This is a genomic window from Teredinibacter purpureus (genome assembly GCF_014217335.1).
Classification (GTDB): domain Bacteria; phylum Pseudomonadota; class Gammaproteobacteria; order Pseudomonadales; family Cellvibrionaceae; genus Teredinibacter; species Teredinibacter purpureus.
Genome location: NZ_CP060092.1, coordinates 940,242 through 1,401,614 on the forward strand (window position 1 = coordinate 940,242; position 461,373 = coordinate 1,401,614).

Genomic DNA, 461,373 nt, shown 5'->3' on the forward strand with positions numbered 1-461,373 from the left:
GTGGAGCGGGTTGCTGTCAATATTGGTGGAGAGCAGGGTCAAACATATTTTGACAGCATTAAAGCTGAACACCCGAATTTGAAAATGTTAACCCTCGAAAAACACCAGTGGGTAAATTGGCTTGCTGAAAGTGGTCAGTCGTTAGACATGTCTAGCGAGCCGTATTACTTACTGCTCGATCAGGAAGGATTCGCCATGATGTTCTATACCGAGCAACAGCACGGTAACGAACTCCTTAAGGATATAAAACGCGCGCTCAAATATTCAATAGATTACCAATAGCATGAAAGCAAATAGCGTAATGTTTAAATTATCGATGCTGGCCTTTTTCATGGCGTGTATTGTCGTTGTGCTGGGAGCTTTTACCCGCTTAGCGGAAGCGGGCCTAGGCTGCCCAGATTGGCCTACCTGTTACGGGCACCTGTGGGTGCCGAATGAGGCTCACGAAATTGCCTCTGCCAATGAAATATTTGAAGAAACGCCCGTAGAAACCGATAAAACATGGCCAGAGCAAATACATCGGATTTTCGCTTCATCCCTTGGCCTTGTTATTTTGGCCTTGTTTTTTGTCGCCTACCGTAAGCGTAATCCCATCGTCAAAGCGAGCAGTATTGTAGCTTTGCTAGGAGTGCTTGTTGTCGGGGTAATGAGTAGAGTTATTGTTGGCGATGTGCTCGACCCAATATTATGGTTGTTAGTGGCGTTATATTTTGCCAACCTCGCACGGCTAAAATCGAGATGTGTAGAAAACAGTGCACCGTTTTTACTGCCCGCGAGCTTAGCGGGGTTAGTGATACTTCAAGGTTTTTTTGGGATGTGGACGGTTACCCTTAAACTCTGGCCGCAAGTGGTAACGGCTCATTTGCTCGGCGGCTTCGCAACGCTCAGTTTAATTTGGTTAGTACTGCAACGAAGTGGCGGTTACCAATGGGCCTTACCGGCTACCGACGTTGTAAAGCTAATGCAGTTACGGCGCCTAGCGTTAATCGTGTTAGGTGTTGTTATTGTTCAAATAGCATTGGGAGGTTGGACATCTTCAAATTACGCTGCACTCGCTTGTCCAGATTTCCCCACCTGCCAAAATGCACTCATTCCCGAGGCTGATTTTTCTCAGGGCTTCAACTTCTTTCAAAAACTAGGTCCGAATTACCTTGGTGGTCTATTAGACAATCAGGCGCGTATCGCCATTCACTTTAGTCATAGGTTAGGTGCGTTATTCGTAACTGCACTGAGCTTTTGGCTTATCGTTAAGCTTTTTAGCGTAGCGTCAACAAAAGTAAAAAAAATGGCTTCCATCTATACAGTAGTACTTGTAGGCCAGATAATGCTGGGCATAAGTAATATTGTTTTCGCGCTTCCTTTATCGATAGCCGTTATTCACAATGCTGTCGGCGCAGTACTACTACTGGTGTTAGTGACCTTGAATCACCGACTTACCACCGTTAAAACGCTTTAATGAGTAATACCCCATGACCGAGACTAAGCCAGAAACTTTTGATGACGTTATGCAACATCATTGGCGTGACTATTATGAGCTAACTAAACCGATGGTGGTGTTGCTCATGTTGCTCACTTCACTGATAGGTATGCTGTTAGCGACACCGACTATGGTGCCGTGGGATATACTCATATTTGGCAACATGGGCATAGCGTTGTGCGCTGGCTCGGCTGCCACGGTAAACCATCTTGTGGACCGTCATATTGATTTAAAAATGGCACGCACCGTTAATCGTCCCGTAGCAAAAGGTCGCGTAGCCCCCTTTAATGCCATATTATTTTCGGTAACGCTAGGCCTTGCGGGCATGGCTGTACTCTACTTTTTAGTCAATGCCATTACCGCTTGGCTAACGTTTGCGTCATTAGTGGGTTACGCTTTTATCTATACGTTTTACCTTAAAAGAGCAACACCCCAGAATATTGTGATTGGTGGTTTAGCGGGCGCAGCGCCCCCGCTTTTAGGATGGACAGCTGTGACCGGCCAAATTGATGGGCATGGTTTGTTATTGGTACTGATTATTTTTGCATGGACACCGCCGCACTTTTGGGCTTTAGCTGTTCATAAAAAAGCCGAGTATGCGAGCGCAAAAATCCCTATGCTGCCGGTTACCCATGGCGAAAGCTATACCAAACTGCATATATTGCTCTACACCATTTTAATGGTAGTTGTTAGTGTATTACCGTTTGTGACGCAAATGCTCAATACCCTGTATTTACTCGGCGCATTAGTACTGGGCGCAGGCTTCATTTATTACGCTATTACAATGATGATCGGTAAAAATAAAAATGCGGGAATGGATACCTTTAAATATTCCATCGTCTATTTGATGGGCCTATTTGTCATTATGTTGTTGGATCACTATCTTATGCCAATATCACCTTTAGTGCGGTAAAACGTCAGTTACGTGTGAACGCGCAGAACTCAATATATCAATAGCACATCTTATTTATGTGCGACTAAGAGAATAAATGCATGGCTAGCCAAGAAAAAACCCCGCAGCAAAAACGGGGCATATTACGCACCGTATTGTTACTCGTTGGTTTGATGACGTTATTTGTGGGCGGTTTTTTTAACAAAATGCTACAGCCTAGAATTATGAGCGAAATAGAGTTGCGTACAAATGGTGCGATTGTATTCGATAACCCGCGTATTATTAATGACTTCAACCTCACCACACATACCGGTAACGATTACACTTTAGACGATCTAAAAGGCAAATGGACTATCATGTTTTTTGGGTTTACTCAGTGTCCCGATATTTGCCCCGTAACTTTGGCGAAACTAAGTCAAATGTTTCCTAAACTTGACGATTCGATTGCAGAGAATACCCGCGTCGTACTGGTAAGTGTCGATCCCGCGCGTGACACGCCGGAAAAACTCGCGCCGTACATTACACATTTTAATGAAGAGTTTACTGGAGTAACGGGTGAGTTTTTAGACACAATGAAACTCACCCAGAATTTAAACGTTGCTTTTAGAAAAGTGATGCAAGGAAATGACTATACGGTTGATCATACCGGTAATATTGTCATTATAAATCCCAACGGCCATTATCATGCGTTTATCAAGCCACCTTTTGAACTAGCAAGATTGATTACTGTTTATCAATCCATTTACTTAGGTTTTTAGCGTTACGTTTTCTCCACCCCTAATTTTTCGTGGCAATAAAAAACCGCTCTGCAGGAAAACCCCGCAGAGCGGTTTTTTAGTATTTAAAGAATAGTGTCGATTACACCGTTTTGGTCGACTGTTACCGCCAACTGGCTTAATTCATTTAATCTTAAGTAGTGTGCGATAGCGCCAAAGGTTGCGGTGGCTACTGTACCCGAGTGGTCACGTGTGGATACGTCGGGCATAAAAATACTACCTAGCGCCATTTTTAAGGGGCTCACCTTAACCGTCACGGGGGTAAAATGTGCGCTTGCATTCGCTTTGAGTTGCTCTCTATCCGTTGTCTGATAAATGGCGGCATTTAATAGATCTAATGTGTACTCCGTACAGTTTTGATAGATCAGGTTAAAGGGATTGGCTATGGCAGAATATTGAGGGTTGTGCAGTGTTTGTGCTGTAGAGGAGTTTACTAATTCAATTAATCGTAATTGCAGCTCACGCGTTGGGATGATGATACCGGCCGTTAAGCTTTTGGCCGACCAGAAGAAATCCACGGGGTAGTCCGTTACCAGTTCGCTTTTACCGCTGTCCTCCGCTGTTTGATAAAGGTTGTGAATGGCGTAGCCTTTTGCCGTAGTGCCATCACCAAGCGTAATAGAGGAATAGAGTGCGATTGCCGTGTGAGTAAAGTTTATACCCACGGGTAATGCGTCTTTAGGCCGACCAACCCTGCCGATGATAAACGCCAATGCGCCCTCCTTAGCGGCCGTTTGTTCTACAGTTTTTGCAAATGTCGCGATCGCTTCGGGCGCAAATAGTGAATCATTGCTACGAGCGCTCCCCGCCCATGACAGGTTTGACAAGGCGGCGACTAGGCAAAAGATAACGAGTGATTGCAGTATTAAACGGTTCATAATTTTTGCTCCTTAGGTGTGGCGGGGTATAAAGCTTACGGTGCTCTAGCGCTTGTTTGGGCCGGAAAGATTGAGGTCTCGTGGTGCGGGCCCTGCAACAACGGTTGCGTCGGAGATCTCGAGAGGTTCATTGCTAAGTGCATAGCGCATTAACGTATCGCCGGTGCGCTCGGCGGCGTTAGCCATGTTGCCGGTGATCACTAACGGTGTAGCGGCAACGGCCGCCACTATTTTGGATGACGCAATTGCCGTATGAGAAACGGCTAATGCGGAGTGATGTCCTGCTTGGCTAGCATTTTCCGAGGCAGCAAGGGCGGGCGTAGCGATTGCGCTGAAGGCGACCGCAAAAACGAATGTGGCTTGATGGGCTAAACGAGCAGTCAGTGAAGGCTTCATAACAGTTCTCCTAGAACGTGGTGAAAATTAAAAAAGATGATTTGTGTTGAACGAGAGCGATTATGGCGTAGGCCTATTTTTTGTAAACCAAGAGTGTTAATGTCGCCTTCTAATAGACTTTTAGTAGCGTATAAATAGACTATGACTGAGATTGTACGTATTTGCGACACGTTAAAGCGTTTGTTACGAGAGAAAAAACTTACGTATAGAGCGCTCTCTGTGCAGTTATCTATGAGCGAAGCGAACGTTAAACGAATGTTTTCGCAGCACAGTTTCTCGCTTAAGCGGCTGGAGGAAATTTGCGCAATTGTTGGTATTGCCATGAGCGATCTGTTTAGTTTGGCTGAGAAAGCATCAGAAAAACTTGAACAACTCACGCAAGAACAAGAAAAAGAATTGGTAGCGAATCTAAGGCTCTGTTTGGTGGCTGTGTGTGTGAGGGATGGTTGGTCGTTTAGTGATATTGTTCAACAATATGCCATTGAAGCGCTGGAATGTACCCGCTTACTCGCGCACCTCGACCGGCTTAAAATGATCGAGCTCCTACCCGAAAATCGTTATCGTGTACTTATCGCACAAAATTTCAGATGGATACCCAGTGGCCCGCTCGAGCGGTTTATTACGCGCGACGTGATCAGTAAATTTATCTCGGCTCCGTTTGATGAGCCTGAAAGTTTTCGTTTTTACCTTAGGGGTTCCTACTCGGCGTCGAGTATTAGCCACTTGAAACGTCGCTTGTCACAGTTGACACGAGAAGCCGCCGATCTCAACGAGGCGGACGCCAAACGGCCATTAGAAGAACGCCAACATATTGGTGTCATGTTAGCGATGCGACCGTGGGAGCTATCATTATTTCAGGCATTACGGCGAGATCGCTGAATCACCTCTGTCGCTATACTTTGCGGCGCTATGTCCAGTGTCTGGTATTGGCCAAAAGTACCCCAATAGGGCTGTTATGACGTTTTAGGTGAGAAATACCGAATATAAATGAACTGATTTGATCCTCCAGAGTCCATGCGTTAACCCCTTATCGGATGTCATTATGAAAATTTTTAGTAATTTGATTGTTGTTCTAGGCTTTTTTCTCTCTGCTAACGTATTCGCCGGTGATCCACTCATATACTCGCACGAGACTAAAGGTGCTATTAAAGGGGCCGACGTGGTGGCGTATTTTAGCCTAGACCCAACCGATAAAGCGGTCATGGGAAAAGAGGCGTTTAGCCACGAATGGCAGGGCGCAACATGGAAATTTTCCAACGCAGAAAACCTCGCCTTGTTCAAGGCAAATCCAGAGGCCTACGCTCCACAATATGGTGGGTATTGTGCATTTTCTGTTGCACACGGGTTTACCACATCGATTCGCCCCGATAGTTGGAAAATTGTTGATGGCAAACTGTATCTGAATTACAGCCGTATTTCATATATGCGCTGGAAGTTGGATATGGAAGATAAAATTAGAGAAGCTGATGAAAACTGGCCAACGGTATTAACGGTCTGTGAAGAGCGTGGTAACTGTAAGGAATAATAGGTGTTTTTGTAAAACTGTTATTGAGGATAACGCCCGAGTGAGCGTTATCCTCAATATTGGTTACGCTTTCTAGGCGAGTATTACGCTACCATCGAGCGAGCGATACCGAGTTCTAAACCCCGCAATTCCGCCAAGCCTTTTAGCCTGCCAATGGCAGAATAACCGGGGTTTGCGCGTTTATCCAGGTCGTCCAATATTTGATGCCCGTGATCCGGTCGCATGGGAATAGAGACACCGCGTTTGCGAGACACCTCTACTATCGCCTGAATCAGTTCGAACATATCGATACTGCCATTGAGGTGTTGTGCTTCAAAAAAACTGCCGTGCTCCTCGCGTTGGGTATTGCGCAAATGAATAAAAGACACTCTATCGCCAAACGCCTGAAACATCTCTGTTAGATTATTATCGTCACGAATACTAAAAGAGCCAGCACAAAAACATAAACCGTTAGACGCGTTGGGTACGGCAGTAAACAACGTGGTGAGATCGTCTGCAGTGCTGACAACACGAGGCAAACCGTAAATTGAAAAGGGCGGGTCATCTGGGTGGATAACCAATTTGATACCTAATTCATCGGCCAGCGGGCAAACCTGTTGTAAAAAATATATAAGATTTTGCTGGTAGCGTTCTCGGCCAATGGAATGGTATTCCAGTATCGCATTTAGAAAATCCTGTGTACTAAATGCCACTTCACTTCCCGGTAAACCAGCAACGATTGTTTTTTCGAGCGCGATTTTTTGTGGGCCAGTGAGTGTCTCAAATTTGTCTTTCGCAAGTGCAATAACGGTCTCTGAGTAATCTGTAGCCGCGCCGGGCCGGTTGAGCATAAAAATATCGTAGGCCGCAACATCAATCATATCGAAACGAAGTGCTTTACCGCCATCTGGCATGGTGTGGCTTAAATTGGTACGAGTCCAATCAAGAAGCGGCATAAAATTGTAGGTTACTACGTTAATATCGCAGGCCGCCAGGTTACGCAAGCTCGCTTTATAGGTGTCTATATAGCGCTCAAAACCCGGTTTTTGAGATTTTATATCTTCGTGCACCGGCAGGCTTTCGACCACGCTCCAACGCATACCCGCCGACTCGATGGCCTCTTTTCGGGCTTGGATGTCGTCTGTCGACCAGACAACGCCGTTGGCAATATGATGCAGTGCGCTGACAACCCCTGCACAACCCGCTTGGCGTAAGGCGTCTAAGCGTACGGGGTCGTTAGGCCCAAACCAACGCATGGTTTGTTCCATTAAAGTCTTGGAATAATCGATTACAGTCATGAATGTAAGCCACTTAACGGAAAAGGTAGAAGGAATAGAACGTTAACGCAAAAATTAAAAGCGTTCTAGCGCGATTGTGCGCCAGGCAAGCTCTCGGCTAAATATTGATCTTTCAGGGCGCCATAATTCTTTGATGAATAGGTAAAAAAATTACGCTCCGATTCCTTGAGCGGCCGTATTTGCTTAGCCGGGCTCCCCATATACACGTAACCGGACTCGAGCGTTTTACCGGGAGGTACGAGCGACCCCGCACCAATAACAACATCATCCTCAACTACGGCGCCGTCGAGTACTGTTGCGCCAATGCCCACCAAAACGCGATTGCCAAGGGTGCAGCCGTGCAGGCAAACACCGTGACCAATGGTTACATCATCGCCAATGGTAAGAGGCCAGCCTTCAGCCGTAAATGGGCCCGCATGAGTGATATGCAGGGTTACGTTATCTTGTACGCTGGTACGGCTGCCTACGCGTATACGGTGCATATCCCCGCGTATAACGGCGCAAGGCCAGACAGATACATCGTCACCGAGCCATACATCGCCTATAACAACGGCAGCCGGGTCTATAAAAACACGTCTGCCCAGTTGAGGGGTGTGGCCGTTAAACGGTCGTATATTCGTTGGCAAGGCCTTGTTTTCACTCATGCTAAACTCCATAACGTTAGTCCCACCATTTTAAGTCTAAAGAGCCCAATAATCGATGAATAACCCTCTGTTAGCTGAACAACCCTTACCGCCTTTTGATGCCATTCAAACAGACCATATTGTGCCGGCTGTAAAACAGCTTCTCATCGAAGCGCGTTCGGCGCTAGAAACCCAGTTGAGTGCGTTGGAGGAGATTACGTGGGCAACGCTGGTCGCGCCTATAGAAGAGCGCGGGGATAGGTTAAATAAAGCTTGGTCACCCGTAGGGCATCTTAATTCAGTTAAGAACAGTGAAGAGTTGCGGGTAGCCTATGAAGAAAGCCGCCAGCTACTAACGGAATATTTCACAGAGCTGGGCCAGAACGAAGCTTTATTTAGTGCGTATACAGAATTAAGGCAGAGCGACAGTTTTGATACGCTAAGCCAAGCGCAGAAAAAAACCATTGAGAATGCACTGCGTGATTTTAGGCTCTCAGGTATCGCGTTGCCAAAAGCGGAACAGCAGCGTTATGGCGATATCCAGTCGCGCTTGTCGACGTTAACCAGTCAATTTTCGAACAATGTTCTCGATGCAACACACGGTTGGCATAAGCATATTGTCGATGAAAACGAACTAACGGGGCTGCCAGAGTTCGCCGTTGCGGGGGCAAAAGAGGCCGCCTTAAAAAAATCACTCGATGGATGGGTGCTGACACTCGATACTACGGTGTATTTTACGGTGATTACCCAGAGTAAAAATGCGGCGCTACGCAAAGAAATGTATACCGCTTATAGCTCACGCGCGTCGGATCAGGGCCCTTGCGCCGGAGAGTGGGACAACAGCGAAACAATGGACGAAATATTGCAACTTCGTCAAGAGCTGGCAACATTGTTGGGTTTCAACAATTATGCGGAATATTCCATTGAAACAAAAATGGCCGGCACTACCGAACAGGTTACACAATTTCTACGAGATTTAGCGATAAAATCAAAACCGTACGCCGAGCAAGATTTAAAAGAGTTAAAAGCCTTTGCTAACGCTGAATACGGAGTTACGGAACTAAACGCATGGGATCTCCCATACTATTCAGAAAAACTTAAACTTGCGCGATACAGTATTTCACAAGAAGAATTGCGGCCCTATTTTCCTGCAGAAACGGTAATTGCGGGTTTGTTTAACGTGGCTAATCAATTGTTTGATATTACGTTTGAGGAAAAAACGGCTTCAGTAGAAACGTGGCACGATACGGTTAAGTATTATCAGATTAGTCAAAACGGCACGCCCATAGCAGGGTTCTATTTCGACCTATTTGCTCGAGAGCATAAGCGAGGTGGAGCCTGGATGGATGAATGCAGGGTTCGTCGCCAAACCGATAGCGGTTTGCAGTTACCCGTTGCGTACCTTGTCTGTAATTTTAACGCGCCGCTCGACGGCAAGCCCTCTTTGCTTACGCATAATGAAGTGACCACTATTTTTCATGAGTTTGGGCATGGCATACATCATATGCTCACCAAAATAGATGTTGCCGCAGTGAGTGGTATTAATGGTGTCGCATGGGACGCAGTCGAGTTGCCTAGCCAGTTTATGGAAAATTTTTGTTGGGAAAAAGAGGTGCTAAGCTTCCTCTCTGAGCATTTTGAAACAGGCGAGAGCCTGCCCGATGCAATGCTTAACAATATGCTAGCGGCCAAGAACTTTCAGGCGGGCATGTTTATGCAGCGTCAGTTGGAGTTTTCATTATTCGATTTTTTACTTCATATTCACTGCGGCGATGCTAACTTTACCGGCGTTCAATCGTTGCTGGATAAGGTTCGAGAAGAAATTTCTGTTTTCTCCCCGCCACCTAATAATCGCTTTCAACACAGCTTTTCACACATTTTTGCTGGTGGTTATGCCGCAGGGTATTACAGCTATAAATGGGCCGAAGTACTGTCTGCCGATGCCTATTCGGCATTTGAAGAGGCTGGAATATTTGATAAAGCAACGGGCCAGCGTTACTTAGAGGAAATTTTACAAATGGGTGGTTCGCTCGACGCGATGGACCTATTCAAAAATTTTCGTGGTCGCGAGCCACAAGTGGATGCCTTACTGAAACATTCTGGTTTGGTAGCATAGGGGATGAAAAAACGATTTATAGCCGGCGCTGTATGCCCAAAATGTTCAGCAATGGACAAAATAATCAATTATCAGGATGAAGATAATAATTACCGAGAGTGCGTAGCTTGCGGGTTTAAAGACAAAATTCTTATTCGACCAGTTGTTAGAGAGCTTGTTACGCGGGTAAATATTACCGAAGAAGAAAAAAAGTTGCACGTTCAGGTGATTGAATTTCCACCTAAAGCGTAATTAATACCAACACATTTAGTAGCCCGATAGATTCCCCTCAATTGGTGTTGCACTTAAACGATATGGGAATAATCAGATTAATATGAAAATAATAACCGCACTTTGTACGCTAATAATATTAGCCGGTTGCCAAGATAAAATGGCAGCACAGACTCACGAAAAAAATCGAGAACACGATATGACGCACACTATTTATACCGGGGGATATACCGGGCCAGGGGCAGATCAAAGTAAGGGTATTTACCGCATTGATTTTAACCCCACAACGCGCGTGCTCAGTAATGCTCGATTAGCAATAACGGCCAGTAACCCTTCTTGGCTAGAAATTGAAGGCGAAAATATTTACGCGGTGAACGAGCTGGAAGAAGGCACTGTTCAGCTGTTCCAGAACGGAACACTATTACAAACCGTTGCGACAGAAGGTGGTTCACCTTGCCACGTAAAAATAAACCGAAACGGGCACTACTTTGCCGTGGCGAATTATATGGGCGGGAATATCGCCGTGTATGAGCGTGACCCCAAAAGCGGTCTATTAAAGGCAAACCCTCAAACACGACAACACATAGGGTCGGGCCCCAATAAAGATCGTCAAGAAGCCGCACATGCGCACTGGGTTGGGTGGGGTAACAACGAACAGTTTTTTTATGTCGTTGATTTAGGTATCGATCGTATTATGGCTTACCCGTTCGATTCCGCTACAGGTGCTTTAGGCAAGAGCATTACGGCTTATCAAGCGCCGTTGGGTGCTGGGCCCAGGCATATACTCTTTCACCCGAAAAGTTCGGCGGTGTACATCTTGAACGAATTGGATAACACCGTAGTTGTAGCAGAGCAAACGGCCGAAGGCCTTATTCAGGCCAAACAAACGCTTTCAACTCTTCCTAATGATTTTACTGCGCATTCACAAGCGGCACATATCGCGCTAAATGCAGCGGGCACTCATCTTTATGTGTCAAATCGTGGGCACGATAGCATTGCAGTTTTCGAGATTGGTCAGGACAGCGGTCTATCGTTAAAGCAGCTTGTGCCAACTGAAGGCCATTGGCCTCGCCACTTTGCGTTATTAGAAGAAAGCCAGTCACTGCTTGTCGCGAACGAACAGAGTAATTCCGTTGTCGCGTTTGAAATTGCAAAAGATGGCTCGTTAATCTCTACGGGAGAAAGAATATCGGTATCGGCGCCTACGTTTATTGGTTTTGACTAAAACGAAAGCAGCCTGTTTCCTACCTACTATTGACGCGTAAGTTGATAGTATCCGGCCACATTATTGAGAGGTTTTAAGTATGTTATACCGTCGTTTAGGTAAATCGGGTTTACAGTTAAGCGCGTTTTCGTTGGGTTCGTGGGTAACGTTCGGAAAACAAGTGCATCTTGATGATGCCAAAAACATGATTCAAACCGCGTTTGATCTAGGTATCAACTTTTTCGATAACGCAGAAGGCTACGAGCAAGGTGAATCGGAAGTGGTAATGGGGAATGCCATTGCCGCTTTAGGGTTGCCCCGCGATGAGTTTTGTGTGTCCAGCAAGGTATTTTGGGGCGGCCAAAAACCTAACCAGATTGGCTTGAGTGCAAAGCATGTTACCGAGGCGTGTCACGCGGCATTGAGACGTTTACAGGTAGATTATCTCGACCTCTATTTTTGTCACCGTCCGGATATCGATACCCCTATCGAAGAAACTGTGCGCGCTATGCACAACTTGATCACGCAGGGCAAAGTGCTTTATTGGGGTACCTCAGAATGGACTTCACAGCAAATAATGGAAGCGCACAGCATTGCGCGACAAAATCATTTGACGCCGCCAACGATGGAACAACCACAGTACAACCTGTTTGAGCGCCAAAAAGTTGAAGACGAATTTAGGGACATATACACCGGCGTTGGCTTAGGCACAACAATTTGGTCGCCTTTGGCCAGTGGTGTACTAACGGGTAAATACAATAAGGGTATTGACGTAGAAGGCCGGTTGAATTTACCTGGCTATGAATGGTTGAAAGAAATGTACGCCTCGGAAGAGGGCCAGCTTAAAATAGAGAAAACACGGAAATTGGCGACCATAGCGGATGATCTAGGGGTGCCACTGCACCATATGTCGCTCGCGTGGTGTTTGAAAAACCCGAATGTTAGCACGGTGATTTTGGGTGCATCGAAAACCGAGCAGCTAAAAGACAACGTTGCTGCTTTGCCTGTTGTTGAAATGCTTACACCAGAGATAATGGAGCTGATCGACGGGGTCGTACAAAACCGTCCAGCAGAGCCTATGCGTTGGGCGGATCTCTAACGGGACGGGTACTACTTAAAGAGCAAACGTAAAAACGGCGCTATAAAGCGCCGTTTTTACGTTCAAGTGATAATAGCGTAAGCGTTTAGGCTTTAGCGCTTCGTGCCTGTTTACGACGGGACATAACCAAACCAAAGATACCCAAGCCCATTAAGATAAGAGCGGGTGGCTCAGGTACATCGACAGTACCGTCCGGTGCAACAATAGGAGCCGACGCGAGATCAAAGCTCCAGCTATAACCTTCTGAAGATGCTTCAAGCGGAAACTCATAAGCGTCACAAGGTACCAGCAGGCTTAAGTGGTTACCGCAAAAATCACTACCGAAGGCCACAATAAACAACATGCTCGAGCTTAAGCCGCCACCCAGGTAAGAATTAAACTCGGTAGGTGACGTATAAAGCGTGTCATTGAGCGTAGCCGAGGTGATATACGCGTTTAAGTTGGTCTCAGAAAAAGTATCGGTATCGATGGTATCGGCAAATTCAAAGTGGAGGTCAAGCTGTGTGTCGGATTCGTAATGAGCCGTATAGGTCGCACTCGAAATAATGGCGGCGTGGCTGGCAACTGAAAAAGAAGACACCACAACTAGAGCGAGCAGTTGCTTGGCCAAAAAACCTTTAACATTAATGTTCATTTTAATTTTCTCGTTGAAGCAGGAGCTAAAGTGGTTTGGCGATATTTGTGTGCCAATCTCGCCATATGATTGTACTTATATTACTTCACAAAGCAATTAGGGTGCCACATATCGTAACCGTATGTTTTTGCTACCTTTATTGTGGTCTGTTGACGGATTGACTTAATGTCTACGTAAACTTATCCGACAGTTTTTCGGCAAGGCGAGAAAAGACATTTTGTTTGATGAAAAGAGTAAGGCTAATGGGTGTAAAAATAGCCGCGAAGGAAATATTCAGTTCGAATGGAACTAAGCGTAAAAAGGCCAGTCATAATTTACGTGCAGGCAAGTTAGCCTGTTGGTTTCCTCCCAATGTTTATTGATTGATTTAAGCTTCCCCAAAAAGCGATAGATAGCCCCGAGCCCCACACTCGGGGCTTTTTTTTGTCCTAATATTAAGGCTGCTATTCAGGGGTAACGGCATTCTCAGCCGCTTCATCGTCTATTGTTAGCCATTGCTTCAATATGACCTCTAGCTCCTTAACGCCATCGCCCTTTAAGGATGAAAACATTTGCGCGCTGACAAGATCGTCAACATTTGCGTCTTTAAGGTGCTTGCATACCTCCAGCAAGGTACTTTTAGCGGGCCCGCGTTTTAACTTATCGCATTTGGTTAGCAATATATGAACGGGCATTTCAGCGTCGACAGCCCAGTTGATCATCATGGTATCGAATTCTTGCATGGGGTGACGAATATCCATTAACAGCACCAATCCACGTAACGTTTCGCGCTTTTGTAGGTATTCGGAAAGGTGCGCCTGCCATTTTTTCTTGGTGGCCATAGGCACTTTGGCATAGCCATAGCCTGGCAAATCGACAAGACGCTGTTGCCCCAAGTCGTCGAGCGCAAAATAATTAATGAGTTGCGTTCGGCCGGGTGTCTTACTGGTACGTGCGAGCTTGCCGTTATCGGTAAGTTTATTAATGGCGCTTGATTTACCTGCATTAGAACGCCCTGCGAAGGCGACCTCTGCGCCGCTCTCGGCGGGGCATTCTTTAAGGCTTGGAGCGCTGGTTAAAAATTGTGCTTTTCGGAAGTTAATTTCCGTCATAGTGGCGTATCTACCGGTTAGAAGGGTGTGATAGCACTGGACAACGTATATAATGCCGCTACTTTTTATAAGGGCTGTAGACGTAGTTCGCCAGCGTAAAAGCGACATTTTAACGCAAAACGTCACTCACGAGTGGCTTGGAACACTAGACAGCGAACATTATTGACGAGTTAATAACGGATAACCCCATGAACAAAGCATTTCGTTCCACTATGATCTCCCTTAGCCTATTGGCCGTTGCTGCCGCCGCACAGGTAAATGCAGCGGGCGACGCTGTAAAAGGCGAAACACTGGCTTCGGCATGTGTGGCCTGTCATGGTGAAGGCGGGAACAGTACGGTTCCCTCATTTCCTAAACTTGCTGGTTTAGGTGAAAAATATCTACTGAAACAATTAGTAGACATTCAGTCTGGCGAGCGCGCTGTACCGCAAATGGCGGGTCAGCTAGACGCGTCAAGCCAACAGAATCTTGCCGATATGGCGGCTTATTTCGCGAAGCAAACCATACAGCTCAGCGGTTCGAAAGAGCAAAAGGTTCAACTGAACACGGGCGTTAAAGTCGATGGTTTAGCGTTAGGTGAAAAAGTGTACCGTGGCGGTAACATGGAAAGTAATGTTCCTGCGTGTAGCGGTTGTCATTCACCTACAGGTCAAGGCAATGCACCGGCCGGTTTTCCGCGTTTAGGTGGTCAGCACGCAGGCTATATCGCTCAGCAATTGCGTAATTTCCGAGCGGGCGACCGCACGAACGATACCGACGCAATGATTATGCGCGGTGTAGCACAGTATATGAGTGACGCAGAAATTGATGCTGTGGCAAACTATATTGCCGGTTTACACTAGTCTTAACCGACGGTATTTAAAAGGCAGCTTCGGCTGCCTTTTTTTGTGGAATTTTTTATTTGAGGCCTTGTCCTCTATAATGCGAATCCAAAATCTAAAAAAAGAACCCACATTACTGGGACTCTAGGAGAACATAATGCGTACGCTCGTTGTCAGTACACTCATACTTTCGGTATTCCTCTCAGCATGCAGTAAGCCCGCTGAAGAGCCGGTTGTTGTCGTCAAAGAAACGGCTGCGGAGGTGGCAGCTCCGGTGGTGGAGCCTAAAGTTGCAGTAGACGTGGTTGAGCCTGTTGAAAATGCTCATGCCAGCCATAACCATGAAGCGGCGCCGGCAGTGCAACCTGTTAAAGAGGTAAGCTCACCTGTAGTGGAGAGTAAACCGGTTGTTACCTCTGCCTTTGTTGCACCCGATCAGTTTATTGCCGGCACTCACTATGAGAAATTACCGATTGCTGTAAAAACAATTACCGGCAATAAAATTGAAGTAACCGAAGTGTTCTCTTACGCTTGTATACATTGTTATCACTTTGAAAAGGTTGCTAAGAGCTGGGTTGCCACCATGCCTGAGGGGGTTGAGTTTGTTCAAAATCCTGCCATTTTTAACAAAGCTTGGGCGTACTACGCGCGTATTTATTACACGGCTAAAGCACTTAAAGTATTAGACCCTGTTCACGATCAAGTCTTTGAATCGATTCATGTTAAAGGCAACCGCTTGGGCGATGTAGAAGATGTTGCTGCTATCTTCGCTGCTGCGGGCATTGAAAACGACAAGTTTAATTCCACGTTTGAATCGTTTGGTGTGTCGAGCCAAGTGCAGCAGGCGGATACTCGTGTTTCCAAAGGCTTTAAAACCCAAGGAACGCCAGAGCTTATTATTGATGGTCGGTATCGGGTCACCACAGCAATGGCGGGTAACCACCCAAATATGTTTAAAGTGGTGAATTTCTTGATTGCCAAAATTAAGGACGAAAAGTCGAATGGTTAGTTAAGCCCATTGCGCAACACGTAAACATGATCAAACCTCGGCCTTGTCCGAGGTTTTTTTTGCAAAATACTCGTATCCATTACAAATCGAGGGGGCAAATTAGGATTGCTTGCATATAATTAAGTCAAATCTCGCAAAATAAATGATCACGGATCACAACAATAATAGGGAATATCTCATGGTCGAGACGCCCGGAGGTGGTTACAAAGAAAAATACCTCAACGCCTTGGATGATCAGGAGCGTCAACAGAAGCAATTTAATTTTCAGATGGAGTTACTCCGCAAAACCATTTCGCATCTTGGTGCCGCGTCGCAGGGTCTAGATAAAAATCTGGATGCTACGTTGCTCTTGTTAAAGGAAAAGATGCGAGGCGGGTCTAGTCATCAGGTTATTGAACAGATGGAGCGTGTTCAGCAAGCGGTTGTAAATTTTGAACGTAATCGAGAGCAAGAGCAGCAGTTGATAGTGGATAAGCTGCGAGGCTTATTGCAGGTCTCATTAACGTTAAAATTACCTAAAGAACTACGCGACAAAGTTAAAGGTTTCAGTAAAAATTTACAGGCTGCGCTGGTGAGCTATCGCGCCTACCCGCGTGTATTGGGTGAACTAACATTACTACAACAGTCGGCATTAGAAGCGGCAATGAACCCATCATTGTCATTCTTTCAACGGATAAAGAGTGGCAGAACATTATCGCCTGAAGGCGACCAAGACCCCGAACCCCCAATTGGCAAAGCCGACGAAGCTAAATTTGCCGCCGAAAACCTGCAGCTCGCGCCCAACGAATCTGCACCCCTTGAGCATAATATTGCCCCTAGCCTCAGAGATGCGGGTGTTTCATCAAGCAGCGGCCACCTCCTAGAAGAAGATGGCTATGAGCAAGTGGCCACGCGCATTGCGTTGACCTTACGTGAGCTAATGGAAAACATTGAGCCCAATGATATTGTGCGCCATCGCGTCGATATGGTTCGCTCTCGAATTGAACGAGGCATGGATTGGTTTTCCCTTTCCGTAACGTTGGAAGATATTCGCGATATCCTCATGCAGCGCTATTTGGATGTTGATCGAGAATTTACCCAATACTTACAGGACGTCAATAAAGAACTTAGCACCATAAGTGGCGCGCTAGGTTTAGCGCTAGAACGTGAGGCCGAGGCGAATTCTGCCGCTACTGATTTGTCTGAAGCTGTTAGTGGTGAAGTGGATAAGATTCAAGAGTCCCTTAAAGAATCCATCTCCATTGACGCGTTAAAAACGACGGTAAACTCCCATCTTGCGGTTATTCAGGACGCACTTACAGACTACAGCGACGTTCAGCAACGCAGCAGCGAATCGGTAACGGGCGAGCTTAGAAAATTACTCATTAAAGTAGAAGCGATAGAAGAAGAATCGTCAAAAACCAAAGAGCTGTTAGAAGAGGAACGATACCGTGCCACACATGATACGTTAACCGGCTTGCCCAATAGAGAAGCCTACAATGAGCGTGCGTTTCACGAGCTACAACGTTTTCAGCGCTATGGCCATTCGTTGGCAATAGCGGTATGCGATATTGACCATTTTAAAAAAATTAATGATTCTTTTGGCCATCAGGCGGGGGATAAGGTGCTTAAGCTTATTGCCCGTGTGGTGTCTACTCGGCTCCGAAAAGTCGATTTTGTTTCGCGCTATGGCGGTGAAGAATTCGTCATATTATTGCCAGAAACGAGCCCAGCGGAGGGTAAGAAGGCATTGGATAAAATTAGAAAAGTGGTGTCGAAAGCTGCCTTTCGGTTTAAAGATCGCCCCGTTAATATGACTATTTCATTTGGCATTACAGCGTTTATTAGCGATGATTCGGTGGAGTCCGCTTTTGAGCGTGCAGACAAAGCACTTTATACCGCCAAAAACAGTGGCCGAAACTGCTGTGTTATCGCTGAAGCGGTTGAACCTGAGGCATAATAGGCGCCTAAGCTTTCTATTTAGTAGAGATACCGTCTGTCTATGCGCTCAATGGCCACCGTTTATTATTGCGCAGCGGCGCATATTCCTGCTGCGACCGAGGATGACCTTAATCGTTATCTGGACCCTGCCGAACGAATGCGATACGAGCGCATGCAGGCAATGGTTGCGACGCGTTTTTTACACGGTAGAAAAATGGCAAAACAAGCCATTGCTGAATTTCTGACATTACCCCTTCCAAATGTTCGCTTTGAATACAGCGAAAATGGCAAGCCCTATATTCAGGGCCATCGCCATTGTCATTTCAATATATCCCATTGTGAAACGGCTATTGCAGTGGTGGTGAGTAATACCAATATAGGCATTGATGTTGAATCCATCGAGCGTCATATCAGCCATCCACCGAAAAAGGCACTTATGCTGCCTTATACGGCACAATGGGTCCACGCCCAATCGGAGCCACGCGCTAAGGCCAAGACCTTTACGCTTCTGTGGACTCTTATGGAAAGCCAAGTAAAGCTCGCCGATAGCAGTATTTTTCGTGCGATTAAACGCCTAGCGATAGCATTAGAGCGGAAAGAGGGCCGCCAGCTGGCGAGGGTTGCAACCGATGTGTCACCGTACGGTAGTGGGTGTCAATGGCTCGCATTCGAAGGCCCTGTGCACGCCGCTGATCAAAAGGAAAAGCCTCCAGCAAAGGACATTGTAGCCCTAGCGTTCTATGAGCACCCGCGATGCTTAGTGTATCAATGGGTTGACAGAGGCCCAAATATTTTACTCGAGCCAGAATGGCTAGCGCATAGTGAAAGGTGTGATGCCTGACTAATACGGGAGGCATCTAACGGTAGTGCTATTCTGGTTATTTATCCAAAAGTTGCGCGATATGGCTTAGAAGTTCATCTTCATCAACCGGCTTAGTCAGCAATCCATCGACACCACTCGCCACAATAGCCTCGCGCTCGCCTTGCACAGCGTGAGCGGTAAGCGCCAGCACGGGAATATGTTTTAGGTGAGGTGAATTTCTAATTTTACGCGTTGCTTCTTTGCCGTCCATACCGGGCAACGAAATATCCATCAAAATCAAATCGTAAGAGTTAGTCTCTAGCAGCTCGAGACCCTCTTCTGCCGATTCGACGCAGGTTACGTTAAACCCCTCGTCTTCCAATATCCAAGTCGCCAACTGCTGATTGTCAGGATTGTCCTCAACAATCAATACGTTGGTAGGCTGTTCTAGAGCAGATGCAGACATAAACATAACTTCTAATTAAACAAAAACGTGTCATTAAGCATAGATTACCGTGGCAGCATTTGCCGGTTGTCGATGCTACAAAATACGGTGCGGCGGGTGTTAGTCTTAAAAACCAACTCGCTCGAACGTATTACCAGAAGTATATGAAACAATTATAGAAAACCAGAACCTATTTAAACGAATTGAGTGACACAATCACGCGCGCTTACGCGCGTAACTCGAGAATGTAAAAAAGGGGTATTGCGAAGTGCCAGCACGCTCGAAATACACCGGAGGTCTGTAAGGGCAATAGGTGGGCATAAACGGCTAACCACAATGAATAATCAACAGAATGCATTCAGCGTAAAACGGTCTCTGGTTGTCAAGTGGCTGGCTTTAGCATGACCATTTACCGGTGGTGGCTTTTAACAAATGCATGGAGCAAGCAATGTTGCTGCCATGCACTGCCGAAAGCTCTGAAACGTGCTACCTTGCTGCTTGCATTAACCGTTCATACTCGCAGCTAGGTAAGCTAAGTGCCGTATTATTGATTATTGTGATGCGGTATGCTGATCGAAATTTTTCAACAGTATAATAAAACGTCGGTTCTACGAGCTTGAAATTATTTATAATTGTTCGTATTACGATAATTCGTATGAGCGTTATTCTGCTAGCGGTAGAACGCACTGCTCAACACGTTAAGTTCTATAAAAAATAATTGCTCTAGCTCAAGTGATCGAGCCACTAAAAATAATACGCGAATATCGTGGCTGTAAAACAGGCCCAAATAGTGAAACATTAACGACGTATTCAACCAATAAACAATGCTTCTATCGATAGAGAAATAACAATGAAAAATGGATTAAAAATTGGACTAATAGCGGTTGTAGTTATCGCCATAAGCTCGCTTTCGGCGTGTATTTCACCCGAGCGATATCGTACCGATTACAGCGTATGTTCATCGGCAAACCCCCAGGAAGAATGTCAAACAAATGCCATACAAAAATCGATTGATTCAAGCGGTGGTAACGAAGATTACACCCTTGGATTTATTGAATTTGATGATCAAGGGCAGCTGTGGGACAGAGCGCAAATGGATTCGGTCCTTACCCAAGTTGCTATCGATGCCGCCGATCAGGATGTACTCGCCGTGGTGTTTGTGCACGGGTGGAAGCACAGCGCAAAAGCCAACGACGACAACATCACCAATTTCCGAGGCACACTGCGAAACCTGAGCGCTATGGAATCGGCCATTAGTGCCGCCAGTAATATCCCAGCACGAAAAGTAGTGGGTATCTATTTGGGTTGGAGAGGTGGCTCAATCAAAATGCCGGTGGTAGAAGAGCTTAGCTTTTGGAATCGTAAAGAAACGGCCCATAAAGTGGGCTATGGCGGTACCACAGAGGTTCTAGCACGGCTAGACGAATTGCGTAGAACCAAACGCGCAATGGCAAAATTAGATAACAAAAATAGTAATACTCGCTTAGTTGTCATTGGCCATAGTTTCGGTGGGGCCGTTGTCTACTCGGCATTAAGCGAAATATTGGAATATGGTTTTATCCATACAGAAGGCCCAGATGCCATCGCAAGTGACACCATCGGGTTTGCCGATTTGGTCGTACTCATTAACCCTGCGTTCGAAGCCCAGCGTTACGCCAACCTCGCTGAAATGTCGACAGAACGCGGCAGCTATTTCCCCGGCCAATTACCAGTACTCGCCATATTAACCTCAGAGTCTGATTTGGCGACCAAAGTAGCGTTCCCAGCGGGGCGTTGGTTCTCAACAATGTTTGAGCGAGAGCGAGAGGTTGAGCGTTTTAATCCAGTATTGCAGCAGCCATACGTAATCGACCAAGGTAAGGCAAATGTTACCGCGGTAGGGCATTTTGATATCTTCCGCACGCATTACCTTAGCTCAGAAACCGCGCGATCAATGGATGCAGAAACAATAGAGCAGCAGTGGAAATTTAACCTTGATGACGAAGTTAAGTTATTCCTAGCGGCGAGCGATAGCTGGGAGAACGATCACCCTAGCAGCGTTATACCCTTTAAGGGCTCTACCCTGACACGTACTGAAGATTCTGCAGGTCGAAATCCATACCTCAATATTCGTGTTGATGAGCATCTTATTCCCAACCACAACGATATTTACGATCCGCGAATAGAAAGTTTTATTCAGCAATTAATTATGATCTCGTCGCAGCGTGGCCCGCTTGACGAAAGACGGTCATTAAGACCTGATGCACCTGCGGAATAAATGTCATCGGTAAATAAGTGTAATTACAGACTATAAAAATGCAAAAGAAAACGGACGATGGTCGATGAAGTGTTATAGCTATTGGTGCGTTTTCTTGTTTTTATTGATGGCGACTCATGCGCGTGCAGAGTGCATCATCCTTCTGCACGGGTTAGCGCGAACAGACTCGTCAATGCACACACTCGAAAAGCATCTCAAACAATCCGGTTATCAAACCATTAATCAACCTTACGCTTCTAGAAGCGCCAGCATCGTAGCGCTTTCCGAAAGTGCAATAACTCAGGCTGTTGCACAATGTACAGAAGATACAAAAATTAACTTTGTGACCCATTCTTTAGGCGGAATATTAGTGCGGCAGTATCTGGCGAAAAACACGCTTAAGCGTTTACATCGTGTCGTTATGTTGGGGCCACCCAATAAAGGTAGTGAAGTTGTTGATAAACTGAAAATGCTGCCAGGCTATAGTTTTATCAATGGCAAAGCAGGCCAAGAACTTGGGACAGAAAGTGACAGTGTACCCAATAGCCTAGGTCCGGTTACCTTTAAACTGGGCGTCATAGCGGGCAATCGTAGCATCAACCTGATTTTATCTTGGCTAATACCTGGCGAAGACGATGGAAAAGTGTCAATAATAAACACCAAAGTAGAGGGCATGAGTGATCATATTGTACTGCCCGTTACCCATACTTTTATGATGAAAAATAAACAGGTAATAGCCCAAACCATTCACTACATTCAGCATGGCTACTTTAAAAAAATGTCGGTAACGAATTAAAACAGTATTGTCGACTCAATAGAGTTAAGACCACTGTTTAACCTTACATAACACCGCCTAAAAGTGACGCGGTGTACCATGCGAAAGAGATGGGTTTAAAAATGGTTAGTATCGGTTTATTTCCCTGTTAACACCCGCTGCTATGGGCCAACATTAGCGTGCAACAAAATATGCCATTACTAACGCGTTATACGAAAAGCCAGTTTCTATTCAATTGCTAACAAAAAAGGCGCACGTTCAGCGCCGTCCTACGCACTACAATAATAGAAAGTCTGAGCGCATTAAAGTGCCGGAGATGGCGTTTTCACGCCAGTACTTTGTTGCTATACCTACAGACGTACTGTACTCGCCAGCCAAAGGAGATTGCCACCGGCCTATTGAATGCGAGTGTCTAGCCCGCATAATGCTCGCTAAAAAACAACCTAGCAGGCATTGTAAACCGGCTAACATATAGGGATGATAGCGCCCTGTGAAATCGCGCCCGCATGGCATAATTTCACAGTACCCACAGGCCCTATAGTAAAAATTGAACGGAAATTAAATGAAAGTTGATGTCATTGTTTTGGGCGCTGGTGCAGCCGGCTTAATGTGCGCGGCTACCGCAGGTAAGCGCGGTCGTAGTGTGTTGGTGCTGGACCATGCGAACAAGCCGGGTAAAAAAATACTCATGTCGGGTGGTGGGCGGTGCAACTTTACGAATATGGACGTAACCCCCGATAACTATTTATCGGATAATGCGCATTTTTGTAAATCGGCCCTAAGTCGATACACACAATGGCATTTTATCGAGCTTGTCACCCAGCACGGCATCGCCTATCACGATAAAGGCGAGGGGCAATTATTTTGCGATAATAAGGCCAGCGATATTCTTAATTGTCTACTAAAAGAATGTGAGGCAGCGGGTGTAACGGCGCAAACCCACACAGAAATAGAACGCGTCGAAAAAAACGCACAGGGCTTCACTGTAGAAACAAAACGTGGCGATTACCAATGCGAAAGCGTTGTTGTGGCAACCGGCGGCCTCTCTATTCCAACCATGGGCGCTACGGGGTTTGGGTACACACTCGCCGAGCAGTTTGGGTTGAAAGTAAAACCGCGAACCGCCTCATTGGTGCCGTTCACGTTATCGGGACACTGGCAAGACCTCACGGCACCGCTATCGGGCGTATCGTTGCGTGCCTGCGTTTCAAGCGATCGCAAAAGTTTTACCGATGAGCTGCTCTTCACTCACCGGGGGCTTAGTGGCCCTGTCATCTTACAAATTTCAAATTATTGGGCACTCGGTGAAAAAATTACAATAGATTTCCTGCCCGCCGAGAATCTTACCGAACTAATGGCTGGCTGGCGAAAAAATAACGGTAAACAAGAACTCAAAAATCTATTGGCCACAAAAATACCAAAACGTTTCGTACAAATGTGGCTTGACGCAACCCACAATGCGCGTGACCCGATTAAAAGCAAAACTATTGCTGAATATACAACCGCAGATATAGAACGCTTAACCGAGTATTTCCACCGATGGGACGTAAAACCCTCAGGAACGGAAGGCTATAGAACCGCTGAGGTAACACTTGGCGGTATCGACACGGACGAGATTTCATCTAAAACGTTCGAGGCCAAAAATATACAAGGCTTATATTTTATAGGCGAAGTACTTGATGTTACGGGTTGGTTAGGCGGCTTTAATTTTCAGTGGGCTTGGGCGAGTGGATGGTGCGCGGGCGAGGTTGCCTAAGAGATAAACAGGTGTAAAGTGCAGTTGTGGCCCTGCACTTTAGTTGTGGCATACAAGCCGCTATCAGGCCAAAAATAGCTATCGTTATTTTCGGTAAGAAAAAATAATTGTGTTACTCTTTTTTATCGAGGTTAGTAACTTTAACGGTTGCGGCTTTGGTTATGGTGCTAACCTTGGTTGTGGCGATGAGTGTCTTATCAACGCCGTAAGCATAAAAAAGCTTATACACAAGCGATTTCTTGTTCTGCTTAGTTTCAAGTATTAGGTTCTCTCTATCAATTTCCGATAAATCATATGCCTTTAATGCTTCTCGTGTAGCTTGCTGAGAGAGCGTATAGAACTCCGAATAAATTTCAGCCGTCATCGCGTCTTGGTCTAATGTCATACTAAACTCTAACTTTGTAATAAAAATAATTATAAGGAAGCCAATCTGGTGGAATAACCCGCAACCCAGAGAGAAAGTTCTCTAGCATTATCCCACAGATACACGTAATAGCTTAACGGAGTTGACGTCGCAACAATAGAACATTATGACCGACTTACAGTATTCCAACCACTACACGGTACTTTTAGGGTGATACTCAATGCTTGTCTGTAAGCTCGGGATTAACGGCCCCTATGATCACAGTGGTGACTAAGCGATGCCAATTATGGGATGAGCTAATACGCCTGATGGCTTGGCCTACTCACCGCTATAATGAAAATAACCAGCCAACCTGAAAAAAAGATGCCAGACCAGAGGAAGAGTTGTCACTTCCATAGCCTATACCAGGCTCAAGATAAAAAGTGCCGAACTGAAACGTTGTACTAACGCCAAAATATTTAAATTTGTCCCTCGTATTGTAAGAATCAATGACTCTTAGGTTGTTATTCGAGACCAAATACATATCGTGTTCATCGGAACGCGACATGCCCGCAATAATCTGTGCTGAACGAAAATAACGACTTTCACTCTTATAAAAACTGAACCCGCCTTCAACGCCATAGGCGTCACCCCAGTAAAAACCACTTACCTGAATAGGTAGACCATTAAGCTCCTTCTTTACAACAACATTTAAAAGGGCAGGAGAGCCCAAATTAAAACCTATCTCTGTCTTGTTTGCATCGCCAAAACAAAAGCTTGACGAAAGAGCTAACAAAACCCGCAAACCCCATTTTCTAAACATCCACTATTCCTTCTCTATTCAATACCAAAACAGAATTTTGCCACATAGAGCCACTATGAGGATGTGTCTTGTCTTACATTTCGATTAACACGTGCGAAAACAACGTAGCGAGCGCCCGAGTGCGGATTAATAGGGCAAAAGCGGCATTCACTCCATGAAAGTATTAACCCGCGGAACGATAACACCCTTTCTCGTTAAAATGCGTGAAAAACGCCTGCGCGCAATACCTATCATGTAGGCATTCTACAGGGTATCGGCACTTTGGTTGAGCCCAACGACATCGGTATCGCTATCCGTACTAGGCTCTTCTATCCATTTGTCAAACCGTGGAAGAGTGTTAACCAAATAGGTAAAAACGCGTAAGTGGTACAGCCATTATCATGCGACACCTGAAGTACTGAGTATTGTCGTATGCCTGCAGCTTTTTCCTTGAAGGGCTTCTGTCGCCTAAAGCCGAATTATTGTGATTAAATTATCTTTCGTGACTTATTTAGCAAAAATTTAGTGATTCTTAAGGACATTAGTCTGGCGTTTATCGATATTGGTCAAATGCCGTGGTGATGTGAAAGCGTACTTTAGTAATGGGCACAATGCTAAAGGCGACATTATAAATAAAGGAGCGATTACGAGTGACCAAAACATACAGGTTCTTTTTACTCTTTGTTGCCGCGGCGTCGTTTGTAGGTGGCATGCAAATGGATGACTGGCATGCGAACCCTGATAACGAGACAAGTATAGGCGAGGTCATTTGTTTGCCCGAAATACCCCCAATAATTAACGCGAAAGAGATTGATTACGCTGATCAACACACAGCATTGCCCGAGTGTTCGGAAAGTGTATTGCCGGCGGAACTAAACATTGAAGGTGACAGCGGTAGCGCTATTGAAGCGCAGCTGGCCTATCTCAACATGCAAGCGAGTGTTAACAACTATGACCGCTGGGTGGAATCACACGCCGCTAAGGCTGCACAATTTATTGTCGCCGACGCAATGCAGAAAAATTTTAATGAGGAAGACGTCGAACCAGATTGGTCGTACCGAGAGGAGTTAAACGTTACGGATATGTTCTATGAAAGCGACGAGTTGGAGGGGTTAGCATTGTTAGAGGTTGAATGCCGAAAAACCCAGTGTCGTGTAACGGTAGCGGCCAACAATATAGCGCAAGCCAATGAGATAGTCGCCCGAGTATCCAATGGGTTTGCAAGCGAGAATGATTATCGTCAGTTGGTGGCCGCGCCAAGCCACGAAAAAAGGGCAACAACACTATATATTTCCCGAGATAGTGATGGGTTTAAATTCGACGAGTAACGGTTGTACGTTACGGCTAACAATGGATGTTAGTCATTCTAGAGTGCAAAGAGCAGTATTTCTTTGAAAATATTTATAGATGCAAACGGAACACGCATAGATAAATAATTAATTATTATAACTGGAGAGCAATATGAAACTAAGAAAAATAGCGATTGCCGCACTATTAATGAGTGGAATATTTTCGGGCGGGCCCGCTTTTGCAAATGAACATGCGGTAGAAAGTTGTAGTTGGACTACCAGTACAATATCACAAACGTATTATTGGTTAACCGCAAAAAGCGACTACAACTGTACCTTAGTTGGAAGTGGTGCAACGGTAAAAACCATGACAAGAACGATAACGCAGCAAAAAGCACCGCTTCCAAATGGCCAAGTGCCAGGGGCACCCACGTGCAGTATTGTTGACCATGGCGTATATACCCACAGCGGCTCCTGCAATAACCCAACATTAATTGTGCCTCAGCCTCCCAATACCGATCCAGACCCAGAACCCTGTGGTGCGCGCGGCGGTGATTACTGGGGCTCAGTGTCACAGCAGGGTGTGACGAGCAGCGTTATCAACCAGGTTAACGCATTTTGTGGCGTATGCAGCTTTACCATAAGACCACTTTATAGCCCTGCAAGTAGCAATACTCCTCTGGGAATATGGTGTCGTAATTAAAGAGGCGGGTGTTAACGGGTATGTGTGAATATTAAAACCAATACCTGAGCATACCGTTGGTTAAAATCAAATCGCGTACGATAGTTTTATCTGCGTGCTTTAAAAAAGGCTCCTTAATTCCCAACATATTGTGGGTTAAGGAGCCTTTTTGCTGGCCGCAAAACGTCTACTTATGCCGAAGCCATTCGGGCTGTCAATTCGAGCGTATCGCGTGTTATACACATAAAAATACTGCTAGATTATTCCGCATGCGTATTCCGCCCAAACTGAGTGGCAGGGTTATTCGTAGTGCCGCCTGATTTCGGTTTTGTTGGCGCTCTACTCCTGTTGTTTAAGGAATAAATGGATTGGTGTTGCCCTTAGATTGTGGTAGTCACTAATAAGGGCGGCTCATTACGGTTTGTTTGGCATTGTGACGAGAAGGTCTTATCGGGGCGCCCGTATTGATTGTTGATTGGCCTAAAGTGGCGCACTTGATTAGCGTCAAGGCAGGGCATTCCTATTGACCTGATGGCGCTAAATCGAAAAGAGACCAAAGGTATATGGAATATGTTCAGTGGTGTGGTATTTGCCACAGATAATCGTTTATTAGTTGGCCCTAGAATTAAAATCTGTATTGGGTATAAACTGGCTCTTAATTCACGAACTTTAACGTCGTACTGACATATATCCACGCTGTATAAATACTATTGCTCTATGCCTAGATTTAGGTATATAAGTATAAATGTTGTGGAAATGCGTCTTAACGACGTTGAATAAACTGTTAGGATATTTCTATCAATCAATCTAGGGGATTTATGAAAAACTTATATTTCACAATTTTTGTTTTATGTTTGTCTGGATGCGCAACTGCATATGGTAAATATGGTTTCTCAGGTGGCTATAAAGATAAGCAGTTAGATGATGGGTCTATTGAAGTTTCGTATCAGGGAAACGGTACTACTTCTCCAGAAACAGTCGAGCTATATTGGGAAAAACGAGCCGCAGAATTATGCCCAAGTGGATATGATATCGTTTCAAAAGAAAATGGTGGTCACAGTAGTTATTACCCAGTGCAAGTATTTCACCCCTTAACTGAGGGTGTTATTAAGTGCCTTGGTGATGGTTAACAGTGCAATCCTAACAAGCCGCTGTAGAAGGACAGTTTTTCCGCCGCTTAAATTTATGGCGAAAAGACTGCCATAAATCAATCAGTAGACCTGCACCACTTTGGCGGACAGTTATTTACTGTTTAGTTAAAGGGGTAAAAAATGGGTTTAACAAAGAAGAAACATTACGAAAGCTACACGTTGGCTTTTAAAGTCAAGGCGGTGAGAGAGAGTAAGAAGCGTGGCGTTAGGGCGGTCGATGTTGCTAAGGCGCTTGGGATTCATCCCGTCATGCTTTACCGTTGGCGCCAAGAATATAAAGAAGGCCGTCTATCCGAGAATAAACACATGCAAATTAAAGCCCCTCCACCCAAAAAGTCTAGAGAAGACAGTGACGCACTTAAGCGCGCAGAAACGCGAATAAAGGAATTGGAAAAACGACTAGCCTCCAAAGAGGAAGAGGTCGTTATTCTAAAAAAGGCAAAACGGTTCTTCTCGGATCAGCGCAGGAAAGATACGCGTTCATAGAGGAGAACCGGGGGGCTCATAAGGTCGTTAGGATGTGTGAATATCTGGATGTCTCAACAACTGGCTATTACGATTGGCGCGAGCGTGGGGAAAGCAGTCGAGCGCAGTACGATAGTATTCTCGTTGATGAGATAACAAAGATGCATGTAGGTCATGAAAGAAATTATGGCGCTATACGAGTTCACCCATACCTAAAAAACCTAGGGTTTCCCTGTAGTCGCAGGCGGATCAACAGATTAATGAAAGCGTATTCAATAACCTCTATATACCACGCATATCGGCATAATCGCGCTTCAGGCAGTAATTCATTAAAGGTGGATAATGTATTAGCTGAGTCGCCACCAGCAGCATCGGTAGGTCGACATTGGGCTGGGGATATGACATACATTAAGACTCGAGAGGGGTCTGTATATATGGCGGCTGTACTAGACCTATTTACTCGTAAGGTTGTTGGTTGGGGTTTTTCCAGAAACCATGATGCCGATTTGGTATGCGGCGCGCTGAAGATGTCGTTGGAATATGAAGAGGCAAAACCTGGGTGTTTGTTTCATAGTGATCAGGGCTCGGAGTACTGCTCGGACATTTATCAGGAGGCCGTAGCGAACGCAGGCATGGTTAGTAGTATGAGCCGAGCTGGTACGCCAACAGATAATGCTTTTGTAGAATCATTTTTTAAGACATTAAAGAATGAATTGGTGCATCATTGGAAGTTTAATAATATGGTCGAATGTGTCGCTAGGATTGTTGACTACGTTGAGTTTTATAATGAGGATAGATTACACTCTAGCCTCAATTATGTATCACCAAATACATATCAAAATATAAATGTTTAGTGTCCGTCAAAGTGGTGCAAGTCTACAGCTCCAAAACTGCCTCTAAGCGGGGCGTTAGGGCCAATATGAAATTAAGCATTACAATTCTTTTCTTCGTGTGTTTTTTGGCAGGCTGTATTCCGCCTAGTGCAATGCTCAAGACTCAGAGTTTACAGGAAGTTGAAGCTGGCTTTGTTGCAGATAGTGATTCGGGTAAACTATTTCTTTCGAATGAGGATGTGGATATTGCCGCAGAGGAAATTACTCAGGTTCTAAGAGAGTTTGATTTCGAGCGTACTAATCAGAGTGTATCTTTTGGGCTGTTACCAGCAACCGGACATACCCAAAACCTTGGCTTTAAGTTGGGCGAAAATATTTACGTTCAAGCCTATGTTGAAATTTCTAAATCGAGCGTGAAAGTTGTATTCAGAGAGATGGAGTTAGAGCACGGTAAAAATAACTTCCTTACAGACGAGAAGGAGCGGCAAAGTGTAAAATCGGCCACAGCGGCCGTTACGCAATATTTAAAGTCCAAAATAGGAACGCGGAGCATTAGAGTATTAACTTATGAAAATCCGCCAAAGCCCTAACAAATGTGTCATAAGGACATTTTTTATTTCGCTTCGTTTTGGGGTGGCTGCGCCACTGTACCCCAAAACTACACTACATAAAAAATGCCTCATACACAGGCGTTAGGCATTAAGAGTAATGAAGAATATTGTAATTTTTATCGTTGTATTTATTGCTGCATTTTTAAGCGGAGTGTTTTCAAGTCTTCTTGTTACGAAGAATCAGCAAGAGGCAATTTTGCTGAAAACGCTTAGCTTAGGTGAAGTCTACATTTCTCCTCAAACGGAGCAGTCGGATTATGAGTTTCGCGCTAGCACCGCGAATAGTATTGTGGAATACGCCGAAAAATCGGACTATGACAGCCTTTTGTCGTTCGCCTGTATGCATTTGAATTTTAGTGCGGAAGATCTTAAGCCAATGGTTTGGGAAGGTGCTAGTAAATTCGATTACGCCGTCGAGCTCAAAGGAAAATCTATGGAGAACCTAAACGAGCTTCGTAAACGAGGCTTTTGCGAGTAGCATGCCTAACCAACTCAGCAAGCGGGACCTCCGTTCCGCTGTTTGTTTTAACGGTGGCCGCTACGCTACCGCAAAAATAAACAGCTCCACTACGGCCCCTTCTGCAGGGCGTTAAATAGCTCGGCAACATACTATTTATACGGCGTGAAGATTTCAGTTTTAAACTTACATTTTTAGCTGTGTAGTGGTTTTAAATATTATGCTAGTTTCATAACGAAACAGTTCGTTTAGCTCTACCAGCATTAAACCGTGCAAACCACTCTAAAAGTCTGTTTTAGTATTTTAAGCTTTACTGGTTTCAAGCATATTTTAGTAACTCGTAAAAAGTGTTATTTTCGAGCGGGTAGTTTTAATGAAGAAAAAAGCAGAGCGGGGTAGTGGTGTAAAGTTTACCGGTCGTTCTTCTTAGGGTTTTCAGGTTTAGCGTTTACGGGTGTTCATGTAGCGTTGTTCGCCACTTTGGTAGCAAAGCTCCATTTGCGTTCCGCAACGCAGTGTTGGTGTTGTTTGGTGTATCGCCATTTAACAAGGCCATCATGCTGCGCCAGCAAGCTGGCTGGACAAATTTTCCGTTGTTTGTTTTGTGCTTTAACGCTACGCTAGCACAAAAAAACAACTCCAAATTTGCCGCATATGGCGGCGTTATGGCGGGTTTAAATAATTTGTAAATCGTTCCAGAATACTGTCCAATTTGAGAACTAGCAGTTTAGTAAGTGCAAACGTCGAGAAAGAGCAAATAGTTTCACTCGGCACAAGAATGTAGTGAAGTGGTTACAATAGAAAGCATTGGAATAAGGTGAGCGCAAACCTGTTCGTTCTTTGGTTTACCGTTTAAAAACCCACTGCGAAATGAAACAGGTAGTTCGCATCTTCAAGGCTCCATCAAGAAGGTGCGAATTGTTAGAATAGTGGATTAAACTGGTTGGGTTTTTAATAGGCTAAAGTTCCGCGTTCGCTCCACAAAGAGCGCTGTAGAAAGTAAGTGCCACCCAGCTCATAACAAATCGCTGCACTCGGACGCATATTGCTACGCTCGTTTTTATGTATGTCGCGGTGCTCCATTTTACATAAAAACGCTCTCCGCAATATGCGCCGGTGAGCTCGGCGTTATACCTAAAGTCGAATATCGATTATGGAAGAAATATTCAAAGTAATTTCAGAAAAGCCAGAATACGCAGCATGGGCATTTGGTCTTATAAATGCGTTATGGCTAGCTTTCTTATACTTTAACAAGAAGAGGCATGAGCGCGAACTTATTGCGGTTAAACAGTCTTTTGATCTTGATCTGGAAAGGCGTAAAAAAGTTTTTGAAATGAAAGCAACTCAATACGAGTCATATTTTAGGCACATTGACGCTATACATAATAAGCATCAAACCGACTACCAAGATGTGCTCACTCCTATAATGAATGAATTTATGTCCTCATACTTACAGGCATGTGACCGCAATGATGAGGCTGATGCTACTCAGGCTACAATTCGGTTTTCTGAGCAGATATCAAAAATAACTCGCGATGGATTCCAAGAGCTTGGTGTTATCGAATCCGAGACAAATAGTTTGCGATTAACGGCCAGTGACGAAGTTGCCGTTCTTCTTGATGAAATAAAAGAGTTATATGATCAGCTATTTACTATCTCAGGAAAAATGATGTCTGATTTAGTTAAAATCACTATTGAAAACGACCAAGAGTTAGCGGCTACGAATCAGGCTGGACTTATGAGAGTGGGAGAGCTAGCTAAAAGTAAGGCTAAGGAACTACGTGAGCAAATGCGCAATGACCTTAAGCAAATATAAGTATAACAAAGCTGTCATAGGGACATTTTTTGCTTCGCTCCGTTTTGGGGTGGCTTCGCCACTTTACCCCAAAACTCCGCTACACAAAAAATGCCCCATACAGCGGCGTTAGGCAATCATACCGACTATGTCAGAAATAACTAGACACTTAATAGATTTAGAAAATCTACCAGAATATTTTCCGACGCAGAAACATGAAGGACAGTTTTGGGAAGCTCTTGGCCGAGCAGTTGCTACTTTCGGGTTTTTAGAAGATACATTGTGTAGAGCAATTTATGCTTTTTCTGTAACACAGACCTACAAGGAAGACGAAATTGAGGATGCGTTGAAAAAAATACTGGTGAAGGTAAGAAGATCGATGTCAGATCAATTGTGGGGGTTAATTGAAACCTTTGGGAAAGCCGTTCGCGAACACCCTGAAGCAACAATTGAAAACCTCGATGATCTTATTCAATGCTTAAAAGAGGCAGCTGAAATTCGGAATGTTATCTGTCATGCTTCATGGCCCAAGCCAAATGATGAAGGTTTTTCTATTCCTCGCTTCGTTAATAAAAAGGAACTGATTTTTCTTACCCCGATAAGCATAAAGGAATTGCACCAGACAAGAGAAAATGCAGCCGAATTAGTATGTGCAGTTGCAAATACCGTCACTCATATGGGTTGGCAGTTTCCTGGCACTAATGGTCCAGGAAAGAAGATCTCGCAATGAAAATGTCGAAGCCTAACAAGTTTAGCCACACGACAAATATTGCTTCGCTTCATTTTGTGTATGGCTCCGCCAATATACACAAAATTCCGCTGCACAATATTTGCGTGTGCTAAAAGCGTTAGTTGTCACAAGGAGATAGCGTGAGCGAAGAAGAAAGTAAAGACACAAAAGAAGGTGAGGTTATAACCAAGGAACAAAGTGCCAGTGAGCTTGATGCTATCGGTGCTTTGTTAGAGGGTGTAGTTACTCCTTTTGCACAGGCTCAGGAAACATCTGAAAAGGAAGCAACTAAACGAGCTGGCATACTAGCAGGAGTTGCGAACAAAGCGATCTATGCATTATTTGGTATCTCCGCATTAATTTTAGCGCTATCTGCTTACGCATTAAGTCAAGGTAGTGAAGGCCTAGCGGAGAAAATGGTAATCGCGTTACTCGCTTTCTTTGGTGGTCTTGGTGCCGGTAAAGCTGCAAACAAGTAAACAACTAACAAGGCCAAGCACAATCGTGCAATGCAAAAAAACGCATTGCACTGGACGGCCTACACTACGTTTCGGCCGCCTGTGTTGGCGGCGTTAGTAGCCCTTATGAATCGAGTACTCGTTTTTTTAACAATTATTATTTTGTTCTCCTGCTCAGAAGGTGTTGATCTATCTTCAAGTGATGTTGATGAATGGCGTCTTGAACACAAACTTGAGATAGAGGAGATAGTATCAATTTTCTATAACGAGCCTTGCTTACGAAGAGTGGAGCTTGGAGAAATGAAATTTATTGATCAGCATTGCCCGCTTACAACAGAGCTATCTGCCAAAATTAGTAAGATTCAAAAACTTATAGAAGATTTACGTGTTGTCTTGGTAACTTCATATCGTTCAGATGACAACTTCAATGTCAGTATATTACTGAATAGGCAAGGTATTGCTGTATCAGGTAGTGGCCTAGCATTAGACTACTGGGAGGTATTGGAAAGTCCTTGGACCAAAATGCTTGAATGTGGTGAAATGGAAAAATTAAGTGATCAACATTGGTATATTAAGCATTTGGTCGATGGCCCTAGCTGCTACTAACAAAACAATCAACCGGACTCCGCTAAGCGTGGTTCGCTTTGCTCACAATACCACGCTTAGCTGCGCTCGGTTATTGTGGCGTTAGCTTCCCTAAAGGAATCAAAAAAATAATGTTATTACGTTATATTTATGCACTTATATTATCTATGTTATCACTCACCATTAAGGCTGAGGAAATTTCGGAATATAGAATAAGTGGTACGGAAATAGTAACAATCAGTTCAGGTATTAATAAACAAGATTATGAATTATATATAAAGCTACCTCGTAACTATTCACAGACGAAAAAAAATTATCCCGTTGCAATTTTAAGTGATACTGGATTTTCTTTTCCTATCGCTAGTGGTGTGGTTGGCCTTATGGGAGGCAGAGATATTGAAGATCTCATTCTAGTAGGTATATCATATTCAAAAGGGAGTTCTTCCGAAATTAGTCGGACTAGAGATTACACGCCAACTTTCGCTCCAGATGAAAAAGGAGCACATTCCTTAGAAGCTCAAAAATATTCGGGTAAAGCATTCCAATACTTGGAGTTTTTGGAGAAGGAGGTTTTTCCTTTAATATCTCAAAAATACCGTATTGATGTGGATAATAAAATCTATATAGGCCACTCTTTTGGAGGGCTTTTGGGAGCTTACACCCTCTTGGTTAAACCAGAACTATTTCAGAAATATATTATAGGTAGTCCGTCATTATGGTATGACGAAGGAGCTATTTTCCGTCTAGAAGAGGCGTATGCAAAAAAGAACAAAGCGATGAATGCAACTGTCTTTATGTATATTGGTAGCGAAGAAAATAAAAACAACCATAAAAGCATGGTTGATGATGTCTTGCTTTTCGAAAAAATACTTAAAAATAGGCAATATAAGGGATTGACGTTTAACGCCTATGTATTGGATGGAGAAACACATTTTAGTGTGTTTTCTCTGCTTTTAACAGACGGCTTAAAAAAAGCAATACCAAAGGGCTAAAAACAGAAGCTAACAAGCGTGTCATGTCGGAACTCCATTCCAGCGCTTCGCGCTTCCACTCCGTCCGCATACACGGGCGTTCTGTGTCAGGGGAATCATGGCATCTCATAAGCGATTAAAAAGTGTTGTACAGAGCATTGCTCACCATGCGGTGGGTGCGCTTTCTTTTGTGCATCCGCATCTTGGGCAGGCTTGTGAGGCAGAAGGCATCGATTCCATAGAGGTTTGTGTATCCGATATGGAGCTATGCCCAAAAGTGTTCCTGCATATAGAACCGTTACGTGCCGCACTTAACTCGCTTAAAGAAACATTTTATCGCTTAGTAATTACCGAGGGATTCGAGCCAAAAGATATTTCGTCAGCAAGGCTTATCTTTGAGTTCAACCATGGTCAGCTCGACCACTATTGTAGTAATTGCACAGCATCATTGGTTAGTGCATCAAAAATTTATAAAAGTAAGGTAAATTACCTTGGAAACACAGAACAAGGCCAGTCAATCTGACCTCCGTAAACTGTCTTCTTTTTTGCAAAAAACCGCAAAAAAGCAGCCAATTCACTCCGGCAGTTGCTGGCGGCGTTAGGGCTCAATGAGCTTGAACCTATGAAAAATATATTATTGACTGTTCTTCTTATCATTCCATCGATGGCGCTATCACAAAGCGACAGTGAATTGGCATTGGCAAGCATGGCAAAGGAAGTTGAACAATCGTCCTGCGGCAAAAAAATGGACTACAAGAAACTATTTTCATTGTCCGTATCAGGTCAATATAAAGGGGTAGCTAGTTCGGAATGGCTATCTGAGATTAATGAAACGGCGTTTTTCAAGTGTCCGGAAGGTTTCTTAATGAGCTTATCTTTGGCTCCTGCAGTGGAGCAAGATGAAGTGTTAAGGTATTTTGGTATTGTAAATCCACCATGGGATATTGCTGCTGCTCTAGAACCATATGAAGAAAATCATGAGCTAAGCAGTTTTGTAAAAAGCAAGTTAGGTGGTTTTAAAAATATTCCCAAGCCCTAACAAGTGTAGCCACCTGACACAAATTGCTACGCGCCTTTTTGTGTATTCGCTGCGCTCAATGTTACACAAAAAAGCACTCCACAATTTGTGCAGGTGCTACAGGCGTTAGGCTATCAAAATGAATAAGATACTATTTGCGCTAACTTTAGTTCTCGTTTGTGTAGCACCTGGTATAGCCAGTGCCGTATTTTTTGGGAAGTATTTTTCCAGTATGCTCGATGAGCGCAAAGAAGAAACCCGATTGCAAGAATTGGCTTATTCCCAGTTATTGCTAGAAAATATTGATGCGGAAAAGTACGCTTCAGCCCGAGAAAGGGCTATGTCAATGATTACAGCATCTATATTTACGGTGGACCCGAAAAACGCCTATGAATTTAAATATAGGGACGCTTGCTTGTTGCATCAAAAAATCTATAAGTACCGTGAAGAATTTCCAGAAAAATATATACCCGGAACTGAACTAGAAGAAAATGTTCAAAAAATATTGGAAATGTGGAGTAAACAAGACTGTAACGTTGAGCCCGAAGCCTAACAAAGCAATCTACCGGACTTCCACTGCGTTGCTTCGTTTGTGGTTTAACGCTACGCTACCACAAACAAACCAACTCCGTTCCTGCCCGTAATTGCGGCGTTATACAAAAAGGTAAGGAGATTTTCATGTTTAAAAATAGAATACTTTTTAGTTTTCTTGTTGTTTCATTGTATGGCTGCAATTTTGACTATGATTCTGGGTCAACTAATACGTCAGTATCGTTCGGTAACCCTGTTTCATTAGCATGTTTTAAGAAAAATATTGGTAATATAAAAAATCTGTCCATTTCATCCGAAACTGATAGTAAGATTGAGCTTTCTTCTTCGGGTATAAAATCAATTATTGAATTCAAAAATGAAAACGCTATGGTTACGTCTTATTCTATTAAAACAACCACTGAAAAATCAAAGGACTCAGGTGTTCATAAGGTTATTGAAACAGAGCTTAGTGCTAAGTGCTTGGAATGATCTAAAGTTTAAATCTGTGAACGTTAGGAAATTGTATAACAAGTCGTTGCAGCACCGTTCCGCTTCGCTACACTGGACAGTTTTTAAGTCGCGGTTTTATGGTTTGCTGCGCAAAAGTATTCCATAAAACCACAACTTAAAAACTGCCGCTGAACTCGGCGTTAAATTTCAAGGAAGCATCGTGCAAGAATCACGGAAGCTAGAAGATTATTTGATAGAGAGACCTAAACCACGCGGGATAGATGTACTATGTGGTTTGAAGCATTTTGCAATTATCACTTACGCAGTTCCGGCGGAGAGATTTCAAGGTATATTTCCCGAGCGGTTTCAACTAGATACAGTTGAAGTAAATGGCCAGAAAATGGGTCTTTTATCCGTTGTTCCGTTTATTGATGTAGATTTCACATCAGCAGTGTTCCCATTCCCAAAATTTACAATGGGGCAAACCAATTATCGTATTTACATTATCGATAAAGAAACGGGTGAGCGCTGCGTATGGTTTTTGGGTACGACGCTGGACTCGTGGACGCTCGCGGTGCCCAGATATCTATGGAACCTTCCTTGGCATTCCGGCAAAGTCAGTTTCGAGTGTGTCTTAGATGAAACTAGTGGTTTTTACGAAAAGTACCGTATGGAAACGGTATCTGACTGGGCGGCAGCTTCGGTTGAATTGGTTCAATCAAAATATGACAAATTTGATTTTCCTGGCTTCCCCGACGTTGAGTCAGCCTTGGTTTACTTAACTCATCCTTTGGCTGGATTTTATTATCGAAGAGATAGTAAGCTCGGTACTTATCGAGTCTGGCACAAGGAGCTAGAGGTTACTCCAGCCAAGCTTGTATCGGCTAGTTTTAAGCTTTTATCTGATCTCGAAATTGTAAAAAAATCGGAGCAAAATTCACCTTATAGCGTCTTAATAGAACCCATTAATGAATTTACTATTTACTTGCCGCCCACTGTTATTGGGTAAAAAATTTAACAAGGCTGTCATAGGGACATTTTTTGCTACGTTCCGTTTTGGGGTGGCTTCGCCACTATACCCCAAAACTACACTACACAAAAAATGCCCCATACAGCGGCGTTAAATAGCTCGGCAACATACTATTTATACGGCGTGAAGATTTCAGTTTTAAACTTACATTTTTAGCTGTGTAGTGGTTTTAAATATAATGCTAGTTTCATAACGAAACAGTTCGTTTAGCTCTACCAGCATTAAACCGTGCAAACCACTCTAAAAGTCTGTTTTAGTATTTTAAGTTTTACTGGTCGCAAGCATATTTTAGTAACTCGTAAAAAGTGTTATTTTCGAGCGGGTAGTTTTAATGAAGAAAAAAGCAGAGCGGGGTAGTGGTGTAAAGTTTACCGGTCGTTCTTCTTAGGGTTTTCAGGTTTAGCGTTTACGGGTGTTCATGTAGCGTTGTTCGCCACTTTGGTAGCAAAGCTCCATTTGCGTTCCGCAACGCAGTGTTGGTGTTGTTTGGTGTATCGCCATTTAACAAGGCCATCATGCTGCGCCAGCAAGCTGGCTGGACAAATTTTCCGTTGTTTGTTTTGTGCTTTAACGCTACGCTAGCACAAAAAAACAACTCCAAATTTGCCGCATATGGCGGCGTTAAATAGCTCGGCAACATACTATTTATACGGCGTGAAGATTTCAGTTTTAAACTTACATTTTTAGCTGTGTAGTGGTTTTAAATATTATGCTAGTTTCATAACGAAACAGTTCGTTTAGCTCTACCAGCATTAAACCGTGCAAACCACTCTAAAAGTCTGTTTTAGTATTTTAAGCTTTACTGGTTTCAAGCATATTTTAGTAACTCGTAAAAAGTGTTATTTTCGAGCGGGTAGTTTTAATGAAGAAAAAAGCAGAGCGGGGTAGTGGTGTAAAGTTTACCGGTCGTTCTTCTTAGGGTTTTCAGGTTTAGCGTTTACGGGTGTTCATGTAGCGTTGTTCGCCACTTTGGTAGCAAAGCTCCATTTGCGTTCCGCAACGCAGTGTTGGTGTTGTTTGGTGTATCGCCATTTAACAAGGCCATCATGCTGCGCCAGCAAGCTGGCTGGACAAATTTTCCGTTGTTTGTTTTGTGCTTTAACGCTACGCTAGCACAAAAAAACAACTCCAAATTTGCCGCATATGGCGGCGTTAGCTCTAAAGTATGGAAATAGAACTCGGAATATATGGGAAGATTATTTTTTGGTGTTTAGCGCTTTTAATATTCCTGTATGAGATTTATCAGGTTTTAAAAGGGAGAGCCTCCGATAGTTGGCGAGCACATACAGCAAAGGTCACAGACGTTCGTATCGATACACGGATAGATGATGGAGTCGAGGAGAGTAAGCCTAGTATCAAATATCATTACTCATACATGGGCTCTTCTTATAGAGGTAGTAAGATTAAGTATGGTGGTCTTTGGTCTAGTAAGTATGGCAACGCAACTACAATGCTGTCGGGTATCGTCAAGGGAAGTGATGTAACCATCTACGTCAATCCCAAACGTCCCTATCAGTCCGTTTTGTATCGCGGGTATCAAGGTAGTGCTGTCTGGTTTATTTGCTTTATGGCTGTGTTTTTCTTCATCGCAGTCCAGAGCTAACAAGGCAGTCAAATTGACGGCTATTCCGTCGCTTGTTTTGGTGGCGGCCGCTACGCTGCCACAAAAACAATCAACTACATAGCCGCAATTTACTGCGGCGTTAAACACCAAGAGATAGTCATGAGAACATTTTCTGAAAAATATCTTGGCGGAAGTAAGGTTCACGAAGATAGATACAAAATAGATGTCATAGTACTAGAAAAATATATGGCGTTTTCTACTGAAATATTGAGATTGGCGTTATTGGGAATAGCTGTATATGGGTTTTTAGTATCTAACATCGTGCTGGAAATCGGGGAGAGCGGTCTGTTAGCTCTCAATGCCAATATGAGCTCGGTAGTTTTTCTTTTTTTGGGTCCAATTGCTTTTTTACTTTCTTCCTTGGCGGCTCTTGCGCACAGGTTTTACTCATCTGATTGCCTAGCGCACTATGTGCGGATACTACGCCTTAGTGAGGCTGAGGGTAATGAAAAATTGAAAACAGAGAAAGATAGCCTAGAAAAAGATGGGAAGCGTTGCAAGAACCTAATTATTGCTTCATGCATCTTTTTAGTTCTCGGTACTTTCTTAGCTGTTTGTTCATTTGGTATTGTCCTAAACGGGGGAGTACATGTTTAACAAGGTTAGCCAACCTCGCCCGCAAGCGGGCTGGACCTCCGTTCCGGTATTTTTATGCGTTTATCGCTACGCTAACGCACAAAAACACCTACACTACGGCCGTTGCTAACGGCGTTATAAGGCCAATTAATGCTAGAGTCGTTGTTTAAGATCTTTGTATTCCTCATTGCAGGCTCTTGGCTGTGTTTCTGGCCTGCACAGATGATGTATACATTATCTAGGTTTCAGGTATTTGTATTTCGTATAGCCCCGTTTATGTTTTCTAATAAATTTAAAACTGAAGAGGGGGCATCTATTTCAATGTTCAATGAAAGAGCCATTAGGGCCTTCGGATTCTGTAATTTCTTTATCGCCATAGTTTTAGCAACAAAGGCGCAGTGGTGATACGTCTTATAACAAGTGGTTCCTGGCGAGGTTTTTTCCGTGCCTTATTTTGTGCTAAGGCACAAAATAACTCCCTCCAAAAACCCGCCAGAACCAAGCGTTACATGTCAAAACGATGAGTGACCTAAAGCGCATAGAAAAGATATTGGATGAATACCACGATCAAGAATGGGATCTTTGGTATTTGGGGCCATGTGATGAAATAGCCAACATTTCCAGAGAGTTTAGTGATAAGCAGTGGGATGCGTTCATTGAGAGTACGAAGAAGGAAAAGCCTGATGACTGGCGCGTAATGTTAGCGCATTCATTTGTTGAGCATCATTATGGGAAAAGTAAGTCCTTGGTAGCTTTTCAAGTAGTAAAGTGCCGAGGCTATATGGGGTCATACTGTGCGCTCCAATACATGCAAGATTTGCAAGGTGTTCCCGTATGGCTAAAGGGTGCATTGGCAGAAAAAATAAACAGTATGTTGGTTAAGGTTGGAGAGCAAGATAAAGTTCTACTAAACAATATTCTGAATGAGTGCCTGACCAGCATGTAACAAGTCAAAGCACGCGGACTTGGCAAAGCTGTCACCTTTTTTGTTCCAAAAAAGTCGCCAACTTCACCAAGCCGGTGTTTGAGGCGTTAAGTGCCTATGAATATTTTCGCCAAATTCACATTATGCGCTCTACTCTTTTGTGGAGTTGCAATTGCAGACGAGAAAATAATGAGTGACCAGGACGCGCAGAAAACATGGGACGAATACCATGATCGGATAAAGAGTCGTCGCCTTGCCGAAGCGAAAGTTATAAATCTTGAGCTAGAGAAGAATGATATATCTAGTGAAACAGATTTAGTTCTAGATTTTAGTTTTTTTACTCAGGACGAAGCTGGTGCAAATGGTATTAAAAAACAGCTCAGTGAAAACTACGAAATAACCATCAATAAAAAAGGTGAGTATTGGCATATTAATGGCACTTCGCGGCCATACGCCGTAAATCTTAATGCTGAGCAACATTTGAGGTGGGTAGAGTTTATGCATGATGTTGCTCTATCCTATGGCTGTATTTTCAGCGTATGGTCAATTACTGAGCCAAAAAGTAATCGTGTTTGGTCTAATGAAAGTATTGAAACAGAGTTCGACTAGAGTAGCACTTAACAAGGCCCATCAGGCTCGCCCGCAAGCGGGCTGGACCTCCGTTCCGGCGCTTGTTTTGCGGTTGTCGCTTACGCTACCGCAAAACAACCACCTCCACTGCGGCCCCTGTGGGCGGCGTTAAGTGAATATGCAGAAACTGATAGCACTATTTCTATTTTTCTCTATGCAGGCTCATTCGCTCGAGGCCTTCGTCTCATATTGCCAGTACAAAGATTCTATTTTAGGACTTATGTATCCACAAAAATCAAACTCGAGTACATACTACCTTTTTGAGTTAAAAGAGGGTCGGTATATTGATCTAGGTAGTGGTGATTCAGGTGGTGATTATTTTCAAAGCGGGATCGCGGCTAACCGAGAGGAAGGGGAGACGCTCATGGTTAGGTCAGAACAACTGAAGTCCTATTTCAAAGGTACAGGTTTCAAGCTTATCTCTATACCCGAAAATCATACTGAAATTAAACTGGTTGCAAAAAATGTTTGTAATCTACAATAGAAATCACTTAACAAGTCAAGGCAGCAACGCCACTTTGTGGCTGGACGCGCTAACGCGCGCCGCTGCTTGAGGCGTTAAGGCATACCATGCGATTTACTATTTTTTTTGCTTTTCTTATATCAATGAATGCCCTGTCTCTTGAGTGTATTCAAGAAGAAGAGACTCCGGAGCTTGCGTGGAAAGAAGCTCACAACGTATTTGTTGGCTATCCGTTTCAAGCTGAATATAAGCGACACAAAAATGGTGCTGTAGAAATAACGTATCAATTTAAAGTTGAAAAGAATATGAAGGGTGACTCCAGCTCAGTTTTAACTGCGCGTACGGAAGGAGCTGTATATCAATTATTCCAACTTGGCCAGATTTACGCAGTATTTACTGATGCCTTAGATAAGATAGATCTGTGTGATCCTAATTATGAGTTTCATTATAACTGGGAAACAGGAGTAAATTATGGAAGTTCAGAAAGAGAAAAGAACCTAATTGAGGCTCTTATCAAACTAAATAATGCAAAGCCTTAACAAATTGCTCCAGCAGATATTTTTTCCGTTACTTCTTTTGTGCTTAATAGCACAAAAGCATCCACTCCAAAAATTCAGCTGAGCAAGGCGTTATACGAAAATCTAGGATGAAGTAATATGGTTGATATAGGCTCAATTGGTGTTGGTCTTGCATCTATAAAAACAGCGTTGGATATCACTAAAGAGTTGCGGTCGATTGATTCATCTCTAAAAGATGCCGAGGTAAAGCTAAAGCTGGCTGAGCTTATCGAAGCGCTTTCTGATGCAAAGGTTAATTTATCTGCGGCTCGGTTAGAAAATCAAGAATTAAGAGATACAATCGTAGGTTTAGAGTCTCAGTTAAATGTAAAGCAAGAAGTTGAATTTAAAAACGGATTCTATTACAGAGTGGGCTGTAAAGATGGGCAGGAACCAGGACCTTTTTGTTCCTTGTGTTACAACGATTCAAATAAGCTAGTGGCCGTATCAGAGCTACCAAATGGAATGCAAGACTTTGGCAAATATCATTGTCCAAAATGCGGAAAAACTAGCAGCTAATCGTATAACAAACGCTTGCAGCCTGACGTCAAACACTACGCGGTTTTTGTGTTACTCGCTGCGTTCAAGCATTAACACAAAAACCGCTCCGCATTTGGCGCAGCTGAAGCGGGCGTTATGCAACTAGAGTCCACCCACTTACGGAGAAAAATAAATGAAACGAGCAGTATTTACTATGTTGTTAGCCCTTTTTATATCGGTCGCATATGCAGAGACTGTTACAACAACTGATGGGAGGACAATAGTTTTAAATAAGGATGGCACTTATCAGATTCAAGGTGTAAAGACTAATTCAAGTGATAGCATGGTCGAAGTATCCTCTCATCTTTTCGAGCATAATGTTGATAAGTATTCTCAAAAAACCATTCGTTTTATGCCTATCTTCACAAATAAGTCAGATAAAAATATTATTGCTCTTAAATTTACTACTAAATTTTTAGATCCATTTGGAGAGATGGTATTAGAGATAAATGGTGACAGTGAAGAAAAAATCAAATCTAAGAAAAAAACTACGGCCAATTTATTCTATGTCTTTAAAGATAATCAGTTTATTGATGGGGAGAATTATGACAAGCTCCTGAGCACGGTGACAAATGGTACTGGCTCAATTAAAACTAGTATTACAGCTATTGTGTTTGAAGGTGGTGAAGTCATTAAGCTTCAATAAGTCTAAAATACTGCATAACAAAGCTATCAAATTGACGGATTTTCCGTCGTTTTTTTTGTGGCTTAACGCTACGCTACCACAAAAACAATCAACTCCAAAGCCGCAATTTATAGCGGCGTTATGTGCCTTCATAGCATCTGCAGTTGAAAACTAATATTCGAACTATATGGAAGTAATATGGCTAGCGTTATCGCTGAATATCAAAGGTTTTTGGAGGTGTTAGCAGTCAGACCTGTAGATGATGATATTCGTCGAATGGCAAACCTAGTATATTCAAACCTTCCGCACTTAGCACAGGTGGGCACTGCTCGTAGAGCTCGATCATCACGACTAGCTCCTATTGCAAAAAACCAATTTACAGAAACCTCCCCAGAGTTACCTGAATTTAATAATTTTAATGCTGATGGCCAGAATGTTGGCCGTCTGCATCAGTTAACCGTAGGGCCATTTAGAGGGTTTACAACTCAAGAGATTTTTGACTTAAGTAAGCCAATTACTCTTGTCTATGGCGCCAACGGTACAGGGAAGAGTAGTTTTTGTGAGGCTCTAGAAACGGCGTTGTTGGGTTCTATAACTGAGGCCCAAGTAAAACGGATTGATCATAACACTTACTGTAGAAATGCAAGACTAGGGCGATATATTCAACCCGTTATATCAACAGTAAATGAAAATAATCCTCCGGTTAATCTACAGCCAAATGAAGAAAAGTATAGATTTTGTTTTATTGAAAAAAACAGGCTTGATGATTTTTCTCGAATTGCTTCAAGAACTCCAAGCGATCAAAGACAATTAATTGCTACGCTTTTTGGTATTGACCAATTTTCAGACTTTGTAAGAGGTTTTAACCCTTCTCTTGATGAAAACTTAAATCTCACTGGCCAACGAGCACAAGAGCTTGCAATAAGACGGCATGCATTGGCGAGTGCAGAAAAAGTAATTGAGGAATTCCCGCAGCGCCTTTCACAAATTAATTTAAATGAAGGACAAATTGCAGAAAGAATCCAGCCAGGAAGCAACTATGAAGCTGTTAAACTGTGGTTAGTTGGAAGTCAGGATCAGCAAGGTCGCCTTCCATATGTACAATCTCTGCTTGATGCCCCTACGCCAACGGTTTACGGCCTAACTTCAGAACAACTTACATCTGGGTTTAATCTAGTATTCGCTATAAATAGTACATTGCAGGGCATTAACACTGAATTGGCTCGTCGTGCAGGTGAAGTTTCATATAAACAACTATATGAATCAGTGCTCCAGTTATCCTCTTCAAATCCTCAAAACTGCCCTGCATGTGGCACTAACCTCCAGTCAGTAGTTAAAAATCCATATGAGGCTGCGGCCACTGGTCTTGAGCAACTTAGCGAACTAGCGAGTTTGCAAGAACAAGCAAAAGAACAAAATAACTCACTGAGTGAGTCGATGCGAAACTTACATCAATTGATGTTCAATACGATTAATGCAGCAGCTCAAGTTTGCCCTCAAGTGCTCAGAGATAATGTGCTACCAGTTTTGCCAGCGGCATCAACTCCTCAATGGCTGCAGGCATGGGTTAATGACAATAATAAGTGTTGGAATGCATTGCTAAATCTATGCGCACACATTGAAAGATCAGATAGTGAAACTCGCAGAGCTATAGCTCAACGCCAACAGCTAGCTGAAGAAAGAGCTAGGCTTGATGGATATCGCATCGAGATAGAGAGAGCAAAATTAATACGACAAACTGCAGAAAGTGAACTTACAGAAGCAAAAACAACTGTTGCTAATTTTGACGAGGCTAATAGAGAGCTAATTGAGTTAGTAGCTTCTGAGACACAAGTAGTCGAATTTCATAACAGAGTTAAAAGGTCATATGATGGGTTTTTACAGGAGATCCAATCATATCTACGCGATCTACCATCTCAATTGCTTCAAGGTTTGGGACAAAGAGCTCGCGACCTATACAATTCATTCAATCGTGATGACTTACCAGTAGACTTATTACAAAGCCTTTGGCTACCAATTGCTGAAAATGGAAAAATTGAACTGGAGTTTCAGGGGCAATTGGGGGTTCGTTATGATGCGTTAACACTGCTCAGCGAAGGGCACATTAAGTGTTTGGGGTTAGCAATATTACTCGCTAAGAATATTGAGGAAGGTTGTCATCTCGTTATTTTTGATGACGTAGTAAATGCTATTGATGATGAGCATAGAAATGGGATCTGGAGAACATTCTTCGAAGATGGTTTACTGGATGGAAAACAGGTCATCTTAACATCTCACGCTGAGGAATTTCTTCATAGAATCCAGCAAGAGCTTGGCACGGCACGAGTAGGTGATATAGCTTTGTATAAATTTCTGCCGCATCAAGGGGAGCATCATTTACGTGTTGACACTAACCCTCCCTCAAAGAATTATGTTCTTAAAGCCCAGCAGGCATTTGCTAATGATGATAAACGAGAAACTCTTTATTACTCTCGAGCAGCTATAGAAAGTCTAACGGATCGACTATGGACTTGGATAGGAAGGCGTGGAGATGGACGCATTGAACTTAAGCTTAGTGGGCCACGATCACCGTGGGAGTTGAACAATAAGTGCAATAAAATTCGTTCTTCTTTGAGAAGGAATCAGAATCCGTCTAATGCAATTATATCCTCGCTTAGAGGTCTAGATGCGTTGTTGGGTGTAGCTGGCAATTCAATAGAATGGGGATACCTAAATAGTGGAACTCATGATTCTCAGAGAGATGGCGAGTTCGACCGCTCGGCTGTTGAAACTATTGTCCAAGCTGTGAGTACTTTAGATCAAGCGTTAACGGAACTTCAAAATGGGCGATAAACAAGTAGCACATAACAAGTCAAAGCACTCGGACGCAGCAAAGCTGCGCCGGTGTTTGAAGCGTTATGAGTAGTCATGGATAGAAAGTACCATCTTGAATTCGCGGGAGAAATAAGATTTGGCCCGCAATACTACGATTTAGAAATTTTGGGAAAGAAAGTCCCAAAGTACAATTATGGCTTTAACAGGGCCGAACTTGAAAATGGGCGGTACCTCGCGATTGAGGAATGGCTTACTACTGATTATCAAAAGGGGCCAATAACCAGAGTAGCGATTTTTGATTTAGAGAAAGGTCTAGTAAGTAGGCTAAAGATCGTAGATAAAGGGTTCGTAAGCAATTTTAAATTAATTAATGGCGTCTTTTCTTACCGCAAAGAGTTTCTTGCTAAGGGGAAGGTAGTTGAATCAGAGCTTGATTGGTCTTCTATTTGTAAGTGGGAGCCAGCAAACTCATAACAAGTCAAAGCACTCGGACTTGGTAAAGCTGTCATCTTTTTTGTTCCAAAAAAGCCGCCAACTTCACCAAGCCGGTGTTTGAGGCGTTAAGCATCAGGTATAAGAATGTCCCATAAATATAATCCGGATCAATTGCCAGCGGGGTTTAAGTACCCGGAAGCGTTTAAAGCCGATACATTTGCAGACAATGGTTTATTTCCGTGGGTCGGAATTGATTGTGATTCTAAAGTAGGTCAGATGCTGCTAGGGCTAGTAAAAGAAGCAGGAAATAATTTGATCCCATTTGCATCATTAGAGCTTGGCGATGGTGACGCAGCTTGTTTTGATGGTAATGATGTTTCAGGTGATCCATCTGTGATCATGCTGATTTTGGATGGTTCTAGCCGAGCTTATGGTTTTAGCGATTTCAACGAATGGCTAATTAAAGCAAAACAAGACGCAAATAAATATTGTGCGCAGTAAATGCTTAACAAGGCGCTCCAATTGACACAGCGGTCTTCGTTCGTTTATGTGCATTCGCTGCGCTCATTGTTGCACAACACTCACTACAACCGCTGTGCAATTGAGCTTGGCGTTATGCACGGTGAATATGAAGTACGAAAATTTACTCAGCCCTTTAGAGTTTGAAGATGATGTCACTGTTGAGGTCGCAGCTATATCATCTGAACTATTGCCAGGGCCAATCTCTGAAGATAATTGGGTGCATTTGTCCGAGCGGTTGTGGAATAGGGTTTTGTTCCTAGGCCAAGCTTACGAACTGCATTTCTCTCAAGTTATAGAGCCTGTAATTGACACAGTTTTGGGACCTGAACAATGCGAGTCACTTCTGGAGGAGTTAGAATTTTTACAGCATGTATCTACGGATCCTGCGTTAGATAAAACTATAACTTCTCTTGCAAATGAGTGTGGCAAAGTAATAAATAGGGTTGGTATGCGGCTTGTTCTCAGCCCGCCTTAAAAATGCATAACAAAATTATCAATAGGACAAAATTTGCTTCGCTTCGTTTTGGGGTGGCTTCGCCACTTTACCCCAAAACTCCACTACACAAACTTTGCCTATTATAATGGCGTTAGCGGTACATATGAAATACCAGTTATCCGAAGAATACATAAAGAAGAGAAAGAGAGGGATGCTTGTAGCTGCATTTATGTTTGGAGCTGTAGCTGTGTTTCTTTCAATTCTTGGTGTTGCCACTAAAAACTACGGAATGTTCGTGGGTCTAATTTTCCTAGTTATGGCTTGGCAATATTACAGAGGCATGAAAACTTGGGTAGCAAACGCAGAGAAGCTGCGATTTGGCTTCGATCGTCAAAGCTTGTTGTTTTCTGGTTCGGAATTCGAAAGCAAAATGGCGCTTAGTTCTGTAAAGAAGGTAGTGGTACAAACTAGAAAAAATCACCCTATATCGGTATTACTTTTCCCCGCATCTGGCTCGCTGGAAAAGTTTGAAGGCATCGATGATATGCCGTCTTTCGTGGGCAGTATTAAAGGTATCGTTGGTGATTCTAAGGTTAAATATGCGCGTTTCTTCCACCGCTAACAAGGCTATCAAATTGACAGCTTTTCCATCGATTGTTTTGTGGTTTTACGCTACGCTACCACAAAACAATCAACTCCAAAACTGCAATTTATAGCGGCGTTAGCTGAAAAATAATTATTAACCATAGGAGTAAAAAATGAAGAAAATATTTTTATTAGTAATAATGGTGTCTCTGGCTGCCTGTTCGACGATGCAGCCACCAAGATATTCGATATCTGTTGATAATGTTCAAGCTTTAAAGGAATACGAGAATGTAAGTCTTATGGTTTCGGATTTTACGCAAAGTACGCCCTTTAATTCATCTTGCCGATTGATGGGGCCAATAGAGCCTGCAGATGGCCTTACATTTCCAGAATTTATTGGTAAGGCATTCAACGACGAATTGAAGATGGCAGGTATTTACTCTGAAACAGGAACAAAAATTTCAGGCGATATCACTAAAGTAGATTTTTCATCTACTAGTGGTCTTACAAATGGTTTTTGGGATATCTCGATTGTTTTAAAGTCTTCTAATGGTAATTCCATTGCGGCTAGTAATAAATACACATTTAAAAGCGGATTTGATGCTATAACTGCATGCAATGCTACGGCAGATGCTCTATCTCCAGCTGTCCAAGATCTTATTCAAAGTGCAGTAACAAATCCAGAGTTCAAAAAATTACTGTAATCAGCTAACAAGTGTATGCACACGACAAAAACTGCGTCGCTCCGCTTGTGTATGGGCTCCGCCCATTTTACACAAACTACACGCCACAGTTTTTGCGTGTGATACAGGCGTTACTTGTCTATTAAAAAAAGTTTGGTGTGTAGTTAAGTTTCAGTAGGGTGTTCCTAAATTCGTTACCCTCCATCAAGTTTAGGTAAGCCACCTTTGGTCGCTTACAACGTGCTTCGTAAAAGGTAGATTTGGTAATCCGGTAAAGCTTCGTTGCAAAAAAGCGCAACCAAGCTTTACCTAGCAAAGGGAGTTTTCGGCTTATTCCTCCCGTTTGTTCCTTTCTGTTGGTTGCCATAATCACTTGTTGTTTTGGGTCAATTTTATGCCTTCTGTTTTGGCTATCCCACGGTTATAGTTGGGTCTAACCAAAGCTTCAGGCTTTTTAAAAAAATACAGCAATTGGCGTAGCAGCGTAGTTAAAAGTGAGTAGGTGTTTGGTACAAGTAACAAATCGCTGCACACGGACGCATATTGCTACGCTCGTTTTTATGTATGTCGCGGTGCTCCATTTTACATAAAAACGCTCTCCGCAATATGCGCCGGTGAGCTCGGCGTTAGAAAGTGCTTCGGGTTAAAAGAATAAAATAAATTATTAGTGGTTTTAACTTTAAGTAAAAGTACTGTAGAGCACACGAATAATTGGTTTTTACATCAAGGATAGTAGGCGATTAAGGTAGGTTAAGTGCAACCACAATTGTTACTGGTGGTTTATTGTTGCCTGTAATATTGCGGTATTTGTTCAGGCTTTAAAGCAAAAGCATTACGGTGCTAAACTGGTAATAACGTAGGGGCCGTGAGCGGCCTATACAAAAATTACAACTTATGTAGTCTTGGCTGGTAGGGCATACTACGTAGTAGAGTCGGCGTTCTAACAATACGCTCAAACACCGCTCCGGCCTTCGGCCTCCACTGGACGCCCAATGCTACGCTTGTTTGTGCATTTACTTCGTAAATTATTGCACAAACCAGCTACACATTGTGCGCCGTTTAGCTCAGCGTTATGCATCAAAACGAGTGATCGAGTGAAACTGGAATCAGCGAATATAAATGAAGCACAAAGGATTAATGATCTCTTAAATTTAGCTTATCGCGGTAAGAAAGGATGGACTACCGAAGCCAGTTTAGTTGATGGTGATCGTTCCAACATCTCTGACGTTAAGCTATCTATCGAGAACTCGATCTTTCTAATATACAAAAACAATGCTGATTTAGTTGCTTGTATTTGTTTGGAGCCAAAAGGGGATGAAGTTTACATCGGTTCATTTGCCGTTCATCCTGATCATCAAGCTGAAGGCTTAGGAAAATCAATATTGAGAGCAGCAGAAACGTACGCCATCAATGAGCTAAATTCCAGAAAATTTATAATGGTCGTTCTCTCAAAACGTACAGAGCTCATTGCTTTCTATGAGCGTCGCGGTTATCAGCGGTCGGGACTAAATAAAGAGTATCCATTGCACTTAAATGTTGGCATACCAAAGATTAATGGTTTAACTATTGAGCAGTTGTATAAAAATGCATAACAATCGCAACCATGCTCGCTACACTTCGTTCCGCTGGACCTCCGTAAGCTGCGCTTACTCCGGCCCATGTTGCGGGCGTTAGGCACACTTCGAGATTAACCATGACTATTGATAATATTGAGAGTATTTCCGTAATTGCGGCTTCGTGGGTAGGAATAATCTGTGGTATATCTGCTCTGTTTAACAAAGGCGCATCTAACCCCGAAGAAAGGAAAGATAGAGGAAATAATACATCGAATAAATATACCTTATTAGTTCTTTTAAAATTTATAAGAGTTTACATTCTTAGTATTATCGCTTTCATTCTTGTTGTAAGTAAAATTGTTATATCAACGAAATCTGTTTCAATTGTGGATGTGGTCGCGACTTCATCGTGTATAGGTGCAATCGTCTTTATGTTAGTGGTTTGTGTATATAAATACACACTATGGAAAACCATGAGGAATATGGGGGATTACTAAATGCCTAACAATACGCTAAAACACCGTTTCGGCCTTCGGCCTACACTGGACGCCCAATGCTACGCTTGTTTGTGCATTTGCTTCGCAAATTATTGCACAAACCAGCTACACATTGTGCGCCGTTTAGCTCAGCGTTATGTGAGTTAAGCATTGAACCAATTATTATTGATATTGTTGATCTTTGTAACCACAACAGCTTTGGGTGATGACTGTGCAAATAGATATTTAACGTTGGAATCCCCAACGTTGCCTGCCAGTGTCACTGCACAACATACATTAATTAAGTACGGCCCTTGTGATGTGAAAGTAAAATTTAGGCTGTCAGAACTAGGAGTGGCCTCTATTATCGAAGCCACAGTAACGAAGGATAGATGTAAGATTTTTCTGTCTTCTGCAAGTGCTGCATTAGATGGAAGCAAGTTTTCCAAAGGGAAGGTCGCAGATAGCTGCACTATCAATTTTACAATGGATGTGGATCTTGAAGAGTAAGCTAATTCGGTTAATGGCCAGTCACATAACAAGCCGCTGCACGCTGACACATACTGCTACGCTCGTTTTTGTGTCAGTCGCTTCGCTCCATTGTCACACAAAAACGCTCTCCGCAGCATGTGCAGGTGAGCGGAGCGTTATGTGGCCAAGGTATGAGATATATATTTTTAGCATCAATTTTATTTTCTCAATCGGCGATAGCTTGCCTATGCAATAATGAAGTGGTTTTTTATACGGGTGCTAAGGCTATTGAAGCCAAGTATCCAGAGTATAAAATTACTCGAGAAGAGTATGAGGCCGTTGAATTAGACAAGAAGTGGATGGTTCTTAGGAAAGAGCATGTATATAAAGAAAACCCAAGAGAATATCCAAGGGCATTCATATCAAAAGAGGGCTGCAAACTTGATAAAGTATTTTGGTCTAAGTAAGCACATAACAAGTTTAGCCAGCATCGCCCCTTCGGGGCTGGACCTCCGTTTCGGCGCTTCGCGCCTACACTGCGGCCGCTGCTAAAGGCGTTAGGAGAGAGCATTGATCGAAGAGTTTTCATTGGCCCTAAAAAAATCAGGATTTGAAATATCAGATTGGGGGTATGATAAATATAAAAGAGACGATTGGTTCTCTAGGCATATCGATATCCTAAGAACGCCTTTTCCGGATAAATATTTAATTGAATTGAAAATTGGTTGGGGCAACGGTTACGCGTCCAATAAAATACCTCCCCGAATCAAAGATTTTGGCAATTGTTATCTTAACGATCTCGGCGTAAATTGGTTGCATCCAGATTATCCTGAAAAATTTGAGGGATATTTGTTTGGCAAAGATGATATTGATTTCATTTCAGGCCAGGGAATCCATTTCATCAGTAGGTGGTTCGACCTTCACACATCCTTGGAATTTTTAATCGGGCTCGCTGAGTACCAAGGTAAATTTAAGTCAAATATTCCTTATGAAATCTATAGTTACCTTGGTTTCGCTAGCAACTCAGGCACGAAGAACTACGACGGTCTCGCATTTTTATATGCCATGAAAGGCGAATATAAAAAAGCACTTAATTACTTATCACGCTATGGTGTAAGTGATCATAGTGGATGCGAGTGGACAATGGAGTTTAATGAAGACCTAAATCTTGATAGATCTAGAATTGTAAAGCCCTATGACTATCGGTCCAAGTATACTCGCTGTGGCGGTATCTTTCTTGATGAAAATGCGGATCAACATAGAAAAGAATTGTTTAATTGCGCGACGGAACGGGTAATATCTCCTAACAATTCAAGTAAGAAGGACGCCGCAAGCGGCGCCTCTTCTTGAGGCGTTAAAGGCTGTTCGTGGTTTTAGGGTTTTCCACCAACGAGTTAGCAGTGATCGTCCGCCTCTTTCAGTCCGTGTGTTTAACCGGTAAAGTGGCTTGTAATAAAGACCGCGTCAACGTGGCACCAATGGAGGGTTTAGCGTGTTGTATCCATCTCAATCCATCCGTTCCCTGTGTTCCGTTTTGTCGTCAACTAATAATCAAGGGCAGTGCTTCGCATTTGTTTGTGCCGGGCTAAGTCCAGCACAATTAGCTAATACAGTGCTGCCCTTAACAAGTTTAGCCATGCGACGCCCAAAAGGCGGGCGCACATGCTAAAGGCGTTATAAGCCAAAATAGAGATGGATCATGGCCGGAAAACTAGAGAAAGAAGCTGACTCTATTCAAGAGCATCTGAAAGATAAATGTATTGTTCGAGTCATGCGCCCTCGAGACAATGAGCTTTGTATCGAGAGCAGTGACGGAACAAGGCTGTTTGTTAATTCTTCAGCTAGCGAAACGCTGGATTTTTCTATAACAGGCGGTGCACTATAAGTATGGGGTTAATCGAATCAATATTAGTCGGCATACAAATCAAACGATTGCAAAAACCTATAATTTTTATTTTTATTTTTATTTTTATGCTTATCGGATTTATCGTTTTTAGTTTGTTTGGTGTAGCTATGATTGGTGTTGGAATAGAAGGTTTTATGGTTGGTAAGGGTTTTGCTCCTTCCGCTGGCATGGCTGCTTTCTCAATTATATTTTTTGGTTTGTCAGCAGTTTGTGGTTACTTCATCAAAAGGTGTGTTCTCAAAAGTGGCTCATAACAAAGCAAACCAGCATCAGTCGCTGCGCTCCTTGGACAGCCTTGTCGTCGCTCGTTTTGCGCATGGCTTCGCCATTTTCGCACAAAACAATCAACAACAAGTCTGCCGCTGTTTGCGGCGTTATGCAGCTAGGATAAGTATTTCGTTTAAATGTTAGGGATGTTATGAATATAGAAGAAGCTGAAAAAACAATCGCTAAAATGGAGAAGAAGCATCACATATCAAAGTGGTTCGCTTTAATATTTGGGGCTTGGATTTTTTCGTTGCCTTTTCTTCCTGACAGCTTCCCTTATTTAAACTGGTTGCGAGCGGAAGATCCTAGCTCGTTGTATATAATGATAGGTGTTTTTTGTATCGTATGGTCTGTTGATAATTGGCGTACTACAAAAGAGTTGAAATTATTAAAGGCTACCCTAGAGCTAGGTAAAAAATTCGCATAACAAGTTTGTCAACAGGACATTTTTTGCTACGCTCCGTTTTGCGGTGGCTTCGCCACTTTACCGCAAAACTCCACTACACAAAAAATGCCTGTTACAAAGGCGTTATGAGCCGCCAAATTTTGAGAGTACGTCCATATTTTTGTGGAGAATACGAATAATTTGAATGCTGCCTTGGGTCGCTATGCGATAAAAAATTATATGACTACCCTGAGGAAATCTTTGGTAATTTTCTTTTATATGGTTACAGTTATTGCCTATTTCGGGGGTATTAGAAAGCACATGAAATGTATCATCAAATTGCTTAATGTAAATGTAGCGTTGCTCTCGTCCCCAGCGCTTTTCAGTAAATTTAGCTATAGATTTCAAATCAGTTTTAGCACGTCGTGTTAAAGTAAATGCGCTCATATATGACTTTCAGCATCAAGTTCACTCATGAGGCTGTCATAGCTATAGTCAGCTGTACCGCTTTCTTCTCCGTCAGCCAGCATTTGGCGCAATACATCAAGTTTGCTCTCCTTATCTTCAAGCACCCTCAAACCTGCACGTATAACCTCGCTTGCAGAGCCATAGCGGCCACTTTGAATTTGATGAGAAATAAAGCCGTCAAAGTGTTCGCCTAACGTAAGCGCCAATCCAACTACAGGTCAGAGTGTTTAATATTCCAAGGTAACAGATCATCCATGTCGGTACTGTTTAAGTTGGGTAGCGTTTCAAAGACATAGCGTAAATAGTTATACGGGTTTAGTCCATTGGCCTTTGCTGTCTCAACAAGACTATAAATGTTTGCACTCGCTCGTGCACCAGCTTGACTCTTTGCAAAGAGCCAATTTTTTCTACCAATAGTAAATGGACGGATAGAGCGTTCAGCTGCATTATTGTCAATTGGGTACGAGCCATCATCAATGTAAGCTGCAAGCCTTGCCCATTGGTTCGATAGATACGACAACGCTTTGCCCACAGCCGTTTCCGGCGGAATAGTGAGAAGACTTTTATCCAGCCATCTTTTCAAATTTTCAAGAATAGGCTTTGCTTTTTCCTGTCTGATTCTATAACGCTTATCCGGAGGATCGTGTTTGGTTGCTGCCTCTATCGCGTAAAGCTTCTTGATTTCGTTAATTGCAACATCCGCTTTACCTATTTTTCCTTTTGGTTGAACTTTTTGTGCTTCAACGAACTTTCTTCGCGCATGAGCCCAACATCCTATGCGAGTAATATTATATTTTTCGCATGCAGGCTGATAACCCTCATAGCCGTCCACCATAATGGCGGCGGTTTGATTTGATAGTAAGGTATTGGGTGTTTCTTGTGATCGCGATGCTGAATAACGATAAAGCAATGCAGGCCGATCACCAAAACTTGCCATTAACCATAAATAACTTTTACTTTGCGCCGTTTTCCCCGGTTCATCTAAGACTTGCAGTGTTGTTTCATCTAAGTGCAAGAGTGTTTGTTGCTGTAAATGCTCTTGTAAACGATCAATGAAAGGCTGTACAAGATCTCCAACTTTTACCATCCAGTTGGCGAGGTTGGTACGATCCAAGTGAATACCAATACGTTTAAACATGTCGCTTTGGCGATAAAGCGGTAACGCATCGCAATACTTTTGAACCGCCACATAGGCAAGTAACCCTGGGCTGGCGATACTTTTCTCTATTGGTAGTTTGGTGGACCGCGCTGCTGTTTTGACATGCTCTTCACAGCACGGGCAGGCATACTTTAATCGTCGATGACGAATGACTTTGATTTGAGCAGGAATAATATCGAGCTGTTCTAAATCATCACTACCGATAAGCTCTAGCTCCGCACCATCATGTGGGCAGACTTTATCCTCTTCGGATAGATCATGAATAATGTCTTCTCTTGGAAGCTCTTCGGGAATGCTGATGCGTGGCTTACGTGTACGCTCGTGAGACTTGACTATTGTGGTATCTGCTTCTTGCTCAAAAGCTGCCTCTTCGGCAATGGATTCAGCCTCATTAAAGAGACCGACTTGATCAGGAGAAGCTTTTTCGCTTGAGGGTGAAAATTTACGATGAAGGAAGAGACGAATTTGCTCCTTCAGTGATTCAACTTGCGCATCTCTCTTAGCAAGCTTTTCTCGCAATTCCGAATTTTCTTTTTCAAGTTTCACCACGGTATTCATGGTGCTGGATTATACCAAAAACACTAGCCAACGGAGCGATAACTTAGCGTTTTATGAGGCTTAATTTGCATAATATCGAAGCCACGTAGCAGCCAGATGTTAACGCCAATGTAAAAATGACCCACTAACGCCAAACGAAAATTGACCCACCTGAGGCACTATAGCCGCCGGATTAATAGCTAGGCGGTGACATGATTACTCAGGAGATATTAGTGGATATTCACGTATTACATAGGCAAGGGCTTGGCATTCGCGCGATTGCAAAAAAGCTCAACCTTTCCAGAAATACCGTGCGAAGCTACCTTCGTGCACCAGCTAAAACACCAACATATTCGGAGCGAGAGCAGCGCCCTTCGATCCTAGATCCTTACAAGCCGTATTTGCTCGAACGTATTGAGGCAGCTAAGCCGCACTGGATACCTGCGACTGTTTTGCATAGAGAGATTCGTGAACGAGGGTACACGGGTGGCGTATCAACGATTAAGGTGTTTGTTCATGCGTTCAAACCCTCGGTTAATGACCCTGTCGTGCGATTCGAAACCGAACCTGGCGAGCAAATGCAGGTCGACTTTACGATCATTCGCCGAGGCCGAAATGCGCTTAAAGCCTTTGTCGCTACAATGGGGTTTAGCCGAGGCACTTACGTAAAGTTCTCTAGTTCTGAAAACCAGCAAGATTGGCTTGAAGGCATCAAGGGTGCGCTAGAATACTTTGGTGGTGTACCAAAGGAGATACTCTTCGATAACGCCAAGTCCATCATGATTCAGCGCGATGCGTACGGCAACGGTAAGCACCAATGGAATGCTCAATTACTAGATCAGGCAAACACCTATGGTTACCGACCTCGGGCTTGCCGACCGTACAGAGCTAAAACCAAAGGTAAGGTTGAACGCTTCAACTCTTATCTTAAGCAGTGTTTTGTCACACCGTTGTCTGCCACATTAAAGCAAGCTGGCCTGACTCTGAATGTTGAGGCCGCAAATGCCCATATAGGCACTTGGCTAAATGACGTAGCTCATCAGCGGACGCACGGCACAACTAATGTTAAACCCCAAATACGTATGGATAAAGAGCTGCAATATCTACAGCCGCTGCCATCTGAATACAAGACAGTAGATTCACCGGTTATTACAACTATACGACCACTTCCGGTAGAAAGCTTCCAGCACCCGCTGGACGTCTACGATCAACTGCTTGAGGTGGCTCAATGAACATTCAACACGAACGCATACGCAGTGCTTGCACGCAGCTAAAGTTGGAATCAATGGCCAGAGAGTGGTCGGCGCTAGCCGATAAAGCCAGCTCAACTGAGCAAACCCTAGCAGACTTCTTTGAGCAATTACTGCGCACCGAGCTAGATGCAAAAGCTGAACGTACGCAAGCGACATTACTAAAGTTTGCTGGTTTGCCAGCCCAAAAGCGCATAGAAGATTACGACTTCAAGTTTGCCTCAGGAGCCCCCAAAAAACAGATTCAGGAACTTGCTGGATTAGGTTTTTTAGAGCGGACAGAGAATGTGGTGTTACTTGGTCCAAGTGGTGTAGGAAAGAGCCATCTTGCAATCGCTTTGGCCTATAAAGCCATTTTGACGGGTCACAAAACGCGCTTTATAACCGCTGCCGACTTAATGTTGCAGCTTTCCACAGCAAAAGCGCAAGGCCGACTTGATGGTTATCTTAAGCGAAATATTATTGGGCCGAAATTAATGATCATTGATGAGATTGGCTATCTACCCTTTGGGCGAGAGGAGGCGAATTTATTCTTCAATGTCATAGCAAAACGTTACGAAAAAGGCAGCATTATCGTCACCAGCAATCTGCCGTTCTCACAATGGTCAAATGCCTTTGCTGACGATACAACACTAACCGCAGCACTACTCGATCGGCTACTGCATCACGCACACATTGTACAAATATCGGGAGAAAGCTATCGGCTAAAAAACAAAAAGCATGCGGGCATCGCCCCGCCACAATCGATCAATAATTAAACGGGGTGGGTCAGTTTTACTTTGGCGATAATCGGTAAAAGTGGGTCAGTTTTAAGCTGGCGTTGACAGCCAGAGCCATTGCTCACCACTAAGCTTTATGGTTTCTTTCTTTGAACGCTTAGGCCACTTGAACCGCTCTTTCTCTAGACGCTTTTGCCAAAGTACAAATCCTGACTCATCCCAGTAAAGCACTTTGAGCTGGGAGCAGCGCTTATTGCAGAAAACAAAAACAGCGCGATCAAAAGGCGATAACTCCATTTCTTCAGATACGATAAGCGATAGACCGTTTATCGCTTTACGAAAATCAACCGGATCTCTATGCAGATAGACCTCAATATCATCATTCCAATGAATCATGCTAAGCTATGCACCAAGGTCAAAAGTGACTGCATCGGCATATTGGCAGGACACTGGATTTTGCAGCGACCAACAGCAATCGTAAAGTTTGTATCTACGGTGCCTATCTTAGTCGACTCAACACCAACGGCAACAAACTTAGATTGATTGCGACTTAGGCGTTTGTTCAGTTGCTGGTTGAAGTAGCTGGAGTTTATTTTTTGGTCTTTGCAGTACTGAGTTTGAGTCTGGCCGCTTTGTTTAAACGCTTCAATGAGTTTTGGCCAGTCGTACTTTTTGTATTTTCGCATGATCCCTCCGGTTATTTAGTGGAGGCATTAGGGTACTGAATGTCTAGCTCTGCTGATAGATGGGGTTGGATTGGCGCTTACCGCCTAACGTCATACTTGTGTTTTTAGCCATGATTCACCTCCGGAATACCAATATATACCTAATTATGGTATAAAAGTCATAACAAGTCAAAGCACGCGGACGTGGCAAAGCTGTCACCTTTTGTGCAAAAACATGCACAAAAGGTGACAGCTTTGCCACGCCGGTGTTTGAGGCGTTAAGCACAAAATTGAAATGGAGGTTATATGGCGAGATTAATTTTAGTATGTGGTCCTACTGGTGTTGGAAAAACCACTTATTCCTTGCGTCTTTCCAAAGAAATTGGAGCAGTTCGATTTTCTATAGATCCGTGGATGCAAACATTATTCTCAAAAGATATGGTCTCACTCGATTATTCATGGATGATCGAACGAGTAAATCGGTGCTATGAGCAAATATGGGACGTAAGTGAGCAGATTTTAGCGCTCGATGGAAATGTGCTTTTAGATCTTGGTTTTACTACCAAAGCCCAAAGAGAGTTGTTTTCTAGTAGAGCCAGTGGGCTAGATATAAATTCTGAAATACACTACTTAGATGCGCCAAAAGATATTCGTAAAAAACGGATCGAAAAGCGGAATATTGAGAAAGATCCAACCGTCTTCGCTTTTGAGGTAACTGATATGATGTTTAACTTTATGGAGCCGAAATTTGAAGTTCCAAGCCAAGGTGAACTTGAATATGGCTGTAAAGTAAATGCTTAACAAAGGTAGCCAATTGACCTCCGTAAGCTGTCTTGGTTTTTGCAAAAATACGCAAAAACACAAGCCATCTTACTCCGGCAATTGCTACCGGCGTTAGGGCTCAATGAGCTTGAACCTATGAAAAATATATTATTGACTGTTCTTCTTATCATTCCATCGATGGCGCTATCACAAAGCGACAGTGAATTGGCATTGGCAAGCATGGCAAAGGAAGTTGAACAATCGTCCTGCGGCAAAAAAATGGACTACAAGAAACTATTTTCATTGTCCGTATCAGGTCAATATAAAGGGGTAGCTAGTTCGGAATGGCTATCTGAGATTAATGAAACGGCGTTTTTCAAGTGTCCGGAAGGTTTCTTAATGAGCTTATCTTTGGCTCCTGCAGTGGAGCAAGATGAAGTGTTAAGGTATTTTGGTATTGTAAATCCACCATGGGATATTGCTGCTGCTCTAGAACCATATGAAGAAAATCATGAGCTAAGCAGTTTTGTAAAAAGCAAGTTAGGTGGTTTTAAAAATATTCCCAAGCCCTAACAAGTGTAGCCACCTGACACAAATTGCTACGCGCCTTTTTGTGTATTCGCTGCGCTCAATGTTACACAAAAAAGCACTCCACAATTTGTGCAGGTGCTACAGGCGTTAGGTGTTATATGAAAGTCAGCGCCGATAAAGAGATGTGGTCTGAAAGTAGTAAGAAATCATTAAGCTATGAATTGGCTAACGATTTCTATGAGAACATACCTTATCGTTGTTATAAATGTGGCGAAGGGGACGTTTTTACAGCTGCTGAACAAAAGGAACGGTTTGAGGTTAAAAAGGCATACATATGGGAAAGACGTTATCTCTGCAATTCTTGTTACATAGGTTTTAAATCTCTAAAAAAAGAAATTGCAGACTACGAAGAAAAGTGGAAAGAAGAATCTGAAAGTAGCAAAGCAACAGCTACATACTTAAGGGGCTGGCTTTCGTGTTTAAATAAGGTACCTTCATACGGGAAGCAAAAGAATGAATCAATGGCAGCACACTTATTGAAACTCATTAACCATACCTAACAAAGCCAGTAAATCTGACCTCCGTAATCTGTCTTCTTTTTTGCAAAAAAAAGCAAAAAAGAAGCCATCTCACTCCGGCAGTTTCTGGCGGCGTTACGTGTACTAGAGTCATGAATCGAATATTTAAAAATTACGAAGTTACGTTAAGGGATGAACCAGTTTACTCTCGTAATTCGGCTGACAACCCGAGAGCCTATATTCACGAATACTGTCGTAGTGATGAGTATCAACATGTATCTGCACATGGTGCAAGTGTCAGGGAAAACGACGAGACGTTAGCTTCCGCAATATTACTGGGGGTTGGTGGTGCTACAGGGGTTAACGAAAACTCGGTGGCGTTTGACGGCGAATCTCTTTATATGGCTTCGGGTGATGCACTATATTCACTTTCCTTACCTTCGCTCGAATTGAACTGGTGTGTGAAAGTCGATTTCGCTACATGCTTTGGTGTTTTCTGGCTCCAAGATAGAAACTGCCTTCTTACGTGGGGCGAGCTAGAGATTGGATGTTATACCCAAACGGGTGAAAAAATGTGGAGTTCATCTGGCCCAGACATATTTACCGAGGGGCTAGAGTTGCATGAAGACATAGCCACAGTGACGGATTTTAACGGTGATGTACATAATATAAATTTAAGCAACGGTGCAATATCAAGTGCAAACACGTAACAAGGCCAGTCAATCTGACCTCCGTAAACTGTCTTCTTTTTTGCAAAAAGACGCAAAAAAGCAGCCAATTCACTCCGGCAGTTGCTGGCGGCGTTATGCATACAAGGTAAAAAATGGACGTGTCTAAAATTTTAAAATGGTTAGGTATTATTGAAATTTCGGTAGGATTATTATTGGTAATTATTTGTATCGCGGGTATGTTATCTTCAAGCTTGTATCCAGAAAGTGATATGCACGGTTATGGTTTAGGTCTCGCAATATTTGGGTCTGGTGTTGGTGGTTTAATGGCCTTTGCCGGTGTCACATGTCTTTTTAAAAACAGGTGGGGCTTCATAGCACACCTACCACTAATTATTTATTCTTGTGTTTCTTATTATGTGTTTTTATTTAACTATGCATAACAAGCGCAGGCACAGCAGGACAAATTTACGCTACGCTCCAATTTGCCCGTGCTGCGGGCGTTAGCACCCAAAACACAATGAGCAGCTATTGTTTATGCATGCAGAAACCATCAATGGAAAGCAGTGTATTATTGTCGGGCTGTTTTCAGCGAAAAGAAAGGATATAGATAGCGAAATATCCTCGATGAGGAGCACCCTTATCAAACATGGTGCGATTGTTGTTGGAGTTTTAATTCAGCGAAGAGGTGTGTCTAGGTCAAGTAAAAAGGGTGGAGTTAGGCAAATGGACTCACCGCTAAACTCGGCAACAGTTATAGGTCCCGGAAAAGTTGAAGAGTTATCCAGGCTGGTAACAGAGCTGCAGGCAAATACAGTTGTTTTTTACAACGATCTACACAGTACCCAGAAAACTCGGTTGCAGGAAATAGTTGGTTGTAATGTATTCTGCATCAACGAATAACCATCAGTGCTAACAAGGCATTCCACTCGATGCCAAAAGCTACGCGATTTTTGCGCAACTCGCTCCGCTCGATTATAGCGCAAAAACCGCTCCGCTTTTGTCACGAGTGAATGCGGCGTTATATTTCAGTTTTTTAATTTAGGTAATATTCAAAAGGTTTCGTTTGTTTCGGCTCTTGTCCATCGTAAATGGGTAAAGCCATTCCCTGCAATTTCTGCTGTCACAACTGGGTAAATCTCAGGGATGCGGTGCTTTCTGTATTTTTATAAATAGTGTGTTTTAGCCGTAATGTTTCCCAGCTTGCAGGTTGGTCTTATAAAAGTTCTATTTATAAATTTTGCTCTTTCACAGTCTCAGCCGATAATTTACCATTTAGTCACAAAGTGCCACTTAGCTAGGTAAATCCAGTCACCTTTCGGCTGGGCTTGTTCCAACTAAGTAAATCTTGTAACCTAAGGCTATAAATAACACTGGCGCTTATCGCTAGTATAAAATAATTTAATAATTGGTTTTGGCATTGGGTTTTGTATTTATCCAACAAAACCAGCGTAGGAAAGCCAATATAACAAGGCCATCAAATTGATCGCCAAAACTCCGCATCTTTTTGTGTAATCGCTGCGCTCAATTTTACACAAAAAGCTGCTCCATTTTGGCAACAATTTATGGCGGCGTTAGCTATCAGGCAGATATGAGCATTCTTAAATATATACAATCACTATTCTCGAGCGACTTATATATTCAGGTTTGGGAGAATAGGATAAAAATATCTAAAGTCGGAACGAATGATGTCTACGATGAAGAGCCGCTTATGGCGCTTAAAGATAATGCCAAGGGAGTTCCGATTGTTATTGAAATAGGTGACAAAGTTAAACGCCTGAATAAGTCTGAAATAGACAAAGTAGTTAATCCGTTTAAGCATCCTAGACTGTTAGTACATGACTTTGTCGTTGCCGAAAAAATTATTCAGCATGCTTTTAGGGAACTACACAAAACTAAATGGATTGCGCCTTCCCCGAGAGTTATCTTTCAGCCTATGGAAAAACTAGAAGGAGGGGTTACAGGCATAGAGGAGCGAGTTTATCGGGAGCTTTGCCTTGGAGCAGGTGCTAGGGAAATTTTATTACATATTGGCAAACCTCTGTCAGTATACTCACTAGATTTTAATGAATTTAAGCAGCAAAATAGCTAACAAGGCAATCCAGCATAAGCCACTACGTGGCTAGGACAGCCTAGCCGTCGCTCGTTTTGTGCATGGCTTCGCCATTTTCGCACAAAACAATCAACAACTAGTCTGCCGCTGATTGCGGCGTTAAAGGCTGTTCGTGGTTTTAGGGTTTTCCACCAACGAGTTAGCAGTGATCGTCCGCCTCTTTCAGTCCGTGTGTTTAACCGGTAAAGTGGCTTGTAATAAAGACCGCGTCAACGTGGCACCAATGGAGGGTTTAGCGTGTTGTATCCATCTCAATCCATCCGTTCCCTGTGTTCCGTTTTGTCGTCAACTAATAATCAAGGGCAGTGCTTCGCATTTGTTTGTGCCGGGCTAAGTCCAGCACAATTAGCTAATACAGTGCTGCCCTTAACAAGTTTAGCCATGCGACGCCCAAAAGGCGGGCGCACATGCTAAAGGCGTTAGGGCATCAAAAGTGATTTCTAATCCCAGCAATCCATCAACAGAAGAAATCGAAGAGTGGGCTTACTCTAATGATGATGAACCTGATCAGGAGTGGGAGCTGTTCTTGATCTGGAAAGCAGATTTTGAGCTCTATTTAAAGTATGCTTCTGACGTTTCCTGCCCGAAAGAAGAGTTCTTTTTAAATTTACTTTATTATTGGGTTTGGCGAAATGTCCGTCACGATTCAATAGAAAACGAACTGGAATCTTATGAACGAATATTTCAGTTAGCGGAGAAAATTAACACTCCATATGTAAGAATATGGAGTGTTAGAAGTAAAGAACTTATAGTAAATAATGCGGTGTACTCTGCGGAGCAGTGGTTGGCTGGGAGAAGACCGTATGACGTACAGCCCTAACAAAGGCAGCCAATTGACCTCCGTAAGCTGTCTTGGTTTTTGCAACAAGACGCAAAAACACAATCCAACTTACTCCGGCAATTGCTACCGGCGTTAGAGGGCAAGTCAAAAAATGCGCGTATATATATTTTTAAGCTTGTTTGTCTCAGTTAACAGCTTTAGTTGTGATAATGCGACAGAGAAATATTACTCTTGGGCAAACCTAAAAGTATTTCCGGAGAAAGTTTCAGGCCAAATCGATAAAGTTGAAGCAGAAAAACGAGAAGCCAACGGTGATGCCTATTACATTCAACTTGTTTGCGATTCTGGGGACATATTAATGTTAACCAAGCGGTTCGACAGTAAGGTGTTTTTTCAAATAGAATATCTGGATAACTCAGATGGTATTTATGGAAAAACTATTACAAACTCAGAAGGTAAAACGACGAAATACGTTCACGGTAAAGGCCTCTAACAAGGCAAATCAGCATCAGTCGCTTTGCTCCTTGGACAGCCTTGCCGTCGCTCGTTTTGCGCATGGCTTCGCCATTTTAGCGCAAAACAATCAACAACAAGTCTGCCGCTGTTTGCGGCGTTAGCACCCGAATATCAATATCTAGGATATTTACTAATTATGACATGGGAACGATTTGGTTATATTTGCCGTAAGGCAAAAGGAACTATTAAGGCTGAAGAGTCTGCTTCTGAATGTATTTCTCGAATTGAGAGCGATGCGAGTTGTAGCTTATACGGAGAAAATATCAGCAATGATAGTTTGAGTAGAAATATTTTAAACAAGATTAAGGCTATGTCTAATAAAGAAGCAACGGCAGCGCTGGATGTTTATGGTCAAGTGGATATGTCACAACACTTAGCTGAGCCGATGCATTTTAAAAGAGTAACTATTTATTTGGCATATGTTACATTCGTATTTTTCGTTGTAAGTGCAATCTATCAGCTTAAAGTGGCTCCGTCATTTCTTGAGGCATTCGAAACATTCGAACTATCTATTCCGTCGCATCTGATATTTTATCGAGACTACTGGGAATATTTTGTGCTTGTCGTATTTGCACTTCTAGCAATGTCCCTAATAGTCGGATTCACGCTAAGAGGACTTTTTAAGTTCAAAAATGGCCTTGAAAATGGAATAGTTTTACGCTTTCTCGCATTTAATGGCATTAGAGAATCCTATTTAACATTGCTAGATATTATTTCATACCCTGTCTCTCCAGTTGTAGGCGGAGTTGGAGCCAACGCAAGTAAAGTCACATATCACCTTTCAGAAATAGAAAAAACTGAAATGGATTTGGCTGTAGAAATGAAAGCACTCATAAAGGCAGAAGTTACGTCATTGCTAAATCGTTGCGAAAGACAAATGCGGTTCATCTCCGTAGTAGTGGCAGTTATTATTATTTCAGCCATTTTCTTTTTTTTGGTCAGCGCCTATTCACCAATATTTGTACTAGGGGAAACTGTATGAAGGATAAAAAGGGGTTTACTCTTATAGAGTTAATGGTTGTCGTTGCAATCATTGGAATACTTGCGTCAGTTGCGCTACCGGCATATCAAGTTTATATACAGCGAAGCGAGGTAGTAGAAGCGCTGAGTATGGTGAGTACAATTAGAGAAAATGTCACAAATTACTATGTGGAAGATTTAGATTTCCCTGTAGACAATGATGCCGCTGGCCTTCCTGCACCTGAGTTCCTCATCGGTAATCGAATTACGGGGGTTGTTGTAGAGTCTGGAGCGATTCATGTAACGATGGGGAACAAAGCATCTAAACCACTTCAAGGTAAGGTCTTAAGTTTTAGGCCAGCCGTTGTCACTGGCAGCCCAACAAGCCCTATCGCTTGGCTTTGTGGCTACGATGAGGCTGTTCAAGGTATGGCTGCTATAGGTCAAAATAAAACCGATTTAGAAAAGTCCTTTTTACCTAGGGCGTGCAGGGGCTGAAAAGTGCTAACAAAACTGTCAATAGGACATTTTTTGCTTCGCTCCGTTTTGCGGTGGCTTCGCCATTATACCGCAAAACTCCACTACACAAAAAATGCCTATTACAGTGGCGTTAGGCATTACAATCCAGTTAGGTGGAACTCATGGAAATATTCCTTTCAACGATCAGAGACATACTCGCGATTATCGCAGTTATTTTTTTAGTTTATAGGTTCTCGGTTGAGAACTTTAGAACTTTGTCCCAAAATAATCTGAAGGAATTAATTGCGATCTATGAAAATATTAAGGACAACCCGAATCTCTTGGAGTGTTACGGTATCACTGAAGAAGAGATCAAAAGTACTGGCCTTGATGTGAAACAATTTGTCCATTTACTTCAGGATTTTACAGCGGGTCAACTTTTTTTCGACACCATGTTTAAGTTTCCAAAAAAACCTCGTTTTTGGCCAGAATCGTACAGATATAAACTATGTTCTCTTGCCACTACACAGAGCTCTTGGCCATACCTTAAGTTGTTTTTTCCAACTAGCGGTCGCTATGGGCAATGCATTGAAAATACAATTAATTCTATGCAATAAAATGCCTAACAAATAAGGATATGTCGCGCTTGCCGCGACATATCTCATTGTTGAACAAGCCCGTGGTCGAGCTCTTTATTAGTAAATAAGTCGATAGGAGGTGTTTGTAATAGTGCCGGTTTTTGTCGGCACTATTTTTGTTGGGCGAACAGAGTCCTCACCTAGGAGGAAATAATCGGACGAGGAAATAATCGGACAGCCACGTTAAGAGAAAAACAATCAGTTTAGTCGTGGTTTTTATTAAACTCATCACGCCATAGGCGCTATTTCATTACTGTTTGTTTTTGGCGTGAAATATTTGATTTTTCTGAGTTTCAGACGAGTCTAGCCGCTCTCTAGGTTCGATAAAGGTAGGGTTTATTGCAGGATGGGGTGTTAGTGGAAAATGGCTTCGCAATTCGCGAAGGCCGGTCTTCGTTTTAATCCTAGAACTTTGGCAGCGAGCAGGAGTTTTGCTTTGCAACCGACTAAGCTTTTGAATGTGGATTCGAATTGGGTGGTGAGTGTGAGCCATTCGCGGCTGGTTATATTCAATCGCTCCAGAATGGGTGGCAAGTTGTTGTCGATAAAACCACGTTTGTTTTCTCGAATCGCTCTGCCTGTTATGTCCACGAGCTGAATGTAATCCTTCAGGTGAAAGGGTAAGCCTTGGGGCATGGGTTCTCTTGGGTTGCCTACAAATTCAGCGAGTTTTAAAGGTTGAGTTGAGGGGTGAGTGTTAGCCGCTTTAAGGGTCTCAATACGCCGTTTTATAGAGGTATGTTCCGAGCTTTCTGGGGTTGTCGCCATTTTGGCTCGAACAGGATTTAAATCGACATAAGCCATGCAAGCGGCGAGTGCTTTTTCATCCAGTAACGCCTGTGATTTAAACCGGCTTTCCCAAAAGCGACCTGTGCAGTGGTCTTCTGCATTTGCCCTGCGGGCAATGGGTTCGTTTAAAGCCCACATGAAACGACTTATGTTGGCGAGTTCCAAGCGCCATTGGTCCAGCTTTTCTTTCACGGCCTGCCGCTGGGCGTCATCTAACGGCCCACCTTTTACAAACGCTTGGGTTAAGGGGGTACCTTTGTAAAGGGTGTGCCAGCGTTTGGCTACCTCTAAATCGCTTAACGTGTGAGCCTCTGCGGCATTAATATGCAATACCAGATGGTGGTGATTACTCATTACGGCGTAAGCACAGATATCAATGCAAAACACCTCCCCCGGTAAAATAATCGGACACCCATGTCAACGCCGAGTTAAAACTAAGACGCCTAATAAAAAAACATAACGGGCAATGGGATCGCAGTTAAAAAGTGTGGCGTTTACCACATAAAGTGGTGCGTAAACTTGGTTTAGAGCACAAAGTGGTATTAGGCTTAAACGCGCCCTCAATTCACGAACTTTAACGTCGTACTGACATATATCCACGCTGTATAAATACTATTGCTATATGCCTAGATTTAGGTATATAACGATAAGTGTTGTGGGAGGAGGGGGTTCGTGAGGAGCCTCCCTATCCCGATTATGCTTCACCAAAGCGTGTCAACAATTTCACTTGAAATAAGGTTTTGGTCTGCAGTAACAAGCTGTGCATTCTGAATTATCGAAGTGGCTGAAATTATTCGATCTGCTGGGTCTTTATTTATTTCGGAGCCAAAATTTACTGACAGCTCAGCAATTTCTGGCGAAATTTGTACAACGGAAATGTTTCTGGTTTGCAGGTATAGGTTTACAAAGTTTGAGGGCGTTGTTTCTATTTTAATACGCTCTTTTTTTACGAGCATTGCTATTTCCCAAATAGTAATATCGCTAACAATGAGCGCATTAAATTCGTCCGCTTTGTTTATGGCAGTTAAGGCTTTAGGGCTGAGTTGTTGGTGATCTAATGCGTCCCATATAACAGCACAGGTATCGAGAAGAATCATAAATTGGCGTCCCATTCAGAATCTGTTGGGGTCACTACATCATGAATTTTGGCGCTTTTGGCCAATTGCTGTAATTGTTGCTGTGCAAGTTGCTTTTGGTTTACTGGGGGCGCTATTGTGGCAATGAGCTTACCGTTAGTAGTAACACTTATTTGCTCTCCAGTATTGGCCTTTTCCAAGTATTTCAATAGGTTAGCTCTGAAATCGCTAATATTAACAGTTTGCATAGGTGCACCGGTTATTTGTTGTACAGGGTGTTTGTACAATATAGCGTAAAAAGCCTAACAAGGCTATCAACCTGACGTCCAAAGCTATCGGGTCAGAGGGGGAGTTCCCCCCCCGTCTGCCCACAGAACCGTGCGCACGGGTCACGTACACGGCTCCTCACACTAAACGTGACCAGCGACGAATGAAATAATCGGACAGCCACGTTAAGTACTACACGTACATCACCAAGGGTCTGTTATTGCGGGTACGGATGAAAATGGCAATTTAGATTACGTAAACACATACGATGCCTATGGTGGCATTGATAGCGTGACGGGGCGTTTTGCATACACTGGCCAAATGTATCTACCAGAGCTAGATATGTATCATTATAGGGCTCGGGTGTACAATCCTGACATCGGCCGATTTTTGCAAACGGATCCTGTTGGGTATGAAGATCAGATGAATCTTTATGCTTATGTCGGGAATGATCCGATGAATTTTATTGATTCTACTGGTGAAGAGTCTGAGAGGGTGACGTTTACAACTAAAATGGGGCCTTTAACTAGGGATTCTGCTAACAGAATTAATACCAATACGAGCCATGCAAACGCAATGAAGGCTACAGCCGTTGGTGCATTATCTACCTACTTAACTCGTGGGAAAGATCTGGGGGCTGTTGGTGTAGCCGCCGGACATGTTTTAACAGAGATTCAGCCGTCCGTTCAGGAGGGTGATACTTTAACAATTGAAACAACTGTTGAGCTTGGTACTGATACTGATAGTGGAGTAACGGTTGTAGGGCAAACACAAACAGTTACAAACTCTGAAGGGGAGGTTGTTCATCAGGTTGAATCCATTAAGGGGCAGCCTGCGTCTAGCTCTAATGAATCGTATGACTGTAATAATAATGACTGCTATGACTAATTTTTATGTTTTTCCTTAGATTAGTTCCGAAAAATGTTTTACTTTGGTGCCAAGTGATTTCAGCTAGTGCTTGCGCGGTGTTGATAAATACCATTGCGAGTACGTATAGCCTTTTTGAAAAAATTGTTTTTACTATCCCAGTTTTTTGGGTTATCTCGGCAATCCTAGTGGTTGTATATCTCGGGGTAGGTAAGCTCTTTAGCAAAAACAATAAAAAGTAGTAGGAGTAGGTTCCAATTAAAAAGTTGGCGTAAATCAGGGAAAAGCACTAAAGCCCCGGCCAGAGATGGCCGGGGCTTTTTAGTTGTAGCTACGGCAAATCCTCCGGCGCAAAATCCCGCCGTTTGTGGATCACAGCGAGCACATAACACTGCTCATTTTTAACTTCGTACATAATCCGGTAGGAATAAATGTGCAGTTCCTGAATCTCCGGTTTGCCGACTTCGGGCACCATCTTGCCCACGTTGGGAAGCCGGTTCAGGATGTCGGTCTTCTCTCGAATATCCTGAGCCACTTTCCTTGGCGTAGTGCTTGGAATCCTCGGCAATAAAATCATGGATATGCTTTAAGTCCGCTCTGGCGAGCTTCGTCCAAATCACCATGAATCAATATCCCGCTCTAACTCCTCGCTGGTCAGGGTGTCGCCACGCTCCACGGCTTCCTGCCCCTTGCGCACCTTATCGAGCACATACAGCCGGTACATAATCTCTTCCATATCGGCATTCTCGGGAACCTGGTTAATCGTGTTTAACGCATCTTGTTTAGCAGCTTGCATAGGGTTGCCTCTCAAAGGTTAGGCGCTGGCAGCGTCATCAAAGGGTTGCAGTACAGATTGCATTTGCTGCTTGGCAATCATCGCATCAATAAGTTTGATTATGGCTTCCTGGTCATCATCGTCAAAGCGTTCCACCGCCCGGAAGCGTTTAAATAATCGGTTATTGGCCAGTGGGTTATCTTCCACCGGGTTGCCGGTTAGCAGGTAGTCTATCGTGGTCGCCAGCGCATCCGCGAGCTTAATCAACATCTCCGCAGGCGGTAAGTTAAGTCCACTCTCGTACTTGTTCAGTTGCTGGAAACGTATCTCCACCTTAGCCGCCAACTCTTTCTGCGACCAACGTTTCTGCTTGCGCAGCTCCTTGAGACGCGTACCAAAGGCTTTACGAAAATCGGGGTCTTGCAGTGCCATGAGCCATTCCACGTTCACATTCATCACCTCCGCAGTATATGGGTATGTTCTTAATAGGACTTGACTGTAGCTCCTTGCAAGTATAAAAATAGCTCCTCATAAGAGTCAACTTTAATCTTGACAGGATTTTGGGGGAAATATGGCAAGACTGCCCGACGACGTGGTAAATCGCATTAAGCAAGACGTGTCCTTACTGCGCTTGGTGGAAAGCCAGGGCCACAAAGTGACCAAGAACAAATAATCGGACAGCCACGTTAAGAGAAAAACAATCAGTTTAGTTATGGTTTTTATTAAACTCACCACGCCATAGGCGCTATTTCATTACCGTTTGTTTTTGGCGTGAAATATTTGATTTTTCTGAATTTCAGACGAGTCTAGCCGCTCTCTAGGTTCGAGAAAGGTAGGGTTTATTGCAGGATGGGGTGTTAGTGGAAAATGGCTTCGCAATTCGCGAAGGCCGGTCTTCTTTTCAATCCTAGAACTTTGGCAGCGAGCATGAGTTTTGCTTTGCAGCCGACTAAGCTTTTGAATGTGGATTCGAATTGGGTGGTGAGTGTGAGCCACTTTAAGGGCCTCAATACGCCGTTTTATAGAGGTATGTTCCGAGCTTTCTGGGGTTGTCGCCATTTTGGCTCGAACAGGATTTAAATCGACATAAGCCATGCAAGCGGCGAGTGCTTTTTCATCCAGTAACGCCTGTGATTTAAACCGGCTTTCCCAAAAGCGACCTGTGCAGTGGTCTTCTGCATTTGCCCTGCGGGCAATGGGTTCGTTTAAAGCCCACATGAAACGACTTATGCTGGCGAGTTCCAAGCGCCATTGGTCCAGCTTTTCTTTCACGGCCTGCCGCTGGGCGTCATCTAACGGCCCACCTTTTACAAACGCTTGGGTTAAGGGGGTACCTTTGTAAAGGGTGTGCCAGCGTTTGGCTACCTCTAAATCGCTTAACGTGTGAGCCTCTGCGGCATTAATATGCAATACCAGATGGTGGTGATTACTCATTACGGCGTAAGCACAGATATCAATGCAAAACACCTCCCCCAGGAATACAATACGGTCTTCAACCCACTGTCGGCGGTGTTCGTAGTCGTTACCGGTTAACGCATCTAGGCCGCAAAGAAACGCGCGGCGCACACAGCGAGATGTGCAGTGATAGTAGGGTGTGGCATCTAGTGAGATTTGTTGCTTTCTTGGGCGGGGCATGGCTCATTCCTTGAGTTAACTTTTGCTGTTTTAATATGGGTCTTCCCCTATTCAGGTGGCTTTCTAGCCTTTCCTAATAAACTCCCCTAGAATCCCAGCCTTTTATTTCTTGGTTTTCAGTGATGGACGAGCTTTCTCTTTACGAAAAAATATTATCAATCTCTTCTCCTTGGTTTGTCGAATCAGTTCAGCTAGATGAGCGTGACAACACCGTTCACGTCCACGTTGAATACGATTGCGACAAACATTTAACCTGCCCTTTGTGTGAATCCAGATGTAGTCGCCATGACACCAGAACAAGAACATGGCGCCATCTCGATAGCTGTCAATTTCGCACTCTCGTTCACGCGAATATCCCTCGCTCTAAATGTCGCACGCACGGTGTATTGCAAGCTGATATCCCCTGGGCTGATAAGCGATCAAGTTTCACCTTGATGTTTGAGGCTTATGTAATCTCCTGGCTTCAAGAGGCGAGTATTAATGCCGTCAGTAAGAAGCTGGCGCTTAGCTGGAATGCTGCCGATGGAATAATGAAGCGGGCTGTAGAGCGAGGCCTAAAAAGACGGTCTCATCTACATATTCAAAACCTAGCTGTCGATGAGGTCTGCAGCAAAAAGGGACATGAATATGTGACCATTGTTTCTAATGATCATGGGCATGTAATAGATGTCCAAGAAGATCGCAAAAAATCGAGTTTAAACGCATTTTTTACAGGATTAAGTGACAAGCAAATCCAATCAGTTGAAACGATTAGTATGGATATGAGTCCGTCCTATATTTATGCCACCAAAGAGTATATTCCTCACTGGGAAAGAGCGATATGTTTTGATAGGTTCCATGTTGCGATGGACTTAAATAAGGCTCTAAATAGTGTTCGTAAAAGTGAAGCCAATATGGTCGCGCAACAACACAAGCTAGAGCTCCATAGATCGAAATTTGCATGGCTGAGATCACGTGAAAATCTAAAGGATATTCATTCTGTACAGATTTCAACATTAAGCGTTGTAGCAAAGAAGACTGCACGCGCATGGGCGATAAAGGAGTATGCCATGGAACTCTGGAATTATGATGATCGTATATGGGCTGAAGAAGCTTGGAAGCAATGGTACAGCTGGGCGATAAGAAGCCGCCTCAATCCTATAAAATCGGTAGCTAAAAGCATAAAGAAGAATCTATGGGGGATAATAAACGCCATCGTAAATAAAAAGAATAATGCTGGTGCAGAAAGTATAAATAGCAGCATAAAAATGCTAAAAGTAAAAGCGAAAGGTTTTAGGCATAAGGCCCGTTTTAAGGCTGCAATTTTATTTCATCTCGGCGGGCTGGACCTGATGCCAGAAATCTAGCCACCCGAATAGGGGAAGGCCCTTTAATATACAGTGTTGTTTTTCTTGGTTCAAGCGGTGGTGTGGGTGTTCGAGAAACTGAGCGCTCAATCTTAACTAAGCGCCGCCCGCTTTCAATACATAATTTTTTGGTATTCGGAGAAAACAAAAAAAATCACTCAACCATTGGAGGGTATGGTCATCTGAAAATTATTGAACGTTTGTGTGTATTTAAAGTGCCAACCAAAGAAGGTGGCGTTAGCTGATACATAGTCGCGAAATACAGCGAAACTGATCTTCCGTTAGATCACGATAATGTTTAACGTTTTCGCGTATAGCGGTCTTGTTCTCTGTCTCAGACAATTGCAATTGTAAAAATAATGCCTTGAGATGATTGGCTGTAAAGGTATTTATATTCAAGCCATATTTTTCTTGTTCCATTTCTTTTAGTAGTTCAGCATATTTATAGTGATGGGCGAGCGCTACGACTGGGATGTTTTGCATTAAAGCAAAGACAACGCCATGAAAGCGGCTGGCAAAAACAAAGTCTACGTTGCCAATGTTGTGGTAAACGTCTCGATAGGTTTCGGTTTTGGGGCGGAATAGCTTTTCCGCAATATTTTCTCTTGGGTGTAGCTGGGTAATTATGTCGTCTATGGTTGGGTTATCCATATCGATATTGTTGGGTATAAAGTGTAGGTTATGGCCTTGCTCAAGTAACCAATCGCAAAATAAGGCTAGCTCATGGGTATATCGGTTATAGGCTGCGGCGTTTGGGGTGCACCAACTTCTGGGGTCGCCGAAGGAAATGGGGTTTATGCACACGGCTGCTGGCGAGGTCGATACGGCTAGCGCTTTAACCCGCTCGTCTATTTGCACGGAGAATGCCATATCGGGTACCCACTGTGCCCCAATGACACCCCAGCCAATGATTTTTTCGAGTGTATTGGCGTCCCGAAAAGATTTGTAATGTGCAAGTTTTATGGCCCAAGTACAAAAAAGGCGGGAGGCCTTGTGGGTTATAGCGCCCGCTCCAACGCTCATAAAAGCAATTTTGCATCCTGTAAGGCGAGCAATCAAGCACCATCTAAATAACGCGAAAGGGTATCGCCACGCGCCTCCCCATTCATCATTTAGCTGACCAGAGCCGGCGATAACTAGAAGGTCGATTTTGCGTAAATGTTTGAAAATGGTAAGGCAAAAATAAGTTTCTTGTAATAAATTAAACAGGAAGTGAGCGGTAAAGGCTAATGCTTTAAGTGTTTTGAACAGAATGGGGAAAGATTTGATGGTGACAATTACGCGATCACGTAATGAGGCAATAGTAAACTGGAATAAGCGCGGTGTGGGTGGATCGCTGTTGGTTGGGGTGTAATCTGTATTCTGTATATATTTCCTGAATATGGAAATGGCATCTATTCCGTGTCGTTTATGTACGTTAACCGGTTGCTGACAAATGCCAATAATATGGGCATTGGGGCGGCAGCGTTTTAAACCAGCGATAGTTGCATCAGCAACCATCGCGTCTCCCATATTGCCGAAACCGTAGGTTCCGAAAATGCCTATAGTGAGAGGGGTTTCATTTACAGTATCCATAATAGTGCTTACTAAGAGTGGCTTGTAGAAAAAACATGTGGTAATCCGAAGTCTAACAAGCGGCGAGTGTAGCACCTTGATAAGTCAACTAGGGTTTTATAAAGTCACAAAAGAAGATTATTTGTTAGGTTAATTATTTATTGCGCTCGGGGAGCGTTATAACCTGTAAACATAAGCGCAATAATGGAGCGTAGTACGTTGTATTATTGAAGATGATAACGAGAAACCTTAACCACTAGGCAGCGTTCTAGTTATAGGTTTATTCGTTTCTACGCGGGCTAAAATGAAAGAGAATATAGAGGATTTAGCGGTGAGCTGTTCGCGCGCCAGCCCCTGTAGTATTCAAGGTGTATGATACCTAAGGTGAAAGACTGGCAGCGCGATAGAGAAGGGGCTTAAAGAGGGGGCTTAATCAGTATTTTTCTTGCGTCGCAAGGGGGAGGAGCCATCGCCCAGTGGCGCCACTACGCGGTCTTTTGGCGATTTTCTTATTTTTGCGGGTTTAGCGGAGGCCGATTTTTTTGCTGCTACTTTCTTGGCGTTCTTACCCGCGACTGTTTTTAATTTCTTTTTCTTGGTACCGGCCGCTTTGCCCGATGATTTTAGTTTCTTGGGGCCTGTATAGTCAGCCTCTAGGCCTTTTACCTTGCGTGGCTCTAAGCGAATTTTTAAATAGCGCTCTATGCTAGACATTGCATTCCAATCTTTGGCGTTAACCAAGGTAATGGCGAGCCCTGCTTTGTCGGCGCGCCCGGTGCGCCCTACTCTATGAACGTGTTCGTCGCCCGAGAAGGCGATGGTGAAATTTACGACCAAGTCTACGTCGTGAATATCCAGGCCACGGGCCGCGACATCGGTAGCGACGAGCACTTGAATTTTGCCGTCTCTAAAACGGTTTAATACTTGTTTTCGATCACTTTGCGCCACTTCCCCGTGTATATATTCCGAGATCAATTTTTTAGCTCGCAAAATGTTACTGACTTTCTGACATTGCAGGCGCGTTGCGCAAAAAACGATAACGCGTTCGGCGTTTTCTTCTTGTATTAACTGCGCAATTAATTGTTCTTTATGGCGGTCGTCGTCGGCGAGTACACGCTGCTGGGTAATGTTGTCGTGGCCACTTTGGAGGCTATCAATTTGTATGCGGATCGGGTCTGACATGTGCTCGGTTATGCTGCCAATACCTTTGTGTTTTAGGGTGGCCGAAAATAATAGGTTTTGACGCGCGGGGTTGCAGGCCTCCGAGATGGTAGCCATGGCGTCCTTGAACCCCATGTCGAGCATGCGGTCGGATTCATCCAACACTAACATTTCAATATCGGAAAAATCGATATTGTTGTTCTTGATATGTTCAACGAGGCGGCCGGGTGTGGCAACCAGTACCTCGGGGTTACGGCGTAGTGTAGAAACCTGATGCCGGTATGATTCACCACCCATTACAATGCCAATTTTAAGGTGCGTGAAGGTGGCAAATTGCGCGAACGCTTTGGCCGTTTGCAGTGCCAATTCGCGGGTAGGCACTAATATTAAGGCGCGGGTAGAGGAGTGCGGTTGTGGGTTATGCAAAAAACGGTGGAGCATGGGCAGTATGAACGCGGCGCTTTTTCCGCTACCGGTGCGGGACGAGACCATGAGATCGCGGCCTGTAAGCGCGGCGGGGATACTCTTAGCCTGTACATCGGTGGGTTCGGTAAACTCAAGTTTATCCAAGGCCCTACCAATAGAAGGGTGTAGGCCAAGCTCGGTGAATTCACTCATAGGGTGGGACTACTTTCGCTGGTGTCTATAAGTGCCGCGTAGGCGGTTTTAAAAGCGGCTTCTTGAAACATTTTAAGTCCGGTGTCGGCAAATAATATGGGTAAAGGTTTTAGCTTTAGCAGCTCTTTTATACGTGTAGCGGAAATAAGGCTAACGGAAAGGCCTTCTATAAGCTGAATGGCGGCTTCTAGCTTAAAGCCGTCGGCGCCACCGGCGAATTTGCCTTTTTTCATGCGCTCTTTAATCACGATTTTTTCTATACGGTAGTCTTCAACGAGTTTGGCCAAAGTTGCTTGGAAGGCCAGCAGGCCTTCGGCGGTATCGGCATCGCTGAGTACGAGGCTGCGAGCGCGACAATCGCCAATTTCAAACAGGCCGTTATTACTGCTGAGTAGGCAGATAACCGCCTCTTTACCTTTTATTTCGATTCCGCACACTTTCATAATTAAACCTTTGATTTTGGCCGAGGGGTTAGCGCGCTGTGCGCACGACACCGCAAATAGGAGGATATTGCGCGCATAATACAGAATCCACTGGGGTTTAGCATTGAAGGGATGCGTTTGATGCGGCTGGCCTTGCTTGGCAACAGGGATGACGTGGCCAAGATTACGGTCAGTATAGGAGAGTGGGCGTGTTAAGCGCTGCGATTAAGTGGTTACCCGATAGATTTTGATGATAGTCGTGGGGAAGCGTTGTGCGCCTGCGCCACCTCGGTGATGGGTTACAGCGTAAGCAAGGTGGTTGCAAGCGTACCGCGTTTTAAGGGCGCAGCGTGGCGCGAATTGCCGCCATTGGCGCCCCGTATAAATCGGTACGGCTGCGATCCGGCGCTATCGCTTGTTTGGTAATGATATTTTCCGGGGCGAGAGCATAGCGCTTGGCGAGCAGGCCTAACAAATTCGTTAATGCGTCGAGTTGGGCGTGAGGGTAGTGAGGGCCTACGGCGGGGTGATCGGAGGCGAGTCGCATCCAGTTATCACCGTCAGCGCTGGAGAGGTGAACGAGGCCGATGCCAATCGACACCGCATTGAGATCGTGCTCACCGTTCCACTGGCTACGCCCCGCGTGCCATGCAATATTGTGTTCTTCAATCATCTTTTCTACGGTGCCGTCCACGCCAATAATGTAATGGTAAGAGGCCTCTGCCTTTGGTTTTACCATCATATTTTTAAGTGCCCGCATGGAAGGTGTTTCGGAATCGGTAATGATAATATAGCGAATATCCCGCGGCGCAACGGGGATGGTAAAGTTAGACGTTTCGCCGGTTGTGTGAGTGATGGCCGGAGTGGCCGTTGGCATCGTCTCCGATTTCAATTCATCAATGGTGTTGTCGTCGAGTTTAACGGCGGCGTGAGCGTTTATATTTTGAATAGCCCATGCGCGCAGGTTTTGTGTTTCGGGGCGTGCCTCTTCCGTTAGAATATCGACGGATATTTCCACATATTTTAACGCTAGCTCCCGGTCTTTTAGTGTTTTCTCTATAGATTGACCAGTAAAGAAAATAACCGTAGGGATGATGATGCTTGCAATAAAGGTTATCGCTAACCGCCATTGGTCTAGAGAAAGTGCTTTCGTTTCCGTGCTCATGAAGCCTCCTTAATATACCTTTACCTGTTGTACTGTTATCTATCGTGCCATTACCGGGTGTACCCTTATCTGCTGAACTGAATGTGTGGCGCCGTGAGGTTTACGTTTCGAGCCCGTAAACCGCAATACCGCTGAGTTGAAGCGAATCTAAAACGTGCGAACAAACTAATCCAACTAATAATTATGAGTGCTTATGTCTGTGTATTCCCCGAAAGCGTTTATTCAAAATGACCCGCATAGCGTTCAACAATTTATGGTTGCCTACCCTTTTGCGACGTTGGTGATCAATACCCCCGCGGGTTTGGACTCTACAGCCATACCGTTTATTTTGCGGGTAAATGACGCGGTGAGCACAACATCGCAATGGACGCTTGCGGGCCACATACCCAAGGCGAATAAAATGTGGAATACCGCGAATATCGCTGAACCTGCGTTGGTGATATTCCACGGGCCTAACCACTATATTTCGCCGAACTGGTACCCCAGTAAAAAAACAGACCCGCGGGTGGTGCCCACGTGGAATTATGCAGCGGTACATGTTACTGGCCAACTATCGTTTTATCACAATAACGCGTGGAAGTACGAGCAGCTTGTTGAGTTGACGAATCAGCAAGAAAGGGGGCAAGAACACCCTTGGCAGGTGAGTGATGCGCCGGAGGACTACATCGATAAACTAATGAACGCCATTGTGGGTATCGAAATATCGGTGGATACACTGCAGGGAAAATTCAAGCTTAGCCAAAATCAGCCGGATATAAATAAAGCAGCATTGCATACGCATTTAACGCGAGAAAACCCGGCGATGGCCGCATTGATGACGGATATTGAGTTAGGTGCCGATTGCATTTAACGTTTATCTCGTGCCACCTAACAGCATACTTTACCGTTGAATGCGTCGCGCCTCTACGTAAAAGCGCTTGTCGTGGGCGTCGCCCATAGAGAATGTTTTTCGTGGCAGTGCACCATCAAAAATAACGGTTTTAAACAATGCGCTTTTCTCGATAGGTGGCAAGCTAAAACCAATATTGCGCGGTTTACATCCTAAGCTTTGGGTCGTGTGTTCACCATGAATGTAATCGACGCTAGCGTCTGTGTGCTGAGCTAAATAGCCATCGAGAAATGCTTGAAGGCTACCGGCCGCGAGTTGATGGGTTGGTTGTCGAATGACCAGAGTGCCGCTTGTGTGCTCACAACAAAAGGGAAGGCAGTGGGTGTTGGTGAGAGTCGATGTCTCCAGCGTGTGTGGGAGTGTGTCGAATCGTTCGGCGTGCTGATGCGAGAAGTAAGCTAGAAACTCTGCGATGAGTTGTTCCGGTTCTATATTAAAGACCACGCGGTGAATGGCTTCAAATGCCAGCGATTCGTCGTACACATTCACCAGCTCTACCAAAGCATAGCGAGCGGGATGGTCTTTGACGGCGTCGAAACCTTGGCGTGATTTCATGCTTTCCCATATTGCGCGCGCCGTCGCGAAGGAGTGATTGCCGTCGCCCATGGCATAGAGCAAGGGTTTGTGATCGGCCGTCGCGTACTTTTTTTGAAAGCTATCGGGTGCTGCCAAGGCCGCTAAATTATCAGCGAATTGTTGAAGAACCGAGAGTTTGCGAAGGTGTCGCCCTTGAACTCGCCCGCCATCTTGCATCAATGTAACGTCATAAAGGGGAGTGAAGGGCTGTTTGAATAGGGGTTCGATCACCGATCGTTCTGGGTCATCGATTAACACCATGATGTGCGGCAATTCTAGTGGTGCGTCTTGTCGAATTTTTATGCGCGGGGGTAATCGGTCGACAATGGTACCTTCAGTTGCACGAATAAGCGATTGGCTGCCGTCTCGATAATCGTAATGCTCTAGGTCTAGGGCGACAACCACGCCTTTGCGTGACTGGCCATTTTGCAGCGTGCGTTCACACAGGGTTAGCCCCGCAGGTATTTCTTGTAAAGTACCATCGTTAAGGGCTCTGTGCATCGCGTTATGAATGGCCGTAATCCTCTTATCAGAATCTTGCGTGTTCAGAAACGCTTCTGGAAAAATCATATGCGCGGTAGACGGTTTTTCGGCGGTGAGCGCTTCAACTTTTTCCCAATACAGTGGCTCGGAAGAATATTGGTCGCAGGCCACAACGGCCCAAGTGTGCATATCTACGGTGTTATTGGGCAACACAATATTGGGGATAAGTAAGCCAAGAGCGTCAAATTTCATAAGGTACGGCGCGTCCTATGGTAAGCATGGTGGTGTAACGATGAGTGATGGCCGTTACGGTTGTGTCAACGCCCTGATCTTAACCTATGTTAAACTCCAGCGTCTTTGATGCCGGCGGTGTAAAGTGCCACTCTTTCTTATTACCCCCTTCTTTTGTACGCTAATACTCGAGGTAGACGGTTATGTTCTTAGGCACTACTGCGCGGCGCGTAGTTTCTCGAAAGCGCTTATCTGATTTTTGGGGAAAACCCGAAAACCTATTGCTTAGCCTAACGTTTGTAATGTCTTTTATGTTTGCGACATGGCAAGTGTTACTGAATAACTTTGTTATTGAACGGGCTAATTTTACGGGCGTAGAAATTGGCGTACTGCAAAGTTTGCGCGAAGTTCCGGGTTTTCTCGCCTTCACCGCCGTGTTTGTATTACTGATTATTCGTGAGCAATTCTTTGCATTGATATCGGTTGCGATTATGGCGCTAGGGGTTGCACTAACCGGATTTTTTCCGTTTGCAACGGGGTTATATTTAACGACGGTGGTAATGTCTATTGGTTTTCACTATTTTGAGACTATTAATAAATCGCTCACATTACAGTGGTTAAGCAAGGAGCATGCACCGCATTTTATGGGCAGGGCGTTGTCCGTAAAAGCCATAGCGTCACTTTCGGCCTACGGGCTTATATTTGTCGCAATGGATACGCTGGGCGTGGAGTATAAGTGGATGTACCTGCTCGCGGGCGTAGGCGGGTTGTGCGCATTGAGTGTTATTGTCGTCAAATTTAAAAATTTTAACCCCCATGTAGACCAACACAAAAAATTGCTACTACGAAAACGTTACTGGCTATTTTATGCTTTAGTTTTTTTTAGTGGTGCACGCAGGCAAATATTCGTGGTTTTTGCTGGCTTTCTAATGGTCGAAAAATTCCATTATTCGGTTGGTGAAATAAGCGCCCTATTTATAATAAATTACGTGTTTAATTTTTTCTTCGCTGCCCGTATAGGAAAACTCATTGGCGTTATAGGTGAACGACGAGCGCTAATCATCGAATACAGTGCACTTATACTCATCTTTGTAGGCTACGCCTTTGTCGAGAGCGCCACCGTTGCTGCAGGGCTCTATGTTATCGATCATCTATTTTTTGCATTTGCAATTGCGGTATCCACCTACTTTCAAAAAATTGCAGACCCTGCCGATATGGCCGCGACTGCGAGCGTAAGTTTTACCATTAACCATATTGCTGCGGTAGTTATCCCCGCGCTACTGGGTATAGTGTGGATTATATCCCACGGCACGGTATTTTTAATGGGCGCGGTATTTGCCGTTTTTTCATTGATATTAGCGTTTAACATACCGTTAAAACCGAGTCTGAATAACGAAGTTCTAGTGGGAAGGGTGGCCCCCTAGAAACGCGTTAAAATATTTGCTTCAACGTAACGGCGCATAGCGTTTGTTCACTCGCCACGCATCCCAAGAATATATGGCGAGTGCTATCCAGATAAAAATAAAGGTGAGTGTTTTTTGCCAAACAAGCACTTCACCTAACCAACCTACGGCGGTTATAAGTACAATTGTGGGGGCGAGGTATTGGATAAAACCAACGGTGCTGTAGTTTAATCGGTTCACCGCGCCTGCGAATAAAATGAGTGGGATACTGGTTATAGGGCCTGCCGCTACTAATAATAGAGCAAACGAGAAATCCGTTTCGGCGATTTGCAGAGACGCCATGGGGGATAAAAAAATAAAATAGAGTGTTACCGGTATTAGCAATATGAGTGTTTCTATAAATAAGCCTTCTAAGGCGTTAACGCGTACCAGCTTACGCAGTAACCCGTACCCACCAAATGAAAAGGCGAGGGTTAGGGCAATCACGGGAAAGGAACCCATTGTTACCATCGGTACGCTAACACCTATTGTGGCTAGTAGTACGGCTATCCATTGAGCGCGCCTTAGTTTTTCTCCAAGAAATAATAAGCCAAAGATAATATTAACCAAAGGGTTGATGTAATACCCTAAACTCGTTTCCAGTAAATAGCCATTATTGGTTGCCCAAATAAACACCAGCCAGTTGAGTGCTACACAAAATGCCCCTGCCGCGAGAATGAGCAGAGTACGAGGTGATCGGAAATAAGGTATTAGCAAGTGAAAGCGGCGTAATACGAGCAGAAGGATACTGACAAAAAGAGCGGACCAAAAGATGCGGTGGCCAAGTAGTTCGCCGGCGGAAATGCTATCGAACTGCCGAAAATACAGGGGTACAAACCCCCAACACGTGTAAGCGCTTATGGCGCATACAAGGCCCTGTTTTGTTTCTGTGTGCATAGATATAAAAAGTAGTGATGGGGTAGCGTTGTATAATAGTGGTTATGATGAGCGAGACGCGAGCGCCATTACGCAATTCGAGCAGGGAAATAATAAAGGTTTATGGGTGAGACAAAGGGCTGGTATGTGTATATGGTGCGCTGCGCTGATCTGTCTTTGTATACGGGCGTTACCACGGATGTGGAACGGCGGGTAAAGGAGCATAACGGAGCCAGCAAAAGCGCGCGTTATACCCGTGCACGGCAACCGGTAGTGTTGGTGTACCAAGAAACGGCAAGTTCTCGTTCGGATGCGTGTAAGCGAGAAGCGCATATTAAAACTTTTTCCCGCAAACAAAAGTTGGCCTTACAAGAGAAAGCGTCACTGGCCTGATCTGATCAACTATCATTAACCCATAAAATCCGTACAATGGCGCCCCCCAAAAGACTTTCTTAGAGATTTTCAGTAGATGATGACCGCTTTCGTTCAAGGCCAGCGCTGGGTAGTCGATTCCGAACCCGAGCTTGGTTTGGGAATTGTTACAGGGGTGCAAGGTCGCACCGTGTCTATTTTTTTTGAACAGGGTGATTGCGAACGCAATTACGCGATGGCGCAGGCGCCGTTAACGCGCATCCAGTTTTCAGTTGAAGACGAGGTTACCCTCGCTGCCGGAGGTACTGCTACGGTCGTAGAAGTCCATGAGCAGAATGGCTTGCTCATCTACGATCTTGGCGAGGATCGCTTAGTACCGGAAACACAACTCTCCTCAGAAGTTAGCCTCAACCAACCCCTCGTTCGGCTTCAAACAGGCCAGTTAGACGCGCCCAAGTGGTTCTATTTTCGTCGTAAGCTCGATGAAGCGGTGAGTAAGACCTGGCAATCGCGGTTAGGCGGTTTACTCGGTGTTAGGGCAAATCTTATCCCGCATCAGCTTTACGTGGCTTGGATGGCGTGTGAGCGTGAAAAAGTGCGGGTATTGCTAGCCGACGAAGTAGGCTTAGGTAAAACGATTGAAGCGGGCATGATATTAAGCCGGTTGTTGAAATTTGAACGCGTAGAGCGCGCTCTAATTTTGGTGCCGGATGCGTTGCAGGTGCAATGGTTGGTGGAATTGGTGCGTAAATTTGCACTAGTACCCTCATTGTATGCGGGTGAAGAACACGATTTTATGAGTGGCCAGGTGCATATCGTACCGCACTCCATTGCGGAGCATATTGCACCGCAATTACTTGAGGCTGAATTCGATATTACGATAGTGGATGAAGCCCATCATATTTTGCCAGAAAGTGAGGCTTTTGGTTGTTTGCAGCAGCTATCGATTACCAGCGACCACCTTATTTTGTTAACGGCAACGCCAGAGCAATTGGGCGCTGAAAGTCATTTTGCTCGGCTGCAACTATTAGACCCTGCAAAATTCACCAGCCTTGAGCATTTACACGCTGAAGAATCAAAATACCAAGAGCTGAATGAGCGTATTCAAGCGCTGCCAGAAGGCCGAGAACACTTAATTAAGGATTACGAGCTACCCATCGACGCGAGTGATGAAGCGCTTATTGATCAATTACTGGATGTTCATGGCGTGGGCCGCGTGATGTTTAGAAATGTGCGTTCCGCTATTGCCGGTTTTCCTAAACGTGTAGCACATGCACATGTGCTCGGAGAGGACACCTGGGAGGCTCGTTTTGAATGGTTATCGCAGTGGATAAAAGAGCAGGGCGACGAAAAGATTCTAGTTATTTGTCATGACATAGACCATGTTAGAGCGTGCGAAAGCTATTTATGGCAAAAGCACGGGCTGGATGCCGCCTTATTCCATGAAGAGCAAAATTTAATAGAGCGTGATAAAGCAGCGGCCTACTTTGCGGATATGGAGCAAGGAAGTCAGATTTTAGTGTGTTCCGAAATTGGTAGCGAAGGGCGTAATTTCCAGTTTAGTTGTCATCTTGTGTGTTTGGATTTGCCTGATCACCCCGATTTGCTGGAGCAGCGCATTGGCCGTCTAGATCGTATTGGTCAAACCCGCGACGTGAATGTCCATATTCCTTTCGCGGAGCATTCACGTACGGCGTGCCAATTTGAGTGGTTTCATTCGGTCTTGCACTGTATAGAACAGCAAAACCCCGCTGCAGGCCAAGTGCATGATGAAAAGTTGAATGGCTTTGCCGAGGCCGAAGAGTTTTACAGTGAAGAGATACTCACGCCAGCTTTGGCAGATGAATGTCGAGCGCAAGTGGCGCAATTGCAATTAGACATTCAGCAAGGGCGTGACGCACTGCTGGAAATGAACAGTTGTCGTCAGCCATTCGCCGACGAAATAGCCAATAAGATAGCTTTGTTTGAAGAAGAAACGCCGCTGGCGCTTATTGAAATGGCGAGTGATTTATTCAACTTTCATTTTGAGGCAACCTTCGAAGGCGTTTACAGTTTAATTCCTTCAGACAAAATGCTTATTCCAGCCTTGCCCGGCCTGCCGCCAGAAGGCACAGAGCTAACCTTTTCACGCGAGTTGGCCAACCACCGAGAAGATTTACGGTTTGTCAGCTGGGATTCCCCCTTTATTAGTGGGCTATGGGAATTATTGCATCACTCCGATCTAGGTTCGGCATCGGTTGCAACGCTGCCCAGCAAGCAGTTACCGGCTGGCCACTGTTTGCTCGAGGTCTGTTTTGATTTGGTGATCCAATCACCGCAATCGACGGCGTGCTTACCTTTTTTGACCCGTCATTCGGTACGTGCATTGGTTTTGGATATCAGCGAGAAAAATCTCGCAGCGTTAATGCCAGAAGCAACCTTGCAACAAACCATTGAGCCTGTGAAAAAATATCTTGCGCGTGATGTGGTTAAATCGCGCAAAAACGAAATAGGCGATTGGTATAAAAAAGCAGAAGCGTTAGCGGAAGTCGAAAAAGAACAGCTTTTGATAACCGCCGCAGAGCAAGCAAAACAGTATTTTGAGAACGAAGCGAATCGTCTGCAAAATTTAGCGCGACATAGTGTTGCGGCCGACAGTGAAGAAATTGCTGAATTAAATAAAAAAAGCGATCAAGTGTGTCAGGCGATGTTGCAGCACACACAGTTACAACTTTCAGCCATACGTTTGATTGTTATTACAGGCTAGCCTGTGTTGAGTAGTGTTTTGATGTGCCGTGCTCTTCTTTTTATGCACATTAATGTATTTTTTCTGGCGCGATTCGGTAAGTAAAATCGCCGAATATCGAATTGCGCACATTTTTCTATGAATAATCCGTTAATTAATGCTTTTTTCCAGTTGCCCTGCAACCGGTTACATTGTACTTTGTGCGCCCTGCCCCTATTTCGGTGCAGTCTACTATAGTGTCCTAGGAACCTTCAGATTGGCTTGAAGGTTTCAATAAAAATAATAACGCCAGGATGAAATCCGTAGGGTTTGAATTTCTAGGTTGGTAGTAATCAGTTATTTCTTCTTGTTTTTCGAAGTACTGAGAGCCCGCCTGAATCTACCCTCACTTACAGGAATCTCTGATTAAGTACTAAGGTGTTTTTGCCAAGAGGCGATTCACTCTCGAGTTACACATATTTGCGGCAATTTTTTTAAACGCGATTCTTTTGTCGTTTAGGTTTGAGCTTACGTGTTTCTCTTATACGGCCCTCACTCCCTTTCGCTTTTGTAATGAGACGGAGATTGGATTTGTGGCCTTCAGACAATAAGACTTTGGTGGTTAATCAGAGGTTCCTGTTAGCAGACCATTTGGACACACAATTAATCGGGAATCTTTCAGTCGGTACGACAGCGATGGTATATGTCGAGAAAAGCCCCCCCTTCATTTTTGTATAAAGGAGTCACTCCCATGACGACTAATTTTTTAAAGAACTGTTCGCTTCAGTTAGTAAAAGTTGGCGCAACTGTCGCTACAGCTATGGCGATTGCATCAAACGCTTGGGCCGGTTTTTCGGTTTCAGGTACTCAGCTGTTAGATGCCAATGGCAATAATTTCGTTATGCGCGGCGTGAACCATGCGCACGCTTGGTATACAGGCGAAACCGGTTCTATTGCCGATATCGCTAATGCCGGTGCGAACACTGTACGTGTTGTATTGAGTAACGGTGATCAATGGACACGTAACAGCCAGTCTGACGTAGCCAATATTGTGTCATTGTGTAAGCAAAACCAATTGATTTGTGTTTTAGAAGTTCACGATGCTACTGGTGGTGGTGAAGAAAGTGGCGTAGGTACAATTGCGAGCGCTGCTCAATACTGGGTTGATATCGCCGGTGCGTTAACCGGTGAAGAAGACTACGTGATTATTAACATCGCAAATGAGCCTGTTGGTAACAACCAGGCCGACTCAATGTGGATTAATGACCACCGTAGCGCGATTCAAACATTGCGTTCAGCGGGTTTAACGCACACGTTAATGATCGATGCTCCAAACTGGGGACAAGATTGGGATAACGTGATGTACAACAACGCCTCTGATGTTGCGGCTGCCGATAGCCAGAACAACACTATGTTTAGCGTTCACATGTATGAGGTTTACCAAGATCGTAGCACCATTGAAAACTACGTATCTGGTTTCCTAAGCAACCACAACCTACCTTTAATTGTGGGTGAGTTTGGTGCAGATCACCAAGGTTCATTCGTTGATGCAGATTCCATCATGGCTGTTGCTCAGGAATATGGTATTGGTTACTTAGGTTGGAGCTGGTCAGGTAATGGCGATTGTTGTATCGATCTCGATATGACGAACAGCTTTAATGCCGGTAGCTTAACGACTTGGGGCGACCGTATTATTAATGGTGCTAACGGAATTAAGCAAACTGCTCAGCGTGCATCTGTGTATGGCGGCGGTTCTAGCTCTTCTTCTAGCTCCTCTTCAAGCTCATCGTCTTCAAGCAGCTCAAGCAGCAGTTCGTCTTCTAGTAGCTCGTCTTCAAGCAGCTCAAGCAGCAGTTCGTCTACTGGCCAGTGTACTGAAATGTGTAAATGGTACCAAGATGATCCCCGTGCATTGTGTAGCGATCCCGATACCGGTTTTGGTTGGGAAAATAACGCTTCATGTATTGGTCGCAACTACTGTGAGACACAAGGTGCCGGTGAAGGTGGTATCGTAAGTGATTGCGCTAGTTCAAGTTCTTCGGTAAGCAGCTCTAGCTCTTCTTCTAGTTCTTCAAGCTCATCTTCAAGCAGCAGTTCTTCAGTAAGCAGTAGCTCATCTTCAAGTAGCAGTTCATCTTCAAGCAGCAGCTCATCTTCAAGCAGCAGTTCTACTGGTGGTCAGCAGTGTGATTGGTACGGTACGTTGCACCCTGTATGTAACAACCAAAGCAGTGGTTGGGGCTACGAGAACAACGAAAGCTGTATTGGCGCTACTACTTGTGAAGGTCAAGACGGTAACGGCGGCATAGTCGGTGGAAGCTCTAGTTCTTCTAGCAGTTCATCTTCTTCTAGCAGCTCGTCTTCATCAAGCAGCTCGTCTTCATCAAGCAGCTCGTCTACTGGTAATGGTGGTGTATGTGATTGGTATGGCTCAAGCTATCCTATCTGTGCCGACACTAGCAGTGGTTGGGGCTATGAGAACAATGAAAGCTGTGTTTCTCAGAGCACCTGTAGCTCTCAGTAAGGTTTAGGTTAGACTCTCTTTGGGCCGGCTTTGAGCTGGCCTTTTTTATGCGCGCAAGATAATGAGCGTGCCGTTTTAACCGCTAGGTTACTCTGCACAAGCTTCCATAGAATAGTGCTCTACGGTTGCTGTTGCGCAAGCCGTGCAGTTGTTGGCTTCTGTCGTGCGGTTTCCATTGTTATGCGTTGCACAGACGGGGTCGTAGTTCATTGTGCAGAGTTCTGGTCGTGGGTCGGTACACCTTTCGACCGCAAGTGGGGGTGGTGTGATAACGTGAGGCTCTTCTGCGGGTTTTTCACAGGCGCTTAGTACCACGCTAATGAACAGAAAACCGCTCGTTCGTGTGAGGCGGTTTTGTACGTTAAGTGTTTTCATTCCTTTTCCTTTGCTCCCTTCAATAGTCTCGTACCCCTTCGGTTTACCGGTATACTGCCCTGTCTTGTCCGTGGGTGTACGTTCGCTCGCTCATGGTACAGCTTGAATTCTACAGGTTTTTATAGGTAAGGCGTCGTGTTACGAATCGGTCAACAGTTTAAAGGCGAAGTGAAAGATTTAGCCAGTGATGGGCGGGGCGTTGTTACTCACCCTTCGGGGCGAACTTTCTTTGTGCCGGGTGTGTGGCAAGGCGAATCGGGTGAATTTTGCATAACAGGTTTGAAAGGCCGTATTGGTTTTGCGGCCTTAACCACCTTGAATGAGGGCGGCAGGAGTGCGCAGCGCGTGCCACCTTCTTGTCAACATCAGGGCGTTACACAGAAGGACTGCGGCGGATGCCCTTGGCAATTTATGGCGTACGATGCCCAGTTAGCAGCCAAGCAAGCGCGAGTAATACAGGCGATGTTGCGGTTGGGGTGTGATAAGACGGTTCAACCTATTGTGCCGTCGGAAAAACAGTTGGGCTATCGAAACCGAGCACAACTGAAGTCCAATGGCCAGGTAGTGGGTTACATGGCAGCGAATTCCAATAACATTGTAGCGATAGAGGGCTGTCCGGTATTGAGCGACACGAATCAGCAAACCTTAGCAGATTTAAGGCGTGTGTTGCCCAATACGAAATGGTCACCGTCGCGACACCATAAGTGGGTAACGTTGGATATTGATGAAACGGTTACCGCAGCCAGTGTCAGCGTGAATGCGCGATTACCTTTTCAGCAGGCTAACAGTGCTCAAAATCTGCAAATTCGACGGTGGCTAAAGGCAGGTTTGTCTGGGTTGGTGGAGGGTAAAACCGTACTTGAGTTGTTTTGTGGCTCGGGTAATTTAACGGAGGTTATTGTTGAATCGCAGGCGGCGTGTGTTATTGCGGTGGAAGCGGTGCCAGCGGCTTTGGTTCAGTTGCGAGCACGTGCTTGGCCCATGGTAGAAACGGTGGTGTGTGATTTGTTTTCTGAAGAGCATGCGGAAAAGTTGCGGCCCTTGGCAAAGCGCGCTGAGGTACTGGTATTAGATCCACCCCGTGATGGGGTCAAAATTACCGCGCCCCTTCTGGGTAAGAAGTCGTCAATTAAGACTATATTCTACATTTCGTGTGATTTAGCAACGTTTAGCCGCGATCTTGCGGTCTTTATGGCGCATGGTTTTAAGGTCTGTGAGGTGCAACCGTTGGATATGTTTCCCCATACGCCACATATTGAAATAATGGCCTGCCTAACACGTAAATAATGCACTAAGTGAGTGCTGGCTAACGCATTAGTAATGCCCTAATTGTTGAGACAGCGTTTCTCTGGCTTGTGAGAGGGCGTTACGGAGTGGGAGTTCGTTTAATTCGGGATTGCTTACGCCGAATAACGCCATGTTTCGAACGCTGACTTGTTTGTCCATGCGGTGTGTGTCTAGAGTCTGCTGGCCATACAAAATGGCGATCCAATCATTCACGCAGAGCATGTAGTAGTGAGGGCTTAGGTCGAAATGTGGAATAAAAGCATTATGAATGCCTTGCAGGTTGCGTTCGCCAGGGCCTTTGAGGTCGTTTGGGGATAAGAACGTCGATAGTATCTGAAACGGGAAGGCGACTAGTTGAAAAACGGCATGCAGTAGCCAAGCTAAGGCCAGTACGGGTGAGAGTGCTAACATCATGAGGGCGTAGACCAGCTTGACGATGGCGGTTTGTTTCCGTGCCTTCTCCCGGTAGGGTAGCCGTGGTATTAGCGCTTGAAAGAGTTGCTGGAGTGCCGCGCGTCTTTGCCATTTCATAGCCGCGCGAAAGCAACGCAACTCGTTGTCACTCATAGCCGAAATCAAACCACGCAAACTCCTGTTGTTTCTTTGTTAACGCTCCTAGATTCGTTAACGTGTTTCCAATGGCTGCCATTTTCGTCGATTATCACCAATATGGTTTCCAGCGAGGTTGGGCAGCGGTTGTTATTAGCGGCGGAACGTCAATTGGCAAAGTGCGTGAATTTAATGCTCTTTTCTTCACGTTGTCTTTTCCAGTACTCGTTCCGCCTTGCAGGAAAATGCGTTAGATGGCACTAACTTAATGGTTTAGGGTGCCAAATATCCCGCATGGTAGGCGATGTGATTACGGATAAAGCTCGCGATAAAGAAATAGCTGTGATCGTAACCCTCACGCATGTTTAAGGTTAGAGGATGATTGTGCTGCGCGCAGGAATGTTGCAATAATTGTGGCTGTAATTGCTCTTCGAGAAAGTCGTCGTCGCAGCCCTGATCAATCAGCAGAGGCGTTTTAACCGCCCCATTTTCCACTAACCAGCAGGTATCGTAGGTTTGCCATTGCGTTTCATCATCACCTAGATAGTGCTCGAAAGCTTTTTCGCCCCAAGGGCAGCGCATGGGTGCACAGATGGGGGAAAACGCGGAAATAGACGTGAACAGCTGTGGGTTTTTGAGCCCCAACGTGATTGCGCCGTGCCCTCCCATAGAGTGACCAAAAATACTGTATCGGGGTAAAAGCATGGGGAAATGCTGTGCCAATAGCGCCGGCAACTCCTCACATACGTACGTTTGCATTTGGTAGTGCTGTTGCCACGGTTGCGTTGTTGCGTCGAGGTAGAAGCTTGCGCCTAGGCCGAAATCCCAGCTTTTTTCGGGATCATCGGGTACGCCTTCACCTCGCGGGCTGGTATCGGGCGCAATAATGGCAACACCGTGCTGGGCGGCGTAGGCTTGTGCGCCCGCTTTTTGCACAAAGTTTTCGTCGGTGCAGGTGAGGCCAGAAAGCCAAAAAAGTACCGGTACGGGTGTGTGTTGTGCCTGTGGGGGCAGGTACAACGAAAAGCGCATGCTGCAATTGAGCGCCGTACTGGTGTGTTGAAAGCGAAGCTGGTCGCCGTCGAAGCATTTTTGGCGAGCGATTTCGAGCATGTATAGACCTTTTCCCGTTGTGGGTATAGATAAGCCGCCGTGTTAGTACAGTACGACGGAGCGAATACTTTTACCTTCGTGCATAAGATCGAAGGCGGTGTTGATGTCATCAAGCGGCATAGTATGCGTTATCAAGTCATCAATGTTTATTTTGCCGTCCATGTACCAATCTACAATTTTGGGTACGTCGGTTCTACCACGAGCACCGCCAAAGGCTGTGCCACGCCAAGACCGGCCTGTTACGAGCTGGAATGGGCGTGTGGAAATTTCTTGCCCAGCACCGGCGACACCGACAATACAGCTTTCCCCCCAGCCTTTATGGCAGCATTCGAGGGCTTGTCGCATAACGTTGACGTTGCCGATACATTCGAAACTGTAATCCACGCCACCGCCGGTCATTTGAATGATCGTGTCGGTAACATTTTCGACGGACTGTGGGTTGATGAAATCGGTCATGCCAAACTGTTTCCCCAGAGCCTCGCGAGCGGGGTTGGTGTCGATACCGATAATACGAGAGGCGCCGGCCATGCGGGCGCCCTGAATTACATTCAAGCCAATGCCGCCCAAACCGAACACCGCAACAGTAGTGCCGGCTTCAACTTTCATGGTGAACAATACAGCGCCTATGCCGGTGGTAACACCGCACCCGATGTAACACACTTTATCGAAGGGTGCGTCTTCGCGAATCTTTGCGAGGGCGATTTCTGGCATAACAGAATAATTTGAGAAGGTAGAGCATCCCATGTAATGCAAAATGGGTTTTCCTTCAAAGGAGAAACGGCTGGTACCGTCTGGCATTAAGCCTTGCCCTTGCGTGCTTCTAATGGATTGACAGAGATTGGTCTTGGGGTGACGGCAGAAGTCACAATGGCCGCATTCGGGCGTGTAAAGTGGAATCACATGATCGCCGGGTTTTAGTGAGGTAACGCCGGGACCAACTTCTTGTACAATCCCTGCGCCTTCATGACCTAAAATAGCGGGAAACGCGCCTTCTGGGTCGTCCCCTGAGAGGGTAAACGCGTCGGTATGGCAGACACCCGTCGCTTTTAGCTCGACTAAAACCTCGCCCGTTTTAGGGCCCTCGAGGTCAACATCAACAATCTCTAAGGGTTTTCCGGCACCAAAGGCCACTGCTGCACGTGTTTTCATGTTGTCTTTCCGTTGTCGAATGAGGAGTAATGTAAGGGTTTAAATTAGGCTATTACTGAGCGCGATTAAACGGGCATTGGTCATGCCGCTCGGTGCGCTGCTGCAGTGTGGTTTGGCTTTCGCCGGTGTTGGCGTTTAACCAGCCCTGCAGGTTGTCGGTTACAAGACGTTTTAACAGCTGAATATGTCCAGGAGTACTGTTTAGTGCGGGTATGTAGTCAAAGTGCTGACCACCTGCATTTAAAAAGTAATCGCGATTTTCTTCGCCAATTTCTTCAATGGTTTCGAGGCAATCGGATGAGAAGCCCGGACAGATCACGGAAACCGATGTTATGCCTTCTTCTGCCAGTGCAATTAAGGTTTTGTCTGTATAGGGTTTCAACCATTCTTGACGGCCGAAGCGCGACTGGAACGTGGTAAGGTATTCATCGTCTTTTAATCCTAGCGATTGCGCAACAAGACGCGATGTTGCGAGGCACTGGCAATGATAAGGGTCACCCTTGTGAAGGTAATTTAACGGCACGCCATGATAGGAGAACAATAGTTTTTCCGCGCGTTCATGTGTAAGCCAATGTTCGCGAATGCTATCAGCAATGGCTTCAATATAGGCCGGGTGATCGTGATAGCTTGTCACGAAACGGAACTCGGGTAGCCATCGTCTGCGGGTAAAATCGGCTGCAATGGCATCAAAGGTTGAAGCGGTAGTTGCTGCGGAGTATTGCGGGTAAAGAGGTAAGACGACCAGTTTTCGCACACCTTTGTCGAGCATCTTTTGTACGGTGTCAGCGATGGAGGGCGAACCGTAACGCATCGCCCAGTCTACAACAAGCTCGGTGCCGTGTGATTCGGCTAATGACTCGGCGAGCTTCTGAGCTTGCGCTGCCGTATGAACGGCTAAGGGTGAACCTTCTTCTGTCCAGACCGTAGCATAGGATTTTGCCGATCGTGCGGGCCGAAAATTTAATATTATGCCATTGAGAATAAACCACCAAAGCAGTCTCGGAAACTCGACTACTCGAGGGTCGGCCAAAAATTGCTTAAGATAAGGCCGAAGGGCCTTTTTGGTTGGCGCATTGGGCGTGCCAAGATTGCTAATAAGCACGCCGATTTTACCTGTTTGGCCGTGGTCAAAAACATGGCCGCTATACTCCTGCTTAAACAAACCCACTCACTTTCCCCTAATTCAGTATGTATTCCGCGTACTTGGTGTTGCTCGTTGTGTTACGTTAACCCACGGCAGTATAAAAGTTGTAGATTATAGAATCGACAGGCACAAAAAAACCGGATTCTGTTACGTCAGTATCCGGTTTTACGTTGCCAATGGTGTTTTGGCTTACTCGCTAGCAGCTTCGCCTTCTGCGGCCGCAACTTCTGGCTCTGCAGGCTTGGGCTCAGGCTTTTTAACTAAGCCTTCAGCTTGCAATATAGCGACTTTATCATCGCCATTGATCCAACTGCGATTGGCTGCGCGCACGGCATAACGCTCGTCGTTACGTTGGAAAATGGTGTACTCGGCAGTTTTCTTAACTTGTTTCATGGGCCTTTCCTTTTAGTAAGGGTTAATTGAGGGCGGGATTCTAACCGAAAACACCGTGTTTTACAGCCTCAAATGCTGTTTGGTGCTATCAAAAGTGAAGTATGTGTAAGACTTCTCGGCACTTTACAGCGTGGCGCCTGATTTAAGACAATTGCATATTCCGCATAATGGGAGCCTTCAGGATGTATCAGGTTCTTTAACGCTACAATACCGACTTTGGTAATGTCCTCAAACTTACAGGATTGATTGAGTGGCTTATATCCGTATTAGAAAGCACTATCTTCACTTACCGTATCTCGTTTTAGGTTGTATCGAGATGATCGGTCACGGGCTTATCGCCCATTTTTTATCATCACTACTAACCCCGGCGCCTGAGTTTCCATTTCTTGAGCGAGCGCCCATCCTCAGTCAGACGCTATTTTATGCAGTGATAATGGGGTGCTGTGCGCTATCGATGGGGGTGTACGGCGCGCTAACAAGAGAAAGTTTTACCAACATGGTGTTAAGAACCATCGTAAGCTTTTTCTTGTTGGGTAGTTTGGCGTTTACGCTTTCGCGCTTTGTTGTGCCGGGGGTCACCCTGCATCAAACGGCCATTTTTTGGTCAATAATTGCCAGCTTCTTTATGGTAATGCTAACGCGGGTGGTGTTTTCCCGCGTTATTGATAGCCAGCAGTTGCGCCGCAATGTGGTGATATACGGCAGTGGCAACATGGCCGGCTTTCTTGTGGAGTCTGCGGCGGCTGAAGGTTTGCGAGAAACCGAAATTGTTGGTTGCATCGGGGAAAGCTTTGACGATCGCATTCCCGCGAGCCTCCACATGGGTATTCCAGACGACTGGTCCGCGTTTACTCAGCTGCATAATGTGTCTGAGATTGTCGTGGCGCAGGATGAACGGCGAAAAAGCGAAGGCGGCGGTGTACCGCTTTATGAGTTTTTACTGCTTAAGTTACGCGCCGTCTCCATTTCGGAAGCCGTGTCATTTTATGAGCGTGAATTTACGCGCATGAAAATACCGCTATTGTCCACATCTTGGATGCTATATTCCGACGGTTTTCGTTATTCGAAGAGTCGCGATGTTGCTAAGCGAATGTTTGATCTCGCGATATCCGGTGGCCTTTGTATCCTGCTTGCGCCCTTTATGCTGTTGACGGCTATCGCCGTATACCTCGAATCGGGCGGGCCAGTGTTGTACCACCAAAATCGTGTGGGCTATAACGGTAAAAATTTTCGTATTTATAAATTTCGCAGCATGCGCCAAGATGCTGAAAAAGGCGGTAAAGCGATATGGGCGTCTAAAAACGATAGCCGTGTTACACGAGTAGGCGCGGTTATCCGCAATACTCGGCTTGATGAGTTGCCACAGCTCTATAATGTCATACGAGGCGAAATGAGTTTCGTTGGCCCGAGACCAGAGCGGCCCGAATTTGTAAAAGCGTTAGGTGAAAAACTACCGCATTACGATATTCGCCATACCGTTAAGCCCGGGCTAATGGGCTGGGCGCAGCTAAAGTATCCTTACGGCGCTTCAGAGGAAGACGCGAAAAACAAACTGGAATACGATCTTTACTACACCAAGAATCATAGTTTTCTCATGGATCTACTTATTATGATTCAAACAGTTGAGGTAGTACTGTTGGGCAAGGGTGTCCACTAAAACCGATGGAGCACGACATGAGTACAATGACATTATCCTTAAAAATGATAATAGTGCTGTTACTAGGCACTATGTTGACGGCTTGCGGGTCCAATAACTTTGCCAAGGGCAAGCCGGTATACCAGCCGCCAGAGGCAACGGAGGCTTATAAAATTGGTGTTGCTGATGCGCTTACGATCAATGTTTGGCGTAACCCGGAGTTATCGTTAGCTGTACCAGTACGCCCAGACGGTAAGATCTCAATGCCATTGGCAGGTGATGTGCGTGCTTCTGGGCAAACAGCGGAAGAGCTTGCGGAGCGTATTAGCGAAGAGCTAAAAGCGTTTGTGCGTAACCCTCAAGTTACCGTTATTGTAACTAACCCGAACAGTGCTGAATTTCAACGACGCATTCGGATTACGGGAGCGGTGAATGGTCAGAAATCTATGCCGTACCGAGACGGCATGACCGTGCTTGATTTAGTGCTCGAAGCTGGTGGGTTAACAGAATTTGCTAAGGCCAATAAAACCAAACTCTACCGCAATAGTGGTGGCACTATAAAAATTTACCCCATTTACCTCGATGACATTTTAAACAAAGGTAAGCTTGAAACTAATTACCCACTGTTACCTTCCGATATTGTTACGGTTCCCGAAAGAGCATTTTAAAAAATGGAATTATTGGATATAAAAGAGTTAATACGAGCGCTTAGCTTAGAGCTTGTGCGGTATAAGCGTGCCTTCGTATTAACATTTATTTCTATAAGCGGCGTTATTGTGTTTATGGGTGCCGGTTGGCCGCAAACCTATGAAACTAGCGCAGTCTTACATGTAGATGAAACCAACATTTTAGAGCCGCTATTGCGTGGTCGAGCGGAAGTTGGTCGCGTAGACCGTACTAACGAAGCCCGTGAAATTATCTATAATCGCCAATTTTTAGAAAAAGTTATTGAAGAAGCGGGGTTGATGCCTGAGCCTGTGGCGCCCGAAAAAATTGAAAGGCGGGTGAAACGGCTACGCGGCACTATAAAAATTATGTCGCTTGGTAGTGAATATTTTCGATTGACCTATCCCTCCAGTAGTGCAGAAGAGTCGTATCAAGTGCTTAACGCGACTATGAATATTTTTATAGATTACACCAACAAAAAGAAGAAAGAAGAGAGTTACTCGGCTTATCAGTTTATCGACTCTCAAGTGCAAGCGTATAAAAACCAGCTAGAAGATGCTGAGCAAAAACTGAAAGTGTTTAAATCGACGAACACTGACGGCACTGAAGCTGGTGTTGCTAACCGTGTAGGACAGCTTCGCGCTGAAATTGAAGGCTTAGGGTTAGCTAAATCGGAAACAACCTCGCGTCTTAGTGCGCTGAGAAAACAGCTAACGTCTGAATCCAGTTATTTAAAGGCGCGTAGTCGGTTAGAAACGTTAGATAGGCGTAAGCGAGGGTTAACAGAAGAGCTAGAATCGTTACGCCTTACCTATCAAGATAATTATCCCGATATTGTCTCGATTAAGGCGCAAATTGAAGAAATTAGAAAAACGGTTGAGCGCACCTATGAAGAAGAAGGGATCGAACCGAGTTTCACTATGAACGATGGTGCGAACCCATTGTATGAAGAATTACGTATTCAACTTTCCGTTGCCGAAGTCGATTTAAGAACGCAAACACAGCGAATAAATTCGTTGAATAAATTGTTGAGTAATGAGTTAGTGCGTGCTGAAAAAGTGGCCTCCAACGAAGCGAAATTAACGGAGCTAACGCGAGACTATGATGTGACTCAGGGCGTTTACGAAGAAATGCTCGGTCGAAAAGAAAACGCAAGATTGTCGATGGTGTTGGATATTGAAGGGCAGGGCGTGTCTTACCAAATACATGAACCCGCTGTTTATCCTTTACAGTCTATTGGTTTGAAGTTTATTCAGTTCGCCGTGATCGCACCGATAGTGGGATTGATTGTTCCATTTGGTGCTGTCTTTGCGTTTATTTTTCTTGACCCTCGATTACGCTCCTCCAAGCCCATTAATAGGGCTTTTAACGGCACGCGTTTTATTATCGACGTTCCTTACTGCTATTCGGCGCTGGGTAAAAGAATCATGCGCCGGGATATTTTAGTGTTAATACTGACGCTAGTAGTGTTTTTTGCTGCTTATATAGGTTTTATCTATAACCGGCTTTACATGACGTAGTTTAAGCTCCAATACGGGTGACAATGCTGTGAATGTTTTTAAGATAAAGCGATTAAACGTCAGTGTTTCTTTTAAAAAACGCCTCCCTGTTCTCGGTGCTGGGCTAGTAGTTTTCGGTTGTAGTACAACCGTGATGGGGTTGGAGTTGGGAGTAGAAGCGTTTGGCGACCTCAGAAGCACAGACAACGCAGAGCAAGCGCTCGACGGTAGTTTCGATGAGATTATTAGCGAGTATGGACTGAAGGTTAGTACAGCCAATATTGCAGAGAACTATTCTTATGACCTTGCATACGACTACAGCAAAACCACTTACGACGAAAATAGCCAGGACGATGTAGACATTACAACGGGCTATGGTGGTATGCATTTTGGTAAAAAAGAAGCACCTCTTGGGCTTGATATCGTACATTCACGAGAGCGCACACTGATAGGTTCGGGTGTTTCTGATAATTTAGAAAATAGTGATGTTCGATCCATTACCGATATTGATCCAAATCTAAAGCTAAAATTGGGCGCTGTTGATTTCTTGATTATTAGTGCGGGTGTTACCGAAATTCGTTATCAAGAACAAGAGTTAAAAGATTCAACGCGTTACGGGGGTGAGCTGCAGTGGGCTCACCGAGTTTCAAGGACCACGTCTTTTGGTTTGATGTTTGAGCATAGTGAAGTTGAATTAGAACTCTATGATTACAAATACGATAAAGCGATAGTTAACTACCAGGCAGAGTTACGGAATATTGCTTACGATCTAAGTGCGGGTTACAACCGCACAGTAAGTGACGAAATTGAATTTAATGCGCCTAGTTACGATGTCAATATACGGTATATCGATGACACTCGAACATTGGGGATGAGAATATCCAGTGATATTACCGACACCTCTCTTGGTGATAGTAACCGAAGTGGTATTCAGCAAGCTGAAGATAATATTGAATTAGGTCAAGCCGATGCAACAGCAGTTGCCGCTGACCGGTTTAGGTCAACAACATATGAAATTAGCCTTAGTGATACCAACTTTCAAGATCACTGGAATATAGATTTCGTACTAGGCCGAGAGCGCGAAGTGTATAAAGAATTTTCCGATGAAGATTCCACCAATATATACGGGCGAATGAGCGTTAAATATGCGTTTAATCGACGCACCGATTTCGGTTACGAACGACGTCAATCTAAAATAAAATTTGATTCTGGCGAATTGCGTGGTGCGGAAGATGTTTCTGACCGATTAGCCATGGAACTAAAGTTTTCTGAGATGCTAGAGGCAACCTTTTATGTGGGCCGCAACGAATGGCTAGCAGCTTCAGGGACAGTCGGTTACACCGAAAATTTATTTGGCCTACGTGCAAACTATATCGTTTATTAGCCGATTAGTCGGCTTCGTTTAGGCGCCAACCTTAAATAGAACAGTATTATGTCTAATAACGATATGGATTTTGTAGATGTCTGCATAGTCGGCGCAGGAGTGGTCGGCCTTGCTATTGGTAAAGTGCTTGCCGAAAAAAATCTTTCTGTGGTTGTTATCGAAACAGAAAAAACAATCGGCTCTGGTATTAGTAGCCGTAATAGTGAAGTGATACACGCGGGTATTTATTACCCCACAGATTCGCTTAAAGCCAAACTTTGTGTTGCAGGAAAAGAGAAGTTATACCGCTTTTGTGAACAATACAAAGTGCCGCATCAGCGGCTGGGCAAAGTCATTGTCGCCGTTGACGAATCGCAAGCGAGCGACCTAGCAGCGCTTGAAGAAAAGGCGGTTGCGAATGGTGTTTTCGATTTACAGCACCTCGATGCTGCAGCTCTAGCAGAAAAAGAGCCGAACGTGAAAGGTGTAGCGGGTCTATTTTCACCGAGTACCGGTATTATCGACTGCCATGCTTATATGTCGGCACTTGCCGATTGTATAGAGGCCAAGGATGGAATGCTGTGCCTGGACACGCAATTTATGGGCGCGGAACAAGACGGCAAAAGTTACATTGTCGACATGGTGAGTGTGGGTGAGCCTTACCGTCTAAAATGTGGGGCGCTTATTAACAGTGCCGGCTTAGATGCGAACGTCATTGCTCAGAACATTAGCGGGAATTCCTTGGTCAATATTCCTAAATTATATTACTGTAAAGGCAGTTATTTTTCGTTAATGGGAAAGTCACCTTTTAACCATCTTGTATATCCTATGCCGGAAAAAAATACGACAGGGCTTGGTGTGCACGCAACCTTGGATATGGGCGGACAGGTACGGTTTGGCCCGGATACCGAGTATACAGATGAGCGAGAGTTCGGTGTCGACTCAACCAAGCAGCACGCTTTCGCTAAAGCGGTTAAGCGCTATTTCCCTAATTTAAATGCCGGCAACCTTCAACCCGCTTACGCGGGCATTCGCCCTAAACTCCAGCCGCCAGGTGGTGACGCCGTCGACTTTAGTTTTGTGGAGCCAACACCGCGGCAGATAAATCTGTTGGGTATAGAATCGCCTGGCCTTACCTCGTCGTTAGCGATAGGCGAATATGTTGCCGATATGCTCAATGCCCGATGAGAACGCTCTATTTCTTTGTCTATTTACGTTTACCCAACCGCTAGGAATCAATAGCATTTATGGTTACACAACACGAAAAAATTTCGTTTGTTATTCCGCATAGAGGGCGAGAAAATCTCTTGCAGGATACCTTGGCTTCTATTACCCAGCAAAAACTAAACGGCCAATGCCTTGAAGTTGTTGTGGTAACGCAGAATACCGCGTTGGAAACGTCAACAATGGCCTTAATAGAAGCGCTGCAAGGTAACGTTGTTTTTCGTCCTGAGCATGAAACGATTTCGCGCATGCGCAATATTGGTTGTGAAGAAACGAGTGGAGACTACCTAGCGTTTTTAGATGCAGATGTTGAACTCGCACCCGATTGGGTCGTCAGTATGTTGGGCGCTCTATATGAAAACCCTAAACGAGTTATCGTGAGTGCCATGCAGCGCTGTGACAATGCGGCGCCAGTGCTTGAGAAAATTAGAACGACCTTAAGCAATGTAAGCACAGAGTGTAATGTTGACTTTCTGCCTGGTCGAAATTTATTCTTACGGCGTACAGTATTCTCGCTTTCAGGTGGTTTTCCCGAAAATCTTGTAACATGCGAAGACTACTTTTTTACCCAAAAAGTCGCCGAGCAGGGCGAATTGTTTTATACCTCACGAACAAACTATATTCATTTGGGGGAAGATAAAGCCTACGGCAGCATGTTCAAAAAAGAAATTTGGCGTGGTCAATCCAATCTTCAGTCGATGAAGGGCCGGAAAATACCTTTGGCCGAATGGCCGAGTTTCTTGGTGCCGGTATGGGTGCTCTTATTTGCGGTATCGACGGTTATTAGTTTAGTTGCCGGCAGCGTATTGCTTGCGGTAGTCAGTGGTATGCTCACTTTGTTTCCCGTTGTGCTTTACAGTATAAGGCTGTATGGGAAATCTGCGGGGACGCTTTCATTGCGAGATATCATGCGCTTTTACGTGCTGTATTTTCCCGCCCGAATCATTGGTACGCTTACCGGATTGTTTAAAATAGTAAAACTATGAGTCATTCAATAATAAAACCTATAAAAGTACTTCAGCTTATTTGCCCTACTGGGTATTACGGGGCAGAACGATGGATTGTTACCTTGGCCAAAAGCTTAGATGCCACCGCGATACAGTGTGATCTTGCGGTAACGGTAGAGCCTAATATGGAAGAGCTTAAAATAGTTGGCGAGTATCGCGCAACAGGCCAAACCGTACACGAAGTGAAAATGAATAATCGCTTTGATTTAGGCGTTATTTTACGTCTAAAAAACCTGATCCGTGAGAAAGGTTATACCCTTATCCATACTCATGGATACAAATCAGATATTTTAGGTTTGATTGCTGGTCGGCTGGCGGGAGTTACAACTATCTCAACGCCACATGGTTTTGAAAACGCAGAAGACTGGAAACTTAGAGCCTATATTGCATTGGGCAACAAAACGCTTAAGCATTTTGACGTAGTGGCGCCACTGTCGGAAGAGCTGTGTGCCGATGTACGAGCCTTGGGCGTTAAAGAAAATGCGCTTTGTTATATTAAAAATGGTGTAGATCTAGAAGAAGCCAGTGATCAAATAGCCAGTGCCAGTAGTAATCTGCGTTTAAGAGAAAAAAAGAAAAAACGTGTGGGTTTTATTGGACAAATGATAAGCCGAAAAAATATTTTTGATCTGTTGGATATATTCAATAGTTTGTCTGCCGAGAACCCCGAGCTAGAGTTAATATTATTGGGCGACGGGGACGAGCGTGCAGAGTTAGAGCGTTACGCTCACACATTAGCCGCGACTAGCCAGATACAATTTTTAGGTTTTCGGGATGACCGCATAGAGTGGCTACAGAGTTTTGATTTATTTGTGATGACCTCAACACTAGAGGGTATACCGCGATGTTTGATGGAATCTATGGCGATGGGTATTCCCGTTGCAGCATACAAAATTGCAGGTATCGACCAGTTACTCTTTCATAATGAAACGGGATTGCTCGCAGAACTCGGCGATAAAGCCGCACTTGAAGATTGCTGGAAAACATTGCTCTACGATACAGCGGTTGCAGACAGAATAGCCTCGAGCGCTAGGGATTATGTGATGAAGGAGTTTTCGGGTAATCGGATGGCCGACGACTACACCCGCCTCTACCGAAAATTGAGTGCTGATATTACGTGAAAATTCCCAAATCGCGTAAGCCCATACTTTTTCTTCTTTCTGTCGATACGGAAGAAGAGTTTAATTGGGATGGCGTTTTTCCCCAGCAAGACTGTTCAATTGAAAATATTCAATGCTTGCCTCGGTTTCAGGCTTTCTGCGAGCGGTTGGGTATTCGGCCGACCTACTTGGTTGACTACCCTGTAGCAAATGACGAGACAGCCAGTAAAACCTTAAAAAATATTGTTGCGAAGAATACATCAGAAGTGGGTGCGCACTTGCATCCGTGGTGCACCCCGCCTTTAACCGTGCTTAATGGTGAACGTGAGTCTCATGTGGTTAATCTATCACCGGAACTGGTTAGCGAGAAGTTGCAACACCTTACGACGACCATTAAACAAAACATTGGTGTAACGCCAACGGTTTTTCGCACTGGCCGATGGGGCATTAATGGCTCGGTATTGAAGGCTATTGGGAAGGCCGGCTACGTGGTGGATTCCAGTATTCTACCGTTCTATGAAAACAGCTATTTTTCGTGCAGCGACAGTATTAACACACCCTATTGGCCAGATGAAAGTAATACAGATGTAGCAGGCACGCAGCGCACTGTTTTTGAAATACCGGTTACAGCGGGGTTTAATCGTAAACCGTTTCGGTTTTGGGGGCGAGTTCATCGTCTGTTAGAGTTGTCCCCGCTTCGTCATCTTCATTTGATTGGCCTTGCATGGCAAATGAAATTATTACGGAAGATATACCTTAGTCCGGAACTGGCATCTAGCGATGATATGTTGTTGTTGATCAACGCCGCTATTAACGATGGTCACGACGTGGTTCATATGTATTTGCACAGCTCGAGCTTGCTGGCGGGGCAGAATAGCTACGCCGAAAGTAAAGAAGATGTCGACCATATTTATCAGCGGATTGAACAGGTTATATCGGCACTGACTGCCGAAAGAGACATTCGCTTTTGTACCTTGTCCGAGAGTGCTAGCCTGCTGCAGGCTGGTATGGCTGAACTACCCGCTACCTTACAAAAATAAAAGATTCGATAATAATGCGCCTGATAATTAAAAAAAGTGTGTACGGTGTTTTTTGTATAGCCGTATTGCCCATAGCACTCGTATACCTTTTGCTCGGCGTTATATTACCGAAAGACTCGCTCGTGGCCGGTTACTCACAATTATTAAGTCTATTTCCGGGCATAACGGGCAGCTATATTCGTAAAACGGGTTTACGTGTAGCGTTAGCGCGTTGCCACTGGGAATGCCAAATAGGGTTTGGGGTTTTATTCTCTCAGCAAGACACTGAAATTCACAGTGGTGTGTATATTGGTCCTCAATCAAACATCGGCAAGTGCTCAATCGGAAAAAACTGCTTAATTGGCAGTGGTGTACATATCATGAGTGGCCGCAAGCAGCATAATTTTACGGATACAAGCATGCCCATTAAAGATCAGGGCGGTGTGTTCGAAAAAGTGACAATAGGTGAAAATTGTTGGGTGGGAAATGCGGCACTTATTATGGCCAGCATAGGCAATAATTGTATTGTTGCTGCTGGCTCTGTTGTAACCAAACCGATTCCAGACGGCGCGATTGTAGCGGGAAACCCTGCAGTTGTGGTTAAACAGCGTGATGTGCCCTGCGATTGATCGCGCTTAGCGGTAGTCATTAGGTTATTCGGGCTTCTCTGATGCGTTAGGGTTGCAGGATTTTTTCCAGTTCGGCTAGCTTCCCTTCCCAGGAAAATTCCCGCTGAACTAAAGCGACGGCGTTCTTTGCTAGTGTAGTGCTTGCGTCGGGGTTGGCTACCAACCAGTGGATATGCTGAACGAGATCGGGAATGGTATCGCCCACAAGAATATCAACTTCATGAGTACAACTTATTCCCTCGGCTGCTACAGGAGTGGCCACGGTAGGTAAGCCGGAGGCCATTGCTTGTAATACTTTATTCTGCACGCCTCGGGCAATGCGGAAAGGGGCTACAAAAATGTGTGCCATGTTGAAATATTGATGTATGTCGTCAACAAAACCGGTTATTACGATACCAGGGTATTTTTTCAGAGCCATTACTTTAGCGTTGGGGTTCATACCCGCGACATAAAATTTAGCGTCTGGATATTGTGTTCGGATGTCAGTCCACGCGTGCTCGACAAACCAACATACGGCATCGACGTTGGGTAGGTAATCCATAACGCCGGTAAATAAAAATATGGGGTCTGTTAGTGGCTTTTCTTGCGTGCCGGGTTTGAATGACTCGGTATCTAAGCCATTCGCAATGGTATGAAGCTTGCCTTCATCTTGTGTGTTTTGCAGGAACAGCTCGATTTCGTTTGGCGAAATAAAGAGCGATGCGTCGAATTGATGGTGGACTTTACGTTCGTACTCGCCGAGTAGCTTCGACTCGCGCCAATAAATAAGATTGAGTGGAAAGCGCTTAAGATCTTGGTATTGACGCCACTTGTCAGAGTCGAGATCCATAAAATCCATAACAAGCTTAGGTGCCGATTTAGGCGCAGAGGAGCGCACAGCTTGCAGTGGCTTAGAGCGAAAAACGTATTCTGCCATGCTGGAGCTGGTGCAAATTACGGCATCGGGTAGCTGCTCTATTAGGGCTTTATCGAAGCGCTGCTGAAGTTCGCGCGTGTAAAAATTCGAAACACTGAGTGGTTTGTGTGTCACTAAGCCCACTATGTGCGATAACGCGCTGGGTTTTTGGGCGCACTGTACACTCGCACAAAATATTTTTTTTAGTTCGAGTAGATTGGCGCGATCGTCGCTAGATTCTATTGGGCAAAATAAATGTACAGTGTGGCCACGTTCAGCCAAATATTTAATTTGATGAAAAGTACGAATTTTCTCGCCCTTGTTGGGCGGGTACGGCACTCGATGGGCTAATACTGCAATATCCATACGTCACTGAATTTTAAGGAATGATATGGCTATATTGCCTTTATCGATGGAATAAGTGAAGTGTAAAATGGCAAAGTCGGTTAACCTGTTGCAGGTTCGGTTTAACCGGATAACAAAAGAAAGCTAGGCACGGTAATCGTTGTCGAATTGGTTTACAGAATTTGGGTTCATTCGCTTGGCAGAAGCAAAGGCGTTGGAATTTCACTCTAATCAAATAGGTTTTATACCAATTAGCCTTGGGGATATTACATGAAGGATCAGTCTACCGATTTAGTGAGTGTGGTTATGCCGCTCTACAACGGGGAAAAATACGTAAAACAGGCGTTGGATAGTGCTTTAGCCCAATCTTACACCAATCTCGAAATTGTGGTGATCGACGATGGCTCAACCGATAAATCGGTCGATATCGTGAAAGAGTACGGCGATAAAGTAACGTTAGTCATTCAAAAAAACAGTGGTCCCGCTAGCGCGCGCAACAATGGTGTAGAGGTCGCAAACGGTAAGTGGATCGCCTTTCTGGATTCTGATGACATCTGGCTTCCCAATAAGTTAGAAACACAATTAGCTAAAATGCACGACGTTGTGTGGAGTTATTGTGACTCCTGTTTTATGGGAGGCGCGAATGACGGTTTACGTGATAGTGAATTAAATAATAAATTCGACGGCTCAATTATAGAGCCGCTTATACGTTCCAATTTTATTGGAACATCGGGCGTAATTGTCGACCGCGAGGTATTCCGGGTTTGCGGTGGGTTTGATATGCAGCTTCGATCAATACAAGATTGGGATCTGTGGCTGCGAATTGCGGCCAATAATCCCATTAGCTACACGGATGAGCCGTTAGTGTTGTATCGAGTACATTCGGAATCAACGTCCCGCAGTGCCCGCAAAACATTGCCCAATCATATGCGTGTTATCAATAAAACATTTTCGAAGGGTGGTGCAGGCGAAAAATTACACCACCTAAAAGCGTTTGCAAAAGCAAATTCATTTGGTATTTGTGCCCATATTGCAGAAGAGGAAGGTGATCTCGGTTTCGCGCTTGGCTGCTCATTTAAATCAGCGTGTAGCCAGCCCGCGAAGCCGTCTGCTTGGGTTATGTGTTTCAAGATGTTCGTGAAATACGGGCTTAACCTAACCGGATTAAGAAAAGCTTAATAATGATTAACGTATTCAATCAGGTTTTAACCGACGGAAGCGCGCATGAGTAAAGTAAAACGAGCCGTCTATATGTCGGTCGTGGGACAATATTCGTTACAAATTATTAATTTTGTAACGGTTGCAGTGCTTGCTCGCCTGTTATCGCCAGACGAAGTAGGGCTTTTTTCTGTCGCAACCTCCATTGCCTTTATTGCGATAGAAATGCGTTCTTTTGGTGTGGCTGAATTCCTTGTTCGAGAAAAAGAAATTGACGAAGGCAAGATAAAATCCGTACTAGGCGTTATGGTTATAATGTCGTGGGGGCTGGGGTTTATCTTGCTTGCCTGCTCTTTTTGGATTGCAGAGTTTTACAAGGTCGACGATCTTAAATACGTACTGTGGATAATTACCATTCCGTTTTTCTTTGCGCCCCATTCAGCGGTACCTGCAGCATTGTTGTCGAGAGAAATGAATTTTGATGCGATGTTAGCGATTAACTTAGCGGGTTGCGTTTCTAGAAGTAGTATTTCCATTGGTTTGGTTTTATTGGGCTACAGCTATTACGGGTTGGCCTACGGTACCTTGGCTGGCGTTATCACAGAGTTTTTGGCGATTACGTATTATCGGCCTAGCAGTATGCCTTGGCTTCCCACGTTTAAAAATATTAGCCATATTTTTCGTGTAGGCCTGCAAATAAGTGTGGCCAAATTTCTAAATAGTTCCGCACAGAATGCGAGCGACCTTTTACTTGGGCGTATTGCCAGCATGCACGCAGTCGGTATGTATTCGCGTGGTCTTGGGTTAATTCTATTTCTACAGAGCTTATTGGTGAAAGCGGTTGGGCCTGTTGCATTGCCGCATCTCTCGGAAGTGCAGCGTAACGGTGGCTGCGTAAAAGAAGCCTATCTAAATTCAGTAGTGCTTATTGGCGCCCTGTCCATTCCTATTTTTGCCGTTGTCCATTTGTCCGCAGACGTAATGATAAATGCGTTGTTTGGTGACCAATGGGGTATGGCTGTCGATATTGCTTCCGTATTATCGCTATGGGCCATACTTCAGACTATCCATTGCTTTTCTGGGCCGGTGTTGTTGACGTTACATAAAGAAAAACTATTCCTAATAAAGGAAGCGATTTCCATCGTAGCGAAAATTATTTTAATTATCGTGGCGATCCCCTACGGGTTAACGTACGTAGCGTGGGGCTTCGTTGTTTCGGCCGTTATCGATTATTTCGTTGTATCGATTATGTTGAAACGCATATTGGCGTTGTCACTTACCGAAGTGTTGAGGGCTAATATGTCTAATTTTCTTGTCGCTGCGATTTGTTGGCTATTGCTAAAAGGGATGATGTTTGTCGGAGTATTCGAAGGGCACGGAGCTTGGGCGTCGGTTGGCATTATTGGGTTGGTCATGGTGCCGGTGTGGCTCTTGACGATCAAACTTACAGGTAACGCTGCATGGCCCCATGTTGCGGCTATTCTTGAGCGCATTTATCAATCCGGTAGCGAAAGGTTTAAACGATCGGCGGGTTAATTGCAAACATGTGTTTGAAATGGGAGGGTTAGCGTGCAAGGTTTCGGTAACTACCCTACGTGTCAAATAACTCGACGATTACCGCGGGAGAATGAGTGAGTGATTTAATCGCGCAGAAATATCCAGAGGGTACAAGAAAAAAGTATGGTTGTAGTTCACATTAAGCGTCGTTACAATCTTCTTTGATTTGGCCTTCAGAGTACTTGATTGGCGGTTTAGCTAGCGTTTGCGTAGTAGCTTGCGGTTATCAATACTCATGGTTGGGGCTTTGATTGAGAGCTTAAGTGAGCGGACGCATAAAGCGTTTTGTCGCCTATTGGCCTAAATTGCGTAGGATATTAAATTTTTACCGGCGAGAATATTATGGATAACAACTCAGACACCTGCCGTATTACAATTGGAATGCCTGTCTATAACGGTGAAGACTACTTAGCAGAAACATTGGATACTGTATTGGCGCAAACGTACAGTAAGTTTATTTTATACATTGCGGACAACGCCTCTACCGATCGCACTGAGGAAATTTGTCGAGAATACGCGCGCAAAGATTCGAGAATTGTGTATGCGCGTAACCCGAAAAATGTGGGTGCAGCGGGTAATTATGAGCGCTGTTTTACACCCGCAACGACCGAGTATTTTCGTTGGCAAAATGCTGACGACCCTATTGGCCCAACGCTTATAGAAGATTGTTTTAACGCGTTAGAAAACGATAGCTCTATCGTGCTTGCCTATTGTAAGTCTCGTATTATTGATGATAAAGGTACGGTAATAAGTGACTACGAAGATAATCTTTCGTTACAGCAAGCGTCAGCATCGGAACGTTTTATATCCTGCGTTAATGTTATTCGATTACAGAATGTAATGTATGGGCTCATTCGCCGTGAGCCTTTGGCTCGTACTGCGCTGTTAGGGGCCTACACTTCGTCAGATCTTAACTTAGTCGGTGAACTTTCTCTTTATGGGAAATTTGAAGAAATTCCTAAGCGGATGTTTAACCGTCGTGTACACCCTGAGAGCAGCAGTTGGGATATGAGCGACGCCGAAAAATTAAAAGAATTTTGGGATCCGTCTAAGCGTAAATTGATTATGCAAACTTGGCGAAGCATGTACGAATATTATAAAGCAGTATTTAGATCGCCTGTTTCGTTCGGCGAAAAACTTAAAATTAGTAAATATTTACTTAAGCACGCTTATTGGCGCAAAACAGCAATGATCGGCGAGCTACGCGATTTAATAAAAGGCAGTCTTTTAAAGGCGTCTTAACCTTTTGGAGGGATGTATGAAAGTTTTAGTAACCGGTCACCGGGGATTTATTGGCACAGTCATGGTTCCCATGCTGTTAAAAGAAGGGTTTGATGTTACCGGATTGGATTCTGATCTATACCGGTTTTGCACCTTTGGCGATGCTCCTTTAGATATTCCTACAATAGACAAAGATGTACGTAAGGTTGAAAAGGAAGATTTGAAAGGTTTTGATGCTATCGTTCACTTGGCAGCATTGTCGAATGACCCGTTAGGCAATATCAACCCAGATTTAACTTACGACATTAACTGGCGAGCTTCCGTTCGTCTTGCTGAAATGGCTAAAGAAGTCGGTGTAAAACGTTTTCTATTTGCGTCGTCGTGCAGTATGTACGGAAAAGCCGGTGAAGATATTTTAGACGAAACGGCTGAGTTTAATCCTGTAACACCTTATGCAAAATCAAAAGTGTACGTAGAGCGTGATGTATCCCCCATGGCGAGTGATAGCTTTAGCCCAGTGTTCTTGCGTAATGCAACTGCGTATGGTTTTTCACCGCGCATTCGTTTTGATTTGGTTATCAATAATTTAGTAGCGTGGGCCATGACCACGGGCCAAATTCTTATGAAAAGCGACGGTACTCCATGGCGTCCGTTGGTGCATATTGAAGATATTAGCCAGGCGGTTATTTGTTCGTTAAAAGCAGAGCGTGAAGTTATTCATAATCTTGCTGTCAACGTGGGTAGCAATACTGAAAATTATCAGATGAGTGACTTGGCTGGTTTGGTGCAAGAGACTGTACCAAATTGTGAAATTTCATTTGCAGATGGCGCAGGCCCGGATTTACGTTGCTACCGTGCAAACTTCGATAAAATTCATACGGTTTTCCCTGAGTTCAAAACGCGCTGGACCGCCCGCATGGGTGTAGAGCAGTGCTATGAAGCCTATCAGAAATACGGTTTAGGCAAAGACGATTTTGAAGGCATTAAATACAAGCGCATTGATCACATTATGAATTTGATCGAAAGCGGCAAGCTCGACAAAGATCTCTATTGGCAGTAATTATCGCCGAATAAATACCGCCCATTGGTACGTGTTGCTAATGGGCGGCAAGATATCAGTCGATTATGTCGATGTAACGTTACCCACTCATCAGTAATGGATTCATAACTCGACAAGGACGACCCTATGATAATCGTTGATACGGCCATAGAAAAACGGCTCGCCGAAAATCGACCGATCAATGTTGCGTTAGTTGGTGCTGGCTTTAGTGCGCGCCATATCGCGGCTCAAATTCAAAATTCTTTTCCTGTCATTCACCTTGCCATTATTGCCAACCGCACATTGTCTAACGCCACAAAAGCGTTTAAAGATGCCGGTGTCGATACGCCTCTCACTGTCACCACCGCTAGCGAGCTTTCGAATGCTATCGAAGCGCGGCAAAGCTGTATAACCGACAACGTCGACCTTATCTTTGATGCGGACGCTATTGAAGCCGTAATAGATGCGACAGGCGAAGTAGAATACGGCGCACGTATAGCGCTTAAAACTATTCAATCAGGCAAACATATTTTTGCGCCAAACTGCGAAATGGATGCAACGGTTGGCCCGCTGATTAAACACTACGCTGATAAGGCGGGTGTTATCTACTCCAATACCGATGGTGACGAACCAGGCGTTGCGGTCAATCTGGCGCGCCATGTTCGCACCATGGGCCTAGAAGTTGTGGGTGCCGGAAACCTTAAAGGGTTTTATGATGCCCACCGTACCCCTGAAACACAAAAGGCCTTTGCCGAAGCGCATAATCAAAAGCCAAGAGCCGTAACCTCGTTTGTGGACGGCACCAAGCTATCCATGGAGTTAACCGTGACAGCCAATGCGTTGGGGTTTGGCGTGGGTAAGCGTGGCATGCACGGCATAAAATGTGATGATGTTCGCACGTGTTTAGAGCATTACCCCGAAGGGGCGTTTCAGCCAGGTAAGGGAATAGTCGACTTTTTGGTGGGCGCCTCACCTTATACTGGCGCTTATATAGTCGGTTACAGCGAAGAGCCCATGAAGCAAGAGTACCTGCGTTACTTGAAAATGGGTGACGGGCCACTTTACGTATTTTATACCCCCTTCCATTTGCCTCAGCTCGAATTGCCCATTACGGTATGTCGCGGTGTATTATGTTCGGACGCTGCTGTAGCCCCTAAGGGTAAGCCTTACTGCGACGCAATCGCTATCGCAAAAAGAGACTTAGCACCGGGTGATGTGTTGGATGGATTGGGCGGCTTTGACTGCTATACAGAAATCGAAAACTTTGATACCAGCCGACGTGAAAACCTATTACCCATGGGTGTATCGTCGGGCTGTACTGTAATAAAATCTGTAGCGGCGGATACCGCTTTAACGTATGACGATGTTGCGTTACCTTCAGGCCGTTTTATTGACGAATTGCGTCAAGAAATGAATACAATATTTTTCAACTAATTGCGTGGAATAAAAAATGAAAGTCGTGCTTTTTTGTGGTGGTTTGGGGATGCGGTTGCGTGAATATTCTGAGAATACACCAAAGCCAATGGTGCCGATCGGGAACAGGCCCATCGTATGGAATTTAATGAAATATTACGCTCATTTTGGCAACAAAGATTTTATTATGTGTTTGGGGCATAACGCCCACGTGATAAAAGACTATTTTATTAATTACGATGAGTGTTTAACGAATGACTTTGTTTTAAACGAAGGCAAAACAGAGCTTTTAAAAACTGACATCCATGATTGGAAAATTACATTCGCGGACACCGGAATGAACTCCAATATTGGTATGCGTTTGAAGTCCGTCGAAAAATATTTGGATGACCTAGCACCTGACGACATGTTCTTGGCAAACTACGCCGATGGATTGTCCGACGCGCCGTTTGATGACATTCTAGAATTCTTTAAGAAAAGCGATAAAACTGCCTGCTTCCTTTGCGTAAAGCCTCAGCAAAGTTTCCACTACATACGCCTAGATGACGACGGCATGGTAAACAGTATTCAAGATACAACGCATACTGGCCTTACTGTTAACGGTGGCTTCTTTATTTTCAAAAAGAAAATATTCGATTACATGCGTGACGGCGAAGAATTGGTGCACGAACCCTTTGAGCGTCTTATTGAAGAAAATCAACTTGTAGCGTTTCAGTATGATGGGTTTTGGAAATGTATGGATACATTTAAAGACAAACAAAATTTTGACGAAATGTATGCGAGCGGTGACAGACCTTGGCAGGTGTGGGGCGAATAGACGACAATATTATGCTGCAGCCAACTGTATTTTTAGATAGCGATAAAACGTACCACATATTATGTTTAGGCGCGCACTGCGATGACATAGAAATTGGGTGTGGTGGTGCATTGCTGGATATTCTCAAGCACAATAACAATATTCATGTGACCTGGGTCGTTTTTACGTCGAATGAAAAACGCCGTTTGGAAGCTGAGGCCGGTGCAAAATTGTTTTTAGACGGTGCGGCCTCTTCAGACGTTCGTATTTTTGATTTGCGAGATGGTTTTTTACCCTATGCAGGCGAGCGTGTTAAAGAACTGTGCGAAGACATAAAGAAAACAATTGACGTACCCGATATTGTCTTTACCCATGCACGTCACGACCGCCATCAAGATCATCGTTTTATCAGTGAACTCACCTGGAACACGTTCCGGAATCATTTGGTGTTAGAGTACGAAATCCCGAAATGGGACGGCGATATGGGCGTACCGAATACATTTATTGAATTGAGCGAAGAAACAGCGCGTAAGAAAATAGAATTTTTACAGCGTGTTTACAACACTCAACAAGAAAAGAAATGGTTCACAGACGATTTGTTTTGGTCGCTTATGCGTATTCGAGGTATGGAAAGTGGTGCCGTTAGCCGCCTTGCCGAAGCGTTCTATAGTCGAAAAATTGTATTAAGTTCTCGCGGAGTTAATAAGACTGCATGAAATTGACGAGTCTACCCGTTAGTTTAGATTCACTCGATAGCTCTGTAGATGACGAGCGTCGAAAAAAGATTGTAGATTGTAATCTTCGTTTTGAAGAAAATCGAAACAGCCTAAAAACGTTAAAAGAGCAAAAAGGCATACTCTCTCGAAAAATCGGTGCTGCCAAAAAAGCAGGTGAAGATAATAGCGCTTTGATCGCCGAGATGAAGGCTATCTCAGGCGAGGTTAAAGCGATTGAATTGATGCAGGCTGATCAGAAGCGAATAGTTGCTGAAATACTTTCGTGTATCCCTGAGGTCGATAATACACCTAGTGTTGCCGTGTTGCCCGGCCATTTTTGTGCGCATAACGGTTCCACAGAAAACGCTGATGCGAAAGATTGTTCGTTCCTTTTTGTTGACGATAGTATGGCAGAACGGTGGAACACCTTCGTTGACCAGCATGAAAGAGCGTGTATTTATCACCGTTATGAATTTCGTCAAATAATAACGAAGAGTTTCGGTCACCATGCTCTGTATATCGCGGCACTCAATGCAGCGGGTGTTATTGTTGGGGTTCTACCCGCAATAGCAACCCGAAGTCAGTTGTTTGGTCACTATATTACGTCTATTCCAATGTTCAATTATTGTGGTGCGCTCGGGCAATCGTTAGAAATAGAACAAAAGCTTATAACATTTTTGGCCGCTGCGGCACAAGAACGCGCCGCGTCCCATATTGAAATGCGAGACACCCAGCCAAGAGAAGGTTTGAAGCAAAAAACGGCAAAATTTTCTATGGTGTTATCGCTGCCAAACACTGCAGAAGCTTTAGCGTCGGCACTTGGCGCAAAAGTTCGCTCACAAATTAAAAAATCCGAAGAAAATTCGCTTCAATTTTCTGTTGGGGGGATAGAGCTCGTCGACGATTTTTATCGTGTGTTTGCAGAAAATATGCGGGATCTTGGAACGCCTGTTTATTCGAAATCGTTTTTTATAACGCTCTTAGAAAATACCAGTATAAAAAGCAATATTGTAGTCGTTTATCGCGAGGGCCAACCGGTATCGTGTGGTTTTCTGTTGAACTATAAAGGCACTATGGAGATTCCTTGGGCGTCTACACTGCGGAGCGCGAATCGTCTGAATGCCAATATGTTTATGTATTGGAATATTTTGAAATTTGCCATTACTGAAAAACAGGCATTTTTTGATTTTGGGCGTTCAAGTAAAGATGCTGGTACGTATCGCTTCAAATTACAGTGGGGCGCGACCCCCGTTCAGCTCTATTGGCATTATTGGTTAAATGGTGGGGGAGAAATGCCCGAGGTTAACCCCAATAATCCCAAATATCGTCTTGTTATTGGGGCTTGGAAGTGCCTCCCCGTATGGCTGACGAAAATAATCGGCCCGATTCTTGCTAAAAACTTACCGTAAGTTCAAACTTGAAAGGACCGCGTCTTTTTCGCACATATAACTATTGGTGAATTTAACGCCGATTTAAAAGGGTTAGCCATTGGGCTCCGAATACCACATAACGGTTTCCAGCGAGCCATTGGAGGCCATCGGCAAGCTATGGCAGGCGTTAGAGCCAAATACGGCGCAAAATGTTTTTTTGTCGTGGCGCTGGGTGAGTGCTTGGTTAGAAACTATAGCGCCCGATGCAATGCTGGTAACGCTCTTCTCGGGGGAGGACATTGTAGGGCTAGGCCTGTTCACCATAAGAGTTGAGACGCGACATCGGCTTATTCGTTCGCGTGTACTAAGGCTCGGGCGAACAGGCTGTCAGCAAGAAGACCAAATATGGCCGGAATATAACGGCTTGTTACTGCACCGTGCACATCAAGCTAGCGCGCCGTCAGCATTTATGGCGTACTTAAATACGCGAGATGACTGGGATGAATTTGAGCTGGGTGCAACGGCCGAGCCGCTCCTTAAGCACTATCAGAACAAAGCGTGTAATCCCGTAGAAAAATGGGCTGCTCCGGCGTTTGGCGTTGATTTACGTGCGGTAAAAGCAACGAATAAAGAGTATTTGGCGGGCATATCAAGAAACACTCGTTACCAGATTAATCGTTGTAAAAAGAGCTATTCAGCTGACGGCACTATTAGCTTTCGCGTGTTAAAAACGGCCGAGCAGATCAATGGTATTTGGCCAGATATGGTCACGTTACATCGCAAGCGTTGGGATCACACGCCAGAAAAAAGTGGTTTTTCGAACCCTATTTTTAGTGAGTTTCATCGCCAGCTGGTTGCACGTGCGTTGAGCGACGAAAGTGTGCACATCTGTGCTCTCTATGTTGATGATAGGTTATTAGCTTGTAGTTACAATCTATTGTGTGACGGCGTTGTCTACTTCTATTTAAGCGGCGTTATGCAGGAAACCGATAAAAATCGTAAGCCGGGTTTACTTTTACATACGTTTTCAATCGATTACTACGCACAGGCTGGTTTTCGTTATTATGATTTTATGGCAGGCGATGCACAGTATAAACGCTCTATGGCAGAGCAACATAGCATGTTGAAAATGGTGAGTTTTCAACGAAAAAAAATTAGGTTCAAGTTTGAGCGATTGGCTCGAGCATTAAAGAATAAAGTGCATTGAGTAGCGCTAGATGTATAGTATAAAAAATAAAATACAACCGAGTAACGTAGTCAAATATTGGTTACTAGGGGCCATTGCGTGGTTTGTTTTTTGGGTAGCAATTACCCAGGCTGGCCTACTTTCGGCCATGAGTGTTTGGTATATAAACGATACTTACAATCATTGTTTTTTTATACTACCTGGTGCGTTGTATATGTTTTGGCAACAGCGCGGTGCTTTATGCGCACAGGCCCCACAATTCTCTATAGTCGGTGGTCTAGGTGTACTTAGTTTGCTAATGATGTACGCGCTGGGGCAAGCTGCGTATATCGATATTTTCCAACATATTGCCATATTCGCCATGATACCGGCGGTTGTATTGATGATGTTTGGTTGGCGCATTGTCCGCAAAATTGTATTTCCGATCGCCTTTGTACTTTTTAGTATCCCTGTTGGCGAAGAGTTGATACCCATTTTTCAAGATATTACAGCGGCAATTTCAATGTATATCTTGAATCTCGCAAATATCCCTGCGTACCGTGAAGGTCTTTATATTTCAGTACCCAATGGCCATTTTGTGGTAGCTGAAGCTTGCTCTGGCGTACGATTTTTTATTGCGTGTGTGGTACTTGGCAGTGTCTATGCCTATCTAAATTTTATATCGCGATGGCGTATTGCGCTATTTGCCGTTTTTTCCGTTGTTCTTCCCATCATTGCGAACGGCATACGAGCCTTCGGTATTATCTACGTTGGGCATACTAGCGATATGCAACATGCCGTTGACGCAGATCATCTCGTGTATGGCTGGGTGTTTTTTCTTATTGTCGTTTTAATATTAGTGGGTGTTGGCCAGTTATTTTCGGATGGTCACCGTGTATGGAAAAATACTATCACTACTATCTCGGCATCGTGGTATGAGCGCTGGAATCGTCGGTCATTAGCGGCGGCGTTTGCGCCTTTAGTGGCTATGGGTATTATTGCCTATGTTGTTGAAAATCAATCGCAAGGCGACCGATTCGAATTGCCGGCAGCTACGCTTGCTAACGTGAGCGCGGGTGAAGCGGGAATGTACGATTGGGCTCCACGTTTTAATTATGCAGACAGCTACCGTGTCTCTTACGACTCCTCCGCTGGGGCTAAAGTTTATCAAGCCGTCTACGAATTAAATATTAAGGGCCGCGAACTAGTGAGTTGGGAGAATCGAATTTACGATCCCAAGCTTTGGTCTTTGCAGGGGCAGTATAATCAACGTATTGAACAGGGTTTTAAGCAAGATTTTAACATTACCGTACTGGATCTTACCTCTGTAAATGGGCGTGAGCGGCTTGTTGCTTATTGGTATGTGTTACCGAATAAAATGAGCAGTAACGGTAATTTTATTAAGCTACAGCAAGCGGTTAATACGTTGTTGTTAAAACCGAGTGGCGGTGCAATAGTGGCGGTTAGCGTTGAATACAGAGGCGAAAATACAAAGGCACGTGAACAGCTGGCAGTGTTTTTAGAACGTCAGGAAAATCATTTGTTTGAAACACAAACGGCTTCCAGCGTATCGGCGTCGAACTAATTAATTGAGGAGTATTGTGTGCAACACGCAATGACGATAGATGTAGAAGACTACTTTCAAGTAGGGGCGTTTGAGAAAATAATAACGCCCGCCGATTGGGATTCAATGCCTTCTAGAGTAGAAGCCAGTACAGACAAGTTACTGCAATTGTTTTCTGATAAAAATATTACCGCTACTTTTTTTACGTTAGGCTGGATTGCACAACGACACCCTAATATTGTTAAGCGTATTGTTGCACAAGGGCATGAACTCGCGAGTCACGGTACTATGCACCAGCGCGCTAGTCATCAGACGCGTGAAGAGTTTAAGGTGGATGTGTCTGGCGCGAAGCAACTGCTAGAAGATATTTCCGGTCAGGCCGTTATTGGCTATAGAGCACCGAGCTTTTCGTTTACCAAAGAGAATCAGTGGGTGTATGACGTATTGGCCGAAGAGGGTTACCGATACAGTTCCAGCGTGTATCCGGTAGTGCATGACCATTATGGTATTCCCGATGCGCCTCGCTCTCGGTACGAGACCGGCGCAGGTGTCGATGAAATACCGTTAAGTACATTGCCCATATTTGGCAAGAATATCCCTATTTCGGGTGGCGGTTATTTTCGATTGTACCCTTACAGTTTGACACGTTGGGCTGTTGCGAGATTCGCAAAAAATGAAACTCAGCCGTATATCTTCTATATGCATCCTTGGGAGATCGATCCTGATCAGCCTCGAATGGAAGGCGCATCTGCGAAAAGTCGGTTTCGACATTATTTAAATTTAAAGAAAGTCGAACAGCGTTTATCGAATCTTCTAGACGATTTTGAATGGAGCTCTATGGCATCGGCCTACGGTTACGGTGCTTAGTGTTCGTACAGCGAATTGTATAGCTTAGCTGCTCTGGCATTTCTAAAGCTAAGCCAATGCAGTTCCTTTTTCAGGGAAAACCGTAAGACGGCACGGGTTAGCTGTTTTAAGATTATACCGAGTAGTGCCATTTTACTTTTTCCTGTAGTTGAAGAAATAAAATTGGGGTTTACATAGACGTCTGCCTGTTGTAAATCTTCAGCCCCATAATTCTGCATTAGCAAGGCTAATATTCTAGAAAAGCTTTGCTCCTGACTTGCTTGTAAGCGCTCAACCACATAGTGCGAAAATTCATCGGCCTTTTCTCTGTACTGTGTTGATACTGCTGTATCTTCTATGCAACCACTCACAAAATAGAAAATATGCGCTTTACGAATATCCTGAGCGGTCCATGTTTCATTGGGGAAATCGAGCTTCTCTGGTTTGCTAAGGTAAGGTGTTTCGTTTTCCAGCATCCAATGAGCGTAGTGCAGGAGTGCGGCGAACGTGTAGTCATAGGCGTCGTTTTCGTTCGCACCAAATTGCTTTGCAATGATTAGGTAACGAATAACTGCCTGCAGAAAAACCGTGTAAAACCACGTGCCTTCAATATCAGACAAATTTCGTTGAGCAATATCGTCGTGAGGGTGAAAGGTATCGCGAATAATCGTCTCGACTTGAGTCAGTGCAGTGGTATGTTCATCGAGCAAAAAACGGTCGAGCAAGGCGTTGATATAGTTGCCTACGCCGCGGTCGAAGGGTAACCGGTGATATAAAAAGCCACCCTTTGGTGCAGGGCTTTTTAGCAAAGGGACGATGGTGTTTTTAAGCTGTAACAGCGTTTCTGTGAGGCCGCCAGAGCCTTCGTAGTAGTGGGTTAGCCAGTTCGCTAAGCTAACCACCGAATCGCGCGATTGGGTCTGGCCGGTAAGAAAGTAATGAAGCTGAAGGCCTTGCGTATAACAGTGTTGGCCACCAGGCCCGCCGCCCTCTGTTGGGTTAACGCCGTCCGGCTTTTGGTTGCGCGAATAGGTACGATGGCCAGCAGTGAATGCGTCTACGTAGTGGTCTGTATGCCAAAAAAGGCCGCCGTTATATTCGGCTCTATCGTTTTGTGTGTGGTAGATGTCGATATCGGCAACGTGTCTGGCGAGATCATTTGCCAGTGTGCGCCAGGTATTGTTACCCGATGTTAAATATTGCCGAACAAAACCGTACAGTGGATCGTATTGATTATTGTAATGAGATATAAACGGCGTCTCGTCGGCCTTACGGTAAAGGCTCTCATGGTCGGCGAAAATATCCCCGAAATTGCGCCACCCAAACTCGTCAATAATTTCACGCTTAGCGACAAAACCTTTTGTTGGGTGTAGGCCGTTGTTAATCAGCTTATCAAATATAGTGGGGTTATTAGTGAAGGTGGGGATACTACCACTACGTGCGACTAATTCAGGGTCGATCGCGTGTTCTACAGGGTGACGCGTCCAGGTAAGTGCTTGTGGGTCGTCACTAAAGTCAAAGAATACGGTATGCGTTTTGTGTTCGCCGCCTTGTAAACGATAGTGTTGATCCGATTGCCGTGGGAAAAGTTCTGTTGAAATTTTGTGCGGGGAGACAGAAAAACCTGAAGGAAAATTTTGCCAAAACTTATCAAGCGTTAGGCTTAGGCCACGCGTGAATATTATGGGCTGCGCACGCTCACCTTCGCTAATGGCATTGTGCCCCGTACACCGAAAGCCTTTTATATTGAGTGTAACGTCACCATCTGCGTTGACATGGTTCTTGCTATTCCAATGTTGACCACCACTGGAGTGCTGGACGATTGAAAACCCTTCGTGTTGTTCAGTTAAAGGCGTATTGGTATCAAGCTGGCAGCCAACGGTTGCGTTTTGGCCCGACGCCTTAACGGTGGTATGTAGGCGTCTAAAGGCAAATGCTGCAGGGTCATCAATATCCCAGTGACCGTTTTCATGTTGCGCGCGGTTGGGGTTCTCTAACGTTATATCCAGTCGAGCAAGTGGCGAGCTTCCGTAAAATTGCCAGCGTGATGTAAAGCGGATCGGCAGGGGTAATTGTGGGCTAGGCGAAGAGAAATGCCCATGCTGAGACAGAATGAGGGCGCTATTGGCGCTAGAGCGAACGCATTCAGTTGAATCGACAACGGCCTTTAATCGATTGTCCTGCATATCGGTTAGCTGCGGGCCGTTTAACTCAAATGCGTTATCATCGCGTACAACGGTCAGCGAGGCGTCTTGCGAGTGTAAGCGGGCGCTAAAATGTGTTGAGCCTACAACAAACATTTCACCTGACTCTAGACAATTTAAAGGCGGTGCTTCTTGAGCCGGTGGGCAGTTTGTCATCAGTGATAAATGTGTTTCTGCGTGCGCTTGAATAGAAACTTGAGTATTCACTAAGCACCAGCGCACGGAGCTGTCGGGCCAGCGCGCCGTTACGGTAAAGTCTGCCTTTAAGATTTCACCGCTATCAGTTGCGAGCGCAAGCGTGTCTGCCGAAAGGATGTTGCCTTGAGGAAAAGGTAACCCCAGCGTAATGGGTTCGTGGACGCGGGCGTAGCCCTGAGTTTCAGCAATTCGTGCGACTGGGATCATGTTTAGTGTGTAGCTCTATCCGTTAGCGATTGTTGTCATGTTCGGCGTCTATTATAGGGTTTGCAAGAAGGTGAGCAAAACTAAAAGCGCCGTAATACCGAAAATGTTCAGTTGTAACGAAATATACAGGTTTTTGCTTTATTAAAAGTGGAAAAAAATCCAACACTTTTTAGGGCCTCGTTAGGATTAAATAATCTAAATGGTTCTCTAAAGACGTAAAAACCGCCCTAAATGATCAGGGGCTTGCAAGCAGATAACAGATAACCGTAATTTGCATACTCCATTATTATGAATATCAGGTAAAATGCGCGACGTGCTTGGATGAATGCTAGCCTTCGCTCAATGCCGTCAACAATAGCGTACATAAAGATTATTACGGGAAGTGATATGTGTGGAATTGGGGGGTTTACTCGCTTTACTCATTCAACAGGCGATGAAGACACGTTGCAAATGATGGGGCAAGCTATTTATCACCGTGGGCCAGATGCTGGAGGTGTCTACCTCGATGACGCTGTAGGTTTGTGTCACCGACGCCTTGCGATTATTGATTTGTCGGACGCCGGCACACAACCTATGCATTCACACGATGGTCATTATGTGATTGCCTTTAACGGTGAAATTTACAATTTTCAGCCACTACGTGCCGAATTAATTGCCGACGGTTATGTCTTTAAATCCCAGACCGATACCGAAGTGTTGATGGCGCTTTATGCCAAATATGGCGAAGCGATGATGGACTATGTGCATGGTATGTTTGCCTTTGCACTATGGGATAAAAGAAATAAAACACTTTTTATCGCACGCGATAGGCTTGGTAAAAAACCGCTTTATTACTACATGAAAGACGATCACTTTGTGTTTGCGTCTGAGCTTAAATCCATTTTACCCTTAGATTTTATTGAAAAAGATATTCGTGCAGATGCCGTTTACGATTTCTTTACCTATCAGTATATTCCCGATCCAAAAACTATTTTTACCGATATCTATAAATTAGAACCGGGCCACTCGCTAACCGTAACGGCAGAGGGCATCACTAAACGCCAATATTGGAACGTATCGTTTAGTGAAAAAATAGACGGTAGCAGTGATGATATTGCCAGCAACCTCTTAAATCTAATCGATGAAAATGTAAAAGAGCGCATGATAAGTGATGTGCCGCTGGGCGCATTCTTAAGTGGTGGCGTAGATTCCAGTGGTATTACTGCGTTGATGGCTAAAAATTCTGACGCGCCGGTTACGACATGTTCGATAGGCTTTGATTCAAAGAAATTCGATGAAGTGAAATATGCGCTTCAGGTCGCGGAACAATATAAAACAGATCATCATGAATTGACCGTAAGTGAAAATGTAACGGATAAGCTCGAGACAATCGTAAAGTATTTTGATGAACCTTTTGCAGACCCTTCACTAGTACCCACGTACTTTGTCTCACAGCTGGCAAGACAACAGGTAACGGTTGCGCTAGCGGGTGACGGCGGAGATGAAAGCTTTGCAGGCTACAGTAAATACGGTATAGATCAGCTCGAAAACAACATCCGTAACCGTATCCCTAGCCCCATTCGTAAATGGTGTTTGCCCGTACTCCATGGCGTATTTAAATACGTGCCAGGACGGCTAGCGAGAAAGGCGCGTACATTGCTGTATACGCTTAGCCGCAGCCCAGCGTATGGTTTTTTTCTCAGTAATTCATTCTTAACCGAAGAATGTTGGAGCGGGCTTGTTCGGCCAGAATTCAAAACAAAATTGGGTGGCTATCATCCTTCAAGTGTAATGTTAAAACACTATGAAGATGCTAACGGCGAAAGTCATCTCGATAAAGTTTTATACACCGATATTAAAACGTATTTACCCGGCGATATTCTGGTGAAGGTCGACCGTATGAGCATGGCGCACTCGCTAGAAGTAAGAGCGCCCTTACTGGATGCGCGAATTGTCGAGATGGCCGCAAAAATTCCACCAGAAGAAAAGCTAAAGGGCAAAGAGAAAAAGCATATTTTGAAAAAAGCTTTTAGCCCCTATTTAAGTGACGATATTCTCTACCGTAAAAAAATGGGCTTCTCAGTACCGTTGGCCGACTGGTTGCGGGGTGAGATAAAAGATATATCGGAGAAAGCATTATTTGAACAACCAACGGGTATCAGCGACTTTTTTAACATGACCGAAGTAAAGCGTATTTGGAATGCACATCAGTCGAAGCAATACGATTATTCCAGCGAAATTTGGAGCATGGTGATGTTCCAGCTTTGGTATAAAGAATACATGGCGGGTTAAAAAAGAGACTAATTGACGATGTCGAAAACTACACTAAAAATATTACACCTTACCTATGATATGAACATAGGCGGGACCGAGCAGGTTATCCGTAACATAATTGAAGGTTTAGATAGTCAGCGCTATGCATCGTCGGTTGCCTGCATTGATGGGCAAGTCGGCCCATGGGGTAAGGCGTTAGAGTCTAAAGGTGTAAAACACTATTGTTTAACCCGCAAGCCGGGGTTTGACCTAAGAGTTATTCGCGGGTTGCGCGCCATTATTGTGGCGGGTGAATACGATATTGTGCACTGCCATCAATATACGCCCTACACTTATGGTTGGTTTGCAATGCTCGGGTTAAACAAACCAATAATATTTACGGAGCACGGCCGCTTCTACCCTGACACATCAAGCTGGAAACGTCGCTTAATTAACCCTATCTTGCAGCGCGGTACAGCGGCCAGCACGGCAATATCGGCAGCTACCAAACAGGCATTGGAAACGTACGAAAATTTAGACGGTAATAAAATCGATGTCATTTACAATGGCATCATGGATTCCAATTGCGAGCCGGATGCGGCGTTGCGAGAGGCACTTGGTATTCACAACACGGATACCGTATTCGGCACTATTTCACGTCTTGATCCCATTAAGAATCACACAATGATGATAGCGGCCTTTGCTGAGGTCTGTGGGCAGCAAAAAAATGTAAAGTTGATGATAGTAGGGGATGGGCCTATGCGCGCCGAGCTAGAAAGCTTGGTGGCAGCTCTACATTTACAGGACAACGTAATTTTTACCGGTTTTAAACCAAACCCGCAAGCCTACCTTGCCATAATGGATGTATTTCTCCTCCCTTCTTTAAGCGAAGGAACATCCATGACCCTGCTAGAAGCGATGAGTTATGCAAAACCCTCTATCGCAACTGCCGTGGGTGGAACGCCCGAAATATTGGAGCACGGCGTTACAGGCCTGTTGGTTGACAACAAAGATCAAGGCGCCTTAATTTTGGCGATGCGCGATATTTGCACCAACGAGAAAATGGCGCAGGAACTTGGTAATAATGCGCGAAAAATTTACGAGGAGCGTTTTACCCTGGCCGCAATGATTACGCAATATGAACGGTTATATGAGAGTAAAGTGAGCGATTAACAACCATGCTTAATTTTGTTTTATTTGCGGGCAGTTACGGTGGCGGAGCGTTTCTGGCCGTATTCCGAAGCCCCTCCTATGCCTTTATGGTCTACCAAATTGTTTATTTTATGAATCCACTTGAGCGATGGTGGAGTTATATGATACCCAGTTTGAGTTACTCGTTTTTTACCGTTGTTCTGATGGCGGGCGTTTTCGCAAAGGATTTTAAGCAGCACAATAAAAATAGTTTACTAGCGGCTCCCCAGTTTAAGTGGATTTATTTAATCGCTGCGGCTTATTTTATGACGACCTTTTATGCGGTTCTACCGGCGGCCAATAGTGACGGCGTAACGAACTACATTAAAATGGCTATTATTTTAAGCATTGCGTATAAAATTGTGGACACCTCTGCAAAGTTAGACGGGGTGTTAGCCGCGTTTATTGGCGGTGCTGCGTATATTGGCTATTTAGCTAGACAGTCGGGCCGCGATTATACGGGGCGTGTTGAAGGGATAGGTACGGTCGATTCACCGGATTCTAACGGCATAGCCGCTGCGATAGCACCTACCCTTATTTTGGGCCTCTATTATTTTTGGTTTTCGAAAAGTAAGATTATTAAATTTGGTATCGTCATCGCGTGTGCATTTACGGCTAACGCCATTGTGTTGATTAATAGCCGAGCATCTTTTTTGGCTATTATTGCCAGTGTTGGCTATTTCTTTATGTTTTTGTTTTTCTCAAAAATGCAGAAAAAGGGGCAAAAAGGTTCCGCCATATTGCTTATATTGCTGGGTCTTGTAGCCGCTGCTAATGTTATCGATGAAACGGCTATTAAGCGATTCCAGTCGATTAAAGAGCAGAAGATGGATACCAAGCAAGAGACGGGAAAAACGCGGGTGTTTTTTTGGATAGCCGCCATGGAGATGGCCAAAGACCATCCCTTCGGTGCTGGAGTAAAAGCCTTCGAGTATTACGCGCCCGAGTACCTTCCGCAGAACCTGCATACCGGTGCCAGTCGAAATCGCAGTGTCCACTCGAGTTGGTTCGAAGCACTTACGGAGGTAGGTTATCCTGGTTTCATTTTTTTGGTAATGATGGTTTTTTCGAGCTACAACGCCACACGTAAGTGTCGCGCGGCATTAATGAAAAAAAATTCCTACGAGGAGTTTTACAAGATTGTTGCGATTGAGTCGGCGTTTATTGCTTACCTCGTTGCCATGTCGTTTATGAATCGCTTTCGGGCAGAGATTTTCTACTGGTGTATTTTGTTTACAGCGTGCGCCTATAATATTTACATTCTCAATCCTGCGCCGGAACCGGAAGAAGGCGAGGAAGAAGATGAAAGTACAAAAAGCGCAAAGAAATGGATGCTGCCGTAACGCGCATTGACATTATTATTAATGGTTGCTGAGTGTTTTTGGTGTGATGGCTCTAGAGCGGAACGTTTAAGAGAATGCGCCCCTTTCGGGGCGCTATTGGATAACGTTGTAGTGTTAATGTTTCGTTAAATCATACAAGTTAATCGGGTTTATCAATACCAGTATGGTGGTTAATGCGTTGCTAAACGCTTCGTAATAATCGTCATCATCTTCCGTTGAAGCGTTCTCGCCTTCTATGCGAGAATTTAGTACCGCTACTTTTTCTAAATACTTTAGTTCAAACTCCTGCTCTGTCAGCTTATCTGAATCGTTCAGCATCGTCTGAAGTGCGTCGCGCTTACCTAAATCGTATTGATCATGTTCATCCCATGGCGCAATGTCGTTGCCAAGAAGAAAGGCCAATTTTCTTTGAATGATAACCTTTAAATTTAAGTCACCGATAGGGCATTCATTCATAGTCGTAGCGTTCCAATAGTAACGATTACTTGTAGTTAAGGGATTCCTATAATTCTGTGACGTTAAGGTTGTCAGGTGGCATGGGGCGATTGGATGCTTGGTATTCGTCTGCGCCTACATCCACTAACGAAGACGAAGACCGTGCATCGCCATCAATGTCGTTCAACGCATGGTCGCTGGTACTTACACGATTCATTGCGCTCGTAGCGGTTGATAACAAGCGTAAGTTCCCGGTGCTTGGTTGTACAAATAAATCGTTCGAGGCTGTGGATAAGGTGCCGGACTCCGAGTAATTCCCTGAGTTGCGAGTACCCATAGCGACATCGATTAAATTATTAATTGCCACGCTGCCTTCGGTGTTAAAGCGAAATTCAATTGATTTATTTAAGTTGCCATTCGTCAGAATAGTATTGTGTACCACCGTGGTGCTGGGTGAATCCCAGACAATAATAGCGGCATCTGAATCGAGTTTTCGTCCGTTTGAAAATAGGTTCTGTGAATAGGTAATCATGTTGTTGCGAATAATTCCGCCTGAATGGTCAGAACCTTCACCGCGTTGAACTAAACCGTACGAAATAGCGCGGTCTACATTAATAAATAGGTTGTTTTCCACAAGGGTATTCGCTGAGCCATTCCACATTAAAATGGCAGGGTTCCACCACCAAGCGGCAGAATCGGGCATATGAAGGTTTTCGAATCGGTTGGCTCTAATCACCCAGTCTCTGCCACCGTGTACATCGATACCATTTGTGTAACCCACGCCAGAGCCGTGGTCGGTACTCGGCACGGTTGAGGTGTAAGCGAAATACGAATTTTCGACGAGACCGTTGTCAGCACCGTCACCGTAAGCATTAGGGTTTGCCTTAACAAATTGTTGGCCAATATCGAGTACGTGAATGCTGTTAATAGTGGGGGTTTGCGCGCCGGGGTTATAGATAATGCCGTGGTAGTAAATATCCTGAATGGTCAGGTTCATAACGGCTAGACCAGAAGCGTTGGTCCAAATGCCGTAGGGCACGTCGCCATACTCGCTATTGTCCATTCCACGGCCCACGAGACTAACGTTCTCGCAGGTATCGCCATCTCCGCGAATCGCAATATTGTTTTTGGTGATATAAAGCGTGGAATTGAGGTGATAGGTGCCGGGCGCTAATAAAAGCGTGGTGTTGTCTTGCAAGCTTGAAATGGCAGTATGTAACTGCTCGACGGTAGCGACATTGACAAGGGTGCCCGTTACCGCAGGTAGTGAAGCCTTTGCGACACATGGGCTTTGTGCATAACCATAATGAGAAAAAATAGATAGCAATACAGACAATAATAAACAGCGTGCTGTTAGCGTGTTGGCTTGGGAATACATAGCGATGGCTCTCGATGAGTGTTCTTTCTTGGTACAGTACGTTAGATTATAAGCGTTCAAATGCAAAAAATCGCAGTACTCTGTGCAGGCTTAAGTGGCAGTTAAGGAGATTGAGAGATTAGTCATGAACTGTCGAATATTTTTACGTAATTTAATTATATAGGTGCGGTGGTTGCGTCGGAGCGGCGTAGGCTGTGCGTGTGTTAACGTTGGTATGGAAATTGTTATGTTTGCTTGGCGAATATTCCAATATGGGGGACAATAGCGGGCTGCTTGAGCTGAAACAACGTAAATGCTGCAGGTTTCCGTGTATTTACGCTAGTTCGCTGTCTTACCCACTACGTGTATTACATTCGACTAGGTCGTGTGATCGTAATTTACAGGTACATCAAACCAGTAATGTGTTGTTTCACGTATCGATATGGAAAACACTCTGTTTTTAAATATTTAACAATATAAAACAATTTGAAATTAGGAACTCTGAATGACTGATACAGGCCCCTCTAAATGCCGTTTTTGTAATGATAACCTAGAGCATAGTTTTGCCGATTTAGGTTTGTCACCGCTTTGCCAAACACACATTAAACCAGAAGAACTTAATAATGCTGAGTACTACTACCCATTGCATGCCTATGTGTGTACCAGCTGCTGGTTAGTTCAGCTTGAGGAGTTTGTTTCTCCAGACGATATCTTCAGTGACTATGACTATTTCTCGTCGTATTCAACAAGCTGGGTCGAGCATGCCAGAAAATACGTCGAATATGTGAGTGATCGTTTTAGCTTGGGTAAAGACAGTGCGGTGTTTGAAATTGCCAGTAATGATGGTTATTTGTTACAGCATTTTGTGAAAGCGGGTGTACCGGTATTGGGTATCGAACCCGCTGAAAACATTGCAAAGGTCGCTAACGAAAAAGGGATTCGCACGACAGTTTGTTTCCATGGCCAAGCGTCAGCCACAAAGAATGTTGAAGCTTACGGTAAAGCCGATTTAGTGTTGGGTAACAATGTTCTAGCGCATGTGCCTGATATTAATGACTTTATTTCAGGGTTGAAAACCCTGCTGAAGGACGATGGCGTGATCACCATGGAGTTTCCACATTTACTTCAGCTTATCGACCAGAACCAGTTTGACACTATCTACCACGAGCATTTCTCCTACTTGTCATTTTTAACCGTAGAAAAGATGTTTAAGCACCACGGCCTAACGTTGTTTGATGTGCAGGAAATTCCCACGCACGGTGGGTCGTTGCGCATCTTTGGTCGTCATACAGAATCTGAGGCACACGCTGTAACCGACAATGTTACACAGTTGCGCGATAAAGAGCTTGGCTTCGGCTTGGGGTCTCTCGATGTGTACCTTGCGTTTCAGGAGAAAGTGAAAAAGACGAAACGCGACCTATTGAAGTTTTTAATCGAAAAGAAAGAAGAAGGCAAAAGCATTGTTGCTTACGGCGCGCCCGGCAAAGGCAACACGCTACTTAACTACTGTGCTATTCGAGAAGATTTCGTCGATTTTACGGTTGATATGAGCCCGCAAAAACAAGGCAAGTACACGCCCGGTTGCAGGCTCCCTATTTTGCACCCTGATGCGATTAAAGAGCATAAGCCAGATTACATTTTGATTTTACCGTGGAACTTAACGAAAGAAATTGTCGGTCAGAATGAAGATGTTTTTGAGTGGGGCGGCAAGTTTGTAAGACCAATTCCTGAGGTTTGTATTATAGATAAGCCGCAATAGACGTTTATATAAACGTAACAATATGTAAAAAGTAATCATTGGTCGTTAAAAATACGCTCTATGGGTATATCCTGTAGAGCGTATTTTTTTTCTAGCGTTATAAATTCACCCGTTGAGGTAAAGGTGGGTGTGGTCACTTTTGCCAAATATACATTAATTTATTTTTTCGTTGCAGTAAAATCTCACTGACTTAGATCGTAAAAGTGATTAAAACGGGTATGACCGATAGTAACGCTCTAAGCCAGCTTAAGCTTTTTAATGATAATGTCATGAGTTTTTAGTTCTAGAGAATAAGTACCGTAATATTTAACTATCACCATCGTGTAATGATTAGGCGCCGACTTATTTTTCCGGTTATATGGAAATGTTTATCGCGTTACTACTTCCTTTTTATAAGCCAAAAGTGTGACGTCTCTCCCTAAGAGATAATCAGTAATGGTCTTATACTGGAAGGGCAAAAAGCATAGGCTATGATCTTTACAGGGACGTCTGTTAGACGATTTACAAATTTACGTCACCCAGAACACCCTTCAGCGTGACTGTTTCGAAAGTCGAACGGAAAATTATTAATCAGTGGTAAATGAAATGAAAAAATTTAAGCGCAATCTGTTCATGGCAACAGTTTTATCCTGTGTTATGAACTCCGCCTACTCGGCGATCGACCTTTCGGATATACCCCTTTTCAACATCAACAACCTCGAATTTGAAGGTGGTTTCCGTCTTCCCACCGCCTCGTATGGCGACTCGAATATTACCTATTCAGAAGGCCCTCTTACCGTGGGCGCCAATGGTGACTCGATTTTTATTGTCGGGCACGCCAATCAACAAGCTATTGGCGAGTTTTCCATACCGGAATTGGTCAAAAGCATGGATGTGGCTAATTTTAATTATGCCGAAAAAATCCAAAATTTTAGCCGTGTACTAGGCCGTCCCTTCGGCGGAAACTCAGAGGGCCATGATCGTATTGGTGGCTTGGAGTACATCAATGGTGAATTGGTCGTGAACACTTGGGTGTATTACGATGGCGGTTCTAGCGCAAGAGACACCACGTTGGTGGTGAAAGACGCCGCCAACTTGTCGACTTCATCTGTAGCCGGCTATCATCGAATGTCGGCGCGTGCCCACGCCGCCGGTTGGATCTCCCCTGTACCGAGCGTATGGCAAGATGCACTCGGTGGTAGTTATATTGCGGGCGCATCAAGTGGTGAACCTATTATTAATCGGCTGAGCGTGGGGCCATCGGCGTTTACGTTTAACGCGGATGTCTTTAATACAGACTCACTGGCCGCACAAGATATTGCGCTAACCACATTGCTGGATTTCAGCTTACAAAACCCTGTAGGGTATGAAAGCGGCGATCTTAGTCGTTACCTCGAAAATGGTTCACGTGATAACTTGTTATGGACGCATCTGTCTAGAGCTAATTATGGTTTTGTGGTACCGGGCACCCGCACTTACATGACCTTAGGCTATAGCGGGGGAATGGCGTCTGGTGTGGGTTATAAAATCGATCAGGGTTCTGGGCAAGATTGCCCTGGGTACTGTGCGTACCAGTCTTCCGACTATTCGAACTACTATTGGCTTTGGGATCTGAGCGATCTAATCGAGGTAAAAGCGGGTAGGATGAATGCTCATGATGTGGAACCCTACGCGTATGGTCGTTTAGCTGACGACAGCTATGCGCACAATGGTTACAACCGTATTATTGGTGGTGCTTACGATTACGCGAATAATCGCCTCTATCTCTCTTTGGAGCGTGGCGATGCGTCGGATTATGGTTGGGCGCCCAGTATTGTGGCATTTAGCATTAAAACGCCGGCGCCACCTTTGGCACCGGCCAATGTTGAAGTTAGAGAAGGAACATAATTCTACTAGCGGCTACTGAAACTTTTGTTTAGCCGCTAAGTAATGTTCTTTTATCGATCCATCGTTAGGCGCTAATTCTAGCGCCTTTTCTAATAGCGCTAATGCTGCCGAATTATTCATCTTCAGTTTTATATACCCTGCTGTATCTAAAATAGAGGCGTTGTCGGGAGCTAGCTGAACCGCTCTTGATGCCATGATATCGGCCTCCTCTAGACGATTGTCCTGCTGATACATCCAGGCAAGGTTGTTAAGGGCGGTAACGTTATCGGGGCTGATGCGAATAACCGTTTGATAAAGCGCTTGGGGGTCGCCTGTACCCGTTTCCTGCGCGCGCATACCTTGAATAAGGATTGGGCGTATATCGTTAGGTGCAATGGCTTGCCATTGAGCTAAAAATGTATCGTTTAATGGTTTTTTCAGCGTGATGGTTAAGCGGTATAACGATTCTGCAATTCGAGCATCGGGCTCGTTACTCCACGTTAGCATTAAGCGATTAATGGCATCTTCATGTTTATTTTGGGCCGCGAGAATGTCAGCATTTAACAGTGACGCAAGCACGTTTGCTTCGAGTTTGGCGAGCGTTTGCTGAAGTGACTGTGCTGCGGCCAAGTCACCCTGTTTTAACAGAACCGCACCGAGGCTGAATGCTAGTTCAGGTGAGTTGGGGTAACGGGTGCGCCCTTCTTCCAATGTTTGTCGTGCGCCGGCCACATCCTCGAGTGTAAATTGTTGCTGGGCTTTAGAGCTAATTAAGTGTCGCTCTAGAAGCCCAATTTGTTCGGCACTGCTTGCCGGGGATATTTTAATAGCATCGATAAGCTGCGTTGCATCGTCGAAACGTTGCTTATAAATGGCATAGTCGGCTAAAAAGTCTTGGAACTGGACGCGCTGTTTATCATTGGCTGCAAGATTTTCATAAGTAGCGACCATCGTTGGCCAGTCGGTGGAGCGTTGCAATTCAGCTTTTAAAAGGCTGGATAAATACAGTTTAGAGTCGCTGTTTAGTTGAATTGTTTGCTTAAACGCTTTGCTTGCGGCGGCCCAATTTTGCTGATGTAATTCTGTGTTGCCTAGCAAGAACCACGCTTTTTCACTTTTCGGGTTTAATTGTAGCGCCGTTTGTAATTGCGCCGTGGCAGACACCAGATTATTGTCTTTAATATTCAGCGTGGCGCCCATCATCCAACCAGCTTCACTATCTTTTTGAGTGGTTTTAACTTTTGCTGCAAATTGACGCGAGGCCTCTACTTTGCCGTTACTTAAATAAAGACCAAAAATACGTAACTGTTCGTCGGCTTCGTGGAATTGATTCGCCGCTTGTTTAAGTACGCGGTTGGCGTTTTCCAGCTGATTGCTTTCAAAATAATAGGTCGCGAGAAGTTCAAAAAGAATAAAATCAGTGGCGCCAAGGGCAATGGATTTCTCCAATGCTACGGCGGCCTTTTCTTGTTTATCGGCGGCCTGAATGGCGGAAAGCCCATACAGTGACTGTAGTTGTAAGCTGTCGGGATTCGCCTGTAAGGCTTGCTCCAAAATCGTGATGGCTTCTTCTTTTTTATCCAGTTTTAATTCAGCCATCGCCGCGGCCGCACTTAAACGGGGTGCGGCAGTTTCGGGGTCAATGCTGTGCTGAAATAAATCGGACGCTTTTTCTACGTCGCCACGCTCTAAACTAACGAGGCCTAACAATGCTTCTGCGGAATCAATGTTAGGGAAATCTTGGTGGATTTTTTCCAGTAGTTCTTCTCCACGCTCAACATCGCCTGCGCGAATGGCGGCAATGGCCTCTTCCAGACGGGTTTGTACGTCTTGTAATTTCGGATTGGACTCATCCAGTAACTTTTGAAACGGTAGCGCTTCAGCAAACCGGCCTTGCTGGGTCAGTGATTTTGACAGCAAGTTAAGTATGTCGCCCTTTAGGGGGGTCATAATATCGGTTGTAGGCGCTAGGTGAAGCGCTTTCATTAGGTCTAGTTCTGTTGCACTAAAATTCTGCTGCAAAAAATGCCGTTTAGCCGAGGCTAATAAAATGTCAGGTGATTCAGGAAAACGTTCAACAATTTCTTGGAAGGCAATTTCACCCTCTGCGGGGTTCCTATTGAAGGTTGCAATAACATAGGTTAGTTGAATGGTAGGGTTGTCCCGATAGCGTTCGCTAATCGTTTTGAAGAGCGCGTGGCCTTGTTCTTTTTCGCCAACCCCGAGTAATGTTTTGGCTTTAACCAGCGCATATTTTTCTGAATCATGCAATGCGGTGGGCACCAGCAGTAAGGTTTTTTGTGCCGTATGAAATTTGCCTAGCGATACAAAGCTTTCCGCGAGTAGCAGGTTCAATTCTGGATAATGTGGTGCATATTGCTCGAGTAGTGATCGGGCGGAGCGAAATTGAGCGAGCTCAATATAGATTTCAGCCAATGCGCCAATGGTTTTTGCGCCGGGAGCTTTCTTAATGGCATTTCGTGTTTCGAGCATTGCTGCGCGAAATTGCCCTTGTCGTATATACGTTTTACTGGTGGTTAGGTGCGCATCGGCAGAGCGAGCGTCTTCTTGAACGTCGTTGCTGTCGGAACAGCTTACAATCGAGACAAGTGCGCTTAAAATAAACGTTAAGGTTAGAAGGCGCGGCAGTACAAGGCGTAGAACAGGCATAGTCACAATCACTGTGTAAATTGTTACGAAAATTTTAATGACCTAAGTCTATCGACTGCATGGCTCCGATTCAATCGCGTATCGGCGTTTCCGGGCTAATGTTGAGGGGAACGGCTACGTTTACGCCTATAAAGGGTAGCGAAGCGCCTTAGCGCTTCACTTTAGAGTGTGTTGTGGTAAGGGAAGGGGTATTACGTTAGGGAGATGACATTGCTGGAGGCGAGGGTGGCGGGGCAACGCCCCTTGGCGAGATTAGGGTTTAATGGCGCAATTATTCTGAATAAACTTCAAATGTGTCGGTAGCGTTTCCACTGTTTTTAAAATGCTATTCGACAGCGTTTGTAGTTCTTTCTCAAGCGCCTGCTCGCTAAAATTATCTACCGCTGGGTGGTAACGCTTAGATTGAATGCCAAGACCTGAGAAGAGTGCGAGCCAGCTACTGGTTCTGAAAAAGTCTAAATCATCTTGCGGTACTTGAGCCGTATGTATAAAAGAGTCAATTTTCTCTTGTAAGCTCAACGGTATTGGCATTGTTCGAACATCGTCCCAGAACGCTTCACCACTGCGCTGATTACCGTAATAGTGCAAGATAATAAAATCACGGAGTCGTTCTTGTCGTGTCTTGAGTATGCTGTTGAAATTATCGGTGAGATACGGGTCGAAATCTTTGTTTGGAAAGTGGTTAATAAAGGCTTCAATTGTCGACTGAATTAAATAAATACTGGTGGATTCTAGGGGTTCGAGAAACCCGCTTGCCAAGCCGAGTGACAATACATTTTTATTCCACGTTTTTGCGCGCATGCCTGTTGTGAATTGAATGAACAGGGGGTCGGCGAGCGGTTTGCCTTCCAGGTTTGTTAATAGGTGTTGTGCCGCATGCTCGTCTTCTAAATGCTGGCTACTATAGACATACCCATTACCCACACGGTTTTGCAATGGAATGCGCCACTGCCATCCGGCTTCGCAGGCTAATGCTCGCGTGCTAGAGGGGGGTAATTGTGTTGTTGCGCAAGGCATGGCAATAGCGCGGTTACACGGCAGCCAGTGGCTCCAATCGAGGTATCCGGTGTGCAGCGTTTTTTCAATCAGTAGACCACTAAACCCTGAGCAATCAATAAATAAGTCTGCGTCGAGTGTTTCACCCGTGTCCAGTTTTAGGCTTTCTATAAAGCCATTATGGGGGTTTTGATTTACTGACGTGACGGTGGACCGCAGTACGTTAACGCCCAGCCCTACAGCGACTTTTTCTAAATATAGAGCAAATAAGCGCGCGTCAAAATGAAACGCATAATTGAATGTGGAAAGCTCAATATCTTGATGAGGTTTGGGTAACGCAAATTTTTTCGCGTAGGCCATTTGTGATGCTAGGCAATAGTTATCCAGTGCGCCAGCCTTATGGGTGGCTTTTAGTTTTATCCAATAATGATGGAAAGGAATACGGGCTATTCGTGCTCCGTACCCGGCAAAAGGGTGCATAAACGATTGGCCTTCTGAATGCCAGCCGTCGAACTCAATGGCCAATTTATAGGTAGCATTGGTCTGTTTTATAAAATCAACTTCATCTATTTTGAGGTCTTGCAGAAATTCTTTTATATACGGAACGGTGGCCTCACCGACACCGACAGTGTTAATGCTGGGAGACTCTACTAAGGTTATGTTCAGATTCTTGTTGCTGAATCTATTTGCCAGCGTACAGGCCGCCATCCAGCCAGCGGTTCCACCACCAACTATTACAATTTTTTGAATGCGGTTGTCTGACACAGAGGGCCTCTTTCTCAGTATTGTGTGCTTGGAATAGGGGGAATACCCTAGCGCAGAGCAAGCTCTACGCTAGGGTTAAACGGCTTAGAACGAGAAGTTCGCGCCTAGGGTGATGCGACGTTCAAACAAGTCGTAGTCGTGAATGTAGTCTGACCATTGCGTATACGAAATGTTGTCTTCTTCAGTCAAGTTGTTAACGGCTAGCGTGAATTGCAGCGAATCGTTTAACGTGTAGCTACCGCTCAAATCAACAAATACGGTTGAATTTAAGTACTGAGGCATGCCGTCTGCGTCGTTTGCTGGCGCCCACATCCAACCCGATGTGTCTGCTTCGTATTGCTCGCTCAAGTAGTTAGCCGCAATTCGAAATTCGAGAGCGTCGTCTTGATACCACAATACTAAGTTTGACTGGTTTTCGGCAGTGTTGTTAAACGGCGCGATATCGCCATTAGGCAGGGTTTTTTCGTCAGGGCTTTCGCTTGGCGAATAGGTGTAGTTAAACGTAACACCAGTATTGGCTAGCAAGCTTGGCAAGTTTTCGAAACTCTGCTGGTAGGAGAATTCCCAACCGGCTACGTTGCCACCTTCGCCATTGGATATAGTGCGCTCTTCTGCACCACGACGTACAACGCCGTCACTATCGGTAAGGCTTGGGTTATGCTCAACGGCGTCGTGTGTAAAGCTGTTGATATCGATGTTGAAATAACCGAGCGCAACAACAGTGGTATCACTTGGGTACCATTCGAACGCGATATTCTGCGTAGTGGCTTGCCATGGGCGAAGGTAAGGATTGCCGTTGTTCTGGCGAGAGCTTACACGCTGGAAGGTTTCAGCGCCTTCTTCTGAGGAATAATAGGTGATAGAACCGTCGCCCAAGTTGTTGAGATCTTGAAGCGAGATACGTTCATCATAGGCGAGTCGCAATTTAAACTCTTCAGTAAAATTGAAGGCCAAATTCACGCTAGGCAAAAAGTGATTGTAAGTGATATCGGTGATCTGATCGCCTAGATCAACATAGGTGGTGTGGTTGGGGTCAACACCAGCCAAAATTAACGGATTTAAGCTATTAGCATCCGTAATGTTTTGGGTAACGGTTAAGTCTGTACGTACGTAACGAACGCCTGCATTACCGGTAAGCGAAATGGTATCGGTAAGATCTTTGGCAAAATTGGCTTGCGCAAACGCAGAGGTTTTATCTTCTACAACGTTATACGAGCGATCGGGGTTGGCAATTGCTTGACCTGGGCCGTATAAGTTATCTAAGAATGAGAGGGGGTCATCAATAGCGCCTGCATCAACCATTGGCACAGAACCATTAAAGCCTTGTAGTACATCACCAAAACTCGTTACGTTAGTAATGTAGCCATCCAGAGCCGAATCTTCGAGTTGAATAACAGGCAGTGGATCGTAGGTTAAGCCTTGCGCTGTACCTGTGGTGCCGGCTTGGCCAACGGCGTAGCCAACTTCGTGGTATTTGTTGAGCAATTCTTCGCCGTCTGCATTCATAATGCCTGAAGGGGAGAAGAAGGAAACATTGTTGTGCTTGATGTTACGTGTAGAGAAACGTAAGCCAACATCAATAGAGGTTATGCCGTCTTCTTCGAATTCAAATTGGCCGTCTGCACGCAGTACGTCAAATTTGGCCGATGAATATTCGCCTTCAACCCAACCTGAATGTATGTACCAAGCTTCTTGTGCGCCCATCTTGTCTACAATACCTTGGTCAAGCGCCAACAGTACATTGTCTTCGCGCAAGGTAACGCTCATAGGGTATACAAGACCATCATCAATGGCACCGGGGTTAATATTGACCGGAGTGGCGCCTTCACTACGAGCCACGTCTTTTGGCGTAGTGATTTGAGAAAGAGTCAGATCGTTAGAGGTAGAAGAGGCGTGACCAGAAACCCAGCGAACACTACCGGTGAACATGCCGTCGTTATCATATGCAAGTTCAACATTATTGTTCGTTGCACTTGTCTCGCGGTAAATACCCTTAACACCAGCAACAAAACCGGACACCATCATATTCATGTCGGTGGCGTAAAATGGCTGTCCGCCCAAGCTACCATCGCCAGGGTTTACAATGGCAGGCTCGCCTGTAACCGCAACGTATTCATGGAAGCCTGCACGGCCGCCAATTTGGTTGCCCAAGTATAGGAAGTTGCCAGCCGATTTTTCATCCATGTCAACGTAGAAAACGTCGGCATTTAACGTAAAGGCATCGCTAATGGCGAGGTTAAAGTTATACATCAAACCTAAGCGTTCACGCTCGATTTGGTTGGAAGAGAATTCTGGGCTCTGCCAATTCATCGGGTTAATAAAATCACCGGAGGTATCACCATTGCCGTCGAGGTCGTAACACTCATCGCCTGCAGCACCAGTACAACCCCAGCTTTCGGCTACACGGTCGGTACGCAACCGACCTTGGTTGTTTAACAAGGTGGAATCACCATAAGAAACCGCTAACGATGTGGCGAGCTTATCGTCGTGGTTCCAGCTCAATAAAGCGCTTAGCTCTGGATCGGTCTCCTTTGTAACGGAACCTTGGCCAAGCTGAATGCGAGCGGAACCGGTAAGGCCTTCATCGCGGTCGAGTGCGCGGCCGGTTACCAGGTTAATATTGCCACCAATACCGCCTTCAAGCGTACTAGCGGCCTGAGATTTACTCACGTTTAAACCGGATACCATGCTAGAAGGCACATCGGTAAAGTCTAATCCGTTAGAGGTAACACTGGCTGGAAGTAAGAAATATTCACCGTTTAAGGTACCCAGTACTTCTTTCATACCACGAACAGAGACAACGCCACCTTGGCCGCCTCTACGTTCTATTTGAACACCGGTAATACGTTGCAATGAATCGGCAATAGTAACGTCTGGCAGACGACCAATGTCTTCGGCGGAAACGGCATCGACGATATTAGTCGCGTTGCGTTTTAAATCAATTGCGCGTTCCTGTGCACCACGAACACCGGTAACAATAACTTCTTCTTCAAGCCCATCTTGCGCTAGTGCGATTGAACTGCAGCTAGCGAAGGTGATTGCAGCGATGTGTGCTGCGAGTAAATTTCGGCGAAAGCTCCCAAATTTTTTCATGGGTGTACGACTCCTGTAGATTGATTGATAGCGTTTAAGATGGTCTAAGGCGATAAGACAACGACCATTCTTTTTATGGATTGGTCCAATTCGGGCCAATGTGCACACTAAGTGAAACCGGTTACATTTACAATCGAGAAAAGTGGGAAATAGTGCACTTTTTGAGGCTAAATAACGGTTTATTTTAGGGTTGAACGTTATTTGTACGATAAATGGGATGAAAGGCCTAATTGCCTCCAGAGGTGTGTTGGCTATGCTATAAATACTGAGCGGCTTTTAGCGTTACCACAGATGCAAAATGTTGGAGATTAGTCGTGGTTGTGCTGGCCTCTCAAGGCGCGTTGAGTGGCAGGTGACGTTTTGCGAGGTTTAGATGTCAAAATTTGGACATAAAAAAACCCCGCCATTTGGCGAGGTTCTATTATATGGCGCACCCGGAGAGATTCGAACTCCCGACCAAGTGGTTCGAAGCCACCTACTCTATCCAGCTGAGCTACGGGTGCAGATAGGCTGCGCATAATACCGTTACTGTGTGAATTCGTCTATGTCCGTGATCGTTTTACCTCTGCCTATTTTGCAGTTTAACCGCTATAATTCCGTCCACAAATTTTTCGGGGCTTTTGAGCGTAATTATTCAAGGTGATCAATATGAAAATGATAAAAATGGCCGTTTTTGGTTTGGTGTTATTAACGGCGAGTGTTTGGGCGGCCGATTCGGGTGTGGCTGAGCGCATTAAGCCTGTAGGCGATATCTGTATGGCAGGCGACGATTGCGCGGCAACCGTTAAACCGGTTGTCGCAGAAGGTACGGCCCGTTCGGGTGAAGATATTTATAAAAAGTGTGTAGCTTGTCATGCAACCGGCGCTGCTGGTGCACCAAAACTTGGCGATGTTGCTGCTTGGGCGCCACGTATTGGTAAAGGTATGGACGTGTTGTACGCCAGCGCGATCAAAGGTTTCAACGGTATGCCCGCAAAAGGCTTGTGCTTTGACTGTTCAGATGACGAGTTAAAAGCGACTGTAGACTACATGGTAGAAAAATCTAAGTAAGTGTTAACGTGTGTATCTAAACCCGCGCCGCTCTAAGTGGCGCGGGTTTTTTTTGCCTGTAAATTGCGGCGAATAGCGGTATGTGCCGTGAGGTTTAGTCGAACAGTTTTTTGATAGACGAGAAAGTTTCTGCACCTTTCTTCTCGAGTTGTTCTTTTGATACGGGCGCAAAGCCTTCTCGTTCAATATCTTCGTCGGGTAGCTCGGCTAAAAAGCGGCTGGCCAACGTATCGACTTTTTCGCCAAATTGCTTACGGGTTGCGGCCAGCGACATAGTGAGTGTTTTTTGTGCACGGGTAATGCCGACATAGGTAAGGCGGCGTTCTTCCTCGATATTGTTTTCTTCAATGCTGTTACGGTGGGGAAGCAACTCTTCTTCCATTCCTATCAGGTATACGTGTGGAAACTCCAAGCCTTTGGAGGCGTGAAGTGTCATTAATTGCACGCGATCGGTTACATCTTCTTCCTCTTGGCGATCGAGTAAATCTTGGAGCATTAGCCGAGACACCGCTTGGTTAACACGCTCTTCGTTAGAAGCCGTTTCGTCTTCGTGTTTTTCGAGCGAATTGCGAATGGAGTCGATAAGTGTCCATACGTTATCCATACGTTTCTCGGCTACGGTAGGTGAGCTGGTGTTTTGGTATAGCCAGCCTTCATAGTCGATGTCTTCTACCATCTCCCGTATAGCAGCAACGGGCTCATTATTGTGGCAGTTATCGCGTACACGGCTGAGCCAGAGCGAAAATTCGCGCAGTCGCTCTAAGCCTTTTTTGGGGAGTACGGTTTGTAGGCCCACCTCGTCGCAAGCGGCCAGTAAACTGACTTCACGATCGGTCGCATAATGTGCGAGGGCCTCAAGTGTACCGGTGCCAATATGCCGACGAGGGGTATTGATAATACGTAAAAAGGCATTGTCGTCGGTTGGGTTTACCAGCAGGCGTAGGTAGCCCATCACATCCTTAATCTCGGCGCGCGCAAAAAAACTGGTGCCGCCGCTAATGTTGTACGGAATTTGGTGATGCTGCAATTTAAGCTCAAGCAGTCGCGACTGATGATTGCCACGATAGAGCACGGCGAAGTCACGGAACTTACATTGCCGACGCAACCGCTGCGTAATAATCTCCGTTGCTACCCGCTCAGATTCGGCGTCTTCTGTTGAACAACGTAATAGGCGCAGTGGTTCGCCCATACCCAGATCACTCCACAACGTTTTGTCGAAGTCGTGGGGGTTGTGGGCAATCAGTTCGTTAGCAACTTTTAATATACGTGCGGTTGAACGGTAGTTTTGCTCAAGCTTGATAACTTCCAATGTGGGGAAGTCTTCTTTCAATAAACTGAGGTTTTCGGGGCGTGCGCCGCGCCATGCGTAAATAGACTGATCGTCATCGCCTACCACGGTGAGCGCTCCACGGTCACCGATTAGCTGTTTAACGAGTTGGTATTGGCTGGAATTGGTATCTTGGTATTCGTCCACCAACAGGTAGCGGATACGTTGCTGCCAGCGGCCGAGCGCCTCGGCATTGGTGGCAAAGAGTTGTGAGGGAAGGCGGATCAAATCGTCGAAATCAACGGCATTATAAGCGCGTAGTGCTTTGTTATAGCGTTCGTATATCAGCGCCCAAGTTTGTTCTCCGGAGCTTTGCGCGTGTTCCAACGCCTGCTGTGGCTCAACTAGGCCGCTTTTCCAGTTCGATATTTGGTTCTGTACGCTTTGCACGAGGTCGGTATCCATATCACCGTCCTTCAGCATAATTTCTTTCAGTAACGAGCCGGCATCTTCAGCATCAAAAATGGTAAAGCCCGATTTATAACCAAGATGTTTTAGCTCTCGGCGGATAATATTCAAGCCAAGGTTGTGAAACGTAGAAACGGTTAAGCCCCGTGCAGCGGCGCCATTCACCAATTTACTCACACGCTCTTTCATCTCGCGAGCGGCTTTATTGGTAAATGTAACGGCGGCAATATGGCGCGCGGGCATATCGCATTGCTGTATGAGATAGGCAATTTTGCGGGTGATAACGCTGGTCTTACCGCTACCTGCGCCAGCCAGTACAAGGCATGGGCCGTCGATATAGTGTACGGCGATATGTTGACGCGGGTTAAGTTTGTTTGCCACGCTAACCTCGGTAGCCATGAATGGTCGGCTATTCTAGCGTGTATAAGCGTTGGGTCTAGAAGAAAACGGTTTATCTTTAGAGAGACGCCTATTTAGAGTGTATAACCTTGCGCTTGGTAGGCATCAGTTTTATGACTGAACTGAGGTTGGTAAAATATTGAGGCATGAAAATCATGCAATACCGCAGTTTCCGATACCTGTTTCGGCAAGCTGTTGAAAGCCTTCCTGTAAAAAAGAGGGGGGGGGTGGTTCGGGTGTCGGTATCGTCTCGAGTAAAAAGTCACTGTTATATCCCTCCGAATTTACGCGGGTGCGGTAGACGTGATGCGCTGATCGGTAGCACGGTCTAGATTGCGGTAACCCAATGCTTCAGAAATATGCACGGTGGCAATCTGTTCGCAACCGGCCATGTCGGCCAGTGTGCGAGCGACTTTAATAATACGGTCGTACGAGCGTGCGGAGAGCTGTAACCGTGATAGCGCTGCGGCGAGCAATTGCTGCTCGGGTTCTGCTAACGCACAATGTCGGCTAAGGGCTTTACCTCTTAATTCTGCGTTGGGGCAGCCTTGCCTCGCCAGTTGAACCGCGCGTGTTTGAATTACTCGCGTGCGTATCGCTTGGCTGGTTTCGCCGTCGGGCTTTTTTTGGAGGTCGGCAATGGGAATAGAGCCAACGGCAATGTGCAGGTCTATGCGGTCTAACAGTGGGCCAGAAATCTTATCGCGGTAACGTGCAATCTGAGACGGAGTACAGCGGCACCGATCGGTTCTGTCGCCCACAAAACCACACGGGCATGGGTTCATTGCGGCAATAAGCTGGAATTTTGCAGGGTATTCTACTTGGGCATTTGCGCGCGAAATACAAATATGACCGCTTTCCAAGGGTTCGCGCAGCACTTCTAATACCGCGCGAGGAAATTCGGGTAGTTCATCAAGAAAAAGCACCCCATGATGCGCAAGCGAAATCTCGCCAGGGCGAGGGTTACTGCCACCGCCCACCAATGCAATGGCAGAGGAGGTATGGTGGGGCGAGCGGAATGGACGAGTGCGCCAACCTTCATTTACGGTTCGGCTGGCGACAGATTTAACGGCTGCAATTTGCAGCGCCTCGCGTTGCTCTAGCGGCGGCATGATAGTGGGCAGCCGCGACGCTAGCATGGATTTCCCTGTGCCGGGCGGGCCAAACAATAATAGGTTGTGACCACCGCTCGCGGCAATTTCAAGTGCTCGCCGTGCGTGCGCTTGCCCTTTTATTTCTGACATATCAAAAGGGTATTGCACGGTGACGGGAGGGGGTGCTGTTGGTGCCGTTAAAAGGTGACGCTTGTGTAAATGCGCGCACACGCTGAGTAAGTTTGGTGCGGTGAGTAGCGTGGTGGATTCGCACAATGCTATCTCGTCGCTGTTAGCCGTAGGCGCAATGATGGTGCGCTGCGAAACCCCGCAGGCAATGGCAGAAGGAATGGCGCCACGAATGCGGCGTAGATCGCCGGAAAGTGCCAGCTCCCCCATGAACTCATAGTGGTGTAATTCGTCTTTTGGGATTTGTTCCGACGCGGCCAGTATGCCAAGCGCAATAGCAAGGTCGTAGCGGCCTCCCTCTTTGGGTAAATCGGCGGGTGCAAGGTTAACCGTAATGCGCCGTTGCGGAAATTCAAAGTGGCTATTAAGTAGTGCACTGCGCACGCGGTCTTTACTTTCTTTTACAGCCGTTTCGGGTAAGCCCACAATTGTAAAGCCGGGTAAACCGTTTGAAAGATGAGTTTCGACGGTAACGAGTGGAGCTTCAATACCGAGCTGGGCGCGAGTGTAGACGACGGCGAGAGACATAATTTTCCCTGTGCGTGCAAATGGCGATTATGGTTATTTGTCGTCATTCTATAAAGCAAGGGCACATCTGGCTGTAAGTGATTAGCCCTTAGATGCGTGCTCTTTTTCGAATTGCGCGAGCGTTTTCTCCAGTGCATCAAGTTTTTCTCGTGTCCGTAACAACACCGCTTGTTGTGTATCGAATTCTTCACGTGTGACTAAGTTAAGTTTTTTCAGTGCCGATTCAATGATGACGCGCAGCTGAGACGCTGAGGCGTCGGTATCAGTATTGCCCGATAGGCTAGAGAACTTGTGGTTAATGTCGTTGAAGAGCTGTTTAGCAAGTTGATCGATCATGAGGGTTTAGTCGTCGCAATAATGGTTTAATAAAGAAAGATAGTGAAGCAGTGTAACGCATTTAAACCGTCAAAATGGTGGGTATTTTATGACCGTTTTGTCTAAGAGTATAGGTTCAGGCTTGTTCCATGGCTTCGTCTGCGTTAAGTTCACGTCTTCTCTTAATACTCGGGTTCTATAAAACCGTTATGACGTCTAGCTCCGCCAGTTCAGTCACTGCTGAAGAACCTTCTCCGCTGAACGACAAACAACCGTCTACCACAAGAGTGTGGGTTGCAACACTTGAGTTAACGTTAAGCGCGCGCCCCACTAAAACGGTATTAACGGGGTCTCGTCATTATGGCCCGCTGCGTGTGCAGCGACCGTTCTATCCCGAAACTAATGGTTGTTGCCATCTTTATATACTGCACCCGCCGGGTGGCATGGTGATTGGTGATGAGCTAAAAATTTCCGCAACGCTAGAGCCCAACACACACGCGCTATTAACGACGCCCTCCGCGGGTAAAATATACGGTGCAAAAGGCGCCGCACAACAACAGTGCCAAACCATCCAGTTTAAGGTTGCTAGTGGTGCGTGTTTAGAATGGTTACCGCAAGAAACCATTGTGTTCGACAGTGCAAATGGGCGCTTAAAAACGCGTATCGATTTAGAGCCCGATGCCCGCTACGCCGGATGGGATATTGTGCGACTAGGGCGAATCGCTAGCGGTGAAACGTTCGCGACCGGTGAGTGCAGACAATCTCTAGAAGTATGGCAAGCGGGTATTCCACAATTTATTGAGCGCAACACTATTCAGGCAGGCGGCGAACTTCAGCTATCGGTATGGGGATTGCAAAATAAAAATACACTCGGCACCTTCATCATGACGGTTGAGGTGGACCGAAACGTTATCGATCAATTGTATGAATCGCTTGAACTCATGCGCCCTGCTGAAAAAGAACACTGGGGTATCACTCAGAAAAACGCGTTCTTTATTGCGCGTTATCTAGGCGACGATGTGGCCTTTTGCCGAAAAGGATTCGAATATATTTGGCAGCAACTACGGCCGCTGTTTAACCAGCAAGACGCCGTAATACCGCGTATTTGGAATACTTAAATTCTGACATTAGCACAACTTTAAGGGAGATCCACAATGGAACTCAGTCCACGAGATAAAGATAAACTACTTATATTTACGGCAGCACTGGTAGCGGAAAGACGAAAAGCCAAAGGTTTAAAATTAAACTACCCAGAATCTATCGCGTTTATCTCTGCCGAGATAATGGAAGGTGCGCGCGAGGGAAAGAGCGTAGCAGAGCTTATGAGTTATGGCCGAACCCTGCTAAGCCGTGAAGATGTCATGGACGGTATTCCCGAAATGATTCACGACGTGCAAGTAGAAGCGACGTTTCCCGATGGCACAAAACTTGTCACTGTTCACGAGCCCATTGTATAAGGATCCCCTCATGATACCCGGCGAATATAATATTCAACCAGGCGAAATAGCCCTTAATGTTGGCCGTAAAACGCTTAACATTACCATTGCTAATACCGGAGACCGTCCTATTCAAGTTGGGTCTCACTACCACTTTTACGAAACCAACCCGGCGCTTCATTTTGATCGTGAACCAACAAAAGGTTTTCGTCTTAACATTGCAGCAGGCACGGCTGTGCGTTTCGAACCGGGGCAACATCGCGAAATAGAATTAGTTGAAATAGCCGGCGACAAAAAAATATTTGGTTTCCGCGGCGACGTAATGGGCAGCCTTTAACAGGGCCTATTAACCGGTACTAGGAGAATACAATGAGTAAAATAGATCGCAAAGCCTACGCGGATATGTTCGGCCCTACCGTAGGTGACCGAGTAAGATTAGGTGACACCGCCCTGTGGATTGAAGTCGAAAAAGATTTTACTCACTACGGTGAAGAAGTAAAATTTGGCGGCGGTAAAGTTATTCGCGACGGAATGGGGCAGAGCCAAGCCTCCTGTGCGGATACACCCGATACTGTTATTACCAATGCGCTAATTCTCGACCATTGGGGTATTGTTAAAGCCGACGTCGCGTTAAAAAATGGCCGCATTGTGACCATTGGCAAAGCCGGCAACCCCGATATTCAACCTAACGTGACAATTGAAATTGGCCCCGGTACAGAAATTATTGCCGGAGAAGGGCAAATATTAACGGCCGGAGCCATCGATTCGCATATTCACTTTATTTGCCCACAGCAAATAGAAGAAGCGTTAATGAGTGGCACCACTACCATGATAGGGGGTGGCACGGGCCCCGCGACCGGCACAAACGCTACCACCTGTACGCCTGGCCCGTGGCACATGCAAAAAATGCTCGAAGCGGCAGAATCGTTCTCGATGAACCTCGGGTTTTTAGGCAAGGGTAACGCAAGCTTACCAACCGCGTTAAACGAACAAATCGAAGCGGGTGCGTTAGGTTTAAAGCTCCACGAAGATTGGGGCACCACACCGGCCTCCATCGATAACTGTTTAACCGTTGCTGAAAACTACGATGTACAAGTAGCAATTCATACCGACACCTTAAACGAATCCGGTTTTGTTGAAGACACCTTGGCGGCGTTCAAGGGCCGTACCATTCACACCTACCACACCGAAGGTGCAGGTGGCGGGCATGCGCCAGACATTATCAAAGCGTGTGGCTCCGATAACGTTTTGCCATCGTCCACCAACCCAACGCGCCCTTACACCATTAACACCGTAGACGAACATTTGGATATGTTGATGGTGTGCCATCACCTAGACCCCAACATTCCAGAAGACGTTGCCTTTGCAGATTCTCGTATTCGAAAAGAAACCATTGCCGCGGAAGATATTCTGCACGACCTTGGAGCATTTTCTATGATCGCCTCCGATTCGCAAGCAATGGGCCGCGTTGGTGAAGTGATTTGCCGTACATGGCAAACTGCCCACAAAATGAAAGTGCAGCGCGGTGCCTTGCCCGAAGATAGCGCCAATAGCGATAATTTTCGAGCAAAACGTTACATTGCAAAATACACCATTAACCCCGCGCTGGCTCATGGCATTGCGCACGAAGTGGGTTCGATAGAAGTAGGAAAACTCGCCGACTTAGTGTTATGGAAACCTGCATTTTTTGGTGTAAAGCCGTCCATGATTATTAAAGGTGGTGCGATAGCGGCGGCTCCAATGGGAGACCCCAATGCGTCTATCCCAACACCGCAGCCTGTGCATTATCGCCCTATGTTTGGTGCCTATGGCAAAGCCTGCATCGGTACATCGGTTAGCTTTGTTAGCCAAGCCGCGATAGAGGCGGGAATTGCCGCGAGTTATGAATTAGAGCGTCGCTTAGTGGCGGTGAAAGCCTGCCGCAGCATTCAGAAAAAAGATATGGTGCATAACGCCTATCAGCCCGAAATGGAAGTAGACCCAGAAACCTACGAAGTGCGTGCCGATGGACAGTTATTAACCTGCGAGCCTGCAGAAGAATTACCCTTAGCGCAACGATACTTTTTGTTTTAAGTATTGCCCCGGTATTCCTCACCCACATTCACTCTAAAGAGTATTAACGGTTAAATGTTAGAAGCATACGAAATAAAAAAAGACCTCGAAGCGAATGACTTAGAGGTAGTGGTGACATACGAGGAGCGCAAAAAAAGCCGCCATAAAGTTAAAACCGCGCAAGGCATCGATTTAGGTTGGTTTCTTGAGCGGGGTCATGTACTTGAGCACGGAGAATTCCTACAGTGTAAAAGTGGAGAAGTGGTACGTGTTATTGCCGCGCAGGAATCCGTTAGTGAAGTGGTAAGTCAGAACGTATTATTGCTCACACGTGCCGCCTACCACTTGGGCAATAGGCATGTGCCGTTACAGATTGGCGAAGGTTTTTTGCGCTTTCTACACGATCACGTATTAGACGATATGGTGCGCGGTTTGGGGTTATCGGTTAGTCATGCCCACAAACCCTTCCATCCCGAAAACGGCGCCTACCACGGAAGTGGTGGCCATCATCATCACGATCATTGATGAGCAAACATACCTTATTACATCTGCTGCATTTAGTGAGCCCATCGTTACCGGTAGGGGCTTACGCCTATTCTCAAGGTCAAGAATACGCGGTGGATGCCGAGTGGCTAACCGAAACAGAGGCCTTACCCAATTGGATAGCGGGCATTCTTGCCTACAGTGTGGGGCAATTAGATTTGCCAATATTACGGCGGCTATACAACGCGTGGCAACGTAACGACATTAGTGAGGTGAATCGCTGGAACAATTTTATACGCGCAAACCGAGAAACCCATGAGCTACTCTTGGAAGACGAACAACTGGGCAAGGCACTTAAGCGTTTATTGTGCTCGCTGAATATAACGGCCGCACAAACACCGCTAGAAAGCCCAAGTAGCTTCGTAACACAGTTTGCTTTGGCCGGCGTGCAGTGGAAAATTGAACTCGATGATTTAGCACAAGGGTTTATGTGGAGTTGGTTAGAAAATCAAATTGCGGCAGCCACCAAATCTGTACCGCTGGGGCAAACCCATGCACAACAACTGTTAATGACACTGATGGAACCCATTCCATCAGTGTGTGAAAAAGCCAAACACCTTAGTGACGAAGAGCTGGGTGTGGGGCTACCGGCATTAGCCATTGCGTCTTCTCGACACGAACGGCAGTATTCGCGATTATTTAGATCGTAAAGTGCTTTACGTTAACCAAAACATTAGAAGTAGTATTTATGACACTTAAAAAACCTGCATTAAGACTCGGTATTGGCGGCCCAGTAGGGTCCGGAAAAACTGCCCTTGTTAAAGCCCTGTGCGCCGAACTAAAAAATCGTTACGACCTCGCGGTAATTACCAACGATATCTACACCCGTGAAGATGCCGAATTTCTGTTGCGTCATAACGTCTTAGAACAGGAACGTATTATGGGGGTCGAAACGGGTGGTTGCCCGCATACCGCTATTCGAGAAGATGCGTCAATGAATTTATCGGCTGTTGCCGAATTGCAGGAAAAGTTTCCTGCATTAGATGTGATACTAATTGAAAGTGGTGGTGATAATTTAGCGGCCACATTTAGCCCAGAGCTATCCGACCTTACGCTGTATGTTATAGACGTTTCTGCGGGCGACAAAATCCCACGAAAAGGAGGGCCCGGTATTACAAAATCGGATCTACTGATTATCAATAAAATAGACCTTGCTCCAATGGTTGGCGCAGACCTTAGCGTAATGGACCGCGACGCGAAAAAAATGCGTGGCGAAAAACCGTTTGTATTTTCGAACCTTAAAGACAATACCGGCCTTAGCACCATTATTGCCTTTATCGAACAACAAGGCATGTTAAACCCTTAGTAAGGTATTGACAGGACAGGCTTATGGATACCACCGCACTTACAAGTTTCCTTATGATGGGGCTCGCGCTCGGCGTTGTACACGCGTTCGACCCGGATCATGTTGCGGCGGTGGGCGGCCTAACCTCGAGTGAAAACCAACGCTCATGCTCCACTGCGCCGCGCTCACGTTTAGCAACCTTTCGGTTTGGTTTGCATTGGTCACTTGGGCACGGCTTCGCGCTGCTACTGGTTTCGTTACTGGTCTTGCTAGCGGGTAGTGCGATACCCGTTAACTTAAGTGAGTTTGCAGAACGCGCTGTGGCTTACGCGTTAATCTTGATTGGATTATTTGCCTTTCGCCGATTATTTTTTGGCGAGAAAAAAGAAAAAAATAAACCGCTAAGCACGTTAGGTGCGCCCTTTGTAGGGTTACTTCATGGTACTGCCGGCTCAGCACCGTTATTAGCGTTACTACCATTAGCCGAGTTGGCACAGCCAGCAATGGGCATTATATACGTGTTATTTTTTAGTGCAGGCGTGGCCATGGCCATGACCGCTCTAAGCGGCGTATTTGCACATTCAATGCGCATAGCCGTGCGTTGCGACTGGCCACTGCATGCACTTTTTCAGGGATTCGTGGCGGCATTTTCCTTGTTTTTGGGTCTGTACCTCGTTTTCTTTCCTACCTAGCACATCACACGCACCATTATGGTGTAAACCTTTCTGGCCTCTAAAAAAACTGCATCCATTTGGTGCCGGTTTGCGCGCCTGCTTGACGTGTTAATCAGTGCGTAGAATTGTCCGTGAAATAATATCCTTATAATTCAATAGGTTGAACTCCTCGTCCAGCTTGTTTTGGCGCGTTTAATTAAGTTGGCGTTATTTCTGCATTCAGTCCCTTCGCATAAAGGGTAAGAGTTAAACCTACAACAAGAACTCTGCGGAGGAGACACAGATGAATAAGTTCATGAAAAAAACCGGTATGGCCTTGGGGGCCGCTGCATTAACGTTAAGCGCATATACCGCGCAGGCAGCAGACACAATTAAAGTGGGTGTCTTGCATTCGCTTTCGGGCACCATGGCTATTAGTGAAACCACGTTAAAAGATACTGTTTTAATGATGATAGAAGCACAAAACGCTAAAGGCGGTTTACTAGGTAAAAAGCTAGAAGCGGTTGTTGTGGATCCAGCGTCAAATTGGCCACTGTTTGCAGAGAAAACAAAAGAGCTACTAGAAAAAGAAAAAGTAGATGTAATTTTTGGATGTTGGACATCGGTATCGCGTAAATCTGTATTACCCGTTATCGAAGAATTGAATGGTTTACTCTTTTACCCTGTGCAGTACGAAGGTGAAGAATCGTCACGAAATGTATTCTACACGGGCGCTGCGCCCAACCAACAGGCCATTCCTGCGGTGGACTACTTAATGAGTAAAGACGGCGGTGCGGTAAAGCGCTGGGTACTCGAAGGTACGGATTATGTTTACCCTCGTACAACGAATAAAATTCTAGAGCAGTACCTGCTAAGTAAAGGTGTTGCCGCTGATGATATTTCAATTAACTACACACCGTTTGGTCATTCCGATTGGCAAACACGCGTGTCCGAAATTAAGAAATTTGGCTCAGCAGGCAAGAAAACAGCGGTTGTATCCACCATCAACGGTGACGCAAACGTACCTTTCTACAAAGAGCTGGGTAATGCCGGTATATCCGCAGAAGATATTCCTGTTGTAGCTTTCTCCGTTGGTGAAGAAGAGTTATCAGGCTTTGACACTAAGCCATTGGTGGGTCACTTAGCCGCATGGAACTATTTCATGAGCGTTGATGATGAAGCCAACGACGCCTTCATTGAAGACTGGTTGAAATTTATCGGCGACGACAACCGTGTTACCAACGACCCTATGGAAGCAACCTACATAGGCTTTAAAGCATGGGCGAAAGCCGTTGAAAAAGCCAAAACGGTTGACGTAGACGCTGTTCGAACGGCCATGTACGGAATACAGGTTTCAAACCTAACCGGTGGTATTGCAGAAGTCTTACCGAATCATCACTTCACTAAGCCTGTACTTATTGGTGAAATCCAAGAAGATGGTCAGTTTGAAACAGTATGGTCAACCGATACAGAAGTACCGGGTGACGCATGGACAGACTACCTTCCAGAAAGCGCCAAAATTATATCTGATTGGCAGGATTCAAAAATTAATTGTGGTAACTACAACACCGAAACTAAGAAATGTTCTGGTCAAAATTTCTAAATAATGGCCTATGAACCTAGCGCGGTTTGCTAGGTTTTCTCTACTGGCTCCCTGCCTTGAGGGCAAGGAGCCAGTATTTTGGTATCTATGCGCATGGTGCAATGCAATAGATTTCATGAGCCAAACAATTTCGCGGAAAAAAAATGAAAACTAAAACCATAACCGCCTATTTGTTGTTTGCTTCAGTTTTAATCTTTGGAAACTCCACTTTTGCCGTTACGGCCGAAAGCCCAGTATCTGAAGTATTACCCGAAGTCCAAGAACAACACCCTACATACGATGCTTTACTTGGTGATCTAAATGCGAAGTCATTTAAAGCAAAAATAAACGTCGTTGAACAGCTCTCTACCATTCGTGACCCTCGCGTTCTACCAACGTTAAAGCTAATGCTCGACGGCGCACTCTATTACCGCAAAAGCGACAAAATGATTGTGACAGTCGAGAAAGTCGACGGCGGTCTCGCATTAACGAGCGTGTTAACACAAGAACCTATTGGCACAGTGGGAAAGCGCGACGCTAAAAAAATTACGATTAATAATCAATTGCGTAATACCCTGCGTACAGCAGTGGCAATTTTAGAGCTGAGTGCCGAAGACCGCGCTATGCGGCTAGCATCCGCCCGCAATTTAATAAAATCTCCAGACGATAACCTTCGTTCATTTCTCGCCGAAGCCGCTAAAAAAGAAACCAGCGAAGGCGTTAGGCATTTATTACACGTTGCCATTGCACGCATTGACATAAAATCAGACGACCGAGCGCTACGCTTAGCTGCTGTTGAAAAACTGGGTACAGCTGTAGAGCCAGAAGCGGTCTCAGTATTAAGGCAATTGGTTGAAAAAAACGACGCGGGGGAGTATTTAGAAACCGATAGCGGCCTAGTGGCAATAGCAGAACAAAAATTAAAAGTTGTGGAGACCAAACTTGGCGTCTACAAATTCACCGAAAATTTATTATTCGGGCTAAGTCTGGGTTCAGTCTTATTGCTCGCTGCCATTGGCTTAGCGATAACCTTTGGAGTGATGGGTGTGATCAATATGGCGCACGGCGAAATGATAATGCTCGGCGCCTACACCACCTTTGCAATACAGCAACTATTCCCAGAACTTATACACATATCCTTATTGCTGGCGATACCGGCGGCCTTTTTAGTCTCTGGAAGCGTCGGAGTACTAATTGAGCGGTTAGTCATTCGTCACCTGTATGGTCGGCCGTTAGATACGCTGCTAGCAACGTTCGGAATTAGCTTAGTGTTACAGCAAGCCGTGCGAACGTACCGTGCCAATAATGTGCCCGTGATTACGCCAGAGTGGTTGAGTGGCTCTTGGATGATTAACGGCGCAATGTCCGTTACGGTTAACCGAATTTATATCTTACTGTTCGCGCTTTTTGTACTGGGAATGCTGGCCTTATTACTGCGTAAAACCCTCGTGGGTTTGCAAATGCGGGCCGTTACGCAAAACAGGGCAATGGCAAACTCAATGGGCATTCGCTCAAACTGGGTAGACGCCCTAACGTTCGGGCTAGGCTCGGGTATTGCGGGTATCGCCGGTGTAGCGTTAAGCCAAATTACAAATGTTGGCCCGAACCTAGGGCAAAGCTATATTATCGATTCGTTTATGGTTGTTGTTTTTGGCGGTGTGGGTAACTTAATGGGTACCTTTATAGGCGCCATGAGTTTAGGTGTAGCGAATAAATTTTTAGAGCCTGTAACGGGCGCGGTAATCGGCAAAATTATAGTGCTGGTTTTTATTATTTTATTTATTCAATGGAGACCAAGAGGGCTATTTGCCCTTAAAGGTCGCTTTGTGGAGGATTGATTATGTTGAAACATTCCATTCTCTACACCTTAATCATGAACGACAAAGTCGGCCGCTACCTACTCGCCGCAATAGTGGCAATGGCCATTGTTGTGCCTATTCTAAATTTAGTTATGCCGGAAGGTTCGTTTTTTCACGTACCCACCTATACCGTTAGCCTACTTGGAAAATATTTATGCTACGCGTTATTAGCACTAGCACTCGATTTGGTGTGGGGCTATTGCGGCATTCTTAGCTTAGGCCACGGCGCATTTTTTGCGTTAGGTGGCTATGCCATGGGCATGTACCTTATGCGCCAAATTGGCGACCGTGGCGTGTACGGTAACCCGCTACTGCCCGATTTTATGGTGTTCTTAAACTGGGAAGAATTACCGTGGTTTTGGCAAGGGTTCGATAGCTTTGGCTTTGCCATGGTAATGGTGCTTTTTGTACCCGGTTTGCTTGCGTTTGTTTTTGGCTGGTTAGCTTTCCGCTCGCGAGTAACCGGTGTTTACCTATCAATCATTACGCAAGCGCTTACGTACGCTTTGTGGCAGGCGTTCCTACTTAACGACTTCGGTTTCGGAGGCAACAATGGCTTTACCGATTTCAAAGAAATTGTAAGCTTTGACGTTCAGTCCGATGGCACTCGTATTGTGTTGTTTATGTTATCGGCATTTTTCGTAGTCGCGGCGTATCTCCTTAGCCGGTATATCACAACCTCTAAGTTTGGTCGGGTGTTAGTGTCCATTCGTGACGCCGAAAGCCGGTCGCGGTTTTTAGGCTATCGCGTTGAGCACTACAAACTGTTTGTGTTCATTATCTCGGCCATGTTAGCGGGCATTGCCGGCGCACTATTTGTACCGCAAGTGGGCATTATCAATCCAGGCGAATTTCACCCGCTAAACTCTATCGAAATTGTTATTTGGGTTGCCTTGGGTGGCAGGGGAACGCTCTACGGCGCCATTATTGGAGCGTTAGCGGTTAACTACGCAAAAACGTATTTTACCGGCGCCTTCCCAGAAATTTGGCTCTTTATGTTAGGTGGTTTGTTCGTAATTGCGACAACCTATTTACCGCGCGGTATTGTGGGTGTAGCCGAAGATTTAATTGCAAAACATCGTGGTAGAAAAACAACGGCAGAGCCTAAGCCGAGAGACGACAACGACACACCCATTTCGGAGGGTAAAGCATGAGTAAAATTGATTTACCTAACAATGCGTCGCCGAAAATACGCAGTATTTTATACTTAAACGGTGTAACGAAATCGTTTGACGGTTTTAAAGCGATTAATAATTTATCCATCGATATTGCACCCGGTGAATTACGGGCCATTATCGGCCCGAACGGAGCGGGTAAAAGTACCATGATGGATATTATCACTGGCAAAACGAAACCTGATGAAGGTGAGGTACGCTTTAAAGATAATATCGATCTCACCCGCTATGACGAAGCCGATATTGCCAATATGGGCATAGGCCGAAAATTTCAAAAGCCCACCGTAATCGAAAGTCTAAGCGTATGGGATAACCTAGAACTTGCGTTAGCGGGCAATCGAGGCATTTGGCAAACGCTTTTTAATACCCTAAAGCCAGAGCAAGCAGATCGTATTGAAGAGGTTATGGTACTAATTGGGCTAGCCGAAAAAAAATACGATGATGCAGCGAATCTATCCCACGGCCAAAAGCAGTGGTTAGAAATTGGCATGCTCTTTATACAAGAGCCGGAAGTGCTACTCGTTGATGAACCTGCCGGCGGCATGACCGATTACGAAACCATGGAAACCGCCCGCCTGCTAAAAGATATCGCCAAAAGCCATTCGGTCGTTGTGGTGGAACACGATATGGATTTTGTGCGTGCGTTAGACAGTCGCGTTACCGTATTGCACGAAGGCAGTGTGTTAGCCGAAGGCAGTTTGGAAAAAGTGTCTGCTGACCCGCGTGTGATCGAAGTGTATTTGGGGCGATAACCCTTACATTTATGCGGGTACGCAATGCGCAAGCCGCGCGGTGTTAATCAATTTCTGTAAACGGATTTAAAGATAATCGAATAAAACGCGGCTTGCCATAGCCATCATTATTGTTGCAACTAAAGGAGAGTCTTTGCCGGCAACAATAAAATTTAACCGTAAGTGTTTGCGCGCATAACCAAACGCTTAAGGGTACATAAATGAATAGCCAGCTTGGGTGTTCGTAACGGTACCGTAGAAAAAAAGAGAATAGCCATGCTAAAGGCACAGAATATAGATTTGTTTTACGGGGCTAGCCAAGCGTTAACCGACGTTAGCTTAGAGGCAAAAAAAGGTGAGATTACCTGCATACTAGGGCGCAACGGTGTAGGTAAAAGTAGTTTAATGCAAGCCGTTACGGGGCGGCACCCCGTAAGCGACGGAAGCGTCTATTGGAATGACCAGAACATAACCCAGCTAACTGCCGCCGATCGCGCGCGATTAGGTATTGCGTATGTGCCACAAGGCCGGCAAATATTTTCACAATTAACGGTAATGGAAAATCTAAAAACAGGGTTCGCGGCACTACCGCGCTCACAACGTAAAGTGAAAGACGAAATATTTGACCTGTTTCCAGTATTGCGAAAAATGATGCGCCGCCGCGGAGGCGACCTATCGGGCGGCCAACAGCAGCAACTATCGATAGCGCGCGCACTGGTAATGCAGCCCAACCTGTTGATACTAGATGAACCCACAGAAGGCATACAGCCGTCCATTATCAAAGATATTCATAAAGTTATTACTATTTTGCGGCAGCAAGGCGAAATGGCCATTATCTTAGTGGAACAGTATTTCGAATTCGCTCGCGATCTAGGCGACAAATATTCTGTAATGGACCGTGGAGTGGTTACGCTCTCCGGCGATATCGCTACAATGAACGAACAAGATGTACGCAAATACCTAACGGTCTAACCCTCCCTTCTTACGCCCTTCCAAAAAAGCACAGTTTACGGGCTGTGTTTTTTTAAATAGATAACTCGCGAAACGACAATCGGAATAAGGAAAGTAAAGCCTCGCGTAAAATATTGGATGTAAATTCAGAGTTTGCCGTGGGTGTCAATTAAAGCTCGGCCACATCTTGTTTTTCCAGCTATTGACTATACTATCGCGTTGAGCTAAAAAATCTTCAGAAAAAGCGGGAATATCCCAAGCTGCCTTCTCAAGCTTCTTGGTATGTTGGGTGAACTTCCAGTTTATTAAAATTAAACCTATCATCACAACGGTTTCTTTAGAGCTGGCTATATCGTTGAATGCACAATAGCCAAATAATACGATTGCACCAAGACCGCCCAACATAACGGGATACACTAGTATCATTTGCCAAGTCGCAAGACGTTTAAATGCTTCTATATTCTCTGTGGTGGCAATAATGCTAACGTCAGTTAAGAATGCTTTTAATTTCATTGCTCCCCACACGGAAAAAATTATATAGATCAATACCAGTGCGAAAAATAAAATATAGAACGTAATAAGTTGCATTTATACTTCCTTGTGCCGAATTGATAATGTGTCAATAGATCCCGATAAAATGCACTACTGAATGATACCTAGTGATAAAATCGCTTAGTTAAAGAGCTTATTATGTTGGTAATAAAGTTACCGATAACTTTATGCCAGTTGCGCCAATATTTTTTGAATATGTACTTCAGTCGTATCAAGGATTTGAACACCGAGAATATCATTATCTTGTAATAGTAGCGGGAGTTCTGTATCGCCAAGAACAAGTCCTTGGATATTGTATGCACGCTTCATTTTTCCAGCAATGGCAATAATTTCTACTTTCGTTTCATCTCAAATAACACCTTTTACACGTTCTCCCATATATTTAGCGTGTATGTAGTTCTGGTCGCTCACGTCAGGCGTAACCACTTGAATGCCATGCTGAGAAAAAACTGGGTTGTAAACATTACCTTGCATTGTGAATGTAGTCCTCACTAAATCGACACAATGGAAACCATATTCTAGTACTTTTTCGCACGAGCCTTCCACTATACTTTATAGCGGTCCCCTTATGTTTTTCTACAGGCTCGTTAAGTGTAAAATAATCGGACACCCATGTTAACGGTCAAAAAGCGTGGTATTTACCACATAAGGTGATGTGTAAACTTGGTTTAGAGTACAAAGTGGTATTAGGCTTAAACGCGCCCTCAATTCACGAACTTTGACGTCGTACTGACATATATCCACGCTGTATAAATACTATTGCTATATGCCTAGATTTAGGTATATAAGTATAAATGTTGTGGAAATGCGTCTTAACGACATTGAATAAACTGTTAAGTGCAAAGGGAGTTTGTGATAATTGAAAAATATCGCTATTACAATCGGGATTCTATGCGCTTTTGTTCTATATATTGCTTCCTCGTCACCTGATGATCTAGTCATTGATCAAGAAGGAAATATAGTTGGTGCATTTAATCATGTTCGAGAAGCCGCTCAAGGAAAATCATTTTGGGAAGATCAATTAAAGTTTGCTGAGTCAGAACTCTAGTGGGAAATGGATGAACCCAGACGAATGGCACAACTTGATCGCGAGATGGATGAAATACTCGATGAAGCAGATGAATCAATGGAAGAGTTTTACCGTGATTATCCAGAAATGAGGCCTTCTAAAGCTGAGCTACAGGCTGAAGCATTAAGAGATAGGGCTGATGAAATCGAGCAAATGGAGTTAGTTAAAGAACTTGAACAAATGCGTAGAGAAAGAATCTCTGAGCTAAGAAAAATAATCCCATTAATAAGATCAAAGGCATTTTAACGTGGCGGCACTTAACAAGTGGCTGCAACCGACCGCAAAAACTGTCACTTGTTTTGCCAAAAAGCCGGCAAAACAACCGCCATTTTTTGCGGCGGCTGAGCCAGGCGTTAGGAGCAAACCATGAGCAAATATATTCTATATGTATTTTTCCTTTCTTTGAGTGGCTTTGCTTCTTGTGATGAATTGATCTGGGATGTGTTTGTGCATAAGAAGGCATTCGTCGGAACAGCGACAATAAGGAATACTGAAAGAGGGGTTCATATATCTAAAATAATGGATCGCGTTCCAAGTGGAATAATCATTAAAGGTGTCTCCGTTAATTTATACAACGAAAATCGAGAATTGCCGTTACATAGCGAGATAATTAAGTATTTGAGTTTACACTTTCCCAGCGAGCTGAAAGAAGCATTGAATGCATCAGGTAATATGCATAACCCGACTTTAGAGCCATTGAGGGAGCCGCTATCTCAGGCAATTGCAGAATCAACATCAGTTAAGCCATTGCTTACTATCTTGGCTGCCGAAGGTTACAGAGTTAAAAAGGTACACTTTGACAAACTCCGAATAATGGAGAAAAGGTTAATTCAGGCGGGGGTATATATAGCAATTGAAAAAATCTCCTAACAAGGCCAGTCAATCTGACCTCCGTAAATCGTCTTCTTTTTTGCAAAAACACGCAAAAAAGCAGCCAATTAACTCCGGCAGTTGCTGGCGGCGTTATGCAAAAGGAGTTGAGATGAGTTTTTTCGGTAAGGCCGATCAAGAATTCGATGTTAAATTCATATTTGATCACTTAAGAAATATAGGTATTTGCGTAGCTATTGCACTGTCAGCGAAATCTATATTTGAAAATCATACTAATGAACAGTTATTGGAGTTCGTTGCTTTTCCAGTGCTTACTAGTTATCTGTTGGCTATTGCATCTGGTTTGCTTCTAACGCTAAATCTAACTCAGGTCGTATATTTACTTGCGGGTAAGCTAAATAACAAATCTAGAATGTCGTGGGTGAATGCTTTGGTATTAATAATTTTTTTAGTGCCAATATACTTTGCTACATTGGCATTGTTTTGGGCCCGCTTTTTTGCATAACAATTAGCTGCACGCTGACAACCTTTGCTACGCTCATTTTGTGTATGTCGCGTAGCTCCATTATACACAAAATTCTCTCCGCAAAGGTTGTAGGTGAGCTAGGCGTTATGACTTAAGGCAACTATGAAGTATATTTTCCTTTTCTTTGTTTTTTTATCCATTAATACATTCGCGTGTATTGTTGGGCCTGTTCAGCTTAATGTTTCCGAACCCAATGGCTTTAACTTCGTTGAGAAAGAGTCTGAGTTTTACGAATCGGTCACCGAAATTAGTATTACAGCCCCATTAAAGTATAAGGGTGAACCCTTTTAGCTAGGAATCTATTCAATAAGCCTAAATGGAAAGTTGGTTGGTAAATCTATTCATTCATCAATAAATGAATCAGGTGTACCTGAATTCCTTGGGTATGTAAGCAATAAACCTGGTTTTAGCTACAGTGTTTCGTTCTTGTATGGTGAGGGTCGGTGTAAATCTTATGAGTTTACTGCTAGCAATGAAAAATAGTCATAACAAAAGTAGCCAATTGACCTCCGTAAGCTGTCTTGGTTTTTGCAATAAGACGCAAAAACACAAGCCAACTTACTCCGGCAATTGCTACTGGCGTTAGCTCTAAAGTATGGAAATAGAACTCGGAATATATGGGAAGATTATTTTTTGGTGTTTAGCGCTTTTAATATTCCTGTATGAGATTTATCAGGTTTTAAAAGGGAGAGCCTCCGATAGTTGGCGAGCACATACAGCAAAGGTCACAGACGTTCGTATCGATACACGGATAGATGATGGAGTCGAGGAGAGTAAGCCTAGTATCAAATATCATTACTCATACATGGGCTCTTCTTATAGAGGTAGTAAGATTAAGTATGGTGGTCTTTGGTCTAGTAAGTATGGCAACGCAACTACAATGCTGTCGGGTATCGTCAAGGGAAGTGATGTAACCATCTACGTCAATCCCAAACGTCCCTATCAGTCCGTTTTGTATCGCGGGTATCAAGGTAGTGCTGTCTGGTTTATTTGCTTTATGGCTGTGTTTTTCTTCATCGCAGTCCAGAGCTAACAAGGCAGTCAAATTGACGGCTATTCCGTCGCTTGTTTTGGTGGCGGCCGCTACGCTGCCACAAAAACAATCAACTACATAGCCGCAATTTACTGCGGCGTTACATTCACAAACTGGGTTGTAGAAAATTTTAAATGAAAATAGCGCTTTCACTAATTCTGATTGTGGTCAGTATTTCAGCTAGAGCTAATACGCTGGAAGACTTCTATTATCAGCTCCCCATTTTTATTTGCTATGACGATGTGTATCTTGGGTGCAGAAACGGAGAAACCATTGAGGCGTGTACAAAAGGTTTGGTGCAACACCGAGAGCCTTGCGTAAAAAACAGGAACATTGATTCGATGGAGGTTTTAACCGAGGCTATGGGTTGTATGGTGTTAAAGCACTCAGACGTCGAAACTATAGAAGAATTCGAAGCTAAGTGTAATGGAGGTATGAATATCAATATTACCAAAGCGAAGGAAAAAGTCGAAAAAGCTGATCATGACTGGGTGCTCGAATTATTAAAATGAATGTAACAAAACAATCAACCGGACTTCGCTAAGCGTGGTTCGCTTTGCTCACAATACCACGCTTAGCTTCGCTCGGTTATTGTGGCGTTACATTTCACAAGGAGTAAGAAGTGTCTTTCTTCAAAAATAGAAAACTTAAGAAAGTAGCAAGAAATAACGGAATTAACTTTGATGGCCCAATGGGGCTATCAATAAACAATAAGCTTGTAAGTGAATTCGGCTATTTGCTTAGGTATTACACAGAAGGCGAACTTGAGTCATTTACAAATCGAGGTCAAATTCATCGTGTAAAAGATCAAGTTATTTCGGCAGTGGGTCAAGATTTGACTAATCCGAAAACAAGAGAGGAAGAAGCTCTGGGGATATCTAGGGCTACCGCTGAGGCGAACCTCCGAAATCTAAAGGCAATAGTTACAGCTCTATCCAATTATCATGAGGCTGAAGTTGCCTAAAAATGTAACAAGGCAAGGCAAAATCGCCCTTCGGGCTGGACGCGCTAACGCGCGCCTTTGCTTGCGGCGTTAGGTGAGAAATGAAATTTAAACAAGTTTTAACTATCATTGTTGCAATACAACTTCTCGGCTGTAAAAGCGATGGAGGTGAGGAGCGTGTTAAATGGGAGGGTCCGATAGCTGGTGATAGTAATGAGTTCAATCAAACGAAGATTGATCAATGGAAGATATTAACATTTCCAGATGGTTCGCCAAATTTTATATTAGTGAATAAGAGCAACGGCCCAACGTTTTCTTATGATTCGCTCGGTGCAAATTCTACGATCATGGTGCACCAGCCTAGTGGATCAGGGCAATCTTCGATTGATGTGATTGATCTGGACAATGACGGTATATTCGATTCAATAAAATTCTTCTCTAGCGCAGATGGAGACGAATTTGTAATGCATGAAGCAAGGCTGGTTAACGGAAATTGGGTTTTAAATGAGCACAGAAAAAAGTAATGGTGTATCACCTAACAAGGTTGTTAACCTGATGCCCCATGCTACGCTCCTTTTTGCGGTGGCTTCGCCACTCTACCGCAAAAAAAGCTCCACATGAGGCACAGGTTACAACGGCGTTAGCACTACATTATGGAACAACATACGCCATACGAAGAAAGGTCAGGTCGACAGCCAGATTTTATAGTTGAATACGAAATTGATTTGGCCAAAGAATTGAAAAACGCTAAGCCCAATCAGGGAATGAGAGTCGACTTCCTCTATGAAGGAGATGACCCTCAAATAGATGGTGTGCATATGATTTGGCCTGAAATATTAGACGATAAAGGTTGTGTCATAAAAGATACAACGCCGGGGGATATTCCTCAAAAAGGTTACGCTAATATGTGGGTGCTTAGTGAAGAGCGTCGTGAGTATCACCACAAAAGGCTTCAAATCGGAACTAAAGGCATCTGGTGGCGTGGCGGCAGAGTTGCATACGTAAAGGTGGTTCAAGTCAATGCAGTCAAGTGCTAACAAGCAGCTCAATCCGACCTCCACTACGTTGCTCGTTTTGTGCTTTTTCGCTACGCTCGCACAAAACAACCAACTTCGTTCCGGCGGCTTAGCTGGGCGTTAAGGCCCACATGCCCGAAGAATTCGAATTTCTAATTAAAGCATTATTCGTCGTCATTGGAATCGGCGGTGCTTTATATTCAGCTTACGCAACCATAATGGCAAAAATCTCATGTGGTTGGGTTCCTGTTACTGGAAAAATCACCTCTCATGAAATGGACGAGAGTAGAGATAGTGACGGTGATTCTATGTATAAAGCTAAAGTCGAATATGCTTATGAATATCGAGGTCGCAGATATAACGGAAAACGAATTGCCTTCGGGTTTTCGTCGTGGAATATTCGGTCGCTTGTATCTAAGGCTTATAGTGAAGCTATATCTGAATATCCAGCGGTGAAAGTTTACGTAAATGGAAATTCACCAAAAATATCTAGCATTTTAGTTGGCATTCGAAGCTTCCATATAGCCAACATATTGTTTTTTAATTTTTGGAATATTATTGTATACAAAGCCTTAACAAGTTTGTCCATTTGACGTTTTGGTCTACGCTCCGTTTTGGGGTGGCTTCGCCACTTTACCCCAAAACTCCACTACAACCAAAACGCAAATGACAAAGGCGTTAGAATTTTCCATAATTTAGAGGGAGCTAAAATGTTCAAACAAATCTGGAAAGGGTGGACTATAGGTGTATCAATTATTTTTACTCCACTTTTGTTAATCGTAGCTTTAGTGCAGACAGGCGCTCCAAAAAACATGATTTTTGCTGTGCCGCTAGTACCAGTTATAGCTGCTTTTCAAGGAGTATTAATAGGAGCTATTATCTGTCTAGGCCTTAAAGTATTGTCTTTTATAAAAACAAAGTAACAGCCAAAAATTCTAACAAGGCAATAAAGCAGGACAAAAAACAGTTGGTTTTGCTCCTGCGTCGCTAATTTTAACCAACTATTTTTTGCCTCTTATTGAGGCGTTATGGCTACAGGTAGAAAATGAGAGCTTTCGTTAAAGTCACATTATTACTCTCTGTCATTGTGAGCTTAATCTCTTGTTCCTCAAGTGGGGCAGTAGAAGAAAGGCAGGAGTTTTGGCTGCAAAAAATTAGTGAGTTTAAGCCCGTTGGAAAAACTCGATCAGAGCTATTTGAATGGCAGAAAACAAATGATATCCCCTTGAATTCCTTTCCGAACAAGGGTGGCGTCATTCTTGAAGTTATAGAAGGTGATGGCCTAGTATGCTCAAAATGGCATATATTGCTTTCAATCGACGTGGATTCTAATGATTTAATATCAAACTATTCAGTTACAAGTGCAGGAACATGCTTGTAGTAAACGAATTCGGCAGCCATAACAAGGCCAGTCAATCTGACCTCCGTAAACCGTCTTCTTTTTTGCAAAAAAACGCAAAAAAGCAGCCAATTCACTCCGGCAGTTGCTGGCGGCGTTAGTAGCCAAAGGAAGATCATGGAGCCTGGAAATATTCTGAAAATAGAAACGCTTGATGACGGGTGGCGAGATAAAGACTCCATTATGTTACATGCTTGTTTCCAACTACTAAGTGATTGTATAAATAAAGAAGAATTGTTGAGCGGTCATACTGACTGGGAGGCAGATGAAAAACATCGTGCGGCAAAGAGCGAAATAGAAGAGCTTTATGTTTGGTGGCAATCATACAAGGAAAGAGATATTCCAAACGATGATGGCTACGAAGAAGAAACAAAAATGTTATTACGTCTTATCAATATTAGGTGGGCGCTGTGGACATAGCTACTAACAAACATGTCAACTGGACAGTTTTTTGCTCCGGCCTTTTGCAAATTTCGCTTCGCTGCATTTTATCGCAAAAGTCCTCCACAAAAAACTGCCAGTTACATGGGCGTTATGTGTAAGGAGAGATACAATCGAGTTTAAAGTTGGCCAGCATGTCAAGTATATGCCTCCTTATAGAACAGAAAGCGAATTGCTTCAAGCAGCTGAACTTTCTGGGTTGGAGCCACGAAAAATCTATCGTGTGAAGAAAATAGACCATGAAATTCTTCATATAGAAGGTGGTGGTAAAGACCATATATCGTCATTTAAAAGTGGTGAGTTAGAGGCTAAGCTGGGAAAGGTCGATGATTCGTGGCAAGAGCAAAAAAAACGCCTAATAGATCGACATGCGAACTTTAACCATCGAAACACATAACAAGTGTAGCCACCTGACACAAATTACTACGCGCTTTTTTGTGTTTTCGCTACGCTCAATTTTACACAAAAATGCACTACGTAATTTGTGCAGGTGCTACAGGCGTTATGAGGTGAGGCTAACCGAGTGAAACGAGAAGAAATACTGCTTGTTTATGATCGAGAATGCCCCGCTTGTAACGCTTATTGCCAAGTGGTCAATATTCGTGACAGTGTAGGAGACTTACGCATAGTAGATGCACGAGAAAACAGCGAAGTTATGGACGAAATTACATCTCAAGGTCTCGACATTGATCAAGGAATGGTACTAAAGATGGGCGGGCAGCTTTACTACGGTGCAGACGCCATTCACGCCCTTGCACTCATTGGCAGCAGATCAGGGATATTCAATCGAATAAACTATTGGATGTTCAAATCAAAAACTGTCTCATCAATTCTGTATCCCATGTTAAGGTTTTTCAGAAACCTATTACTAAAAATACTGGGAAAAACAAGAATTAATAATATGAATTCTGAAGGCAATGATAAATTCTAACTGCCTCATAACAATCAAATCTTGCGGAGCAACTTACGCTACGCTTCAGTTGCCCGCAAATTTGGGCGTTAGCAATCAATCATGAATGAAGAGTATTTCAAATTTAAAGAAGGGGTTGTTTTATTAAACCTTGTCTTTGTAATTATGTTTGGATGGCTGACCCTAACTCTACTGCCATCGGCCATTGAAGATTTACGTAATTTTCAAGGTGTAGAAGATTTATATATTTCTGGATTTATTGTTGTTTTAGTTTGGTTGATTGTAAGTGAGTTTGGATACGGTCTATTGCTTTACCTTCCAAGTGGAACAGCGTTAGAGCTTCACGATAGTCATATTCGGGTTTGTACCATATTTGGATTAAAGGAGATTCCTCGCAAGGCAGTTAAGGGCTGCAAGAACCCAGTGCATCGAATGACTAGAGGGGGAAAGGCCGGACTTGTAGTAATCTCCGTGTCTCCTCAGTATAGGGTTATCGGGCCTTATGGGTTTAAAATTAATCCAAGGTTTCACGGGGCATCGGTTGTTGGAGAGGATGAGCAATCTATTGTTAAAAAAATTAGGCAGTGGCGCAAAAATAAAAATTGCTAACAAGGCAATCTTGCCTCGTTCGCTTCGCTCACTGGACCTCCGTTTCGGCGCTTCGCGCCTACACTACGGCCGCAAATTGCGGCGTTAGCTTCAAGTAGGTAGAGTCGTGGAAATTTTTATAAATATCGTGGCCTTTTCGCTTATAGGATTTTTGGGCCCATATTTGGCGAATAAATACAATAAGAAAAGATATGAAAACATCGAAAAAAGAATTTTTCGTGATCTTGGAGATAAAATTGAAATAACAACATCTCTTGGGTCTTGGCTTTCTAAGCCAAAAGTTAGGCGAGTAAAGAAAGGTAGTGTCACTAGTATCAAGCAGGCTGCAGTGGTAAGTCTATTCTTAAGCAATAAAGGAGTTATAGATTTGTTTCACGGCTGCCTATATTCTAAAGAGATAGCAGAGGAAGCAGCTAAATATTTCCCTGAGGCTGAGTTCGTAATAGTTCCTCTAAATTAGAAGTTAAGAGCATTTATTAGTGAATAACACTTTATAAATATCTTCTTGTAGGGCATGGCACATGTATTCGCGAAAGCTAACAAGGCCAGTCAGCAACGCCCACGTTGTGGGCTGGACAGCTTACACTCCGCACCTTTTGTGTTTCGCTGCGCTCATTTTACACAAAAGGCGCTCCGTGCAAGCTGCCGCTGCTGGCGGCGTTAACTGTATCTATAGAGAATATTTATGTCTGACAATTCAGAAATCCCAGCAAAGCTTTACACCCACAGTGGCGGCGAAGATGAGCCTGTTTTATTGGATGCATTTCTTAATCATGGCGGTTCAATTACTATTAAGATCAATGAAGAATCTTGGGTTGAGTTGTCACCATTGTCGGCAAAAGCATTAATCGGCAAGCTCAATGTAGCAAATAAGGATTCAGTAGCTGCATTACTGTCTACGGACGAGTAATGCGTAACACAGTTAACAAGCACATCAAAAACCGCTCCACTTCGTTTCGCTGGACGTCGCTGACGCTCCGCCTTTTATGTGGGCGTTAGGATTCAGAATCAATGAACAAGATGGTTACGATAATTTTGTTGCTATTAAGTAGCGCGAGCGTTGGTGCTGACTTTATATTGGGAAGGTACGAAGCTGTATTTGAAACGAGTTATGGAGTGGATATACTTTTTGAGCCAAATGGAAAATGCATTGCTAGGCAAATTCTTTATCCTGAACAGGAGGGCGAAACCACTGAAATTTCTGAACGCCTATGTAGTTGGAAATTCAATAGTGGAATCGTAACTGTCATATCGGATAAAGGTAGCGTTAGCAATTATCAATTTTTACCTAATCTTTCTGAGTTGCCACACGGTGGTGACGAATTTAAGCCTGGCATTATCCCGCTAAGCGGAAGGTATATAGTGCAAGAGGCATACATGTGGAAGTTAAAGTGAGACATCCTAACAAATGTAGGCAAGCGACAAATACTGCGTCGCTCCGCTTGTGTAAGGGCTTCGCCCATTTTACACAAACTACACAACACAGTATTTGCGCCTGCTACAGGCGTTAGAGGGCAGGCATAGCTATGCGTATTTTTTTAATTTTTAGTATGCTTATTTCTGGTTATAGCTTTAGCTGTGATAATGCAACCGAAACGTATTACACGTGGGCGAACTTGAAAGTCTTTCCAGAGACGGTTTCTAGCCCCATTACTAAGGCTGAAGCCGAGAACAAAGAGTTAAAAGGTGAGGCTTATTACATACAGCTTGTTTGTGACTCAGGTGACTTGTTAATGCTTACCAAAAGGCTAAATGGTGCGGTGTTTTTCCAGATAGATTACCTCGATAATGCTGAGGGGATCTATGGAAAGATTACAACAAACTCAAATGGAGGTACTACGAAGTATGTACACAGGTGAAGCCTCTAACAATACGTGCCAGCTGACATTTTGGTCGGCGCTTCGTTTTGTGTATGGCTCCGCCATTTTACACAAAACTACACACCAACCAAAATGCAGCTGCACTCTGCGTTAAATAGCTCGGCAACATACTATTTATACGGCGTGAAGATTTCAGTTTTAAACTTACATTTTTAGCTGTGTAGTGGTTTTAAATATAATGCTAGTTTCATAACGAAACAGTTCGTTTAGCTCTACCAGCATTAAACCGTGCAAACCACTCTAAAAGTCTGTTTTAGTATTTTAAGTTTTACTGGTTGCAAGCATATTTTAGTAACTCGTAAAAAGTGTTATTTTCGAGCGGGTAGTTTTAATGAAGAAAAAAGCAGAGCGGGGTAGTGGTGTAAAGTTTACCGGTCGTTCTTCTTAGGGTTTTCAGGTTTAGCGTTTACGGGTGTTCATGTAGCGTTGTTCGCCACTTTGGTAGCAAAGCTCCATTTGCGTTCCGCAACGCAGTGTTGGTGTTGTTTGGTGTATCGCCATTTAACAAGGCCATCATGCTGCGCCAGCAAGCTGGCTGGACAAATTTTCCGTTGTTTGTTTTGTGCTTTAACGCTACGCTAGCACAAAAAAACAACTCCAAATTTGCCGCATATGGCGGCGTTAAAGGCTGTTCGTGGTTTTAGGGTTTTCCACCAACGAGTTAGCAGTGATCGTCCGCCTCTTTCAGTCCGTGTGTTTAACCGGTAAAGTGGCTTGTAATAAAGACCGCGTCAACGTGGCACCAATGGAGGGTTTAGCGTGTTGTATCCATCTCAATCCATCCGTTCCCTGTGTTCCGTTTTGTCGTCAACTAATAATCAAGGGCAGTGCTTCGCATTTGTTTGTGCCGGGCTAAGTCCAGCACAATTAGCTAATACAGTGCTGCCCTTAACAAGTTTAGCCATGCGACGCCCAAAAGGCGGGCGCACATGCTAAAGGCGTTAGGCTTCCCTATGATGCAGAAGACATTACCAGTAATTTTAATAATTATAAATTTAGTCTACGCACCGTTTCTATTTCTACTAGTCTGGGGAGGGATGCCCCGATGGTACGCGCAAATGTATGGTGTTGGGGTAATAATCCTTGGATGCCTATTTGTAGCGGGTTACAAATTGAAACTAAAAAATAGAGGCATCTTACTGCTATGCTGCATGCTGGCAATGCTTTTAACGCACACTAAATCCGGTCTAGTATTTGGTGTTGTAATTCCCAGTGTCACAATTGTTTATGCCTTGTTAGTGTCACTTGCACCTTCTCGTTACCCTTACTTATTTTGGTTCGCTTGTGGTACGGTTGGGTCGTATATCTGGCTTCAGAGCGCCAATAATTTTTGCAATTATCTCGTTTTGTACATGTATTCGTTTTTTTCAACAGAAACTGATCAAGTACTAAGCTTTATAAGGCCAATAGATCTTGAACTTATCGCTTTATCCTTGGTTGTGGTTGGCCCACAGATCGTTAGTATAGTAGTTCTACGGTTTTTGCAGACTCGCGGCCTAACAAATAAAGCCAGCAGGACGCCGCAAGCGGCGCCTCTGCTTTAGGCGTTACTTGTCTATTAAAAAAAGTTTGGTGTGTAGTTAAGTTTCAGTAGGGTATTCCTAAATTCGTTACCCTCCATCAAGTTTAGGTAAGCCACCTTTGGTCGCTTACAACGTGCTTCGTAAAAGGTAGATTTGGTAATCCGGTAAAGCTTCGTTGCAAAAAAACGCAACCAAGCTTTACCTAGCAAAGGGAGTTTGCGGCTTATTCCTCCCGTTTGTTCCTTTCTGTTGGTTGCCATAATCACTTGTTGTTTTGGGTCAATTTTATGCCTTCTGTTTTGGCTATCCCACGGTTATAGTTGGGTCTAACCAAAGCTTCAAGCTTTTTAAAAAAATACAGAAATTGGCGTAGCAGCGTAGTTAAAAGTGAGTAGGTGTTTGGTACAAGTAACAAATCGCTGCACACGGACGCATATTGCTACGCTCGTTTTTATGTATGTCGCGGTGCTCCATTTTACATAAAAACGCTCTCCGCAATATGCGCCGGTGAGCTCGGCGTTATATTTCGGGAGTGGCGAATACTTGGAAGACATAAAATTTATTATATTTGGTTTGGTGTTCTTCCTTGTAGGAGGTGCCTTCGAATATTTTAGGCGTAATAAGCCATGTGAGAAGTGTGGCGGGAAGATGAAAGTTGTTGGCGTAAAAGATCCGCTAGGTAAGAATATTACAAAGACGACTACAATTGGGATTTCGCTGGGGTTCCCACATGATAAATTAGTCAAATTAAAGTGCAATAAATGTGGTCAAATCAAGAATGAAAAATGGAAGTCATAGTTAGCAATATTTTAAGAGTTAAATATAACAAATCCAGCCAAGCTCAGCCACTGCGTGGCTTGGACTTCCGTTACGGCGCTTCGCGCCTTCACTCCAGCCCTTGCTGGCGACGTTACTTGTCTATTAAAAAAAGTTTGGTGTGTAGTTAAGTTTCAGTAGGGTGTTCCTAAATTCGTTACCCTCCATCAAGTTTAGGTAAGCCACCTTTGGTCGCTTACAACGTGCTTCGTAAAAGGTAGATTTGGTAATCCGGTAAAGCTTCGTTGCAAAAAGCGCAACCAAGCTTTACCTGGCAAAGGGAGTTTGCGGCTTATTCCTCCCGGTTGTTCCTTTCTGTTGGTTGCCATAATCACTTGTTGTTTTGGGTCAATTTTATGCCTTCTGTTTTGGCTATCCCACGGTTATAGTTGGGTCTAACCAAAGCTTCAGGCTTTTTAAAAAAATACAGCAATTGGCGTAGCAGCGTAGTTAAAAGTGAGTAGGTGTTTGGTACAAGTAACAAATCGCTGCACACGGACGCATATTGCTACGCTCGTTTTTATGTATGTCGCGGTGCTCCATTTTACATAAAAACGCTCTCCGCAATATGCGCCGGTGAGCTCGGCGTTAAGTTCCATCAAGAGAATGTCATGAGATTAAAAGTTGGATGGCTATTGTTGGCAACTGGAATTGTTGCAGGGCTGTACTTTCTCGGCTTGGCTCTCTACTTTTATGGACTGTATTTATCTCAGCCAGATAATCCAGCGAGACATGAGTATTTGATGGGAGTGGCAATTGGTAGCATGTTTGCTTGCCCCTCTTGGGTTGGAGCTTCCATTGGGGGGTATTTACTTCAAGATAAGCTACATAAATCAATTCGTCTTGGTAGCTACATAGTTTGCTTTATTTCTTCGCTAGTATTTCTGTATTATTTGGTGTTTGGCTAGTATGCGTTCAGAACTTAACAAAACAATCAACCGGACTTCGCTAAGCGTGGTTCGCTTTGCTCACAATACAACGCTTAGCTACGCTCGGTTATTGTGGCGTTATGAGCCGCCAAATTTTGAGAGTACGTCCATATTTTTGTGGAGAATACGAATAATTTGAATGCTGCCTTGGGTCGCTATGCGATAAAAAATTATATGACTACCCTGAGGAAATCTTTGGTAATTTTCTTTTATATGGTTACAGTTATTGCCTATTTCGGGGGTATTAGAAAGCACATGAAATGTATCATCAAATTGCTTAATGTAAATGTAGCGTTGCTCTCGTCCCCAGCGCTTTTCAGTAAATTTAGCTATAGATTTCAAATCAGTTTTAGCACGTCGTGTTAAAGTAAATGCGCTCATATATGACTTTCAGCATCAAGTTCACGCATGAGGCTGTCATAGCTATAGTCAGCTGTACCGCTTTCTTCTCCGTCAGCCAGCATTTGGCGCAATACATCAAGTTTGCTCTCCTTATCTTCAAGCACCCTCAAACCTGCACGTATAACCTCGCTTGCAGAGCCATAGCGGCCACTTTGAATTTGATGAGAAATAAAGCCGTCAAAGTGTTCGCCTAACGTCATACTTGTGTTTTTAGCCATGATTCACCTCCGGAATACCAATATATACCTAATTATGGTATAAAAGTCATAACAAGTCAAAGCACGCGGACGTGGCAAAGCTGTCACCTTTTGTGCAAAAACACGCACAAAAGGTGACAGCTTTGTCACGCCGGTGTTTGAGGCGTTATAAGTAATTGCAAATGTTTAAGAAAATTGTAAGTTTTTTTAAAAACAAAAAAATAGAGTGGTATGAGCCTGATGACCCAACTCCAAGGGAGCAGTGCCCTTGCTGTGATTACATATCGTTGCCTGAGCGTAACAACTACTTAATATGTCCGATCTGTTTTTGGGAGGATGATGGTCAGGATGTTGATGAGTTAGATATCGAGTCTGGGCCAAACCACGGCATTACATTGCGGGAAGGTAGGGAAAACTTTAAAGGGTTCGGTTCATGTGAACTGGAAATGAAGAAGCATGTTCTTCCCGAGCATCAACGAAACAGTTATGAACTTAAATCAAGAAACTTATAACAAAGCCAGTCAATCTGACCTCCGTAAATTGGCTGCTTTTTTGCAAAAACACGCAAAAAAGCAGCCAATTCACTCCGGCAGTTGCTGGCGGCGTTAGCTTAAATCGAATGAAGAAAATATTTTCAATTCTACCATTTTCAATACCTTTTTTATGTTGGGGTGCTCTGAGTGTTTGGTATTTGTATCAGGGTAATGTATTTTCAGCTTCGCTAGCATGCTTACCTTTTATCGCATTCATATTTTTTATAATTTCGCCACATAGTGGGCCTGGGAACTTTGCATTTACTAAGCAGATGGGGCCAGTGCGGGAGGAAGATGAAACTGAGAGGCAGTACCATCTTAAAATGGCTAAATGGTGGCTTTATGGTTTTACTACAGCTCCTTTATCATACTTAATGATATTTTTTTTCGAGCAATATGTTGGTTTGGTAGTTGTGTTCGCCTTGCTAGGCACCGTGTTTGGTATTGCTTGTTTATTAAAATTTGTAGGTAGTCTATACAATGCAGTACGTGCAAAAAGCTAACAAGGCCAGTCAGCATCGCCCACTGCGTGGGCTGGACAGCTTACACTCCGCGCCTTTTGTGTTTGCTGCGCTCTTAACACAAAAGGCGCTCCATGCAAGCTGCCGCTGCTGGCAACGTTAGGCACTCATAAATGATCAAGCATATTGTCTGGACACTGATAACAATATCCGCATGTGTAATTACCTTTAAGGTTACGGTTAAGGCTGATCAAGAGGTGATGTTCAGGCTGCTTTTACAGCAGTATCTACTCGATTATGAAATGCTTGTGTCTCATGAGAAAAGTCTTGAGAGCGGAGACCCTTCATCTATTAATCGAAGTACCGAGAATATGAAGAGTATGGTTATTGGAGATATGAAAATGGCCATCCCTCTATTGGAGGATGGTTTTAATCCGGATCTATCTGAACCATACATTGAGGAGGCAAAGGCTCTTATCAATAATCACAAGTGAGGTAAAGGTTAAAAGTAAAAGCCTAACAAGGCAATGCAGCACAGCCACTTCGTGGCTTGGACAGCCTAGCCGTCGCTCGTTTTGTGCATGGCTTCGCCATTAACGCACAAAACAATCAACAACTAGTCTGCCGCTGATTGCGGCGTTAGGCTTCATTGGGAATGAATCAGATATTTATCATAATAGTAGTTAGCTTCGCTTGTGTGGCGCTCTATATCTGGAGGTCGCAAATATCCCGAAGGAATGAAGCTCGCCAAAACATATATAAAGAGATTAAGCAGCAGCAACCCGAGTTTTTTAAAGCAGTCTCTGATTTAATGTTCAAGCATGATCCAATTGAGATTAACTTTGAAACAAATACAGACGAATATGATCCAGAAGCTGGAACTGTAATATCTAGGCTGCCAACGGCGAATAACGAAGATGAAGCCTTAGATATCATACATCAAGAGTTCGTTGTTTGGTTTGGTGAGGATACAGCGGGTAATCGTAATAGGTATGTCGGGTTGGCAAATGAAATTTGGGCATTGTGGCGTGAAAAAGCCTAACAAGTTTGTCAACAGGACATTTTTTGCTACGCTCCGTTTTGCGGTGGCTTCGCCACTTTACCGCAAAACTCCACTACACAAAAAATGCCTGTTACAAAGGCGTTAGTTTTTAGCGAGTAAATAGAATATATGGAATTTAAATCGAAAACCTTTCTAATATTCCTGTGGATTCTATTGTTGGTTTTTATAGGTTTGGATGTCCTGGTATATAGTGTTGTGATTATTCCCAAGCAAATAGATTTCGGAGTATTAGAGAATATAATCTATTTCATCTGGTTCGCTGGAAAATTGGGAGTAGTTGCAATGTTAATTACTAAGCGCGGTCGTACTGATCTCGGTATATACATTACGCTATCACCTATTTTTTTGGGTGGATTGTATTGCGCAACTTTTTATCCATTTACTTCTGGTGTTGGTTTTACATCCGACTCTTTTTACAATGTTGTAATTTGTGTTGTAATAGGTATATTCGGGTTTGTAACTCACCGGTGTGTTAAGCCGGTAAGTGAAAACTAACAATACGCTCAAACACCGCTCCGGCCTTCGGCCTCCACTGGACGCCCAATGCTACGCTCGTTTGTGCATTTGCTTCGCAAATTATTGCACAAACCAACTACACATTGTGCGCCGTTTAGCTCAGCGTTAGAGTTTCATTATGAAATTTATCGCGTTAATAATTTTAATATTTCCAAGCTTGGTTTTAGCCTGTTTTCCAACCGATGGAAGTGAGGTGGAGATTATCGGTACAGTAGTACCTTCTGTATATAAAACTGAAGAAATGATCGCGCACTATAGTGCCTTGGAGCTAGTAGAGCCCGAATGTTTTTCACCGGATGGTGAACTTTCAGATGAAGAAGTAAAAATTGGAAAGGTTCAACTTGTGGTTCCAGAAGGCTTTGAAGTTGAGGTGGGTGGCAAATATCGGGTAAACGGGAATGCTTTTCATGGCCATACGGGCCATCATTATACAAAAATCATATTAAGTTCTAAAAATGTACAAAAACTCTAACAAGTTGCTCCTGCTGACATTTTTTCCGTTACTTCTTTTGTGCTTAATAGCACAAAATCATCCACTCCAAAAATGCAGCAGAGCAAGGCGTTAAGTGGCATGAGCATCGAAGAGATTAAAACTGAAAATATAAATGCTATCGTGGAAGTTGGCCTTCATGAATCTTGCATGAGAGATCGTGACGGCTACTATTCTGGTGTTCGGCCAAATCATTGGATGCCTGGACGTGACTATTGCTTTATGGGTCAGCTGGACTTCATTAATACTGATCTTTTAAAACCAGGAGATACTTGCAGAGCAAATGGAAGATTTATAATTGCATCACAGGATGTTCCCGAATTTAAGCCTGGTTATTGTTGGCATATTTGTGAGGCAAACAAAATAATGGGCTATGGTAGGGTCGTTGAAATCACAGGCACTTAACAAAGCAAATCAGCATCAGTCGCTGCGCTCCTTGGACAGCCTTGCCGTCGCTTTTTTTATGCATGGCTTCGCCATTTTCGCACAAAAAAATCAACAACAAGTCTGCCGCTGTTTGCGGCGTTATGTGGCCAAGGTATGAGATATATATTTTTAGCATCAATTTTATTTTCTCAATCGGCGATAGCTTGCCTATGCAATAATGAAGTGGTTTTTTATACGGGTGCTAAGGCTATTGAAGCCAAGTATCCAGAGTATAAAATTACTCGAGAAGAGTATGAGGCCGTTGAATTAGACAAGAAGTGGATGGTTCTTAGGAAAGAGCATGTATATAAAGAAAACCCAAGAGAATATCCAAGGGCATTCATATCAAAAGAGGGCTGCAAACTTGATAAAGTATTTTGGTCTAAGTAAGCACATAACAAGTTTAGCCAGCATCGCCCCTTCGGGGCTGGACCTCCGTTTCGGCGCTTCGCGCCTACACTGCGGCCGCTGCTAAAGGCGTTAGCTCTAAAGTATGGAAATAGAACTCGGAATATATGGGAAGATTATTTTTTGGTGTTTAGCGCTTTTAATATTCCTGTATGAGATTTATCAGGTTTTAAAAGGGAGAGCCTCCGATAGTTGGCGAGCACATACAGCAAAGGTCACAGACGTTCGTATCGATACACGGATAGATGATGGAGTCGAGGAGAGTAAGCCTAGTATCAAATATCATTACTCATACATGGGCTCTTCTTATAGAGGTAGTAAGATTAAGTATGGTGGTCTTTGGTCTAGTAAGTATGGCAACGCAACTACAATGCTGTCGGGTATCGTCAAGGGAAGTGATGTAACCATCTACGTCAATCCCAAACGTCCCTATCAGTCCGTTTTGTATCGCGGGTATCAAGGTAGTGCTGTCTGGTTTATTTGCTTTATGGCTGTGTTTTTCTTCATCGCAGTCCAGAGCTAACAAGGCAGTCAAATTGACGGCTATTCCGTCGCTTGTTTTGGTGGCGGCCGCTACGCTGCCACAAAAACAATCAACTACATAGCCGCAATTTACTGCGGCGTTAGGTGCTCCATTAAATGAAGTTTTTCGCGGCTTTTATATTTGGTGTTTTAATCATTGGCTGTAGCAATAATTCAGTTGTTACGCTTGGGGGTAATGGTCATCGGATAAAAATATTGGATGATCTATCGAAATCTGAGGGAGAAATGGTAGCTTCCTTCGTTACCTCTAAGATGGAGGTTTTACGTTCTGAATATATATCGGTCGATGCAAAGGTTACTGACTTATATAGCATATCCAAATGGCACACTCCAGGCATGCAATCAGATGAAGAGAAGAAGTGCAAATACTCAGCAAACTTTTATTATGGTGGGTTTGGTAATGCTGTGTGTATCGGTGTGCATGAAGTCAATGATCAGGAAATAAAATTAAAGGTGCTTTGGAGTACTAGTTGGATATCATAAAATCACCTAACAATACGTGCCAGTCGGACAGTTTGTTCCGTGGCTTTTTTTTGCGCTGGCCGCTACGCTAGCACAAAAATACACTACACAAACTGCCGCTGCACTCTGCGTTATGTGTAGCTAATAATGAAGAAAGTTTTTATCTATAAGTTTCGCGGTACTTATTCTGGGGGGTCAGACTATGACTACCATGCACCAGTCGCAGGGCATACGCATAGCTGTTTGATCTTTATTGCTCAAGAATCCGCTGAAATTGATACATTATCAGCAAGAAATGAAATCGGCCGTTTTGGATTTGTAGATTTGGAAAGTGTTGATGGGAAGCGAATGAGCGTAGAATCACTTAATACTCAAATGTATCAAGGGTTTTCGGGTTTTTACGAAGAAGCGCTTCGCGAAGGTAGCTCTCTTGTATATTACCCCAACACATAACAAAGCTGTCATAAGGACATTTTTTGCTTCGCTTCGTTTTGGGGTGGCTTCGCCACTATACCCCAAAACTCCACTACACAAAAAATGCCTCATACAGCGGCGTTAGGTATCTATGATAAATATCCTTGAACTTCAACCAGACGATAATGAACACTATAGAAGACTGTGGCTGTCTGGAATTACAGAACATCCAGAGTTTTTCCGCATCGCCCTTGAAGATGATCCAGATCCTATAATTCCTACAAAATTTAATTCATTTAGTTTTACATTAGGAGCTTTCTTTGAAAATAACTTGGTTGGAGTGGTAAGTTTTGAGCGTGACCCTCGCTATAAATTACTTCATAAAGCACTAATTTTTCGCATGTTTGTTCATCCTACTGCTGCAGGTCAAGGTATTGGTAAAGCTCTACTTCAAAGAGTTTTATCAATTGCAGCAAAATTGCCTGAGCTAAGGTATTTGTATTTAACTGTACTTGCTTCTAATGAGCGGGCAATAGGACTTTACTCATCTTTAAATTTTAAAGAGTTTGCTCGTGAAATTGGTGGCGTTAATATAAGTGGGCACTTCATTGATGAATTACAAATGGCTCATCAGCTGGCCAATACCTAACAAGTCGTTGCAGCACCGCTCCGGCACTTCGTGCCTGCGCTGGACAGTTTTTAAGTCGCGGTTTTGTGGTTTTGCTGCGCAAAAGTGTTCCACAAAACCACAACTTAAAAACTGCCGCTGAACTCGGCGTTAGCTGAAAAATAATTATTAACCATAGGAGTAAAAAATGAAGAAAATATTTTTATTAGTAATAATGGTGTCTCTGGCTGCCTGTTCGACGATGCAGCCACCAAGATATTCGATATCTGTTGATAATGTTCAAGCTTTAAAGGAATACGAGAATGTAAGTCTTATGGTTTCGGATTTTACGCAAAGTACGCCCTTTAATTCATCTTGCCGATTGATGGGGCCAATAGAGCCTGCAGATGGCCTTACATTTCCAGAATTTATTGGTAAGGCATTCAACGACGAATTGAAGATGGCAGGTATTTACTCTGAAACAGGAACAAAAATTTCAGGCGATATCACTAAAGTAGATTTTTCATCTACTAGTGGTCTTACAAATGGTTTTTGGGATATCTCGATTGTTTTAAAGTCTTCTAATGGTAATTCCATTGCGGCTAGTAATAAATACACATTTAAAAGCGGATTTGATGCTATAACTGCATGCAATGCTACGGCAGATGCTCTATCTCCAGCTGTCCATGATCTTATTCAAAGTGCAGTAACAAATCCAGAGTTCAAAAAATTACTGTAATCAGCTAACAAGTGTATGCACACGACAAAAACTGCGTCGCTCCGCTTGTGTATGGGCTCCGCCCACTTTACACAAACTACACGCCACAGTTTTTGCGTGTGATACAGGCGTTATGGCGGGTTTAAATAATTTGTATATCGTTCCAGAATACTGTCCAATTTGAGAACTCGCAGTTTAGTAAGTGCAAACGTCGAGAAAGAACAAATAGTTTCACTCGGCACAAGAATGTAGTGAAGTGGTTACAATAAAAGCAATGGAATATGGTGAGTGTAAAACTGTTTGTTCCTTGGTTCACCGTTTAAGATTCCACTGCGAAATAAAATAGATAGTTCGCATCTTCAAGGCTCCATCAAGAAGGTGCGAATTGTTAGAATAGTGGGTTAAACTGGTTGAGTTTTTAATAGGCTAAAGTTCCGCGTTCGCTCCACAAAGAGCGCTGTAGAAAGTAAGTGCCACCCAGCCCATAACAAAACGCTGCACTCGGACGCATATTGCTACGCTCGTTTTTATGTATGTCGCTGTGCTCCATTTTACATAAAAACGCTCTCCGCAATATGCGCCGGTGAGCTCGGCGTTACATGCCTACCAGGAATAGAGATCAGTGCCAACCTTAGAAAATGGGTACGAAATAATTGATGAGTTTTTATCTCACGATCAACTCGTCTCCTTAAATAGGGAACTCTCATCTATAAACTTTCCCTCTAAGGCCGGAGGCATTAGAAATGCTGAAAAGAAATTCTCTGTAATCCGTAGTCTTGCGAACTCAGAACAATTACATAGCCAAGCAAAAATATACCTGTCAGGCGATGTGAATTTAGTTCGAGCCATACTTTTTAACAAAACGAGTGAGAGTAACTGGCTGGTAACGTGGCACCAAGATAGAACCATCGCGGTATCGGAAAGATTTGAAAAAAATAAGTGGGGGCCTTGGAGTATTAAAGATGGCGTTCAAAGTGTTCAGCCACCCGTGGAGGTTCTCAATCAAATGGTAACTTTTCGGATCCACCTTGATGACGCTAGTCAAGAAAATGGCTGCTTAAAAATTATACCCAAAAGCCATGAGCAAGGTATTCTTGATCATGGGTCAATTCAAGAATATATACAAACGCGTAGTCCAGTGATTTGTGAAGCTTCTGCTGGTTCGGCTTTGGTTATGCGGCCTCATTTACTCCACTCATCTAGTAAGGCCTCGGTTCCGTCTCAGCGTCGGGTTTTACATTTGGAGTACAGTAGCTTTAAATTACCATCTGGCGTTGCATGGGCATAAAGCATGTAACAAAACAATCAACCGGACTCCGCTAAGCGTGGTTCGCTTTGCTCACAATACCACGCTTAGCTACGCTCGGTTATTGTGGCGTTATGTGTAACAAGCAACAAGCAATAATCATCTGAGAGATGCCTAAGATATGAAACTTAAATATTTGATGTTAATAATAGTGTCAGCAGTATTAATTTCATGCACGTCAAGCTCAGGTGTAATTCCTGATGGAAAAGATTCATATCGTATAGTGCATTCAGGTGACACGGGTTTTACAAATTCCAATACATTACAAAAAAATGCTTACAAAGAGGCGGCAGAATTTTGTGCCGGTAAAGGAAAGGTAGTCGAAACTGTAAATATGGAGGCCAAGCAAGCACGTCCATTAGGTGGCTGGCCAGAAGCATCTTTACTTTTTAAGTGTGTAACAAGATCAAGTGGCACATAACAAGGCGCATCAAGCACGCCACTTCGTGGCTGGACCTCCACTGCGTCGCTTGTTTTGTGGCTTAACGCTTACGCTACCACAAAACAATCAACTACGTTCCGGCCCTTGTGCGCGGCGTTAGAAAACGGAAAAGTCTAATATGAGCAAGCAGAAGGTTACTTGTGAAAAATGCTCTAGGAAAACTCCCAGAAATATGTACAACAAATGCATATATTGTGGCGAAGCCTATAAAGAAGAATATCATTTCTCTCAAAGTGAAAAAGACGAAAAATTGGTTGAGCTTGAGGAGGCGAATGCCGCACAAGAAAGGCAGTTAGATGATTACCGAAAAAAGGAGAAGGAGAAAGAAGTGGCTCGCAGAAAAATTGCAAATACTACTCACCACAATGGTGGACTGTTTTAGTGTGATGTATAAATAAGGGAAAAATTCTAACAAGGCCAGTCAATCTGACCTCCGTAAACTGTCTTCTTTTTTGCAAAAAGACGCAAAAAAGCAGCCAATTCACTCCGGCAGTTGCTGGCGGCGTTAGGCAACCAAGTGGAATCAGAATGAATATTGGTGGAAAGTACTTTCCTTTAATGCAAACCGCAGTGATTTCACTCGCTTTTTTTCTTTCGGCTATTTTAGTGATATTGCCGGTAACTTTATTTTTAAAGGGTGTTCCCTTATCGAGCTGGTTGTTGCCTTTGGCAAAGCTGGCTTCCGTTGGCGGAATATTGAGTAGCGTAGCTATATTTATGGCATGGATGTTCTGTGAGCTCTATTCAACCAACTTAAAGCGATTTATGTCCGCTGTGATATATGCAATAGTTTGCCCTGTGGTTTTTATACTTATCCTCGGTGTTGTTTTGCTGTTGTGGCAAGGCACATTTTTAAACGGAATATCAGAGCAGAAGGGGAAAGAAAATTTACTCATTATATTTTCTGCGTTCTCACTCATTTGCTTTGGTATATATTGGTCGGGAAGCAAAAATTGCCTAACAAAGCTGTCATAGGGACATTTTTTGCTTCGCTCCGTTTTGGGGTGGCTTCGCCACTTTACTCCAAAACTCCACTACACAAAAAATGCCCCATACAGCGGCGTTAGAAATCAATATGGAAAGTTCTGTATGTCAAAAAATATAATATTCCTACTCGTTGCAGCTCTAGTGGTGTCAGCTGTATCAGCCATTATTTTGGGGCAGAATATATCAGGTGCTGCGGGCATTGGCTTTGTAGTTGGAATGGCCGCTGGAACCGTTGGAATCGCAGTTTTACTTGCATTTATTCCGGCTGGCATTTATTGGATGTTTAAACGTAAACGTATGCCTGGTCTAAATATTTACGTATGGGTACTTTGGGGCCTTATTGCGGTTTTAAGTCTCGTCGGTAATTTAATGTGAAATGTGCAGCTATTTCTAACAAGTCTGTCATAGGGACATTTACTGCTTCTTTCCGTTTTGGGGTGGCTTCGCCACTGTACCCCAAAACTCCATTACGTAGTAAATGCCCCATACAGAAGCGTTAGCACTCAATTATCCGAGAGGATTCTAATTGGATTCGTATATTAAGAATTATTGCGGTTCTTGGAGAAGCAAATCCGGAAATCGTATTGAAATTACACTGAAAGAAGCTGAATTCGTCAGCGTGAATTTCTATCGGGCAGGTGAAAATACCGCTATGCTACGTCCGTGGTTACATGAAAAACCTGCAACAGGTATGCTTGGCACCCTTGATCCAGAAGGTGGCACATTAGACATTGCGCTTTCCGAGAATGAAAACAGTTTTTGTCTGAATTTATATTTTGATTTAATTGATGGGTCGTATCGTAGAGTTCAACCATCAATCATTAGAGATGAAGCAGAACAATATCTAGAACAATATTATTTCTTAATAGAACCATTAGAGCCCTATGAAAAGTGCTAACAAAGCCATCCAATCGACGGCTTTTCCGTCGCTTGTCTTGTGGCTTAACGCTACGCTACCACAAAACAATCAACTCCAAAGCCGCGATTGATGGCGGCGTTAAGTGAATCCATGAATCGAGAACACGCAACATACAAAGAGAAGATTTCATATGCTTTTAGTATTTTCGGGGGCGTATCAATAGCTGTGATTGCCATTTTGCTTTTTATCCCGAATATGCACTTTTCAATTGTGTTATTACCGTTAGCGCTTATTTTTACTTCAATTAGACTTTATGCATACGAAAATGGTTTTAAAATGGCGGTATATTTCTCGTTGTTTGCAAGTTCACTTTGGGCGGGTGCATGTTTCTTAATATTTATTCCATTGGGATTTATTACATCGAAAAATTCTGTATATCCTGTGGCATGCTTTATTAGTGTGGGCATCGGCTGCGTTTTATTGGCCTCGTCATTTTTTCTTGGTAAAAAATTAAAATCACCCAGGTTATCAACTGAAGTGCAATGAAAGTGATTAACGAACATAGACTGCCTCCGGTGTTTCCATATTTAAACATTTTCTAGGTCGTCGGTTAAGTTTCATTGCAATTTTATCGCAATCCTTTTGAGTTATGCTCTTCATTGATTCTCCTTTAGGTAAATATTGTCGTATGAGACCGTTGGTATTTTCGTTTAACCCTCTTTCCCATGAGTGGTAGGGGTTGGCAAAGTAAAATGTTGAGTTAGTGACGTCTTCAATTTTTTTGTATTGATGAAACTCGGTACCGTTATCAGCGGTAATTGTTTTTACCTGATTAACCTGTTTTTTGATTAGCTGAATAACTTTTCGATTTAACTCGTCAGTCGTACGGTTCCTAATTTTGCCAATGATCGTGTATTTACTTTTTCGATCAACTAACGTGACAATTGAATGTTGATCGCGTGAACCATGAACGGTATCAATTTCGAAATGACCGATTCGGCTCTTATTTTCTGCCCCTAGAGGTCGCTCAGAGATATGGGCCTTATTGGCTAAAACGCCTCTAGAGTCAGGGCTTCTATATCTTTTTCGGCGTTTCTTGCTTGATTGACGTAAGTGCTTATAGAGATCCCCTGAATAAAACATGTTGTACCAAATATAGCGATAAATGGTCGAATGGCTGATCGATAATATATTGCACTTCTTAAGCCACAAGGAAACTTGTTCTGGGCTCCAATCGAGGCGTATTAAGGCGATGACCATCTGAAGCTCGGTATCATTGAATTGCCATTTACGACGAGACTCCCTCCGTATTCGAGAGGTACGTTTTACTGCTCGCGCTGCGCAGTATTTACCGTCTGGGCGACGATTTCGTTTTAACTCTCTGGAGATCGTGCAAGGATCGCGGCCTAAGGCCCGTGCAATATAGGCTTGAGATTTACGTTGCTTTAAATAGGCCGCTATAGTATATCTTTCATCAGTGGTGAGCTGGTGGTACATCATGAGGTCCCTCTTCTTGCCGGTCGAGAAAAACCATGAGTATCCCAGTTCACCCTATATAAAGGAAGATGCAGGCGCGTTGCACTTACTTTGCGAATTCGGCTCACTTAACAAATTAAGTCAGCAGGACGCCGCAAGCGGCGCCGCTGCTTAAGGCGTTATGAATATGAATAAAAATCGAGTAACTTGGGTAGAAATCCTTATTTTGTCAGCCATATGTTTAATATTGGCAAGATACATCTGGGCTAAAGAACTTCTGGAATTTGAGAGTGTTGTATTTACTAGCTTTGGAGTTAATTCGAATGTTAAGTATATATTTACGGTGCCAATTTTCCTCTTTGTTCTCTATTCATATTATAAACAAGATGCACAAAGGTTGGCTGGTACTGGTAGGCCCGTTATTAGTAAGGGAGTTGTAATCTTCGCCGGTGTTTCACTAGCGTTTGTTGTTTCTTACTTTTATTTCTTTATCGGTGGGGATCATGCATAACAAACGTATCATGGTTCAGCCGCAAGCGGCTTGGACTCACAAAAGCTATAGACCTGCACCACTTTGGCGGACAGTTATTTACTGTTTAGTTAAAGGGGTAAAAAATGGGTTTAACAAAGAAGAAACATTACGAAAGCTACACGTTGGCTTTTAAAGTCAAGGCGGTGAGAGAGAGTAAGAAGCGTGGCGTTAGGGCGGTCGATGTTGCTAAGGCGCTTGGGATTCATCCCGTCATGCTTTACCGTTGGCGCCAAGAATATAAAGAAGGCCGTCTATCCGAGAATAAACACATGCAAATTAAAGCCCCTCCACCCAAAAAGTCTAGAGAAGACAGTGACGCACTTAAGCGCGCAGAAACGCGAATAAAGGAATTGGAAAAACGACTAGCCTCCAAAGAGGAAGAGGTCGTTATTCTAAAAAAGGCAAAACGGTTCTTCTCGGATCAGCGCAGGAAAGATACGCGTTCATAGAGGAGAACCGGGGGGCTCATAAGGTCGTTAGGATGTGTGAATATCTGGATGTCTCAACAACTGGCTATTACGATTGGCGCGAGCGTGGGGAAAGCAGTCGAGCGCAGTACGATAGTATTCTCGTTGATGAGATAACAAAGATGCATGTAGGTCATGAAAGAAATTATGGCGCTATACGAGTTCACCCATACCTAAAAAACCTAGGGTTTCCCTGTAGTCGCAGGCGGATCAACAGATTAATGAAAGCGTATTCAATAACCTCTATATACCACGCATATCGGCATAATCGCGCTTCAGGCAGTAATTCATTAAAGGTGGATAATGTATTAGCTGAGTCGCCACCAGCAGCATCGGTAGGTCGACATTGGGCTGGGGATATGACATACATTAAGACTCGAGAGGGGTCTGTATATATGGCGGCTGTACTAGACCTATTTACTCGTAAGGTTGTTGGTTGGGGTTTTTCCAGAAACCATGATGCCGATTTGGTATGCGGCGCGCTGAAGATGTCGTTGGAATATGAAGAGGCAAAACCTGGGTGTTTGTTTCATAGTGATCAGGGCTCGGAGTACTGCTCGGACATTTATCAGGAGGCCGTAGCGAACGCAGGCATGGTTAGTAGTATGAGCCGAGCTGGTACGCCAACAGATAATGCTTTTGTAGAATCATTTTTTAAGACATTAAAGAATGAATTGGTGCATCATTGGAAGTTTAATAATATGGTCGAATGTGTCGCTAGGATTGTTGACTACGTTGAGTTTTATAATGAGGATAGATTACACTCTAGCCTCAATTATGTATCACCAAATACATATCAAAATATAAATGTTTAGTGTCCGTCAAAGTGGTGCAAGTCTACTACGCTTTAGTTCGCCCCATATACGGGCGTTATAAGCCCGAATTAATATGAACCTATCCACGTATTACGATAATGCAAAAAAAATAGGCAAGCTTGTGGAAGAGCAAGATCCATCTATTTTAAGTGCTCTTAATTACGGTGAGGAAGATGATCATCCCTCTTATTGGGTGCCGAATGTTCAAAAGTCTTTGCTAAGTTTCTATAAAGAGTTTCCCTGCGCCGATGACGCTGAGGAGGCGTTGAAACTATACATAAAGGGTGAAATGTTAGAAGATCGTGCGGAGCGTAACTTGGCAGTAAAAGTGGGTGCCTCCTGTTTAATTATTGGTATAGCTTTAGGTTGGTTTCTATGGTCGTAGCAGCTTATAACAAACAGCTCAAGCCGACCTCCACTGCGTTGCTCGTTTTGTGCTTTCCGCTACGCTCGCACAAAACAATCAACTCCGTTCCGGCGGCTTAGCTGGGCGTTATGAGCTACCAGTTAGCTATTTTTACGGTCTACTTTGAGGCCTAAATTAGAAGTAATTTGAATGTGCTATGGAATGGCTATCATCCTTTGATTTCCACTTTCATCCCATTCAGAAAAGTAATAGGCTAAAGCCAATTACAACGTGCTTGCGTAGCCTTTTGTTCGGCAGTTTCAATCGGTGTTACTAAATTGCAAAAACACGCAAATTAGTAAAACCTAGTGGCGTGCTATTCGTTAATATGCACCTAGCTGGGTAGTGAAAATATTAAGCTTGTTCTGTTTTAGTTGGTTTTGTGGTATTGCTGCTATAAAATTCAAAAGAAATGTAGGTGTTTCTAAAATATAGAATCGGTATTAGTAAATTATAGGTGGGGCAGGGTTATACCGTGGTCTCTCATAACCAAACGCTGCACCGGACAACCTTTGCTACGCTCAATTGTGTATGTCGCGGTGCTCCATTTTACACAATTGCTCGCTAGACCTGCACCACTTTGGCGGACAGTTATTTACTGTTTAGTTAAAGGGGTAAAAAATGGGTTTAACAAAGAAGAAACATTACGAAAGCTACACGTTGGCTTTTAAAGTCAAGGCGGTGAGAGAGAGTAAGAAGCGTGGCGTTAGGGCGGTCGATGTTGCTAAGGCGCTTGGGATTCATCCCGTCATGCTTTACCGTTGGCGCCAAGAATATAAAGAAGGCCGTCTATCCGAGAATAAACACATGCAAATTAAAGCCCCTCCACCCAAAAAGTCTAGAGAAGACAGTGACGCACTTAAGCGCGCAGAAACGCGAATAAAGGAATTGGAAAAACGACTAGCCTCCAAAGAGGAAGAGGTCGTTATTCTAAAAAAGGCAAAACGGTTCTTCTCGGATCAGCGCAGGAAAGATACGCGTTCATAGAGGAGAACCGGGGGGCTCATAAGGTCGTTAGGATGTGTGAATATCTGGATGTCTCAACAACTGGCTATTACGATTGGCGCGAGCGTGGGGAAAGCAGTCGAGCGCAGTAGGATAGTATTCTCGTTGATGAGATAACAAAGATGCATGTAGGTCATGAAAGAAATTATGGCGCTATACGAGTTCACCCATACCTAAAAAACCTAGGGTTTCCCTGTAGTCGCAGGCGGATCAACAGATTAATGAAAGCGTATTCAATAACCTCTATATACCACGCATATCGGCATAATCGCGCTTCAGGCAGTAATTCATTAAAGGTGGATAATGTATTAGCTGAGTCGCCACCAGCAGCATCGGTAGGTCGACATTGGGCTGGGGATATGACATACATTAAGACTCGAGAGGGGTCTGTATATATGGCGGCTGTACTAGACCTATTTACTCGTAAGGTTGTTGGTTGGGGTTTTTCCAGAAACCATGATGCCGATTTGGTATGCGGCGCGCTGAAGATGTCGTTGGAATATGAAGAGGCAAAACCTGGGTGTTTGTTTCATAGTGATCAGGGCTCGGAGTACTGCTCGGACATTTATCAGGAGGCCGTAGCGAACGCAGGCATGGTTAGTAGTATGAGCCGAGCTGGTACGCCAACAGATAATGCTTTTGTAGAATCATTTTTTAAGACATTAAAGAATGAATTGGTGCATCATTGGAAGTTTAATAATATGGTCGAATGTGTCGCTAGGATTGTTGACTACGTTGAGTTTTATAATGAGGATAGATTACACTCTAGCCTCAATTATGTATCACCAAATACATATCAAAATATAAATGTTTAGTGTCCGTCAAAGTGGTGCAAGTCTACTCCGCAAAGGTTGCCGGTGAGCTAGGCGTTATGTTTAGTTTAGTGATGATCAAATGAACTATTTAATTTTTATCTTATTCATCTTGGCGCTCATTTTGTTTTTTTACGCTTACTATATTGAGCGTGATCTAATTGGGTATTTAGACCCGAACTACAATCATCTGGCCATACAAAGGTTTAGTAGCAACTATTGGTTCTACTACTTCAGAATAGGTAGAGAAAACTTTTCAAATGAAGGGATGCCTTTGTACTATAGAGTAAAACGGTTTTATCGGGCTTCGTTCTGGCTGATGTTTGTTTCTCTAATTATCGTAGTGGTAAGGTTAAACGCATTCTTAAATGGGCTGTAAACATAACAAAGTTATAAACCTGACATTTTGGGCTACGCTTCGTTCTGTGCATTCGCTGCGCTCATTGTTGCACAGCACTACACTCCACCCAAAATGCAGGTTATAACGGCGTTAGGTTTTAGAGCTACCCACGAAAAGTAGACACCTCATTCCCACCTAATGAGGTATTAATTATGACTAAAAAAACTAAGAACAAATACAACCATTACACCGAAGATTTTCGTAGGGAGGCCGTTCGACGCTCAGAAGGGCCTGACACCTCAGCTGCTGAAGTGGCGAGAGAGTTGGGTATTCACCCCGGTCAAATCTATAATTGGCGACGTCAATATAAGCGACTATCCGAAAAACAATTTAATGGTGTGAATGGTGTGGATTACTCAAAGCCTGAAAGCGAGACTGTACGCGAGCTGCAGCGGACAATAAGCGACCTGAAAGAAGAGAACGAATTCCTAAAAAAAGCGACGGCATACTTCAGCAAGCCAAGCTGGTGAGGTATGCCTACATGGAGTCGCTTCGTGGTCAATTCCCAATAATCAAGATGGCGGGGTGGTTAGCTGTCAGCAGATCAGGTTATTACAAATGGCGCGAACGAGAGCCTAGTTTCGAGTATGAGTATCGAGAAATGCTGCGCAAGGCTATCAGTGAGACTTTTGAGGAGTTTAAGGCACGATACGGTGCGCCTAGATTAATCTATGAGCTGCATGAAAAAGGCTTCGCTTGCTCAGTTAATCATGTTGCTAAAATTATGCAGGAAGAGGGTCTAAAGGCCCGTAACGGCAAACGCTTCAAGTATGGTCATCAAGGTTCAGGGGATAATAACTTCGCTGAAAACGTATTGGATCGCGACTTTGAGGCCACTAAGCCAAATGAAAAGTGGGTGTCGGACATTACCTATATACCGGTTAAGAACGGTCACGTTTACTTGGCGGTGATCATGGACTTGTTCTCCCGCAAGATCATTGGCTGGTCATTGGATAAAACAATGACCACGGATTTGATTTTAGATGCACTTAACATGGCCACCTCAAGTCGGGGATGCGAGCAAGGGTTGTTGCTTCACTCAGATCAGGGAGTGCAGTATCGATCCGGAGAATATGTCCTAGCGATGCACGATGCTGATATAACTCCCAGCATGAGCCGAAAGGGTAACTGTTGGGATAATGCGGCAATGGAATCCTTCTTCTCACGTCTGAAAGTAGAGGAAGTGTTTGGTCAATCGTACATAGGCTTAAATGACGCGTATTCAAGTGTGTTCGAATATATTGAATTGTTTTACAATCGCGTACGACGCCACTCTGCGAATGACTATATAAGCCCTGCAGAGTTTGAAGAAATTTATTACCAAGAGTGCGCCTAATATGGTGTCTACTTTTTGTGGGTAAGACCAGTTTTCGTATGAATATAGCAAAAAATAAAATTCTCTATTGGTTGGTTCTCGCATTGCTAATTCTTCCTGCATTAGAGTTCCTTCCGGTCGGTAGCGAGTCGATTGCACTCAGTATTACATTTATGGTGGTTGGGTTTATTTCTTTCCTCGCCGTAATATTTGTATTTTGGGTTGCATTCTATTTGCACGGAAAGATCTTTGCGGTAATTGGGGCAATTGTATATGTATCGCTTGCATTTATGTCCGACTATTTCTATTTGGCTTCAATTTTATTAGTGGTTGGGTATTGGCTCTATTTACGAGAACCAATAGCACGGCTGTCGGAACAAACCTAACAAAGCAATTTTGCCAGTTTAAAATCAACCTAACAAGGCAATGAACCGGATGGTTTTTAAGTAGCATTTTTGCCATTCCGCTTCGCTTCATTTTACGGCAAAAGTGCTACTTAAAAACCACCGGTTATCGCAACGTTATGTTTCCGCATGGAGAAAGCAATTTAAATGCTTAATGTGAAAGGTTATCATTTATGGGGCGTAAGCCTATTATTTCTGATTTCCTTCAGATGGTTTAGCGGTAGTCTATTTACTGAGGGAGCATTAGTCGGTGGCCTGCTATACGTAATAGCTTTTTATCATTGGGTCGTTCCATTCGTTTGCGGTAAAGATATGCAGCTTATAAGATTTACTGATACTTTTAAAAAAGGAACAGACGATACGGTTAGGTACTTACTATTCGGTATTGGGCTATTTGGGTACTACGTTGCATTGGTGGCATAGTATGGAAGTAAAACAACATAACAAGTTGCTCCTTCTGACATTTTTTCCGTTACTTCTTTTGTGCGTAATCGCACAAAAGTATCCACTCCAAAAATTCAGCAGAGCAAGGCGTTATGTTTTAGGGTATATATGAGTGCCAACAAACCAACCAGTGTAAGTGTTATCGCTTGGTTCTATATGATTTCAGGTAGCCTAAGTATTCTTAGTGCATTTGCCTATTTGTATGTCCATTTTACTCGCCCCGAAATTTCATCGGGAGCATTCATTGGTGTGGCTCAAATTTTAATCGCTACTTTACTTGTTGTTGCGGGGAAATTATTCCTCAACGGATCTGAAGTAATGCGTAAAGTACTTGAGCTTTCAACTTACGCGCTTGCAGTAGGGTTACTTTTTTTTAGTATTACAACGTGGCTTAAATCTAATGACCCATCTGTTCTAGCCATGGTTGCTCTGTATCTAACTCCATTATTTTTTATCAGTAGGGCGCTTCGTAGCGATAAAGTTAAAAATTATATGGGTGCCTAAAAACATAACAAGGCCATGCAGCACAGCCACTGCGTGGCTTGGACAGCCTAGCCGTTGCTCGTTTTGTGCATGGCTTCGCCATTTTCGCACAAAACAATCAACAACTAGTCTGCCGCTGATGGCGGCGTTACAACTCAAAAACGTAGAGAGTCATGTACTCAAAAGACGACATAAAGCCGATAGATTTCAAAAAACATTTAGCTGACAATGAGCATATGTATTTTGGCTCTCGCGGTGCGAATCCACATTCAATCACCTGTCATATTGCCGAAGCGACATTGATATTAGGTGGCACAAATGCCTACGTGGAAAAATTTGAAGAATGGTGGTTTGTCTCATCTGGCAACGATTGGCTAAATGCTGCAAATGCCATAGATACAAATGATGTTAATGTTTTTGAATCGCTTCGGGGTTTCCCGGAAGGTGGCCAAAATAATTATCGAGGCGAAATAATGGCTATGTATTATTCATCAGCCCTTGCCATTAGCACCAATTCCATAGCCAAGTTAATTAAAGGTTCTCAAGAAGATTTTAGAGTTTACAGTAAATTAACTGAGCAGCTAAAATGCAATCACAATGTTCTGGGTTTTAAATTCAATGCTCAGTTGTAACAAGGCAATCAATTTGACCTCCGTAAGCTATCTTCTTTTTTGCGGAGCAAAAAAAATCCAGCTTACTCCGGCAAATTATTGCGGCGTTAGGCTCCCAAAATTTGACTTATGTACAAAATAATAGCTTGTTTTCTTTTGTTGATAATCTTGCCAGCATGTGATCCTCAAAGTGGATTTGGATGTATTGCGCAAGAATCTCACCCTGATGTAGAAAGAGCAAGGCAGCTTACACAGGAAGAATTAGAAAAAATCTATTATGAAGTACATAAGCTAGCCGAACAGATTCCGGAAGACAGTTACGGGAAGGAGATCTACCGGTCAGATATTCCAGACAATCTCGAATTTATGGGGGCAGAGCATATTCGAATCAATCCCGATCGAGATCCCTATATTATCTTGGCAAACTGCTATGACGAGAGAATCGAATTAACTCTATCTAAAATAGCAACTGGCACGGCGAAAATTACTTTACACTGGGCTAAACCAACTGTTGATGCCCCATATGCAACTGGTAGTCAGGTGCTTTGGGAAAAATCTCTTGATAAATAAGTTGTTTAATAAAAATTATTGCCTAACAAATATGTCAAGAAGGACATTTTTTCCGTCGCTCGTTTTGTGCTTAAATAGCACAAAACAATCAACTACAAAAATGCCTCTTACATAGGCGTTAAAGGCTGTTCGTGGTTTTAGGGTTTTCCACCAACGAGTTAGCAGTGATCGTCCGCCTCTTTCAGTCCGTGTGTTTAACCGGTAAAGTGGCTTGTAATAAAGACCGCGTCAACGTGGCACCAATGGAGGGTTTAGCGTGTTGTATCCATCTCAATCCATCCGTTCCCTGTGTTCCGTTTTGTCGTCAACTAATAATCAAGGGCAGTGCTTCGCATTTGTTTGTGCCGGGCTAAGTCCAGCACAATTAGCTAATACAGTGCTGCCCTTAACAAGTTTAGCCATGCGACGCCCAAAAGGCGGGCGCACATGCTAAAGGCGTTATACGTAATTATGGATATCGAAGCAAAAATAATAGGTGGAGGAAGATCCGGAAGTGGTGAAAGTGAAATATCAGAAATATCGGATTCGCCTGCTGGATTGATTGTTATCGTCGAAGCTTATACGAAAGGTAAGGCTACTCAACGTCAAAAAATCACGTTTTCTTCTCATCGTGGTTATCGTGTATTGGATGAAGGTGATTTGATGCGGTATGAAAAATGTGAAACATTTCATCAGCCGTATTGCCTCTACCAAATAATTAAAGGTGGCTGGTCCAACGGGGAGATTACCGAACCAGATATACTTAATGTGTCCAAAGCAACTAGCGTAAGAGAATGGTTTATCGCTACTACAAATATGAGCATAAATGTCTTGTCAGATTGTAAACCTACCCTTGAAAACGTATAACAAACAAATCATGGCGCAGCAAAGCTGCTGGGACCTCCGTTCCGTCGCTTCGCTCCTCCACTACGGCCCCATATTTGGGCGTTAAGTGCCCAAGATGAAGACGATTAAGATTACTTTCCTAGTCATATTTTTAATAATTATAGGGCTCGTTGTGTTTATTCTCATCGGGCCATATGTCCTAGAGAAGAATATGAATGCTAATGTGCGGGAGCCACTTGAAGAACTGCTTTCGAAAAATCCCAGTCTTACCGAAATTGAGGGTTACTTTAAATCGCAAGTAGAAGCGGGCCACATTTCAAAATATGGTGATTGCAAATACGAACCAGCAGGGAAGTGCACAGAAAGAACGTACGGTGCATCCTACCGTGTCGGGCGGCCGGATTATCTAGTTTGTGGCAGGTCAGTTGAGCTATATGTGTTTCATTTTAATGAGAATATGCGTTTAGAAAGCTATACAAACGAAAGGGCTATGCATTGTTTGTAGTCCCGCACTTAACAAGCGGCTCAAACCGACTTCCACTGCGTTGCTCGTTTTGTGCTTTTTCGCTACGCTCGCACAAAACAATCAACTCCGTTCCGGCGGCTTAGCCGGGCGTTAGCACTTGGTCTTACCCACAAAAAGTAGACACCATATTAGGCGCACTCTTGGTAATAAATTTCTTCAAACTCTGCAGGGCTTATATAGTCATTCGCAGAGTGGCGTCGTACGCGATTGTAAAACAATTCAATATATTCGAACACACTTGAATACGCGTCATTTAAGCCTATGTACGATTGACCAAACACTTCCTCTACTTTCAGACGTGAGAAGAAGGATTCCATTGCCGCATTATCCCAACAGTTACCCTTTCGGCTCATGCTGGGAGTTATATCAGCATCGTGCATCGCTAGGACATATTCTCCGGATCGATACTGCACTCCCTGATCTGAGTGAAGCAACAACCCTTGCTCGCATCCCCGACTTGAGGTGGCCATGTTAAGTGCATCTAAAATCAAATCCGTGGTCATTGTTTTATCCAATGACCAGCCAATGATCTTGCGGGAGAACAAGTCCATGATCACCGCCAAGTAAACGTGACCGTTCTTAACCGGTATATAGGTAATGTCCGACACCCACTTTTCATTTGGCTTAGTGGCCTCAAAGTCGCGATCCAATACGTTTTCAGCGAAGTTATTATCCCCTGAACCTTGATGACCATACTTGAAGCGTTTGCCGTTACGGGCCTTTAGACCCTCTTCCTGCATAATTTTAGCAACATGATTAACTGAGCAAGCGAAGCCTTTTTCATGCAGCTCATAGATTAATCTAGGCGCACCGTATCGTGCCTTAAACTCCTCAAAAGTCTCACTGATAGCCTTGCGCAGCATTTCTCGATACTCATACTCGAAACTAGGCTCTCGTTCGCGCCATTTGTAATAACCTGATCTGCTGACAGCTAACCACCCCGCCATCTTGATTATTGGGAATTGACCACGAAGCGACTCCATGTAGGCATACCTCACCAGCTTGGCTTGCTGAAGTATGCCGTCGCTTTTTTTAGGAATTCGTTCTCTTCTTTCAGGTCGCTTATTGTCCGCTGCAGCTCGCGTACAGTCTCGCTTTCAGGCTTTGAGTAATCCACACCATTCACACCATTAAATTGTTTTTCGGATAGTCGCTTATATTGACGTCGCCAATTATAGATTTGACCGGGGTGAATACCCAACTCTCTCGCCACTTCAGCAGCTGAGGTGTCAGGCCCTTCTGAGCGTCGAACGGCCTCCCTACGAAAATCTTCGGTGTAATGGTTGTATTTGTTCTTAGTTTTTTTAGTCATAATTAATACCTCATTAGGTGGGAATGAGGTGTCTACTTTTCGTGGGTAGCTCTACACTCAAAACATATGAATTATCGAGTTACTTTAAGCAATTACAAAGAAGATAAATATTATCCCAAAGTTGTTGGTGTCGTTTCCGAAATACTTGAGTGTGAGCGAGTAGTAAAAACAATTGATGTATTTCACAAGATCGGTGTATTGTCCGAAGAAAATATCAAAAAGTGGAACGCTGGGCAGGTGGGCTATCTAGAGACTGTGATCGAATGCAATCTAAGCAAAGCAAATCGAATTATGGCTGTACTTGGTTTTCATTCACATGATCTCAATCTAGCAAAGTCCACTAATTTTGTAAAACGTAAAGGTCAGTATTTACGCTTCACAAAGTCAGGGGCTAAAAAAATGGAGGAATGCTATGCTCGGCAGTATAGTATCGTTGGCAAAAAGTGCTAACAAGGCCGGTCAATCTGACCTCCGTAAACTGTCTTCTTTTTTGCAAAAATACGCAAAAAAGCAGCCAATTCACTCCGGCAGTTGCTGGCGGCGTTAACTCTATCTTGAACCAGAACATTTGAAGCTATGATACCAACAACGAAAATATCGCATACTATTTTAGAGTTTGGGAAATCGCTTATATTGAGCTTGCCTCGCGATCACTCTAAAGAGGAGCTAGAAGCAGCTATGAAAATAGTTGTGACTGCTTGGAATTCTGTAGTTATGGATTCGTGGGAAAATTGCAATAAATATGAGAGCATGCTTCTCGAACAAATGAAATTGGGGCCAAAGGTCGGGTTGGTAGAAGTTAAGCGCCTCATAAAGAGAAAGAAGGCGAAATTTGCATCGGACCCTAGGGGAGTTGGCAATCATTGGGTTACAGAGAGAGACGGTGAATTCATTTTTGGCTGCGACGCCAGACTTAATGTCGAAAATTCGATAGCTGAAAATGTGTCCCATTAATAGGGTGCCCGAGTTAACAAGGCAATCAATTTGACCGCCAAAGCTCCGCACTTTTTTGTGTATAGCTTCGCTATTCTACACAAAAAACTACTCCGCTTCGGCGGCAAATTATTGCGGCGTTACTTGTCTATTAAAAAAAGTTTGGTGTGTAGTTAAGTTTCAGTAGGGTGTTCCTAAATTCGTTACCCTCCATCAAGTTTAGGTAAGCCACCTTTGGTCGCTTACAACGTGCTTCGTAAAAGGTAGATTTGGTAATCCGGTAAAGCTTTGTTGCAAAAAAGCGCATCCAAGCTTTACCTAGCAAAGGGAGTTTGCGGCTTATTCCTCCCGTTTGTTCCTTTCTGTTGGTTGCCATAATCACTTGTTGTTTTGGGTCAATTTTATGCCTTCTGTTTTGGCTATCCCACGGTTATAGTTGGGTCTAACCAAAGCTTCAGGCTTTTTAAACAAATACAGCAATTGGCGTAGCAGCGTAGTTAAAAGTGAGTAGGTGTTTGGTACACCCAGGTTATCAACTGAAGTGCAATGAAAGTGATTAACGAACATAGACTGCCTCCGGTGTTTCCATATTTAAACATTTTCTAGGTCGTCGGTTAAGTTTCATTGCAATTTTATCGCAATCCTTTTGAGTTATGCTCTTCATTGATTCTCCTTTAGGTAAATATTGTCGTATGAGACCGTTGGTATTTTCGTTTAACCCTCTTTCCCATGAGTGGTAGGGGTTGGCAAAGTAAAATGTTGAGTTAGTGACGTCTTCAATTTTTTTGTATTGATGAAACTCGGTACCGTTATCAGCGGTAATTGTTTTTACCTGATTAACCTGTTTTTTGATTAGCTGAATAACTTTTCGATTTAACTCGTCAGTCGTACGGTTCCTAATTTTGCCAATGATCGTGTATTTACTTTTTCGATCAACTAACGTGACAATTGAATGTTGATCGCGTGAACCATGAACGGTATCAATTTCGAAATGACCGATTCGGCTCTTATTTTCTGCCCCTAGAGGTCGCTCAGAGATATGGGCCTTATTGGCTAAAACGCCTCTAGAGTCAGGGCTTCTATATCTTTTTCGGCGTTTCTTGCTTGATTGACGTAAGTGCTTATAGAGATCCCCTGAATAAAACATGTTGTACCAAATATAGCGATAAATGGTCGAATGGCTGATCGATAATATATTGCACTTCTTAAGCCACAAGGAAACTTGTTCTGGGCTCCAATCGAGGCGTATTAAGGCGATGACCATCTGAAGCTCGGTATCATTGAATTGCCATTTACGACGAGACTCCCTCCGTATTCGAGAGGTACGTTTTACTGCTCGCGCTGCGCAGTATTTACCGTCTGGGCGACGATTTCGTTTTAACTCTCTGGAGATCGTGCAAGGATCGCGGCCTAAGGCCCGTGCAATATAGGCTTGAGATTTACGTTGCTTTAAATAGGCCGCTATAGTATATCTTTCATCAGTGGTGAGCTGGTGGTACATCATGAGGTCCCTCTTCTTGCCGGTCGAGAAAAACCATGAGTATCCCAGTTCACCCTATATAAAGGAAGATGCAGGCGCGTTGCACTTACTTTGCGAATTCGGCAACCATAACAAAGCCAGTCAGCAACGCCCCTGCGGGGCTGGACCTTCGTTCCGGCGCTTCGCGCCTCCACTACGGCCGCTGCTGGCGGCGTTAGAATCAAATATTAATATGAATAAATATCAAATTATTGGAATATCTGGCGTTGGAACATTTCTGTTAATGTTTGCCTATATTGCTATCATTTTTGAGCTAGGTGATTCTCGTATGTCAGATAATAGCCTGACGTTTATGGAAATGTATTTCGGAGAAAAAGTACTGTTTTTATATGCGATGCTGGGATCTTCTCTAGCCTGGTTATATAGCAGTTACAAAGCATACACATCACACCATAATCGGTGGTTTTGGGTTGTATTCATGTGTTGGCCAGCAAGTGCAATCTATCTATATGGGCACCGATGGTAGTCGGAGATTCTAACAATACGTGCCAGCGGACATTTTGGTCGTCGCTTCGTTTTGTGTATGGCTTCGCCATTTCACACAAAACTCCACGCCAACCAAAATGCAGCTGCACTCTGCGTTATGCTCCTTCGAGTTACTAGTATGCTACGAAAAATTATCTATTTAATTCTTCTATTCTCGATTATTGGGTGTGCATACGATCCTTATCAATTACAGGTTTTTGATCGTGTTGATAGTGCGAATACTTTCGTAGGTAAGCATAGTGTAAATGTTTACATCGTTGATGAAGATGGGTATGTTCATGAGTCTGAACCGCCATATAGAATCGGGATTTGGTTGATGCGTGGCGAGGATGATACCGAAGTATATATTGATGAAATATCCGTATCGCTAAATGGTGTAGTGTTACAAGGAGTTTCATTTAAGGAAATTAAGTCGGGAGTGCCTTTTCGTGTTCCTAGTTCGGTACCTAAAGCTGGTCCAGCTCCGTGTTGCAGGTTTATGGTTATATCCAGTGATTTACCAATCGTTCATTCCATTGGCGATAGGTTGGATGTCCGTATTGGTTTGAGCACAAAGTCTTCGTACGGATTGCACAAGAGTGAGGGTACTGTTAGTTTTAAGGCCGCTATCAAAAAGGGTCTTTTTAGAATGGTTGGGGTATAAGTTCAATGCAAAAGCATAACAATTCGCTCAAACACCGTTCCGGCCTACGGCCTCCACTGGACGCCCAAAGTTCCGCTTGTTTGTGCATTTGCTTCGCAAATTATTGCACAAACCAGCTCCACTTTGTGCGCCGTTTAGCTATGCGTTAGGCGAAGCTAATGAAGATCTCCTTAATAATTTTCGTACTCGCTTTATCTGGCTGTAGTTGCTTGAGCAAGATCGAGCAAGAAGAACCTGAAGGCGAATTATTTATCTCAATGATGATGGTTGAAGGGGCTTTTTCCGGACCAATAAAGGGCAAGACTGGATTCGCTTTCTATATTGAGCAACCAAGAAATGTAAATACAATTGGCCCATTTCTGAATGGATACAGATATATAGACGGAAAGCTTGTAGAGGTTTTTGATCACGGCTCAAGCGCACGTGATTACATTGCTAAAATTGAGGATCTAGATTTTAAACCTTTCGATTATGAAGTTGAGCTAGAGAAGGCTGTCAAAAAAGCTCAAAATGACTATGAAATTGTGGTTTTAGGTGTTCGTGACGGCGCAAAATGGGAGCTTAAAATAAATACCCCATATGGAATGTTTGTTTTAAACAAATGGAACCCTGGCGGAGAAATCGAATTTCTAGCTCCATATAATGAGAATTTTAGTAAACTTAATGCAATTATAGAAGCTTTGGCAAACTACTATGGTTCTTACCACTTACATATGTAAAAAAGTGCCTAACAAGTTTGTCCACCGGACACCTTGTCCGTCGCTGCGTTTTGGGGTGGCTGCGCCACTGTACCCCAAAACTCCGCTATGGCCAAAGTGCGGGTGACAAAAGCGTTAGCATCTATGAATAAGTTTTGGTTCGTAATTCTGTTTTTGATTTCTGGTTCCGCTTTTTCGGAAAGTACTAGGGATCGTGATAATCGTAAGCTTGAAGTTACATGGGAACTTACTGATGAGTCATGGGTTAAATTTGAGTGTGTAACAATCAACCTGTCGTCGGTGGCGCAGTATCGTAATCTTGAATTCTCTGGTATTAATATGTTGCTCAAATCTAGTGGCGAGGGGGTAAGTTATGTTCCTCTTAGTTCTAAAAGAGATTCCACAATGTATCGCGCACAACCTTGCTTAACTTTACACGCTCTAAAAGAAGCAGTATTTCACTTTATGTATAAAAAAGGTGGTAAAGAAGGCGGCGTCGCACATGGCATTTTAGTCGGGCAGGATTTATACCCAAAAGCTAAGGAGCTAGTGTCGTTCTACACTAAGGGAGATCGTTAAATGCTAACAAGTTTGTCAACAGGACATTTTTTGCTACGCTCCGTTTTGCGGTGGCTTCGCCACTTTACCGCAAAACTCCACTACACAAAAAATGCCTGTTACAAAGGCGTTATACCCCAACTAATAGGGAGAAAAAGTGAAGCTCAGAATCTTAGCAATTCTATTTGTCTTATTCAGCATTGAATCCAAAGCCGAAGAAATATGTCTGCCTGAAGAAGAGATGGAAGAGCGGTTTGAATTAGCGGTTTCCATAATTGAAGCTACTATTACTTTGTCCAGAAACTATGAGAAATATACTGCAAATCTTCTTACTCTTTTTATGGTCCGTATAAGTACTAAAGAGGCACACGATTCAGAACTGGTCCAATATGTAGATAGGGAAATCAACTCTAACTTCAAAATGCTTCTTTCGGCATGGAATGTTATTGAAGAAAAAGAGAAAGCTAGAGATGAATTTGAAAAATACATAAAAATGGCAATAAATTTACGAAAGGAACATGAATCAGTTTTTAGTGACGAGCCAATTTACGCTTTAGCTGAGGCTATAGGGTATAACAAATCAATGCAGCCGACCGCTAACGCGTCGGCTGATTGAAGCGTTATATTTCGGGAGTGGCGAATACTTGGAAGACATAAAATTTATTATATTTGGTTTGGTGTTCTTCCTTGTAGGAGGTGCCTTCGAATATTTTAGGCGTAATAAGCCATGTGAGAAGTGTGGCGGGAAGATGAAAGTTGTTGGCGTAAAAGATCCGCTAGGTAAGAATATTACAAAGACGACTACAATTGGGATTTCGCTGGCAAATAATCGGACAGCCACGTTAAGAGAAAAACAATCAGTTTAGTCGTGGTTTTTATTAAACTCATCACGCCATAGGCGCTATTTCATTACTGTTTGTTTTTGGCGTGAAATATTTGATTTTTCTGAGTTTCAGACGAGTCTAGCCGCTCTCTAGGTTCGAGAAAGGTAGGGTTTATTGCAGGATGGGGTGTTAGTGGCTAGCAAATAATCGGACAGCCACGTTAAGAGAAAAACAATCAGTTTAGTCGTGGTTTTTATTAAACTCATCACGCCATAGGCGCTATTTCATTACTGTTTGTTTTTGGCGTGAAATATTTAATTTTTCTGAATTTCAGACGAGTCTAGCCGCTCTCTAGGTTCGAGAAAGGTAGGGTTTATTGCAGGATGGGGTGTTAGTGGAAAATGGCTTCGCAATTCGCGAAGGCCGGTCTTCTTTTCAATCCTAGAGCTTTGGCAGCGAGCATGAGTTTTGCTTTGCAGCCGACTAAGCTTTTGAATGTGGATTCGAATTGGGTGGTGAGCGTGAGCCATTCGCGGCTGGTTATATTCAATCGCTCTAGAATGGGTGGCAAGTTGTTGTCGATAAAACCACGTTTGTTTTCTCGAATCGCTCTGCCTGTTATGTCCACGAGCTGAATGTAATCCTTCAGGTGAAAGGGTAAGCCTTGGGGCATGGGTTCTCTTGGGTTGCCTACAAATTTAGCCAGTTTTAAAGGTTGAGTGTTAGCCGCTTTAAGGGCCTCAATACGCCGTTTTATAGAGGTATGTTCCGAGCTTTCTGGGGTTGTCACCATTTTGGCTCGAACAGGATTTAAATCGACATAAGCCATGCAAGCGGCGAGTGCTTTTTCATCCAGTAACGCCTGTGATTTAAACCGGCTTTCCCAAAAGCGACCTGTGCAGTGGTCTTCTGCATTTGCCCTGCGGGCAATGGGTTCGTTTAAAGCCCACATGAAACGACTTATGCTGGCGAGTTCCAAGCGCCATTGGTCCAGCTTTTCTTTCACGGCCTGCCGCTGGGCGTCATCTAACGGCCCACCTTTTACAAACGCTTGGGTTAAGGGGGTACCTTTGTAAAGGGTGTGCCAGCGTTTGGCTACCTCTAAATCGCTTAACGTGTGAGCCTCTGCGGCCTTAATATGCAATACCAGATGGTGGTGATTACTCATTACGGCGTAAGCACAGATGTCAATGCAAAACACTTCCCCCAGGAATACAATACGGTCTTCAACCCACTGTCGGCGGTGTTCGTAGTCGTTACCGGTTAACGCATCTAGGCCGCAAAGAAACGCGCGGCGCACACAGCGAGATGTGCAGTGATAGTAGGGTGTGGCATCTAGTGAGATTTGTTGCTTCCTTGGGCGGGGCATGGCTCATTCCTTGAGTTAACTTTTGCTGTTTTAATATGGGCCTTCCCCTATTCGGGTGGCTTTCTAGCCTTTCCTAATAAACTCCCCTAGAATCCCAGCCTTTTATTTCTTGGTTTTCAGTGATGGACGAGCTTTCTCTTTACGAAAAAATATTATCAATCTCTTCTCCTTGGTTTGTCGAATCAGTTCAGCTAGATGAGCGTGACAACACCGTTCACGTCCACGTTGAATACGATTGCGACAAACATTTAACCTGCCCTTTGTGTGAATCCAGATGTAGTCGCCATGACACCAGAACAAGAACATGGCGCCATCTCGATAGCTGTCAATTTCGCACTCTCGTTCACGCGAATATCCCTCGCTCTAAATGTCGCACGCACGGTGTATTGCAAGCTGATATCCCCTGGGCTGATAAGCGATCAAGTTTCACCTTGATGTTTGAGGCTTATGTAATCTCCTGGCTTCAAGAGGCGAGTATTAATGCCGTCAGTAAGAAGCTGGCGCTTAGCTGGAATGCTGCCGATGGAATAATGAAGCGGGCTGTAGAGCGAGGCCTAAAAAGACGGTCTCATCTACATATTCAAAACCTAGCTGTCGATGAGGTCTGCAGCAAAAAGGGACATGAATATGTGACCATTGTTTCCAATGATCATGGGCATGTAATAGATGTCCAAGAAGATCGCAAAAAATCGAGTTTAAACGCATTTTTTACAGGATTAAGTGACAAGCAAATCCAATCAGTTGAAACGATTAGTATGGATATGAGTCCGTCCTATATTTATGCCACCAAAGAGTATATTCCTCACTGGGAAAGAGCGATATGTTTTGATAGGTTCCATGTTGCGATGGACTTAAATAAGGCTCTAAATAGTGTTCGTAAAAGTGAAGCCAATATGGTCGCGCAACAACACAAGCTAGAGCTCCATAGATCGAAATTTGCATGGCTGAGATCACGTGAAAATCTAAAGGATATTCATTCTGTACAGATTTCAACATTAAGCGTTGTAGCAAAGAAGACTGCACGCGCATGGGCGATAAAGAAGTATGCCATGGAGCTCTGGAATTATGATGATCGTATATGGGCTGAAGAAGCTTGGAAGCAATGGTACAGCTGGGCGATAAGAAGCCGCCTCAATCCTATAAAATCGGTAGCTAAAAGCATAAAGAAGAATCTATGGGGGATAATAAACGCCATCGTAAATAAAAAGAATAATGCTGGTGCAGAAAGTATAAATAGCAGAATAAAAATGCTAAAAGTAAAAGCGAAAGGTTTTAGGAATAAGGCCCGTTTTAAGGCTGCAATTTTATTTCATCTCGGCGGGCTGGACCTGATGCCAGAAATCTAGCCACCCGAATAGGGGAAGGCCCTTTAATATACAGTGTTGTTTTTCTTGGATCAAGCAGTGGTGTGGGTGTCCGAGAAACCGTGGAGTTTATTACGGATTTGTTTGCAAGGCTGGTGTTTTCCCAGTTCAATTGGCTGCCTTATTAATGCCGAGCTCTGCTGAGAATACATGCCATGTCTTAGGTGAAGCTCTCTTGAGCCGTGCGATAGCCGAGTGCGATCATTTCGTTCGCTCGATCAAACTCGAGTGTGCCACAAGCGTTTCTCGCTATTTCGACAACCCTGTCTGGCGGATAGGCTGCTAGCTTTTGTCTGGCGATGGTACTTTGCATAGCATCGAATGCCTGATTCGCTATTTCGTAGGCTCCCCAATTAATTTCCTGGGGGATATCAATCTTATTTTTAAGCTGGCTTATGTAGTTATTAATTTTTTTATTTATCCCATCGCCACTATTTTTATTTTGGTTGCCAATATTAATTGTAGCGGGATTGGAAAGTAATTTTCCCCCAAGGTTCACGGCAATGGTGATGTCTGTGTTGTCACTGAATGTCGGAGCGATAGGAACTGGATTAAGTACGCCGCCATCAATTAAGTGCGCGCCGTTGTAGTTGTGTGGTGTGAAAAACATAGGTAGTGAAATTGAGGCGCGTATGGCGTCAAACAGTCGCCCTGAATTAATCCATATTTCCTTTTCTTCATTTACGTCTGCTGCAACCGCCGTGTAATTAATTGATAGGTCCTCAATCTTTATATCGCCCACGAGGTCAATGAGGGTGTTGATAATTTTGTCGCCCTTGACCAAGCCACTTGTGCTCCATGAAATGTCGAGTAGCGTAATAATGTCCAGTTTTGTTATTGCGCGAACCCATTTTTCGAATTCATTCAACTTCTCAGCGGCATACATACCACCAATAAGAGCTCCCATAGAGCATCCTGAAATAGATTGTATGTGGTAATCATGCTCTTCCAGCCAATGAATTACGCCAATGTGCGCCAATCCACGAGCACCACCACTCCCAAGAACTAAAGACACTGTTTTCATATTGTGTGTACTCGCTCAATTAGAGTTAATGTTTGCACTAATCGCTTCGTTAAATACCGGGTGTGTATTGTGGGCTTAACGGCCCTCGTTGAGAGGTTATAGCGTGGACAGTATGACAAAGCTGCTGCAAAAACGCATACGAACTTGGTGCACCGATAATTATCCCATTGGGGCATGAGGCCTCATTTCGAAATGACGGTATTTACTGTGCCAGTCACCTTTATTCTAGCCTCGAGAGCTTGGTTGCTGGCCAGCAAAGCCCCGCCGGAATTGCCCCCAGCACGATAACCTGGATGGCAACAAAGGCCAAAAAAAACCCGATGGGATGGTTGGGAATACCGCGCTGTAATAAGTAAGCAAAGTAAGTGGCGGCTACCACGTTAACAATTAGTGCGAGCCGCAATGCCCGCTGCGTACCAGCCCAAAGTGCACGGCACGTTAACAGGTTAGTTAAAGCGCTGATCACCAAAACAAAACCGGGTAGCAGCAACAAGAATGCCCTGAGTCCCTCCAAGTTACCCTCTCCCAACGTTGGCGACCAAACCGCGGCAAGGTGGCCGAATGCGCCGGCCAGCAGAAACACGCCGAGCAAGCCTCCGCTCGCTCCCGCAATTCGGTATAGGCCATTGCCTGGCAATTCTGTGGCGGCATTAAAAGCCGACATCGCAGCCTCCCACTTTCGACAGCCCACATTCATAAGAAAATACAACCGCTTGTGCGCGGTCGCGAATCCCTAATTTAGACAGCAAGCTGGAGACATGTGTTTTTACCGTGGCCGCCCCGATAAATAAGGCCTCGGCAATTTCGGCGTTGCTTTTTCCGTTAGCCAGCGCCTGCAACACTTCGCGCTCGCGCGTGGTTAGCCGCTGCAAGCGTTCGGCGAAATTGCGCTCGGTTTTCATATGCTGGGTAAACTGGCCAATCATTCGGCGCGTAATGGTGGGGGATAGCATCGCACCGCCTTCGGCTACCGTGCGCACGGCGTTCACCAGTGCTTCTGGTGGAATATCTTTTAAGACAAAACCACTCGCGCCTACGCGCAGTGCACGGTAGACATATTCGTCCGGGTCAAAGGTGGTGAGAATAATAACGCGCGTGTTGTCACTTGCGTTGGCGAGAATACGTGCAGTGGCCTCGAGCCCATCCAGTTTAGGCATACGAATATCCATCAAAATGATATCCGGCTTGTGCTCGCGCGCCGCCTCAATTGCCTCAAAACCGTTGCTGGCTTCGGCAACCACTTCGATATCACTCTCGTGCGCCAGTACCAGCGCTAGGCCGCGCCGCACCAGGGCCTGATCATCGACAACCAATACTCGTAACATTATGTCTCCTGAAGCGTGCGCGGTAAAACGGCACGTACCTTAAATCCACCACCAATATCATCACTGTCGCCCGCGTTAAATGACCCGCCCAACAATTGTACGCGCTCGCGCATGCCCACAATACCGTGCCCCCCTGTGTTAACGGGCTTAGCGCCTTTACCATTGTCCGCAACGGTAACAACAATGTTTTCCCCACGCCCCTCCACCGTCACCGAGACTTTGCTATTGGCACGGGCATGTTTAATCACGTTGGTCAGTGCCTCTTGCACAATACGGTAAGTGGTTAGCTCAAGACGTGCAGGTAAGGCAGATAAATCGCCGAGAATGTTAAGTTTAACCGCCAGCCCAGCCTCACCGACTTGACGTACCAAATTGGGTAAATCATCAAGACTGGGCTGCGGCTCAAGTGCGTCCTCGGCATTAACGGGGCGCATAACGCTCAGCAGGTGGCGCATTTCCGACAGTGCTTGCCGGCCCGCCTCCTCGACCGACGCCATAGCATTAATGGCAGCCGCCGGGTCTGAGGCGGCGATGGTTCGTGCAGCGCCCGCCTGAACGGTCATCAAACTAACTTGGTGGGCGACAATATCGTGCATCTCGCGGGCAATACGACTGCGTTCGGCCATCACGGCGCGCTCCGCACCTACGTTGCGCTCGCGCTCAAGGTGCCGCGCTCGTTCTTCCAGCAAGCGTAAATATTCACCGCGAAAGCGCAAGCGGCGCCCTACGTACCAAAGCGCGAGCACCATTATCGCCGCCACGGTGTTCCCGGTACTAGGCGAATTAAAAACCGTAAGGTCCACAATCACAAAAACCAGCGCGCCAATTGCGCCCACGAGGCTAGCACGGTTGTTAGCCTCAAAACGGCCCAGACTATAGAGGGAGAAGGCCAAGCCAACGACGCCGTGCACGGGTGCCGCGACGTATAACACAACCGACACGGCCAGAATTACTCCATGGACCTGCCATGGATGGCTACGCCGCCATAACAGTGCAAAATTGGCGGCAAACGCGCACAGGTAGGCACCCACATCCGGCAAGGTGGCCAGCGTCATGACCTCAGCCCCGCCATTGTGTGACCACATTAAAATGTTTAATAAAAACGCTAGCAGCGCAATTAGCAAATCTGCGGTGTGCGGCCAGCGTTCAAAGGGGCCACGCCAAGGCCGCCATAGGGCCGGGTTAGGTGGCTGCGCACTAAAGGCGCGGCGTGTAAAAACAGACAATAACTCTTTCATCGGCAAATTTTAGACGAACACCACGCTCCGTGTCATGAGTATTAAGGGGGGTATACCCCGGCCGCCAACTCAACCCTTTGGGGGAGGTTAAAATCCAGCCAGCGGCGGATGTGGCGCTGATCGTCCACGCTCATAATGCTCGGCAATTCAGCTCAATTGTTAGGAGCAGCAAATGAGCGAAAGGGTATTAGACCCGCGTACAGGCCCAGAGGCGTTAGCGAATTGCGCGGCCAGTATAGCCGTGAACGCTTGGTTCGTCCTCGCTGCAATAGGCCACTGGGTTTTTCTCGCCTACATATTGGCGGTGTTTTTCCCTCCTATCGCTCAAAACGGGCTAAACGGACTCAAGGGCATGCACCTACCCAGTGGCTTTCGTGAAGGTGAAACACTGGGCAATCTCTTAGCAAAAAAACTGTGAAGCCCGTGACTGTCAACCAGGAGAAATAATGAAATACCAAAAAGAGGAGGTAAATTAAAAAAAATCAGGCACCAGCAGAGTGCATAAGTCGCCACCGAACAATTAGGTATTAACGGAATTCAATATGCAAACGTTTATTCACTGGCTACTTAAATGTACGCCGGTAGGCTTACTATTACTTCTTTCTAGCTCAGCCAGTGCTGCTCGCCTTACGGTAGAGCCAGACTCGTCCTTTTTCCTGCATTTTGGTGCAGCTATTCTCCTTTATGCTCATATTGGAGGAGGGGCGATTGGCCTATTATCAGGACTCATTGCGAGCCTAGCACCCAAAGGCCAGAAATTACATCGCTTTGCAGGGAAAATATTTTTTATAGCGATGTTTACGAGCTATTTAATTGGTGCCTGTGTTTCCCCTTTTCTAGAGACTGAACAGAAAACAAATTTTGTCGCCGCAATATTAGCGTTATACCTGCTGGTAACCGGAGTGCTCGCCGCCCAACGAAAAACATTTAGGGCCGGATTCGCCGAAAAAATTGGACTTATTGTAGCCCTACTCATTACGGCCATGGGGGTAAGCTTTATGGTGATGAGTCGTCAGAGTGTAACCGGCACTGTCGATGGAGCACCTCCTCAAGCCTTTATCTTGTTTGTGGTTTTAGGCGCAATTGCATCTGTCGGTGAACTAAACGTTATTCTACGAAAAACCCTAACGCAAAGATCTCGCATTATTCGCCATGTATGGCGTATGTGCCTGTCCTTCTTTATCGCATCCGGTTCGCTATTCTTTGGCCAGGCTACGCTATTTCCCGAATGGTTTAATGCTAGTTTATTCCCCATGATCTTTGGCCTATTCCCAATTATGGTACTCATTATAGGAATAACAAAAACCCTACGGCCCAAACTCAGCGAATTCTACACCCGTCTACACCTTAAAAAACCGAGCGATTAAAATGAAAACAATTATGCGAATAGCGGTATGGAATTGTTTATTGTTTGCCAATGTTATTAGTGCCGAAAGTGCACACCCAGACAATAACACGGCAGTTGATCTGTTTTACTCAAAACAGTACGATTTGGCGCTACCTAGGTTTGAAAAATATGTTTCAAATGCCACGGAGAGCCAAAAAAATAATGCCACCTACCAGCAGGCACTAATTTACCTAAGTGAGATACTGCTAATTAAAAATAACACCAAAAACGCTGTGTCATATATTGAAGAAGCCTTAGATATTAGGCCGAACAGTAGTCAAGAACTACTATTGGCAGGCGACATCTACTGTAAACATGCACGGCAGGTGTCCATATTCAAAGCATTAGGCTATGGGAAAAAGTGTATTAAATATTATGAAAAAGCAGCGGGTCAATCCCCAAACAACCTAAAAGCATTGAGTACGGTCATTCAATTTCACTTATATGCTCCCTCGTTTGCGGGAGGCTCCCTTGACAAAGGTGTTATGTATTTAGCCAGCTTAACGGAAAAGTCTGAAGAGGCCGCACGCATTCACCATATTCAACTTACCGAGATACAAAACGATACCAGCGCCGCGTTAGCCTTAGCTGAAACGTTTTCAGAAAAAACATACTTAAAGACGGAAAACCAATACCAGCTCGCTAAATTCTTTAAACAACATAAATACTATATTCAAGCCGAGAAAATGTTCTTGGAAATTATTAAAAAAGACATATCCGTCAATAATACCCCAAGCAACTGGCACGTTAACGCCAGCCTGCTTCAGCTAGCTGAAATCTATATTGAGCGAGGCATAAAGGCCGACAAATCAATCGTATATATTGAGCAATACTTAACAACCAGCAGTAACCCGTATGACGAACACTTCTATTGGTCGCGATGGAGTTTAGCAAAAGCATATTACTTAACAGGAAATCTAGAGCAGTACCACCAAATGGTTGAGAGTATTAAACAACTAGACTACCTGGAAAACAAAGAATTTAAAAAACATTTTGAGCGTGGCGTAAAAGAGCGAAGACATGGAGGCAAGGTATGAGCACTCAGGCTAATATAAGCAATATTAGAGTACAGCTATTGCGCGTAGTGTATATGTTTATATTTTTGGGCCTTGGTATAACCGTGTGGCCAGACATCATTTTTTCAAAAAATACAACAGTAACCGCCGATACCGTAGTGCTGGCAATGCTTGCAAGTTATTCCCTCGTTGCGTTACTGGGTTTGCGCTATCCACTAAAGATACTTCCGCTGCTTATTATAGAACTATTGTGGAAATCAATTTGGGTGTCTGCTTTTGCAATTCCTGCATTACTTACCGACAATTATAACCAGTACACCAGCGATGTAATGTTTGCTTGCGTACTTGGCATTGTTGTAATGTTACTCGCTATTCCGTGGGGCTATATCTACCATCAGTATGTCATTAGGTTGTGGTGTTCTAATTAATAAACCGCACAGTCAACCCGGATTTAATGGCGCTTAAAAACCGCTCTTGCTGTTCTTTGTTGTTGATATTAGCTGGAGAAAAATTACAAAAGTTGTAACCAGCTTCATCAAGATATCCTAAGAAAAATTCGACACTTTCACTTTGCCCCTATTTTTTAAACGTCAACTACCTTGACCGGTTCATTCGGTTAAACCTCCAGGGATTTCAACGGGGTTAGATTTTTACGTTGAGCTGTTCTTTTTTCTATAGCTTTCTCCTTCTAATTCAATGATATTTCCGTGGTGAATGAGCCAGTCCACAGAGGCCACTGTCATGTTTTTGTCGGAAAATATGTTGTGCCATTCACTGAATGCTTGATTGGCTGTGATGATGCTGGCTTGTTCATGCCGGTGCGCGATGAGTTCGAATAATACGCTGGATTCTTGCTGGCCCCGATTTGCATAGCCAATATTGTCAATGACCATGAAGCGACACCGATCCAATTTAAGCAGTTCCTCGTTTAGCTTTAATGTTTGTTTGGTACTTTGTAGGTGTTGAGTAAGTTCGGTGACAGTGTAGAAGCGCCCACTCAGTGGTTCTGGTGGGGGCAAGCCTAAAGTTTCAGCGTAATAACCCACCCCTTGAGTGATAATATCTTCTGTAAAGTCCGGCAGATCTATAGGTACTATTTCGGTAATGTGCATTACATTTATTGCCTAAGATTAACGCTCAATTTTTTCCTTTGTTGTTTGGAGAATGTGCATTGAGGACTTACTTTTCATTATCCCTTTATAGGCTTTCTTTTTCGTTGGAAGTCGAATGCATGCGCGAATGATTGTAACGCTTATAGGAATGTTCTTTTTACTGGCTGGGCATATACATTGCCAGCGCGTTGCTCAGATGGCCAAAGTGCTCCACGGGTTAAATAAAATAGACGGGCGACTGTTCAAAATACTACGGCTAACGTCTTTTACATTAGGGGTTCTTTACCATTGCTTTTGGCAATTTTTGTCCGAAAATTAGGTGGTTACTTTCCAGTGTATATGTTGTACATACTGATCTAACAATACGCATTACCGTTTTATGTATACATGATTTCTGTTGGTGTTACTGTTGGTGACGGTTAACGGCCATTATTGGCGCTTAGAATAAGTGTGTTTATCTAATTTGGTACTCGGGTTCTCAATAGAGATGGTGGGTGTCAATTGTTTGTGGTAAAAATGACGAGGGTTGGAATGGCGCTAGTCGCGTTATTGGGTTAAATAATAATTAATAATTTCCATCAGCCTTTTTAGTGCTTTTTAGTGGTGTTTCTTTTTCTAATCGGTTTTTCTGAATGTGTTACTGGAAATGTTACGACGAAAGTTTTTCGAACGAAATAAGATTTTTAATTCTTTATGCCAATAATACAAGCTTCAATGTTATAGGGTTTGCGGGCGTTTGTTTAATTATAATTACTCAGGAATGAGGCCGTTTATGAATAAAAAAATATTACATCCAACGTTGGTTGTTGGGCTATCAATGCTGTTACTAATGCTGAGTAAAACAGCATTAGCGAACTTGGATTGTTCGTTAAATCTTACGAATCAATGGTCTGGTGGAGCGACTGCTGAACTTGTGGTGGTTAATGCGGGCAGTAGCACCACGACTGCGTCTAACATTGTTGCGGAGTTTAGTAGCAATGTTGCGATCCAGAATGTTTGGAATGGATCGGTTAGTGGGTCTAATCCTTATACGTTTAGTGGGCCGCAATGGAATCAAAATTTGGCTACTGGGCAATCCGCTACTATTGGCATGCAATTAAGTTTTTCTGGTAGCTTTAGTGCGCCGACTTTTAGTGGTGCGTGTGGTGGCGTTACACCTTTAAATCAGCCGCCCGAAATCAGTAGTTTTTCGTGTGATGAACATCAGTTAGTGGGCGATTTCTTTGATTTAGGTTGGGCTGTTTACGAGTTCAGTTATGTCTGTGATGCAGTAGCCACCGATGCCGACGGCGATACCTTGGAATACATTTTTGATTTGGGTGATGGTCGAACACTCGCGTCTGCCGGTAGTTCCTCAACGGGTATCATCGATTATGTAGAATCTGACACTTATACTATTGGCGTGACCGTTAGTGATGGAACCGCTTCTGTGGAGGCTTCGGTTGAGCAAGCAGTAACGGGTATGACTCAACCACCGGTGGTGGATTTTGATTGTACGGTCGACAGCAATAATTATGAAATCACCTGCGACGGTTCTGCCTCTTACGACCCCGATGGTGACGCCACTGCGCATTACTGGGCATGGGACGGCACTTACGATTACAGTTCTGGCCTTACGGTTGCGACGCACCGTTTTTCGGGTGCTGGTGAATACGCTATTTCGTTGTACGTTTTAGATGGCAATAACAGTCGTCATTTAACGAAAACTTTTACCATTGAAGGGTCTGAGCCTTTTGACCCAATATTGGAATTTAGTTGCGAGAATGAATACCACTCAAGTAACTCTGAAACTTTAGGGTTTGAATTTTCAAGTGTGCGGGTGAGGTGTGACGTAGATGAATACGACCCTGGTTTTGAGCTAACGCCCATACCAACGGGTTCACCGGGGTGCTATGGAGCGTCTTCAAGTGCGTCTTCGTCGTCATCGACGCCTTCTGCTTCTGGGGAACCAACCCCTACGCCAAGCCCCACGGCTGAGCCTTGCATAATGCCCACCTACGCCCCAATTCGGGAGCATAGATGGACTTTTGGCGAGGGTGATGATGCTGTTAACCGACGCTCGGAGAATTCAATCGCCGTTCATACATTTGAAGAATCTAAAACCGTTGATGTAACACTTACAATCGAAGAACTCCAGGAAGGTGTAACCACAACGGCAACAGGTGTGCTCGATATTGTGGGCAATGGCGTGGCGCCGGTGGTGAGCTTGGAGTGTACAAATGTACCGGGTAGCCTCACGGTGACCTGCGACGGTTCGGGCAGCTACGATTCAGACGGTGACGAACTTCTCTACACCTTCGCATGGGATCAAAGCACGAATGGCGTAAAAACAACTAATACCACGCCCATTGCCTCCCATACTTACGAGTCTCCTGGTTGGCAGTACGTGACTCTCTACATTGTGGATAGAGGGATTGATATTCCGAATACTGGTGGCCACCTCGAAACGAAACAAGTTTCGATGGAGCTTACGGATGAATCCGAGACTAATCGACCGCCGGTAGCCGACTTTACGGCTAGTGACAGCCGTTGCGTCAGCTTCACTAAAGAGTTCGATGCGAGTATCAGTAGCGATCCTGATGGCGACGATATTACGTTTGACTGGTCTATTTTGGGAGATAGCTTTAGCGGTGAAACGTTAACGTTCAATGGCTCTTCGCATATTGATGAAACCATCGACGTAGCCTTAACGGTTACAGACACCGAAGGCGCTACGGATTCTATAACACGCGAAATTACGATCGACAATTATCCGTTGCCCATCGCTAGTCCTCCGCCTGTGCCGGACTATGACATTTTCGCTAGCAGTACCAGTGGTGATGCGCCGTTAACCGTTGATTTTGAATTGTCCGATGACTTTGATTGGAATGAAGTGGATTGGTATGTCGATGGCGAAAGGCTCGTTACTGCAGGCCCAACAAACTTTAGCCATACGTTTGAGCAGCCGGGTACGTATGAGGTAATGACCTATGCCGTGTATATTTTTGACACGACCTGTGACCGCCGAGTAGGTCGAGAAGCTTATATCACTATCGAAGTGCTCGGAGACGATCCCGATACGGGCGGTCAATCGTGTGAATATGTTGTGACCAATGATTGGGGTTCAGGCTTTACGGCGGAGCTTCGCTACACGAATACCGGTGAAGCGATTATTAGTGATTGGTCTGCGACGTGGGAATACACTGATGGCTCGTCTATCTCCAGCAGTTGGAATGGATCGGTTTCGGGCAGCAACCCTTATACGGCAACCGGTGTAGGCTGGAATAGCAGCCTGCAACCTGGTCAAACCGCCACTATAGGAATGCAAGGTGTTAACGGCGCGAATAGTGCGGCTACACCTACTTGTCAGTAGTTAATGCGCTTTTATCGTAAAGGCTAAAAGCGTTTTTTAACGGCCAGCAAAACCCTCGAGCGTTAGCCCGAGGGTTTTTTTATGGGCCGCGATAATGGTGGCCGTAGGCCTTCCTGTCGTTCTCGGCTCAGTCTTCCGTTTTTGACGACACAGAGCTGAGCTTGAATAAGGCGTATGGCGACGTGTTATCTAGGTGCGTTAAGTCACAAAACAAATAAAAAACACGTGCATCATTTGTGTGCGTCTCGACGGTGCACTACATTGATCGCCGCACGAATATGGTGCTTTTGTCGTTTTCAAACACATATGAATTGAGTTGCTTAAGTTCTAACTATTTGAAAATAAAGACATTTATAAAGTTGGCGCGGTTAGTGCTAAAACAAGGCAAGCTAGCTCGTTTTGGTATCGACCAAGCTAACATAATTATTTAAAAGACATTTGGAGGAAACACATGAAAACTTCTAAGAAATTATTGGCCGGTGCTGTTGCAGCATCTTTAGCGATTTCTGCAATGGCTCCTGTAGCGAATGCTGAAGTATCCGCTTCTGTTGGTGTTGCGAGCTCATATTTGTGGCGTGGTATCGACTTAGGTGCTGGCTATGGTAACCCTGCGGTATCGGGCGATTTAAGCTATAGCAACGAAGGTTTCTATGCCGGTACTTGGGTAAGCTCTGGTGACGGTTCTGGCGGCACTGAGTATGACTTGTATGCAGGCTTTGGTGCTGAAGTAAGCGAAGTGAATATTGATCTAAGTGTTTGGTCGTATCAGTACCCAACGGCTTCAACTCGTTACGTGGGTGTCGACGGCGATATGGCTGTTGTTGTTCCAATCGAGAGTGAATCTAACATTGGTGACTTGATGGAAGCGGTTCTTTCTATCGGTTACGGCCCTGTTAGCCTTAGCTACTACCACGGTTTGCAAGATTTAGAAGAGTATTATTACGTGAATGCGGGTGTTACTTTTGGCGCGTTTAGCCTGAATGCCGGTGCGCATGATGATGATATGACTCACGTTGACTTGTCTTACGCTTATAACGATAACTTGAGCTTCATTTTCAGCCAAGTTGTTGACGATGTTGAAGGCGCTTACGATGATGATTTGAATGTTGTAGTGAGCTACAGCCTTCCTATCGAGTAAGTACTACAAAAAGCCGCTTTTACCTTTAGGTGAAGCGGCTTTTTTATTTAATAAAGCAGCACGTGCTGCATAACCCTTTATAGGAGCAGTCCAATGAAACTAATAACTGCCATCATCAAGCCTTTTAAGCTCGACGCAGTGCGTGAAGCGTTATCGGAAATTGGTGTACAAGGTATTACGGTTACTGAAGTAAAAGGTTTCGGCCGTCAAAAAGGCCATACAGAATTGTACCGTGGTGCAGAATACGTTGTGGATTTTCTACCTAAAACCAAATTAGAAGTTGCGGTTGCAGACGACCAATTAGATTCGGTTGTAGAAGCGATCAGTAAAGCGGCCCATAGCGGCAAAATCGGTGATGGAAAAATCTTTGTATCCGTATTGGAGCAAGTTGTGCGTATCCGCACTGGCGAATCTGGTGAAGAAGCGCTTTAACCTTTTGTTTTACTGATAAATAGAATCCCAATTGTTCGGAGAACTCCTATGGAACAATCAATATTTGAACTGCAGTACGCCCTAGATACCTTTTATTTCTTGGTCTGTGGCGCACTTGTAATGTGGATGGCTGCTGGCTTTGCAATGCTTGAGTCTGGCCTTGTCCGCGCTAAAAACACAACTGAAATTTTAACTAAAAACGTAGCCCTGTATGCCATTGCGTGCATTATGTATTTTGTTTGTGGTTACGCGATTATGTATGGTGGCGATACGTTCTTATCCGGTATTACTGGAGACGGTGTTGCCGATGATTGGACGTATGCTCCATCTGCCGACTTTTTCTTCCAGGTTGTATTTGTTGCAACGGCCATGTCTATTGTCTCGGGTGCTGTTGCCGAACGTATGAAACTTTGGGCTTTCTTGGCTTTTGCGGTTGTTATGACAGCGTTTATTTACCCAATGGAAGGTGCGTGGACATGGGGTAATGGTGTTGCGGGTTCTATGGGTGAGTGTGGTGTATTTGGTATGTACTCGCTGGGCGGCATTGACGAAGGCAAGTGTGCTGGCATGAGCTTTGTTAAATGGAGCGATTTTGCAGGCTCCGGTATTGTGCACATGTCTGGTGCTGCAGCAGCCCTGGCTGGTGTGCTGGTGTTAGGCGCGCGTAAAGGAAAGTTTGGCCCGAATGGAGAAGTTAACGCTATTCCTGGTTCAAACCTGCCTCTGGCGACTTTGGGTATGTTCATTCTGTGGATGGGTTGGTTCGGCTTCAACGGTGGCTCTGTATTGGCTACTGCTAGCGTAGAAAGTGCCAATGCTGTTGCCATTGTGTTTATGAACACTAATGCGGCAGCGGCTGGTGGATTAGTTGCTGCGCTAATTGTTGCGCGTATCTTGTTCGGTAAAGCAGATTTGACCATGGCGCTTAACGGTGCTTTGGCGGGTCTTGTTGCGATTACTGCTGAGCCTTCAACGCCTACAGCGTTGCAAGCAACTTTATTCGGTGGCCTTGGTGGTGTGTTGGTTGTATTTGCCATTATTACATTGGATAAACTAAAAATTGATGACCCCGTTGGTGCTATCTCGGTTCACGGTGTTGTGGGTTTCTTAGGCCTTCTATTGGTACCTGTTACCAATGGTGGCGAAGACGGCGCTGCTTCTTTCTTGGGCCAGTTGACCGGTGCGCTTACTATCTTCACATGGGTGTTTGTGACAAGTTTGGTTGTGTGGTTAGTGATCAAAGCGGTTATGGGTATCCGTGTTAGTGAAGAAGAAGAGTTTGACGGTGTGGATATCTCTGAATGTGGTATGGAGGCTTATCCTGAGTTTATTTCAGGCGGTAAGTAAATCCTTACACAGCGTTAATCATAGGCGTTAGGCCTATTAAAAACCGGGGGTGACAGCCTCCGGTTTTTTTATGCGTGGGAGTTGTGCAAGTTAGCCACACGCGTGTGGAGTGCTGTGTGGTTTGAGGGGGATTAACGCGATGGATTCTTTGCCCCGAATCGGTGCGAGTGGTTTGTCTTTCGGTTTCGATCGGTGTAAATTGCCCTCCTAGACGATTTTAAGCGGTGTTCGGACCGGGTAGCCGAGCCATCAACTACAATAAAACCTGGATTTGGGTGTATTTAAGGATCTTCCTATGAAACTGATTACTGCTGTTATTAAGCCTTTTAAACTCGACGACGTGCGTAATGCATTGTCGGAAATCGGTGTTCAGGGTATGACGGTGACTGAAGTGAAGGGCTTTGGTCGCCAAAAAGGTCATACTGAACTCTATCGCGGTGCGGAATACGTTATTGATTTTCTTCCGAAGGTAAAAGTGGAGCTTGTCTTGGGTGATGATTTAATCGATCAGGCAGTGGAGGCCATTACTAAGGCTGCGCAAACGGGCAAAATTGGCGATGGCAAAATATTTATAATGCCTTGCGAAGAAGTTATCCGTATTCGTACCGGTGAAACCGGCCCTGATGCGGTTTAAGTTGCCATAGTTTCTTGTACGCCATGCTATTTCGCATGGCGTTTTTCGTTGTATTCCCTCGATTCATCTCCTCGTTTTTACGCCGTTTTAGGCGTTTGTTTTCTGGCCTCTCTCCCGAATGTTCGCACGTTTTTTCCCGTGTCTTATGTTTATCGCGTTAATAAAATAACCAATATTGTGTTTTTCTATTAACGCTAGAACAAAAAAAACTAAAGAAATTGAATGCCCCCCGCTGACAGATTCTAAACTCTGAACTATAAATTATCCGAGTTTGTGAAAGTGGTAACTAAACTATAAGAATATGTACGAGAGGAATTTGCACGTGGAAAATGAAGATGCTATTGAATCTGATGGTGGGGCGCTAGCGGCCCTTACAGTTGCTGAATCGTTGCTAGATAAGGATGCGGAGCGGAAGCACTTAGAAAGTGAAGTTGAAGCGTTTCTGGCGAGCGGCGGCCGAATTGACCATATTCCAGCCAATGTTGTGGCCGACCCGCCAAAAAAACCTGAGTCTAATTATGGTGGGCAGCCCATTTAAGGCGGGTTTTTGCGCACCACCTTACGGGCTATAGGCTGCGCGCACATTCTATTTCAAATATTTAGGCAGTTGCCGATTAAGTACTTCGGCAATATAGCTTAAAAACAGCGTTCCCATACTCGAACGGTAGTAGTTCGGGTCTTGGTTGCCTATGGCTAATACGCCTAGAGGGCTTCCATGCTGTAACACGGCTATTGCGGCGCTGCCGATATTGGGTGCGTCGCCATCAAATAAAAACCCACTCTCCTTAACATCAATGCCACCACTGACGGTATTGGGTAGCTTCAGGCGCTTGCCAATATAGTCGCGGGCATCGTGAATGGAGACAATGCGCGCCTCGCTTACGGGGGTATTGTTGTTGCCAAATAAGATGAGGCGCGTGTAGTGAATGTTAAATTCTTTATCAAAGCTGTAATACAGCGCATCGACCAAATCACCCAAATCGTTACATTCGAGTAAGGCTAGCACTAAGCGTTTGGTTTTATCGAACAGGCGATCGTTATCGCGGGCGTTGTCGAGCAGTTGGCTTAGCCGATGCCGCATGTCCATATTGCGATCACGTAAGATAGCCACTTGGCGCTCTACCAGTGAGACGGCAGGGCCGCTTTGGTGAGGCAGGTCAAGATCGGCCAATAGATCGATATGGCGATTGAAAAAATCCGGATGTTTTTTCAGGTATTGTGCTACCTGCTCGTCGGAAATTTTTTCCCTGTTCTGAGTAATAGAAGATTCACTCATACTTTAACTTGTCCATGAAAGACGGATGTTGCTGGGCCGGTCATCATAACAGGGTTTTGAGCGCCCTCCCATTGAATGCGTAACGTGCCGCCGGGCAATTCTACCGCTACGGTAGGGTCTAGCAGACCGCGCAGAATGCCACTCACAACCGCCGCGCAGGCACCTGTCCCACAGGCGAGCGTTTCTCCGGCACCGCGTTCGTACACGCGTAATCGAACAGTTTTCCGATCGATTATTTGCATAAACCCGGCGTTAACTCGGCTGGGAAATTGTTTGTGCGATTCGATAAGCGGGCCAATGGTGTCTACCGGAAAATGCGTAAGGTCTTCTACTAAGGTAATGGCGTGTGGGTTCCCCATAGACACCGCCCCTATGTCGAAGGTTTGGTCTGCGACGCGAAGGGGGTAGTACGCTAATTGCTTATCTGCGGTGAATGGAATATTACTGGGCGTTAGTTCGGGCGCGCCCATGTTGACGGTCACTTGGTTGTCGTCGTTAACATGTAATGTGAGTATGCCAGCGGCAGTTTCGACACATATTGTGGTTTTACTTGTGAGCTGACGCTGGCGTACGAAAAGGGCAAAACAGCGGGCGCCGTTGCCGCAGTTTTCTACTTCGGTGCCGTCGCTATTGAATATACGGTAGCGAAAGTCGGTGTCGGGATTGGTGGGAGATTCCACAACTAATACTTGATCGCAGCCGACGCCGAAATGACGGTCGGCGAGCTTACGTGCGCGCTCCGGTGTTACAGTGATTTTTTGACTGATGGCATCAATCATCACAAAATCGTTACCGATACCTTCCATTTTGGTAAAGCGTAAACGCATTAGCCTTGCTCTCCTGATGGCAGCAGGTGCTCGCCACGAATCATATCGTTAAAATCTTCGCGTTCGCGAATTAAAAAGTGTTGATCGCCGTCCACAAATACCTCGGCTGCGCGGCCACGGGTGTTGTAATTGGAACTCATAACGAAACCGTAAGCACCGCTGGACATGAGCGCCAGCTGATCACCTGCTCTGAGTGATAGTACGCGATCTTTAGCAAGGAAGTCGCCTGTTTCACACACTGGGCCGACTAGATCCCATGGCTGAGCTGTAGCGCTGCTGTTTTGCTGTAACGGCAAAACGTTCTGCCATGCTTGGTAAAGTGCGGGGCGAATGTTGTCGTTCATGGCGGCATCGATGATAGCGAAATTACGGTGCTCGGTGGGCTTCAGATAAAGCACTTCCGTGAGCAGTACGCCCGCGTTCGCGGCAATTGAGCGACCGGGTTCCAGTATGAGCTCGAGAGGCCTATCGCCTAAGCGTTGTTTTACCGCGGCGAGGTAATCTTGTGGCGAAGGCGGTGTTTCATCGTTGTAGGTAACGCCTAAGCCGCCGCCGAGATCTAAATGCGCAATAGCAATGTTCGATTCAGCTAGCGTATCGACTAACATTAGTACCCGATCGAGCGCATCTAAGAACGGGGCCAGTTCCGTTAACTGCGAGCCGATATGACAGTCTACTCCTACGACGTTTATGCCTGGTAATTGTGCTGCACGTTGGTATACGTGGGGCGCGCGTTCAATGTCGATGCCGAACTTATTTTCTTTTAGGCCGGTAGAAATATAAGGGTGAGTGTGGGCGTCTACATCCGGGTTCACACGCAATGATATATTCGCGACCTTGCCCATTTGGGTTGCTATAGCCGAAAGAACGTCGAGTTCTGCTTCAGATTCTACGTTGAAGCATGCGATACCCGTATCCAGTGCGAAGACCATTTCGTTAGGCTTTTTGCCAACACCTGAAAATATAATGCGTTCTGGTTTTCCGCCTGCGGCTAACACCCGTTGTAATTCGCCGATAGAGACAATATCAAAGCCTGCACCCAGTTGGGCCAGTACTTGTAATACGGCGATATTGGAATTTGCTTTTACGGCGTAGCATACCGTGCCGGGGTGTTCGCCAAGTGCTTGCGCGTAAGCAAGATAATGTTCGCTAAAGGCCGCGCGGCTATAAACGTAGCAAGGTGTACCATACTGCTCGGCAAGGGCTGATAGCGAAACACCTTCGGCGTGAAGGCTGCGGTTGCGAAACTCAAAATTGGACATGCTGTTACTTTCTCGAAATTCGTGTATTTAGGCGTTACGGTTGACGTGGCTCTACAGCGGGCATTTCCGTTGGCGTAACCGATTCGGTAGTGTGCGTGGGGTCGGGTAATTTTAATGGGCCTTTTTGTCCACAAGCACTCAAGCCCACAAGACCGAAAAACATTAGCCCTAAGGCCGTTGCTCGACGTATTGTTAGTGTTGCGCAAGCAGTATTCTTAACGGTTGTAAAAGGCATATTCGACCCCGTAAACAAGAATGTGTGTCAGGGTGGCCTTAGCGGTAATAGGGATTATTCGCGCGCTTAGCCCCGTGACGAAAGGCCGGAGTATAACCTGTCATACAGGTTGGTATAACCCTGCAAAAGGAAACAGTTGGGAGGGAGGTTAGGTTTTTAGCAGTATGCCAATGGCATGGTTAAGACGAAATTCTAGCCGGTCTTTTAGTTTTAGGTAATGGCCGCTGGTGAGTCGGCCAGCATCAGATAATAAGGGTATGCAAAGGCTTAGGTCGAGATCGGTTAGGTAGACGGCGTAGTGCTCACGTGATGTGCGTAATTTCAGAATGTATTGTGCTACGACCATATAGAGCTGGTGGTTAAAGGTTCGACCTAGAAATTCTTGGTCATCACAATAAAAGTCGAAGACCAGTTCGCCATCGCTGCCTTTGTGTGCCACGGCTTTCACTTCAAATTTCGCGGTGGCGGGCTGCTGGCGAGACACAAGTTTGGGGGCCGCTTTGAAGCGTGGGCCTGTTTTAATTAACTCATAAAAGTGCAGAGGGAAAATGCCAAAGTCGTATAGCAATTGCTGGTTAAGGCGTGTTTGTCGCTCGATGATTGCGCGTAAAAATTGATGTAATGGCTTTAGCGGTGAGTGTTCGCCGCTCCCGTGATATTCACGGTGTGTGATGGAGCCCATTTCATCGACGACATACACTTCCATTCCTATATCGTAACGCCTATAAAAAATGTGTATGGCACCGGACCAATTTCGGCCGCCCATTCCGCCTGAAATAGTGTGGCTAATCGTGCGCATGGGATGCGATTCAAGTGCACGGCTGTCAAATAAAATTGGGCTTATAGCGAGTTGCTCTTCGCCTAAATAATCAATTAAAAGGTTACGTGTTTTATGCTCTCGTATGAGTAGCTTAGGGCCTCTAAATTGCAGGCTGTAGTAAGCGCCGGCCATTTCAAAAAGATAGCGTGTGGTCGCCGGGTAACGGCCACTGTAATAGCAGTGCGAAATTTCATTAAACCAGCGTTGAATACGATTAGTAATGGTCGTTGTATGGTGAGCACCTATACAGGTAATCGATAGTGACGGGGGTGTTTGGTGTGTGCCGGGTAAGCAGAGTTGCAGGTATTCTTGAAGCGCCTCTAGCAGTGCGTGCTTGGAGTCGAAACGTCGCGCACTAATTTCGTCCCAGCTGTTGCGTGTGATCATATCAAGCGACACTACGAGGTTGTCTTTGAATCCGCTATAACGTAATGCGTCGGCTTGGCCGCTTAGCCGTTGGATACCTAAGCCATCTAAACGGGATGTTGGCGATCGGCCAACGTTGAGTAGTAGAAGTGCATGTGTGGGGGCGGCTGCTTGTTTAAAGTGTTTATGGCTAAGCGAAGGGAGCGGCAGTGGCAGCCATTGAGCGAGTTGTGCGAGTATTTTTCGCACGTCAACATCGCTAATAGAGGGTGAGTGCTGTACGTCAAAAGAGGTGTTTTCGCTGATGATACCGTTCACATAACACCAGAGCAGTAGTTCGATCAAACTGAGCGTTGATTTAATAGCGGTGCTGTCACTGCTGAGTGCACTGCCGCTAATGTGCGAATAGGCTGTCCATACATTGACGCTGGTATCGTTGTCGTAGCGTTCAGTTAGCGAAATAATTTCTTCGCTTAGGTCATCTGAAATATTGGGGTTTATCCATTCAACTTTGCCTGGACGCCGCTCGAAGGTGGCTTGTAATTTTCGCCCCAATATTGTGAGTTCTTCTGTGGATATCGCGCGCACGGCGCCAGTTTCTGTGGCGAAATCTTGAATAAATCGATAGCTGTGGTTGAGTTCGTTGACTAACAGCGCACGCTCTTCGGTTACGTCGTTAGCCTTCCAATGGGCTCGCTGATCGAGCATGGCGATCTGTTGTTTTTGCCAGCCCCACTCATGAGTCAATCTTTCGAGCAAACATCGCTGCCAGGATTTTTCACGGCTGCGGGGTGGTTTTGAGAGCGGTTTATTCACTTTAAAATAAAAGCACCTGCGTGCTAATTCGAGACGAGTGGTAGCGTTTTTGGTGAGTAAATATTGCTCGATATGGCGAAAAATCATCATATAGCCATCAAGTTCATTAATATCGAGTTCACCTGCATAAACGTGCGCTTTAAAGCGGAGGGAAAGTGGTTCTACGTTGGGGTGCTGTCCCGCATAGGCTTCTAGCGATAATAATTTTAATACCGATTTATAGGGCGACTCTATCGCTTTATATAATTGCCAAATTCCGGCGCCTACAAATTCGCCATCTGGGATGGTGGCAATGCCACCAAAGTCGAGCAAGTTATCGTCGCGTAAAAAACGTTTTGTCAGAAGTGTATGGGTGTATTGCGCGTAATCATTTTCTTGCGTTGCGGGTACAAACCACCAAAGTGGTTTGCGGCCGCCCACCAGTATCGCTGTGCGGTAGAATTCATCGAGCAGCAATAGGCGTTGTGCGCTGCCGCTGGATTCATCATTTAAACTATCGATATGTCCTTGTTTAAAGGTTTCATGGTCCATTAAAAAGAAATGCACTTCTAAGCGAAACGTCATTGCCCATGTCGAAATTCGTTTTGCTTTTTCGTTTAAAGAGGCGATGGCGTTTGGTGCAAGCCCCGGTTTTACGCATAGCCAAATGTCTAGATCACTTTTTTCGCTTTGGGCAATGGTGCCCACGCTCCCCATGATGTACAGCGCGTAGATACTCTCGGGTTGAGACATGTCGAGGTTAGCGGTAAAACTGCGGGCTATTCGCCTGCCCAGAACCATTTCGGGCTTGCCTAGCGTGTAATCGCAGAGCCTTGAGGGTGTTTCCCGCGAGACAAAGCCGGGCATCATGGGGTGGTTAGTGTGAAAGAGTAGGGGTAATGCATCGAGTACGGGGCGCTGGCGTTCACTTAGAGCATTGCGCAAGCGCTCGAGACGATTCATGTTTATGGCCACGAATCGCTTATCGAGCTGGGTGAGATTTTGTCGGTCTAACCCTTGGCTTATTTCGCCAGGGTTAATCGCATGCGGTTTCACTGGAGCGCCAATATAACGTGAATTTGACCACAGTTTAGCAGCGAGAATGCCGAGGCGACGGGAAAAGTCGCCGTGTGTTTAGATTGTTTTTTTTACTCTGGCGCGAATGGTTTCACGCCCTTTTTGCCGACAAGTTGGTATTTTTCTTGTAGCGCATCTTTCACTAAAGAGGGCACAAATTTACTCACGTCGCCATTCAATGAGGCGATTTCTTTTACCAGTGAGGACGAAATATACGAGAGGTGCTCGGCCGGCGTTAGAAACAAGCTCTCCATTGAGGGCGCGAGTGCTCGGTTCATGTTGGCGAGCTGAAATTCGTATTCAAAATCGGATACGGCACGTAAACCACGTACTACGCCATATGCTTGCTTTTCTTCCACTAAATCTTTCAGTAAGCAATCAAAACCGCAAATTTCTATGTTGTCTATATGGCCGAGTACTTCATGTGCCAGCGCAACGCGCTCATCAATGGTAAAAAGCGGTTGTTTTCGGCTACTGGCAGCAACAGCAATAACCACCGAATCGAACAATTTGGCGGCGCGTTGTACCAGATCAATATGGCCATTAGTAATAGGGTCGAATGTGCCTGGGTAAACGACGCGTTTCATGGTCATAAGTATTCTCGGTAAAAGTGACGATAGTACGTTGCGACGATTTGCCGTAACAGTAGGGCCGCGTAGTTTAGCCTGAAGCGCGTGGCTACGCCAAAAAAAGTCAGCCGCGCCATTGATATAGCGCATAGCGCACATCACCAGCGTGTTTTTCTCGATGAGAATGCCAGCCGGCAGGTAACGCCATAGGGTGTGCTTTGGGCCATTCAATATACACCAGAGTATGGTTGTGCAGGGCGCCGTTAATGACTAATTGCGTTAGTGCGTCATGCCATAGGTCTTGTGCAAAGGGTGGGTCGAGAAAAATAATATCGAAGGGCCCAAGGGCGGGGGTGAGTAGCGTCAAGCCATTGCCTCTAAATACATTCGCCGCCGAGCACTCCAGTGTTGCTAAATTGGTGTCCAATTGCTGCGCTGCTTGCGGGTTCAATTCTGCAAACTGCACAAATTTCGACCCTCGAGATAAGGCCTCGAACCCTAGTGCACCAGATCCTGCAAATAAATCTAAACATCGGCTTCCGTGCACATAGGGCATAAGCCAATTAAAGAGTGTCTCGCGTACTCGGTCGCCCGTAGGCCGTAGGCCTTCAATGGGGGTGACCGCTAATTTTCGGCCTCGCCATTCACCACCAATGATACGGATAGTGGACGTCGTGTTTTTTTTGTGCTTTTTTCTGTCTAGAGGGCAAAAGAAATCGCTCCAATAATGGTAGGATGACGGCCAATCAATTATTGAAGCCGCAAGTCAATTATGATGTTTTTTAAGCGTAAGAAAAACACCCCTGAAGAATCTTCTCCTAAGAAGGCCGAGATCGAGCAGCCGCAAGAAAAACTCAGCCTATTGGCTAGAATGAAACGCGGCTTGTCGCGTACCAGCAGCCAGTTCTCTTCCGGCTTGGCCACCCTACTAATGGGCAAGAAGGCAATCAACGACGAATTGCTTGAAGAAATTGAAACCTTATTGTTAATGGCTGACGTGGGCGTAGATGCCACGACCGAAATTATCGATAATCTTACCGAGCGAGTCGCTCGCAAGCAGCTGGCCGATTCCGATGCCTTATTTACAGCGCTCAAAGATTCCTTAAGCGCTTTATTGCAGCAGGTAGAATCACCGTTAGTAATTGATTCGGAGAAGAAGCCCTACGTTATTCTTGTGGTAGGCGTAAATGGTGTGGGCAAAACAACAACTATTGGGAAGTTGGCAAAACGGCTTCAGAATGAAGGTAAATCGGTAATGTTGGCCGCAGGCGATACGTTTCGTGCAGCGGCTGTCGAACAGCTCGAAGTGTGGGGCGAGCGCAATGAGGTACCCGTTGTTGCGCAGCATACAGGGGCCGATAGTGCATCGGTCATATATGATGCCGTGCAGTCTGCGCAGTCGCGTGGTATTGATGTGGTAATAGCCGATACCGCCGGCCGCTTACACAATAAAAGTAACTTAATGGAAGAGCTCTCCAAAGTTAAACGCGTGATGGGAAAGATCGATGGCACAGCGCCTCACGAAATATTATTGGTGCTGGATGCAGGAACGGGGCAAAATGCGGTGAGCCAAACCGATCATTTTCTTAAGGCCGCAGGTGTTACGGGATTAGCGTTAACCAAGCTAGACGGTACTGCCAAAGGCGGTATTATTTTCGCCCTGAGTAAAAAACATCAATTACCGGTTCGCTTTATTGGCGTAGGCGAAGGCATTGATGACCTCCAACCTTTTTCCGCCAGCAACTTTATAGATGCGTTGTTTGGCGAGGGAAAAGCAGAATAATTAACAAACTCTACACAAGTATAATAACGTGATCAGCTTTAGTAACGTTAGCAAGCGCTATACGAGTGGCCATCAGGCTCTCGCAAATGTGTCTTTTGATATTGATGACCGCGAAATGGTGTTTCTCACTGGGCACTCTGGTGCCGGGAAAAGTACCCTAATGAAGCTCATTATGTTGATGGAGCGCCCAACGGCAGGCCAAGTTGTTATTGCAGGACGCAACTTAAATCGTATGCGCAGTGGCCAAATTCCCTTCCATCGCCGCCAAGTAGGGGTGGTGTTTCAAAACCACCAATTATTATTCGACCGTACCGTCTTCGAAAATGTGGCGTTGCCTTTGCAAGTAGCCGGCTACCAGTCGCGAGAAGTTGGCCGTCGAGTGCGTGCGGCACTCGATAAAGTTGGGCTCCTCGAAAAAGAAAAGCATACCCCCATTACGCTCTCTGGTGGTGAACAGCAGCGGGTGGGTATTGCGCGCGCAGTGGTCAATAAGCCCACCTTGCTTCTAGCGGACGAGCCTACCGGAAACCTCGACCCCGCTCTTTCGGCCGAAATAATGAATTTGTTTCGGCAATTTAATCAGTTTGGTGTAACCGTCATGATTGCCAGCCATGATATTGCGCTGATACGACGGTTGAATCATCGTGTACTGACGCTCTCAAAAGGTGAAATTATTCACGATGGTTGTTTGCCTCCCCGGGAAGCGCACTAATGGCAAAAATTGACGTAGGAGCGGTGCAAAGTCGAACGCGGTTCGGCGACAAGGCGAGTGCCTATTGGCAGCACCATTTAAGCTCTTTCGGGGGGAGCCTGCGTCGCTTGCTGCAAACGCCGGCACAAACGCTTATGACAGCGCTAGTGGTTGCCATAGCGTTATCGCTGCCTGCCACGCTATTAGTGTCGTTAAGTAATATTCAGCAGCTCGGCGATAGCTGGGATGCAAGCCCTAAAGTTTCGGTGTACTTGCATTTGCGTGCGCGCCCCGCAGCCATAGAACAGCTCATCAGTAAACTGGAGCGTCTTCCGGAAGTGGCAAGCGTTCAGTATTTGTCGGCGGAGCAAGTGCTCACTGACTTTCAACGACTGTCGGGGTTTGGTCAAGCGCTCGGTGGGCTTGATGACAACCCGTTGCCCGCCACTCTCGTCATTGCGCCTACGTCGAATGCCGCAGAGCCGAGTGTATTACAACAATTGGGCGAAACTATTGCCGCAGAGCCCATTGTGGATGAAGTATCGTTGGATATGGAATGGGTGCGGCGTTTGCGTGAGTTTATGGTGTTGGGCAAAAAAATTGTTGCGGCGCTCGCAGGTTTGCTTGGTTTGGGTGTTTTGCTGGCCATTGGTAATACTATTCGGCTCGCCATAGAGAACCGTAGAGACGAAATTATCGTATCTAAGTTAGTGGGCGGTACTAACGGTTTTGTGCGTCGTCCGTTTATCTACTGCGGGGGGTGGTACGGTTTTATGGGAGGCCTGCTAGCGAGCCTAATTGTCTCTGGAGGCTTTTCTATCATTGACGACACGGTTACTCAGCTTGCTTCTCTATACCAAAGTGACTTCACGCTACAATCGTTAGGTGTTACAGGTAGCTTACAGCTAGTGGGCTTAGGTACATTGCTTGGCTGGTTAGGCGCATGGCTCGCCGTAGGTCGACATTTGGTCAAAATTGAACCGAAATAGGGAAAAATGGTCGAAACGCTTGAAAATCTTGAATTTCAGCCTAATATTGCTCAACTGGCGAAAGTTTAGTTGATCGCTTAAAGAATATACTTGGAGGAATGCCGAATGGGCAAAAGTTTACAGACTGTAGAAATATTGGCGCCGGGTCAAAACCTGAATGCCTATATGCAGGTCGTGAACAGCTTCTCGATCCTAACTGCTGAAGAAGAAAAAGAGTTAGGCGAAAATTTGTATTACCGCGAAGACCTTGAAGCGGCGCGCCGTTTGGTGATGGCGCACTTACGTTTCGTGGTACACATTGCTAAATCCTATGCGGGATATGGTTTGTCGCAGGGAGATTTGATTCAAGAAGGCAATGTAGGGCTAATGAAAGCGGTAAAACGCTTCAATCCAGAAAAAGGCGTGCGCTTAGTGAGCTTTGCCGTGCACTGGATCAAAGCTGAAATACATGAATTTATTTTGCGTAATTGGCGAATTGTGAAAGTAGCGACAACCAAGGCGCAGCGCAAACTGTTCTTTAACTTGCGAGGCCAGAAAAAGCGCCTAGCATGGCTTACTAATTCCGAAGCTGAAGCTGTCGCGGCAGACCTAAACGTAGACGTTAAAAACGTACGTGAAATGGAAACTCGGTTATCGGCATTTGACGCCGCTTTTGATGCGGGCGCTGATGAAGATGACGAAACGGCATACAAAGCACCGGCTAACTACTTAGAAGATCGTCGCTACGACCCTTCTGTGATGTTAGAAAACGCCGACTGGACCGAAAATAGTGTGGCGGGCTTAGAGAGCGCACTAGAACTGCTTGATGATCGTAGCCGTGATATTTTACAGCAGCGTTGGTTGAGCGAAGACAAGTCTACATTGCACGATTTGGCGGGTAAATACGGCGTTTCTGCAGAGCGTATTCGTCAACTTGAAAAGAATGCAATGAAGAAAATGCGTGTTTCTATGGAAGCTTAGGTAGTGCCTAAAATACCGAAATCCTAGGACAGGAAAAGCCGCCCATCAGCGGCTTTTTTTATGTTCTTTAGGTAGAGGCGCATCACATTAAAATAAGGCGAATATGTCAGCAGAAGCAAAATTATTCTTGTTATTGGCCGCTTCTAATGGCGCTTTGGCCGTCATTTTAGGTGCATTTGGAGCCCATGGACTAAAAAATAGTGTCTCTGAACCCCTCCTTGCAGCGTGGCAAACTGGGGTTCAGTATCACTTCTACCATGTACTGGCGTTGGGCTTGGTTGCTTTGTTGTCTATGCAAGGTATTGCAGGCAATGGCTTAGCTATCGCGGGATGGTGCGGGTATTGTGTTGTTTAGTGGCAGCCTCTACGGGCTGGCGTTGGGAGGCCCACGGTGGCTTGGGCCAATAACACCGGTAGGCGGTTTATTGTTTATAGCAGGGTGGGTTGCGCTGTTTGTATCCATACTAAAGGTTAAGAGTTAATGAAACCCGAGTACAAGAAAAAACCGATCCGTAGCTATGTAATTCGTGCCGGGCGGATGACCGATGGTCAGAAAAATGCATTTGACCAATGGTGGTCGGTGTATGGTCTTAGTTTATTCGATGGAGAAATCAATCCCGCTGAGATTTTTGCGCAAGAAGCTCCCTTAGTGGTCGAAGTTGGTTTTGGGATGGGCGAATCACTTTTTGCTATGGCGAAAGCAGAGCCGGATAAAAACTTTATTGGTATAGAAGTCCATCCACCGGGCGTTGGCCGACTGATTAGTCTAGCGGGTATCGAAGGTCTCACTAACCTTAAAGTCTACATGGCAGACGCCGTGGACGTAATGAGTGATTGCATTCCTGCAAGCAGTACGGATCGATTTCAGTTGTTTTTTCCTGATCCTTGGCATAAAAAAAAGCACAACAAGCGCAGAATCGTACAGCCGACGTTTGTAGAGCAAGTGCGTAAAATATTGAAGCCCGATGGCCATTTTCATATGGCGACGGACTGGCAAGAATACGCGGACTACGCAATAGAGGTAATGACACTGGCAGCAGGTTACACTAATACAGCGGAAGCTTATTGTTTTGCTGAGCGCCCAATGTATAGGCCCAATACCAAGTTTGAGGCTCGGGGAGAGCGCTTAGGCCACGGTGTATGGGATATTGTATTCGCAAAGGTGTAGCTCCTATTCCCTTACGTAGCCCACTAGCGCCCTAGAATAAGAAACGAAATGCGAAAGATTAATCAGCTCATCAAAAACTGGAAACGCGGCACAGCCAGCTCTGAGAACGATCGCGTAGAGTCTTCACACAATAAAAAAAATAAAGCAGAGACCGCTATGGATTTCTCCTCCTCAGAAAGCCTGTGGGTAGAGCCTTTATGGGATTACTCTAAACGGGTGTATGCACGCAAAGGTATAGAGAAAATAGTGTTAGGGCTGCAAGATGAATATCATGCAAATGTGGATATTATTTTATGGTGTTGCTGGTTAGAAAAGGAAGGTATCGACCTTTCTGAAGAAGCGTTGGACGATGTGCTTATTACTATTGATACGGTTAATCAGCTTACATTAATAAAATTGAGAGAGGTTCGAGGGCATCTTAAAACAGCCTTTACACAGAAACAGGCCAGTATTATTGCAAAGCAAATCCTTAATGCAGAAATGATGCTAGAAAAAGTATTGTTGTATCGCCTGCAAGAACTAACGCGGCGTTTTGCCGATGTTATGAAGGATCCCGTTAAACCCCTAAATTTGCGCTATTATCTTGAGTTTTTAAGTATTCCTGACGCGCAATATATTGCTGAGACCGTGACGGGCACTTGTGTTCGGGCGGGTAGTAAATCCTTTGCTTAATCGGCCCATTTCATCAACGTCACGCATAAAAAAGCTCGCATAGCAGCCATTATTGCCCCATAGTTTGTGACAGCTAAAAAGATAAAGCCTGATTCAATTGGTAAAATGGCGTTACGACACTTCAATAACACCAAAGGCATCAGGCTTTGTCACCTTCTAACACTGCTCTTCATCAAATACTCAAATCCGTTCTTAGACCTGAATTGGAAGGTTTAGCTTCTCAGTACCATTTCGGCTAAAAATTGCGTAGTGCTAGTTGCCTGGATCAGTTAGTCGGCATGCTCATGCATCAACTTTCCGGCCGACAAAGTTTGCGTGATATCGAATCTAGCCTTGAAGCCCAGCTCTATGAGCCTTTATTTTTTAAGCGTCTCCATCCGTTAAAATGTTAATCGGGGAAACATAAATTTCGATTTAAAAACCCGCTTTCTTCTATGGATGCGAGCGCAATTGATCTGTCTCTTAAACTGTTCCCTTGGGTTGCGTATCGCGATGACACGGTAACGCTACGTGTAGGCCTTCACTATTCAACGGAAATCCCTGAGTTTGTTGCGCTTAGTGAAGGCAATGAAAATGATATGGTGGGGGCGAAAGTTTCGTTTCCCTAAGGGCAGGATTGTTGCGTTTGATAAGGGATATGTGGGCTACGAATGGTACGTAAGCCTTACCCATCATGGGGTCTCGTTGGTTACACACTTGCGCACCAAAGCGGTATACCGTGTTCTTGAACGAGCACATTATTGGGCGCTCAAAGAATGCAATTTTGACTCACATATGGATTGCAATGATCGCCTATTTACTTGCTTCATTTACACGCTTCTGCGCGAAAGCCGGTTGGACTGTTCAGCGAATAATGCGGGTGCTGCAGGTCAGCGTATTTGAACGAAAGCCACTTAAGCAACTGTTCACTCCACTCCCTCCCCAGAAACAAAAAAGCCACCCTCAGAAGAGGATGGCTTTATGACTAAAAACTATGGGACAGCAATGGCATAGAAGCGGGGCTTTTTATGCGTGACGATAAAGTCTAAACGTTAGCTCGGATCATCTTGGCCGAAAAGGCTGCCGGTGCTGGGTTGCGGAGTTTCGACAGTTGAAGGCTCGGGAGTCGTCGTGGGTTCCGGCGCAGGAATAGGCGGCGTGACACTCTCAGTTGGAGTAGCAGGTACTGTTTCAGGCGTTGGCGAGGGGTCAGGCATGGAAGTAATTTCAGGCATAACAGCTACCGCTGGTATTGGCTCTGTTACAGGTGTTTCCATGGGCGCTACAACAGGTGTAGTGGCTGGTTTTTCCGGTGCAGGTATACTTTCTACGCTAACAGCGGGTGTAGGAGTTGGCGTGGGTTTAACTACCGCCTTTTTAGCTTTGACTTTTATGGGCGTCGTTTTTTTGGTTTTTACTACGACTGGGGTTTTGTCTTCAGCCTTTTTTACCGCAGGTTTAGCTTTGGTTGCAGTTTTTTTCACAGGTGCTTTCTTTTTCGGCGCTTCCTTTGCCGGGGTTTTCTTGGCCGATTTTTTATCTGCAGGTACCTTTGCTATGGCCGCTACTTTTTTCTTAGCGGGTTTTTTTTTGCTGGCGTGAGCTTTTTCAGCGGCTAATGCGATTTTAGCGATAACTTTGGCTTGCGTGACAGAGGCTTTGGCGTCGCTGAATGCGGCTTTGGCTTGATCCAATGTCGCTTTAAGAGTTGCGAGATCTGATCGCTGAGAGGCAACAGCAAGTTTGGCCTTTGTCACTTTAGCGGTTGCAGCCGCTGTTTTTTTCTTTGCAACAGCGGTAGCTGCACTTTTTGCTTTGGCTTGCAGGCTAGCCAGCTTGACTTTGGCCTTGCTCGCGTTGGCGGTAGCGACTTTTACAGCCTTGGCCGCAGCGGCTAGCTTCTTATTGCGTGCACTGTCTAGTTGAGCTGCCAGCTTGGTAATTTGTTTTTCTAGGTCTGCGATTGTGTCGGTGGGCTTCTTTTTTGCTGCCATTAGATAGTACCTGAAAGTGTTCTTATTTAAGGAAGGGTAGGGGGCGCAAAAATGATAACTTCGTTTGCACCAAAATTGTATATATTTTGTGTGGAATTTGATTTGTAAACCAAAAAAAATGCCAAAATTCGTACAATGTTAAGAATTAGCCTCTATCCAGTCGGGTTTTGGGGGTGCTTATCGTATCGACGTCGCAAGTGACGAACTCACCTCAGCGCTCTATTGAACGCGATAAAAGGATTGTAAAGTACCGTAGAAAGACAAAAATATGTGCGCTGGGGATTAAAATTGTCTTCAAGTACGGAGAGTTGCTGGAGGCAAACATCTTGCTTGGGTATACTGCCTTCGCATTTTAGCCGAATTGCTTGGTTGTAGTGTACTAGTACGGTATACCGTAGTGGTAACAAACCCAAGTAATTTCCTCCATTAGGGTTGGCGTGCATTCTTAGCGCATTTGAAATCAGAGAGTACGGTTACAGGCCGTGAAGCTCCCTGGCAATAACAGGAATTGATAATGAAAAAATTTACATGGGTGGCAGTTACGGCTGCGGCAGCGTTGTTAGCGGGTTGTGGTGGTCAAGAAGAAAAGAAAGAGCCTACATTTGAAGCATTAAATGACAAGGTGAGTTATATCCTTGGCTTTAATATGGCATCACAGGCAAAAACGGTTGAATTTGAAATCAACCCTGAATTAATCGCTTTAGCTATTAGTGAAGTGAATACTGGTGCTGAGCAACGTTTTGACGAAGAAGAAATGCGTGCTGTAATGACAGCTTTTCAGACTGAGCAGCAGGCTAAACAGCAAGAGTTAATGGCTAAACGTCAAGAAGAAGTTGGCCAAATGGCTTTGGATAACGCGGCGACGGGTAAAGCATTCTTGGACGAAAATGCAGCCAAAGAGGGCGTGGTTGTTGCAGAATCTGGTTCAGGTTTACAATATAAAATTGAGCGTGCAGGTACTGGTGCCATTCCAACAGCGGCAGATACTGTGCTCGTTAATTATCGTGGAACTACACTTGACGGAGAAGAGTTCGATAGCTCCTACTCGCGAGGTGAGCCCGCTAAATTTCGCGTAAGCGGTTTAATTAAGGGTTGGGTTGAAGCGCTGCAGCTAATGCCTGTTGGCTCGAAGTGGACGTTATACATCCCAGGTGACATCGCCTATGGCGATCGCGGCATCCCTAACCGTCAGGACGGTTTTGATATTGAGCCAAATGAATTGCTCGTATTTGAAATGGAATTGTTGGACATTAACCCTGAAGACAAGCCTGCTGAGCCAGTAGAAGCTCAAGAGGCTGCACCTGCGCAGTAAGCGAAGTATTCGTTCGCTATTGTGATAAAACGCCCGGCATTGAGTTGGGCGTTTTTGTTTCTAATTGGTGAATAAATCCGTTTGCGCCAATAGCATAAAATTGTTGGGGGATATCACTAAAGGCCACCGCAATGACAGCCGCACTGGTTGGTTTCCACTTATCGCGTTTGGGCAGTTGCCAGCGCTCAATTTCCACTAGTTCCGGTAGTTGCCATAGTTGCACAATCTGGTCTGGCCGCCCCGTCAATAAAAAATTATTGTCGTCACTAAATTGCGCGGCGGTGAAACTTAACCCACGTTTTAAGTGTTCAGCTTTTAGTGGTATTTCCCCAATTATTTCGCCAGTGCGCGCTTGCCATAGTAAGGCTGCATCGTATTTGCTGACCGATAACGCTATAGCGCCATCGTTGGATAGCTTAACGAGTTGTACGTCGTCATTGTGTTTTAGGCGGGTTATGGCTTTGCCTGTGCGCATATCCCAAAGGGTTGCTGTGTAGTCTTCGCTGCCGGTAATACCGAGTTGGCCATTTTCGCTGAGGTCAACACTGCGAACGCGATTGCTGTGTTTAAAGGTCTTTTTTATGCCGCCTTGTTGGATATCAAAAAGTACCGCAGAGTGATCACTTAACCCGAGGAATGCGCTGGTAGCACCGGGGCCTAGTTCTGCATCTAAGATTTCGCCGGGCGCTGTCCAGTAGCGGTAGCCCTCACCGGTTTCGGTGTTCCATAACACAATTGTGGCAGGGTCAGCGGTAAGCCCCCATTGCCCGTTCCCTGAAAAGTCAGCGGCGATAATCGTTGAAAGCTCGCCGTTAGCGTGGTTCCAATTAAAGACCCGTTCTTCGGATTGTACCTGCCACAGGCTCCCTCCATGGTAAATAGAGCCTGCGATGATCAAATGCCCTTTTTCGGATATGGCGGCGGCATGGAGGCCTTTAGTGGCAATTTCGAGTGATGACGTTGGCGAAAGCGCTTTCTCGCATGCGGTTACGAATAGCGTACAGCTAAAGCAGAATATGGCGTGTAGAAGGCGGTAGCGGGGGGCTTTCATAAGACTGCCATTCTGTTGATTTGGATATCAAAAGAATAGCAGCTACCGAGAATTGTGCGACAGGGTGTTAGGCGTTAACGTCTAGAAAAATAAATAGTGACGTTGTTAAGTGAATTACGCTACTTGATCTTTATGGGCTGTGTGAAGTACTTCTATAGCCCTATCTTCGGCCTCAAATCTATGGGCAAGTGTTTCGCCGAGTTTTGAGAGGTCGGTTTCAATCGAATCAAGGTCATCGATTTCTTGGTACTTGTCGTTAAAATCGAGCACGTATTCGGTCGTTTTATCGACATCAGTAAACAGTATTTTTGCCTCTGTTAGCGCAGGCTTGTCGTCGAATTCCCGTGCTTCTTGAACGAGCTGGTCGTAAATTTCAAAATGACCCGCAGACACGTAATCAACCAAAAGCTGACACATGGACCTTAGTACTTCGCCTGTGACGGCTGAAGGTTCTTCTATTATTTCGGATAGTTGGCAATAGAGCACGAGTACTTGCTGTCGCTCACCAAGCCAGCGATCGATAATATCGGTAACTCCGCCCCAACGTTCTTGCGCCGTTTTACAATTTTCTAGCATAGGTTCTAGTCGTCCCAAGAGAATGTTTAATCAGCCTTCAAGATAGGTGATAAGTCGTTCAAGAGCAAGGGATGGATGCCCTGTTTCCGTACCTGTAAACGAATAGTTAATAACAAAATGTGGGGTGATCGCGTGTGTCGAGAACGAACGGCTATGGAACTTTGCGCGTTAATTCTTATTCAAACCGATAATGCGCGGGTGAGCGAACGCCTTTTGCGGATAGACGGTGATTAGAGGTGGTTGAGCTATGCTATTAAAAGGTGAAATTTGCGGAGAAATAGAGCATGCAATGGTTACGCAATAGCGCTTTAGCGCGTTGGTTGAGCGTGGTTTTAGTGGTCGGTGTAATGTTGGCTGTATCGGTGCATGCCGAAGATGAGCCGCCAGCCGAAGGAGAGGAGGCGGCTCCAGCCCCGCCTAAGGCAATTTACCTGCCGTTAAAACCCTCGTTTGTGGTGAATTACGGTGGCGCAGGGCGATTAAAATATATTAAAGCGGAGGTGTCGGTTCGATTAGATTCGTCTGAGGCCGCTAATGCCGTGCGTCATCATATGCCTTACATTCGTAATAACTTAGTAATGCTTTTTGCGAGTCAAACCGATGAGTCGCTGACGTCACAGGCTGGAAAGGAAGCGTTGCGGCAAGACGCGTTGACTGAAGTACGAAAAGTAATCTTGGATGAGGATGGATTAGAGGGGGTTACCGATCTTTTTTTTAACACGTTAATCGTGCAAAAATAATCGCAATACGGCATAGCGTATTGCGAAGAGTTACTCGAAGTTTGCCGTGTTTTTCGCCCCTATTCTCGGAAAGCCCCACAGCATCGCCGGTACTGTTTGTAGTATTGCACGAGAAAATCATCGAAGTCTATTTGGCTTTTTCTTTCAAGCTCGCGTTGTTCCGCTTCAGATTCTAGCGCCATATTTTCCATGCGTTCTTGAATGTCGGGCGAAAGTGGAGCGTTTTTGAAGTATTCATCGTATTGCGCAGAATGCTGTAACGCATAGGCCGCGTATTCGAGCTTGTTGTCTTTTAGTGTGGATAGAATACGTGCAGAGGGTGTAAGGCTTGGGTCTTTTAGCTTTCGCGTTTGCTGCGCAAGACTGTTGCTATAGCTTTGATCGCCATGAGCGTTATCCAGCAGCCCTGCGACGGGCGCCATAGCGTTGAGTAGCTCTAGGCCCCATTGCTGCAGGTTAATCGTGCTGTCGGGGCCGTTCTCGAGTGTTGCACTGGGGTTGCGGCCGTCAACTACCACCTGTTTTTGGTTGCGCAATATCCGTTGTGCTTCTTCACTATCGGTATCGGGGCTTTCTTGGAGCGCGCAATACAGTAAAAAAGTGTCGAGAAAGCGGATTTGTTCGTCGGTAATACCGACAGGCGAAAATGGGTCGATATCCAAGCAGCGTACTTCTATATATTCAACGCCACGATTGTCCAGTGCCGCGAGCGCTGTCTCGCCGGATTGTGCTGTGCGTTTGGGGCGAATAGCACTGTAAAATTCATTCTCTATCTGTAGTAAGCCGGTATTGAGTTGCAGGTGGTTGTGTTGTTCGTCGGTGATCCCGAGGGCTTCATAGTCGGCATGAGGTGACGTAATGGCTGCACACAATGTTTCGATATATCGTTTTTGGTCGTTGTAGCAGACGTAAAGATCTTCTTGCGCACTACTTTGATAGCCGAGGTCGCCCATGCGGAGTGACGTGGCAAACGGCGTATGTAACGTATGCGATAGGTTATCGAGCAGTTGAAGGTCGTGCATGCGTTTGTCTACAAAACTGGTACACAGTGCAGGCGAAGCACCAAACAAATAGATGAGCAACCAATAATGACGCCGAAAGTTACGAATGAGGCCGAAATAGCGCTGATTTTTGTATTCCTGAAGGTCGAGCATGCTGTTATCACGACGTGAAAGGAATGCCCAAAACGCATTGGGTAGCGAGAAGTTATAATGTAAGCCTGCAACGGTTTGCATGGAGCGTCCATAACGATGTCCTAGGCCAACCCGATAGACTGTTTTCATTCGGCCGTTATTCGTACTGCCGTAACGCGCGACAGGAATCTCTTGGTCAGGCCCTAACGCGCAGGGCATGCTATGCGTCCAAAGCATTTCGCCTTCGGGTAGCTGGTTGGCGGTATAGCGCTGCAGTAAATCGAGCTGGCCAAGCATATCGGGAATGGTGTGGCAGGGAGGCGTAATAAACTCCAGCAAGGCTTCGCTAAAGTCTGTAGTGATTTGGGGGTGGGTTAAGGCTGAGCCCAGACCACTGGGATGATCGGTTTTACTGAGTGCTCCGTTTGCCGTAACGCGGAGGCTTTCACGCTCTGCGCCGCGCAATATGCCGGTGAGTAATGCGGCATTGTCAGGCTCGGCGAGTTCCTTGGGGAAATCTTTAATCTGTAGCACGGAATTAGACCAATACTTGTTGGGGCGAAGGGGTGGGCTGTTTCTCGGGATTGGCTGTTGTCTCGAGAGGTTGTTCTTCTGTCGTTGCGATTTTATCGTCAATGTTATCAATGGCGTCGTCAGAGCAAGGTCGTGCGGTATCGTCTGCGGCGCTGGTTTGTGGGTGCGCTTCAGGTGCGTCTGGCAGAATGAGTAATCCTTTCTCGTTAACGTCTACGGCTGTAATTTTAGCCCGTAAATCAGGGTTTTTAACGGTTAACTCGACTATCTGATTGATCGCCTCGTCTTTGTGTTGAGTGCGATAAACGCTTCGATTCTCTTCGCCGTATTGCCAGTTACCCGACTTTTCGAGTATTTGCTGGTGCTGATTACAGATGATAAACATTGACGTCATGATTGAAAGCTCAATTCAAATAATGCAGAAGTTAGGGGGCCAATAAAGGGCATGTAGCGCGTTTTTAAAACCGTCAACGTGCGTCGCTCAACTCAATCGCATGATGGTGGCGAAGACCCTAAATTACAAGGGAGTAGCGCCTAAAGTTTGTGTGAACGGCCGGTGTCAATTGTGAAAAAAAGGAGAATTGCCCACTTCTGACATACCAATCCTCATCCAGCCTGTATAAACTACGGCTCTACTAACTTGTAGGGTTATGAATGGGGAGTGGCAGTGCAAGGCCATATTTTGCGGTTTAAGCATGCGAGACCCTCCCAATCAAGCCTACGGGGCGTCCCAATAACAAAAATTTAAAAAGTGGTTCGTGTTTCCCGCTTCGCTGGAGTAGAGCGTCAGTTCGGGCATTACTGATTGTTGACACTGTAAGGCCCAACCTTTTGATCAGCTGTTTTCGCCGGTAATATCCAATCACGTAATCATTACTCGTACGAGACGGAATCCTCTGTTTTGGCGAATATTCAGTATTTTGGAGAAGTTGAGTGACCTTTCAGTTGGCCGACAATCCGCAGCTTCTAACCGCTAGTCGTTACTGGCAGGTAGTGCTCGCCAAGCTAAAAAGCTTGCCGTTAGACGTGTGGCGTAATGGTCTTATCTTTCTATCGATACTATGGCTGTGTCACAGCGCTGCTGGGCTCTTTTGGGTTTTATACCCTGTTTCGGCAGTACCTCAGCCCACCACCTTTGCTGTGCCGATCGATACCGGTTCTGCTTCTGTCAGCAGTACAACCGTTGATATCCTGGCCCTTCAAGAGCTGAAACTCTTTGGTGACGCTGGCGAACTGCCTGAGGTGGAGTTAGAGGTGGAGGCCCAGTCCTCATCAGATCTTATCGTTGACGAAAACGCAGCAACGACGCTACTAAATTTAAAGTTACACGGCGTCATTGCCAGCGATAATCAGCTTGAGGCGCGAGCCATTATCGATACCGGTAAAGATCAGAATCTTTATCGGATTGGCGACGAAATAAAACTAAATAAAGGTGTAAAGCTCGCAAAGGTTATGGAGCAACGCATTATTTTGGACAATAAAGGCAGCCATGAATCCTTGTGGCTTTACTCCGAGGAAGATTTTAAAAAATCGGCAAGTAATCGCGCCAATCGTCACAAAGTTACTCGTGAAGGTCCCGGCGCGGATCGCCCTAAACCTACGGTGAACAAAAGTATACAGCCTAGCCAAATCCCCAAATCAATTAGCGATGTTGTGCGTTTTAGCGTGCATCGTGAGGAAGGGAAAATGGTGGGTTATAAATTGCGGCCTGGCCGAGATAAAGAGTTGTTTGAACAAGTCGGATTAAAATCCGGCGATATTGTGACAAGTGTTAACGGTCGAATCATGAACGACCCGAAACAATTGCGTGATGTCTATCAGGACCTAAAAACCGCAACGGAGGCCAACTTAGTTGTTCGTCGTGGCGAATCAGAGTTACCAATAACGATCAGAGTTGATAATACAGGTGGGTAATACCGTGTTAAAGAATTTTGGCGTCATCTTGTGTGTGGCGATAATGATGTTTTCGGGCGCGTCTTTAGGGCAAGCTCAGGGCGCTCAGCCACAGCAAACGTGGACCATTAACTTCAAGGATTCAGATATCCACGAGGTTATTAAATTTGTCGCTGAAGTCACAGGTAAAACCTTAGTGATAGATCCTAGGGTTAAAGGGCGTGTGAAAGTGATTTCTCAAAAGCCTCTAACTGAACGAGAGCTAATGGAACTGTTTCGTTCGGTATTAGAGGTGCACGACTTCACCATCGTTGAGGTGGGAAATGTTGTACGTGTAGTTCCTTTAAAAGACGCACGTTCTTCACCTTTGCCTGTTCGGGATAATCCGGCTTTTGACGAAGGTTACGTTACCCAGGTTATTCAGCTTAAAAACATCGCAGCTGCGAAAGTGTTGCCCGTGCTACGACCCTTAGTGCCGCAGCATTCACACTTAGCCGCTTACGATCCCAGTAACGCTATTGTGGTATCCGATACGGCAGCGAATATAGAGCGTATTAAAGAAATTATCGAAAAAATCGATACCGCTGCATTGCCAGTAACGGAAGTTATTGAACTGCGCTACGCCGACGCGGACAGCCTTGTCGCGACATTAACAAAGCTAGATCGCGCCGAAAGTAAAGGTGCGCCGGCGTCCAATACATTACAGATGGTTGCCGATAAACGTAACAATGCCATTTTAATTAGTGGTGAAGACTTACAGCGTCAGCGCGTCAAAAACTTAATTCGTCGTTTAGACCGTCCACAGAAACAAACCGGTAATGTTCGCGTTGTGTATTTAGAATATGCAACGGCCAAAGATGTAGCCGTTGTTTTGAGTAAAGTGGTGCAAAACATGCAGCGCATGGTGCCTGGCGGAGAGAAGGGTGGCAAAGCTGGCCAAGGCGCAACGGTGGAGGCCGACGAAGCAACCAATGCGCTGTTGATTACGGCCGAGGGCGATAGTCTTGACTCGTTATTAGCGGTTGTTGAACGGTTGGATATTCGCCGTGCACAAGTTTTAGTGGAAGCCATTATTGTTGAAATGCAATTAGGCGATTCGCAAAATCTTGGTATTGAATGGATGTTCCAAAACGCTGATGCGGGTGTCTTTGGTAGTTCGAAGTTTGTCGGAAATGCAGCCGGTGCTGCAGCGGCTTTATTTTCCGATGCTGAAAACGCAACGGCGGCATTGGCTACAGCGCTAAGCGGCGTTCAAGGCGAAACATTGGGTGTTGCCGGAAATACCGGTGATGAAGATTTTCTCGTTCTAGTGAATTTGCTAAAAGGCAATTCGAACACCAATATTCTCTCCACGCCAACGCTATTAACCATGGATAACAACGAAGCCATGATTTCGGTGGGCCAGAACGTACCGTTTGTAACCGGTAGTTTTACTAATGCGGGTGGCAACGGCGGTAGCAATCCTTTCCAGACTATTCAGCGAGAAGATGTTGGTATTACTTTGACGGTCACTCCGCACGTGAACGAAGGTGATAAAGTCATTATGGATATTCAACAAGAAATATCGAGCGTAGCCGGCAGTGTTGGTGCGTCAGATATCGTGACTAACCAGCGTAAAGTTGAAACTCAAATTATGGCACGCGACGGTGAGGTCATCGTGCTAGGTGGATTGATACGAGACGATATCCAAGAAGATGAGCAGAGCGTACCTATCTTAGGTTCCATTCCGGTTCTTGGACGATTATTTCGTTCAAATGCAACGACTTCGACAAAATCTAATCTCATGATTTTTATTCGTCCTACGATTGTGCGAGATGACGAAACCTTACATGGTGCTACAGCCGAGAAATACAGCTATATTCGAGACCTACAATTGAAGCAGCAAGAACGCGGCATCTTTGGTGTCGACGTTGATACCTTGCGTATTCTTCCTGAGTTGGAACCGGTTGTGTTCGACGAAGCGCGGGCGGCGGAGTAGCTAACGTGAGTGAAGAATCAGCTTTCGTTCAAACCCGTCTTCCTTTTTCCTTTGCCAGCACTTATGGCGTGATGCTGGAAGAGGGAAAAGTAATGCACCGCCCGGGTATTACGGCGCAGACTATGATCGAAGTGCGCAGGCACTTGGGGCGGCCTTTCGAGATGGAACAGCTCGACGAAGAAGCCTTTAAAGCACGTTTGGCCCGCGTTTATCAAAGTACGGACGGCGAAGCACTGCAGGCCGTTGAAGACATGGGCGCTGAGTTCGACCTCACGGCGCTTGCTGACGACATCCCTGATGATAGCGAGCTACTGTCGGGCGACGGCGATGCGCCGGTTATACGACTCATCAATGCCGTACTATCGCAGGCCGTACAAGAAAAAGCCTCCGACATTCACGTAGAACCTTATGAAGATCGTGTGTCTATCCGGTTTCGAGTGGATGGAATCTTGGCCGAAGTACTGTCGCCAAAGCCCCAGCTTGCCCCTGTTTTGGTGTCGCGTTTAAAAGTAATGGCACGTTTAGATATTGCCGAAAAGCGTATTCCTCAGGATGGACGTATTACGGTTAAATTGGCCGGTCATGCTGTTGATATACGAGTATCAACAATTCCCTCTGCACACGGCGAACGGGTGGTATTGCGATTACTCGACCAAGCAGCGGGCCAGTTATCGTTATCACAATTGTCTATGCCCGAAAAAGTGCAGCAAAATTTCGAGCGCGCTTTAATTAAGCCGCACGGAATTATTTTGGTAACGGGCCCCACCGGTTCAGGTAAAACGACGTCGCTTTATGCAGGCTTAAGCCACCTGAACACGCGCGCACGTAATATATTAACGGTCGAAGATCCTATTGAATATTTGTTACCTGGCATTGGCCAAACGCAGGTGAATGCCAAAGTTGATATGACGTTTGCTCGCGGTCTGCGCGCCATATTACGACAGGATCCCGATGTGGTGATGATCGGTGAAATTCGTGACCAAGAAACGGCATCCATTGCGGTTCAGGCAAGTTTAACCGGCCACTTGGTACTTTCAACATTACACACCAATACGGCCATTGGTGCAGTTACTCGTTTGCAAGATATGGGCGTAGAACCCTTCTTGTTATCTTCCAGTATTGAAGCCTTAATGGCGCAGCGACTAATTAGAGTGCTGTGCACCAAGTGTAAAGAAGCTTACGAATCCACCGAATCGGAAGAAATACGATTGAGCTTGCCGCAAGGCAACACCATTTTTAGACCAAAAGGTTGTGATAGTTGTAATCATTCGGGCTACCGTGGTCGTGCAGGTTTATACGAAATTATCCCTATCGACGATCATTTGCGTCAGCTTATTCATGAAGGCGCAGGCGAGCAAACCATGTTAGCGCACGCGCGTACTTATTCGAGCTCCATTGAGCAAAGTGGTCGAGAAAAAGTACTGAGTGGCGAAACAAGTGTAGAAGAGGTCTTGCGGGTAACCGCGGTGTCTTAATATGGGTGCGTTTAGTTATCAGGCTCTGGATGCCAAAGGCAAAAAAGTAAAAGGTGTCGTCGAAGGTGACTCCGAACGTCATGTTCGCTCGCTTCTTCGAGCCAAACAGCTTAAGCCTTTAAACGTTAAAACTACACGTGAAAAAGCCAGTACGGCAGGCGGCTCTAAATTTAATTTCACGTTAGCGCGCCGGCCACACATGGGCTATCGCGATGTCTCGTTGGTGACAAGGCAGCTCGCGTCATTAATCCAGTCTGGCCTGCCGCTTGATGAGGTTCTACATTCCACCGCTAAGCAAAGCCGTAAACCGGCCGTAAAAACCATTGTCTTACAAGTGCGTTCGCGCGTGTTGGAAGGTTTAAGTTTGGCGCAAGCTATGGCTGAAATGCCTAAGGTTTTTGATAACCTTTACCGCGCAATGGTACGTGCTGGCGAATCGTCGGGTTACCTTGGCCCTGTACTTGAGCAGCTTGCGGAATACACCGAGCGCACACAAGAAACCAGACAAAAATTAAAAATGGCCATGGTTTACCCGATCATAATGATCTTGGTTAGTGTGTCCGTAGTCTCGTTGATGATGGTTAAGGTTGTTCCTCAATTAGTTGGCATGTTCGAACGCAACAAGCAGGACTTGCCGGGTATTACCGAATTTATGATTGGCGCGAGCGACTTTCTTGTCAATTACGGTTTTCTATTGCTTTTGGGTATCGTTGCTGCCGTTGTTGGTTTCAAGTGGCTAATTAAAGACGAGGGAAGAAAGAATAAATGGCACGGAATCGTGCTGAAAATGCCCGTTGCTGGCAACCTAATACTACAAGCCGAAAGTGCCCGATATGCCAGTACATTAGGCCTGCTAGCGAATAGTGGTGTGCCCCTGTTAGAAGCACTAAGAATTGCCTCGCAAGTGTTATCCAACAACCAGCTACGTATCGCCAGTGCTGAAGTTGCCGTAATGGTACAAGAGGGCTCCAGTTTGCATAAAGCGCTAGATGCGGTAGACATATTCCCGCCGTTACTGGTGCAAATGGCGGCGAGTGGCGAAGCAAATGGTCGATTGGCCGAACAGTTGTTGCACGCGGCACGAAATCAAGAACGAGAATTGGAGTTTACCGTTAATACCGCACTGGGATTAATGGAGCCATTTATGGTGTTGTTTATGGGAGGAGTAGTCGGGTTTATTGTTATGGCGATCTTGCTACCTATCTTCCAGATGAACAAGTTAGTGAGTTAATTTAATCGTTTGTAAGCGAGATAAACTATGAAAAATATTAATCGAAATCGCGGCTTTAGCCTTATCGAAATTATGGTCGTTCTGGTCATCATGGGGTTGCTAGCGTCTATTGTGGCACCCAACGTTATGGATGCTCTTTCGAGCAGTAAGGGCCAAAAAGTACAGGCTGATTTCGCTAACATTGAAACAGCGTTGAAAATGTACAAATTAGATAACTTTGTATACCCCTCTACCGAACAAGGCCTAGAGGCACTGGTAAGCCGCCCTACCTCGTCACCTGAACCGAAAAACTGGCGTAAAGGCGGCTACCTGTCAGAATTACCTATGGATCCTTGGCAGAGCCAATATTTGTATTCGAGCCCCGGAGACGCTAAACCCTACGAAATCTATACGCTCGGCGCCGACAGTGTGCGTGGCGGCGATGACGAAGCTGCCGATATCAACAATTGGGATCAAGTAGGGGGAGGTAACGACAACTAAGTTGTCGCGACTACGCCCATGAGGTTAACCACCAACATACAGTTTAAGTTGCAACGAGGGTTTTCGTTACTAGAGCTGTTGGTGGTGTTAATTATAGTCGGCACCGTAATGGGTGGCGTTGGTGTGGCCATCAACCAAGGTGGCCCCGAAAAAGAGCTAGCCAAAGTTGTCAGTAAGTTCACCGCCTATGCCGGCCATGCTAGTGATGTAGCAATCTTGTCAGGTAAGTCACTAGGCCTAATGATTGAGCCACCCGAGTGGCAAGAAAACCCCTTAGACAAAGGTTGGCGTTATCGCTGGCAAATGATGACACAGGCGGGTTGGCAAGATTATGCAGAACTGCCGGCCATCGATATTCCAAAAGGTATTAACCTCTATGTCACCATAGAAGGTGAACTTTGGGAATGGGAGAATGCGCCTGAAATTCGATTACCACTCGTTGCTTTTTATCCCGGTGGTGATCTTACTTTATTTGATATTGAATTCACGCTCGACACTTTTGATCTTGATATTAGTGAACACGTAACCGTAGATGATTGGGGCCGTATCGTATGGACCGAGCGTGCGGAAATGTTAGCCGAAATCGAAGAAGAGCTGGGTGACCTATGAGGGCAAAGCAATGAACACCACACTGCGACGCGTATCAGGTTTTACACTTATTGAAGTGTTAATTGCATTGGCGATTGTTGCCGTTGCACTACCCGCGCTGGTTATGCGCGTTCAATCCGTATCAGATAACACCGGCTACATCGAACAGAAAAGTTATGCCTATTGGATAGCGCAAAATAAAATGGAAGAGATCTTCCTCGATTACCGCATTAAAAATACTTTCCCAAAAACAAAGCGACATGACACCCTCGAATTCGGCGGCAAAGAGTGGTACTGGGAAGTTCAAGCAGTAACGACGGGAATGGAATCGATCTATCGTATTGAAGTGCGAGTGGGCAATGATGAAGATGATATCCTGGCGAGCTATGCCGGTATATTGCATGAGTCAAAAGACGGCGCTCAAACTGTCCCTAATACGGGTACGGTTCAGTGAAAAGACAATGCGGCATTTCACTGTTAGAAGTACTGGTGTCGGTAGCAATCATGGCAACGATTGCGCTTTTGGCCTTTGGTGCTTTGGATGTAAGTGAACGCTCAAAAGTAGTAAGCGAAGAAAAAATGCATGACCTGCTCCAGTTTGATCGTGGTTGGGTAATGCTAGAAAATGATTTACGAAACGCGCTGTCCTACGCTAATGGCAACGCTTATGGCGACTTAATAAACGCTATGGACGTACGCTATGGCGAAGAATACAGCCTTGTTTTTTTACGGTCTGGGCGCGCTAACCCTTTGGGTTTTCCTCGAACAGAATTGGCGCGAGTAGGCTATCGGTTGGAGGAGAGCGTTTTGTGGCGAGATACGTGGTACGACCCGCAAAACCCTGACATTGATTTCGCCCGCCAACAAAAAATTATGGAAGGCGTAGAAGATATTAAAATAAGCGTATTACCGACATCCGGCCAAGGTTATAAAGAAGGCCCGTGGGTAGAAGAGTGGCCAGGTCTTGGGCCTCCTAACGTTTTACCACTGGCATTAGAAATTACGATAGAAACTAAAAGCCGTGGAGAAATTACCCGTTTATTTGCTTTAAGCCCAGGGAAATAACTTCATGACTAGGGCTAAAAACAGCGGCGTTGCGACATCGAACCAGCGAGGAATGGCGTTGATATTGGCGTTACTGGTTGTCGCCTTGGTTACGGTTATTGCTGTAGAGCTAAGTTGGCGTTTTGAGTTAACGCTGTCCCGTTCTGCAAACCGTTGGCACGGTGTACAAGCCGACGCGTACTTGCTTGGTGGAGAAGCGCTAGCACATTGGATTCTGACACAGGATACAGAGAAAGATCAGCAAGAAGGTATTGTGAACGATACCTTGCAAGAAGAGTGGGCACAGCCAGCACAAATGCCAACCGATGAAGGTTGGTTACGAGGAACGGTAACCGACGCTCAAGGGCGCTTTAATCTCAATTCACTTATCGATAAAGCGCCAAAACTACAGGGCAATAAAACCCCTCAATCGTGGCAAAAATGGACAGCTCCGCAACGTCGTTTTATTCGACTATTGCAGACCATAGAGCTAGAGGAAGATGTATTTCTAGACCAAGCCGCTGCGATAAATATTACTGAAGCCATTATGGATTGGGTCGATTTGGATTCAAACGTTTCAACAATATCGGGCTATGGCGGTGCCGAATCGGATTATTATGGGCAATTAGACCCCCCATTTGTGGTGGCAAATAAAGCCATGATGAGCGTGACTGAGCTGAATGTTATTCGTGGGATAACCCCCGTGCTCTACCGAAAGCTTCTACCTTTAGTGATAGCGTTACCAAAAGAAGTGCCGATCAACGTGAACACCATGCCCATACAATTGATGCGCACAATTAATGACAAAAAAATACTGTATCCAAACAATATCGACGACGCGCAATATATCTTTGAAGAACGCAGTATTGGTTATGAAGATATCGCATCTTTTAAAAGTTCGGCAGCGGTCGATCAGGTTGTAGGTAGTACCCCGAATGGTGAAAGTAATATTGATATAACGGGCCTGGACATAAAAAGCAGTTATTTTATTTTCGTAGGCGATACATCCGTTGGCGATCATATTCGCGAGCGTAAAGCGTTAATGTTCCGTGATGGTAGTAAAGTCACTACCTTGCGTAGAACAGACGCAAACTTTTAATAACTAGAGAAAGAACGTGGCTGAAAAAGTATTTGCCCGACAAACAACTGATGGACTTTGGCAGTGGCGTTTAGCAAGCGTTGAAGGCCAATGGGCTACCGATGTTTATCATTCCGGTGACGATGAAGCAATGGTTGCAACCGCACGTACGGCTAATGCGCCTGTAAACTTGCTGGTGAATGGCAATCAAGTGGTGTGTTGTAGCACGGAAATAGACGCGAAAGAAAAGCGTCACATGGCCAAACTTTTACCTTACGAGCTAGAAGAGCAGGTCATCGATAATATCGAAGAGATGCATTTAGCTTTTTGTTCTGCCGAAGACGACCGGATTAACGTTGCCTATATCAGCAATAAAGATATGGAAAAATCGTTAGCCCCCCTCATTGAGTTGAATTGCGATACGCGCATAGTTGTGCCAGATTACCTCACCTTACGCAGAGATAACAATGGCGTAACACTGGTGCTAGACGAGCAACAGCTTATCGTGAGAACAGGAACGGACGAAGGTTTTAGTGTTGAAGATACGCTTGCTCCCTTTGTATTGTCGGAACAAGAGCAGGAACTAGATTTTACCTGCACCGTTAATCTAGTTGCCGAAAGTGACGAGCAGTTAGATATACTCGCGAGTTGGTTGCCCGCGTCTTGGACACGTGACAACGGGCCTGAAATTATCCGTAATATTGGTGGCCTTTGGGATTGGCTAGAACCCGCTCAGGTTAATCAAGAACTCAATTTACGTAGAGGAACCTTTTCTCGACAATTGCCTATTAAACGGTGGTTAACGCAGTGGAAAACGCCCCTTATCGCAATAGCGGCTGCTTACTTGATTGCCGTGACCGTCACCTACGCACAATATCTTGGTCTCAAAAGTGAGCAAAAAGAAATTGTGGCCAGTATGAATGCAATTTATCTTAAAGCCGTTCCAAAAGGTCGTGCGGGAGATCCCGAAGGCCGATTGGAAAAACTCGTTAAAAACATTAAAGGTGGCGCAAAAGCATCGAGTAATCTCATGGTGTTGCTCGGTGGTGTGGCCGATACATTAAAGACCTCTGGTAATATCGCGATGTCGAGCTTCCGTTACAACGCCGATCAAGGTGAATTATTGCTTAACATTGAAGGCAGTAATTTCGGCGAGCTAGAAAGTTTGCGAACAGGCGTTGAGGAAAAAGGCTTTAAAGCTGAATTACTGCGTGTAGAAGCGAAAGGCGAAAGGCAGAGCGCGCGAATGAAAGTGTCGGAGGCTCCATAATGGATGACATAAAAGAGTGGTGGAACCAAGCTTCTACGCGAGACCAAATTGCATTGGTTGTTTGTGGGGGAATACTGGCGGTTTATCTTGCTTACGTAGTACTACTAAAACCGGTAACGGCAATGCGTGACGAGCAAATACGTAAAAATGCCTCACAAGAGCAAGCGTTGGAACGTGTTAGAAACTACGCGGCTATTTGGGTGAATCAAGGTACAAAGAAAAAAAGCGCAAGTAATAAAGGCAGCATTGTTGAAGTTGTAGATTCCAGCTTGCGGCAAAACAATTTGAAACTATCAGGTATGCAGCCCAGTGGTAGCGATGATGTACGTATTCGTTTAGAGCAGGTTGCCTTCGATAATTTACTCGCATGGCTGTATCAAATAGAAGTGACCCAGCGTATTCAAGTAAAAGATATATCTGTTGCAACCGGATCGAGCACCGGTTTGGTCTCTGCTAACCTTCGATTGCATCGAGATTAATTAAGATTATGAGCGCTACTAAAAAAATTGTAAAACCATTGGTTATTTTGTGTTTTGTGCTCTATTTTTTGGGGCTAGTATTGTCCCGAGCACCAGCGGAACTTGCGGCGTCGGCGATACACAATGCCATGCCGAAGGTATGGCTTACTGGCATTCAAGGTACGTTGTGGAAAGGTGTTGCCCGAGGCGCGCAACTCGATTTACCCAAATCAAGTTTGTCGCTTGGCAGTATTCAGTGGACCTTGAGTGGGTGGTCGTTACTATTACTCAAGCCTTGTATTAACTTCGAAGCGGTCGATGGTGTCGCCGTTATTTCAGGGCGAGCGTGTCAAAGTTTGAGCGGTAATACCACATTAACCGATATAAATGTGGATGCACCTATATCCCCGTTAAGCGATGTTATCAATCTGCCGGTCGCAGGCCGAGTATCTCTAACTATTGTCTCGGCAACGTTAGAAGAGACCTTAATCAAAACCCTCGATGGGCGTTTTAGCTGGCAGAGTGCCAGTTTTAATCCCGGTGAAGGTTGGTTATCGCTTGGTTCCTTCGGTGCAACGCTTAGCGAGAGCGGTGATGGAAAAATTAAAGGGCACGTTACCGATATAGAAGGCTCTTTAAAAGTGGATATAGAAGCGTTGGTATCACTTAACGATTGGCAATTTAGCGGTACAGTTAGTCCGCAAGAGGGCACGCCAGAATTGCTCGTCGAGGGGTTACCACTGTTTGGCGAAGAAGTTGAGCCGGGCCAATACCATATCGTGTTGTCCAGCCAATAAGCCGCCGTTACCGTTAATTTCTTTGCCTAAAAAGAGGTTTCACGCGCATGACAATACCCGTTAACATGCGCGTATTATTTCCCCTGCTTCTTTGCGTCCTTCACGCTCTCTCATCAACAACCTACGCTAGCTGGCATACAGATTCGCAGTCCATAATGGGGACTAAGATCAATATTACCGTCTGGCTTGAAGACCCCGTCGCCGCACAAAAACTATTGCAACAAGGGATGACCGAAATGCGGCGAATTGATGCGAGTTTTTCGCCGTGGATCGAGAGTAGCGAATTAGCACGTGTTAATCGCCTAGCCGCGCAACAACCACAGTCAATTTCAGAAGAGCTCGTGTGGCTTATTGATAAGTCGTTGTACTTTAGTCACATTAGCGAGGGTGCTTTTGATATTACATTTGCGTCCGTGGGCTGGTTTTACAACTACCGCGAAAAAGAGCAGCCAACAAATGAACAGCGCCAGACATTATTACCGGCCATTAACTACAAAGGGTTAGTGCTCGATAAAGCAACAAACACTGTTGGCTTCACACACGAAAATGTAAGAATCGATTTGGGTGGTATAGCGAAAGGGTATGCCGTAGATCGCGTAGCCGAATTATTAATACGCGCGGGTGTTAAACATGCGACCGTGAGCGCGGGCGGCGATAGCCGAATAATTGGCGACAAGCGCGGTCAGCCGTGGATGATTGGGATTAAAAACCCTCGCAGCGGCGAGCAAGGTAAAACTGATACAGCCATTGTTCTACCGCTAGAAAATCTCGCGCTGTCGACCTCAGGTGATTACGAGCGCTATTTTATTGATGAAAAAACGGGTAAACGGGTGCATCATATTATTAACCCGAAAACAGGTACGTCAGTAGAAGGCGTAACAAGTGTCACTATCCTGGGCCCTACAGGCAGTGACACCGACCCTCTATCGACCACGGTATTTGTACTGGGCATTGAGAGGGGCTTATTGCTGATCAATCGTCTGCCCGGTTTCGATGCCGTTATTATCGATAGTCGTGGGAAAGTATATTTTAGTGAAGGGCTAGCGCCACCGGCTGAACCCGATTAATGCCGATACCCTCTAACCTATAAGCGGCACTTATCTCACGTACTTCTGAGTGTGATTGAGTATCCGTTATTAGATCACTGAGGGGGCTATAAATTACGTGCCCATTTCTATTTAAGACATGTGTATAAATTTCCGTTGTCCGAATGTCAGAATGCCCTAATTGTGCCTGCACTGTTCTTATGTCGGACCCACGTTGTAGCATATGGGTTGCGAAAGAATGCCGCAGTGTGTGGCAAGATGCAGGCTTAATTATGCCGGAGGCGTACACCGCTTTTTTTACCGCCCGCTGAATACTTTGTTCACCTATATGATGCCGCCGTTTCTCGCCCGTGCGCGGGTCCTGTGAGAATGAACGGGCTGGAAATAAATACTGCCAGCCAAATTCAAAAGGTGCTTTAGGGTATTTTCGTGCAAGCGCGTAAGGCAAATACACCCCACTCCAATGTCCATCGGTAATATCTTCATCGAAATACGCACGCACGATTGTTAGCCGACGTTGTAGTGATGGTACGAGTTCAGGAGCCAACGTGACAATACGCGATTTCTGGCCCTTGCCTGCTCTCACGAGCACCGAGAGTTGATCAAAGTCGATGTCTTGCACCCGTAATCGTACCGTTTCCATTATGCGTAATCCGGAGCCATACATGAGCAGCGCGCAAAGTCGTGGTATACCACTCAGGTTTCGGAACAAAGAACGAAGCTCATTGGGTGTTAGTACTGTAGGAAGTTTGGTAATGGTTTTCGCTCTATAAAAATCGTGAAAATCCATGGGTTCGCGCTGCATAAAGTGGTTAAATAAAAACACTATGGCGTTTAACGCAGTTTTTTGAGTGCTTGGGGATACCTTTCGTTCGAGAGCGAGATAATTTAAATAAGCTCTTATATTTTTTTCATCCATACCGTCGGGGTGTCGATTCCCGTTAAACTGAATGAATTGCGTAATCCAATAAAGATAAGTCTGTTCTGTACGATAGCTGTAATATTTACTGCGCATAAATGCACGAATTTGATTTAAAAATAATGAAGCCATCCTTGCCTCCTTGGTGCGTATATTTTAGTGTATATACAAACAGTATTATTGTGCTTGTCTATTGTCAAGAGCCGCTCAACCCAGTGCAACAGATGTAGCAATGTGCGGGTGTAAATTTAAGTATTCACTGCCGTCTCTAACGGATTGAGTCGTTCGTATAGATGAATTTAGTGTCATTTGCGTGATTAATTAGCGTCGTTTAGTGCGCGGGTTATCACCTAAACATCAATTTACATTTATAGAGTGGATTCTCTGAAAAAATGGCACAGAAAGTGAAGCTGTGGGCGCTACAGGATCAAACAAACGCTAGAATATTGATAAATTCACGCGTGCTAGGCCGCTAAGATTAGGGTTTTGCTTTCAAATTTATTCTGACATTTCTAACCAGTTCACAAAACCGGCGTACAATCATGTCTTTTACTGGAACAGCTGTAGAAATTACGGCGAACTATGTCTGTGTTAACGACCTACGGAGAATGACGTTGAGTGGTAAATTATGCCAATTTTGGGCACGTCGACGCGGCGTAAAACTGATTTCGCTGCCAGAAAGCGAACGTAAACATGCAGTATGCGCAAAAAATGTCGTGTGCGCTGCGCTATATACATTCCTACTGTTTGCGGTGAGCTCGGTTGTCGCAGAAGACGAACCGAGTGCGGTGGCGGAGGTAGCTGCTGTTGCCTCGCCGTTAAGCCACGACATTGAAGACCTGAAGAAGACAGCGCTTGAGCTGAATCGAGATTTACTCATTTTAGAAGAAGAGCTGTTATTTCCGGCTAATACTCAGATTATGGTTTTTCTGTCGTTGGATACAGGAGCGTTTTTTCAGCTCGACGCCGTTAAATTACATATCGACGATAAACTCGTTGCAAGTCATCTGTACACACCTCGCCAGAACGACGCCTTGAGTCGTGGCGGTATACAGCGTTTGTTTGTTGGCAATTTGAAAACAGGCGAACATGAATTAACGGCCTATTTTACGGGCATTGGCCCGGATAAGCGTGAATACAAACGCGGCGCGACTCTTTTAATTGACAAAGATGACGACCCCAAAATGCTTGAACTACGCATTAAGGACGCCTCCGCTAATATGCAACCGGAATTTGATTTTAAAGAATGGCAGCTGTAAACCGAGCGCTCTTATTGTTGCTGGTTTTTCTTTTCACCATTGCCGCTTCTAGCGCTTTAGCTAAAAAAGAAAAACCGCTTACGACAGTGGCTGATTTGCGCTACGGCGTTGCCCTGTATCACTATCATCAACAGGAATACCTTCAGGCGCTTACCGAACTGTTAATCGCGAAGGAGCGTGGGGGTATTCAAGGGCATGGTGACAACCCCGCTTTAATGGAGGGTGGGTTTGCACTTGCCTATGGTTTAGAACGGTATTCGGCGAGTATCTTTAGCGAAATGCTTGCCGACAACGTGCCGGAAAAATCACAAGTGGCGGCGTGGTATTACCTTGCGAAAATGCGTTATATGCGTGGTGACTGGGCGATGGCAGAAAGCTCCTTGGCCCATGTTAAAGCTATCGGTGATAGCAATAAAAATAGTATTAATGCTCTCTCCAACGACCTCGACATACTTAACATAAATTTGGCGATTAAAAAAAATAATCGTGAGCAGGCTGAAGCGTTTTTAGAGAATTCGAATCTCTCCGATAACGCGCTTTCCTATCTATACTTTAACCTCGGTTCATTAGCCGCTCGCGAACAAGATTTTACGACCGCAATCGAGTACTACAATCGCATTGGCAAGATCGAACACTCCGACGATGAGTTTCGTGCACTTCACGATAAAGCAATGACGGCGGCTGGTTACAGTTTTTTGTTGTCGGGCGATTATGCGTCTGCCATGGGGCGTTTTTCGAACGTTCGTGTTGATAGTGCGTTATCGGGGCGTGCACTTTTGGGGTACGGCTGGGCGGCGACAGAGTTGCAGCAATATAGCGAAGCCTTAAAAGTATGGTCGCATTTAAGCCGCGCCAGTCTAGCGGATGAAAACTCCCAAGAAGCGCTTGTGGCTATGCCCTATGCCTACGAAAAAATGGGCAGAGATGGGCTTGCTTTACAAGAATTCAAGAAGGCTGAATACAGCTTCAAAAACGAAATTAACCGGCTTGATGACGTGATTGCCAACCTTAGTGGCGATACTCTTTTACAGGCACTGCGAATTGAAAACGAAGATGGCATTGATTGGCTAACACAATCGGACACGCCTCAGCTCGCACCGCAACTTAGTTATCTTATCGCTCTGTTTTCTCAAGAGAAATTTCAATTAGGGATACAAGAACTGCGCGCACTTCTTGGCGTGCAAAAAAATACCGTGGAGTGGCAACAAAAATTAGCTTTCTATTCAGATATGTTGCAACAGCGCGAAATTGATCGAGACAATAAAGCTGCGGTAATCGCACAGGAAACACTTAAAAACCAGATTAATAATATTCAGCGGAAACGTAATGACTTAGCGCTCAAAATAGAAACCATCGCAGGGGGAAAAGACTATCTCGCATTGGCTTCTGGCGATGAAGCGAATTTAATTCGACGCGCAGTGCGGGCAAAGAAAGCCGTAAGTCTACCCGCGTTAAGAGAGGATGACCCCTTTATTGAGGATACCGACGAAGCGGTTCGTTGGTATTACGGCATGTTACTCTGGAATGCCAGCGAGAACTTTTCTGATCGTCTATGGCAGGCAGTGAAAACGCTTAACAGTTTGGATGCAACTATTGATGAACTGCAAAGTAATTATCGAAATATTGAAAAAATTCTGAGTGCTGCTCCAGACTTACAACCCTTCCGTATTCGTGTGGCTGAGGCGAATGCACGTTTGGAAAGGCAAAATATCGAGGTTAATCGTGCCGTGGCCGCATCTAAAGAGCAACTGCGCCAACAGGTGGTAAGTGTACTGAGAGAGCAAAGGCTTCGCGTAGAACATTATCTAGCTCAGAGCCGTTTATCGGTTGCACGCCTTTACGACAAAGCGCGCTTATTGCAAGAGCAAGAGGCCTTCGCTCCAAATAGCCCAAACGTTTTGAGCGGCGAGGTTGATCAGTGAGCTACCCCATGCGGTTTAAAGTCATTGCATTATCGGTGTCTTTTATTTTTATGCAAGGCTGTTCATGGTTTGGAAACCACGAATCCAATTATGGGCGCACTATCGCTGGGCTCGAAGCGCCGCTGATACCAGACGAGCCAATGCCGGTGCCCGCTACTACCTTAGACCAAATCGAAGATAGCTATCGCTCAGCGCTAGAGGTGGCGAAAGATCCGAGTATTCGTCATCAAATTTTAGTACGTCTTGCCGATTTAGAAATGGCAAGAAGCGAAAAGAATCAACTAGACGCAGAGACACAGCAACAGTTTTTCGATGGTGCTGTGTCGATGTACGAAGAGCTAATCACCCTAAATAAAGCGTGGCCTGTTAACGGCGAGCTAATGTCGAATGAGCGTTTGTTGTATCAGTTATCAAAAGCCTATGCGCTAGATGGCCGCATGCAGGAATCGGATGATGTACTTGGCCTTTTAGTAGGGCAGTATCCCGAGTCAAGCTTTGTCGCCGAAGCGGATTTTCGTCAAGCCGAAAAAGCGTTTAGTGACGGAAACTATGCCGTAGCTGAACAGCTTTACCGCAAAATAATGGACGGCGGTGATACAACTCCCTTTTATGGCAACGCTGTCTATATGCATGGTTGGTCGCAATTTAAACGTGGCAAGTATCGAGCGTCAGTAAAATCATTTACTGAAGTGTTAGACCGCAGTCTATCAGTAGAAGGCCAAACGCTGGCTGATCTGAGCAATAGCGATAGAAACTTGGTGAACGATACCTTACGGGTTTTTGGTATTGTGTTTTCGTACCTTGACGGTGCCGAATCTATTACGGATATTTACCAAACGTTGGGTCAGCGTCACTATCAACATTTGCTCTATCTTAGCCTTGGTGATTTGTATCTTGAGAAAAAACGCTATCGTGATAGTGCTGATACCTATCGACACTATGTACAGGTGTTTCCCAATACCGATTACTCACCTACGTTTAGTGTAAAAGCGATTACCGTTTACAATTTGGGTAACTTCCCGAGTTTAATCTTGCCGGCCAAAGAAGAGTTTGTTCGTAACTATGGCGTCTACAGCAACTTCTGGAGCACAAGAGAGGAGGAACAGCTGGCCGTACTTAAACCGAATTTACATCTCTATCTCGATGAACTATCGAGCTTTTATCATGCGCAAGCGCTGACAAATCGAAAAGTGCGGGCGGAATACGCCAGCCTAAAAGCCGAAGGGAAAAATCCTCCGTTCAAGCTGCCAGAGAATATTGCCGAGCCTAATTTTGTAAAGGCGGCGGGCTTGTATCAGCAATTTATCGATACCTTCCCGTTAGACACAAAAGTTGCGGAAATGACTTATCTAATGGGTGAATCTTATTATGAGGCGGGCCAATTAATTGCGGCGGTTAGCGCATACGAGGCTGTTGCCTATAAATATCTCGATACGTTGCGTGGAGCTGAAGCCGGCTATGCGGCTATTTTTACGTTACAGCGTTTAATCGACGACCAACCGAAAAAAACGGAGAACGATGCATTGTTGGTGTCGCAATGGTACGAGCAGAAAGTTACCAACGCGCTCAATTTCGCCGACTATTATCCAACGGATAAGCGAGCCGCCGGTGTATTAACAAAAGCGGCGCAAGAAGTTTTTGAACGCGGTAATTTAGAACGTGCACAAGTTATCGCCAAGCGCATGACCGAATGGCAGCCAACACCTGAAAAAACACTTCAAAAAACTGCTTGGCTAGTGTTAGCGCATACCCAGTTTGACTTAAACCAATTTGCAGAAGCCGAACTATCCTATCAACAGTTAATAATGTTGTTAGATCCAGCGGACCCTGACCGACCCGCTATTATTGAGCGAATTGCGGCCAGCATGTATAAATCGTCTGAAGCACAAATTGCTGCTGGCGAGAAAATTATTGCCATTGAAAAGCTCCTCGCTATTCGTACTATTTCTCCTGCCAGCGACATCGCTATCGCGGCGCAATATGACGCTGCAAACTACTTGATCGAATTGGAAGATTGGTCTCAAGCAGAGCAGGTACTGTTGGATTTTGGTCGACGTTACCCTGAACACTCTTTAACAGCAACGCTACCCCCGAAATTGGCTTTTATTTATCAGGAAACCGAAAGCTGGGGAAAAGCCGCGTCGCAACTGTCTATTATGGCCAATTCAGGTGATCCACAGATCCGCCGAAATTCTTTGTACCTTTCTGCAGAACTTTATGAAAAATCTAATAATCGGCAGAAGGCTATCGAACAATACCGCTTGTACGCCAATAGCTATCCATTACCGTTTGATTTGGCTATTGAGTCACGTTATAAGTTGGTTGAATTGTACGGTCACATAAATGAAGTTGGAAAACGTAATTATTGGCTCAAAGATTTAATTCAACAGGATAAAAAGGCCGGCGCAGGTTCCACTGCTCGTTCGAAAACTCTTGCAGCAATGGCATCGTCAAAGTTTGCTAACGATGAATTTGAGCGCTTCATTACAATCAAACTGACGTTGCCCATTAAAAAAAGTATGCGTAAAAAGAAAGCTGCAATGGATCAAACACTAAAGTCGTATCGACAGGTATTGGCTTATGGTGTGGCTGACTATTCAACGGATGCGAATTACAAAATTGGTATGTTGTATGGCCAGCTAAGTCAGGATCTGATGAATTCAGAACGGCCACCAGGGCTGGATACTTTGGCACTAGAACAATACGAAATTCTATTGGAAGAGCAAGCGTACCCTTTCGAAGAAAAAGCCATAGATTTGCATGCCAGCAATATTCAGCGTGCGTGGGAAGGTCTTTATGACGATGGTGTTAAAAACAGTTTTAAGGCGTTAGCGGAATTACTACCGGCTCGCTATGGTAAAGAAGAGAATAAGATAGGGGTGAGTCGTGGGCTACATTAAAAAAACCACTAGAACACCGTTAGTGGCGATGCTAATGGCGTCAGTTCTGTGGGGCTGTAGCGGTGTCCTAAAGAAAGCGCCTTTAGACGCTGAACCGGCAGTGAGCGAAACGCCAGCCGTAGAGGTTGCATTAGAGATACTTCCTAACCCCTACTTAGCGACTAAGCCATCAGTACCGGATAAAGCCAAAGACGAGTTTGCCCAAGCGACCGAGGCAATGAATGCAGAGCAATGGTCTAAAGCGGAAGGGATTCTCGTGTTAATGACTGAGACTTGGCCGAATCTTTCTGGTCCGTATGTCAATCTCGGTATTGCACAGTACCGACAATCGCATCTGGCACAAGCAGAAGATAGCCTAAAAGGTGCTATACACGTAAATGCTGCGAATATGGATGCTTATACGTGGCTAGGTGTACTCTACAGAGAGCAGGGGCGTTTTAATGACGCTGAGGCGAATTATAAAGCGGCTTTGGCCATTTGGCCGCATCATGTGGATTCGCTGCGTAATTTGGGTATTTTGTACGATCTTTATTTAGGCCGATTTGACGAAGCTTTAGTGCAGTACAAATTATTGCAGCGCGTATTACCCGAAGAAAGTCGACAGCTTAAAGGATGGGTACGTGATCTCGAACGTAGGCTAGCTGACAAAGGTTAAAAAAATGGACAAACAGTTTCACAATAGCCGCGAAAAGCGCGTAGTGTCGGTTAAATACTTTAGCTACGGGCTTAGTGTTGCAATGTTAATGTTGCTGTCTCTTAACAGCGTGGCGCAGTCCAATGCCAATGATGACAATGTCGTTGAACTTAGCGCGACGGTTACTGGTAACCAAGAACAGCCAAAAGTAATTTACATTGTGCCGTGGAAGCCGGCCTCGGATGATTCAATATTATACCAACCGTTAAACAGTAAAACAGATAGTGTATTCGGGCATGTGGAGGTAAGTGAACACAGGCGCGAATTACAGTTTATAAAAACCCTGGCTAGCGAAGCTGCGGCCGAATAATTTACGTTACGATCTGGAGGCAGATATCCCATGAATAGTGTTGTTACTTTTTTTCAAAGCGGTGGACCTTTTATGTATCCCATTGCATTAGTGTTGGTAGTTGGCTTAGCTCTGGCGGTAGAGCGATGGTTATTTTTAACGGCAGCGAAAGCGTCGAATAGAAAAGCCTTTAACCGTTTGTTGCCGTTATTGCAGAAAAAAGACTATGCCGCGGTGGTGGATTTAGCGCGGCAAAGCAAAGCGCCCATTAGTCGTATCGTAGCGTCAGGTATTGCGCGCATGCAACACTCGCCGCGTCGAGACGAAATTGAATACGCTATGGAAGAAGGCGTGATGGAGGCGGTACCTCGCTTAGAAAAACGCACGCCTTATTTAGCAACGTTGGCCAATATTTCTACTTTATTAGGGCTTCTCGGTACGATTATGGGGCTTATTGCGGCCTTTACCGCTGTAGCCAACGCAGACCCTTCTGAAAAAGCAAATTTATTATCGCAAAGTATTTCGGTTGCTATGAACACAACAGCATTTGGTCTGATGGCTGCGATTCCTTTATTGCTTTTTCATGCTACTTTGCAAACCAAAACAACAGAAATTGTCGACAGCCTTGAAATGGCGGGTATCAAGTGCCTGAACATTATGTCGAATTTAAATGCTTTTTCTACTCGTACCCGAGCAAACGATAAACCACGTACATAATGGTTGCGATAAGCTGTTTGGGTTTTGCTCATGGTAAGCATGATGAGTAAAAAAGACATAACGAATACTGGCGGTACATATGCGTACTAGAAGAAGATCACAAGAAGAAGCCGATCTCGATATCACTTCTTTTATGAACCTGATGATTATTTTGGTTCCGGTGTTGCTTATGAGTATGGTGTTTTCTCATATCACTGTACTTGATTTAAAATTGCCTGACCTAGCCTCCAGCGCAGCATCGAACGATGAACCTCAGGAAAACGAAAGCCTAGAGCTTGTTATTGAAAATGATGAGATGGTTATTAACTACCCCGCTGGCGCGCCTTTAAAGCGTTTGCCAAAAATTGAAGATACCGAAAGTGGAGCGTTAATCTACGACTTCGATACGCTTTCTATCGCGTTACAAGAAGTGAAGCGACTATTAAGAGATCAGGGCAAAGATAAAAAAGATATTTTAATTTTGTCGCAGCCAGATACGGATTATCAAACCATTGTCCGAGCAATGGATACTGTGCGCAGTTTTAAAACCGTGGTAGCCGCATCTGTTGTGAATGCAGAATTGTTCCCTGCTATTTCGTTAGGCGATGCACCTGTTGACGAAGCGACTGACCGGCCGGGAGGTGTGCAATGAAACAATCGATACATGCCAAGCGTATGGCGCGGACAAACAAACGACACAAAGCTACATCGAAGCTTAATCTCGTCTCGCTAATGGATATTTTTACCATCTTGGTTTTTTTCTTGTTGGTTAATTCATCAGATGTTGAAGTTTTGCAAAGTAATAAAGATATACAATTACCAGAATCTTTCGCTGAGCAGCAACCGAAAACCAATTTAATTGTCTCTGTCAGTCATGAATCGATTCTTGTGGGGGGGCGTAAGGTTGCCGATATTGCATTGATTAATAATAGCAACGACGCTGAAATTAAAGGTTTAAAAGAAGAGCTAGAGTATCTTGCTGCGCGCAAGCCTTACCGCACAGACGAAGAAGCGCAGAAAGGCCGTGACGTTACGATTATGGGCGACAAAGGCATTCCGTATGATTTACTTAAAAAGGTGATGACCACGTGTGCGAAATCGGAATACCGTAATATCTCGCTGGCCGTAAGTCAGGTGCCAACAGATGCTTCGGTTGATAGCCTTCAGGCAGAGGAGGGTTAACGTGGCGACAGTATTACTTGCACCTAACCTACAGCTTCCTTGGAGTTCCACTATTGATGATGACCGAAAATTTTGGCGCATTGTGGGGCTCTTACTGATTCCGTTTTTTATACTGAGTATTGTCGTACCGTTAATCGATGTGCCGGAAAAAGAGCGCTCTGAACTTGAAGCATTGCCTCCGCAGCTTGCAAAAGTGGTGATCGAGCAGCAAGAGATTCCAACACCAACGCCAACACCTGTCCCTACGCCAGAGCCTACACCCGAGCCCGAAGAGGTGCTGGAGGAAAAACCTGTAGAGGCAACGCCTCCACCAAAACCAGAGGCTACGCCAGAGCCGCAGGCAACACCGGAACCCGCAAAGCTAATAGAAAAAGCGCGAGAAGAAGCACAAGCTGAAATTAGTCAGTTTACTGATGCTCTTTCGGATATGCGCGAATCGTTTGAGCTTTCAGAGGTGAACGCTGATCTTACTCAGTCCACGGGTGAGGCCGCACAAGTTGATCGTTCAGCCATTACCAGTGGTGTTACCGCTGATAGTGGTGGCATTCAAACCTCTGGGCTTAGTCGTAATACCGGTGGTGTTGCGTTATCGGGTAAGCAAACGACTGCCGTCGACAGTAAGCTCGCAGCGCCAACGGGTGCAGGAGCAGAGGGTCAGAAGCAACCGGAGGTGGCGGGTAAGCGCAGTGAAGAGCAAATGCGTAAGGTAATGGATCAAAGCAAAGGCGCGATGTTTAATATATATAACCGCGCGCTGCGTAAAGACCCTACGCTAGAAGGCAAGGTGGTATTCGAAATGGTTATCGAGCCGAACGGTCGAATTTCTTCCGCTAAAATTGTGTCTAGCGAACTGGAAACGCCGGCTCTCGAATCGAAATTACTTGCGCGTATAAAGTTGATTAATTTTGGTTCGCAAGATGTAAAACAAACGAAATTAATTTTCTCGTTCGATTTCCTGCCGTATTAATTGTCGATAGAAAAAAAGGGAGGTTACGGTAACGTAAGCTCCCTTTTTTTGTGGTGTGCCTAATCTTTCGCAACCATATACAGGTTCATAAGGGTAGATTCGTCGGTAGTGCCCGGAGAAAAGCCTACGCAGATAAGGGCATGATCGCCAGAACCTGCATAATCCGCATTAAAGGAGCACGCCAATTGAGCTGTTCCCGGATTATTGCCTGGCTCTGTTATATTGCCCATTATCATCCCTGCGATGGGCTTGTTCTCAATGATGTCAGTAGAGGTAAAAGTCAATTCGTAACCCAGTTGCTCGGTCTCTCCTGTGGTTAGGTCTGTGACTTCTTTAAGTGTGCACACACCGCCTGCACAACTACCTTTTATGGGAAAGCTTTGTTCGCCACCGTTAAATTGGGGGTCTTGCAACACGCCAATGTAATTTCCGTCAAGCGTAGAAACACCACCAATTTCTCTTGCTTCTACACTCAATAAAAACTGTGCACCGTTGGTGTTACCTTCTGCAATTTGCTCTTCTGTTTGTGCACTTTCAATAAGAGCTGTTGCGCCTTGAGTGAAATAATACTGATGAGTGCCACTTGTTAATAAGCCATCGGTGCATTTGCCGTTGCTAAGTGTGACGCCATTGTCAGGAGACTCGGAAGGTGTTGGGTCTGTGAGTGCGTACTGATGTTGTAGCTGCTGAGTTCCCTCGGCAACACGTGAATAGTAAAAAGTTCCGAAGTGATAAGGCGTGTGTTTTTCATCTTCGAGTGGGCTGGTTGTTTTATAGAGTAACCAATTGGAGCTTATCGTTTCGTTGGTGGGGCAGCCTGCCAATGTGAGTAACTGCAGCGCGTTATCGTTGTCTATAAACGGCAGTAGAACGACTAAGTCATTGCTGATTTGAATGCCGCTAATGGTTCGGTTAGCGGCCAAGCTGCCACTCTCGACGGTCAGCTGAATAAATTCGGATTCGAGAGTTTGGTAACGGCCCAAAACACTCCAGTCGCTGGTGCCGTTTGGTGTCGTACTTCTATCAAATGTAAAATCACCAGATTCGTCGTCTAAGACTAGCTTCCAGCTTGAGCCGGGGCCGTAATAGGTTGGGTCTGGAAAGGCGGAAGAGCTAGAGCTGCTACTGCTAGAGCTGGCATTATCGTCTGTGGTCGATTCCCAGCCGCGTGTACAGCCCGTAAGCCCTGCGAGACAAAGAGTGATCGCACCAGCGATAAAAGGCGGCTTGAGGTGGTGTAAAGTTTTCACAATAGATCCTTATTTTTAGACATATAACGGGTGTTTTCAGGGCGAGGCATCGATAAAACCCGCGTTTTTCCCCAGAGCGATTGTCAGGTTGTGTAAGGGCTATTGAGTTGCGCGTTAGCGAGCGCGAGAGGCATAAATACGCCCATAGCCCTAATGTTTCGGCGTTACGAGTAAAACCTATTGAGTGTTTTCTTATTACCGAGGAACGTTAGTACGATGCTGAAAGGAAGAAGCGTATCACATTGGCGTTAAAGCTGTATAAGGGCTCGTTACCTAGCCCAAATTCTTCAGAGTTTGCGGCAGTATTTTCGCGGTAGTTGGCATAGTCAAAATTTATGCTATCCCAAAAGAGATTAAGGGTCGTTTTTTCGAAGAAGCTGAGCCACTGAGCTTTTACTTCGTAGGTGGCGCCGAGGCCTAAAGCAATATCTGAAAATTCGCTCATCTCTTTATCACGGGCGAGAAAATTCTGCGCATTTTGGTAGGCATAAAGATCAGAATAAAAAGACGCTTGGGTCTGATCGTAAACGCGTACTTTTCCTTCAAATATCCATTGGTCTTTATAGGGGTGAATATAACGAAATTCGTAATTTGTTGCGGCTATGTCCCAGCTATCGTTAAAGTGCCGCGCTTCGAATCGTACGGCGGCGCGATAAGGCAGGTAATACATGCTACGAATGGCGAGAGAGTCACTGCTGCGAGTGCTGGGGTAGTGCTCCGGTTGGTAGCCAACGTCGCCGTTAAGTTGGAGAAAGCGTACACTGCGATACGAATTGTTGAGAAAGCCTTCATCTAAGACTGTTTCGGCACTGACGGCCATTATCCAGTTCTTGGTTAGTATTTGTGTCCAGCCTAAGCTAAAGCGTTGATGTTGGGCGGGCTCTGCAAAATCAGGCGAGCCGTTTTTCATTACGGTATCATTGCCCTGAGAATATCCTAGGCTAATTGTGGAAAGGTCACCGAAAAATTCTTGGCTAATGCCTAAACCAACGGTTTCGGCTTCGTAATCGCTTTCGCTACTTTGCGTATAGCTAAGGCTCATGGTTGTTCGGCCGCGCAAATAATCAATTCCGCCACCGGTTTCGGTACGCTCTTCGGTATAGGGGCTGCCTTGGGTGATAACATCTAGCGATGCACTGGTAACGAAGTCGACGTAGTAATTACCCCATACAGAGACTTTATCTGCGATATCTTTTCGTACTAATACTGATGGCCCGTCAATAGTCACACCGCCACCATCGAAACTATGGTAAAGCACTTCGGTGCGGTCCTCCGGCAGTACGGCGGCGTTCGTCGCAACTGCAAAAAAGAGCATTGTAAAAATAAAGAGGACGTTTTTTTTCATGTGTTTTTTTAAGTATCGTATAAAAAGCTATGGATGATAGGTTTGTCGTATTTTCGATAAAGTGCTAACGCTATTAAAAATAGCGATCGTTTTTTAGTTGCAACCACACCCACCACCAGAGCTACCCTCTGCTCCGCGACCGGCTTCACGTGCTTCATAAACGTGATTCATATATTTTGTAGACGCGGGGTGAGACTCAAATGCCATTATCGGGTCAGCAAGATTTTCACGCTCGTACGGTTTTACCCACGGCTGTATAAAGGAGCAGCCGCTAATGGCCAGTAGTAAACCAATAAATACGAGGCGTTGAATTAATTGCTGCATGAGCGAATTAGGCCCTTGATGTGTTTGATGTAGGCTTTTTCGTCGCCGGGCTTATAGCCTCGATGTAAATAGGAAACATTACCGTCGCAATCGATGAGCACGCTGGTTGGCATAGCATCTACTTTGTAGGCTTCGCTCACTGTGCTAGTGGTGTCATACAAAATAGGAAAACTAACAGGAATTTCTTTTAACAGATGGTCGGCCTCTTTCGGGTCGGCTTCTACATTTATGCCTAACAAGGTAAAACCTGCGGGCGAATATCTTTTGTGTATTTTTTCGAGTAGTGGCATTTCCTGACGACAGGGGCCACACCAAGAGGCCCAGAAATTCAGCATGACCACTTGGCCTCTTAAATCGCTTAAACGAATATTTTTATCTTGATTTGATTTAAGAGTGAAATCGTAGGAAGGTTTAACGGCGAGCGCGTGAGGTGTAAAGGCCAGTAGGCTGAGTAGAGCAACCAAAGCCGCGCAGGGCACTAGAAGAGTTTTTACAGAGCGAGTAATGGAAAACATGCCGAGACCTCGTTACGACTAAAAGTAAATAGAAAGCCCAAGCTGGGCTTCTAAATTTTGGATGGCTTTATCGTCACCCAGTAGGTTGTGAGTAAATAGATGATTGCGTACATCAAGCCGCATAGCGAGCCAGTCGGTCACAAATATGCGAAATCCACCGCCAAAGTTAGTGGTGAAATATTCATTATCGGCAAATAGGGTGTTACCGGCTCCACCCACTAGGTAGTACGCGGTATTAAACGCGTATTGGCCTAAAAACACTTCGCCTTGAAGTAAATTAAAGCCAAGTGACAAATTATAGTAGTCGTATTGTCGTTCGTCGTCGGTAAGGAGTGGGCTGCCGCCGCTGAGCACTTCGTAGCTGGTAGGCGTAGTAATGGTTGAGCCGTAGACGCCTTCTAAGAAAAAATCTTCGGTTATATGATAACTGCCACGAACGCCGTAAAGGTTATTTGTGCCGAAGTCTTCCACACTAATAACGCCTGCGAATATACCAAATTCAAAGTTTTCGCTATCGATGCGTTTCTCGTCAATGGTTTGACGTTCGAGATCAGGGTTGATAACTGCATCGAGCACAGTCTCGCTGTTGGATTCGTTATCACTTTGCGCAAGCGCCGTGGGAATGAATAGTAATGCGAGTGTCTGTGTGAGCAGTATCAGAAAAATACGCTGAAACCGGCTTTCCATTCGTCAACCTCTTCGTTAGTGTCTCGCTTGGTTAAAAGCGTATGGTCGTTATATTCAATACGAAATAGAAAACTGCGCGTGACGTAAAAAATAAATCCGCCGCCTACGGTCATTACACCATTTTCGCGATCTTCTGTTTGTACAATGTCGGAGCTAGGTGAAATGACAATAGCGCCAGTACCTAAAGTAAAAAATGGGGAAACTTGCCAGTCTGGAAAGGGTTGGTGAACTACGTTAAGTGTGGCTAGCTTACTGTTGGAAAATGAACCAAAGGCTTGGGTATAACGTAATTCCGTGGAAATATTTTCGGTAAGGTGAAACCCCAAGTATGTGTTTAACCCTCGTGCACCGGAGAAGTCACCACCACCTACGCCAAGCTCCCAGCGCCGGTCATTAAACGCTTCTCGCCCTGGCCGAGATAAGTCGACGTCTTCGCCGTGCAACCCGAATGTTTCACGAAATTCATCGCGGTGTACCCAACCGGTTTTACCTTGAAGAGTTTTTACTTTATACCAATCGGTGCGGCTTTTTATGATGGTTATGGTTTCGCCTTTTTCGATGGTATGAAATATAGGGTAGGCGCGACCGGGGCCTGTATGCATCTCGGCATAGGCATCTGTAACAACCACTTCAATGCCGCTGTCTTTGGCGAGTGCGTGGGTGTTGAGTAGTAGCATCCCCATTAACAGGATAACTATCGATGGCCATTGTTGTGGTGCGGGTCGCATCATAATATTGTAGGGTTGAATTTGCGTTTGAGGGTTGAGTAACTGAGAGCGGTAGGCCCCCAGTTGAGTGTGAATTCTGAATTAGGGCGCGACAAATTGATTATTGTAGTACTGCCCACCAATATCCAGCCATTCTGCAATAAGTTTAAGTTCTGCGCCATTTAAATAATCTTGGTGTGTTCCTCCGTTTTCAAATACTCTAAAAAATCCGTTAGAGGATAATGCACCATTGGGTGAGAGAAGCGCGCCATTACGATTCTGGGTTTCTATCATGATCGGTATGGGTTCCATTAGTGGATTTCCCTCGCCATCGAGAATGGGGTTGTCTTCGTCGTCCAAAACTGGTTGCAACTCTTGCACCATGAAGGGCACTAGGTTGTCGTTTTCGTCGAGCAGCAGCGTGAGGTCGGGGTCGATGGTATCGGCGGGTGCGGGGACGGTTACACCGTCTTCATTAAGTGCTTCGAACTGAGGTACATCATCGATGACGAGTTGAATCATTTGGTATTGAGGTACACTGTCAATAACGAGTTGTTCGAGCTCTAAGCGTAGGTTGCCGTTATCGTCCAGCTCGAGTACACGGCTACCAAAGAGTAAATGCGCGTAGGATTCAACGTAGTCGTTTCGCTCTGTAGATTGAACACTGGACAAATTAAGTTGCCGTGTGCCGGCAGGGATAATCGTCATGCCGTCGGCATCGGTGGTGTTGTGGCAGTTCGTGCAAGTGAAGTCGGAAATGACGGCGTCGGTGTCATCCAGTGTCACGCGCGGTAGCTCCCACACTGGTTGCACGTGTTCAATATAGTTAATGACAATTCGGCAAAGGCTTGTCCAATTCACGCCACATTCCGTGGGCGCTTCGGTACGCAGGTCACTATAGGATAGGTCGATGGTGGCGCTTGAGGGGCGTATACCGTCTTCCGTCCAATCGCTGTAATCGATGATGTTAACGGAAGGTGTGCGTACGCCATTCATGCGGGCGTAGTACTGCGCCATGCTTTCGCCCACTTCTGGCGGGCCGTGAGGGGTACCAAAGGCGTCACGTAATTGGGTATTGGGGAATGCTGCGGCGGAAAGTGCGCCCGGGTTAATGGACGCTAGCCCGCTGTCGATACGGCCATGTGGGGTTATTGTATCGTCGTTTGTGTGGCAGCCTGTGCACTCGCGCACTTCACCAGCGCGTAAGGCCATCCAATATTGGTGTCGTGGGCCAATATTGCCGCTGCCGTCGGTGCGCACGCGTTTGCCGTTGGCATCGAGAATAGAAAAGGTAAAGGCGACATCGGCGGGTACTTTAAACATCGCTGAGCCATCGGGTTCAATCGGAACATACCCGAGAATATCTTTCATTTGTCCGCCTGCGCGACCGAATGCACTATTGTCGAAATCAACAACATCATCGTCGGCCATCGAAACCGCCTTTAACAGGCGAATAAAGCGTGCTGGGCGTTCATTTTCGGTGGTTTGCAAGGGGTCTGCTGTGGCCATTATTCCGTTCGGAGAAATATCGGTACCGTCCATATCGTAAACACTGCGTATGTGCAGTATACCCACGTTTTCCTCGGCCAACGCTTGCTCAAAGTCGATCCCTGCGATGGGGTCGGGAATATAATCGGGAATGGGTTGCGGCTGTAACACCAGTGCTTCTGTATACATAACGTCGTTTTCAGAGAGCACGACTGGAGATTGTGTTTGATTGAAGGGGTCGAAAATCCACAAACCATAAACCGGTAACGCGAGCTGAATACTGGTGAGCGACAAGGCTTCGTTGGTACAGGGGAAAAAGCCCACCTCCTCTTCTGGAATTGTAATGGGGGTTTCGTCGACGGCTAAAACACTACCAGTTCTATCGACGCGCTCGCCGTTTTCGTTCATTAACTGCAAATTTTCATCGACATAAATATTTAATTGATAGCCGCGTAATTGGCAGGGGCTCCAGCTGATTAGAAGGCGGCCACTGCCATCATCGATGGGATAAGCCGAACTGTAATAGCCCCCCGGTGAAGCCGAGCCGTCGGTGTTTATTTCACCGCTAATAATGGAGTTTTGTGCGGGGGAAGCGGATTCGGAGCCTTCTACCGTAATGTTGAGTTCGGTGAAGTTAAAGGTGTCTATCGCGATCATGCCACCGCCAAGTTGCTCGGCAATACGCGGCCGCAAACTGACCTGTATACGACTATCCACTAACTCTCTGGGCTTGGCAAAAACGCCCTCAGTGCCATTTGTGCCGGTGTTTTGGCTGTGAAAACCGTATTCCACATTGACATTACTGCCATCGGGGTTGGCCGTATAGAGGCTCAATACGTCTTTACTATCACGATAATTATCCCAGCGTAGAAATAAAATACGCCCGTCGTTTAATACCGTAGGGTAGAGATCATGGCTTTGGTTAAAGGTGATCTGGCTAATATCATTACCGTCATTCTCCATAACGTGTAGCACAAACGCTTCTTCATCGCCCGTTTCAATTAATGCGGCAAATTGTGGCTTACTTTCATCGAGCAACACCGCACGTGAACGCCGCTGCCTATTGGTCGAAAAAATAATGCGGCCATCAGCCAAATAAGCCGGCATGATGTCTTGGCCTTCTTCCGCAATCGTGTTGGATTCGATAATACGCCGTAAAATTTCTGTTTCTAAATTGTATTCCCAAATATTCCACGTCGGTTGGTTTTCTTCATCAGCATCTTCAATTTCGGGCGCGCGCATCGCAAAGAGCAGCTTGGTACCGTCGGGATCAACCGATAAATCTTTAACATCGTAAGGGAGTGGAGTGGGGACGTCGCCTTCCGGTAAGGATTCATCTGTTTCGGGTGTAAAAGGAATATCCGTAATAACTAAGGCGTCGGCCGGAACGGAGGCTCGATCCTTCAATAATAAACGTGCACCTGGTCGGAATGCGGTTATATCTAAAACATCGTCGGGCACAAAAATTCCGTCTTCATCGCGCGGTATAGGGCGTTGAATATAAGCGACTGGGAAATCGACAACGACAGGATCTGGCTCTTGAGTATTGCCGCCACCACCGCTACTGGCGTCACACCCTAGCAAGAAGAGCGCAGGCAAAACACCGCCGCATAACGTAATCGGTTTGAATAAAGTCAATAGTTTCATAACCCAGCTCTTTTCTTGTCGTTAGTGCTTTGTACCTTACACGACAATGTTGAATAACGGATGCGAAAGATAAAATACGGGAAAAAATAGCGTAAACGTATTAACCGTTCAGATGACAGCGCGCATTTTAGTACAAGAAGCGTTTTGTCTTATAACGAATGGTAAACAAGCTTTATGCCGAATACAGACTTTTTTTGCCTAACGGCCCACGTGTTTACGAATCTTTACACAATCGTAGAATTAATCGGCGACTATGAAGGGATGGAAAAGCACTTACACCTATTTTTATTGTGAAAGGCAAAAATATTTTTGCGTTATATTCGAGGATAAAGGTGTTTTTCGTGTGAATTATTCTTATGGAAATGACGTGGTTCTCATTTTTGATTTTTAATGAATGAAATGACGTTTTGAAAGCGGTAAGCGGAATGGTTCCTGCGTCGAGCGAGCTTAATGTGGCTATTACTTTGGCGGTGTAACCGAATAGCCCCGCAAGTGGGTCGGTAAAAAGGAAAGGCACTGTCCGTGAGGTGACAAAAATTGACGTAAGCCTACAAAAATTGTGTGGGCGCGAACAAAAAATGAATTAAGCGACATAATGTTGGCCGAGGTTTTCGGCCTAACAGCTCCAAACATCAATCAACCCAAATTTTACGGGTTAACAGCGATATAGGCAGCACGATGATTAAGTGTTTACAAAAAAAGGCGATGCGGCGCGCAATGGCTCTTAGCCTTCGCAGCGGTGCACTCGTTGGTGGCGCGGTGGCAATGTTGAGTTTATCGACATTGAGCTACGGTGGAACCTTAGAGCAGGCCAAACGAATTCATGATCGTTTAGCCGGCGTGCCGCCAACCGACGACGTACTACTGCAAATGAAAGCTGATTTAGACGGTGGTGACGGTGTGGCAGCCGCGAACCGTGCAATGGACAACGATAGTTTCTACAACGTGACCGTGAAAAATTGGGCCGCACCGTGGACGAATAGAGAGCAGAGCGTATTCGTGCCACTAAATGACTACATTGCGACGGTGGTTGGCTTTGTACGCGACGGTGAAACAATGGATTTTCGCGCGCTACTCTATGCCGACGTGTTATATGTTGCCGACCCAACACTTGGGTTAACGCCTTATGCCAATGGTAACAATAGCCATTATGAGCAATTAGAAGCGGGCGGTTATAGTTTGCAGAGTAATTTAGTTCAGCGTAGTCAATCTTCGCTTACGGGATTGCCCAGCGATGCTACTGCCGGTGTTGTCACTTCTCGGGCCGCTGCCAAATCGTTTTTTATCGCCGGCACTAATCGCGCAAATTTTCGTTTTACCTTAATGAATCATCTTTGTATGGATTTGGAACAAGTACACGATATCACCCGTGTGCCTGATCGTATTCGTCAAGATGTTTCGCGCAGCCCTGGTGGTGACGCTCGGGTATTTTTAAATAATTGTATTGGTTGCCATAACGGTATGGACCCAATGGCACAAGCATTTGCCTATTACGATTTTGAGTACGACGCAGACACCGACTTGACCGGCGAAAACGGCGCAATTGCTTACAATGACGAGACAGCAATTGAGGCCGAAACCGGTACCCGAGTACAAGCCAAATACCACTTTAACAGTGCAACTTTCCCTTATGGGTTTGTAACACCGGATGACAAATGGGATAACTATTGGCGCGCGGGCGTCAATCAAAATCTGGGCTGGGACGAGTCGTTATCGGGCGGTGGCAATGGCGCACGAACGATGCTGCAAGAGTTGGCTCACTCAGAAGCCTTTGCTTCTTGTCAGGTAACAAAGGTATTTAAAACGGTTTGTTTACGAGACCCCGGTGATGAAAGTGATAGAGGTGCGGTCGAGACGATAAAGACCCATTTCACCCAAAACGGGCATAACATTAAACAAGTGTTTGCTGAAACAGCCAATCACTGTAAAGGGGTATAACCGATGATTACATTGAATTTACCCGCATTCTTTCAGCTGCATCACCTGCGGTTACTCTCATTACTTGCGGTTATTAGTGTGCTAGCCGCTTGCAGTGGTGGTAGTGGTGAAACCGTTCAGCAAAACGACGATTTTAGTCGTAGCGATGGTGAAACTGGGGTGGTCTATAACGGCCCTTCGGCAAGTACTGACGATGTCCAAAGTTTTAAACTAAATTTGTGGGATAACCTCGCCGGTGAAAACCGCTGTGGTACTTGTCATGTACAAGGAGGAACCTCGCCTGAATTTGTACGGTCTGACGATATTAATTTAGCGTACGGTTCGGCTAATCCATTAGTCGATTTAGAAATCCCCTCGAATTCACGCATTGTTGCGAAGGTAGCGGGTGGCCACAACTGTTGGGGTACCGAGCCTGCCGTTTGTGCAGAAATTATTACCAACTATATAGAAGCATGGGCTGGTGCAGCAGGCACAAGTAGTAATGTAATTGTATTAACCGCGCCGCCAGAATATGAAGTCACCGATAGTAAAAGCTTTCCGGCAGACAGCAATTCATTTGGCACAACGGTCTATCCGTTATTAGCCAGTCATTGCGCCAGTTGTCATTCAGAAGATTCAGCATTGCAGCAGCAGCCTTATATTGGCAGCAGCGATATCGATGTTGCTTATGATGCTGCTCGCAGTAAAATAAATTTGGATGAGCCAACGAACTCCCGCTTGGTGACGCGTTTAGCCAATGAGTTTCATAACTGCTGGCTAGGTGGTGGTAGTTGTACCGATAACGGCGCAGAAATGGCGGGTGCAATTGCTGACTTTGCCAACGCTATTCCCATAACTGAGGTGGACGCGGCTCTGGTAGTAAGCCATGCGCTTGGATTACCCGACGGCATTGTGGCAGCAAGTGGTGGGCGAGTTGAAAATAATGTTATCGCGTTATATGAATTTAAAAATGAATCTGTTGAAACCGCATTTGATACCAGTGGTATAGAGCCTGCGTTGGATTTGAATTTAACTGGTGACGTGCGTCGAGTCGGCGGCTGGGGAATTCGGATTAACGATGGTCGCGCGCAAGGGGCTACAAGCTCTAGTGAAAAGCTATACGATTTAATTCGGGCAACCGGTGAATACTCCATCGAAACGTGGGTGGTTCCCGATAATGTTGCGCAGGATGGTCCGGCTCGTATTGTCACTTATTCGGGTGGTTCAGAGATTAGAAATTTCACCGTAGGCCAAACGCTTTATAACTACAACTTTCTTAATCGAAGTTCACTCGCTGATGGTAATGGTATGCCCATGCTTTCAACCACGGATGCCGACGAAGTGTTACAAGCAACACTGCAACATGTGGTCACTAGTTTTAACCCCATAACGGGTATGGCAATTTACGTAAACGGCGAATTGGTGGCTACCGACGAAAGCATGATTGGAGCCAACGTAAACGATTGGGATAATACGTTTGCGCTAGCGTTGGGGAATGAACTGGATGGCGAATATCCGTGGCAGGGCGTTGTACGTTTTTTGGCGATCCATAACCGCTCATTGACCGCAGACGACGTGCAGATGAATTTTGACGCGGGAGTAGGCGAGAAATTTTTCTTACTGTTCGGCGTCTCAGAGCATATCGATTTTCCAGAAGCCTATGTTGTCTTTCAGGTTGAGCAGTTTGATAACTACAGTTATCTCTTCTCGTCGCCTTTCTTTATTAGTTTAGCCGACGGCGCCCCAACAGAAGCCATTGCACTTGAAGGCATGCACATCGGCATTAATGGTCGTGAAGCCACCATTGGCCAGAGTTATGCGAACATTAATGTAACGATTGATGCGACCAATTACAGTGGGGAAAGTGGCGTTACACTCTCCACGCTAGGGGCTCTTGTAGAGCTGGATAAAGGCGCGGACCTCGATCAATTCTTCCTTAGTTTTGATCGTATCGGGGACGCGGCCTATGTTCGCAGTGAATCGATGCCACCAGCCCCGCCTTCGCCAGCGGACTTGGACGAGCAGTCTGATATTGGCTTGCGTCATTTTGCTGAAATTGACGCAACCATTGCGCACCTTACGCAGACACCCAGTGAGCAAGTACCGGCAAGTGTTCGCACGGTTTATGAAACGGTTCGACAGCAGCTACCAACCGTGGAGAATATTGATACTTTCTTAGCGGCGCATCAAGCGGGCATTATGCAGTTATCTGTGGCGTATTGTACGGCGTTGGTCAATGACACTGCGCGCCGAGCACGGGTATTTGACGGATTTAATTTTGGTGACGCCGTTACTATGGTGAACGCCGATCTCATTATTGATCCGTTGTTAACGGGGCTTACGGCCAATTCAATCGAGTTAGACGGCATACCCACTGAGCTGGATACGCAAGCCGCGCCCGATGATATTAAAACCCACCTTTATAGCCTGATAGCCGATATGTCGGCTGCAGATACTCAAACAACTGTTATCGCACTCTGTGCTGCCACGGCCGGCAGCGCAGTAATGCTATTGCAATAATACGCATGCAATTGGTGAATTTTCATGGCTAAACGAAAGAACTTTCTTCATCCCGACGAGCCCTTAAAACATGAGCATCATCACCGCCCAAAAACTCGCCGCGATTTTATTGCGCAAGGTTTTCAGGCGGGGTTAGGTACCGTACTAGGCACTTCTATTTTTAGTATGTTCGCCAGTCCGCGCGAAGCAATGGCGCTGTCAGCGGATATTGATGCACGGCGTATTCCCTGCGGTATTACCCCAGGTGCGGGCAAAATCCCATTTATCTGTTTTGACCTGGCAGGAGGCGCCAATATTGCAGGCTCTAATGTGCTGGTGGGTGGCCAAGGTGGGCAGATGGATTTCCTGAGTAGCGGTGGTTACAGCAAGCAGGGGTTGCCCGGCGATATGGTGCCAGGCCTAGCCGAAGCAACACCGGCTGAAGGCGGTAATGGTGATCATACTAATAGCCAGTTGGGCTTAGGTTTTCATATCGACAGCGGTTACCTGCGCGGCATACTCGAGCGGACATCTGAAGGTACCCAGCAAGCTATTAATGGAGCCGTTATTGCTGCACGATCTGAAAATGATACGTCGAACAACCCGCATAACCCAATGTATGCCATTAACATGGCCGGCCCAGTGGAGGATGGCGTCCCGCGTGGTGCAAATGGAGAGTTGGTAGCGCTCGTCGGCTCACGTTCAAGCGATTCGGGCGGCAATTCAATGGCTCCAGCAGCCCTGTTAAACAACGAAGTACGCCCCACCAAAATAGATCGGCCATCGGACGTGACGGGTTTAGTGGATGTGGGTGACTTTGGCGCCCTTTCATCCGAGGAAGTTGTCGCCGTAATGGAATCGGTATCGCGTATCAGTGATGAGAAGCTAGCGAGCATGTCAACGGGTATGACAACGGATATGGCGGTTAAAGACCTTGTGAGTTGTGCCTACGTTAAAAGTGCGTACCTAGCAGAAAACTTTCCAGACCCCAGTTTCTTAGACCCTGCTACCGATCCTGATATTGTTGGCGCTAGCGGCATTTTCAGTGTTGATGAATTCAATGGTGATCGTGAATTTCAGAAAACGGCATCGGTGATGAAGCTCGTGGTGAACGGTTATGCCGGTGCGGGAACTATCACAATGGGTGGGTTTGACTACCATACGGGCGATCGGTCTACCGGTGAGCAGCGTGATTTGCGGGCAGGCCGTTGTATGGGCGCTTGTCTAGAGTATGCGGCTCGCAAGGGCGTACCGTTAATGATGTACGTGTTCAGCGACGGATCTGTATTTAGTAATGGCATGACGGATGACTCTATAGAAGGGCGCGGCAAGGGCGTTTGGACGGGCGATAATCAGCAAACCGCATCGGCCTTTTTTTTGGTTTACAACCCAGGAAGCCGCCCCGTTCTATTAGGTGCAACGCCAGACGAACAAGCCATTCACCAACAAATAGGCTATATGCGAGCGAGCGGCGATGTGGAAACCAGCTCAAGCGGCGACCGGCCAAACCCCGCCGCCAACAATGTTAACCTGTTAGTGCAAACGGTTATGCTGAACTATATGGCGCTACACGGGGAACAAGCTCACTTTGAAGACGCGTTCAGTGCTAGAGGGCTATCGCACGGACTTGGCAGTGCAGGCATGATGGATCGAATAACGGCTTTCAGTCCGATTGTTGACGGCAGAATCATATGAAGCGTTAACCATTCGGTATTTAACCCGCTAAAAAACAACCCAGCAATGCTGGGTTGTTTTTTTTCTGCTTACTGCTACGCCCGGTGAAATAGGTGCCCCTTATGGCAATGTTTCACTATATTTGTGCTTTTTATGGATTATTGTTTTTAGAAAACCGTCACTTTGGGGTTTACATCTGCATTCGTTGTCTATGCTTTAAAGAAGTTCCAATGTTAGGGCGCAGGTAAAATCCATGACCGTATCCAATGAAAACCTTTCACTTCTTCTTTTAAAAGCACGTGAAAACTCTGTCTCGTATGTAAGGCCGATTTTGGCCGAAGTGGGATTAACTGAGCAGCAATGGCGTGTTATTCGTACGCTAAAACGCGATGGAGAAATGAACGCACAAGATCTGGCTGGAGAAAGCTGTATTTTAAGCCCAAGCTTGTCGCGTATTTTGAACCGACTGGAAAATGAAAAAGTTATACTCAAGAAGGTTGATAGTAAAGATCAACGTGCACTGAACATAAAATTGAGTGCTAAAGGAAGCCGACTTCATGATCGTGTGGCGCCAAAGATAGAAAAACAATACAAAGTGCTCACACAAGCCGTGGGAAAAGACACTGTTAGTAAGCTGATAGTCTTGCTTGAAACATTTTCTTCACGCGGAAAACCAAACGACGATGGTTAGTAAGCGCGTTCTGCTCTTCTAAGCTCCTTGATTCTACAAGGAGCTTAACTTCTTACTTTTTCTATAAATATTAACAGGTTATTTAATGTATCCGATTTTTCGGGTGCGCTTCACATCCCTATGTCGGCGTAAGCCGTTTCTGAATAATCGCTGTACATGCCAAACTTATCGAATACGGCTATACGAAATTCATACCGTCCAGGCTTTAGTGCTGTGAGCTCGAATTCTGAACGGTCGATTATGGATTGATTATCCACGATCTCGATATGTTCAATATTTTCGGTGATATCGCGATAGACTATCTCGTAGCCACCAATTTCATCAAGCAGCAAAGAACCTTCGTCTTCACCTTCTCGCCTAGTGGGCCTATCCCATTCGATCAATGCTGAAAAACCCGTAGGTTCAGGTGTGGGCGTAGGTTGTACGCTGTTGGGGCCGTCATCTCCGGGTAATAACCCAGAGCCGCCAGAGGTTGTACTTCCGCCGCCTCCGCAAGCCGACAAAACAAGAGCAAGCGAAACGCTAGCGACAATTTTTTTCAAGGTATTTACCACGTTGGTTACCACGTATTCGAGATCTGAAGATCAATAGCAGAGTTGGATGGTGATTCTAGACAACAACTAAGATTGGGTATGTGCAGAACTTAACACTTTGGCTGTTGTGACAGACTTAATGTTGTTAAAAAATGTGCGGTTGGTGAATTTGTTATGGATTAACGCTAGTTTAGCGACACTTAAAAATTGTTTACAGGGTTTATTTTTAGAGGGGAGGTGGGCATCCTTGCCCGACGGGAACTTTGACTAGAAAATGTACTTGGCTATTAATCGGTTTACATTATAGGCCGATGCTTGTGATTGAAGGCTCGGTGAAGTCTGAATATAAACCTTCTTCGTCGAATGCTGCGATGAGCACTTCGTATTCACCAGGGTCCAAATTTTCGAGAATATATTCGTCTGCGGTTTGATCCGTAATGACGATTGTTGTGTAGGCAATATCGTTGGTGTTGCGGTACATAATTTCGTACCCGCCAATATCGCTCAGTAATAAATCATCCGCATTTTCACGTGCACTTGGAATATCCCAGCCAACCACTGCGGAGACTTTGTCTGAGGGTACTGGAGTAGGCTCAGGCGTAGGCTCAGGAGTAGGCTCAGGAGTAGGCTCAGGAGTAGGCTCAGGAGTAGGCTCAGGAGTAGGCTCAGGAGTAGGCTCAGGAGTAGGCTCAGGAGTAGGCTCAGGAGTAGGCTCAGGCGTGGGCTCAGGCGTGGGCTCAGGCGTGGGCTCAGGCGTGGGCTCAGGCGTGGGCTCAGGCGTGGGCTCAGGCGTAGGCTCAGGCGTAGGCTCAGGAGTAGGCTCAGGCGTGGGTGCTGCGGTTGGAACTGTGGTTGGTGCTGGTGTTGGTATGGCGGTTGGCGCAGGCGTTGGCTCACCGGTATTAGGTGCTTGTATAGGTGCTTGCGTAGGCTCAACAGTAGGTTGTGGTGTGGGTTCTGGCGTAGGTTCTGCAGTAGGTTCTGCAGTAGGCTGCGCCGTTGGCGTTACAGGCTGGATTGTAGGTGGTAGTAAACCAGAGCTATCAGTTGAACTACCGCCGGCGCCTCCACCACAAGCAACAAGTGTAGAAAAAATAATTGTGCTAACCGTCAGTCGAGTCAAGTTCATTCTGTTACCTCAAAAAATAAATCGTTTAACTAATTAATGCTTTTGTATTGTTTTTCAGCATTATAGAGCCGTACTTAAGGATCGGTTGTGGACTGGTTAACACAAAAGTTGATCAGTTAATGATCTGTACGCCATACTTACAAAGTGTGATATCGGTACGCTTTTTTTATGACAAAAGCCTAACTTTATGGCGCTTAATTCATCTTAAAGGCTGAGGGCGGGCGGGCTGAATGGAAAGATAGTGTTGAGCGGAGTGGTTATAGAGGCAATCTGTGGTATTCCAGCTCAATTTTGCTCATAATCGGCCGCCTTTCCCCAACGTGAGATGACAGCCAGAATAATGAGTAGTATTAACGCCCGAATTGCCCAAGAACTTAATGTTCAAGATCGTCAGGTGGCCGCTGCGGTTGCCTTGCTAGATGAAGGGTCTACCGTCCCCTTTATTTCACGCTATCGAAAAGAAGTTACCGGTGGTCTCGATGACTCTCAATTAAGAGACCTCGAACAACGACTTACTTACTTGCGAGAGTTAGAGGACAGGCGCGCTACCATTCTCAGCTCTATTGCTGAGCAAGAAAAGCTTACCCCAGAACTCGAGGCACAAATTAAGGCTGCTGATACTAAAACGTTACTGGAAGACTTATATCTGCCGTATAAACCCAAGCGCCGGACGAAAGCACAAATTGCGCGCGAGGCTGGCTTAGAGCCCTTAGCGGATTTATTACTGGGGGACCCCACAAAAACGCCCGAAATTGAAGCTGCAGCGTTCTTTAATGCCGAGCATAAAATTGAAGATACGAAGGCCGCGCTCGACGGCGCGAAACAGATTTTGATGGAGCGGTTTAGTGAAAATGCTGCTTTACTTGAAAAACTGCGAAATTTCCTGCGTTCAGAAGGTTACTTACAGGCAACCTTGGTTGCAGGCAAAGAACAAGAAGGTGCTAAGTTTCGCGATTACTTTGAGCACAGTGAGCCGGTCTCTAAAACGCCTTCTCATAGAGCCTTGGCGATGTTTCGGGGCCGTAATGAGGGCATTCTTTCGATAGCGCTCAACCTTATCGAGCCAGAAGATAAGCCTGTCGGCAGTATTCACCCTTGTGAAATTATGATTGCACAGCACTGCAGCTTAGAAGACCAAGGCCGAGCGGCGGATAAGTGGTTGTCTGAAGTTGTTCGCTGGACATGGCGAGTGAAGCTGCACACTCATCTAGAGACCGATTTACTGGGCGATTTGCGCGAACGTGCAGAGGCCGATGCTATCGATGTATTTGCAAGTAATCTTAAAGATTTATTACTGGCGGCACCCGCAGGCCAAAAAGCGACCATCGGGTTGGACCCAGGATTGCGTACCGGCGTAAAAGTGGCCGTTGTGGACGCGACGGGTCAGGTTGTTGATCACGGCGCTATATTCCCAACGCCTCCGCAAAAACGTATTCAAGAAGCCGAGGCCGTTATTGTGGCGTTGTGTAAAAAACACAATGTTGGCTTAATCGCTATAGGCAATGGCACAGCCAGTCGAGAAACCGATAAATTTGTGGGAGACGTATTAAAGTCCCATCAAGACATTACCGCACAAAAAGTTATCGTGAACGAATCAGGAGCCTCTATTTATTCGGCCTCGGAATTTGCGGCAAAAGAATTTCCTGATCTCGATGTTACCATTAGAGGCGCAGTGTCGATTGCCCGTCGATTGCAGGACCCGTTAGCGGAGCTTGTGAAAATTGATCCGAAATCGATAGGGGTGGGGCAGTATCAGCATGATGTATCGCAAAGCCGCTTAGCAAAATCGTTGGATGCCGTAGTGGAAGATTGTGTGAACGGCGTGGGTGTTGAAGTGAATACGGCATCTGCACCTTTGTTAGCGCGTGTCTCGGGGTTAAATACAACGGTTGCGAATAACTTGGTTGATTTTCGCAATCAAAATGGGCCTTTTAAAACACGTAAACAGTTTTTAAAAGTGTCACGCTTGGGCGAAAAAGCATTTGAGCAGGCTGCGGGTTTTTTACGTATTGCCAATGGCGACAACCCTTTGGATGCTTCGGGTGTTCACCCGGAAGCCTATGAAGTGGTGGAGCGAATAGCGTTAAAAAATACGCGTGAAATTAAGGGTCTTATTGGAGACACTGGGTTTTTACGTGGGCTAAAGGCAAATGAATATACGGATGAAAAATTTGGTGTTCCTACCGTAACGGATATTCTAGAAGAGCTGGATAAGCCGGGCCGTGATCCGCGGCCTGAATTCAAGACGGCCGTTTTTCAGGAGGGTGTTGAAAAAATATCGGATATCGAGCCGGGTATGATTCTTGAGGGAACAGTAACAAATGTGACTAATTTTGGTGCTTTTGTGGATATTGGTGTGCATCAAGATGGTTTAGTGCATATTTCGGCACTTTCAAACACATTTGTAAAAGATCCGCGCGAAGTGGTTAAAGCTGGGGATATTGTTAAAGTTAAGGTCATGGAAGTTGATGTGCCGCGTAAGCGTATTGGTATGTCGATGCGTATGGACGATACGCCGGGAGAAAAAACATCTCAGCCAAGTGGCGGTAATCGTCGTAGTAGCGGCGCGCAAACTCAGCGCAAACAGCACTCGGCTCAAACACAACCTAAAGCCGGCACCATGGCCGCGTTATTTGAGGCGGCTGCTAAGAAGGGGAAGTAACACGTTAACCATGTTGTGACGCGTTCACGAAAAAAGGCCGACAATTGTCGGCCTTTTGGGTGTGTGCAGTACGCTTAAATACTACGAGATACTGTGCGGTTGGCATCTAACCAGTTATTGAGCTCGGTTAAATCATTTGCTGAAAGTGTGCCAGCAACTTGCTTGAGTTGTAAGGTGCTAAGAACATACGCGTACAGTGAATCGTAATAATTACGTTGTGCGCGGTAAAGGTTACGTTGAGCGTTTAACACATCCACTAAGTCGCGGGTGCCAACATCATAGCCTGCTTGCGTAGCTTCCAGCGCACTTTGGTTTGATGTAATTGCTTGTGAACGGGCCTTAACGGTCGTAACACTGGTGGTAACCGTGAGGTGGAATGACCGAGTGGACTGAACGATATCCCGTTGTTTTTGATTTAATTGTTCGCGGGCGGCAATAAATTCATTGGCCGCTTTACGGCGTGATGCAGACACCGCTCCACCATTAAACAAAGGAACGGAAACCGTAATGCCAATACTGTTGCCTTGGTTGTCGTCTTCAAAATCAACGGTGTTGCGATCTCCCGTCGTATTGTAATCCGAGAGGCTGATATTGCCTGTCACTGTAGGGTAGTGCCCTGCTTTTTGAATCTTAGCCTTTTGCTTAGCAACATCGGCGTTTAGCGAGGCTATTTGCAAACTAAAATTGCTGTCTAGCGCCATATCAACCCACGCTTGTCTATCTGCTGGCGTGGGAGGGGTTACGGGTAGCTCTTTCTTTAGAGGCGCTAGCTGGTAATGAGGGCGGCCCGTAATCACTTCTAATGCTTCAAAGGCAATTCCTAGCCGACCTTCTGCAATGAGGCGTTCAGCCATGGCCGAATCAAAAACAGCCTGTGCTTCATGCACTTCGGTAATAGCGGTTAGCCCTACTTCAAAACGTTGGCGTGTTTGTTCCAACTGGTGGGATAGTGCGTTTTCTTCGGCTTTAGAAGTCTCTAAATTATCGACTGCTTGCAGCGCTTCAAAGTAGGCTTCCGCTGATCGTACAATAAGGCTTTGTTCTGCGATACCAAACTGAGCTTCGGCAATATTACCGGCGGCTTTGGATTGTTTAAAGTTGTACCACACGGCCATATTGAATAAGGATTGCGACAGAGAAATAGTGTAACCGCTTTGCGTGGAATCGGATTCGGATTCGCTGGCGATGGGGGGCATGCCGTTTGTTTGTGTTTGCTCGTTAGTCGAGTTTTCCCAGCTTGCTTGAGCATTAACTTTAGGGAGTAAGTCTGCGCGACCTAAGTTAACTGATTCCCTGCCTGCGTCTAAATTGGCTTGCGCTGCTTTGTAGGTATGGTCATTTAGCAGTGCTTGCTGGTAGATCTCTTCCAGAGTTGACGATTGTGCGAACGGAACAAGCCCTGCCACAGCAATCAAGGCTATGAGTTTCTTGCAATGTATTTTCATTGACGATTCCCGAGGGTCAAAAGGTAATGGTGCCTGTTAAAGGTGTGTATTGTAGTAATCTCTAATCTAAAGACAAGCCAATACGGATATGAGCGGCTTGTAATGTCAAAATGGCAGCGGCCTTGAATATGAATTACATCATGGGGGCGGGTAAGTTTATGTCAACAGCTATTATGCGTGTTAACGGCCCTATGGAAGCTTTACTCAGCCTTAATCACCCCATACACTTTTTCATATCAATTAAATTAACGGAATTTGGACGATTATGTCGACACAACCGGTAAACATGTGCGCCCCAGCGGAATTGGGCAAGGACGATTTTACAATAGAAAAAGATGAAACCGTTTATGACGGTTTTTTCAAAATGTATAAGCTTCAGCTTCGTCACAAAACGTTTGCCGGTGAATGGATTCCTACCATTAACCGCGAACTCTTTCATCGTGGTGAAGCGGCCGCTGCTATTCTATATGATCCGAAGCGACATTTAATCGGTTTGATTGAGCAGTTTCGTGTTGGGGCCCTCGAATCCGAGTATGGGCCATGGTGTTTGGAAACAGTCGCCGGCATGATGGAAGAGGGTGAAACCCCTGAAGGCTTGATTCGTCGTGAGTTAGAAGAAGAGGCGGGCATTACGCATACCGATGTGCGTCATATCTCGAGTTACTACTCTTCACCGGGTGGTTGTAGCGAGAAAATCCATCTTTACTGCGCGCTTTGCGATCTGGAGGGCAAAGGTGGGCTTTATGGTTTGGCTGAAGAAAACGAAGATATTCGTTTTGCTGTCTATAATGCCGAAGATGTCTTTTCGACAATGTTTGCAGGGCGTACCAATAATGCGGCTACCCTGATAGGCTTACAATGGATTCAATTTAACCAAAAAGCCTTACAAGCAGAGGCTGAATAACCCTCGACGGTGGACGCTATTACTCGCCAAAAAACGTTACCCATGGATTTGAAAGCGCACCATGCTCAGTGTGAACTCAACTTCTACCGTCTGCTAACCTTAATGCCGCGCTGGGATGACGGCGAGCATCAGTGGGGGTTTGTGGTCGGTAGTGCCGGCGCGTTTCGTGTACAGTTGAGTATCGTGGAAACCGCACGATATACGACCACGGTGGAGGTTGTTCAACAGCAACAAGGCTTAGAACCGCCTAAATTACTGGTGCGGTTGTATCATGATGCCAATATGGCTGAAATAGTTTCGTGGGATAGACATAGGCATTGGCTGCCTCGTTACGATTACCCCAACCCCCAAATGTACATGCCTGACGAAAAGCTTGCGCTCACACGCTTTTTAGGTGACTGGTTAGAAATTTGTCACAGCCAGGGATACGCTCACCCAGCGAATTGTGAAACTGTTCTCGTTAGCAAAAAATAGTATTTTTGTTTCCGACAAAACAAGACCACACTGTCACTTATGGGGGTGTACAAGTGTTTGATTACCTTAGGTTATTAAACGTGATTTCACGGATAGCACCAACGCAATAACGGACATTGACCAGAGCAGAATACACTATGAGGCCTTTTCGCCTTTTACAGATAACGGACTGTCATTTGGGCAGCCAGCCTGGAGAGAAGTTGCTCGGTCTCGATACCGATCAGAGCCTCTACGACGTGCTCCAGTTGTTGCAATCGAATGAAGCGCCGGACATGATCCTAGCCACTGGAGATATCTCCAATGATGGCGGGGTGGCGTCCTATGAGCGCTTTATTCATATTATCGAACGATACTTCCCTAATACTCCCCTCGCATGGTTAGCCGGTAACCATGACGACCCCATGAATATGGATCAGGTAGCGAATCTCCCCATAGAAGCCCATTGTATTCGTGGTGGTTGGAATATGATTTTCTTAGATTCCCGTATTCCCATGGAAGAAGGCGGTGATCTTCACCCCAACGAGCTTGAGCGATTAGACAAACAGCTGGCCGCATACCCGCGTTTGCCTGCAATTGTCTTTTTGCACCATCAGCCTGTGCCAGTGGGCAGTCATTGGCTAGACAGTTATGTGGTGCTTAGCCATAAAGCTTTTTTCAACGTAATCGACCGCCACCCCAACGTTAAAGCTATTTGCTGGGGCCATGTTCACCAGCAATTCGAGTCTCGGCGTAAGGGCATTGAGCTGCTTGCAACGCCTTCCACTTGCGTACAGTTTTTGCCTGGCTCCCACGATTTTGCTGTCGATAAGGCTATGCCAGGCTATCGTCGATTCGAGTTACATGCCAACGGCCAGCTCGAAACGGATGTCTGCCGAATTAAAAATAAAGTCTATCAAATTGATTTCGTCTCCTCTGGCTATTAACGCGCGTTATTTCTGTTTCGACTCATACTTGTTCAAAGGACACCTACCGCTATAATGCCTCTCACATAATGAGGTTGTTATGACGACGGTACTCTATATTCACGGTTTCTTAAGTTCTCCCCAATCGCATAAAGCCCGTATAACGGCTGAATGGTTGGCGAAAAAACGTCCAGAATTCGCGTTTCTATGCCCAGCTTTATCCTCCTACCCGAACGAAGCGGCCGCAACACTGGCCGAGATCATGCTGCAGCGACAGCACGAAAAAGTACTGCTCATAGGCAGTTCTCTAGGTGGTTTTTGGGCAACGTGGTTGATTGAGGAATATACAGCGGCTAAAGCAGTACTTATAAATCCGGCGGTAGCGCCTCAGGAACTTGTTGCACCACTGGTTGGGCAGCCCCTTAAAAGTTACTACACGGAGCACACGTACTGTTTACAGGCAAAACATGTCCAGTACTTGGTGGCGTGTGACCAAAAGCATCTTAGTCGGCCCGAAGACTACTGGCTAATGGTGCAAACCGGCGACGAAACCTTAGATTATCGGCAGGCCGTAACGCATTATAGTGGTTGCAAACAAACAGTAGAGGCCGGTGGCGATCATGGCTTTCAACAGTATGAAAAATGGTTGCCCGAGATAATAGAATTTTTAGAACGTTAGCAGCGCTTTAATTTAATCCAAATAATGGCAATAGAGACGTAAAAACATCCATGGCAAATTATACCGCAGAAGATATTGAAGTCCTTACGGGGTTAGACCCCGTTAAAAAACGTCCTGGCATGTACACTGATACCACTCGCCCCAATCACTTGGCGCAAGAGGTCATCGATAACAGTGTTGACGAAGCACTTGCTGGTCATGCGACAAAAATTGAAGTGGTATTGTATAAAGATCAATCCGTAAGCGTTACGGACGATGGCCGTGGCATGCCCGTCGATATTCACCCAGAACAAAACAAACCGGGCGTAGAAGTGATTCTTTCCACTCTGCACGCGGGCGGAAAATTTTCGAATAAAAATTACCAGTTTTCGGGTGGCCTACACGGGGTGGGCATCTCGGTTGTAAATGCGCTGTCAAAAATACTAGAAGTCACCATTAAGCGTGATGGAAAAGTGTACCGTATCGGTTTTCAGGACGGAGAGAAATCCGTCGATTTAAAAGAAGTGGATACTTGCGGTAAGCGCAATACCGGTACCACCGTTCGGTTTCTTCCGGACGCCAGCTATTTCGATTCTGCAAAATTTTCGGTTTCGAGAATGCGTCATGTGCTTCGTGCGAAAGCGGTGTTGTGTCCAGGATTAGAGGTCACATTTGTTGACGAACAATCTGGTGAAACCGACACCTGGTATTACGAAGACGGTTTAAAAGACTATCTAGTGGCCGCAACCCAAGGTTGGGAAACTCTGCCGGAGCAACCGTTTATTGGTGTGTTTGCGGGCACTACAGAAGCCGCCGATTGGGCCGTACAATGGCTGCCCGAAGGTGGTGAAATAATACAAGAGAGTTATGTAAACTTAATTCCTACCGCGCAGGGCGGCACCCACGTTAATGGTTTACGTACGGGTTTAATGGACGCCATGCGTGAATACTGCGAAATACGCAGTTTAATACCGCGTGGCGTAAAGTTGGCTCCCGACGATATTTGGACAAACTGCTGTTTTGTACTGTCGTCTAAGCTTGGCGACCCGCAATTTTCAGGACAAACAAAAGAGCGGTTATCCTCGCGTGAAGCTGCGGCTTTTGTCTCGGGTGTAGCAAAAGATTCCTTTAGCCTATGGCTTAATCAACATACGGACGAAGGCGATAAGCTCGCCGAGTTTTGTATTAGTAATGCTCAAAAACGCGTGCGAAGTAGTAAAAAAGTTGCGCGTAAACGTGTAACCGCCGGGCCAGCATTGCCAGGAAAGCTGGCCGACTGTTCCTCCGCCGATCCATCGGCCGGAGAATTGTTTTTAGTGGAAGGCGATTCTGCTGGAGGTTCTGCTAAGCAAGCACGCGACCGCGAAACACAAGCCATCATGCCGTTGCGTGGAAAAATTCTAAACACATGGGAAGTGGATAGCTCGGAAGTTTTAGCCTCTCAAGAAGTACACGATATTTCTGTCGCGTTGGGCATAGACCCCGGTTCCGATAACCTCACACAATTGCGTTATCACAAAGTGTGCATCCTCGCGGATGCGGATTCGGATGGTTTGCACATCGCCACGTTACTCTGTGCTCTATTTGTTCGCCATTTTCCGGCGCTCGTTAAAGCTGGCCACATATTTGTCGCCATGCCTCCGTTGTTTCGTATCGACATCGGCCAAGATGTTTATTATGCGTTGGACGAAAGCGAAAAACAGGGCGTACTCGAGCGCATTGCTGCCGAAAAGAAAAAAGGCAAAGTTAATGTTCAACGCTTTAAAGGTTTGGGTGAAATGAACCCCCTACAATTGCGCGAAACAACCATGGCCGCCGATACCCGACGCTTAGTACAGCTCACGATAGAAAGTGACGACGATACTCATCAAATTCTAGACATGCTACTGGCGAAAAAGCGGTCAGGGGATAGAAAAATTTGGCTGGAATCAAAAGGTGATTTGGCACAGGTTGAATAGGGTTACTCCCTAAGTGTTTAATCTTTTGTCTGCATTAAAAACCGCAATCGATTTGCGTTGGAAACCACGGTAACGGATGAAAATGCCATTGCGGCCCCAGCGATAACGGGGCTTAATAAAAGGCCAAAGGCGGGGTAGAGAGCGCCTGCAGCGATGGGGATACCGCAGGTATTATAGAGAAAAGCGCCGAATAAGTTTTGTTTAATATTATTTAGCGTGGCAGTACTAATGGTAATGGCATCAGCCAAACCATGGAGCGAATTGTTCATTAGCGTAATATCGGCGCTTTCTATCGCGATGTCGGCACCGCTGCCAATCGCAAACCCCACATCTGCCTGCGCCAATGCAGGTGCATCATTAATACCATCTCCGGCCATTCCTACAATTTCGCCGGTTGCCTGAAGTGCTTTAATTCTGGCGGCTTTATCTTGTGGGCGCGTATCGGCGACAAATTGAGTGATGCCTACTTTTGTTGCGATTGCTTGGGCAGTTAATGGGTTATCACCCGTTAGCATGACGATAGTAATACCGCGCTTTTTTAATCGCGTTATTGCGGCTATGGCTTCTGTTTTTATTGGATCTGCTATGGCAATAATGCCGCTTAGTTGTCCGTCGATGGCAATTAAAATAGGTGTTTTTGCGTCCGCCGCGAGTGCGTTGTAAATGTGCGTATGCGTGTCGCCAGTGATTGTTGTAATGTTTTGGTTACGCATTAACGATTGGTTTCCCAACATTATTGTCTTGCCGTCAATATTTGCCGCTACACCCAGGCCTGCATAGTATTGAAATTCGCTGGCCGTGGATAAGTGGATTTGTTGCGAGTGGGCTTCATCTAAAATAGCTTGCCCAAGAGGGTGTTCAGAATGTATTTCTATGGCGGCGGCAAGTGCGAGTAGGTTGGTTTTCGAATGGTCGGTGAGGGAAATTATGTCGGTGACGTGTGGCGAGCCCAACGTAATGGTTCCCGTTTTATCTAATACCATTGTGGTAATCTTGGAGGCGGTTTGTAGGGCATCGCCATTGCGAACAAGCACACCCCATTCTGCGGCTTTACCTACCCCCACCATTACGGACATAGGCGTTGCTAACCCCAGTGCGCAGGGGCACGCAATAATCAGTACGGTTGTTGCGGCGACCATGGCAAAAGTGTAAGAAGGCGCGGGCCCTAGGTAAAGCCATGCGAGCGCGCTGGCAAGCGCAATTATTAAAACGGCGGGAACAAAATAAGTTGCGATAACATCGGCCATACGTCCGATGGGCAGCTTCGCATTTTGTGCACGCTTAACCAGTGCAATAATATGAGCGAGCGTAGTGTTATCACCTACCTGCGTAACTTTCGCGATAATAGAACCCGTTTTATTGAAGCTTCCGGCAAAAATGGCGTCGCCGGTGATTTTTTCTACAGGCATGGATTCGCCCGTGAGCATGGCGTTATCGAGTGTCGTTTTTCCGTCGATTATGTCGGCGTCTACCGGTACTTTTTCACCGGGACGAATTCGAATGAGGTCATTAACTTTAATCTGTGAGATAGGCACGTCTTTTTCTGAGGTTGGAGTCACAAGCCGAGCTTGTTGTGGTTGCAGCCCGATTAACCGTTTGATTGCGTCGCCGGTTCGACCCCGGGCTTTTACTTCAAGCGCTAACCCTAGATTAATTAAACCAATAATCATTGCGCAGGCTTCGAAATAGACGTGACGTGATTGTGCGGGGAAAAAATCCGGTGCGAGAATAACAGCCATCGAATAGCTCCATGCAGTTCCGGTACCTAACGCAATGAGGGTATCCATAGTGGTGGAACGATGCATGAGCGACTGCCATGCGCCTATATAGAATTTTTTCCCTGAATACACCATAACCGCGAGGGTTAGTAAACCAACGCCAAACCAGAGCGCTCGTTCCACGTTTGAGGATACCGACATGTCACCGCCTGCGAGGCTAAAAATCATCAGTGGAAAGCCCAGTAATAGCGCACTCAGCATATTACGCATAAGCCGTTTGGTTTGCGTAAGCATGGCTTTTTCTTGTGTGTTTAAAGGGTGTCCATCGAGCCTATTAAGCGATTCATTGGCGTCGTAGCCTATGGCTTGAACGGCCTTTATGAGTATGGGGCTACCAACATTGCCTACGATTTCTACGGTGCGATCAGCGAAATTCATGTGCGCTTGCTCGACGCCTTTAACCGCGAGAAGTGCTGTTTCTATTTTGTTGATACAACTTGCACAACCGGCGCCGCCAATTTGGAGTTCGGTTTTCTGTTGAGTCATGGGTTACCTTGTGTATTTATCACGTTTAGGGTGAGGCGGTAAAAGTCCATAGGTAATGCGGTATGTTAACGATACGTATGGCCGATGAATACTGTAGACGTTGTCTTGGCTGGTGGTGTTGCGCTAACCCAAGTCAACATGGTTTTCTGTATCAACAAACGTTAAGTTTGACGGTTCTTCGTTCGAACGCAATAAGCCTTAGAAAAGGTGTTCGCACCTAATCAATTTCACCACCTATGGGTCTAATACACCAAAAGGTTGGCTGTGTGGTTGAGATGTGTATCTGTGTGACGGCGGTTTTGTTAACAAAATCAATAAGATATAAACTTGGCCTTAACATTGCAGTTATGCTCCAACCTTAACTTGGAATTGATCCGATGAAAAAATTAGCCTCCAACGTTGTCATTATGGCGATTATCGCGTGTTTGTCCCTTCCCGCACTGGCCAGTAACGTTCAAGTAAAAGAAAAGAATTTCGATTTAGCCGATATAAACGAACTCGTACTCAGTATGGATCATGCTGACATTACAATTGTTAATGATGATAGTGGTACGTTAAATGTAGTCCTTCGGCAGGAATTAAAATGGGGTGATGCGACAGTGTGTTTGCAAACATTAAAACACAACGTTAGTAATCATCGACTTGAAGTTTTAACGTATTCAGTAAAGCAAATTATTAATTTTGGCTGCAAAGTGAATAGAACCGTTAGCATTCGTTTATCGCAGAGCAACCTCAAAAAACTCATTGTAAAACATCAACACGGATCGTTGACGGCCGACGAGTTTTCAGCCGATCATCTCATGGCGGATATCGCTCATTCCGACGTGACGATACAGCGATTGAACAGTGCAGATTCTGTAATGAAATTGGCACATTCAAGTGTGACCGTCGATAGCGTAACGGTAGACACACTGAGGCTTGATGGCGCGCACGGTAAGCTCAATATTCAGCAGCTAACGGCTCAAACAGCCGATATAGCATGGGCGCACGGCGAAATAATCGTTGATAGCAGCCGTATAGAGGAAAGTGCAGTTAAGCAGCAGCATGGTGCTATTACACTGCATAATCATCAAGGGGAGGCGTTGGTGGTCGATAGTGCCCATGGTGATATTCGTATACTGCAAGCAGAACTGTTGCGCGCAACGCTTGAAAATCAGCATAGTACTATTGAATTTTCGGGCGGTAGTGAGACGCTTGAGGTAAGTAACGCCCATGGCCGTACTAGCTTAACGCAAACTAACCGCAACTTTGACACTATCAATAATACGTCGTCTCATGGTTCTCTTGTGCTTAACCTACCAGCGAACAGTGCGTGTGAGTTCATAGGGTATGCCGCGACGGAACTTCGAGCCAAGGCTTTTAAAAACGAGGCGCTTTGCGCCGGTACGAACAACGGCCTAGTTAAACTGAATACCAGCCATACGAACGTGCAAGTGCATACGTTTTAAGGCGATTATTTTTGATTTAATACGTTTTGAAGCAAAAAGTTTTGAGACCGTGGGTTTAAACATTTTGGGGGCTTAGCCCCCATTTTTATGGCACCGAAAATTTCGTTATAGGCGTAGATTCTCCCCGTAATTACGTAGCGACAATTCGGTGTTCCAATCTATTGGTGCTACCTAAAGCGCTCACCTGAAAATATTCAACAAAAAAGTGGAGGTAGGGCGCAGGTTGTGTGTCCTCTATAAAAATAACCACTAAGGGGATTAGGGTGAAAAAATCAATTTTTAGTTCTGTAACAGCAATGTTGTTGGCCACATTTTTGGTGTCGGCATGTGGTGGAGGCGGCAGTACCGTTATGCCGCCGGGTATTTCCGGTGGGTTTAATACATCGGGGGACAATGGTGAAGATAACGGTGGAAATGAGACGGTTACGTCACCCGGCATTTTTAGTTTGCCCGTTTCTCAAGTGGGTTATACGGTAAATGAATACGAGTCGGTGTATTTTACCCAAGAGATTGTGGGCACCGTAGACGATGCAAGTGAAGGCCTTTATCTTTCTGTTGACGCTTCGGGTACGTTTCTTATTGACGCTGCTGATGTCGTGTTATCGGACGGCGATCTTTCAGGCACGCTCATTCTACACACTGCGCTTTCGAGCGAGTTACTTCCCGGTACTTACTACGGGAGTGTTTCGATTAACGCCTGTACCGATTCAACATGCAGCCGCCACTATGAGGGGAGCCCAACGTCGATTGAGGTCATGTATAGCGTATTACCTAACTACAATGCTGACATTAATTGCCCAGATCAATACGGCATGGTATTCGACGGTTGTGTGGACCCAGACTGGGCGGGTGTTGCGGCGTGGGAAATGACCGCCGACGGCCGTTATGTGCAGTTGCAACATATGGATGGCGCCAATACCGAAAGGTTGGTCAACTGGAATGTAGTTGAAACGGACGAACAGGGCTACGGCCAAGTATTAGATGTACGCTACAACAGCGTGAATGCGAATGGTTCTTTGCGTTTTCCTGCGGTGTTTAATGACGAATTGAGCTTGCCGGGCAATGATTTGACGCTTTTTGCAAATGGCACACTAGCGTTTGATATTCGTGTGCTCGACTGGGCACAAGCCAGTGAGTTAAACCTGCATATTGAATGCCATTACCCGTGCACTACCAGTAATGAAGCCTTAGCACTGATGAGTAACAATGAATGGCAGGCGATAGAGCTAGCCGTACCTGATTTAGTGTTGGGTGGTTTGGATTTATCGCGGGTATCAACAGGTTTATTGATTGAGCCGACATGGGATGCCATGCAAGGTGTACATTATCAGCTAGATAACGTGCGTTGGGTGCCAGGTGAGGATGACCCCACAGAAGATGAGAGTGCTAATTATATCGATATTACATTAGATGCAGCGGGTATGACGGTGTTGACCGAAGGTAGCCCTAATACTTACCTTACGGCAAACACCCCAAGCCTAGAATTGCTGCCTGGTTGGACAACAACAGAGGACAAAATCCACCTTGTGTCAGACCTTGAGCAAGCGGTTGATATGTCGGGCACGGTTGCTGCTACCTTGGTTGTGAACATTCCGTTGAGCTATGCCAGCAGTACGGTAAGTGCTTATATGTGGGTGAGTGATAGTCATGGAAATGAGGCTAGAGGCTTCTTAACGTATCTGGCCGATCACCCCGATACTTGGTTGGAATTGCGCATCGATAATGTAACGCTGGATGCCGACGATGGTTTTGAGGCAACCGATGTTGTTGCGGTGGGCGTGACCTTGTTAGGCAATGGCGGCACTGTCGATAATAATACCGACGCGCTCGTGTTCAATGGTTTTGAGGTTCAAACCTTCTAGTTTTTGCCGAGCTTACATCTCAAAAACCCACTAGCCTATTGGTTAGTGGGTTTTTTTTGGGTTGGAGTTTTACAAAAACGGACGTTTATAGGCTAAGCGTTAGATCACTCGTGGCCGTTATTAACATGCAGAGCTTAGAGAATTATTGCGCGTTAACACCTAAGCCACCCTTGGCAAATAAAGGTTGATGGTGTGCAATCCAAGAAAGTATCGCCATAATACCGAAACGATAAGGTTTCGTTTTGCGATTAAACGTATTAATAGGTCTAGAAATACCCAGTTGCATCATGAACTCTAGAGCTTGTACTATCGCGCCATGTAACTAATAGTCTAATCGACAATATAAAAATAACATTACTTGGGAGTATCTTATGGGAGGCATGTCCGTTATCGATTGGTCGGTGGTATCCGTCTATTTCGCGGGGCTAGTGGCCATTGTGTATTGGTCTTCGCAAAATCAAAAAACCACTGCTGATTACTTTCTCGCCGGTCGCCATGCAGCGTGGTACGTTGTAGGGGCTTCCTTATTTGCTTCTAATATTGGGTCTGAACATATTGTAGGGCTCGCCGGTAGTGGCGCATCGGTTGGTTTCGCCACCGCCCACTGGGAATTACACGCATGGATAATGGTCTTGCTGGCGTGGTTCTTTGTCCCCTTTTATTACAAGTCTGGCGTGTTCACCATGCCAGAATTTCTCGAACGTCGGTTTGATAGCCGCACGCGCTGGGTACTCTCCATTGTGAGTCTATTGGCGTACGTACTCACAAAAGTTTCGGTAACTGTTTATGCCGGTGCGTTAGTCTTTAAAACATTGCTGCCCGATACTTTTGGCACACCGGATAATGCGTTTTGGGTTGGCGCATTTACAACGGTCATACTTACCGGTATTTACACCATTTTTGGTGGTTTACGTGCGGTGATGTACACCGAAGTGGCGCAGGCTGCTGTGTTATTAGTGGGCTCTGCTCTAATCACTTTTTATGGCTTGGATTTGCTTGGCGGTTGGGGCGAGCTGAAAACGATGGCAGCAGCCAATGCCGATAACTTTGCCCTATGGCGGCCAATGTCAGACCCCGACTTTCCATGGCTGGGCATTATGATTGCCTCACCGGTTATTGGTATTTGGTATTGGTGTACCGATCAATACATCGTTCAGCGCACACTTGCGGCGAAAAACCTGAAAGAGGCGCGCCGCGGAGCATTGTTTGGTGGCTTCTTAAAAGTATGGCCTGTATTTATCTTTCTGGTGCCCGGCTTAATTGGTTGGGCGTTACATGAAAAAGGCTTGATGGTTATTCCGTCTGCTAAAGGAGGCGGTATCGATGGCGATCAGGTGTTTGCGCTAATGGTGACAAATTTGCTCCCAGAAGGTATGCGCGGGTTAGTGGTGGCAGGTTTGCTCTCGGCGTTAATGAGTTCTTTGGCCTCACTGTTTAATTCGTGCGCAACTTTATTTACCGTCGATATTTACGAAAAATTGAAGCCAGGAAAAAGTGAACAGCATTTGGTTATGGTAGGGCGTATAGCCACGGCGTTTGTTGTAGTGGCTGGTCTTATTTGGATTCCCATCATGCACAAAATGGCTGGCGGTGGCATCTATGTGTATTTGCAGGGTGTTCAAAGTTACCTTGCACCACCTATTACCTGCGTATTTTTGTTGGGCTTATTTTGGCGTCGTACAACATCGCAGGGAGCTTTCTATGGTTTGATCGTAGGGTTTTTGCTCGGTATGGCAAAGCTCACGGTGGAAGCGATTAACGATAATATTGGTATTGCACCAGGGGTATTGCAGGATTTCGCGCAGTTTAACTTCCTATATTACTCGGGTACCTTATTGGGTATTAGTATTGTGTTGGTGGTCGTTATCTCACTACTAACGCCGCAGGCGTCGGATGAGAAATTGGCCGGAATCACGTATGCCACCCTGTCTCCAGACGATAAAAAAGACATACGCGAAAGCTGGGACAAGTGGGATGTGATGCTGACCGCAGTGATACTTGCACTGGTCTTGGGCGTGTACCTCTACTTTAGTTTCTGGCTGATGTAGTGGTTAATTAGCGCAGGAGTATAGGTATGTCAAAATCCCCACTTGTTGGGGATTTTTTGTTTCTAGAGTTGATTGTTCGAGTCGCAGCGGGGCGTGCTTTGCGCCCCAGTTGGGCATTACGCGACTCTCTAAGGGAGGTGTTGGGCACTGTTAGTACGCTATCTGATTGCGGTATTTAAAGTATTATATTATATTTGTTCGCGATTCGGGCTTACCTGTACGCAACTTTTCGCGTAAACAAAGGGGGTCTCATCACGCCGGACACTCTAAAATTGCTCATTATAAAACCGCTCATTATAAAAATAGTATTGAGGTATTTATGACTAAGACCCTTTTCAGCATTGCCCTATGTGGCTTGTTAGCCATTTCGCACGGTGTACAGGCATTAACTATTGGCTTCTCACAAGTAGGGTCTGAAAGTGGTTGGCGTACTACATTTTCCGAATCCGTTAAGGCCGAAGCGATTAAGCGCGGTATCGACTTAAAATTTTCGGATGCACAGCAAAAACAAGAAAACCAAATTAAAGCCATTCGCAGTTTTATTGCACAGCGCGTTGACGCCATCATTGTGGCACCGGTTGTTGAAACTGGTTGGAAGCCTGTGTTTATGGAGGCCAAGCGTGCGCGCATTCCTATCGTCATTCTCGATCGTAACGTAGCACTCAATAACGATTCGCTTTACCTTACGCGAATTGCACCCGATTTTGTTTTAGAAGGCGTAAAAGCGGCAACGTGGTTAGCCGATGAAACGAAGGGAAACTGTGCCATTGTAGAGCTGCAAGGTACCGTGGGTTCGAGCGCGGCATTGGGACGCATGGAAGGCTTTAATAAAATAATTGCCCAGCACAACAACATGCGTATTGTGCGCAGCCAAACGGCAGAATTTACGCGCGCTAAAGGCAAAGAAGTCATGGAAAGCTTATTGAAAGCTGAGGGTGGCGGTAGCGATATCTGCGCACTCTGGGCTCATAACGATGAAATGGCACTTGGTGCAATTCAAGCCATTAAAGAAGCAGGTTTAAAACCCGGTAGTGATATTTTAGTGGTGTCGGTTGACGCCGTTGATGATATTTTTCCGGCCATTAAAGCGGGCGATGCGAATGTGACGGTTGAGTTAAGCCCACATCTAGGCGGGCCAGCCTTTGACGTTATTGAAGCCTACCTAAAGGGCAAGCGCGATTTCGAAAAATGGGTTGTAATGGGTGGCAGCGTCTTCGATAAAAATAATTATGAAGAAGAATACAATAAACGATTAGCCGAACAATAATCATTTCTTCGCGAGATATACTTCGCATATCTATACCGTAATCAGCCTGTCAGCAAGCGACAGGCTGATTGCTTGTGTTAACGAATTGCTAAAGGCGCCTCTGGCGTAACGTTTATGCCCGTTCATCCCCCCCTCTTATCTTTACGCAACGTGGGTAAAACTTTCCCTGGTGTTGTGGCGCTAGACAATGTCGATTTTACGCTGCGTGCTGCCGAAATTCATGCGCTGTTGGGCGAAAACGGCGCAGGCAAATCTACTTTAATTAAAGTCATGACAGGCGTGTACTCGCGAGACAGTGGCGAGCAGCTATTGGAGGGCCGACCTATTCGTCCTGCCAATACCGGAGAGGCGCAGGCGCTGGGTATCAGTACGGTTTACCAAGAGGTCAATCTCTTGCCAAACTTGTCTGTGGCACACAATCTTTATTTAGGGCGTGAACCCAAACGATGGGGTTTAATCGATTGGACAAAAATAAATTCTCACGCAAAGGCACTGTTGGCCACCTACCATTTAGATATTGATGTGACTCGGCCGCTTAACCAATTTTCGGTTGCGGTTCAGCAATTAATTGCCATTGCTCGCGGTGTTGAACTCTCGGCGAAAATATTAATTCTCGACGAGCCTACTGCCAGCCTCGATGCAGAAGAAGTCAAAACACTCTTTGTAATTATGCGAAGCCTAAGGGAGCGGGGTATTGGGATTGTGTTTGTTACGCATTTTCTCGATCAGGTATACGCGGTGTCCGATCGTATCACCATATTACGTAATGGCCAGTTAGTGGGTGAGTACGAAACGGCAACGCTCTCCCAGCACCAACTTATCTCGCACATGCTAGGCAAAGCGCTGGAGTCTATCGAGCAGCGTGTACAGGCACCGGTCAATAGTGCAGGTAAAAAAGACGTCTTGCTCGAATTAAAATCGGCCGGAGTTAACACCTCCATTCAACCGTTAGATCTCACTGTAGAGGCGGGGCAGGTGGTGGGTTTGGCCGGCTTGTTGGGGTCGGGGCGAACGGAATTGTGTCGGATGGTGTTTGGTGTAGACGCGTTAAGCGAAGGTACACTGGAATTGCAGGGCGTAGCACGACGCTTTCGGCATACCCGCGAAGCGGTTGCCGCAGGTTTAGGTTTATGCCCCGAAGACCGTAAACAAACGGGCATATTGGGGGCAATGTCGATTCGCGAAAATGTCATTATTGCGCTACAAAATAAACGCGGTTGGTGGCGTTATATTCCTAGCAAAAAGCAGCGAGAAATTGCCGCGCATTATGTGCAAGCGCTTAATATCGCAACCTCTGAACTCGATAAACCTATCGACCAGCTTAGTGGCGGGAATCAGCAAAAAGTGATTCTTGCGCGATGGTTAGCTTCTGAACCAGCATTGTTATTATTAGATGAGCCTACGCGCGGCATCGATGTGGGTGCGCACGCCGAAATCATACAGCTAATTCGTACGCTGTGTGAACGAGGCTTGAGCCTTATCGTGGCCTCGTCAGAGCTAGACGAGTTAGTCGTCTTTAGCGACAAAGTGGTGGTAATGCGTGATCGACAAAAAGTCGCGGAACTCAGTGGCATAGAGATTAATCAGCAAACTATTATGTCAGCCTTTGCCAGTAAGCCGTCGGAGGCAACTTCTTAATGTTGTTAACACTATCGCACACTCAAAAACGATTTCTTTGGCCATTGCTGGGCCTTGGGTTTTTGTTGCTTATCAATCTTGTTATTTCGCCAGAATTTTTTCACCTTGAAATAAAAGATGGCCGTTTATTTGGCAGCACAATAGATGTACTTAACAGAGCGGTTCCCGTCGCACTCTTAGCAATTGGGATGACGTTAGTTATTGCCACCGGTGGAGTAGATTTATCGGTGGGTTCGGTAATGGCGATTTCTGGCGCGGTGAGCGCGGCGTTAATTGTAAGCGGGGTGCAAAGTACCGCACTGATTATTGGTGGCGGTTTAGGCGCTGGGTTATTGGCCGGTTTTATTAACGGTTGTTTGGTTGGCTATTTCGGTATTCAACCGATTGTGGCCACGCTCATTTTAATGGTTGCGGGCAGAGGCGTTGCGCAGCTGATTAATGCGGGTCAAATTGTTACCTTTCATCACGACGTATTTTCTTATCTGGGCGTAGGCTATTGGTTAGGCCTACCCTTTCCCATTGTATTAGTGATCGTATGCTTCGCTATTGTTCAGTTATTTATGCGGCGCACTGCATTGGGGTTGTTTGTCGAAGCTGTAGGCGCAAACAGTGGTGCCAGTTACTATATTGGCATCAACGATAAAATGATTAAAGTGATGGTGTACTGCCTTTCGGGTTTATGTGCAGCAGTGGCCGGTATGGTTGCCGCTGCGAATATCGGCGGGTCAGATGCCAATAACGCAGGGCTCTGGTTGGAACTTGATGCGATTCTAGCGGTTGTCATCGGTGGCGCCTCGCTAATGGGCGGGCGTTTTTCAATTGCATTATCCATTATTGGTGCGTTAATTATTCAAACGCTCACCATTACTATTATTCTTAGCGGTGTTCCGCCAAAATTTAATTTGATGATCAAGGCCGTAGTGATTACCGCAATTTTACTGCTTCAGTCACCCCACTTTCATCAGCAATTAGCGCGTATTAAATTATTGAGGCGCGCATCGTGAATACTTTAATGGCAATGGTTAATCATAAGTTTTTCCCGTTATCCGTAACCTTCGGTCTGTTTGTAGTGTTGTTTTCAGTGGGCGCAATTCAGTTTGATAATTTTGGCAGCCTGCGAGTATTCATTAATTTATTTACCGACAATGCCTTTTTAATTGTGTGCGCAGTAGGCATGACTTTTGTCATTCTTTCTGGGGGTATCGATCTTTCGGTAGGTGCCGTGATTGCGCTCACAGGCGTCGTGGTGAGCGTATTAATTGCGGACTATGGCTGGCACCCGCTCGCGGCCTTTGGGTTTGCCCTCACAATGGGCACTTTGTTTGGTGCGGTGATGGGTGCCATTATTCATGTTTATCGGCTGCAGCCATTCATCGTTACGCTCGCGGGCATGTTTTTCGCGCGAGGTTTAAGCACCATTATTAGCGAAGAGTCGATACCTATTAATCATCTTTTTTATGATGAAGTGGCGATGTTTGGCTTTGAACTCGCCGGTGGTGCGTGGCTCGATCTCTCCACACTGATTTGTCTTGCGGTGTTAGTGCTGGCCATTATAGTGGCGAACTACACGCGTTTTGGTGGGCGAGTGTATGCCCTAGGGGGGGATGCACAATCAGCGGCCTTAATGGGTGTACCTATTGCGCGCACTACCGTGTTAATTTATGCATTAAATTCTTGTCTTGCGGCATTGTCGGGTATTCTTTTTACGTTCTATACCTTCTCTGGTTATTCCTTGGCGGCAGTGGGTGTGGAGCTGGATGCTATAGCTGCAGTGGTGATCGGCGGTACGTTGTTAACGGGAGGTTACGGGTATATTGTGGGCACTTTATTCGGCGTGCTAATTATGGGTGTTGTGCAAACGTATATTTCCTTCGACGGCAAATTGAGTTCGTGGTGGACCAAAATTGTGATTGGTGTGCTGCTGTTTTGTTTTATTGCGCTACAGCGTCTGCTCGTGGCAAAGCGCCGTTAGCGTATCTCTGATAAAATCATTTTTTACTTAACTATCGGGCGGCTCAGGATTTCTGTTAGCTGCCCGCCTTACGTTTTGGTATAGGTGGTTTTCTTGGATACTTCTTTGCTCGATCAATATGACGCAATTATTTTCGATATGGACGGTACTCTCGTCGATAGCGGGCAGCTTCATGAAATTGCTTGGACGCGTACACTCGACAAATATGGCATACCGGTTGATAGGGTGCTAATGCGTTCATTGGCGGGGGTGCCTACAAAAGGCACGCTTGATATTCTGCTAGACCATTTCAATCTCAATATCGCCGCTACCAGTGCTGAAATGAACGATTTTAAAGAATCGGTCGTACGCGATATTGCGCAGCGCTATGTTAAGCCCACGGCACTTGTTGAACAGGCCCAATATTTTGCAGGGCGTAAGCCGCTCAGTGTAGGAACCGGTGCCTATACTGAAGAAGCCGAGACAATTTTAGCGTGGTGTAACCTACGCGAGTTAATTGGCCCCGTTGTAGGGGCTGATCAGGTTCAAAACCCCAAACCCGCCCCCGATACTTTTTTACTGTGTGCCGAACGTATGGGAATAGCACCGGAACGTTGTGTGGTGCTAGAAGATTCTAAACTGGGTTTAGACGCCGCCACTCGAGCCGGTATGGTGGGCATAGATGTGCTGGACGTCTTCGGTATAGAAAACGATTATTTTCTCTAATGTATAACGGTATAGCGTAGCGTGACCTTAACGAATCAATACCCCAGCCTTAAAGACCGAGTTGTACTTATTACTGGTGGGGCGTCTGGCATTGGCGCGAACATGGTAGAGGCGTTTTGTCGGCAGCAGGCCATTGTTGCTTTTATCGATATTTTGGCCGACGAGGCTGAAGCTCTAGTCGCGCAACTAACGGCAACCGAAGGGGTGCGTGCGCCACGCTATTTTCAGTGTGACCTACGTGATATTTCACTCTTACAGGCCACGATTAACGCTATTGCCGAGTTGCTCGGCCCAATCGCTGTTTTGTTGAATAACGCCGGTGATGATGAGCGTCATGATTTTCGAGAAGTGACGGTAGACTATTGGGACGATCGAATAGCGGTGAATTTGCGGCATTATTTTTTCGCAGCCCAAGCGGTGTACCCCTATATGCAAAGCCTGGGGTATGGTTCCATTATTAACCTCGGCTCTATGAGTTGGTACGCAAGGCAGGGTGAAATGCCGAGTTATACCAGTGCTAAGGCAGCTGTAGAGGGCCTAACGCGTGGTTTAGCGCGTGACATGGGTCTAGAGTCAATACGTGTGAATACCTTGGTGCCCGGTTGGGTTGCAACACCCCGCCAGCTTGAAAAACGATTGAGTGAAGATGCACAACGTCATATCTGTGAAGCGCAATGCCTCAAACGAATGGTTCAGCCCGAAGACGTTGCAGCAATGGCGTTGTTTCTGGCGGCTGATGACAGCCAAATGTGTACGTCGCAGCACTTTATAGTGGATGGCGGCTGGGTATAGCGCTCAGTTTCTGCCGTTTACCGAATGCGCCTTGGGCGAGGTTTCTCGTTTGTCGTACCTGATGTTACCGCCAGCCAAAACCTCTTGTTTAAACATCTCTCCCGAAATAAGTCGTTGACACGTGTTCGTGCTGTTCACGATAATATTATATTACAATAATGTTATTGGCTCCCTGTGCCGCCGCAATGCTGGCCTTCTAGGGTGGCGCGTACACAGGTAGCTTATCAATGGTGTCTTATGCTTTAGGCCTCGACTACGGCAGCGATTCAGTTCGTGCGTTGTTAGTCGATACACACACGGGTACAGAAGTCGCAACGAATGTGGTGGCCTACCCTCGATGGCGTAACGGCCTGTATTGCGAACCCACGGCGGACCAGTTTCGTCAGCATCCGCTCGATTATTTGGAATCCCTTCAATCGTGTTTGGCCGGCCTTTGGGCAATAGCGCCCAAAGGTGCTGGCGCGCGCGTTGTAGGGGTGAGTTTTGATACGACGGGTTCAACGCCAATTGCGGTCGATGCCGAAGGCACGGCGCTGGCGTTAACGCCAGCGTTTGCCGAAAATCCACATGCCATGTTTATCTTGTGGAAAGACCACACCGCGGTGAAGGAAGCGCAAGAAATTACGGCTGCAGCGAACGCTTCATCAGAGGGATACCTGCAATTTGCTGGGGGTATCTATTCGTCCGAATGGTACTGGGCAAAGGTGCTGCATGTACTGCGAGAGAGCCCTGAGGTGCGTGAAGCTGCCCATATGTGGGTTGAGCATTGTGATTGGATGCCTGCGGTTCTCACCGGTACCACTCACCCGAATCAATTCAGGATGGGGCGCTGCGCTGCGGGCCATAAAATTCTCTGGCATGAACGCTGGGGCGGTTACCCGTCGAATGATTTCTTTTCTGCCATAGACCCATTGTTAGATGGTTTGCGCGACACCTTGCCCTCGGAAACCTTTACGGCCGATAACCGCGTTGGGGAACTGACCCCTGAGTGGGCCGAAAAGCTGGGGTTAGCGGTTGGTATCCCCGTAGGTTTTGGTGCGTTCGACTGTCATATGGGCGCTGTTGCTGCACGCGTAAAGCCCGGGGTGCTTACCAAAATTATGGGCACGTCCACGTGCGATATTACGGTCGCACATTACGATGACATTGCCGATAACTGTATTCGTGGCATTTGCGGGCAAGTGGATGGTTCCGTATTACCAGGCATGGTTGGCCTTGAGGCAGGCCAAAGTGCCTTTGGCGATCTTTATGCGTGGTTCAAGCAATTGGTATCGTGGCCGTTGCACGCCGTTTTATCCGAAAGCGCCGAATTGGACGAACAGACAAAAAGTCATTTAATTAACGCCATTGACGATGCCATATTGCCGGCCCTCAGCCGCGAGGCGGAAAAATTAGTGCCGGGTGAATCAGCTATTACCGCGCTCGATTGGGTGAACGGCCGACGAACGCCCGATGCCGATCAAACGGTTGCTATGGCGCTATCGGGGTTAAAAATGGGCAGCCAAGCGCCGCACATTTTTCGAGGTCTCGTAGAAGCAACCGCGTTTGGTGCAAGAGCCATTATCGAACGTTTTCGAGAAGAGGGTGTTGTGATAAACGCGGTTGTTGCAATAGGCGGTATCTCGAAGAAGTCCGATTTTGTGATGCAACTGTGCGCCGATGTTTGGGGTTGCGAAATTGAGGTGCTTGAAAGCGAGCAAAGTTGTGCGCTGGGTGCGGCTATTTTTGCGGCCACCGTGGGCGGTGCCTTTGAAGATGTTGCGAGCGCCCAAACGGTTATGGCGTCTGAGGTCTGTAAAACGTATAAGCCAAATATAAATTTGGCGGGTACCTATAACGAACTGTACCGGCGCTACGAGCGGCTCGGTGACTTTGTCGATGGAGGTGTACAGTGAGTTACCTAGAATTAAAACGCGAAGCTTATGAAGCCAATATGGAGTTGCAGACACGCAATTTAATTATTTACACATGGGGCAATGTTTCGCAGGTCGATCGTGATAAAAATGTAATGGCGATTAAGCCCAGTGGTGTGCCCTACGAATCGTTAAAGCCAGAGCACCTCGTGATTGTTGATCTCGAGAATAATAATACCGTAGAGGGTGATCTACGGCCTTCGTCGGACACAAAAACCCACACGCATCTGTACCGACATTTTGAAACGATCGGCGGTGTAACCCATACGCACTCCACCTATGCAACAGCGTGGGCTCAAGCGCAATGCGCTATTCCTTGTTATGGTACCACCCATGCTGATTTCGCTTACGGTGAAGTTCCCTGTACAGCGATTATTACCGACGAGCAAATAGAGCGGGATTATGAAAATGAAACCGGTGTGCAAATTACCAATACTTTCGAAGCGCTAAATGCTGAAGAGGTGCCAATGGTGATTGTGGCGGGGCATGCGCCATTTACATGGGGTAAAAATGCCGCGCAATCGGTTTATCATGCAGTAGTGTTAGAAGAGATGGCGCGCATGGCCTACCTAACGAAAACGTTATCACCCAATGTGCAGCCACTTAAACAATCCATTGTGGATAAGCACTACCAACGAAAACACGGAAATAATGCCTATTACGGTCAAAAATAATATTTTTCTATAATACTACAAATGCTGTACTAAATTAAAAATTGCGAAATAGTTGAGAAACGGAATGAAAGTATATAACGATAAAAACGTTTGGCTGGTAACGGGTTCACAGCACTTATATGGGCCAACTGTTTTGCAGCAGGTAAAAGAGAACAGCACCGTCATTGCACAAGGTTTGAGTGAATCGCCACATCTTTCTGCACAGGTGCTCGCTAAAGGTGTGGTCACAACACCAGAAGAAATTCTAGCTGTTTGTCAGCAGGCTAATAGCGATGACCATTGCGTTGGTCTTATTCTTTGGATGCACACATTTTCGCCGGCGAAAATGTGGATAGCAGGCTTAAGCTTATTGGCGAAACCCTACCTGCATTTACACACCCAATTTGGTGCGGCCTTACCGTGGGCAAGCATCGACATGAACTATATGAACTTGAATCAAAGTGCGCACGGCGATCGTGAGTTTGGCCATATTAGTACCCGCTTGCGACAAGAGCGAAAAGTGGTGGTAGGGCATTGGGAAAGGGAAAATGTTCAAATAAAAATAGATGACTGGGTTCGCGCGGCAATGGGCCTAGCGGAAGCTCGCGGCCTAAAAGTAGCGCGCTTCGGCGATAATATGCGGCAGGTCGCCGTTACCGATGGCGACAAAGTCGCGGCACAAATTCAGTTTGGTTTTGAAGTGAATGCCTACGGCCTAGGAGAATTGGCCAGTGTTTGCGATGCTGTGACAAGCACCGAACTTGACACACTCATTGAAGAATATAAAAAGCTGTATGACATTGCCCCAAGCCTGTTCAATGACGCGCACCAATATGACATGCTAAAAAATGAAGCGCGGTTAGAACTGGGTATGGAGCGCTTTATGGAAGAACGTGGCGTTAAAGCGTTTACCAACTGCTTTGAAAATTTGACGGGGCTATCTGGTTTGCCGGGGTTAGCGACGCAAAATTTGATGCGTAAAGGCTATGGTTATGGGGGTGAAGGCGATTGGAAAACGGCCGCCATGAATCGCATCGTAAAAGTGATGAGTTTAGGCCGCGAAGGCGGCACCTCCTTTATGGAAGATTATACTTATGACTTTGGGCTTCCTGACCAAGTACTCGGTGCGCACATGTTAGAAATATGCCCGAGTATTGCAGGCCAAAAACCCACGGTTGAAGTACAGCGCCACACGATAGGCATTAAAAAAGATATTGCTCGATTATTATTTACCGGCAAACCTGGGCCTGCAATGAATATCTCATTAATTGATTTAGGTAACCGGTTTCGTATGGTTGTAAATGAGGTAGACACCGTTGAGCCTCCCGCGAGTTTACCTCATTTGCCGGTGGCTAAAGCGCTTTGGCAGCCGCGCCCAAATCTCGAAATTGCTGCCGCTGCTTGGATTTATTCTGGTGCGGCACATCACAGTGTTTATACACAAGGCATAACGTTAGATCACTTAAATGATTTCGCCGAAATGTTAGATGTAGAGATGGTGGTTATCGACGAAAATACTCGCTTAACTGAATTTAAAAAAGAACTGCGACACAATGCAGTTTACTACCATATGAATAAAGGTTTCTAAATTCGACCTTCGTCGAAGGAGTAAGATTGAATGTTCTTGAATAATCAACCTTGCTTGATGCGGGCAAGTAAACCCGTTACTCTCCGGCTTTCGGAAACCGTATGAAGGTCGTCGCAGTGTTAGATAAAAATTTCAACCTTTCTTATCGTATGGCTCAAGAGTTGGGTCGTGCAATTATATGTGGTGAATTCAAATCACATGACAGCCTTCCTACTGAAGCAGAACTGTGCGAAAAGTTTGGCGTAAGCCGAACTGCCGTTCGAGAAGCCGTAAAAATGCTATCGGCAAAAGGGCTTATCGCGAGTAAGCCAAGGCAAGGTATTCGAGTATTGCCTGAAGAAGATTGGAATATTTTTGATGCAGATCTACTGCGGTGGTCGTTGGAAGGTAATCCTTCCATGCAGGTGTTGAAAGAGTTTTTGCAAATGCGCATTGCTATCGAACCAGAGGCTGCAGCTTTGGCCGCAAGAAACACCGAGCCAGATAGGTTGATCAATATTGCGAGTGCGTTAGAACGCATGGGTAGCGCCGAGGAAGGCTCTGCAGAGGCGCTAGAAGCGGATATCGATTTTCATATTTCTATTTTGTATGCTAGCGACAATCGCTTCTATATTCGTATGCGCGATTTTATTCGTACCGCCCTCAACGTAAGCATTGTTCACACTAACGTGATTAAAGGGGATTTTTCGGCAACGCTAGAAGAGCATGCGAAGGTGTACCGTGCTATTGAAAATCAAGATGCACCGGCGGCAAAAGAGGCGATGCTTTTTCTCATAGATGAAGCGTTGAGTTTTATTGAGTCAGAGCTACAGAAATAAAGCTATGGTATGACAATAAGATAAATGATTTGTAGGGGAATATGCCACACATAAAAAAACCGCTCTATGGCAGAGCGGTTTTTTTATGTGTGGCACTAATATTTTTTGATGATCAAATGTTAAAAAATATTAGTGCTACGGGGTTGCAATACATGCAGCGTTAAGCTGAGGCCTCAGTTGTGGCGCTCTCACCTGCAGTATCGTCATCGTGATTCACGTGGAAGGGCGCGAACCAGCATATAAGGAAGGACGGAATAGTGGCCGCCATTACAAATACAAAGTAACCAACGTACCCCATTTTTTGTTGGAGTAGGCCACTAACCATACCGGTCAACATCATACATAAACCCATAAGAGCCGTACCGAAGGCATAATGTGTAGTGGCGTATTTACCCGGAGCCAACTGCTGCATAAGGTAAATCATAAAACCAACAGAACCAATACCGAAAAAGAACTGTTCCAGCACAACGCCTGCCGTAATAATGGCGTGACTCTCAGGTTGGTACATAGCCATTAATAAAAAGGTAACGTTTGGAATGTTGACACAAAAACACAGTGGGAATAACGCCTTTTGTAAGCCCTTTTTAGCAACATAAGCACCGCCTACCAAAGAACCAATCAATAATGCAATAAGGCCAAAGGTACCGTAGATAATACCGAAGCCTTGGTTGGTTAAGGCTAGGCCGCCGTTCTCCACGGCATCTTTCATAAAGAGCATACTTGGAGCGTTCAAAAAACCAAAGCTCACACGGAACAATAAGGCAAAGCCAATCATCATCCATATGCCACGCTTTTGGAAGAAAGTAACAAACGCATCCATTAATGTGCCAATCGCTTCGCCAGGTGTTTTAGGTGTGTTTTCTGCACGAGCACCTTCCGGCATTACACGCCAGTGCCACGCCGCCATACCCAACATAATGACACCCATTAAGCCGAATACGATCTGCCAAGATTTTGTCCACTCAGGGCCAGATACATGCGGATCATGATCGAATATATATTGGTGCAGCAAACCACTCAACACGACCATAACGCTCATCATCGCGAGTTTACCTAGATTCCAGCTAAGGCTCTGCCAACCGCAGTAAAGGGCCTGCTGTTTAGAATCGAGCGAAGTAACGTATACGCCATCGGTTGTGATGTCTTGCGAGGAACCAATAAAAGACAGTATCCAAAAGAACACCAGCATAATAGAGATGTAGCTCGGTAAGCTCATGACTAAGGAGACACCGACAAAACCAACACCCAAAATGACTTGGGATAACAATACGAAAAATTTCTTGGTTTTGTACATTTCAAGAAAAGCTGCGAACAAGGGCTTAATGGTATAGGCCAAGCCGAGTGCACTGGCGTATGCGGCGGCCTTAGCGTTATCCATTCCCAAGTTGCTAAACATAACAACGGCTGCAGCCGTTAGCATGTTGTAGGTTAGAGCCATGGTAAAATAACTAGACGGCACCCACAGTAGCGGGTGTTTCGTTTTGCTTGGAGAGGTCATTGGTACACCTTTATTATTTTTACGTTGTTATTGTTCTATGGTCCAAATAGGTGACCGGATAGTAACAAATTTTCAATCTGGCGGAAGTGTTTCCGGCGCGGCTTATGGCGAAAAAGGCGTCGATCCATGCTTTAGTGTTAACATGCGTGCAATGAGTACACACCTATTGAGGAGAAGCGTACATGGCTATTTGGGTTGATGCCGACGCCTGCCCTATCGTCATTCGAGATATATTAATTAGGGCATCACAACGCACGGGTGTTGAAACTATTTTTGTCGCGAATCAACGATTGCCTTTGCCCAATATTCCGAGCCTAAAAATGCTACAGGTGTCGGCGGGTTTCGATGCGGCAGACAATGAAATTGTGTTACGTGCACAGGTGGGTGATTTAGTGATTACCAACGATATTCCCTTGGCTGCCGAAGTGGTCGAAAAAGGTGTGGAGACGGTAAGTAATCGGGGTGAAAAATTTACGGCTAATAATATTCGCGCAAGGCTTAATATTCGAGATTTTATGGAAACCATGCGGGCAAGTGGTGAACATACAGGCGGCCCGGCAGCATTGAGTCAGCAAGATAGGCAAGCATTTGGAAAAGTTCTTGATCAATATTTGGCATCGCCTTCTAAGGCTTAATCACGCGCGCAGCCGTTATAATAATGACGTACAAGAGTGCTTGCGTAACAGTGTACAATTGGTTGAATTGGCCGCAGCAGTTTATGGGTTGTCGTGTTAACGGTATTTTTTCGGCAGTATAGGGAGAAAGCCTTTGGTGGCGGTTTCTGAGTATTTGGCGGTTGATGAACCCGGTATAATCCGATTAATTACGCATATTCAGCAGCAGGAATTTAATCTTAATATCACCGCAGAGGATCAGCCCGATTTAAATGAGATACCCACTTTTTATCAGGTAGGAGCGGGTAATTTCTGGATGGCAACGTTAGACGGTAAAGTGATTGGTTCTATTGCGTTGTTGGATATTGGTAATGGCAATGCCGCGCTACGTAAGTTTTTTGTTCAAAAAGACTTGCGTGGAGGGGCCTCGCTATCGCCAAGCCATTACTGTGCGTATTGTTACGTTGGGCGAAGGCTAAATCGATAAAAGAGATCTACCTCGGGACCGTCGATACGTTTTTCGCTGCACACCGTTTTTATGAAAAAAATGATTTTGAGTTGTGCGAAAAAACACATTTACCAAAAACTTTCCCTTTAGTGAACGTCGGTAACGATATTTTATCGGCTTTGTGTGTCGTGGCTGGGCACCTCCGTATTGGCGGAAATGCCCAGTGGTTGAATCGCTGTAGTTTTAGCGCAATAACAGCAATGGTTTTTGGGTTTTACGTAACATTGTGAGTGTAAAGCTACCGAGTAAAAAATCACGCACACGGTTGTGGCTGAATGCGCCCATCAACATTAAGTCAATATCGTGTTCGGTTTGATAGGCCGGTAATACATCTTCACTGTTGCCTACTAAGCAAACACTTGTAACGTCGATGCCCGCAGCCTGAAGGTGAGCCGTGGCTTCTGACAGTAAAATATCGCTATCCAACGCTTTGGCAACGACATGCACAAGATGACAGGGTAGATTTTTAAAGAGAGGGCTGGTGGCAACCATTTCCAGCGCTCGTTGTGCCGCGTCACTGCCATCGTAGGCCAGCATGACTTTTTTGGGCTCGGTATACGTCTTATTCACTACCAGAATAGGCTTTTGCACTGCACGAATAGTCGTTTCGAGTTTGCGGCCAAGACCTTTTTCTTCGCTTGCATGATGTTCACCGCGAATGCCTACAACGAGAAGCCGAATATCCTCTTCCATTTCCACGAGACTCTCAGAGAGCGAACCATGACGCTGGCTTGTGTGCACTTCAGCAACGCCGCTTTCTAGTGTCATTTCCTTAGCGGCTTGTAACATCAAGTTACCCTTTTGAATCAGTAGTTTGCTACGCTCTGCTTCCACCCTTGTAAGTTCGCTTAGCAACTCTTCTGAAGAGCCTAGGCCGATGGCGCCACTATAATCGGCGACCACAGGAGCTGGATTGTGCTCAATAGTATGCAGAAGTTTCAGTGGTGCATTAACGGTTCTTGCCACCCATGCCGCATATTCACATACCGCACCACTGAACTGAGAACTATCGATGCAGGATAGGACTAATTGCTTATTTGTGCTCATTAATGACCCCCTAATACTTTTTCAAGTTCTTCTGGTTTGTCGTGTTCCCCAAAACGGTCAACGATGGTCTCGGTGGCGCTGTTGAGGCCTATCAATTCAACTTCTGCACCCTCGCGGCGGAACTTAATTACCGCAGTATCGAGTGAGTGTACGGCTGAAATATCCCAAAAGTGGGCACGGCTAAGATCGATAGTAATTTTTTCTACTGCTTCTTTAAAGTTAAATTGTGCGAGAAACTTATCGGATGAATTAAAGAAGACTTGGCCGTGAACCGTGTAGTGGCGTGTGCTACTTTCCTCGTTCAGCGAGGATTCAACATACATAAAGTGGCTGACTTTATTGGCGAAAAACAGCGACGCGAGTAAAACACCCACAAATACACCAAAGGCGAGATTGTGTGTCCAGACCACGACGACTACGGTGGCAATCATCACAGTATTCGTAGACGTAGGGTATTTCTTTAAGTTGCGAATAGATTCCCAGTTAAAGGTACCGATAGACACCATGATCATAACAGCAACCAGCGCTGCCATCGGAATACGTGCCACCCAATCGTTAAGGAACACTACTAGGATAAGCAATACGCCACCGGCAATAAGTGTGGAGAGTCGCCCGCGCCCGCCTGACTTAACGTTGATAACCGACTGGCCAATCATAGCGCAACCCGCCATGCCGCCGAGCATACCCGAGGCTATATTAGCGATACCTTGACCTTTACATTCGCGGTTTTTGTCGCTTTCGGTATCAGTTAAGTCATCTACAATAGTCGCCGTCATTAATGATTCGAGTAAGCCAACTACGGCTAAAGCGGCAGAGTAGGGAAATATTATTTGCAGGGTTTCGAAGGTGAGCGCAACATCGGGCCACAAGAAAATGGGCAGTGTGTCGGGCAGTTCGCCCATGTCGCCAACGGTGCGTATATCCAAACCCACTATCATGGCAAAGGCAGTACACGCCAAAATACAGACTAAGGGTGATGGCACGCTTTTGCCAACAAAGGGGATGTAAGGGAAAAGGTAGATAATGCCCAAACCTGCTGCAGTCATGGCATACACATGCCATGTCACATTGGTAAGTTCCGGTAGCTGCGCCATAAAAATAAGAATCGCCAACGCATTAACGAAGCCGGTTACCACCGAGCGTGAGACAAAGCTCATGAGGCTGCCGAGCTTTAGATAGCCCATAATGACCTGTAGTACACCTGTTAGCAGGGTAGCGGCCAGTAAGTATTGCAAGCCGTGTTCCTTAACAAGCGTTACCATTAACAGCGCCATAGCACCTGTGGCAGCCGAAATCATGCCAGGGCGACCGCCAACAAAGGCGATAACAACGGCAATACAGAATGAAGCATAGAGGCCAATTTTAGGGTCTACGCCTGCGATAATTGAAAATGCAATGGCTTCTGGTATAAGCGCCAAAGCGACCACTAGGCCAGCGAGAATATCGCCACGTAGATTTCCAAACCAATCGTTTTTGGTTGAATGGAGCAACATAGAATTTCCTTTAATACACAAATAAAGAGGCTGTGGTTTACACTGCGATATACCTATACCAGCGCAGAAAGAAACAGCTTGGCAATTCAAAGCGGCGTCGATCAAAAATCGGCAGAATTTGAATTGATGGTTGGCGTAAGAGGGCGGCGATTCTACAGCATTCAATACCCTCGAACAAATCTTCACCACGGGCCTATAGTCATTAAAATAGAGACTATAGACCGCTGTATAACCCTACATACCCTAAGAATATAAAGCGCATATGACACCGTTAAAAAAAGTTATGTTCATCATTGTAGGCCTGAGTATAGTCGCCGTAGGCCTTTGGCTTGGTCGTGCGCCGGAGACGCTCGAGCGGCCTGTTCTTGGCGACCTTATAAATAATAGTTCACATATTCACTATTTGCCGGCCGAATCTCGAGAGATTCAATTGTCGATGCCTTCTACGCGTTCAAGGGCTGCGAACGCAGAGCGTGTTCAAGCCGATGATTTAGCGCAAGATCAAGCAGACGAAATATTGGACGACTGGCGAAAGGCCATCGCAACATCTGACAGCGCCGAAGAATTGTTGGTGGCGGCCACGCTAGAAGCCGATGCAGATAAACGCGAAACCCTATTATTAGAGGCGCTGCGTTTGGACCCGTACAACCCCTTAATCAATTTTATGGTCGCTGAGCATTGTTTGGGTGCCGTGAACTCCACGCAGTGTAGCCCCGAATTGTTTGACGTATTGGAAAGCCTTGATGGTGATAATGGCGCGGTACACGATTTAAAAGCGATACAGGCTTATCGCAATGGTGACATTGACGGTGCCGCGCAAAGTCTAATGGCCGCCTCGAGTTCGACCATAACGGATGCTTACGAATGGCAGCATATGGCTGCGGTAGCAGAATCGTTAGGCAGTCTAGGTTTGGAGCGTGATGCTCACTTCTTAAAAAGTGTCAACGACTATGCCGACAAGCGTAGCGGTGAACGCAAAGCAATACTAATGAGTATGTGCGAGCAACAGCGTACGAGCGAAAGCTGGCAACAGCAGTGTGCTGACAGGGGGAAATCGATGATGGAAAACGAGCTGAGCTTAGACGGGCGTTTTTTTGGGTTTGGCCTAGCGGTGGCCGCCAGCGACAACCCTGAAGTATTTCAACAAGATTATCTAAAAACGTTAGAAATGGAATCGCAACAGATGGCCCATTTTATTTCTGAAGTAAATGCAAGGCCAGATTTTTCCATGAATGAAACGCAGTGGAGCGAGTATCTAGCGGTATATGGTAAAGAGGGAGAAAAGGCTGCAATGGGGTATCTGGCAGAGCTTGGTGGCGAGTAGCGATCGCAGCGTGAAAAACGTTGCTCTCTATTAAGTTGGTGGTAACGGTTATTAATACGAATAAAAATACAATAGGGATAAACCATAGATGAATAAAAACATTCCACTCTGGATAACCGTCGTGTCAATGTTATTAACGTTGCTGGGCGTGTTCGTTGGCTCGTCGCTTTATCTGTCACCTGCAACATTTGTACAGCAGGTTAATTTCTCCGATCCAAATGTTTTATTTCTGGCCTACATGTGGGGCGCAAGACAAATTGCCATTGCCCTGATTATTGGGTATTCAACGGCGAAGCAATCTAGCCTAATGTTAAGAGTGTCTTTGTTAGCGTATTGTCTTATGACATTCCAAGATGTTTTTATCGGCATTGTGCAAAACGATAGTGGGCTTATTATAGGCTCTGCAATTTTCTGCCTACTTAGCGCGACAATGATGATTGTTCTATGGAAAAAATCAGATAAAAAATGAGTGCTGAAGGCTACTTAGCGTAATAAAAAAGGGACGCTGCAATTAGCGTATTATCAATATCTGCGTTAGCTAAAAGCCCCCCCATTTTATTAGGGGGGGCTAGCGTTGCTATAGTGAATGATTGAGCGCTGAATTTATTGCTCGGTCTCTAACTTGTTGGTGTAAAAGAGTGAGCGCAAAAATTTAGCGGTTCGCTGGCGTTGTAGCGATAAGTCGTGAGAAATAACGTACAAGTTGGGGACCAATATTAATGTCACAAGGGTTGCTAATAAAACACCAAACGCCAATGAAACGGCCATAGGTATTACAATTTTGGCTTGTAGGCTGGGTTCGAACATAATGGGCAACAGACCAATAAACGTCGTTAATGACGTTAATATAATCGCCCGAAAACGTTTTTGACCTGCGTGCAGTACAGCATCGGTTAAGCTTTCGCCTCTTTCTTTCGCACGGTTTACGTAATCCACCATCACGAGAGAATCATTTACAACTACGCCAATAACCGCAAATATTCCGAACAACGACATCATGCTCATGTCGATACCCATAATTAAATGACCGATAATAGCGCCGATAACGCCGAAAGGTATTACGGCCATTATCATTAAGGGCTCGGTATAGGATTTCAAAGGCAGCGCCAGTAAAACATAGATAGGTAACAGTATGACTAAGATGCCTAATATCCTAGCGGTTAAGCTATCGCGATCATCTTTGAGTTTGCCAGCCTCTTCAATTTGAATCGACGGGTAGCGATTTTTTAAATCCGGAAAGACATCGTTTGTGAGTGTATCGGCCACTTTAAAGCTTTCGGCCTGTTCGACATCTACGGAGGCCCATACGCTGATAGCACGATGGCCTTCTTCCCGATAAATTTGGCTAACACCTTGGGTAAACTCAATTTCGGCCACATCTTCTAGTGGCACTTCTGCGCCGCTGGGTGTGCGCACTAGCACGCTGTTGATGGCGGCTAAGGAGTTTCGCTCATCTTTGGGGTAACGTACCATCACACGAATTTCCTGTCGATCGCGCATAATACGTTGGGCCTCTAAACCGTAGAGGCTAAAACTGGCCTGACCTGCCACATCGTTGGTGGTTAAGCCCAAACTGTAAGCAACGGGCTTAAGTTTAAAACGAATTTCTTGAACGGGTCTTTGTTCGCTGTCGTTTACGTCCGAAACACCTTTTATTTTCCCCAACTCTTCTTTGATTTCTGCGGCGGCAGCGGTTAACTCTTCGATATTTCGACTTTTAATACGAAAATTTACGTCGCCGTCATTGGTGCCACTGTGAAAAATACTATCGATAATGGTGATGTTTTTCATGTTGGTGATGTTGGGCATTTGCTCACGTAAGCGACGAGATAACTCAAAGGTGTCCATGGGGCGAAGTTCGGGGTCAACGAGCTTGGATTCGATTTTGGCTTCCGAACGCCCTTGGTTATACATCAGTACTTTTTCAATCATGCGCTGACCAAATTCGTCTTCTATTTGTTTGTCGACAATGCGAATAGTGTTTTCAATTTGTAACATGCCCTCAAGTAGTGCGCTCTCAGGTGCATCGGGATTCATTTCCAAAATGACGTTGGCAAAATCGTGCGGTACCTTCGGCATAGGGAGCATACGAATAGCGCCAGAGGCAAACAGGCCTGCAGTGATAATTACGGACGCGAAGAAAAAGGCTAAAACACTGTAGCGATAGCGGAGTGTTGTCTCCAAAAAAGGTCGGTAGCGATTGGCAATAAAGCTGGCGAGTTGCGCGTCTACTTTTTTGCGAAGCCGCGTGAGCGGGTTACGAGAGTTTTCTTTTTCGGGTGCCATAGCGGCTAAGTGAGCCGGTAAAATAAGTTTAGATTCCACGAGTGAAAACGCTAAACACAAAACAACAACGTAACCAATGGCGTGAGGAAAGGCCGATTGAGGCCCGCTTTCGAGCACCATTGGCATAAAGGCGGCCATGGTGGTTAGTACACCAAAGGTTGCGGGTATAGCGACTCGCTGCGCACCTCGAATAACATTGTCAGTACTTAGGCCGTGAGTTTCGGTTTCGGTGGCTACACTTTCCCCAATAATAATAGCGTCGTCGACTACAACACCTAGCACCATAATAAAAGCAAAGAGGCTACCAACATTTATTGTGACGTCTATCCAGCTCAGGGGTAAAAACGCAAGTGCACCCAGAAAACTAACGGGCAGCCCGAGCATGACCCAAAACGCGAGTTTAAGGCGTAGAAAAAAAGATAAAATCAAGAACACTAATAGCCCTCCCCACAGCATGTTTTCGAGCATCATGTTGAGGCGACCATTCAGGTAGTAGGTCATATCGGCCCAAGGTTCTAGGCGAATACCTGCGGGTAACGTTTGCTGTCGTTTTTCCACGTAGGCTAAAACGGTTGTGGAAATATCGGTAATGCTTTGATCGCTAGACGCGCCGATAAACAATGTGAGCGAATTAACGCCGTCCAGCTTGGTGTAATTAACACCTTCTTCAAAACCATCGTTAACAGATGCAACGTCGCCTAAGCGTAACTCAGTGCCGTCCGCCAAATTTCGTAAAGGAATATTTTCGTACTCGGCACCAACATAAGCCTGTTCTTCTACTCTTATCGAAATGTGACCCGCTTCTGCACTTATCTCGCCTGCGGAGCGGTTAGTGGAAAAGTTGCGTACGGCATTTGCAATATCGTTGAAACTCAGTTGGTATTCCCGTAATTTGGCTTGGCTTACTTCAATAGCGATTTCGTATTTTGCACCGCTGTAAAAATCGGTGATATTAACAGCGGGCAATGCGCGGAGTTCGTCGTGAATAGTTTCGCCGAGGCGTTTAAGCTCATGGTTTGATATATCCCCCGCGATATTCAACCACATGACTTCTTGTTTGTACTTACTATGCGTAACGCGTATAGGCTCCATGCCGGCAGGAAAACTGGAAATAGAATCGACAGCTGATTTAATATCGTCGAGTACTTCCTGAACATCGTAGCTATCGAGTACCTTAATATCGGCTGAGGCATAGCCGCGATTACTGCGCGTCATCATGCGTTCGCGCCCCTCAATGCTTTGCAGTGCTTCTTCCAGTTTGGTGGTAATGGTTTCTTCTACTTCGTCTGGGGCGGCGCCCCGATAGACCGCAGAAATATTAATCCAGTTGTTTTCCACCATAGGAAACATTTGTTTGCGAATATTGCTTGCTGAATACAGACCGAGCAACAGGATACCGGCCATAAGGAGGTTGGCAGCAACAGCGTTTCGGGCAAACCACGCAATAATGCCGCGATTTGTATTCAGGTGCTTATCGTGAGCGGTGTTAATTGAATTTGGCATACTTAGCTCTCCTCATCGGCGGAGAGTGTTGCGCGGGTCGATTCAGGAGCTGGCAATTGTGTGCCGTTTGGCTCTGCCGTAATTAAATGTTGTTCGCCCGTGGTGTCGATGGCATGAGTGTTGAGTGCCATACCTTCGATGGGGTACTCCAATGAGGAGGTAATAATGGTATCGCCCGAAGCAAGGCCGCTATCGATAATACTATTTGGCCCTACGTGGCGAACAACGTTCACGTAAGTGAAGGCGAGTTTATTATCACTAAATAAGGCTAAGCGATTATCGCGTAACAGCCGCCGAGGGATAGAGGCGGCAGAGGCTAGTTTACGGCCTTCTATGTGCGCCGATACGTAGGTGCCAAAAGGAAGGCGGGGCGCGTTGTTTGTTGTGAGACGATTATAAGGATCGGTTAATTCTGCAACCAAATAAACCATACGGTTTTGGTTATCGACCACACCCTCGTCTCGTACGATGCGCGCATGCCATTGGGTTGTCTTGCCGCCGAGCGTCGTACTGAGGGCTACCGTTGCGTTGTGTCCACCCTCAATTAAAAAGGCTAGATCGCTGCCCGAAACGGGTAATCGAATTTCGGCGGTTTCTATGTCCATCACGCTACCAAGCTCGGTACCAATATTCACAAATGTACCGGGGCTAACGTTGCGCCCGGAAATAAGTGCATCAAAGGGCGCTCTAATGTTGGTACGCGCTAAATCTTTGCTAGCTTTACGCACGCCAGCTTCGGCCGCCTTAACGGCCGCAAGAGCCTGTTCTTGTTGCGGTTTTCGTAAACCCAGCTCTGAAGGTTTTGCGGTGGTAATTTTTTCCCATTCGGCTTCAGCCACCCGCCCTTGCGCGCGAGCGAGAATAAATTGGGCTTTTGCGGCAGCAAGGGTCGCATTCGCTTGTTGAAGCGCCATCTGGTAATTAAAGGGATCAATTTGAGCCAGCACATCACCTTTCGTAACGATCCCGCCGCGCACAAAGGTTTCGGAAAGCGCGATGATTTCACCGCTTACTTGTGATTGTAATCGTGTTTGGTATTTGGGTTGAACGAGCCCTTGGGATTGCACATTAAGCGTTAAAGGGGCGAGTTCTACAGATTCTGTTGAAACAAACGTCGCATTATTAATAGCTTCTTTTTTCTCGGGCTTCTTTTTTCCCGCGACTAATCCAGCCGTTATCGCAATTGCGATAATGAGAACAATAAAAGGCAAGGCGATTTGTTTTGTTTTTGGTGACATCTGGCTAAGCTCCGCTTAAAAAATCACAGAAAGTTATTGGCTTTGATTGGGCAATGGTCGCAGAAAACGCGTCAACAGAGGGTTGCACGACGTAGCGGATAGCGGAGAATGAATGAGCGCCAACGTTACGAGGTATACCGTGGTTCTGCAGGCGCTATTGTAGCGTTAAACGGCGAAGAGAACGTGACTGAAACGTTAAGGTTTGTTGCGTAAAGGAATGAAGAATAATAGCTGTTGGATTTGGAGGACTTCTAGCGCGCCAAAGTGCGAGACTGGATTCGACCATCCGTCTTTTTTCATGGCTCAATGTTGCGATACGTCAATGCATCGTTGATGGTTACGCTCGCTTCAATGGCGGAGTTGTTTATAAATAAGGGGGTAGTGGGAAGGTGACCTAAGGCTGGACGGTGTCGTCGATAACGGTGATGAGGCGGGCGAGCGCCCCTTGATTTTGTTTGGCGACGGTTGCCGCAGCCCTACCCATTTCGGATGCCTTAGCGGTATCGCTTAGCAGTGAGTGCAGTGTGTTGGCCAGAGCGGTGGCATCTTCGACGATACTTTGACCACCGGCATCGGTGAGTAGGCGAGTAATGTCGGTAAAGTTAAATTGGCTTGGCCCCGAGAGAATAGGCAGTTGCCATACCGCTGCTTCAATAGCGTTATGGCCGCCGTTGTTGACAAAACTACCGCCAATAAAAGCCGCATCAACCGCGCCATATAGCAACATCATTTCGCCCATGGTGTCGCCAAGTAAAATATCAAATGAATCGGTGTTAGCAAAGGCTTCAGGCTGTTGGTATTCGCTTCGCCGTAAGGTGACAAAGCCTGAACGTTCGCAATCCTGGTATACGCGGTTAAATCGGTCTGGGTGTCGCGGTACTAACACTAAACGCGTATTGGGTTGGTGCGTGCGCAAGCGTTTGAACGCCGCCAGAATTATATCGTCTTCACCTTTATGGGTACTTGCAGCAATCCAAAGTTTGTATTGCTGGTTGTGGCTAAGCGCTGCTTTTAGTTGTGACGCTTGGCGAATAAGGGTATTGGTTAAGGTAATATCAAATTTAATACTGCCTATTACTTGCATGTGTGCATCATGTAAGCCCAGACGTTTGAACCGAGCAGCGTCTTCTTTGTTTTGAATGGCGGCAAACGTAAGGTTTTGAAGCATGGGTTTTGCAAGCCAGCTTATTTTCTTATAGCCACGGGCAGATTTTTCCGAGAGACGAGCGTTAGCGAGTAATGTGGGAATGCCTTTTTGTGCGCAAGCGTGGAGTGTATTGGGCCACAATTCTGTTTCTAGAAAAATAGCCAATGAAGGCTTAATTTTGGTGAGAAATGCGTTAATGCAAAAGGGAATGTCGTAGGGCGCATACACATGAAAAACATTGTTGCCTATTTGTTTGCCGTAGGCTGCTTGCACGCGCTCGGAGCCGGTAGGGGTCATGGTGGTAATGGCGAGCGTGTAGCGGTTTTGTGTGAGCAAAGCATCGAGTAGCGGTTTTGCTGCGATAAACTCACCGACTGAAACGGTGTGCACCCAAATAACTGTTTTTGTATGGATAGGCTTAGAAAATAAACCGAACCGCTCCCGCCAGCGTTTGCGATACGCCGGCTGGTTCGCGCCCCGCCACCAGAGCCGAGCTAATATTATGGGTATCAATACGATAAACAGTAACGTATAGAGCGCGCGCATGAAGTGTGCCTTGTATTTTAGAGGTCCTGGCTACTGTGTAATTTTGCGTAGTGACCATTCTGGGCGAGCAGTTCGCTATGGGTGCCGGCTTCTACAACATCACCTTTGTTGAGCACAACGATTTTATCGGCATTTTCAATGGTGCTTAGGCGGTGGGCAATAATTAAAGTAGTGCGCCCTTTTTTGAGGTTATCTAAAGCTTTTTGGATTTTCTTTTCTGATTCGTTATCCAATGCCGAGGTGGCTTCATCAAGAATTAAAATAGGGGCGTTTTTATAAAGTGCGCGTGCAATGGCGATACGCTGACGCTGGCCCCCGGATAAACGATCACCATCTTCTCCAACCTCTGTCGCGAAGCCTTTTTCTAATTCGTCAATAAAGTGCGTGGCATAGGCGTTGTCGGCGGCACGTAAGGCGCACTCTTGGTCAAGTAGGTCGAGATCACAACCGTAGCCAATATTGGCTAACACACTATCGTTAAATAAAATGGTTTGCTGATTAACAAGGGCTATATTTGCACGCAAACTATTGAGCGTAAAATCTCGTATGTCCGTTCCGTCAATGGTTATTCTGCCGTGCTGTGGATCGTAAAAACGCAGTAATAAATTTACCAGAGTCGATTTTCCGCTCCCTGAAGCCCCGACTAAGGCTACGGTTTCGCCGGGATTTATCGTGAGGTTGAGGGCATTGATAGCAGAGGTGCCTTCAGTATAAGAAAACCCCAATTGCTCAAAGCCAATGGCCCCTGTGGGGTTCATTAATGGGGTGGTGCCGGTATCTTTGGCGAGGGGTAAATCCAGCGTTTCAAAAATGGTCTCGGCGGCAGCAAGGCCTCGTTGAATAACAGAGTTGATAGTGCTTAGTTGACGAAAGGGTTTGGCTATCATGCCGGCTACGGAAACGAATACAACGGCTTTTGCTGAGGTGTCTTCCCAAAACAACAGTACCAGTAAAAATAGCGTTGCCAGTGCGCAAGCGATAACCACGTGCAGTACGGGTGTCTGTAATGCACTTACGCGTTCAAATTTAATGCCAAAGCGTAGGTTCTCATCGGTCGCTTTTTCAAAACGTTGATTTTCGTATTTTTCGCCGTTATAGCTTTTGACCAGTTTAATGCCTTGAATGCTTTCGGTCGCAATATGCGTGACACGGCCCACGGCCATTTGAATGTGACGGCTGACGCGGCGAAAATAGCGGCTGGCAAAATAAATGAGCCCTGCGAGCAAGGGGATTACGGCAATAAAACTGATGGTAAGCCGCCAGTTTAAATACAGTAAAACCGTCATGAAGGCGATAACCTGCATGCCGTCTTGAAATAATATTTTCACGGCTCGGGTTACAGAGCCTGTAACTTGCTCAATGTTGTAAATAATCAGCGATACGAGTTCGCCGGTATTTTTTTCGTCGAAAAAACGTTGTGGTAATAAAATTAAATGAGAAAATATTTGTTTGCGTAAATCATTTACAACGCCTAGCCCAACACGGCTCATATAAAAGTTGCCGAGAAATGCACCCAAGCCGCGAATAACGGCGAGTACTATTAGGGCGGCAGGAACAAAATAGAGTGAAGTGGTAATGTTTTTGGGTATAAACGTAAGAGAGTCTGTTTCGCGGCCTTCTAAATTGTTTAGAAAGAACTCGACCAGCATGGCCATGGTGGCTTCCATTCCAGCGAACAGCGCAAAGCCAATAATACTGAGTAGAAAGTAGCCCCGGTAACGAAAAGCGTAGCTGAGTAGTCTGCGATAGAGATTGGTTTTACTAGGGTGTTGTACTGTCATTTTTCCTCGCACTTGGCGTGGTGGTGACAAAAAGGGTGTGGTTGAGCTGTTTTACTGCGTAAAGTCTTTAGCATGTAAATAAACTTAAGGGCGACACGCCTTTGGCGCAAACGGAGCCATTAGTGAGTGGCGCCCTTAAGGGTACTACAGTGTGTTACCTACAGCGTGTTACCGAACCGGCGCGAGCCAATCGGTATGGTCACTAAGGCCACCGCGTACGGCTTTAAAATAAAGCGTTTGCAGTCTTTCGGTAATAGGGCCTCGATGCCCCTCGCCAATTTTACGGCCGTCAACTTCTCGAATAGGCAAAACTTCTGCGGCAGTGCCGGTAAAGAACGCTTCGTCTGCAATATATACTTCATCACGCGTTATGCGCTTTTCGAAAATTTGGTAGCCGCAATCATCAGCGAGTTGGAATATTGTATTGCGTGTAATACCGTCCAAGCAGGAGGTTAGTTCTGGCGTGTAGATAACGCCATCACGCACAACAAAAATATTCTCACCGCTGCCTTCTGCTACATACCCTTCATTGTCGAGCAGTATGGCCTCTTCACAACCGCAATCGAGTGCTTCTTTTAGCGCTAGCATTGAGTTGATGTAATGGCCATTGGCCTTCGCTTTACACATGGAAATATTCACGTGGTGGCGAGTGTAGCTAGAGACGCGTACTTTAATGCCTTGCTCTTTGGCTTCTGGCGACATATACGACGGCCAGTTCCATGCGCCCACAATGCAGTGAGTTTTAAGGTTGTCGGCACGTAAACCCATACCTTCTGATCCGTAAAAAACCATGGGGCGGAGATAGGCCTCATCTAGGTTGTTTTCACGGACGACTAATTTTTGTGCTTCGTTGAGCTGGTCTTTGGTCCACTGCATTTCCATATTCATAATATGGGCAGAACGGAACAGGCGGTTGGTGTGTTCTTCTAAACGAAAAATACTGGTACCGAATTCGCCGGCGTTGTACGCGCGTACGCCTTCAAACACGCCCATGCCATAGTGCAATGTGTGCGTGAGGACGTGAACCTTAGCGTCTCGCCAAGGGATTAATTCTCCATCGAACCAGATAACTCCATCGCGGTCAGCGAATGACATTGTTTTCTCCAGATTTTTACGTTGGCCGATTCTACGGTTATTGACTGTGGCAGTCGTGCCGCGATAGTCGAGCCTATCAATTTAATTCGCTAAGTCGATTCTGACTAAGCGCCGAGCCAACTCGCAACAGAATGGCGGTTGGCAAAGAGTATGGATGAGTACATAAAGGCTTCGTTTGGGGTGCTTTGCCCTAAAAGCCGGCACAAAGGCTGTGAGGTGGTATCGTCTGCGTACAGCAGAGGGGATACCCCTCGTCCGGTTTTTACCCCATTCGAATACTTAGCGTTCATCTAAATCTTTAAATATCGTTTTCCACTATTGTTTTCCACAAACGCGTGACCTGTTCCCGAGCAATTGTAACGTCTTCACTCAGCTGATCAGCCTTAACGAGGCTGGGCTGCTGTTGAAGGGTAAGACGGTGGCCAAGGGAGCGTAAAGCTTTGTAGGCGCTTGTTAGTTTGTCGACCTCTTGAGCCGACAATAGATTGGATTGCGCGAGGCTTTCCAGTATCCGGATGTTGTCCGTAAAACGTGTTAACGCAGGCACTTTGTTTGCCCAAGCGAGAACCGCGTATTGAACCATAAATTCAATGTCAACGATACCGCCACGATCTTGCTTTAGGTGAAAGGCGGCGGTGCCGTCATTGTGCTTATCACTGCCCAAATGTGCACGCATTTTTTCACGCATTGTGGCGACATCTTTTTGCAGTGTGGCGGTGTCTCGGGTGATTTCGAGTATACGTTGGCGTACGCCGTCAAAGTGTGGTGTGAGTGTGGTGTCTCCGGCCACGACGCGGGCGCGTACAAGGGCTTGATGTTCCCATGTCCATGCTTCGTTTAACTGATATTTCTCGAAGGCCGCAATGGTTGTGACAAGCATGCCGGAGTTACCCGAGGGGCGCAGCCGCATATCAACTTCGTAGAGTTCACCTGAGGCCATGCGGGTATTGAGCATATGAATAATCTTTTGGCCGAGACGCATATAGAACGTTTGGTTGTCGACCGATTTTTTGCCTCGCGCGTCACCATCGGTAGAACCCATAGGCGTGGCATTGTGTATAAAGACCAAATCTAAATCAGAGCCGTGCGCCAATTCGAAACCGCCTAACTTGCCGTACCCCACGATGACAAAGTTGGCATCTGGCCGCTCTTCGCCGTCTGGGTAGCCGTGCTTGGTGGTCATTTGCTGCCAGACAGAGGCGAGAATATAGTCGAGTAAGGTTTCGGCCAGCCAGGTTAAGTAATCGCTCACTTTCATCAAGGGAAGTGAACCGGTAATTTCGCAAGCGGCAACGCGCAAGGCATGAGCGGAGCGAAAATACCGCAGGGCTTCCATTTGTTCTTCGAGATCGTCCTCGGCAATGCGTAAGGTTGCGCGGCGTAGTTCGTCTATTAGCTCGGCTTTGTTGGGTAAATGGTAGAGCGTACGTTGGTCGAGCAGTTCATCGAGTAGGGCGGGGCGGGCCGCCAATTCTTGCGCGATCCAAGGGCTGGCGGCCGAAAGGGTGACGAGCTGCCGCAATGCACCGGGGTTTTCAATCAATAGTAAAAGGTAAGCGCTACGACGCGCCACCGAGCGCACGAGCAGCAAAACGCGGCGCAGTGTTTCGCTGGGGGTGGCAGTATGAGCCAAGGCGTTTAGTAACCGAGGTATGAAGGCATCCAGGCGCTGACGACCTTCAGGTTGCATCATGACAACGTTGTGGCTCATGCGTAACTCTTCTAAAACTTCCAAACTCTTTATCGGTTCCTCGTGGCCATATTGCGCGAGTAATGCGAGATAAGCATCGGGGTCTTGAGAGTCTTGCCAGATACAATTCCAATCACAATCAGCGTTAAGTTCGGCTTCGGGCTTATCGTCTGGCGAGGCGATTACTTCCGCAAACTCGTCTTTAACGAGCTGTTGATGTTGCTGGAGTTGATGATAGAACGTATCCCAAGATGGGAAGCCAAGAACGACGGCAATACTCAAGCGTTGATCGGGGTCGCTTGGCAGTTTTTGGGTTTGTTTGTCTTGATAGCCTTGGATAGCGTGTTCGGTATTGCGTAAAAATTGATACGCGTTGGCTAATGCCGAAGCCTTGCCTGCGGGAAGGCAGTTGAGTTCTTCTAGCAATGGGAGAACAACCATTAAGCGGTTGTCTTGCAGTTGCGTATCGCGTCCGCCGCGTATCAGCTGAAAGGCCTGCGCAATGAACTCGATTTCACGGATGCCTCCGCCACCAAGTTTCACGTCATCGCCGAGTTTACGGCGGATCACTTCTTGGTTAATTTTTTTCTTGAGGTCGCGTAAAGCGTCTACCACCGAAAAATCGACGTAGCGTCGATAGGTAAAGCTGTTAATCAGTTGATTTAGCGTATTGATAGCGGAAGTGGCGCTGTTGCTGCCCGCGAGAGTGGTGGCTACCACGCGGGCCTTAATCATGGCGTAGCGTTCCCACTCGCGGCCCTGTGTTTGGTAGTAGTCTTCAAGCGCATTAAAATGGGCGACCAATGGCCCGCTTTGCCCATAGGGCCTTAAACGCATATCGACACGAAAGACGAAACCGTCGGCGGTAATTGCATCGAGGCTTTGAATCAGTAATTTGCCGAGTTTTATAAAGAATTCTTGATTGCTTATGGACCGCTTGCCTGCAGTTTCTCCGGTATCGGGGTAGGCGAAAATAAGGTCGATATCGGATGATAAATTCAGCTCGCCGGCACCCAGTTTACCCATGCCAATGACCAGCATTGGCTGTGCTTCGCCAAGTGTGTTGTGCGGCTCGCCGTGTTTTTTCAATAGCGACTGGTAGTGGGCGTCCATTGCGTGTTGAATACAGGTTTCGGCCAGCCAAGTAAGTTCTTGAGTGGTATGCAGGGTTTCGACTAAGCGGTTGAAGTCGCGCCAAATAATACCCACCATCGATTCGTTACGAAATTGTCGCAATGTTTGATTTAATGTATTCACATCGGCGCAGTTGTGCAGCCTGGCGGCACACTCTGTGGTGTAGTCGAGCTGTGTTTTCGGTGTGGTAAGCGCTCGGCTTTCGTCCATATCTAGCCAGTGCGGGTTGCGTTCGCATTGGGTTTGAACAAAGTCGCTGTGAGCGGTAGCCAGAAGAAATTGATCGGATAACGTTGCGTCACCCTGAGGGGCGGCCAGAAGCGTATCGAGAAACGGTTGTGCCCCTTGCTCTGCTAAAACTTGTAGAAAGCGCTGATAACGATCGCACTTATCGGTGGAGAAACCTTGTTGCTGCAGTTGGGCGAGTATATGGTTGGGCATGATGATATCGCTTTATGACGTATCGAGAGATTCACTATGGTAGCGATTTTAACGGTGCGGCTCTACCGAGCTCTAATTTAAATCAAAAAAACCGGATACCAAGATCCGGTTCTAGTGCAAACTCAACCTGAGTGGTCAAACAATAAATTTACCCATTTGGTTTTTGAGTTCTTGGCTTTCATTCGACAGCTGTTGTGAATTTTCGCTGATCACTTGTGCGTTACCGGCGACCTTTTCGGAGAGAGAAAATATGGCGGTGATAATTTTACTGACTTCGTTAGCCACAGAGCTTTGCTCGTTAGCCGCTGTGGCAATTTGATGGTTCATATCGTTGATAGTGGTGACGTTATCCTTAATCAGATCAAGCGACTCTTCTGCTTTTTGCGCCGTATCAATGGTTTCCTGTACCGATGAGATGCTGGTGTTCATAGAAAGGTGAGCTTCATCGGCGGCCTTTTGAAGTTGCAGGATAATCGATTCAATCTCTTCGGTAGACGTTTGGGTTTTTTGGGCGAGTGAACGTACTTCATCGGCGACCACGGCAAAACCACGGCCTTGTTCGCCGGCGCGAGCAGCCTCGATGGCCGCGTTAAGTGCAAGTAAATTGGTTTGTTCGGCAATAGAACGAATAACTTCCATAACCGAGCCAATGTTTTCGCTGTTGTCTTTTAGAATTTGAATTTTTCCGGCGGTCGCCTCTATTTGGCCCGTTAACTTATGAATAGTGGCTTGCGATGATTTTACTACCATGGTGCCGTTGATGGCGGCTTTACTCGTATCTTTTGTACGGTCTGCCGTCTGGCCAGCAGAACGCGCTACCTCGTCGGCTGAAGCGGATAACTCATTGAGCGCTGCGGCCACTTGTTCAATTTCACGCAACTGTTGGCCGGTTGAATCAACCGTGTCGGTTGTGGCTAAACTCATGTGATCAACGTTGACACTTACTTTGTCGGTCACCGTCATAACATTACGAATAATTTGTGCAATTTCGTCTATCACGTGATTAAAGTTTTCGGCGAGCTCGGCAATTTCATCATTGCCTTTAACGGGTAAACGGGTGGTGAGGTCACCACCACCTTCTGCAATTTTACGCAGGCGCGAGGTTACGATGGCAACCGGCGCGATAACAATGCTTTTGACAAAGAAATATAAGGTTATTAGCGCGGCGAGTGTGAGCGCGACGACCATCGCGATACTGGTGTTAATTTGGTTGCGTAAAATGCCTTCCATGGACTGCTTAGAAAACGAAATGTCGTAGCGGCCGATGAGCTGTTCTTCCCGGACAACCTCCAGGCCTTTCTGCAATACTTTTTCCGCACTATCACTGTCATCTTGTGAGCGTGCAGTGGCCAACTCCTTCCCCCGATGGTCGCTGATTCTAATTTCGTGAATGAGCGCCGTGTTAACCAATGAGGATGCAATAGCTTGAATTTGTTGAAAATCGTAAGCAAAAACAGGTTCTAACAGGGATGAATTGATAAGTTCAAGTTGGCTTTTAACATCGCTCTCGAATTGAGCCTGCTGACTTCGGGATATGACCTGATAGCTGACGATTAATATGAGCGTAGCGGCGATCAATATCATCGCGCTTGTCGCGAACATTAATCTAGTTGAAAGGGACTTCTTGATCATGTTGTTTACCTGTTATTTAACACCGATATCAGGCGCCAATAGGGGTATAGCGAGGCTATTTGTGGGGTTCCAGCCACTACAGCCGAGGAATTACCCAACGGTTTAGTAAGTCTAGACGATATTTCGGCGGTTACGGCTGTAGCTTTAATATGAGGCGGGTGTTCTCTAACAAGGCATGAAATTAGAGGGAGTTGTTATGGGTTGGGTGGCTGAAAGATAACGGTATTATTGCGCCCGCTGTTTTTGGCTTCGTAGAGTGCACGGTCAGCATGGTCGATCCAGACAGAAGGGTCGGTGACCGAGGCGTTGAGTTCTGCAATGCCTAAGCTTACGGTGAAATTAACGGCGTGACCCTCGTGTTCAACGGAAAGTGCCGCAATGGCATGACGTATACGCTCGGCCATTATTTGGGCGCCTTCAGCGTCGGTATCGACGAGAATGACGGCGAATTCTTCTCCGCCATAACGACCGGCTTGATCGACGTCGCGTACCTGATTACGCAAGGTGGCGGAGGTTTGTCGAATAACCTCGTCGCCGGTGGGGTGCCCGTACGTATCGTTAACCCGTTTAAAATGATCGATGTCGAACATGATGAGTGAGCTACAGCTGCCGTGACGCTGAAAACGCTTAAACTCTTGCTCTAGTTCGCCTTGCCACGCTTTTCGGTTCAGTAAACCGGTAAGGCCATCTACGCGGCTGAGCGTATGCAGTTGCGCGTTCACATCCTGAAGTTGTAGGCGATTCACTGCGACTTCGGTTACATCATAAATAATTAAACAGATATGGGTGACAGTACCGCGAGTATTGGTCAGCGGAATGAGAGTGCTGTTTTGGTACATGTAATCGGCTAGGCTAGTAATGGGCCTATAGCTCGCGAAGCGAAATAAGTAGGGGCGTTGCTCCCAAGTGGTGAAGGCAGCATTTTCCAGCATAAACACCGCTTCGGCTTTGCGTTTGAACCAGGCTTCGGGTACTTCGGGAAATACTTCAAATAGGTTATGGCCGAGTATTTCGTCGGGCGTTTTGGCACTGTGGTTTTGCATGAAGCTATTCCACAGTTGCATGTTAAATTCCTGATCGAGAATCACGAGACCTACATCGATATCTTGTAAGACATCCATGAGCCAGTGAAAATCGTTTAAAAAATCTTGCGTGTCAGTCATTGGGTATTAAGTGTGGCTCGGTGTGGTGGGCTAGGTTACTGGATGAGGTAGTCCAGCTTTTTTAGCACAATATCCAGTGAATTGTCGGTCATAACGATGAGCAGATCGCAATTCACATTGTAGCCTTCAAGCTGGTAGTTAATTTCGGTCACCAGTGCGTGGGACCAGCGCGAGTTGTTCTGGTCAAATATTTCTTTCAGTCGCATGTGCTGGCCTAAGACCATAGGCGGGCCGTAACTAAACTCCATGTCTATTTGTTCGGCAATACCTCTAAGGCAGGCGCCAAATAGCACGTTGGTGGTGTCCATGAGCAGTTCTCGTTCGGCCTGCTCATCTAGCGCGTCGTCATACTTCATTAACTGAGCAAGATCAGTAAAGCTCGTATCGTTAAATATCAGCATGGCTTCGCCTGAGATTCCGCCGCCAATAAAGCCTTGGCACACGCCGGAAACAGAGTCGTTTTTGTCGATGGAATGCAAAGCCATGGCAATATCGGAAGGCGCCATAACCTCTATATGCGGTATGGACAGTACTACAAAGGTGTCCAGTAAGCGCGCCAAACGGTCGCCCGCTTGGCCCATGGCCACATTGGTAATTTCCTGTAAGCAATCGCGTTGGTCTTCGCTGATGTTAAGAACGCTACTCATGTGTTATCCGGGAGAAATGCATCGTAATATCTATTCTAGTCGCGTGCGGCTAAAATGCCGGAAATTAACGTCGTGAATTTTGAAAACGTGGAATATTTATGCTGAAGTTTGAGATCTTACCGGTGACACCGTTCCAACAGAATTGCTCGGTTATTTGGTGCGAGCAGACACGAGAGGCCGCCGTTGTAGACCCTGGGGGCGAAATAGAGCGTATTGTTGCGCGGGTGCGCGAACTGGAAGTGACGGTTGTGAAAATAATCCTTACTCACGGTCATTTAGATCATGTGGGTGGTACGGCAGCGTTAAAAGCGGCGCTGAATGTGCCGGTTGTAGGGCCTCACAAAGATGATTTGTTTTGGTTGGATGCACTCGACCAGCAAGCGCAAATGATGAACTTTGCACCTGTAGCGTCATTTGAGACCGATCTGTGGTTGAATCATGGCGATACCGTTACAGTGGGTCATCAGACCTTAGAGATCTTGCTCTGCCCTGGTCATACGCCAGGACATGTTGTGTTGTTTGATAGAGAAAGCCGGCTGGCCTTTGTGGGCGATGTACTTTTTAAAGGCTCGATTGGACGAACCGATTTTCCTCGGGGTGATCATGCGGCACTGATTCACGCGATTAAGACACATTTATGGCCACTTGGCGATGATGTTACGTTTATTCCGGGCCACGGCCCGCTTTCCACGTTTGGTTTTGAGCGACAACATAACCCCTACGTAGGGGATGCTGATACGGGTCAAGCGCTTCCGTAATAATGCTGTTGTTCGATTGCCGCTTGGGCTACATTAATACGGCTAGCGGCGATCTCTCCTTCTTTTAACTTCTTTTTCTTTCCGGTGACAATCATGACCGATACGCTCGAGATGTTGGGTGCAGATTTCGATGAAAATTACGATGTTTTTATAGGCGATGCACTCGAGACAGGCTGTGTGTGGGGCCTTGAAAATAGCGAGGGGTGGGCGTTGTGTGGCTCCTTAAAAAACGACGATTTAGATGTAATGCCGCTGTGGTCACAGCCCGAATTTGCGCAGCTGCATTGTCGCGATGAGTGGAGCGGGTATGAGGTTGTACCTATTGCGCTCGAAGAGTTGTTGGACGATTGGCTGCCTCGCATGCATGAAGATTTATTGTTGATTGGTACAAACTGGAATGATGATTTAGAGGGGTTAGAAATTGAACCGCTTGATTTTATCGAAGATGTGGATAGCGCGGCCGAAACCCTAGTGTAAACGCTTGCCTCGGTGGCTTATTTTGCTGCGGGGGTCAAGTGCTTTTCGATCACCAGAGATTGCAGCCTTGTCATGACGGTTGAGGTGTTTTCGCTGGTTTGCCGCACATAGCGTATCGTTTTATCGGCGCCTACAAATACAACGCCAGGGGTACCTTCTACGTTATAACGCGCAGCGATGATGTCGGCTTTTAGGATAAGAGGCAGTTTTAAAACACGGCTATCGAAATAACTCACGGGATCGCCATCTTCCCAAATATTCATGGCAAATATTTTGACTTTTTCATGCGTCAGTGTGCGTTGGAATAGATTGATTTCTGGCAGTAATTCCCGACAAAACTTACACCAGCTTGCCCAGAACACCATAATTACCTCATTCCCTTGCTCTAGTTCCCCATAAAGGGAATGCATGTTTCCCCCTATATCACTCATCATCCAGTCCGGTGCCGTCATGCCGACGCGCAGTGTGCGTGAATCGTTGGCGTGCAGGGGGCCGGCGATTAACAGGCAAAAACAAATCAGTAGGCCGCGCGTAAAATGACGCCCTAAAGAAAGAGTGAAAAAAGTGGTCATAAAGCGATTAAACCAACGTTGGAGAGAGGGGGTGTGCCTAAGTAACAGCAGCATGGGTTTATAGAGTGTCATGGGTATCATTGGTTCCCAGTGGGTCACAAATCAATTGGCGACGTATAGGCGCCGTTAAGGTCCCGAGGGGGCATTGCTGAACACCCTGCTCATCGAAATTATCACCGCTTAACCATTGCTCGAAGGCTGGCTGGAGCTGCAGCCAATCGGCGTCAGTCATACCAAACCATGTCGTGTCGCGATTGTGGTTTTTTACCACCATTGCATTACGGAATAAACCTTCATATGAAAAGCCAAAGCGTAAGGCCGCTTTCTTAGAGCCTAGATTCAAAGCGTTACACTTCCACTCGCAGCGACGAAAGCCCAACGAAAAGACGTAACGCAAGAGTAAATAGACGGCTTCCGTTGCCAGTGGCGTTTTTTGCATTGAAGGAGAGAAAAGTACGTGCGCTAATTCAACCGAACCTTTTGCCGGTTCAATAGCCGCCAACGAAAACACACCCAAAGGTTCTTTGTGTGTATTGGTTATGCAGAAAAAAAGCGGGTCTAAGCCAAGTGCATGAGTGTGTAGCCATGCGGTGTAGTCTGAGAGGGTACGGAAAGGGCCATAGGGAAGGTAGGTCCAGACGGCATCGTGCGAACTTTGCTGTAGTTGAGCAAAAAGTGCGGCGGCATGACGTTCGATATTCAGTGGCACAAGACAGGCCTGTTGGCCGCGTATTGTCGTACCCTTGGGGGCTTTGGTGGTGCTCCCGTCTACTTTCAAACCAATCGGCTGACCAAGAGTGTTCAAATCGTAATCGATTGGTTGTAATTTGCCCATTGGGGGGGATAGAGGGCGCGCTTTCATCATACTTAAGCCACACGTTGGAGTTCTTATTTTCTGTAATCATGACATTTAATAGGGGATCTCTGCTAGAATTCCGCGCAATAATTCTCTAAAAAATTCTGGTGATTATGTCTGAGCCCACTGTTATTCCCTTCGCAGACGAACAGCTTCCGTTAAAAGAATTTACCGAAAAAGCCTACCTCGATTACTCCATGTACGTCATTTTGGACCGAGCGTTGCCTCACGTGGGTGATGGTTTAAAGCCTGTGCAACGGCGTATTGTTTACGCCATGAGCGAGCTTGGGCTGAAAGCGAGTGCAAAATTTAAGAAATCGGCGCGTACCGTAGGTGATGTTATTGGTAAGTTTCACCCACATGGCGATAGCGCAGCGTACGAAGCGATGGTGCTTATGGCTCAGCCGTTTTCCTACCGCTACCCGCTGGTAGAAGGGCAAGGTAACTGGGGTTCTCAAGACGATCCAAAATCGTTCGCCGCCATGCGATATACCGAGTCTCGGCTGTCGAAATATACCGAAGTATTGTTAACGGAATTATCCCAAGGCACAGTGGATTGGCTGCCCAATTTTGACGGTACCTTAGACGAGCCAAAAACATTGCCAGCGCGAGTTCCTAATGTATTGCTCAACGGTACAACGGGTATCGCCGTGGGTATGGCGACCGATATACCACCGCATAATTTACGGGAAGTAGTCGACGCTACGATTCATTTGCTGGAAAACCCTACAGCCACAATCGAAGACTTGTGCGGGTTTATTCAGGGGCCGGATATGCCTACCGACGCGGAAATTATTACCCCGCAGTCGGAATTACACAAAGTTTACGAAACGGGTCGTGGCAGTATGAAAATGCGTGCGATCTGGGCGGTGGAAGACGGTGATATCGTCATTCACGCGTTACCTCATCAAGTTAGCGGCGCCAAAATATTAGAACAAATCGCAGCACAAATGCAGGCTAAAAAGTTACCCATGGTGGCCGATTTGCGTGATGAATCGGACCATGAAAATCCAACACGCTTAATTATTGTACCCCGTTCGAATCGAATCGAATTAGAGCCGGTGATGAACCATCTATTTGCCACCACGGATTTAGAGCGCAGCTACCGTATCAATATGAATATGATCGGTATCGATGGCCGGCCAGGAGTGAAGTCGTTAGATAAAATTCTGCACGATTGGTTAAGTTACCGCATGGTAACGGTGCGCCGCCGTTTGCAACATCGTTTGGATTGGGTTGAACGCCGCCTACATTTGCTCGACGGTTTGCTTGTAGCGTTTTTAAATTTGGATGAAGTGATCCATATTATTCGTACCGAAGAGCATCCTAAGCAAGTGTTAATGGCTCGCTTTGAACTCTCAGAAGATCAAGCAAACTACATATTAGACACACGACTTCGCCAATTGGCGCGGTTAGAAGAAATGAAAATTCGTGGTGAGCAAGATCTGCTTGCAACTGAACGCGACAAGTTACAAAAAATACTCGATTCAGCGCGCCGTTTAAAAACCTTAATTCGAAAAGAGTTAGAAGAAGTTGCTGCAGAGTTTGGTGATGATCGTCGCTCGCCTATTGTGAGTCGTGCGGAGGCGCAGGCGTTCAACGAAACCGATTTAATGACCAGTGAGCCGGTAACGGTTGTGTTATCGGACAAAGGTTGGATACGCTCTGCAAAAGGGCATGACATTGACCCAACCAGTTTGAGTTATAAAGCAGGAGACTCGTTTAAGTTGGTCGCTCGTGGTAAAAGTAATCAGTACACGTTGTTACTGGACTCAACAGGTAGAAGCTACGCCATTGTTACGCATACGTTGCCGTCGGCGCGGGGGCAGGGGGAACCCATTACTGGGCGTTTAAACCCGCCAAGTGGTGCCGTAATAGAAGGTATGTTGATGGGTGAAGAAGCACAGCAGGTGCTTATGGCGTCGGATGCAGGGTATGGCTTTATTGCGACCTTGGCTGATATGTACACCAAAAATCGTGCAGGTAAAGCGTTGTTGAGTTTACCAAAAGGTGGTCGAGTATTAGCGCCGCAAGTCTTAGATACCCCAGAAGAGCTTTGGTTGGCCGCTATTAGTAACGAAGGCCGTTTGTTAGTTTTCCCTATTACCGAATTGCCACAATTATCACGAGGCAAAGGTAATAAAATAATTAATATTCCCGCTGCTCGAGTACAAGCGCGGGAGGAGTTTGTAATAGCATTAGTCGCAATAGACAAACGCCAATGCTTAAAAGTTAATTCGGGTAAACGGCATCTAACACTTAAGTTTAAAGATTTAGAGCATTATCGTGGAGAGCGTGGGCGTCGAGGTAATAAATTACCACGAGGCTTCCAAAAGGTAGACTCAGTGGTAGTGGAATAGTAACCGGTAACGTGAAAGAATAACTTAATAGCTTTTGTAGTTGCTTTGAATTTCAGATGGCTCGACCCAAATCACATATTTTATGCAGGGAGCGGCTTGATCAATGTGGATTTAAGTGACACACTCACTTCCCCTCTGGGGATACCACAATGAATCATCTAAAAAAAATATATGTCTGGATTTCGTAAACATGGACGCACAATGGTTAAATGTGTTGTTCGCTTAACGCACCGTGAAATTGGCGACGTCGTCGCTGAGACGCGTGATATATCTGAAAGCGGCGTATTTGTTAGCTGCAGCGAACTTGTCCATTATATTTCTATTGGCGACGAGTTTGACGCAAAACTGTACAGCGAATGCAACAACATTTCTGAAACCAGTATGAAGGTTGTACGCCTCACTAATGAAGGCGTTGGCCTTGTGTTTGCGTAAACACGCGAGCTGCGTATTAATCTCTCCCGTATTTAATTCTTGCCTTCCTCAGTGTTTAATCACATAGCGTTACGCTAGTATTTATGCGCTATTTTGTGACATTTGAGCGTAGAACTAGTAAACATTATTTAGTGGGGCGACGAATACATTATTCGCATGCCGCCCTAGCGTTAACGCTTTTATTTATCCTTGAGATTAAAGGCTTTGCTCCAAGCGATTCGTTCGAATCATTGCGCGTAACTCTTCAATGTAGGCTTCACCTCTTTCTGAATAGTGCTCTAGGCCCGCCGCTAATAGTGTGCCCGTAGGTTCACGGTTTTGAACGCGTAAATAATCTCGCATTTTCCGCAGTTCTGCATAAGCGCGGTGGGTATTGATGTTATAAAAATAAGCGCTAACCGATTCAGCGGGTGAGTTGAATTTTCGTACTTCGTGTCCTGCGTTTGCAGAGCGTTGATTAGGTACTAGCCCGCATCCTTTTTTAAAACACCATTGGCCAAAATAATTATTGCCTTGTTTCGCGAAACGCGAACGCCCCCATGCGGATTCATTTGCAGCCTGAGCCAATACGAGAGCACTTGGGATAATATCTACACGCTGAACCAATTCGTTTACGCGTCGTATATCGGTAGCGTCGTCATCATCGGGCAGATCAAAATCTTCGGCAAGTTTATCTATGAGTGCTAACTCCGCTTTAGAGAGCGTTTGGTCGCTGCGCAATTTTTTCTGTATGAGTAGTAGCGGCACTCGTTTTGCTTCCAGAGCGCGATTTTCTGCATCGATGAAAGGCGTAAAAAAATTAAAAAATGCGGCTTTTCGTTCGGCGGTATTTTTTATGGCGCCGAAATCGGGCGTTGCAACAATGGGAGCAGCGTTAAAGGGGGTTGTAAAAGCGGTTAACAGTGTGGGTTGATGGCTTAAATAAATAACGAGAATAAAAACACAAACTGTATACGCCGCAAGAGCGTAAGCAATGGCTTTTTTGATAAACATAATGATCTCTTAGAAAAGGGGTTAGTACGAGCAAGCGATAAGGTAGACCAAAACAGCGGCTTTGCTGGATGCGAAGCCGCGGCCAGCGGTGGGGCTTGGCTACAAATCTAACGCTTTTCGCAATTTACTAAAATGAGTGCGAGCCGTTTCTTTGTCGGCGGGTTTATTACGGTCGGATTCGAGTGCGGGTTTTTGCGGAGGCTCAAGGTGTTCGCCTAATCTCACCCGGTCACATACTTCTTGATAGTGTTGTTTGAATATAGGGTAAGCAACATACTCATTGTTGTTTTGCAGAAAATACCAATCGGCGGCGCGGCCGGCATAATACACCGCAAGGTGGCTCCAGCGATTGCCTGCCTTGGGCGACGGCGCGCGGCAAGCTTCTAAAAAAGCGGCATGGGGTTCGGGCAAGCCGAGCGCACTACTGGTTTCACACGCTTTTATCATGGCGGCAAGTGTTGGTAGGAACTCGTTGTTTTCGATGATGGCCCGCGCAGCGAGCATTTGTACGCGTGGTTCAAACCGTTTTAGGGCGTCTAACCACAAACGTTTAGTCGCATTTACATCGGTTTCGCTGCTGTATGCTTTAAAAAACTGATTGTGATAGTTACGCTTAAACAACGCGAAAATTTGATTGAGTGCATCAATTCGGGCGTTGCCATTGGGTTCGGTAGCGTTGTTAGCTGAGTGCTCAGTTGGCCCAGCTTCGGTCAGCGAGTTCTTCTTCAAGGGTTATGTCCCGTGTCGATCTTTGTTCGTTATTGTTCGTTTGGTTGGCAAGCGCATGTTGGCGCGCCCACTCACGTTTTGCGTGTTGTAAAAAACGCGTATTCCAACTGGTATGCACCTGATTACTGTCGCGCCAATACAGAATAAATTCTGGAATTAACCCTGTGGCGAAGTTTACATCAATATTGGCTAAACGCAGCACATCGTATACGTCTTCTGAAGGCTGCCAGTGTGAGGGAAGCAGTTTTGGGTCGGTACTGTGTTCCAGCGCCGTGTTAAATTTTTTCCATTGTATGCGTACATGCTGAATAAATTTACTGTTCCATGTTTTATGTGCATCACCGCGTTCTTGCCAATACACAATAAATTCGGGAATCGCGTCTTCCACAAATTCACGTTTAATACTGGCGTGAACGGTCAACACCTCCATGGCATCTAAGCTTGGCCGCCACTGGTTGTCCATTATACTGTTCTGGTCCTGCCGATTACGTTGTGCTTCAAATTGACGCCATTGCCGAATGACATGCTGAATAAATTTAGCCCCCCACGAGCGGTGAGATTCTCCGCGTTCACGCCAGTAGGTAACGAACTCGGGAATTTGATCGCGTGCGAAGTTTTCGGGAATGTTGTGTTGTGCGAGCTGCGCGAAGGTAACAGGGTCGGGTTGCCAGTTGGCAGCAATAAAGTTATTGCTCGGCGATGCCAGTACGGGTGTGTTGTGTGGCGCGGGGGTTGGCCGAGAGGCTGTATTGGGTTGCCCTACGTACAGTGCGCGTTCATTGAAAGCATAGCGAAATGGGTGGTCGGGGCTAAGGCTGTTGGCGCCCAATAGCAATACACCTTTGGCGTGCAGGCTATGGCAGATGCGTTTAAGGTCGCGGTCATTCCAAAAGGGTACCACCGACTGTAGTCGGTTACTCGCGAGGTTACGCCACTCGAACTGCCCCTTCACTTCTGATGGTGCATGGCCAGCCAGCTCGGCCAATACCGATAGCAGAATCGACTCTTCCAGCCCCAGTTTACTGGCGAGTGAAGGGTAAACAAGAATGGGGTGTTCGGGTATAAGGCGTGAAGTCATAATCTCTCTCTAAGAGGGGGTCACTTTATCATTTAATGCCGCGTGCCGGTATGCCAATAATGGTCGTCATGCGTCTTCCTGTGTTAGGCCATGATGGCTGGCATCGTAATGATAAGGTGGGGGAGACTAGAGTCCCGCTGGGAGCGGCCCTTGGCGAGGGGCACAACGGTAATGGTCTCTCGCCAAGGTGGGTATATGGTGTTCTTCGTTATAGTGCGCGCGCCATTTTAGCCTTACGTATCAACTGAATATATTCCGTACGGTAGCCATATTCGTCGTCTCCTTTGTTGGCTTGAGCTAATACAATGGCATCGTCGAAACCCCACTCGCCCGTGTATTGGCCGTTTTTTAGCAATTGCGCAAAACCGGCAACGGCGGTGGCGAAGCGGGCTTCGCGTAGCATAAGAGCTGAAGGTTGGCGGGCTTCCATGTTAATCGTGGTGGTGAGCAGTTGCGAGTTATCGGCATCCGGCTGCTTGTAGCGAATTTTCACAAAACCGTATTCGTTAGCATGGCCGGCGGCGATGGGTGTTTCGCTATAACGTGAAGTATCAATAAGTTCTGCACCGGAATTAACGGGCGTAATCTCATACAGTGCGGTCACCGTATGGCCGGCACCAATTTCACCGGCATCAACCGCATCATTATTAAAATCTTCTCGCTTGAGTGCTCGGGTTTCGTAGCCGAGCAAACGGTATTCTGCGACGGTAGCGGGGTTGAACTCTACCTGTATTTTTACATCTTTGGCGATAGGAAAGAGGTTGGCAGTGGCTTCGGTGACGAGTACTTTCTGGGCCTCGCTTAGCGTATCGATATAGGCTGCGACACCATTGCCGTTTTGAGCCAGCTGCTGCATTAAGGCATCGTTATAGTTGCCGCCACCAAAACCTAGCACTGACAGATAAATACCCTTCTCACGTTTGCGTTCTACAAACCCCTTTAATTCTTCGTTGCTTTGAATACCTACATTAAAGTCACCATCGGTGGCGAGAAATATGCGATTAACCGCATCCTCGCGGAACGAGGATTCTGCCAATTGATAGGCCAATTTAATACCTTCTGCACCCGCCGTAGAACCTCCTGCTTGCAAGGTGTTAATCGCCTCTAGAATCGTCTGCTTTTCGGCGACTTTAGTGGGGGCCAATACTGTACCGGCGGCGCCGGCGTACACGGCAATTGCCACGGTGTCGTCGGGGCGTAATTTGCTGAGCAACAAATTCATCGACTGTTTAACCAGAGGCAGCTTGTCGGGTGCATTCATGGAACCACTAACATCGAGCAAGAAAACCACATTAGATTTTGGCTGTTCTGCGCTAAGTTCGTAACCTTTTATACCAATATGTACCAGTTTATTCTTGATGTTCCACGGTGAGGTTATCACCGTAATATTGCGGCTAAAAGGTTCTGCAGTGCTGGTGGGCTGAGGGTATTGGTAGTCGAAATAGTTGACCATTTCTTCTAAGCGCACGGCATCTTTTTGTGGCAGTACGCCTCGGTTGAGTTGGCGACGCACGAAGCTATAGGATGCTGTGTCGACGTCAATCGAAAACGTGGAGACCGGTTCTTCACGGGTGAGCTTAATCGCGTTGGTTTCCACGTGTTCGAAACGGTCGCGGCCTTCGCTTGGAATCTGTTGAACTGCAATGTCGCGGCCGGGAGGCGACATCATTGTGCGGGGTTTTGCTGGTGCGGGGCTGGCGAGTTGTTGACGCTTTTCACGTTCGACGATAGCGATACCTGCTACACGCTGTAAGGATTCGGCCGCAGCTGCGTCACTCTCGTGGAGAAGAGCAATATCTTCGGCGGAGATTGCCTCCACAACGGCTGATGATTCGCGGCGAATATCAGCGGCCGTTTCCAGTGAAGTGCGCATACCCGTTACGATAACGTCTTCCTGTGCTTGTGCAGGAGGGGGCGGCATTTGCCCGGTGTCGTTTAGCGGGTGGAGCGGCATAAAAGGGGTTTGTTCGGTGCCAATCATTATGCCAAATACCGCCATACAAGCGGTGGCAATACCGCCAAGTAGCCATTTTTTTTGTGCGAAATTAGGCGTATTCATAGGGTCTCTCCGATTCGTTTTGTTGGAACTAATAGTGAGACGGAGCCAACGCCAAAATCCTTGGGGGATGTACGAGTTTTTTTCGGGTGTACGGTGTTCTTGTGCTGCAGAGTGCGCCTGTTGGGATTTAAATTCACTGACGGCCATAGCGATGGCACGTTGCTTTGCTTCTGCGTCGGGCGCGTGATCGGCACTTCTATCGAGTTGTTTTTTTAGATCGTATTCATTCATGTGTGCCCCCTTCTGTTGGTGAAAGAAGGTTGAGTTTTTTACGTATTTGATGAAGCCGCCACGAGATGGTGCTTTCTTTTACCGCCAGAACGTTGGCGGCTTCGGCATGTGTTAAGCCTTCAGCTAACACGAGAAGAAGCGTTGCTTTAAAACCTTCTCCCCAACTTTCGAGACGGCTTAAAATTTGTTGAAGGTAAATGCCGGAATCGTGCTGGGCTTCCACGCTTGGCTCTCGAGTAGTTTCGGTGACGTGCCGGCGCCCGTCGCCACCAGGTTCGGTATGCTTGGTTTCACTGCGGTGCCAGTCAATTGCGCAAGTAACCACGAGCCGGTACAACCACGTGGTAAAGCTGGCATCGAACCGAAATTGCCCTAGTGAGCGCGCGAGTTTAAGGCAAGCTTGCTGGGTTATGTCTTGCGCGTCTGTGGGGTTGCCGCACCACTTACAGGCAAAGCGATACATCCTGTCGTAATGCAGTTGCAACAGGGATTCAAAAGCGGCGCTATCACCGCTTTGGGCCGCTTTAATGAGCGTGTCGGGTGTGTCGGATTTTCGAGTCATTATGGATTAGACGGCCATTTAGGCGAAATCCTTGGTTTTATTTTAGCGAATATGACGCACCGGTATTTGGTCGGCGAGTAAGGGTTGGTATTGCAATTTACGTATGGTTTCGCTCACCTGCGCGACGCTACGTTGGTCGTTGGTATCGAACTGCTCTAGTGCGCTGGGGGTGCTGTCACTATAGCCGCCGGGTTGCGTGCTAGATTCTGCGCTTAGGTGGGTAATGCCCAAGGGCAATAATGCATCGCGTAGCGGTTCCGATTCCCGTGTTGAGAGTACCAGTTCAACATCGGGAAAGCATAGCCTTAGGGCCATTATCAGTTGAATAAAGTCCTTATCGTTTACGGGGTGGGCAATGTTGTAGTCGGTACCGCAGGGGCGTAATCGTGGCAGACCAATACTGTAGCGTTGTCGCCAGTGCGTACGCTGTAGATAGTGTAGATGATGCGCGAGGGCGATAGCGTCGGTGCGCCAATCGGCAAGCCCTAATAAAATACCCACGCCAATTTTTTCGATACCGGCAGCGGCAGCTCTGTCAGGTGTGTCGAGCCGCCAATCGAAATCCATTTTTTGTCCGCTTAGGTGTACGTCGGCGTAGCGTTTTCGGTTATAGGTTTCTTGGTATACCACTACACCGTCGAGGCCGGCGTTTGCGAGTGTCCGGTAGGCGTCTTCGCTAAAAGGCTGTGCTTCCAATTGTAGCTGTGCAAGATGTGGCCGAAGCGTGGTTAACGATTCACAAAAATAATCTAAACCAATTTTGTGTTCTGCTTCGCCACTCACGAGCAGCACATGGCCAATATTTTTGGCTTGAATACTGCTAATTTCGTTTTTTAATTGGGCGGGGCGTAACCATGTACGCTTAAGTTTAGCGTCTGCGGTAAACCCACAGTAAGTGCAAATATTTGTGCATAAATTACTGAGATAAAGCGGTAGGAATAGCTGTAAGTTTGCACCAAAACGTTGTCGGGTTAAGTCGTGGCTATGGGCCGCCATTTCGGTTAAATACGGCGTAGCGGCGTCGGAAATAAGCACGGCCAAATCCGTTAGGGATCGGTTGGGTTGCGCCAAGGTTCTCTCTACATCCGCGCGGGTGAATGTTTCCCACGAAAAAGAGGGCGTGATGTTAGTGGATAAATACTGGCGGTAACTCATGTAAGCGACTCCAAAAAAGTCGTTAATGGGCTGGTGGCATTAGCGCGTTCGCTGCTGCTGGCTAGGCCACTGGTATAGGCGTAGCGTCCAGCGGTAACGGCCAATTTAAACGCTTCTGCCATTGTTGCAGGGTTATGTGCGGTGGCGATGGCGGTGTTTACCATAACGGCTGTGGCTCCCATTTCCATTACTTTAGCGGCATGGGAAGGCGCTCCTAAGCCGGCATCGATAATGACGGGAAGGGTACTTTGCTCAATAATGATGCGTAAAAATACTTCGGTGGCTACGCCTTGATTGCTACCAATGGGCGCCGCCAATGGCATAACGGCCGCACAACCCAGTGCTTCGAGGCGTTTACACAGTACTGGGTCGGCATGTATATACGGCAACACATGAAAACCTTCTTCAACGAGAATGGCCGCCGCTTTATACGTTTCCAGCGGGTCGGGCATTAAATATTGTTGGTCGGGATGTATTTCGAGTTTTATGAAAGGTGTGTCGAACAGTTCTCGGCCGAGACGTGCAAGATAAACGGCTTCGTCGGCATTACGTGCGCCGCTGGTGTTCGGTAAAAAGCGTAAGCCCAGTTGCTGTAAGGGCTGCACAATATCGGTTTCACCTTGTTGCCAATTGACACGTTTTAATGCAACGGTAACGCACTCGGTACCGCTGCACTGCAATGCATCCCGCATGAGGCTTACAGAGCCAAATTTTCCACTGCCCATGATGATGCGGGAATTAAACGTGGTACCTGCGAGTGTCCATTCCATGATTATCCTCCTACCACGGCAAAAAAGGCGTCGACATTATCGAGTTCGTTGAGTGTATGGCTGGGCCATTGTGTTTTTGGCACCACAGTGCCGTTTACCGCTATAGCGATGCGAGACGGTAGAGCGCTTTGCAAATGCGCAGTCACAAAATGTTCCAGAGTTGTAGAGGGGGTGTCGAGTGGTTCGCTATTAAGATACAGCTGCATGTAATCTCTCCCTGTCGATATTGGCGTCCACATTCATACGGTCAAAAATGGACAAAAATTGTTGTACGGTGAACGCTAGGTTTTGGCTTTGGGTAACGGCACGCACCACCGCAACACTGTTGACGCCACACGCGAGCACTTTTGCTGCATTACTAAGGTCAATCCCTCCGATAGCAACGGTTGGGGTATGGGCGGTTAACTGCGCTGTTTGCGCCAATCGTTTTAGCCCTTGTGGCTGGCTTGGCATTTTTTTAGTCGTAGTAGGGAAAACATGCCCCAACGCGACATAACTCGGGCGATAACCACGGGCGATACTCAGCTCAAAAAAACCGTGGGTACTAATACCTAATCGGAGGTTGGCGCGGGCGATTTCGGGCAAGGCGGCAGTGCAGATATCGCCTTGCCCGAGATGCACGCCATAGGCGCCTAGTTCGCACGCAATTTGCCAGTGATCATTAATAAAAAGTTGTGCGTTGTAATGCTTTGCGAGCTGAATAGCGAAGTGAATTTCGGTACGCAATTGTTGCAGGTTAGCGATATCTTTTAGACGCAGCTGCAAGGTGCGCACACCGAGCCGCATTAATTGTTCGAGCAGCGTCACTGAATCGACAACGGGGTAAAAACCGAGGCTATTGGTCATAGGTAAAAAATCGATGGGTGATGCCTGTTCTATGGTTGAACGCGACTGTGCGCCTACAATTTTTCCGGTCGGCCAATCGTCGCCATCATGTGGCCAACCGTGATGGGCAACGGCACCGTTTTGATGGGCGATGGCCGTGGGGCGAAGCCCAGAGCGCACGTAGGCAATGGCTTGTGTAATGGCATCCTCTAATGGAAAGTTCAGTGCGAGCCCTGCGGCAATGGCTGCAGCCAAGGTGCAGCCTGTTCCATGTGTATTGAGGCTACTAATTTTCGGGTGATGCCAGATTAAATTGCGGTCGTTTTTAACATCATAAAATTGATCCAGTAGATGAGTGCCATTATGTTCTTCGCCGGTGAGTAGAATCGCGTTGACGGCATGTTGTGCGAGAGCCGCTAACCCACCGAGCGACTCAAGTTCGCCCGAGTTCGGCGTGATGAGTGTGCATAAAGGCAATAGCGGTGATAAATCGACGGGATCGCACGTTAAGGAATCGTGGTTTGAGGCGATTTGTACGGGATCAATAATGAGTGGCAGTGAATATTGTGGTAACCGATGTTGTCTTAACCGATGTTGTATTAACCATTGAGCGAGAGCCTGCACTTGCGCTTGGGTTGCGATTAAGCCAATTTTGATACAGCAGGGCAAAGAGTCTTCGGCCAGAGTATCGAGTTGCGCAATTAATTCATTCGCTGACACGGCATAAACACCACTTACGCGTTTTGTGTTTTGGGCCGTGACGGCTGTAATAATCGTGCAACAGGCTACACCTAAATCGTTCGCTGTTAACAGGTCGGCTTGCACCCCTGCACCTGCGCGCGAATCACTGCCGCCAATGGCCCAAATGACGGGCGCTTTAGCTGTGCTTGATAACGTTTTACTCATTACTTGCGAGCTCTGTATAAAGGTGAGAACCCGATTCACGAAACTCTTCAGCTTTTTTGTTCATGGCTTCGTCATGCAGAACTTTTTCACGGATGTCTTGCGAAATTTTCATGGAGCAAAATTTGGGGCCGCACATTGAACAAAAATGGGCTTTTTTTGCCTGTGGTTGTGGCAAGGTGGCGTCGTGAAAGGCGCGCGCGGTGTCGGGGTCAATGGCCAAATTAAACTGATCGTCCCAACGAAACTCGAATCGAGCTGCACTTAACGCGTTATCGCGTAAGTGCGCGCTCTGCAAACCTTTGGCTAAATCGGCCGCATGTGCCGCAATACGGTATGCAATTAAACCTTGCTTAACATCTTCTTTTTCGGGAAGCCCTAAATGCTCTTTGGGCGTGACATAGCAGAGCATTGCGCAACCGAGCGAGGCAATAATGGCCGCGCCTATGCCTGAAGAATAATGGTCGTAACCAGGAGAAATATCGGTTACCAAGGGGCCTAGCGTATAGAAGGGCGCGCCGTGACAATGGGCAAGTTGTTCATCCATGTTTTCTTGAATTTTGTCTAGCGGTACATGGCCGGGGCCTTCAATCATAACTTGTACATCGTATTCCCAGGCAATCTTCGTAAGCGCGCCTAAGGTGCGAAGCTCTGCAAACTGCGCTTCGTCGTTAGCATCTGCAATACAACCTGGGCGCAGCCCATCGCCGAGTGAAAGGGCTACATCGTAGTCCGCACAAATTTCGCAAATGTCTCTAAAGTGTGTGTAAAGGAAATTTTGTTGATGGTATGTCATGCACCAGCTTGCCATTAGCGAGCCACCACGAGAGACAATACCGGTAATACGTTGAGCCGTTAACGGTACGTGTTCAAGCAACAGTCCCGCATGAATTGTAAAATAATCAACGCCCTGTTCCGCTTGCGCAATTAAAGTCTCGCGAAACACATTCCAATTTAAGGCTTCTACTTTACCGTCGACCTTTTCGAGTGCTTCGTATAGGGGCACGGTGCCAATAGGTACGGGAGAGTTCCGTAAAATTGTTTCGCGGGTAAGATAAATATCCTTACCAGTGGATAAATCCATGACGGTATCAGCGCCCCATTTTAATGACCACACGAGCTTTTCGAGTTCATCTTTAATGTCTGATTTAATGGCCGAGTTGCCAATGTTTGAATTTATTTTTACGCGAAAATGACGGCCAATAATCATTGGCTCCGTCTCGGGGTGGTTAATATTACAGGGGATAATCGCGCGGCCCTCGGCGACTTCTTGCCGGACAAATTCGGGGGTGATGCTATCGCCTTTCAGGCCCAGATTTTCGCGACAAGCGATGTATTCCATTTCGGGTGTAACAATACCCGCACGTGCATAGTGCAATTGGGTTAGCTGTTTGTCGGGTTTTTTTATACGTGATTTTCGCGAAAAACCGTGCGGCATAATGGGCAGGTTTCTATCTGAAGTAATAGTGTTGTCATCTGCAGCAGGAGTGGTTTGACAATGTTCTCTCGCCACAATCCAATCGGTTCTCCGGCGATCAATGCCAGCCTCAGGATCAATTTCGTGACGTAAAAATGGCCCAGAAGTATCATACAGAGGCACCTCTCCTTGCTCTGTTACGACACAGCGTTGTGCTACGGAAAAATTATGGGGATGACTGTTAACATCCATAGGTATAGAGCCGGTAAAGGCAATTTTTTCTAAGCGAGACATAAGCGGTCCATCATCAAGAGTGATAATTAACCGAAGTGATAAAGGTGAGTACGAACAAGAAAAGAAATAGCTGGTGAGAGAACAAAAAAGTATTGGTTTAAAACCAATGACAACGGTCGTAACGGGTTAACAATAACCATTAGCGGGGTAGCGGTATCAACCTTTTTTTGGCTGAGTAAGCGTGAACTCGCGGGTCGTTATTGTAAGCCTACTTAGGCGTGTTAGACGAAACAGTTGCGGTATTCTTGTTCCCTTCGCAGGCATTATCCTGATCAGGTAGTACGGATCTCGTTAGTAACGATCTCAGCCTTACGGCACTCCGACAAGTCAATTTGCAGCGGAGTATACGGCAGAGAATTTTTAAGAGCAATTCATCCAGCGCCAAAATACGACTGAGAGCGTCCTTAACTTGGACGGCTATTGTGCTGAAACGCAATACGAGCAGGAGAGCAGAGTCGAGATGGAAGGGTGAAATAGAAAGGGCGCTAGCCGTGGCACTTTTTCATTTTCTTGGCACTGCCACACCAGCAAGGGTCATTTCGCCCAAGTTTGATCGGTTCTAGAATATCGCCGGAAAAATACCACCAACGATTCTGATCAAAGCAAAATTGTGACTTTTCGTGCAACTGATGGGGTACCGCAAGCGTCGGTTTTTCATCGCCTCTTGGATGGAAAAAAGCGACGAATTCAACGCTGCCGTTGGTCGCCTGTGGCGTGGGGGAGTTGATGATTTTCAAGCTGAGCCATTGCGTACTAGCGGCGGTGCTTGCCAAGGTCTTGCTATCGTCGGGTGAGCGCTGGCTTGGGTGCAGCGTGGCGACTAGATAAGGAAAGTTGCCTAAATAGAAGGCGCAGTAACGCGAGCGCATTAATGTGACGGGCGTGCACTGGCTTGGCTGGTTCTCCGCTGTGTGCAGGCGTGCGCAGCACTCTGAGTAAGGGCTGCCAGAGCAGCAGGGGCAAGGGTCATGTTTATTCATAGTCCGCATTCTAACGGATTCAGCCTAATCGGGGGTTTTTCTGTTAAAAGTGGTGCTAAAATCACCTTTCACTTCACAACGCCAACTGATGTTCCCTATGTTTGCTCACGACCTTGAAAAAGAAAAAGCTTATCAAATCTCGCGCTTCGACCGAGATCACTTACTCGGCAACGCTTCACCTCACCCCATAGAGCTCGATGGCGAAACATGGGCAACGGTAGAACACTACTTTCAAGCGCAAATGGTAGCCAATGAAACTGTTATGGCGAAAATAAAACAGGCCCCTAGCGCTGAAGAGGCCTATAAAATAGGCACCTCGTGGTTCCGGCGAAAACGTAAGGATTGGAAACAAATACGCCGCGTGATGATGACGCGGGCTTTGTATACCAAAGCACAAATGTACCCAGATGTTAAAGCAGCGCTCTTAAAAACTGGTGATGAATTAATTATAGAAACGTCTGCTTATGATCATTACTGGGGTATTGGTCGTGATCAGCGCGGTGATAATATGCTGGGCAAAACATGGATGGATGTACGACGAAAATTGCTCGAAAACATAACCGTTAACGCGTCCTAAATAGACCGTTGTTGAGCGCTACTGTACACAGAATTAAACCTGTACAGAACTCGTTTTTTTAACAACAATCCAGAAAAAGCGAATAATACACGATACGAGGAAGACCCTTGGCGAAAAGTAAAACGGCCTTTGTTTGCGATGATTGCGGCGCAGACTTCAGTAAGTGGCAAGGACAATGCACTGAGTGCGGAGCATGGAATAGCCTAAAAGAAGTGCGCTTAAGTAGCAGCACAAAAACAGCGAGTGCTGGTAACGGGCGTTCCGGGTTTGCGGGTGAACTACAATCAAAAGTGACGGCGTTGTCCGATATCGATTTAGCGGAGTTGCCCCGTTTTACATCCGGCATGGGCGAATTTGATCGTGTACTCGGCGGCGGTTTTATACCCGGCTCTGTAGTGTTGATAGGGGGGCACCCAGGTGCCGGTAAATCGACTGTTCTATTGCAAACGCTTTGTGGCTTGGCACAAACTCACGAAGCGCTCTATGTAACGGGCGAAGAGTCTTTGCAGCAGGTTGCGATGCGCGCAAAACGTTTGGAATTGCCCACGGATAAATTAAAAATGTTATCGGCAACGGATGTTGACGTTATTGTTCATGCGGCGGGTGTTGTGCAGCCAAAGATAATGGTGGTTGATTCCATTCAAGTGATGCACCAAGTGGAAATTTCTTCTGCACCTGGAGGTGTTTCTCAGGTGCGTGAATGTGCCGCACAATTAACGCGGTTTGCAAAACAAAGCGGTACCGTTTTGATTTTAGTAGGACACGTTACAAAGGATGGCTCATTGGCGGGGCCTAAAGTATTGGAGCACATTATTGATTGTTCCATTATGCTCGAAGGCTCTCACGATTCTCGTTATCGTACCTTACGTGGAACTAAAAACCGTTTTGGTGCAGTAAATGAGTTGGGCGTATTTGCCATGACGGAGCAAGGCCTGAAGGAAGTGACAAACCCCTCGGCAATATTTCTACAGCGTGCAGATGAAATTGCCTCAGGTTCGCTCGTAATGGTGGTGTGGGAAGGTACGCGCCCACTACTCGTAGAAATTCAAGCGTTGGTCGACGACTCTAGTTTGGGTAACCCTCGGCGCGTTGCCGTAGGCCTCGATCAAAATCGTTTAGCGATGTTGCTGGCGGTTATGCATCGCCATGGTGGCGTTATGGTTGGCGATCAAGATGTCTTTGTGAATGTGGTCGGTGGGGTAAAGATTGTCGAAACAAGTGCAGATCTAGCACTGCTATTAGCGTTGGTATCAAGTTTTCGTGACCGGCCTCTCTCGCGTGAACTTGTTGTATTTGGCGAAGTCGGTTTGTCTGGCGAGATTAGACCGGTACCCAGCGGCCAAGAGCGCATTCGTGAAGCGGCAAAGCACGGGTTTAAAAAAGCGATTGTGCCCTACGGTAATCTACCGCGAGAACCCGTAAAAGGCATGGAAGTTATTGCTGTTAAAAAGTTAAGTGAAGCGTTAGAGGCGATTTAAGTTGCGCCATCGTTGGCATGTCTATTGGCTTTTCGTGTGACAAATATCATATTAATGTTCGTCGCCACTCTAATGTTTCCAATTGAACGTTTCCAGTTGAATAAAGGCCGGCTAATTAATGTGTTAAATAGCGTGTAGTTAAAAGTGATATTAGACGTGAGAATAGCATTATAGAATGCCACGATAAATTATTAACGTGTGCGCCATTTACGGACGTAAACGGCAAGGGTTTGTCGCGCTACAGGCTGGAATAGTAGGATAAAACGGTGCTATGGTTGCGTGCACACGAAACCAGTGGGTTTCGTTATAAATCCAATTATAATAATTAGCCTTGGTACTCTTATGAAAACATTAAGATCCGCCGTATTGTCGGCGCGCATGGGATGTGTTGTTGCCTGTTTAAGTTTAATCACCGCGTGTGGGGGCGGTGGTAGTGATGACAACGACATGAGCAGCTCATCCTCTAGCTCCTCCTCTTCCAGTTCCTCTTCCGTGAGCAGCTCATCCTCTAGTTCGGAAAGCTCCTCAAGCTCCTCTAGTGCCGCGAATAGCTTTACCTTTGGCGCCGATGTTGTGGCCGGCAAGGCAACCTTTGAAGCAGAATGTTCCGCTTGTCATGGTATGGCCGGAGAAGGTGGCTCTGGGCCCGCGTACAACTTTAGCGATGGTCTAGGTGAAACCAATGATACCGACATTACGTTGTCAGATTTTATTGATGCGAATATGCCTAAAACAGACGCCTCTCTTTGCGTAGGCGATTGTGCTGTAAACGTTGCGGCCTATATTAATAGTTGGGACGCCGGCTTCGCCGTTGAAGGTTTAGATACTTGCGCGGCGGGTACCGAAAATAGCAGCACCTCAACGGTTTTATTTGAAGACCAAGGCGATAACACCGTTAACGCACTTAGTGGCTGGAGCCACATTGGGAATACCAGCGAATTCGATGGTCTTGCGATGGACCCAACGAATACGCTTTACAACTTTCCGGGTGTAACCGCAGCCGATGATAGCTGTGCCGGTGCCGATACGCACCGTACTATTCTCGTTAAGAAAATTGCCGATTGGGATAAACAGCACAGTAACGGAATCGAGCCGTCTTTAGCCAATAGTAATAAGGCCTTCTCAGATGTGGATAGCATAGTATTGGAGTTAAAGGTTAACAGTGAGTACACCGTTTTGCCGTCTCGAGCAGAGCTTGTGGAACTTTACGGCAGTATCTTAAGCAGTGAACAAATAGATCAACTTGATTCTATAAAGGCGGCATTTGCTGTATCTATTATAGGTAACCGTCCATCCGGCGGGGATGCAGATGCTCAAGCCGAGCGGTTTATTGAAATTGATCCTATTAATTTCGATACGTGGTTACGCGTGACTATTCCATTTGAAGAAATGAATTTTTTCACGCTATCTAGCTATTCCAAAAATGCTTCAGATTTGGCTACGCTAGCGAGTGAGTCTATTGAAGTATTACAAATTAATCCTGAAACATTGGGTAATCGTCGGTCTGCATCGGATCTAGGAACGTTTGGTGCCGTTGTCAGAAACTGGTCGAATACGCTTCCTGATGGAACGATTGAATCGTTCAAGGAAATGGATATTACCGTGAGAAAAATCGAGGTTGTTTGGAAATAATATTTTCAACGCAGCAACCTAAAAGAGGCTCCCATTGTGGAGCCTCTTTTTTTTGTACTGAGAATAGTGGGCTGTAGTATAAATATACCGTTCTGTTCGGGCTACGACTATTGCGCGTTTGGTTGTTTAAGGGCATACCAATCGATATGACGGGTGCTCACCATTAATACGGTTAACATTGAGAATAGCATAAGCGTACCCATGAGCAAGGCAAAATCTTCGAGCTGAATAATGACGAGCAAAACTGCGTACAAAACGCCAAGTGAAATAGAAAAACGAATACTTAAACGATAACTTTTCATTACCTTCGCGAGATAAACCATGAGTAACGTTAGGCAGCTAAAGCTTGATAGTAGGTAGGATATAAAAAAAGAAAGATGTTCTGATAGTGAAATAAGCAACAAATAAAAGATAGCCAACGAGAGCCCCATAAAAACATACTGAACGGGATGAATAGGTACGCGTTTAATAACTTCAAACATAAAGAGAGCGGTAAACGATACGGCAATAAATAAAATGCCATACTTAATGGCGCGGTCTGATTGTAAATAGATATCGACAGCTTGGTAAAAATTAGTACCAAAGGCGAGCGCGGTAAAGGCTTTACAGTGTCGAGAGGCACAGTGTTGCAAGGTTTGTTCGATGTTGCTGCTAAAGGTATTCACTCGCCATTCGGCGCTAAAGCCATCGGCCGAAACAGTATGGTCAACCGGCAAAAAAGCCCCTATAAACTCTGGGTGAGGCCAATTTGACTGCACCCTAATACGGGTATCCAAGCTAGCGGGAATCACTTGAAGAGATGACATGCCGCGTAATTCAAAGGCAATCGTAAGCGGTAAACGGTTGTTGCGGGCCACTGTTTCCAGCGAGGCGAGTGTTATCTCGGCAGAAAAACCAGACGATAAGGCCGGCAAGCCGGAACCGGGTGTTACCGGTATGTCTAGATCACGCCACTGCAGTGTTGGCGTATTACTAAAACCGCGGGCATCACTGGTATGTACGGCAATATAAGGTGTGGCATGGCGAATAAAACCATCTGTTTGGCCTAACGTATTCAGCTGTACAGCAATGTGTTCCTGTTCTATAAAACCTTTTATTGCGATATGGGTGTTATATACGGGCGCTGCATACACCCCTTTTGTTCGCATGGTAGTGAGTACTTCAGCGCGAACCTCCGCAAAATCAAGCGGGATAAAACGGTATTGCCGAACAGTCGTTGTAGTGTTTTTGTCGCCAGTTTTAACGTCGTACGGCATAACGAGAATAGGGGTCGATAGCTGCTGCGCGGCGGTCCAGCTTCTGGCGATGCTTTCTTCTGCTTGGCTTTGAAAGCTTTCTCTTTCGCTGATTTTTCCCGAAATCATAGAGAGGGGAATGAGTAAAAGAATCGCAATAAACAGAATAAGGCCTGCCTTAAAGGCCAGCCGACGTTGAAAGGAATTAGTTGATGGCACAGGGTGTCTCCTAAAGGGATTTTAACATCACTATAAGAGAGGATTAGGGCAGTGATAGGGCGCAAAAGTGTGCAATTGTGGTAATACCATAAGGCACAAGAAAGGCGTTTAATCGTGTAATGGTAGGTTAGCGCTTTCCAAAAATTGGTGTAGACGAACGTTGTCTTCATCGGTGCAAGGGTGGCATTCCAACCCAATGAAATGGGCTTTAATATGAGCAATACGCCCTTGTAAATTCGCCGAACTATTATTGGCAAGATCGATAGTTAGCGTAATATTGTCATCAATTGCAATCTCTTCTTCATCAAGTACTGCGATAAGGGCACCTGAGTCAGAGAGGTTAATAACATAGGCTTCACAGGAGATGTTTGAGGAAATCAATAAGCAATGGCCTCGGTACCTCACTCGCTCATGTGTGCGACGTTCAAATTCTTCTTTGCTGTGGTGCATAAAAGTGTCTGTCGTATCGAATGTTAAGATTCTGCCAGTAATTCCGTTAGTACCCGCCCTGCGGCATTGCCGTCCTCCAAATTTAATTCAATGAGACGGCGTAAATGGGCGATGCTGTCAATATCGATGCTTTCGCAGCGAAATCCGAGCACCTCGCTACTACTATGCGCCAAGGTCACACGCATCTCAATGCATGCGTCATCGGCGAGCGCAATGGTGGCGGTAATCGGTAGGGCAACGTCAATTTCGTAATGCTCTGGCGTATTCACCAGCAAACCATTTAGCGAAATATCGATGAGAGAGGCCGTGCAGGGCCGCTCAGCTTGATTCAAACGAACCTGCGTGTTGAAGTCGACCCGAGAATAGCGTCTTCGCTCGGCGGATTGAGGCATGAGTGGGCTCCAGAAAGGCGGGTTATTTCCTAATTGTAGACTTTGGATAGAAAGCTGCACAACAAGATGGCAAGCCCCTTCTGTGGCCAATAATAAAAAGTCAGGGCGTTAACCAATAGCGGGCTCAATAACGCAATGCAGGGGCCGGAAACCATGCAATATTGTGCCAATAGTGTTTTGAGTTACGTTCAATCAGTTTAGTGGTCGGTTTAAAGGGTTATAGGCACTTGCACGTTTGAAAATGTAACGGCTCACAGCGTGTAAACTAGGTTGTAACCATTGTTTTCGGCTAATGGCTATAGAGGACGAGCTGTCGCAAAAAACAACTCGTTTTTATCGCAATAATTAAACGCTCGTAAAATGGATTGTTCTATAAAATAGAGCGTTGTTGCCAATAGGTTAGAGTCAACAGTAAGGTATTAACATTAGGGAGAAATGATGGACGACAATATTTATCAATCACCAGAAAGTGAATTAATAGAAAATGAAGAGCACCATTTTGCGGGTTTTTGGATTCGGGTTGGCGCATCTATCATCGACTCTATTTTTATGATTCTAATAACGTTTCCTTTTCTTTCGTTAATCTATGGGGCAGATTACTGGATGTCTGAAATGTTCGTAATGGGAATATGGGATTTTTTAATATCGTATGTTTTTCCGATGATTGCTGTGATCTTATTTTGGCTTTATAAATCGGCAACTCCGGGGAAAATGATAGTGGGTATTGAAGTTATAAGCCTTGGGTACACGCGAAAACTATCAATAGGGCAGTCAGTGGGGCGTTATTTTGCCTATTTCCCCTCTATGATAGTGCTCTTTTTGGGGTTTATTTGGGTCGCCTTTGATAAGCGTAAGCAAGGCTGGCATGACAAACTGTCAAATACCGCGGTTGTTCGAAAGCGAGTATAAAACTAGCCTTACTAGATATAAGATGCTCGCTGGATAGAAATATCTGAATATTCAATAGCTGACGCGAATTTTATTTGATAAACCCTAGAGGGCGACTATTTATTGCCGAACAGTAGGCGCTAAATCAGCGTAATATAGCGGAGGGCTACTGTTGACGCCGATTTGGGATTAGCAAGCGCTTTATTTTAGGCAAGTAAAGTAATGCGCCGCTTATTGGCTTAAATCGAAATATATGCATTCGATGAGGCCTTAGATTAGTTTGTTCCAATAACAAAGTGGTTAATGTGCTATCTTGCAAAGCTTATCTTTTTTCACCTCCCACCCCGATAAGCAGACTTTCTTGTCTGTCGATTTTGTGATTTCAATTCTGTCTAATTGTACCTACGTCATGACACCGACTCTTGATCCAGCTTGGATCTAATCTATTGGAAATCAAAAATGAAAATCGAAATAATCACGTCTAAAAACGCCGAATTAAAAGAAACAGGATTTGGTTCAGTTCTTGCGTGTAATGATGTATTGGCTTCTGTAGAGCTTTTAGGGCATACGGTTCAGGTTACCGAATGTGGTTCTATGGAAGACTTGAGTAATGTTGTCCGACGAAACCCCGATATGGTTATTCTCGGGGCCAAGTATATGCCCGTAGCTGCGGGAGACGATGTATGGTTTTCTGAGTATTTTGAACAGAATCATATTATTTTCTCAGGCTCTACCCGTGAAACGTTAAAATATGACTCCGATAAAGTCTTGGCAAAAGTACACCTTGCGAGCCTTGGTGTAAAAACCGCCAAGTTTTTCACAGCAATACCGGGTGAATATAAAGTTGAGAAAGAGTTGCCGTTTCAATTCCCTTTATTCTTAAAGCCAACAGATGCCGCTAATGGTAACGGTATTGACGACCAATCTTTTGTTGAAAACTTTCAGGAATTCGAGGCCAAAGTTCTCTCGTTGTATACTCTTTACCAGCAGCCTATATTGGCAGAGGAATATTTGGGTGGCCGAGAGTTCACCGTTGCGGTGATTAAAGGCGATAACGACAAAATGAGTGTGTCGGCCATTGAGCTAATCCCGCCAGTCTCGTCAGGAACGTTGAGAATTTTGGGCGCAGCGGTGAAGCTGAACGATAGCGAAGAGCTAAAAGAAATCTTAGTTGCTGATATTGGTTCTGTTATGGATATTGCCGCCTTGTCGTTCAACGGTTTAGGCGCGCGAGGTTTTGCGCGAATAGATGTGAAGACGGACAATGAGGGCGTATGTTATTTTATGGAGGCGAACCTTGTTCCTGGAATGAACCGTGGTACGAGTTATTTTCCTCGAGCGTGCGGCATCGCGAATAAGATGCAGTACGACGACGTTATTGGGCTTATGCTTGACGAGTCGTTTGAGCGAGTTGTAGCCCGGCAGGCGAGTGTGTTGCCTGTACACATTACAGCCGGGTCGCCCGTTGGCGTGGCGACTTTCTAGCAATTCAATTCCGTTTGCCATTATGTTTAGGGTAATTTGCTAAACATAATGCGCTGTCAATACTTTCCCTGCGCGCAAAACAACAATACGATTCCATATTAGGTCTCTATTTGGCCAAACATGTTGCTGCGTGACAGAACGATTTTCCGCATCACCCGGATTTTTTAAGACCTTGCTGTTTTTGATAATGCTGTTGACGTTATCTATGCGTTGAGTAAACATTACGCTATATATTTTTCCAGTGCTGCAATGGAGTATCCATCATCGATGACAGTGTTCGGTACCTGGAGGGTTTCTCGGGGAGTGGCCTGCTATGCGACGCATTACATAATCAAAATGAAACGGGTTATAGACGTGTATGTAATTGGACGCAGGTAGCAGATAATTTCGATTGATACCTTCTCACATTTTCTTGACCACTGAATAACGCTTAGTTACCTACCTTGCTAGAGATGCTATGAAAAATTTATCTTATAAACCCTATTTAGCCCATACACGCTACATCGATAGTGAGCACCCTTCGATAAAGGCCCAAGCAACGTTTCTCGCGAATGGAGCGTCCAATCGAGAGGTTATCGCGCAGCGTTGTTTTGAGTTTGTTCGTGATCAAATTGAGCATAGTTTAGATTACAAACGTAACCCTGTTACGTGTATCGCATCTGACGTTCTAAAATACCGAACAGGCTACTGCTATGCAAAAAGCCATCTTTTGGCCGCGCTTTTGCGAGCCAATAATATTCCCGCGGGATTATGTTATCAGCGCCTAACGATAACCGATGTACCACCTTTTTGTCTTCACGGTTTAAACGCAGTCTATTTAGAGAATGTGGGTTGGTATCGCATCGACCCAAGGGGTAATAAAAAAGGGGTATCGGCTGCTTTCTGCCCGCCCAACGAAAAATTGGCTTTTCCGATAGTTACGGCGGGCGAGATGGATTTCGCTGGCATCCTGTGCGAGCCGTTACCTATAGTGATTGACGCGCTAAGCAGCTACGCGACCTATGACGATGTTCTGCAAAATCTTCCCGATATTGAGTTGGCTTATGCCAATGAATGGACTGTCTCGGCGCTGAATCATCGCCCATAAACTCAAGTAACACCATAGTGTTTCTTTGTTACTGTGAGTGAACCCGTACCGGTTAGTAAGCCTATTATCGACTAATAGCTTTTACGCTATACCTACCTCCAATGGTAATTGCCATTCGATAGTACAATACGTTTTCCGGAAAGTAAGGTAAGTTTTGTAGGTTAACGCAAACGTGCTTATTGACCGTAAAAATCAGTGGGCTAGCAAGGTTCTCCGTAAGGTAAGCTATTTTAAGTGTTTATTTATTAAGCATACCTTTTCCAGACCATTTCAGGCCGCCTAAGGCCTCCATTTCGCCTGACGTTATGACTCTTTTGAAATCGATTTTCTGGTGTATTGTTTCGAGGGTTGGCTTATACCAAGGGAAATATTTGTACATGTTTTTTGTTACTGTATTGCCATCAATAAAGTAGGATTTTAGAGCGGAATTTTCGCTAGAGCCTAAACGGTAATTTACCGTGTAATCGCCACTGGTAAAGCCTTTTACTTTGTTTGCGATTAACCATCGGCATAGGGCTTTGTCGGGATCACAGCTTTCAGTTGAATACCCTTTCCTATGCCAAATAGGTGCAGCTTCAACAGCCACTTCTCGGCGTAAAAAATAACAGTTAGTGTCGATCATGCTTTGACCATTGCACCATGCGCCCCAAAACCCCAGGCTTTCGCAATTATCTTCACATATTGGGGTGCCGTTCCAGTCAACAATTCGCCTGAGTGCGTAGGCCCAGTCGAGGTCATGTTGAAGGCAAAGCTTGACGAGCGTTTGAATGTGCGACGGGTCAAACCAATTGTCTTCGTCTAAGTAGGCAATGTAGTCGGTATTTACAAGGTAGGGTGTAGCGCCGTAGATTCGGTGGCCAAAGTACTGATGAGAACCGGTTGAGTGGGGTAACACGATAAAGTCTACGTGCGCTACCCATTCCTCTAAAGCGTTTTGCACAGACTTTAAATGATTGTTACCGTCAACAACAATTGTATGTCGTACATTGCCGTAGGTTTGTGCCGCTACGCTTTCAACGCACTTTCGCACGTGTTGATTGCCGATAGTAGGGGTGATAACCGTAACGGATGGGCCTATGGTGTTGTCTACATGTTTTTTCACTGCAGGCTAGCTCGTAATCAGTGTGGCTTGTGAAGAGGGGCAGTCCTGTTCCGAGGGAGCATTGTGTATATCTTTTTTAAAGCTTGATACATCAAGCTCTTTTACCGACTCCATGTATCGGAGTACTTGCTCATTGCTATAATTTAAATTATTGAAATGAAAATAGTGTAACTGACTTGTAAATTCCTTTGTATCGAGCAGTGCGGACGCTTCCTCATTGGTATACCGATAAGACATTATGTCGTTGACGATCTTTGATAAGGCGTCAGGCAGTGCTTGTGCTTGGGCATACATCATATGAAAGTGGCCGCTAAAAGTGCCCCATGTATTGTTTGCGTGTACACGATAAATATACAAATTGGGGCTTACTACGGGATAAATACCATGGGATTTTACGAGTTCGTTGAGGAAAAAGGTATCTTCACCCACACCGCACGAAGGATAGGAAAGCCCATCAGAGATAAGGTCGCGACGGCAAACAATAGAACCTTCCCATAGTCTAAACATCGAAAAATACGCTTTGGACGTGGCTTCGTCGAAGAGAATCCAGTTAGTCAGCGTGCAGGCTTTTTGGCCGGAGCTTACGATTGCATTCATTTGAATAGTGAGGCGATCGTTGTGATACCAGTCGTCGTCATCCCACTGACAAAAATATTCACCCGTCGACTGCTGTATAGCAATATTTCTAAGTTCGCCAAGGTTAAAGTTTTCGTGTTCAGCAATTTCAATTCCGCGTATCCCGTACTGATCTAGCACCGTTTTAGTGGCAATATCACTTTTTTCGTAAACGACAATAAGTTCTTTGTTTCTCCACGATTGAGATAAAAAACATTGTATTGCACCACTAAGAAAAGTAGGTCTATTTTTTGTAACACATAAGCACGATATTAGTGGTTGCATTGGGAGGCTCTTGTTGTAAATCGTTTCTGTCTCATTTCATAAAAGCTTTTAATTGTCACGCAATACAGCGACCATTATCCGTTTTGGTGAACGTGTTGAGTTATCTCGGACAGGCAAGATAGGTAACGATCAATTATGGGTTTCTTGAGTAGCGGCGATAACAGCGCGTCTTGCTGTATCGTTGCAAACGCATCAAGCGCAGTGCAAGCACGGTCGTTACAGTAGATATTAAAGTGAGAATCTAATCGAATAGTGTGGTCTTTAGTGTTGAAAACGCAGAAGGCTTCGAGGTCTTCTGAGCCTTTAAAGGCCCAACGAACAAAAGATTCCATCTCCTCGATAAGTGCGCCACCTTGTTCATGTTGGTTAGACCATACAATATCTTTTAACGTGGTAAGAATGCTGTCTCGATATAATACCGGCCATAAGAGCACCCTCCGCAGAACCGCTAGCTGCTGGAAGGCGATGTAAGAACGAGATTGGCCAAGGTTGCTTTGGTTGTAGCAGTCAAGTAGCGCCATAGCCAGCGGGGAATCGGTGACATCGCTATGTTGGCAGGGCATGATACCAAGTACTTGGCTAACCGACATAACAGCCGCTACGATTGGGTCATTTTCAATGAGTTCTGAAGGGCTCGCATGCAGGCGTTCCTTCGAAATTGACAGCAGTGTGAGTGTTTCATTAATAAGTGTGCAAGCGTACGGGGTGAACTGCTCGTCGGTGTAGAACGCCGCTGCGTCGAACCCCCAAAACTCCAAACAAAAATGACCGCGGGCTTCAATATAGTGCTTGTTGTAGATTGAGCTGAATATTGATGGGTCTACCATGCGTTGAATATGCTTCCCGAATTCCCAGCAAAAATTTTCACTAATATTGAGTACGAATTCCGCCTCGGTAGAAAAGGAGGGGATGACGTTATGGCCCCCGATGGCGTAGTTGTGGTAACCGCCTACCGTGGTAGCACAGGCGAGGTCTAGCCATCGCCCGTCCATTGAATAATTTGAGTACGAAAGAGAGCCGTGCATAAGACCGAATACACGCGCATAGGCGAATTGTCTTGCCGTTATTTTTAAAAATTCGGCAAATTTGAATAAAGCATTGTCGGGGCCGCCGGCATTCGCAATAAACTCTGCATGCACCCTAGCAATTTGGTCAGCTTGGTTAGCGTCAACAGAGTGTTCGCAAAGCGGCTCAAAAAAAGTAGCGTACATGAAATGAGCGGGGCGTAGCACAGCTTCACGAACTAGAATGCACCCTGTATCGAGCACGTCTTTCCCGTCAGTAAAATCCGAGAGATGTCCTGAATGCGCATCTTTTCTTCCCGTGCCGATTACCGCATGTATAGGGACTGCCCCGTGGGGTAATAGTTGATTAAGTGCGACTGAGAATAATGTCTCCAGCAAACCATCGATCAGGTTTAATGTACCCGTACTATGAGACAGCGATGCAGCCTTGCCTGCGACAGGGGTTAGGCCTAGGCCTTTTAGTTGTACGCCGTCATAGTTGGCGCTACGCGCACTACCGGCGTGTTTGGATCCCCCAAAACCACCATAACGCTCAGCATAGACCTCTAAAGAGGGTGAGCCCTTTTTTGTGTGAGTGGTATCGGTGTAAACGCTGAGCAGGTTATATTCGTCCGCAATACTCGTAACATCAGTGCGAAAGGCGTTGTTATTCGCCCAAATACCGTAGCCACTTTCTGAGCGTACTGCCTTGAAGGGCGCAAGAATGGAGGGGTAATGTTGAGGGTTATAAATCGTATCCATCTTTCCATCCTGGAAACCCCAAAATACTATCGGCGAGGTAGAGGTTTTCCTTCCTGTGCGCTACGGATATTATTTTGATGTTCTGTGATTTAATGTTGTTTAAAATTTGTTTTTCCAGCGTTGTACTGACTTGGTTAAGTGCCTCGTCGAGGAAAATTAATTTCGGTTTTTTGTAGAGTGCTCGTGCCAGCAATACTCGTTGGGCTTGTCCGCCACTAATGTTCGAGCCAGTGCCATATAGGGGCGTATGGTAGCCCATAGGCATGCTTTCTATGGCCTCATCTATACAGGCAATTTGCGCGCATTTTTTTACAAATTCCAAATCAAAATCAACATCAAAAAAAGTGATATTTTGGACAACTGTACCCGTAATAAGCGTGTCTTCTTGAAAAACTCCAGAGATAGAGTGTCTGTAGTCGGCGTCCTCTGCAATATTGTGCCCGTTGCAGTGAACCGTGCCGCTATCAGGTGGAGTAAGCCCCGCAATACAGTGTAGAAGTGTGGACTTGCCGCAACCGCTTGGGCCTGCTACTGCGATGATCGAAAAAGAATTAGAAGAAAACGATATTTGAGAAAAAACCGAGCTTGAATCTTCATAGGAGTAAGCGAGATCTTGTATGTCAATTGAAACTAGAGAGTCATATGCTGAACTGGTCGAATGTGTGCTGACTGAGCTAACATCTAGCTTCGCATTTTCCACAGCGGCAATGCGATCAAAATGAACACTGGCCGCTTTAATAGCGAAATAATTATCAATACTTGATGACAGCGATAAGCTAAATTTGGATAAGTACGCTAGATAAGCAAAAAGCATCCCAATGGTCATTTTATCGGTAATAACCATTGTGCCGGCCATATACAGCGTGGCGATTGCAACAGATGAGAGGTAAATTAATTGTATAGCGTTGAGCTTGATACCCAGCGTTGCGAGCCGGAACTCGTTATTAAGCGTGTCTACCATTCTATTCGTGATGCAGTTTGTGGCGCGCCCTTCGGCTGAAAGGGTTTTTAAGGCTTTGTGTGCACCCACAACCTCAATAAATTTTGTTTCAAAAGCGCCAATGGCTTGCATTAATCGATTGGTCTCAATTCGGATAATCGGTAAATAATAGGCGCGAAGAACAATATAAAGAGCGGACGCTCCAAGCGCGATAGAGCACAGTAGCGGGCTGTAAAAATACATTACAACCCCTGCAATGATCATTACGATGGCGTCAACAACGAGAGTCACGTATTCTTTAGTAATCAGTGAGCGAATAGCGGTAAGCGACTGATAACGGGTGAGAGTGTCGCCAATTTCTCGCGCAGAAAAATAACTGGAATCTAATCGAATAAGCCGACCAATAAACGTATCGCCTATCGATTTAGCAATTTTAATTGTCAAGTTTACGGAAAGTGACATTCGTATAAAACGTAATAAAAGCTCCGAAAGGGCAATTAAAACCATCCCTAGAATAAGGGCCTTTAACGCGCTGATATCGTCTTTCCCAATGGCGTTGTCAATAATAAATTGGGAATACAGTGGCATGCCGAGCGATGCCGCTTGGCTTAGCCCTGTTAATAAAAGAATCAACACGATACTAAATTTAAATTTGTTGAGTTGCAGCGGGAATTTCTTTCGCGTTGCAACTTTTGCGTCTACGGTGAATTCATCGTCTTTTGAGAATTCCATCGCGACACCCGTCATTGCATCGACAGCCTCTTTAATGGGCACCTCGACAATACCTACGCCTGGATCGTAGAGTTTTAAGGCGTTTGAACGACTTTTTAATAAAACCACATAGTGGTTCATATTCCAATGTAGTATGCAGGGAGTTGTTAATTGGTTGAGGTCTGAGGTGTCCGATACTCGAACAGCTCTATAACTTAGGCCGAATGCAGTGCCAAGCTCTGCAAGCCCCATTAGGCTGAGGCCACTGCCTACCTTAGCCACTTTCTCGTCGATAAATTCCTTGTCGACGAGCTTTCCAAAGCGTTCGAGCACCATTTTCATGCAGTAGATTCCGCACTCATTGGACGTAGCCTGCAGCTCCATAATAAAATCCGCTGAAAAATTACTGGTAGGTGAAATTAAGGCAATGTCATACAAAAAAAGGTGGCGGGGTTTTGGCCCCGCCACCTTTTAGTATGGTTTAAACGTCAACGCAGTACTCACCTAGGTCAACGGTGTTGCAGAATGTTTCATTAAAACACTGTGATCCAGTAGGGGTAGTGTAGCAATAGTTAACGGTGTAGCAGTAAGTATATGATCCTATGGGGAAACACTGCTGCCCACCGTGAATTGCTTGCATTTCAGTTTCTGATAATGTGTTTAAATTTGACATTTTTGGTCCTTAAATTATTAATTATATTTTATTGTTATGCGCGTTATAAACGCGCCAATAATTATCGTACTGTTAACGCGTTAAGTCTATAGTTGTTGGTCGTTTTTCGGTGTTTTTAGAATATTTTTAGTGCTGTGCGTTATCGCTCGTCGCTTCTAATTTTCTTCCGTCACGTTCAATGTAAAGCCATGTAGTCTTATCGCTAATCTGTGGGTTGCTGTCCTTAAACTTGACGATATCATTTTTTTGTTTTTCGCAGGCTTCACACCAGTCTGTGTAAAAGGTTAAGAAGACCGTCTCGGTTTCGTTCGAGCTAATTATTTTGTTTTTCTGTGCTTCCGATTCGAACTCAGACTGCTCCATTATTTCGCTAAACGATTGAGGTCTTTTCATAAAGCCTATTCGCCAGTATTTTTCATACTCGCTTATGGTCTTTTGTATTTCTTCTTCTGAAACGTTTTTCGCTCGCATATTTTTACTGATGTGTTTTCCGAGCATCTCTACGCGAGCGTTGGTTTCCGCAAGTATATGAGCATCCGTTTTTGGTGTGTACGAAATGTTACCTTCCGTAATGGCGGCGTTCAACTGGTTGTAAAAATCCGCTAGAAGCCCTCTGCTGTAGTAAGCAAGTTCGCCGCCTTTAAGGAATATGTAGGTTTCGGGCGTGCCTCTTAGTTTCTCTTCGTTAATATGTTCGTCTAACATTTTAATTCGGTAATCGCCTGCCGCAGAGGTGGCGAAAGAAAAAGTAAAAAGTGCAGCGAATAATAATGTATTTACGGTTTTCATGAGTGTTTATCTCCATGTTTGATAGTGCAAGTTATTTCAACATTGTTAGACGCACATAAATTTTTTAAATAATCTAGCTGTTCATTACGATTGTCTGATAAATCTACGTAGTCAAATACGATAAAATGGTTACCCTCCTTCCATTCATATAAATACCGTGGCATAACCTTGAAGGTGCGAAGTCTTTCTAATGTGGCCGTGCTGACTTTTGCCCACGCTAAGTATCCTTTAATGCTGTTATCTGGATAAGTAAATGCTTTGTAATTGCTGGACTCATACGAATAACGTAATGCAGTTCTAAGCCACGTTAGATGCGGGCCTGTAGGCACATCGTTAGTCTTTGTTGTGCGAAATTCGAAAAGAGAGTCGTTGTTCATGAGAGTAATATATCTCGTATCGATAATTGAAATAGACTAAAGCCAATTAGCGCTAGCGCGACGAATGTAATTGCGTAGGATAGCCGCCTTTGTTTCTGGGTTGCGAGAGGTCTTCCAACTGCGCCCGCTAAAGATTTTGATGAAAAGTAATCAATTTTTATGGGGGTAGTGTTTTTGTTTTTACGGAATAGATTATTCACTTTGAACCACCAAGGACATAACTTGTTTTTTTAGAACGCTTCTGGAGGCGTACATGATGACAATAAAGACGACGATAAAAAACACACAGTAAGACGCACTTGTTATCTTCCATTCAAACTGAGGCAGTATGTCGATGGTTTTTTGTAATGCAGTAAAAAATATGACGGCAATTAAGCCTCCAGCAAGCATTCCAAGCGATACAACTTTCAGTGTATCGGTGGAGGCTGTGAGCAATATTTCCTTTTCAGTTGCGCCGTAGATTCTTCGAATGGCAAGTTCATAAAGGCGAGAGTTAACCACTATTAGCGTTAAGCCAATAACCCCAAGTATGGATAGTAGTGCGGTTAAGCCTATAACCGAAAGCACTGCGACAAAGTTGGCTTGTTTTGCGTTGCGCATGGAGTTAAAAATTTTCTTAAGCTGGGTGACCCTGATAATGGACACTTGATATTTTTCACTTAGAATTTCGTTTATATCCTGTACGGTTAGGCGCTGTTCGCCGAGATAATCTAAAGTAATATAGTTTGCGTTTAGAAGGCCGTTCGCATAGACGATGGGTGAGTGCATGCTGTCCGAGTTGCCCGGTAGGCCTAGCGTATTTTTAACGATACCCGTAATCAGGCACTTATTATTTGTATCAATTGGAAATTGTTGACCTATTACATCAGTAAGCAATTTTTTGCTGTACATTATATTTGTCATTTCTTGGTTAATGACACACGTTGAGCCGACTGACGCGTGTTCGGCATCAAAATTCGAATAGCCTGCGACGAATTCGATGTGAAAGCGTTCAAAAAAAGTATTGCTGGCAGGCGCAACTCTAAAATTTCCCGATTGTGTTGTTTGGTGTATGGCGCCAAAAGGGCGAATCCCAGTACCTCCTAGCCAGTGCATAGGGCCGCCTCCGAAATAGATGACATTAATATCGGGCATCGCGTTTTCGAGATCTTGCGTTATCGCTTTTCTATCGGTAGGGGAGAGATCTAACGTTGTATTATTTGCTGTGGTGTCATTGGGTTTGAAATAGAGTTGGTAGGCGTCGCCAAGTTTATAGCCAGGATCTTCGAACGCAGAGTTGTACAATATCGTTGATATTGAAAATAGCCCTGTGAGCATAAAAATGGAAATTAATAGTTGGACGGTCATTAGGCCGTTTGCCAATGGAACGTTAACTTGCTTTTTACTCCCCTTACCGCTTGCGGCGAGGTTTCTGTGCGTGTTTTTAACGTCTAGGTAAACGAATATTAACCCGCTATAGATAAGTGCTTGTGCGAGTATGGCGAGAAAAGAAACGGCGATCGTCGCTCCGTCGATACTCACCGTGGATATCATCGGAACAAAATTTGTAGCGAAATTTGTTAAGTTGGAAACCACCAGCCCTGCGCCTAGAAGCCCTAACAAATAGGCGATGAGAAAAGTGGGTGCGTTTTCGGCTAGCGAGAGTAAGAATATTTTGAATCGGCTGGCACCTAAGCATAGGTGTATAGAGTATTCTTTTGAGCGAATATGGTAGTAACTTAGAAATATATTGGACAGATTAATTATTGTTACAAGAACTAGCCCAATGAGCGCTGAAACAAACAATAGGGTGACTTTATTGTCCATACCTAGCAGGTAATTTCTGAGGGTCTGAGATTTAAACTCCAATCGCTGTTGGGATAACCAGCCGTTGAAAGCTGCCCTTGCTGGATCGCTATCGGCTTTAGCAAGGTAATCGTTATACCATTGTTCGATTTCGGCGAACGATGGGTGTCCACCACCGCTATTGGGTTTTAGCAGTATTACAGAGTAGCCGCTGCCAATATCGTTGCTCTTGGTGGGTTCGTTTTGTGCTTGAGTGGTCTCGATCTTCCAGGCCTGATTGCCTTCAATGTTGGGTATGTCGCTAACAGTTTCGATTTTCCCGAGTGATATAAGGGTACCAGCAACGTGCATGGGTTGGTTGTTGAGAGAAATTACCGACCCCTTGTCGCTGTAGCGCCTTGCCCCGAGTGCGTCGCGCAGCTCAGTATTGATCCAAACGCCTTCGGCGGCGCTAGTGTTAAGTTCATGAGCATTAGCCATTATTGGAAAATCAATGACCTCAAATATATTGTCAGTAGCGGTAAATGAGGTTACGTCAATTCGTGCCTCGCCGGCCTGCACTTCTCCCATGGCAACGGTGAGCGCTGCCCAGTCGCCGTACTGGGAAAAATCCGACGAAAATTTTAAAAATGTTGGCTTGTCAAACAGTGCCAGTTTTGCGTTTCCGGAAATGGTGGCGTTGGCGGTTAGAGCGAAAACGCCTTCTAAATTAATAGGAATTTTCGCGGTATTGTCGCTAATATTTTTATGGATAGAAAAAAAGGTAATAAATACACATAACGATAGCCCAAGTGAGATTATCAAAGGCAAGCTCATTTGAGGCCGAAATATTATCCGCTGCAATCCAAGTTTAAGATACTCAAGCAAAAGCACGCGGAAGCCCTTCGGTAGTACATGCCGTAATCTGGCCGTCCAGTAAGCTCAACCTTCGGGAGGCGTAACGCGTATAGCTATCGTTATGCGTGACCATTACGATGGTCGTACCGGCGGCATTTAGTGTTGCCAGTAACGCCATAACTTGGTCGCCACTAACGCTGTCTAAATTTCCGGTAGGCTCGTCGACTACCAGAAGCTCGGGAGAGCTTGCTATAGCTCTCGCTATGGCGACTCTTTGTTGCTGTCCGCCGGATAGGTGTGCAGGCGATTTTTTTAGATAAGGCTTCATTCCCACGCTGTCTAATGCTTGCATTACCGTTTGTTCGATGACATCAGATGTGTCGCGCCGATAGCGCGAGGGGAGCGCAACGTTTTCAAAGACATTGAGTCGATCGATTAAGTTAAACGATTGAAAAACAAAACCAATATGTCTATTTCTTACTTGAGCGCGTTCATTCGGTGATAATGCCGCAGTATTGAGGTTGGCTAAGGTATAGGAGCCGCTCGTAGGTTCGTCGATAAGACCCAGTATGGAGAGTAGCGTCGATTTCCCACAGCCGGAGGGGCCCGTAATGGCTAGGAACTCGCCTTCATCTATATTGAGGTTAATACCTTTTAGTGCGAGTGTCTCTATGCCTTTCGCGCTGTATTTTTTAGTGATATTTTTTAGTTCGACGACGCTCACAGGTCTCTCCCGAATTCCTTACGGTTATTATTCAGTAATCTTTAGGGTTTCAAATTCACTGTATTGGCTTAAGTCAACTACCGCGAGTTTTGCAGATTCATTTACACCTCCGAGAACTACAATATTCCCCGAGCTTCTTTCGCCGAAGTGAACCTGCTTGCGCTGTAAAGTATTCGTACCGTCGAACACGTACACAAATGCGGCTGTGTTGGGTTGAACGCCGGGAATCTGCTCCACGTAGAGTTGGTCTTTTTGCGTAGTAAAAATAATTTTTCCGGTTAAACTTTGAGACGGTCTAAACTTCCCTTCAGCCTTGTTGTTTAATGTGGCTTCAACGAGAATATGTCCATTGACGACCTTGTTCTCGATTCTAGATATTTCCCCATCGACTGTTTGGCCGTTGGCACTGATAGTCACCCTGCCACCAGGTGTTATCTTATCGGCCTCATAGGAAGGTACTTTTAACTGCGCAATTAAGTCTTCGTTGCTACCCACTTTTGCGACAGACTGCCCCATGCTAACCGTTTCGCCCAACGCCGCATTTATTTCCTGTATTGCACCTGACATGCCAGCTGTAATTGACATTCCGCTAATTTTATCTTGCAAACGCTTAACAGACTTTTCGGCCTGAGATAGGGCAATTTCACGTTGTTGCAATTCAAACTTTTGCATTTCGATAAAGTGCTTTAATTTTTTATTCTCGAAGTTAAGTCGATCTTGCTCTTGCTTGGCCGCGAGCTCACTTTTCTTTAAGTTGATTTTTGAGGTGACTCCCCTTTGGTACAGTTCAGAGTCTACCGACAGATCTAGGCGAAGTCGTTCTAGGTTGGCTTCTATGGTTGCTATGCTGGCCAAACGATCGAGCATAGCGCTTTGCTGTTCGAATTCGAACGATTTAAAATTCGCTTTTTGTTTTTCCAAGTCTGATTTAGATTTTTCTAATGACTGCTCCAGCTCTAGGTTTTCAAGCACCATAATAATCGTGTCTTTTTCTACTCTTATGCCCGCTCTGGATACGATTTTAAGCACTTTTCCCTGTGCGGGTGCAGTGAGTACTTGCTCCACTGCGGGCGCAAACTGGCCGTAGGTGTCGACCGTAAGCTGCACATCGCCGCGCAGAACGGTGGAGTATTCAATCTCACGGCTATCAATTTCTTTTACGCCCCTGAGGGTTAGTGCGAATACGGCACTGGCAATTAGTGCGGCGAAAGCGAGTGATGCACTTATTAGAAACCACGGTTTTTCTTTTTTTAACTCAATTTGCATATCAAAAACGGACCATTAGTTCTGTTTCTTTATCTCACCATTTGGACAGCCATGATGTATCGTTTTATTTTTCCAATACATCGAAAGTAAGTTGGAAGCTGTTGTCTCACTTAATGGAGGGGGCGAGAGGCTGTGTTTACCGGTTTAATGACGCGGTCCTGCTATAGCGAGCCAATGTTATGGGTATATTGCACACGGTAATGGAAAAATATGCCTATACGGTTTAATACAAGGCATGTTAATTAATATTACTTCAACTGTTATTGATTTCTAGAAAGTAGACGCTGGGGAGCCTGATCGGTGAGGAAAGTAAGTGTATTCCGTTAACCGTTTTACCCTGTTCATGATATTTCTAAAGGTGAATTGGCACCTGCATTATATTTCAAATCACACTTGTATGATATTTTCCAGGCATCAACTTACTAGTACATTTTTATTATTCTTGACTATTGTAGGCGCAGAACTGTAAACCAATGGCTGTGTCTAGACAAGAGGTAATGATAATTATTGCGAATAAGGTTGCCGTGTTAAGTAGCGTGATTGTGGGGCTTACTGTATGCAATAGGGTTAGGGGCTGGCGGTAGGGGGCTTAGGGGTTGAAAGGGCGATGATATGCTTATAACTATTCAGTGACTTAGGATTGGACATAAAACAATCTGGTGTCAACGTTACTGTAATTTTATTGCTGAAAAAATAGATTGGCGAGCGGGCCACCGTAGATGTTTCGCATGCTTAATGGCGTTAGCAGGCTGCCGAGGATATTCTAATTAGACAGTATTTTTTCTTGGGTGGTCAGAGGGCGATTTTTTATTGCTCTTCAGAGCGATATAAAAAATAGAAGGCGGCACTCGATAAAGTTACTGTACTGTCCGATAAGGCTCGATATGTATTGTTTAGGCTGTAACAAGGTGTTGCCTTAAAATGTGTAGAGCAGTGCTGTGTTGATGATTTTTTGTAGCGTGTGTTGTCATTACTTTTTATGTGGCAGCCCAAGTTTAAATGCAGTCTCTCACGCTGCCATTACATTCAATCCTAAATTAATTTAGGGTCGCCCTCCATATCGGTGTCGGCTTTACTCCTCTTTTGCGCCCAGTCATGATTTTCCTGAATCGATTTTGCCGTTTCGCGCAAAAAAGCTTCAGGAGTTTTGTTGTTCATTATGTTACTCCATGCTCATCAATGGTAAACAGATTACACAACGGTTCTAAAAGTGTCTTTTTCCTGTGAGACACCCTACTCACTTGGGCTTGGTGATCGACTATTGCGTTCATATCGTCTGCCATCTCGGCTTCTACTCCTGCGCCGCCTACGAGGCGCTTCCGGTTTAGGGTTCATATTTGGATGTTCGCAATCTTGTTCAATTTGTTGATCCTTTACCTTGTCCTGTTCCTGTTGTGTGATTGCCGCTATTACCCTGTCGATTAGCTGCTCGTACTCCAATGTTGCTTTAATAATAGTAAGTGCAATCGTTCGAAGCGCACTGGGGTTCTTGCTTTCGATAGCGGTTGCAATTTCTTCGTTATTTTTAAGTTCAGTATTCGCTATTTCATAATAATCTGAAATAGCGCTGCCCAACTCTAGCCCATAGTCTTTCGTAAGGTCGGCCTGATTCCTCCATGTACGAAAGTTCCAATCCCGACCGTTGTTACGATAAATATTCGAAAACACGGCTGAAATGATGCGGCGAACGAGTGCACTTTCACCTCTTTCTTCCAAGAACCGCCCAAGGGCCGCCAGCATTCGCTCTGTACGCAATTTTTCTTGCGCTGCAATTTGCTCCGCAGACATGGTTCCGTCGGCTACCGCATAGTGGCCTTGATCCGCGAGTTCCTGGGTCATTAACGCCGAGAGGCCGTCTTGTTCGTGCCATGTAACTTTAACGCTGTTGGCTGCCTCGCCACCCTTACGGTCTCCATGAAACCATGTGGGGCGATAATCTGCAGAGGGGGCATCGATGGCGCAATTGTAATAAGGATCGGTCGCGGGTTGGGCGCCCCCAGCTTTGGGTCCCTTCAGCTTACTGGGGATAATAAATTTTCCCGAAGGCACTAGCCCCTCAAGCGATTTTTCTTGATCGTTTTTATCTCGGTATGCCCACTCACATACAAACTGCGCATCCGAGGGATTACCTCTAACCGCTACTTTGTAATAAACGCTGTCGTCAACGCCAGCTACCTTATTTTGCTCTTTCGCTATCGATAGCGCGTCTTTAACTCTATATTCTACAAAATGCGCATGCCTTCTATTCGCTCCTTTTGTTATTGGAAACAGATTTTCCGGCACACCAAGCCCACCTAGGTCGTGGCTTAGTAAGTGCCCTCTTGCCCAAGCGCCGCTGTTACACCTTGCCGCAAGCCTATCGAGATCTGTATATCGAGCATGTGACGGATCAACCGCACTGCCATACACTATGTCGTTTGGGTCCATCTTTGCTTCAGCTTCAGCGCCAACAATGCCTTTTTTACCGTTCCACGTTAAATTGGTGGTTTTGTGGGTTATTTTTGTGCCTTTGAGTTGCGCGGTAAGTGCGTTGTTTTGTATTCCGGTTACGGGTATATGTTGTGTTATTGGCAGCCCTATGGGGTGCGTACATAGCAGCGCCTTCGCGCCCATCACATCGGCTTCTTTTTCTAAACTTTTGTCATCATTTACCGTGGTTTCGCCCTTCATCTGAATGGTTGGTTTTACTCTTCCTTGCCGCTGCTGGACCACATGCCAAGCTTCATGAGGCAGGTGTTTTTCTTGCCCCTTTCCAAGATATATTTTTGAGCCTTGGGCATAGGCGTGCGCTTGCAGTTGGGCTGGTTTATCCGAGTTATAATGGACTTTTACGTCATTCATTGAAAAACCTGAAAGATTTTCAATGCCAGATTTTAAATTTTCAGGTAATCCAGTGTTGTTTTCGTTGTGTTGGATAGCCTGTTGTTTTTGAGGGGGGAGAATATTCGCCATAGCGTGTAGCTGAGTGGTTTGTTGTGGCTGAGTGACATTATTAACGATCTTTGGCAGTATACTTTGCGTGAGTATTTCAGAGGAGTTAAAGAGGGGGGTATCAGTAGTTTCGAGACTTGTTTTTTTCTCGGGCTCATTCGCAGTTGATGGGTTGTTATTAAGCTTTTTTTTCGCGTAGGTATGCATAATTAAATTCTGTTTTTTTATTTAATGCCCGATTAATATTTCTGCCGACTAGAAACATTATAAAATGGTGGTCAGCTACACGTTGACCGCTCGTTAATTGCGAATTCATTATAGGAGGGCTCAGGAAACTAGCGAAGAAAAAACACTATAGCCGCTCTAGTTTGGTCTGCAACGTAAAGGCGGTCAATCAACGTAAGCGTCATCATCTTAAGGCAATCGACGATGACACGTTGCTCGCCCATCTATAGATGCTTTATCGTTAGGGATAAGCGTTTAAAGGCAATGTTTTTCCCGCCCTTTAATCAATAATTCATTATGTACAAGAGGCTGCACCGATCTAGTAACAGAGTGTGGAAACTGAATTATCTCGTGAAGTGAAATTGACGAACGAACATACGGCAATGCCTGGCTCTCATCGTTTAAACCTGAGGATATCCCCTTTGAATGTTCGCTCGAGATAGTCGGTATGGCTAGGTTTGTGATGCGATGCGGTAAAACCAGATGCGCGCATGCGAGTGCTGAGTTTGCTTTTTCTTCCGCGTCCAGGGTCTACGATAATAACTTCACAGCTAGGGTTTGAATGGGATGTGATGAAATCGGCTAATAAATTAATATGGTCGTTTTCGTATAATAGATCGCTGCCAATAATTAAATCAAAAAACCCGAGTGTGTCGTTTTCGCTTGCCCAGTCTACTTGTTCATATGCGATGGCATTATCATTGTTAAGCAGAGTGTTTCTTCGTAGAAATTTACCGACTTCTGGGTGGTAATCGGTTGCTGTAATGTCATCGTGGCGTTTATTGAGTAGTAAGCTCGATAGGCCCATGCCGCATCCAATTTCCAATATGCGTTTTGAGCCGGTTTCGTAGTCGCAGATGAAGTGCGCGAGCACCATACTTGACGGCCAAACCACACCAAATATCGGCCAGGAAGCTGAGCTTATGCCAAGCTTTTCCGCGGTGCCTTTTGGGTCATGAAATTCTTGATTATCGCGTAGCGTACAGAGATGGATATCGATCTTTCCAAACTCAACGGTTTGGTAGCATAGTCGTAATTCAGTCATTGGCCGGCCTCAAAATTGGGCGCTGAGCCAACTACCGAAGATAGATAAATGACAAAACGAGAGCCTTCAGCTTATAGCACCTAGCTAATAAGGCGAATCAATTTCGCAAGAGGCCGTACGCTGAAAGGAGCGCTGGGTATCCGGTGATGTGTCATACCTTTATGCCGCGCGGTGCGGCGTATGGCGTGACGTTGATTGTAGTACGATCATAACGCTCATTGCCTTAACGGTGTTATTGGCGAAGCGGGTAACGTTGTATTCGGTAAAACCCGTTAGCATAGGGCGAATAAGAGCGGTTGAACGGGAGGATGGTTTGCGCATCGACCAAGGAATGTCGTTAATTTGAATAAGGATAGTTTTATTGTGAAAGCTATTTTTGCAGTTGTGCTGTTATGTGTAGTAGCGTCGGCGAGGGCAGTGCAGGTAGTGCATCTTGGCGCGCGGCTTACGCGGCAGGTCTTGTGAGCGAAATGGCCTCATTAAAGTGTGTGATACTAGGGGCGATGGCACATCGGCTGTGAGCGGAGCCTCTGGATCCTTGCAAGCTGATGGGCATTTGTCATAAAGGTGAGGCAGGATGATTAAAATAATAGGTTTGCTTTTTTACCGCACTGTTACTTATTTCTGGTGTGAATACGCCGAGGGTTAACGTGGCTCAGTATATTGCGCCTGAGGGTGAGGGGCATGCAAGAATTCGATTTGTACATAATGACCCTTATGTTTTTAGCAAGGGGGCTCCCGTTTAAGATGGCTGTTTGATTTTTAATTCGGTTGTGGGCGATTTTAAAACGTTCAGTGCCATTAAGTATGATGACCCTTACGCTTGCACCGATATGAGTGTGTTGGGTATGTCGGATGATGTTAAGGCGTTTGTACCGATAGCATCTGGAAGCGCCGTAACGTTTGTTGCCACTATTATTGAGTGGGCCGACGATAGAAGAGCCAATTACCCCAACAAATTTTCGTTTATACCTGAGGCAGGAAAAGACTATACGGTTAAGCTTTCGATCAATGTTAAAGATATTACCTATGGGCAGTGTGACTTATCTGTTTTTGACGGTGGTAGTGTAACGTTTATCCAGATAATTTCACGGCCGAAATCGCCTCCATATTGGACCAAAACCAGCTCGCGTTGCGATAAACAAGAGTTTGAACAGGTAAAAACAGCCGAGCTAGGGACAGAAGCCTCTAGATGTTTGATTTATGTTGGGGGTTATAGTTGCTAGCACGAATTCCGCAGGTGCTTGAGTTGCAGCAGCGTTAAAGCGCGTTATTTTAGTGGCTTTTTCGGCTCGTAAAAAACTGCCTCTGCTTTTGATAAAAGCGAAGAGGCAGTGCTGTGTTCGGCTCTATTAAAACAGTATTAAGCTGTCTTTATTTCAACGGCTTATACTTCATTCTTTTGGGTTGCGCATTCTCACCTTTACGCGCAACGAAATCTTCGTGGTACTCGGTGTAATCACCTTCAAAAAAGACTAATTCACTGTCGCCTTCGTAGGCCAATATGTGTGTCGCAACGCGATCGAGAAACCATCGGTCGTGCGAGATAATGAGTGCACAACCTGGGAAGTTTTGAATGGCGCCTTCGAGCGCGCGCAGGGTTTCAACATCAAGATCGTTTGAGGGTTCATCGAGTAATAAAACGTTTGCGCCTTGTTTTAAGGTGTTAGCAAGATGTAAGCGGCCGCGCTCACCACCGGAAAGGTCGCCTACGCGTTTTTGTTGGTCGGTGCCCTTAAAGTTAAAGCGTCCTACATAGGCGCGAGAACTCACCTCGTAAGAGCCAATTTTTAGGAGGTCTTGGCCGCCCGAAATAGATTCCCAAACGGTTTGGCTATCATCAAGGTTTTCGCGCCCTTGTTCAACGTAAGCTACTTTAACGGTTTCCCCAACAACAATGTCTCCGCCGTCGGGTTTTTCGGCACCGGTAATCATGCGGAATAAGGTGGACTTACCTGCGCCGTTACCGCCAACGATACCCACAATGGCCCCTTTGGGCACGGCAAAGGTTAAGTTGTCGATTAGTAATTCATCGCCAAAAGCCTTGCGTACACCGTTGAATTCTATAACTTTATCACCCAGACGCTCGCCGGGTGGAATATAGATTTCGTTGGTTTCATTTCGAGTTTGGAATTCTTGGCTTTGCATTTCTTCAAAGCGCGCTAAGCGTGCTTTGTTTTTGGCGTGACGCCCTTTAGGGTTTTGTCTCACCCATTCCAGTTCGGCTTTCATCGATTTAATATGAGAGGCTTCGGTGCGTTTTTCCAATGCTAGGCGTTCTTCTTTTTGCTCTAGCCAGAGCGAATAGTTACCTTCGTAAGGAATGCCGCGACCACGGTCAAGTTCTAGAATCCAGCCTGCGGCGTTATCGAGAAAATAACGATCGTGCGTTATTGCCACAACCGTTCCCGAAAAATTCACCAAAAATTGCTCCAGCCAGTAAACTGATTCGGCGTCCAAGTGGTTGGTGGGTTCGTCTAGTAGCAACATGTCGGGACGTGAAAGTAATAAGCGGCACAACGCTACGCGTCGTCGTTCACCACCTGATAGTTTAGAGACATCGGCATCCCAAGGGGGGAGGCGCAGCGCGTCGGCAGCAACTTCGAGAGTGTGATTAAGGTTGTGAGCATCCCATGCTTGAATAATATCTTCGCAGCGCGCTTGTTGTTTGGCGAGTGCATCAAAGTCGGCGTCGGGCTCGGCGTAGTCGGCGTATACCTTATCAAGGCTGGCAAGGGCTTCCACGGCTTCGTGTACCCCTTCTTCTACGTTGCCGCGTACATCCTTTTCGGGGTTAAGTTGCGGTTCTTGTGGGAGATAGCCGACTTTAATATTGGGCATAGGGCGGGCTTCACCGATATAGTCATTATCGATACCTGCCATTATGCGCAGCAAACTAGATTTACCCGAACCGTTCAAACCGAGGACTCCGATTTTGGCGCCAGGGAAAAAAGACAGAGAAATGTCTTTCAGGATTTCGCGTTTAGGGGGCACTATTTTGCCCACGCGGTTCATGGTGTAAACATATTGCGCCATTTAAGCTCTCGCTCCGAAGGTTGTGTTAATGCGTGTTGGCGGGAAGGAAATTAGGCGCAACTTAACTCAAGCAGCGCGCAAATTCAATTACTGGTGAGGGCAGGGATTAGTGCGTGCTCCATTCGTGCTCGTCAGCAACGAGCGCCAAGGAAATAGAGCCAACACTGGTATAAATACCCGCGGCTAGGCTTGCGACACTGGGAATTATTTTTATTTTTCGAGTGGCGGCCGTATGTTCGAGTTTGGTATAGCCAGGTAGTGCTTTCAATTCGTGCAGTAGGCCACCGTAGCTTATCGTAATAAAGGGGCTTAACAGCCCTCCATCGTTCATGTGCCCGCAGGCGTGGTTGAACAGCGCTTCAGCGGCTTTTTCGAACTTACGAATTTTTGCGAGACGTTTTGAACTGTCGTTGCTGTTTAATATGATGGGATGAATGCTAAGAGTGTTGGCCACGAGCGCTTGTGTCCAGCTCACATTGTTTTCATTGCGCTCTTTAGATCGCTCCCACGCGGCGAGCGGAGACCGAGGAAGAATAAATGTCTGGATTTTCTCTGAAAGCACATTCATTTGGCGGCGAACGTCGTCGTAATCGATACCTTTCGTTAGACGTCGTATAGTTTCTACCGCCATTAAGCCTTGGCCTGCGAAAACGGTACGGCTGTCTAACACGCGTAGCGTAATGTTGTTGTGGCTATCGAGCGATTGTTGCACCTTAGCAATCGCTGAAGTGGCGTTTAGGTAGGTATCGCCCTGAGTACGGTTAACCGTTTGTACGATAATCTGCTCGTAGCCGTTATTTATGTTGTCTCGAATACACCGCTCAAACGTATCGACAGACGGTGGCGTAGTGAATACTTTATTTTTATGGCTAAATTTGCCCGAGGAGAAAAGTGCTAACGCGCTTGATTCTTTGCAAGGGTCCGAGCTTTCCTGCCCGTCGAACGTGTAATTTAACGGGGCGAATGACACATGGTATTTGTCGCAGATAGATTGCGGTAAGCTACAGGCTGAATCAACGATAATGGCTGTCTTTGACATAGTAAGATCCCTTTTCTGCCCGTGTTGGGCGCCAATTTCGGCATCGCCGACGGGATAGCCATTCACTACCCGTTTTAAGGCGGCTTTATGCCTTACGAATTGTAAGTGATTAGATAAGCAAGAAGGGCGTGAGATTGGCTATGCATTCATGTACAATCCGTGCCCTTAATTTTCCCCTCCTACCCTCTCCGCGGAGCCGCCAATGTTTGATAAAACCCAGACCATTGCAGATTTTGACCCTGATGTATGGAACGCCATCGTTGATGAAGGCACCCGTCAGGAAGAGCATATAGAACTCATCGCCTCAGAGAACTATACCAGCCCAATGGTAATGGCTGCTCAAGGCACCAAACTCACTAACAAGTATGCTGAAGGTTATCCGGCAAAGCGCTATTACGGTGGTTGCGAGTATGTAGATAAAGTTGAAGCACTTGCTGTTGAGCGTGCAAAAACGTTATTTGGTGCAGATTACGCAAACGTACAGCCGCACTCCGGTTCACAGGCTAACTCTGCGGTTTATGCCGCCTTGTGCTCGCCTGGTGATACGGTTCTGGGTATGAGTCTAGCCCATGGTGGCCACTTAACCCACGGCGCGAAGGTGAATTTTTCGGGCAAAATGTATAACGCGGTTCAGTACGGTTTGAACGCTGACACTGGCTTAGTGGATTATGACGAAGTGGCCTCTTTGGCGCGTGAGCATAAGCCCAAGATGATTGTTGCTGGTTTTTCGGCCTATAGCCAGGTGCTGGATTGGCAAAAATTCCGCGATATCGCAGACGAAGTAGGCGCTTATTTGCTCGTCGACATGGCACATGTTGCAGGCCTTGTGGCCGCAGGTGAATACCCTTCACCCGTGCAAATTGCTGACGTTACGACGTCGACAACGCACAAAACCTTACGTGGGCCTCGTGGCGGAATTATTTTGGCACGTGCAAACGAGGCTGTTGAGAAGAAATTGAATTCAGCGGTATTCCCCGGTGGTCAGGGTGGCCCGCTAATGCACGTTATTGCGGGTAAAGCGATTAGCTTTAAAGAAGCGATGAGCGACGACTATAAAGCGTACCAAAAACAAGTTGTTGTGAACGCTAAAGCAATGGCGAAAACGTTTCTTCAGCGCGACATTAAAATTGTATCCGGTGGAACCGAAAACCATTTAATGTTGGTTGACCTTATTGGTAAAGAGTACACCGGTAAAGACGCCGATGCGGCATTGGGTAATGCCAACATTACGGTCAATAAAAATGCTGTGCCAAATGACCCTCGTTCACCCTTCGTAACCAGTGGCTTGCGTGTGGGTACTCCCGCGATTACAACGCGTGGGTTTGGTGAGGCCGAGTGTGTGGATCTAACACATTGGATGTGTGATGTATTAGAGAGTTTGGAAAAGGGCACGTCTGAGCAAGTGATTACCGAGGTGAAAGCGAAGGTTCTCGCGTTGTGCGCCAAATTTCCGGTATATGCAAACTAATAATGTTTCGGTAGCAACGTTACGTGAAAAAGCGCTCAGTTAGAGCGCTTTTTTTTCGCGTGTGAATTGATGATAGATTCACGGCTAAGGGTGAGATGTAATGGTGGCGTTTTTCTAGCCTAAAGCAACGTTATAGTGCGCCATCGCAGTGGCGTGGTGTCGAGCGTTTAGTGGGGACTAAGAGGGGCTCATTTAGGTGGCTAACGCAAGCTTGATGCGTGTTGGGTGTGGCCGCTCGTTCTTAGCTAAAATAAAGGCTTGAAAGGGTTATTATTACTTGCTTTAGCATCAAATTGGTTTACATTCAAAAACTACACAGCCCAGACATAAGGAGTAGGTGTTTTGAGTGAGAGCAGCCAGAAATTGTTGGTTGGTGCTTTGGAGTACTGTGACCTTCCTGAATTAGAAATTAGTCGGTTAACTATTCGCGTAGATACGGGTGCGCAAACGTCCTCGTTGCACGTGGATAACATTGTTGAATTCGATCGCAACGATAGGCGGTGGGTTAGTTTTGATATTCACCCCGATATACACGATGTGGCGAAAGTTTTGCGCCGGGAGGCAAAAGTAAAAGCCGAACGTACTATTAAAAGTTCGAATGGCACGAAACAAAAACGTTATGTGATAGACACTCTAATGATGTTGGGTGGGCTGCAGTGGCGAATACAGCTGTCGCTTACGGATCGGTCTGGCATGACCTACCTAATGCTACTCGGCCGAGAAGCCATGGAACAACGAATTTTAGTTGATCCCAGTGAAGAGTACTTGCTGAGCAAATAACAGCCCAGTTATAGCGGCGCATTAATGCCGCAATCTTATCTCTATACCGTGAGGATGTTATGTTAACGACCTATTTATTCGACGTCGACAAAGTGGAACTAGGTGACTTTGATCCGCTATACAAAAAATGGTCTGCGACACCGGAAAAAACATTATGGGTGGATGTGACGCTGGAGGACCCTCATGAGTTTACTACTTTAACGCAGCTGTTTGATTTACATGTGCTAGCCGTTGAAGATGTCGTACGAAAACGACACCCGCCTAAAATTGAAATTTTCGAAAATTGCATATTCATACTGTATCGCGGTATAGCCAGCGCAGACCCTGGTCTGAATTTTGAGCATATGCAAATTGGCCTATTTGTTGGCAAGAATTTTTTAATTACAGTGCATCGAGAAACGTCGTTAGGTATCAGTGCGGTTGCCGATATCGTCAAACACTCCGAAAAAATTGTGCAGCATAAAAAATATGTCACTACAGAAAATCAAATATTGCCGCCATTACAAATTGCGTTGAATATTTTACATGCCTCTTCGGCGCGATATTTAGACAATATATTGGAGTTCGAGTCCCGCTTGAGTGAGGTTGAAGATCAACTGCAAGAAAAGGGTGACGATACGTTGTTGTCAGAATTAACCCTTTATAAGGCGCGTTTGCTCAAACTGCGTCGAACGTTCGATTACCACAAAGGTATTATTGAAACGCTTAGAAACGAAATAGATGAAACTGTTATAGAGGATGTGGGCTATTTTGAACATCAGATTAATGACCTTAATGATCGGTTTACGCGCATTTATACGCTTGTGCAAATGCACTACGATATTTGTGGTGATTTAATCGAAGGTTATTTGTCGGTAGCGTCTCATCGGCTTAACGTTACTATGCGAGTGCTCACGGTAATTACCGCTGTTTTCGTGCCGCTTAGTTTTATTGCTGGTGTCTATGGTATGAATTTTAATCATATCCCCGAGTTACAGTATCGTTATGGCTATTTTGTTTTGCTCGCTGTTATGGGCCTTCTGGCGAGTACGCTGTTATTTGTTTTTCGTCGTAAAAAATGGATTTAGAGGTAATTACTTATGACGTTATCATGGTTAGAGTTTGAACTGTTTAGTGTCGGCGATTTTAGTTTTACGGTTGTACGGCTACTTAGCTTTTTGCTGATTATTATTTTTACGCTGTTGGTTTCTAAGGTTGTCAGGCAAGGGTTGAAGCGTCTTCAGGGCGGTGCTTTTGAGGGGGGCGCAAGTCTCTACGCGTTAGGCCGAATAATCCATTATATTATTTTAGTGGTCGGGTTTCTTATTGCCGTCTCTACCTTGGGCCTAGATGTTGGTAAGTTGGCGCTGCTGGCCGGTGCGCTGGGTGTTGGTATTGGCTTAGGCTTGCAGGGTATTGTTAATAATTTTGTTTCTGGCGTGGTAATTTTGCTCGAACGAAGTTTAAAGGTTGGTGACTTTATCGAAGTGTCGTCTGGTTTGGTGGGCGAGGTATTGGAAATCAATATTCGCTCTACACTTATGCGCACAAATGATAACGTCGATATTTTAATTCCAAACTCAGAGTTAATTGGGGGAATGGTTACCAATTGGACATTAGAGGAAAACGTACGGCGCTTTCGCATTCCCTTTAGCGTGGCCTATGGGTCTGATAAAAGCATGGTTAAAAAAGCGGTATTGGAAGCCGCCGCTAAGGTACCTTACACGCTAACTAGCCAAAACCGAGAGCCTATAGTGTGGATGACGGGGTTTGGCGATAGCAGTTTGAACTTTGTATTAGGGGTATGGGTAACGCCAGAGCAAGTGAAGCGACCTACCGCATTAACGTCTGATTACTTATGGGCAATAGACGATGCTTTTCGGCAGTATAAAATTGAAATTCCTTTTCCTCAGAGAGATGTGCATGTACGCAGCGGCCTCGATGGTTTATCGAAGCCACGCGTGTAAACGTTAAAGAAAGCCCCCAGAGTGGGGGAGTAGGTTGTCGTGCATTAATTCAATGTGTTCCGCGACTTCGTCGGGGTCGTTAAAAAATGCTACGTGATACATCGCCTCGCCTTCTTGTACGAGCGGTATATTTTGTTTTCCAATAATAACGCCTGTACGGTTCGCCAGTACCTGATCAACATTCTTGCCAAAGACATCGCTCACATCGGCGAGTACGTCGCCTTTTGAAACATGGTCACCCAATTTCTTTTTGTCCATTACAAACCCGCTAGAGGGTGCGCGTATCCATGCGCTGTTATCTGCCACAAAGGGTGGCGATTTTGGTGTGCTGAGTTTTCTTTTTATCATGCCTAAATGCGACATTATATTAAGTACGCCATTAACGCCTGCACGAATGGATAGCTCATCAAATCGTAAGGCTTCACCGGCTTCATATAGCAGTATTTTAATGCCACTTTCGCAGGCAGACTGGCGCAACGATCCATCGCGTAAGTTTGCATTTAATAGCACTGGTACACCAAAGGCTTCTGCCATGGCGAGTGTTTCTGGATCGCTCAAGTCTGCACGCACCTGCGGTAGGTTACTGCGGTGAATTGCCCCGGTGTGTAAATCTATTCCGCAATCACATTGTTTAACAATTTCGGTTAAGAATAAATTGGCAACTCGCCCCGCCAGGCTACCTTTAGGCGAACCCGGAAAGCATCGATTAAGGTCGCGGCGGTCTGGCATATAGCGTTCTTGGCTTAATACCCCATAAACATTCACTATGGGCACCGTAATGAGTGTGCCGCTTAAGCTTTTAATGCTTTTGCGGTTGATAAGCCGGCGAATAATTTCAATACCATTCAATTCGTCGCCATGAATAGCGGCACTTACAAACAAGGTTGGGCCCGGTTTTTTTCCACGAATAACATGAATTGGTATATTGATTTCAGTATCGGTATACAGGCGCGCAACGGGCATTTCTATTTCAGTAACCGTGCCGGGTTTTAGTGTTTGACCCGCAATAGTGAGGGTATCTATGTTGTTGACGCCTTTCTTCATTAGCCTTTTCCGCGAGTACGATTGTTGTTGGGTTTTGCGTGTTTTTCTATAAAGGTATAAATTAAACCTGCGACATCTTTTTCTGTTGCTTTCTCGATACCTTCTAAGCCCGGTGAGGAGTTAACTTCCATAACGACAGGGCCGCTGTTTGAGCGAAGTAGGTCTACACCACATAAATTTAAACCCATCACCTTGGCTGCATTCACGGCCGTTGCGCGCTCTTCTTTTGTAAGGCGAACAATTTCAGCCGTACCACCACGGTGTAGATTCGACCGGAACTCCCCTTCTTTGGCTTGCCGCTTCATGGCTGCAACAACGCGGTCGCCTACGACGAGGCAGCGTATGTCTGCACCACCGGCTTCCTTAATATATTCCTGTACCAGTATGTTGGCGTTTAAACCCATGAATGCTTCAATGACACTTTCAGCCGCTTTTTCGGTTTCACCTAAGACAACGCCAATACCTTGTGTACCTTCAAGTAATTTAATCACAACGGGGGCGCCACCTACGTTTTTAATTAAATCTTTTACGTTGTCGGGTGAATGAGCAAAACCGGTGCGAGGCAAGCCTATACCCTTGCGTGAAAGCAACTGCATGGACCTAAGTTTGTCGCGTGAACGGCTAATGGCCACGCTTTCGTTAACACAAAAAGTACCCATCATTTCAAACTGGCGTACGACCGAGGTGCCATAAAACGTAATGGATGCGCCAATGCGAGGAATGACAGCGTCGTAACGGGGCAATTCTTCACCCTTGTAGCGAACGGTTGGTCGGCTCTTGGTAATATCCATATAGCAGTGGAGTGTATCAATGATGTCGACTTCGTGGCCGTGCTCTATGCCGGCTTCGCGTAGGCGGCGGGTTGAGTATAGGTTTTTGCCTCGGGATAAGATGGCGATTTTCATAGCATAGATCTCTTAAACGAACAGGACGGGCATTAAGCGCCGGCTGTGGTTAAACAGTGGAGTATAGTAATTTTTTAGATAAAAGTGGCTGCTGAAGGAGCGAGCCGAGCAACTGAGGCGTTGGTCCTCACTAGAAATTGTTGCTGATGTCTGCTGGATGCCAGACGCGGCGGATTCTACACCCAATTTTTTCTAGCACAACTCTTTTTGTGTAATAACTAAATTGAAAAAAAAGTGTAGTTAGAGCGTAAAATAAATATTTTTGTAATAAAAGGCCTCAGCTTAATGCCGAGGCCTTGGGGGTTAGTGTCCACATCAGCTGGCGTGTGGGTTTAACCGGTGGGATTATTGAAGGATAGGCGTGTTCCAGGGGATCCAACGATTACGGTCAACCGAGAAAGATCCATCTGTAGATTCAATAGTGGTGTTTGCCGAGCTGTTACCCAGTAGGAATTTTTCTACGAAAGCGTCAACATATTGTTGCTGAGATGACGGGAACTGGCAGTGACTATGACCCCCCACTTGGGAAACGCCCATGCGGTCGCCAATACCTAACGCTTTCCATACTTCGTGTGCTGCTACCGATGCGGTGTAAGTACTTTCGTTACCGAGCCATTCTTGACCGGTATTTTCGATAACAAGTAAACCACGCGGTGCTACCATACCTAATAACTCATGGTTATCCACGGGCAGTTTGGTGACGGTTCCATTGTTGGCAAACTGGTCTAGGTTGGCGCTCATCCACGGGTTTTCGCCGACAATTTGACTGGCTGTTTGCACATTGGCGCCAGCGTCTTTCATTGCATCGGAAACGCGCCATGCCGCAACACCGCCTGACCCACTTTCTTGTGGAATGGTTAATGATATACGCTCATCAAATGCTCCTACCACGATGGCGCCTTTACCGTTACGCGAACAACCCGTAACACCAATGCGGCTGGCATCGAGATTATGGCCAGAGGTTTGTTGCAGTACATCGATCATGCGGCTAACGCCCCACGCCCATGCAACGGTAGAACCCGCAGAGTGATTGCTGCCATAGATATCGTAAAATTTACCTTGGCCGCGAGAACCGCTGCCGTTGTGGGCGCCCATTTCACTGTTAGAAAAGTTAACAACGGCAACACCTTTATCTTTAAGTGCATTGTTGTTTAGACTAGAGCCGCCTACGCCAATCATAATAGGAAACGGGCCATTGCCGCTCGGCAAGTCAATACTCGCGTTAAACGAAATAGATTGCCCATTATCGTTCACACTCACATTAATACTGCTATTGCTAACGGAGCCGGAAACAGAGCCGTTAAATTCTGGCTTTTCGCCATAAATCCAACGCTCGTGCATGGCTTTTATTTCCGCGCGACGACATGTCCAATCGAATGCAGACGAGAGGGTGGAACCATCCATTGATGTAAAGGGGTTTGGTAGCTCGTTGATGGTCTGTAAGTTTGAATAGCTACCGGTGTCGGGCACAAAACAGTTAGCGCCGGTATTTTCCTCACCGATAGGTTCATAACCACCAGGAATAGGTGTTGGTGTGGGTTGACCCGTTGGAGTGGGAGTAGGCTGGCCGGTGGGTGTTGGTGTTGGTGTTGGAGTAGGTGTTGGAGTAGGTGTTGGTTGCGAACCGCCGGCAACGGTCACGACTAAGTCGTCCACATAGAACGCCAAATTAGAATCGTCGGACTCGATATAGACAACCGTCGTGCCGCCAGACTGGTGCGTGTATTCACCGGTTAATTCCATCCAGCTATTGTCGTTGGCGTTTGCCGACGGAAGGTTGAAATACTCGTTGGAGCCGTTGTTGTTGCGAACGGTTAGCTTCACGGAGTTGGAACCCTCGCCATCGACAAGACGTACCCAAATTGAGAATGCGTAAGTTTGCCCGGACGATAATGCGGGTAACTCATAGAGTATGCCGTGGTAGTTCGATGTTCGGTTGGGAGCAAGTACGCTGTAAGACCCTGAGCGAACACGGGACTGGCTGAGTTCAATGTTGTTGTAATGGCCGTCCCAATTGTTCAACCCGTTTTCTGCTCCGCCATTGTCTACGAGGTTTCCTGGTACAGGTGTAGGCTCTGCTGTAGGAGTAGGTGTTGGACTAGCCGTTGGTGCTGGGGTTGGTGTAGCCGTTGGTGCTGGGGTTGGTGTAGCCGTGGGGGTTGGCGTGGGTACTGTGGTTGGGGTGGGCGTGGGATTGCCGCCACCGCTAACCGAGCCAAAACCAATGGAGCCGTTACAGTGCAGCATTTCGCTGTAACTTCCCTCACCACAACTGCCATCCCAAGCCCCGGTGTTATCTTGCTGATCTTCAGCCTGCAAAATATTACCGTTGATGCTGAGATAATCGACGCGAACATCGCGGTCGCCGCTGTCATTAGTAAATGCAACGCGGACCTCACCCGACAAGGTAGAGTTAGTGGTGAATGCTTGCATACTGGTAGAGGGTGTCCAATTTTGTACGGTATTGCCGCCGACAGTGAGGCTTACGGCTTCATCACCGGTAACGCCTTGCATGCGTAATTCGAACGTATTGTTAGATTGCGCCATAGCAGAGGCCGCTAACGAGCAGCTCAGCGCTGTGACGAACTGGCGTAACCATCGTCCACGTTTGGAACACAGGTATTGTCTGGTTTTCATTTTGGAACTCCATATTATTTTTATTGAGGAGGGCGTCTATTTAGCTTGGGTGCCGTGGCGTGCCTTATTTGTGATGAACAGAGCAGACAAAGAACTGCCCACTCTTAATGGTTGTGACTGCGCCATTAGGCTTATATCGACGTTCTTGAAGTTGCGACAAAGCCACCTTTAACCGCTTAGTGAGGGAGTCGCGCCATACATCAAAATACAACGCTAAATAGGGATTCTTTAATATTGTCATTTTTACTATATGACACGCGAATTATAATCAAAAAACGTCTTAGGTCTGCAGGACACCGCTAAATTAATACCAGAAAACGCATTAAAGTCGCTAGATTCAACGTGAAAATCAAAAGAAAGTGTCTTGTGTTTAATATGTAATTTTAAATTTTTATACTATTTAGCGTTTAAAAAACGATTGGGTTGTCGGCGAAATATTGCGACGATGCTTGTGTGAAAGTACTGCGATAAGATTGTTAATGGTGCACGTATTTTCAATGGAGCAGGCTCCCGAATGCGCCACTAATTAATGGCTAGATTAATAAAAAGTGCCGTGAATGCGAAAAGGTCTTTATTGCAGGGCGTTCTTTTATGGCTATTGGTGTAAAGGTTGCCGTGAACAGGGCTTAAGGCTTCAGCGTTGCTAGGCGAGCTGTCGAATGTTGCGGTGGCGAGTTTTATCTTAAGGATAAGCGCTGAGAGGGTTTCTGGTAAACGTTAACAAAGCGGCAGGCGTGGTGTTCTTTTAGGTGTTCATTAATGCGTTAAGCCTGATGTTTTTTTTCGCACGTAGAGATCAGTTTTATCGTCGCGAGCTACGTGATGTTTAGAGAACGGTAGAGGCGGTCGGAGGGTGGGTTGGCTCGTGTGCTGGGGCGTTGCTTTTGTCGGTTCTAGAGGGGGTGATCTTTCGTCTTGGCAAGAGCAGGTACCTATAAACACCAGAGGCGTTTTAGGCGCGAGCGCGTATCTTATTAAATGTTCTTGGAGAGACTCTAGCGCTCAGACACAAGAGCCAGCGTTGACGCGGGGTAGCGCCCCATGTGCGCGCAAAACTCGCGCGAGAGGTGGAGCGAATTCTGTGTTAATATGCGCCCGAAATTAAACACGTTCGGATACTTTCCATGCACTGCCCTTTTTGTAACGAAACGGATACAAAAGTTATTGACTCTCGATTGGTTGCCGACGGCGGCCAAGTGCGTCGACGACGCGAGTGTTTAACTTGCCACGAGCGATTTACCACCTTTGAGATTGCCGAGTTGTTAATGCCTAAGGTCATTAAGCAAGACGGCACTCGAGAGCCGTTTGACGAACAGAAATTACGCAACGGTTTGCAGCGCGCGTTAGAGAAGCGTCCTGTTAGCGTCGAATCAATAGAGTCTTCGTTGAATAGTGTTCGACACTACTTACAGGCACTTGGCGAGCGAGAAGTGAAATCCTTGGTCATTGGAGAGCGCGTAATGAACGAATTACGTAATTTGGACCAAGTGGCGTACGTTCGTTTTGCCTCTGTTTATCGAAGTTTTCAAGACCTCAGCGAATTTCAGCAAGAGATTGATCGGCTGAATGAAACGCCTCCCGTCGATAGTGCCGAATGAGTTTTTCTATGCGTGATAATAATTTTATGCAGCAAGCGCTGCGGTTGGCTGCACTAGGGTTGAATACGACAACGCCGAACCCCCGTGTGGGCTGTGTACTTGTCGCTCAAAATGGCGAATGTATTGGTGAGGGTTACCATAGAATCGCTGGCGAAGAGCATGCGGAAGTTAACGCAATAGCGGCCGTTACCGATAAAAGCCTGTTGGTAGGGGCTACGGCATACGTCACACTTGAGCCCTGTAACCATCACGGTAAAACAGCGCCCTGCGTCGAGGCGCTTATTAGTGCCGGTATTGCGCGTTTAGTGTTTGGTATGGAAGACCCCAATCCACAAGTGCAAGGGCAAGGCCTTATTCAGCTAAGGGACGCGGGGGTAGTCGTTGATGGCCCTTTGATGGAAGAACAGGCTCGCGCACTTAACTCCGGTTTTGTTAAACGAATGGAAATGGGGTTGCCTTGGTTGCGCTGTAAATTAGCCATGAGCTTAGATGGTCGTACGGCGATGGCCGATGGCGCTAGCAAATGGATAACAGGGCCATCTGCTCGGGCGGATGTACAGAGCTTGCGCGCTCGTTCCTGTGCAATAATTACTGGCGTAGATTCTGTTTTATTGGATGACCCCTTGCTCACGGTGCGTTTACCCGAGTGCGACCGGCAGCCATTGCGGATAATTGTCGATAGCCAGTTACGTTCGCCCGAGAAAGCCGAAATATTCCAGCAGCCGGGAGCCACTATAGTGGCGACCTGTAACGCTGAGGCTGCGGCGAAGAGCCATCACGAATGCTGGGTATTACCTGAAAAAAATGGCCGCGTAGATTTGCGCGCATTGCTAGAAAAGCTTGCCCAAGAAGGCTGCAATGAAATATTGCTCGAAACAGGAGCAACCCTTGCGGGTGCTTTTGTAGGGGCAGGGTTAGTCGATGAGCTTATTATCTATATGGCAGCTAAACTAATGGGTAGCGAGGCAAGGCCCTTACTCAACATTCCCATTAATACCATGGGCGCTTCATTGGAAATGAAAATCCAAGAGGTGCGTGCCGTGGGGCCAGATTGGCGAATAACCGCCACACCCGATCCCGAAGCGTAAGCGTAAGCTTTACGCTATATCGAATAGACACTTTTGATACCAACATTATGTTTACAGGCATTATCGAATCAGTAGGGCACATTGTCAGCATTGAACGTCGCGGCGGTGATGTGAGGTTGCAGGTACGCAGCGCAGACATGCCGTGGGCGGATGTTGCGCTAGGCGATTCAATTGCAACAAACGGCGTTTGTTTAACGGCGGTAGCGTTGCCCGGTGATGGCTTTGTGGCAGATGTTTCGCTCGAAACGCTTAGCCTAACCACGGTGGGTGATTGGGCCGCGGGAAGCGCGGTCAATTTAGAAAAAGCGTTAATGCCTCAATCTCGATTAGGCGGTCATATTGTCAGTGGCCATGTTGACGGTATTGGTGAGGTGGTGAGCCGCGCAAGCGACGGTCGTTCAGAACGTTTTACATTGCGGGCACCTGCCGTGCTGGCAAAATATATTGCTCACAAAGGCTCAATAACGATCGATGGCATAAGCCTTACGGTCAATGCCGTTAACGGGTGTGAGTTTGATTTGAATATTGTGCCCCATACGTTGCAAGAAACCATTATTGGTCGTTATCAATCGGGTACGCGGGTCAACCTAGAAGTGGATGTTATCGCTCGGTATTTGGAGCGCCTACTATTGGGTGATAAAGCGGCCGAGAGCGACAGCAAAGCCTCAATTAGCGAAGCTTTTTTGGCCGAGAACGGCTATTTACGTTAACCAAGCGCCGCACAGAAAACGGCATTTCACTTTTTAATTGAGTGAAAAAATGTCAATCGATGGTGTGTTAAAGCGAACAGTGGGAATACTGTTCTCCCTTGTAAAGGCAAAAGAGCTAAAACATTATTATGGTATTGAATACAACGGAAGAAATTCTCGACGATTTTCGTCACGGTAAAATGGTTATTCTTATGGATGACGAAGACCGTGAAAACGAAGGCGATTTAATTATGGCCGCCGACCAAGTGCGTGCTGAAGATATTAATTTTATGGCCAGCCACGCACGTGGGCTTATTTGTTTAACGTTGACGGAAGCGCGTTGTAAGCAGCTCGATTTGCCTTTAATGGTGCGTGACAACCTTGCCGCGCACGCTACAAATTTTACGGTTTCGATAGAAGCTGCTGAAGGCGTAACAACCGGCATTTCCGCTGCAGATCGCGCTCGCACCATTCGAGCAGCGGTTTCGCGTGAAGCGACGGCGAAAGATCTCGTGCAGCCGGGCCATGTGTTTCCTTTAATGTCGCAAGCCGGTGGTGTATTAAGCCGCGCGGGACACACCGAGGCTGGCTGTGATCTTGCGCGTATGGCGGGTTTCGATCCCTCTGCCGTGATAGTCGAAATTATGAACGAAGACGGCACCATGGCGCGTCGTCCAAATCTGGAAGTCTTTGCCGAACAGCACGGTTTAAAAATTGGCACTATCGCCGATCTTATTCAGTACCGTGCGGTCCATGAAAAAACAGTTGCCTGTATTAACGAGCGTACAGTACAAACAGAGTATGGCGATTTTCTTCTAAAAACCTATAAAGATACCGCGCGCAATGAATTGCATTTTGCGTTAATCAAAGGCGATATAAATCCAGAAGAGCCAATACTGGTTCGTGTGCATGTGGGGAGTACTGCGCGTGATGTATTAACCATACAGAGAACGAATCAAGACGGCCCTTCTTGGCATTTTCAAGCCGCAATGCGCAAAGTAGCGGAAGAAGGCTCCGGCGTTTTAGTGCTAATTTGTCACAATGAAACCACGCTTGAGATTGAAGAAAGTATCGATTGGTTGCTGTCGGGTAAGCAATTGCGACCGAAGCAAGATGTGGGATACAAGCAAGTAGGGACTGGCTCGCAAATATTACAAGATTTGGGTGTTAGAAAAATGCGCTTGATGAGCGCCCCCCTAAAATTTAACGCAATTTCCGGCTTTAATTTGGAAGTTGTGGAATATTTAAAGAACGAATAATACGGAATACACTATGACCATTACAGTAATCGAAGGTGATTTTAAATCTGCTACGGGTAAATACGCGCTCTTGGTTAGCCGTTGGAACAGTTTTGTAGTGGAGCATTTAAAAGATGGCGCATTAGACACTTTGCGTCGTCATGGTATTGCCGATAACAATATCGACATTATTTATGCCCCCGGCGCGTTCGAATTTCCGTTGACGGCACAAGCGATAGCCATCAGTAAAAAATACGATGCGATTATTGCGCTAGGCGCGGTTATTCGCGGCGGCACGCCTCATTTTGAGTATGTGGCCGGCGAGTGCACCAAGGGGTTGGCGCAAGTATCGTTGAATACGGGTTTGCCTATTACTTTCGGCGTGCTAACCGTCGACTCTATCGAACAAGCGATAGAGCGTTCCGGTACTAAAGCGGGCAACAAAGGCTGTGAAGCGGCCGAGACAGCGCTAGAAATGGTGTCCTTACTCGGTAAATTTTAGCGTCGATTTTCCGGCGCTTGTTTTCGTCGTTAGTTGGATTCTCGGCGTTAATGCAGTGTGCAAGCAGTGTGAGAGAACATGTGTATTGTTATCTTGGCTGTTAACATTCCGGAGGCATATTCGTCTCCTTACTATTCGTTTTTTGAAGGTTTATCTGTTAATGAAAGTATCAGCCGCAACTCGCAGCCGTGCCCGTCACTATGCCATGCAAGCCATCTATCAATGGCAAATGACCGGCAACCCGCTCAATGTCATTGAAGCAGAGTTTCACTCCGACAATGATATGGCAAAAGTGGATACAGACTATTTCCACGAAATATTTCACGGTGTTGCTGCGGCAAAAAGTGATTTAGACGAGTGTTTTAAACCTTATCTAAAAGCTATGACCATTGAACAGGTCGACCCCGTTACTTTAGCTTTGTTGCGTCAAGCCAGTTATGAGTTTAGCCGTCGTTTAGATGTACCCTATCGTGTGGTTATTAACGAAGCCGTTAATTTAGCGAAAAAATTTGGTGCAGAAGATAGTCACAAATTTGTTAATGGCGTGCTGGACAAAGTCGCCGGCGATTTACGTGAAGCCGAGGTTAAAGCGGCGAGACGCTAAAGGTGTTTTGCTGTAGGTGTAGTAAATTCGCATGAACGAATTTGACTTAATTAATCGCTATTTTAAGCGTGGCGCAAAGTGCAATACGGTCACGCTTGGCATTGGCGACGATTGCTCTCTTGTACAAATACCACAAGGGCAACAGCTCGCTATTTCCGTGGATACTCTCGTAGCCGATGTGCATTTCCCTGCGAACGGTGACCCAGAGCAAATAGCCGAGCGCGCGCTATGCGTATCATTGTCTGACCTCGCTGCTATGGGCGCGCGGCCGTTATGGTTTACGCTTAGCTTAACTTTGCCTAATGCCAATGAGCAATGGGTAGGCGCCTTTAGCGCAGGGTTGTTTCGTATTGCTAGTCAGTTTGGCTGTGAGCTAATTGGTGGCGATACGACAAAAGGCCCTTTAGCGATTAGCATCCAAGTAATGGGTAGTGTGGAACCAGGCAAAGCATTTACGCGTGGCGGAGCTGAACCTGGGGATCGAGTGTATGTCACAGGTAATCTCGGTGACGGCGCAGCGGCTCTGGCCATTATGGAAAGACGCTTAAAAGCCGATAGTGAATCGGCACATTATTTAAATGACCGCTATTACCGCCCAGGCCCCCGTTTTTATGAAGCGAATGCGTTGATAGGCCACGTGAGTGCCGCTATTGATATTTCTGATGGGCTCTTAGCCGACCTAGGACATATTTGTAACGCAAGCCAAGTAGGTGCAGAAATTTTTGTAGAAAGCTTACCGTTATCGGCTGCGGTTTTGAAATGTGCGAGTACGCAACAACAGCATCAGTGGGCGCTTTCGGGTGGCGATGATTATCAGCTGTGTTTTACTGTTCCTCAGCAGCATGTTGCGGCCGTTGAAGCGCTTATTGATCAAGGGTTAAAGGCTTCCGTTATCGGTATTGTTTCCCGAGAAATGGGCATTAAATGTAGTTTACTGGGCGAATCGTTCGCTACCACAACGACAGGGTATAACCACTTTGGCTGAGACCAACCCCACAGTTAAACAATTGTTGCGCGACCCGAGGCTATTGTTCGCATTTGGATTTGGCTCTGGCCTATCACCTATTGTACCCGGCACCATGGGTACCTTAATGGCTGTACCGCTCTATTGGCTACTCGCCTCTTTAGCGCTGCCCTACTATATAGGGGTTGTCATAGTTGCAAGTGTGGTCGGTATTTATCTTTGTGGGTATGCCTCCAAAGTTTTGGGGGTGCATGACCACAAAGGCATTGTCTGGGATGAATTTGTAGGGCTTTGGATAACGCTAATCGCCGTGCCGTTTAGTTGGCAAACGCTTATGGCCGGCTTTGTGCTATTTAGGTTCTTTGATATGGTCAAACCGTGGCCCATTAGTGTTGTTGACAGAAAAGTACACGGTGGTTTTGGCATTATGGTAGATGACGTACTCGCTGGCATCGCAGCTGCCGTCATACTGCAGGTTTTAATGGCCTACGGTATGCTGTAGGCCACGATCCTTCAATTGGAATAATAAAAAAAGGAGAGGCTGGCAATGGACGCTAAGCACACTAAACGTTTTAGCTTGATGCTGGTGCTAATTACGGCATTAGCGCTAAGTGCTTTTGTGTTAACCCTTAGTACCCTTGTGCTGGCGGCACCTATAGTCGAAGTAAAAGGGCTTTTTAAGGGGGGTGCAATATTGGTAATTAATGGTCAGCAGCAGTTGTTAAAACAGGGTAAAACCTCGCCGGAAGGCGTTATGTTAGTTGAGGCCAGTAGTAAGTTTGCGGTAATAGAGATAGAGGGACAGCGTCGAAAGCTCACCCTCTCAAGAGCGATTGGGGGTGTCTATATTGAGCCCGAGAAACCCACCGTAAGGTTGCCCAGTGGCCATAACGGCCACTATATCGCGAGAGGGAAAATTAACGGCGCTTCTGTTGAATTTATGGTGGATACCGGAGCCAGTGCTATTTCCATGAGTTCGGCTACAGCAGATTCGTTGCGCTTGCCCTATAAAAAAGGTACGCCAACACGCGTTTCTACGGCGAACGGTGTTGCCTCTGGTTTTGAAATGAACTTATCCAGTGTAACGGTTGGCACCATAACGCTTAACAATGTACGTGCTATTGTGATTACAGGAACGTCGCCCTATCAAGTATTGCTGGGTAACAGCTTTTTAAGTCGTATTGATATGCAGGTAGATAAAGGTGTTTTAGTACTACAGTCGCGGTACTAATCGTGAAAGAAATTAAGATCAAAATGTTAAAGGTATTTGAGTGTCGGTAAAATATGTTGAATCTTCCAAGCTGCCTACGTCATTAGGTATGTTTGAAATGCATGGATTCGTTGATGACGCAGGCGATAAAGAGCATGTAGCATTAACAATGGGCGATCTGTCCAGTGGAGAGCCCGTGCTTGCGCGTATTCATTCTGAGTGCCTAACCGGTGACGCGCTATTTTCACTTCGGTGTGATTGCGGTGCACAACTGCAAGCGGCCATGCACCGTATTGCGGTAGAAGGGCGTGGTGTTATATTTTATTTGCGGCAAGAAGGTCGTGGTATTGGCTTGGTGAATAAGATTCGCGCTTACCATTTACAAGATCGAGGCGCCGATACCGTGGAGGCCAATGAACAGCTAGGTTTTGGTGCCGATATGCGTGATTACTCGATGTTAAAACCTATGTGTGATCAGTTAGGTATTCGTCAGGTAAAACTCTTAACTAATAATCCACGAAAAATAAAAGCGTTAGAAGATCTTGGTATTCAAGTGACCGAACGTATGGCGCATGAAACGGGTAGAAATCCCCATAATGCGCATTACCTCGAAACAAAGCGTGGCAAACTTGGCCATTTACTCGATAACAATGAAAGTTCATAGTCGTTAACATTGTAGGCTCGCTCGAGTGCGAGCCTATCTCGCCCTTCCTTTATCCCTTTACCTTTTTTTAAATTTCTTAGAAACCTCTCTTTTCTGTACCTTAGCTGAATAAAGTTCACTTTTTAATTAACTTCAATTACGAGGTTTTTATTCAGAATTCATTCATTTTTCGGATGCCATAATTCATTCCAGAGATGCACGAATGCCCAGGGCAGATAGTGTATTAAGTGTTTTAAATGGATTTTATTAAGGACTAAAAAATGAAAAAGCAACTGCTTACTTTATGTATTACATTGGCCGCAGCACATCAGGTTATCGCCGAAGAATACACGATTGAAGCGAGTGCCAGTGCTGGGAATATTAGCTTTGACGGCGGAGATGATATTGTAGAAATGGGTGTAGGTGGGACGGCTTATTGGTCGCCGGTCGATACATCGGGGCACGTATTAGGGGAAGCCGCTTTTATAAGTCGCAGCTCAAATATCTCTGGCGAGTATTTTAAATTTGACTCTGATTCTGGCGATGCAGATGGACTAATTATTGGCGCTGAATACTATATTCCCAATAGTATGTATTACGTCGGGTTAGACTACATGCGATTTGATGACGGCAGTGATAGCGATGATGTATTACTTGGCACCGTTGGGATTACACCAATGGAAGGCCTCTTAGTGACAACCTCCTACCTTGAGGGCGACGATTACGAACTTAACTTCGCAGGAAAATATGTAGCGCCATTGAATGGGGATCAAGCGTTAAGTCTTTACGGCGATATTGAGCGTGAGGACGATGATGTTAACTATTCCATAGGCGCAGATTTTTACTTTAATCGGTTCGCTAGTGCCGGAATAGAGTACGCCGATGTATTCTCTGACGATGATAGATTGCGCGACTTATACAAAGAGATTACCGTTAAAGGCGAATACTTTTTCACTGAAAAAGCGTCATTGAGTGCTTACTATACAGCGGCCGAATATTCGGATGTTACTGGATTACAAGCGTCCTTTCGATTTTAACGTACGGCGTTATCGTAACGTCTAAGCACATTCCCTTTTCTCGCACGGATAGCCTCTCGCTATTCGTGCGAATGCCCATATTTACCTTAAGAGTACGATATAAAACGTTTGTGATAGAAATGTTATACATTTGTGATCGCCGTAGGACGTCCGTTCATTATTGTTGGTAGTACTTTCAACCAAAGCAATAAGAGGACAGACAATGAAGATTACCCCTGTATTATTTGGCTCCCTAATTTCTCTCATGGCCACCACTGCCAGCGCTGAAATGATCTCAGTCGAGATTACCAACCTCACTCAAAGCATGTACTTTACACCCCTCATGGTAACCAGTCACACGGATACGGCTGATGTATTTGATGTGGGAATGACCGCGTCAATAGAGCTGCAAGCTATGGCCGAAGGTGGCGATCTGGCAGGGCTTACGACGCTATTAGATTCCGTTGGTGCTGCCAGCATGGCAAACCCTGCAGGGGGCCTACTAGCGCCTGCCTCCAGTACATCTGTCATGAACCTTGATACCGGAGATAATAACCTGTTGAGCATTGTTGCCATGCTATTGCCGACAAATGATGGCTTTGTGGGCTTAGATGCTTGGCCCATTCCTGCGACGGCTGGCACTTACACCATTATGCTAAATGGCTATGATGCAGGCACTGAAGTAAACGATGAACGCGTAGTGGCTGATAGCGGTATGCCAGGTGTTGTAGGCATTCCTGCGAACCCGGGTGGTAACGGAGGTACGGGCGGTACAGGTGTGGCTATGACAGAGGCCAATACCACAGTGCATATACACCGTGGCAACCTCGGTGATAATCAGTTAACCGGTGGCAGCAGTGATTTGGTTAGCAGTGTGCATCGTTGGTTAAACCCAGTGGCGAAAGTCGTCGTAACCGTTCAATAACCGGGAGATAAAAAATGAAACGATTACATTCTTTTGGTTTGTTAGGGTTCGTTGCAATGGCTTTGACGCTGTCGGGCTGCGAGCTTAACGATGACGATGATATGACGCCGACTGCGGTGCCCACCGCAATGCCCACCGTTGCGCCCACGCCAGAGCCCGTTGCGCTTTATGAAATTAAGGTGCTTAACAGTACTCATGGGCAGCCTTTATCGCCGGTCGCGGTATTGTTGCACGTAGAAAGTGACCCGCAGTGGCAGATTGGCCTAGCGGCTACCGCAGGGCTCGAGCGCTTGGCTGAATCAGGTGACGGCTCAGAGTTTATGGCCCAAAATACGGTCTTAGCGGCAATGTCGGGCGCCGGCGTCATAATGCCAGGCCAGAGCGATGTCACGCAGGTGAGCGCGGCCGAATCACAAAGTCTCACACTCACTGTTGCCACTATGCTTGTCAATACCAATGACGCGTTTACCGGTGTTACCGCTTGGCCGGTTGGACAATTGGCCGTGAACGAAAGCCAAACAGTGATAACGCCTATCTACGACGCAGGCACAGAGGCGAACAGTGAAAGTGTTGCGTCCATACCGGGGCCTGCCGCCGGTGGTGAAGGTTACAACAGTGATCGAGATGATGTTGATTTTGTTGCGCGCCATCCTGGGGTTGTCACAATGGACGATGGCCTTGTTGGCTCAGCCTTAACCCAAGCGCATCGTTTTGATAATGGCGCGGCGGTCATTCGCGTTACGCGTATGCAGTAATACTCAAAAGGAGATAAGGTTAAGAGCAGTGCTTGCCATGGCTGCTCTGATACTAATTCGCTATGCATGAAAAAATACTAGTAGTAGAAGATCAACAGGATATTAACGAACTCATCGCGTTGAATCTAGAATCGTTAGACTATCAGGTAACGCGATGCTTAACCGGTAATGAAGGCTTGGACAAAGCCATGTCAAACGAATTTGATTTAATGATTCTTGATATTATGTTGCCGGAAATTGATGGGCTAAAAATTTGCCAATTAGTGCGTGGTAGCCACTCGTATTTACCTATTTTAATGTTAACCGCTAAAAAATCAGAAATTGATCGTGTAGTGGGGTTAGAAATGGGCGCCGATGATTACCTCACAAAACCCTTTAGCGTACGTGAGCTGCAAGCCAGAGTGAAAGCGCTTCTACGCCGTGTTGCGTTCTTAAATGCAGAAACGGGATTGGACACAGCAAAAACCGATAATATTTGCGTAGGTGATGTGGTTATTAATAAGGGCAAACGAACCGTAATACTCAGTGGCAACGACGTAAAATTAACAGCCAAAGAATTTGATCTACTGTTATATATGGCCAACCATCCGGGGCAAGTTTTTAGCCGCGAACAATTGCTGAATGCAGTGTGGGGTTACCACCATTCAGGTTATGAGCATACGGTAAATTCTCATATTAACCGGCTGCGTGCAAAACTGGAGGCCGATTCCGCCAACCCAGAATATGTGCTAACGGTTTGGGGTGTTGGGTACAAATTTTCAGAGCGAGCAACCCATTGATGTACAGGTATGCATCTAAGGAAAACACTATATGAGGGCCTATTTCCAGAAAACTGATACTCGGCTAGCGTTGGCAATATTCACCGCGTTCGTATTAGTCGGTATATTTTCAATATCCCTATTTGTTCGTTCCTCGCGCGCGCATCAGCAAGAAGTGACACAATTGATGAATTGGTCGCTCGCCGATCACGTGTTGCACGACTATATTCTGTTTAGTGATGGGGAGCCAGACTTAGACGCCGCAAAACATAGCTTTCACGAGTTAATGATTCTAGGGCCGAATTTCGAATTCTATTTGTTGAATGTTAAAGGCGAGATTCTCGCCTACTCTACCGACCCCAATAAAATAAAACGTGAACGCGTAGATATTGTGCCAATTAATCAATTTATGGCCGTAACCCCTGATGGGCAGCAACCGATTTACGGTGATGATCCTAGAGCGTTAGACCGTAAAAAAGTTTTTTCTGCTGCGCCTATTATCAGTGGTGATAAATTATCAGGCTATATGTATGTCGTATTAGGTAGTGAGATATACGATGACTTTTCGGCCATGGTCGCGCAAAGTAAAAATATACGTTTAGCCGTAGGGCTTTTATTTGCTGGCATACTCTGCAGCCTGTTGGCAACGGTACTATTAACGCGAATTGTTACAAGGCCGTTGCGTGAACTCGCCTTGCAAGTGAGCGACCTGAGAGAAAAAGGCTTCGCCGATAGCCCATTAAACCTTGATGGTGGTGGCGATAAACAGTGGGTGCAGCTTCAAAAATGGGCCTGTGACAGCGAAAATGAAATTGACATATTGGGTAGCGGTTTTTTAAAGTTATTAAATAAACTCGATGAACAATATAAAAATGTTATTACTATCGATCAATTACGCAAGGAGCTGTTATCGCATGTGTCCCACGATTTGCGTACGCCATTATCTTCACTATTGGGGTATTTAGAAACATGGGAAATGAACCAGACAACGCTATCACCTGAAAAAAGTGCAGAATATATTGCGACGGCCAAAAAAAGCGCGCAAAAAATATCAAAACTGGTAGAACAGTTATTTGAACTGGCCCACCTCGACAGCGGCAACGTTCAAGTGAATATTGAATCATTTTCGATTGCCGAATTAGTCGATGATGTTATTCAAAAGTTTCGTTTTACAGCGGCTGAGAAGCATTTAAGCTTAAGCGTATCACCGAGAGATAGCCGCATACAGGTTATGGGCGATATTGAAAAACTCGAGCGTGTATTCACGAATCTAATCGATAATGCCATTCGCCACAGTAAAATGGGCGGTAGCATAACCGTACTGCTATCCAAGGATTCTCGTCTAGTGGCCGTCGAGGTTACCGATAATGGTATTGGCATACCTTCCAGTGATATCCCTCATGTATTTGAACCTCATTTTAAAGCCGGCAACAGCATACGCGGGAATACCTCGCACGGTGGGCTGGGTCTCGCAATTACCGCAAAATTATTGGGGTTACATCAATCGGCCATTACTGTAGAAAGTGAAGAAGATAGTGGTACAACCTTTTCATTTAGGTTACCGTCTGTTGAAGCGTAAGGCGTAGGTCTGATGTTACGCTTAGTCTCGGTTAGCGTCTGTTGATACATGTTTTTTCTCGATCGTTGAACGCTAATTACACCTGCTAAACTTTACAGACTATTGGTAGTTGAGAGTGCCGTGTGACACAGCCTTTTAATAGCGGCGTTCGACAAAAGCCGACAGACGCACAAAAATCCCAATACCGAAAGGTGGTTGGCTCTAATCGTCGTCGCCTTATTGAACGTACCGCCGTAGCGTGGTTAATCATACAGCTTCTTGTCTTCTGCGGTCGGGTGTGGCTGCTGGGTGTGGAAGCAGGTGGGTTGATTAGCGTTGGCGGTCTAATTATTACTTTGTCGGTTATAGTGGCTTCTCGCCGGCAGGTGAGTACGCGCGTTCTGTCGTTAGTTCTATTGTTTTCAATTGCCTTGCCTATTATGGCGCTTAGCTATGCCTACGGCGGAATACATAGCCCCTTCCTTATCTTGTTACTGTTTTTCCCTGTTGCGACCTTTATGATGGTCAGTCGCTTGATGGGGTGGTGGGCCACATTGTTTGTGTGCTGTTTTTTTGTGGGCCTCAGCGCGCTGGAGTTGATGGCATCGACCTCTTTGAACACTGCATTAACACCTTTTATGGAGGTGATTGTTCGGTGCGTTTCGTTTGTACTTGCCATTGTCTGTATCAGTGGTGCAGGTTGGTATTACTCCAGAATGTTCGACAAAATGTATTTGTCTATCAAAAAATCTAACGAAGAATTACACCGTGTTGCAGAATACAAAACACAGTTCCTAGCGAATATGTCGCATGAATTTCGCACGCCTCTAAATGCCATTATCGGTTTTTCCCGCCGTCTCCAGCGAAATCTTAAACCGGTGTTATCAGAAAAAGACGCAAAAGGACTCGCCGCAGTCTTACGCAACGGCGAAATGATGCAGGTGCTGGTGAACGAAGTGCTTGAAATGGCAAACATTGAAACCGGTGATGTCGAACTGGATATTCGCGAAACCGAAGTTTCAGCGGTTATTCGCACTGTGTTAGAGGCGTTTACGAAAGATGCAAGAGAAAAAAAATTAGACTTAACGCTAGTGAGCCCAAATGACAGGACAGAGGTATGGTGCTCTACCGACGGCGAAAAGCTAGGCCAAATTTTAACAAATTTGATTTCAAACGCGATTAAATACACGGATGAAGGCAGCGTAATAGTAACGCTAGATCGCACTCTCGAGGAAGAGTTAGTTATTGTTATTACGGATTCCGGCTCGGGTATTGCCGATGAAGATCTGCCACGGTTATTCGATCAGTTTAGCCGCGCCCGGAAAGTGGAAAGAAGCAGCATTCTGGGCGCAGGCTTAGGGTTAGCGTTAACGGCAGAATTAGTAAAGTTATTACAGGCACAAATTTTTGTTAAAAGCGAGGTCGGCGTAGGCAGCGTATTCACAGTTGTACTGCCGTCTAAACTATCACTGCGGGCCGGCGCCGAATAATAAGCTTCTCTAACTCAACGAGAAAGAAGACACTGCTCGACACGAGCACTATGTCTAACCAGTGGCGTGCAGAAATGTTTGTTGTTCCAAATATGCTTTGTAGCGGTGGTAGGTACGTGAAACACGCCTGAAAAAACACTAAAACGACAATAGCATAAAGCACAATTTTATTGCCCAGTAATCCCTCTTTGTTCACTACCGACGCCAATATATAGCGCGCGTTAAATAAATAGAAAATTTCAAACATGACAAGGGTATTGACCGCGACCGTGCGTGCCACTTCAATAGAGAACTGATTGGTGATTTGCCATAGATATAAACCAATCGTACCTGAAGCTAATATTAGTGAGACGAAAACAATACGCCAGACCAGAAAGGGTGAAAGCAGTGCGCGACTCGGGTCTCGAGGTGGCCGTGTCATCACACTTTTTTCGGCAGGCTCAAATGCTAAAGATAATGCGAGCGTGACAGCGGTGATCATATTAACCCATAAAATCTGTACGGGAGTTAAGGGGAGTTGCTGAAAGCCAAAGAGTACCGAGGCTAATACAATCAGTGCTTCGCCGCCGTTAGTGGGTAAAATAAATAGAATCGCTTTTTTTAAATTATCGTAAACGGTGCGGCCTTCTTCCACTGCGTGGCTAATAGACGCAAAGTTATCATCGGCGAGTACCATTTCGGACGCTTCTTTCGCCGCTTCAGTGCCGTTTTTACCCATGGCAATACCTACGTCTGCCCGTTTTAAAGCTGGCGCATCATTGATACCATCGCCGGTCATAGCGGCAACAAAACCCCGCTCTTGCAACAGTTTAACCAACCGTAATTTATGCTCAGGGTCAACACGGGCATAAACGTCGACGGTTTCAACCAACTTGCTCAATTCGTCATCGTCCATTACGACTAATTGCTCGCCAATGAGCGCCCGTTCGGTATTCGCTAAGTTAAGCTGCTTGGCGATAGCCAGTGCAGTGGCGGCATGATCCCCCGTAATCATCTTTACGCGTATACCAGCCTTCTGGCAGAGTGCTACGGAACGAATGGCTTCTTCACGTGGCGGGTCGATGAGGCCAAAGAGGCCCAACATAATGAGCCCTTTGTTTACGTCGGAAAAATTGAGTTCCCGTTGATCTTGATTCATGGGCTTTACTGCCACGGCCAATACGCGTTGGCCTTGTGCGGCGAGTTGTTCAATATGAGACAACCAATATTCGGGGTCAATTTTTTGGAGATCGCCAGAAACGGTCTTTTGCCAATCACACATACTCAGTAGCTGTTCTGGTGCACCCTTAAGATAAACTGTTGTCTGGCTATCGTGGCTGTGATGAAGCGTGGCCATAAATCGATGTTCGGATTCAAAAGGGATTAAATCGGTACGGGGAAAGCGCTTATTCAATTCGTCTGCCTCTATGCCGGCTTTTAAACCCGCCACCAAAAGAGCGCCCTCCATTGGGTCGCCAACTACGGTATAAGGCGGTTCGTCGTTAGCGGATAGCTCCAATGCGGAGTCGTTGCAGAGTACACCCGCGTACAGCATTTTCCATAGCACTGGACGTAAGTCTGCGTCCACCTCGGCGTTGTCGAGTGTGATCGCGCCGTGAGAGTCGTAGCCCGTACCCTCCACTAAAAACGTATGCTCGGCGGTGACTGCACTGCGCACGGTCATCTCATTTCGGGTGAGCGTGCCGGTTTTGTCCGAACAAATCACACTTACTGCGCCCAGTGTTTCAACCGCAGGCAATCGTCGCAATATGGCATTACGTTTTGCCATACGCTGTACGCCTATGGCGAGTGTAATTGTCATGATGGCGGGCAAGCCCTCGGGTATTGCTGCAACAGCGAGGCTTACCGAGGCCAAAAACATCTCGGTTGGGGCGTAACCTTGTACGCTAATGCCGAACACATAATTTAATGCGGCAACAATAATAATGGCGAAAGACAGCCATCGCCCAAACTCTGCCATTTGTTTGAGTAAAGGAGTGGTCGTACTTTGCACTTGAGCGACCATGTGGCTAATGCGACCGATCTCGGTGTGTGAACCGGTATTCACCACAACACCGCTGGCTTGCCCGTGGCTTACCAGTGTGCCGGAAAAACACAAACAACGTCTGTCGCCCAGAGCGGCGTGGGCAGTGACTGTATTGAGATTTTTTTCCACCGCAACGGATTCACCCGTGAGTACGGCTTCCTGGATGTGCAAGCCCTTAACGGTGAGTAAACGGAGGTCGGCTGGTACTTTATCGCCAGCATGTAAGGAGACTATATCGCCCGGCACTAAATCGCGTGCGTCAATAGTGTGATGATGGCCATCGCGCAACACTTCGGCGCTGGGTGACAACATTAGGCGAATTTTCTGTAGTGCATCTTCTGCTTTGCCTTCTTGGATAAACCCAATGAGTGCATTAAGAATAACAACCGCAAAAATAACGCTCGCGTCTATCAGGTGGTTAAGGAAAAGCGTACCAATACCCGCGAGTAGTAATACGTATATCAGTACGTTATTAAACTGCAGTAAGAACCGTATAACGGGGTTCTTGGGCTTACTTGGAGGGAGTTGATTGAGGCCATATTCAGCGACGCGTGCTGTCGCTTCTTGTTGTGTTAGCCCTTGTGGGCCGCTGCCAAGCCGAGAGAGTACCGCATTGGATTCTTCTTGGTGCCACGTGTGAATAACCGATCGATCGATGGATTTCTTCATGATTTTTACTAGTAATCTACAGTTCCAGTTGAGGGTTGTTGTTCAATCCCGAGTCTTACGTATTCAGTGTAACGTGGCGCCCTACATCGAAACATAATGGCGCGTGAATGAAAATAATTTCACCATTTATAGGAAAAATTGTGACGAGAAAAACTGTCATCTATTCCACAGTAAACTGTATTTTTAACGCTTGCCAAGTATCTACAGTGAAAACGCATTCTCTCTCGAATTGAACCCAAGAGGGCGTGTACTACGCGCTTGTCATGAGTATAGGATGCGAGAATCGGTGGCGCCCGATTTTGCGTCGGTTTGAGCATACGCCCCTTGTCCACGGAGTCATTACCGATGAATGGATGAAACCCTGCCAAGGTGGATCTGGGTGTCTATACTTTTGGGGTTTAGTTTAGGGTTTTCACCAATCGTGGGCGGTAATGACAGATAATAAAACCAGTTTTAATGACCACTATCTACAGCACCTTATCGCCTTAGCTGAGCGTTATCCTATGGTGGTGAGCTTCGACATACATTGCAGCAGTCGAGAGATACCTTACACCGCCGGAACGCCTATAGAAGGCCATCAGCTGCAGACATTGGTTGGGCGAACGCTCATTCAGCCAATTGGTATGAACATCTCGATACCGGCAACTTTTAATGCACAAGAATTGGAACGTAAGATTACGGATTACTTCTTGCGCGACCCCGTGCTGCATGAACTCTATCAGCTCGTTGACTTAACTGCGATCCAACGTATGGCCGCTGAGCGGCTCTGCGAACAAGAAAGCCTTGCGCAATATCTATGGGTGATGTCGCGTCGGCTACCAAAGCATTTCGAACGCGCGTTATTTTGCGCATGGACAGCCGCTGCGTTAGGTGTTCGCAGAAACAAATCTACCGAGCAAATTCTTGAATCGTTTATGGCTGGTATAGTTCACGATATAGGGCTTCTACTGATACCAGAATTTGCATTGAATGAGCATCAGGACTTAAGCGCTGCCGATTGGCTACAAATGATGCGACACCCCGCCATTGGCTACGAGCTACTGTCATTTTTACCGAATGTACCGGTACAGGTTGCGCGTGCTGTGCTGGAACACCACGAAGAAATGGACGGCTCCGGTTATCCCGCCCATAAAATTGCTAAGCAGCTATCGCCGTTGGGGCAACTAGTGCATTTGCTGGATGGTATTCATGCTATTTACGTAAAATACTTTCAATCACGCGGGCGTACGTTACACGATTTAATCCCGATTATTCAGATGAATCAACTCTCACGCCCAGGTTTTGCTGCAGCCGATCTTGTGCTTTTGTTGCGTAACTGCACGGCCAGTGAATCGTGCAGCATACCTGAAGAACTGATGCCCGTTTTTATTTTACAAGTGCGCGAAAGACATCAATACATTAATCGTTTCGTTGAACAGGCTGAAATTTTTGTTGAACAGAATCAAATGTCGGTAGCGAATGCGCGAATCTATTCTCTTAGTTGTTTACTCGAACATATTTGTATTGCGATGAAACAATCAGGCCTTATCAACGATGCCTATATGCGTTGGCTGGATCAAGTAGAGTCGGAACATCTCAAGCATGCGTACAGAGAAGTCGAGGATGTATTTTTGATGATGCAAGAAATTCTCTTCCACATTCAGCGATTTATGTTGAGGCTGGGTGAACTGGTAGAAGAAGATGAAACCACTGTAACGGAGCTTACACCGATATGGGCACCGGCAAAAACCATTGCTCTCATAGAGGGACGGGACAATGCGGTAGAACGAAAAACGTCAAATAAAGAGTCTCTGGTGAATTTCGGTAAACAATCTACGCCTACCATTCCCGCCGAACTGCATGAATTGTGGTTAACGCAAGTAAGGCAAATAAAGCAATTGTAAAACGTCTTCTCTAAGCATGCTTATCGTTTAGGTTAACAATCTTTGTCTGTCGAACTGTTTTTTCCCAGTTAGCATGCCACCGTAACAATTCATCCATGGGTTTTGGCCTACAAAAAAGATAACCCTGATAGGCATCTACGCCAATATCGCTAATCACCATTAAATCCTTAGAATCGGAAATACCTTCGGCCACAAGATTTAAACCCATTTCATGCGTTACTTTACGTACAGATTCAACCATTATGCGTAGTACTTTATCGGTATGAATACCATTAATCATTTGTGCATCAAGTTTTATTTCGTTAAACGGTAGGTTCTTCAGTTGGCGTAAATTCGTAAAGCCTGCGCCGTAGTCGTCCAACGATAATTGGAAACCATGAATACGCATTCTATTTAAATTTTTCAGCTGGCTCTCTTCTCGAATAGCATGATTTTCGGTGATTTCAATAATGACATTACGTTTCGCGACTAAATGACGATTGAGGTACTCGTTTAAGGTTTCTGGCAATAAATTGTTATAAAGCTGTAGCGGAGAAATATTGATGGCGAGAGAGCAATCGAGTTGGGTGTGTTCGCGAAATCGCCTGAATTGGGGGAGCGCTGTATTTAGAACGGCATCGGTAAGCGACTCGATTAATTCAAAACGTTCGGCAACAGGCAAAAAGGCAGCAGGCGAAATAACGCCGGCACGCCCCATGTTGAGCCTCACTAGGCACTCTAACCCAACAACGGTATTATTCACCGCTGAAATTTTAGGTTGGAAGTAAGTGATAACCTTATTATTTTTTATCGCCTCGTAGAGTTCTCGGCGCTTAAGGACTTTTTCTTTTCGGGATACCGTAGGGTAGTAACTTTTAATGCGTTTTACCATAAAGGCTATCAGTGTTCTTTCGAGTGGTTTCTCTGCGGAGCCAAGAACACGTAAGTTGTAATTACTAATAACCTCAAGAGTAAAATCGAGAATTTTTTTGTCCAATGCGGACATAACAATAATGCCGCCACGGTAGCGCAACTCATTGAGTTTATGCATAAGTTCAAGGCCATCCATACCCTCCATATGCAAATCGACAAACAGTGCATCATAGGCTGTTGGGTCCCTTTCCACTCGAGTATAAGCTTCCTCGCCATTCAAACAGTAGTCAACATTCGACACACCGCAATCGTGTAAAATTGCCGTGAGTGCTTCACAGATAGCGCGAGAATCATCCACAATTAGGATAGAGGAGTCGTTAAAAGGATCGAGAGAGTTCACAATGAAGTCCTTGTTTTGTGCTTATGCGTCATGCTCATTTATCGATGAGCCACAATCTACTACACCCTCGTGTGAGTCTGTGTGTACATGAGTATAGTTAAATTACAAAAGGTGCTTCTAGAAAACAGGGTATACAATAAAGAAAGTGCCGAATTGAGGGTTCTTATCAAGTTTTTCGTTTTTATTTTAACCTTCAAACATCTTTTGGTTCTTTTTATTCGCATTCTTAATACTTAAATGAGCGGCAAAAATGATTAAAAAAGGCGTGGCAGTACTAAGTGACCCTCGTACCAATAAAGGTACAGCGTTTACTTTTGATGAACGAAAGCGATTAAAACTTACGGGTTTATTACCGCCAGTAGTGAGCACCCAGGCGCAGCAAATAGAGCGTGTGCTCACGAACATTCGGAGCAAACCACGCGATATTGATAAATACTTATATCTGTCGGCCACTCAAAAACGTAATGAACGCGTGTATTACTCGGTATTAATGCATCACATCGAAGAGGTTATGCCCCTCGTCTATACCCCAACCGTAGGGCTAGCCTGTCAGCAGTTCGCAATGAATTTTCGTGAAAGTAACGGTTGTTATATCGCTTGGCCAGACAAAGGAAATATTGCTGAGGTGCTGGGCAATTGGCCAGAAGACGATGTGCGCCTAATCGTTGTAACGGATGGCGAACGTATTTTGGGGTTGGGCGACTTAGGAAGCAATGGTATGGGCATTCCTATTGGTAAGCTCGCGCTTTACTGCGCCTGTGCTGGTATAGATCCGGCACACTGTCTACCGATAATGTTGGATGTGGGAACTGAAAATGAAGCTTTTCGACAGGATCCTTTTTATCTTGGATTGCGGCAACCGCGCATACGCAACGAAGGTTATCATACGTTTATTGACGAGTTTGTTGAGGCTGTGAAAGTCCGCTTTCCGAGAGCCCTGCTACAGTTTGAAGATTTTTCGACCCCCAATGCCGTGGCATTATTAGAGCGTTTTCACGATAAATTGTTGTGCTTTAACGATGATATTCAGGGAACCGCATCGGTAGCGCTAGCGGGCATATTAGCTGCAACGCGCATTACAGGTACGCCCCTAACGGATATGCGTTTTATGTTTTTGGGTGCAGGCTCGGCCGCAACCGGTATTGGTGATCTATTAGCGAAAGCAATGATGCGAGAAGGGTTAACGCACGCGCAGGCCTGTGAAAGATTGGTGTTCGTCGATAGCAAAGGTGTGGTAGTTATCGGCCGTGAAACACTGAGTGATCATGTGCGCCCGTTTGCAGCAGAACTGCCGACCATGAGCTTTATTGAGGGGCTTTCCTCCTTCAAACCTCATGCGCTTATAGGGGCAACTGGGCGCCCGGGTCTTATTACGCAAGAGGCCGTGAAGCTCATGTGTGAGACGAACGATCACCCTATTGTATTTGCGTTGTCTAATCCAACCGCTAATGCAGAATGTACGGCTGAGCAAGCGTACCAATGGAGTGAGGGACGAGCCGTATTTGCCAGTGGTAGCCCCTTTGGGGTCGTTCACATTAACGGCGATATTCGTGTACCGGGGCAGGGTAACAATGCGTATATATTCCCTGGGTTAGGATTGGGCGTGTTGCAATCTGGCGCAACGCGGATTAATGACGATATGCTGATAGTGGCTGCAGAAACGTTGGCCGGTTGTGTGTCGGAGCACCAAATTGAGAGTGGCTGTTTGTACCCTCCGTTAAGCGAAATTCGCGAAGTTTCTGCAAAAATTGCCGTAGCGGTAGGCGAGAGTGCCCAAGCGGCAGGCTTGTGTTGTAGGCCTTTGCCTGCCGATTTTGAGAAGCATGTTCGGGCGGCTCAATACGACCCTCATTATTAGGAGGGGCGTAAAATAGCACGGAACTGGACCGCTAAGAGGGCATAAAAAAACCGGCGAAGATGCCGGTTTTTTTAGCATAAAGCTGATAGCTCTTTAAGACTTGTTGTCGCTTGCTGGAGCGTCATCTGATGCAGGAGTATTAGACGCGGCTGTTTCTTGTGCAGCGCGTTGACGTTTAACTAATTCGCCAACTGAGCCAAGCGAATGTAGGTGAGCGTAAGTCCACGCTAACCAGCCATTTTTAAACCACGTTTGCAGCTCTTCTGGAGAGAGAGCTTCTTGTAGCTTCTTTTCGTTAATGCAGTGAAGGTCACTCATTTTAACTTCACCATTTTGGAACTTAATGGTGGCGTTATAGGGTTCAAATAAGTCTTTCTCGCCCAAGGCTTTGGCGTACTCTTCTGTTGCGCGATAGCTCTTGTCGACGGCTTCTAGAAAACCAACTACTTGCTGGAGTGTTTCGGTAGGCTTATCTTCTTCTTCGAATAAGCGGTCACCTTCGTCTTCTTGAAAATGCGGTGCTTTATTGTCGAACATTACGACTTTTTCAGGCGTAAGCGCGAAAGGGTACCGGCGAATGAAGGCCGGAATATAGACATCTTCCCAGCTATCGCCCATATCGTGAGAATCTTTCTTCAACGACAATATTGCCATTGGTAAATATTCTCCCTTCTCGTTTTTGACAAACAAAATCGGGTAATCCCGGCTTGTTTGGAAAAATTCGATACCGCCAAGAGGCACGGAGTTCACGTTATTCGCGAAGGCGTAGTTCTGCTTACGGTTAAGCTTAAGATCGACGTGTTTTTTCTTTTCAAGAGCAACTGGCTCTTGGTAAAACATGAGAGCAGCCATAATTTATAGTCTTTTAATCAAGGTGTCTAAATGATGCGCTGGCGCTGTGGTTCGCGCCAACATAATGTGTTCGCCGATCTTAGCAGGGATTATTGTTCGACAAAAGCCCGCTCGATAACATAGTGCCCGAGCTTGCCATTACGGGCTTCTTTAAAGCCTTGATTATCCAGTATTTGACAGGTGTCTTTGAGCATACTGGGGCTTCCGCAAATCATAAAACGATCGTTTTCAGGTGAAAGCGGTGAAAGGCCAAGCTTTTGGGGGAGATCGCCGGTTTCCAAAGCATCGGTTAGGCGGCCTGTATTTTCAAACACTTCCCGAGTAACGGTAGGATAGTAGAGTAGTTTGGCGCGTATTTCATTTCCAAAGTATTCGTTTTCGGGCAATGTTTGCGTAATAAATGCTTGGTAGGCCAGTTCATCGGCCGTGCGCACGCCGTGGGTGAGTATGACTTTATCGTAAAGTGCATAAACTTCAGGGTCTTTAATAATACTCATAAAGGGCGCGAGCCCAGTGCCCGTGCTAATTAGCCACAGGTTCTTACCGGGCAATAAACTATCACTCACTAAGGTACCGGTTGATTTACGGTTGACCAATATTTCGTCGCCAGGTTTTATATGTTGAAGCTGTGATGTAAGAGGCCCATTGGGCACTTTAATGCTAAAAAACTCGAGGTGCTCTTCGTGGTTAGCGCTGGTAATGCTGTAGGCCCGTAGTAAAGGGCGGCCATTATCTTGCTCTAGCCCCATCATGGTGAAGTGCCCATTGCGAAACCTAAAACCGGGATTGCGCGTGGTTTTGAAGCTGAACAGGTTGTCGGTCCAGTGATGAACTTCGAGGACAGTTTCTTTTAAGAGGTTACTCATGATGTGGCTCGCAGTAAGAGGATTAGCTAGAGAGTGAGATAAGCTTAAACGGTCTCTATTGTTCGGTAAAATGGGTTTTTTGGGTTATAGTTATCGGAAAAAACGATTACTAGGGCCTGCGGCTCGGCTAATGAAAAGGCTTTCGTACGCAGTGAGTAACGGGTAGCGTTGGAGTAAGCAGTAAAATGAAATACACCCTAAAGCAATTGCAGGTATTTTTGGCGGTTGCGCATCATCAAAATGTATCACGCGCAGCGGGCGAGTTGTCGATGTCTCAATCGGCGGTGAGTGGTGCACTTAAAGATTTAGAATCCCAGTTCGCTATACAGCTATTTGACAGAGTTGGTAAGCGCTTACAAATTAACGAGCTGGGCACACGGTTGCGCCCCGATGCAGAAGCGCTTGTCTCGCGAGCGTTGGAATTGGAGCAAGCGTTTAGCCTGCATCACATTGCTGGCGACCTTAAAGTGGGCGCCACGCTGACTATTGGTAACTATTTGTGTGTGCCGCTTATGAGGGATTATATGGCACGCACACCGGATAGCCGCGTTCAGTTGGAGGTGGCTAATACCGACACGATTGCGCGCGAAATTCTCGATTTCAAAATAGACATCGGTATGATTGAAGGTGAATACCATCATCCTGAGCTGCAACTCGAGCCGTGGCGAGAGGACGAATTGGTTTGCTTTTGCGCACCAGATCATCCCTTGGCCAACGTACCCGAACTCACTACGGCTCAAATACTGGCGGCGCAGTGGATACTGCGCGAACCGGGTTCCGGTACGCGGCAAACATTCGATCGTGCGTTTCATCATCATTTGTATCGTTTGGATATAGTGTTGGAGTTGCAGCATACCGAAGCGATCAAACGTGCGGTTGAATCTGGTTTGGGGGTTGCGTGCCTTTCGACAATCACCCTGCAAGATGCCTTTGAGCGCGGTACATTAGTCCCGTTGCGAACACCACAATTTGATTTACGTAGAACCTTGTATTGGGTATTGCACCGCCATAAATATCGCAGTGCAGGCATTAAACAATGGCTTGACGTGTGTACCCTGTAAAAACGCATCGTGTATGGGTCGCTCACTCTTAAAGCACCTTCTAAGGGCAGGGCATTCTAGGAAGACAACGTTCTAGATAATATGGGTTAGGGTGCCACTACAGTGTAATGAAAATCGGATATTTAAGTTTGCGGATAAAGACGGTATTTATGGTGCGGTTTAAGGGCGTGTTGCGGTGTAATGTAAGGCAAGCATAGAAAAATGAAACGAATTTCTAGTACGTTGGTTGCTTGCGTTATTATGTTGTTGTTTTGTTTACATACCAAGGGAGTACGCTCATCGCCACGTTTATTGGAAACGTTGACCGTGGCGGCGAAAGCGAGCGTCCATATATAAAAACAACCTGAATTAAGGGCGCCGCAACGGTGCAGCAAGAACCAGATTACAGACTAAGAGAAAATGATTGTAGTTGTTTGGCGGCCAGCATTTTTCGCCTAAAAACGCCATTAAAGCCGGTGATGTTCTCATAAATTATAGGCTGGTGAATGCTTGCTAACGTGGTCGAAGTCTTTTAGCTTTTGGGTGAATCGGGCTGCGCAGAAAGGTTCGCTTCCCGCATAATACAGGCTCGGTTTGATGAATTTAAACAGGCATCATAGAGTAAAGAATAGGCCACATTGTGGTTTGATATGGCCGTCTCTTAAGGGGTTACAGTATCGATCGAAAGGCTAAAAACAATGTTTTGGCCTGATTGCACATACTGTTAAAATCTTTCAGTGATTGGATTGTCACCTTTCCCCCGTGGGGCAACTGCGCTCAATAATAAAGGATGGAAGAGGAAATGCTTATATGGGTTATTTTGCTCGTTTTTGCGGTGCCCCTTTACGTGTTTTGTCGGCAAGTGATGAGCGCGAACAGCAGTCGAACAAGCCGCATCACAGAGATTCAATCGACATTGCGTGAGAAAAAAGAACGAGAGGTGCAGGAAAAGTGGGCGCGCATTAAAAATAAGCATGGCCGCGACTAAGTCTCGACGGTTTAGCGATAGCCTATAAAGAAGAGGTTTAATGACGACTATTACAGTGTTTTTGGGTTATCTGTTTATTCTCAGTGCTATTGTTGTTGGCGTGGTGAACGTTGCGCAAGGTGGTTTTCGCGTGTTTCAGGTTGCGGGTTTAGTGTCTGTTTGCGTTCTACAGTTAGCCGTAGGGTGCTTTCTTATTTATGCGTCTATACAGCGCAAGAATGGCACATTGCTATCTGCCAAAGTGTACCCTTCCAGTATCGCGGCGGCTATTTTGTCGGTCGCTTTTTCGTATCGTTGGTTTGAATATGGCGTGTAAAAGTTAGACGGGTGAAGAACCCTATTAGCTACCTGCTTTTATGGGCTAATCCAGTTTCCTCATGCCTTCCATTATTTAAGCCAATTGCTCTTTTATTCTCTTTAAAACGCTATGAATAAATAGATAAAACGTGTCGTCACCTAACCTGGAGGAACAGCTTCGTAAAAAAGTAAAAACCGTTGTAAATACCAATACCAATACCAATACCAATACCAATGATAGATATAATTATGGCGGTAATTCAGACGTGTTTCTTTGAGTGTCGTAAACCTCTTTAGAATTTTTTCGTAGAGAGATTAAAAAGGTTCTAAATGGCCACTATTTTTTTAGGAAAGTCAAAATCGACGAGGCTCCCAGTACCTAGCGTTAAATGTTGCCAGCGCTCTAGTTGAAAATGTAATGTGGCGATTGCACAGGTAGGCATATTGTCTACTTGCATCCCGTTAAGTTGATTGTGTAGTTGGGTGAGCTCTGGGTTGTGCCCCACTAACATGAGTGCGCTACAGTCGTCTTTTTGTGCGCGAAGTAGCGCGAGTATGGGGGGAATACCTCTGCCGTATAAACGGTTGTCTATTTGGATACTGGAGGCCGTTAGATGAAGTTCGCGTCCGAATATACACGCGGTTGTGTGTGTTCGAATACTTGGGCTGCAAAGAATGAGGTCGGGAGAGGGGAACTGATCGTCGGTTTGTTGTACGTGATTTGCTAAACGACGCGCCATATCTGGCGCATCGCGATTACCACGCTTATTGAGAGGGCGTTGTAAATCACTTAGTTCAGTGTCGCTCCATGACGATTTTGCATGGCGCACTAAATAAAGTGTTTTTGTTTTGTGCATCAATGCAGCTTCCGTGCGATGTGTTTATTAAGCCTAGCAATTGACGCTTAGGCTTGTCTATTCGGTTTGCTGCTGCAATTCCCAAAGTTGCGCGTATTTGCCTTTTTGTTTCAATAATTGTGCGTGGTTTCCGTATTCAATGATGATGCCGGCGTCAAGCACGAGAATCGTGTCTGCATTGACAATGGTTGATAGCCGATGCGCGATGGCTAGGCTCGTTTGTTCTTGTGCAATTTCCTCTAGCGCGTGCAAAATACTTTTTTCAGATTTACTGTCTAATGACGATGTCGCTTCATCAAACACTAATATTGCAGGACGCTTAAGAATCGTTCTCGCAATGGCCACACGTTGTTTTTCGCCACCGGAAAGTTTTAGCCCGCGCTCACCGACTTGAGTGTTGACGCCTTCTGGTAAAGTGGCAACAAACTCATCAAGATGCGCGAGGCGAATAGCGTCTAATACCTGTTCGTCTGTCGCGGTGATATCGCCATATCGAATATTTTCGAGAATACTAGAATTAAAAAGTACGGTATCTTGTGGCACCACGCCAATATTTCGTCGTAAAGAATGTTGATTGATATGACGAATATTTTGGCCGTCGACAATAATCTCGCCTTCGCAAGGCTCGTAGAAACGAAACAGTAATTTCAATAGCGTGGACTTGCCAGCACCACTGCTACCCACAACGGCAACTTTTTGATGGGCACCCACTTTAAAACTGATGTTTTTGAGTATGGGGCGTTCTTTCTGATAGTGAAAACTTACGTTCTTAAATTCAATCTCTGCGTGGGTAACTACTAAGTCGGGTGCGTCGGGTTCATCAACAATGGCAGGCGTTTGCGCGAGTAGATTGAACATTTTTTCAATATTGGCCATGGAACCTTTCATTTCTCGGTAAACAAACCCGAGCAGGTTCAGCGGCATGAAAATTTGCATCATGAAGGCATTGATCAAAACGAAGTCGCCAAGGGTCATTTTTTGGTGGGCTACGTCCCAGGCGGCGAGAATCATAGCAGCACTCATGGAGGCGGCAATAATAAAAGACTGGCCTCCGTTCAGGGCAAATAGCGTTAAGCGATTTTTCCGCTTAGCCTGTTCCCATTGTGCTAAATCATGGTCATAGCGTTGTGCCTCATAGTCCTCGTTTGTGAAATATTTGACGGTCTCGTAATTGATTAAACTGTCGACAGCACGGGTGCTGGATTCAGACTCGGCGGTATTCGCCATACGAATAAAACGCGTACGCCATTCGGTAGCAAATACCGACCAGCCTACATAGGCTATTACCGCGGTTAGTACGATAACGGCATAACCGGCGTGATAATTAACCAGCAGCAAGAGGGCGACGAGTAATATTTCCAATAGGGTAGGCACTATATTAAACACCATAAACCGCATTAAAAAGCTAATGCCATTGACGCCTCTTTCTACATCTCTAGACAGGCCTCCAGTGCGGCGATTTAAATGAAAATCTAAATCAAGTGCGTGTAGGTGCCGAAAAACACGTAGGCCGACACGACGCATTGCGCGCTCTGTAATACGACCAAAGAGCGTGTCACGCAGTTCACCCAATAACACATTAGCGAAGCGAACGAAGCCGTAGGCAATTAATAGCGCGAGGGGGATGCTGGTTAGTTGTGCGGCGGCGGTCGTGAGATCGAGGTGGTCGACAATGTGTTTGAGTACAAACGGCAAGCCTACCGAAGCCATTTTTGCGCCAATAAGACAGAGAATAGCGAGAAAGAGGCGGCCTCGGTATTCCAATAAATAGGGAATAAGAGATTTTAATGCTTTCCAATTTACATCAGAAAACGCGACATCGGTTTTTTGCCCGCGCATAAATATCCTTGGGAATGAATTGAGCTGGTCTATTACCGCTATAGTGTAAGAACCACCTTGAATCGTACGAATCTCAAGCTAGATTTTAAAGTGGAGCGGTCTAACCAATATTAAGAAATGTTAGGCGAGCGTTTATGCTCGTCCGCAATAGAGTATACGGGTTCAGGTGATAAAAGATTACTGGCTAAATGATGATGAATTACTGCTCACTCGTTACACGGATATTGTAACGGGGCCAGAGCTTATCGATAGCGCGTTGCACACTAGTGGCGACGAACGTTTTGACCGCGTACGTTATATTCTATCGGATTGGTCAGATGTGAAGAAGGTTCATGTCTCACCCGAAGAGATTAAGGCCTTAGTGGCATGTTTGAGACCGATTAGCACAATATGCCCCCGAGCCAAGATGGGCTCCTTGGTTAATCCCGATCCGGCTGGTAATGCCTTGGTTGCGTGGTATAAGTTTTTAGCCGACGACCTAAGCTGGGAGGTGGATATTTTCACTGGGGTGGAGGAAGCGGTAAAGTGGAATACGGCTTACCGAGATTATTTCCGAAAAAAAATATGTTAATAGACGACACTACCCTTTTCTTGTCAATCGGCCCTATTTGGCTATTCGCGCGTCGTTCCTCTTAGTTGATTAAGCATCAAACACTCAACGTTTACCGTGGCCACATAAAAAACGGGAAGCATAAGCTTCCCGTTTTGTTTGAAAGGTCAACGTAAACTAAAAGGTTGCCACAACCTTAACGGAATCGTTTACGGCGGAGGCATCAACATACCCAATAATATTCGGGTTTGACGACACCAGCGACACTACTGCGGCGTCATTATCGACACTTCTTGGGGGGGTGCCCTTGCCGGTAAATACCAGCTTAGACCAATAGGCTTTTAGCTGGCTAGACGACTTCTTTAGAATTTTGTCATTAAACTCAGCGGTTGGCGCTGCATCTTCCGTTTGACTAACAGGCACTGCTTGAGAACCATCAGGAAATGATTTTTTCTTACCCAAAAAGATGAGTGAGATAGCGCCTCCATCCATTGCGCTGGCGTTGGATGGATGTGTAATGACAGCAATTTCTGCATTAGCGGCTTGAGTGAATAGAGCGCTACACAATAATAGTGTCAGAGTAGATATACGTAGTTTCATGAATAGCTCTCCTAAAATACAAAATCAACGGCGACGGCAACAAGAGACACTTCTGATTCGATGCCACCAGAGTCAACAGTTCGATCTACATATTCCACTTTTAACTTGGCTGAAGGGCTGAAATCCCACGCCACGCCGAGGGTAGAGCTATCAGTGACAGTTGCTGGGCCAAAGCCCGGAGGTACGTCATTGTTACTAATAGTGTAGTGAGGTGTGAAATCGCCAATCACATAACCACCGGAGGAATACCATGATGTAGTCGAATCGCCGCCCTCTGGCACTAGCTCTGTGAGTTCGGAGTGCAAGAAGAAGTTGTTGTAATCAATTAATATCGCGGTCGAGTGGTATTTTAGAGCGAATGGTGGAAAATCTTCACTAAACTCTACTTCTGTAGAATGATAAAGCCTACGTAGTTTTACCCACTCCCAGCCAACGACGGCTGACAGCCCCAAGTTCTTGCGTACTGCGATGGTGTCGTCACCGGAGGGTAGGTCACGCGAACCGTACCAGCCATGAATATCGATTTCGAAATCACCCAGCCCCGAGGATAGCACGCGACTGTAGCGAGAGTTGACGCCATCGACGATGGTGATATCGAGGTTGTAAACATCTACAGGTGGTCGTACCCAGTGGTAGGCATAGCCCACATCCAGGAAATCTGAATAATAGAAAAAGGGCAGCCTAAAGCGACCGGCGCCTACCGATAAGTCGGGCGTTACACTGTAATTAAAGAAGGCCCACTCTACGTCTGCACTGTAATCGTTGCCGCCTTTAGCAACAATTTGAACGGTCGCGGTGAGCTTTTCGTTGACCTGTGTGCTGGCTTGTAACCCGACGACAGATTCCGGTGCAAACTGTAATGTATCGTCGTAGGTACCCCCGGTGTTTGGATCGACCAAATAAGTGGTGTCGTCATCTAACGTTGTGCCGGCGACGATGGACATGAATCCGTTCCATCGAATATCACCTGCATGAGTGTTTAAACTGCTAAACGTGAGCGCCGGCATTAACAGAAAAGCTAGCTTATTTACTTTCATCTACTATCTCCTAAAAGACGTTATAAATAGATCGGTATCGCGTGGGAGTTGATCTTTTAGACAGGGTTTATTGTTTGTCACGTTGAGTATAGACAAGTCACAGATAAATCAATTATTCGTAAGCTTTTTTTTTGATTGCGTTAATTAAATTTATATGTGAAGAAATTAAATAGATTTAAAAATAAACTTTTCAAAGGCGTGATGATGACGAATGGTTTTAAAATAAAAGTGTTTTTATGTCGAAAATATACGCGTCATAATATTGACGGAGAGGAAGCGTTTTTAGAGTACGAATGACAAGTGACGTTAAAGTAGCGTTTAAAGGTTAAACGGTAATGCGAACGGGCGAGACTTTATTGGCCTGCTCTGAGTCTCGTGCGAGTAGTGCAAGCTGACTGTTTATCATTCTGTTTGCCTCGCATAGACCGTGTAACAGTTGACCGTAATAATCAATAGATTCAGAGGGTTGAGGGCGTTCTGTGCTGATATCTGTGGTGATATGGGCCGCTACATATTGGGCTATGGTCGCGAAGTCTTTGTGAAAGTTACAGCGGTATTTTTCTAAAAATTTTAGCGTAACCTGGCCGTACTCATGTATGTCTCGGGTAATGCGTTGTATTCGCTTTTGCAGTTCTATCTCATTTTTCTCTGTTGCTCTAACGGCCAAAATAGGTAGATAGCCCACGCGTATTTTTAATGTTTGTAATGTGTTGTTTTGAATAAAAAGCCCTGCCAAAATTTGCAGTAAATTAATGCCTGTTTGACGTTTTTCCGCCTCTGGGTGAAGCGCAATACCTAAAAATAAACGTGTGCCCATTAATTCGTTGAGTTTTCCTTGTCTTGTGAGAAGGGCATGATAGTCGCGTTTGGACTTGTCATAGTGCTGCGAAAAAAAATCAAATTGCTGTCCAGACAATAGAAATTCTTCGGCGGTAAAACTATAGCCTGCTTTGCGAACTTCGTTGGCCGCTGCCAATGGCGTCAATTCGGCTTCAGTGCGTGGCGCAAGATCGTACAGGTGCAGGAAGTCGGGTGTAGCGTGACGGATACGGACAATATGCTCATTGAGTAAGGTGATTCGTTGCGCACGACTTAGTGATTTTACTTGCTGGGGAGAGGGAATTTGCCAGAAAACATCTGGTTGAAACCATTGGTTGAAGTAATGAGCGCTCAATTGGTCTCGTAATTGGTCTTTTTGGGCAAGGCTAGTGAGCTGTGTAACATCCACTAACTCTGAAAGCGTAAACACAACGGCCTGATTTTGGTAGAAAAGAACGGTTAATTCGCGGTAGACCGCATTGGCCTTTTCAAGTAGATCGGTCGCCGGTAGTTCCTGTGCATCAATGCCAATAATATCCAAATCTTCTGCGTGAATAATGCGCTCTCGGTCACTGGGGAAGTCGGCATGGCGACGGGTCTCGCCGCGGTTAACTTCATCGGCGAGTGTTTTTAATGTTTTGGGATTTAGGGTGTTTACAAAATGCCGTACCAACGCGGGGAAGTTGTCTGTGAGCTGGCGTTCGCCAATTTGGGCGAAAAGCTTTTCTGAAGCAAGCTGCAGTGCATAATTGGCAATATGGCTTTGCGTAAAAAGCGAGACGAAAGTGCGCGTACCTGTAAGACCAACCGCATAGTGATCAGCGTTAAGGACTTGTGCTTTTCCGGTAAACCGACTGCTGGCGTTTAGCCATTGTGCAAAAGGCCGTAGCAGAAAAGCGCTGAGACCCAGCGCACGCTGGTAAAATCTGTATCGGAGTTTTGGCAACCTTCCCTGTGCATTCGCGGCGAGCCGGTCGGCGGTTATTGCCCATCCGTCGGTGTTATCGGCGGCATGACTAAATTGATGGTTGAGTTGCTCAGACACTGTTTCTATCAGGGCACCAAACGGGTGTTTTAACCGAGCCGCTTCATGGGCAATAACTGCCGCTAGTTGACGAGTATTGAGTGTGAGAAGTAGGGGTAGACCAATAATGAGCGCGCGATCGCCGGTTAACGGCGTAGAAAATTTAAAACGGTATTCGGCATGGCAGTGCACACTATCAAGGCTAAGGAACAGTTGCTGTGGCGTTGGCGACCCAACTAACTGATAAATTTCCTTAACGAACTGTGCAAGCTTTACTTGTTCTGCGGTATTGACGCAGAGCCGTTGAGGTTGAGGTAAAGGCCGATAGATAAGTGCCCGTAACATCAATAACAACAGCGCCATTGTTACTAGCGCCAGCATGAAAAAGAGTATCAGCGTATTGAACTTTTGTGTTTCCAGGGTAGAGATAACGCCTTCGATGAGCAAGTTTATCCCAATGAGCGCGAGACCCACGCAAACGACACCGTAAATGAAGAGCGCAAGCGCAAGCGCGGTGAGTGTGGCAAAGGCGCTGAATTGACGCTTAATGGCCGAGGGCGCTGATTGGGGTGAACCCTTAAAAAAAGAGGTGCGCATAACCTGTGTGTGCGCCGTATTCAGGGTTTCATTTTGTTGCGCAGGCTCAGGCGGGCTGTCATTGGTTGGCTGCAGGGTTTGAAGTCGTACGTCGACCCCGTGGGTTTCGAATGTATTGAGATAGTGAGCCGCCTGTGCTTTTGATAGATTTTTTTTAATGCATTTACTGGTGCCTGAAAGTAATGAGGCGGCTTGGCTGGAGGATATCTTGAGCGTTTGGGCCAGCCATGTTTGAACCTCGGCGGTGTCAAAACCGTCGAGAATTTCGCCGGTAAGCAGCACGTTAAAACGAACGCTAGGTGCGGTGCTGCTGACGGAAGAGTGGAGCGACATAAACGGTTACCGACGGGTTTAACGGTGATGAAGAAAACAGCCATCATTTATAGCATGATCGGTACAGGGCTGAGCGGCGACTGATCACAGATTGCCATGACGTATAGTGCGCCAGTTCACGTGATCAAAGCGACGTTAGCGTTCTTCGTGGTGTTGACCGTCGAGAGTGGCGCTCCATCGTTGCCAGCCGGGCATAAAGGTATCGAGTAGCCGATAGAAGCGCGGGCTATGATTGGCTTCATATAAATGTACAAGCTCGTGAACAATGACATATTCAAGGCACTGGGCGGGGTATTTAGCCAATTCTAAATTTAACCAGATGCGTGCTCTTTGAGTATTGCAGCTTCCCCAGCGAGTTTTCATTTTTTTTATCCCCCAAAAACTGGCTTCTCGGCCCACAATGCGTTGCCATTTTTCGATAAGGGCTGGCAATGCGCGATTAAGCTCAAGGCGGTAAAACTGGTCGATCAGTTGGCTGCGCTCCTGCGTTGTGGTTTGAGCGGGGCAAATAATCTGAAGTTGATCGTCTTGAAGGCTCACCTTATTGTGATTAAATCCTCGTGTGATGGTTATTGTTTTTAGGGCGCCCCACACCCTTTGGGAATCGCCGTGCAAAAATTCTGGTGCTGGCGTCTGCGGTTGCGAGCGGATATCCTGCTGCTGCTCGATAACCCAGTCGAGGCGTGCACGAATCATGGCTTCAATTTCTTTATTCGTAGCCGTATGTGGTGCCGAAAGCGTAACGTCACCGTTGGGCGGGCTAACCTTAAGCCGTAGGTATTTCATGCGCTTGCGGGTAACCTCGATAGAAAGCCCCGCAACGGTTATTTGGCTTTTACTTTGAGGGCGTACTTGTACAGCGCGACGGCGGCGAAAGATAGGCATTAGCTAGTGACCAATATGCACAATGACATTACGAGTGCAGGCCATACGACGGTGTTCCCATAAGTAGATGCCTTGCCATGTGCCTAATGCAATTCGGCCATCATCAATGGGGATGGAAAGGCTGGTCGCCGTTAGGGCGGCCTTAATATGGGCGGGCATATCATCGTCACCTTCTAGGGTATGGGTATACAGAGGATCACGTTCGGGCACCAAACGGTTCAGCCATTGCTCTAAATCGTGTTGAGCAGAGGGATCGTAATTTTCCTGGATAAGCAAGCTAGCAGACGTGTGTTGTACAAAGAGGGTACATAAACCCTCAGTAGCATTGGCCTTTGCAACCAGTGCCTGTACCTTCGGCGTAATACTATGGAGCCCTTGGCCGGGAATAGACAGAGTAAGAGTGGCAATCATAAGCGTTGTAACGTGGTCTTGAAATCGAAGCGGGTAGTATATCAATATCAAAGTGCTCAATGGCACAAGATTGATGAACCCCTCGGCCCTTTACAGGGAGGGCCCGAAGTCCGTGATTTCTCCGTGCCCTGTTATGCCGTTAACGAGATAAAAGAGACATAAATGTACGCATTTTTTGAAAAATTAATTAAACCCTTCCCAATGAACGAACCTCGGCAACCGCCTAATCGGCTGGGCGCCTTTTTATTGCATTACACGCGTGGTTGCGAACGTTATCTCATTATCTTGGCGTTGAGCGCCGCCTTTACGGCCATTCTAGAAGTCATATTGGTGGGGTTTATGGCCGAAATTGTTGATTGGCTGTCGGTGTACACACCAGAATCTTTGTTCCAAGAAGAAGGCCGACGAATGTTGTGGATGGGCTTCGTGCTACTGATAATCTTGCCCGTCACCGTCTTTATTCATTCAATGGTGATGCATCAAACGCTTTTGGGAAACTATCCCATGACCATTCGATGGTTAGCACACCGATATTTGCTCGGCCAAAGCTACGCGTTTTATCAAAATGAATTTGCCGGCCGCGTGGCCACTAAAGTTATGCAAACCGCCTTAGCCGTGCGTGAAACGGTTATGAAATTGCTGGACGTTGTGGTGTATGTGGCGGTGTACTTCAGCAGTGTTATTGTATTGGTGGCTGCGCTGGACGTACGCTTAGCCATTCCCTTTGTGTGCTGGCTAGGCTTGTACATCGCTATCATGCGGTACTACTTGCCCCGGTTGGAAAAAATATCGTCCGTTCAAGCCAATGCGCGTTCAGAAATGACAGGCCGCATTGTCGATACCTACACCAATATTTCTACCGTAAAACTATTTTCTCATTCACAGCGCGAGGCCGATTACGCGCGCGATAGTATGGGAAAATTTCTAGTGTCTGTATACCCTCAAATGCGATTGGCAACGTCTCTTAGCTTGTCGTTGTGGGCACTGAATGTTGTGGCCATTTTTTCGGTTGTTGGCTTATCGGTATGGCTGTGGACACAGGGCCAGCTAAGTGCCGGCGCTATAGCTGCCGCGATAGCGTTAGTGTTACGCATGCACGGTATGTCGCAGTGGATTATGTGGGAAATTTATGGTCTTTTCGAAAATATTGGTACTGCGCGCGATGGCATGAATACCGTTGCACAGCCAAAAGAAGTGCAAGACATTCCTACCGCTCAACCGCTGCAGGTAACGCAGGGAGCAATCGAGTTTTCCAAGGTATCGTTTCACTATGGCAAGGGCCACGGCATAATCGAAGAATTATCGCTGTCGATAAAACCGGGTGAAAAAATCGGCCTAGTCGGGCGATCTGGCGCTGGCAAATCTACACTCATTCATTTACTGCTGCGTTTTTTTGATACCGAAAAAGGGTGTATTTCCATAGATGGGCAACCGGTGTGCGACGTAAAACAGGAATCTCTGCGAGAGAAAATTGGTGTGGTAACCCAAGACACCTCCTTACTTCATCGGTCCGTTCGCGAAAATTTGGTGTATGGAAAGCCTAGCGCGACTGATGCTGAAATGATTGATGCGGCGAAGCAAGCCAAAGCAGAAGAATTTATTGCAGAGTTAAATGATCCAAGTGGTCGCACTGGTTACGATGCCCATGTTGGCGAGCGTGGGGTAAAGTTATCCGGTGGGCAAAGACAACGTATTGCTATTGCGCGAGTATTGCTTAAAAACGCACCCATATTACTATTGGATGAAGCGACCTCGGCGCTGGATTCCGATGTAGAAGCCGCCATACAAGATAATTTATACCGTTTAATGGAAGACAAAACGGTAATAGCGATTGCCCACAGGCTTTCCACTATAGCCGCGCTCGACCGATTAGTGGTATTGGATGAAGGCCGTATTGTCGAACAGGGCAGCCATCAAGAGCTATTAGCAAAAGAAGGCTTGTATGCCCAGCTATGGGCACGACAGTCGGGCGGTTTCTTAGGGGATATTTAATTTCGCTTCTAATATCTGTGGCCTATATAGGCCACAGAACAAAAGGTGTTGGCTTATTGGTATGCGGTTTAATGTTGTGATGTAATGTGATTGAAATGCTATCAATCGTACACTCGAGATAAACAATGGAATTATTAAAAGCGTCTTCAATACTTTTCGTTTTGCTAAACCCTTTTTTGATTAGTATATACCTTATAAGTTTAATTCGGGATCTCTCGCTTAAAGACTTTTCGAAGGTAATGATGCGAGCGCATATTATAAGTGCAATTGTATTTGTTATTTTTGCACTCGCCGGAGAAAGTATTTTCGAAGAAGTTTTTAATGTGCGTTTTGGTGCGTTCCTAATATTTGGCGGAATAATTTTTCTATGGATTGGTGTCCAATCAATTTTCTCGGGCAAGGTTGTTCTAATAGAAACGCGTGGTGATCCAGAACACATCGCGGGTTCTATAGCTATGCCGTTTATGATCGCTCCGGGAACAATAAGCGCAAGCGTACTTATCGGGTCACAATTGCCTGCGGCGAGTGCTGCTGCTGCAATTATTGCTGCAATATCCTTTTCTCTAGTATCAATAATTGTCTTTAAGCTAATACATGATCCGCTCAAAAAAAGAAATGAACGTTTATTGAATCGTTATGTTGAAGTTATGGGTAGGGTTGTGGCGTTGTTTACGGGTACGTTCGCCATTGAAATGATAGCCAAGGGTGTTGGGATGTTATGGCCTAGTTGATGTAGCATTTTGAATGCTCATTCATACAAAATCGTGTTTTGAGTTAATTCCAGTTTTTGTTGGCGTCACGATTAGTTTTTAGTGACTATAGTGGTTTTCTTGTTGTGGAGTAGCGAGGTCGTAATGGTGTCTGTTTTTCTTATAAAGTCTATCGCCATAGTATTGTCTAGCCCCTATAGATGGATAACCGAGTGCGGTGTAAATAGCACTCGGTTATTGTTATGCCATAGAAATACAATCAATACGTGAGCTATTAATTAATCGCTCACCTGTACCTTTGCGTTGCCTAGGCGGCCACTTATCACTTCCCATGCAGCGGAAGCCAAAGATCGGTTTTGTGGTGCCTCTTGCCTTGGTGTTTTAATTTTGTAAACAAAATTATGACGCTTCATGTGGTAATCGCTACGTGGGTTATCGAAAACGCGTTTCATCTCAATTAATTCTTCGTGTCGATATTCCGTAAGAGGCTTTTTCGCTTCATCGTGCGCTCGCCGCGCAGCCTTCTCGTTAGCAAACGTTTCCCATTCTATTTTTTGGATAATATCGTTACATCGTAGTTGTAATACCGAATGATAAGCATCCCAGTCTTCGACAAACATCTCGTCGGCTAAACCCTTATGCAGGGCTTCACGTGCAAGCATTGGTTTGCATTCGCGAATAATTTTTTGAGCTTCGGTATGGCCGGCACGTTTGGGTAACAAATAGGTCCAATATTCTGACCCGTATAACCCCATGGTTTGATAATGAGGGTTCAATACAACACCTTCGCGAATAAAAACTTGATCGCACGCTAAGGCCATAATGGCGCCGCCAGCACCGGCATTATTGCGCAGTGCGGCAACTGTCAGTTGGTTAGGGCAATCGATTATTTCCTTAACAATGTCGTCAATGGCATTAATGTTTTGCCAAGATTCAAGTGCGGTGTTTTCGCTCGCTTCAATACAATTTAAATGAATGCCGTTGCTCCAAAAATCGTTTCCTCCCATAAATACAATACATTTGATATCGCTGTTCTTTAGAGACACTAAACGATTTTTCAGATCGAGGCATTGCTGCGTGCTCGCCGCGCCGTTGTAAAAGTCAAAATAGATACGGGCAACATCACCTTCATATTCAATTCTAATGTCGCTGGTGTGTTCAAATGTATGGGCCGATGCGAGGGCATGTTTTTTTTCCGATGACAATATTTTGTCTAGTACACAACTTGCGGGCAGTTTAATGGCCGGTAGCTGGTTATGGTCGCAGCACTTTAATTGCCGAATCCATACTGCGCCATCAAGGGTGGCGCGACAGCAGGCGCCATTTGCAATGGCGAGAATTTCACCTGGTTTTCCGGTGAGTTGATGCTCGGGGCTGGCACCAAATAAATAGATTTCGTGGCCGTCAATAGTATCGAGAATACCGGGGTTGGTATCTGCTGCGTGAATCTTTTGCACAATGCTTGCGGTAGATTCCGTCTGCCAATTAATTTCGCGATTGGGTTGGCGCATGAACGGACGTAAAGAACCAACAACGGTAGGGTTGTCGTAATTGAGTGAACGAGGAGTAAAATGCGGGTCGCTGATGTTATTAAGCGCATTTTTTATAAGCCGTATTGCGGTACTGCTTACCTCACGTTTATAGATACTGGTTTTAGCGTCGCTACGTAGCGGAAAATTTTGCGTCCCCCATATTGCGCCCATATCCATTTCGGCTTCGGCTTGCAAAAGTGTTACGCCCCATTCAGACGTGTTTTCGGTAATAGCCCAGTCAAGTGATGACGGCCCCCTATCACCCTCTATACCGGGGTGAACCACGAGACATAAATATTGCTGCCATACGTCCTCTGGAATGCGTTGCGTGAGAAAGGGGCAGACAATCACATCGGGCTTAAAGGCCTTCAATTGAGTGCGTAGCAACGCGGGCTCTAAGTCGTAATGTTCCTCGACCTTGTGGCCATCGCCTAGCAGCTCGCGTTGAACACGTTGACACAAGCCGCTAAATGCACTGGCCAAAATTAAAATTCGCATTTTACTATTCCTTTTGTTCGTAGGTTATGGCAGCAGAGCCCCCTTGAGGTTTGTCCCTTTTTGTTTCACCTCTTTACATCCTGAATTCTCTGCAAAAAAAAGGGAGTGCAAATGCACTCCCGGTTAGATCGACACTAGGCCGTCTGTGGCTTTATCGTGTCTATTCGCTCATCATCGTCGTCATCTTCAAGTTCCTCATACATGCGCTTTTGTAATTGGCTTAACGTTACAATGAGAGAAAGCACCAAGAGCATCATGCTGAAGCAAAATATAAATAGACCGAGAGTGAGCGGCTCAATGGACGACTCAATGGCAATCACTTCGTGGTTCATTGTCATGGTCATAGACGCCATACCCGTGTAATGCATGCCGCATACCGCTACGCCCATTAGGATTGAAGCCCCAAACATTTGCCAGCCACCTTCCAGGTTAAAGGCCAGCCATAACGCGGCTGTTGCGGCCACCACGGCTATCACAATAGAAAGCGAAAATAGCGTGGTGTCGTAGGACATATCCGCCGCCATAATCATGGCTTCCATACCGGCATAGTGCATAGAGGCAACACCAAGCCCTGTGATAACACCGGCTATTAACAATATAGGTATTGATTTGGGGTTTTTACTGAGCATAAAAATTCCAGCGGCTACAACGGCAATGGCAATCGCTAAAGATGCAAAGGTTAATAACGGGTCGTAGCCTACTTCCATGGATGATTCGTATGCGATCATGCCAATAAAGTGCATTGTCCAAATGGCGCCGCCACCGAGTGCGCACGCGGCACCTAGAATCCAACCTATTTTTGATTTTCCGTCATCGGTGCGTATGCCACGCATTAATTGCAATGATGTAAAAGAACCAAAAACTGCCACAAGAAAAGAAAGCGCGACAAGAATAACGTTATGCGACGACTCAACAATCATTGGAGTATCCATAATAAAAACCTCAAATACACAAATACAAAAACCGACGCATGATCTGTAAATAGAGATAAAAATCGCGGGCTACAGATTGCCTGCCTCGATTACCTGCCGGTCTCCTTTTTTGGCCGACAAAAATTACAATAGACGATAAAAAACTAATACATAGGTATTAATGATTATGGCGACAGCCAACCTTAAAAAATGTCGAATCAGACGAATAAGAAAAATAGCTTTATATCAAAACGTATAAGTTGATCCCGCTGCGCTATTAATATTTTGTTATAAATAACGGATAAAAATCACAAAACAAAACTAAATTTATGGACAAAGGCGACGCCGATGTACGTATTGTCGTAAATGCTTGTGAGACATTGACCCCAAAGCGACTCACTCATTAGTGTTATTTATAATTAGGTGAAAAAACCATTATTTTATAATTATTTAATTTGTTACTAAGTTTGGTGTTATGTGGCCTTAACGCTAATCTTTACATTGCGTAGTGCAGAGAACGTTACATTCGATAGGGAATCATTGGGTAATATTCAAAACAGGCTTTAAAACGTGTTTGTTAGAGTGAAGAGTGTGTTCGAAGCTAAAACGTGAATGTATGGAATTGGAATAGTTGTATTGCGCGATAGGCGTAGTTATTTGAATTGCAGTTGTAGCATTTACAGCGCACATGGCTGTGACAGTTCGGCGGTATTGCCGAGACGAGAGGTAGCCGTTTCAGGTTAGAAGTAACTGGCGACAGGTTGTTCCATGCAATTAGCAGAAAAGAAAAATACGCGAACATTGCGGCGCTTTAAAGTTGCTGTGGTGGGTGCGTCCAAAGCAGAGTTAGAAATTGTTGGCCGAATTTTTACGGTCACTAACTATAGAACGCGCAGTTATGTGCCCGTCTCTTTACCTATCTCTCCGGCAAAACTGCCGAGTGATATTGATTTTGTGTTGATATGCTCACCCAATCCAAATGTGATTAATGCGTGGCATCAGTTCAAGAAGAACTACACACACGAATCCTTGTCGGTGCCATTTATCTATTTGGCTAGGGCCGGCAATGTCTCTCTCGGCCGTTATCAACTTACTTCGCCTGTAAACCCCAGTAAGTTTATAAAAATGCTCGATCAATACACAATAAGGGAATTGCATTATTTTCCCGAGTTTGAAATTGGTAGTGAATCGTCAGAAATAGAGGACGGCACTATATCGGGTATTAAAATTCTTAAATCCTCATGTGAAAGCAGTAGCGAGAGTCGTGGCCTTGGAAGCCGAGCACTTGTTGTTGACGATAGCATGGCTGTGCGCAGGCAGATGGAAATAGAGTTTTCGATGTTAAATCGCGATTTAGATGTGGCCGCGAGCGCTGAAGAAGCGTTAGAGGTTTTGCAAGAACGAAAATACGATGTAATTTTTTTAGATGTCGTTATGCCGGGTATTGATGGCTATAGCGCATGTAAAAAAATAAAACGTAACGCGTTGAATAAAAATACCCCCGTCATAATGCTGACAAGCCGCTCTTCCTCTTTCGATAAGATAAAGGGCGCACTTGCAGGGTGTGATGCCTACCTCGTAAAACCCATTAATCACAATGAGTTTGAAAGCGTCTATAACAAATATGTTAGCTAACCTAACGATGGAGTAACACTATGTCTGTCAGCACTGTACTTGTAGTCGATGATTCACCTGTAGATCTCGCTCATCTCAAGATAATAGTTGAGGGGGCTGGGTATCAGGTTGTAACCGCCACAAACGGCAAGGATGCACAAGACAAAGCTAAAGCGTGCCACCCCGATGTTATTTTAATGGATGTTGTAATGGATGGAGTGGATGGCTTTGAAGCGTGTCGCAACATCACAAAAGATGCAGCCACAGCAAAAATACCTGTATTTTTTGTCACCAGTAAAAGTCAGAAAGCCGATAAGGTGTGGGGCGAATTGCAAGGCGGTAAAGGCATGATTTCCAAGCCGTTTACGCCGGAACAAATTATCGACACCATTGCGGCGGTTTAATGGTAGCGCTCGCAGCTATATTGCCCACCGCTATGCCGATTTCTTTTTTAGACTTTAAGTGACGCTACAGAATGCAAGCCAACGTAAATGTTATCGAAGAAACACTGCCGATAGGCGTCAATGACGATAGCCGTATTATCGACACCGGTGCATCAGAAACAGAACGAAAATGGTCACGTATTAGGGCCTATGGGTTCAGTTTGGGTCACTTTAATTTTCTATTGCCCCAAGGCCTTTTTTGCGAACTAATCGCCCATGTAAAGTTGGCGCCATTACCCAATTCTCCTCAGCATTTTTCGGGCCTGGTGGCCGTTCGCGGCAACTTAATCCCGGTATACACGCTACACGGCTTATTGGATATGCCTACACCGACTAAGACATTTGTCTTTGTGATGGGAAACGGTGCAAAGAGTGCTGCACTATTAGTCGCTGAAAAACCTGAAATGGTTGATTTTAACGCGTTACAAGAAGTTCCCGTTAACCAGACAGAAGTTCCGGATTTATTGCATTCTTCTGTTACGTCTTGTTACAAACTTGATGGAAAAGAAGAGAGCAAACCGTGGTTGTCGATAGACCACATTCGATTATTTAAATTTTTGTCCGGATTGGTGTGATCGCCACACGGCAGGAGTGTTTAGTATGAATTTTATTGGAAATATGCGCATTTCGCACAAAATTAGTGCCTTAATGATTGGTCTGGTTATAGGGTTTATTGCGATTGGTGTCACCTACTACATACAGGTTGGCATCGATAAAGATCAGCGGCAGCAGGAATTGCAGGCACTCAACTTCCAAAATCAGCTAACCGAAATGAGTTTACAGCAATTACAGTTACAATCGGCTACTAGTCAGTTTATGTCGTCGCAAGCAGAGCATTGGGTAGCAGAATACGACAGGCTATATGAAAATATTACTGCGGCAGTCAAACTATCGCGCGAAGGGTTGAGTGATCAAGAAGGCATTGACCGCCTTGCTCAAACTGAAGAGTTATTGCGTTATCACCATAATCTTTTTAACGAAGCTGTCACCTTATCCGAGAATTTACGGGGTGATAAAAGTCTATCACGAGAACTTAACACGAGTGCTAATGCGTTAGAGAAAATGTTAGGAAAATTACCGCAAGGCGAGGCTTTTGAAGAATTTGTTTTGGTTAATGATAGTGTGGATGAGTACCTGTCTAACAACGATGGCAATAGCTTTAGCGCGTTATTGGCAAGTGTTGTTGCGTTTGGCGAGCGCTGGGCGAAAGACGCGGGTTCCGAGTTGTTTGATGCGCAAATGAGCAATTACATGGAATTATTTCGTCGCAATGACGAGCTAATACAGGGCCTTAACAATATTAATAGTGACATGAATACGGCGGCGGAAGAAGTGTCGTCACTACTCGCGGAAATTTCGGCTTCGGCTAAAATACTCGCTGAGCAAACTCTAACTACCTCATCCGAACGTAGCCAAGTTATTCAAGCTATTGTAACCGCTATTATTTTTCTTGTTGCTATTTCAACCGCGGTAGGAATTTATTTCATCTACCGTAGTATTATTTTCCCTATGGCGCATATGCAGAGTGTTATCGGGAGAATTAATCGCGGTAAGACGAACGCGCGTGTAAAGCTTATGGCCAACGATGAATTGGGTGATCTGGGTAGAGCATTTAATAAACTCTTTGATGAGCGTATTCAGCAGTTAGAAGACCAGTCTTTAGAAAACGACCAACTCAATAATTCTATTATTTCGCTTATTCGTGCACTAGGCGCTATTGCAAACAAAGATCTTACGATTAAGGTGCCGGTCTCGGCCGACATTACTGGCTCAGTGTCTGACGCGGTGAATCTACTGACCACGGAAACGGCAAAAACATTACAACAAGTAAAAGATATTTCTAACGAAGTGAATGATGTTTCTGAAAAGCTGGGAGAACAATCGCGTACAGTTACGCAGGTAGCTGAGAGTGAGAGGCGACAAGTTATTGCTACCAGTAAATCATTGGACGTACTCGCAAAAGCTATGATGGAAGTGGCAAAAAATTCGGTAGAAGCGAACGAATCTGCAACACGCGCCATTACCAATACACGGGCTGCACGCGAATCGGTGGTTGAAACGGTAAGTGGTATTCGTACGATTCGAGAAACAATTTCTGAAACGGAAAAACGAATGAAGCGATTGGGCGATCGCTCGCAAGAGATATCGGGGATTGTGAACCTGATTAATACCATCGCAGAGCGAACGCATATTTTGGCGCTTAACGCGAGTATGCATGCTGCGTCGGCGGGTGAAGCCGGTAAAGGTTTTGCGGTAGTTGCCGATGAAGTGCAACGATTGGCCGAGAGTGCACGGCAGTCAACGGATGAAATTTCGTCCATGGTGAACAATATTCGTGTTGAAACGTCGGATACGGTCACCATTATGAATACGCTTATTTCTCAGGTGGCCGATGGTAGCCGAATGGCTGAACGCGCAGGCGAACAGATGAGTGAAACGGAAACGGCCACACAAGCACTTGTGGAAACGGTAAGCCATATTGCTGCTCAGGCGAGTAAGCAGGCGGAGGTTGCCAGCCGTGTACGCGACCGTTCGACAATAATTCGAAACTTTACTGAGAAAACGGCGAAGCAATTGGATGCGCAGCGTTCGTATACAGAAGCGCTTGCGCATTACGCGGCGACACTGGTGGACCGGGTGAATGTATTTGCTTTGCCCGATCCCGGTACTGGCGCTGTGCAGGCAACACCGAAAGAGCCCACATTAAAATCGGTTGGTTAACACCGAGTGGCGATGCTTTATTCGCGGTAATGGTGACGAGAAGAGTAGGTAAATATGACTAACTCCCTGAGTGCCGAGCAGCGAGAAATTATCGAGCTGCTGCAAAACGAGTTACTGGATCTGGGCGAGGTTGACGCGAGTGCATTACGCGCGCATAACGCGGCAAAGCGACACGAATTATTAACGGATTACGCGCAGCATCTAGAGCACTTAGCCAATGCAGTGGCCTTATCTGGCCTCGTCGGTTTAGAGACTGTGTGTCGGTGTATTATTACTAATTTTCGTGCCCTTGGGGACATTGAGCCAGCGCCTGTCGACGCGTTATTGGCGGCCTTACTTAATTGGCATATGGTGTTGTTAGATTACATTAAAGCCGTTGGCGATACGGTAGAAGAGCCAAAAGCTGCGAGTAGTTTACTTGACTGGATAACGGCCGATTATTGGCCGGTAACTTTAACCGATAATGCTAAAGCTGAATTACGTATTGGCTTAAGTGAAAATGAATTAACGGAAATGGAAGACACAGCATCCTTTCCGCGAGAAGTAACCGCCGAGATGACCTCATTGGCGTTGCCTGATGACGTTCGACACGAACTCGTCGAAGGTATGATTATTGAGTTACCACAGCAAGTTGATCAGTTTGAAACGTCTATTGGCGATTATCTCGCTACTCACGCTTTTGTCGATTTAAATCAAGCCCAACGCATGGCGCACACTTTGAAAGGCGCCGCCAATATTGTGGGTGTACCTGGCATTGCAAATTTAATGCACTTTACTGAGGATTTACTTGAACTCGGTGTAAAACATTGGGATGAAGCGCCAGACGGGTTCGATGATCTCTTGTTGAATGCCTCTGATTGTTTAGCCGGAATGGGTGAACATTTGTGTGGTTTAGGTGACGCGCCTACAGAGTCTGGCGAAGTGATGCAGGATGTACTGGATTGGTTGCACCGGTTAAAATCGAATGACAAGCCGAGCAGTGTAGAGAGCGAGATAGACAGTAAAATATTACCTCACATATTGGCGCGCGGGCCTGACACGGTTGAACGTAAATCGGACACCGTGGAGCCCAAGCTTGAAAATAATGGCATTGAAACACCTAAGATCGCCTCGGCTCAGGTTGACGAATTAATTGAAACGGATTTATCGAACCTACCGCATGATTGCGCGACAAGCGACCCGTGTGAAGCGATCATGGGCGCGGAGACGGAGGAGGCGAGTGATAATTTAGCCGAAGAAGAACGTGGCAGTGACGATGTTATAGAATCGTTGGACGAAGAGCTTGAGGCTTTAATGGAGGAGCATGAGCCCGCCCAAGAGGTTCTTGAACCATCGGAGGCAAACGCCGTGGAAGCGGTTGTTGCACCGTTAGCTCAAGCGTCGCCGTTACCCATTGCGAACGTGAGTGCACCACCGCCTTTACTGTCTGAAGCCATAGGCTCAGATATACCTCTTGCAAATATTGCAGCGCTAGAGGAAGAATCATTTATAGACATTGAAGGGCTGGACGCCTTAATCGCGTTGGAGTCGGCCCCTGGCGATGGCGACGAGAATGCCGTGGCAGGGCTGTTTGATGAAGTCGATCTTCATAATCTACAGCTAGAGTCGGTAAGCCTAGCGGATACTGTACCGGTAGAAAGCGATGCTAAAACAATTCAATCGCCCCCGCCTAATGAGGCATTATCGAAATCGCCAGCCGGTAATGAGCGTGGCGTGCAGACACATTCGGCGGATGGTGTTGGGCAAGAAGATCTTGAAGAAAAACATTTTATTAATTTGCCCGAGCGTACGGCGCACGAACTGCTGCGCATCGCGGGCGAAACCCAAATTGCGAATACACAGGTCAATGCGCAAATAGAGTCGCTACAAAACAGTATTCAATTAACGGATCGATACCACAGTAAAATTCGAGCGATGGCAGCCGACCTAGACATTCTAGTGCAAACCCAAAGTGCATTAAGGGCTGCTACCGTAAAATACGGCGAAGACGAAATAGACCCGCTCGAAATGGAACGGTACTCGGAACTGCACAGTTTCTCGCATCAGCTATTAGAATTAACAACAGATTCCTACGAAGCGGTGAGCCAAATTGAGGCCCAAATTGGCGATCTTAATAACCTTGCTTATGTGCAGGGGCAATTAAATCGAGATAGCCAAAATCTGCTACTCGAGATGCGCCTAATTCCCGTGAGTATGTTGTCGTCGCGTTTTAACCGGTGCGTAAGGCAAGCGAGTCGCATGACACACAAAGTTGCGCGTTTAGAAATAGAGGGCGATAAAACACTCTTGGATTCCCGTGTGCTTAATCGCATTGCAGACCCCGTGATGCACCTGTTACGAAACGCCGTAGATCATGGCTTAGAAAGCACTGCGAGCGTTAGGCGCGAAGCCGGTAAAGACGACGCAGGGCTTATCACCTTGAGTTTTCGCCATACCGGTGAAACCGTGACCATTGAATGCAAAGATGATGGCAGAGGCTTAAATTATGAGGCCATTCAGCACGCGGCCATTGCCAAGGGGTTGATAGACGACGGTGCAGCAATAGATGAAGCGGTATTGAATCAATTGATTATTATGCCGGGATTCTCGACACGCTCCAGTGCAAGCCAAACCTCGGGACGCGGCATAGGATTAGACGCGGTTGTTGCAGAAGTACGCCGTTTAAAAGGGAAGCTTACCGTAACGTCTACACCAGGGGTGGGCAGCAGTTTTATTATCACGGTACCCACCAGTATTATTAGTGGGCATGCGGTATTGGTACCTGTATCGGGTGTCGGTGGTCAGCAAATAATGGGCATTGTTACACGGAACATTGAGCAGATAGTGTTTGTGCAACGAGGTGAATTATTATTTGAAAGTGATGGTCTTTATTACGACTTTCAAGGTGAGTCATTACCCGTGCTGGAATTTAATGACCTTGCCGGTATGCATCAAGCCGAGGAGCAAAAAATATCGGCCTTACTGATTACGCGTAGCCTAGAAGGTAAAGCGATAGCGGTTGCCGTAGAGACGTTATTGGCGAGCCAAGAATTGGTGATTAAACCGCTAAATGAATTTACGGTTCATCCAGAAGGGGTGGTGGGTGCGACTATGTTAGGTGATGGCACTATTGCGCCGGTTGTCGATTTACAAGAGTTGCCGGGCATGGGGTTAAACCAAGAGGAATATCAACGTTTACGAGAGCAGCGCGAAAAAATTGCACAGCTCGCACGTGATAACGTGTACGAATCACCCATCGCCTTAATAGTGGATGATTCACTTAGTGCGCGGCGCTCGCTTGCACAGTTTGTAGCGGATATTGGCATGGAAGTGCGCACCGCAAAAGATGGGTTCGAAGCCATTAGTGTTTTGAACGATAAAAAGCCTGCGGTAATGCTGGTGGATTTGGAAATGCCGCGAATGAACGGATTAGAGCTTACGGCGCATATTCGCTCACGAGAAGACACGCGGGATATCCCTGTGATTATGATTACTTCGCGCTCGGCCGATAAGCATCGTATCATGGCTAAAAATGCGGGCGTAAATACCTATCTGAATAAGCCTTGGTCAGATGAAGAGCTACTGGCCAGTATTCAACAACAAATTGCGTAATGTTTTTTTATTGAAGGCCACCGTTTAGGGTGGCCGTTTTAATGGAAGCATAGCGTCGCGTTAGGGGTTGGCCAAGTTATTCGCTGTTAGCTTTCCCGCTATTTAAAATTTAAACGAGACACCGGCCGAATAGAACGCACCGTTAAAGCCAAACGGGGCACTCCGTCGAGAGAACTGGAATACACTGTTACTGGCCATATCTTCGGCGCCTGCGCTCGATTCAAAATTCCCGCCGCGTGACGTTGTGTTTGTTGCTTCATCGGGTGTGACATTAAAAATATTGTTACCCACTATAAAAATATTCACCCCGCTACCTAACTGATAATTTAATCGAATATCCGTGAGCCATTCGGCACCGTAAGTTTGTTCTGTGCTATCGAGAACGGTGTATTCACCATAACGATTAAATGCAAGTTTGGCGGTAAAAGCGTCAAGATGATAATCACCGCTCAGCACAATTCGGTCTTTAGGTTGCCATTGTTCAATAATAGAAATGTCTTGGTCGCTGAATACGCTACTTGGGTCAACCGTGGAGAGGGCTCCGTTATCCGGCACATAAGTACTGGTAACCTTTGTTTCCGTAAAATTTGCAGCGAGCGTTAGGTTGAGCTCTCCTTCGCCAAGCGCAATGCCTGAATAGGTTGAGACAATATCGACACCAGACGTTTCTGTGTCGGCGCCATTCAAGAAAAATTGTGCTGCTGCTGCGCCCACCGCGTCTAGTGCCTCTGTGAGTTCACCGTTTCCAGGATCGTCACTGGCGGTAAGCTGATTACTTAGGGCTATTCGATCGGTAATATCGATCGAATAATAATCGGCGGTTACGTTCCAATTGTGCGAAAGGTTCGCAACAAAACCTACACTAATATTGGTGGACTCTTCCTCTTTCAATTCGGGAACGCCCAGCGCTCTTACTACGGGGCTGTCATTACGAAAAGTGCCCACTGTTACTGCGCCTTCATCGCGAATTTGCGTGGAGATATTATTAAAGTACAGTTGCTGCATGGACGGCGCACGAAAACCGGTGCTAACAGAACCCCGTAATTTTAGCGGCTCGGCCACCTGATAGCTGGAGGCCATTTTATAATTGACGGTGTTACCAAAACCCTCGTATTGATCAAAGCGGGCGGCGCCACTTAGCAGCCACGCGTGTGTTGCTTGATATTCTGCATCGGCATAGGCTGAAGTAACGCTACGCTCTTCATCTACGCTAGACTCGGGGCCAATGCCATTAAAACCTTGAATACTGCCGCCGGCATTCTGGCTGTAGAGGTCGTCGCCCGTGAACGGGTCAGTATCGTAATCGCGATAAGCGTATTCTTCGCCCGCAATAATTTTATAGTGATCGTTACGTAATTCGCCCCCTATGGAATAATTTACGCGGCCGATGTGCTGTGAAAAATTAGCGTTGAATGTTTGTAAACCGAGTTCCAGCCCGTAAGCGTTGGCATCGCGTGGGATTTGTTCGCGAATGTGAGCATCGCTTAAGCCTTCCCCAAATTGTAAGTGATTGGCATAAGAGTAGTTTGCGCTGTTGCGCGTGCTGTAATCGATAGTGTTGGTGCCAGCGGTATATGAAATATCCAGCAGCCCGTTATTATTGAAGTCTTGTTGATAGCCGATATTGTAGGAAAGATCGTCGATTTCGGAATAGATAATAGGCAAGAAACCCTGTGGGTCGGCAGGGTTGAGGCCATCGGTGAGCAATGCGTCGTCGACGCCGTTAGTGCCTGTTGGGTTGCGGTGGAATGCACCCGATTCATTTTCGCGCGTTGAATAGGTGATAAAACTATAAAGTTCACCTCTGCCCACTGTCATTCCTGCATTCAGCACCAGCCCCAATTGCGTTGAATCGGCATCGCCAATGCGAAACCCGTCACGCGCTTTTCCTTCAACTTCGAGCGTGCCGTTGCCGGGGGCTGGTTCTAGAAAACCGTTGCCATCGGTATCGGTGCAGCCGCCATAAAGACAACCGCCCTGCGGCGCTGCGCGATTGGTGTTGCCGCGATCACGATAATTAGCGGTTAGGTTAACGAAACCCGAATCGGCAAAACCGAAACCTTTATTGAGGTCCATATTCAATTGTTGGCCATCACCCTCGGAGAACTGACCGTATGAGGCCGATACATGACCGCCGTCGGCACTATCTTTCAATACTATATTAATAATACCGGCAATCGCGTCTGAGCCATATTGTGCCGCCGCGCCATCACGCAAAATTTCAATGCGTTTAATTGAGGCCGCCGGTATAGCATTCATATCGGTTCCCGCCGTGCCTCGTCCAACAGAGGTATTGATATGAATAAGCGAGGCTTGATGGCGACGTTTACCATTGATTAGCACCAGTGTTTGGTCTGGGCCTAAACCTCTTAGGGTGGCTGGGCGCAAAGCATCTGTGCCGTCACTGATAGAAGAGCTGGAAAAATTAAATGAAGGCGCGGCTTGCTGTAACATACGCCCCACTTCCGTTTGGCCTGTTTTGGAGAGTGTGTCGGCATCCAAAATATCGACCGGTACCGGTAGGTCGTCAGCGGAGCGACCTGGCGTGCGGCTGCCGACAACCATCATTTGTTCTTCTAAGGAGGCTTCTTGATTTTGTGCCATTAATGCGGGTGAAAATGCGAGACCGCTGAGGCCCGCCAACGTTATTATTTTTTTAATCGAGTGGGCTAGCAGCGTATTATTGTCGCCTGAAATCATATTAATATCCCTATTGTGCCATTGGCTGAAAAATACCGTCATTGTGATATGCGCGTTGAATGGTACTTGCGCTATGAACGTTTCAACACTAAATGTCGCGGCGCGAGGGTGTCAAGTAAGTCGTACCATGATTGAGAGGCGGCAACGCAATTAGTGCATGACTTAACGTAAGGGGGATTACAGAGTGGCCTCTACATGAAATCAACGAGACATTACTGCGCTTCAATAAAAGCGAACGTATTTTATTATAGGTACCGAGAAACCCTATAAATTATCGTGCTAATACCTAGCGTGCTGCCTTGGCTATGGCATTAATGGACACACTGTTTCAGTGTTAGGTATTACGAAAATAAAATTAATTTTTTAACCGTTTAAACATTAATGCGCAGTGATTGTCACAGCGCTGATTATTGTAGAGTGTAAATTTGAGGGAATAATGTTGGATATAGAATGGTTGGTTTTATTTCTATTGCTCGGGTGCGTAGTCGGTTTTATGGCTGGCTTATTAGGGATTGGTGGCGGCGGTATTATGGTACCGCTATTAACGACACTATTTTTGGCGCAAGGGGTGCCGGTTGAAAAAGTTGTGCATTTGGCTTTGGGTACGTCAATGGCGTCTATCATATTCACCTCGCTTTCGAGTCTTCGTGCTCATCATGCAAAGCAAGCCGTGCGCTGGTTAATGGTTAAACGGTTAAGTGTAGGTATATTAATTGGCACCTTTGCGGCTACATTTGTTGTGGCAAAAATAGACGCGCTTTATCTCGCGCTTTTCTTTTCGGTCTTTATGGGCTGTGTCTCCATTCAACTTTTTCTTAACAGACACCCTAAGCCTGTTGACCATTCACCAGGCGGTAAAGAGTTTTTATGTGTAGGCGCTGGCATTGGCGCTGTATCGGCGTTGGTGTCTATTGGTGGTGGTTCTCTTACGGTTCCCTACCTTGTATGGCGAAATATCGATATTAAACACGCTATAGGAACATCGGCTGCAATAGGGCTACCTATTTCGTTGGCGGGTACTTTGGGTTATTTAGTGAACGGCTGGTCAACTACAACAGAAGAAGCTTATACCTACGGTTTTATTTATATGCCGGCGGTTGCGTTAATCTCGGTGGCTAGTGTGTTTATGGCGCCAATTGGAGCAACATTAGCGCATCGATTACCGGTGTTATGGCTGAAAAAGATTTTTTCAGGTTTGCTAATTTTACTCAGTATAAAAATGCTGCTGTCAGTCGTGTAGCGAAGTGTTAAACGCCGTCGTCGTAGCCCGCTGTTGCGATGATATCGTGGCATAAAGGTTATAAGACACCGCCTGTTGCAGCCGCGTTGGCGGGCCTCACCCTATAAACCCCTGCTTAACTTCAGTTATGTGGTGGTGGTCACGTTTTTATTTTTTGTTTTACTGTACAGAAAATTTTACACGTCTTTTTCTTGCTCTTCTAAAGTCTTGCAACGTTGTTTTTGTATGCAAATAATACATTAAGATCGTATTTTAGCCATTTTTCAGTCTGGTTAGGCTGTTTAACAGCCTAAAAAGTGGCGTGTAAAAAATTTTGACGAACTATTTTTTTTACACCTGTTAATGTGTCTTTGTACGATTTCTCTTAAATCTTATTAAAAACAATGGCTTACGGTTTTGGCATGGTACGTGCTTTGTCTAGCATAGGACAAACATGGAGAATCCAATGAACAGAATTATTTTTTTACTTGCCGCTTTATTTACCTACTCTGCAAACGCTGCCGTTATCACAGTTGAGGGAACCAACCAGAACGTCGGAAACTGTATTCCGTTTGGGTGTGCGGGCTCTTATGACCCGTTTATGACGAACGTGTACCGTGATCTTGACTCTTTCAGCTTGAATGCTGGCGATACTATTGCCTTCGACCTTTCTGGCGTAAACGATAGAGATATCATTTTTGATATCTATTTAGCGTCAACCGCAACTAACGGTGGAAATACCGCTGATGCGAACGGCTTTACTCAGGTTGTATCGGCTGGAAACGGTGGTCGTGGTACATCGGCACAAGGCGATTACGAATTGGTTTTTGATATCGATTCTTCTTGGGATTTCTTGGGCGGCGGTTTGATGATCGCATTTGCTCCTGCAGGCACAACAGCCTCCGACAATAGTTGGAGCACAGGTTTTTACGGTAACAGTAGCGCTAGTGGTACGCACGTTGGTCAGTTCTACTCCGGTAGTGTTGCTGGCGGCGGAAATTACCGAACGTCTATTATTCCTAACTTCCAAATTACAACCAACGCTGCAGCGGTTCCAGAGCCTGGTAGCCTTGCGTTGTTAGGCTTTGGCCTTGCTGGCCTAGGCTTTATGCGACGTAAAAAAGCAGCGTAGTTATGCGCTCTTTTTAAACTGCTCTTAGCGTTAAAAAAGCCGGCAATGTTGCCGGCTTTTTAGTGTGTAAAATTTGGGGTAAACCCTTTAGCCGTAGTTTGTATGGTTGCGTTATCGGCATTTTATTTATCGTTTAGGGCGAAGGGTATTTACCCTGATTATGGTAATTATAATGTCCACGTTAAATAATGAGTGATCTTGCTGGCGAGAAGGTTTAGATTGTTGTAGCTGGCCAAAACGATTAACGTAATCGTTCTCGTTGGCGGACAGGTTTGTTAGCAACGCTAGCACGACGTGTTCTGTATATGAGGCATTAAGGTCACTCGATTCTTTGCCGTTTGGGTTAGAGGAAAGGCCGAATGTCTACCCAAGTCTATCGAATCTTATTCAAGCTGAGTTGTCATCAGGGGGGCCCGTGGCAATCGTCAACGCTGTACGGGCGGTAGTAGTGAAATGATGAACGATGTGTTGTTGAATTTTAGCGCGGGTGCCATTGAGGTGGTAGTGCCGTTACTTATTTATCGTTTATACGCCAAGCGTAAAGAGACGCGGGTATTTCTGTTATCCGCAATAGGGGCTGTTATGCCGCTATTGTTGGTTCACAGCGCTGTGAGCCTATTGTTTATTGTCGGCCTTCATGCCGATATCATTTTCCCGTTTTATGCGCTTTGGGGTAAAAATATTGCGCTCTATTTGGGCTTGCTGCTGGTGGGTCTAGGTGTGGGTTTTGCCTTCTTTCGGCGAGCCAGTGCTATGCGCGCATTCTGGGTGGGCGCCATTGCCGCATCTTTAATCTGTACGGTGGTGCTGGCAGTGCAGGTGATAGTACGCTCCTAACCTGCACCGGTTTACACTCCTCAAGCCGGTTTCCTTGTGCTCTTGCCCCTTCCGTTTGGCGCTTTTACACTAATGGCGCACGAGTATTTAGTTTCGTTCCGGGTTAGTTTTTCAGCGTTACCTATCAAACGCTGTGCGCCTTTATCCCTCTGTTATACTTTCTCATTTCGATAGGCTTCAATGCCCTAACGCCAGATGAGATACGCCCTTGTTAAGCTATAGACACTCCTTTCACGCCGGTAATTTTGCGGACGTGATTAAGCATATTGTTCAAATTGAAATTCTCGATCATCTCTGTAAAAAAGATACGCCATTTGCCTATATCGATACGCATTCGGGGGCAGGCTTGTATGATTTACGCTCGGAGTCAGCCGCTAAGTTGGGTGAGTATCAAGATGGCGTTGCAAAATTATGGGCGCCGCGCCCCGATATCATATCTCGCTATCTTGATCTTATCGCCTCGTTTAATGCGAGTGATGCTATTCATCGGTACCCGGGTTCGCCACTTATTGCGCAGGCTATTATGCGCTCGCAAGATCGATCTTGGTTGTATGAGCTACATCCTCAAGATTTCAATACGCTCAGTAATAATGTGAAGCGTGACAAGGCCATCCGCGTGCACTGTGAAGATGGCTTGACAGGTGTGCTCGCACACGTGCCTCCGGTTAGCCGAAGAGGGCTGATATTAATCGACCCCTCCTATGAGGTGAAGACCGAGTACGAAAAAGTGTTTTATGCGGTTACCAAAGCTTATAAGAAATTTTCTACTGGAATATTTGCCATATGGTATCCCGTGGTTGAAAGATCTACGATAAGGGAACTCGAAAGACGATTAGCTAATAGCGGAATGAAAAATATTCAGCGCTTCGAACTCGGAGTGTTGCCCGATACCACTGAAAGAGGAATGACGGCAGCGGGTATGTTCGTGGTGAATACGCCGTGGGGCCTTATGGACAAAATGCAGCGTGTATTGCCCTTGTTAAAGAAACGTCTAGCGCTGGACGAAAACGCATTTTATACCTGCGATAGTGTCACGAGTGAATTCGGTAAAAAATTATAGGCTGTAGGTTTTGTGCGTACATGATGTGGTCGAGTCGATGTGGCGCAGGCTGCAGGGCGTGTAGCAAAGGTCGGTTATGCACACCGGTATTGTTTGTTATAGCGCATTCAATTGATTGACTAGAGGCTTAACACAAATGAAAACGGCATTCATGCCACGCAAAAAACAGTTTTGGCTCTACCATGGTTTAGGTGTCTTTACGCTGTCGATAATCGAATTGGTGACGGCGGTCCTTTGGCCGCATGCTGTAGGCTTTAAACTGATCAGTGGTTTTATTCTATGGCCCATTCTATTTACGATAGCAGTGTTGATATTCCGATGGTGGTATAACAACAATGTGGGTGTTAGAGGTTGGACGGGCAAACTAATCTCGGTAGTCGTGGTCTATTCAGCCGTTTCCGCGTTTATTATTGCCTCTATCATTGTTGCGATACTGTTACCCGTTTTTATTGCAGAGTTTGTAACACCTGAGCAGTTGGAGCAAGGCTACGACTATTTTGACCTAATTATTTCTATGGTAGGAAACGCTACACTTTCGGGCAACCTGTTTATTGCCGCATGGGCTTTTATTTATGTGTTTGTAAAGGAAAGTTGGCGCGCTCGAGATTCTGAGGTGGCCAATCTAAAGTTAAAAAATAGCCTGAAAGAAGCCAAACTTAGCCGCTTATCGAACCAGCTAAACCCGCATTTTTTGTTTAATAGCCTCAACAATATACGTTTTATGATTCACGAAAACCCACAATATGCCGACGCTATGATTACCGCACTGTCGGAAATACTGCGTTACTCTTTAGCGTCTAGTGAGAATGAAAAAATTTCACTGCAAGAAGAGATAGCCATTATAAAGCGTTATATAGAGATCATTACCCTTCAGTACGAAGATAAAATTAACTTTTCTTTAGACGTTCAGCAATCCGATTTGCGTTGTTTAATTCCTCCTATGTCGATTCAATTACTGGTCGAAAATGCCGTGAAACACGGCATTGAATATATTCGTGAAGGCGGCGTAGTTCGTGTCACTATAGCGGTCCGTAACCGTCAGTTACAGGTTGAAGTGCGTAACCCCATTCCGATTGACGCAGTGGAGAATACACATCGTAATACCGGTATGGGCTTGGTTAACGTGCGGGAGCGCCTTCAACTGTTATATGGAGAGCAGGCTTCATTGGTAGCCGAGAAAAAAGGGCATTTATTTGTGGCAGAAATGACTTTGCCGGAGGAGATCGCGGCGTGAAGGCAATTGTAGTTGAGGATTCGCGGTTAGCGCGAACGGGCTTGATTCGAATGCTAGAGGAACACCCCACTATTCACGTTGTGGGAGATGCCGAACACCCCAAAGATGCGCGCGCGTTAATCGCCTCCGAGCGGCCAGAATTGCTCTTTCTGGATATTCATATGCCCGGTGAATCGGGTTTTGAACTGTTAGAGTCGTTGGACTACAGCCCAAAAATTATTTTTACCACGGCTTATTCTGAATATGCGATTCAATCCTTTGAGCACAATACCATTGATTATTTATTAAAGCCGATCAGTAAAGAGCGCCTTGCGCAATCTATCGATAAAATCGGTGGCTTAAGCGCACCGTCAAACGAGCAAGTGCCTGAGAAGTCTATTGTGAGCAACACTGCTCCTCTCAATATGAACAGTCGAATATTGGTGAAAGACAGTAATTCCTGCCATTTAGTGCCCTTAGCCGATATTCGCTATTTTGAAAGTTGTAAAAACTACGTTCAAATTATGTTCGGTGAAAAAAAGGCCTTTGTAAAAAAAACCATGGCCCATATTGAGCAGCGCCTACCGTCGAATCATTTTTTTAGAGTAAGCCGGCAGCACATTGTTAACTTGGAATGTATTGACACAATGGTCGAGTCTATAAGTGATGGCTATGATTTAACCATGAACGATGGTAAATCTATTGATATCTCTCGACGTAACGCCAGCAGGCTTAAAGAGCTATTAAGCCTGTAATCGTAATCGCCTTTTCGTGCATCGTGATAACGCCTAATTCTCATCGAAATAATAGACCACCTAACCGCGTATATCGCCGTTCGGCATCTTAATACGCCTACTTTTTAATATTGCGGCATTATGGAATCTTCGATAAAGGAGGAATGCGAATGTTGCGGTTGATCACCCGAATAGTAATGTGCGTAGTGTGTGTGGTTTCGTTTCGCGCGTATGGTGCCAATGACGGGCCGTCTACTTTGCTGGAATTAAAACAGGCCGTAGACGCGATTCGTACTGAAACGGGGGCGCCGGCGTTTGGCATCGCATTGGTAGACCGAAACGGGCCGGTGTGGGTAACAGGCGTTGGCGAGGCAAATAGAGAGAGCAATATACCCGCAACGGCAGATACCATTTTTCGAATTGGCTCGGTCTCTAAAATGTTATCGGGTATTGCTGTAATGCAGTTAGTGGACGCCGGAAAACTTTCCTTGGACGACACTTTGCGCGAAATAGCGCCTAGCATCGTTTTTGAAAATCCGTGGGCAGAGAGTCATCCCGTTCGTATCGCCCATTTACTAGAGCATACAACGGGCTGGGATGTTCACCCTGGCGAGTATTCAGTTCCAGCACCAGATACATTGCGTTTGGAGGAGGGGCTCAACAGCCATCCCGATTCGAGATTGTCGCGTTGGCCTCCAGGTACACGTTATTCCTACAGTAATACCGGGCCGGTGGTAGCAGCCTTTGTTGTTGAAGTGATTACAGGCATGCGATACGAAGACTATATGGCGCAGTTCGTATTTGAACCGCTGGCGATGAGTTCAAGCTCGTTTTTTAAAACGCTGGAGTACGATGCCCGTGGTGCAACGCTTTATTCGCAAAAAGGGCCGCTCGATTACTTTCACATTTATTCGCGCCCGTCTTCTTCGTTGAATACCAGTGCCAACGATATGGCTCAGCTAATGAGCATGATGATTGGGCGCGGAGCGTTTAAGGGGGTTCGTCTATTAAGTGAAGCCGCTATAACCCGAATGGAACAGTCTGAGACCACCTTGGGTGCAGAGGCCGGTATACATTCGGGTTATGGGTTAACGTTGGATGTGACCGGTTTTCAGGGGCGTAATACTGCTTTCTATGGTCATAGCGGTGGGTTACCCGGCGCCATTACTGAGTTCGTCTATCAGCCGAGTGTGGGAAAGGGCTTCGTCTTTATGATAAACGAAGATAACCCACGTGCGTATTCTCAACTTTCTGATGTGTTTCGTACCTATTTACTTAAAGACGAACCTGCGGTGAGCGTGCAGCCCCTTTCATTGCCGGAAAAATATAGGCAGCTATCCGGTTTATATACGCCCATTAACCCGATTTTTGAGTTGGGTAAAATTCAGTTCGATATTACCCACGTGATGCGATTTAGTGCTGATGAAACCTACTTGCACCGTAGCCCATTCTTTGGTGGCTGGCAGAGCAATGATTATGCGATAGACGACGGGCCGTTAATATCGGATTGGTCGGGGTTACCCTCAATCGTGATAGTGAACGACCCTGTTGCCGGCGAAGCCGTTCAGGTTGAAGGTGTGCTCTATCAAAAAACCTCCGTCTTAATCGTTGTGGGGCGTTTAGTTTTTATTGTGATGGCAGCGCTGTTAGTGCTATTGAGTTTTATCTATCCCTTATGGCGATTATTGGTTCGAATAAAGTCGAAAAAGCCAGAGCCTATTGCGCTAAGGTTGCGTTTATTGCCAACGCTATTAAGTAGCCTACTGCTAATATTACCGGTGTTTATACTGTTCAGTGGGCTTGATATTAAACGCCTCATGGAATCGTCGATTATTAGTTGGGCCATTTTTATCGTTAGTGTGTTGTACCCCTTAGCGGCCATTGTTGGGTTTGTATATGTGGCACGTATTAGAAAAATAGCGAGCGAGTGGCAAGAGTATTGGTATGTCGCGGTAATGGCGTGTACCCATGTTTGGATTGCGACCTACTTAGCGTGTTATGGCTTTTTTGCGTATCGGTTATGGGCGTAACGCCGAATAGGCGCAGTGTTAATAGAATGGTTTGCACGGCATAATAACGGGCTACCCTATTGGCCATTCAAAAAGGATTAACACGATGGGCAAGCAATTCGATTCTCTTTCAGAAAAACTTAGTGCTTTTATTGCGGAACAAAAACTTTTTTTCGTGGGTACGGCCACTGACGATAGTCGCGTGAACATTTCGCCTAAAGGCATGGATTCGTTGCGGGTACTGGGGCCTAACCGAGTGGTGTGGCTGAACGTTACGGGGAGTGGTAACGAGACTTCTGCGCATGTGCAAATAAACCCCAGAATGACCATTATGTTTGCAGCCTTCGAAGGAAAACCGCTTATTTTACGTTTATACGGTACGGCAAACGTCATACACCATACAGATGAACAATGGCCCGCACTTTCTGCTTTATTTAACCCCACCGTGGGCGCTCGGCAAATTTTTGATTTTACAGTTGAGATGGTTCAAACATCGTGTGGGATGGCAGTGCCGTACCTTTCCTATGATAGCGATCGAGAGTTGCTGACGAATTGGGCCACTCAGCAGGGCGAAGACGGCATTAACCGCTATTGGGAGAATAAAAATCAGAACACCATCGATGGGATTCCGACACATATTGTAGAGAAAAATTTAGGGAGTTGATGGATTGCGTTTATCTTCTTGTATCGACCACGCCTTATCTTTTTCAGTAACGAGATAAAAGCGGGTATATTCTTGGGTTTTCCAACGAAATAGCATACCGTTTTTTTGTATTTGGACATCTATGTGGGTTTTTGTGGGATGTAGCCCGCGCCGTTTTAAATAGCCGTTAAGTACAACGAAGCCCTTTTGGGTTGTTTCGTCGATAGGCACAAAATCGGGGGTTTTACTGCAGGCCATAAGTAGTAACACACTAATGCCTATGATGCTTAATTTAAGCCGAGTAAATTGCATTTGCGGGCGCCAATATAGTGATGCTGTACAGTTAATTATCGCGTTTTATAAGAGTGACCTATATTGAGTGTAGCTCTGCTATGGCTGGGCGATGAAGTTTTTAACTGCGAAACTCTAGCCGTTGAGTTTTCGCGGTGAGTACAGGCATACCGGCCAGCCCTAGAGTGAGGTCGAGTAGAATGTTCCACACATTACCTGTGCCAACGCCCTTAGTGACCCTATCGGCTAGCGCGGCTTTACGAATTAAATCTTGTAGTTGTCTCGGTTTTATTCGCTTAAGCGCCGCTTTAAACAGCGGTTTACGTTTTTCCCAGACACCATTTTTTCGGGCAGCGGCATCGAAACTTTCGCCGGTATCCATTGCTTCTTTAATATTGTTTAAGCTGCGTATTTCACGTGTTAACGCCCAAAGCAGCGTTAGGGGCTCGGTGCCTTCTGAGCGCAACCCTTGCAAGCTAGTAGCCGCAGAGCGGCTGTCACCATAAATGGCTTTGTCGACTAATCCAAAAATATCGTAGCGGGCCGAATCCATGACAGCGGCGGTCATTAGCTGTGCATCAATAAAATTGTCTTCGGCGGCGAGTTTAAGTTTTTCTATTTCTTGAACGGCGGCGAGTAAGTTTCCTTCTGTCCTTGCACAGAGAATATCAATGGCTTCGCTGTCGGCGTGCAAGCCAGCGGCCTTTAAGCGTTGGTCTACCCAGCGAGGCATTTGCGGTATGCCAATGGGCCAGACTTGTACGGTGGCGCCCACTTTTTCGATGGCCGTAAACCATTTACTTTTTTGACTTCGACTGTCTATTTTGGGGCTGACCAGAAGCAGCAGGGTATCGTCGTTCGGCGACGAGCAATATTCTACAATGGCTTTGCTGCCGGCGTCGGCGGGCTTGCCATTATGGATGCGAATTTCGATTATTTTTTTGTCGGCAAATAGCGAGAGTGCGTTGGCGCTGTTGTAGAGTTCGTCCCAACTAAAGTGGGTATCGGTATGGTGTAGTTCGCGTTCGCTAAACCCTTGTTCGCGCGCGGCTTGGCGAATAGTGTCACAGCACTCTTGTACTATGAGGGGTTCGTCACCGGTTATAAAATACACGGGCGCTAAGTTTTTTTTAACGGCGGCAGCGAGTTGTTCCGCTCTAATTTTCGCCATAAAATGTTAACTCTTTAGTCGTATAACAACGCGGTAAAGCGGGTGAACGGCCGGTGGAATTTAAAAAAAAGAACATTCATTCAACATTGAAAACAATCTATTTTACTCAAGGCGCGCATCTAAAATGCGATAAGCGAGTTCTTCGCGCATTTCAACAAGCAGGGCTTGTTCTTCTTGGTTTTTCGCGACGATAAGAGAAGGGTCGAAATCGTAGCTACGCCAGCTAATAGCTTTCTTGGAGGCCATTCGGATATCGCCACCTTCGCTGCCACTGCTGGTTTGGTAGTGATAGCGCAACGTTAAGGTTAATTGGTATTGCGCGGTTACGCCGGTATCGGTAACGGATAGCGGGCGCTTATCGAGTTGTTCGTCTTCGATCACCAGTGTCATGGGGGCCGTACGAATTTGTTCGACGTTATTGTTGCGCAGTATGCGCGTTAGCACCGGTGCAATTTTACTGTTTCTGGATTGCACCACAACGTTGAGTTGCGGTGGGAGTGGCCCAGAGCGCGCATCGGCAAGCGAAGAGTTCGCACCGCGTAATTGCCAGCCGCAGGAGGCTAGCAATAAAATCAGGCCCATTAGGGCCAGCCGGGTTATAAAATGGCGGTGCATAATTGGCGGTCACTCTCAGTCATTGGACGGCGTTCTAGGGTTTGAGGGTTGAGGTTAGTTAGCCACAATATTGACTAATTTCCCCGGTACCACAATCACTTTACGAACGGTGTTGCCGTCGATAAAGCGAATAACGTTTTCATTGGCGAGTGCTAATTTTTCCAATGTGGCTTTATCGGCGTCGGCGGGTACTTCGAGTTTAGAGCGAACTTTGCCGTTGACTTGCGCCACTATGGTGATAGAACTACGCACAAGCGCGGCTTCATCAACACTGGGCCAAGGGTAGTTGATAATGGCCTCTTCATGCCCGAGTGCTTGCCATAGCGAGTGGCAAATATGAGGCACGATAGGTGCGAGTACCAGTGTAGCGGCTTCTAATGCTTCGCGTTCCACGGCGAGGCCGAGCGGCGTACTGCGATCGGCGTGTCGGCTTAACTCGTTCAACAATTCCATAACGGCCGCAATGGCGGTGTTAAAGGTTTGGCGACGACCAAAGTCGTCGGAAACCTTTTGGATAGTTTCGTGAGTTTTCCGGCGTAAATCTTGTTGCTTATCATCGAGTGCCGAGGCTTCGAGTGTGCCGGGGCTACCGGCTAGCTTATGGGCTGCGACGGCTTTCCATAGTTTTTTCAGAAAGCGAAAGGCACCTTCTACTCCGGTTTCAGTCCATTCCAAGCTTTGTTCGGGTGGGGCCGCAAACATGGAAAACAGGCGAACAGTGTCGGCGCCGTATTGTTGTATCAGCGCTTCGGGGTCGACGGTATTGCCCTTTGATTTGGACATTTTAGTGCCGTCTTTTAAGACCATACCTTGGCAAAGCAAACGTTCAAACGGTTCGTCGCAGCTCACTAAGCCTTCGTCGCGCATCAGTTTGTGATAAAAGCGTGCGTAAAGCAGGTGCAAAATTGCGTGCTCAATGCCGCCTACGTATTGATCGACCGGTAGCCAGTAGGCTGCTTTTTCGGGGTCGAGCATACCGCTTTCACTGGGTGCGGCGTAACGGGCGTAATACCATGAGCTTTCCATGAATGTATCGAAGGTGTCGGTTTCGCGCTCTACCGCTTGGCCGTTAAGCTCGTCTTTTTTCCATTCGAGGTCGGCCTTGATGGGAGATTGTACGCCGTCCATTACCACGTTTTCTGGCAATAACATGGGAAGTCGGTCGGCGGGCACCGGAATCTCGCCACCGTCGGGCAAGTTAAAAATGGGGATAGGTGTACCCCAATAACGCTGACGAGAGACACCCCAGTCGCGCAAACGGTAATTGGTGGTCACGCGGCCTTTGTCGGCGGCGATTAACGTTTGTGAAATCGCTTCGAATGCGGCGTTAAAATCTAAACCGTCGTATTCGCCGGAATTGACTAATATACCCTTTTCAGTGTAAGCCGCAGTGGCCAAATCGACGGCTTCACCGCTGGTGGGCGCGATAACCTGGTTGATGCCAATGTTGTACTTTTGTGCAAATTCCCAATCGCGTTGGTCGTGTGCAGGTACTGCCATTACGGCACCAGAGCCGTAATCCATCAATACATAATTACCCACCCAAACGGACACTTCTTTGCCGGTAATGGGATGAAGGGCTTTAAGGCCGGTATCGATGCCTTTCTTTTCCATGCTAGCCATGTCGGCTTCGGCAACGGATTGAACCTTACAGGCTTGAATAAATTCGGCGAGTGCGGGGTTGTTCTCGGCTTGCGCGAGAGCGATTGGGTGTTCTGCGGCGAGGCTTACATAGGTGACGCCCATGAGTGTATCGGGGCGGGTGGTGTAAACCTCAAACCCCGTGTGCCCTGCGACGGTTTCGGTTAAGTCGAAACGCATGTCTACACCGCGGCTTTTGCCTATCCAGTTGCGCTGCATGGTTTTGACTTGTTCTGGCCAGTTGGGCAGTTTGTCGAGGTCGGCGAGTAGCTCTTCTGCGTAGTCGGTGATGCGAATAAACCACTGGGGTATTTCTTTTCGTTCAACGGGGGTGTCGCAACGCCAGCAGCAACCGTCAACAACCTGTTCATTGGCCAATACCGTTTGGTCGTGTGGGCACCAGTTAACCGCCGAGACTTTTTTATAGGCTAAGCCTTTTTCATACAGGCGGGTAAAGAACCACTGTTCCCAGCGGTAGTAGTCGGGCTTACAGGTGGTTACTTCGCGTGTCCAATCAAAGCCAAACCCCAGCTCGGTGAGTTGCTTACGCATGTAATCCGTATTGCTGTAAGTCCATGCGGCGGGGGCGGTATTGTTTTTAATGGCGGCGTTTTCGGCCGGTAAGCCAAATGCATCCCAGCCCATTGGGTGTAGAACATTCTTCCCTTGCATACGCTGAAAGCGCGCGATCACGTCAGAAATAGTGTAGTTACGTACGTGTCCCATGTGCAGCCTGCCACTGGGGTAGGGGAACATCGCCAAGCAATAGAATTTTTCCTTGCTGGTGTCTTCAGTAACGTTGAAGCTTTTGTTTGTGTCCCAGAATTGCTGGGCGGCTTGTTCTATTTCAGACGGAAGATAAAGGTCTTTCATGGATGGATGTTTTTGGCCTGCGCTGTAGGGAAGGAGGGATTCATAAAAAATGGTTCGGCATTATGACAAAAAAAGGGGGTGAGTTATAGAAGTGCGCGTGCGAAGCCGCGCTTATTCCGTGACAGGTGTAGGGGATTTTGGCTGTTTGTGGCGTGCCTTATCGAGGTGTTCGCACATTTGGGCGCCTCCATCCAGAATTCTCGCGGTATGGCGCTGGATAATATCCGGTGGAATAAAAAATAGGTTTTGCGACTGTACGGCGTTTAGTGACGGCCATTGCTGCCATTCATCTAACCAGTCGGGCCGTTGTTCGCCCATGCCGCTGGCTACAATTACGTCGGGGTTGCGGGCCAAAACCGATTCAATACTGAGCTTTGGTGCCACTACAGGCAGGTCGCCAAATGCGTTGAGGCCGTTACACAGTTGGATGAGATCGCTAATAATATGTTGGTCGTTTAGTGTTTGAAGGGGCGAGTTCCAGACTTGGTACAGCACGCTAACGGTGGGTTTGCCTTGATTGCGGGCGCGAAGCCTATTGAGACGTGTCAGGTATTGCGTGGCCTGTTGCTCGGCGATGCCCGTATTGCCGGTAAGTATGCCAAAGTCACGAATAGATTTTGCAACGTCTTTAAGATTTAGGGGATTGCTGGCATACACCGGAATACCCAAAGTCGCGAGCTTCGGCAAAATAAGCCCGCCGTGGCCCGAATTCCAGCCTATGACTAGATCGGGCTTGAGCGCAAGGATGGCTTCTAAGCTGTGGCTGCTAATGGCACCTACACGAGGAATGTTCACTGCTTCTGGCGGGTAGTCGCAATAGTCGACAGCGCCCACAATGGCATGGCCAGCACCGGCCGAAAAAAGGTTTTCTACAATATGCGGTGCTAGTGCGACGATGCGCTTTGCGGGTTTGTCGAGTGTTATAGTTGTGCCGCTAAAGTCAGTGACAGTCACTGCGTGCTCGGGCAACGCGTATGGCCGGTGGGCCGTGCACAAGAGTAGAAAACCCATAAATAGGTAGGCAAATAATGGTCGCATAGTGTTTTCCGTAAACGGCAAAAAAGTGGCCTTTAAGCTTATGTTGAAGCTGACAGCGCTAGCGTAAAGATTAAAAGAATTAGGGTTTCATTCCACTCGATAAAAGCGCCAACGCAATCGCCTACGTAGCCGCCAATGCGGGCGATCCAAAATTGTCGCCAAACGGCGAGCCAGCACAGGCTTAATACCATTGAGACAACCACCCACCAGAGGGGAACTAAAAAACTGAGCGCAAAGAGCACACCCAAACCTTGCAAAACGGTGCTGTGGCGTGACTGAGATTGAACCTCCATACCCAAGCCCTGGGTACGCACGTAGGGGGTGGTTTGCATATAACCCGATGCGCAGAGCCGGCTGACAACAATTGCGGTGGCCATGGCGGTGAGACCGTAATGTTGTTCGAGCAGTGTGTAAATTAAAACGACTTTTGTTAATAGCGTTAGTACCAGTGCGACAACGGCCATTGCGCCGACAGTGGGGGATTTAAATATGGGCAGTATTTTAGCGGTGGCGCTGTGGCCGGCGGCAGCGGCATCAATGCTGTCGGCGAGACCGTCTAGGTGAAGTGCGCCCGTTATGATTACCCAAGCAATGAGTAATACCATGGCGAGTAAAGGCTGAGGTAAGAAAGGGCTAAGGCAAAGATATAAAACGCACAGTAGACCTGCAATAAGCCCGCCGACGAGTGCGTAATAGTTGACGGATGCTTTGCGTGTGGCCTCGTTATAATCGCTCGTCTTTAACCACCGTGTAACGGGTAGTTGGGTGAGCAAGGCAACGGCCATTAACAGCGGCGGCAGGACCATTAGGTTTTATTGCCAATAAAGTTATGTGCAATTAGTTTTATGAGGCGATTATTGTTTGTGTCGGTGGGGGTCTTTCCTATTTTGTCGAACACGCGAACACGTGAAATCGACGCAAAAGGCACATCAAAGACTTGTGCGTTTTCCAAATTCAACCCGAGTAAGGTGGCCAACATTACGCGAATGGCACCACCATGAGCGATGACCAATACTTTTTGGCCTCGGTGGGTGCTGCTGGCGGCGGCAAAAAAGGCGGAAAGTCGTGTTGCAACATCGGTTAAGGGTTCACCGTTGGGAGGTGTATTGGCGACAGGGTTTCGCAGCCATGCGGCGATATGAGCGTAGTGATGTTTCCACACCTCTGCGCGCAGTTGCCCTTCCCAATCGCCGTAGCGTACTTCGACAAGTCGATTATCAGAGACCAGCGGAATATTGCGCTGCAGGGACAATCGTTGAGCAAATTCATGGCAGCGTTTCATGGTAGATGAATGAATGACATCCCATTGTTCGTCGATTTGATCGCAGCTTGCTTGCATGTTGGCAACCCCTTCGGGCCGCAATACAACATCGGTGGAGCCGCGAAATATCTCGCCTCCTTCGCATTCCCCGTGCCTTAAAAAATCGAATTGGGTTACCGTAAAATCATCTAACGCTTTCATCAATACCTGCGCCCGTAAAGGTGGCCATTTGTGAGTGTAAAGCCAGTGCGTTTTGTAAAAGCGGCACGGCCATCGCGGCGCCACTACCTTCGCCCAAACGCATGTCCAATTGCAAAAGTGGTGTAACGCCGAAATATTCTAGCGCTAAAGTGTGCGCGGGTTCTGCCGAACAGTGCGAAAAGAGGCTCCATCGCAGAATATCGGGGTTAATACTGTGGGCAATTAACAGCGCGGCGGTGGCGATAAATCCGTCGATGACAATGGGTATACCTTGTTGAGCCGCGGTTAGATAAGCACCGGTGAGTGCGGCAATTTCGAAACCGCCGCAGCAGCTTAAAGCGCTAAGCCCTTTATGATCACTCGCTGCAACCGTGGGTTGATGTAATTGAAGTGCTTGCTGAAGAATGAGTTGTTTGTGTTGAAGGCCGGCATTGTCGAGCCCTGTACCTGGGCCTGTGAGTTCTTTGAGTGGGTATTGCAGCAGTAATGCGTAAAGCAGGGATGCGGACGATGTATTGCCAATACCCATTTCACCACCAATAAACAGTTGAGGTTGTTGCTGTTTTTGAGCCTCCACAATAACGGATCGACCGGCGTTTAATGCGGCATAAAGCTGTGTTTTACTCATAGCTTCTGTCGTGGCGGAATCAAGCGTGCCAGGGCCAATCGATAAGTCGAATGCGGGGTTTAAATGTGTGGGTGAATAGGCCGTGCCCATATTGCGAATGCCAAAATCGGCGTTTATTTGCTGACTAAGAATATTGATAGCGGCCCCACCAGTAACGAAATTGTCTATCATTTGGGCTGTGACACTTTGGGGAAACGCTGAAATATTGTGCGCGCAAATACCATGATCACCTGCGAATACTCTTACACATATACGTGATAGCGTGGGTAAAACGTTGCCTTGCCAGCCAGCAAATTGCAGCGCGATGGTTTCGAGTTTACCCAGTGAACCGGGTGGTTTTGTGAGCGTTAATTGATGTTGCTTTGCCGCGGCTATAATGGCTTGATCAATGGTGGCTAAAGGGTGTGATAGCCACTGTAAAGCGCTTGCCGTATTCATGGTGCGTCCTTTAGTGAATGCGTGTTAATGGCTTTTAACGGAAGGGGTAGGCCTGCGACAACAAGAGTGACGTTATCGCAATGAGCGGCGAGCGATTGATGAAGCCAGCCGCTGTTATCAACAAATTCGCGGCTGAGTTGGCCGAGAGGCACTACACCGCTGCCCACCTCATTGCTGACAAAAATAATGTCGGCTTGCAGTGTGGGCAGAACGTTAAGTAAGGCATTTTTTTCCTGATCAAAACATTTATTGGCTAAACAATTGGACAGCCACAAGGTTAAACAGTCGACCAGAATCGTCGTGTTTGCGTGGTTGTGGTGTGTGAGTATGTCGGCGATACCGAGTGGTTCTTCAATTGTTTGCCAATGTGCAGGGCGTGAGGCTTTATGGTTCTCAATGCGCTCGGTCATTTCGTTGTCGCCAGCCCAGCCCGTCGCCACATAGATAACGGTATTGTCGTTGCGCAGGGCTAGTGTTTCGGCGTAGGTACTTTTGCCGCTACGAGCGCCACCGAGTATTAATGATTTCATAGTAATCCGGGTAATACGATGGGCTTGTGATCGTTTGGGTGCGTGAGTACTTTAACGCGGTTACCAAAGAGTTGGTCGATAAGAGGCTGGGTGATGATATTTTCGGGGCGGCCGCTGGCGATAATGTTTCCGCTATGCATTGCAATTAAACGGTCTGCATATTGAATGGCCAAATTAATATCGTGCAGCACCAGCAGAATGGCAACATTTTGTTGCGCGAAGGTTTTTATTTCGCTCATGAGTTGTTGCTGGTGACCAATATCAATATGTGCGGTGGGTTCATCTAATAGCAGTAAGCGCCTTTCGGAGGTGTCGGTTTGCCACAGTTGCGCGAGTACACGAGCAAGTTGAACGCGTTGCTTTTCGCCTCCCGATAATTGCGGGTATAAACGTTCTCTTAAGTGGGTGATATCCAACGCTTTCATGGCGTCACGCACAATGGCAGTATCGCTGTTTAGCCCTGTAGCATGAGGAATACGCCCAAGGGCCACCACCTCGGTTACTGAAAAGGGAAAATTGAGTTCACTGTGTTGAGGGAGTACGGCAATTTTTTTGGCGCGTTCATTCGGTGGCAGTGCGCGTAACGGGGCGCCGTGAAATAAAATATCGCCCTGATGAGTGTGTAAATCACCGCTAATAGTTTTGAGCAGTGTCGATTTCCCTGCACCGTTTGGGCCAACGATAGCGACCACTTCGTTGTGTTCGAGTTGTAAGCAGGCCTCGCGTAACAAAGAGAAAGTGCCAATTTGAACCGACACATTATGTAATTCTAAAACCTTCATCTATCGCCACCCGCGCTGTTTGCGTTGTATTAACATCGCAATAAAAACGGGTGCACCAATAAACGCGGTTACTAGCCCTACGGGTAGTTCTGCTGGCGCAATAGCCGTACGCGCAATGACATCGGCGATTAACAATGTTAGGGCGCCGATACAAGCGGTCATGGGGATCATAGTGGTATGGTTGGGCCCAAGGCTCATGCGCACAATATGGGGCACCACCAATCCCACAAACGCAATAGTTCCGGCAATGGCAACAGAGATACCAACGCCCGCCGCCACACACAGAATAATAATTTTTTTCACACGATTCACAGAAATACCCAAATGTCGCGCTTCGGATTCGCCCAGTAAAAGTGCGTTAAGTGCTGTTGCTTGTCGGTTAAGCACAATAAAAATAACGATGCCCACACTTCCCACTAACGCTACTTTTTGGCCGTCGGCCATTTCTAAACCGCCCATCCGCCATAAAGTAATTTGACGTAGCATTTCATTGTCGGCGAAATATTCCAGCAGGCTGGTAAGGCTGCCGGCGAGAAAGGTAAACGCAATGCCCGCGAGTAACATTGTTGATACGCTTGTGCCTAAGGCGTCGGTTGAAATTCTGTACACTAAACTGACTACAATAATACTGCCCGCAAAAGCGCCCAGCGATACCAGTGATAAACCGCTAAGATTCCATTGGTTTTGATTCAGCAGCACAATCACAATGCTGGCGCCGGCAGCGGCGCCTGCACTCACGCCGATAAGGGATGGATCTGCAAGGGGATTGCGAAATAAACCTTGGGTGACGGTGCCACTAACAGCCAAAATTGCACCAATACTGCCGGCAAGGAGTGCGCGCGGTAGGCGTAACTTTTCGATAATAGTCGTGGTGTAGATATCGCCGTTACCGTGTAGCCACTGCCATAATTGTTCACTGGAGAGTGAGACGGCACCAAACAAACAGCTTACCGCAGTACCGAGCAGTACGAGCACCACGCTTGTTCCAATAATTGTTGGCCAGAGGCGCCTAAGTTGGTCGGGTTTTAGGAGCATGGGTGTGCGGTTTCGTCTGGGTGACTGATGTTTGTCTCAAGTTCCGGAAATATCGCCTGTAGATCTAAATGTTTTTCGAGTACGTCGGCTAATCGATTTAATTGTTGATCTAATAATTGCTCGGTGTCTATTGCGCCACGGTTATTGTTTGGGGTTAATCCCGCCCAGTGTAAAAGGTTGTCGCATGTGGCGGGAGTGCCAAACAACCCATGGATATAGCAGCCAAATACTTGGTTGTCGTCACTAATGCAGCCATCGTATCGATTATCAAAAAGGGTAACAGGGGGTGTACCGAGTGGGGTTAACCGTGTTGTTTCCCCTTGATGAATTTCATACCCGTTGAAGGCCGTTGTGCGGTTATCGAGTTGCAATGTGCCGTGTGTATTGTGTAATTGTTTTTGATTTTTTAGCGTTGTTTTTAACGGTAAAAGGCAAAACCCTTTCGTTTCGCCCGGTGCGCCTTCTTGCCCATCTGGGTCGTTTACTGTTTCACCGAGCATTTGGTACCCGCCGCAAATTCCCATGAGTTTTCCGCCGTAGCGTAAGTGTTTTTGTAGCGTTTCGGCCCAGCCGTTTTTTTGTAACGCAGCTAAATCATCGCGTACGTTTTTACTGCCAGGCAATATAATTAAATCGGCAGGGGGAGGCGGTTGACGAATATCGCAAAACTTTAAGTTGACGTTGGGGTGATGGCGAAGTGCGTCGAAATCAGTATGGTTGCTGATGCGCGGCAGCACAGGCACTACTATATTAAATGCGCCTTCCTGTGGGGGGCTTTGCTCGGTATTAATGCCATCTTCCGCTTCAATGTGGAAATCGTGTAAATAGGGCAGAACACCGAATACCGGTTTTCCTGTTTTTTCTTCTAGCCAATCGAGACCGGATTGCAATAATGCTATATCGCCGCGAAAACGATTAATGACAAAACCTTTAATACGGTCGCGCTCGCTGCCGGAGAGTAACTCAAGTGTGCCAATAATATGGGCAAAAACACCACCGGGATTAATGTCGGCAATAAGAATAACAGGGCAATCAGCCGCTTCGGCGAAGCCCATGTTAGCAATATCACCTTTGCGAAGATTAATTTCGGCAGGGCTGCCGGCGCCTTCGACTACAACGGTGTCGTAACGGGTGTGCAAACGCTGAAACGATTCCAATACATAGCGTAAGGCTTCGGGTTTATAGCGGTGAAAGTTTTGCGCGGTCATGTTGGTATTCACATGGCCTTGAATAATAATTTGGGCGCCCGTATCACTGCTGGGTTTTATGAGTACGGGGTTCATATCGGTATGAGGCGGTAATTGGCAGGCCACGGCTTGAACGGCTTGGGCCCGCCCAATTTCGCCACCGTCGACGGTGACAGCGCTATTTAACGCCATGTTTTGAGGCTTGAACGGTGCGACACGAACACCCTTGCGAACCAGTACGCGGCATAAACCCGCGACCAATGTGCTCTTGCCGGCATCGGACGTAGTGCCTTGTACCATCAAACATTTTGTCATTGTAGTAATGCGACTGTTGGGCGGGTTAAAAGTCAACGCCTTTGCGGGCTTTTATGCCAGCGCGGAAGGCATGTTTGATATCTTTAACTTCTGACACCGTATCGACAAGGTCGCGTAAACCGCTACCGCCACCACGGCCGGTTACAACCAGGCTTTGTTCGTAGGGGCGATTTTTAATGGCGGTTAGAATTTTTTCTTCGTCTAAATATTTGTAGCCGATCATATAGGTGATTTCGTCGAGCACCACTAAATCGAGACTGTCATCGGCCAACATGCGGGCCGCTTCTGTCCACGTGGCTTCCGCAGCGGCTATATCGCCACTACGGTCTTGAGTGTCCCATGTAAAGCCGGTTCCCATTTGATAAAAATCGACTTCCGGGCAGGTATCGCGTAAATAAATTTCTTCACCGGAAAGTTGAACACCTTTAATAAATTGCACAACACCAATTTTTTGACCGTAGCCGAGCGCACGCATAACCATACCAAAGGCAGAGCTGGATTTACCTTTGCCGTCGCCGGTGAGTAAAACAGCAACGCCTTTTTCGGTATCGGCGCGTTCAATATTGGCATCTACCTTTGTTTTTTGTTTTTCCATGGCCGTTTTGTGGCGGGAATTCTTGTCTGTTTTATCGGTCATGTGTTCTGCTCATTTGTGGTGTCGTGTTTTATGACGATAAGGTTGGAAATAGGGCGCGCGATAAAAGCCGCGCGCCCAGCACGATTTAAAACTGGAATTTAGCCCCAGCATAAAGAGAGCGTTCGGCAGTATTGTACCCCGTCACTTCTTGATAATCTTGGTCTAGTAAGTTTTCAATGCGCGCATTGAAGACCCATTGATGCCAGCGCCAATTAGCGCTGAGATTGAAGACACTGTAGTCGTCCATTGCAACGTCATTAATATCCTCCACATCTGTTACATAGCGCATATTCGCAAGCAGGTTGAGATTGTTATCCATTAGGCTGGCGTTAACACTAACATTGTAGGTGTATTGTGGTCGGCGAACACGGGGTGCGTCATCTCGTGTTTCGGTTTTGTTGTAGGTAGCGTTTGCAATAAGAGCGTAACGGCTGCTCATCGTATACTCGCCAGCAAGTTCAATGCCTTTTGAACTGCTCTCACCGTCGGCTTGAAAGTAGCCTGACCAGTCAATGGGGTCGAAATAAATTTCGTTATCGACCGTTTGATAGAATAGTGTGGTTTCAACGGAGTAGGAGGTGTCGCCTTTAAGTTGGTGATAGTACTCTATGCCGGCATCGATACCCGCACTTTTTTCTTCCTTTAACGCTACGTCTGCCGCAGCGCCAAATGCCCAAGGGCCTTTATTGTAAGCGATTTCTTGCAAGGAAGGAGCGCGAAACCCTGTACCAGCGCTGGCGCGTGTTTTAAGTGTTTCACTGTCGCTGATAATTGGTAACCACGCCGCTGTTACACGAACGCTATTGTGCGTGCCAAAATCATCGTTGTTATCGTTTCGAAGGCCGCCGGTAAAATATAGCGTATCGTCAATGTTGGCTTGGAGTTCGGCAAATAAGCCTGTTTGGTTACGGGTAATTGTGTCGATTTCTTCGTCTATGTCGAAAAATACATCTAAGAGATTAGGTATATGGGTAAACGTGTTAGCGTCCTCGCCTACTTTTTCGGTTTTGTAATCAGCACCAAATACCGTTGTGAAGAATGGACTTAACTCAACACTACCTAAATATTCTGATTTTTCTAAGACACCACTAATGCTATAGGAAGAGAGGTTATCGGTGAAAAACTCACGTTCTATGGCAGTAGAGCCAAACGCTAGGGCATGCTGGGCATTACCGTGTTGCCATTCGAAGGATAAGCGACCCGTCTGTTGTTCGGAGCTCGTGACACAATCTTCTGCGGCGGAACCACAGTTGTCGTATTCGCTCAGGGCTTCTAAGTCTCGAAAGACAAGCTGGGTACGCAGTGTGTCGTTAATATTCCAGCCGAATTTTGTGTGTACGGTTGTATTGTCGTAACCGTCGGCTTCGTTGTTGGTGTCGTCGGTGCGGGCATTAAATCCTTCGCTGGAAAGATCGGCAACGGAGATTAATATATCGCCTTGCTCGCCGCCGAAACCAAGATGTCCTGTGAGCTTACGTGTATCAAATGCACCCGCTTGCGCCGCTACGTGGCCATTAAAACCCTCTTCGCTTGTCGTGGTAAAAATATTCACTACACCACCTGCATCGGCGCCGTATATAAAGCCTTGAGGCCCGCGTAAGATCTCGACGCGTTCGATTTCGTCACCGGTTTGTAAGTGCTGAACTTCGGTACCAACTTGCGTGCCGGTAGGGTCTGACATTTCCACGCCATCGATCATGATTAAGGTACGGTAACCTTCTTCGCCGCGAATGCGCAAAGATGACTGTTTGCCCATACCGCCGGAGTTGGTAACGGACACGCCAATCTGGTTACGCATTATATCCATTAAGGCTGTAGAGCCTTGCAATGCGATTTGCTCGGCGGTAATAACAGAAACCGATGCGCCTACTTCACGCAAGGGCGTTTGGTTGCCAGAGGCAGTGACGACAATTTCTTCGAGTTTTTCTTGTGCGACAGCCGAGAGAGATAAACCGAGCGTAAGCCCAGATAATAGTGATAATTGAAAAAGGTGTTTCATTAAAGTCCCCATTAATACGTCTAATGAGGGAGGTATACCGGGGATGAACGTTAACCGATGCCGTGCGAGCGTGCGCAGATTAAGACCATTCCT

The 461,373-nt window shown here is 45.8% G+C and carries 456 protein-coding genes, 1 tRNA gene, 2 pseudogenes and 1 riboswitch (1 of these 460 cut by a window edge); of the genes and pseudogenes, 305 read left to right on the forward strand and 154 right to left on the reverse strand.

Going from position 1 to position 461,373, the window contains the following annotated elements; all coding sequences use genetic code 11:
- From H5647_RS03920 to H5647_RS03935, 4 genes are all read left to right on the forward strand, one after another.
- Positions 1 to 282 carry the final stretch of a hypothetical protein gene (locus H5647_RS03920; protein ID WP_045856474.1) on the forward strand. Its footprint begins 342 nt before the window's first position, so the window shows 282 of its 624 coding nt (coding positions 343–624); its start codon lies off the left edge, out of view; it ends in the stop codon at positions 280 to 282.
- A gap of 1 nt (position 283) precedes the next feature.
- Positions 284 to 1,456 (forward strand): COX15/CtaA family protein, encoded by a 1,173-nt coding sequence (locus H5647_RS03925; protein WP_052691855.1) that lies wholly within the window; start codon positions 284 to 286, stop codon positions 1,454 to 1,456.
- 13 nt (positions 1,457 to 1,469) lie between these two features.
- Complete coding sequence (cyoE, locus tag H5647_RS03930) at positions 1,470 to 2,390, forward strand: heme o synthase (protein ID WP_045856476.1); 921 nt, start codon at positions 1,470 to 1,472, stop codon at positions 2,388 to 2,390.
- An 80-nt stretch (positions 2,391 to 2,470) separates the two neighbouring features.
- Positions 2,471 to 3,127, forward strand: coding sequence for an SCO family protein (locus H5647_RS03935; protein ID WP_045856477.1), 657 nt, complete (start codon positions 2,471 to 2,473; stop codon positions 3,125 to 3,127).
- A gap of 83 nt (positions 3,128 to 3,210) precedes the next feature.
- Here H5647_RS03935 and H5647_RS03940 read toward each other — a convergent pair whose 3' ends face one another.
- Positions 3,211 to 4,023 carry a DUF2145 domain-containing protein gene (locus tag H5647_RS03940; protein ID WP_045856478.1) on the reverse strand — a complete coding sequence of 271 codons (813 nt, stop codon included), beginning with the start codon at positions 4,021 to 4,023 and terminating at the stop codon, positions 3,211 to 3,213.
- 45 nt (positions 4,024 to 4,068) lie between these two features.
- Positions 4,069 to 4,419 carry a hypothetical protein gene (locus tag H5647_RS03945; protein WP_045856479.1) on the reverse strand — a complete coding sequence of 117 codons (351 nt, stop codon included), beginning with the start codon at positions 4,417 to 4,419 and terminating at the stop codon, positions 4,069 to 4,071.
- A gap of 141 nt (positions 4,420 to 4,560) precedes the next feature.
- Here H5647_RS03945 and H5647_RS03950 point away from each other — a divergent pair, with 141 nt between their 5' ends.
- Both H5647_RS03950 and H5647_RS03955 read left to right on the forward strand, forming a co-directional pair.
- Entirely contained in the window at positions 4,561 to 5,298 is a 738-nt protein-coding gene (locus tag H5647_RS03950) for a helix-turn-helix domain-containing protein (RefSeq protein WP_045856480.1), read from the forward strand.
- Between the two features lie 163 nt (positions 5,299 to 5,461).
- Positions 5,462 to 5,944 carry a YHS domain-containing (seleno)protein gene (locus H5647_RS03955; RefSeq protein WP_045856481.1) on the forward strand — a complete coding sequence of 161 codons (483 nt, stop codon included), beginning with the start codon at positions 5,462 to 5,464 and terminating at the stop codon, positions 5,942 to 5,944.
- An 83-nt stretch (positions 5,945 to 6,027) separates the two neighbouring features.
- Here H5647_RS03955 and uxuA read toward each other — a convergent pair whose 3' ends face one another.
- Together uxuA and H5647_RS03965 are read right to left on the reverse strand one after the other, a co-directional pair.
- Entirely contained in the window at positions 6,028 to 7,221 is a 1,194-nt protein-coding gene (gene uxuA / locus H5647_RS03960) for a mannonate dehydratase (RefSeq protein WP_045856482.1), read from the reverse strand.
- Between the two features lie 65 nt (positions 7,222 to 7,286).
- The gene (locus H5647_RS03965) at positions 7,287 to 7,865 is read right to left on the reverse strand and encodes a gamma carbonic anhydrase family protein (RefSeq protein ID WP_045856483.1); all 579 of its coding nucleotides are present in this window, start codon (positions 7,863 to 7,865) and stop codon (positions 7,287 to 7,289) included.
- Between the two features lie 55 nt (positions 7,866 to 7,920).
- Between H5647_RS03965 and prlC the strand changes: the two genes are divergently transcribed.
- The 4 genes from prlC to H5647_RS03985 all read left to right on the forward strand — a co-directional run bounded on the left by prlC (position 7,921) and on the right by H5647_RS03985 (position 12,473).
- A complete protein-coding gene (gene prlC, locus H5647_RS03970; protein WP_045856484.1) occupies positions 7,921 to 9,960 on the forward strand; it encodes an oligopeptidase A in 2,040 nt (679 codons plus the stop codon).
- A gap of 3 nt (positions 9,961 to 9,963) precedes the next feature.
- A complete protein-coding gene (locus H5647_RS03975; protein ID WP_045856485.1) occupies positions 9,964 to 10,191 on the forward strand; it encodes a YheV family putative zinc ribbon protein in 228 nt (75 codons plus the stop codon).
- An 82-nt stretch (positions 10,192 to 10,273) separates the two neighbouring features.
- On the forward strand, positions 10,274 to 11,395 hold the full coding sequence (locus tag H5647_RS03980; RefSeq protein ID WP_052691856.1) for a lactonase family protein: 1,122 nt from the start codon (positions 10,274 to 10,276) through the stop codon (positions 11,393 to 11,395).
- 79 nt (positions 11,396 to 11,474) lie between these two features.
- Complete coding sequence (locus H5647_RS03985; RefSeq protein WP_045856486.1) at positions 11,475 to 12,473, forward strand: potassium channel beta subunit family protein; 999 nt, start codon at positions 11,475 to 11,477, stop codon at positions 12,471 to 12,473.
- A gap of 85 nt (positions 12,474 to 12,558) precedes the next feature.
- Here H5647_RS03985 and H5647_RS03990 read toward each other — a convergent pair whose 3' ends face one another.
- Positions 12,559 to 13,107, reverse strand: coding sequence for a PEP-CTERM sorting domain-containing protein (locus tag H5647_RS03990; RefSeq protein WP_045856487.1), 549 nt, complete (start codon positions 13,105 to 13,107; stop codon positions 12,559 to 12,561).
- A gap of 443 nt (positions 13,108 to 13,550) precedes the next feature.
- Entirely contained in the window at positions 13,551 to 14,198 is a 648-nt protein-coding gene (yihA, locus tag H5647_RS03995) for a ribosome biogenesis GTP-binding protein YihA/YsxC (protein ID WP_045856488.1), read from the reverse strand.
- Positions 14,199 to 14,386: 188 nt separating this feature from the next.
- Here yihA and H5647_RS04000 point away from each other — a divergent pair, with 188 nt between their 5' ends.
- The 4 genes from H5647_RS04000 (at position 14,387) to H5647_RS04015 (ending at position 18,789) form a co-directional block, all read left to right on the forward strand.
- The gene (locus tag H5647_RS04000; protein WP_045856489.1) at positions 14,387 to 15,040 is read left to right on the forward strand and encodes a c-type cytochrome; all 654 of its coding nucleotides are present in this window, start codon (positions 14,387 to 14,389) and stop codon (positions 15,038 to 15,040) included.
- A gap of 136 nt (positions 15,041 to 15,176) precedes the next feature.
- Positions 15,177 to 16,028, forward strand: a complete 852-nt coding sequence (locus H5647_RS04005; RefSeq protein ID WP_052691857.1) for a thiol:disulfide interchange protein DsbA/DsbL — start codon at positions 15,177 to 15,179, stop codon at positions 16,026 to 16,028.
- A 178-nt stretch (positions 16,029 to 16,206) separates the two neighbouring features.
- On the forward strand, positions 16,207 to 17,967 hold the full coding sequence (locus tag H5647_RS04010; RefSeq protein ID WP_045856490.1) for a GGDEF domain-containing protein: 1,761 nt from the start codon (positions 16,207 to 16,209) through the stop codon (positions 17,965 to 17,967).
- Positions 17,968 to 18,009: 42 nt separating this feature from the next.
- Complete coding sequence (locus H5647_RS04015) at positions 18,010 to 18,789, forward strand: 4'-phosphopantetheinyl transferase family protein (protein WP_052691858.1); 780 nt, start codon at positions 18,010 to 18,012, stop codon at positions 18,787 to 18,789.
- A 37-nt stretch (positions 18,790 to 18,826) separates the two neighbouring features.
- Here H5647_RS04015 and H5647_RS04020 read toward each other — a convergent pair whose 3' ends face one another.
- Complete coding sequence (locus H5647_RS04020; protein WP_045856491.1) at positions 18,827 to 19,216, reverse strand: response regulator; 390 nt, start codon at positions 19,214 to 19,216, stop codon at positions 18,827 to 18,829.
- Positions 19,217 to 20,045: 829 nt separating this feature from the next.
- Between H5647_RS04020 and H5647_RS04025 the strand changes: the two genes are divergently transcribed.
- The 3 genes from H5647_RS04025 to H5647_RS04035 all read left to right on the forward strand — a co-directional run bounded on the left by H5647_RS04025 (position 20,046) and on the right by H5647_RS04035 (position 23,962).
- Complete coding sequence (locus tag H5647_RS04025; RefSeq protein WP_045856492.1) at positions 20,046 to 21,452, forward strand: alpha/beta fold hydrolase; 1,407 nt, start codon at positions 20,046 to 20,048, stop codon at positions 21,450 to 21,452.
- Positions 21,453 to 21,516: 64 nt separating this feature from the next.
- Positions 21,517 to 22,227: an esterase/lipase family protein gene (locus H5647_RS04030; protein WP_162926278.1), complete on the forward strand. Its 711-nt coding sequence runs from the start codon at positions 21,517 to 21,519 to the stop codon at positions 22,225 to 22,227.
- A gap of 541 nt (positions 22,228 to 22,768) precedes the next feature.
- Positions 22,769 to 23,962, forward strand: coding sequence for a BaiN/RdsA family NAD(P)/FAD-dependent oxidoreductase (locus H5647_RS04035; RefSeq protein WP_045856494.1), 1,194 nt, complete (start codon positions 22,769 to 22,771; stop codon positions 23,960 to 23,962).
- A 112-nt stretch (positions 23,963 to 24,074) separates the two neighbouring features.
- Here the strand turns inward: H5647_RS04035 and H5647_RS04040 are convergent, their stop codons facing one another.
- Together H5647_RS04040 and H5647_RS04045 are read right to left on the reverse strand one after the other, a co-directional pair.
- Positions 24,075 to 24,347, reverse strand: coding sequence for a hypothetical protein (locus H5647_RS04040; protein WP_045856495.1), 273 nt, complete (start codon positions 24,345 to 24,347; stop codon positions 24,075 to 24,077).
- Between the two features lie 307 nt (positions 24,348 to 24,654).
- A complete protein-coding gene (locus H5647_RS04045; RefSeq protein WP_052691859.1) occupies positions 24,655 to 25,128 on the reverse strand; it encodes a hypothetical protein in 474 nt (157 codons plus the stop codon).
- Between the two features lie 629 nt (positions 25,129 to 25,757).
- Here H5647_RS04045 and H5647_RS04050 point away from each other — a divergent pair.
- The 39 genes from H5647_RS04050 to H5647_RS04240 all read left to right on the forward strand — a co-directional run bounded on the left by H5647_RS04050 (position 25,758) and on the right by H5647_RS04240 (position 54,681).
- Positions 25,758 to 26,435 carry a hypothetical protein gene (locus tag H5647_RS04050; RefSeq protein ID WP_045856496.1) on the forward strand — a complete coding sequence of 226 codons (678 nt, stop codon included), beginning with the start codon at positions 25,758 to 25,760 and terminating at the stop codon, positions 26,433 to 26,435.
- Positions 26,436 to 26,568: 133 nt separating this feature from the next.
- Positions 26,569 to 27,099, forward strand: coding sequence for a hypothetical protein (locus tag H5647_RS04055; RefSeq protein WP_045856498.1), 531 nt, complete (start codon positions 26,569 to 26,571; stop codon positions 27,097 to 27,099).
- Positions 27,100 to 27,896: 797 nt separating this feature from the next.
- A complete protein-coding gene (locus H5647_RS04060) occupies positions 27,897 to 28,208 on the forward strand; it encodes a CC0125/CC1285 family lipoprotein (protein WP_045856500.1) in 312 nt (103 codons plus the stop codon).
- A 141-nt stretch (positions 28,209 to 28,349) separates the two neighbouring features.
- Positions 28,350 to 28,715, forward strand: coding sequence for a transposase (locus tag H5647_RS04065; RefSeq protein WP_045856502.1), 366 nt, complete (start codon positions 28,350 to 28,352; stop codon positions 28,713 to 28,715).
- The gene (locus H5647_RS04070) at positions 28,712 to 29,548 is read left to right on the forward strand and encodes an IS3 family transposase (protein WP_236075025.1); all 837 of its coding nucleotides are present in this window, start codon (positions 28,712 to 28,714) and stop codon (positions 29,546 to 29,548) included. Before H5647_RS04065 ends, H5647_RS04070 begins: the two co-directional genes overlap by 4 nt.
- A gap of 65 nt (positions 29,549 to 29,613) precedes the next feature.
- Complete coding sequence (locus H5647_RS04075) at positions 29,614 to 30,117, forward strand: hypothetical protein (protein ID WP_045856505.1); 504 nt, start codon at positions 29,614 to 29,616, stop codon at positions 30,115 to 30,117.
- 118 nt (positions 30,118 to 30,235) lie between these two features.
- Complete coding sequence (locus H5647_RS04080; RefSeq protein ID WP_045856508.1) at positions 30,236 to 30,616, forward strand: hypothetical protein; 381 nt, start codon at positions 30,236 to 30,238, stop codon at positions 30,614 to 30,616.
- A 1,132-nt stretch (positions 30,617 to 31,748) separates the two neighbouring features.
- Complete coding sequence (locus H5647_RS04085; protein ID WP_045856510.1) at positions 31,749 to 32,411, forward strand: hypothetical protein; 663 nt, start codon at positions 31,749 to 31,751, stop codon at positions 32,409 to 32,411.
- Between the two features lie 127 nt (positions 32,412 to 32,538).
- Positions 32,539 to 33,120, forward strand: a complete 582-nt coding sequence (locus H5647_RS04090; RefSeq protein WP_045856511.1) for a hypothetical protein — start codon at positions 32,539 to 32,541, stop codon at positions 33,118 to 33,120.
- Positions 33,121 to 33,260: 140 nt separating this feature from the next.
- Positions 33,261 to 33,599 carry a hypothetical protein gene (locus H5647_RS04095; protein ID WP_045856512.1) on the forward strand — a complete coding sequence of 113 codons (339 nt, stop codon included), beginning with the start codon at positions 33,261 to 33,263 and terminating at the stop codon, positions 33,597 to 33,599.
- A gap of 105 nt (positions 33,600 to 33,704) precedes the next feature.
- On the forward strand, positions 33,705 to 34,184 hold the full coding sequence (locus H5647_RS04100; RefSeq protein WP_162926279.1) for a hypothetical protein: 480 nt from the start codon (positions 33,705 to 33,707) through the stop codon (positions 34,182 to 34,184).
- A 38-nt stretch (positions 34,185 to 34,222) separates the two neighbouring features.
- Positions 34,223 to 35,155, forward strand: a complete 933-nt coding sequence (locus tag H5647_RS04105) for an alpha/beta hydrolase (RefSeq protein WP_200911626.1) — start codon at positions 34,223 to 34,225, stop codon at positions 35,153 to 35,155.
- A 97-nt stretch (positions 35,156 to 35,252) separates the two neighbouring features.
- Positions 35,253 to 35,657, forward strand: a complete 405-nt coding sequence (locus H5647_RS04110) for a hypothetical protein (RefSeq protein WP_045856517.1) — start codon at positions 35,253 to 35,255, stop codon at positions 35,655 to 35,657.
- Positions 35,658 to 35,756: 99 nt separating this feature from the next.
- Positions 35,757 to 36,173, forward strand: coding sequence for a hypothetical protein (locus tag H5647_RS04115; protein ID WP_045856519.1), 417 nt, complete (start codon positions 35,757 to 35,759; stop codon positions 36,171 to 36,173).
- A 118-nt stretch (positions 36,174 to 36,291) separates the two neighbouring features.
- A complete protein-coding gene (locus tag H5647_RS04120; RefSeq protein ID WP_045856521.1) occupies positions 36,292 to 36,705 on the forward strand; it encodes a hypothetical protein in 414 nt (137 codons plus the stop codon).
- 125 nt (positions 36,706 to 36,830) lie between these two features.
- Complete coding sequence (locus H5647_RS04125; RefSeq protein ID WP_045856522.1) at positions 36,831 to 37,172, forward strand: hypothetical protein; 342 nt, start codon at positions 36,831 to 36,833, stop codon at positions 37,170 to 37,172.
- Positions 37,173 to 37,353: 181 nt separating this feature from the next.
- Positions 37,354 to 38,142 carry a DUF2071 domain-containing protein gene (locus H5647_RS04130; protein WP_045856524.1) on the forward strand — a complete coding sequence of 263 codons (789 nt, stop codon included), beginning with the start codon at positions 37,354 to 37,356 and terminating at the stop codon, positions 38,140 to 38,142.
- 1,186 nt (positions 38,143 to 39,328) lie between these two features.
- Complete coding sequence (locus H5647_RS04135; RefSeq protein ID WP_045856527.1) at positions 39,329 to 39,766, forward strand: DUF3592 domain-containing protein; 438 nt, start codon at positions 39,329 to 39,331, stop codon at positions 39,764 to 39,766.
- 120 nt (positions 39,767 to 39,886) lie between these two features.
- A complete protein-coding gene (locus H5647_RS04140) occupies positions 39,887 to 40,384 on the forward strand; it encodes a hypothetical protein (protein ID WP_045856529.1) in 498 nt (165 codons plus the stop codon).
- A 499-nt stretch (positions 40,385 to 40,883) separates the two neighbouring features.
- Entirely contained in the window at positions 40,884 to 41,309 is a 426-nt protein-coding gene (locus H5647_RS04145; RefSeq protein WP_045856532.1) for a hypothetical protein, read from the forward strand.
- A gap of 168 nt (positions 41,310 to 41,477) precedes the next feature.
- Positions 41,478 to 41,897, forward strand: coding sequence for a hypothetical protein (locus tag H5647_RS04150; protein ID WP_045861057.1), 420 nt, complete (start codon positions 41,478 to 41,480; stop codon positions 41,895 to 41,897).
- A 139-nt stretch (positions 41,898 to 42,036) separates the two neighbouring features.
- Entirely contained in the window at positions 42,037 to 42,402 is a 366-nt protein-coding gene (locus H5647_RS04155; RefSeq protein ID WP_045856534.1) for a hypothetical protein, read from the forward strand.
- Between the two features lie 86 nt (positions 42,403 to 42,488).
- On the forward strand, positions 42,489 to 42,920 hold the full coding sequence (locus H5647_RS04160) for a hypothetical protein (RefSeq protein WP_045856536.1): 432 nt from the start codon (positions 42,489 to 42,491) through the stop codon (positions 42,918 to 42,920).
- A 117-nt stretch (positions 42,921 to 43,037) separates the two neighbouring features.
- Positions 43,038 to 43,457 (forward strand): hypothetical protein, encoded by a 420-nt coding sequence (locus H5647_RS04165; protein WP_045856538.1) that lies wholly within the window; start codon positions 43,038 to 43,040, stop codon positions 43,455 to 43,457.
- A 154-nt stretch (positions 43,458 to 43,611) separates the two neighbouring features.
- Positions 43,612 to 44,124, forward strand: a complete 513-nt coding sequence (locus tag H5647_RS04170; RefSeq protein ID WP_045856541.1) for a hypothetical protein — start codon at positions 43,612 to 43,614, stop codon at positions 44,122 to 44,124.
- 177 nt (positions 44,125 to 44,301) lie between these two features.
- Entirely contained in the window at positions 44,302 to 46,935 is a 2,634-nt protein-coding gene (locus H5647_RS04175; RefSeq protein WP_045856543.1) for an AAA family ATPase, read from the forward strand.
- A gap of 75 nt (positions 46,936 to 47,010) precedes the next feature.
- On the forward strand, positions 47,011 to 47,391 hold the full coding sequence (locus H5647_RS04180) for a hypothetical protein (RefSeq protein ID WP_045856544.1): 381 nt from the start codon (positions 47,011 to 47,013) through the stop codon (positions 47,389 to 47,391).
- Between the two features lie 105 nt (positions 47,392 to 47,496).
- Positions 47,497 to 47,853, forward strand: coding sequence for an SMI1/KNR4 family protein (locus tag H5647_RS04185; protein ID WP_052691861.1), 357 nt, complete (start codon positions 47,497 to 47,499; stop codon positions 47,851 to 47,853).
- Between the two features lie 121 nt (positions 47,854 to 47,974).
- The gene (locus tag H5647_RS04190; RefSeq protein WP_162926280.1) at positions 47,975 to 48,349 is read left to right on the forward strand and encodes a hypothetical protein; all 375 of its coding nucleotides are present in this window, start codon (positions 47,975 to 47,977) and stop codon (positions 48,347 to 48,349) included.
- A 124-nt stretch (positions 48,350 to 48,473) separates the two neighbouring features.
- Positions 48,474 to 48,932 carry a hypothetical protein gene (locus H5647_RS04195; protein WP_045856549.1) on the forward strand — a complete coding sequence of 153 codons (459 nt, stop codon included), beginning with the start codon at positions 48,474 to 48,476 and terminating at the stop codon, positions 48,930 to 48,932.
- A 136-nt stretch (positions 48,933 to 49,068) separates the two neighbouring features.
- Complete coding sequence (locus tag H5647_RS04200) at positions 49,069 to 49,599, forward strand: hypothetical protein (protein ID WP_045856551.1); 531 nt, start codon at positions 49,069 to 49,071, stop codon at positions 49,597 to 49,599.
- A 1,073-nt stretch (positions 49,600 to 50,672) separates the two neighbouring features.
- Entirely contained in the window at positions 50,673 to 51,170 is a 498-nt protein-coding gene (locus tag H5647_RS04205) for a GNAT family N-acetyltransferase (protein WP_045861059.1), read from the forward strand.
- 101 nt (positions 51,171 to 51,271) lie between these two features.
- Positions 51,272 to 51,631 carry a hypothetical protein gene (locus H5647_RS04210; RefSeq protein ID WP_045856554.1) on the forward strand — a complete coding sequence of 120 codons (360 nt, stop codon included), beginning with the start codon at positions 51,272 to 51,274 and terminating at the stop codon, positions 51,629 to 51,631.
- 150 nt (positions 51,632 to 51,781) lie between these two features.
- Positions 51,782 to 52,120, forward strand: a complete 339-nt coding sequence (locus H5647_RS04215) for a hypothetical protein (protein ID WP_162926281.1) — start codon at positions 51,782 to 51,784, stop codon at positions 52,118 to 52,120.
- Between the two features lie 152 nt (positions 52,121 to 52,272).
- Positions 52,273 to 52,548 carry a hypothetical protein gene (locus H5647_RS04220; protein ID WP_045856557.1) on the forward strand — a complete coding sequence of 92 codons (276 nt, stop codon included), beginning with the start codon at positions 52,273 to 52,275 and terminating at the stop codon, positions 52,546 to 52,548.
- A 103-nt stretch (positions 52,549 to 52,651) separates the two neighbouring features.
- On the forward strand, positions 52,652 to 53,431 hold the full coding sequence (locus tag H5647_RS04225) for a hypothetical protein (protein WP_045856559.1): 780 nt from the start codon (positions 52,652 to 52,654) through the stop codon (positions 53,429 to 53,431).
- A 349-nt stretch (positions 53,432 to 53,780) separates the two neighbouring features.
- Positions 53,781 to 53,966 (forward strand): hypothetical protein, encoded by a 186-nt coding sequence (locus tag H5647_RS04230; protein ID WP_045856561.1) that lies wholly within the window; start codon positions 53,781 to 53,783, stop codon positions 53,964 to 53,966.
- Between the two features lie 2 nt (positions 53,967 to 53,968).
- Entirely contained in the window at positions 53,969 to 54,241 is a 273-nt protein-coding gene (locus tag H5647_RS04235; protein WP_045856563.1) for a hypothetical protein, read from the forward strand.
- Between the two features lie 164 nt (positions 54,242 to 54,405).
- Positions 54,406 to 54,681 carry a hypothetical protein gene (locus H5647_RS04240; RefSeq protein ID WP_045856566.1) on the forward strand — a complete coding sequence of 92 codons (276 nt, stop codon included), beginning with the start codon at positions 54,406 to 54,408 and terminating at the stop codon, positions 54,679 to 54,681.
- A 102-nt stretch (positions 54,682 to 54,783) separates the two neighbouring features.
- Here H5647_RS04240 and H5647_RS04245 read toward each other — a convergent pair whose 3' ends face one another.
- The 3 genes from H5647_RS04245 to tnpC are packed head-to-tail and all read right to left on the reverse strand — an operon-like array spanning position 54,784 to position 56,824.
- Positions 54,784 to 55,086, reverse strand: coding sequence for a type II toxin-antitoxin system RelE/ParE family toxin (locus H5647_RS04245; protein WP_045856568.1), 303 nt, complete (start codon positions 55,084 to 55,086; stop codon positions 54,784 to 54,786).
- Complete coding sequence (locus H5647_RS04250) at positions 55,083 to 55,313, reverse strand: type II toxin-antitoxin system ParD family antitoxin (RefSeq protein ID WP_045856570.1); 231 nt, start codon at positions 55,311 to 55,313, stop codon at positions 55,083 to 55,085. The genes H5647_RS04245 and H5647_RS04250 overlap by 4 nt, the downstream gene beginning before the upstream one ends.
- Before the next feature lie 5 nt (positions 55,314 to 55,318).
- On the reverse strand, positions 55,319 to 56,824 hold the full coding sequence (gene tnpC, locus H5647_RS04255) for an IS66 family transposase (RefSeq protein WP_045856572.1): 1,506 nt from the start codon (positions 56,822 to 56,824) through the stop codon (positions 55,319 to 55,321).
- A 191-nt stretch (positions 56,825 to 57,015) separates the two neighbouring features.
- On the opposite strand from tnpC, the gene istA reads away from it, so the two are divergent.
- On the forward strand, positions 57,016 to 58,035 hold the full coding sequence (gene istA / locus H5647_RS04260; protein ID WP_045856331.1) for an IS21 family transposase: 1,020 nt from the start codon (positions 57,016 to 57,018) through the stop codon (positions 58,033 to 58,035).
- Positions 58,032 to 58,811: an IS21-like element helper ATPase IstB gene (gene istB, locus H5647_RS04265; RefSeq protein ID WP_045855575.1), complete on the forward strand. Its 780-nt coding sequence runs from the start codon at positions 58,032 to 58,034 to the stop codon at positions 58,809 to 58,811. The genes istA and istB overlap by 4 nt, the downstream gene beginning before the upstream one ends.
- Positions 58,812 to 58,862: 51 nt before the next feature.
- Here istB and tnpB read toward each other — a convergent pair whose 3' ends face one another.
- Positions 58,863 to 59,168: an IS66 family insertion sequence element accessory protein TnpB gene (gene tnpB, locus H5647_RS04270; RefSeq protein WP_045856574.1), complete on the reverse strand. Its 306-nt coding sequence runs from the start codon at positions 59,166 to 59,168 to the stop codon at positions 58,863 to 58,865.
- Positions 59,165 to 59,458 (reverse strand): IS66 family insertion sequence element accessory protein TnpA, encoded by a 294-nt coding sequence (tnpA, locus tag H5647_RS04275; protein WP_045856576.1) that lies wholly within the window; start codon positions 59,456 to 59,458, stop codon positions 59,165 to 59,167. The genes tnpB and tnpA overlap by 4 nt, the downstream gene beginning before the upstream one ends.
- A 285-nt stretch (positions 59,459 to 59,743) precedes the next feature.
- On the opposite strand from tnpA, the gene H5647_RS04280 reads away from it, so the two are divergent.
- From H5647_RS04280 to H5647_RS04335, 12 genes are all read left to right on the forward strand, one after another.
- Complete coding sequence (locus H5647_RS04280) at positions 59,744 to 60,238, forward strand: AAA family ATPase (RefSeq protein WP_045856578.1); 495 nt, start codon at positions 59,744 to 59,746, stop codon at positions 60,236 to 60,238.
- A 117-nt stretch (positions 60,239 to 60,355) separates the two neighbouring features.
- Positions 60,356 to 60,772, forward strand: a complete 417-nt coding sequence (locus H5647_RS04285; protein ID WP_045856519.1) for a hypothetical protein — start codon at positions 60,356 to 60,358, stop codon at positions 60,770 to 60,772.
- A 116-nt stretch (positions 60,773 to 60,888) separates the two neighbouring features.
- Positions 60,889 to 61,290: a hypothetical protein gene (locus H5647_RS04290; protein ID WP_045856582.1), complete on the forward strand. Its 402-nt coding sequence runs from the start codon at positions 60,889 to 60,891 to the stop codon at positions 61,288 to 61,290.
- Positions 61,291 to 61,400: 110 nt separating this feature from the next.
- The gene (locus tag H5647_RS04295; protein WP_052691863.1) at positions 61,401 to 61,958 is read left to right on the forward strand and encodes a hypothetical protein; all 558 of its coding nucleotides are present in this window, start codon (positions 61,401 to 61,403) and stop codon (positions 61,956 to 61,958) included.
- 119 nt (positions 61,959 to 62,077) lie between these two features.
- Complete coding sequence (locus H5647_RS04300) at positions 62,078 to 62,359, forward strand: hypothetical protein (RefSeq protein WP_162926282.1); 282 nt, start codon at positions 62,078 to 62,080, stop codon at positions 62,357 to 62,359.
- A gap of 94 nt (positions 62,360 to 62,453) precedes the next feature.
- Positions 62,454 to 62,819 (forward strand): HflX-like GTP-binding protein, encoded by a 366-nt coding sequence (locus H5647_RS04305; protein ID WP_045856586.1) that lies wholly within the window; start codon positions 62,454 to 62,456, stop codon positions 62,817 to 62,819.
- 649 nt (positions 62,820 to 63,468) lie between these two features.
- Entirely contained in the window at positions 63,469 to 64,008 is a 540-nt protein-coding gene (locus tag H5647_RS04310) for a rod shape-determining protein (protein WP_162926283.1), read from the forward strand.
- Between the two features lie 454 nt (positions 64,009 to 64,462).
- The gene (locus tag H5647_RS04315) at positions 64,463 to 64,849 is read left to right on the forward strand and encodes a hypothetical protein (protein WP_052691864.1); all 387 of its coding nucleotides are present in this window, start codon (positions 64,463 to 64,465) and stop codon (positions 64,847 to 64,849) included.
- Positions 64,850 to 64,961: 112 nt separating this feature from the next.
- Positions 64,962 to 65,303 (forward strand): hypothetical protein, encoded by a 342-nt coding sequence (locus tag H5647_RS04320; protein WP_045856590.1) that lies wholly within the window; start codon positions 64,962 to 64,964, stop codon positions 65,301 to 65,303.
- A gap of 159 nt (positions 65,304 to 65,462) precedes the next feature.
- Positions 65,463 to 66,308, forward strand: coding sequence for a hypothetical protein (locus H5647_RS04325; RefSeq protein WP_045856592.1), 846 nt, complete (start codon positions 65,463 to 65,465; stop codon positions 66,306 to 66,308).
- Entirely contained in the window at positions 66,305 to 66,784 is a 480-nt protein-coding gene (locus H5647_RS04330; protein WP_045856594.1) for a pilin, read from the forward strand. The genes H5647_RS04325 and H5647_RS04330 overlap by 4 nt, the downstream gene beginning before the upstream one ends.
- Positions 66,785 to 66,927: 143 nt before the next feature.
- Entirely contained in the window at positions 66,928 to 67,362 is a 435-nt protein-coding gene (locus H5647_RS04335) for a hypothetical protein (RefSeq protein ID WP_045856596.1), read from the forward strand.
- Positions 67,363 to 67,737: 375 nt separating this feature from the next.
- Here the strand turns inward: H5647_RS04335 and H5647_RS04340 are convergent, their stop codons facing one another.
- The 3 genes from H5647_RS04340 to H5647_RS04350 form a co-directional block, all read right to left on the reverse strand.
- Entirely contained in the window at positions 67,738 to 68,577 is an 840-nt protein-coding gene (locus H5647_RS04340) for a hypothetical protein (protein WP_236075029.1), read from the reverse strand.
- A gap of 296 nt (positions 68,578 to 68,873) precedes the next feature.
- Positions 68,874 to 69,284 (reverse strand): type II toxin-antitoxin system VapC family toxin, encoded by a 411-nt coding sequence (locus tag H5647_RS04345; RefSeq protein WP_236074762.1) that lies wholly within the window; start codon positions 69,282 to 69,284, stop codon positions 68,874 to 68,876.
- Positions 69,266 to 69,496, reverse strand: a complete 231-nt coding sequence (locus H5647_RS04350) for a type II toxin-antitoxin system Phd/YefM family antitoxin (protein ID WP_045861063.1) — start codon at positions 69,494 to 69,496, stop codon at positions 69,266 to 69,268. The genes H5647_RS04345 and H5647_RS04350 overlap by 19 nt, the downstream gene beginning before the upstream one ends.
- A 238-nt stretch (positions 69,497 to 69,734) precedes the next feature.
- On the opposite strand from H5647_RS04350, the gene H5647_RS22305 reads away from it, so the two are divergent.
- Positions 69,735 to 70,403, forward strand: coding sequence for an RHS repeat-associated core domain-containing protein (locus H5647_RS22305; protein ID WP_082086951.1), 669 nt, complete (start codon positions 69,735 to 69,737; stop codon positions 70,401 to 70,403).
- 310 nt (positions 70,404 to 70,713) lie between these two features.
- Here the strand turns inward: H5647_RS22305 and H5647_RS04360 are convergent, their stop codons facing one another.
- The 4 genes from H5647_RS04360 to H5647_RS04375 form a co-directional block, all read right to left on the reverse strand.
- Positions 70,714 to 70,959 (reverse strand): type II toxin-antitoxin system RelE/ParE family toxin, encoded by a 246-nt coding sequence (locus H5647_RS04360; protein ID WP_052691865.1) that lies wholly within the window; start codon positions 70,957 to 70,959, stop codon positions 70,714 to 70,716.
- A gap of 39 nt (positions 70,960 to 70,998) precedes the next feature.
- Complete coding sequence (locus tag H5647_RS04365; RefSeq protein WP_045856602.1) at positions 70,999 to 71,178, reverse strand: hypothetical protein; 180 nt, start codon at positions 71,176 to 71,178, stop codon at positions 70,999 to 71,001.
- Between the two features lie 18 nt (positions 71,179 to 71,196).
- The gene (locus H5647_RS04370) at positions 71,197 to 71,589 is read right to left on the reverse strand and encodes a helix-turn-helix domain-containing protein (RefSeq protein WP_082087156.1); all 393 of its coding nucleotides are present in this window, start codon (positions 71,587 to 71,589) and stop codon (positions 71,197 to 71,199) included.
- A gap of 321 nt (positions 71,590 to 71,910) precedes the next feature.
- A complete protein-coding gene (locus H5647_RS04375; protein ID WP_408034013.1) occupies positions 71,911 to 72,792 on the reverse strand; it encodes a transposase in 882 nt (293 codons plus the stop codon).
- A gap of 122 nt (positions 72,793 to 72,914) precedes the next feature.
- Here H5647_RS04375 and H5647_RS04380 point away from each other — a divergent pair, with 122 nt between their 5' ends.
- Complete coding sequence (locus tag H5647_RS04380; protein WP_045856606.1) at positions 72,915 to 74,138, forward strand: ISL3 family transposase; 1,224 nt, start codon at positions 72,915 to 72,917, stop codon at positions 74,136 to 74,138.
- A 237-nt stretch (positions 74,139 to 74,375) separates the two neighbouring features.
- Here H5647_RS04380 and H5647_RS04385 read toward each other — a convergent pair whose 3' ends face one another.
- The 4 genes from H5647_RS04385 to H5647_RS04400 all read right to left on the reverse strand — a co-directional run bounded on the left by H5647_RS04385 (position 74,376) and on the right by H5647_RS04400 (position 79,058).
- Complete coding sequence (locus H5647_RS04385) at positions 74,376 to 75,713, reverse strand: polysaccharide pyruvyl transferase family protein (RefSeq protein ID WP_045856609.1); 1,338 nt, start codon at positions 75,711 to 75,713, stop codon at positions 74,376 to 74,378.
- Positions 75,714 to 76,121: 408 nt separating this feature from the next.
- A complete protein-coding gene (locus H5647_RS04390; protein WP_045856610.1) occupies positions 76,122 to 77,471 on the reverse strand; it encodes a DEAD/DEAH box helicase in 1,350 nt (449 codons plus the stop codon).
- Positions 77,468 to 77,914 (reverse strand): DUF3010 family protein, encoded by a 447-nt coding sequence (locus tag H5647_RS04395; RefSeq protein ID WP_045861064.1) that lies wholly within the window; start codon positions 77,912 to 77,914, stop codon positions 77,468 to 77,470. Before H5647_RS04395 ends, H5647_RS04390 begins: the two co-directional genes overlap by 4 nt.
- Before the next feature lie 316 nt (positions 77,915 to 78,230).
- Positions 78,231 to 79,058, reverse strand: coding sequence for an N-acetylmuramoyl-L-alanine amidase (locus tag H5647_RS04400; RefSeq protein WP_052691867.1), 828 nt, complete (start codon positions 79,056 to 79,058; stop codon positions 78,231 to 78,233).
- A 193-nt stretch (positions 79,059 to 79,251) separates the two neighbouring features.
- On the opposite strand from H5647_RS04400, the gene H5647_RS04405 reads away from it, so the two are divergent.
- Positions 79,252 to 79,908, forward strand: a complete 657-nt coding sequence (locus H5647_RS04405; RefSeq protein WP_052691868.1) for an FMN-binding negative transcriptional regulator — start codon at positions 79,252 to 79,254, stop codon at positions 79,906 to 79,908.
- 30 nt (positions 79,909 to 79,938) lie between these two features.
- On the opposite strand, the gene H5647_RS04410 is transcribed toward H5647_RS04405, so the two are convergent.
- Positions 79,939 to 81,258, reverse strand: coding sequence for a DUF1015 domain-containing protein (locus tag H5647_RS04410; RefSeq protein WP_045856612.1), 1,320 nt, complete (start codon positions 81,256 to 81,258; stop codon positions 79,939 to 79,941).
- A 182-nt stretch (positions 81,259 to 81,440) separates the two neighbouring features.
- On the opposite strand from H5647_RS04410, the gene H5647_RS04415 reads away from it, so the two are divergent.
- Positions 81,441 to 82,661, forward strand: coding sequence for an MFS transporter (locus H5647_RS04415; RefSeq protein ID WP_045856614.1), 1,221 nt, complete (start codon positions 81,441 to 81,443; stop codon positions 82,659 to 82,661).
- 21 nt (positions 82,662 to 82,682) lie between these two features.
- Here the strand turns inward: H5647_RS04415 and rarD are convergent, their stop codons facing one another.
- A complete protein-coding gene (rarD, locus tag H5647_RS04420) occupies positions 82,683 to 83,576 on the reverse strand; it encodes an EamA family transporter RarD (protein ID WP_045856616.1) in 894 nt (297 codons plus the stop codon).
- 102 nt (positions 83,577 to 83,678) lie between these two features.
- On the opposite strand from rarD, the gene H5647_RS04425 reads away from it, so the two are divergent.
- The 3 genes from H5647_RS04425 (at position 83,679) to H5647_RS04435 (ending at position 89,155) form a co-directional block, all read left to right on the forward strand.
- On the forward strand, positions 83,679 to 83,948 hold the full coding sequence (locus tag H5647_RS04425) for a GIY-YIG nuclease family protein (protein WP_045856619.1): 270 nt from the start codon (positions 83,679 to 83,681) through the stop codon (positions 83,946 to 83,948).
- A 76-nt stretch (positions 83,949 to 84,024) separates the two neighbouring features.
- Positions 84,025 to 86,673: a helicase-related protein gene (locus tag H5647_RS04430; protein WP_236074765.1), complete on the forward strand. Its 2,649-nt coding sequence runs from the start codon at positions 84,025 to 84,027 to the stop codon at positions 86,671 to 86,673.
- A gap of 709 nt (positions 86,674 to 87,382) precedes the next feature.
- Positions 87,383 to 89,155 carry a cellulase family glycosylhydrolase gene (locus tag H5647_RS04435; protein ID WP_045856620.1) on the forward strand — a complete coding sequence of 591 codons (1,773 nt, stop codon included), beginning with the start codon at positions 87,383 to 87,385 and terminating at the stop codon, positions 89,153 to 89,155.
- An 87-nt stretch (positions 89,156 to 89,242) separates the two neighbouring features.
- Here the strand turns inward: H5647_RS04435 and H5647_RS04440 are convergent, their stop codons facing one another.
- Positions 89,243 to 89,530 (reverse strand): hypothetical protein, encoded by a 288-nt coding sequence (locus tag H5647_RS04440; RefSeq protein WP_052691869.1) that lies wholly within the window; start codon positions 89,528 to 89,530, stop codon positions 89,243 to 89,245.
- Between the two features lie 135 nt (positions 89,531 to 89,665).
- Between H5647_RS04440 and H5647_RS04445 the strand changes: the two genes are divergently transcribed.
- Complete coding sequence (locus H5647_RS04445) at positions 89,666 to 90,817, forward strand: class I SAM-dependent RNA methyltransferase (protein ID WP_045856621.1); 1,152 nt, start codon at positions 89,666 to 89,668, stop codon at positions 90,815 to 90,817.
- Positions 90,818 to 90,844: 27 nt separating this feature from the next.
- Here H5647_RS04445 and H5647_RS04450 read toward each other — a convergent pair whose 3' ends face one another.
- A complete protein-coding gene (locus H5647_RS04450; protein WP_045856623.1) occupies positions 90,845 to 91,384 on the reverse strand; it encodes a hypothetical protein in 540 nt (179 codons plus the stop codon).
- Positions 91,385 to 91,455: 71 nt separating this feature from the next.
- Between H5647_RS04450 and H5647_RS04455 the strand changes: the two genes are divergently transcribed.
- Positions 91,456 to 91,620: a hypothetical protein gene (locus tag H5647_RS04455; RefSeq protein WP_162926284.1), complete on the forward strand. Its 165-nt coding sequence runs from the start codon at positions 91,456 to 91,458 to the stop codon at positions 91,618 to 91,620.
- 19 nt (positions 91,621 to 91,639) lie between these two features.
- Here the strand turns inward: H5647_RS04455 and fghA are convergent, their stop codons facing one another.
- From fghA to H5647_RS04475, 4 genes are all read right to left on the reverse strand, one after another.
- Positions 91,640 to 92,479, reverse strand: coding sequence for an S-formylglutathione hydrolase (fghA, locus tag H5647_RS04460; protein ID WP_045856625.1), 840 nt, complete (start codon positions 92,477 to 92,479; stop codon positions 91,640 to 91,642).
- 42 nt (positions 92,480 to 92,521) lie between these two features.
- Positions 92,522 to 93,628, reverse strand: a complete 1,107-nt coding sequence (locus tag H5647_RS04465; RefSeq protein ID WP_045856626.1) for an S-(hydroxymethyl)glutathione dehydrogenase/class III alcohol dehydrogenase — start codon at positions 93,626 to 93,628, stop codon at positions 92,522 to 92,524.
- Positions 93,629 to 93,680: 52 nt separating this feature from the next.
- Positions 93,681 to 94,796 (reverse strand): ferrochelatase, encoded by a 1,116-nt coding sequence (hemH, locus tag H5647_RS04470; RefSeq protein WP_408034014.1) that lies wholly within the window; start codon positions 94,794 to 94,796, stop codon positions 93,681 to 93,683.
- Between the two features lie 165 nt (positions 94,797 to 94,961).
- Positions 94,962 to 95,165 (reverse strand): hypothetical protein, encoded by a 204-nt coding sequence (locus tag H5647_RS04475; RefSeq protein ID WP_045856628.1) that lies wholly within the window; start codon positions 95,163 to 95,165, stop codon positions 94,962 to 94,964.
- 250 nt (positions 95,166 to 95,415) lie between these two features.
- Here H5647_RS04475 and H5647_RS04480 point away from each other — a divergent pair, with 250 nt between their 5' ends.
- Genes H5647_RS04480 through H5647_RS04520 form a run of 9 tightly spaced genes read left to right on the forward strand, consistent with a single transcriptional unit; the run spans position 95,416 to position 105,308 of the window.
- Entirely contained in the window at positions 95,416 to 96,822 is a 1,407-nt protein-coding gene (locus H5647_RS04480) for a TIGR03013 family XrtA/PEP-CTERM system glycosyltransferase (protein ID WP_045856630.1), read from the forward strand.
- Between the two features lie 26 nt (positions 96,823 to 96,848).
- Complete coding sequence (locus tag H5647_RS04485; RefSeq protein WP_408034020.1) at positions 96,849 to 97,469, forward strand: XrtA/PEP-CTERM system exopolysaccharide export protein; 621 nt, start codon at positions 96,849 to 96,851, stop codon at positions 97,467 to 97,469.
- A gap of 3 nt (positions 97,470 to 97,472) precedes the next feature.
- Positions 97,473 to 98,987 (forward strand): XrtA system polysaccharide chain length determinant, encoded by a 1,515-nt coding sequence (locus tag H5647_RS04490; protein ID WP_045856632.1) that lies wholly within the window; start codon positions 97,473 to 97,475, stop codon positions 98,985 to 98,987.
- A 28-nt stretch (positions 98,988 to 99,015) separates the two neighbouring features.
- Positions 99,016 to 100,350, forward strand: coding sequence for a hypothetical protein (locus H5647_RS04495; protein ID WP_045856634.1), 1,335 nt, complete (start codon positions 99,016 to 99,018; stop codon positions 100,348 to 100,350).
- A gap of 48 nt (positions 100,351 to 100,398) precedes the next feature.
- Positions 100,399 to 101,517: an NAD(P)/FAD-dependent oxidoreductase gene (locus H5647_RS04500; RefSeq protein ID WP_200911628.1), complete on the forward strand. Its 1,119-nt coding sequence runs from the start codon at positions 100,399 to 100,401 to the stop codon at positions 101,515 to 101,517.
- A 59-nt stretch (positions 101,518 to 101,576) separates the two neighbouring features.
- Complete coding sequence (locus H5647_RS04505) at positions 101,577 to 102,539, forward strand: glycosyltransferase (RefSeq protein ID WP_045856635.1); 963 nt, start codon at positions 101,577 to 101,579, stop codon at positions 102,537 to 102,539.
- A complete protein-coding gene (locus tag H5647_RS04510) occupies positions 102,536 to 103,681 on the forward strand; it encodes a glycosyltransferase family 4 protein (protein WP_045856637.1) in 1,146 nt (381 codons plus the stop codon). The genes H5647_RS04505 and H5647_RS04510 overlap by 4 nt, the downstream gene beginning before the upstream one ends.
- Positions 103,678 to 104,700 carry a polysaccharide deacetylase family protein gene (locus H5647_RS04515; protein WP_200911629.1) on the forward strand — a complete coding sequence of 341 codons (1,023 nt, stop codon included), beginning with the start codon at positions 103,678 to 103,680 and terminating at the stop codon, positions 104,698 to 104,700. Before H5647_RS04510 ends, H5647_RS04515 begins: the two co-directional genes overlap by 4 nt.
- Positions 104,701 to 104,714: 14 nt before the next feature.
- Positions 104,715 to 105,308 (forward strand): acyltransferase, encoded by a 594-nt coding sequence (locus H5647_RS04520; protein ID WP_045856639.1) that lies wholly within the window; start codon positions 104,715 to 104,717, stop codon positions 105,306 to 105,308.
- A 46-nt stretch (positions 105,309 to 105,354) separates the two neighbouring features.
- On the opposite strand, the gene H5647_RS04525 is transcribed toward H5647_RS04520, so the two are convergent.
- On the reverse strand, positions 105,355 to 106,569 hold the full coding sequence (locus tag H5647_RS04525; RefSeq protein WP_045856642.1) for a TIGR03087 family PEP-CTERM/XrtA system glycosyltransferase: 1,215 nt from the start codon (positions 106,567 to 106,569) through the stop codon (positions 105,355 to 105,357).
- Positions 106,570 to 106,818: 249 nt separating this feature from the next.
- On the opposite strand from H5647_RS04525, the gene H5647_RS04530 reads away from it, so the two are divergent.
- The 11 genes from H5647_RS04530 (at position 106,819) to H5647_RS04580 (ending at position 119,414) form a co-directional block, all read left to right on the forward strand.
- Positions 106,819 to 107,727 (forward strand): glycosyltransferase, encoded by a 909-nt coding sequence (locus H5647_RS04530; protein WP_052691870.1) that lies wholly within the window; start codon positions 106,819 to 106,821, stop codon positions 107,725 to 107,727.
- Between the two features lie 45 nt (positions 107,728 to 107,772).
- Positions 107,773 to 109,242, forward strand: coding sequence for a lipopolysaccharide biosynthesis protein (locus H5647_RS04535; RefSeq protein ID WP_045856643.1), 1,470 nt, complete (start codon positions 107,773 to 107,775; stop codon positions 109,240 to 109,242).
- A gap of 363 nt (positions 109,243 to 109,605) precedes the next feature.
- Complete coding sequence (locus tag H5647_RS04540; RefSeq protein WP_045856645.1) at positions 109,606 to 110,505, forward strand: glycosyltransferase family 2 protein; 900 nt, start codon at positions 109,606 to 109,608, stop codon at positions 110,503 to 110,505.
- Between the two features lie 16 nt (positions 110,506 to 110,521).
- The gene (locus H5647_RS04545) at positions 110,522 to 111,544 is read left to right on the forward strand and encodes an NAD-dependent epimerase/dehydratase family protein (RefSeq protein WP_045856647.1); all 1,023 of its coding nucleotides are present in this window, start codon (positions 110,522 to 110,524) and stop codon (positions 111,542 to 111,544) included.
- A gap of 126 nt (positions 111,545 to 111,670) precedes the next feature.
- Entirely contained in the window at positions 111,671 to 112,957 is a 1,287-nt protein-coding gene (locus tag H5647_RS04550; RefSeq protein ID WP_045856651.1) for an NAD(P)H-dependent oxidoreductase, read from the forward strand.
- Positions 112,958 to 112,973: 16 nt separating this feature from the next.
- A complete protein-coding gene (locus H5647_RS04555; protein ID WP_045856653.1) occupies positions 112,974 to 113,753 on the forward strand; it encodes a sugar phosphate nucleotidyltransferase in 780 nt (259 codons plus the stop codon).
- 11 nt (positions 113,754 to 113,764) lie between these two features.
- Positions 113,765 to 114,448: a PIG-L deacetylase family protein gene (locus tag H5647_RS04560; RefSeq protein ID WP_045861074.1), complete on the forward strand. Its 684-nt coding sequence runs from the start codon at positions 113,765 to 113,767 to the stop codon at positions 114,446 to 114,448.
- The gene (locus tag H5647_RS04565) at positions 114,445 to 115,857 is read left to right on the forward strand and encodes a FemAB family XrtA/PEP-CTERM system-associated protein (protein ID WP_052691871.1); all 1,413 of its coding nucleotides are present in this window, start codon (positions 114,445 to 114,447) and stop codon (positions 115,855 to 115,857) included. Before H5647_RS04560 ends, H5647_RS04565 begins: the two co-directional genes overlap by 4 nt.
- Positions 115,858 to 115,936: 79 nt before the next feature.
- Positions 115,937 to 117,025, forward strand: a complete 1,089-nt coding sequence (locus H5647_RS04570) for a GNAT family N-acetyltransferase (protein ID WP_045856655.1) — start codon at positions 115,937 to 115,939, stop codon at positions 117,023 to 117,025.
- A gap of 10 nt (positions 117,026 to 117,035) precedes the next feature.
- Positions 117,036 to 118,568 carry an exosortase A gene (xrtA, locus tag H5647_RS04575; RefSeq protein WP_045856656.1) on the forward strand — a complete coding sequence of 511 codons (1,533 nt, stop codon included), beginning with the start codon at positions 117,036 to 117,038 and terminating at the stop codon, positions 118,566 to 118,568.
- An 18-nt stretch (positions 118,569 to 118,586) separates the two neighbouring features.
- Positions 118,587 to 119,414 (forward strand): XrtA system polysaccharide deacetylase, encoded by an 828-nt coding sequence (locus tag H5647_RS04580; RefSeq protein ID WP_200911630.1) that lies wholly within the window; start codon positions 118,587 to 118,589, stop codon positions 119,412 to 119,414.
- Here the strand turns inward: H5647_RS04580 and H5647_RS04585 are convergent.
- On the reverse strand, positions 119,411 to 122,002 hold the full coding sequence (locus tag H5647_RS04585; protein ID WP_052691872.1) for an RIFT barrel domain-containing protein: 2,592 nt from the start codon (positions 122,000 to 122,002) through the stop codon (positions 119,411 to 119,413). The genes H5647_RS04580 and H5647_RS04585 overlap by 4 nt on opposite strands.
- A gap of 321 nt (positions 122,003 to 122,323) precedes the next feature.
- Between H5647_RS04585 and asnB the strand changes: the two genes are divergently transcribed.
- The 3 genes from asnB to H5647_RS04600 are packed head-to-tail and all read left to right on the forward strand — an operon-like array spanning position 122,324 to position 126,768.
- Positions 122,324 to 124,273, forward strand: coding sequence for an asparagine synthase (glutamine-hydrolyzing) (asnB, locus tag H5647_RS04590; protein ID WP_236074768.1), 1,950 nt, complete (start codon positions 122,324 to 122,326; stop codon positions 124,271 to 124,273).
- Positions 124,274 to 124,291: 18 nt separating this feature from the next.
- A complete protein-coding gene (locus tag H5647_RS04595) occupies positions 124,292 to 125,407 on the forward strand; it encodes a glycosyltransferase family 4 protein (RefSeq protein ID WP_045856659.1) in 1,116 nt (371 codons plus the stop codon).
- Positions 125,408 to 125,412: 5 nt separating this feature from the next.
- A complete protein-coding gene (locus H5647_RS04600) occupies positions 125,413 to 126,768 on the forward strand; it encodes an O-antigen ligase family protein (protein WP_052691873.1) in 1,356 nt (451 codons plus the stop codon).
- A 114-nt stretch (positions 126,769 to 126,882) separates the two neighbouring features.
- Here the strand turns inward: H5647_RS04600 and H5647_RS04605 are convergent, their stop codons facing one another.
- Together H5647_RS04605 and H5647_RS04610 are read right to left on the reverse strand one after the other, a co-directional pair.
- The gene (locus H5647_RS04605; RefSeq protein WP_045856661.1) at positions 126,883 to 127,224 is read right to left on the reverse strand and encodes a hypothetical protein; all 342 of its coding nucleotides are present in this window, start codon (positions 127,222 to 127,224) and stop codon (positions 126,883 to 126,885) included.
- A gap of 46 nt (positions 127,225 to 127,270) precedes the next feature.
- Positions 127,271 to 128,641 (reverse strand): right-handed parallel beta-helix repeat-containing protein, encoded by a 1,371-nt coding sequence (locus tag H5647_RS04610; RefSeq protein WP_162926285.1) that lies wholly within the window; start codon positions 128,639 to 128,641, stop codon positions 127,271 to 127,273.
- 424 nt (positions 128,642 to 129,065) lie between these two features.
- On the opposite strand from H5647_RS04610, the gene H5647_RS04615 reads away from it, so the two are divergent.
- Positions 129,066 to 130,319 carry a class I SAM-dependent methyltransferase gene (locus H5647_RS04615; RefSeq protein WP_045856664.1) on the forward strand — a complete coding sequence of 418 codons (1,254 nt, stop codon included), beginning with the start codon at positions 129,066 to 129,068 and terminating at the stop codon, positions 130,317 to 130,319.
- Between the two features lie 585 nt (positions 130,320 to 130,904).
- A complete protein-coding gene (locus H5647_RS04620) occupies positions 130,905 to 132,185 on the forward strand; it encodes a hypothetical protein (RefSeq protein ID WP_052691874.1) in 1,281 nt (426 codons plus the stop codon).
- A gap of 12 nt (positions 132,186 to 132,197) precedes the next feature.
- Here H5647_RS04620 and H5647_RS04625 read toward each other — a convergent pair whose 3' ends face one another.
- The 4 genes from H5647_RS04625 to H5647_RS04640 all read right to left on the reverse strand — a co-directional run bounded on the left by H5647_RS04625 (position 132,198) and on the right by H5647_RS04640 (position 140,191).
- Complete coding sequence (locus H5647_RS04625; RefSeq protein ID WP_045856666.1) at positions 132,198 to 134,834, reverse strand: tetratricopeptide repeat protein; 2,637 nt, start codon at positions 134,832 to 134,834, stop codon at positions 132,198 to 132,200.
- A 252-nt stretch (positions 134,835 to 135,086) separates the two neighbouring features.
- Positions 135,087 to 136,595 carry a tryptophan halogenase family protein gene (locus H5647_RS04630; protein WP_045856667.1) on the reverse strand — a complete coding sequence of 503 codons (1,509 nt, stop codon included), beginning with the start codon at positions 136,593 to 136,595 and terminating at the stop codon, positions 135,087 to 135,089.
- An 84-nt stretch (positions 136,596 to 136,679) separates the two neighbouring features.
- Positions 136,680 to 139,688, reverse strand: a complete 3,009-nt coding sequence (locus H5647_RS04635; protein ID WP_045856669.1) for a TonB-dependent receptor — start codon at positions 139,686 to 139,688, stop codon at positions 136,680 to 136,682.
- A 426-nt stretch (positions 139,689 to 140,114) separates the two neighbouring features.
- Positions 140,115 to 140,191: transfer RNA gene (locus H5647_RS04640), tRNA-Arg, on the reverse strand.
- 139 nt (positions 140,192 to 140,330) lie between these two features.
- Here H5647_RS04640 and H5647_RS04645 point away from each other — a divergent pair.
- Complete coding sequence (locus H5647_RS04645; protein WP_045861080.1) at positions 140,331 to 140,738, forward strand: c-type cytochrome; 408 nt, start codon at positions 140,331 to 140,333, stop codon at positions 140,736 to 140,738.
- Between the two features lie 94 nt (positions 140,739 to 140,832).
- On the opposite strand, the gene rep is transcribed toward H5647_RS04645, so the two are convergent.
- The 3 genes from rep to H5647_RS04660 all read right to left on the reverse strand — a co-directional run bounded on the left by rep (position 140,833) and on the right by H5647_RS04660 (position 145,019).
- Positions 140,833 to 142,872, reverse strand: coding sequence for a DNA helicase Rep (rep, locus tag H5647_RS04650; RefSeq protein ID WP_045856671.1), 2,040 nt, complete (start codon positions 142,870 to 142,872; stop codon positions 140,833 to 140,835).
- Positions 142,873 to 143,156: 284 nt separating this feature from the next.
- A complete protein-coding gene (locus tag H5647_RS04655; protein WP_045856673.1) occupies positions 143,157 to 144,683 on the reverse strand; it encodes a YifB family Mg chelatase-like AAA ATPase in 1,527 nt (508 codons plus the stop codon).
- Between the two features lie 81 nt (positions 144,684 to 144,764).
- Entirely contained in the window at positions 144,765 to 145,019 is a 255-nt protein-coding gene (locus tag H5647_RS04660; protein WP_045856675.1) for an accessory factor UbiK family protein, read from the reverse strand.
- 128 nt (positions 145,020 to 145,147) lie between these two features.
- Between H5647_RS04660 and H5647_RS04665 the strand changes: the two genes are divergently transcribed.
- The 13 genes from H5647_RS04665 to urtE all read left to right on the forward strand — a co-directional run bounded on the left by H5647_RS04665 (position 145,148) and on the right by urtE (position 157,286).
- Positions 145,148 to 146,116: an urease accessory protein UreD gene (locus tag H5647_RS04665; protein WP_236074771.1), complete on the forward strand. Its 969-nt coding sequence runs from the start codon at positions 145,148 to 145,150 to the stop codon at positions 146,114 to 146,116.
- 36 nt (positions 146,117 to 146,152) lie between these two features.
- On the forward strand, positions 146,153 to 146,455 hold the full coding sequence (gene ureA, locus H5647_RS04670; protein WP_045856678.1) for an urease subunit gamma: 303 nt from the start codon (positions 146,153 to 146,155) through the stop codon (positions 146,453 to 146,455).
- 10 nt (positions 146,456 to 146,465) lie between these two features.
- Positions 146,466 to 146,771, forward strand: a complete 306-nt coding sequence (locus H5647_RS04675; RefSeq protein ID WP_045856679.1) for an urease subunit beta — start codon at positions 146,466 to 146,468, stop codon at positions 146,769 to 146,771.
- 32 nt (positions 146,772 to 146,803) lie between these two features.
- Positions 146,804 to 148,507: an urease subunit alpha gene (gene ureC, locus H5647_RS04680; RefSeq protein ID WP_045856681.1), complete on the forward strand. Its 1,704-nt coding sequence runs from the start codon at positions 146,804 to 146,806 to the stop codon at positions 148,505 to 148,507.
- Positions 148,508 to 148,561: 54 nt separating this feature from the next.
- Entirely contained in the window at positions 148,562 to 149,011 is a 450-nt protein-coding gene (ureE, locus tag H5647_RS04685) for an urease accessory protein UreE (protein ID WP_045856683.1), read from the forward strand.
- Positions 149,011 to 149,679, forward strand: coding sequence for an urease accessory protein UreF (locus H5647_RS04690; protein WP_045856685.1), 669 nt, complete (start codon positions 149,011 to 149,013; stop codon positions 149,677 to 149,679). The genes ureE and H5647_RS04690 overlap by 1 nt, the downstream gene beginning before the upstream one ends.
- A 38-nt stretch (positions 149,680 to 149,717) precedes the next feature.
- The gene (gene ureG, locus H5647_RS04695; RefSeq protein ID WP_045856687.1) at positions 149,718 to 150,335 is read left to right on the forward strand and encodes an urease accessory protein UreG; all 618 of its coding nucleotides are present in this window, start codon (positions 149,718 to 149,720) and stop codon (positions 150,333 to 150,335) included.
- Positions 150,336 to 150,358: 23 nt separating this feature from the next.
- A complete protein-coding gene (locus H5647_RS04700; RefSeq protein WP_045856689.1) occupies positions 150,359 to 151,006 on the forward strand; it encodes an urease accessory protein UreH in 648 nt (215 codons plus the stop codon).
- Between the two features lie 265 nt (positions 151,007 to 151,271).
- Positions 151,272 to 152,570: an urea ABC transporter substrate-binding protein gene (gene urtA / locus H5647_RS04705; RefSeq protein WP_045856691.1), complete on the forward strand. Its 1,299-nt coding sequence runs from the start codon at positions 151,272 to 151,274 to the stop codon at positions 152,568 to 152,570.
- A gap of 143 nt (positions 152,571 to 152,713) precedes the next feature.
- A complete protein-coding gene (gene urtB / locus H5647_RS04710) occupies positions 152,714 to 154,387 on the forward strand; it encodes an urea ABC transporter permease subunit UrtB (RefSeq protein ID WP_045856693.1) in 1,674 nt (557 codons plus the stop codon).
- A gap of 2 nt (positions 154,388 to 154,389) precedes the next feature.
- Positions 154,390 to 155,562: an urea ABC transporter permease subunit UrtC gene (gene urtC / locus H5647_RS04715; RefSeq protein ID WP_045856695.1), complete on the forward strand. Its 1,173-nt coding sequence runs from the start codon at positions 154,390 to 154,392 to the stop codon at positions 155,560 to 155,562.
- A complete protein-coding gene (urtD, locus tag H5647_RS04720) occupies positions 155,559 to 156,335 on the forward strand; it encodes an urea ABC transporter ATP-binding protein UrtD (RefSeq protein ID WP_045856696.1) in 777 nt (258 codons plus the stop codon). Before urtC ends, urtD begins: the two co-directional genes overlap by 4 nt.
- 255 nt (positions 156,336 to 156,590) lie before the next feature.
- Positions 156,591 to 157,286 carry an urea ABC transporter ATP-binding subunit UrtE gene (gene urtE, locus H5647_RS04725; RefSeq protein ID WP_045856698.1) on the forward strand — a complete coding sequence of 232 codons (696 nt, stop codon included), beginning with the start codon at positions 156,591 to 156,593 and terminating at the stop codon, positions 157,284 to 157,286.
- A gap of 144 nt (positions 157,287 to 157,430) precedes the next feature.
- On the opposite strand, the gene H5647_RS04730 is transcribed toward urtE, so the two are convergent.
- Positions 157,431 to 157,853 carry a hypothetical protein gene (locus H5647_RS04730; RefSeq protein WP_045856700.1) on the reverse strand — a complete coding sequence of 141 codons (423 nt, stop codon included), beginning with the start codon at positions 157,851 to 157,853 and terminating at the stop codon, positions 157,431 to 157,433.
- Positions 157,854 to 158,676: 823 nt separating this feature from the next.
- Here H5647_RS04730 and H5647_RS04735 point away from each other — a divergent pair.
- From H5647_RS04735 to H5647_RS04840, 22 genes are all read left to right on the forward strand, one after another.
- Positions 158,677 to 158,865, forward strand: coding sequence for a hypothetical protein (locus tag H5647_RS04735; protein WP_045856703.1), 189 nt, complete (start codon positions 158,677 to 158,679; stop codon positions 158,863 to 158,865).
- A 24-nt stretch (positions 158,866 to 158,889) separates the two neighbouring features.
- Positions 158,890 to 159,132: a hypothetical protein gene (locus H5647_RS04740; protein WP_045856705.1), complete on the forward strand. Its 243-nt coding sequence runs from the start codon at positions 158,890 to 158,892 to the stop codon at positions 159,130 to 159,132.
- 120 nt (positions 159,133 to 159,252) lie between these two features.
- Positions 159,253 to 159,756 (forward strand): hypothetical protein, encoded by a 504-nt coding sequence (locus H5647_RS04745; RefSeq protein WP_045856706.1) that lies wholly within the window; start codon positions 159,253 to 159,255, stop codon positions 159,754 to 159,756.
- The gene (locus tag H5647_RS04750) at positions 159,740 to 160,222 is read left to right on the forward strand and encodes a hypothetical protein (protein WP_045856707.1); all 483 of its coding nucleotides are present in this window, start codon (positions 159,740 to 159,742) and stop codon (positions 160,220 to 160,222) included. Before H5647_RS04745 ends, H5647_RS04750 begins: the two co-directional genes overlap by 17 nt.
- A gap of 123 nt (positions 160,223 to 160,345) precedes the next feature.
- Positions 160,346 to 160,534, forward strand: a complete 189-nt coding sequence (locus H5647_RS04755; RefSeq protein ID WP_045856709.1) for a hypothetical protein — start codon at positions 160,346 to 160,348, stop codon at positions 160,532 to 160,534.
- A gap of 304 nt (positions 160,535 to 160,838) precedes the next feature.
- On the forward strand, positions 160,839 to 161,276 hold the full coding sequence (locus tag H5647_RS04760; RefSeq protein WP_045856527.1) for a DUF3592 domain-containing protein: 438 nt from the start codon (positions 160,839 to 160,841) through the stop codon (positions 161,274 to 161,276).
- 134 nt (positions 161,277 to 161,410) lie between these two features.
- Positions 161,411 to 161,788: a hypothetical protein gene (locus tag H5647_RS04765; RefSeq protein ID WP_045856711.1), complete on the forward strand. Its 378-nt coding sequence runs from the start codon at positions 161,411 to 161,413 to the stop codon at positions 161,786 to 161,788.
- Positions 161,789 to 161,898: 110 nt separating this feature from the next.
- Positions 161,899 to 162,240 carry a hypothetical protein gene (locus tag H5647_RS04770; protein WP_045856714.1) on the forward strand — a complete coding sequence of 114 codons (342 nt, stop codon included), beginning with the start codon at positions 161,899 to 161,901 and terminating at the stop codon, positions 162,238 to 162,240.
- Positions 162,241 to 162,320: 80 nt separating this feature from the next.
- Positions 162,321 to 162,743, forward strand: a complete 423-nt coding sequence (locus H5647_RS04775; protein ID WP_045856715.1) for a hypothetical protein — start codon at positions 162,321 to 162,323, stop codon at positions 162,741 to 162,743.
- 129 nt (positions 162,744 to 162,872) lie between these two features.
- Entirely contained in the window at positions 162,873 to 163,256 is a 384-nt protein-coding gene (locus tag H5647_RS04780; RefSeq protein ID WP_045856718.1) for a hypothetical protein, read from the forward strand.
- A 110-nt stretch (positions 163,257 to 163,366) separates the two neighbouring features.
- Positions 163,367 to 163,828 carry a DUF3592 domain-containing protein gene (locus tag H5647_RS04785; RefSeq protein WP_045856721.1) on the forward strand — a complete coding sequence of 154 codons (462 nt, stop codon included), beginning with the start codon at positions 163,367 to 163,369 and terminating at the stop codon, positions 163,826 to 163,828.
- Between the two features lie 117 nt (positions 163,829 to 163,945).
- Positions 163,946 to 164,158: a hypothetical protein gene (locus H5647_RS04790; protein ID WP_045856723.1), complete on the forward strand. Its 213-nt coding sequence runs from the start codon at positions 163,946 to 163,948 to the stop codon at positions 164,156 to 164,158.
- Positions 164,159 to 164,280: 122 nt separating this feature from the next.
- Positions 164,281 to 164,616, forward strand: a complete 336-nt coding sequence (locus H5647_RS04795) for a hypothetical protein (RefSeq protein WP_045856724.1) — start codon at positions 164,281 to 164,283, stop codon at positions 164,614 to 164,616.
- A 135-nt stretch (positions 164,617 to 164,751) separates the two neighbouring features.
- Entirely contained in the window at positions 164,752 to 165,054 is a 303-nt protein-coding gene (locus H5647_RS04800; protein ID WP_045856726.1) for a hypothetical protein, read from the forward strand.
- 166 nt (positions 165,055 to 165,220) lie between these two features.
- Positions 165,221 to 165,472: a hypothetical protein gene (locus H5647_RS04805; protein ID WP_045856728.1), complete on the forward strand. Its 252-nt coding sequence runs from the start codon at positions 165,221 to 165,223 to the stop codon at positions 165,470 to 165,472.
- A 126-nt stretch (positions 165,473 to 165,598) separates the two neighbouring features.
- Entirely contained in the window at positions 165,599 to 166,006 is a 408-nt protein-coding gene (locus tag H5647_RS04810) for a DCC1-like thiol-disulfide oxidoreductase family protein (RefSeq protein WP_045856729.1), read from the forward strand.
- Positions 166,007 to 166,087: 81 nt separating this feature from the next.
- Positions 166,088 to 166,594 (forward strand): hypothetical protein, encoded by a 507-nt coding sequence (locus tag H5647_RS04815; RefSeq protein WP_045856730.1) that lies wholly within the window; start codon positions 166,088 to 166,090, stop codon positions 166,592 to 166,594.
- Positions 166,595 to 166,700: 106 nt separating this feature from the next.
- Positions 166,701 to 167,054, forward strand: coding sequence for a hypothetical protein (locus tag H5647_RS04820; RefSeq protein WP_045856732.1), 354 nt, complete (start codon positions 166,701 to 166,703; stop codon positions 167,052 to 167,054).
- A gap of 225 nt (positions 167,055 to 167,279) precedes the next feature.
- A complete protein-coding gene (locus H5647_RS04825) occupies positions 167,280 to 167,504 on the forward strand; it encodes a hypothetical protein (protein ID WP_045856734.1) in 225 nt (74 codons plus the stop codon).
- 101 nt (positions 167,505 to 167,605) lie between these two features.
- Complete coding sequence (locus H5647_RS04830; protein ID WP_045856736.1) at positions 167,606 to 167,989, forward strand: hypothetical protein; 384 nt, start codon at positions 167,606 to 167,608, stop codon at positions 167,987 to 167,989.
- Between the two features lie 131 nt (positions 167,990 to 168,120).
- The gene (locus H5647_RS04835; protein ID WP_045856738.1) at positions 168,121 to 168,453 is read left to right on the forward strand and encodes a hypothetical protein; all 333 of its coding nucleotides are present in this window, start codon (positions 168,121 to 168,123) and stop codon (positions 168,451 to 168,453) included.
- Between the two features lie 2,971 nt (positions 168,454 to 171,424).
- Complete coding sequence (locus H5647_RS04840; RefSeq protein ID WP_162926286.1) at positions 171,425 to 171,721, forward strand: hypothetical protein; 297 nt, start codon at positions 171,425 to 171,427, stop codon at positions 171,719 to 171,721.
- Between the two features lie 99 nt (positions 171,722 to 171,820).
- Here H5647_RS04840 and H5647_RS04845 read toward each other — a convergent pair whose 3' ends face one another.
- On the reverse strand, positions 171,821 to 172,123 hold the full coding sequence (locus H5647_RS04845; protein ID WP_045856568.1) for a type II toxin-antitoxin system RelE/ParE family toxin: 303 nt from the start codon (positions 172,121 to 172,123) through the stop codon (positions 171,821 to 171,823).
- Positions 172,120 to 172,362, reverse strand: coding sequence for a type II toxin-antitoxin system ParD family antitoxin (locus tag H5647_RS04850; protein ID WP_045856744.1), 243 nt, complete (start codon positions 172,360 to 172,362; stop codon positions 172,120 to 172,122). The genes H5647_RS04845 and H5647_RS04850 overlap by 4 nt, the downstream gene beginning before the upstream one ends.
- Before the next feature lie 161 nt (positions 172,363 to 172,523).
- On the opposite strand from H5647_RS04850, the gene H5647_RS04855 reads away from it, so the two are divergent.
- The 19 genes from H5647_RS04855 to H5647_RS04945 all read left to right on the forward strand — a co-directional run bounded on the left by H5647_RS04855 (position 172,524) and on the right by H5647_RS04945 (position 183,122).
- Positions 172,524 to 172,853 carry a CPCC family cysteine-rich protein gene (locus tag H5647_RS04855; RefSeq protein WP_082086953.1) on the forward strand — a complete coding sequence of 110 codons (330 nt, stop codon included), beginning with the start codon at positions 172,524 to 172,526 and terminating at the stop codon, positions 172,851 to 172,853.
- Positions 172,854 to 172,960: 107 nt separating this feature from the next.
- Entirely contained in the window at positions 172,961 to 173,377 is a 417-nt protein-coding gene (locus tag H5647_RS04860) for a hypothetical protein (protein ID WP_045856746.1), read from the forward strand.
- Between the two features lie 131 nt (positions 173,378 to 173,508).
- Positions 173,509 to 173,829 (forward strand): hypothetical protein, encoded by a 321-nt coding sequence (locus H5647_RS04865; protein WP_045856748.1) that lies wholly within the window; start codon positions 173,509 to 173,511, stop codon positions 173,827 to 173,829.
- Positions 173,830 to 173,990: 161 nt separating this feature from the next.
- Positions 173,991 to 174,377: a hypothetical protein gene (locus H5647_RS04870; protein WP_052691875.1), complete on the forward strand. Its 387-nt coding sequence runs from the start codon at positions 173,991 to 173,993 to the stop codon at positions 174,375 to 174,377.
- Between the two features lie 655 nt (positions 174,378 to 175,032).
- Entirely contained in the window at positions 175,033 to 175,386 is a 354-nt protein-coding gene (locus H5647_RS04875) for a DUF4431 domain-containing protein (RefSeq protein WP_045856753.1), read from the forward strand.
- A gap of 99 nt (positions 175,387 to 175,485) precedes the next feature.
- Positions 175,486 to 175,809: a hypothetical protein gene (locus H5647_RS04880; protein WP_045856755.1), complete on the forward strand. Its 324-nt coding sequence runs from the start codon at positions 175,486 to 175,488 to the stop codon at positions 175,807 to 175,809.
- 135 nt (positions 175,810 to 175,944) lie between these two features.
- Positions 175,945 to 176,220 (forward strand): hypothetical protein, encoded by a 276-nt coding sequence (locus H5647_RS04885; RefSeq protein ID WP_045856557.1) that lies wholly within the window; start codon positions 175,945 to 175,947, stop codon positions 176,218 to 176,220.
- A gap of 103 nt (positions 176,221 to 176,323) precedes the next feature.
- The gene (locus tag H5647_RS04890) at positions 176,324 to 176,761 is read left to right on the forward strand and encodes a DUF3592 domain-containing protein (RefSeq protein ID WP_045856527.1); all 438 of its coding nucleotides are present in this window, start codon (positions 176,324 to 176,326) and stop codon (positions 176,759 to 176,761) included.
- Positions 176,762 to 176,877: 116 nt separating this feature from the next.
- A complete protein-coding gene (locus H5647_RS04895; RefSeq protein WP_045856759.1) occupies positions 176,878 to 177,264 on the forward strand; it encodes a hypothetical protein in 387 nt (128 codons plus the stop codon).
- A gap of 126 nt (positions 177,265 to 177,390) precedes the next feature.
- Entirely contained in the window at positions 177,391 to 177,696 is a 306-nt protein-coding gene (locus H5647_RS04900) for a hypothetical protein (protein WP_045856761.1), read from the forward strand.
- A 112-nt stretch (positions 177,697 to 177,808) separates the two neighbouring features.
- Positions 177,809 to 178,306, forward strand: coding sequence for a GNAT family N-acetyltransferase (locus H5647_RS04905; protein WP_045856764.1), 498 nt, complete (start codon positions 177,809 to 177,811; stop codon positions 178,304 to 178,306).
- 166 nt (positions 178,307 to 178,472) lie between these two features.
- Complete coding sequence (locus H5647_RS04910; protein WP_045856766.1) at positions 178,473 to 179,003, forward strand: hypothetical protein; 531 nt, start codon at positions 178,473 to 178,475, stop codon at positions 179,001 to 179,003.
- Positions 179,004 to 179,604: 601 nt separating this feature from the next.
- A complete protein-coding gene (locus H5647_RS04915) occupies positions 179,605 to 180,270 on the forward strand; it encodes a phytanoyl-CoA dioxygenase family protein (protein ID WP_045856768.1) in 666 nt (221 codons plus the stop codon).
- 139 nt (positions 180,271 to 180,409) lie between these two features.
- Positions 180,410 to 180,709, forward strand: coding sequence for a hypothetical protein (locus tag H5647_RS04920; protein WP_045856769.1), 300 nt, complete (start codon positions 180,410 to 180,412; stop codon positions 180,707 to 180,709).
- Between the two features lie 139 nt (positions 180,710 to 180,848).
- Positions 180,849 to 181,112 (forward strand): hypothetical protein, encoded by a 264-nt coding sequence (locus tag H5647_RS04925; RefSeq protein WP_162926287.1) that lies wholly within the window; start codon positions 180,849 to 180,851, stop codon positions 181,110 to 181,112.
- Between the two features lie 146 nt (positions 181,113 to 181,258).
- Positions 181,259 to 181,705: a hypothetical protein gene (locus H5647_RS04930; protein ID WP_045856773.1), complete on the forward strand. Its 447-nt coding sequence runs from the start codon at positions 181,259 to 181,261 to the stop codon at positions 181,703 to 181,705.
- A gap of 114 nt (positions 181,706 to 181,819) precedes the next feature.
- Positions 181,820 to 182,092, forward strand: a complete 273-nt coding sequence (locus tag H5647_RS04935) for a hypothetical protein (RefSeq protein WP_045856775.1) — start codon at positions 181,820 to 181,822, stop codon at positions 182,090 to 182,092.
- 151 nt (positions 182,093 to 182,243) lie between these two features.
- Entirely contained in the window at positions 182,244 to 182,615 is a 372-nt protein-coding gene (locus H5647_RS04940; RefSeq protein ID WP_045856777.1) for a hypothetical protein, read from the forward strand.
- A gap of 111 nt (positions 182,616 to 182,726) precedes the next feature.
- Entirely contained in the window at positions 182,727 to 183,122 is a 396-nt protein-coding gene (locus tag H5647_RS04945) for a hypothetical protein (RefSeq protein ID WP_162926288.1), read from the forward strand.
- A gap of 6 nt (positions 183,123 to 183,128) precedes the next feature.
- On the opposite strand, the gene H5647_RS04950 is transcribed toward H5647_RS04945, so the two are convergent.
- Positions 183,129 to 184,076, reverse strand: a complete 948-nt coding sequence (locus tag H5647_RS04950; protein ID WP_045856342.1) for an IS30 family transposase — start codon at positions 184,074 to 184,076, stop codon at positions 183,129 to 183,131.
- Between H5647_RS04950 and H5647_RS04955 the strand changes: the two genes are divergently transcribed.
- The 14 genes from H5647_RS04955 (at position 184,075) to H5647_RS05020 (ending at position 193,162) form a co-directional block, all read left to right on the forward strand.
- Positions 184,075 to 184,227 carry a hypothetical protein gene (locus tag H5647_RS04955; RefSeq protein ID WP_200911633.1) on the forward strand — a complete coding sequence of 51 codons (153 nt, stop codon included), beginning with the start codon at positions 184,075 to 184,077 and terminating at the stop codon, positions 184,225 to 184,227. The genes H5647_RS04950 and H5647_RS04955 overlap by 2 nt on opposite strands.
- 12 nt (positions 184,228 to 184,239) lie before the next feature.
- On the forward strand, positions 184,240 to 184,563 hold the full coding sequence (locus tag H5647_RS04960) for a hypothetical protein (RefSeq protein ID WP_045856781.1): 324 nt from the start codon (positions 184,240 to 184,242) through the stop codon (positions 184,561 to 184,563).
- 104 nt (positions 184,564 to 184,667) lie between these two features.
- Complete coding sequence (locus H5647_RS04965) at positions 184,668 to 185,033, forward strand: transposase (RefSeq protein ID WP_045856502.1); 366 nt, start codon at positions 184,668 to 184,670, stop codon at positions 185,031 to 185,033.
- Positions 185,030 to 185,866 carry an IS3 family transposase gene (locus H5647_RS04970; RefSeq protein WP_236075025.1) on the forward strand — a complete coding sequence of 279 codons (837 nt, stop codon included), beginning with the start codon at positions 185,030 to 185,032 and terminating at the stop codon, positions 185,864 to 185,866. Before H5647_RS04965 ends, H5647_RS04970 begins: the two co-directional genes overlap by 4 nt.
- A 73-nt stretch (positions 185,867 to 185,939) precedes the next feature.
- A complete protein-coding gene (locus tag H5647_RS04975; protein WP_045856783.1) occupies positions 185,940 to 186,251 on the forward strand; it encodes a hypothetical protein in 312 nt (103 codons plus the stop codon).
- A 642-nt stretch (positions 186,252 to 186,893) separates the two neighbouring features.
- The gene (locus H5647_RS04980; protein WP_045856502.1) at positions 186,894 to 187,259 is read left to right on the forward strand and encodes a transposase; all 366 of its coding nucleotides are present in this window, start codon (positions 186,894 to 186,896) and stop codon (positions 187,257 to 187,259) included.
- A gap of 131 nt (positions 187,260 to 187,390) precedes the next feature.
- Complete coding sequence (locus tag H5647_RS04985) at positions 187,391 to 188,092, forward strand: IS3 family transposase (RefSeq protein WP_268871372.1); 702 nt, start codon at positions 187,391 to 187,393, stop codon at positions 188,090 to 188,092.
- Between the two features lie 549 nt (positions 188,093 to 188,641).
- Positions 188,642 to 188,959, forward strand: coding sequence for a transposase (locus tag H5647_RS04990; RefSeq protein WP_045856786.1), 318 nt, complete (start codon positions 188,642 to 188,644; stop codon positions 188,957 to 188,959).
- The gene (locus tag H5647_RS04995) at positions 188,935 to 189,825 is read left to right on the forward strand and encodes an IS3 family transposase (protein ID WP_236075034.1); all 891 of its coding nucleotides are present in this window, start codon (positions 188,935 to 188,937) and stop codon (positions 189,823 to 189,825) included. Before H5647_RS04990 ends, H5647_RS04995 begins: the two co-directional genes overlap by 25 nt.
- 38 nt (positions 189,826 to 189,863) lie before the next feature.
- Positions 189,864 to 190,190 (forward strand): hypothetical protein, encoded by a 327-nt coding sequence (locus tag H5647_RS05000; RefSeq protein ID WP_045856789.1) that lies wholly within the window; start codon positions 189,864 to 189,866, stop codon positions 190,188 to 190,190.
- Positions 190,191 to 190,760: 570 nt separating this feature from the next.
- Positions 190,761 to 191,156 carry a hypothetical protein gene (locus H5647_RS05005; protein ID WP_045856793.1) on the forward strand — a complete coding sequence of 132 codons (396 nt, stop codon included), beginning with the start codon at positions 190,761 to 190,763 and terminating at the stop codon, positions 191,154 to 191,156.
- Between the two features lie 152 nt (positions 191,157 to 191,308).
- Entirely contained in the window at positions 191,309 to 191,767 is a 459-nt protein-coding gene (locus tag H5647_RS05010) for a hypothetical protein (RefSeq protein ID WP_045856796.1), read from the forward strand.
- A 108-nt stretch (positions 191,768 to 191,875) separates the two neighbouring features.
- A complete protein-coding gene (locus H5647_RS05015; RefSeq protein ID WP_045856798.1) occupies positions 191,876 to 192,316 on the forward strand; it encodes a hypothetical protein in 441 nt (146 codons plus the stop codon).
- A gap of 450 nt (positions 192,317 to 192,766) precedes the next feature.
- Complete coding sequence (locus H5647_RS05020; protein WP_045856303.1) at positions 192,767 to 193,162, forward strand: hypothetical protein; 396 nt, start codon at positions 192,767 to 192,769, stop codon at positions 193,160 to 193,162.
- 633 nt (positions 193,163 to 193,795) lie between these two features.
- On the opposite strand, the gene H5647_RS05025 is transcribed toward H5647_RS05020, so the two are convergent.
- Both H5647_RS05025 and H5647_RS05030 read right to left on the reverse strand, forming a co-directional pair.
- Positions 193,796 to 194,707 carry an IS3 family transposase gene (locus H5647_RS05025; protein WP_121495349.1) on the reverse strand — a complete coding sequence of 304 codons (912 nt, stop codon included), beginning with the start codon at positions 194,705 to 194,707 and terminating at the stop codon, positions 193,796 to 193,798.
- On the reverse strand, positions 194,662 to 194,979 hold the full coding sequence (locus H5647_RS05030) for a transposase (RefSeq protein ID WP_045856786.1): 318 nt from the start codon (positions 194,977 to 194,979) through the stop codon (positions 194,662 to 194,664). Before H5647_RS05030 ends, H5647_RS05025 begins: the two co-directional genes overlap by 46 nt.
- A 66-nt stretch (positions 194,980 to 195,045) precedes the next feature.
- Between H5647_RS05030 and H5647_RS05035 the strand changes: the two genes are divergently transcribed.
- Positions 195,046 to 195,429: a hypothetical protein gene (locus tag H5647_RS05035; RefSeq protein ID WP_045856803.1), complete on the forward strand. Its 384-nt coding sequence runs from the start codon at positions 195,046 to 195,048 to the stop codon at positions 195,427 to 195,429.
- A gap of 126 nt (positions 195,430 to 195,555) precedes the next feature.
- Positions 195,556 to 195,933: a hypothetical protein gene (locus H5647_RS05040; protein ID WP_045856805.1), complete on the forward strand. Its 378-nt coding sequence runs from the start codon at positions 195,556 to 195,558 to the stop codon at positions 195,931 to 195,933.
- A gap of 535 nt (positions 195,934 to 196,468) precedes the next feature.
- On the opposite strand, the gene H5647_RS05045 is transcribed toward H5647_RS05040, so the two are convergent.
- A complete protein-coding gene (locus H5647_RS05045) occupies positions 196,469 to 197,416 on the reverse strand; it encodes an IS30 family transposase (RefSeq protein WP_045856342.1) in 948 nt (315 codons plus the stop codon).
- Between the two features lie 13 nt (positions 197,417 to 197,429).
- Here H5647_RS05045 and H5647_RS05050 point away from each other — a divergent pair, with 13 nt between their 5' ends.
- The 5 genes from H5647_RS05050 (at position 197,430) to H5647_RS05070 (ending at position 200,453) form a co-directional block, all read left to right on the forward strand.
- Positions 197,430 to 197,918: a hypothetical protein gene (locus H5647_RS05050; RefSeq protein ID WP_162926289.1), complete on the forward strand. Its 489-nt coding sequence runs from the start codon at positions 197,430 to 197,432 to the stop codon at positions 197,916 to 197,918.
- Positions 197,919 to 198,035: 117 nt separating this feature from the next.
- Positions 198,036 to 198,581 (forward strand): hypothetical protein, encoded by a 546-nt coding sequence (locus H5647_RS05055; RefSeq protein WP_162926290.1) that lies wholly within the window; start codon positions 198,036 to 198,038, stop codon positions 198,579 to 198,581.
- Between the two features lie 158 nt (positions 198,582 to 198,739).
- Complete coding sequence (locus tag H5647_RS05060) at positions 198,740 to 199,300, forward strand: hypothetical protein (RefSeq protein ID WP_045856816.1); 561 nt, start codon at positions 198,740 to 198,742, stop codon at positions 199,298 to 199,300.
- Between the two features lie 123 nt (positions 199,301 to 199,423).
- Positions 199,424 to 199,858: a hypothetical protein gene (locus H5647_RS05065; RefSeq protein WP_045859537.1), complete on the forward strand. Its 435-nt coding sequence runs from the start codon at positions 199,424 to 199,426 to the stop codon at positions 199,856 to 199,858.
- Between the two features lie 136 nt (positions 199,859 to 199,994).
- Positions 199,995 to 200,453, forward strand: a complete 459-nt coding sequence (locus tag H5647_RS05070) for a hypothetical protein (protein WP_045856819.1) — start codon at positions 199,995 to 199,997, stop codon at positions 200,451 to 200,453.
- 599 nt (positions 200,454 to 201,052) lie between these two features.
- Here the strand turns inward: H5647_RS05070 and H5647_RS05075 are convergent.
- Positions 201,053 to 202,030 carry a hypothetical protein gene (locus tag H5647_RS05075; RefSeq protein ID WP_045856823.1) on the reverse strand — a complete coding sequence of 326 codons (978 nt, stop codon included), beginning with the start codon at positions 202,028 to 202,030 and terminating at the stop codon, positions 201,053 to 201,055.
- 122 nt (positions 202,031 to 202,152) lie between these two features.
- Here H5647_RS05075 and H5647_RS05080 point away from each other — a divergent pair, with 122 nt between their 5' ends.
- On the forward strand, positions 202,153 to 203,376 hold the full coding sequence (locus H5647_RS05080) for an ISL3 family transposase (RefSeq protein ID WP_045856826.1): 1,224 nt from the start codon (positions 202,153 to 202,155) through the stop codon (positions 203,374 to 203,376).
- 178 nt (positions 203,377 to 203,554) lie between these two features.
- On the opposite strand, the gene H5647_RS05085 is transcribed toward H5647_RS05080, so the two are convergent.
- The 4 genes from H5647_RS05085 to H5647_RS05100 form a co-directional block, all read right to left on the reverse strand.
- Complete coding sequence (locus H5647_RS05085; protein ID WP_045856828.1) at positions 203,555 to 204,418, reverse strand: patatin-like phospholipase family protein; 864 nt, start codon at positions 204,416 to 204,418, stop codon at positions 203,555 to 203,557.
- Between the two features lie 220 nt (positions 204,419 to 204,638).
- Positions 204,639 to 205,082 carry a hypothetical protein gene (locus H5647_RS05090; RefSeq protein ID WP_045856830.1) on the reverse strand — a complete coding sequence of 148 codons (444 nt, stop codon included), beginning with the start codon at positions 205,080 to 205,082 and terminating at the stop codon, positions 204,639 to 204,641.
- Positions 205,069 to 205,743 (reverse strand): response regulator, encoded by a 675-nt coding sequence (locus H5647_RS05095; RefSeq protein WP_236074775.1) that lies wholly within the window; start codon positions 205,741 to 205,743, stop codon positions 205,069 to 205,071. The genes H5647_RS05090 and H5647_RS05095 overlap by 14 nt, the downstream gene beginning before the upstream one ends.
- Positions 205,743 to 206,981 (reverse strand): sensor histidine kinase, encoded by a 1,239-nt coding sequence (locus tag H5647_RS05100; protein ID WP_045856835.1) that lies wholly within the window; start codon positions 206,979 to 206,981, stop codon positions 205,743 to 205,745. Before H5647_RS05100 ends, H5647_RS05095 begins: the two co-directional genes overlap by 1 nt.
- 172 nt (positions 206,982 to 207,153) lie before the next feature.
- On the opposite strand from H5647_RS05100, the gene H5647_RS05105 reads away from it, so the two are divergent.
- The 4 genes from H5647_RS05105 (at position 207,154) to H5647_RS05120 (ending at position 209,812) form a co-directional block, all read left to right on the forward strand.
- Positions 207,154 to 207,399 (forward strand): hypothetical protein, encoded by a 246-nt coding sequence (locus tag H5647_RS05105; protein ID WP_045856836.1) that lies wholly within the window; start codon positions 207,154 to 207,156, stop codon positions 207,397 to 207,399.
- A gap of 124 nt (positions 207,400 to 207,523) precedes the next feature.
- Positions 207,524 to 208,348, forward strand: a complete 825-nt coding sequence (locus H5647_RS05110; protein ID WP_052691878.1) for a DUF2306 domain-containing protein — start codon at positions 207,524 to 207,526, stop codon at positions 208,346 to 208,348.
- A 1-nt stretch (position 208,349) separates the two neighbouring features.
- Complete coding sequence (locus H5647_RS05115) at positions 208,350 to 209,405, forward strand: tetratricopeptide repeat protein (protein ID WP_045856838.1); 1,056 nt, start codon at positions 208,350 to 208,352, stop codon at positions 209,403 to 209,405.
- On the forward strand, positions 209,402 to 209,812 hold the full coding sequence (locus tag H5647_RS05120; RefSeq protein WP_045856840.1) for a hypothetical protein: 411 nt from the start codon (positions 209,402 to 209,404) through the stop codon (positions 209,810 to 209,812). The genes H5647_RS05115 and H5647_RS05120 overlap by 4 nt, the downstream gene beginning before the upstream one ends.
- Before the next feature lie 222 nt (positions 209,813 to 210,034).
- Here the strand turns inward: H5647_RS05120 and H5647_RS05125 are convergent, their stop codons facing one another.
- A complete protein-coding gene (locus tag H5647_RS05125; RefSeq protein WP_052691879.1) occupies positions 210,035 to 210,496 on the reverse strand; it encodes an ATP-binding protein in 462 nt (153 codons plus the stop codon).
- 772 nt (positions 210,497 to 211,268) lie between these two features.
- On the opposite strand from H5647_RS05125, the gene H5647_RS05130 reads away from it, so the two are divergent.
- From H5647_RS05130 to H5647_RS05155, 6 genes are all read left to right on the forward strand, one after another.
- Positions 211,269 to 213,848 carry a cellulose binding domain-containing protein gene (locus H5647_RS05130; RefSeq protein ID WP_045856845.1) on the forward strand — a complete coding sequence of 860 codons (2,580 nt, stop codon included), beginning with the start codon at positions 211,269 to 211,271 and terminating at the stop codon, positions 213,846 to 213,848.
- 451 nt (positions 213,849 to 214,299) lie between these two features.
- Positions 214,300 to 214,986 carry a TorF family putative porin gene (locus H5647_RS05135; RefSeq protein WP_045856847.1) on the forward strand — a complete coding sequence of 229 codons (687 nt, stop codon included), beginning with the start codon at positions 214,300 to 214,302 and terminating at the stop codon, positions 214,984 to 214,986.
- A 93-nt stretch (positions 214,987 to 215,079) separates the two neighbouring features.
- The gene (gene glnK / locus H5647_RS05140) at positions 215,080 to 215,418 is read left to right on the forward strand and encodes a P-II family nitrogen regulator (RefSeq protein WP_045856849.1); all 339 of its coding nucleotides are present in this window, start codon (positions 215,080 to 215,082) and stop codon (positions 215,416 to 215,418) included.
- 48 nt (positions 215,419 to 215,466) lie between these two features.
- Positions 215,467 to 216,765 (forward strand): ammonium transporter, encoded by a 1,299-nt coding sequence (locus H5647_RS05145; RefSeq protein WP_045856851.1) that lies wholly within the window; start codon positions 215,467 to 215,469, stop codon positions 216,763 to 216,765.
- Between the two features lie 295 nt (positions 216,766 to 217,060).
- On the forward strand, positions 217,061 to 217,399 hold the full coding sequence (locus H5647_RS05150; RefSeq protein ID WP_045856854.1) for a P-II family nitrogen regulator: 339 nt from the start codon (positions 217,061 to 217,063) through the stop codon (positions 217,397 to 217,399).
- A 322-nt stretch (positions 217,400 to 217,721) separates the two neighbouring features.
- Positions 217,722 to 217,937 (forward strand): hypothetical protein, encoded by a 216-nt coding sequence (locus H5647_RS05155; protein WP_236075080.1) that lies wholly within the window; start codon positions 217,722 to 217,724, stop codon positions 217,935 to 217,937.
- 48 nt (positions 217,938 to 217,985) lie between these two features.
- Here H5647_RS05155 and H5647_RS05160 read toward each other — a convergent pair whose 3' ends face one another.
- The 7 genes from H5647_RS05160 to rsmD form a co-directional block, all read right to left on the reverse strand.
- Positions 217,986 to 218,675 (reverse strand): DUF484 family protein, encoded by a 690-nt coding sequence (locus H5647_RS05160; protein WP_045856858.1) that lies wholly within the window; start codon positions 218,673 to 218,675, stop codon positions 217,986 to 217,988.
- Positions 218,672 to 219,502 (reverse strand): diaminopimelate epimerase, encoded by an 831-nt coding sequence (gene dapF / locus H5647_RS05165; protein ID WP_045856860.1) that lies wholly within the window; start codon positions 219,500 to 219,502, stop codon positions 218,672 to 218,674. Before dapF ends, H5647_RS05160 begins: the two co-directional genes overlap by 4 nt.
- Positions 219,502 to 220,764 carry a diaminopimelate decarboxylase gene (gene lysA / locus H5647_RS05170; RefSeq protein ID WP_045856863.1) on the reverse strand — a complete coding sequence of 421 codons (1,263 nt, stop codon included), beginning with the start codon at positions 220,762 to 220,764 and terminating at the stop codon, positions 219,502 to 219,504. Before lysA ends, dapF begins: the two co-directional genes overlap by 1 nt.
- 34 nt (positions 220,765 to 220,798) lie before the next feature.
- The gene (lptM, locus tag H5647_RS05175; protein ID WP_045856865.1) at positions 220,799 to 220,999 is read right to left on the reverse strand and encodes an LPS translocon maturation chaperone LptM; all 201 of its coding nucleotides are present in this window, start codon (positions 220,997 to 220,999) and stop codon (positions 220,799 to 220,801) included.
- A gap of 148 nt (positions 221,000 to 221,147) precedes the next feature.
- Positions 221,148 to 224,036, reverse strand: a complete 2,889-nt coding sequence (locus H5647_RS05180; RefSeq protein WP_045856868.1) for a class I adenylate cyclase — start codon at positions 224,034 to 224,036, stop codon at positions 221,148 to 221,150.
- A gap of 92 nt (positions 224,037 to 224,128) precedes the next feature.
- Positions 224,129 to 224,644 carry a pantetheine-phosphate adenylyltransferase gene (gene coaD / locus H5647_RS05185; protein WP_045861086.1) on the reverse strand — a complete coding sequence of 172 codons (516 nt, stop codon included), beginning with the start codon at positions 224,642 to 224,644 and terminating at the stop codon, positions 224,129 to 224,131.
- Positions 224,645 to 224,750: 106 nt separating this feature from the next.
- Entirely contained in the window at positions 224,751 to 225,380 is a 630-nt protein-coding gene (gene rsmD / locus H5647_RS05190) for a 16S rRNA (guanine(966)-N(2))-methyltransferase RsmD (RefSeq protein WP_328286796.1), read from the reverse strand.
- Between the two features lie 21 nt (positions 225,381 to 225,401).
- Between rsmD and ftsY the strand changes: the two genes are divergently transcribed.
- The 8 genes and pseudogenes from ftsY (at position 225,402) to H5647_RS05230 (ending at position 231,853) form a co-directional block, all read left to right on the forward strand.
- Complete coding sequence (gene ftsY / locus H5647_RS05195) at positions 225,402 to 226,409, forward strand: signal recognition particle-docking protein FtsY (RefSeq protein WP_045861087.1); 1,008 nt, start codon at positions 225,402 to 225,404, stop codon at positions 226,407 to 226,409.
- Positions 226,410 to 226,437: 28 nt separating this feature from the next.
- Positions 226,438 to 227,121 carry a cell division ATP-binding protein FtsE gene (gene ftsE, locus H5647_RS05200; RefSeq protein WP_045856872.1) on the forward strand — a complete coding sequence of 228 codons (684 nt, stop codon included), beginning with the start codon at positions 226,438 to 226,440 and terminating at the stop codon, positions 227,119 to 227,121.
- A complete protein-coding gene (gene ftsX, locus H5647_RS05205) occupies positions 227,121 to 228,089 on the forward strand; it encodes a permease-like cell division protein FtsX (RefSeq protein ID WP_045856874.1) in 969 nt (322 codons plus the stop codon). Before ftsE ends, ftsX begins: the two co-directional genes overlap by 1 nt.
- A gap of 105 nt (positions 228,090 to 228,194) precedes the next feature.
- Positions 228,195 to 229,049, forward strand: a complete 855-nt coding sequence (rpoH, locus tag H5647_RS05210; RefSeq protein ID WP_045856876.1) for an RNA polymerase sigma factor RpoH — start codon at positions 228,195 to 228,197, stop codon at positions 229,047 to 229,049.
- Positions 229,050 to 229,152: 103 nt separating this feature from the next.
- Positions 229,153 to 229,531, forward strand: a pseudogene (locus H5647_RS05215) (DUF423 domain-containing protein).
- A complete protein-coding gene (gene trmB / locus H5647_RS05220) occupies positions 229,531 to 230,217 on the forward strand; it encodes a tRNA (guanosine(46)-N7)-methyltransferase TrmB (protein ID WP_045856878.1) in 687 nt (228 codons plus the stop codon). The pseudogene H5647_RS05215 and the gene trmB overlap by 1 nt, the downstream one beginning before the upstream one ends.
- Before the next feature lie 48 nt (positions 230,218 to 230,265).
- On the forward strand, positions 230,266 to 230,889 hold the full coding sequence (locus H5647_RS05225; RefSeq protein ID WP_121495351.1) for a TIGR02444 family protein: 624 nt from the start codon (positions 230,266 to 230,268) through the stop codon (positions 230,887 to 230,889).
- Between the two features lie 146 nt (positions 230,890 to 231,035).
- Positions 231,036 to 231,853 (forward strand): annotated as a pseudogene (locus tag H5647_RS05230) (DUF4372 domain-containing protein).
- A gap of 67 nt (positions 231,854 to 231,920) precedes the next feature.
- Here H5647_RS05230 and H5647_RS05235 read toward each other — a convergent pair.
- Positions 231,921 to 232,862: a hypothetical protein gene (locus H5647_RS05235; RefSeq protein WP_045856880.1), complete on the reverse strand. Its 942-nt coding sequence runs from the start codon at positions 232,860 to 232,862 to the stop codon at positions 231,921 to 231,923.
- A 514-nt stretch (positions 232,863 to 233,376) separates the two neighbouring features.
- On the opposite strand from H5647_RS05235, the gene H5647_RS05240 reads away from it, so the two are divergent.
- Positions 233,377 to 234,174, forward strand: a complete 798-nt coding sequence (locus H5647_RS05240; protein ID WP_045856882.1) for an FKBP-type peptidyl-prolyl cis-trans isomerase — start codon at positions 233,377 to 233,379, stop codon at positions 234,172 to 234,174.
- Positions 234,175 to 234,190: 16 nt separating this feature from the next.
- Here the strand turns inward: H5647_RS05240 and H5647_RS05245 are convergent, their stop codons facing one another.
- Both H5647_RS05245 and H5647_RS05250 read right to left on the reverse strand, forming a co-directional pair.
- Entirely contained in the window at positions 234,191 to 235,225 is a 1,035-nt protein-coding gene (locus H5647_RS05245; RefSeq protein ID WP_045856884.1) for a WD40 repeat domain-containing protein, read from the reverse strand.
- Between the two features lie 114 nt (positions 235,226 to 235,339).
- On the reverse strand, positions 235,340 to 235,801 hold the full coding sequence (locus H5647_RS05250) for an Rsd/AlgQ family anti-sigma factor (RefSeq protein WP_045856887.1): 462 nt from the start codon (positions 235,799 to 235,801) through the stop codon (positions 235,340 to 235,342).
- Between the two features lie 284 nt (positions 235,802 to 236,085).
- Here H5647_RS05250 and H5647_RS05255 point away from each other — a divergent pair, with 284 nt between their 5' ends.
- Positions 236,086 to 236,541, forward strand: a complete 456-nt coding sequence (locus H5647_RS05255) for a flagellar basal body-associated FliL family protein (protein ID WP_121495352.1) — start codon at positions 236,086 to 236,088, stop codon at positions 236,539 to 236,541.
- Between the two features lie 59 nt (positions 236,542 to 236,600).
- Here H5647_RS05255 and gshA read toward each other — a convergent pair whose 3' ends face one another.
- Both gshA and H5647_RS05265 read right to left on the reverse strand, forming a co-directional pair.
- Positions 236,601 to 238,208: a glutamate--cysteine ligase gene (gshA, locus tag H5647_RS05260; RefSeq protein ID WP_045856889.1), complete on the reverse strand. Its 1,608-nt coding sequence runs from the start codon at positions 238,206 to 238,208 to the stop codon at positions 236,601 to 236,603.
- A 4-nt stretch (positions 238,209 to 238,212) separates the two neighbouring features.
- A complete protein-coding gene (locus H5647_RS05265; protein ID WP_052691881.1) occupies positions 238,213 to 238,602 on the reverse strand; it encodes a hypothetical protein in 390 nt (129 codons plus the stop codon).
- A gap of 539 nt (positions 238,603 to 239,141) precedes the next feature.
- Here H5647_RS05265 and gspC point away from each other — a divergent pair.
- The 13 genes from gspC to H5647_RS05330 all read left to right on the forward strand — a co-directional run bounded on the left by gspC (position 239,142) and on the right by H5647_RS05330 (position 251,567).
- Complete coding sequence (gene gspC, locus H5647_RS05270) at positions 239,142 to 240,122, forward strand: type II secretion system protein GspC (RefSeq protein WP_045856891.1); 981 nt, start codon at positions 239,142 to 239,144, stop codon at positions 240,120 to 240,122.
- A 4-nt stretch (positions 240,123 to 240,126) separates the two neighbouring features.
- Positions 240,127 to 242,079 carry a type II secretion system secretin GspD gene (gene gspD / locus H5647_RS05275; protein ID WP_236074777.1) on the forward strand — a complete coding sequence of 651 codons (1,953 nt, stop codon included), beginning with the start codon at positions 240,127 to 240,129 and terminating at the stop codon, positions 242,077 to 242,079.
- 5 nt (positions 242,080 to 242,084) lie between these two features.
- Positions 242,085 to 243,554, forward strand: coding sequence for a type II secretion system ATPase GspE (gene gspE / locus H5647_RS05280; protein ID WP_045856896.1), 1,470 nt, complete (start codon positions 242,085 to 242,087; stop codon positions 243,552 to 243,554).
- A gap of 1 nt (position 243,555) precedes the next feature.
- Positions 243,556 to 244,785, forward strand: a complete 1,230-nt coding sequence (gene gspF, locus H5647_RS05285) for a type II secretion system inner membrane protein GspF (protein WP_045856898.1) — start codon at positions 243,556 to 243,558, stop codon at positions 244,783 to 244,785.
- Between the two features lie 27 nt (positions 244,786 to 244,812).
- On the forward strand, positions 244,813 to 245,265 hold the full coding sequence (gene gspG / locus H5647_RS05290; RefSeq protein ID WP_045856900.1) for a type II secretion system major pseudopilin GspG: 453 nt from the start codon (positions 244,813 to 244,815) through the stop codon (positions 245,263 to 245,265).
- An 18-nt stretch (positions 245,266 to 245,283) separates the two neighbouring features.
- Positions 245,284 to 245,874, forward strand: coding sequence for a prepilin-type N-terminal cleavage/methylation domain-containing protein (locus H5647_RS05295; RefSeq protein WP_045856902.1), 591 nt, complete (start codon positions 245,284 to 245,286; stop codon positions 245,872 to 245,874).
- Positions 245,875 to 245,884: 10 nt separating this feature from the next.
- Entirely contained in the window at positions 245,885 to 246,307 is a 423-nt protein-coding gene (gspI, locus tag H5647_RS05300; RefSeq protein WP_045861091.1) for a type II secretion system minor pseudopilin GspI, read from the forward strand.
- Complete coding sequence (gspJ, locus tag H5647_RS05305) at positions 246,304 to 246,918, forward strand: type II secretion system minor pseudopilin GspJ (protein WP_236074779.1); 615 nt, start codon at positions 246,304 to 246,306, stop codon at positions 246,916 to 246,918. Before gspI ends, gspJ begins: the two co-directional genes overlap by 4 nt.
- A gap of 4 nt (positions 246,919 to 246,922) precedes the next feature.
- On the forward strand, positions 246,923 to 247,996 hold the full coding sequence (gspK, locus tag H5647_RS05310) for a type II secretion system minor pseudopilin GspK (protein ID WP_045856904.1): 1,074 nt from the start codon (positions 246,923 to 246,925) through the stop codon (positions 247,994 to 247,996).
- Positions 247,997 to 248,012: 16 nt separating this feature from the next.
- Positions 248,013 to 249,245 (forward strand): type II secretion system protein GspL, encoded by a 1,233-nt coding sequence (gene gspL, locus H5647_RS05315; protein WP_045856905.1) that lies wholly within the window; start codon positions 248,013 to 248,015, stop codon positions 249,243 to 249,245.
- Positions 249,245 to 249,724 (forward strand): type II secretion system protein GspM, encoded by a 480-nt coding sequence (gspM, locus tag H5647_RS05320; protein ID WP_045856907.1) that lies wholly within the window; start codon positions 249,245 to 249,247, stop codon positions 249,722 to 249,724. Before gspL ends, gspM begins: the two co-directional genes overlap by 1 nt.
- A gap of 8 nt (positions 249,725 to 249,732) precedes the next feature.
- Complete coding sequence (locus tag H5647_RS05325) at positions 249,733 to 250,500, forward strand: type II secretion system protein N (protein WP_045856909.1); 768 nt, start codon at positions 249,733 to 249,735, stop codon at positions 250,498 to 250,500.
- Positions 250,501 to 250,655: 155 nt separating this feature from the next.
- Positions 250,656 to 251,567: an FAD:protein FMN transferase gene (locus H5647_RS05330; protein ID WP_408034021.1), complete on the forward strand. Its 912-nt coding sequence runs from the start codon at positions 250,656 to 250,658 to the stop codon at positions 251,565 to 251,567.
- Here the strand turns inward: H5647_RS05330 and H5647_RS05335 are convergent.
- On the reverse strand, positions 251,530 to 252,597 hold the full coding sequence (locus H5647_RS05335) for an integron integrase (RefSeq protein ID WP_082086958.1): 1,068 nt from the start codon (positions 252,595 to 252,597) through the stop codon (positions 251,530 to 251,532). The two genes, H5647_RS05330 and H5647_RS05335, sit on opposite strands and share 38 nt — an antisense overlap.
- 611 nt (positions 252,598 to 253,208) lie before the next feature.
- On the opposite strand from H5647_RS05335, the gene H5647_RS05340 reads away from it, so the two are divergent.
- From H5647_RS05340 to H5647_RS05380, 9 genes are all read left to right on the forward strand, one after another.
- A complete protein-coding gene (locus H5647_RS05340) occupies positions 253,209 to 253,724 on the forward strand; it encodes an AraC family transcriptional regulator (protein ID WP_408034022.1) in 516 nt (171 codons plus the stop codon).
- Positions 253,712 to 255,646: a tetratricopeptide repeat protein gene (locus tag H5647_RS05345; RefSeq protein WP_045856912.1), complete on the forward strand. Its 1,935-nt coding sequence runs from the start codon at positions 253,712 to 253,714 to the stop codon at positions 255,644 to 255,646. The genes H5647_RS05340 and H5647_RS05345 overlap by 13 nt, the downstream gene beginning before the upstream one ends.
- Positions 255,643 to 258,546, forward strand: a complete 2,904-nt coding sequence (locus tag H5647_RS05350) for a tetratricopeptide repeat protein (protein ID WP_236074781.1) — start codon at positions 255,643 to 255,645, stop codon at positions 258,544 to 258,546. The genes H5647_RS05345 and H5647_RS05350 overlap by 4 nt, the downstream gene beginning before the upstream one ends.
- Complete coding sequence (locus H5647_RS05355) at positions 258,533 to 259,201, forward strand: tetratricopeptide repeat protein (RefSeq protein ID WP_052691882.1); 669 nt, start codon at positions 258,533 to 258,535, stop codon at positions 259,199 to 259,201. Before H5647_RS05350 ends, H5647_RS05355 begins: the two co-directional genes overlap by 14 nt.
- 4 nt (positions 259,202 to 259,205) lie before the next feature.
- Positions 259,206 to 259,550 carry a hypothetical protein gene (locus H5647_RS05360; RefSeq protein ID WP_236074783.1) on the forward strand — a complete coding sequence of 115 codons (345 nt, stop codon included), beginning with the start codon at positions 259,206 to 259,208 and terminating at the stop codon, positions 259,548 to 259,550.
- A gap of 30 nt (positions 259,551 to 259,580) precedes the next feature.
- A complete protein-coding gene (locus H5647_RS05365) occupies positions 259,581 to 260,246 on the forward strand; it encodes a MotA/TolQ/ExbB proton channel family protein (protein WP_045856914.1) in 666 nt (221 codons plus the stop codon).
- A gap of 79 nt (positions 260,247 to 260,325) precedes the next feature.
- Positions 260,326 to 260,877, forward strand: a complete 552-nt coding sequence (locus H5647_RS05370; RefSeq protein ID WP_045856915.1) for an ExbD/TolR family protein — start codon at positions 260,326 to 260,328, stop codon at positions 260,875 to 260,877.
- A complete protein-coding gene (locus H5647_RS05375) occupies positions 260,874 to 261,407 on the forward strand; it encodes an ExbD/TolR family protein (RefSeq protein WP_200911635.1) in 534 nt (177 codons plus the stop codon). Before H5647_RS05370 ends, H5647_RS05375 begins: the two co-directional genes overlap by 4 nt.
- Before the next feature lies 1 nt (position 261,408).
- Positions 261,409 to 262,374 carry an AgmX/PglI C-terminal domain-containing protein gene (locus H5647_RS05380; RefSeq protein WP_045856917.1) on the forward strand — a complete coding sequence of 322 codons (966 nt, stop codon included), beginning with the start codon at positions 261,409 to 261,411 and terminating at the stop codon, positions 262,372 to 262,374.
- A gap of 59 nt (positions 262,375 to 262,433) precedes the next feature.
- Here the strand turns inward: H5647_RS05380 and H5647_RS05385 are convergent, their stop codons facing one another.
- The 7 genes from H5647_RS05385 to H5647_RS05415 form a co-directional block, all read right to left on the reverse strand.
- The gene (locus H5647_RS05385) at positions 262,434 to 263,624 is read right to left on the reverse strand and encodes a hypothetical protein (RefSeq protein WP_045856919.1); all 1,191 of its coding nucleotides are present in this window, start codon (positions 263,622 to 263,624) and stop codon (positions 262,434 to 262,436) included.
- 208 nt (positions 263,625 to 263,832) lie between these two features.
- On the reverse strand, positions 263,833 to 264,969 hold the full coding sequence (locus tag H5647_RS05390) for a DUF3570 domain-containing protein (RefSeq protein ID WP_045856921.1): 1,137 nt from the start codon (positions 264,967 to 264,969) through the stop codon (positions 263,833 to 263,835).
- Positions 264,970 to 265,062: 93 nt separating this feature from the next.
- Positions 265,063 to 265,293 carry a DUF4266 domain-containing protein gene (locus H5647_RS05395; protein ID WP_045856923.1) on the reverse strand — a complete coding sequence of 77 codons (231 nt, stop codon included), beginning with the start codon at positions 265,291 to 265,293 and terminating at the stop codon, positions 265,063 to 265,065.
- Entirely contained in the window at positions 265,281 to 265,808 is a 528-nt protein-coding gene (locus tag H5647_RS05400) for a TlpA disulfide reductase family protein (protein WP_082086959.1), read from the reverse strand. Before H5647_RS05400 ends, H5647_RS05395 begins: the two co-directional genes overlap by 13 nt.
- 18 nt (positions 265,809 to 265,826) lie before the next feature.
- Positions 265,827 to 266,495 (reverse strand): outer membrane beta-barrel domain-containing protein, encoded by a 669-nt coding sequence (locus H5647_RS05405; protein WP_045856925.1) that lies wholly within the window; start codon positions 266,493 to 266,495, stop codon positions 265,827 to 265,829.
- Complete coding sequence (locus H5647_RS05410; RefSeq protein WP_236074785.1) at positions 266,465 to 267,226, reverse strand: SH3 domain-containing protein; 762 nt, start codon at positions 267,224 to 267,226, stop codon at positions 266,465 to 266,467. Before H5647_RS05410 ends, H5647_RS05405 begins: the two co-directional genes overlap by 31 nt.
- A 78-nt stretch (positions 267,227 to 267,304) precedes the next feature.
- Positions 267,305 to 270,337, reverse strand: coding sequence for an HzsA-related protein (locus H5647_RS05415; protein ID WP_162926291.1), 3,033 nt, complete (start codon positions 270,335 to 270,337; stop codon positions 267,305 to 267,307).
- 717 nt (positions 270,338 to 271,054) lie between these two features.
- Between H5647_RS05415 and H5647_RS05420 the strand changes: the two genes are divergently transcribed.
- From H5647_RS05420 to hpaR, 4 genes are all read left to right on the forward strand, one after another.
- A complete protein-coding gene (locus H5647_RS05420; protein ID WP_045861103.1) occupies positions 271,055 to 272,275 on the forward strand; it encodes a hypothetical protein in 1,221 nt (406 codons plus the stop codon).
- 3 nt (positions 272,276 to 272,278) lie between these two features.
- Positions 272,279 to 274,774 (forward strand): LamG domain-containing protein, encoded by a 2,496-nt coding sequence (locus tag H5647_RS05425; protein ID WP_045856929.1) that lies wholly within the window; start codon positions 272,279 to 272,281, stop codon positions 274,772 to 274,774.
- Positions 274,775 to 274,798: 24 nt separating this feature from the next.
- Positions 274,799 to 276,448 carry a hypothetical protein gene (locus H5647_RS05430; protein WP_045856930.1) on the forward strand — a complete coding sequence of 550 codons (1,650 nt, stop codon included), beginning with the start codon at positions 274,799 to 274,801 and terminating at the stop codon, positions 276,446 to 276,448.
- A gap of 232 nt (positions 276,449 to 276,680) precedes the next feature.
- Positions 276,681 to 277,118, forward strand: coding sequence for a homoprotocatechuate degradation operon regulator HpaR (hpaR, locus tag H5647_RS05435; RefSeq protein ID WP_045856932.1), 438 nt, complete (start codon positions 276,681 to 276,683; stop codon positions 277,116 to 277,118).
- 110 nt (positions 277,119 to 277,228) lie between these two features.
- On the opposite strand, the gene H5647_RS05440 is transcribed toward hpaR, so the two are convergent.
- Together H5647_RS05440 and H5647_RS05445 are read right to left on the reverse strand one after the other, a co-directional pair.
- Entirely contained in the window at positions 277,229 to 277,660 is a 432-nt protein-coding gene (locus H5647_RS05440) for a fibronectin type III domain-containing protein (RefSeq protein WP_162926292.1), read from the reverse strand.
- Between the two features lie 292 nt (positions 277,661 to 277,952).
- Complete coding sequence (locus H5647_RS05445; RefSeq protein WP_121495354.1) at positions 277,953 to 278,780, reverse strand: fibronectin type III domain-containing protein; 828 nt, start codon at positions 278,778 to 278,780, stop codon at positions 277,953 to 277,955.
- 340 nt (positions 278,781 to 279,120) lie between these two features.
- Here H5647_RS05445 and H5647_RS05450 point away from each other — a divergent pair, with 340 nt between their 5' ends.
- Entirely contained in the window at positions 279,121 to 281,442 is a 2,322-nt protein-coding gene (locus H5647_RS05450; protein WP_045856936.1) for a Tex family protein, read from the forward strand.
- Between the two features lie 74 nt (positions 281,443 to 281,516).
- On the opposite strand, the gene H5647_RS05455 is transcribed toward H5647_RS05450, so the two are convergent.
- On the reverse strand, positions 281,517 to 282,887 hold the full coding sequence (locus H5647_RS05455; RefSeq protein WP_045856938.1) for a TolC family outer membrane protein: 1,371 nt from the start codon (positions 282,885 to 282,887) through the stop codon (positions 281,517 to 281,519).
- Between the two features lie 286 nt (positions 282,888 to 283,173).
- Between H5647_RS05455 and H5647_RS05460 the strand changes: the two genes are divergently transcribed.
- The 5 genes from H5647_RS05460 to parE all read left to right on the forward strand — a co-directional run bounded on the left by H5647_RS05460 (position 283,174) and on the right by parE (position 287,783).
- Positions 283,174 to 283,791 carry an NUDIX domain-containing protein gene (locus tag H5647_RS05460; protein ID WP_045861105.1) on the forward strand — a complete coding sequence of 206 codons (618 nt, stop codon included), beginning with the start codon at positions 283,174 to 283,176 and terminating at the stop codon, positions 283,789 to 283,791.
- A gap of 42 nt (positions 283,792 to 283,833) precedes the next feature.
- Positions 283,834 to 284,265, forward strand: a complete 432-nt coding sequence (locus H5647_RS05465; RefSeq protein ID WP_045861106.1) for a DUF1249 domain-containing protein — start codon at positions 283,834 to 283,836, stop codon at positions 284,263 to 284,265.
- 137 nt (positions 284,266 to 284,402) lie between these two features.
- Positions 284,403 to 285,188, forward strand: coding sequence for a 3',5'-cyclic-AMP phosphodiesterase (gene cpdA, locus H5647_RS05470; protein WP_045856939.1), 786 nt, complete (start codon positions 284,403 to 284,405; stop codon positions 285,186 to 285,188).
- Positions 285,189 to 285,267: 79 nt separating this feature from the next.
- Positions 285,268 to 285,846 carry a YqiA/YcfP family alpha/beta fold hydrolase gene (locus tag H5647_RS05475; protein ID WP_045856941.1) on the forward strand — a complete coding sequence of 193 codons (579 nt, stop codon included), beginning with the start codon at positions 285,268 to 285,270 and terminating at the stop codon, positions 285,844 to 285,846.
- A gap of 50 nt (positions 285,847 to 285,896) precedes the next feature.
- The gene (gene parE, locus H5647_RS05480; RefSeq protein ID WP_045856942.1) at positions 285,897 to 287,783 is read left to right on the forward strand and encodes a DNA topoisomerase IV subunit B; all 1,887 of its coding nucleotides are present in this window, start codon (positions 285,897 to 285,899) and stop codon (positions 287,781 to 287,783) included.
- Positions 287,784 to 287,800: 17 nt separating this feature from the next.
- On the opposite strand, the gene H5647_RS05485 is transcribed toward parE, so the two are convergent.
- Positions 287,801 to 290,047 (reverse strand): heavy metal translocating P-type ATPase, encoded by a 2,247-nt coding sequence (locus tag H5647_RS05485; RefSeq protein WP_045856944.1) that lies wholly within the window; start codon positions 290,045 to 290,047, stop codon positions 287,801 to 287,803.
- A 377-nt stretch (positions 290,048 to 290,424) separates the two neighbouring features.
- Between H5647_RS05485 and H5647_RS05490 the strand changes: the two genes are divergently transcribed.
- The 14 genes from H5647_RS05490 (at position 290,425) to H5647_RS05555 (ending at position 306,751) form a co-directional block, all read left to right on the forward strand.
- Positions 290,425 to 291,495 (forward strand): DUF4097 family beta strand repeat-containing protein, encoded by a 1,071-nt coding sequence (locus tag H5647_RS05490; RefSeq protein ID WP_045856946.1) that lies wholly within the window; start codon positions 290,425 to 290,427, stop codon positions 291,493 to 291,495.
- 263 nt (positions 291,496 to 291,758) lie between these two features.
- Positions 291,759 to 293,357 (forward strand): putative glycoside hydrolase, encoded by a 1,599-nt coding sequence (locus tag H5647_RS05495; protein ID WP_045856947.1) that lies wholly within the window; start codon positions 291,759 to 291,761, stop codon positions 293,355 to 293,357.
- Positions 293,358 to 293,728: 371 nt separating this feature from the next.
- A complete protein-coding gene (locus tag H5647_RS05500) occupies positions 293,729 to 295,405 on the forward strand; it encodes a sodium:solute symporter (RefSeq protein ID WP_200911636.1) in 1,677 nt (558 codons plus the stop codon).
- Between the two features lie 26 nt (positions 295,406 to 295,431).
- Positions 295,432 to 295,584: a hypothetical protein gene (locus H5647_RS05505; protein ID WP_162926293.1), complete on the forward strand. Its 153-nt coding sequence runs from the start codon at positions 295,432 to 295,434 to the stop codon at positions 295,582 to 295,584.
- Between the two features lie 140 nt (positions 295,585 to 295,724).
- On the forward strand, positions 295,725 to 296,672 hold the full coding sequence (locus H5647_RS05510) for an ABC transporter substrate-binding protein (RefSeq protein ID WP_045861108.1): 948 nt from the start codon (positions 295,725 to 295,727) through the stop codon (positions 296,670 to 296,672).
- A gap of 114 nt (positions 296,673 to 296,786) precedes the next feature.
- Positions 296,787 to 298,310: a sugar ABC transporter ATP-binding protein gene (locus tag H5647_RS05515; protein ID WP_045856952.1), complete on the forward strand. Its 1,524-nt coding sequence runs from the start codon at positions 296,787 to 296,789 to the stop codon at positions 298,308 to 298,310.
- Positions 298,310 to 299,314 carry an ABC transporter permease gene (locus tag H5647_RS05520; protein WP_045856954.1) on the forward strand — a complete coding sequence of 335 codons (1,005 nt, stop codon included), beginning with the start codon at positions 298,310 to 298,312 and terminating at the stop codon, positions 299,312 to 299,314. Before H5647_RS05515 ends, H5647_RS05520 begins: the two co-directional genes overlap by 1 nt.
- A complete protein-coding gene (gene yjfF / locus H5647_RS05525) occupies positions 299,311 to 300,282 on the forward strand; it encodes a galactofuranose ABC transporter, permease protein YjfF (protein ID WP_236074787.1) in 972 nt (323 codons plus the stop codon). The genes H5647_RS05520 and yjfF overlap by 4 nt, the downstream gene beginning before the upstream one ends.
- 93 nt (positions 300,283 to 300,375) lie before the next feature.
- Positions 300,376 to 300,987: an HAD-IA family hydrolase gene (locus H5647_RS05530; RefSeq protein ID WP_236074788.1), complete on the forward strand. Its 612-nt coding sequence runs from the start codon at positions 300,376 to 300,378 to the stop codon at positions 300,985 to 300,987.
- 21 nt (positions 300,988 to 301,008) lie between these two features.
- Positions 301,009 to 301,779: an SDR family NAD(P)-dependent oxidoreductase gene (locus tag H5647_RS05535; RefSeq protein WP_045856956.1), complete on the forward strand. Its 771-nt coding sequence runs from the start codon at positions 301,009 to 301,011 to the stop codon at positions 301,777 to 301,779.
- Positions 301,780 to 302,006: 227 nt separating this feature from the next.
- Positions 302,007 to 303,674, forward strand: a complete 1,668-nt coding sequence (locus tag H5647_RS05540) for a ribulokinase (RefSeq protein ID WP_045856958.1) — start codon at positions 302,007 to 302,009, stop codon at positions 303,672 to 303,674.
- The gene (locus tag H5647_RS05545) at positions 303,671 to 304,366 is read left to right on the forward strand and encodes an L-ribulose-5-phosphate 4-epimerase (protein ID WP_045856960.1); all 696 of its coding nucleotides are present in this window, start codon (positions 303,671 to 303,673) and stop codon (positions 304,364 to 304,366) included. The genes H5647_RS05540 and H5647_RS05545 overlap by 4 nt, the downstream gene beginning before the upstream one ends.
- A gap of 64 nt (positions 304,367 to 304,430) precedes the next feature.
- Positions 304,431 to 305,933, forward strand: a complete 1,503-nt coding sequence (gene araA, locus H5647_RS05550; RefSeq protein ID WP_045856962.1) for an L-arabinose isomerase — start codon at positions 304,431 to 304,433, stop codon at positions 305,931 to 305,933.
- 101 nt (positions 305,934 to 306,034) lie between these two features.
- Complete coding sequence (locus H5647_RS05555) at positions 306,035 to 306,751, forward strand: FadR/GntR family transcriptional regulator (protein WP_045856963.1); 717 nt, start codon at positions 306,035 to 306,037, stop codon at positions 306,749 to 306,751.
- A gap of 160 nt (positions 306,752 to 306,911) precedes the next feature.
- Here the strand turns inward: H5647_RS05555 and H5647_RS05560 are convergent, their stop codons facing one another.
- Positions 306,912 to 308,249, reverse strand: coding sequence for an MFS transporter (locus tag H5647_RS05560; RefSeq protein ID WP_045856965.1), 1,338 nt, complete (start codon positions 308,247 to 308,249; stop codon positions 306,912 to 306,914).
- 182 nt (positions 308,250 to 308,431) lie between these two features.
- On the opposite strand from H5647_RS05560, the gene H5647_RS05565 reads away from it, so the two are divergent.
- The 3 genes from H5647_RS05565 to H5647_RS22405 all read left to right on the forward strand — a co-directional run bounded on the left by H5647_RS05565 (position 308,432) and on the right by H5647_RS22405 (position 309,601).
- Positions 308,432 to 308,884: a YaiI/YqxD family protein gene (locus H5647_RS05565; protein ID WP_045856967.1), complete on the forward strand. Its 453-nt coding sequence runs from the start codon at positions 308,432 to 308,434 to the stop codon at positions 308,882 to 308,884.
- 136 nt (positions 308,885 to 309,020) lie between these two features.
- A complete protein-coding gene (locus tag H5647_RS05570; RefSeq protein ID WP_200911637.1) occupies positions 309,021 to 309,350 on the forward strand; it encodes a GNAT family N-acetyltransferase in 330 nt (109 codons plus the stop codon).
- The gene (locus H5647_RS22405) at positions 309,320 to 309,601 is read left to right on the forward strand and encodes a GNAT family N-acetyltransferase (protein WP_408034015.1); all 282 of its coding nucleotides are present in this window, start codon (positions 309,320 to 309,322) and stop codon (positions 309,599 to 309,601) included. Before H5647_RS05570 ends, H5647_RS22405 begins: the two co-directional genes overlap by 31 nt.
- Here the strand turns inward: H5647_RS22405 and H5647_RS05575 are convergent.
- Together H5647_RS05575 and H5647_RS05580 are read right to left on the reverse strand one after the other, a co-directional pair.
- Positions 309,555 to 310,418, reverse strand: a complete 864-nt coding sequence (locus H5647_RS05575; RefSeq protein WP_045856969.1) for a universal stress protein — start codon at positions 310,416 to 310,418, stop codon at positions 309,555 to 309,557. The genes H5647_RS22405 and H5647_RS05575 overlap by 47 nt on opposite strands.
- Positions 310,418 to 311,911, reverse strand: coding sequence for a SulP family inorganic anion transporter (locus H5647_RS05580; protein ID WP_045856971.1), 1,494 nt, complete (start codon positions 311,909 to 311,911; stop codon positions 310,418 to 310,420). The genes H5647_RS05575 and H5647_RS05580 overlap by 1 nt, the downstream gene beginning before the upstream one ends.
- A 262-nt stretch (positions 311,912 to 312,173) precedes the next feature.
- Here H5647_RS05580 and H5647_RS05585 point away from each other — a divergent pair, with 262 nt between their 5' ends.
- Together H5647_RS05585 and H5647_RS05590 are read left to right on the forward strand one after the other, a co-directional pair.
- On the forward strand, positions 312,174 to 313,235 hold the full coding sequence (locus H5647_RS05585; RefSeq protein ID WP_045856973.1) for a hypothetical protein: 1,062 nt from the start codon (positions 312,174 to 312,176) through the stop codon (positions 313,233 to 313,235).
- Between the two features lie 88 nt (positions 313,236 to 313,323).
- Positions 313,324 to 313,704 (forward strand): hypothetical protein, encoded by a 381-nt coding sequence (locus H5647_RS05590; RefSeq protein ID WP_045856975.1) that lies wholly within the window; start codon positions 313,324 to 313,326, stop codon positions 313,702 to 313,704.
- 134 nt (positions 313,705 to 313,838) lie between these two features.
- On the opposite strand, the gene H5647_RS05595 is transcribed toward H5647_RS05590, so the two are convergent.
- From H5647_RS05595 to H5647_RS05635, 9 genes are all read right to left on the reverse strand, one after another.
- Positions 313,839 to 317,024: an efflux RND transporter permease subunit gene (locus tag H5647_RS05595; RefSeq protein ID WP_236074790.1), complete on the reverse strand. Its 3,186-nt coding sequence runs from the start codon at positions 317,022 to 317,024 to the stop codon at positions 313,839 to 313,841.
- Between the two features lie 2 nt (positions 317,025 to 317,026).
- Positions 317,027 to 318,262: an efflux RND transporter periplasmic adaptor subunit gene (locus tag H5647_RS05600; RefSeq protein WP_082086960.1), complete on the reverse strand. Its 1,236-nt coding sequence runs from the start codon at positions 318,260 to 318,262 to the stop codon at positions 317,027 to 317,029.
- A 394-nt stretch (positions 318,263 to 318,656) separates the two neighbouring features.
- A complete protein-coding gene (gene waaA, locus H5647_RS05605) occupies positions 318,657 to 319,955 on the reverse strand; it encodes a lipid IV(A) 3-deoxy-D-manno-octulosonic acid transferase (RefSeq protein ID WP_045856977.1) in 1,299 nt (432 codons plus the stop codon).
- A 17-nt stretch (positions 319,956 to 319,972) separates the two neighbouring features.
- Entirely contained in the window at positions 319,973 to 321,736 is a 1,764-nt protein-coding gene (msbA, locus tag H5647_RS05610) for a lipid A export permease/ATP-binding protein MsbA (protein ID WP_045856978.1), read from the reverse strand.
- Between the two features lie 168 nt (positions 321,737 to 321,904).
- Positions 321,905 to 322,831 carry a branched-chain amino acid transaminase gene (locus H5647_RS05615; RefSeq protein ID WP_045856980.1) on the reverse strand — a complete coding sequence of 309 codons (927 nt, stop codon included), beginning with the start codon at positions 322,829 to 322,831 and terminating at the stop codon, positions 321,905 to 321,907.
- 298 nt (positions 322,832 to 323,129) lie between these two features.
- Complete coding sequence (gene glnE / locus H5647_RS05620) at positions 323,130 to 326,096, reverse strand: bifunctional [glutamate--ammonia ligase]-adenylyl-L-tyrosine phosphorylase/[glutamate--ammonia-ligase] adenylyltransferase (RefSeq protein ID WP_045856982.1); 2,967 nt, start codon at positions 326,094 to 326,096, stop codon at positions 323,130 to 323,132.
- 135 nt (positions 326,097 to 326,231) lie between these two features.
- A complete protein-coding gene (locus H5647_RS05625; RefSeq protein ID WP_045856984.1) occupies positions 326,232 to 327,728 on the reverse strand; it encodes a methyl-accepting chemotaxis protein in 1,497 nt (498 codons plus the stop codon).
- Positions 327,729 to 327,922: 194 nt separating this feature from the next.
- Positions 327,923 to 328,891, reverse strand: coding sequence for a GGDEF domain-containing protein (locus H5647_RS05630; RefSeq protein ID WP_045856987.1), 969 nt, complete (start codon positions 328,889 to 328,891; stop codon positions 327,923 to 327,925).
- Between the two features lie 35 nt (positions 328,892 to 328,926).
- Positions 328,927 to 329,538: a hypothetical protein gene (locus tag H5647_RS05635; protein ID WP_052691884.1), complete on the reverse strand. Its 612-nt coding sequence runs from the start codon at positions 329,536 to 329,538 to the stop codon at positions 328,927 to 328,929.
- Positions 329,539 to 329,636: 98 nt separating this feature from the next.
- Here H5647_RS05635 and H5647_RS05640 point away from each other — a divergent pair, with 98 nt between their 5' ends.
- The gene (locus H5647_RS05640) at positions 329,637 to 330,296 is read left to right on the forward strand and encodes an MBL fold metallo-hydrolase (RefSeq protein WP_045856990.1); all 660 of its coding nucleotides are present in this window, start codon (positions 329,637 to 329,639) and stop codon (positions 330,294 to 330,296) included.
- Between the two features lie 93 nt (positions 330,297 to 330,389).
- On the forward strand, positions 330,390 to 330,773 hold the full coding sequence (locus H5647_RS05645) for a DUF2750 domain-containing protein (protein WP_045856992.1): 384 nt from the start codon (positions 330,390 to 330,392) through the stop codon (positions 330,771 to 330,773).
- Between the two features lie 17 nt (positions 330,774 to 330,790).
- Here H5647_RS05645 and H5647_RS05650 read toward each other — a convergent pair whose 3' ends face one another.
- Positions 330,791 to 331,417, reverse strand: coding sequence for a TlpA family protein disulfide reductase (locus tag H5647_RS05650; RefSeq protein WP_236074792.1), 627 nt, complete (start codon positions 331,415 to 331,417; stop codon positions 330,791 to 330,793).
- Positions 331,404 to 332,210 carry a GNAT family N-acetyltransferase gene (locus H5647_RS05655; protein WP_121495355.1) on the reverse strand — a complete coding sequence of 269 codons (807 nt, stop codon included), beginning with the start codon at positions 332,208 to 332,210 and terminating at the stop codon, positions 331,404 to 331,406. Before H5647_RS05655 ends, H5647_RS05650 begins: the two co-directional genes overlap by 14 nt.
- A 104-nt stretch (positions 332,211 to 332,314) precedes the next feature.
- On the opposite strand from H5647_RS05655, the gene parC reads away from it, so the two are divergent.
- Both parC and H5647_RS05665 read left to right on the forward strand, forming a co-directional pair.
- The gene (parC, locus tag H5647_RS05660) at positions 332,315 to 334,561 is read left to right on the forward strand and encodes a DNA topoisomerase IV subunit A (protein ID WP_045856993.1); all 2,247 of its coding nucleotides are present in this window, start codon (positions 332,315 to 332,317) and stop codon (positions 334,559 to 334,561) included.
- A gap of 171 nt (positions 334,562 to 334,732) precedes the next feature.
- Positions 334,733 to 334,993, forward strand: coding sequence for a PilZ domain-containing protein (locus H5647_RS05665; protein ID WP_082086961.1), 261 nt, complete (start codon positions 334,733 to 334,735; stop codon positions 334,991 to 334,993).
- Positions 334,994 to 335,188: 195 nt separating this feature from the next.
- On the opposite strand, the gene H5647_RS05670 is transcribed toward H5647_RS05665, so the two are convergent.
- The 11 genes from H5647_RS05670 to H5647_RS05720 form a co-directional block, all read right to left on the reverse strand.
- The gene (locus tag H5647_RS05670) at positions 335,189 to 335,986 is read right to left on the reverse strand and encodes a glucosaminidase domain-containing protein (protein WP_045856997.1); all 798 of its coding nucleotides are present in this window, start codon (positions 335,984 to 335,986) and stop codon (positions 335,189 to 335,191) included.
- Positions 335,987 to 336,085: 99 nt separating this feature from the next.
- On the reverse strand, positions 336,086 to 336,715 hold the full coding sequence (locus tag H5647_RS05675) for a replication protein P (protein WP_045856998.1): 630 nt from the start codon (positions 336,713 to 336,715) through the stop codon (positions 336,086 to 336,088).
- Positions 336,678 to 337,793 (reverse strand): DnaT-like ssDNA-binding domain-containing protein, encoded by a 1,116-nt coding sequence (locus tag H5647_RS05680; protein WP_045857000.1) that lies wholly within the window; start codon positions 337,791 to 337,793, stop codon positions 336,678 to 336,680. Before H5647_RS05680 ends, H5647_RS05675 begins: the two co-directional genes overlap by 38 nt.
- A gap of 208 nt (positions 337,794 to 338,001) precedes the next feature.
- Positions 338,002 to 340,083, reverse strand: a complete 2,082-nt coding sequence (locus H5647_RS05685) for a vWA domain-containing protein (RefSeq protein WP_045857002.1) — start codon at positions 340,081 to 340,083, stop codon at positions 338,002 to 338,004.
- Positions 340,076 to 340,645 (reverse strand): RNA polymerase sigma factor, encoded by a 570-nt coding sequence (locus H5647_RS05690; protein WP_045857004.1) that lies wholly within the window; start codon positions 340,643 to 340,645, stop codon positions 340,076 to 340,078. Before H5647_RS05690 ends, H5647_RS05685 begins: the two co-directional genes overlap by 8 nt.
- Before the next feature lie 42 nt (positions 340,646 to 340,687).
- The gene (gene thiH / locus H5647_RS05695) at positions 340,688 to 341,800 is read right to left on the reverse strand and encodes a 2-iminoacetate synthase ThiH (RefSeq protein ID WP_045857006.1); all 1,113 of its coding nucleotides are present in this window, start codon (positions 341,798 to 341,800) and stop codon (positions 340,688 to 340,690) included.
- On the reverse strand, positions 341,797 to 342,570 hold the full coding sequence (locus H5647_RS05700) for a thiazole synthase (RefSeq protein ID WP_045857008.1): 774 nt from the start codon (positions 342,568 to 342,570) through the stop codon (positions 341,797 to 341,799). Before H5647_RS05700 ends, thiH begins: the two co-directional genes overlap by 4 nt.
- Positions 342,571 to 342,572: 2 nt before the next feature.
- Complete coding sequence (thiS, locus tag H5647_RS05705) at positions 342,573 to 342,776, reverse strand: sulfur carrier protein ThiS (protein ID WP_045857010.1); 204 nt, start codon at positions 342,774 to 342,776, stop codon at positions 342,573 to 342,575.
- Entirely contained in the window at positions 342,760 to 344,301 is a 1,542-nt protein-coding gene (gene thiE / locus H5647_RS05710) for a thiamine phosphate synthase (protein WP_045857012.1), read from the reverse strand. The genes thiS and thiE overlap by 17 nt, the downstream gene beginning before the upstream one ends.
- A complete protein-coding gene (gene thiC, locus H5647_RS05715; protein ID WP_052691885.1) occupies positions 344,294 to 346,009 on the reverse strand; it encodes a phosphomethylpyrimidine synthase ThiC in 1,716 nt (571 codons plus the stop codon). Before thiC ends, thiE begins: the two co-directional genes overlap by 8 nt.
- Before the next feature lie 232 nt (positions 346,010 to 346,241).
- Positions 346,242 to 346,341, reverse strand: a riboswitch (TPP riboswitch).
- A 153-nt stretch (positions 346,342 to 346,494) separates the two neighbouring features.
- Positions 346,495 to 346,989: a YchJ family protein gene (locus H5647_RS05720; protein ID WP_045857014.1), complete on the reverse strand. Its 495-nt coding sequence runs from the start codon at positions 346,987 to 346,989 to the stop codon at positions 346,495 to 346,497.
- A 97-nt stretch (positions 346,990 to 347,086) separates the two neighbouring features.
- On the opposite strand from H5647_RS05720, the gene H5647_RS05725 reads away from it, so the two are divergent.
- The 3 genes from H5647_RS05725 to H5647_RS05735 all read left to right on the forward strand — a co-directional run bounded on the left by H5647_RS05725 (position 347,087) and on the right by H5647_RS05735 (position 350,676).
- Positions 347,087 to 347,566, forward strand: coding sequence for an NADAR family protein (locus H5647_RS05725; protein WP_045861117.1), 480 nt, complete (start codon positions 347,087 to 347,089; stop codon positions 347,564 to 347,566).
- Positions 347,567 to 347,673: 107 nt separating this feature from the next.
- Positions 347,674 to 349,044 carry a DNA repair protein RadA gene (gene radA / locus H5647_RS05730; RefSeq protein WP_045857016.1) on the forward strand — a complete coding sequence of 457 codons (1,371 nt, stop codon included), beginning with the start codon at positions 347,674 to 347,676 and terminating at the stop codon, positions 349,042 to 349,044.
- A 342-nt stretch (positions 349,045 to 349,386) separates the two neighbouring features.
- Positions 349,387 to 350,676 (forward strand): c-type cytochrome, encoded by a 1,290-nt coding sequence (locus H5647_RS05735; protein WP_162926294.1) that lies wholly within the window; start codon positions 349,387 to 349,389, stop codon positions 350,674 to 350,676.
- A gap of 107 nt (positions 350,677 to 350,783) precedes the next feature.
- Here H5647_RS05735 and creD read toward each other — a convergent pair whose 3' ends face one another.
- From creD to H5647_RS05750, 3 genes are all read right to left on the reverse strand, one after another.
- A complete protein-coding gene (gene creD, locus H5647_RS05740) occupies positions 350,784 to 352,130 on the reverse strand; it encodes a cell envelope integrity protein CreD (RefSeq protein WP_045857022.1) in 1,347 nt (448 codons plus the stop codon).
- A 108-nt stretch (positions 352,131 to 352,238) separates the two neighbouring features.
- Entirely contained in the window at positions 352,239 to 352,580 is a 342-nt protein-coding gene (locus H5647_RS05745; RefSeq protein ID WP_045857023.1) for a PilZ domain-containing protein, read from the reverse strand.
- A gap of 23 nt (positions 352,581 to 352,603) precedes the next feature.
- Complete coding sequence (locus H5647_RS05750; RefSeq protein ID WP_045857025.1) at positions 352,604 to 352,972, reverse strand: PilZ domain-containing protein; 369 nt, start codon at positions 352,970 to 352,972, stop codon at positions 352,604 to 352,606.
- A 435-nt stretch (positions 352,973 to 353,407) separates the two neighbouring features.
- Here H5647_RS05750 and H5647_RS05755 point away from each other — a divergent pair, with 435 nt between their 5' ends.
- The 3 genes from H5647_RS05755 to H5647_RS05765 all read left to right on the forward strand — a co-directional run bounded on the left by H5647_RS05755 (position 353,408) and on the right by H5647_RS05765 (position 356,432).
- Positions 353,408 to 353,881: an RDD family protein gene (locus tag H5647_RS05755; protein ID WP_045857026.1), complete on the forward strand. Its 474-nt coding sequence runs from the start codon at positions 353,408 to 353,410 to the stop codon at positions 353,879 to 353,881.
- 438 nt (positions 353,882 to 354,319) lie between these two features.
- Positions 354,320 to 355,345: a D-alanine--D-alanine ligase family protein gene (locus tag H5647_RS05760; protein WP_045857027.1), complete on the forward strand. Its 1,026-nt coding sequence runs from the start codon at positions 354,320 to 354,322 to the stop codon at positions 355,343 to 355,345.
- A gap of 457 nt (positions 355,346 to 355,802) precedes the next feature.
- A complete protein-coding gene (locus H5647_RS05765; RefSeq protein WP_045857030.1) occupies positions 355,803 to 356,432 on the forward strand; it encodes a transglutaminase-like domain-containing protein in 630 nt (209 codons plus the stop codon).
- A gap of 238 nt (positions 356,433 to 356,670) precedes the next feature.
- On the opposite strand, the gene H5647_RS05770 is transcribed toward H5647_RS05765, so the two are convergent.
- The 12 genes from H5647_RS05770 to H5647_RS05820 form a co-directional block, all read right to left on the reverse strand.
- Complete coding sequence (locus H5647_RS05770) at positions 356,671 to 357,534, reverse strand: glycosyltransferase family 2 protein (RefSeq protein ID WP_052691887.1); 864 nt, start codon at positions 357,532 to 357,534, stop codon at positions 356,671 to 356,673.
- Positions 357,535 to 357,540: 6 nt separating this feature from the next.
- Positions 357,541 to 358,434: a glycosyltransferase family 2 protein gene (locus H5647_RS05775; protein ID WP_045857032.1), complete on the reverse strand. Its 894-nt coding sequence runs from the start codon at positions 358,432 to 358,434 to the stop codon at positions 357,541 to 357,543.
- Between the two features lie 74 nt (positions 358,435 to 358,508).
- On the reverse strand, positions 358,509 to 360,200 hold the full coding sequence (locus tag H5647_RS05780; RefSeq protein ID WP_045857035.1) for a hypothetical protein: 1,692 nt from the start codon (positions 360,198 to 360,200) through the stop codon (positions 358,509 to 358,511).
- Entirely contained in the window at positions 360,184 to 362,235 is a 2,052-nt protein-coding gene (locus H5647_RS05785) for a peptidase domain-containing ABC transporter (RefSeq protein ID WP_162926295.1), read from the reverse strand. Before H5647_RS05785 ends, H5647_RS05780 begins: the two co-directional genes overlap by 17 nt.
- A gap of 415 nt (positions 362,236 to 362,650) precedes the next feature.
- On the reverse strand, positions 362,651 to 363,313 hold the full coding sequence (locus H5647_RS05790) for a thioredoxin domain-containing protein (protein WP_045857040.1): 663 nt from the start codon (positions 363,311 to 363,313) through the stop codon (positions 362,651 to 362,653).
- Complete coding sequence (locus H5647_RS05795; RefSeq protein WP_045857042.1) at positions 363,310 to 363,690, reverse strand: hypothetical protein; 381 nt, start codon at positions 363,688 to 363,690, stop codon at positions 363,310 to 363,312. The genes H5647_RS05790 and H5647_RS05795 overlap by 4 nt, the downstream gene beginning before the upstream one ends.
- 192 nt (positions 363,691 to 363,882) lie before the next feature.
- Complete coding sequence (locus tag H5647_RS05800; protein ID WP_162926296.1) at positions 363,883 to 366,279, reverse strand: FtsX-like permease family protein; 2,397 nt, start codon at positions 366,277 to 366,279, stop codon at positions 363,883 to 363,885.
- A gap of 55 nt (positions 366,280 to 366,334) precedes the next feature.
- Positions 366,335 to 367,036 carry an ABC transporter ATP-binding protein gene (locus H5647_RS05805; protein ID WP_200911638.1) on the reverse strand — a complete coding sequence of 234 codons (702 nt, stop codon included), beginning with the start codon at positions 367,034 to 367,036 and terminating at the stop codon, positions 366,335 to 366,337.
- 27 nt (positions 367,037 to 367,063) lie between these two features.
- The gene (locus tag H5647_RS05810) at positions 367,064 to 368,302 is read right to left on the reverse strand and encodes an efflux RND transporter periplasmic adaptor subunit (protein WP_045857048.1); all 1,239 of its coding nucleotides are present in this window, start codon (positions 368,300 to 368,302) and stop codon (positions 367,064 to 367,066) included.
- Positions 368,303 to 369,334: 1,032 nt separating this feature from the next.
- A complete protein-coding gene (locus tag H5647_RS22310; RefSeq protein WP_268871342.1) occupies positions 369,335 to 369,460 on the reverse strand; it encodes a hypothetical protein in 126 nt (41 codons plus the stop codon).
- Between the two features lie 75 nt (positions 369,461 to 369,535).
- Complete coding sequence (locus tag H5647_RS05815; protein ID WP_082086964.1) at positions 369,536 to 371,440, reverse strand: eCIS core domain-containing protein; 1,905 nt, start codon at positions 371,438 to 371,440, stop codon at positions 369,536 to 369,538.
- A gap of 412 nt (positions 371,441 to 371,852) precedes the next feature.
- Entirely contained in the window at positions 371,853 to 372,503 is a 651-nt protein-coding gene (locus tag H5647_RS05820; protein WP_045857049.1) for a class I SAM-dependent methyltransferase, read from the reverse strand.
- A 148-nt stretch (positions 372,504 to 372,651) separates the two neighbouring features.
- On the opposite strand from H5647_RS05820, the gene H5647_RS05825 reads away from it, so the two are divergent.
- Together H5647_RS05825 and H5647_RS05830 are read left to right on the forward strand one after the other, a co-directional pair.
- Entirely contained in the window at positions 372,652 to 372,849 is a 198-nt protein-coding gene (locus tag H5647_RS05825; protein ID WP_162926297.1) for a hypothetical protein, read from the forward strand.
- Between the two features lie 409 nt (positions 372,850 to 373,258).
- Positions 373,259 to 373,729 carry a hypothetical protein gene (locus H5647_RS05830; RefSeq protein WP_045857051.1) on the forward strand — a complete coding sequence of 157 codons (471 nt, stop codon included), beginning with the start codon at positions 373,259 to 373,261 and terminating at the stop codon, positions 373,727 to 373,729.
- A gap of 148 nt (positions 373,730 to 373,877) precedes the next feature.
- Here H5647_RS05830 and ettA read toward each other — a convergent pair whose 3' ends face one another.
- Complete coding sequence (gene ettA / locus H5647_RS05835) at positions 373,878 to 375,539, reverse strand: energy-dependent translational throttle protein EttA (RefSeq protein WP_045857053.1); 1,662 nt, start codon at positions 375,537 to 375,539, stop codon at positions 373,878 to 373,880.
- Positions 375,540 to 375,645: 106 nt separating this feature from the next.
- On the reverse strand, positions 375,646 to 376,578 hold the full coding sequence (locus H5647_RS05840; protein WP_045861120.1) for a DegV family protein: 933 nt from the start codon (positions 376,576 to 376,578) through the stop codon (positions 375,646 to 375,648).
- 202 nt (positions 376,579 to 376,780) lie between these two features.
- Between H5647_RS05840 and glyA the strand changes: the two genes are divergently transcribed.
- From glyA to H5647_RS05860, 4 genes are all read left to right on the forward strand, one after another.
- Positions 376,781 to 378,046, forward strand: a complete 1,266-nt coding sequence (gene glyA / locus H5647_RS05845; protein WP_045857054.1) for a serine hydroxymethyltransferase — start codon at positions 376,781 to 376,783, stop codon at positions 378,044 to 378,046.
- A 342-nt stretch (positions 378,047 to 378,388) separates the two neighbouring features.
- Positions 378,389 to 378,826 carry an ATP-dependent zinc protease family protein gene (locus H5647_RS05850; RefSeq protein ID WP_045857056.1) on the forward strand — a complete coding sequence of 146 codons (438 nt, stop codon included), beginning with the start codon at positions 378,389 to 378,391 and terminating at the stop codon, positions 378,824 to 378,826.
- Positions 378,827 to 378,885: 59 nt separating this feature from the next.
- Positions 378,886 to 379,893, forward strand: a complete 1,008-nt coding sequence (locus tag H5647_RS05855; protein ID WP_052691888.1) for a magnesium transporter CorA family protein — start codon at positions 378,886 to 378,888, stop codon at positions 379,891 to 379,893.
- Positions 379,894 to 379,905: 12 nt separating this feature from the next.
- The gene (locus tag H5647_RS05860) at positions 379,906 to 380,772 is read left to right on the forward strand and encodes a mechanosensitive ion channel family protein (RefSeq protein WP_045857058.1); all 867 of its coding nucleotides are present in this window, start codon (positions 379,906 to 379,908) and stop codon (positions 380,770 to 380,772) included.
- A 3-nt stretch (positions 380,773 to 380,775) separates the two neighbouring features.
- Here H5647_RS05860 and H5647_RS05865 read toward each other — a convergent pair whose 3' ends face one another.
- The 3 genes from H5647_RS05865 to H5647_RS05875 form a co-directional block, all read right to left on the reverse strand.
- Entirely contained in the window at positions 380,776 to 381,795 is a 1,020-nt protein-coding gene (locus H5647_RS05865; RefSeq protein ID WP_045861122.1) for a succinylglutamate desuccinylase/aspartoacylase family protein, read from the reverse strand.
- 20 nt (positions 381,796 to 381,815) lie between these two features.
- Positions 381,816 to 382,721, reverse strand: a complete 906-nt coding sequence (gene rimK / locus H5647_RS05870) for a 30S ribosomal protein S6--L-glutamate ligase (RefSeq protein WP_045857060.1) — start codon at positions 382,719 to 382,721, stop codon at positions 381,816 to 381,818.
- Between the two features lie 345 nt (positions 382,722 to 383,066).
- The gene (locus H5647_RS05875) at positions 383,067 to 385,358 is read right to left on the reverse strand and encodes a glucuronyl esterase domain-containing protein (RefSeq protein ID WP_052691889.1); all 2,292 of its coding nucleotides are present in this window, start codon (positions 385,356 to 385,358) and stop codon (positions 383,067 to 383,069) included.
- A 1,124-nt stretch (positions 385,359 to 386,482) separates the two neighbouring features.
- Here H5647_RS05875 and nrdR point away from each other — a divergent pair.
- The 16 genes from nrdR (at position 386,483) to H5647_RS05955 (ending at position 400,396) form a co-directional block, all read left to right on the forward strand.
- Positions 386,483 to 386,956, forward strand: coding sequence for a transcriptional regulator NrdR (nrdR, locus tag H5647_RS05880; protein ID WP_045857063.1), 474 nt, complete (start codon positions 386,483 to 386,485; stop codon positions 386,954 to 386,956).
- Positions 386,953 to 388,044, forward strand: a complete 1,092-nt coding sequence (gene ribD / locus H5647_RS05885; protein ID WP_045857064.1) for a bifunctional diaminohydroxyphosphoribosylaminopyrimidine deaminase/5-amino-6-(5-phosphoribosylamino)uracil reductase RibD — start codon at positions 386,953 to 386,955, stop codon at positions 388,042 to 388,044. The genes nrdR and ribD overlap by 4 nt, the downstream gene beginning before the upstream one ends.
- 47 nt (positions 388,045 to 388,091) lie before the next feature.
- Entirely contained in the window at positions 388,092 to 388,754 is a 663-nt protein-coding gene (locus H5647_RS05890) for a riboflavin synthase (RefSeq protein ID WP_045857065.1), read from the forward strand.
- Between the two features lie 128 nt (positions 388,755 to 388,882).
- On the forward strand, positions 388,883 to 389,992 hold the full coding sequence (gene ribBA / locus H5647_RS05895) for a bifunctional 3,4-dihydroxy-2-butanone-4-phosphate synthase/GTP cyclohydrolase II (protein ID WP_045857067.1): 1,110 nt from the start codon (positions 388,883 to 388,885) through the stop codon (positions 389,990 to 389,992).
- A gap of 13 nt (positions 389,993 to 390,005) precedes the next feature.
- The gene (gene ribH / locus H5647_RS05900; protein WP_045857068.1) at positions 390,006 to 390,473 is read left to right on the forward strand and encodes a 6,7-dimethyl-8-ribityllumazine synthase; all 468 of its coding nucleotides are present in this window, start codon (positions 390,006 to 390,008) and stop codon (positions 390,471 to 390,473) included.
- 160 nt (positions 390,474 to 390,633) lie between these two features.
- Positions 390,634 to 391,077, forward strand: coding sequence for a transcription antitermination factor NusB (gene nusB, locus H5647_RS05905; protein WP_045857069.1), 444 nt, complete (start codon positions 390,634 to 390,636; stop codon positions 391,075 to 391,077).
- A gap of 31 nt (positions 391,078 to 391,108) precedes the next feature.
- Positions 391,109 to 392,062 (forward strand): thiamine-phosphate kinase, encoded by a 954-nt coding sequence (thiL, locus tag H5647_RS05910; RefSeq protein ID WP_045857071.1) that lies wholly within the window; start codon positions 391,109 to 391,111, stop codon positions 392,060 to 392,062.
- Entirely contained in the window at positions 392,055 to 392,543 is a 489-nt protein-coding gene (locus H5647_RS05915; protein ID WP_045857073.1) for a phosphatidylglycerophosphatase A family protein, read from the forward strand. Before thiL ends, H5647_RS05915 begins: the two co-directional genes overlap by 8 nt.
- A 45-nt stretch (positions 392,544 to 392,588) precedes the next feature.
- Entirely contained in the window at positions 392,589 to 393,272 is a 684-nt protein-coding gene (locus H5647_RS05920; protein WP_121495356.1) for a retropepsin-like aspartic protease family protein, read from the forward strand.
- Positions 393,273 to 393,312: 40 nt separating this feature from the next.
- Positions 393,313 to 393,915, forward strand: a complete 603-nt coding sequence (gene ribA, locus H5647_RS05925) for a GTP cyclohydrolase II (protein ID WP_082086965.1) — start codon at positions 393,313 to 393,315, stop codon at positions 393,913 to 393,915.
- Between the two features lie 260 nt (positions 393,916 to 394,175).
- Positions 394,176 to 394,931 carry a putative porin gene (locus H5647_RS05930; RefSeq protein ID WP_052691891.1) on the forward strand — a complete coding sequence of 252 codons (756 nt, stop codon included), beginning with the start codon at positions 394,176 to 394,178 and terminating at the stop codon, positions 394,929 to 394,931.
- Positions 394,932 to 395,133: 202 nt separating this feature from the next.
- Complete coding sequence (locus H5647_RS05935; protein ID WP_045857075.1) at positions 395,134 to 395,835, forward strand: spondin domain-containing protein; 702 nt, start codon at positions 395,134 to 395,136, stop codon at positions 395,833 to 395,835.
- A 14-nt stretch (positions 395,836 to 395,849) separates the two neighbouring features.
- Positions 395,850 to 396,590, forward strand: a complete 741-nt coding sequence (locus H5647_RS05940) for a spondin domain-containing protein (protein ID WP_045857077.1) — start codon at positions 395,850 to 395,852, stop codon at positions 396,588 to 396,590.
- A 62-nt stretch (positions 396,591 to 396,652) separates the two neighbouring features.
- A complete protein-coding gene (locus H5647_RS05945; RefSeq protein WP_045857079.1) occupies positions 396,653 to 397,369 on the forward strand; it encodes a response regulator transcription factor in 717 nt (238 codons plus the stop codon).
- Between the two features lie 31 nt (positions 397,370 to 397,400).
- Positions 397,401 to 398,927 (forward strand): sensor histidine kinase, encoded by a 1,527-nt coding sequence (locus H5647_RS05950; RefSeq protein WP_045857081.1) that lies wholly within the window; start codon positions 397,401 to 397,403, stop codon positions 398,925 to 398,927.
- Between the two features lie 122 nt (positions 398,928 to 399,049).
- Positions 399,050 to 400,396 (forward strand): sensor histidine kinase, encoded by a 1,347-nt coding sequence (locus H5647_RS05955; RefSeq protein ID WP_045857083.1) that lies wholly within the window; start codon positions 399,050 to 399,052, stop codon positions 400,394 to 400,396.
- On the opposite strand, the gene H5647_RS05960 is transcribed toward H5647_RS05955, so the two are convergent.
- Entirely contained in the window at positions 400,365 to 403,091 is a 2,727-nt protein-coding gene (locus tag H5647_RS05960) for a cation-transporting P-type ATPase (RefSeq protein WP_045857085.1), read from the reverse strand. The two genes, H5647_RS05955 and H5647_RS05960, sit on opposite strands and share 32 nt — an antisense overlap.
- A gap of 431 nt (positions 403,092 to 403,522) precedes the next feature.
- Between H5647_RS05960 and H5647_RS05965 the strand changes: the two genes are divergently transcribed.
- Complete coding sequence (locus H5647_RS05965; RefSeq protein ID WP_045857087.1) at positions 403,523 to 404,974, forward strand: HD-GYP domain-containing protein; 1,452 nt, start codon at positions 403,523 to 403,525, stop codon at positions 404,972 to 404,974.
- Between the two features lie 10 nt (positions 404,975 to 404,984).
- On the opposite strand, the gene H5647_RS05970 is transcribed toward H5647_RS05965, so the two are convergent.
- Positions 404,985 to 406,226, reverse strand: coding sequence for an EAL domain-containing response regulator (locus H5647_RS05970; RefSeq protein ID WP_045857089.1), 1,242 nt, complete (start codon positions 406,224 to 406,226; stop codon positions 404,985 to 404,987).
- Between the two features lie 250 nt (positions 406,227 to 406,476).
- Here H5647_RS05970 and H5647_RS05975 point away from each other — a divergent pair, with 250 nt between their 5' ends.
- Positions 406,477 to 408,084 (forward strand): NAD-dependent malic enzyme, encoded by a 1,608-nt coding sequence (locus H5647_RS05975; protein WP_045857091.1) that lies wholly within the window; start codon positions 406,477 to 406,479, stop codon positions 408,082 to 408,084.
- A 93-nt stretch (positions 408,085 to 408,177) separates the two neighbouring features.
- Here the strand turns inward: H5647_RS05975 and H5647_RS05980 are convergent, their stop codons facing one another.
- Complete coding sequence (locus H5647_RS05980) at positions 408,178 to 408,924, reverse strand: SapC family protein (protein ID WP_045857093.1); 747 nt, start codon at positions 408,922 to 408,924, stop codon at positions 408,178 to 408,180.
- A 101-nt stretch (positions 408,925 to 409,025) separates the two neighbouring features.
- Complete coding sequence (locus H5647_RS05985) at positions 409,026 to 409,802, reverse strand: ferredoxin--NADP reductase (protein WP_045857095.1); 777 nt, start codon at positions 409,800 to 409,802, stop codon at positions 409,026 to 409,028.
- A 185-nt stretch (positions 409,803 to 409,987) separates the two neighbouring features.
- On the opposite strand from H5647_RS05985, the gene H5647_RS05990 reads away from it, so the two are divergent.
- The 3 genes from H5647_RS05990 to H5647_RS06000 all read left to right on the forward strand — a co-directional run bounded on the left by H5647_RS05990 (position 409,988) and on the right by H5647_RS06000 (position 412,146).
- Positions 409,988 to 410,863: a LysR family transcriptional regulator gene (locus tag H5647_RS05990; RefSeq protein ID WP_045857096.1), complete on the forward strand. Its 876-nt coding sequence runs from the start codon at positions 409,988 to 409,990 to the stop codon at positions 410,861 to 410,863.
- A 781-nt stretch (positions 410,864 to 411,644) separates the two neighbouring features.
- On the forward strand, positions 411,645 to 411,830 hold the full coding sequence (locus H5647_RS05995; RefSeq protein WP_162926298.1) for a hypothetical protein: 186 nt from the start codon (positions 411,645 to 411,647) through the stop codon (positions 411,828 to 411,830).
- A 40-nt stretch (positions 411,831 to 411,870) separates the two neighbouring features.
- Positions 411,871 to 412,146 (forward strand): hypothetical protein, encoded by a 276-nt coding sequence (locus tag H5647_RS06000; protein WP_045857102.1) that lies wholly within the window; start codon positions 411,871 to 411,873, stop codon positions 412,144 to 412,146.
- 307 nt (positions 412,147 to 412,453) lie between these two features.
- Here H5647_RS06000 and H5647_RS06005 read toward each other — a convergent pair whose 3' ends face one another.
- Both H5647_RS06005 and H5647_RS06010 read right to left on the reverse strand, forming a co-directional pair.
- The gene (locus H5647_RS06005) at positions 412,454 to 412,984 is read right to left on the reverse strand and encodes a SixA phosphatase family protein (protein WP_045857104.1); all 531 of its coding nucleotides are present in this window, start codon (positions 412,982 to 412,984) and stop codon (positions 412,454 to 412,456) included.
- A 57-nt stretch (positions 412,985 to 413,041) separates the two neighbouring features.
- On the reverse strand, positions 413,042 to 414,823 hold the full coding sequence (locus tag H5647_RS06010; RefSeq protein ID WP_045857105.1) for an ABCB family ABC transporter ATP-binding protein/permease: 1,782 nt from the start codon (positions 414,821 to 414,823) through the stop codon (positions 413,042 to 413,044).
- Positions 414,824 to 414,989: 166 nt separating this feature from the next.
- On the opposite strand from H5647_RS06010, the gene H5647_RS06015 reads away from it, so the two are divergent.
- Positions 414,990 to 415,394, forward strand: coding sequence for a hypothetical protein (locus H5647_RS06015; RefSeq protein ID WP_121495357.1), 405 nt, complete (start codon positions 414,990 to 414,992; stop codon positions 415,392 to 415,394).
- A gap of 156 nt (positions 415,395 to 415,550) precedes the next feature.
- Here the strand turns inward: H5647_RS06015 and H5647_RS06020 are convergent, their stop codons facing one another.
- The 5 genes from H5647_RS06020 to H5647_RS06040 all read right to left on the reverse strand — a co-directional run bounded on the left by H5647_RS06020 (position 415,551) and on the right by H5647_RS06040 (position 421,079).
- A complete protein-coding gene (locus H5647_RS06020; protein ID WP_045857110.1) occupies positions 415,551 to 415,973 on the reverse strand; it encodes a type 2 periplasmic-binding domain-containing protein in 423 nt (140 codons plus the stop codon).
- Positions 415,974 to 415,984: 11 nt separating this feature from the next.
- Positions 415,985 to 417,010, reverse strand: a complete 1,026-nt coding sequence (locus H5647_RS06025) for a hypothetical protein (protein ID WP_045857112.1) — start codon at positions 417,008 to 417,010, stop codon at positions 415,985 to 415,987.
- Between the two features lie 325 nt (positions 417,011 to 417,335).
- Positions 417,336 to 419,783 carry a M48 family metalloprotease gene (locus H5647_RS06030; protein ID WP_045857114.1) on the reverse strand — a complete coding sequence of 816 codons (2,448 nt, stop codon included), beginning with the start codon at positions 419,781 to 419,783 and terminating at the stop codon, positions 417,336 to 417,338.
- Positions 419,784 to 419,918: 135 nt separating this feature from the next.
- Positions 419,919 to 420,668, reverse strand: a complete 750-nt coding sequence (locus H5647_RS06035) for a M48 family metallopeptidase (RefSeq protein WP_045857116.1) — start codon at positions 420,666 to 420,668, stop codon at positions 419,919 to 419,921.
- A gap of 3 nt (positions 420,669 to 420,671) precedes the next feature.
- A complete protein-coding gene (locus tag H5647_RS06040; protein ID WP_045861127.1) occupies positions 420,672 to 421,079 on the reverse strand; it encodes a secondary thiamine-phosphate synthase enzyme YjbQ in 408 nt (135 codons plus the stop codon).
- A gap of 162 nt (positions 421,080 to 421,241) precedes the next feature.
- Between H5647_RS06040 and H5647_RS06045 the strand changes: the two genes are divergently transcribed.
- Together H5647_RS06045 and H5647_RS06050 are read left to right on the forward strand one after the other, a co-directional pair.
- On the forward strand, positions 421,242 to 423,071 hold the full coding sequence (locus H5647_RS06045; RefSeq protein ID WP_045857117.1) for an ABC transporter ATP-binding protein: 1,830 nt from the start codon (positions 421,242 to 421,244) through the stop codon (positions 423,069 to 423,071).
- Between the two features lie 125 nt (positions 423,072 to 423,196).
- Positions 423,197 to 423,802, forward strand: a complete 606-nt coding sequence (locus H5647_RS06050) for a MarC family protein (protein ID WP_045857119.1) — start codon at positions 423,197 to 423,199, stop codon at positions 423,800 to 423,802.
- A 257-nt stretch (positions 423,803 to 424,059) separates the two neighbouring features.
- Here the strand turns inward: H5647_RS06050 and H5647_RS06055 are convergent, their stop codons facing one another.
- Together H5647_RS06055 and H5647_RS06060 are read right to left on the reverse strand one after the other, a co-directional pair.
- Positions 424,060 to 425,811 (reverse strand): enoyl-CoA hydratase-related protein, encoded by a 1,752-nt coding sequence (locus H5647_RS06055; RefSeq protein ID WP_045857120.1) that lies wholly within the window; start codon positions 425,809 to 425,811, stop codon positions 424,060 to 424,062.
- A gap of 134 nt (positions 425,812 to 425,945) precedes the next feature.
- Entirely contained in the window at positions 425,946 to 426,743 is a 798-nt protein-coding gene (locus H5647_RS06060) for an MHYT domain-containing protein (RefSeq protein WP_082086966.1), read from the reverse strand.
- Between the two features lie 747 nt (positions 426,744 to 427,490).
- Between H5647_RS06060 and H5647_RS06065 the strand changes: the two genes are divergently transcribed.
- The 5 genes from H5647_RS06065 to H5647_RS06085 all read left to right on the forward strand — a co-directional run bounded on the left by H5647_RS06065 (position 427,491) and on the right by H5647_RS06085 (position 435,091).
- A complete protein-coding gene (locus tag H5647_RS06065; protein WP_052691892.1) occupies positions 427,491 to 428,357 on the forward strand; it encodes a response regulator in 867 nt (288 codons plus the stop codon).
- A gap of 20 nt (positions 428,358 to 428,377) precedes the next feature.
- A complete protein-coding gene (locus H5647_RS06070) occupies positions 428,378 to 428,740 on the forward strand; it encodes a response regulator (protein WP_045857124.1) in 363 nt (120 codons plus the stop codon).
- A gap of 71 nt (positions 428,741 to 428,811) precedes the next feature.
- A complete protein-coding gene (locus tag H5647_RS06075; RefSeq protein ID WP_045857125.1) occupies positions 428,812 to 429,354 on the forward strand; it encodes a chemotaxis protein CheW in 543 nt (180 codons plus the stop codon).
- Positions 429,355 to 429,379: 25 nt separating this feature from the next.
- Entirely contained in the window at positions 429,380 to 431,500 is a 2,121-nt protein-coding gene (locus H5647_RS06080) for a methyl-accepting chemotaxis protein (protein ID WP_052691893.1), read from the forward strand.
- A gap of 54 nt (positions 431,501 to 431,554) precedes the next feature.
- A complete protein-coding gene (locus H5647_RS06085; RefSeq protein ID WP_045857127.1) occupies positions 431,555 to 435,091 on the forward strand; it encodes a hybrid sensor histidine kinase/response regulator in 3,537 nt (1,178 codons plus the stop codon).
- 102 nt (positions 435,092 to 435,193) lie between these two features.
- Here the strand turns inward: H5647_RS06085 and H5647_RS06090 are convergent, their stop codons facing one another.
- Entirely contained in the window at positions 435,194 to 437,833 is a 2,640-nt protein-coding gene (locus tag H5647_RS06090) for a TonB-dependent receptor plug domain-containing protein (RefSeq protein WP_236074796.1), read from the reverse strand.
- A 394-nt stretch (positions 437,834 to 438,227) separates the two neighbouring features.
- Here H5647_RS06090 and H5647_RS06095 point away from each other — a divergent pair, with 394 nt between their 5' ends.
- From H5647_RS06095 to H5647_RS06130, 8 genes are all read left to right on the forward strand, one after another.
- Positions 438,228 to 439,031 (forward strand): sulfite exporter TauE/SafE family protein, encoded by an 804-nt coding sequence (locus H5647_RS06095; protein WP_045857128.1) that lies wholly within the window; start codon positions 438,228 to 438,230, stop codon positions 439,029 to 439,031.
- Between the two features lie 445 nt (positions 439,032 to 439,476).
- Entirely contained in the window at positions 439,477 to 440,142 is a 666-nt protein-coding gene (locus H5647_RS22075) for a PEP-CTERM sorting domain-containing protein (RefSeq protein ID WP_045857129.1), read from the forward strand.
- 453 nt (positions 440,143 to 440,595) lie between these two features.
- A complete protein-coding gene (locus H5647_RS06105) occupies positions 440,596 to 440,979 on the forward strand; it encodes a hypothetical protein (RefSeq protein ID WP_045857131.1) in 384 nt (127 codons plus the stop codon).
- Between the two features lie 208 nt (positions 440,980 to 441,187).
- Positions 441,188 to 442,039, forward strand: a complete 852-nt coding sequence (locus tag H5647_RS06110) for a 23S rRNA (adenine(2030)-N(6))-methyltransferase RlmJ (protein WP_045857133.1) — start codon at positions 441,188 to 441,190, stop codon at positions 442,037 to 442,039.
- 136 nt (positions 442,040 to 442,175) lie between these two features.
- Positions 442,176 to 443,273 (forward strand): sensor histidine kinase, encoded by a 1,098-nt coding sequence (locus H5647_RS06115; RefSeq protein ID WP_052691894.1) that lies wholly within the window; start codon positions 442,176 to 442,178, stop codon positions 443,271 to 443,273.
- On the forward strand, positions 443,270 to 444,007 hold the full coding sequence (locus H5647_RS06120) for a LytR/AlgR family response regulator transcription factor (protein ID WP_045857134.1): 738 nt from the start codon (positions 443,270 to 443,272) through the stop codon (positions 444,005 to 444,007). The genes H5647_RS06115 and H5647_RS06120 overlap by 4 nt, the downstream gene beginning before the upstream one ends.
- A gap of 149 nt (positions 444,008 to 444,156) precedes the next feature.
- Complete coding sequence (locus H5647_RS06125; protein WP_162926299.1) at positions 444,157 to 446,016, forward strand: serine hydrolase domain-containing protein; 1,860 nt, start codon at positions 444,157 to 444,159, stop codon at positions 446,014 to 446,016.
- A gap of 85 nt (positions 446,017 to 446,101) precedes the next feature.
- The gene (locus tag H5647_RS06130; protein WP_045857138.1) at positions 446,102 to 446,659 is read left to right on the forward strand and encodes a pyridoxamine 5'-phosphate oxidase family protein; all 558 of its coding nucleotides are present in this window, start codon (positions 446,102 to 446,104) and stop codon (positions 446,657 to 446,659) included.
- Here the strand turns inward: H5647_RS06130 and H5647_RS06135 are convergent.
- The 14 genes from H5647_RS06135 to H5647_RS06200 all read right to left on the reverse strand — a co-directional run bounded on the left by H5647_RS06135 (position 446,648) and on the right by H5647_RS06200 (position 461,280).
- The gene (locus H5647_RS06135; protein ID WP_045857154.1) at positions 446,648 to 446,950 is read right to left on the reverse strand and encodes a hypothetical protein; all 303 of its coding nucleotides are present in this window, start codon (positions 446,948 to 446,950) and stop codon (positions 446,648 to 446,650) included. The two genes, H5647_RS06130 and H5647_RS06135, sit on opposite strands and share 12 nt — an antisense overlap.
- Before the next feature lie 100 nt (positions 446,951 to 447,050).
- Positions 447,051 to 448,100, reverse strand: coding sequence for a DNA polymerase III subunit delta (holA, locus tag H5647_RS06140; RefSeq protein ID WP_045857156.1), 1,050 nt, complete (start codon positions 448,098 to 448,100; stop codon positions 447,051 to 447,053).
- Between the two features lie 102 nt (positions 448,101 to 448,202).
- Complete coding sequence (locus tag H5647_RS06145) at positions 448,203 to 448,682, reverse strand: LPS-assembly lipoprotein LptE (RefSeq protein ID WP_236074798.1); 480 nt, start codon at positions 448,680 to 448,682, stop codon at positions 448,203 to 448,205.
- An 87-nt stretch (positions 448,683 to 448,769) separates the two neighbouring features.
- Positions 448,770 to 451,229, reverse strand: a complete 2,460-nt coding sequence (leuS, locus tag H5647_RS06150) for a leucine--tRNA ligase (RefSeq protein ID WP_045857160.1) — start codon at positions 451,227 to 451,229, stop codon at positions 448,770 to 448,772.
- A 111-nt stretch (positions 451,230 to 451,340) separates the two neighbouring features.
- Positions 451,341 to 452,267 (reverse strand): cobalamin-binding protein, encoded by a 927-nt coding sequence (locus H5647_RS06155; protein WP_052691895.1) that lies wholly within the window; start codon positions 452,265 to 452,267, stop codon positions 451,341 to 451,343.
- A 38-nt stretch (positions 452,268 to 452,305) separates the two neighbouring features.
- Complete coding sequence (locus H5647_RS06160; protein ID WP_045857162.1) at positions 452,306 to 453,073, reverse strand: adenosylcobinamide-GDP ribazoletransferase; 768 nt, start codon at positions 453,071 to 453,073, stop codon at positions 452,306 to 452,308.
- The gene (locus H5647_RS06165; RefSeq protein WP_045857163.1) at positions 453,073 to 453,729 is read right to left on the reverse strand and encodes a histidine phosphatase family protein; all 657 of its coding nucleotides are present in this window, start codon (positions 453,727 to 453,729) and stop codon (positions 453,073 to 453,075) included. The genes H5647_RS06160 and H5647_RS06165 overlap by 1 nt, the downstream gene beginning before the upstream one ends.
- Complete coding sequence (gene cobT / locus H5647_RS06170) at positions 453,713 to 454,795, reverse strand: nicotinate-nucleotide--dimethylbenzimidazole phosphoribosyltransferase (protein ID WP_045857165.1); 1,083 nt, start codon at positions 454,793 to 454,795, stop codon at positions 453,713 to 453,715. Before cobT ends, H5647_RS06165 begins: the two co-directional genes overlap by 17 nt.
- Positions 454,792 to 455,325, reverse strand: a complete 534-nt coding sequence (cobU, locus tag H5647_RS06175; protein WP_045857167.1) for a bifunctional adenosylcobinamide kinase/adenosylcobinamide-phosphate guanylyltransferase — start codon at positions 455,323 to 455,325, stop codon at positions 454,792 to 454,794. The genes cobT and cobU overlap by 4 nt, the downstream gene beginning before the upstream one ends.
- Positions 455,322 to 456,107, reverse strand: a complete 786-nt coding sequence (locus tag H5647_RS06180; RefSeq protein WP_045857169.1) for a heme ABC transporter ATP-binding protein — start codon at positions 456,105 to 456,107, stop codon at positions 455,322 to 455,324. The genes cobU and H5647_RS06180 overlap by 4 nt, the downstream gene beginning before the upstream one ends.
- Positions 456,108 to 457,142 (reverse strand): FecCD family ABC transporter permease, encoded by a 1,035-nt coding sequence (locus H5647_RS06185; RefSeq protein ID WP_045857171.1) that lies wholly within the window; start codon positions 457,140 to 457,142, stop codon positions 456,108 to 456,110.
- A complete protein-coding gene (locus tag H5647_RS06190; RefSeq protein WP_045857173.1) occupies positions 457,133 to 458,644 on the reverse strand; it encodes a cobyric acid synthase in 1,512 nt (503 codons plus the stop codon). The genes H5647_RS06185 and H5647_RS06190 overlap by 10 nt, the downstream gene beginning before the upstream one ends.
- Before the next feature lie 25 nt (positions 458,645 to 458,669).
- A complete protein-coding gene (gene cobO, locus H5647_RS06195; RefSeq protein ID WP_045857175.1) occupies positions 458,670 to 459,281 on the reverse strand; it encodes a cob(I)yrinic acid a,c-diamide adenosyltransferase in 612 nt (203 codons plus the stop codon).
- 85 nt (positions 459,282 to 459,366) lie between these two features.
- Positions 459,367 to 461,280 (reverse strand): TonB-dependent receptor plug domain-containing protein, encoded by a 1,914-nt coding sequence (locus tag H5647_RS06200; RefSeq protein WP_045857177.1) that lies wholly within the window; start codon positions 461,278 to 461,280, stop codon positions 459,367 to 459,369.
- Positions 461,281 to 461,373: the final 93 nt, after the last annotated feature.

What these genes read in the sequence shown, in the direction of transcription:
- H5647_RS03925 (WP_052691855.1), top strand. Translation starts at nt 284, where the DNA reads ATGAAAGCAAATAGCGTAATGTTTAAATTATCGATGCTGGCCTTTTTC.
- cyoE (WP_045856476.1), top strand. Translation starts at nt 1,470, where the DNA reads ATGACCGAGACTAAGCCAGAAACTTTTGATGACGTTATGCAACATCAT.
- H5647_RS03935 (WP_045856477.1), top strand. Translation starts at nt 2,471, where the DNA reads ATGGCTAGCCAAGAAAAAACCCCGCAGCAAAAACGGGGCATATTACGC.
- H5647_RS03940 (WP_045856478.1), bottom strand. Translation starts at nt 4,023, where the DNA reads ATGAACCGTTTAATACTGCAATCACTCGTTATCTTTTGCCTAGTCGCC.
- H5647_RS03945 (WP_045856479.1), bottom strand. Translation starts at nt 4,419, where the DNA reads ATGAAGCCTTCACTGACTGCTCGTTTAGCCCATCAAGCCACATTCGTT.
- H5647_RS03950 (WP_045856480.1), top strand. Translation starts at nt 4,561, where the DNA reads ATGACTGAGATTGTACGTATTTGCGACACGTTAAAGCGTTTGTTACGA.
- H5647_RS03955 (WP_045856481.1), top strand. Translation starts at nt 5,462, where the DNA reads ATGAAAATTTTTAGTAATTTGATTGTTGTTCTAGGCTTTTTTCTCTCT.
- uxuA (WP_045856482.1), bottom strand. Translation starts at nt 7,221, where the DNA reads ATGACTGTAATCGATTATTCCAAGACTTTAATGGAACAAACCATGCGT.
- H5647_RS03965 (WP_045856483.1), bottom strand. Translation starts at nt 7,865, where the DNA reads ATGAGTGAAAACAAGGCCTTGCCAACGAATATACGACCGTTTAACGGC.
- prlC (WP_045856484.1), top strand. Translation starts at nt 7,921, where the DNA reads ATGAATAACCCTCTGTTAGCTGAACAACCCTTACCGCCTTTTGATGCC.
- H5647_RS03975 (WP_045856485.1), top strand. Translation starts at nt 9,964, where the DNA reads ATGAAAAAACGATTTATAGCCGGCGCTGTATGCCCAAAATGTTCAGCA.
- H5647_RS03980 (WP_052691856.1), top strand. Translation starts at nt 10,274, where the DNA reads ATGAAAATAATAACCGCACTTTGTACGCTAATAATATTAGCCGGTTGC.
- H5647_RS03985 (WP_045856486.1), top strand. Translation starts at nt 11,475, where the DNA reads ATGTTATACCGTCGTTTAGGTAAATCGGGTTTACAGTTAAGCGCGTTT.
- H5647_RS03990 (WP_045856487.1), bottom strand. Translation starts at nt 13,107, where the DNA reads ATGAACATTAATGTTAAAGGTTTTTTGGCCAAGCAACTGCTCGCTCTA.
- yihA (WP_045856488.1), bottom strand. Translation starts at nt 14,198, where the DNA reads ATGACGGAAATTAACTTCCGAAAAGCACAATTTTTAACCAGCGCTCCA.
- H5647_RS04000 (WP_045856489.1), top strand. Translation starts at nt 14,387, where the DNA reads ATGAACAAAGCATTTCGTTCCACTATGATCTCCCTTAGCCTATTGGCC.
- H5647_RS04005 (WP_052691857.1), top strand. Translation starts at nt 15,177, where the DNA reads ATGCGTACGCTCGTTGTCAGTACACTCATACTTTCGGTATTCCTCTCA.
- H5647_RS04010 (WP_045856490.1), top strand. Translation starts at nt 16,207, where the DNA reads ATGGTCGAGACGCCCGGAGGTGGTTACAAAGAAAAATACCTCAACGCC.
- H5647_RS04015 (WP_052691858.1), top strand. Translation starts at nt 18,010, where the DNA reads ATGCGCTCAATGGCCACCGTTTATTATTGCGCAGCGGCGCATATTCCT.
- H5647_RS04020 (WP_045856491.1), bottom strand. Translation starts at nt 19,216, where the DNA reads ATGTCTGCATCTGCTCTAGAACAGCCTACCAACGTATTGATTGTTGAG.
- H5647_RS04025 (WP_045856492.1), top strand. Translation starts at nt 20,046, where the DNA reads ATGAAAAATGGATTAAAAATTGGACTAATAGCGGTTGTAGTTATCGCC.
- H5647_RS04030 (WP_162926278.1), top strand. Translation starts at nt 21,517, where the DNA reads ATGAAGTGTTATAGCTATTGGTGCGTTTTCTTGTTTTTATTGATGGCG.
- H5647_RS04035 (WP_045856494.1), top strand. Translation starts at nt 22,769, where the DNA reads ATGAAAGTTGATGTCATTGTTTTGGGCGCTGGTGCAGCCGGCTTAATG.
- H5647_RS04040 (WP_045856495.1), bottom strand. Translation starts at nt 24,347, where the DNA reads ATGACATTAGACCAAGACGCGATGACGGCTGAAATTTATTCGGAGTTC.
- H5647_RS04045 (WP_052691859.1), bottom strand. Translation starts at nt 25,128, where the DNA reads ATGTTTAGAAAATGGGGTTTGCGGGTTTTGTTAGCTCTTTCGTCAAGC.
- H5647_RS04055 (WP_045856498.1), top strand. Translation starts at nt 26,569, where the DNA reads ATGAAACTAAGAAAAATAGCGATTGCCGCACTATTAATGAGTGGAATA.
- H5647_RS04060 (WP_045856500.1), top strand. Translation starts at nt 27,897, where the DNA reads ATGAAAAACTTATATTTCACAATTTTTGTTTTATGTTTGTCTGGATGC.
- H5647_RS04065 (WP_045856502.1), top strand. Translation starts at nt 28,350, where the DNA reads ATGGGTTTAACAAAGAAGAAACATTACGAAAGCTACACGTTGGCTTTT.
- H5647_RS04075 (WP_045856505.1), top strand. Translation starts at nt 29,614, where the DNA reads ATGAAATTAAGCATTACAATTCTTTTCTTCGTGTGTTTTTTGGCAGGC.
- H5647_RS04080 (WP_045856508.1), top strand. Translation starts at nt 30,236, where the DNA reads ATGAAGAATATTGTAATTTTTATCGTTGTATTTATTGCTGCATTTTTA.
- H5647_RS04085 (WP_045856510.1), top strand. Translation starts at nt 31,749, where the DNA reads ATGGAAGAAATATTCAAAGTAATTTCAGAAAAGCCAGAATACGCAGCA.
- H5647_RS04090 (WP_045856511.1), top strand. Translation starts at nt 32,539, where the DNA reads ATGTCAGAAATAACTAGACACTTAATAGATTTAGAAAATCTACCAGAA.
- H5647_RS04100 (WP_162926279.1), top strand. Translation starts at nt 33,705, where the DNA reads ATGAATCGAGTACTCGTTTTTTTAACAATTATTATTTTGTTCTCCTGC.
- H5647_RS04110 (WP_045856517.1), top strand. Translation starts at nt 35,253, where the DNA reads ATGGCATCTCATAAGCGATTAAAAAGTGTTGTACAGAGCATTGCTCAC.
- H5647_RS04115 (WP_045856519.1), top strand. Translation starts at nt 35,757, where the DNA reads ATGAAAAATATATTATTGACTGTTCTTCTTATCATTCCATCGATGGCG.
- H5647_RS04120 (WP_045856521.1), top strand. Translation starts at nt 36,292, where the DNA reads ATGAATAAGATACTATTTGCGCTAACTTTAGTTCTCGTTTGTGTAGCA.
- H5647_RS04125 (WP_045856522.1), top strand. Translation starts at nt 36,831, where the DNA reads ATGTTTAAAAATAGAATACTTTTTAGTTTTCTTGTTGTTTCATTGTAT.
- H5647_RS04135 (WP_045856527.1), top strand. Translation starts at nt 39,329, where the DNA reads ATGGAAATAGAACTCGGAATATATGGGAAGATTATTTTTTGGTGTTTA.
- H5647_RS04140 (WP_045856529.1), top strand. Translation starts at nt 39,887, where the DNA reads ATGAGAACATTTTCTGAAAAATATCTTGGCGGAAGTAAGGTTCACGAA.
- H5647_RS04145 (WP_045856532.1), top strand. Translation starts at nt 40,884, where the DNA reads ATGAGTGACCTAAAGCGCATAGAAAAGATATTGGATGAATACCACGAT.
- H5647_RS04150 (WP_045861057.1), top strand. Translation starts at nt 41,478, where the DNA reads ATGAGTGACCAGGACGCGCAGAAAACATGGGACGAATACCATGATCGG.
- H5647_RS04155 (WP_045856534.1), top strand. Translation starts at nt 42,037, where the DNA reads ATGCAGAAACTGATAGCACTATTTCTATTTTTCTCTATGCAGGCTCAT.
- H5647_RS04160 (WP_045856536.1), top strand. Translation starts at nt 42,489, where the DNA reads ATGCGATTTACTATTTTTTTTGCTTTTCTTATATCAATGAATGCCCTG.
- H5647_RS04165 (WP_045856538.1), top strand. Translation starts at nt 43,038, where the DNA reads ATGGTTGATATAGGCTCAATTGGTGTTGGTCTTGCATCTATAAAAACA.
- H5647_RS04170 (WP_045856541.1), top strand. Translation starts at nt 43,612, where the DNA reads ATGAAACGAGCAGTATTTACTATGTTGTTAGCCCTTTTTATATCGGTC.
- H5647_RS04175 (WP_045856543.1), top strand. Translation starts at nt 44,302, where the DNA reads ATGGCTAGCGTTATCGCTGAATATCAAAGGTTTTTGGAGGTGTTAGCA.
- H5647_RS04180 (WP_045856544.1), top strand. Translation starts at nt 47,011, where the DNA reads ATGGATAGAAAGTACCATCTTGAATTCGCGGGAGAAATAAGATTTGGC.
- H5647_RS04185 (WP_052691861.1), top strand. Translation starts at nt 47,497, where the DNA reads ATGTCCCATAAATATAATCCGGATCAATTGCCAGCGGGGTTTAAGTAC.
- H5647_RS04195 (WP_045856549.1), top strand. Translation starts at nt 48,474, where the DNA reads ATGAAATACCAGTTATCCGAAGAATACATAAAGAAGAGAAAGAGAGGG.
- H5647_RS04200 (WP_045856551.1), top strand. Translation starts at nt 49,069, where the DNA reads ATGAAGAAAATATTTTTATTAGTAATAATGGTGTCTCTGGCTGCCTGT.
- H5647_RS04210 (WP_045856554.1), top strand. Translation starts at nt 51,272, where the DNA reads ATGACTATTGATAATATTGAGAGTATTTCCGTAATTGCGGCTTCGTGG.
- H5647_RS04220 (WP_045856557.1), top strand. Translation starts at nt 52,273, where the DNA reads ATGAGATATATATTTTTAGCATCAATTTTATTTTCTCAATCGGCGATA.
- H5647_RS04230 (WP_045856561.1), top strand. Translation starts at nt 53,781, where the DNA reads ATGGCCGGAAAACTAGAGAAAGAAGCTGACTCTATTCAAGAGCATCTG.
- H5647_RS04235 (WP_045856563.1), top strand. Translation starts at nt 53,969, where the DNA reads ATGGGGTTAATCGAATCAATATTAGTCGGCATACAAATCAAACGATTG.
- H5647_RS04240 (WP_045856566.1), top strand. Translation starts at nt 54,406, where the DNA reads ATGAATATAGAAGAAGCTGAAAAAACAATCGCTAAAATGGAGAAGAAG.
- H5647_RS04245 (WP_045856568.1), bottom strand. Translation starts at nt 55,086, where the DNA reads ATGAGCGCATTTACTTTAACACGACGTGCTAAAACTGATTTGAAATCT.
- tnpC (WP_045856572.1), bottom strand. Translation starts at nt 56,824, where the DNA reads ATGAATACCGTGGTGAAACTTGAAAAAGAAAATTCGGAATTGCGAGAA.
- istA (WP_045856331.1), top strand. Translation starts at nt 57,016, where the DNA reads ATGATTACTCAGGAGATATTAGTGGATATTCACGTATTACATAGGCAA.
- istB (WP_045855575.1), top strand. Translation starts at nt 58,032, where the DNA reads ATGAACATTCAACACGAACGCATACGCAGTGCTTGCACGCAGCTAAAG.
- tnpB (WP_045856574.1), bottom strand. Translation starts at nt 59,168, where the DNA reads ATGATTCATTGGAATGATGATATTGAGGTCTATCTGCATAGAGATCCG.
- tnpA (WP_045856576.1), bottom strand. Translation starts at nt 59,458, where the DNA reads ATGCGAAAATACAAAAAGTACGACTGGCCAAAACTCATTGAAGCGTTT.
- H5647_RS04280 (WP_045856578.1), top strand. Translation starts at nt 59,744, where the DNA reads ATGGCGAGATTAATTTTAGTATGTGGTCCTACTGGTGTTGGAAAAACC.
- H5647_RS04285 (WP_045856519.1), top strand. Translation starts at nt 60,356, where the DNA reads ATGAAAAATATATTATTGACTGTTCTTCTTATCATTCCATCGATGGCG.
- H5647_RS04290 (WP_045856582.1), top strand. Translation starts at nt 60,889, where the DNA reads ATGAAAGTCAGCGCCGATAAAGAGATGTGGTCTGAAAGTAGTAAGAAA.
- H5647_RS04295 (WP_052691863.1), top strand. Translation starts at nt 61,401, where the DNA reads ATGAATCGAATATTTAAAAATTACGAAGTTACGTTAAGGGATGAACCA.
- H5647_RS04305 (WP_045856586.1), top strand. Translation starts at nt 62,454, where the DNA reads ATGCATGCAGAAACCATCAATGGAAAGCAGTGTATTATTGTCGGGCTG.
- H5647_RS04320 (WP_045856590.1), top strand. Translation starts at nt 64,962, where the DNA reads ATGCGCGTATATATATTTTTAAGCTTGTTTGTCTCAGTTAACAGCTTT.
- H5647_RS04325 (WP_045856592.1), top strand. Translation starts at nt 65,463, where the DNA reads ATGACATGGGAACGATTTGGTTATATTTGCCGTAAGGCAAAAGGAACT.
- H5647_RS04330 (WP_045856594.1), top strand. Translation starts at nt 66,305, where the DNA reads ATGAAGGATAAAAAGGGGTTTACTCTTATAGAGTTAATGGTTGTCGTT.
- H5647_RS04335 (WP_045856596.1), top strand. Translation starts at nt 66,928, where the DNA reads ATGGAAATATTCCTTTCAACGATCAGAGACATACTCGCGATTATCGCA.
- H5647_RS04345 (WP_236074762.1), bottom strand. Translation starts at nt 69,284, where the DNA reads ATGGGACGCCAATTTATGATTCTTCTCGATACCTGTGCTGTTATATGG.
- H5647_RS04350 (WP_045861063.1), bottom strand. Translation starts at nt 69,496, where the DNA reads ATGCAAACTGTTAATATTAGCGATTTCAGAGCTAACCTATTGAAATAC.
- H5647_RS04360 (WP_052691865.1), bottom strand. Translation starts at nt 70,959, where the DNA reads ATGATTTTATTGCCGAGGATTCCAAGCACTACGCCAAGGAAAGTGGCT.
- H5647_RS04365 (WP_045856602.1), bottom strand. Translation starts at nt 71,178, where the DNA reads ATGCAAGCTGCTAAACAAGATGCGTTAAACACGATTAACCAGGTTCCC.
- H5647_RS04370 (WP_082087156.1), bottom strand. Translation starts at nt 71,589, where the DNA reads ATGGCACTGCAAGACCCCGATTTTCGTAAAGCCTTTGGTACGCGTCTC.
- H5647_RS04375 (WP_408034013.1), bottom strand. Translation starts at nt 72,792, where the DNA reads ATGCCCCGCCCAAGAAAGCAACAAATCTCACTAGATGCCACACCCTAC.
- H5647_RS04380 (WP_045856606.1), top strand. Translation starts at nt 72,915, where the DNA reads ATGGACGAGCTTTCTCTTTACGAAAAAATATTATCAATCTCTTCTCCT.
- H5647_RS04385 (WP_045856609.1), bottom strand. Translation starts at nt 75,713, where the DNA reads ATGGATACTGTAAATGAAACCCCTCTCACTATAGGCATTTTCGGAACC.
- H5647_RS04390 (WP_045856610.1), bottom strand. Translation starts at nt 77,471, where the DNA reads ATGAGTGAATTCACCGAGCTTGGCCTACACCCTTCTATTGGTAGGGCC.
- H5647_RS04395 (WP_045861064.1), bottom strand. Translation starts at nt 77,914, where the DNA reads ATGAAAGTGTGCGGAATCGAAATAAAAGGTAAAGAGGCGGTTATCTGC.
- H5647_RS04400 (WP_052691867.1), bottom strand. Translation starts at nt 79,058, where the DNA reads ATGAGCACGGAAACGAAAGCACTTTCTCTAGACCAATGGCGGTTAGCG.
- H5647_RS04405 (WP_052691868.1), top strand. Translation starts at nt 79,252, where the DNA reads ATGTCTGTGTATTCCCCGAAAGCGTTTATTCAAAATGACCCGCATAGC.
- H5647_RS04410 (WP_045856612.1), bottom strand. Translation starts at nt 81,258, where the DNA reads ATGAAATTTGACGCTCTTGGCTTACTTATCCCCAATATTGTGTTGCCC.
- H5647_RS04415 (WP_045856614.1), top strand. Translation starts at nt 81,441, where the DNA reads ATGTTCTTAGGCACTACTGCGCGGCGCGTAGTTTCTCGAAAGCGCTTA.
- rarD (WP_045856616.1), bottom strand. Translation starts at nt 83,576, where the DNA reads ATGCACACAGAAACAAAACAGGGCCTTGTATGCGCCATAAGCGCTTAC.
- H5647_RS04425 (WP_045856619.1), top strand. Translation starts at nt 83,679, where the DNA reads ATGGGTGAGACAAAGGGCTGGTATGTGTATATGGTGCGCTGCGCTGAT.
- H5647_RS04430 (WP_236074765.1), top strand. Translation starts at nt 84,025, where the DNA reads ATGATGACCGCTTTCGTTCAAGGCCAGCGCTGGGTAGTCGATTCCGAA.
- H5647_RS04435 (WP_045856620.1), top strand. Translation starts at nt 87,383, where the DNA reads ATGACGACTAATTTTTTAAAGAACTGTTCGCTTCAGTTAGTAAAAGTT.
- H5647_RS04440 (WP_052691869.1), bottom strand. Translation starts at nt 89,530, where the DNA reads ATGAAAACACTTAACGTACAAAACCGCCTCACACGAACGAGCGGTTTT.
- H5647_RS04450 (WP_045856623.1), bottom strand. Translation starts at nt 91,384, where the DNA reads ATGAGTGACAACGAGTTGCGTTGCTTTCGCGCGGCTATGAAATGGCAA.
- H5647_RS04455 (WP_162926284.1), top strand. Translation starts at nt 91,456, where the DNA reads ATGGCTGCCATTTTCGTCGATTATCACCAATATGGTTTCCAGCGAGGT.
- fghA (WP_045856625.1), bottom strand. Translation starts at nt 92,479, where the DNA reads ATGCTCGAAATCGCTCGCCAAAAATGCTTCGACGGCGACCAGCTTCGC.
- H5647_RS04465 (WP_045856626.1), bottom strand. Translation starts at nt 93,628, where the DNA reads ATGAAAACACGTGCAGCAGTGGCCTTTGGTGCCGGAAAACCCTTAGAG.
- H5647_RS04475 (WP_045856628.1), bottom strand. Translation starts at nt 95,165, where the DNA reads ATGAAACAAGTTAAGAAAACTGCCGAGTACACCATTTTCCAACGTAAC.
- H5647_RS04485 (WP_408034020.1), top strand. Translation starts at nt 96,849, where the DNA reads ATGACATTATCCTTAAAAATGATAATAGTGCTGTTACTAGGCACTATG.
- H5647_RS04490 (WP_045856632.1), top strand. Translation starts at nt 97,473, where the DNA reads ATGGAATTATTGGATATAAAAGAGTTAATACGAGCGCTTAGCTTAGAG.
- H5647_RS04500 (WP_200911628.1), top strand. Translation starts at nt 100,399, where the DNA reads ATGTCTAATAACGATATGGATTTTGTAGATGTCTGCATAGTCGGCGCA.
- H5647_RS04505 (WP_045856635.1), top strand. Translation starts at nt 101,577, where the DNA reads ATGGTTACACAACACGAAAAAATTTCGTTTGTTATTCCGCATAGAGGG.
- H5647_RS04510 (WP_045856637.1), top strand. Translation starts at nt 102,536, where the DNA reads ATGAGTCATTCAATAATAAAACCTATAAAAGTACTTCAGCTTATTTGC.
- H5647_RS04520 (WP_045856639.1), top strand. Translation starts at nt 104,715, where the DNA reads ATGCGCCTGATAATTAAAAAAAGTGTGTACGGTGTTTTTTGTATAGCC.
- H5647_RS04525 (WP_045856642.1), bottom strand. Translation starts at nt 106,569, where the DNA reads ATGGATATTGCAGTATTAGCCCATCGAGTGCCGTACCCGCCCAACAAG.
- H5647_RS04530 (WP_052691870.1), top strand. Translation starts at nt 106,819, where the DNA reads ATGAAGGATCAGTCTACCGATTTAGTGAGTGTGGTTATGCCGCTCTAC.
- H5647_RS04535 (WP_045856643.1), top strand. Translation starts at nt 107,773, where the DNA reads ATGAGTAAAGTAAAACGAGCCGTCTATATGTCGGTCGTGGGACAATAT.
- H5647_RS04540 (WP_045856645.1), top strand. Translation starts at nt 109,606, where the DNA reads ATGGATAACAACTCAGACACCTGCCGTATTACAATTGGAATGCCTGTC.
- H5647_RS04545 (WP_045856647.1), top strand. Translation starts at nt 110,522, where the DNA reads ATGAAAGTTTTAGTAACCGGTCACCGGGGATTTATTGGCACAGTCATG.
- H5647_RS04550 (WP_045856651.1), top strand. Translation starts at nt 111,671, where the DNA reads ATGATAATCGTTGATACGGCCATAGAAAAACGGCTCGCCGAAAATCGA.
- H5647_RS04555 (WP_045856653.1), top strand. Translation starts at nt 112,974, where the DNA reads ATGAAAGTCGTGCTTTTTTGTGGTGGTTTGGGGATGCGGTTGCGTGAA.
- H5647_RS04560 (WP_045861074.1), top strand. Translation starts at nt 113,765, where the DNA reads ATGCTGCAGCCAACTGTATTTTTAGATAGCGATAAAACGTACCACATA.
- H5647_RS04565 (WP_052691871.1), top strand. Translation starts at nt 114,445, where the DNA reads ATGAAATTGACGAGTCTACCCGTTAGTTTAGATTCACTCGATAGCTCT.
- xrtA (WP_045856656.1), top strand. Translation starts at nt 117,036, where the DNA reads ATGTATAGTATAAAAAATAAAATACAACCGAGTAACGTAGTCAAATAT.
- H5647_RS04585 (WP_052691872.1), bottom strand. Translation starts at nt 122,002, where the DNA reads ATGATCCCAGTCGCACGAATTGCTGAAACTCAGGGCTACGCCCGCGTC.
- asnB (WP_236074768.1), top strand. Translation starts at nt 122,324, where the DNA reads ATGAATGCTAGCCTTCGCTCAATGCCGTCAACAATAGCGTACATAAAG.
- H5647_RS04595 (WP_045856659.1), top strand. Translation starts at nt 124,292, where the DNA reads ATGTCGAAAACTACACTAAAAATATTACACCTTACCTATGATATGAAC.
- H5647_RS04600 (WP_052691873.1), top strand. Translation starts at nt 125,413, where the DNA reads ATGCTTAATTTTGTTTTATTTGCGGGCAGTTACGGTGGCGGAGCGTTT.
- H5647_RS04605 (WP_045856661.1), bottom strand. Translation starts at nt 127,224, where the DNA reads ATGAATGAATGCCCTATCGGTGACTTAAATTTAAAGGTTATCATTCAA.
- H5647_RS04615 (WP_045856664.1), top strand. Translation starts at nt 129,066, where the DNA reads ATGACTGATACAGGCCCCTCTAAATGCCGTTTTTGTAATGATAACCTA.
- H5647_RS04620 (WP_052691874.1), top strand. Translation starts at nt 130,905, where the DNA reads ATGAAAAAATTTAAGCGCAATCTGTTCATGGCAACAGTTTTATCCTGT.
- H5647_RS04625 (WP_045856666.1), bottom strand. Translation starts at nt 134,834, where the DNA reads ATGCCTGTTCTACGCCTTGTACTGCCGCGCCTTCTAACCTTAACGTTT.
- H5647_RS04635 (WP_045856669.1), bottom strand. Translation starts at nt 139,688, where the DNA reads ATGAAAAAATTTGGGAGCTTTCGCCGAAATTTACTCGCAGCACACATC.
- rep (WP_045856671.1), bottom strand. Translation starts at nt 142,872, where the DNA reads ATGGCTACCGAGGTTAGCGTGGCAAACAAACTTAACCCGCGTCAACAT.
- H5647_RS04655 (WP_045856673.1), bottom strand. Translation starts at nt 144,683, where the DNA reads ATGTCTCTCGCCGTCGTCTACACTCGCGCCCAGCTCGGTATTGAAGCT.
- H5647_RS04660 (WP_045856675.1), bottom strand. Translation starts at nt 145,019, where the DNA reads ATGATCGATCAACTTGCTAAACAGCTCTTCAACGACATTAACCACAAG.
- H5647_RS04665 (WP_236074771.1), top strand. Translation starts at nt 145,148, where the DNA reads ATGGCTTCGTCTGCGTTAAGTTCACGTCTTCTCTTAATACTCGGGTTC.
- ureA (WP_045856678.1), top strand. Translation starts at nt 146,153, where the DNA reads ATGGAACTCAGTCCACGAGATAAAGATAAACTACTTATATTTACGGCA.
- H5647_RS04675 (WP_045856679.1), top strand. Translation starts at nt 146,466, where the DNA reads ATGATACCCGGCGAATATAATATTCAACCAGGCGAAATAGCCCTTAAT.
- ureC (WP_045856681.1), top strand. Translation starts at nt 146,804, where the DNA reads ATGAGTAAAATAGATCGCAAAGCCTACGCGGATATGTTCGGCCCTACC.
- ureE (WP_045856683.1), top strand. Translation starts at nt 148,562, where the DNA reads ATGTTAGAAGCATACGAAATAAAAAAAGACCTCGAAGCGAATGACTTA.
- H5647_RS04690 (WP_045856685.1), top strand. Translation starts at nt 149,011, where the DNA reads ATGAGCAAACATACCTTATTACATCTGCTGCATTTAGTGAGCCCATCG.
- ureG (WP_045856687.1), top strand. Translation starts at nt 149,718, where the DNA reads ATGACACTTAAAAAACCTGCATTAAGACTCGGTATTGGCGGCCCAGTA.
- H5647_RS04700 (WP_045856689.1), top strand. Translation starts at nt 150,359, where the DNA reads ATGGATACCACCGCACTTACAAGTTTCCTTATGATGGGGCTCGCGCTC.
- urtA (WP_045856691.1), top strand. Translation starts at nt 151,272, where the DNA reads ATGAATAAGTTCATGAAAAAAACCGGTATGGCCTTGGGGGCCGCTGCA.
- urtB (WP_045856693.1), top strand. Translation starts at nt 152,714, where the DNA reads ATGAAAACTAAAACCATAACCGCCTATTTGTTGTTTGCTTCAGTTTTA.
- urtC (WP_045856695.1), top strand. Translation starts at nt 154,390, where the DNA reads ATGTTGAAACATTCCATTCTCTACACCTTAATCATGAACGACAAAGTC.
- urtD (WP_045856696.1), top strand. Translation starts at nt 155,559, where the DNA reads ATGAGTAAAATTGATTTACCTAACAATGCGTCGCCGAAAATACGCAGT.
- urtE (WP_045856698.1), top strand. Translation starts at nt 156,591, where the DNA reads ATGCTAAAGGCACAGAATATAGATTTGTTTTACGGGGCTAGCCAAGCG.
- H5647_RS04730 (WP_045856700.1), bottom strand. Translation starts at nt 157,853, where the DNA reads ATGCAACTTATTACGTTCTATATTTTATTTTTCGCACTGGTATTGATC.
- H5647_RS04740 (WP_045856705.1), top strand. Translation starts at nt 158,890, where the DNA reads ATGGCACAACTTGATCGCGAGATGGATGAAATACTCGATGAAGCAGAT.
- H5647_RS04745 (WP_045856706.1), top strand. Translation starts at nt 159,253, where the DNA reads ATGAGCAAATATATTCTATATGTATTTTTCCTTTCTTTGAGTGGCTTT.
- H5647_RS04755 (WP_045856709.1), top strand. Translation starts at nt 160,346, where the DNA reads ATGAAGTATATTTTCCTTTTCTTTGTTTTTTTATCCATTAATACATTC.
- H5647_RS04760 (WP_045856527.1), top strand. Translation starts at nt 160,839, where the DNA reads ATGGAAATAGAACTCGGAATATATGGGAAGATTATTTTTTGGTGTTTA.
- H5647_RS04765 (WP_045856711.1), top strand. Translation starts at nt 161,411, where the DNA reads ATGAAAATAGCGCTTTCACTAATTCTGATTGTGGTCAGTATTTCAGCT.
- H5647_RS04775 (WP_045856715.1), top strand. Translation starts at nt 162,321, where the DNA reads ATGAAATTTAAACAAGTTTTAACTATCATTGTTGCAATACAACTTCTC.
- H5647_RS04780 (WP_045856718.1), top strand. Translation starts at nt 162,873, where the DNA reads ATGGAACAACATACGCCATACGAAGAAAGGTCAGGTCGACAGCCAGAT.
- H5647_RS04785 (WP_045856721.1), top strand. Translation starts at nt 163,367, where the DNA reads ATGCCCGAAGAATTCGAATTTCTAATTAAAGCATTATTCGTCGTCATT.
- H5647_RS04790 (WP_045856723.1), top strand. Translation starts at nt 163,946, where the DNA reads ATGTTCAAACAAATCTGGAAAGGGTGGACTATAGGTGTATCAATTATT.
- H5647_RS04795 (WP_045856724.1), top strand. Translation starts at nt 164,281, where the DNA reads ATGAGAGCTTTCGTTAAAGTCACATTATTACTCTCTGTCATTGTGAGC.
- H5647_RS04800 (WP_045856726.1), top strand. Translation starts at nt 164,752, where the DNA reads ATGGAGCCTGGAAATATTCTGAAAATAGAAACGCTTGATGACGGGTGG.
- H5647_RS04805 (WP_045856728.1), top strand. Translation starts at nt 165,221, where the DNA reads ATGCCTCCTTATAGAACAGAAAGCGAATTGCTTCAAGCAGCTGAACTT.
- H5647_RS04815 (WP_045856730.1), top strand. Translation starts at nt 166,088, where the DNA reads ATGAATGAAGAGTATTTCAAATTTAAAGAAGGGGTTGTTTTATTAAAC.
- H5647_RS04825 (WP_045856734.1), top strand. Translation starts at nt 167,280, where the DNA reads ATGTCTGACAATTCAGAAATCCCAGCAAAGCTTTACACCCACAGTGGC.
- H5647_RS04830 (WP_045856736.1), top strand. Translation starts at nt 167,606, where the DNA reads ATGAACAAGATGGTTACGATAATTTTGTTGCTATTAAGTAGCGCGAGC.
- H5647_RS04835 (WP_045856738.1), top strand. Translation starts at nt 168,121, where the DNA reads ATGCGTATTTTTTTAATTTTTAGTATGCTTATTTCTGGTTATAGCTTT.
- H5647_RS04840 (WP_162926286.1), top strand. Translation starts at nt 171,425, where the DNA reads ATGAGATTAAAAGTTGGATGGCTATTGTTGGCAACTGGAATTGTTGCA.
- H5647_RS04845 (WP_045856568.1), bottom strand. Translation starts at nt 172,123, where the DNA reads ATGAGCGCATTTACTTTAACACGACGTGCTAAAACTGATTTGAAATCT.
- H5647_RS04850 (WP_045856744.1), bottom strand. Translation starts at nt 172,362, where the DNA reads ATGGCTAAAAACACAAGTATGACGTTAGGCGAACACTTTGACGGCTTT.
- H5647_RS04855 (WP_082086953.1), top strand. Translation starts at nt 172,524, where the DNA reads ATGTTTAAGAAAATTGTAAGTTTTTTTAAAAACAAAAAAATAGAGTGG.
- H5647_RS04860 (WP_045856746.1), top strand. Translation starts at nt 172,961, where the DNA reads ATGAAGAAAATATTTTCAATTCTACCATTTTCAATACCTTTTTTATGT.
- H5647_RS04865 (WP_045856748.1), top strand. Translation starts at nt 173,509, where the DNA reads ATGATCAAGCATATTGTCTGGACACTGATAACAATATCCGCATGTGTA.
- H5647_RS04870 (WP_052691875.1), top strand. Translation starts at nt 173,991, where the DNA reads ATGAATCAGATATTTATCATAATAGTAGTTAGCTTCGCTTGTGTGGCG.
- H5647_RS04875 (WP_045856753.1), top strand. Translation starts at nt 175,033, where the DNA reads ATGAAATTTATCGCGTTAATAATTTTAATATTTCCAAGCTTGGTTTTA.
- H5647_RS04880 (WP_045856755.1), top strand. Translation starts at nt 175,486, where the DNA reads ATGAGCATCGAAGAGATTAAAACTGAAAATATAAATGCTATCGTGGAA.
- H5647_RS04885 (WP_045856557.1), top strand. Translation starts at nt 175,945, where the DNA reads ATGAGATATATATTTTTAGCATCAATTTTATTTTCTCAATCGGCGATA.
- H5647_RS04890 (WP_045856527.1), top strand. Translation starts at nt 176,324, where the DNA reads ATGGAAATAGAACTCGGAATATATGGGAAGATTATTTTTTGGTGTTTA.
- H5647_RS04895 (WP_045856759.1), top strand. Translation starts at nt 176,878, where the DNA reads ATGAAGTTTTTCGCGGCTTTTATATTTGGTGTTTTAATCATTGGCTGT.
- H5647_RS04900 (WP_045856761.1), top strand. Translation starts at nt 177,391, where the DNA reads ATGAAGAAAGTTTTTATCTATAAGTTTCGCGGTACTTATTCTGGGGGG.
- H5647_RS04905 (WP_045856764.1), top strand. Translation starts at nt 177,809, where the DNA reads ATGATAAATATCCTTGAACTTCAACCAGACGATAATGAACACTATAGA.
- H5647_RS04910 (WP_045856766.1), top strand. Translation starts at nt 178,473, where the DNA reads ATGAAGAAAATATTTTTATTAGTAATAATGGTGTCTCTGGCTGCCTGT.
- H5647_RS04920 (WP_045856769.1), top strand. Translation starts at nt 180,410, where the DNA reads ATGAAACTTAAATATTTGATGTTAATAATAGTGTCAGCAGTATTAATT.
- H5647_RS04925 (WP_162926287.1), top strand. Translation starts at nt 180,849, where the DNA reads ATGAGCAAGCAGAAGGTTACTTGTGAAAAATGCTCTAGGAAAACTCCC.
- H5647_RS04930 (WP_045856773.1), top strand. Translation starts at nt 181,259, where the DNA reads ATGAATATTGGTGGAAAGTACTTTCCTTTAATGCAAACCGCAGTGATT.
- H5647_RS04935 (WP_045856775.1), top strand. Translation starts at nt 181,820, where the DNA reads ATGTCAAAAAATATAATATTCCTACTCGTTGCAGCTCTAGTGGTGTCA.
- H5647_RS04945 (WP_162926288.1), top strand. Translation starts at nt 182,727, where the DNA reads ATGAATCGAGAACACGCAACATACAAAGAGAAGATTTCATATGCTTTT.
- H5647_RS04955 (WP_200911633.1), top strand. Translation starts at nt 184,075, where the DNA reads ATGAGGTCCCTCTTCTTGCCGGTCGAGAAAAACCATGAGTATCCCAGT.
- H5647_RS04950 (WP_045856342.1), bottom strand. Translation starts at nt 184,076, where the DNA reads ATGATGTACCACCAGCTCACCACTGATGAAAGATATACTATAGCGGCC.
- H5647_RS04960 (WP_045856781.1), top strand. Translation starts at nt 184,240, where the DNA reads ATGAATAAAAATCGAGTAACTTGGGTAGAAATCCTTATTTTGTCAGCC.
- H5647_RS04965 (WP_045856502.1), top strand. Translation starts at nt 184,668, where the DNA reads ATGGGTTTAACAAAGAAGAAACATTACGAAAGCTACACGTTGGCTTTT.
- H5647_RS04975 (WP_045856783.1), top strand. Translation starts at nt 185,940, where the DNA reads ATGAACCTATCCACGTATTACGATAATGCAAAAAAAATAGGCAAGCTT.
- H5647_RS04980 (WP_045856502.1), top strand. Translation starts at nt 186,894, where the DNA reads ATGGGTTTAACAAAGAAGAAACATTACGAAAGCTACACGTTGGCTTTT.
- H5647_RS04990 (WP_045856786.1), top strand. Translation starts at nt 188,642, where the DNA reads ATGACTAAAAAAACTAAGAACAAATACAACCATTACACCGAAGATTTT.
- H5647_RS05000 (WP_045856789.1), top strand. Translation starts at nt 189,864, where the DNA reads ATGAATATAGCAAAAAATAAAATTCTCTATTGGTTGGTTCTCGCATTG.
- H5647_RS05005 (WP_045856793.1), top strand. Translation starts at nt 190,761, where the DNA reads ATGAGTGCCAACAAACCAACCAGTGTAAGTGTTATCGCTTGGTTCTAT.
- H5647_RS05010 (WP_045856796.1), top strand. Translation starts at nt 191,309, where the DNA reads ATGTACTCAAAAGACGACATAAAGCCGATAGATTTCAAAAAACATTTA.
- H5647_RS05015 (WP_045856798.1), top strand. Translation starts at nt 191,876, where the DNA reads ATGTACAAAATAATAGCTTGTTTTCTTTTGTTGATAATCTTGCCAGCA.
- H5647_RS05020 (WP_045856303.1), top strand. Translation starts at nt 192,767, where the DNA reads ATGGATATCGAAGCAAAAATAATAGGTGGAGGAAGATCCGGAAGTGGT.
- H5647_RS05030 (WP_045856786.1), bottom strand. Translation starts at nt 194,979, where the DNA reads ATGACTAAAAAAACTAAGAACAAATACAACCATTACACCGAAGATTTT.
- H5647_RS05035 (WP_045856803.1), top strand. Translation starts at nt 195,046, where the DNA reads ATGAATTATCGAGTTACTTTAAGCAATTACAAAGAAGATAAATATTAT.
- H5647_RS05040 (WP_045856805.1), top strand. Translation starts at nt 195,556, where the DNA reads ATGATACCAACAACGAAAATATCGCATACTATTTTAGAGTTTGGGAAA.
- H5647_RS05045 (WP_045856342.1), bottom strand. Translation starts at nt 197,416, where the DNA reads ATGATGTACCACCAGCTCACCACTGATGAAAGATATACTATAGCGGCC.
- H5647_RS05055 (WP_162926290.1), top strand. Translation starts at nt 198,036, where the DNA reads ATGCTCCTTCGAGTTACTAGTATGCTACGAAAAATTATCTATTTAATT.
- H5647_RS05060 (WP_045856816.1), top strand. Translation starts at nt 198,740, where the DNA reads ATGAAGATCTCCTTAATAATTTTCGTACTCGCTTTATCTGGCTGTAGT.
- H5647_RS05065 (WP_045859537.1), top strand. Translation starts at nt 199,424, where the DNA reads ATGAATAAGTTTTGGTTCGTAATTCTGTTTTTGATTTCTGGTTCCGCT.
- H5647_RS05075 (WP_045856823.1), bottom strand. Translation starts at nt 202,030, where the DNA reads ATGCCCCGCCCAAGGAAGCAACAAATCTCACTAGATGCCACACCCTAC.
- H5647_RS05080 (WP_045856826.1), top strand. Translation starts at nt 202,153, where the DNA reads ATGGACGAGCTTTCTCTTTACGAAAAAATATTATCAATCTCTTCTCCT.
- H5647_RS05085 (WP_045856828.1), bottom strand. Translation starts at nt 204,418, where the DNA reads ATGAAAACAGTGTCTTTAGTTCTTGGGAGTGGTGGTGCTCGTGGATTG.
- H5647_RS05090 (WP_045856830.1), bottom strand. Translation starts at nt 205,082, where the DNA reads ATGTCGGCTTTTAATGCCGCCACAGAATTGCCAGGCAATGGCCTATAC.
- H5647_RS05095 (WP_236074775.1), bottom strand. Translation starts at nt 205,743, where the DNA reads ATGTTACGAGTATTGGTTGTCGATGATCAGGCCCTGGTGCGGCGCGGC.
- H5647_RS05100 (WP_045856835.1), bottom strand. Translation starts at nt 206,981, where the DNA reads ATGAAAGAGTTATTGTCTGTTTTTACACGCCGCGCCTTTAGTGCGCAG.
- H5647_RS05105 (WP_045856836.1), top strand. Translation starts at nt 207,154, where the DNA reads ATGAGCGAAAGGGTATTAGACCCGCGTACAGGCCCAGAGGCGTTAGCG.
- H5647_RS05110 (WP_052691878.1), top strand. Translation starts at nt 207,524, where the DNA reads ATGCAAACGTTTATTCACTGGCTACTTAAATGTACGCCGGTAGGCTTA.
- H5647_RS05115 (WP_045856838.1), top strand. Translation starts at nt 208,350, where the DNA reads ATGAAAACAATTATGCGAATAGCGGTATGGAATTGTTTATTGTTTGCC.
- H5647_RS05120 (WP_045856840.1), top strand. Translation starts at nt 209,402, where the DNA reads ATGAGCACTCAGGCTAATATAAGCAATATTAGAGTACAGCTATTGCGC.
- H5647_RS05125 (WP_052691879.1), bottom strand. Translation starts at nt 210,496, where the DNA reads ATGCACATTACCGAAATAGTACCTATAGATCTGCCGGACTTTACAGAA.
- H5647_RS05130 (WP_045856845.1), top strand. Translation starts at nt 211,269, where the DNA reads ATGAATAAAAAAATATTACATCCAACGTTGGTTGTTGGGCTATCAATG.
- H5647_RS05135 (WP_045856847.1), top strand. Translation starts at nt 214,300, where the DNA reads ATGAAAACTTCTAAGAAATTATTGGCCGGTGCTGTTGCAGCATCTTTA.
- glnK (WP_045856849.1), top strand. Translation starts at nt 215,080, where the DNA reads ATGAAACTAATAACTGCCATCATCAAGCCTTTTAAGCTCGACGCAGTG.
- H5647_RS05145 (WP_045856851.1), top strand. Translation starts at nt 215,467, where the DNA reads ATGGAACAATCAATATTTGAACTGCAGTACGCCCTAGATACCTTTTAT.
- H5647_RS05150 (WP_045856854.1), top strand. Translation starts at nt 217,061, where the DNA reads ATGAAACTGATTACTGCTGTTATTAAGCCTTTTAAACTCGACGACGTG.
- H5647_RS05160 (WP_045856858.1), bottom strand. Translation starts at nt 218,675, where the DNA reads ATGAGTGAATCTTCTATTACTCAGAACAGGGAAAAAATTTCCGACGAG.
- dapF (WP_045856860.1), bottom strand. Translation starts at nt 219,502, where the DNA reads ATGCGTTTACGCTTTACCAAAATGGAAGGTATCGGTAACGATTTTGTG.
- lysA (WP_045856863.1), bottom strand. Translation starts at nt 220,764, where the DNA reads ATGTCCAATTTTGAGTTTCGCAACCGCAGCCTTCACGCCGAAGGTGTT.
- lptM (WP_045856865.1), bottom strand. Translation starts at nt 220,999, where the DNA reads ATGCCTTTTACAACCGTTAAGAATACTGCTTGCGCAACACTAACAATA.
- coaD (WP_045861086.1), bottom strand. Translation starts at nt 224,644, where the DNA reads ATGAAACGCGTCGTTTACCCAGGCACATTCGACCCTATTACTAATGGC.
- ftsY (WP_045861087.1), top strand. Translation starts at nt 225,402, where the DNA reads ATGTTTTTTAAGCGTAAGAAAAACACCCCTGAAGAATCTTCTCCTAAG.
- ftsX (WP_045856874.1), top strand. Translation starts at nt 227,121, where the DNA reads ATGGCAAAAATTGACGTAGGAGCGGTGCAAAGTCGAACGCGGTTCGGC.
- rpoH (WP_045856876.1), top strand. Translation starts at nt 228,195, where the DNA reads ATGGGCAAAAGTTTACAGACTGTAGAAATATTGGCGCCGGGTCAAAAC.
- trmB (WP_045856878.1), top strand. Translation starts at nt 229,531, where the DNA reads ATGAAACCCGAGTACAAGAAAAAACCGATCCGTAGCTATGTAATTCGT.
- H5647_RS05225 (WP_121495351.1), top strand. Translation starts at nt 230,266, where the DNA reads ATGCGAAAGATTAATCAGCTCATCAAAAACTGGAAACGCGGCACAGCC.
- H5647_RS05235 (WP_045856880.1), bottom strand. Translation starts at nt 232,862, where the DNA reads ATGGCAGCAAAAAAGAAGCCCACCGACACAATCGCAGACCTAGAAAAA.
- H5647_RS05240 (WP_045856882.1), top strand. Translation starts at nt 233,377, where the DNA reads ATGAAAAAATTTACATGGGTGGCAGTTACGGCTGCGGCAGCGTTGTTA.
- H5647_RS05245 (WP_045856884.1), bottom strand. Translation starts at nt 235,225, where the DNA reads ATGAAAGCCCCCCGCTACCGCCTTCTACACGCCATATTCTGCTTTAGC.
- H5647_RS05250 (WP_045856887.1), bottom strand. Translation starts at nt 235,801, where the DNA reads ATGCTAGAAAATTGTAAAACGGCGCAAGAACGTTGGGGCGGAGTTACC.
- H5647_RS05255 (WP_121495352.1), top strand. Translation starts at nt 236,086, where the DNA reads ATGCAATGGTTACGCAATAGCGCTTTAGCGCGTTGGTTGAGCGTGGTT.
- H5647_RS05265 (WP_052691881.1), bottom strand. Translation starts at nt 238,602, where the DNA reads ATGACGTCAATGTTTATCATCTGTAATCAGCACCAGCAAATACTCGAA.
- gspF (WP_045856898.1), top strand. Translation starts at nt 243,556, where the DNA reads ATGGGTGCGTTTAGTTATCAGGCTCTGGATGCCAAAGGCAAAAAAGTA.
- gspG (WP_045856900.1), top strand. Translation starts at nt 244,813, where the DNA reads ATGAAAAATATTAATCGAAATCGCGGCTTTAGCCTTATCGAAATTATG.
- H5647_RS05295 (WP_045856902.1), top strand. Translation starts at nt 245,284, where the DNA reads ATGAGGTTAACCACCAACATACAGTTTAAGTTGCAACGAGGGTTTTCG.
- gspI (WP_045861091.1), top strand. Translation starts at nt 245,885, where the DNA reads ATGAACACCACACTGCGACGCGTATCAGGTTTTACACTTATTGAAGTG.
- gspK (WP_045856904.1), top strand. Translation starts at nt 246,923, where the DNA reads ATGACTAGGGCTAAAAACAGCGGCGTTGCGACATCGAACCAGCGAGGA.
- gspM (WP_045856907.1), top strand. Translation starts at nt 249,245, where the DNA reads ATGGATGACATAAAAGAGTGGTGGAACCAAGCTTCTACGCGAGACCAA.
- H5647_RS05325 (WP_045856909.1), top strand. Translation starts at nt 249,733, where the DNA reads ATGAGCGCTACTAAAAAAATTGTAAAACCATTGGTTATTTTGTGTTTT.
- H5647_RS05330 (WP_408034021.1), top strand. Translation starts at nt 250,656, where the DNA reads ATGGGGACTAAGATCAATATTACCGTCTGGCTTGAAGACCCCGTCGCC.
- H5647_RS05335 (WP_082086958.1), bottom strand. Translation starts at nt 252,597, where the DNA reads ATGGCTTCATTATTTTTAAATCAAATTCGTGCATTTATGCGCAGTAAA.
- H5647_RS05345 (WP_045856912.1), top strand. Translation starts at nt 253,712, where the DNA reads ATGGCAGCTGTAAACCGAGCGCTCTTATTGTTGCTGGTTTTTCTTTTC.
- H5647_RS05360 (WP_236074783.1), top strand. Translation starts at nt 259,206, where the DNA reads ATGGACAAACAGTTTCACAATAGCCGCGAAAAGCGCGTAGTGTCGGTT.
- H5647_RS05365 (WP_045856914.1), top strand. Translation starts at nt 259,581, where the DNA reads ATGAATAGTGTTGTTACTTTTTTTCAAAGCGGTGGACCTTTTATGTAT.
- H5647_RS05370 (WP_045856915.1), top strand. Translation starts at nt 260,326, where the DNA reads ATGCGTACTAGAAGAAGATCACAAGAAGAAGCCGATCTCGATATCACT.
- H5647_RS05375 (WP_200911635.1), top strand. Translation starts at nt 260,874, where the DNA reads ATGAAACAATCGATACATGCCAAGCGTATGGCGCGGACAAACAAACGA.
- H5647_RS05390 (WP_045856921.1), bottom strand. Translation starts at nt 264,969, where the DNA reads ATGAAAAAAAACGTCCTCTTTATTTTTACAATGCTCTTTTTTGCAGTT.
- H5647_RS05395 (WP_045856923.1), bottom strand. Translation starts at nt 265,293, where the DNA reads ATGCAGCAATTAATTCAACGCCTCGTATTTATTGGTTTACTACTGGCC.
- H5647_RS05400 (WP_082086959.1), bottom strand. Translation starts at nt 265,808, where the DNA reads ATGTTTTCCATTACTCGCTCTGTAAAAACTCTTCTAGTGCCCTGCGCG.
- H5647_RS05405 (WP_045856925.1), bottom strand. Translation starts at nt 266,495, where the DNA reads ATGGAAAGCCGGTTTCAGCGTATTTTTCTGATACTGCTCACACAGACA.
- H5647_RS05410 (WP_236074785.1), bottom strand. Translation starts at nt 267,226, where the DNA reads ATGATGCGACCCGCACCACAACAATGGCCATCGATAGTTATCCTGTTA.
- H5647_RS05415 (WP_162926291.1), bottom strand. Translation starts at nt 270,337, where the DNA reads ATGAAACTATTGACTTTATTCAAACCGATTACGTTATGCGGCGGTGTT.
- H5647_RS05420 (WP_045861103.1), top strand. Translation starts at nt 271,055, where the DNA reads ATGGCTCTTAGCCTTCGCAGCGGTGCACTCGTTGGTGGCGCGGTGGCA.
- H5647_RS05425 (WP_045856929.1), top strand. Translation starts at nt 272,279, where the DNA reads ATGATTACATTGAATTTACCCGCATTCTTTCAGCTGCATCACCTGCGG.
- H5647_RS05430 (WP_045856930.1), top strand. Translation starts at nt 274,799, where the DNA reads ATGGCTAAACGAAAGAACTTTCTTCATCCCGACGAGCCCTTAAAACAT.
- hpaR (WP_045856932.1), top strand. Translation starts at nt 276,681, where the DNA reads ATGACCGTATCCAATGAAAACCTTTCACTTCTTCTTTTAAAAGCACGT.
- H5647_RS05445 (WP_121495354.1), bottom strand. Translation starts at nt 278,780, where the DNA reads ATGAACTTGACTCGACTGACGGTTAGCACAATTATTTTTTCTACACTT.
- H5647_RS05450 (WP_045856936.1), top strand. Translation starts at nt 279,121, where the DNA reads ATGAGTAGTATTAACGCCCGAATTGCCCAAGAACTTAATGTTCAAGAT.
- H5647_RS05455 (WP_045856938.1), bottom strand. Translation starts at nt 282,887, where the DNA reads ATGAAAATACATTGCAAGAAACTCATAGCCTTGATTGCTGTGGCAGGG.
- H5647_RS05460 (WP_045861105.1), top strand. Translation starts at nt 283,174, where the DNA reads ATGTGCGCCCCAGCGGAATTGGGCAAGGACGATTTTACAATAGAAAAA.
- H5647_RS05465 (WP_045861106.1), top strand. Translation starts at nt 283,834, where the DNA reads ATGGATTTGAAAGCGCACCATGCTCAGTGTGAACTCAACTTCTACCGT.
- cpdA (WP_045856939.1), top strand. Translation starts at nt 284,403, where the DNA reads ATGAGGCCTTTTCGCCTTTTACAGATAACGGACTGTCATTTGGGCAGC.
- H5647_RS05475 (WP_045856941.1), top strand. Translation starts at nt 285,268, where the DNA reads ATGACGACGGTACTCTATATTCACGGTTTCTTAAGTTCTCCCCAATCG.
- parE (WP_045856942.1), top strand. Translation starts at nt 285,897, where the DNA reads ATGGCAAATTATACCGCAGAAGATATTGAAGTCCTTACGGGGTTAGAC.
- H5647_RS05485 (WP_045856944.1), bottom strand. Translation starts at nt 290,047, where the DNA reads ATGACTCAACAGAAAACCGAACTCCAAATTGGCGGCGCCGGTTGTGCA.
- H5647_RS05490 (WP_045856946.1), top strand. Translation starts at nt 290,425, where the DNA reads ATGAAAAAATTAGCCTCCAACGTTGTCATTATGGCGATTATCGCGTGT.
- H5647_RS05500 (WP_200911636.1), top strand. Translation starts at nt 293,729, where the DNA reads ATGGGAGGCATGTCCGTTATCGATTGGTCGGTGGTATCCGTCTATTTC.
- H5647_RS05505 (WP_162926293.1), top strand. Translation starts at nt 295,432, where the DNA reads ATGTCAAAATCCCCACTTGTTGGGGATTTTTTGTTTCTAGAGTTGATT.
- H5647_RS05510 (WP_045861108.1), top strand. Translation starts at nt 295,725, where the DNA reads ATGACTAAGACCCTTTTCAGCATTGCCCTATGTGGCTTGTTAGCCATT.
- H5647_RS05515 (WP_045856952.1), top strand. Translation starts at nt 296,787, where the DNA reads ATGCCCGTTCATCCCCCCCTCTTATCTTTACGCAACGTGGGTAAAACT.
- H5647_RS05520 (WP_045856954.1), top strand. Translation starts at nt 298,310, where the DNA reads ATGTTGTTAACACTATCGCACACTCAAAAACGATTTCTTTGGCCATTG.
- H5647_RS05540 (WP_045856958.1), top strand. Translation starts at nt 302,007, where the DNA reads ATGGTGTCTTATGCTTTAGGCCTCGACTACGGCAGCGATTCAGTTCGT.
- araA (WP_045856962.1), top strand. Translation starts at nt 304,431, where the DNA reads ATGAAAGTATATAACGATAAAAACGTTTGGCTGGTAACGGGTTCACAG.
- H5647_RS05555 (WP_045856963.1), top strand. Translation starts at nt 306,035, where the DNA reads ATGAAGGTCGTCGCAGTGTTAGATAAAAATTTCAACCTTTCTTATCGT.
- H5647_RS05560 (WP_045856965.1), bottom strand. Translation starts at nt 308,249, where the DNA reads ATGACCTCTCCAAGCAAAACGAAACACCCGCTACTGTGGGTGCCGTCT.
- H5647_RS05565 (WP_045856967.1), top strand. Translation starts at nt 308,432, where the DNA reads ATGGCTATTTGGGTTGATGCCGACGCCTGCCCTATCGTCATTCGAGAT.
- H5647_RS05575 (WP_045856969.1), bottom strand. Translation starts at nt 310,418, where the DNA reads ATGAGCACAAATAAGCAATTAGTCCTATCCTGCATCGATAGTTCTCAG.
- H5647_RS05580 (WP_045856971.1), bottom strand. Translation starts at nt 311,911, where the DNA reads ATGTTGCTCCATTCAACCAAAAACGATTGGTTTGGAAATCTACGTGGC.
- H5647_RS05585 (WP_045856973.1), top strand. Translation starts at nt 312,174, where the DNA reads ATGACACCGTTAAAAAAAGTTATGTTCATCATTGTAGGCCTGAGTATA.
- H5647_RS05590 (WP_045856975.1), top strand. Translation starts at nt 313,324, where the DNA reads ATGAATAAAAACATTCCACTCTGGATAACCGTCGTGTCAATGTTATTA.
- H5647_RS05595 (WP_236074790.1), bottom strand. Translation starts at nt 317,024, where the DNA reads ATGCCAAATTCAATTAACACCGCTCACGATAAGCACCTGAATACAAAT.
- H5647_RS05600 (WP_082086960.1), bottom strand. Translation starts at nt 318,262, where the DNA reads ATGTCACCAAAAACAAAACAAATCGCCTTGCCTTTTATTGTTCTCATT.
- waaA (WP_045856977.1), bottom strand. Translation starts at nt 319,955, where the DNA reads ATGCGCGCGCTCTATACGTTACTGTTTATCGTATTGATACCCATAATA.
- msbA (WP_045856978.1), bottom strand. Translation starts at nt 321,736, where the DNA reads ATGACAGTACAACACCCTAGTAAAACCAATCTCTATCGCAGACTACTC.
- H5647_RS05615 (WP_045856980.1), bottom strand. Translation starts at nt 322,831, where the DNA reads ATGTCATTCGCTGACCGCGATGGAGTTATCTGGTTCGATGGAGAATTA.
- glnE (WP_045856982.1), bottom strand. Translation starts at nt 326,096, where the DNA reads ATGCCCAACCATATACTCGCCCAACTGCAGCAACAAGGTTTCTCCACC.
- H5647_RS05625 (WP_045856984.1), bottom strand. Translation starts at nt 327,728, where the DNA reads ATGATCAAGAAGTCCCTTTCAACTAGATTAATGTTCGCGACAAGCGCG.
- H5647_RS05630 (WP_045856987.1), bottom strand. Translation starts at nt 328,891, where the DNA reads ATGACTGACACGCAAGATTTTTTAAACGATTTTCACTGGCTCATGGAT.
- H5647_RS05635 (WP_052691884.1), bottom strand. Translation starts at nt 329,538, where the DNA reads ATGAGTAGCGTTCTTAACATCAGCGAAGACCAACGCGATTGCTTACAG.
- H5647_RS05640 (WP_045856990.1), top strand. Translation starts at nt 329,637, where the DNA reads ATGCTGAAGTTTGAGATCTTACCGGTGACACCGTTCCAACAGAATTGC.
- H5647_RS05645 (WP_045856992.1), top strand. Translation starts at nt 330,390, where the DNA reads ATGACCGATACGCTCGAGATGTTGGGTGCAGATTTCGATGAAAATTAC.
- H5647_RS05650 (WP_236074792.1), bottom strand. Translation starts at nt 331,417, where the DNA reads ATGACACTCTATAAACCCATGCTGCTGTTACTTAGGCACACCCCCTCT.
- H5647_RS05655 (WP_121495355.1), bottom strand. Translation starts at nt 332,210, where the DNA reads ATGATGAAAGCGCGCCCTCTATCCCCCCCAATGGGCAAATTACAACCA.
- parC (WP_045856993.1), top strand. Translation starts at nt 332,315, where the DNA reads ATGTCTGAGCCCACTGTTATTCCCTTCGCAGACGAACAGCTTCCGTTA.
- H5647_RS05665 (WP_082086961.1), top strand. Translation starts at nt 334,733, where the DNA reads ATGTCTGGATTTCGTAAACATGGACGCACAATGGTTAAATGTGTTGTT.
- H5647_RS05670 (WP_045856997.1), bottom strand. Translation starts at nt 335,986, where the DNA reads ATGTTTATCAAAAAAGCCATTGCTTACGCTCTTGCGGCGTATACAGTT.
- H5647_RS05680 (WP_045857000.1), bottom strand. Translation starts at nt 337,793, where the DNA reads ATGACTTCACGCCTTATACCCGAACACCCCATTCTTGTTTACCCTTCA.
- H5647_RS05685 (WP_045857002.1), bottom strand. Translation starts at nt 340,083, where the DNA reads ATGAATGAATACGATCTAAAAAAACAACTCGATAGAAGTGCCGATCAC.
- H5647_RS05690 (WP_045857004.1), bottom strand. Translation starts at nt 340,645, where the DNA reads ATGACTCGAAAATCCGACACACCCGACACGCTCATTAAAGCGGCCCAA.
- thiH (WP_045857006.1), bottom strand. Translation starts at nt 341,800, where the DNA reads ATGAGTTACCGCCAGTATTTATCCACTAACATCACGCCCTCTTTTTCG.
- H5647_RS05700 (WP_045857008.1), bottom strand. Translation starts at nt 342,570, where the DNA reads ATGGAATGGACACTCGCAGGTACCACGTTTAATTCCCGCATCATCATG.
- thiS (WP_045857010.1), bottom strand. Translation starts at nt 342,776, where the DNA reads ATGCAGCTGTATCTTAATAGCGAACCACTCGACACCCCCTCTACAACT.
- thiE (WP_045857012.1), bottom strand. Translation starts at nt 344,301, where the DNA reads ATGAGTAAAACGTTATCAAGCACAGCTAAAGCGCCCGTCATTTGGGCC.
- thiC (WP_052691885.1), bottom strand. Translation starts at nt 346,009, where the DNA reads ATGTCTCGCTTAGAAAAAATTGCCTTTACCGGCTCTATACCTATGGAT.
- H5647_RS05720 (WP_045857014.1), bottom strand. Translation starts at nt 346,989, where the DNA reads ATGAATAAACATGACCCTTGCCCCTGCTGCTCTGGCAGCCCTTACTCA.
- H5647_RS05725 (WP_045861117.1), top strand. Translation starts at nt 347,087, where the DNA reads ATGTTTGCTCACGACCTTGAAAAAGAAAAAGCTTATCAAATCTCGCGC.
- H5647_RS05735 (WP_162926294.1), top strand. Translation starts at nt 349,387, where the DNA reads ATGAAAACATTAAGATCCGCCGTATTGTCGGCGCGCATGGGATGTGTT.
- H5647_RS05745 (WP_045857023.1), bottom strand. Translation starts at nt 352,580, where the DNA reads ATGCACCACAGCAAAGAAGAATTTGAACGTCGCACACATGAGCGAGTG.
- H5647_RS05750 (WP_045857025.1), bottom strand. Translation starts at nt 352,972, where the DNA reads ATGCCTCAATCCGCCGAGCGAAGACGCTATTCTCGGGTCGACTTCAAC.
- H5647_RS05755 (WP_045857026.1), top strand. Translation starts at nt 353,408, where the DNA reads ATGATGGACGACAATATTTATCAATCACCAGAAAGTGAATTAATAGAA.
- H5647_RS05760 (WP_045857027.1), top strand. Translation starts at nt 354,320, where the DNA reads ATGAAAATCGAAATAATCACGTCTAAAAACGCCGAATTAAAAGAAACA.
- H5647_RS05765 (WP_045857030.1), top strand. Translation starts at nt 355,803, where the DNA reads ATGAAAAATTTATCTTATAAACCCTATTTAGCCCATACACGCTACATC.
- H5647_RS05775 (WP_045857032.1), bottom strand. Translation starts at nt 358,434, where the DNA reads ATGCAACCACTAATATCGTGCTTATGTGTTACAAAAAATAGACCTACT.
- H5647_RS05780 (WP_045857035.1), bottom strand. Translation starts at nt 360,200, where the DNA reads ATGGATACGATTTATAACCCTCAACATTACCCCTCCATTCTTGCGCCC.
- H5647_RS05785 (WP_162926295.1), bottom strand. Translation starts at nt 362,235, where the DNA reads ATGGAGCTGCAGGCTACGTCCAATGAGTGCGGAATCTACTGCATGAAA.
- H5647_RS05790 (WP_045857040.1), bottom strand. Translation starts at nt 363,313, where the DNA reads ATGAAAACCGTAAATACATTATTATTCGCTGCACTTTTTACTTTTTCT.
- H5647_RS05795 (WP_045857042.1), bottom strand. Translation starts at nt 363,690, where the DNA reads ATGAACAACGACTCTCTTTTCGAATTTCGCACAACAAAGACTAACGAT.
- H5647_RS05810 (WP_045857048.1), bottom strand. Translation starts at nt 368,302, where the DNA reads ATGCAAATTGAGTTAAAAAAAGAAAAACCGTGGTTTCTAATAAGTGCA.
- H5647_RS22310 (WP_268871342.1), bottom strand. Translation starts at nt 369,460, where the DNA reads ATGAACAACAAAACTCCTGAAGCTTTTTTGCGCGAAACGGCAAAATCG.
- H5647_RS05815 (WP_082086964.1), bottom strand. Translation starts at nt 371,440, where the DNA reads ATGCATACCTACGCGAAAAAAAAGCTTAATAACAACCCATCAACTGCG.
- H5647_RS05820 (WP_045857049.1), bottom strand. Translation starts at nt 372,503, where the DNA reads ATGACTGAATTACGACTATGCTACCAAACCGTTGAGTTTGGAAAGATC.
- ettA (WP_045857053.1), bottom strand. Translation starts at nt 375,539, where the DNA reads ATGGCGCAATATGTTTACACCATGAACCGCGTGGGCAAAATAGTGCCC.
- H5647_RS05840 (WP_045861120.1), bottom strand. Translation starts at nt 376,578, where the DNA reads ATGTCAAAGACAGCCATTATCGTTGATTCAGCCTGTAGCTTACCGCAA.
- glyA (WP_045857054.1), top strand. Translation starts at nt 376,781, where the DNA reads ATGTTTGATAAAACCCAGACCATTGCAGATTTTGACCCTGATGTATGG.
- H5647_RS05855 (WP_052691888.1), top strand. Translation starts at nt 378,886, where the DNA reads ATGTTAACGACCTATTTATTCGACGTCGACAAAGTGGAACTAGGTGAC.
- H5647_RS05860 (WP_045857058.1), top strand. Translation starts at nt 379,906, where the DNA reads ATGACGTTATCATGGTTAGAGTTTGAACTGTTTAGTGTCGGCGATTTT.
- rimK (WP_045857060.1), bottom strand. Translation starts at nt 382,721, where the DNA reads ATGAAAATCGCCATCTTATCCCGAGGCAAAAACCTATACTCAACCCGC.
- H5647_RS05875 (WP_052691889.1), bottom strand. Translation starts at nt 385,358, where the DNA reads ATGAAAACCAGACAATACCTGTGTTCCAAACGTGGACGATGGTTACGC.
- nrdR (WP_045857063.1), top strand. Translation starts at nt 386,483, where the DNA reads ATGCACTGCCCTTTTTGTAACGAAACGGATACAAAAGTTATTGACTCT.
- ribD (WP_045857064.1), top strand. Translation starts at nt 386,953, where the DNA reads ATGAGTTTTTCTATGCGTGATAATAATTTTATGCAGCAAGCGCTGCGG.
- H5647_RS05890 (WP_045857065.1), top strand. Translation starts at nt 388,092, where the DNA reads ATGTTTACAGGCATTATCGAATCAGTAGGGCACATTGTCAGCATTGAA.
- ribBA (WP_045857067.1), top strand. Translation starts at nt 388,883, where the DNA reads ATGGTATTGAATACAACGGAAGAAATTCTCGACGATTTTCGTCACGGT.
- ribH (WP_045857068.1), top strand. Translation starts at nt 390,006, where the DNA reads ATGACCATTACAGTAATCGAAGGTGATTTTAAATCTGCTACGGGTAAA.
- nusB (WP_045857069.1), top strand. Translation starts at nt 390,634, where the DNA reads ATGAAAGTATCAGCCGCAACTCGCAGCCGTGCCCGTCACTATGCCATG.
- thiL (WP_045857071.1), top strand. Translation starts at nt 391,109, where the DNA reads ATGAACGAATTTGACTTAATTAATCGCTATTTTAAGCGTGGCGCAAAG.
- H5647_RS05920 (WP_121495356.1), top strand. Translation starts at nt 392,589, where the DNA reads ATGGACGCTAAGCACACTAAACGTTTTAGCTTGATGCTGGTGCTAATT.
- H5647_RS05930 (WP_052691891.1), top strand. Translation starts at nt 394,176, where the DNA reads ATGAAAAAGCAACTGCTTACTTTATGTATTACATTGGCCGCAGCACAT.
- H5647_RS05935 (WP_045857075.1), top strand. Translation starts at nt 395,134, where the DNA reads ATGAAGATTACCCCTGTATTATTTGGCTCCCTAATTTCTCTCATGGCC.
- H5647_RS05940 (WP_045857077.1), top strand. Translation starts at nt 395,850, where the DNA reads ATGAAACGATTACATTCTTTTGGTTTGTTAGGGTTCGTTGCAATGGCT.
- H5647_RS05945 (WP_045857079.1), top strand. Translation starts at nt 396,653, where the DNA reads ATGCATGAAAAAATACTAGTAGTAGAAGATCAACAGGATATTAACGAA.
- H5647_RS05950 (WP_045857081.1), top strand. Translation starts at nt 397,401, where the DNA reads ATGAGGGCCTATTTCCAGAAAACTGATACTCGGCTAGCGTTGGCAATA.
- H5647_RS05960 (WP_045857085.1), bottom strand. Translation starts at nt 403,091, where the DNA reads ATGAAGAAATCCATCGATCGATCGGTTATTCACACGTGGCACCAAGAA.
- H5647_RS05965 (WP_045857087.1), top strand. Translation starts at nt 403,523, where the DNA reads ATGACAGATAATAAAACCAGTTTTAATGACCACTATCTACAGCACCTT.
- H5647_RS05975 (WP_045857091.1), top strand. Translation starts at nt 406,477, where the DNA reads ATGATTAAAAAAGGCGTGGCAGTACTAAGTGACCCTCGTACCAATAAA.
- H5647_RS05980 (WP_045857093.1), bottom strand. Translation starts at nt 408,924, where the DNA reads ATGTTTTACCAAGAGCCAGTTGCTCTTGAAAAGAAAAAACACGTCGAT.
- H5647_RS05985 (WP_045857095.1), bottom strand. Translation starts at nt 409,802, where the DNA reads ATGAGTAACCTCTTAAAAGAAACTGTCCTCGAAGTTCATCACTGGACC.
- H5647_RS05990 (WP_045857096.1), top strand. Translation starts at nt 409,988, where the DNA reads ATGAAATACACCCTAAAGCAATTGCAGGTATTTTTGGCGGTTGCGCAT.
- H5647_RS05995 (WP_162926298.1), top strand. Translation starts at nt 411,645, where the DNA reads ATGCTTATATGGGTTATTTTGCTCGTTTTTGCGGTGCCCCTTTACGTG.
- H5647_RS06000 (WP_045857102.1), top strand. Translation starts at nt 411,871, where the DNA reads ATGACGACTATTACAGTGTTTTTGGGTTATCTGTTTATTCTCAGTGCT.
- H5647_RS06005 (WP_045857104.1), bottom strand. Translation starts at nt 412,984, where the DNA reads ATGCACAAAACAAAAACACTTTATTTAGTGCGCCATGCAAAATCGTCA.
- H5647_RS06010 (WP_045857105.1), bottom strand. Translation starts at nt 414,823, where the DNA reads ATGCGCGGGCAAAAAACCGATGTCGCGTTTTCTGATGTAAATTGGAAA.
- H5647_RS06020 (WP_045857110.1), bottom strand. Translation starts at nt 415,973, where the DNA reads ATGAAACTACGTATATCTACTCTGACACTATTATTGTGTAGCGCTCTA.
- H5647_RS06025 (WP_045857112.1), bottom strand. Translation starts at nt 417,010, where the DNA reads ATGAAAGTAAATAAGCTAGCTTTTCTGTTAATGCCGGCGCTCACGTTT.
- H5647_RS06030 (WP_045857114.1), bottom strand. Translation starts at nt 419,783, where the DNA reads ATGTCGCTCCACTCTTCCGTCAGCAGCACCGCACCTAGCGTTCGTTTT.
- H5647_RS06035 (WP_045857116.1), bottom strand. Translation starts at nt 420,668, where the DNA reads ATGCCTATCTTTCGCCGCCGTCGCGCTGTACAAGTACGCCCTCAAAGT.
- H5647_RS06040 (WP_045861127.1), bottom strand. Translation starts at nt 421,079, where the DNA reads ATGATTGCCACTCTTACTCTGTCTATTCCCGGCCAAGGGCTCCATAGT.
- H5647_RS06045 (WP_045857117.1), top strand. Translation starts at nt 421,242, where the DNA reads ATGTACGCATTTTTTGAAAAATTAATTAAACCCTTCCCAATGAACGAA.
- H5647_RS06050 (WP_045857119.1), top strand. Translation starts at nt 423,197, where the DNA reads ATGGAATTATTAAAAGCGTCTTCAATACTTTTCGTTTTGCTAAACCCT.
- H5647_RS06055 (WP_045857120.1), bottom strand. Translation starts at nt 425,811, where the DNA reads ATGCGAATTTTAATTTTGGCCAGTGCATTTAGCGGCTTGTGTCAACGT.
- H5647_RS06060 (WP_082086966.1), bottom strand. Translation starts at nt 426,743, where the DNA reads ATGGATACTCCAATGATTGTTGAGTCGTCGCATAACGTTATTCTTGTC.
- H5647_RS06065 (WP_052691892.1), top strand. Translation starts at nt 427,491, where the DNA reads ATGCAATTAGCAGAAAAGAAAAATACGCGAACATTGCGGCGCTTTAAA.
- H5647_RS06070 (WP_045857124.1), top strand. Translation starts at nt 428,378, where the DNA reads ATGTCTGTCAGCACTGTACTTGTAGTCGATGATTCACCTGTAGATCTC.
- H5647_RS06075 (WP_045857125.1), top strand. Translation starts at nt 428,812, where the DNA reads ATGCAAGCCAACGTAAATGTTATCGAAGAAACACTGCCGATAGGCGTC.
- H5647_RS06080 (WP_052691893.1), top strand. Translation starts at nt 429,380, where the DNA reads ATGAATTTTATTGGAAATATGCGCATTTCGCACAAAATTAGTGCCTTA.
- H5647_RS06085 (WP_045857127.1), top strand. Translation starts at nt 431,555, where the DNA reads ATGACTAACTCCCTGAGTGCCGAGCAGCGAGAAATTATCGAGCTGCTG.
- H5647_RS06090 (WP_236074796.1), bottom strand. Translation starts at nt 437,833, where the DNA reads ATGACGGTATTTTTCAGCCAATGGCACAATAGGGATATTAATATGATT.
- H5647_RS06095 (WP_045857128.1), top strand. Translation starts at nt 438,228, where the DNA reads ATGTTGGATATAGAATGGTTGGTTTTATTTCTATTGCTCGGGTGCGTA.
- H5647_RS22075 (WP_045857129.1), top strand. Translation starts at nt 439,477, where the DNA reads ATGAACAGAATTATTTTTTTACTTGCCGCTTTATTTACCTACTCTGCA.
- H5647_RS06105 (WP_045857131.1), top strand. Translation starts at nt 440,596, where the DNA reads ATGATGAACGATGTGTTGTTGAATTTTAGCGCGGGTGCCATTGAGGTG.
- H5647_RS06115 (WP_052691894.1), top strand. Translation starts at nt 442,176, where the DNA reads ATGAAAACGGCATTCATGCCACGCAAAAAACAGTTTTGGCTCTACCAT.
- H5647_RS06125 (WP_162926299.1), top strand. Translation starts at nt 444,157, where the DNA reads ATGTTGCGGTTGATCACCCGAATAGTAATGTGCGTAGTGTGTGTGGTT.
- H5647_RS06130 (WP_045857138.1), top strand. Translation starts at nt 446,102, where the DNA reads ATGGGCAAGCAATTCGATTCTCTTTCAGAAAAACTTAGTGCTTTTATT.
- H5647_RS06135 (WP_045857154.1), bottom strand. Translation starts at nt 446,950, where the DNA reads ATGCAATTTACTCGGCTTAAATTAAGCATCATAGGCATTAGTGTGTTA.
- holA (WP_045857156.1), bottom strand. Translation starts at nt 448,100, where the DNA reads ATGGCGAAAATTAGAGCGGAACAACTCGCTGCCGCCGTTAAAAAAAAC.
- H5647_RS06145 (WP_236074798.1), bottom strand. Translation starts at nt 448,682, where the DNA reads ATGGGCCTGATTTTATTGCTAGCCTCCTGCGGCTGGCAATTACGCGGT.
- leuS (WP_045857160.1), bottom strand. Translation starts at nt 451,229, where the DNA reads ATGAAAGACCTTTATCTTCCGTCTGAAATAGAACAAGCCGCCCAGCAA.
- H5647_RS06155 (WP_052691895.1), bottom strand. Translation starts at nt 452,267, where the DNA reads ATGCGACCATTATTTGCCTACCTATTTATGGGTTTTCTACTCTTGTGC.
- H5647_RS06160 (WP_045857162.1), bottom strand. Translation starts at nt 453,073, where the DNA reads ATGGTCCTGCCGCCGCTGTTAATGGCCGTTGCCTTGCTCACCCAACTA.
- H5647_RS06165 (WP_045857163.1), bottom strand. Translation starts at nt 453,729, where the DNA reads ATGAAAGCGTTAGATGATTTTACGGTAACCCAATTCGATTTTTTAAGG.
- cobT (WP_045857165.1), bottom strand. Translation starts at nt 454,795, where the DNA reads ATGAATACGGCAAGCGCTTTACAGTGGCTATCACACCCTTTAGCCACC.
- cobU (WP_045857167.1), bottom strand. Translation starts at nt 455,325, where the DNA reads ATGAAATCATTAATACTCGGTGGCGCTCGTAGCGGCAAAAGTACCTAC.
- H5647_RS06180 (WP_045857169.1), bottom strand. Translation starts at nt 456,107, where the DNA reads ATGAAGGTTTTAGAATTACATAATGTGTCGGTTCAAATTGGCACTTTC.
- H5647_RS06185 (WP_045857171.1), bottom strand. Translation starts at nt 457,142, where the DNA reads ATGCTCCTAAAACCCGACCAACTTAGGCGCCTCTGGCCAACAATTATT.
- H5647_RS06190 (WP_045857173.1), bottom strand. Translation starts at nt 458,644, where the DNA reads ATGACAAAATGTTTGATGGTACAAGGCACTACGTCCGATGCCGGCAAG.
- cobO (WP_045857175.1), bottom strand. Translation starts at nt 459,281, where the DNA reads ATGACCGATAAAACAGACAAGAATTCCCGCCACAAAACGGCCATGGAA.
- H5647_RS06200 (WP_045857177.1), bottom strand. Translation starts at nt 461,280, where the DNA reads ATGAAACACCTTTTTCAATTATCACTATTATCTGGGCTTACGCTCGGT.